The sequence below is a fragment of the Pseudomonas sp. H1_G08 genome (assembly GCF_054681355.1).
Window position 1 is genome coordinate 3,255,938 of sequence record NZ_CP162822.1, and the last position, 461,373, is coordinate 3,717,310.

A 461,373-nucleotide genomic window follows, 5' to 3' on the forward strand; every position below is an offset into this window, starting at 1 on the left:
CCCATTGAAACAGGCAATTTATTCCAGCCGTACGGCTGACAAGTTTGTCGTACGTCTGCCAGACGGAATGCGTGAACGCATTGCCGAAGTGGCTCGCAATCATCATCGCAGCATGAACTCCGAGATCATTGCGCGCCTTGAGCAGAGTCTTATTCAGGAAGGCGCACTGGGCGAAGAGCTGAGCATGCGCCTGGACAGCCCGGAGCTGTCGCTGCACGAGCGCGAGCTGTTGCAACGCTTCCGTCAGCTGTCGCACCGTCAGCAGAACGCCCTGGTGTCGCTGATCGCACACGACGCTGAAATGGCCGCAGACGCGTCCTGAGTTATACCGAACATATTGAAGCCAGCATGATTGCTGGCTTTTTTTTGCCCGCGATATGACAGATGGCCGCTTGGCAATTGAGTGTGGCAGGCACAAAAAAGCCCGTCAATTTGACGGGCCTTTCATTGCAACTGATCAGAGCAGGAAGATTGTCGCCAGGCCGAGGAAGATGAAGAAGCCACCGCTGTCGGTCATTGCGGTGATCATCACACTGGCGCCCATCGCCGGATCGCGGCCCATCTTGGCCAGCGTCATCGGGATCAACACCCCCATCAACGCCGCCAGCAACAGGTTGAGCGTCATCGCCGCCGTCATTACCACGCCGAGTGACCAACTGCCGTAGAGCATGTACGCGACCACACCGATCACCCCGCCCCAGACCAGACCGTTGATCAAACCGACCGCCAGCTCTTTGCGCATCAAGCGCGAAGTGTTGCCGGTGCTGACCTGATCCAGCGCCATGGCGCGCACGATCATGGTGATGGTCTGGTTACCGGAGTTGCCACCGATACCCGCCACGATCGGCATGAGCGCCGCCAGTGCCACCAATTTCTCGATCGAACCTTCGAACAGACCGATCACCCGCGATGCCACAAATGCAGTGATCAGGTTCACCGCCAGCCACGCCCAACGGTTACGCAGGGATTTCCACACCGAGGCGAAGATATCTTCCTCTTCGCGCAGACCGGCCATGTTGAGGACTTCGCTTTCGCTTTCCTCACGGATCAGGTCGACCATTTCATCGATGGTCAGACGGCCGATCAGCTTGCCGTTCTTGTCGACCACCGGCGCCGAGATCAAGTCGTAACGCTCGAACGCCTGAGCAGCGTCGTAGGCATCTTCGTCCGGGTGGAAGCTCACCGGATCGCTGGCCATCACTTCCGCGACCTGCTTCTCCGGATCGTTGACCAGCAGACGTTTGATAGGCAGCACGCCCTTGAGCACGCCGTCGTAATCGACCACGAACAATTTATCGGTATGACCGGGCAGCTCTTTGAGGCGACGCAGATAGCGCAGAACCACTTCAAGGCTGACGTCCTCACGGATCGTCACCATCTCGAAGTCCATCAGCGCACCGACCTGATCCTCGTCATAGGACAGCGCCGAGCGCACGCGTTCGCGCTGCTGGTTATCCAGACTCTCCATCAGCTCATGGACAACGTCTCGCGGCAGCTCGGAGGCCAGGTCAGCGAGTTCGTCGGCGTCCATGTCCTTGGCGGCAGCCAGGAGCTCGTGATCGTCCATGTCGGCGATCAGCGTTTCACGGACGGAATCGGATACTTCGAGAAGAATGTCGCCGTCGCGGTCGGCCTTGACCAGTTGCCAGAGCGTCAGGCGATCGTCCAGCGGCAAGGCTTCGAGAATGTAGGCGACGTCGGCGGAGTGCAGATCATCGAGCTTGCGTTGCAGCTCGACGAGGTTTTGCCGGTGAACCAGGTTTTCCACGCGGTCGTGGTGCGGACCTTCCTGGCGATGAGTCAGGTCTTCAACGACACGCTGGCGCTGCAGCAACTCGACGACCTGAGCCAGGCGGTCCTGCAGGCTTTCCTGTGTTTTTTTTACTTCGATTTCGGACATAGGCGAACTCCACTCCCAGCAGCGGGGCACGCCGGAAGGATCAATCAGTCAATTCATGATTGGTGAAACGGTTTACTGAACAACTACTGGGTAAGTCCATGGAGGTTTTCCATAAGCCCCGGCGGGGCTGACGGGCGCAATGATACACGCCTGACGGTTTAAAACGTTGAAAAAATCACGGCTGAAACAAGCGCTTGCGAAACAAACCTGAGCGCCTGCCTGACCCGTGCAAATGCGACGACTCATCTTGAAAAGAAAACACACCGGCAATGCAAAAAGCAGCGACTAACCTTGAGCGTAGATCGTCACGGAGGACATCGAATGCCAGCAAAACCAGCGCTTTTTCTACTGACCGCCCTGCTCCACATCACGCCTGCCAACGCCACCACACTTCATCGCTGCCAGGCTGCTGACGGCAGCGTCACGTTTACGTCGATGAGCTGCGCAACTGGCGAGCAACTCTCAATTCAGGAGGTCCACCCGTATTCACCCGGCTGGGTCGCAATCATGCCGGAGTTCAATCACGAAGCTGTGACCGGCATGAAAGACAGCGGACGCGAACCGGGCATCGTCGGCGGCACTGAACATAAATGTGGAAACCTGATCGACAACAGACAGCGGCGCGAAGCGATCATCAACCGCCGAGTGATTGCCGGCATGAGTCAGCGGGACGTCGAAAGCGCACTGGGCAAGCCCGACAAGATCAACACCCGCACATCGACCACGAGCTATCGTTACGACCTCAAGCGAGGCCGCAGTGCTCAAATTGATTTTGATGAAAGAGGCTGCGTGAAGGGAAAAGCCAAATCCCGGACAGCAAAAAGCCCGCGTTAAACGCGGGCTTCTTGGTATATGGTGCACTCGACAGGATTCGAACCTGTGACCGCTCGGTTCGTAGCCGAGTACTCTATCCAGCTGAGCTACGAGTGCATTTTGTGTTTTTAAACCAGACCACAACTGGCTGAAACCGAGTTACTCACCTTACAGCAAATAACTCTTAAATGGTGCACTCGACAGGATTCGAACCTGTGACCGCTCGGTTCGTAGCCGAGTACTCTATCCAGCTGAGCTACGAGTGCATTTGTTGCCGCGCATTATAGGCCGTCTAATCTCTATGTCAAACACTTTTTCTAGTAATTTCAACAACTTACAGAAGAAGCCAGATTACGACGTACTAAGCAAATAATGGCGGAGAACGGGGGATTCGAACCCCCGACACCCTTTTGAGGTGTACTCCCTTAGCAGGGGAGCGCCTTCGGCCACTCGGCCAGCTCTCCGCAACACGGGGCGTATATTAACCAGCTTCTTCCCCGTTTGCAAACATAAAAATCGATAAAAATTAATGGCTTGGTTCTTCGTCCTTCTCTTTCTTTATACGCAGGTAAATTTCCTCACGGTGCACCGCAACCTCTTTCGGAGCGTTGACGCCGATACGCACCTGGTTTCCTTTGACGCCGAGCACGGTCACGGTGATTTCGCCGTCACCGATAATCAGGCTTTCCGCGCACCGACGAGTCAGAATCAGCATACCTTTCTCCTTACGCCATTCATTTCAGGGACAACAGTCTGCAAAAAAAAGGCACCCGACCTACAACCGCAGCGATCGTAGCCCTACATGCCTGAGTATTGACCAGCGCGAGCAAAAGAACAGTTCAGGGCCCGCGCCATTCAAAAATAAAGGGCGCGGTCAGACCGCGCCCTTCACAGAAGCGGATTACTCGCCCTGACGGGCCGGCGCATCCAGTTCGAAAGCCGTGTGCAGCGCGCGCACGGCCAGTTCCAGGTACTTCTCTTCGATCACTACGGAAACCTTGATTTCCGAAGTCGAGATCATCTGGATGTTGATGCTTTCTTTTGCCAGGGATTCGAACATGCGGCTGGCCACGCCTGCGTGAGAACGCATGCCGACGCCGACGATCGAGACCTTGGCGATCTTGGTGTCGCCAACCACTTCACGGGCACCGATTTCGCGAGCGGTGTTTTCCAGCACGGTCTGTGCAGCCTGGTAGTCGTTGCGGTGCACGGTGAAGGTGAAGTCGGTGGTGTTATCGTGCGCGACGTTCTGCACGATCATGTCGACTTCGATGTTCGCGGCACTGATCGGGCCGAGAATCTTGAACGCCACGCCCGGGGTGTCTGGCACGCCACGGATGGTCAGCTTGGCTTCATCGCGGTTGAAAGCGATGCCGGAAATGATCGGCTGTTCCATGGTTTCCTCTTCATCAATAGTAATGAGGGTGCCCGGACCCTCCTTGAAGCTGTGCAGTACGCGCAGCGGAACGTTGTACTTGCCGGCGAATTCCACCGCACGGATCTGCAGGACCTTGGAACCGAGGCTGGCCATTTCCAGCATCTCTTCGAAGGTGATCTTGTCCAGACGCTGAGCGACCGGCACCACACGCGGGTCGGTGGTGTAGACACCGTCGACGTCGGTGTAGATCTGGCATTCATCCGCTTTCAAGGCCGCAGCCAGTGCCACGCCGGTGGTATCGGAACCGCCGCGACCGAGGGTGGTGATGTTGCCGTGCTCGTCGACACCCTGGAAACCGGCGACAACCACCACGCGACCAGCCTTCAGATCACCGCGAATCTTCTGGTCATCAATCTGCAAGATACGCGCTTTATTGTGCGCACTGTCGGTCAGGATCCGCACCTGATTACCGGTGTACGACACCGCCGGCACACCGCGCTTGATCAGCGCCATGGCCAACAGGGCAATCGTCACCTGCTCACCGGTGGAGACGATCACGTCCAGCTCGCGCGGAACCGGTTGCGCCTCGCCACTGATTTGCTTGGCCAGATCGATCAGACGGTTGGTTTCGCCGCTCATTGCAGACAGCACAACCACCAGGTCATCGCCGGCATCGCGGAATTTCTTAACCTTGTCGGCGACCTGCTCGATTCTCTCGACAGTGCCGACCGAGGTGCCTCCAAATTTCTGTACGATCAAAGCCATTTCAAAGCCGCCTCTGCCCATGAAGGGCGCCCAATAATCTTTCGAACAGTCGCCAGGCCCGCCACTAGACTGCGGGCCTGGCGAGCCGTCTTATAAAGCCTGCTCGACGAATGGAACGGTCAGCGCCAGTGCGCCATCCAGCGCAGCGGCATCGACACCACCGCCCTGCGCCATGTCCGGACGACCACCGCCCTTCCCGCCCACTGCCGCAGCAGCCTGTTTCATCAAATCACCGGCTTTGAGTTGGCCAGTCAGGTCCTTGGTTACGCCTGCAACCAGTACGACCTTTTCCTCATGGACACCGCCGAGCAGGATCACTGCGCGGCCGAGTTTGTTTTTCAGCTGATCGACCAGCGCCAGCAGCGCCTTGCCATCCTGACCGTCCAGACGGGCAGCCAGCACCTTCACATCCTTGACGTCCACCGCCGAGGCCGACAGATCGTCGCCCGCCGCGCTGGCTGCCTTGGCCTGCAACTGCTCGAGTTGTTTCTCCAGCAGACGGTTGCGCTCCAGTACCGCCGAGAGCTTGTCGATCAGGTTGTCGCGGCTGCCCTTGACCAGGCTGGCCGCTTCCTTGAGTTGTTCTTCCGCCGCGTTCAAGTAGGCCAGCGCCGCAGCACCGGTGACTGCCTCGATACGACGCACGCCCGATGCCACACCGCCTTCGCTGATGATTTTCAGCAGGCCGATGTCGCCGGTACGGTTGGCGTGGATACCGCCGCACAGTTCGACCGAGAAGTCGCCCATGCTCAGCACGCGCACGCTGTCGCCGTACTTCTCGCCGAACAGCGCCATGGCGCCTTTGTTCTTCGCGGTTTCGATGTCGGTTTCTTCGGTTTCAACGGCGGAGTTCTTGCGAATCTCGGCGTTGACGATGTCTTCCAACTGCTTGATCTGCTCTGGCTTGATCGCTTCGAAGTGGCTGAAGTCGAAACGCAGACGCTGACTGTCGACCAACGAACCTTTCTGCTGCACATGCTCGCCCAGCACCTGACGCAGCGCGGCGTGGAGCAAGTGCGTAGCCGAGTGGTTCAGCGCGGTGGCGTGACGTACTTCGGCGTCGACGTGAGTTTCCACCGGTGCGCCGATGGTCAGACTGCCCGAGGCCAGCACACCGTGGTGCAGGAATGCGCCGCCGGTCTTGGTGGTATCGCGCACGTCGAAGCGGCTGCTGCCGGCCTGAATGAAACCGCAGTCGCCGATCTGGCCACCGGATTCGGCGTAGAACGGCGTCTGGTTGAGCACGATCACGCCTTCCTGACCTTCGCTCAGCACGTCGACCGACTGGCCATCCTTATAGATGGCAACGATTTTCGCCGAGCCGCGGGTGGCGGCATAGCCGGTGAACTCAGTGGCCACGTCGACCTTGACCAGGGTGTTGTAGTCCAGACCGAACGAGCTGGCCGAACGCGCGCGAACACGCTGCGCTTCCATCTCACGCTCGAAACCGGCTTCGTCGACGGTCAGGCCGCGTTCGCGGGCGATGTCGGCGGTCAGGTCCATCGGGAAGCCGTAGGTGTCGTAGAGTTTGAACACCACGTCGCCCGGCACCACGGTGCCTTTGAGTTCGGCCAGATCCTGCTCGAGGATTTTCAGGCCGTGCTCCAGGGTCTTGGAGAACTGCTCTTCTTCAGCCTTGAGGACGCGCTCGATGTTGCTTTGCTGCTTCTTCAGTTCCGGAAAGGCTTCGCCCATTTCGGCGACCAGCGCCGCGACGATCTTGTAGAAGAAGCTGCCGCTGGCGCCAAGCTTGTTGCCGTGACGGCAGGCGCGACGGATGATCCGGCGCAGCACGTAACCGCGACCTTCGTTGGACGGCAGCACGCCGTCGGCGATCAGGAAACCGCAGGAACGGATGTGGTCGGAAACGACTTTGAGCGACGACTGATCGCCGTTTTCGCAGCCGATCGCTTCAGCCGAAGCCTTGAGCAGATTCTTGAACAGGTCGATGTCGTAGTTGGAGTTGACGTGCTGCATCACCGCACTGATCCGCTCCAGGCCCATGCCGGTGTCCACCGACGGCGCTGGCAACGGATGCAACACGCCATCGGCGGTGCGGTTGAACTGCATGAACACGTTGTTCCAGATCTCGATGTAGCGGTCGCCATCTTCTTCCGGCGAGCCCGGCGGGCCGCCCCAGATGTGCTCGCCGTGATCGTAGAAAATCTCGGTGCACGGGCCGCACGGGCCGGTATCGCCCATGGTCCAGAAGTTGTCGGAAGCGTACGGCGCGCCCTTGTTGTCGCCGATGCGGATCATGCGCTCGGCTGGCACACCGATTTTCTGTGTCCAGATGTCATACGCTTCGTCGTCGGTGGCGTAGACAGTGACCCAGAGCTTTTCCTTCGGCAGCTTGAGCACGCCGGTGAGGAAGGTCCAGGCGAAGGTGATCGCGTCGTGCTTGAAGTAGTCGCCGAAGCTGAAGTTGCCGAGCATTTCGAAGAACGTGTGGTGACGCGCGGTATAACCGACGTTTTCCAGGTCACTGTTCTTGCCGCCGGCGCGCACGCATTTCTGGCTGCTGGTGGCACGGGTGTACGCACGTTTTTCCTGGCCCAGGAAGCAGTCCTTGAACTGGTTCATCCCCGCGTTGGTGAACAGCAGGGTTGGGTCGTTGCCCGGAATCAAAGAGCTGGAGGCTACACGGGTGTGGCCTTGCTCTTCGAAGAAGCGAAGGAAGGCTTCACGGATTTCTGCGCTTTTCATTAGGTTCTTCCACGGAGGCTGCGGCCAAAGGCCTGTTCGAAACGTCATGAGACGAAGCGACGGCAAAGGGCCGCATTATATCGGCCCTGCGCGCGGGGTACAGCGTGTTTATACGATAGAAACGGTCAATTGGACGGCTGACGCTGTCACTTGCGTGAAAACTCGACGAATGTCGCGATCACTTGCTCGATTTGCGCGCGGCTGACGTCCATGTGCGTGACCATGCGCAAGCGCGCAGCGGCGCTGAGCCTGATCCCGCGTTCGCCGGCAAAGTCCTTGAGTGCTGCGGCCTTGTCGCCCATTTGCACATAAACCATGTTGGTTTGCACGGGCTCGACGACGAAACCGGCTTCACGCAGCCCCTCGGCGAGCAACTGCGCGTTGGCATGGTCATCCGCCAGCCGTTCGACGTGATGATCCAGTGCGTACAAGCCAGCCGCCGCGAGCAACCCGGCCTGACGCATGCCGCCACCGACCATTTTGCGCAAACGCCGCGCTTTGCCGATCAGTTGCTCGGAACCGCACAGCACCGAACCGACCGGTGCGCCGAGGCCTTTGGACAGGCACACCGACACCGAATCGAAATGCTGGGTGATCTCCCGGGCATCGACGCCAAGCTTGACCGCCGCGTTGTACAGCCGCGCGCCGTCCAGGTGCAATTGCAGGCCGTGTTCCTGAGTAAAGCGTCGCGCGCGCGCCAGATACTCCAGCGGCAGCACTTTGCCCTGCATGGTGTTTTCCAGCGCCAGCAAACGGCTGCGGGCGAAATGGAAATCGTCCGGTTTGATCGCGGCGGCGACCTGATCCAGATCCAGTGAACCGTCGGCCTGCACCTCCAGCGGCTGCGGCTGAATCGAGCCGAGCACCGCCGCCCCGCCACCTTCGTACTTGTAGGTGTGCGCCTGCTGACCGACGATGTATTCGTCGCCACGCTCGCAGTGCGCCATCAGGCCGAGCAGGTTGCTCATGGTCCCGGTCGGCACGAATAGCGCGGCGGCAAAGCCCAGACGCTTGGCCAGTTCGGCCTCGAGGCGATTGACCGTCGGATCTTCGCCGTACACATCGTCGCCGGTGTCCGCTGCGGTCATCGCGTCGAGCATGGCGGGAGTCGGTTGGGTGACGGTGTCGCTGCGAAGATCGATAACGCTCATGAACCTGGCCTCTGGTCAGATGGGAAATCCCTTTGTGAAGTGGGATTACTGCGGTCATCGCACAGATTAATCAACCCTAGAACGAGGAAAAATCCCATTCTTCCTCGAGAAGACAAAGCCCATGTGGCAGCGAGCCTGCTCGCGAAAGCGGAGTAACAGTCAGCATCTTCGTTGAATGTGAAGCCGCTTTCGCGAGCGGGCTCGCTCCCGCAGTGTCATGTGCATGGCCGGGAAATATGTGTTACAAACTTGCCGCCGCCCGCCTATGGGCGGCGAAACGTTCTCAGGGCGGGGTGCAATTCCCCACCGGCGGTAATTGCGCGCAATGCGCATAGCCCGCGAGCGCTTGGCGCTGCACACGACTTGAGTCGGGTGCGTCGGCAAGGTCAGCAGACCCGGTGTGATTCCGGGGCCGACGGTCATAGTCCGGATGAAGAGAGAACGGGATCGACGCCAAAGGGCCGTCCGCGTGCATCCGTGCCTGCGTTCGCACCCTTGCATCCCTTTCGATTCATAACGCCCTGTTTTTCACACAAACAGGAGTCAGAACATGCAACCCACCGCTATCGACAGCAAAAGCAAACACCCCCAGGGCGAGCGCGTCGCGTTCATCCAGGCCTGCTGGCACAAGGAAATCGTCGACCAGAGCCGTAAAGGCTTCGTCGCTGAAATGCTGGTGCAGGGTTATCAGGAAGCGGACATCGACTTTTTTGAAGTCGGCGGCGCCTTTGAAATGCCGCTGCACGCAAAGCTGCTGGCCAAATCTGGCCGTTACGCCGGCATCGTCGCCGCCGCCCTGGTGGTGGACGGCGGCATTTACCGTCACGAGTTCGTCGCGCAATCGGTGGTCAGCGGCCTGATGCAGGTGCAGCTGGAAACCGAAGTGCCGGTGTTCTCGGTATCGCTCACCCCGCACCACTTCCATTCGGGCGAAGAGCATCAGAAGTTCTTCTTCGAGCACTTTGTGCACAAGGGTCAGGAAGCGGCGCGGACTTGCGCGGATACGTTGCAGAAGATTCGCGCGTTGCGTCGCACGGAGCCGCGTGCGGTAGCCGTGTAACGTCGAGTGAGTTTTTGACCTCACTCAAATCAAATGTGGGAGCGAGCCTGCTCGCGAAGAGGGACTGCCAGCCGACGACAAGTTGACTGGTAGACCGCTTTCGCGAGCAGGCTCGCTCCCACATTGGTTTTGTGCCGATTCAGATGTCGCTATCAGGCGAGGTTTTCGTCGGTGGTCGGGACGATCAGAATGCCGGCGCGCAGGCCGTTCTTGACCTTGGGGTTGGGGAAGATGATTCGTGCGCCCTGCTCTTCGATCACCCAGCGGGTATTGGCCAGATCCTCGGCCAGCACATAACCCGGCTCCAGCTCGGAAAAGTTTTCGATGTCCGCCGGCAGGTTCAGGCGGAACGCATCGCTGTGCTTGATGATTTCCCGCGCCACGCTGAACAGCTGCAAACCGTCCAGCCCTTCTTCTGTCTCCGGCTCAGTGCCTTCGATGATCTGCTTCAGACGGGTTTCCAGCAGTGAGACGTTGACGCCATCGTTCTGCCCGAACGGCCGCGCCTTGCCCAGTTCCAGGGTGAAAGCCTCGGCGTCGAGTTTGTCGTAGGTGTACGAACTGAAGACGATCGACGGTTTGTTCTGCAGCAGCACCGCCTCCATGCCGGCCGAGCGCAGGCGCGCCAGTTCGCGACGGGAATGCTGGCGCCCTTCCTTCCACGGGTACAAGGCGAACTGTTCGATCTTCGACCCACGAATCGCCGTGTGCAGGTCGTAGTGCAGACGCTCGCGCTCGGGTTTGCTGAAGAAACTCGCCGCCAGCCGTTCCAGCTCACAGGCGCGCAACGCTTCCGAGCCGCTGCTTTGTTCGTGGCGACCGTTGAACAGTCGATTGACGTCCTGCTCGACGAAACGCTCACCCTTGCGGATGGCTTCCGGGTTGCCAAACAGGAACAGAATGCGTGCGCGCGGCTTCAGATCGCCGCGTGCGATGTCGTGCAGCAGCCGATCGAGCAACTCGATCGGTGCCGTTTCGTTGCCATGGATGCCTGCCGACAGCAGCAGGTCCAGGCCATTGTCGCGCGCTTCCGGGGGCCGCACTTCCAGCGCCCCTTCGCTCAACCAGCGCATGCGCACGCCTTCGACAGTCAGTTGAGTCTTCTCCGCCGGTTCGCGGCCGGCGAGGGTCAGTTCAAGCAGTTTGCCGAGGGCGAGCATAGAGCGGTTTCCTTAGTGGTCGTGGTTGCAATCCGGGCCGTGTACGTGATCCTCGTCAGCGCCGAGGTCAGCCGGTTCCATTTCCAGTTGCAGACTTACCAGATTAGTCGCCAATGGGCGCAGCAGCAGGTTGGCGTACTCTTCGTCACCTTCCTCGACGTCCACGCCGATCAGCAGCTGGCCACGGCCGTCCTGCTGGATCCACAGCTCTTTGCCTTGCCACATGACCGCAACGCGGGTGCACGAGGTTTGCAATTGCGTGCCGTCGGTGTCTTCAAGGATCAGCTGCAGGGAATCGCTCATGTTTTTACTCTCTTGGGGTGACACGCCGCGCGCCGCGTTCAGGCAGCGCGCTGGCGATCAATTGATCTGGAAGGGATAAACCGCGCCCAGTTTAAGGATTTGCGTCAGTTCATCCAGTGCCGTCCGGCATTCAAGCAGCAACTGCGGGTCCGCCAGATCGGTTTCGCTCAGGCGGTCGCGGTAGTGCTTTTCAACCCATGCGGTCAACGAACCGTACAACGGAGCCGTCATGATAACGCCTGGGTTGACCGCCGCCAGTTCGGTTTCATTCAGCGCCACGCGCAGACGCAGGCACGCTGGGCCACCGCCGTTCTGCATGCTCTGCTTGAGATCGAAGACTTTAACTTCGCGGATCATTCCGCCGGAGCTGGTCAGGCTTTGCAGATAAGCCCAGACGCGTTCGTTGGCCTGGCATTCCTGCGGCACGATCAGCAGCATCGAGCCATCGGCACGCGAGAGCAACTGGCTGTTGAACAGGTAGGAACGCACCGCGTCATCCACGGTGACTGCCGAACGCGGCACGCAAACGGACTGGAAGTTACCGCCGACCTTGGCCAGTTTGGCTTGCAGTTCGGCGAGCATCTTGTCGGTCTCAAGGAACGCGTCCTCGTGATAGAACAGCACTTCACCGTTGCCCACGGCGATCACGTCGTTGTGGAACACACCCTGATCGATGACGTTGGGGTTCTGCTGCGCGTAGACCACGCCTTCGTCACGCAGACCGTGCAGACGCGCCACGGCTTGCGAGGCTTCGAGGGTCTGGCGTGCTGGGTATTTCTGCGGCGCCGGGAAGCGGTTGTCGAACGCACTGCGGCCGAACACGAAGAACTCGACGCCCGCCTCGCCGTACTCACGGCAGAAACGCGTGTGGTTGGCCGCGCCTTCGTCGCCAAACTGCGCCACTGCCGGCAAAGCGGCGTGATGGGCGAAGTGCTGTTGATTGGCGAACATCGCGCCGAGCACGCGGCTGGTGGTCGGGTGTTCGATGCTGCGGTGATATTTGCAATTGAGGTTGGCGGCGGTGAAGTGCACGCGGCCGTCAGCGGTGTCGGCACTCGGGCTGACCGTGGCTGCGTTGGCCACCCACATGCTCGACGCCGAGCAACTGGCGACCAGCAGCGGCATCGCTTCTTTGGCGGCGCGCTCGATCACCTGCGCGTCAGTGCCACTGAAGCCCAGACGACGCAGCGCGGCCACGTCGGGACGCTCCTGCGGAGCCAGCACGCCTTGCTGAAAGCCCATGTCCATCAGCGCTTTCATCTTCGCCAGACCTTGCAGCGCCGCTTCCTTCGGATTCGAGGATTGCTGACTGTTGCTCTGCGAGGCGACGTTGCCGTAGGACAGACCACCGTAGTTATGGGTCGGCCCCACTAGACCGTCAAAATTGACTTCATAGGATTTCATCAGCGAGGCTCCACGAGAATCTGTTGTTATAGGCTTCAGTAACTATTCTTTGCGACCGCAGTGCGGCCTTCGCGAGCAGGCTCGCTCCCACAGGATTTAGGTTGGACACAAAATGTGTGAACACCACTGAACCTGTGGGAGCGAGCCTGCTCGCGAATGGGCGCTACGCCATTTTCACGCCAGGCGTCAGAGCCGATGGCAACACCAGGCTCGGGGTTTCCAGCGACGCCACCGGGTACGCGCAGTAGTCCGCTGCGTAATAGGCGCTGGCACGGTGGTTGCCCGAGGCGCCGACACCGCCGAATGGCGCGCTGCTCGCGGCACCAGTCAGTTGTTTGTTCCAGTTGACGATGCCGGCGCGGCTTTCCAGCCAGAACTGCTGGTAACGCGCTTCGGAATCGGAGAGCAAACCGGCGGCCAGTCCATAAGCGGTGTTGTTGGCTTCAGTGATCGCCGCGCCGAAATCGGCATAGCGGATCACTTGCAGCAGCGGCCCGAACAGTTCTTCGTCCGGACGCTCAGCCACGGCCGTCACATCGACAATGCCCGGGGTCAGCAAAGCCGACTGCGCCTGTGGCTGAGTCATTTCCAGCAGCGCCACCGCGCCGTTGGCCAGCAATTGCTCTTGCGCATCCATCAGCGCTTTCGCCGCGCCGAGGGAAATCACCGAGCCCATGAACGGCGCCGGTTGCTGATCGAAGGCACCGACTTCAATGGTCGAACTGACTTCAACCAGACGCTTGAGCAGGCTGTCGCCCCACGCGCCTTGCGGCACCAGCAGACGCCGGGCGCAAGTGCAGCGCTGGCCGGCGGAAATGAATGCCGACTGAATGATGGTGTACACCGCCGCGTCCAGATCAGCGACCTGATCGACCACCAGCGGGTTGTTGCCGCCCATCTCCAAGGCGAGGATCTTGTCCGGACGCCCGGCGAATTGCTGGTGCAGGTGATTGCCGGTGCGGCTCGAACCGGTGAAGAACAGACCGTCGATGCCCGGATTCGCCGCCAGCGCGATACCGGTTTCCCGCGCGCCCTGCAGCAGGTTCAACACGCCTGCCGGCAGGCCGGCTTCGATCCAGCACTTGACCGTCAACTCGGCGACTTTCGGCGTCAGTTCGCTGGGCTTGAACAGCACGCTGTTACCGGCCAGCAGCGCCGGGACGATATGACCGTTAGGCAGGTGACCGGGGAAGTTGTAAGGACCAAACACCGCAACCACGCCGTGCGGCTTGTGGCGCAACACGGCGGTGGCGTCGCCCAATGGGCCGCTCTTCTCGCCGGTGCGCTCGCGGTAGCTCTGCACCGAAATCGCGATCTTGTTGACCATGCTGGTGACTTCGGTCGCAGCTTCCCACAGCGGTTTGCCGGTTTCTTCGCCGATTGTGCGAGCCAGTTCGTCAGCGTGGTTTTTCAACGCAGCGGCGAAAGCTTCGAGGACGCTGATGCGCTCTTCGAGCGTACGGCGCGCCCAGCCGGGAAAGGCCTGACGAGCGGCCTGCACCGCCGATTCGACCTGCGCGACAGTGGCGCCCTCGCCCGCCCACAGCACTTGCTGGGTCACCGGGTTCAAAGATTGAAAGGCCTCGCCCTGACCGGCCAGCCACTCACCTGCGATGTATAGCGAATTCATTATTTCGACTCCCGTGCAGCGGACAACGCCACGGCGCGAACCTGATCGCCGGCGCTGAGTTGAAGACGTTTCGCGGTTTGCGGATCGACCACCAGGGTGCCCGCAGCCAGTCGCGCTGGTGCAGCCGTGATGCGGCAATCCTCGCGCTTGCGGTTGTGGATGATGAACGGCGTGGCGTCATCGCCCGGCGTGCCGACGGCCAGCACCAGTGCTTCGCTGTCACGCACCGCGCGGATCTTGCTGGTTTCGCATTCGATGGCCGGGCCGGCGTCGAAGATGTCGACGTAACCCTGGTAGCTGAAGCCTTCGCTCTTGAGCATGGCCAGCGCCGGCTCGGTGTCCGGGTGCACTTGGCCGATGACGTTGCGCGCGTCCGGCGAAAGGAAGCAGGTGTACAGCGGAAATTTCGGCATCAGTTCGGCGATGAACGCCTTGTTGCCGACGCCGGTCAGGTAATCGGCCTGGCTGAATTCCATCTTGAAGAAGTGCCGACCGAGGCTTTCCCAGAACGGCGAGCGCCCGGCGTCATCGGACACGCCACGCATTTCGGCGATGATCTTGTTACCGAACAGCTCCGGGAACTCAGCGATGAACAGCATGCGCGCCTTGGACAGCATCCGGCCGTTGAGGCCGTTGCGGTAATCAGCGTGCAGGAACAGCGAGCACAGCTCGGAATTGCCGGTCAGGTCGTTGGCCAGAAACAGCGTCGGGATTTCGCGGTAGATGTTCAGCTCTTGCGAAGCGCTGACCGTCAGACCGACGCGGAAGTTGTACCAGGGCTCACGCAGGCCGACCGCGCCGGCGATGGCGGAAATCCCCACCACGCGGCCGTCATCGTCTTCGAGCACGAACAGATAGTCCGCATCGCCACGCCCGGCTTCGCCGCGAAAGGTCTTCTCGGCCCAGCCGACCCGATGGGTCAAGCGCTCTTCGTTGGCCGGCAATGTGGTCAGGCCGGTGCCGGTGCTGCGGGCCAGGTCGATCAGCGCGGATAAATCGCTGCTGCGTACGGGACGAACAATCATGCTATCTCCTCAAACGGGCCGCTCGCGCCACCCGTGAAACTCGCTAAGGCGTTAAACCGCCACCAGGCGCACGCTGGCACCTTCACCGACGCCCAGGGCTTCGGCCGCTTCCATATCCAGCGTCACCGGTTTGCCCGGCGCGTAATCCAGCTCGAGCAACACCGCGCGGTAATCCTGCAACTGCGCATTGGCCACCAGGTACTGACGTCCGGCACCTTTGACCGGCTCGCCGATCTTCACCGGCACCACGCGACTCTGGGCGATCGAACGGATCCCGGAAACCCGTGCATGCAGGGTCGGGCCGCCGTCGAAGATGTCGATGTAGTGATCGGTTTCGAAGCCTTCGCGCATCAGGATGTCGAAGGTGATCTGCGCACGCGGGTGCACCTGGCCCATCGCCTCTTGGGCGGAGTCCGGCAGCAGCGGCACGTAGATCGGGTAATGCGGCATCAGCTCGGCGAGGAAGGTGCGGCTTTTCAGCCCGCACAGGCGCTCGGCCTCGGCGTAGTTGAGGTCGAAGAAGTTACGCCCGATCGCATCCCAGAACGGCGAGTCGCCATTCTCGTCGCTGTAACCGACGATCTCGGTCACCACCGAATCGGCAAAACGCTCTGGATGGCTGGCGACGAACAGCAGACGGCCACGGGAATTGAGCTCGGCCCACGGCGATCCGACCAGCTCGCGCTGCACATAGAAACTGGTCAGCAAGCTGTTGCCGGTCAGGTCGTGGCACTGCGAGAGCACGTGGATCTTGTTGTGGATCTTCAGCTCGCGGGAGGCGTGGACGAAGGTCTCGTTACGGAAGCTGTAGAACGGCTCCGAATAACCGGCGGAAGCGACGATGGCCGAGCAGCCGACCAGTTTGCCGGTGCTCGAGTCTTCGAGGACAAAGAAGTAACTCTCTTCACCGTTGAAGCTCACTTCGGCGGCGAACGAAGCTTCGCTCGCGGCGATCTTGTCGCTCAGACGTTCCACGTCATCCGGCAAGGAAGTGACACCAATCGGGCTGTCCGCAGCCAGACGCTGTACCTCGCCCAGATCAGCCATTTGCGCGGGGCGCATCACCAGCATGGTGTCACTCCTTTCTCTTCAATATTCACAGAAAAAACCGGGCCCACATAAAGATCGATGCAGGAATGGGACTTGTGGCGAGGGGATTTATCCCCGCTGGGGGGCGAAGCACCCCCAAAAATCTGGGGCCGCTGCGCAGCCCATCGGGGATAAATCCCCTCACCACAGGTTCAATCCAACAGGTGGATGTGCCCGGTATCAAAAATTGGTTCGGCGCCGGAAAAACTCCAGGCGCCGAAAGGTCCATCAGGCTTGCGTCAACTTCGCCGCAGCACGTTCGAAGCGGTCGAGACCGGCATCGATATCGGCATCTTCCACCACCAGGCTCGGGGCGAAACGGATTACGTCCGGGCCTGCCTGGAGAATCATCAGGCCTTCCTGTTCGGCGGCGTTGAAGATGTCCTTGGCCTTGCCTTTCCACGCTTCGCTCAGCACGCAACCGATCAGCAGACCGAGACCACGTACCTGAGTGAACAGGCCGTATTTCTCGCCGATCTGTTGCAGGCGGGTCTTGAACTTGTCGTGCTTGGCGTTCACGCCGTTCAGCACCTCAGGGGTGTTGACCACGTCGATCACCGCTTCGGCGACGGCGCAGGCCAGCGGATTGCCGCCGTAGGTGGTGCCGTGGGTGCCGACGACCAGATGTTTGGCCAGCGCTTCAGTGGTCATCATTGCCGCGATCGGGAAACCACCGCCCAGGCTCTTGGCGCTGGTGAGGATGTCCGGGGTCACGCCGTAATGCTGGTAGGCAAACAGCTTGCCGCTGCGGCCCATGCCGGTCTGCACTTCGTCGAACACCAGCAGCGCGTTGTTCGCGTCGCACAGTTCGCGGGCACCTTGCAGGTAAGCCAGCTCGGCCGGCAGTACGCCGCCCTCGCCCTGGATCGGTTCCAGCACGACCGCGCAGGTCTTCTCGGACACCGCGGCTTTCAGCGCGGCCAGATCGTTGTAGGGAACGTGGGTGATACCGGTGATTTTCGGGCCGAAACCGTCGGAGTACTTCGACTGGCCACCGACGTTGACGGTGAACAGGGTACGGCCGTGGAAGCTGTTCAGCGCGGCGATGATTTCGTATTTCTCGGTGCCGAAACGGTCGAATGCGACGCGACGGGCCAGCTTGAACGCGGCCTCGTTGGCTTCGGCGCCGGAGTTGCAGAAGAACACGCGCTCGGCAAACGTGGCGTCGATCAGCTTGTGCGCCAGACGCAGGGCCGGTTCGTTGGTGAACACGTTGGACACGTGCCACAGCTTGTTCGCCTGTTCGGTCAACGCGCCGACCAGCGCCGGATGCGCGTGGCCCAAAACGTTGACGGCAATCCCGCCGGCGAAGTCGATCAGCTCACGGCCGGCCTGATCCCAGACCCGGGAACCGGCGCCACGCACCGGAATGAAAGCGGCAGGCGCGTAGTTGGGAACCATTACCTGGTCGAAATCGGCGCGTTGTACCGCAGCGTGCTCAACGGACATCGGAGTCTCCTGAAGAGGAACACCCGCCTGGAACTGGCGAGCGATGAGGGGATTGTAAGGACAGTTGGGTGCCCGGCCTTGTCGCCAAGCGACAACTTCTTATAGCGCAAACCCCGGATTTTCCCGGGTTTACGGCAATGCGACATATAGCGTCGCAAAGGCGCAGTTTACCGGGCGCGGCCGATTTGCGGCAGGCCGCGCAGGATACCAAGTCAGCCCCCACGGCAGAGACATAAATATCTACCGCACGGTGGTCGCTTGCCGCTGATTTGCTGAGGGTTCTTCCCAACGCCAAGGAATGGCCATGCATTTGTCTGAAGCACCCCCATCGGCAACCCCGGATGCCGCACATGACGCGCAACATGCGGACGAGCATTACCAAACACTGAAAAACGCGATTCCGGCCTGGCTGGGCGACACCTCAGCCACGCGGCGCGAAGCGCTGAAGAACAGCGTCCCGCAACAGCCGGCCGCGCTCAAGGTCGCGCCAGCCGAACAGCACGCGTTGATGAAAAGCCTTGGGGCGGCGCATATCACCGCGCAGAGCCGGGTCGACAAGAGCCTTGAGCACTTGCAGGACGCTGCGGCCTTCGCCGAGCCCCTGCTCAAGGCCGAGCTGAAAAGCTGCTTCGATCTGGAACTGGATGTCAGAAACACCTACGTGCGCCTGTACATTCCTGCCACCACCCCATGGTTTCCGATCCGCACCGGCGCCCGCGCCTGGTCCGTGTCACTGCTTGAGGCGGCGCTGCATAACTTCGAAGAAAGGGAAACCGAAGACGACGCCTTCGAAGCCGAGTCGACATTCACTAGCGCACCTTCGGCTACAGGACAGTTTGAAACCCTGCCCGACATCAAGGCGAAACTGAGCATTCCCGCATTCACAAAACTGTGCCGTCGACTGGATATCGGCGCGAAATACAAAGCCAGTCTGGAAGACAATCTGGGCTACTCCGATCCGATGGTCGCGTCGGTCTTGCGCGGCAAGATCGACGCCAGCCAGAAGGCCGCGATGAAATCGGCCCTGCAATGGGCGCGGATGAACCGCGACGTGTCGGAAAACGCGGTACGCCTGATCGAAGCCATGCTCGACGGTGTGAAAGGCCTGCATGTGTACGGCGCCCCGCTGCTGTGTCATGACATGACGATGCTTTGCGCACCGCTCACCGGCATCGTGGTATTCGCCCCGGACCTGTACATGACACGCAATGCAGCGCGCGTCGTCGCCTACGTCCCGGATGACCCCGAACATCCGTTCAAGGAGTACGCCTCGCCATTGGAAATGGTCGTGGAACTGACGCGCCAGTTGCGCTCCAGGGACTATCAGCAGTTCTTCAGCCGCTTCGTCAATCACGACCAGCGCGGCTTCTTCTTCAGCACCCTCAACAGCCGGCTGAGTGAAATCCGCTGGCACCCGCACGAACCCGGCGACCCTCGGCCGGCGTGGCGCGAAGCCGCAGTGGAGCGGCCCGATCTGCAGACTGCGCTGACGCCGTTTTACGACGATGTGTGGCAACACCTGTACCAGGCAAAACTGAACAAGATTTTCAATGACGCCCGAACCATTGCCGTACCGACTGCCCTGGTTGATCAAAGGGCGCGCTGGGCGTTCTGGGATTCGCTGGTCAACATCCTCTCTTCCATCGCCCAGACCGCCGCAATGATCGTCGCGCCGTTCGTGCCGGTGCTCGGTGAAGCGATGATGGCGTACATGGCCTATCAGATGCTCGATGAAGTATTCGAAGGCATTGTCGAGTGGGCGCAGGGGCGCACGACCGAGGCGGTCGAACACCTGATGGGAACCGTGGAATCGATGATCCAGTTGGGCATGTTCGCCGTCGGCGGTGCGATTGGCGCGGCCGAGTTCCGCAAGATATTGCCCAAGGAAATCGTGGCGTTCATCGACCGCTTCAAACCGGTACAACTGGCCAATGGTGACACCCGCTACTGGCAACCGGATCTCGAACGCTACAAACATCCGCAGCGCCCGAGTGCCGATTCGCAACCCGATGCCCTGGGTTTGCATGCGCATGAGGACAAGCTTCTGCTGCCCTTGGAGGACGCGCACTTTGCGGTCACGGAAAGTCAGGTGCCGGGGCAGTACCGCATCGAACATCCGAGTCGCCCCGACGCATACCAACCGGTGCTGCGCCACAATGGCGAAGGTGCCTGGCACACTGAACTCGAGCAACCGCTGGAATGGGATGGCGCAACCGCGCTGCGCCGTATCGGCCCTGCGGTCGAGAGCTTGTCCGCGAGCGAGCGCGAAACCGTGCTGCAGATCAGCGGAACCAGCGAAGACGCGTTGCGCAAAATGCATGTCGAGCAGGAAAGCGTTCCGCCTCTGCTGGCCGACAGCATCCAGCGCTTCAAGATTGATCAGCAGTTGCAACGCTTCATCGACCAGCTCGACAGCGCTGACGCTGAAGTTTTCTTGCGCGCCGACCCGGTAATGCAGCTGCAGGTGCTCAGCGAATACGGCCGCTGGCCAGGCGACAAATGTCTGCGCCTGCTTGATCGCCAAGGCGAGCAACTGTGGCAATCGTCTGCCGACACAAGCCTGCCGGTAATCGAACTACGCCACGACACGCTGGCCGGTGGCGACGTGCTCAAAAACCTGCTCCAAGCCCTCGACGAGATGCAGATCAAAACCTTGCTGGACGAGCCCTTCGCGGGACCGACGCCGTCCATCGAGGTCCGCAGCCACAACCTGCGCAAACAAGTGGCCGACCTCGCCAGACGCAACACCAGCGCGCTGTTCGAGTCGCGCTATCAAGCCCTCCAGCACCTCGACGACCCGCTGGCCGCTCGACTCAAGATTCACCCTCCGCAATTGCCGGCCAGCATTACCCGCGAACTGCTCGATACCGCGACCGGCAGCGAACTGTTGCAGATCAGCGAAGGACGATTGCCCCCGCGCCAGCAGGCACTCATGCAGATGGCCAGTGACGAGGTGCGCGTTACCCGCGCGTATGAAGGCCTTGAGCTGGCCTCGGTGAGCAATCACGACTCTGATTCTCTGGCGCTGCACAGCCTCAAATTGTTGCCGGGCTGGAGCGGCGATGTACGTATCGAAATCCGCGACGGGCGCTACGAGGGCCGGTTACTGGACACGATCGGCCGTGACGATGCGCCCGAATACAAGGTGCTGGTTCGCCGCGACGATGGCCAATACCAACCTTATGACGATCGTGGGCAGCAGCTGCATTCGTTCGCTGATTTCTATTCCAGCCTGTTGTACGCATTGCCCGACAGCGAGCGCCAGAGCCTGGACATGCGGATCGGCCAGGGTCAGGCGCTGAAGGCGGCCATTCGTGAACGCACGCTCGAGCGCAACGAGTGGCGTCAGGTGATTGCCGATACGCCGTCCCGAGCGCCGGCTGTCGACACCCTGCGCCTGCTCGGTACCGACGGTTACGCCCATGCTCCGCGTCCGCCACGCCCCGCTTACCAGCCGCACACCCTCGAAGAAGACATCCGGGTGCTCTATCCACGCATGTCGAACCATGAAGTGCGCTTCCTCGCCGAAAGCATGCGAAGCAGTCCCGCAGGCCCGCGCGCCGAAATGCTTCGTTTGCAAAATGACTACCTGCAATTGCAGAACGAACTGCATGTCTGGGCCAACAATCCGCCCGCCGTGCACCCGGAAACCGGCACGGCGCTCACCTCGCTGGAGAAGCGCGCCGAAATCCAGAATCGCAGGCTGCTACGGGAGCAATTGCTCAAAGCCTGGAGACGGGAGCACGTCACGGGTATCAATCACCGGGGCTTTGCCGCCGGATACGCCTTGCGCCTTACACCTGCGGTGATGGGCGACTTGCCCGTGTTGTCAGCAGACTTCAGCCATATCACCTCGCTCGCCATTGATGGCAGCCCGATGACCACATCTGTCGACAGCTTTCTGCAGTCCTTCAGCCAGTTGCAGAATATCGATGCGCGCAACCTCAATCTGTCGAGCCTGCCGCAAGCACTGACTTCGATGCGCTCGCTGCGCGAATTGCGCTTACGCAATTGTCGGATCAGTCTGACGACGGTCACAGAGTCAGTGCTCGCGGCCATGCCGCAGCTCACCCTGCTCGATCTGCAAGGCAATGCGCTGGGCCTGCCTCCGGACCTGCATACACTGCCTTCATTGCGCTACGTGAACCTTTCGGATACCGGCATTCACACGGTGCCCGACGATCTGCTGGATCATCCGCGCCTGATTTCGGCGCAATTCGATCGCAACCGCATCACGCGGATACCGGACAGTTTTTTCAACCTGGCAAGCTCCCTCAGCGATGGTTATACCTTCGCCGATAACCCGTTGACGGCGGCTTCTCGCGAGCGGGTAAAAGTGTTCTACGAGCACACCGGAAGGCACTTCGGCGTCCGGCCCGTTCAGGAGGATCTGCAACGCACCATCGCCTTGTTTCCATCCCTCGACACGGAAGGCGCAACACAGGTGTTGTACCGATTGCCAGGGCCATTGGCGGAGTGCGGCGCACAGTTGTCCCGCTGGGAAAATGAACTCGGCGTGCTGAATCTCGAACTCAGTCAATGGATCAACCAGGCCACCGTGACCGCCTCTGAGTTGGGGGAACGTCTTCCCCTCGAGGCACAGGCCCGCGAACTGGAGGCCCGGCGATCCTTTGCGCAACAGATCGAGCAATTCTGGCGCAGCCCGCCCCTGTACCCGCGCCTTGAAGAACTCAGGGCAACGGCGACGTTCAGTGGGGATATGCCGATACTCAGCGCCGGTCTCGAGCGCGCGACGCAGCTGAACCTCACCGGCACCGCCAATAGCACCGCTGCCCTGCGCTTCGTGGAGTGCTTCCCCAACCTTGCCAAGCTGAAAATGAACGGTTTCGAACTGGGACCGCTAGCGCTGGGCGAAGCAAAACTGCCTCAACTGAGCGATCTGGAGCTGAAAAATTGTGGCGTGGTCATGACCCCGGAAAATCAGGCTGCGCTGCTGTCACTTGGCAGCCTCGACTCGCTGGACCTGAGCGACAATCCGTTGGGTACGTTCCCCGACCTGAATTTGTTGCCCGAATTGATCTATCTCGATCTGTCCAACTGCGGGCTGACCGTCGTGCCTGAAGGACTGGCCAGCCATCCGGGGTTGCGAACCGCAGTGCTCGCAGGCAACCGCATCACGCAACTGCCCGAGGCGCTGTTCGACCTCCCCGCCGAGCGCAGTGACGGCATTGACCTTGCCGACAACCCGCTATCGGCCGCCACCCGCGACCAGATCAAAAACTACTACCGCCTCCATCGCAACGACTTCGACGTACTGGCGGCCGAGCCGGACGTGAGCCTCGCCCGGCAGTTGTTTCCCGGTTTGAACAAGCAAGAGGCCAGCGAGATGATTTACGACTTGCCCGGCGACCTGGCCGACGGTCGCCAACAGCTGCTTCGCTGGCAAGCAGAACAGCAACAGATGCGCGATGACCTGACCCGCTGGGCCTTGGCAACGCCGTCTGCGCACCCGGTTACCGGTCAGGCCTTGAGCGCAAGCGAGCGTTTGGCGCAACGATCCGCACGCTCGGACTTCAAGCAATTGATAAAGGATTTCTGGGGCGAAAGATCGATGGGTACCGGCAGGCGCACGACTTCTTTCGCGGCAGACCTCAAGTTCCTCGGCGAAATGCCGCGCCTGACGGTCAACTTCGATCACGTTACCAGCCTCAAGCTGGCGGGCAACGTGACGATCGCGGGACTGGAGCCGTTCGCTGCCTTGTTCCCGAATCTTCAGATGCTGGAACTGAAAGCTTTCACACTCTATGACATCCCTTCATTCGTCAGCCGTCTGCACTATCTCAAAGAGCTCAAACTCAATGACTGCGCGCTGACGCTTACCCCTGCCGGGCAGCAGGTACTTGGCGCGCTGCCCGAGTTGCGGTTGCTCGATCTGAGCCATAACCCACTGACAAACGCGCCAGACCTGACAATCCTGCCCAAGGTGACGAACTTCTCGCTCGGCCATAGCGAACTGACGAGCGTGCCGAAGGGCATCGCCGAGCATCCGCTACTGCGAGAGCTCCATCTCAATAACAACCAGATAACCGTGCTGCCCGACGCTGTCTTCAGTTTGCATCCCGAGCGGGCCGACAGCGTCTATCTGAACGACAATCCTCTGTCCATGAATGCCCGCGAGCGCGTCAAGCGCTACTACGCCGCACAAGGGCGCAACTTCCGGATCAAGCCGGCATCGGCTGACATTGCCATGGCGCAGAGACTGTTCCCGCGACTGGGCGAAAACGCTGCGATCAACATGATTTATCGCCTGCCCGGGACATTACAGACCGGTACGGCACAACTGGTCAGATGGGAGGCGGAAATTGCCCGCATGATCAGTGATCTCAACACATGGAGCGCGCGCTTGCCGGTCAACAACCCTTCGACAGAGCTGCCCTGGACTGCGCCGGAAAGATTTGCAGAACTCGCCGCCAGACAAAGATTCAGCAGCGACCTTGAGAAACTCTGGCGCGGCCGGCAAAACGAAAACTCAGCCCTGCGGTTCAATACTTTCGAAGCCGATGCGACATTCACCGGCGAATTGCCGGAACTGACCGCTGACTTCAGCCACATCACGCATCTCAACCTTCAGGGCAATCCGGGGCTGAACATTCCCGATGGTTTTTTCCGAAGCTTCAGCGGGCTGCGCGGACTGGAACTGCAGGATTTCGCCTTGGGCCGGATACCCCAATCGCTGCCAAGCCTGCCGTTGCTTGAGAGGTTGATGCTGAGCAAGTGCCAGATCACTCTGGATCCTGCCGGACAAGCGATCCTGTCCACGATGACCCGATTGAAATCTCTGGACTTGTATAGCAACCCTCTGCAGGTGACGCCCGATCTATCGACCCTGCAGAACCTGACGTTCATCGACCTGATCAACACCGGCATCGATAGTGTTCCCGCCGGGCTGGAACAGCTGCCGCACCTGGAAGTCGCGTTGCTGAGCGACAACAACATCAGCGAATTGCCGGCGCAACTGACGCAGTATTCCGATCGCGGCATTGAACTGGGCGGCAACCCGTTGTCGGTTGCTTCCAGAGAACGGATCAAGGCCGCATTCCAGGCCAAGGCTGACAACTTCGGTGTCTGGGTCCAACAGCAAGACATCGATCTGGCGCAAAGCCTTTATCCATCGCTGTTCGGCTTCGATGCCAACGATCTGGTCTACAAGCTTGCGGGCACGCTGGCCGATGGACGTGTTGAGCTGATGCGCCGCAAAACCGAGCTCACCTCCGTGCTCGAACGCTTGGATAGCTGGGCCAACGAGTTTCCCGACGATTCTGGCACGCAGATGCCGCTCGCGAACGACGCGGCAGCCAGAGAAAGACTCAACCGCCAGCACTTCAGGCAAAACCTCGAAGACGACCTGCGCCGTGCGCCCTCGTTCCTGACAGGGCCAAGGGTCAGCTGCGAGTTGTCGTTTACCGGTGAGCTACCGCCGCTGACTGCGCGTTTCGACCACATCGAACAATTGAAACTGACCACCACAGCGTCCGCTGCGCCTCGGATCGATCGTCTGCTGGAGCTGTTCCCGAAGCTCAAAGGCATCGACATCCGCAATTATCCGCTGGGCGAGATTCCCGTCCCGATTTTCGCCATGGAAAGGCTGCGCAGCCTGTATCTGCCGGGCTGTGAAATCACGCTGACTGCGCAGACCGCGCAAGCATTCGCAACGCTGAGAAACCTGAGTTCGTTGGACCTGAGCGACAATCCGCTCAACATCGCTCCGGATCTGAGTCATTTCCCGCAGATGACCGATGTGCGTCTGGGCAACTGTGCCTTGAGCAAGGTGCCTGACGGCCTGTTCGGACTGCCTCGATTGATGTACGCCGACTTGTCCGGAAACGCGATCACCGAGTTGCCGGGCGAGTTTCCTTTACAGCCCGGCGACGTGCTGACCGAATACGACTTCAGCGACAACCCGCTGACTGCCGAAAGTTTGCAGCGCCTGCAGCGGTATGAGGCGGCGTATCAATTGCGCCTGCTGGAGCAACAGTCGAGCAACGACACCGCGTATCAGACGATTGAGGATTTCCATGACTTCTCCGGCGGCATGGAAACCGATTGAGGGTCGATCCGCGCTCAGCCACGCTCCGGCGGCACTGACGACAATTCGAACGGGCTGCTGCTGCGCCGCTGGTTGCGATCTTCGCGCGGCGTGGCACCGAAGAAGTTGCGATAGGCGCTGGAGAAATGCGGCCCCGAGGAGAAGCCGCACGAGAGGCCGATCTGGATGATCGACTTGCTGGTCTGCATCAACATCTGCCGGGCCTTGTTCAGGCGCAGTTCCAGGTAGTACTGGCTCGGCACGCGGTTGAGGTATTGCTTGAAGATCCGCTCCAGCTGTCGACGGGATACGCACACGTGCTGGGCGATTTCGTCGGTGGTCAGCGGCTCTTCGATGTTGGCTTCCATCAGCAACACCGCTTGGGTGAGCTTCGGATGGCTGGAGCCGAGGCGATTCTGCAACGGGATGCGCTGACGCTCACCGCCCTCGCGGATGCGCTCAACGACCAGTTCTTCCGACACCGCACCGGCCAGTTCCGCGCCGTGATCGCGGGCCAGCACCGCCAGCAGCAGGTCGAGCACCGACATGCCACCGCAGGCGGTCAGACGATCGCGATCCCAGTCGAACAGATGACTGGTGGCGATGACTTTCGGGAAGCGCTCAGCGAAATCGTCCTGCCAGCGCCAGTGCACGGCGGCGCGATAACCGTCGAGCAAACCGAGCTGGGCCAGCGGATAGACACCGGCCGACAGACCACCGATCACGCAACCGGCACGCACCAGTTGCTTGAGCGCACTGCTCAGCGCCGGCGCGAGCGTGGTCGGTGGCTCGTCAGCGAGCAGGAACAGTTTCTGGAAATTCTCGAGCTTGCCGGCCCACGGCTCGCCGGGCAATTGCCAGGCACCTTCGCTCTGCGGCTCGGCCTGCAAGAACGACAGTTCGTAAACCACGTCCGGGTGCACCCGCTGCGCAACACGCAAGGCCTCCTCCGCCAGCGCCAGCGTCAACGCTTTAGTGCTGGGCCAAATCAGGAAACCAATTCGATGGGCAGTCATGGGCGGGCAATCCGAAACGAACAACGGTGATGAAGGCATGGGCCAATGCTAGCCCGGAAATGAACACAAATCCTGAAACCGGTGAAGATCAGAATGTGGGAGCGAGCCTGCTCGCGAAGGCGGTGTACCAGTCAACATAATTGCTGGCTGTTGTACCGCTTTCGCGAGCAGGCTCGCTCCCACAGGGATCTGAGCCAGCCAGAAGATCGCGAAGCATGACCTAATCTGGTGCACAACGGCAGCCCTGATTTATTTCAGGCTGCCCGACAGGAACTGCTGCAAGCGCTCCGACTGCGGGTTGACCAGCACTTCGCGCGGGTTGCCGCTTTCTTCGACGACGCCTTTGTGCAGGAACACCAGCTGGTTCGACACTTCACGGGCGAAGCCCATTTCGTGGGTTACCACGACCATGGTGCGGCCTTCCTGCGCCAGCGCCTGCATGACTTTCAATACGTCGCCCACCAGCTCTGGGTCGAGGGCCGAAGTCGGTTCGTCGAACAGCATCACTTCCGGTTCCATCGCCAGCGCACGGGCGATCGCCACGCGCTGCTGTTCGCCGCCGGACATGTGCCCCGGGAACGCGTCTTTGCGATGGGCCACGCCAACCTTGTTCAGGTAGTACTCGGCTTTTTCGCGCGCTTCGTACTTGGGTACGCCGAGCACGTGCACCGGTGCCTCCATGATGTTTTCAATCGCGGTCATGTGCGACCACAGATTGAAATGCTGGAACACCATCGACAGGCGCGAACGCATGCGTTGCAGCTGTTTTGGATCAGCGGCTTTCAGCGCGCCATCCTTGTTCGCCACCAGTTTCAGCTCTTCGTTGTTGAGCAGGATCTTGCCGGCGTGCGGCTGCTCGAGCAGGTTGATGCAACGCAGGAAAGTACTTTTGCCGGAGCCACTGGAGCCGATGATGCTGATCACATCGCCGGCGGCGGCTTTCAGGGACACGCCCTTGAGCACTTCGTGACTGCCATAGCGTTTATGCAGGTCTTGGACTTCAAGTTTGTACATGCGGTCGGTTCTCACAAAAACAGTCAGTCAGTCGTTGAGCAAGCGCCCGTGACGCAGCGCTTCGCGCCCCGCCACCTTGGCCAGCCAGAAACCGGGTTGGGCATAGCGCAGCCGTTCAATGGCAAACAGCACCCCGGACGTACCAGCACATACCGTGCTGACCCGATCGGACACAGGGTCGATCACTTGAAAAATCTCGTCGCCCGCCTCGACCCATTCGCCAGGCCTGCGGGAAAAACTCACCACACCGGGGTGCGGTGCGAACAACAATTCGGTGCCTTCGAACGGCATGCCTTCGCACGGTTCGAAGGCCGGTTCCGGCCACTCGCCGGTGATCAGACCTTGCTCGGCAAGGAACGCCAGAATGCCTTCAGCATAAGCCTCGGCTTCGACGCGGCCGGTGTCGGCCTGCCCGCCCAGCTCGATCGTCGTCGCCAGACACGCCAGCGGAATCTGCGCCTCGGGGAACTGCCGCGACAGGCGCAGCCATGGCAACGAGCAAGCTTCATCGAACGAGCTGCCGCCGGAATCTTCCGCGAGCAAACCAACCTTGACGTTCAGATGTGCCGACAGCGAACGCCACTGCGGCCAGTGCTGCGGCAGCGCATACATGTGCAGCGCGGCTTCGGCATCGCAGTGCAGGTCCAGCACCACATCGGCGGTGCAGGCGTGGCTGAGCAGCACACGTTGCATGCCTTGCAACTGGCTGCTCGCTTCAGGCAATCCGGCCAGGTGGTCGGCCATTGCCTGACGGATCAGGCGCACGTTGGCATGGGGATCATCACCGAGTTTTTCGCCCAGCGCCGCCGCGACCGGCGCGCTGAGCTCGACGAAATCACGATTGAAATTCTTGCCGCTGCCCGCCTCGAAACGGCCCTGGAAATTGCCTTGCAGCAATTGCCCGAGGCCGATCGGATTGGCCACCGGCACCAGCTCGATCACGCCGTTGAGCAAGCCTTGGGCTTCGAGTTCGCCGAGGCGCTTTTTCAGCTCCCAGGCGGTGCGCATGCCCGGCAGTTCATCGGCGTGCAGGCTGGCCTGGATGTAGGCCTTGCGCTCGCCGCTACCAAAACGAAAAACCGAAACCTTGCGCTCGCTGCCCAGGTGGCTCCACGGCAATAGGTGGTCGATGCGTTGCATATCAGTGCTTCCGTGGCGCGAGGTAGCTCAACCAGCGACGCTCGGCCAGTTTGAAAAGCTTGACCAGAATGAAGGTCAGGCAGAGGTAGAACACGCCGGCAGTGATGTACGCCTCGAACGGCAGGTAGAACTGCGCGTTGACGGTACGTGCCGCGCCAGTGATGTCGATCAGGGTCACGATCGACGCCAGACTGGTGGTCTGCAGCATCATGATCACTTCGTTGCTGTACTGCGGCAGCGCCCGGCGCAGGGCCGACGGCAGCAGGATGCGCTTGTACAGCTTGAAGCGCGACATGCCCATGGCCTTGGCCGCTTCGATCTCACCGTTCGGCGTGGCCTTGAGGCTGCCGGCGATGATTTCCGCGGTGTAGGCGCTGGTGTTGACCGCAAAAGCCAGACAGGCACAGAACGTTGCGCTGGACAGCCACGGCCACAGGAAGCTTTCGCGCACCGCTTCGAACTGGGCCAGACCGTAGTAGATCAGGAACAGCTGCACCAGCATCGGCGTGCCGCGAATCACGTAGGTGTACAGCCACGCGGCGCCATTGACGAACGGGTTTTTCGAGACGCGCATCAGCCCCAGCGGCAACGCCGCGAGCAAACCGAAGAACAGCGACAGCGCGAGCAGTTTGAGGGTGGTCAGCAGGCCGCTGAAGTACAGCGGCAGTGCCTCCCAGATGACGTTGTAGTCGAAGATCATAGATCAGCCGCCCTTACGCCTACCGAGTAGCGCTTCTCAAGGTGACGCAATGCCAGCAACGAAACACTGGTGATCACCAGGTACATTGCCGCCACTGCGAGGAAGAAGGTGAAAGGCTCACGCGTGGCATCCGCCGCCTGCTTGGCCTTGAACATCATGTCTTGCAGACCGACCACGGAGATCAGCGCGGTGGCCTTGGTCAGTACCAGCCAGTTGTTGGTGAAGCCGGGAATCGCCAGACGAATCATCTGCGGCACCATCACCCGGAAGAACACCTGAAAACTGCTCATGCCGTACGCCATGCCCGCTTCGGCCTGGCCCTTGGGGATCGCCATGAACGCACCACGGAAGGTTTCCGAGAGGTACGCACCGAAGATGAAACCGAGGGTACCGATACCGGCGGCCAGCGGGTTCAGGTCGATGTAGTCGTCATAGCCGAGCATCGGTGCGACGCGATTGAGCAAGTCCTGACCGCCGTAGAAGATCAGCAGGATCAGCACCAGATCGGGAATGCCGCGGATCACCGTCGAATACAGATCGCCCAGCCACGCCAGCCAGCGCACCGGCGACAGGCGCAACGCGACACCGATCAGCCCGAGAACGATGGCCAGAGCCATGGACGACAAGGCGAGCTGAAGCGTCAGCCATGCGCCATCGAGGATGACAGCCCCGTAGCCTTTCAACATGATTCAGGTCCTCGAAAGTTGGGATGAAAAAATGGCGCAAACCGCAGAGATTCTGTTGCTTGCGCCATTTCGGACTTGTCGCAGAGACGTGTTACTTGCCGTAGATATCGAAGGCGAAGTACTTGTCCTGGATTGCCTTGTATTTGCCGTTTTCGCGGATGGCCGCGATGGCAGTGTTGATCTTGTCTTTCAGGGCGTCGCCCTTGCGCACCGCGATACCTACGCCGTCGCCGAAGTATTTGACGTCGGTGAAGGCCGGGCCGACGAACGCGAAGCCTTTGCCGGCGTCGGTTTTCAGGAAGCCGTCGTCGAGCAGCGTAGCGTCAGCCACGGTACCGTCGAGGCGACCGGCAGCCACGTCGAGGTAGATTTCGTTCTGCGAGCCGTACGGCTTGATCTCGGCGCCCAATGGAGCCAGAACTTCGCGGGCGAAACGCTCGTGGATCGAGCCACGCTGTACGCCGATGTTCTTGCCCTTCAGTTCAGCCAGACCTTCGCTGACCTGAGTGCCGGCCTTCATGACCAGACGCGCCGGGGTGTTGTAGTACTTGTTGGTGAAGTCGACCGATTTCTTGCGATCTTCGGTGATCGACATCGACGACAGGATCGCGTCGATCTTGCGCACTTTGAGAGCCGGTATCAGGCCGTCGAACTCTTGCTCGACCCACACGCACTTGACCTTCATTTCTTCGCACAGCGCGTTGCCGATGTCGTAGTCGAAACCGACGATGCTGCCGTCCGGTGCTTTCGAAGCGAACGGAGGGTAAGCCGCTTCGATACCGATCTTCAGCGGTTTTTCGTCAGCGAAGGCATTCATCGACAGCACGGACAGTGCCAGGGCGCCAAGCAGCACAAGTTTCTTCATCTTGGGACTCCATCGGTAAAGGGCAAAAACGGCAGAGTGAGCGACAGCCCAATATGCGAATGGGTGAATCGGAAATCGGTTGCGCATCGGCGGAAATTTCCCATTGGAACCGCAGGCGATTTCAACGTCAGCCACGATGAGCGAGTGATCGGCATTCTAACGACAGGCCCGAAGCCGATATTTCTTCAATGCGACAACTAATTACAGATGCACCGAGAAAGCGGTTTGAGCTCATTGACAGCCCTGCAATTTCATGCAAGAGCAAAAGACAGTGAACCGATACATATTGCAAGTTGCGGGCCTATTATTCGTAAACCCTTCTAATCCGGCAAGCGCAGCGTTATGTCTTATTTTTCAGCAGGGCTTTGGAGGCTCTAAAACAGCGCACCGCGTTTCCCTTCGCCCCGGTTTGGCGCGGGCGGTTACACATTGGGTTGTGGCGGGTAACAGCGGGAAAGGTCTGACGGTGCAGATCGATAATTATTGGTTGGGGTGTTGCGGTTTCCTACAGCTGACTACTGCGGTGTCTGACAGATCGCCTTCGCGAGCAGGCTCGCTCCCACATTTGAAATGCGCCCGTTTCCTTGTGGGAGCGAGCCTGCTCGCGAAGAGGCCAGCCCGATCAACACAAATCCACTAGGCACAAAAAAGCCCCATCCGGCATTACCGGACAGGGCTCCTATGCTTCTAACGCTTAAGCAACATTCATGGTCTTGTGCGTATCAATCAAATGCTGCACCACACCCGGATCCGCCAGGGTCGAGATATCGCCCAGCCCGTCGTATTCCGCCGTGGCGATCTTGCGCAGGATGCGGCGCATGATCTTGCCCGAACGGGTCTTCGGCAGCCCCGGTGCCCACTGGATCACGTCCGGCGAAGCGATCGGGCCGATCTCCTTGCGCACCCAGTTCTTCAGCTCAAGGCGCAACTGCTCGGTCGGCTCCTCGCCGTTCTTCAAGGTCACATAGACATAGATGCCCTGCCCCTTGATGTCATGCGGCACACCCACCACCGCAGCTTCGGCAACCTTCGGATGCGCGACCATCGCGCTTTCGATTTCGGCGGTGCCCATGCGGTGGCCGGAGACGTTGAGCACGTCGTCTACGCGCCCGGTGATCCAGTAGTAACCGTCGGCATCGCGACGCGCGCCGTCACCGGTGAAGTACATGCCACGGAAGGTCTTGAAGTAGGTATCGACGAAACGATCATGATCGCCGTACAGCGTACGCGCCTGGCCTGGCCACGAATCGAGAATCACCAGATTGCCTTCAGCCTCGCCCTCAATGATGTTGCCGAGGTTGTCGACCAGCGCCGGCACCACACCGAAGAACGGACGCGCCGCCGAACCCGGCTTCAGCGCGTGAGCACCCGGCAGCGGGCTCATCATGTTGCCGCCGGTTTCGGTCTGCCACCAGGTATCGACGATCGGGCAACGCGACTTGCCGACATTCTTGTAGTACCAGTCCCAGGCTTCCGGGTTGATCGGCTCACCTACCGAACCGAGCAGGCGCAGGCTGCTGCCATCGGCGCCTTCCACGGCAGCCTGACCCGAGGCCATCATCGCGCGGATCGCGGTCGGCGCGGTGTAGAGGATGTTGACCTTGTGCTTGTCGATGATCTTCGCCACCCGGGTGATATCCGGGTAGTTCGGCACACCTTCGAACAGCACGGTGGTCGCGCCGTTGGCCAGCGGGCCGTAGACGATGTAACTGTGACCGGTGACCCAGCCGACGTCGGCGGTGCACCAGTAGATTTCGCCTGGACGGTAGTCGAACACGCGTTCGTGGGTCATCGCCGCATACAGCAGATAACCGCCGGTGGTGTGCTGCACGCCCTTCGGCTTGCCGGTGGAGCCGGAGGTATAAAGGATGAACAGCGCCTCTTCAGCGCCCATCTCTTTCGGCGCGCAAACGGTGCCCGCGACCTTCATCAGGTCTTCGTACCAGATGTCGCGATGCTGGTTCCACTTGATGTCGCCACCGGTGCGCTTGCACACGATGACTTTCTGGATGCTGCTGGTTTCCGGGTTGGTCAGGGCGTCGTCGACGTTGGCCTTGAGGGAAATCTTCTTGCCGGCACGGATGCCTTCGTCAGCGGTGATCACCACTTTAGAACGGCAATCGATGATGCGACCGGCCAGGGCTTCCGGCGAGAAACCGCCGAACACCACCGAGTGAATCGCGCCGATCCGGGTGCAGGCCAGCATGGCGACCACGGCTTCGGGAATCATCGGCATGTAAATGGTCACCACGTCGCCACGGTGCACGTCCTGACCACGCAGGGCGTTGGCCAGTTTGCACACTTGCTCATGCAGTTCGCGGTAGGTGATGTTTCGGCTCTCGGAAGGATCGTCGCCTTCCCAGATGATCGCGACTTGATCGCCGCGCTCGGCCAAATGGCGGTCGAGGCAGTTGTAGGAAACGTTCAGGGTGCCGTCGGCAAACCACTTGATGTCGACATGGTGATCGTCGAACGAGGTCTGTTTCACCGTGGTGAAAGGTTTGATCCAGTCGAGACGCTTGGCTTGCTCGCGCCAGAAGCCGTCAGGGTTGACGACCGACTGCTGGTACATGGCTTTGTAGGTCGCCTCGTCAGTCAGCGTGTTTGCCAGAACCTCGGGACGAACGGGATACAGAGAAGCCGCACTCATCTTTCCTACCTCGGTGTAATAGTTGTTTTTGTATGACCCTGTTGTAGCCGGGTGGGGGCCATAGAACCATTCGACGATGGTAGTAACAAGCCCCTACAAAATGTCCGCATTCCATGTGGGAGCTGGCTTGCCAGCGATGCAGTCAACGCAGTCCTTCAGGCAAACCCCATCCGGCCAGACACCAAGACCTCAATCGATTGTTACCAAATCTATCAAAAGTGTTTATCAAAACCGCCCCTGTTTACCTGCATCCCACCGCCCTAAAATTCACCTCGCCAACAAGGCAACCGCGATTAACAACGTTACAGCCCCCACGAAAGGCCGTTAATCCAGCGCTCCAAGTAACGCATCAACTACTCAAGCTCCACACGCAACCCTAAAAAGGTTGCGTGACCCCACTCGACCTCAAAAAGGTGAATTAGAAATGAAAGCTTTATTGGTTCTGGCCCTCAGCAGTCTGTGCGCAACCGCCATGGCAGACGAGGTCCCGACTGATGTCGCACAGCAACAACCGGTAATCGAGGAATACACTTACTCCACACATCTGGACATCGCCAAAGTTGTATCGATGAGCGAAGTGCCAAATGTCTGCGAAGTAGTACCGGCAAAAATGGAATACGACGACTCCAAAGGCCAACGCCACATCCTGCGCTACAGCATCATGGGCAACGGCTGCACGAACTGAATCAGACTGCACCGAATCGGATCGCTCAACGCCACATTGAGGGTCGATTCCAGCCCGGCTTCGGTCGGGCTCAGTTGTGTCTGGAGCCGCGAAAAAGGCTTGCAAAACACTAGATATAGTGAAAAACCCACTTTTCTGGCTATTTTTTAAACAAAAAACCACCTGCCAAAAAATTAACGAAAAAAAATCTGCTCGGGCCGATTCCGCGCAAAGCCCTGTAATCCCTCGGTCGGACCGAAATCCACCCCCTCCTCGGCCGCGCCATGAGCCGATTCGCCGCACCACGCCGGTAAAAATTTCCCTATAATGCCGCCCCATACGGGTCAGCAATATTCCCTTACAGGGAGCAAAAGCCATTCTGAAGCCCCGCAACAGTGCCCGACGCTGATTGCGCCCATCAGAGGCTCTCGGAACCCGTCAAAATTTCTGTTTATTTGCCTGCGTGCAGCGCTGCAAAAAACGACATCCAACGCGGCTTGTTTGGCCGTGTGAAAAACCAACCCTTCAGGTTTCACACGGGCACAAGCCCTCACGCAGGAGACGACACGTCATGCTGAGCTGGGACGAATTCGATAAAGAAGACAGTGAAGTCGCAACCGTGAAAGGCGCCAACGCCGGCCACGCAAGCGAAGCCAACATGGACCGCCTCGACAACGCCGGCGGCGCCGCAGCGCTGGAAGCCCGCGCCGTCACCGCCGACGACTCGGCCGCCGTGGCCCGCGCCAAGGCTGCACTGAACTCCCTCGACGTCGCCGAAGGCCTCGCCGAACTCGAAGGCGCCTCCGCCCGTGTCGCCGTTGACGAAAAGCGCATGATCAACTGCCGCGCTGACCTCAACCAACTCGTGCCATTCAAGTACGACTGGGCCTGGCAGAAGTACCTGGACGGTTGCGCAAACCACTGGATGCCGCAAGAAGTCAACATGACCGCCGACATCGCCCTCTGGAAAAACCCGGAAGGCCTGACCGACGACGAGCGCCGCATCGTGATGCGCAACCTCGGCTTCTTCTCCACCGCCGACTCCCTGGTTGCCAACAACCTGGTCCTGGCCGTGTACCGCCTGATCACCAACCCGGAATGCCGCCAGTACATCCTGCGCCAGGCTTTCGAAGAAGCGATCCACACCCACGCCTACCAGTACTGCATCGAATCGCTGGCCATGGATGAAGGCGAAATCTTCAACATGTACCACGAGATCCCATCGGTCGCGAAGAAAGCAGCCTGGGGCCTGAAGTACACCCGCTCGATCTCCGATCCGAAGTTCGAAACCGGCACCCCGGAAACCGACAAAGAGTTGCTGCGCAACCTGATCGCCTACTACTGCGTTCTGGAAGGCATCTTCTTCTACTGCGGCTTCACCCAGATCCTCTCCATGGGCCGCCGCAACAAAATGACCGGCGTCGCCGAGCAGTTCCAATACATCCTGCGCGACGAATCCATGCACCTGAACTTCGGCATCGACGTGATCAACCAGATCAAAATCGAAAACCCGCATTTGTGGGATGCTGAGATGAAGGAAGAAGCGACCCAGATGATTCTGCAGGGTACCCAGCTGGAGATCGAATACGCACGCGACACCATGCCTCGCGGCGTACTGGGCATGAACGCGGCGATGATGGAGGATTATCTGAAGTTCATCGCTAACCGTCGTTTGTCGCAGATTGGTTTGAAAGAGGAATATCCAGGGACGACTAACCCGTTCCCTTGGATGAGCGAGATTATGGACTTGAAGAAAGAGAAGAATTTCTTTGAGACTCGCGTGATCGAATACCAAACTGGTGGTGCTCTGAGCTGGGACTAATAGTCTCGCTTGGCGCGATTTGACGATTGCTGCCTGAGTCGGCGAGTCGAGAAAGCAAAAAGCCCCGATTTTATCGGGGCTTTTTTATGAGCGATAAGCGGTAATTAGGTTAACGATGCATTGGTAGGATTTGGCAGGATCAGTCGCTTTTCCCTGTAGGAAATTTCCTAGACAGCAGTGATGGCCACTCAGTATCGTCCGAGGGTTTTCAACCCTCGGCGATTTTATGGACACGGAAAAAAGTAATAGCGATTGGAGTGAGGTCGAGATTCAGGCGGCAGTCGATGCCTATCTGAAGATGCTTGTACGCGAGCAGAGCGGCCAGAAATTCGTCAAGACTGAGGAGAATCGCATCCTGCGCGAAGGCCCGTTAGCCGGTCGGACTAAAGGCTCTGTCGAGTTCCGGATGCAGAACATTTCTACCGTGTTGGTCGAGATGGATAGAAAGCGTATTGAAGGCTATAAACCTGCCAAGAATGTTGGCGCGAATGTAGCGAGCAGCATCCGTAAGGCACTTGATGCTTCTACCGTTCTGACACTTGAAGATTCCAATCCAACGGCGGACGAAGCATTGCTCGAGCAACGCGCGGCTAAATTTGAGCAAAAGCAATTTGATTACGTCCCCAAAGGGATAAAAACACCAATCCAAACGACTTCCACTAGAAAGGTTTACTTTCGCGATCCTGAATTGAGGGGCTGGGTTCGTCAGCAAGCCAATGGAAAGTGCGAGGGTTGTGGCAAAGCAGCGCCATTTGAAAAAAATGGGAAACCGTTTTTAGAAGTGCATCACGTTAAGCACATGTCGCAAAAGGGTTCGGACCTTGAGACGAATGTTGTGGCGTTGTGTCCCAACTGTCACCAACGTTGCCATCATTCGGACGACAGAGAGGCTTTCACTGCTTGGCTGTATGACAACGTTGGAAGACTCGAAAAGGAATAATTGCAGTTTGTCTGGCTAACCTCATTTGCTGGATTTGGGGCAGCTTCGCTGCCCAACGGGGATAAATCCCCTCACCACGATTGAAATGTGTTGCTGCCGGCCGGGAGTCGGGATTGGGTATTGAGTTGATGCCGAAAATCGCCAGCAGGCTACCTCCCACAAATCCCGCATCATCCTGAAAACAATCAGTGCAACCCGCGCCGCCTCCCGCTATTAATACCCCTCCCCCACTCAAGGATCCGAGCCCCACCATGAAATTCGATCTCGCCTATTGCCTCAGCCTCGACGACAAGTTGTCGATCTATGACGTTCGCGATCTCAATTTCGATGAGACGGTGGCCTTCGACTCCGCGAAGGAACACTTCCAGTGCCCCAACGATGCGTGTCGTTCGGCGTTCGAGGCGTCCAACGAGTTGGGCACGTTCAACGCGAAGAATGTGAATTACGTGCGCACGCCGCACTTCAAGAATCTGCCCACGACGCAGCATGTGGCGGGTTGTCCGTATGTGAGTTTGAAGGCGTCGGCGTCTGGCGTTGAGACGGCGGATGGCGAGGTGGATGACGGGCGTGAGGAACACTTCCCATCGGAGTTGTTACTGACCCGGCGTGAGTATGTGCGCAAGCCTGTCGCGCCAGCGGGGGCGGCGGATGTGTTGCGGGATGATCCGGTTCGGGTGGCGGCGGACAGTGGTAAAGAGTCGGCGGGTCGTGAGTCGGCGCCGGATAAGACCAGTGTGTTTGCGCATCCGGTGGAGTGTTTTGTTTCGAACTTCGCCGACAAGGAGTTGCTCAAGCGCATGCCGTTGAAGATTGGTGAGCATACGGCGCCGTACAGTTCGTTCTTCAAGAAGATCGAGTATCTGACGGACAACAAGGGGCTGATTTACTGGGGGCGGATCAAGAAGATCGAGGACTTCCACAGTGCCAGTTTTCGTATCGATTTCGAGGACAAGGTCTGGTTCAAGAAACCCGAAGACAGCAAGAAGAAGCCGTATCCGGTCAGCGTTTATCTGAACAAGAAGCTGATCGACAACTACCGCAAGCGCAAGGCGTTTCTGGAAGAGATCAAGCACGCTGTGGATAGCGACAAGGCGTTGTTCTGTTTCTTCTATGGCGTAACGCCGGAGCTGAAGCAGGTGCCCGGCAAGAAGAACCCCGAAAAACCTTTCGAGGTCTTCAATGCCAATATCGAGAACCTGGATCACTTCATTATTCGTGAAGCGCCGGGGTTGGAGTGAAGCTCAGTTGATGCGTGCCCTTTCTTCAAACGCTCGAATCTCCCGCTCCGCCTCCCTGCGTCGCTCAACTGCAGCCTGAACGCCCAGATCTTCCACTCCGCAATACTGGCGCAGCCAATGAGCGAGCATTTCTTCATCAGGGCGAAAGTAATCTTTTCGGTCCTTGGTGTTTCGAATTTGCGAATTCATCCGCGCATCTAAACCGATAGCTGCACGTTCGCCTTGGGGCAAACAGCCCCACTCTGCCGCGCAATCCTCGAAAAACCAGGCGATTTGTTCGATGTGCTTTTGCGCGCTGCGATGGCCACGGCGATAAAAACGATACTCGCGACTCAGCTCGAGACGATCGGTCATTGTCCCCGCATCAACCCATTGCATGAGGTCATGATTGATCGCATCGCGGATCAGACCTTCGCGCCAACGCTCGTTAAACCACGCTACAAACCCTTCGGCGTCGGCCTTTTTGGCATCAGCCAGGATCACGCAATAGCGGGTTTTGATGTGCAGGACCAACAACACATGTTTGCGCTGCACAGTGATCGCATGAACCAACCACTGTTCGTCCGCGCCGTTCAGCTCATCATCCTCAATAACTGATGACGGCGGTTTGGTGTCCACCGGCGTGATCGTTTGGCCTTTATGAACACGGCTGAAGAACTTGCTGGCGGCTTCGGTGCAATTGAAGATCAACATCCTGGTTCTCTGCTGAAGACTGGAGGCAACGCTCTGCCGCTGATTCTGATTTCTTTCGCCTGCGCCAATCAACGATTCATTTGAGCGAAATGCTCAGCAGCACCACGATCAGCAAACCAATATAGATCCAGGCATGCACCCGATCCGGTATCCGCCCAATCCATCGCGAGGCCAATCTAATCCCCAGCAACGAGCCAACCGTCAGCAGCGCAAACGCCAGCACATCGACATACCCGATATACCAAACGCCCAAATCAGACTCAGTGAAACCGGCCAGCGCCATGTACGTCAACGTCCCGGCCAACGCTACCGGCACGCTGAGCGGATTGGCCATGGAGGTCGCTTGCGACATGCTCAGCCCGCAGCGGCGCAGCAGCGGAACGGTCATGACGCTTCCTCCTACACCTAGGAAGGTCGCGATGGCGCCGATGCCTACACCGCCGGCGGATGTTTCTGTTGAGGTCAGTCGCCGTGGGAATGTGGTTTGGGACTGTGTGAGAAATCCTCGGCGCAGCAGGCAATCGACGATGGTCACGCCTAGATAGGCGATGAAGGCGTAGCGGATGACTTGGCCGTTGACCCACATCGCAGCGATGGCGCCGACGATCGCGCCCACGCCGATAAACCCGCCCAATGGCCAGAGGTAGTCCCGGAGCAGATTGCCCGCGCGTTGGTGTTTGCGTGTGGCGATCAGGGCGTTGACGATCATCACGCAGGTCGAGGTGGCCACGGCGATGTGCATGGCCGATTGCGCGATGGGGTCGTCGGCTGCGTGGCTGGCGGTGAGCATGCGATAGAGCAGCGGCACGATGACGAAGCCGCCGCCGAAACCGAAGAGCACGGCGCTGATGCCGGTGAGGCAACCGAACAGCGTAAGCAGGAGGTAGAACATGGTGGGCGTCCAGGACCGGGGGAGCCCAGGACATTAGAGCGTGATGCACTGGCCGGCTTCAGTAGTTGGGCCAATAATGTTCGCGTTTACGCCAATCGCTGGAACACGCCTGAATGCGCAATATTTCGATCAATCAGCTCGATGACACGCCTCGCCCGGTCGTGGCCATCGGTACCGATTATCCCCACGGCCACCTACTCCCGTTTCATACGCATCGCCGTGGGCAATTGCTCTACGGCGCCACCGGCGTGATGCAGGTCAGCACTCAGAACGGTAATTGGCTGGTGCCGCCGCAACGCGCGGTGTGGATTCCGCCGGGCGTGGCCCACGAGGTATTGATGCTCGGGGTGAGCACGCGCAGTGTATATATCGAGCCGGGAAACGTGGAATTGGGGCCGGACTGCCAAGTGCTCAATGTGTCGCCGCTGCTGCGGCATTTGCTGATGGAAGCGGTGGACGTGCCACTGATGTACGACCAGGCCGGACGCGACGGTGTGCTGATCAACTTGCTGTTGCATGAACTGACACGCTGCGCGCCCCTTGCCCTACACATTCCCATGCCCGCCGAAGGAAAGCTCCTCAGTCTGTGTCAGACCTTTCTGAACATGCCCAATACCCATCAATCCCCGCAGGATTGGGCCGATCAGTTACACATAAGCTTGCGTACCTTTAACAGATTGTTTCGGCAGCAGACCGGGCTCAGCTTTCGTCAGTGGCGCCAGCAGGCGTGCGTCGTGCAGGCGTTGGCACGGTTGGCGGCGGGGGAAGCGGTGACGCGGATTGCCCTGGACTTCGGCTACGAGAGCCCGGCGGCGTTTTCGACGATGTTTCGGCGTGTGCTGGGACAGGCACCGTCCGTCTGGTTGGAGCCGACGAACTAGGCAAATTTGAAAAATGCGTTTGATCCCGGCCGAAAACAACTGTACAAAAACACAGTACATTTTCAATCAGCACTTTTGAGCCCGGAGCACACCATGGCCTCTCTTGCGATGAACCACGTCCTCGAACGCATTGCCCTTTTCCAGTTCACCCCGACCCACTGCGTCCAGGCCCGCGCCATGCTGGGCTGGAGCGTTGAACAACTGTCGCGCGAGGCCGAGGTGGCGGTGGCAGATATCCAGCGGTTCGAAGCGCAGCAGGACGTAGCGGACGCCGCGAGACTGGCACTGGCTTATCGGTTTGAAGCGCAGGGGTTGGTGTTCTTTCCGGGGTTCGCACCGGGGCGCAGTGTCAGGGCGCAGGGTATGGCAGGGGAATCGGTGGGGCGTGGGGATTTTGCGATGGCTGATTAAGCTGGCGAGGGGGACGCCCCTCACCAACTGAACGGATTCATGCGTTCTGTACCACCGCATCACTCTCCTCTTCAACCGCCATCCACCACGCACTCCCCCGTTGTGGATGCGCAAGGTTGAATGCCTCCCCCATCCGCGGTGTGGTAATCGCAATACTGCGTTCCCATGCAAGCGCAAGGATGCGGTCAAAAGGTTCGTGCCAGGCGTGCATGGCCAGGTCGAAGGTGCCGTTGTGGATCGGGAAGAGCCAGCGGCCCTTGAGGTCGATGTGGGCTTGCAGGGTTTCTTCCGGTTGCATGTGCACGTGGGGCCATTCGACGTTGTAGGCGCCGGTTTCCATCAGGGTCAGGTCGAACGGGCCGTATTGTTCGCCGATGCGTTTGAAGCCGTCGAAGTAACCGCTGTCGCCGCTGAAAAAGATTCGTGTGTCGGCATCGATCATCACCCACGACGCCCACAGCGTGCTGTTGCCGTCGAACAGGCCACGGCCGGAGAAGTGCTGCGATGGGGTTGCGATGAAGCGGACACCGGCGATTTCGGTGCCCTGCCACCAGTCGTACTGGCGCACCTTGCTGGCGTCGATGCCCCATTTGATCAGGGTGTCGCCCACGCCCAGCGGAGTCAGGAAGTAAGTGGTTTTGGCGGCGAGTTTGAGTACCGCTTCGTAGTCGAGATGGTCGTAATGGTTGTGCGAGAGGATCACCGCTTCGATCGGTGGCAGTTCGTCGATGCTGATCGGTGGCTGATGAAAACGTTTCGGACCCGCCCATTGCACCGGCGAGGCGCGCTCGGCGAAGACCGGGTCGGTGATCCAGAATTTGTCGCGCATCTTAAGCAACAGCGTCGAGTGCCCCAAGCGGTAAACGCTGTGATTGGGCGCTGCGAGCAGATCTTCACGGGTCAGCGGCTGCACAGGAATGGCGGCGGTCGGACGGGTGTTGCGCGGTTTGTGGAAAATCATGCTCCACATGATCCGCAGCATTTTGCGTAGCCCTTCGCGCTGCACCGGCGCATGATTGCGAAACAGCCCTTGATCCTGCCGCGAGGCTTCAGGTGTGGGAGTGTTATCCGGGAGAGAGACTGGATTGGCCATGACTGAACGACTCCGAAAAACCGTGTGCTGCACGGTATTCCACGGGAAATGAAAATGGCCAAGCTGCACGCTAGGGCCAAACGCTCTGGTTTGTAAGGTGCGAGGATTAACGCAACATTACACTGAGCGGTGTAGTTTCTAGGTTGCATCAAAGCCGACGCCAAGTAAACTGCCGAGTGTAATTTCATTCCTCTCTGCCGAAGCCCGCTCATGACCGCTCCACAACGCCTCACTGACCGCAAACGCGAAGCCATCATCCAGGCGGCGATCGCCGAATTCCGTGCCCACGGTTTCGAAATCACCAGCATGGACAAGATCGCCGCTACGGCCGGCGTGTCGAAGCGTACGGTGTACAACCACTTCCCCAGCAAGGAAGAGCTGTTCGCCGAGATCCTGAATCAGTTGTGGGCGCGGATCATCGCCGAGCCATCGGTGCGCTACGACCGCGAGCAACCGCTGCATGAGCAGCTGCGCCTGATGCTGCGAGAAAAAGTGCAGATGATGGCTGACGAGAATTTTCTCACCCTCGCCCGGGTGGCGATTGCCGCAACCATTCATTCCCCTGAACGTGCGCAGAATATGATCGAGCGCATGGGCGAGCGCGAGGAAGGCCTGACCGTCTGGATACGCGCGGCGCAAGCCGACGGACGGCTCAAACCGGTGGATCCGGAATTTGCCGCGCATCAAGTACAAGGTTTGCTCAAGGCATTCGCGTTCTGGCCGCAGATCTCGCTGGGTCGCGCGGCCCTTGATCCAGACGCGCAGAATGCAGTTGCCGAGTCGGCGCTGGAGATGTTCCTGGCACTGTATCAGCGGTGAATCACCGGCTCGTCGAGCCGTGTACAACTAATTTCGTAAAAAGTTATACAACCTCGCGAAAAATTCCTTTCTTGTACAACTTTATTAAGTTTTGTATAAGTAGCCATCTGCCAGTAACGGAACGTTGGCATTGAGCAGTCACCACCGAATGCCGCCTGTGCATTTCGGTTTGCCGGCGCAGGAATAGGGACTGAATCCTTTTGATTTTCCCCACTTCCCGAGTATCGCAAGCATGTTTTTCAATCGCCAGAAAGCCGCCCTCGCTGAACTGCAACACACCGTTTTTGACCAAGCTGCGATGCTCGAAGCGATCAACCGTTCGATGGCGGTGATCGAGTTCGATCTTGATGGCGTGGTGTTGCGTGCCAATGACAATTTCCTCAAGACCATGGGTTACACGGCTGCCCAGGCGATTGGCCAGCCGCACCGGCATTTCTGCACACCTGAGTTCGGTCGCAGTGCCCAATACACTGAGCTGTGGTCGCGCCTGAAAAACGGTCAGTTCCAGTCCGGCACCTTTGAACGGGTCGACAGCAAGGGCCAGCCGATCTGGCTGGAGGCCAGTTACAACCCGATCAAGGATGCGTCGGGACGGGTGATCAAAGTGGTCAAGTACGCGATGGATGTCACCGCCAAGGTGCAGCAGGAGAACGAGGCCAACGCCAAGCTGCAGGCGATCGATCGCGCGATGGCGGTGATCGAGTTCGATCTCGACGGCAATATTCTTACCGCCAACCAGAATTTTCTCACGCGCATGGGTTACAGCCTCGCAGAGCTCAAGGGCCAGCATCACCGCCTGTTCTGCACGCCGGCGCTGGTCAACAGCGGCGCCTATCAGGATTTCTGGCGCCGCCTGAATCAGGGCGAGTTCTTCCGCGGGCAGTTCGAGCGCGTGGATAAGCGCGGTCAGATCGTCTGGCTGGAGGCCAATTACAACCCGGTGTACGACGCTTCGGGGCGCTTGTACAAAGTCGTGAAGTTCGCGTCTGACGTCACCGCCCGTGTCGAGCAGCACGAGCAGGACGCGCGCAGTGCCAGCACCGCTTACCACATCTCGGTAGCAACGCGAAAAGTCGCCGAGCAAGGCACGCAAGTGATTCAGCAGGCTGCCAGCGAAATGCGCGAAATCGCCGAGGACATCAGCCAATCTTCGACGTTGATTGCACAACTGGGCGACCGCTCCGAGCAGATCACCGCCATCGTCAACACCATCCGCGCGATCGCCGATCAGACTAATCTGCTCGCCCTCAACGCGGCCATCGAGGCGGCACGCGCCGGTGAACAGGGTCGCGGCTTTGCCGTGGTCGCCGATGAAGTGCGGCAACTGGCAGCGCGCACCAGCGGCTCTACTGCCGAGATCTCGAACATGATCAGTCTGATCCAGAGTGAAACGCGGCAAGCGATCAAAAGCATGCAAGGCACCCGCGACCGCGCCGCAGAAGGCGTGGAATTGGCCAATCAGGCCGGCACGGTGATTCTGCAGATTCGCGACGGAGCCAGTGAGGCGGTGGATGCGGTGAGCATGTTTGCCAATGAGCGGGTGCCGAATTGAGGTTTGTGCAGGGTCGATAGAACGAGTCGCGACCTTCGTGGGCAGCCCGCGAAGGTCGGCAGCCACAACGCAGAGCTATAGTGACGACACGTCCCAAGCCCCGCCGAGTGCCCCATGAATAACGAAAAACCCGAAGTATCCAACGCCCCGATCGATCACCTGCGCTTCCACCGCCCCCACGCCCACCTGAATACGACCTTCGGCAACGATGCCTTCGCCCTGCGCGCCGAAGCCTTTGCGCGGTTCTTCGGCACGCCGCTGTTCCTTGGAGCGCAAACCTTGATCGTTGCGGTATGGATCGGCCTCAACGTATGGGGCGTGACTCAATTCGACGTTTACCCGTTCATCCTGCTGAACCTGGCCTTCAGCCTGCAGGCGGCCTACGCCGCGCCATTGATCCTGCTCGCACAAACCCGTCAGGCCGCGCGCGACAAAGCGCAGGCCGACGCCGATGCGCAGCACCGCGAAGCTCTGGCATTGGCCAATACCGAACGTCAGGCAGAGGCGGCGAAGAATTCCGCGCAATTGCTGGCATTGCTGGAACAAAACACCCGCCTTACCGAAATGACGAAAACCCTCACCGAGCGCATCGAAGGACTGACCAGCGAGTTGCACGCTCACGTGTGCCAGAACTAAGGTCGCCTTCGCGAGCAGGCTCGCTCCCACATTGGATCTGTGGCGTTCACGAAATCCCTGTGGGAGCGAGCCTGCTCGCGAAGAGGCCCGCAACCACACAGCAAAACTTCAACCGCGCACCAGACTCCGCACCGCAACAATCTCCGGCACTTCAACCTTGCTCATGTAAACCCGTAAGGGTTCGGTGATGTTGATGCGGTCGTCGATGTGTTGATCGAGCAGCAACTGAATCAACTCGCGCTTGAGCGTCATGGTGGTTTCCGACGCCCTCGCCCAGACGAATTCACTGGCCGGGATGATGCCGTCGTCGGCCACGTCCATGCCGAACGAATCTTCGCTGAAGCGCACGATGTATTGGCCGGTCTTGCGGTTGAGGCCAACGAAGCCTTTGAGGTCGTCGGCGGCCTGGCAGATGAGTTGGGAGGTGATGCGCATGGTAAACCTCACGAAAGATGATCGATGGTTTACACGCAGGGCAATGTAGCGGCGCGCCCTCTGCCGGGGCATATGCCGTGGGCAAGCGTACTGCAAACAGCGCCACAAAAGTGCAGGAAATTTCCGTTTTGCTCGCTTTATGTCGGTCTGGCGATAGCCCTGCGGCGCGTCAATTGTTAAAAGGTACGTCTCGAAAAAAACCTGCGAAAGGAACTCGACCATGCCTGCCACTTTTACCCGAAGCGCTCTGGTGCTGAGTCTGTTGTTCGGCCTCGGTCAGGCGCATGCCGCCAGCCACCCCGAGCCCAAGGCAATCGCTGCCGCCCATGGCATTCCGCATCCGGCGGTGATTGCCCACCGTGGCGCGTCGTTTGATGCCCCGGAATCCACCGCTGCGGCCTACAAACTGGCCCGTGATCTCGGCGCCGATTACCTGGAAATGGATTTGCAGCGCAGCAAGGACGGCGTGCTCTTCGCCCTGCACGACGACAACCTGCAACGCACCACCGACGTTGCCAGCAAATTCCCCGAGCGCAAGGACAGCCCGGCCACCGCGTTCACCATGGCCGAGCTGAAAACCCTTGATGCCGGCAGCTGGTTCAACAGCAAATATCCTGACCGCGCACGCCCGTCCTACGCCGGGCTGAAGATTCTTACCCTCGATGAAATCATCGACATCGCCCGCGCCAACCCGCAGCACAAGCCGGGCCTGTACATCGAAACCAAAGAGCCGCAGCTGTTTCCCGGCATCGAACATGACCTGAAGGAAAAACTGCAGGATCGCGGCTGGCTCAGTCCGGCCGGCTCGAAACTGGCGAAAAGTGCGTTGGGCGTCGGTCAGGGCAAAGGCAAGGTGATCCTGCAGACCTTCGATAAGAACAGCCTGCAATTGCTGGAAAAGGAAATGCCGCAAGTGCCGAAGATCCTGCTGTTGTGGGTCGGCGAAGGCAGCATCGAGCCGAAATCCGCCGTGACGTTTGCCGCGTCCGGCGAGAAAGACAAAAACGTTTTCTACGGCAAGCAGGAGCCAAAATCCGAAGCGGAATTCAAGCAATGGGTCGATTACGCCAAGGCCCAGGGCGCGATCGGCACCGGCCCTTCGGCGAAGCTGACTCATGGTGGTGATCAGAGCTATTCCGACCTGGTGCAACCGTGGATGAATCAGTACACCCACGATCAGGGCATGCTGGTGCACGTTTATACGGTCGACGAGGCGGTGGACTACGAGAAAGTCATGGCGGCGGGTGTCGACGGCATCTTTACCAACCGCGCCAGTGAATTGTTGAAGTTTTATAAGCGTCCGGCGGCTGGCAGCATTGACGATGTTTTGAAGAAGAACGGTTTCTGACTTGTTATCGAGTCGCCTGCTTCACGATCAGGCTCGCTCCCGCAAAGAGCAGTTTTATCGCGGAGCAGAGATTTAAGGGTGAATTAAGTTGCGCTGGTTAATCTGAACCCACTTACACAGATCAACCACTTCAACGCACTGCCAAGGAATGAACCGATGAAAACTTTGACTGCCCTGTTTACCGCCTCTGCCCTGACCCTCACCGCTGGCCTGGCTCAGGCTGATGTTCGCATCGACCAGATCCCGCAACTGGTCAAGGACGGCAAGATCAAGTCGCTGGAATCGATGAACGCCGAAGCACTGAAACTGCACCCGGGCGCAACGATTACCGACACCGACCTGGATAACCACTTCAATGGTTATGAGTATGAAGTTGAACTTAAAACTGCTGACGGCAAAGAGTTCGACGTGGACTTTGATGCCACCACCGGTAAAGTGCTGAGCGACAAGCAAGATACTTGATAGACCGCTGTTAAGGAGCCGCACGATTTAACGATCGTGCGGCTTTTTTGTGGTTGCGGATTGAGGCGCAAACTTTGTGTGTTCTGTGAACTCGATCCCCCTCACCCCAGCCCTCTCCCCCAAGGGGGCGAGGGGGAAAGGGAGCAGATCGGGGAAATTTCGGAGCCTGAGTTCGCCTCAAAATTAAAAAACCATCACAAACGACTACCAGCCTGAGTACGCCTCGGCATTTCAGGTCGGCGAATCTCGAACAATCAACACGGTCAGTCCCCTCTCCCTCTGGGAGAGGGTTAGGGTGAGGGGCTGACAAACCGCCAGCCAAAATCAGGCACTGAGCCGCGCCGTCACCTCATTCAACTGCCCCGACAACCCATGCAAATTCTGACTGGCACTTTCGGTGCGCTGCACGTTGTCCAGGTTGGTGCTGGCAATCGCGGTGATTTCAGTCAGGTTGCGCGAGATATCCTCGGCCACTGAAGTCTGCTCTTCTGCCGCTGTGGCGATCTGACGGTTCATGTCGCGAATCGCCTCCACCGCCAAGGTGATGCGCTCCAGCATCGCGCCGGCCTGGGTGACTTGCTCGACACTTTCATCACTGCGCGCCTGGCCGCTCTCGATAGCCTGCGCGGCATCGACAGCGCCGGTCTGCACGTTCTGAATGATCTGGTTGATCTCGATGATCGACTCCGCCGTGCGCTGAGCGAGGTTGCGCACCTCATCGGCGACGACGGCAAAACCGCGCCCGGCCTCACCCGCCCGCGCCGCTTCGATGGCCGCGTTGAGCGCCAGCAGGTTGGTCTGTTCGGCAATGCCACGAATCACTTCCAGCACCTTGCCGATACGACCGCTGTCGGCTTCCAGTCGACGGATCACCGTGGCGGTGTTGGCGATTTCGCCGCGCATCTGCGTGATGGAATGGATGGTGGTCTGCATGACCTTTTCACCCTGCTGCGCCGACTGATCGGCATCGTCCGCAGCACGCGCGGCATCGGCGGCGTGACGGGCGACTTCCTGCGCCGTGGCGGACATTTCATTCATCGCCGTGGCCACTTGATCCGTGCGGTTGAATTGCTCGCTGGTGCCGCCGGCCATGGTCGTGGCAATGGCGTTCAACTCGCCGCTGGCGCTGTCCAGATCACCGGCGCTGCGTTGCAAGCGAGTGAAGGTGTCCGCCAGAAAATCGCGCAGAGTGTTCGCTGCGGCGGCTAGGTTGCCCAGTTCATCGCGACGCTCGCTGACAACACGTTCAGCCAACTGGCCACGGCTCAAGCGGGTGACGTAATCGATGAGGTTGCGGATCGGCTCGATCAGGTTGCGGCTGACCAGCCACAGGCTCAGCAGACCGATCAGCAAGCCTGATGCGAGCATCACCAACAGCCCCAGCCACACGGTGCGCTCAGCGCTGGCACTGATCAATGCCGACTGCGCGGTACCCTGCTCGCGCAGCTCGGCAACCAATGCACTCATCTGCTCGCTGGTGGCGCGGTCGACGCCTTTGACAGCAGCGTCGCCGGCGCTCGGGTCACCACCGGCAGCCACGTAGGCATCGCGGCCCTTCTGATAGGCCGCGCCCAACTGGCGATGCTCGTCGCGCAAGCGTTCGATACGTGATTTGAGATTGGCCTCGATGCCTTTTTGGCTGGCGAGTTCGCCGAGAATGTTCTGCACGTCGCGCTGACGCTCTTCGAACTGGCTCCAGTATTTCGCCAGATCCGCTGGTTGCTTGCCGCGCAGCAGAACGTTTTTCCACTCTTGCACCTGCACCTTGAATTGCAGGTTGGCTTCATCGATCAGTTGCGAAGTGTGCAGCGGGCCGGCGATCAACTGGCTGTAGCTTTGCACGCCGTTGGAGAGGAAATGAAAGCAGGCCAGAGCGATCAACAGCATCGCCAGCAGACTGCCGCTCAACAGGGCGAGAATTTGCGCCCTCAGGGATTTTTGCAGCATTGCAAGGTACTCGAAGCAGGGATGAGGCACGCCCGAACGGACGTGAAAAATGGCCGGACTTCCCTGTCGACGTACCATGACCAAGGCCAATGGCGCGCAACCTAACTCACCTGAGATCGGCATGCCAGAGCCTTCCTTGAGAAACTTCCGACAGCCGGTAACGCTTTGATTTGCAGTCACTTTGCTGTCACAAAACGGTCATGTGAGCTTGCGATGATGCCGCTCCGGTGAACCTGAAAATCCTGCCCCAGACACCTTCCTCGCAGCGAGCCGCCATGAACCACAGCCTCGATATCAGCCATCGCGACCCGGACCTGTTTGGCTTGCTCTACGGCTTTCGTTTTCTGCCCGGGGAGCGCGGTCGCGAGATCGATTCGGCGACGGCTTTGCGCTGTTTGCAGGACGACAGCGACAGTGGCGAATTCCTCTGGCTGCACCTGAACCTGGCCCATGCCGCGTGCGAGCGCTGGATGAAAAGTCATCTGCAATTGCCCGAGGAGTTTTTCGAAGCGCTGCACGAAGGTTCGCGTTCGACGCGCATCGAGCATGTCGATGCGGCGCTGCTGGCGGTGGTCAACGATGTGGTGTTCAACCTCAGCAACATGGTCTCCTCCGACGTGTCGACGCTGTGGGTCTGCGTGCGCAGCAAACTGATCGTCAGCGCGCGCCTGCAACCGCTGCATTCGGTAGATAAATTGCGCTCGTCGGTAAAGGCCGGCGAGTGCTTTCGCTCGCCCTCGGAATTGCTCGTGCATCTACTGCGCGATCAAGGTGAGGTGCTGACGCAGATCGTGCGCAAGACCAGCCTGAGTGTCGATCAGGTCGAAGACGAATTGCTGTCTTCACGCCTGTCGACCAACCGCGCCGAACTTGGCGCCAACCGTCGCGTGCTGGTGCGACTGCAACGGCTGCTGGCGTTGGAGCCGGGGTCGTTGCTGCGCCTGCTCAATCGTCCGCCGCCGTGGTTGCAGAAAGAGGACGTCAAGGAGTTGCGCAAATCCACCGAGGAGTTTGCGCTGATCATCAACGACCTCACCGCCCTCGGCGAGCGGATCAAATTGCTGCAGGAAGAGATCGCCGCCAACCTCAACGAACAAAGCAATCGCACGCTGTTCACCCTGACGGTGGTGACGGTGCTGGCCTTGCCGATCAACATCATTGCCGGTTTTTTTGGGATGAATGTCGGCGGTGTGCCGCTGTCCCAGGACCCGCACGGATTTTGGGTGCTGGTCGCGTTGGTGGCGACGTTCACCGTGATTGCCGGGCGCTGGGCGTTTCGCAAGCGTGGCGATTACTGAGCGCAAATCCCACACGCAACACAGCCCTCCCTGTGGGAGCGAGCCTGCTCGCGAAGTCGGTGTGTCAGATAAATCAATGTTGAATGACATGGCGCTTTCGCGAGCAGGCTCGCTCCCACAGTTCGGGCCAAGGTGAGAAGTCAGAGCGTTGAACGAACGACATCGCCGAGCCAATCCATAAACACCCGCACCCGCAGCGGCAAATGCCTTTGCCGCGCGTACAACAACGAAATCGCCATCGGCGGTGCGGTGTGTTGCGGCAGTACGGTCACCAGTTCGCCATTTTCCAGATGCGGCTGCATGCCGGTACGTGGCACCTGGGTCAGCCCGAAGCCGCCAAGGCACGCCGCTTCATAGGCGTCGGTGCTGTTGACCGTGACACTGCCGGCCATCGCTACGCGCCGCACTTCGCCACCCTCCTCATAGACAAACCCTTCCGAACGCGAGCCCAGTACGCCGACGTAATGCACCAGCCGATGCCGCGCCAGATCCTCGATGGTCTGCGGCACGCCGTAACGTTGCAGATAAGCGGGACTGGCGCAGTTGACCATCGGGAAGTCGCCAAGATGCCGGGCGACCACCGACTGATCCGGCTGCGCGCCGATGCGTAACACGCAGTCGAAACCCTCGCTCAGCAGATCGACACGGCGGTCGGTGCTGCTGATTTCCATCTGCAGATTCGGGTGGCGATCCATGAATTCCGGCAGGCGCGGCATGATCAAGCGCCGCGCGAGGATGTTCGGCATATCGACGCGGATGCACCCGGTCAGCGAAGCCTCGTCCTGACGAAACAGCCCCTCGATTTCATCCATGTGCGAGAGCAGACCCTTGCTGCGCTCATACAACACCATGCCGTCCTGGGTGGCCTGCACTTTGCGCGTGGTTCGCTGCAACAGCCGCGTGCCGAGCAAGGCTTCGAGCGCCTGCACCTGTTCGGACACCGTGGAGCGCGGCAGGCCGAGGCTTTCACCGGCGAGAGTGAAACTCGACAGTTCGCTGACCCGGACGAAGGTGCGCAGCAGTTCCAGTTTGTTCATGACAAACCCCGGTGATTGTTCGGCTGAGCCGATCAGTGATTCCGCTTTTGCCGTGTTTATCACCTCAGGGCGGATAAATAAACTTCTTCCATCCACACTCAACGCAATCGAGGAAGTCCGCATGAATCGCAAAATCGCACTGATCACCGGCGCCAGCCGTGGCCTGGGCCGCAGCGCCGCCCTGCACCTCGCCGCGCAAGGCATCGACATCATTGGCACCTACAACAGCCGCGCCGACGAGGCCCAGGCGCTGGTCACTGAATTGCAGGCGCTCGGCGCGAAAGCGGCGATGCTGCAACTGGACGTCGGCCACAGCGAAAACTTCGCTGCGTTTGCCGAGCAGGTTGAACAAGCACTGGAACAGACTTTTCAGCGCCAGCGCTTTGATTTCCTGATCAACAATGCCGGGGTCGGCGTGCATGCGCTGTTCAGCGAAACCACCCCGGAGCAGTTCGATCTGCTGATGAACGTGCAGTTGAAAGGACCGTTCTTCCTGACTCAGCAACTGCTACCGCTGATCAACGACGGTGGGCGCATCGTCAATATCTCCAGCGGCCTGACCCGCTTCAGCCTGCCGGGGTACGGCGCCTATGCGGCGATGAAAGGTGCGATGGAAGTGCTGACGCGATATCAGGCGAAAGAGCTTGGGGCGCGGCAGATTGGCGTGAATATCCTGGCGCCGGGTGCGATTGAAACCGACTTCGGCGGTGGCACGGTGCGCGATAACAGCGCGGTCAACGCGATGGTTGCCAGCAACACTGCGCTGGGTCGTGTGGGGCTGCCGGATGATATTGGCGGTGCACTGGCACTGTTGCTGTCAGAGGGTGGACAGTGGATCAACGGTCAGCGGGTCGAGGCGTCTGGCGGCATGTTTCTCTGACTTTGTGCCCGATGACTCACCTTTGTGGTGAGGGAATTTATCCCCTCACCACAGGTTTACCTCAGCTTTCACATGTGCGGCGGGCCATGAAGCGCTCGCGCAGTACGTCATAACCCCAGTGATAGACATAGGTGTACGGCAGGAAGAACAGCAACACGCCAATGTCGAGCAACAACGCCTGCCACAGGCTGACCGACAGCCACCAGGCAATCAGCGGCACGCCCATCAAGATCAGCCCACCCTCGAACAACAGCGCATGCACTACACGGACCCAGGCGTTGTGCGCCAGATTCATCCGCGCCAGAGCACGGTCGAAAAAACGGTTGAACACCACATTCCACGCCAGCGCCAACAGCGCGATCAACACGGTCACCGCGCCCATGTCGAGCAGCGGTTTTTGCATGATCCACGCGAGCAGCGGTGTGCAGATGAGGATGGCAAGAAACTCGAAACCAACAGCCTGGAAAACACGTTCGGTGAGCGACTTGTGGGCGGTCATGGCCTGACTCCTTGTTTGACGATGGTTGCCATGATCCAACTGAATACCGATACTTCAAAACCAATAACCATCGATCAAGGCGATAGTTCATGGCTTCGCAGGAAGTGCTGTTGGCATTCGTCCAGGCAGCGACGCAAGGCTCGTTCTCGGCTGCAGCGCGCAAGTTGGGCCGCAGTCAGTCGACCATCAGCGCGGCAGTCGCCAGTCTGGAGATCGATCTGGATCTGCAGCTGTTTGACCGCAGCAGCCGCAAGCCCACGCTCACCCCCGCCGGCCACGTCATGCTGCAAAAAGCCGAGGCGATTCTGGCCGCCACCAGTCGTCTGGAAATGAGCGCGCGGCAATTAGCGCAGGGCATCGAGCCGAAGCTGACCGTGGCGATTTCCGACACTTATCAGTCGTATCGTTTCGAGGCGGCACTGGTGGGTTTCGAGCAGCGTTATCCGGAGCTTGAGCTGGAATGCCTGATTGCCGAATGCGAAGACCTGATCGAACTGGTCCAGCGCGGCCGGGCGCATTTGGCCTTCGCGGAAATGCAAGACAACTACCCGCCGGATCTGGTCACCTCGACCGTGGCCGAGCGCACGGAGATTGCCTTGTTCGTCAGCCGCGAGCATGCGTTGGCGAAGCTTGAGCATGTCGATCAGCAGATTCTCGAGCAACATCGCGAGCTGCGCCTGGCAACCATCGTCAATCCGTATGACAGCCGTGGCAAAGGCCGGGTGTGGTCGGCGCCGAGTTATCTGATGCTGCTGGAAATGGCGGAAAAAGGCTTTGGCTGGGCACCGTTGCCGAGGTGGCTGGTACAGCGCTATGCCAATGATTTGCTGATAGAGCTCGACGTGCGCGGCTGGCCGAAACCGGTGTTTGTCGACGCCTTGTGGTCGCGCTTGTATCCGCCGGGGCCGGCAGGGAGCTGGTTGCTCAGCAAGATGCTCGAATAAGCGGTGCTGCCATTCGCGAGCAGGCTCGCTCCCACACTTGAAATGCGCTCACCTGTGGGAGCGAGCCTGCTCGCGAAAGGGCCAGCCGCACCGACGCAGCTTCCAGATCAACCCAGGTCCCTCAGTCGCCCCTCGATAAACCGCCGCTCCGGCTCCTGCCGCGTCAGCTCCAGCGCCCGCTGATACGCTGCCCGCGCCTGCTCCACTCGGCCCAATTGCCGGCAAAACTCCGCCCGCGCCGAATGCGCCAAGTGGTAATCCTGCAACTCCCCTCGCGCTAAAATCCCTTCAATCAACAACAATCCCGCCAACGCCCCATCCCGCTTGGCCACCGCCACCGACCGGTTCAGCTCGATCACCGGCGACGGCACTGCACGCAGCAACACGTCGTACAGACCGACAATCTGCTGCCAGTCCGTTTCCGCCGCCGACGGCGCTTCCGCATGCACCGCTGCAATCGCCGCTTGCAGGCAATATGGCCCGAAGCGTCGCGTACTCAGGGCGCGCTCGACCAGCGCGCAGCCTTCGGCCATCAACCCGGCATCCCACAACGAGCGATCCTGATCGTCGAGCAATACCAGTTCACCGCTCGGCGAAGTGCGCGCCGGTCGACGTGATTCGTGCAGCAGCATCAGCGCCAGCAGACCCATGACTTCCGGCTCAGGCAGCAACTCCATCAACAAGCGCCCGAGGCGAATCGCTTCGCGCGTCAGGTCCTCGCGGGTCAGCTCAGTGCCGACCGATGCCGAATAACCCTCGTTGAACACCAGATAAATCACCCGCAACACGCTGTCGAGGCGCTCGGGCAATTCGTTCAGCGTGGGTACTTGATAAGGGATTTTCGCGTCGCGGATCTTGGCTTTCGCGCGGACGATACGCTGGGCAATCGCCGCCGGCGCCGAGAGAAAAGCACGGGCGATTTCCTCGGTGGTGAGGTCGCAGACTTCACGCAAGGTCAGCGGCACCTGCGCATCCGCCGCCAGTGCCGGGTGGCAGCAGGTGAAGATCAGCCGCAAGCGATCGTCTTCCACGTCTTCGCCACTCCAGTCAGCCTGTTCCAGCTCATCGAGTTGTGCCAGCAGCAACGGTTGCGACGCCTTGAACCGGGCGCGCCGGCGCAGCACATCGATGGCTTTGAAACGTCCGGTCGAGACCAGCCAGGTGCGCGGGTTGTCCGGCACGCCGTCGCGCTGCCAGCGCTCGACCGCGACGAAGAACGCCTCGTGCAAGGCTTCTTCGGCGAGGTCGAAATCACCGAGCAGGCGGATCAGCGTGGCCAGAATCCGCCGCGAATCCTCGCGGTAGACCTGCTCGACCCGCGCCCTGACGTCAGACATTCAACTGCCGCACCGGGCGCACTTCAACGCTGCCCACCCGCGCTGCCGGAATATTGCCGGCGACCTGGATGGCTTCGTTGAGATCCTTGGCATCGATCAGGTAGAAACCGGCCAGTTGCTCCTTGGTTTCAGCGAAAGGCCCGTCGGTGATCGACACCTTGCCGTTGCGCATGCGTACCGTGGTGGCGGTCTCCACCGATTCCAGCGCTTCGGCGGCGATCATCCGCCCGCTGCCCTGAATCGACTCGGCGTAGGCCCAGCATTCGGCGTCCTCCGGGCTGTCGGGCGAGGTGTGCAGCAGGCGTTCATCGCTGTAGACCAGGCATAGATATTTCATGGCGATCTCCTGATTCGAACGGATCAACTATGGCTGAAGATCAGGGCTGCACATCGAACAGCGTCGCGCCGCTCATCGGATCGAACGGTGCCGACCAGTGCTCGTGGGCAATCTTCCACGCCCCGCCGATTTGCCGGTAACAGGCGGTGACACGCATCCAGCAACTCTGGGTTTCGCCTTTGTCATTGGTGCCGCCGCAGTTGGCTACCCAATGGGCGAAAGCGATGTTGTCGGCACTTTCGATGGCGATTTCATGGAACTCGAAGATGTGCGGGCCGGGGCACATTTCCATGCACTCGACCCAGTGCGCGCGGTACGCCGCTTTGCCTTTGAATTGCAGGGCCTTGATCGCATCGAACGAGACGATGTCGTCGGCGTACAGGGCCATGACTTTCTCGACGTCCTTGGCCATTACCGCTTCGCGATAGGTGTTGATCAGAGTCTGGATCTCGCTTTGTGCGCTCATGGTGTTCTCCGTGGTTTTTGTTGTGAAGACACCCTTAGTCGTTTGCCCAATGCGCGGATCGACAGGGCAAACAAAAAAATTTCGCCGACGACAATCTCGCTAGAATCCGAGGCTCACTCTTTGTAGGAAAAAGGAAATTCCCGTGTCAGCCCAACTCGTGCCTTACGACAGCCTCAGCCCTTTACAGCGTCAGCAAGTCGAGGCCATTGAAATCCACCCCGAGCAGATCAAATTCTCCGGCGACATCCACGGTGCCTTGCACACCCTGCTGTCGAAACCCGGCCCCGGCGTAAAGGGTTTTGCCCTCCTGGCGGACGACGTACCGGTAGCGTTTCTGCTGCTCAAGCGCCCGCCGGTGTTGCCCGACTGGGCCGACGAACACAGCGCCACGTTGCATGCGCTGCAGGTCGATCGCCGAGCGCAGGGCAAGGGTTACGGCAAGGCTTGCCTGCAAGCGCTGCCCGCTGTCGCCCGTGAAGCATGGCCGGAAATCAAAGGACTGGAATTGTCGGTGGACGCTGATAACGAGGCGGCGATTGCGCTGTACGCCAAGCATGGCTATGTCGACAGCGGCGAGGCGTACAAGGGCCGGATCGGTTACGAGCGGCGGATGGGGCTGTTCTTCTGAGTATCCCCTGATCGTTCCCACGCTCCGCGTGGGAACGCCTTTTTGTGACGCTCTGCGTCACGGTTTTGGGACGCGGAGCGTCCCCGGCTGCATTACCACGCGGAGCGTGGGAACGATCAGGCAGTTTCGATAGGTGTTGGCTTCAGAGGGTCAGGATCATCTCGTGCCACGCCATGCCGCCGTGGTCGGACTCCGACGGTTTGATGTAAGCAAAGCCAAACCCGGCGTACAACGCAATGTGTTGCTCTTTGCACATCAGATGAATTGTCGCTTTGTCCATCGCACGCATGCGTTCGATGAATTCGCCGAGCAGGCGCTTGGCCAGGCCCTGCCCTTGGTAATCCGGGTGCACCACCACCGACATGATCACCACGTTCGGCCCTTTCGGGTCGTGGCCGATCAGCTCCTTGAAGGCCTCGTCGGACATCTGCACGTCGAACGCCGCGCCGGAATTGATGAAACCGGCGACCACGCCGTCCACCTCGGCGACGATGAAGCCGTCCGGCCAGGTGGCGATGCGCGTGGCGATCTTTTCGCGGGTAGCGGCTTCGTCGCCTTCATAGGCGTCGGTTTCGATGGCGTAGCAGCGGTCGAGGTCGGCGGCGCTGACGTTGCGGATCACGGTGTTCATGGCAGCTCAAAAATCTGTGGAAACAAGGCCCGCCAGCATAAAGCACAACCACCGGGGCGGACATGCTCCGCCTCGATTGTTACACCGCTCAAGCCTTGATCGGCAGCCAGATTTCCAGGGTGCCGGTATTGAGCTTCGGATTGAAATCCTCGCTATAGCGCTCGAATTCCGGGGCATCCGCCGCTTCGTGGCCGGACTGCGGCAGCCAGGTGTTCCAGATGTACTGGAAGGTGTGAGGGAGTTGCGCCAGTGACCCCTTGTGCTCGAACACCGCATATTTCTGCGGTTGGATTTCAACCCAGCGGTACTTTTCCGGCAGGTCGTCGAGCTTGTCGATCTGCACCCCGGCGATGTATTCGAAACCGCCCTCGCCGTCCGCGTTGCAGCAAACGCCGTAGGTCACTTCATTGACTTGCGCGGGGATTTTTCCCAAGTGCGGGATCAGTTTTTCCCACAACGCGGGAATGTTTTCGGTGGTTTGCTGAGTGAATCGCCCACCGAAACCGGCAATCAACAGAAATTGCCCGTGTTCGAAGCGCGGCCCAGCCAATTCGACGCGTGGTTGTTCATCCATGACGCGACTCCTCAGAACGCAAAAGTGGGTTCGGCTGGGAGTATAGAAAGCCCGATCCGTTTCGCACGTTTACAGCGCATGCAACTGCTCGACGGCGCCCGAGCCGACAAACTCGTTGTACCCGGAAACGATCACGTAGACCGCGAAATAGCAGAAGATCGCCGCCGATGCCAGATAGGAGTAGCGCAGAAGCTTGTCGCCCAGCAGCTTGCCGCCGTGGCTTGCCGCGAAGCACAGACCGGCCGACCAGAGCAGCCCGGCACAGAGAAAGCCGCCCAAAAACAGCGCCGAACTCAACGGGCCACCGCCACCGGATCGAGCGATCAACGTGCCGCCGACCGCAGCAAACCAGAGAATCGCACTCGGCGAAGACATCGCGAGGAAGATGCCGCGAAAGAATTCCTTGCGATGGGAGTTCTGACCCACTTCTGCGGTTTCCGCCAGCAGCGCTTCGTGGTGGATCGCCGAATAAATCATCTTCGCCGCGAAGTAGATCAGCAGCGCCGAACCGCCAATCCACAGGACCCAGCGCACGGTTTCGTATTGCAGCAAAACGGTCATGCCGGCCAAGGCCAGCACCGCGTAAATCAGGTCGCCGACGCAGGTGCCCAGGCCCAGAGCGAAGCCCTGAAAGTAGCCGCGCTGCATGGCCAGGGTGATCATCGCGATGTTGGCTACGCCGATATCCAGGCACAGCGAAAGGCTCAGCAAGAAGCCGCTGGTGAATTCCATTGACCGATTTTCCTTGAAAAAAATGTTTACAACCGCGCTGGACAGTATGCCATCACTGCCCTTATCTTCCGCCACAGGTCACCGCAGTGACCAGCGTCGCTCGGACGGTTCCGGGCGCTTACGTTATCCGAGGCAACAATGGCCGAACAAGGTTCGCCGCGCCGCTTTGCGCGCATAGATCGACTCCCCCCTTACGTTTTCAACATCACCGCCGAGCTGAAGATGGCCGCTCGCCGCCGTGGTGAAGACATCATCGACCTGAGCATGGGCAATCCCGACGGCGCCACGCCGCCGCACATTGTCGAAAAACTCGTGCAGGTCGCCCAACGTGAAGACACCCACGGTTACTCGACGTCCAAGGGCATTCCGCGCCTGCGCCGGGCGATTTCCAACTGGTACAAGCAGCGCTACGAAGTCGATATCGACCCGGAAAGCGAAGCCATTGTCACCATCGGTTCCAAGGAAGGCCTGGCGCATTTGATGCTGGCGACCCTGGACCAGGGCGACACCGTGCTGGTGCCGAACCCGAGCTATCCGATCCACATTTACGGCGCAGTGATTGCCGGCGCTCAGGTGCGTTCGGTGCCGCTGGTGCCGGGAGTGGACTTCTTCGATGAACTGGAACGGGCCATTCGCGGCTCGATCCCCAAGCCGAAAATGATGATCCTCGGTTTCCCGTCCAATCCGACCGCGCAGTGCGTGGAGCTGGATTTCTTCGAACGGGTGATCGCCCTCGCCAAGCAGTACGACGTTTTGGTCATCCACGACCTGGCTTACGCCGACATTGTCTACGACGGCTGGAAAGCCCCGTCGATCATGCAGGTGCCAGGGGCCAAGGACATTGCGGTGGAGTTTTTCACCCTGTCCAAGAGCTACAACATGGCCGGCTGGCGCATTGGTTTCATGGTCGGCAACCCGGAACTGGTCAGCGCCCTGGCGCGGATCAAGAGCTACCACGACTACGGCACCTTCACCCCGCTGCAAGTGGCGGCGATTGCCGCGCTGGAAGGCGATCAACAGTGCGTGCGCGACATCGCCGAGCAGTATCGTCAGCGGCGCAACGTGCTGGTCAAGGGCCTGCATGAGCTGGGCTGGATGGTCGAGAATCCGAAAGCGTCGATGTATGTCTGGGCGAAGATTCCCGAGGCGTATGCGCATCTGGGTTCGCTGGAGTTCGCCAAGAAACTGCTGGCCGAGGCCAAGGTCTGCGTCTCGCCGGGTGTTGGCTTTGGTGAGTACGGCGATGATCACGTGCGCTTCGCCCTGATCGAAAATCAGGACCGCATTCGTCAGGCCGTGCGCGGGATTCGCGGGATGTTCCGCGCGGATGGCCTGGCCTCGAAATAAGTGGCACATCTCTGATCGTTCCCACGCTCTGCGTGGGAATGCAGCCCGAGACGCTCTGCGTCTCAAAGCGGACGCAGAGCGTCCATTGAGGCATTCCCACGCGGAGCGTGGGAACGATCAAGCAGGAAGTCCACGCCCACAAAAAAACCGCATCACTGCGGTTTTTTTGTGCCTGCAAACTGCCGCTTAAACGAACAGCGACAACAGCAGGATAAAGCCCAGGCCCACTACCGACAGAATGGTTTCCATCGCGGTCCAGGTCTTGAAGGTTTCGGCCACGGTCATGTTGAAGTACTGCTTGACCAGCCAGAAACCGGCGTCGTTGACGTGGGACAGGATCAGCGAACCGGCGCCGGTGGCCAGCACCAGCAGCTCACGGTTGACGCCCGGAATCATGCCGACAACCGGCACCACAATGCCGGCGCCAGTGATGGTCGCCACGGTCGCCGAACCGGTTGCGATACGGATCACCGCCGCCACCAGCCAGGCCAGCAGGATCGGCGAGATCTGTGCGCTGACCGCCATGTGGCCGATCACATCACCCACGCCACTGGTCACCAGCATCTGCTTGAAGCCACCGCCCGCACCAATGATCAGAATGATCGCGGCGGTTGGCGCCAGGCTTGCGTCGAGCCATTTGAGCATCTGGTTGGAACCGATGCCCTGCTTGTAGCCAAAGGTGTACAGCGACAGCAGCAACGCCAGCAGCAATGCGGAGATCGGGTGGCCGATCATGTCCATCCAGATGCGGAAGAAGTTGCCGTCCGGCAGCGCTACGTCAGCGAAGGTTTTCAGCAGCATCAGGAATACCGGCAACAGCACGGTGACCAGAGTGATGCTGAAGCTCGGCAGGTTGGCCGAATCGTTTTCGCGGGCCAGTTGATCGACCAGCTCCTGATTCGGGTGGCCAGGAATGTGCTTGGCGATGAAGGTACCGAAGATCGGACCGGCAATGATGGCGGTCGGCAGCGCGACGATCAGACCGTACAGAATGGTCTTGCCGATGTCAGCGCCGAATACGCCGATGGCCAGCAGCGGGCCCGGGTGCGGCGGTACCAGACCGTGCACCGCAGAGAGGCCGGCGAGCAGCGGGATACCGATCTTGATGATCGATACGCCAGTGCGACGCGCAACGATGAACACCAGCGGAATCAGCAGCACGAAGCCGATTTCGAAGAACAGCGGGATACCCACCAGGAACGCAGCGAACATCATCGCCCACTGCACCTTGTCCTTGCCGAAGGCGCGGATCAGGGTCTGGGCGATCTGATCGGCGCCGCCGGATTCGGCCATCATTTTGCCGAGCATGGTGCCCAGGGCGAGGATGATGCCGACGAAACCGAGCACGCCACCGAAGCCGTCCTGGAACGCCTTGATGATGGTATTGATCGGCATGCCGGAAGTCAGGCCGAGGAAGGCGGCGGCGATGGTCAGGGCGATAAAAGGGTGAATCTTGAATTTGGTGATCAGGATAATCAGGCCGATTACCGTGACCACCGCATCGAGCAGCAGGAACGTCTCGTGGGACATGCCAAACATGGGGGGTGTCTCCTGGATTGTTGTTGTTATTAAAGCGGGTTGAACAGAAGTCGGGAGGACAGCGCTGTCTTTTTCAACATGCTCATATCGCCTGTTTCAGGCCGTTGGCCTGCCACCAGACGTGAGCCTGCAGGGCCAGCTCTTCGACGCTGTGAATCGAGGCATTGAGCGGCAGGGTCAGCGGCTCGCCCTTGGGCGATTCGAGGGTGGCGAACTGGCTTTCGATCAACGTCGCCGGCATGAAGTGGCCCGGGCGGTGCGATACGCGCTCGGCGGCGACTTCCGGAGTCAATTCAAGAAACACGAAGCCCAGGCCCGGCAAGGCACTGCGCAGACGTTCGCGATAGCTGTGTTTAAGGGCCGAGCAGGTCAACACCGGGCGCTGGCCTTGGGCATCGACGCGACGCAGTTCATCGCACAGGCTGTCGAGCCAGCCGGCGCGGTCTTCGTCGTTCAGGGGGATCCCCGCGCTCATCTTTTCGATGTTCGCGGCCGGATGGAAAGTATCGCCTTCAATGGCAGTGGCGCCGCTCAAATGGCACAGGGCCTGGCTGACGCACGTCTTGCCGCAACCGGCAACGCCCATGATGACCAGGGCGGTGATGGGATGACTCATATAACACCTCAGCGCGCAGACAGCGCTACCTTTGCTAGCTATGACTCTAGTGCACAGGCAGAAGTTGCCGACGCCTTCTTGTCGTTTTTTTGGGTTGCAGCAGGTTTGTTCCCGACGCCAAAGAGCACAGATCAGGCAGGACCGCGCTCACGCATTTGCAGCTGCATCAGGACAGCGCTACCTTAGTGCCTTGATTTTTGTTTGGCAAGCCGCCCGATGACCTCCCCCAAGAACGATAAAAATACCCGCACCACCGGCCGTCCGACCCTCAACGAAGTAGCCCGCCTGGCCGGCGTCAGCCCGATCACTGCCTCGCGCGCCTTGCGCGGGGTAAGCACGGTGGCCACCGAACTGGTGGAAAAAGTGCAGAAAGCTGCGCTTGAACTCAATTATGTAGTCAACCCCGCCGCCCGCGCACTGGCCTCGGCGCAGAGCCATTCGGTGGTGGTGCTGGTGCCGTCACTGTCCAACCTGCTGTTCATCGACACGCTGGAAGCCATTCATCGGGTGCTGACGCCCAAAGGCTTCGAAGTGCTCATCGGCAACTTCCACTATTCGCGCGATGAAGAAGAAAACCTGCTGCGCAATTACATGGCTTATCAGCCGCGCGGGTTTCTGCTGACCGGTTTTGATCGCACGGAAAGTTCGCGGCGGATGATCGAGGCCAGCAACATTCCTTGCGTGTACATGATGGAGCTGGACAGTGCAGCCGGAGTCAATTGCGTGGGTTTTTCACAATTGAGCGCGGGCGAAACTGCCGCCGAACATCTCCTGTCTCGTGGACGCAAGCGTCTGGCGTACATCGGCGCGCAGCTGGACCAGCGCACCCTGCTGCGCGGTGAGGGTTTCCGCAAAGCATTGCAGAAGGCATGCCGTTACGACCCGGATCTGGAAGTGCTGACGCCACGTGCTTCGTCGGTGGGCTTGGGCGGCGAGCTGTTCCTGCAATTGCTGGCGGCGCATCCGGATGTTGATGCGATTTTCTTCGGCAACGATGACCTGGCCCAGGGTGCGATGCTGGAAGCGTTGCGTAACGGCATCAAGATTCCCGAGCAGGTGGCGATCCTCGGTTTCAATGATTTGCCGATGTCCGAACACATGGTGCCGCGCCTGAGCAGCATCAACACCCCGCGCGAGGCGATCGGCCGGCGCGCGGCGGAGCAGATGCTCACGTTAATGGCGGGCAACAAAGTGGCGCGGCCGGTGGAGGATATGGGGTTTGAGCTGAAGGTGCGCGAGAGTACCTGACCCTTCACAAATGCTGAATTGAAACACAACCCTTGTGGGAGCGAGCCTGCTCGCGAAAGCGGTGGGTCAGTCAGCATTGATACAGCTGACACGACGCCTTCGCGAGCAGGCCCGCTCCCACAGGGGATCTCTACCAAACTCAATGGCTGAGCAGGTCGACCAACGCCTGGGCGCCCTTCTGCAAGGGCTGGCTCTTGAGCCACACCGCATGCACCGGCAGCACCAGGCCATTTTCGATGTTGCGAAAATTCAGCCGCTTCAAGCGTCCCGCGTCCAGCCACGGCTGCACCACCGACAGCGGAAAATTCCCCCAGCCCAATCCCGCTTCAACCATTTCCATCGCCGTCTCGAGATTGTCCGTACGCCAGTAGGATTCAGCCACCAATGGCCGCGTTTCGCTGATCGGCAAGTCGCGGCTGGCGACGATGATCTGCCGCACCTGCACTAGATCTTCCAGAAACACATCCCGCCCCTGCAACAACGGGCTGTCCGCCGCCAGCGTGGCGATCATGCGTTCGCTGCCGACGAACTGAAACCGCTCCAGCGCATTGACGCTTAACCCGGCAAACGCCAGACACACGCTGACCCGGCCACTGTGCAACATCGCCAGCACATCATCCTGCGGCGCAGTCAGCACTTCGATGTCGAGCAACGGATGCCGCTCGGCAATCACCTTGATCGCTGCCAGCAAGCGCCGCCGATCAACGTCCGCAACCACGCCGATCGACAACCTGCTTTCCAGTCCCAACGACAGCTCCACCGCGTGCACTTGCAGCTGCTTGAGCTGCTCGGCGATCAGTCGCGCGTGGGGCACCAACGACTGCGCAATCGCCGTGGGTTGCGGCTCGCGATGGCTGCGGTCGAACAACGGGTAACCGAGTTCCGCTTCAAGATTGGCAATGCCCATGCTCACCGCGGAGGGCACCTTGCCCAACTGCCGCGCGGCAGCGGAGAACGAGCCGCGTTCGATCACCGCGAGAAATAATTCGATGCTGTCGCTGCTGAAATTCAAATGCCTCACCTATCAATAAAACTGAAAGCTACCGACTTTTTCTGTCAGGTCTATTGAAGCTATCTTTCGCCGCCTTCGCCAGCCCTGCTGGCCAACATTCGGCAAGAAAGAGGCAAATCTGCATGCAAGGCGTGAAACGCAAACTGGTCTACGTGTCGCTCTACGAAGTGATCGGCATGACCTTCTCGGCACTTGGTCTGGCACTGTTATCGGGCACATCGCCGGGCAGCACCGGGCCGCTGGCGGTGATCATCACCAGCATCGCCGTGACCTGGAATTTCATTTACACCTCGTTGTTCGAGCGCTGGGAAAGTCGCCAGGTCTCGCGCACCCGTACGGTCAAACGGCGTATCGCCCACGCCGTCGGCTTTCAACTGACGCTGATCGTGTTTCTGATTCCGCTGATTGCGTGGTGGATGAACATCAGCCTGATGCAGGCGTTCCTGCTGGATCTGGCGCTGATCATTTTCATCCCGTGCTACACCTTCGTGTTCAACTGGCTGTTCGACCGGATCTTCGGCCTGCCGAATTTGGCGCTGCCGGATTCTGCCGCTGCGACATAAATCACTAATTCGTAAGCAGATATTGCGAGAAATCAGCGGTTCAACCTGTTAAACCCCCGACATTCACAATCCGCAAACACCGATAGCAGGCTAAGCTTTTCCATCAATAAAAAATGGATCAGCTTATGACTGCTCACGCTCCCGCCGCCGCGCCCAGAGATGGCATCGACCCGGTACGCGCCGCCGAAATTTCCGCCCGCATTGATCGGCTGCCCGCCGTCGCCACCATCTGGCGCCTGGTGGCGCTGCTGTCGATCGGCGGATTTTTCGAACTCTACGATCTGTTCCAGACCGCCTACATCAGTCCTGGGCTGATTCGCGACGGCTTGTTCGCCACTGGCAGTCAGGGCGTGTTCGGTTTCTCCGATCAGGCGGCGTTCGCCTCGGCGACGTTCCTCGGCCTGTTCCTCGGCGCCAGCCTGCTCAGTCCGCTGGCGGATCGGTTCGGTCGCCGGGCGATCTTCACCTTCGCGCTGATCTGGTACACGGTGGCGACAGTGCTGATGGGGATTCAGACCTCGGCGCTGGGCATCATCGGCATGCGTTTTCTGGTCGGCATCGGCCTCGGTATCGAGCTGGTGACCATCGACGCTTACCTCTCGGAACTGGTGCCCAAGCGCATGCGCAGCTCGGCGTTCGCCTTTGCGTTTTTCGTGCAGTTCCTCTCGGTGCCGGCGGTGGCCTTGATGTCGTGGTGGCTGGTGCCGCAAGCGCCGTTCGGCATTTCCGGCTGGCGTTGGGTAGTGTTGGCCAGCGCGGTGTTTGCGCTGTTTATCTGGTGGCTGCGCAAGCGTCTGCCGGAATCGCCGCGCTGGCTGGCGCAGCATGGTCGCTTTGATGAGGCCAACCGGATCCTCGACCATCTCGAAGCGCGCTGCGCCAAGGATTACGGCAAAGCGCTGGATGCGCCGGAACCGGTGTCAGTCGATGTCGAAGGCAAGGGCCGTTTCGCCGATATCTGGCAGCCGCCGTACCGCCGTCGCGCGTTGATGCTGATCGTTTTTCATATCTTTCAGGCGATCGGTTTCTTCGGTTTCGGCAACTGGTTGCCGGCGCTGCTTTCGGGCCAAGGAGTGAGCGTCACCCACAGTCTGATGTATGCGTTCATCATCACCCTCGCCTACCCGCTCGGGCCGTTGCTGTTTGTGAAGTTCGCCAACCGTTTCGAGAACAAATGGCAGATCGTCGGCTCGGCCCTCGGCGCGATGACCTTCGGCACCCTGTTCGCCCTGCAGACCAGCGCGTTCGGGCTGATCTTCTGCGGGGTAATGATCACCTTCTGCAACGCCTGGCTGAGCTTCAGTTATCACTCCTACCAGAGCGAACTGTTCCCGACCAACATCCGCGCCCGCGCGGTCGGGTTCTGCTATTCGTTCAGTCGCTTTTCGACGGTGTTCAGCAGTCTGCTGATCGGCATGTTCCTGGATAATTTCGGCACGCCGGGGGTACTGGCGTTTATCGTCAGCAGCATGCTGATCGTGATGCTGACCATCGGCTGGTTCGGCCCACGAACGCGTAATCTGGCGCTGGAGAATATTGCCCATCGTTGACGGCCAACATAGGACTCACCTGTGGGAGCGAGCCTGCTCGCGAAGGCGTCGTGTCAGTGGCTATAGGCTTGACTGACACAACGCTTTCGCGAGCAGGCTCGCTCCCACATTGGCTATTGGTGACGCTGAACAGCTCAGTTCAATTGCAGGGTTTCATTGAACTGGCTGATCGCATCCACCACATGCCGCGAGCCCTGCTGAATCTCGAGGATCACCTCGCCCGCCTCGTTCGCCAGCTCCACGCCCAACCCGGTTCGGCTCAGGCTCGACTGCATGCTCGATACCGCGCTCAGCGACAGGTCGTGGTTCTTGCGCACCACGTCGACAATTTCCACAGTGGCCTGACTGGTCCGCGCGGCGAGGCTACGCACCTCATCGGCGACGACGGCAAAACCGCGTCCATGCTCACCGGCGCGCGCGGCTTCGATCGCTGCATTGAGTGCCAGCAGGTTGGTCTGGTCGGCAATGCCGCGAATGGTCTGGACAATGGTGCCGATGATGTCCGACTGTTTGCTGACCGCATCGATACTCACCGCCGCTTCGTTCAGATCGCGGGAAATGTCCTGAATGATCTGCACGGTCTGCTGCACGACTTGTGAGCCTTTTTGCGCGCAGGCGTCGTTTTGTACCGAGGTGCTGTGGGCCGATTCCGCAGCGTTTTGCAGGGTGGTCATCTGCTTGGTGATGTCACTGGCGAACTTGACCACTTTGTACAAGCGGCCCTTGGCATCGAACAGCGGGTTATACGAGGCTTCCAGATAAACCATCTGCCCGGACTTGTTCTTGCGCTCGAAACGGTGCGAGTGATATTCGCCGCGATTGAGCGAAGCCCAGAACGCCTTGTACTGCGCAGATTCGGCTTCGGCGCGGTGGCAGAACAGGCTGTGGTGCTGGCCGACAATTTCAGGGTGCGCGTACTGCATGGTCTGCAGAAAGTTGTCGTTGGCGCGGATGACATGGCCTTCGGGGGTGAACTCGATCACCGCCATGGAACGGCCGATCGCCGCCAGCATGGCTTCTTCTTCATGTTCTTTGTTGATGCGTGCGGTGATGTCCGCCGCAACCTTGATCACACTTCTGACCTGTTTGTCGGGCCCGAACACCGGCATGTAACTGGCTTCAAGCCAGATTTCCCGGCCACTCTTGTTCAGACGCAGGAAAGTACCGCTGAGCGGTTCACCACGGGCCAGGTCGCGCCACAACTTCGCGTAGTCCTCGCTGCGATAAAAGCTTTCTTCGCAAAAGATCCGATGGTGTTTGCCGCGCACTTCATCGGCGCTGTAGCCCATGGTCTTGCAGAAGTTCTCGTTGGCGTCGAGAACGATGCCGTCCGGAGTGAACTCGATCATCGCCATCGAGCGGCTGATCGCTTCGATTTTCGCGTTGGCCTCAGTCAGCGCACAGCTGAAGCGCTCGATTTCCCGCAGGTCAGCCTTGTGATGTAGGTTGAACATGGTTGTATCACCTTCCGCGCGTTCTTTTGATTTGATGAAAGTTCAGGTCTTGCAAGATCCATCACTACGTTCCACAGAACAGGCACACGCCTTCCCCCACGGGAGGAAGTTGTCAGGTGATAAATGATGATCAATCGGATGCGTCGTGCAGCGACGCTCTGATCAAGACATCCTTTTCTTGATAGCCCGCATGCGGGCCAGCCCTAACGCGTAGAAGAACTTCCATTTAAGTGACGCTCCTTGTTGGTTCAGTGTTGGTGCCTTGAATTGCGCACTCTGGCAGCATGAATCACGGACCAACCTGTGCCGTCGGCCTGTTGGCATGACGGTCGACATGGTTAGTTACCTGCAAGCATAGCCAGCCGAACACCGGGCGCAAGGCCACTAGTCGGCCAGTATCTGGCATTTTTTGCACAAGAAACGGTTCAGCGCGGGAAACAGTGTGGTGAAAACGGACGTTTTCGCCAGCGAGGCGGGAGCCCGTGAACCGGGCTTCCGCATGGTTTGATCAGTGGCCGAAAATATCGACCTTCTTGGCTTTCTTCTCTGCGCGTTTTTCAATCGCGGTCTTGGCCGGCTTTTTCTTCGCGGCTTTCTTTGAATCCATACCTTTGGACATTATCGGTACTCCACTCACAGGGGTGTGAGTTCAGGTATACACCTATCCCGAAGCGCGCGTTCTTTTATAATCGGCGCTTTTCGCAGCGACAGCCCGAACCATGTCCGATATCCACTACAGCCAGCTCGACGAATCGTTGTGGCCGCTGATGAACAAGTTCTACCGCCGCCACCAATCGTCGATGAAAGCCGTGCGCGAGGCGCAGCTGTGGGTGGCAAGGCGCGGCGAGATCGTTGCGGCGCTGTGCCTGCGGCCAGTCTCGGGCGGACACTGGCTGACGGGGTTGTTTGTTGATCCGCAGTATCGGGAACAAGGTGTCGCTGCGCAGTTGATCGCAGCGGCGGTTGCCCAGGTGGACGAGCCGGTGTGGCTGTTTTGCCATCCGGATTTGCGCGGGTTTTATGAGCGACGCGGGTTCAGCTTCGATCCGCCGCTGCCGCAGGCGATGGCCGAGCGGTTGAGCCGGTACGCGCGGAGCAAGCCGATGATTGCGATGGGACTCAATCCCGCAGATTTACGCTGAAACCCTGTGGGAGCGAGCCTGCTCGCGAATGCGGTGTGTCAGCGCCGAATTTGGTTCTGATACTCCGCGTTCGCGAGCAGGCTCGCTCCCACAGGGGTTGATGGTGTTCTGACAATCAGTCGTCAGCGTTGGGATCAAGATCCGGAAACAGCACTTCGGTAAAGCCGAACTTGCTGAAATCGGTAATCCGCGACGGATACAGCCGGCCGATCAGGTGATCGCATTCATGCTGCACCACCCGTGCATGAAACCCCGAGGCCACTCGCACAATCGGCTCGCCCTTCGGATCAAAGCCTTCGTAGCGAATCTGCTGATAACGCTCCACCGCGCCGCGCAGGCCCGGCACCGACAGACAACCTTCGAAGCCCTCTTCCATCAACGGATTCAACGGCGTGATCAGCGGGTTGATCAGGATCGTCTGCGGCACTGCTTCAGCATCCGGGTAACGCTCGCTGTGTTCGAAGCCGAAGATCACCAGTTGCAGGTCGACGCCGATCTGCGGCGCCGCGAGGCCAACGCCGCCGACGCTTTCCATGGTCTGGAACATGTCATCGATCAGTTGCCAGAGCTCGGCGCTGTTGAACATTTCCGGTGGTACCGGCGCGGCGATGCGCAGCAGGCGCTCGTCACCCATTTTCAGAATTTCACGAATCATGGTCGCGCTTCATCAGTGTCCGGCTTGAGCGAATGATCGCGGCCCAGGCCCGAGACGTGTTGTTTGGGGGATTCGTCAGGCTCGCCAGGGGCTTTTTCGCCCTTTTCCTTGCCTTCGGCGGACATGTGCTCGATCACTGCATTCATCTCCGCGCCGAGCAACAGGACTGCGGAGGAAATGTAGAAATACAGCAAGAGCACGATGATCGCCCCGATGCTGCCATACATCGCGTTGTAGTTGGCGAAGGTTTTCACGTAGAAGGCAAACCCCAACGAGGCGAGGATCCACACCACCACGGCCAGCACCGAACCCGGGGTGATGAAACGGAATTCCTGTTTGACGTCGGGCATCACGTAATAGATCAGCGCCACCGCGACCATCATCAGAATCACGATCACCGGCCAGCGGGCGATCGTCCACACCGTGACGATGAAGTATTCCAGTCCCACTTGTGCGGCAATCCAGCCCATCACCTGTGGCCCGAGCACCATCAGCGCAGCGGCGATCAAGAGCATGCCGGCGATGCCGACGGTGTAGACGATCGACAACGGGAAACGCTTCCAGATCGGCCGGCCTTCAACCACGTCGTAGGCGGCATTCATTGCGCTCATCATCAGGCGCACGCCGGCTGACGCGGTGTACAGCGCGATCACGATACCGATGGACAGCAGGCCACCCTTGGATTGCTGCAACTGGTCGATCACCGGGTTGACCTGCTCCAGTGCCTGCGGTGGCAGCACCAATTCAGATTGCAGACGCAGCCAGGAAAAGAAGTCCGGCAGGTGCAGGAAACCGATCAGGGCAATCAGGAAAAGAATGAACGGAAACAGCGAGAACAGCATCTGGTAGGCCAGCGCCGAGGCGTAGGTCGACATTTCGTCATCGACGAACTCAGTGACCGTGCGCACCATCACCCGGTGCAGGGGCAGACCTTTCATGTCCGGAAATATCATTCGCGTCTCCTTGCGCCGCAGAAGGTTGAAGTCGTGGCGACTCAGGGGCCGTTTTTTACCTCAAGGTAGCCTACTTGGCGATCCTTCGGCGGATAACCGCAGGGTTCTGATACAAAAACGGCCATCCTTGGATGGCCGCTCGTGTGATTCGTTCAAGGCTCGCTTACGCCTTGTCGACGCCTTTTTTCACCGCGTCCTTGGCGTTGCCAACCGCTTGCTGGGCTTCGCCTTTTTTCTCTTGAACCTTGCCTTCGGCGCGCAGCTTGTCGTTGTCAGTGACCTTGCCGACGCCTTGCTTGACGTTACCGACGGCTTCGTTGGCCATGCCTTTTACTTTATCGCCTGTGCTACTCATGGTGTTTCTCCGTGATGCATATAGGGAAGAAAAGTCATTACGTAACGATTGACCGGTGCGCTTTGCGCCGAGTTTCATTTATTTTGCCGGCATTTCGTCGTGGCGCGCAGGTTGCGCTTTATGTTTGCCGGCGTTGCCCCGAGAATGCTCAGCCTACGGGCGTCGCGCCCGGCACACCGATTCGCAGGAATGTCATGAAGCTCAATAAAACCCAGGCCATCGCCCGTCGCAACCAGGAACTGGGCGGCGCCGTGCTCGGCACCAACAACTGCCACTTCGCCGAACTGAACCGTAACCGCAATATCTGGTGGTTCGACCTGCCGGTATCGCGTCTGGCCATCGGTCAGTACGAGTGGATTCACTTGCTGCTGCACACTCCGGCCACCGATGAGTTGCTGCACCTGAAAGTGCCCACGGTGTTCCTGCGCGAAAAGCTCGAAGGCCTGGTGATTCGCAACGAAGGCAAGCGCAAGGCGGCGCTGAGCCTGGAATTGAGTGCGGACAAGGATTCTTATCTGCAGGACATGCGACCGGCGGGGACCAACGTGAATTTTGCGCCGTTTCGTCAGTAGGATTTGTGGCGTCAGCCCTTCCCCTCACCCTAGCCCTCTCCCAGAGGGAGAGGGGACCGACCGGGTTGTTCTTACGGAATACGCCGACCTGAAATATCGAGCCGAACTCAGGTTCTGAAAAGCTTGAAGATCGGCTCCCTTCCCCCTCGCCCCCTTGGGGGAGAGGGTTGGGGTGAGGGGGTAGAATTTACCAGACGCTGCAAATCACCAATCTTTCCCAACAAAAAGCCCCGCATCTGCGGGGCTTTTTATTTACGCGGCAGACTTGGCCTTGATCTTCTTCAGCTCTTCATCCCGCAACTCGCGGCGCAGGATCTTGCCGACGTTGGTGGTCGGCAGCGCATCGCGGAATTCCACCGAGCGCGGCACTTTGTAGCCGGTAACGTTGGCGCGCATGTGGTCCATGACCTGCTCTTTGGTCAGGGTCACGCCCGGCTTGGCGACGATGAAAATCTTGATCGCCTCACCCGATTTCTCGTCCGGCACACCGATCGCCGCGCACTGCAACACGCCCGGCAAAGTCGCCAGCACGTCTTCCAGTTCGTTCGGATAGACGTTGAAGCCAGACACCAGAATCATGTCTTTCTTGCGATCGACGATGCGCATGTAGCCGTCCGGCTGGATCAGCGCGATGTCACCGGTTTTCAGCCAGCCGTCGCTGTCGAGCATTTCATCGGTGGCTTCCTGACGCTGCCAGTAGCCCTTCATCACTTGCGGGCCTTTGACGCACAGCTCGCCGATTTCGCCCAGCGGCTGCTCGACACCGGCATCGTCGATGACTTTGCACAGGGTCGACGGCACCGGAATGCCGATGGTGCCGATCTGGATGTGCTGAATCGGGTTGACCGTGGCCACCGGGCTGGTTTCGGTCATGCCGTAGCCTTCGCAGATGGCGCAACCGGTCACGGCTTTCCAGCGCTCGGCCGCCGCCAGTTGCAGGGCCATGCCGCCGGACAGGGTAACTTTCAGCGCGGAGAAATCCAGCTTGCGGAAACCTTCGTTGTTGCACAGCGCCACGAACAGCGTGTTCAGACCGACGAAACCGCTGAACTTCCACTTCGACAGTTCCTTGACCATCGCCGGCAGGTCGCGCGGGTTGCTGATCAGGATGTTGTGGTTGCCGATCAGCATCATCGCCATGCAATGAAAGGTGAACGCATAGATGTGATACAGCGGCAGCGGCGTGATCAGGATCTCGCAGCCTTCGTTGAGGTTGGAGCCCATCAGCGCCTTGCATTGCAGCATGTTGGCGACCAGGTTGCGGTGCGTGAGCATCGCGCCCTTGGCCACGCCGGTGGTGCCGCCGGTGTATTGCAGCACTGCGACATCGCCGCTGTCCGGATTGGCTTCGGCCACTGGCTGGCCGTGGCCTTTGCTCAGGACGTCGTTGAACTTGATGGCTTTGGGCAAGTGATAGGCCGGGACCATTTTCTTCACGTACTTGATGACGCTGTTGATCAGCAGGCGCTTGATCGGCGGCAGCAAGTCGGCGACTTCGGTGACGATGACGTGCTTGACGCCGGTCTTCGGCACCACGGCTTCGGCCAGGTGCGCCATGTTCGCCAGGCACACCAGGGCCTTGGCGCCGGAGTCGTTGAATTGGTGTTCCATTTCCCGCGCGGTGTACAGCGGGTTGGTGTTGACCACGATCAGCCCGGCGCGAATGGCACCGAAGACCGCGACCGGGTATTGCAGGACGTTGGGCAGTTGCACGGCGATTCGATCGCCGGGCTGCAAGTCGGTATGCTGTTGCAGATACGCGGCAAAGGCACCGGACAGCTCGTACAGCTCACCGTAGGTGATTGTCTTGCCGAGGTTGCTGAAAGCCGGTTTGTTGGCGAAGCGTTGGCAGGATTGCTTCAACACTGCCTGAATGTTCGGATACTCGTCTGGATTGATCTCGGCTGCGATTCCAGCCGGGTACTTATCCTTCCAAAAGTCTTCGATCATGGAAGCCCACTCCTCAGCAACGCGAATTCTTCACCGCATTTGATGCGATTATTATTGGTGTGTGTTTTGTATTGGTGAATCCGGCGTTTTACAGGCCGAGAAGTCACAAAGCGCGCCGAGAGTAGCAGCTTTGCCAAGGGTCGACCAGAGCCAAAAGAGGCCCCTACAGTCATATTGATGACTCAAGACTTGCCAGCGGTCATTTTAGAGCAAAAATCCTATTACCCTGTGAAAGCCCCGTAGTCATGGGGTGTAAAAGCAAAAGAACGCAGCCTTCGGCAGCTCCTGCATTTGGAATGCGTTTCCTGTAGGAGCTGCCGAAGGCTGCGATCTTTTCGCTCGTAACCTTTATGCGATATCCCGCAACTCGCGCCGCAGAATTTTCCCTACAGGCGTCATCGGCAGCGACTCACGCAGCACGATGTGCTTCGGCACCTTGTAGGCCGTGAAATTCTCTTTGCAGTAAGCCTTCAGCTCTTCCAGGCTGACCCCGCTCTCCCGCGCTACCACAAACAGCTTCACCGCCTCTCCCGAACGCTCGTCCGGCACGCCGATCACCGCGCAGTTGGCGACTTTCGGGTGAGCCATGACCACGTCTTCAATTTCGTTGGGGTACACGTTGAAGCCGGAGACAATGATCATGTCCTTCTTGCGATCGACGATGCGCACGAAACCGTCCGGGTCGATCACGGCGATATCGCCGGACTTGAACCAGCCCTCGGCGTCCAGCACTTCGGCGGTGGCTTCGGGTTTGTTCCAGTAGCCCTTCATGATCTGCGGACCTTTGATGCACAGCTCGCCGCGTTCGCCCAGTGGCTGTTCGACGCCGTCATCATTGATGATTTTCACCAGCGTGCCCGGCACCGGCAGGCCGACAGTGCCCAGGCGCGACTGATCGCCGTAAGGATTGGTGCACGCCACCGGCGAGGTTTCGGTCAGGCCGTAGCCTTCGGTGATACGGCAACCGGTCATCTGCTCCCAGCGCTCGGCGGTGGCCTTGACCAGCGCAGTGCCGCCGGAGTTGGTGAGCTTGAGGCTGGAGAAATCCAGGGTCTTGAAGTCAGGGTGATCCATCAGCGCAACGAACAAGGTGTTCAAACCCAGCAGCGCCGAGAAGCGCCAGTTTTTCAGTTCCTTGATGAAGCCGGCGATGTCGCGCGGATTGGAGATCAACACGTTGTGGTTGCCCGACACCATCATGCACATGCAATTCGCGGTGAAGGCATAGATGTGGTACAGCGGCAGCGGCGCGATCATCACCTCCTGGCCTTCGCGCAACAGCGGCTGACCATCCGGGCCGAGCTGAGCCAGACAGGCGCGCACCTGCTGCATGTTCGCCACCAGATTGCCGTGGGTGAGCATCGCGCCCTTGGCCAGGCCGGTAGTGCCGCCGGTGTATTGCAGCACGGCGATGTCATCGAGGCCGACGTTCAGCGGCTTGATGCCCAGACCACGCCCCATGCGCAGCGCGCTTTTGAACGAGGTCGCTTGCGGCAGCGAATACTCGGGAACCAGTTTCTTCACTTTGCTGACCACGGTGTTGACCAGCCAGCCTTTGGCGGTGGGCATCAGGTCGCCCATCTTCGCTTCGATCAAATATTGGATGTCGGTGTCGGGCAGCACTTCCTGGACTTTCTGCCCGAACAGATTCAGGTAGACCAGCGCGCGTGCGCCGGAATCCTTGAACTGGTGGCGCATCTCGCGCGGCGTATAGAGCGGGTTGGTGTTGACCACGATCAGCCCGGCGCGCAGCGCGCCGAACACGGCAATCGGATAATGCAGGACGTTGGGCATCTGCACCGCAATGCGATCCCCCGGCACCAGATCGGTATGGGCCTGCAGGTAACCGGCGAACGCCGCACTCTGGCGTTCGAGTTCGGCGTAGGTCAGGGTGATGCCCATGCTGCTGAACGCCGGGCGGTCAGCGAACTTCTTGCAGGAACGCTCAAACACTTCGATGACCGACTTGAACTCGCCCATGTCGATGTCCAGCGGTACGCCGGCCGGGCGTTTGTCATTCCAGAAATCAGGTTGCATTGTTCTTGTCCTCTTTACCTGAGCCGATCCGGGAGCCGCTTTCTGTCGTTTCTGCTTCGTCCATGGAAGGCGAAAAGCACAAAGCGGAGCTTCACGGACACTAGCAGCTATGGCCATTGAGGCAAATATGACGCAGGCCCTCATTGATCCCGTGAATCTTCCAGCCGTGGCGTGAGCTGATCAGACGCGCTATACACTGTGGCGATGCTGAGCAAAGGAATCGCCATGACCCACGACACCTTCTGGCTGGACGCGAGTGACCGCAGCCGCCTGTACGTCAACCGCTGGCTGCCGGCCACGCCATTGAAAGCGGTGATTCTGCTGGCCCATGGCATGGCCGAACACAGCGCTCGCTACATGCGGCTCGCTGACACGTTTTGCGACAAAGACTATGGCGTCTACGCCCCGGATCTGCGCGGCCATGGTCGTACCGCCGACAACGGCACCCTCGGCCATTTCGCCGATGACGATGGCTGGTGCAAGGTGGTTGGCGATCTGGCCAGCCTCAACCAGCACATCGGCCAGCAACATCCCGGCGTGCCGATCATCCTCCTCGGCCACAGCATGGGCAGCTATCTGGCGCAGGCGTATCTGCTGCACCACAGTGCCAGTCTGCACGGGGCGATTCTCAGCGGCTCTAATTACCAGCCAGTGGCGCTGTATCGCGCCGCCCGGCAGATTGCCCGGCTGGAAAAACTGCGTCAGGGCGGCAAGGGCCGCAGTGCGTTGATCGAGTGGCTGTCGTTCGGCTCGTTCAACAATAAATTCAAACCGGTGCGCACCCGTTTCGACTGGCTGAGCCGTGATCCGGCCGAAGTCGACAAGTACGCCGCCGACCCGTTATGCGGCTTTCGCTGCACCAATCAGCTGTGGGTCGACCTGCTCGGCGGGTTGCAGCAAATCAGCAAAGCGTCCAATCTCGCGCAGATCGACCCGGGCCTGCCGCTGCTGGTGATTGGCGGCGAATGTGATCCGGTGAGCGAGGGCAAGCGTCTGACAGATCTGGCCAATGCCTTGCGCAGGGCCGGCAGCCAGCATCTGCAACTGAAGATCTACCCGCAGGCCCGGCACGAATTGTTCAATGAAAGTAATCGCGACGAAGTGACCGCCGATGTGCTCGCCTGGATCGACCAGGCCCTGAGCCACCGGCGCCCGCAGCGCAGCGAATAATTTTTTGTGGATTGACTGAAATCCGTCACAGGAATCGAAACCGATGACCCAGGTTACCAACATCCCTTACGAAGCCCTCGAAGTCGGCCAGACCGCCAGCTACAGCAAGACTGTCGAAGAGCGCGACATTCAGCTGTTCGCCGCGATGTCAGGCGACCACAACCCGGTGCATCTGGACGCCGAGTTTGCCGCCGCCAGCATGTTCAAGGAACGCATCGCCCACGGCATGTTCAGCGGTGCGCTGATCAGTGCAGCGGTGGCCTGTGAATTGCCTGGGCCGGGCACCATTTACATCGGTCAGCAGATGAGCTTTCAGAAGCCGGTGAAGATCGGCGACACGCTGACAGTGCGCCTGGAAATTCTCGAGAAACTGCCGAAATTTCGCGTGCGCATTGCCACTCGCGTATTCAATCAGCGTGATGAGTTGGTGGTGGATGGCGAGGCGGAGATTCTCGCGCCACGTAAACAGCAGACGGTGACGTTGCCGACATTGCCGGCGATCAGTATCGGCTGATGGATTGTAGGGTGTCAGGTAGATTGCTGCCCCCTCACCCCAGCCCTCTCCCCCAAGGGGGCGAGGGGGAAAGGGAGCCGATTTCCTGGCTTTCCAAATCCTGAGTTCGACTGGATATTTCACATCGCTGTAACTTTCAAGAACACCTCGGTCAGTCCCCTCTCCCTCCGGGCGGTCCGACGTTTCGGGAGGGCTAGGGTGAGGGGCTTTTCGCCAGGCACAAAAAAACGCCAGACAAGCTGGCGTTTTTTTTCAGCCGACTAACTCTTACGAGCTCGCACGAGCCTGGTTGCGCAGGGCTTTCACCTGGTCGTGGTTGCGTTGTACGCCGTGATATTGGCGTTCAACCAGATCACGAATACCCACCAGGTTGTGCTTGGTGATTTTCTCGAGGGCTTCTTTGTAGGCCTTCAGTGCGTGGTCTTCACCGCGCTCTGCTTCGTTCAGCACAGCCTCTTCGTCTTTACCGGTGAACATGGCCTTGACATCGACCCAGCGACGGTGCAGATCACCGCTGACGCTGGTCGAGGTTTCCGGATCGCCGCCCAGCGAACGTACCTGAGCCTGCAGCTCGGCTGCTGCGGTGGCGCAATCAGCGGAGCGAGTCACGAACAGGGTTTTCAGTTCTGGGTGCTTGATGTCTTCAGCGCAAGTCTTGAACCCTTCCTGACCGTCCTTGCAGGTTTCAATCAGGTCGTTGAGTACAGAAATGGCTTCTTTTTTCATGTCGGTCATTTTTCAATTCCTTGCGATGGGTTGAAGATGCAAGGGATATTGCAGTGTGCGTGCCAGCTTTTTGATCGGATAAAAATCCTTTATTTTCAACAAATTACGAAAGATTGAACCATCTGTATGCTGGTTTTTTGCATGATCTGTCATTTGGCCTGCATGCAGAATGCCTGTATTTTCCAGGCTGTGATGTGAATCGATGAAGCGTGCTGATGAATCCGGAAAAACTCGAACTGCTGATTACCCGCGAAATGCCCTTCGGCAAGTACAAAGGCCGAATCATTGCCGACCTGCCCGGCCCCTATCTGAACTGGTTTGCCCGTGAAGGCTTTCCCCACGGTGAACTCGGTGGCCTGCTGGCGCTGATGCAGGAGATCGACCATAACGGCCTGTCCGACCTGCTCGAGCCGCTGCGCGCAAAACACGGCAAACCCGCCCCGCGCCACTGACGCGCCCTTCCCTCTTGAGCCTTGCCGACCATGCCTGACAACACCCGCCGCGCCCGTGACGAAGCCTTCTGGCAAACCTTTGCCGATCGATACGATGTGCAGCCCGGTCCGGTCAATCTGGAAAACGGTTACTTCGGGCGCATGTCGCGCACAGTGATCGAGGAGTACCAGCGCAATATCGAGCTGATCAACGCCAGCAACTCGATTTATGCACGCCAGCGCTTTGAACAGCACGACAACCTTGAGATCCGCGCGCAACTGGCCGAACTGATTGGCGTGCGCGCGCAAAGCGTGGCGCTGACGCGCAATGCCACCGAAGGCCTGCAATCGCTGATCCGCAATTACAATCGTCTGCAACCGGGTGATCAGGTACTGATCTGCGACCTCGAGTACGACACGGTCAAGGGCGCCATGCGCTGGCTGGCGAAGCAGCGTGGCGTTGAGGTCATCGAAATTGCCCACCACCATCCCGCCAGTTTCGACAGCCTGCTGGAAAGCTACCGCGAGGCGTTCGTCCGCCATCCAAAACTCAAACTGATGGCCCTGACCCACGTCACCCATCGCACCGGTCTGGTTATGCCCGTGCAAGCCATCGCCGCGCTGGCCAAAGAGCATGGCGTCGACATCATCCTCGACGGTGCCCACGCCCTCGGCCAGATTGAATTCGACCTGCAAGCGTTGGGCATCGCTTTCGCCGGTTACAACCTGCACAAATGGATCGGCGCACCGCTGACCCTCGGCTTTATCTATATCGCCCCGCAGCGTCTCGCCGACATCGATCCGGACATGGGCGAGATGCATTACCCGGTCAGCGATATTCGCGCGCGGACCTCGTACAGCACGCCGAACATCCCGGCACTGATGACCTTGCCGCTGGTGTTCGAAGAGCACGACGCGCTCGGCGGCGCCGCAGCCAAAAGCCCACGCCTGAGTTACCTGCGCAACCTGTGGGTCAGCCGGGTCCGGCACCTGCCGGGCATCGAGGTGCTGACGCCGGACGACCCGCAACTGTATTGCGGGATCACCGCGCTGCGCTTCACCCGGCATGCCGATCAGCAGGCCATGGCCGAGCGTCTGCTCAGAGAGTTCAACCTGTTCACCGTGGTGCGCACCGGCGCCGCGTGCGGGCCGTGTATTCGCATTACCCCGGGGCTGACCACCACGGCTGGCGAGATGGAGCAGCTGGTTCGGGCGCTGGACCAACTGCGCTAGAACGGCGCTCCGGAGTTTTTTTCGTAGCCTTCAAGGCCAAGCTGCGACGACACGGCGAAGGTGTCGATGCCGAGGGTCTGGCAGGCGAAAGCACCGTCTTCAAGATCCGCGCCGGCGATCGGCTGCAACACCAACCGCAAGGCGTCCTCGGCGGCACCTTCACAGCCGCAGCGGCCTGGGACGTGCAAGGTGCCGGCCCAGGCCTCGTGGTGAGCTTGCGCTCCTGCTTCGTCGCCGGGAATGAATACGTTCAGCTTCAGGCAAGCAGCGCCGTGCGCCAGTCGGTCCGGATAGACACTGGTGAAACGGACGATGCCATGGCTGTCGGTCGATTGACTGCCGCCCAGGCTGGTGTCGCCATCGACACGCTGTTGAATGCGCACCAGCGCGCCGATGACCGGCTCGCTGGTCATCGCATCGACCAGCGACAGACGCAGGACCAGCGGCAAGCCTTGGACACCTTGGCTGATATTGCGCACTTGAGATTCAGCTGCGGGCCGGCCGAGGGGAAGTTGCTTCGGTTGATAACGGGATTGTGGCGTAAGGGTCAGAGACTGAAGGTCGTCCATGAGGCGTTCTCTCTTCCATAAGATGGACGCAGATTAACCCCGTGAAAAAGTCAGCGTGCAGTAACTATGTATCGCCGCATGTACCGGCAATTTTTTTCAGCGCAAAAAAAAGGTGCGCCGACCAAGCGCACCATAAAGCCGTAAAGCACACAACGAAGTGTCGGGTAACGATCAGTCCAGCAGCGCCAAGGCTTCGGCAGTGCATTCCTGAATGCGGGACCAGTCGCCGTTCTTGATCCACTCCGGATCAAGCATCCAGCTACCGCCCACGCACATGACGTTTTTCAGCGCCATGTAGCTCTTGATATTGGCCGGGCCGACGCCGCCAGTCGGGCAGAATTTCACTTCGCCGAACGGGCCGCCGAGGGCCTTGATTGCCGCCACGCCACCGCTGACTTCCGCCGGGAACAGCTTGAAGCGGCGATAGCCCAGACCGTAGCCTTCCATGATCCCCGAGGCGTTGCTGATGCCCGGCAACAGCGGAATCGGGCTGTCGACGCTGGCTTCGAGCAGGTCGCGGGTGATGCCCGGGGTGACGATGAACTGCGAGCCTGCCGCTTCCGCCGCTGCGAGCATGTTGCGGTCGAGCACGGTGCCGGCACCGGTCATCAGTTCCGGGCGCTGTTCGCGCAGGATCTGAATGGCCTTGAGGCCGAACTGCGAACGCAGGGTCACTTCCAGCGCAGTCAGGCCACCGGCGGCGAGGGCGTCGGCCAGCGGCAGCACGTCCTGTTCGCGAGCGATGGTGATCACCGGCAGGATCCGCGCCTTGGCGCAGAGACTGTCGATCAGGGCAACTTTGTCCGCCATGGAAACGGTCGGGGATGGGGTTGTCATAGCGGCTGTTCCTTGGCTCATGGGCACCAGTAAATCTCTAACGTAGGTTGCAGAAACGCGCGCACCGGCATGGCCGCAACGTCATCGGATGCCAGCGCGGCATTCAGGGTGGTCAGTTTCGATTGACCGGAAATCGACAGAATCTTGTGCCGGGCCGAGGCCAGCAGCGCGCGGCTCATGGTCAGGCGCTGACGCGGCACGCTTGGCGCCAGCATCGGCCAGCAACGGCGCGTGCCATCGGCTTGCAGGGCTTCGGCGAGGTTCGGGCTGTCGGGGAACAGCGATGCGGTGTGGCCGTCATCGCCCATGCCCAGCACCAGCACGTCGATCGGCGGCAGTTCGCCGAGCAGACGATCGGCCTGTTCAGCAGCCTGCTCGACGTTGGCCGCCGCGCTGTAGAGGCTGAGGAACTGTGCCTTGGCTGCCGGGCCTTTAAGCAGATACTGCTTGAGCAGACCGGCATTGCTGTCGGCATGTTCCACCGGTACCCAGCGTTCGTCGGCCAGGGTCACAACGACCTTCGACCAGTCCAGCTCCTGCTTGGCCAGGTGCTGGAAAAACGCTACCGGGCTGCGCCCGCCGGACACCACCAGCACCGCGTTGCCGCGCGCGGCAATGGCGTCGCTCAGTTGATTGGCAACGTTCAGCGCCAGGCCTTCAGCCAGCAGCACCGGGCTGTTGAATTCGCGGGCAGTCACACCCGCCGGCAGTTGCACATCAGATATCGCCATACCACGACCTCCCGTCCCGCGTGATCAAAGCAATGGAGCTCATCGGCCCCCACGACCCGGCCGCATACGGCTTGGGCGCGTCACCGGATTTCTTCCACCCGGCGATCAGCTGGTCACACCACCTCCACGCGGCTTCGATTTCATCTTTACGGACAAACAGGTTCTGATTGCCGTTCATCACTTCCAGCAACAACCGCTCGTAGGCATCGGGGATCCGCGCGCTACGCCAGGTGTCGGAGAAATTCAGTTGCAGCGGGCCGCTGCGCAGTTGCATGCCCTTGTCCAGGCCCTGCTCTTTGGTCATCACGCGCAAGGAAATGCCTTCGTCCGGTTGCAGGCGGATGATCAGTTTGTTGCTGATCTGCAGGCGCTGCTCCGGGGCGAAGATGTAGTGCGACGGTTCCTTGAAGTGGATGACGATCTGCGACAGCTTTTGCGGCATGCGCTTGCCGGTACGCAGGTAGAACGGCACGCCGGCCCAGCGCCAGTTGCGGATATCGGCACGCAGGGCGACGAAGGTTTCGGTGTCGCTCTGGGTATTGGAATTCGGTTCTTCGAGGTAACCCGGAACGGATTTGCCTTCGCTGTGGCCGGCGATGTACTGGCCGCGCACCACTTGTGTGGTCAGGCCTTCCGGACTGATCGGCGCCAGCGCCTTGAGCACTTTTACCTTTTCGTCACGGATGCTGTCGGCGGACAGGTCGGCCGGCGGGTCCATGGCAATCAGGCAGAGCAGCTGCAACAGGTGATTCTGGATCATGTCGCGCAGTTGGCCGGCCTTGTCGAAATAGCCCCAGCGGCCTTCGATGCCGACCTTCTCGGCCACGGTGATTTCCACGTGGGAGATGTAATTCTGGTTCCACTGGGTTTCGAACAGGCTGTTGGCGAAACGCAGGGCGATCAGGTTCTGAACGGTCTCTTTGCCCAGGTAGTGGTCGATGCGGTAGGTGCGGTCTTCCGGGAAGAACTGCGCTACTGCGTCGTTGACCTTGCGCGAGGACTCCAGGTCAGAGCCGATCGGTTTTTCCAGCACTACACGGGTATTTTCGGCCAGACCGACTTTCTCGAGGTTCTCGCAGATCGCGCCGTACACCGCCGCCGGGGTGGCGAAGTAGGCAATCATGCGCTGGCTGCTGCCGGCCAGTTCCGCCAGCGCCACGTAATCCTCAGCCTTGAGGAAGTCGACGTGCAGATAGGTCAGGCGCGCGAGAAAGCGCTCGGCCACGGTTTCGTTCAGCTCTTTGCCGACGTAACGGCGCAATTCGGCGGCGATGAACGCCATGTGCTGCTGCTCGCTGCCGGGCTCACGGGCCAGCGCGATGATGCGCGTGTCCTCGTGCAGCAGGTCGGCACCGTCAAGGTGATACAGGGCAGGAAACAGCTTGCGCAGGGCCAGATCGCCAAGCGCGCCGAACAAGGCAAAGGTGCACGGTTCAACCGTAATGGAAGGCATGATGTTTGTTCTTTTATCAAGTTAAGCTACAAATACCTTTTTTCAAGGCATCACTCAAGGGAAAATGTAGTAATAACCACAACATTTTCGCAGAATACTCAATCCGAGTGGTGGTCGCCCGGACGCATCAGTAGGATAGGCCACCGTCACGGGCCATATCAAAGGCCCAATTTGCATAGCCCGACGCAACTCTGCGTCGGTGAATCAGGAATTCCATATGGACCGCGTGCGAAATTTACTGGAACAGATCCAGAGTCGCCTTGAAGAGCTGAACAAGGCCGAACGTAAGGTCGCCGAGGTGATTCTGCTCAACCCGCAGCAGGCCACCCGCTTCAGCATCGCCGCCCTCGCCCAGGCCGCCTCGGTGAGCGAACCGACGGTCAACCGTTTCTGCCGCTCGTTCGGTGTCAGCGGCTACCCCGAACTCAAGCTGCAATTGGCGCAGAGCCTGGCCAGTGGCGCGGCGTATGTCAGCCGTGCGGTCGAGGCCGATGACAATCCCGAGGCGTACACGCAGAAGATCTTCGGCAGCGCCATCGCTTCCCTGGACAGTGCTTGCCAGGCGCTCGACCCGAACCTGATCAGCCGTGCCGTCGACCTGTTGATCCAGGCCCGGCAGATCCACTTCTTCGGCCTCGGCGCTTCGGCCCCGGTGGCGCTGGATGCGCAGCACAAGTTCTTCCGCTTCAACCTCGCTGTCACTGCCCACGCCGATGTGCTGATGCAGCGGATGATTGCTTCGGTGGCGCACACCGGTGAGCTGTTCGTGATCATTTCCTACACCGGGCGTACCCGCGAACTGGTGGAAGTGGCGCGAATCGCCCGGGAGAACGGTGCTTCGGTTTTGGGCCTGACAGCGGAGAATTCACCGCTGGCCAAAGCCAGTACCCTGAGCCTGAACATTCCGCTGCCGGAAGACACCGACATTTATATGCCGATGACCTCGCGGATCATTCAGTTGACCGTGCTGGATGTGCTGGCAACGGGGATGACCCTGCGCCGTGGCGTGGATTTCCAGCCGCATCTGCGCAAGATCAAAGAGAGCTTGAATGCGAGCCGGTATCCGGTTGGGGATGAATTCAACTAAAGATCAAAAGCCCCCTCACCCCAGCCCTCTCCCGGAGGGAGAGGGAGCCGACCGAGGTGTCTTGCGCGGTACATCGACCTGAAATATCCAGTCGATTATGGATTCAGAACTGCACTTTCACGTCGGCGTAATTCTTGAGCATCCCCCATTCGGTCCCCTCTCCCTCTGGGAGAGGGCTAGGGTGAGGGTATCGGTGTACTTGACGCACTAAGCCGCCGCCCACGCCTGCAAACTCAAATGCGCCTTCTCCCCCGGCGCCAGGTGCAGGCTGTCCGTGCCGCCCGCCGCTGCTTCCACGCAGACGAATTCGGAAATCTCGTCCCAACTTACCCCCAGTAACGGCCGCGCGCCGGGATGCCAGACGACGGTGTCGCCGCTGTCACCGGTATCGATGCACAACTCGCGCTGCCAAGCGTGATCCTTGAGCTGCAATTCGCCGTCATGCTGGAACACCCGCTGACAGCCGCCATCGACCCGCAATTCACCTTCCTGCTGGCAAACCTGGCGATTCAACTGGTCATAACCCTGAGCGCCTTCGAGCCCAGACAGCGCTATCTCACCAACATCGCCTATACGCCAGTAAGCGTGCAAAGCCTGGCTCAACTGGCACGGCATGTCGTCCTGATGCTCGGTGCTCAGGCGTAATTCCATGCGTTCGCCCAGGTGCGCGTGCAGGTCGACCTGCCAATCGCACAGCTGCAATTGCCAGTGCAGGCGCACGCCATCCTCGGCGCTGCTGCTGTCGAGCAGTTTCCAGTCGAGCAGTCGCGCCCAACCGTGCGACGGCCAGGCGTTTTCGCTCGGATGACGGCCATACCACGGCCAGCACACCGGCACGCCACCGCGAATCGCGCCGACATGCGGCCACTTCGCCGCGCACCACAACCACGGCTTCTGCCCACGCGGCTGAAAGTGCAGCAACTGCGCACCCTGCCGACTGAACACCGCCTGACACAGCGGATGATCGATCACCAACACGTCGCGCATCTGATAGCGCTCCCAGGCGAACACCGGTCGCTCGCGCAGGGATTTGAAGAAGCGTTGCAGCGGATGCTCATGCATTGGCTACGGTCCTGAAAATCATGGGGGTACAATTACCTTTGTGACCCTTGAATACTGTGGCGAGGGGATTTATCCCCGTTCGACTGCGAAGCAGTCGCAAACCTGGAAAACGGCCTCTCGCTGATACACCTCAGTGGATGGTTTTGGGGCCGCTTCGCAGCCCAGCGGGGCGGTGCGACGTTTCGCTAAATCCCCTCGCCACAAAAAGCTCTCCAGCCACAAAAAATCATCAAGCAACACATCTGACCTGTGTCACAAAAAAAAGCGGACAGCCTGGGCTGTCCGCAAAATGCGCACATAGAGAGGAGCTTATCGCAGACGCGTTAGAACGTTGACTGAATTTTCAGGCCAGCGACCAAAGCGTTATCGACTTCATCCACACCGCCCGGATGGGTGATGTATTGCAGGTTGGGACGCACGGTCAGCCAGTTAGTGACGTGGATGCCGTAGTTGAGCTCGTAGTTGTACTCGGTCTCACGAATCGGCGAGAACGCGGCGTTGTCGTAGTCGGACACACCGTTGGCAGCGTTCAGCAGTTCAGCGTTGCGCTTGACATCCTTGTTGACGTGGATACGCGCCGCGCCGATACCGATGTCATCCTTCGGACGCGCGTCGAACGGGCCTTTGTAGACAAACATCACCGACTGGTAGTTGTCGATGAAGTTGGTGTCCTTGTCGTGGAAGGTCGCGTTGGCGGCGATGTTCAGACCGCGAGTCGCATCACCGTTGTGGCTGGTGAGCTGCTGTTGCGCAACGAACCAGTAACCGCTTTTGCTGTTGTGCGACTTGTAGTCATCACCGGTGGTTGCCGCATCGAGACCGTTGACGTCTTCGCGAACGTCGTCGGCATCGGCCGTGCTCTTGTAGTAACCGACGCGGTATTCGCCCGGCAGGCTGTTGACCTTCGGCGACCAGACCAACTCAACCGGCAGCACGGTACCTTTGGTGCCGCTGCCGCTGAGCTTGAAGCCGTTGCCGTGTTCCAGTTGCGACGGGTTCTGGTTGTACGCACCGATCTGCGCGTAGAGCTCGTCGTTGATGTTGTACTTCACACGGATCGCGGCCTGGCTGACGGGCCAGTTGTACCAGATGTTGGTCGCCCAGTTACCCACTTGCGAACCGCAGAACGCCAGGTTCTGGAAGTCGCACGGGAAGGTGTTGAAGTCTTCGCCTTCGCCGAAGTAACCGGCCTTGACGTCGAGCTTGTTGTCGAAGAACTGGTGCTGAATCCACAGTTGGGTCAGACGCACCATGTGGCCACGGCCGTAGACTTCCTGCGAGGAGCTGAGGGTGCCGGCACGCGGATCGCCAACGCGGTCGTTGGAGATGTTGTAGCCGTTACGATTGGTCAGCTGGATCTTCGCCTGGGTGTTGTCCCAGCCCCACAGCTTCTGCAGGTCGAGGGCCACGCCCAGACCGAACTGGTCGGCGTAACGCGCAGTCTTGTCGTCGTTGTAACCGCCGTTCAGGTTGGCGCCCATCTCGCCAACGTAGTCGGCCTTGATGTCGATACCCTGCTCGATCAGCTTGGTGCGCTCGCCGCCCCAGTCGCCGGTCATCCACTTGGAGTCGGAGCTGAACGCATCCGCCGCCATCGCATTACCGGCCAGCACCAGTGCAGCTGCCGCTGAAACCTGGCAGATCAACCGGGCATTGACGTGTTTCTTTTTCATCCCTACATCCTCGTCTTTATTGTTATTAACTGTTTTTATCTAACGCGGTTTACATAAAGTGCAGTGCTCGACAGGCCGGGCACTGCTTGCCCCCTGTGGGAGCGAGCCTGCTCGCGAATGCGGTGTATCAGGCGACATCAATGCTGGATGTCAGACCGCTTTCGCGAGCAGGCTCGCTCCCACATTTTTTACTTCAGCGGCCTTTGAACTGCGCCACATTCGCCGACCGGGTCTCTGTCTGCACCTGGCCCGCAACGCCCAGACGCTCGCCGGTATTGGCGTCGAACAACAACACTTTCGATGGATCGAACTGCAGCGTCAGGCTTTCGCCCACCTGCGGTGCCACGTCCGGCGCCAGTCGGCAGCAGACCTTGGTGTCATTCAGATTGACGAACACCAGCGTGTCCGGACCGGTCGGTTCAGTGACCTGCACTTCGGCACGGATGCTCGGCAGACCATTGCCCTCGCCGCGGGCCAGAACAATCTGCTCCGGGCGCAGGCCGAGGATCACTTCGCGGTCTTCAAGGCCGGCGTCCTGCATGCTCATCGGCAATTCGCAGCGCGCCTGGCCGCTATCGAGCAGCGCCAGCAGGCGACCGTCCTTGCGCTGCAAACGCAGGGGGATGAAGTTCATCGGCGGCGAACCGATGAAGCTTGCGACGAACAGGTTGGCCGGGTCGTTGTAGATGTCTTTCGGCGTACCGAACTGCTGGATGATGCCGTCCTTCATCACCGCGACCTTGTCGCCCAGGGTCATCGCTTCGATCTGGTCGTGGGTCACGTAGACCGTGGTGGTTTTCAGACGCTGGTGCATCAGTTTCATTTCGGTGCGCATCTCGACGCGCAGCTTGGCGTCGAGGTTCGACAGCGGTTCGTCGAACAGGTAGATCTTCGGCCGCCGCGCCAAGGCACGGCCCATCGCCACGCGCTGTTGCTGACCACCGGAGAGCTGGCCCGGCTTGCGATTGAGCAGGTGTTCGATCTGCAACAGCTTGGCGACACGGGCGACTTCTTCGTCGATCGCCGCCTGCGGCATCTTGCGGATTTTCAGGCCGAACTCGATGTTCTCGCGCACGCTCATGGTCGGGTACAGCGCATAGGACTGGAACACCATGGCGATGTCGCGATCCTTGGGGCTCATGCCGCTGACGTCCTGATCACCGATCATGATCGCGCCGCCGGTGATGGTTTCCAGACCGGCGATGCAGTTCATCAAGGTCGATTTGCCGCAGCCCGACGGGCCGACGAGGATGAGGAATTCACCGTCCTTGATCGACAGTTCGATGTTCTTCAGGGTGTCCGGCAGGCCGGCCCCGTAGGTCTTGTTTACGTTGCGAAGTTCAAGCGTAGCCATGATTACCCCCTTGACCGCGCCGGCCGTCAGCCCGCGCACGAAATACTTGCCTGCGACCACATAGACCAGCAGGGTCGGCAGGCCGGCGATCATCGCCGCTGCCATATCCACGTTGTATTCCTTGGCGCCGGTGCTGGTGTTGACCAGGTTATTGAGTGCCACGGTGATCGGTTGCGAATCACCGCTGGAGAACACCACACCGAACAGGAAGTCGTTCCAGATCTGGGTGAACTGCCAGATCAGGCAGACCATGATGATCGGCGTCGACATCGGCAGAATGATGCGGCGGAAAATCGTGAAGAAACCCGCGCCATCCAGACGCGCAGCCTTGACCAGCGCATCGGGAATGCTCACGTAGTAGTTGCGGAAGAACAGTGTGGTGAACGCCAGACCGTAGACCACGTGCACGAACACCAGACCGGTGGTGGTGCTCGCCAGGCCCATCTTGCCGAGGGTGAACGAGGCCGGCAGCAGCACAGTCTGGAACGGCAGGAAGCAGCCGAACAGCAGCAGACCGAAGAACAACTGCGAACCACGGAAGCGCCACATCGACAGCACGTAACCGTTCAACGCACCGATGGCGGTGGAGATGATGACGGCCGGTACGGTGATCTTGATCGAGTTCCAGAAGTAGCCGTCAACCGTGGCCCAGGCCTTGACCCAGCCAATGCCGCTGACCACGGTCGGCCAGCTCAGCAGGTTGCCGGTGCTGATGTCTTCCGGGGTCTTGAAGCTGGTCAGCAACATCACCACCAGCGGCACCAGATACAGAAACACCGCAAGGATCAGCACCGCGTAGATTGCGATGCGGCTCAAGCTGATAGCGGGTTTGGCAGCAAGACTAGTCATTACGCTTGGTCCTCAGCTCGGAGTACAGGTAAGGCACGATGATCGCGAGGATCGCACCGAGCATCAGAATCGCACTGGCCGAGCCCATGCCCATCTGGCCGCGACTGAAGGTGAAGGAATACATGAACATCGCTGGCAGGTCGGAGGAATAACCCGGACCACCGGCGGTCATTGCCGCAACCAGGTCGAAGCTCTTGATCGCGATGTGCGCGAGGATCATCACGGCACTGAAGAACACCGGCCGCAGGCTTGGCAGTACGACTTTCCAGTAGATGCGCGGCATGCTCGCGCCGTCGATCTGCGCGGCACGGATGATCGATTGATCGACGCCACGCAGGCCGGCGAGGAACATCGCCATGATGAAGCCCGAGGCTTGCCACACAGCGGCGATCACCAGGCAGTAGACCACGCGATCGGGGTCGATCAGCCAGTCCAGACGGAAGCCTTCCCAGCCCCAGTCACGCAACAATTTGTCCAGGCCCATGCCCGGGTTGAGCAGCCATTTCCATGCGGTACCGGTGACGATCATCGAGAGCGCCATCGGGTACAGGTAAATGGTGCGGATAAAGCCTTCGCGACGGATGCGCTGATCGAGGAACACCGCCAGCAACACACCGATCACCAAGGTGATACCAATGAACATGCCGCCGAACACGGCGAGGTTCTTGCTCGCCACCCACCAACGATCGTTGTCGAACAACCGCGCGTATTGCGCCAGACCGGCCCACTTGTAGTTGGGCAGGAAGGTCGAGGTGGTGAACGACAGAATGAACGTCCACAGGATGTAGCCATAGAAGCCCACCAGCACGATGAACATGCTCGGCGCCAGCACCAGTTTCGGTAGCCAGCGCTGCAATGCATCGAACGGCGAGGCCTTGCTGAACACAGCAACAGAACTCATGGGGAAATCCACAATAAGGGTTTACGAAAGCATTCCCTTGCAGGAGTGAGCCCTGTGGCGAGGGGATTTATCCCCGATCGACTGCGCAGCAGTCGCGAAATCATTACATGCGGTATTTCAGACACTGCACCGCTGCAACTTTCCGGGGTCGCTTCGCAACCCATCGGGGATGAATCCCCTCACCACAAAGGCTCACTCCTACAGGGGCCAAGCATTACTTGGCCGACTGAACCGCCGCGCCGAGTTTCTTCGCCGCATCGGCCGGGTCGGCTTTCGGGTCGTTGATGTAGTTGGTCACGACATCAAAGAACGCGCCCTGCACCGCCAGCGTGGTCGCCATGTTGTGCGCCATGCTTGGTTGCAGGCCGCCGGACTTGGCGTCCGCGAGGAAGTCCTTGGCAGCGGTCTGTGCGCAGGAATCGAAGCCGAGCTTGTCCATGTTGTTCAACATGTCGTTGCGCACCGGGATCGAGCCTTTGTTGATGCTGAAGACTTTCTGGAAGTTCTCACCCAGCACGACTTTGGCGATGTCCTGCTGACCGGCCGCAGTGCCTGCGTCCTTCTGCTTGAACACGGCCAGCGAGTCGATGTTGTAGGTGAACGCCTTGTCGGTGCCCGGGAACGCTACGCACTCGTAGTCCTTGCCGGCGACTTTCTTGGCGGCGGTCCATTCGGACTTGGCCCAGTCACCCATGATCTGCATGCCGGCCTTGCCGTTGATGACCTTGGCCGCTTCGAGGTTCCAGTCCTGGCCTTTGCCGTCCGCGTCCATGTAGGTCGCGACTTTCTTCAGCTCAGTGAGCGCCTTGACCATTTCCGGGCCGGTCAGCGCTTTGTTGTCGAGATCAACCAGGGCTTTCTTGTAGCCATCCACGCCCATGACCGAGAGCACCACGGCTTCGAACACGGTGCTGTCCTGCCAAGGCTGACCGCCGTGAGCGAGCGGAATGAAGCCCGCCGCTTTCAGCTTGTCGCCGGCTGCATAGAACTCTTCGAGGGTGGTTGGATTCTTGGTGATGCCGGCTTTCTTGAAGACTTCCGGATTGATCCACAGCCAGTTCACGCGGTGAATGTTCACCGGCACGGCCACGTAATCACCGTCGTACTTCACGGTATCGGAGACTTTCTTGTCGAGCAGGCTGTCCCACTTTTCCGACTTGGCGACGTCTTTCAAAACGTCGGTGTCGAGCAGGCCGGTCGACGCCCATTCCTGGATGTCCGGGCCTTTGATCTGCGCTACGCCTGGCGGGTTGCCGGCAACGGCACGGCTTTTCAGCACGGTCATGGCAGTCGCACCGCCACCACCGGCAACAGCGCCGTCCTTCCAGGTGAAACCGTCTTTTTCGACTTGGGCCTTGAGCACATCGACAGCGGCTTTTTCGCCACCGGAAGTCCACCAGTGCACGACTTCGACCGAACCTTTGGAATCGGCGGCGGAGACACTGAGCGGCAGGATTGCGAGCGGGAACAGGGAGGCGACAGAAATGACAGTAGCGAGGCGAGAAATCGCATTCATTCGAGATGTACCTTTCTTGTTGTTATGCATTGCAAGTCTGGTGCTTGCGCTGCACGGAGTTTAAACAGAGCGTTTCGCTTCGCAGGTAACGAAGGGACGCGTAAATGTCACGACATGGTTACACAGCAACAGTCCGGGACGACTGCGCCAAAGCCGTGGCCATGCTTGGCGCCAGCGGCAATCGTGGAATCAGCACAGCCTGCCAGGCGTGATACAGATCGGGCTTGCCCGGCCAGATATCGGCACTCGGGACATTCTGCGGATTGAGTTCGTGGTACCAGCTGCCGTTGCAGCGGTCGATGAAATTCGTCTCACAGAATTCCCAGAACAGTCGGTACCAGGCTTCGTATTGCGCGTCGCCGGTGCGTTTGAGCAAGGCGCTGGCGGCGGCGCTGGCTTCGGCGTGCGTCCAGTGCAGGCGATGGCGAACGACGGCCTGGTTATCCCAGTCGAGGGTGTAGACGATGCCCGGCGCGCCATCGATATTCCAGCCGTGGCGGCAATTGTTTTCGAAGAGTTTTTGCGCATCGACGGCCAGCCAGCCCGGCGTGAGCATGCCGGCCTGCACTCGCGCGGCTTCAAGATGCAGGAGCAAGCGCGCCCATTCGAAACCGTGGCCCGGCGTGGTGCCGTAAGGACGGAAACCGTCGGCGGGGTTGTTGTGGTTGTATTCGCGCAGCGGTTGCCAGTCGCGATCGAAGTGTTCGATGACCATGTAACCGTTGGCCGCAGCGTGGCCATGGATCACCCGCTCGACGATGCGCTGGGCGCGCACCAGCCAGCGCGGATCTTCAGTGACATCGGCCAGCGCCAGGAATGCTTCGGTCGCGTGCATGTTGCTGTTGGCGCCGCGATAGGCTTCTTCTTCGCTCCAGTCGCGATTGAAGAATTCGCGCATGGCGCCCTCTTCTTCGCTCCAGAAATAAGTGTCGATGATGTCGATTGCGTCATCGAGCAAAGCCTGGGCGCCGGGCCGTTGCGCGACCGCGGCGGAGCTGGCGGCGAGTGCGACAAAGGCGTGCAGATAGGCGTTCTTGCCGGTGTTGTCGTCACGATGCTGGGCAACCGCAAACCAGCCACCGTGCAGCGCATCACGCAGCGGCCCGCGCAACGCGGCGATACCGTGGTCGACCAGTTCGGCAAACCCCGGCAACCCCTGAATGTGCGCCATGGCGAAGCTGTGGGTCATGCGCGCGGTGTTCATGGTTTCGGCTCGTGCGTTCGCCGGCAAACGGCCGCGTTCGTCGAGGTTGCCGAAGCCTTCGGGCAGTCGTGATGCCTTGGCGAAATCCAGCAGACGCAGGCCTTCGGCGGCTAGCCATTGCTGGTGGGCAGGGGCGTTCAGCCAACTGCTGAAGTCTGGGTGAAAGGTGTCCATGGCGTGACCCTTTTTTGTTGTTAGGACTGCGGGCAGTCTAAACAACGGGCCAGGGCGGGCTTGTAACGAAGGGGGCGGGGTTTGTCACTGGCTCGTGACAAAAGAGAAGAGCAAAAGCACCCTCACCCCAACCCTCTCCCGGAGGGAGAGGGGGCCGACCGAGGTGTCTTGCGTCCTCCGTCGACCTGAAAAATATTGGCGATTATGGATTCACCACCGCATTTACAGGTCAGCGCACCTCAGCAGCATCCCCCAATCGGTCCCCTCTCCCTCTGGGAGAGGGCTAGGGTGAGGGGCTTTTCGGGGCTAATCCACAGACCGAGGCAACTGCAACGTCACCCGCAACCCGCCCTCACGCAGGTTCTGCAACGTCACCTCGCCGCCATGGCTATGGGCGATGTTGCGCGCAATGCCCAGTCCCAATCCGTAGCCCTGCTGCTGCCCCGCCAGGCGAAAGTGCGGCTCGAACACTTGCTCCAGCCGCTGCTGCGGCACACCCGGCCCTTCATCGTCGACGTGCAAAACGAACGCGCTGTCATCGTCATCGATGTGCAGATGCGCGTTCTGCCCGTACTTCAAGGCGTTGTCGATCAGGTTGCCGATGCAGCGCTTGAGCGCCAGCGGTTTGCCCGGGTATGCCGACAGCGCGCGGCCATGCTGAGTGACGCGGCCATTGCCGTTCGGCGCCAGATACGGCTCGACCAGGCAATCGAGGACATGATTGAGATCCACCGGCTCGATGTTCTCGTGGATGTCGGTGTCTTTCACGCATTGCAGCGCGCCTTTGACCAGCAGCTCCAGCTCATCCAGATCGCGGCCGAACTTGGCTTGCAGCTGTTCGTCCTCGAGCAGCTCGACGCGCAAACGCAGGCGGGTGATCGGCGTGCGCAGGTCGTGGGAAATCGCGCTGAACAACTGGCTGCGTTCGGTCAGGTAACGGCTGATGCGTTCGCGCATGGTGTTGAACGCGCGGCCAACTTCGACCACTTCACTGCCACCGCCCTCCGCCACTGGCTCGACGTCCGCGCCCAGCGACAGATCCCGCGCCGCCCGCGCCAGACGCTTGAGCGGCCGGCTCTGCCAGTGCACCAGCAGGCCGATGAACAACAACAGAAAGCCGCTGGTGAGGACGATAAACCACACCTGCTGCGCCGGCAGGCCTTGTTCTTCGAGACTGGTATACGGCTCGGGCAGCAACGAGGCGATGTACAGCCATTCGCCCGGGGCCATTTGAATCTGCGTGACCAGCACCGGCGGATTCACCGGTTCAAGCGTCAACGCGTAGTGCGCCCAGGAGCGCGGCAATTCATCAAGTTTCAGCCCTGCGTTGAAAATGCGCAGGTCTTCGGGGCTGACGAAGGTCACCGAAATATCCGTGTCATGGCCCAGAGACTGGCGCAGCACTTCGTCCACCGCTTGCATCACCGCAGCCTTGCGCGGCGTCACCGGCAGCACGTCCATGCCCAGCGGCTTGTCGTTCAGCGTCACGACAAACCGGGTGCCGCCCATGCTGCGCAATTGATCGAGCACCAGCGGTCGATAGGCCACTGGCAAGGAACGGAAATAGCTGACGCTGGCGGTCATCGAATGGGCCAGGCTGCGGGCACTGGTGACGAGGCCTTCGAGTTGAGTGGCGCGCAACTGCGAGACCCAGATCACGCTCGACAGCGTCTGCGCGAACAACACCGCGAGCAGAGTCAGCAGCAGCATCCGCCCGAGCAGCGAGCGCGGCACCGGTATGCGACTGGCGAATTTGCGCAGCGACTCAGTGAGCATTGCCGGCAACCACATTGGCTGCCAACTGATAGCCGCTGCCGCGCACGGTGCGGATCAACCGTGGCGGTTTTTCGGTGTCGCGCAAGCGTTGACGCAAACGGCTGACGGCCATGTCGACGATGCGATCGAGCGGCATCAGATCGCGGCCACGGGTGGCGTTGCCGATGGTGTCGCGGTCGAGGATTTGCTGCGGATGATCGAGGAACAGTTTCAGCAGAGCGAAATCGGCGCCGGAAAGGATCACTTCCTCGCCGTCAGTGTGGAACAGCCGATGGCTGACCGTGTCCAGGCGCCAGTCGTCGAAGGCCAGCACTTCGCTGCCGCTGCGTTCGTGGGCGAACTGTGCGCGGCGCAGCAGGGCCTTGATCCGCGCTTGCAGTTCGCGCGGGCTGAACGGTTTGCCGAGGTAATCGTCGGCGCCGAGCTCCAGACCGATCACGCGGTCGGCTTCGTCGGAACTGGCAGTCAGCATGATGATTGGCACCTGTGCCTGACGCGGGTGCTGGCGTACCCAACGGCACAGGCTGAAGCCGTCTTCGTCGGGCAGCATGACATCGAGGATCACCAGATCGCTCGGCGCCTCGTTGAGCGCCTGACGAAAACCGGCACCATCGGCGGTGGCCCGCACCTGGAACCCGGCGCGGGTCAGGTAGGTTTCCAGCAACTCGCGTATTTCCTGGTCGTCATCGACCAACAATATCGACTTGTTGACTGAGCTCACTTCGAAGGCATCCTTGTTGTTGGAGTTGGGGCGGATTATGCCTTAAGCATCAAACTAACAGACACTACAGAAACCCTTGTGGGAGCGAGCCTGCTCGCGAATCGGTTTTAACATTCAACAGATCTGTTGACTGACACACCGCTTTCGCGAGCAGGCTCGCTCCCACAATTGGATTGCATTTCAGGTCGGGATTGATTGATCCAGCGCCACACCGGCACCAACGAGGCCGGAGTACGGCGCCGTCACCAGCCACACCGGGATGCCTTTGAAGTAGTCGCTCATGCAGCCTTTGTCGGCGAAGCAGCGGGCGAAGCCGCTGGCGAGGAAGAAATCGGCGAAGCGGGGAATCACCCCGCCAACGATAAACACCCCGCCGCGCGCGCCAGTGGTAAGCACGTTGTTGCCGGCGACGCGGCCGAGCCAGCAGCAGAACTGCTCGAGCACTTCCAAAGCGATCGGGTCACCGGCAAGGCCGGCGGCGGTGATCGCTTCCGGCGTTTCAAGCGTAGGCTCATGACCATCCACCGCGCAGATCGCCCGGTACAGCCGAGGCAGGCCGCCGCCGCTCAACGCGGTTTCCGCGCTGACATGGCCGATCTCGTTGTAGATGTGTTGCCACAGTTGCGTTTCGCGTGGACTGCTCAGCGGCAGGTCGACGTGGCCGCCCTCGCCCGGCAACGCCGCGAAGCGCCCTTCGCCGAGATCGAGCAAGGTGCCGACGCCCAGGCCAGTGCCGGGGCCGATCACCACCGCCGGGCGCAACGGCTCCGGCGTGCCTTCGCAAACCACACGGAATTCGCCCGGCTGCAAGCGGGTCATGCCCAGCGCCATCGCCGAGAAGTCGTTGGTCAGCAACAACTGCTCGACCTGCAAGGTCTTGCAAAACGCGCTGCGGCTGAGCCGCCAGTGATTGTTGGTGAACTTGAACTCATCGCCGCTCACCGGACCTGCCACCGACAGGCACACCGAGCCGATCGAGCCCGGCGCCAGACCGAGCCCGCTCAGGTACAAGGCGATTGCCTCTTCCGGGCTGGCGAAGTCGGCCGTGGCCAGCACCTGAACCGATTGCAGTTGCTGGTTTTGCCACAACGCGAACCGCGCGTTGGTGCCTCCGATGTCACCGACCAAAGCCAGTTTCAATTAAGCGTCTCCAGGGCAGAAGTGAAGGCGCTGGCGCCCTGCTCCGCCGAGCTGAAGGCCATGCGCATGAAGCCAAACAGCTCGCGGCCGCTGCCAATGTTGTTGCCCAACAGGCCCTTGGCAGGTTCGCGCGCTGCAAATTCGGCGGCGTCGACCTTCAGTTCCAAGGTGCCTTTGACGCCATCGACGCGGATGATATCGCCCTCTTGCACGCGCGCCAAAGCGCCACCGACATAAGCTTCCGGGCTGACGTGAATCGCTGCGGGGATTTTCCCCGACGCGCCGGACATGCGCCCGTCAGTCACCAGCGCGACTTTGAAGCCGCGATCCTGCAGTACGCCGAGGAACGGCGTCATCTTGTGCAGCTCCGGCATGCCGTTGGAGCGCGGCCCTTGGAAGCGCATCACGGCGACAAAATCCTTCTCCAGCAGACCGGCCTTGAATGCGTCCGCCAGATCCTGTTGATCCTGGAAGACCATCGCCGGTGCTTCGACGATCTGGTTCTCCAGCGCAACGGCGGAAACCTTCATCACGCCGCGACCGAGATTGCCTTCCATCACCCGCAAGCCGCCCTCTTGCGAGAACGCACGGGATACCGGACGCAGAATGTTTTCGTCGAGGCTGTCGGTCGGGCCTTCACGCCAGACCAGCTCACCGTTATCGAGGAACGGCTCTTTGGTGTACTGGCTCAGGCCATGGCCGAGCACGGTGTTGACGTCTTCATGCAGCAGGCCTGCGCCGAGCAGTTCGCGGATCAGGAACGACATGCCGCCCGCTGCCTGGAAGTGGTTGATGTCGGCTTTGCCGTTCGGGTAGACGTGGCTCAGGGTCGGGACGACTTCGGAAAGGTCGGCCATGTCCTGCCAGGTCAGTTGAATGCCAGCGGCCATGGCGATGGCCGGCATGTGCAGAGTGTGGTTGGTCGAGCCGCCGGTGGCGTGCAGGGCAACGATGGAGTTGACCAGCGCCTTTTCGTCGACGATTTCGCCGATCGGCATGAAGTTGCCGTTCTGCTTGGTCAGGCGCGTGACCTGATGCGCGGCTTCGCGGGTGAGCGCGTCGCGCAGCGGCGTGTTCGGGTTGACGAAAGAGGCGCCCGGCAAGTGCAGGCCCATGACTTCCATCAGCAACTGGTTGGTGTTGGCGGTGCCGTAGAAGGTGCAGGTGCCCGGGCTGTGGTAGGACTTCATCTCCGATTCCAGCAGCTCTTCGCGGGTCGCCTTGCCTTCGGCGTACTTCTGGCGGACGTCGGCTTTTTCCTTGTTGGAAATCCCCGACACCATCGGCCCGCCCGGTACGAAAATGGTCGGCAGATGACCGAAACGCAGCGAACCCATCATCAGGCCCGGAACGATCTTGTCGCAGATGCCGAGCATCAGCGCGCCGTCAAACATGTTGTGCGACAGCGCCACGGCGGTGGACATCGCGATCACTTCGCGGCTCGGCAGGCTCAGTTCCATGCCCGGCTCGCCTTGGGTCACACCGTCGCACATTGCCGGAGTGCCGCCGGCGAACTGACCGACCGAGCCGATTTCGCGCAGGGCGTTCTTGATCTGTTGCGGGAAAACTTCGTACGGCTGGTGCGCCGAGAGCATGTCGTTATACGAAGACACAATGGCGATGTTCGCCGAGTTCATCATCCGCAGGCTGTGCTTGTCTTCAGTGCCGCAACCGGCCACGCCGTGGGCGAAGTTGGCGCATTGCAGCTTGCCGCGCATCGGGCCGTCGGTGGCGGCGCCGCGAATCAATGCAAGGTAAGCCTGACGCGTGGCGCGGCTGCGGGCGATAAGCCGTTCGGTGACCTCAAGAACGCGGGGATGCATGTGTAGAACTCCAGGCTAACGGATGTGGCGACCTGATTGTCTATGCTGATCAAACGCCGTTGTTGTTGGAATGACAGACGGCTTTTTTGACCATTCGGACCAGTTGATTCAGGTCACTCGTTGTAGATAAAACAAAATATTGCCACTAAAAAGGCTTGTTTTCTATTTTTATGCGAATAATCTTGTAATTCCAACAACAAAACGACGGCGGCGCTGTTCCATGACTCTTCGAATCGCAATCAATGGTTTTGGCCGCATCGGCCGTAATGTCCTGCGCGCACTGTATACCCAAGGCTATCGTCAAGACCTGCAGATCGTCGCGATCAACGATCTGGGTGACAGTTCGATCAATGCCCATCTGCTCAAATACGACACCGTCCACGGCACTTTCGACGCCGAAGTGGCGCACGATAACGAAAGCCTGACGGTCAATGGCGACCGCATCGCGGTCAGCGCCATTCGCAACCCGGCCGACCTGCCGTGGGCCGCAGAAAAAATCGACGTAGTGTTCGAATGCACCGGTCTGTTCACCGACCGTGCCAAAGCCGCCGCGCATATCAGCGCCGGCGCCCGCAAGGTGATCATTTCTGCCCCGGCCAAAGGCGCCGACGCCACCGTCGTTTATGGCGTCAACCACGACATTCTGCGTCAGTCGCACCAGATCATTTCCAACGCTTCGTGCACCACCAACTGCCTCGCGCCAGTGGCGCAGGTGCTGCATCGCGAGCTGGGGATCGAAAGCGGCCTGATGACCACCATCCACGCCTACACCAACGACCAGAACCTCACCGACGTCTATCACAGCGACCCGTACCGCGCCCGCTCGGCCACACAGAACATGATCCCGAGCAAGACCGGCGCAGCCGAAGCGGTAGGCCTGGTGCTGCCGGAACTGGCGGGCAAACTGACCGGCATGGCTGTGCGCGTACCGGTGATCAACGTGTCGCTGGTCGACCTCACCGTGCAACTGAAGAAAGAAGCCAGTGCCGACGAAGTCAACGCCCTGCTGAAAGCGGCGAGCCAGCATTCGAAGATTCTCGGTTACAACACCTTGCCGCTGGTTTCCAGCGACTTCAACCACAACCCGCTGTCGTCGATCTTCGACGCCAACCACACCAAGGTCAGCGGCAAGTTGCTGAAAGTGCTGGCCTGGTACGACAACGAATGGGGCTTCTCCAACCGCATGCTGGATAACTGCCTGGCGTTGTGTAACGCCGAATAATCCCGGCCGGTCCCCAATCCCTGTGGGAGCGAGCCTGCTCGCGAAAGCTGTCTGTCAGTCGATATGGAATTGACTGACACGACGCCTTCGCGAGCAGGCTCGCTCCCACAGGAGATCCGATTTCAATTCGAAATCAGCACTTGACCACCTAGCTAGATGATAAGCATTATCATTCGCTCGAAATGGATCAGGTCCTCCCGTGAGTCAATCGCGCTTCAACCACGTCTTCCTCGCCCAGCGCACTTCCCTGCTGCGCACGCTGGAACGAATGGTCAACAATCACAGCACCGCTGAAGACCTGTTGCAGGAGACCTACCTGCGCGTCACCCGAGCGTTGAGCGAACGGGCCATCGACCACCTTGAACCCTTTGTCTTCCAGACAGCGCGTAATCTGGCGCTGGACCATTTGCGTGCGCGCAAGATCCATGCGCGAACCATGGTCGATGACGTACCTCAGGACGTGGTGCAGAGCATCGCCGCGCCCGCCAGCAGCGCCGAAGACGCCGCCCATGCCGAACAACTGCTGGAGCGTTTGAACGTGAGCCTCAGCCAACTCAGCCCGCGCCAGCAACAGATCTTCATCCTCAGCCGCCTGCACGGGCACAGCTATCAGGAAATCGCTGATGAACTTAATGTTTCGCTGAGCACCGTGCAGAAAGAACTGAAACTGATCATGTCGATCTGCATTGGCGTCGCCGAACGACATAACGGCAGCGGCAAGCTTTGAGCTGCAAGCTACAAGTAAAAACAAAAAGCGGTAACGCATCCGGCTTGCAGCTTGCAGCTTGAAGCTGGAAACTGCTTCGCCAGAAGCCCTGAGGAACCACCGTGACGGACACCCACCGCTCGCCTTCGCCCGATTCGGCGCGGGACGCTGCAGCTGCAATGGACCAGGCGCTGGACTGGCTCATCGTGCTCGGCAGCCCGGATGAGGAACAGACCCGGCAATTTCATGCCTGGCTGGCGGCTGATCCGTTGAATGCCGAGGCGTTCGCCAAGGCCCAGGCCATCTGGGACGGCCCGCAAGTCGCATTGTGCGCCGAGGCTCTGGCGACAAAACCGGTAAAAATCACATTTCTCAAACGCTTGCGCCCGCACTGGAAACCGCTGGCCACCGCTGCGGTGCTGATCCTTGGGCTGTTCAGTTTCAGTAACTTGCCGATGCGCATTCAAGCGGATCACCTGACCGTGGTCGGCGAGCGTCAGCGTCTGCAACTGGAGGACGGCTCGAAGGTTCTGCTCAATACCAATTCGGCGTTTTCCAGCACCATCAACGATCAACAGCGCGTGGCCCGACTGTTTCAGGGCGAGGCGTTTTTCGAGATCGCCAGCGGGCGCAATCAGCCGCTGGAGATCGACGCAGGTCCGGTAACGGCCAGCGTCCACGACACCGCATTCGCCGTGCGCTACCTCGACGGGGTCGCGCAAGTGAATGTGCAACGTGGCGATGTCGATCTGCGCGCCACCCACAACGATGCCCGGGTGCGCCTGCGTGCCGGGGAAAGCATTCGCATCGGCCCCAACGGTTTTGATCGTCCGGCCAAGCTCGACGCCAATGCCGATCTGGCCTGGGTTGAAGGCCGCCTGGTGTTCGAGAACTGCCCGCTGAATCAAGTGCTGGCCGAGCTGCGCCGCTACTACCCGGGCTGGATCATCAACAACAACGAGCAACTGGCCGACGTCGCCGTCACCGGCAATTACCGTCTCGACCAGCCGCTCGACGTGGTCCGCTCCCTCGCTCACATCACCTCGGCACGCCTGCAGGAATTCCCTGCACTGGTGATCCTGAACTGAATGAGAATTATTTTTACTCGATAGCCAACGGCAGTACGTCTCGTTATAGCCAATGCAATTGATTCGCATCTAACCATGCCGATCAGCACCTATAAAGATTCGTGCGACACGGAGCGCTATCGATGTCCTCACGCCTTACCCGCCAGACTTCCTCCCCTTCCCGCGTGCTGTCGCTGCTGACTGCGGCCATCCTCATGGCTGGCACCGCACCGCTGCTCGCCGCCGCCGCCGAGCAACCGACACGCAACATGGGCGATTACGCCTTCGCCATCGGCCAGCAACCGCTGGTTTCGGCACTGAATGCCTTTACCGCCGTGACCGGTTGGCAGGTCGGCTTGCCGGCCGAGTTGGGGCAGAACGTCTCGTCGCCGGGCGTGCGCGGTTCGCTGCCGCCGGAGAAAGCCCTCGAGCGCTTGTTGGTGGGGACCAACCTGATCTTTCGCAAACTGAGCAACAACAATGTCGTGCTGGAAAAACGCAGCGGCAGCGGCACGCTCAATCTCGATCAGGTGACCATCAGCGCCACTCGCCAGGAACAGTCGGTCAACAGCGTGCCTTCGACGGTCAGCGTGCATGATCGCCAAGCGCTTGACCGCAACAACGTCAACACCATCAAGGATCTGGTGCGCTACGAGCCGGGCGTTTCCGTTGGCGGTGCCGGCCAGCGTGGCGGCATCAGCGGCTACAACATTCGCGGTATCGACGGCGACCGCATCCTGACTCAAGTCGATGGCGTGGAAATCCCCAACGGCTTCTTCAACGGCCCCTACGCCAAGAGCCAGCGCAACTACGTCGACCCGGAAATCGTCAAGCGTGTGGAAATTCTGCGCGGCCCGGCCTCGGTGCTGTACGGCAGCAACGCCATCGGCGGCGCGGTCAGTTACTACACGCTGGACGCCGACGACATCATCAAACCGGGCAAGGACGTCGGCGCGCGCCTGAAAAGCGGTTACAGCTCCGCTGATGACAGCTGGCTGAAATCCGCCACCGTCGCTGGCCGCAGTGGTGAGTTCGACGGTCTGCTGCATTACAGCCAACGCGACGGTCATGAAACCGAATCCTTTGGCAGCCACAACGGCACCGGTCTGGAACGCACCGCCGCCAACCCGGAAGACGTGCGCGCAACCAACGTTCTGGCCAAGCTCGGCTGGAACTACAACGACGATTCGCGCCTGGGCCTGACCTACGAAAAGTACAAGGATGATCGCGACACCGATCAGAAAAGCGCCTACGGCGGCCCGTATGCCAATGGTGCGCCGACCATCCCGAGCAGCATCCTGCCCGGCGGCATGTACCAGTGGCGCACCGGCAACGACACCATCACCCGCGAGCGTTTCGGCATCGAACACGCGTTCGCCCTCGACAGCCTGCTGGCCGATAACGCCAAGTGGAGCCTCAATCACCAGATCGCCAAGACCGACCAGAGCACCGAAGAGTTGTACTACCCGATCACCCGTAAAGTGCAGCGTACCCGCGACACGATCTACGAAGAAAAACAGTGGGTGTTCGACGCGCAACTGGACAAGGCTTTCGCCATCGGTGACACCGATCACCTGCTGACTTACGGCACCACGATCAAACAGCAGAAAGTCACCGGCTCACGCAGCGGCGACGGCACCTGTGTAGCCGTCGGTCGCGGCTGCACGGCGATTGGCGCGACGAGTCCGGCGGACGTACTGGCCAAGGCCTCTGATTTCCCCGATCCGACCATCAACACCTACAGCCTGTTTGCTCAGGATCAGATCAGCTGGAACGACTGGACCTTCCTGCCGGGCCTGCGCTACGACTACACCCAGCTCAAGCCGCACATCACCGAGGAATTCCTCAACACCGTGAATGCCGACGGCCAGGGCACGGTCAGCGACAAGAACAAGACCTGGCACAAAGTCTCGCCGAAATTCGGCCTGACCTACGCGTTGACGGAAAACTACACCTGGTACGGCCAGTACGCCGAAGGCTTCCGCACGCCCACGGCAAAATCGCTGTACGGGCGTTTCGAGAACAACACGACCGGCTACACCGTAGCGCCCAACTCCGACCTCGAGCCGGAAAAGAGCAAAGGCTTCGAAACCGGCCTGCGCGGGAATTTCGAGCAGGGTTCGTTCGACGTCGCAGTGTTCTATAACAAGTACCGCGACTTCATCAACGAGGACGCGGTCAAGCCGGGCGACGATCAGTTGACCTTCCAGAGCAACAACATCAAGCGCGCCACCATCAAGGGCGCGGAAGTCAAAGGTCGCTTGAACCTGGATGCGCTGGGCGCGCCGCAAGGCCTGTATACCCAAGGCTCGATCGCCTACGCCTACGGTCGCAACAACGACAGCGGCGAGCCGATCAACAGCGTCAATCCGCTCACCGGCGTGTTCGGTCTCGGTTACGACCAGGACAACTATGGCGGTTTGCTGAGCTGGACCGTGGTGAAGAAAAAGGACCGCGTCGACGACAGCAACTTCAAGTCGCCGGACGGCGTCAGCAGCCAGTTCAAGACCCCGGGCTTCGGCATTCTCGATCTGGCCGGCTATTACAAGGTGACCGACGACGTCACCGTCAGCGGCGGCGTCTACAACCTGACCGACAAGAAATACTGGCTATGGGATGACGTGCGCGGTTACGACAGCGTCGGCGAAGCCTCGGTGACGCAACCGGCCAACCTCGATCGCCTGACCCAACCGGGACGCAACTTCGCGATCAACCTGATCTGGGACATCTGATCCGCCCGGCCTCACTGCGCGTGTTCGCGCCGCGCAGTGAGGTTTTTTTACTGTCCGGCGTCCGCCCGTACGTCTTGTTATCAAGCGCCTCATTTATCAAGGACACCCCATGACTGCCTCGGAAAAAACCTTGCGTTCGCAACGCCTGAACCAGATCACCCACGAGCCGCACAGCAAACTCGATGCGCTGGTCAAAGCCCACGCGCCGTTCGAAACCCGCGCCAGCTTCGCCCGTTTCGTCGTCGCGCAATACCTGTTCCAGGCGGAACTGGTGGAGCTGTACAACGATGCCGAACTGACCGCGATCGTCCCGGATCTGCCGGCCCGTTGCCGCGCCGAAGCGGCCAGGGCTGACCTTGCCGACCTCGACACCGAGGTTCCGGCCCCGGTGGCCGGCGCGCTGAAAAACCCGAGCAAGGCGCGGGCGCTGGGCTGGATCTTTGTTTCCGAGGGTTCCAAGCTCGGCGCGGCGTTTTTGATCAAGCGTGCGGTGGCACTGGAACTGAGCGAAACCTTTGGTGCCCGGCATTTGGCTGAACCGCAAGGTGGCCGCGCCGAGGGCTGGAAAAGCTTCGTACGCACCCTCGATGCGTTGCCGTTCACCGCTGAGGAAGAGGCTGAAGTGGAGCAAGGTGCGCTGGATGCATTCAACCGCTTTACCGTGCTGCTGGAACGGGCTTATGCCATAGAAGCCGAAGTGGCCTGAAGCAACTCTTATCACTTGTGGGAGCGAGCCTGCTCGCGAAGACGGCAGCACATTCAACATCAATGTGCCTGATCAACCGCTTTCGCGAGCAGGCTCGCTCCCACAGAGCTCACCACAAATCTGTAAGATCCCCGTTCCGCTTCAGAAGCCGCCGCTGAGCCCATGCCCGCACCCGCCCCATCAAAACTCGCCCGTCTGCTGTTCGGCCTGCTGGCCTATGTCAGCCTCGGCATTGGCCTTGTCGCCATCGTCGTGCCCGGTCTGCCGACCACCGAGTTCATCCTCCTTGCCGCGTGGGCCGCGACCCGCAGTTCGCCGCGCCTGAGTGCCTGGCTGGAAAATCACCGCCTGTTCGGGCCGATCCTCAGTAACTGGCGCAACGGCAGGATCATCGCGCGCAAGGCCAAAGTCAGTGCCACCGTCAGCATGCTGCTGTGTGCGACGTTGATGCTGGTGATGCTCGATCACGGCTGGCCGATCTATCTGGCGATTGCCGGCATGGGCCTGGGCAACCTGTGGATCTGGTCGCGCCCGGAGACGCCCGTCGCGGTAGTGAAACATCCCTGCAATTAAAGCCTTTTCAGCACTTTCCCCTGCGCAAACGTTTAGCAGCGACCGTCCGTCGGCAAGCGCCTCATGCCGTTTCGCTTAACGCCGATGAGGATTGAATGGCGCTGAATGGATTTGGCAAACCGGGCTTCAGGCCCAGCCACCTGTTTATTCCATTCGCGAGATCGCCCCATGTTCGACTCTCTTTCCATTCGCCTGAAAATCGTCCTGCTCTCCGGCCTTTGCCTGCTCGGAGTGGTGGTGCTGATTGTCAGCATGAACATCTACCAGACCAACCAGAACGACGCGCTGGTCAGTCAATCCAGCAACCAGTTGCTCACCGCCAGCGTGCAGAACCTGCTGCAGGCCAAGGCCGCCGAGCAAGCGGTGCGGGTGCAGAAAACCTTTGGTGAAAGCCTGCTGGTGGTTACCGCCCTCGCCGACCAGATCAAGGATCTGCGGACGATGGCGGCCAAGCGTTCGCTCGAAGCCGGCGCTGTTCGTGAAGAGTTGAACCAGAGCCTGAAAACCGCTTTCGAGCGCAACGATAAAGTCCTCGGTATCTGGCTGGCCTTCGAACCCAACGGCCTCGACGGCAAGGACAGCGAATTCGCCAACGATGCCGCGCGGCAGTCCAACGAAGCCGGGCGCTTCGCCTCGTACTGGAGCCGTGCCGCCGGCGCCGCGCTGAATACGATCATGGTCGAGGACGACTTGACCAAGACCACCCTCAGCGTCAGCGGCACGCCGTACAACAGTTGGTACACCTGCCCTCGCGACAACAAACGCACCTGCCTGCTTGACCCGTATGCCGACACGGTCGGTGGCAAGGAAATGCTCATGACGACCATTTCCGTGCCGCTGCTGGTGGATGGCAAAGCGATCGGCGTGGTTGGTGTCGACATTGCGCTCGACGCCCTGCAAGCCGCCGCCGTCGACTCGCAGCGCAGCCTGTTCAACAACGCCGGGCACATGCTGATCGTCTCCGGCAGCGGCGTACTGGCGGCCGACAGTGCCGACGCGACGCGAGTGGGCAAAAAAATCAGCGACACCCTCGGCGCTGACGGCAAGGATGTATTGCAACTGGTCGGCAGCGGCACGGCAAAAATTCTCCAACAGGGCGAGCTGATTCGCGCGGTTTACCCGGTCGACCCGATCGGCAATTCGCGCGCCTGGGGCGTGGTCATCGACCTGCCCGAGCACGTGCTGCTGGCCGACTCGGTGAAACTTCAAGCGGTGCTGGATGACGCGCAACAAACCGGCGTCATCACTGCCCTGCTGGTGGCGGGCGTGGCCGGTCTGGTCGGCCTGCTGCTGATCTGGCTCACCGCCTCCGGCGTCACCCGTCCGATCAACAGCGTTGCTGAGATGCTGAAGAACATCGCCAGCGGCGAAGGCGATCTGACCCAGCGCCTGAACTACAGCAAGAAAGATGAACTGGGCGAACTGGTGAACTGGTTCAACCGCTTCCTCGACAAGCTGCAACCGACCATCGCGCAGATCAAACAGAGCATCACCGAAGCGCGCGGCACGGCCGATCAGTCGTCGGAAATTGCCCGCCAGACCAGCGAAGGCATGCAGGTGCAGTTCCGCGAAATCGATCAGGTCGCCACCGCCTCCAACGAAATGAGCGCCACTGCCCACGACGTCGCCAACAGTGCCTCGAACGCGGCAAACGCCGCCAAGGGTGCCGATCAGTCGGCGAAGGACGGCATGGCGATCATCGAGCGCAGCACCCGCGACATCAATCAACTGGCCGATGAGGTGAGCAAAGCAGTGACCGAGGTCGAAGCGCTGGCAGTGAACAGCGAGCAGATCGGCTCGGTGCTGGAAGTGATTCGCAGCATCGCCGAACAGACCAACCTGCTGGCCCTCAACGCTGCCATCGAAGCCGCCCGCGCCGGCGAAAGCGGTCGCGGTTTTGCCGTGGTCGCCGATGAGGTGCGCAACCTGGCCAAGCGCACGCAGGATTCGGTGGAGGAAATCCGCATCGTTATCGAGCGCATCCAGACCGGTACCCGTGGCGTGGTCGCGACCATGCACTCGAGCCAGACCCAGGCGCACAACAATGCCGGGCAGATTCGTCAGGCCGTTGATGCGCTGGGCAAGATCAGCGACGCGGTGACGGTGATCAGCGACATGAACCTGCAGATCGCCAGTGCCGCCGAAGAGCAAAGCGCAGTGGCCGAAGAGGTCAACCGCAACGTCTCGGCGATCCGCACCGTCACCGAAACCCTGACCGAGCAGGCTACCGAATCGGCAGCGATCAGCAGCCAGCTCAACAGCCTGGCTAGCCAGCAGATGAAATTGATGGATCAGTTCCGCGTGTAACAATCCAGCATAAATCCCTGTGGGAGCGAGCCTGCTCGCGAAGCGGTCGTCATATCCAACATCCGTGTTGACTGACACGACGCCTTCGCGAGCAGGCTCGCTCCCACTGGGGAAACGGGTTCACATCCTGGTTTCATCTAAACCGCGATTCTTTTGCACTATCATCGCCCTCTCGTTCCGGAGGGCCTTCGATGACTGATCTGCTCACGTCCATCCAAACCGCACTCGATTTGCCTCACACGCCAATACCCTTCACCGGTGACGGCGCGCTGCCCTCGGCGTTCGCCGTCACTGAACTGGCCTGCGCCAGCATCGCCGCTGCCGGCCAAGCGCTCAGCGAATTGCTTCACCCGCAAACCGGGCACTTGCCTGCGGTTGCAGTCGACCGACGCCTGGCCTCGTTCTGGTTCTCCACCTCGCTTCGCCCGATCGGCTGGCAGGTGCCGCCGTTATGGGACGCGATCGCCGGCGACTATGCGACCCGGGACGGCTGGATCCGTCTGCACACCAACGCCCCGCATCACCGCGCCGCCGCTGAACGCATCCTCGGTGCCTGCGCCGACCGCGCCGCAATGGCGGCGAAAGTCGCGCAATGGGACAGTGCGGATCTGGAACAAGCAGTGGTCGACGCCAAGGGCTGCGCCGCCGAGATGCGCAGTTGCGCGCAGTGGCAGCAGCATCCGCAAGGGCTGGCGGTGAATGCCGAAGCGCTGGTGCAATTCAGCGAGCAGACGGACGAGAAACGCACCGCCTGGCAAGGCTCGATCGCACGACCGCTGGCCGGGATCAAGGTGCTCGACCTGACCCGCGTGCTCGCCGGTCCCAGCGCCAGCCGCTTTCTCGCAGGGCTCGGCGCAAACGTGCTGCGCATCGATCCACCGAGCTGGAACGAACCCGGCGTCGTTCCGGAAATGACTGTCGGCAAGCGCTGTGCGCGGCTGGATCTGCAAGTGCCAGCGGATCGCGCAGTGTTCGAAGGTTTATTGCAAGACGCCGACATCTTGCTCCACGGCTATCGCGCCGATGCGCTGGAACATCTGGGGTTTGGTATTGAACGCCGAAGGCAACTGGCACCGGGGCTGATCGACGTCTGCCTCAATGCCTACGGCTGGAGCGGCCCCTGGCAGAACCGCCGGGGCTTCGACAGCCTGGTGCAGATGAGCAGCGGCATTGCCGAGGCCGGACAGCATTGGAGGCACAGCGATAAACCGACGCCGCTGCCGGTGCAGGCGCTGGATCATGCGACCGGGTATCTGATGGCGGCGAGTGCGATCAGATTGCTGACTGAACGACTGGCCAGCGGTCGCGGGGGTTCGGCGCGGTTGTCGCTAGCGCGTACGGCGAAGCTGTTGCTTGAGCATGGGCCGGGGATGCTTGACCCACTGCGGGCTGAAGACGCACTGGATCAGGATCCGGCGATTGAACACACCGCGTGGGGACCGGCGCGGAGGTTGCGCGTGCCGCTGCAGATCAGCGGGACGGCGATGCGGTGGAATTGGCCGGCGACGGAGTTGGGCTCGCATCCTCCGTGTTGGCCATGAGAAGCCCCTCACCCTAGCCCTCTCCCAGAGGGAGAGGGGACTGATTGGGGGATATTGGAGAGTTACGCCGACGTGCAAGATTTTCGTCGAATCCATAATCGACTCGACCGCTCAGGTCGATGTATAGCGCCAGACACCTCGGTCGGTCCCCTCTCCCAGAGGGAGAGGGGACTGATTGGGGGATATTGGAGAGTTACGCCGACGTGAAAGATTTTCGTCGAATCCATAATCAACTCGATCGCTCAGGTCGACGTATAGCGCCAGACACCTCGGTCGGTCCCCTCTCCCAGAGGGAGAGGGGACTGATTGGGGGATATTGGAGAGTTACGCCGACGTGAAAGATTTTCGTCGAATCCATAATCAACTCGATCGCTCAGGTCGATGTACAGCGCCAGACACCTCGGTCGGTCCCCTCTCCTAGAGGGAGAGGGGACTGATTGGGGGATATTGGACAGTTACGCCGACGTGCAAGATTTTCGTCGAATCCATAATCAACTCGATCGCTCAGGTCGACGTATAGCGCCAGACACCTCGGTCGGTCCCCTCTCCCTCTGGGAGAGGGCTAGGGTGAGGGGCTGCTTTTCAGATCACAACGACAACACCCCGGTATACAACCCATACGCCGCCAGCCCCGCCCCGATCACCACGCAAGCAAAAATCCCCTTTTCCACCGTAGTGAAAACCGGTTGCCCCTGTTCACGCTTGGCCTTGGCAAACAGGATCACCCCCGGCGCATACAGCAGCGCCGACAGCAGCAGATACCTCACCCCACCGGCATACAACAGCCACACCGCGTAAACCAGGGCGATGCCGCCAATCAGCAGATCCTTGGTACGTTCCGCCGAGGCGTGTTCGTAGGTTTCGCCGCGCCCGCTGAGCAGCACCGCGTAGGCCGCCGACCATAAATAGGGCACCAGAATCATCGACGAGGCCAGGTAAATCAGACTGGTGTAAGTGCCCGCCGAGAACAATGTGATCAGCAGGAAAATCTGGATCATCACATTGGTCAGCCACAGCGCGTTGACCGGCACGTGGTTCTTGTTTTCCTTCTTCAGGAACGCCGGCATGGTTTTGTCTTTGGCCGTGGCGAAGAGGATTTCCGCGCACAGCAAGGCCCATGACAACAACGCGCCCAACAGCGAAATCGCCAGCCCGACGCTGATCAGCAACGCGCCCCACGGCCCGACGATGTGCTCGAGCACCGCTGCCAGCGAAGGGTTCTGCAGATTGGCCAGTTCCGGCTGGCTCATGATCCCCAGCGACAGCACGTTGACCAGCACCAGCAGCGCCAGCACGCCAAGAAACCCGATCACCGTGGCGCGGCCGACGTCGCTGCGTTTTTCTGCGCGAGCCGAATAGACGCTGGCGCCTTCGATGCCGATGAACACGAACACGGTGACCAGCATCATGTTGCGCACCTGATCCATCACCCCGCCGAAGTTCGGGTTGCTGCGGCCCCAGATGTCACGGGTGAAAATGTCAGCCTTGAATGCCACGGCAGCGATGACGATGAACATGATCAGCGGCACGACCTTGGCCACGGTGGTCAGCTGGTTGATCAGCGCCGCCTCCTTGATCCCGCGCATCACCAGAAAATGCACCGCCCACAACAGCAGCGAGGCGCAGCCGATGGCGATCGGCGTGTTGCCCTGGCCGAATACCGGGAAGAAATAACCGAGGGTGCTGAACAGCAACACAAAATAGCCGACGTTGCCCAGCCAGGCGCTGATCCAGTAACCCCACGCCGACGAAAAGCCCATGTAATCGCCGAACCCGGCCTTGGCGTAGGCGTAGACGCCCGAGTCCAGCTCCGGTTTGCGATTGGCCAGGGTCTGAAAGACGAAGGCCAGCGTCAGCATGCCGATTGCGGTGATGCCCCAGCCGATCAGGATCGCCCCGGCATCGGCGCGCGCCGCCATGTTTTGCGGCAACGAGAAAATCCCCCCGCCGATCATCGACCCCACCACCAGCGCGATCAACGCACCAAGGCGCAGCTTTTGCGTCGGTTGCGACATGCAGATCTCCTTGAAAGAGCCGTTGTTGTTTATTTGTAACAACAGCCGACTAAAAGCCTAAGGGTAGATGACGTTTATCAGGTAATGGCCAATTTCGCACCGTTATATATAGCCGACCACGATAACGCTTAGCACGTTAAGTCAGTTTTGTGCGCCAATCTTGATTATTCAATTCTGTACTGAAAACAGATGACGGACATTTGCCAAACGCGGAAAAGCAACTAGCGTCATAGTTCGAAAGCATTAATTGCTATTCCCAATTGCGTCAGCGAAACGGCTCTGGGACGGGCCTTCCAGAGCACAGTGTTATGCCCGCAACGGGTGGATAAGTCATTCATTAACAATGGAATGTGGCCATGCACTGATCCAAGTCAGCTATTCGAACAGACAACGGTACTAGGCTGTGAGCTCTCCTTTCCTGCAATGGAGTCATGCAAATGTCTGAAGCGCCCGGAAAACTAAGACTCGGTGCACTGGTTGCACTGGTAGTCGGTTCAATGATTGGCGGCGGGATATTTTCGTTGCCACAAAACATGGCCGCCAGCGCCGACGTCGGTGCAGTGCTGATCGGCTGGGCCATCACCGCAGTCGGCATGCTCACCCTCGCATTTGTCTTTCAGACCCTCGCCAATCGCAAGCCTGATCTGGACGGCGGAGTCTACGCCTACGCCAAGGCCGGATTCGGCGACTACATGGGTTTCTCATCGGCCTGGGGCTACTGGATCAGCGCCTGGCTGGGCAACGTCGGTTACTTCGTTCTGCTGTTCAGCACCCTCGGCTATTTCTTTCCGATCTTCGGCGAAGGCAATACCCCGGCGGCGGTGATCGGCGCGTCCTTGCTGCTGTGGGGCGTGCATTTTCTGGTGTTGCGCGGGATCAAGGAAGCGGCGTTCATCAACCTGGTGACCACCGTCGCCAAGGTCGTGCCGCTGCTGCTGTTCGTGTTGATCGCAGTCTTCGCGTTCAGACTGGACATCTTCACCGCCGACATCTGGGGCGTGAAAAACCCCGATCTGGGCAGTGTGATGAACCAGGTGCGCAACATGATGCTGGTCACCGTCTGGGTGTTCATCGGTATCGAAGGCGCGAGCATCTTCTCCGCCCGCGCCGAGAAACGCTCGGATGTCGGCAAGGCCACCGTGATCGGCTTCATCACCGTGCTGCTGTTTCTGGTGCTGGTGAACGTGCTGTCGCTGGGCATCATGACCCAGCCGGAACTGGCGAAACTGCAGAACCCGTCGATGGCCGCCGTGCTTGAGCATGTGGTTGGTCACTGGGGTGCGGTGCTGATCAGCGTCGGCTTGATCATCTCGCTGCTCGGTGCGCTGCTGTCGTGGGTGCTGCTGTGTGCGGAGATCATGTTCGCCGCCGCCAAAGACCACACCATGCCGGAGTTTCTGCGCAAGGAAAACGCCAACCATGTGCCGGTCAACGCCCTGTGGCTGACCAACGCGATGGTGCAGGTGTTCCTGATCATCACCCTGTTCTCGGCCAGCACTTACCTGTCACTGATCTACCTCGCCACTTCGATGATTCTGGTGCCCTACCTGTGGTCGGCGGCCTATGCCCTGCTGCTGGCGGTGCGCGGCGAGAGCTACGAAGGCTTTGCCGCCGAGCGGCGCAAGGATCTGATCATCGGCGGTATCGCCCTGATCTATGCGGTGTGGTTGTTGTACGCCGGCGGGGTCAAGTACCTGCTGCTGTCGGCCCTGCTCTACGCGCCCGGCGCGATCCTGTTCGCCAAGGCCAAGCTGGAACTCAAACAACCGGTTTTCACCAACGTCGAGAAGCTGATTTTCGCCGCAGTGGTCGTGGGTGCCGTGGTGGCGGCCTATGGTCTCTACGATGGCTTCCTGACGCTGTAACCCCTGATTGAATTGTCATCTGGAGGAACACAGAAATGACCACGGAAAAAGTGAAGTACGGCGTCCACTCCGAAGCCGGGAAACTGCGTAAAGTCATGGTTTGCTCCCCAGGTCTGGCCCATCAGCGGCTGACCCCGAACAACTGCGATGAACTGCTGTTCGATGACGTGCTGTGGGTGGCGCAGGCCAAGCGCGATCACTTCGACTTCGTCACCAAGATGCGCGAGCGCGGCATCGACGTGGTGGAAATGCACAACCTGCTGACCGACATCGTTGCCATCCCCGAAGCGCTGGACTGGATTCTTGAGCGCAAAGTCACTGCCGACTCGGTGGGCCTGGGCCTGATCAGCGAAGTGAAATCCTGGCTGAAAAGCCTCGAGCCACGCCACATCGCCGAATTCCTGATTGGCGGCGTCTCGGCCGATGATCTGCCGGACAGCTTCGGTGGCAAGACCATCCAGATGTTCCGCGACTTCCTCGGCCACTCCAGCTTCATCCTGCCGCCGCTGCCCAACACCCAGTTCACCCGCGATACCACCTGCTGGATCTACGGTGGCGTGACGCTGAACCCGATGTACTGGCCGGCGCGCCGTCAGGAAACCCTGCTGACCACCGCCATCTATAAATTCCATCCGCAATTCACCAACGCCGAATTCGAGATCTGGTACGGCGACCCGGACAAGGACCACGGCAACTCCACCCTTGAGGGCGGCGACGTCATGCCGATCGGCAACGGCGTGGTGCTGATCGGCATGGGCGAGCGTTCATCGCGGCAGGCCATCGGCCAACTGGCGCTGAACCTGTTCAACAACAAAGCGGTGGAAAAAGTCATCGTCGCCGGCCTGCCGAAATCCCGCGCGGCAATGCACCTGGACACCGTGTTCAGCTTCTGCGACCGCGATCTGGTGACGATCTTCCCGGAAGTGGTCAACCAGATCGTCGCCTTCACCCTGCGTCCTGACGAAAGCAAACAGGGCGGCATCGACATCCGCCGCGAAGAAGGCAGCTTCCTCGACACCGTCGCTGCAGCGCTCAATCTGCCGAAACTGCGCGTGGTGGAAACCGGCGGCAACAGCTTCGCCGCCGAACGCGAGCAATGGGACGACGGCAACAACGTGGTGGCAATGGAACCAGGCGTGGTCATCGGCTACGACCGCAACACCTACACCAACACTCTGCTGCGCAAGGCTGGCGTGGAGGTCATCACCATCAGCGCCGGCGAACTCGGCCGAGGCCGTGGCGGCGGCCACTGCATGACCTGCCCGATCATCCGCGACCCGATCGACTACTAATCTTTGAGCCTTCGCCGCGACTTATCGAGCGCGGCCAAGGGGATAACCGAAACCCAAGGAGATCCATCATGGCTTTTAACATTCACAACCGTAACCTGCTCAGCCTGGAACACCACACCCCACGTGAGCTGCGTTACCTGCTCGACCTGTCCCGTGATCTGAAACGCGCGAAATACACCGGCACCGAGCAACAACACCTGAAGGGCAACAACATCGCCCTGATTTTCGAGAAAACTTCGACCCGCACCCGTTGCGCCTTCGAAGTGGCGGCCTATGACCAAGGCGCAAACGTCACTTACATCGACCCGAACTCCTCGCAGATCGGCCACAAGGAAAGCATGAAGGACACCGCCCGCGTGCTCGGGCGCATGTATGACGCCATCGAGTACCGTGGCTTCAAACAGGAAATCGTCGAGGAGCTGGCCAAGTTCGCCGGCGTGCCGGTGTTCAACGGCCTGACCGATGAATATCACCCGACCCAGATGATCGCCGACGTGCTGACCATGCGTGAGCACGCCGACAAGCCGATCCATGAAATCAGCTACGCCTACCTGGGCGACGCGCGCAACAACATGGGTAACTCGCTGCTGCTGATCGGCGCCAAACTGGGCATGGACGTGCGCATCTGCGCGCCGAAAGCGCTGTGGCCGTTGGACGATCTGGTCGCGCGCTGCAAAAAATACGGCGAGGAAAGTGGCGCACGCATCACCCTCACCGAAGATCCGAAAGAAGCGGTCAAGGGCGTGGACTTCATTCACACCGATGTCTGGGTATCGATGGGTGAACCGGTGGAAGCCTGGGCCGAGCGCATTCAGCAACTGCTGCCGTATCAGGTCAACGCCGAGCTGATGAAGGCCACCGGCAACCCGCGTACCAAGTTCATGCACTGCCTGCCGGCGTTCCACAACAGCGACACCAAGGTCGGCAAACAGATCGCCGAACAATATCCGCACCTGAAAAACGGTATTGAAGTGACCGACGACGTGTTCGAGTCGCCGGCCTGCATCGCCTTCGAGCAAGCGGAAAACCGCATGCACACGATCAAGGCGATTCTGGTCTCGACCCTGGCTGATCTCTGACGCCACAGCGCTCCCACTGAAGGAACCGGAAACCCAATGTGGGAGCGAGCCTGCTCGCGAAAGCGGTGGGTCATTCAACAGCGATGTCGACTGATCTGACGCGTTCGCGAGCAGGCTCGCTCCCACAGGGATATCGGTTCCAGCAGGGAGATCGAATCGTTTGTCATTCCTCTGCTTAGAAGGATTGCACCATGCGTATCGTCGTAGCTCTGGGCGGTAACGCCCTGCTCCGCCGTGGTGAGCCGATGACCGCTGACAACCAGCGCGCCAACATCCGCATCGCCACCGAGCAAATCGCCAAGATCCATCCCGGCAACCAACTGGTCATCGCCCACGGCAATGGCCCGCAAGTCGGCCTGCTGTCGCTGCAAGCGGCGGCCTACACCTCTGTCACCCCATACCCGCTGGACGTGCTCGGTGCCGAAACCGAAGGCATGATCGGCTACATCATCGAACAGGAACTGGGCAACCTGCTCGACTTCGAAGTGCCGTTCGCCACCCTGCTGACCCAGGTTGAAGTCGATGCCAACGACCCGGCTTTCAAGAAGCCGAGCAAGCCGATCGGCCCGGTCTACGAGAAAGCCGAAGCGGAAAAACTCGCCGCCGAGAAAGGCTGGGCAATTGCCCCGGATGGCGACAAATTCCGCCGCGTCGTAGCCAGTCCAAGGCCGAAACGGATCTTCGAAATCCGCCCGATCAAGTGGCTGCTGGACAAGGGCAGCATCGTCATTTGCGCTGGTGGCGGCGGCATTCCGACCATGTATGACGAAAACCGTAACCTCAAGGGTATCGAGGCGGTGATCGACAAGGATCTGTGCTCGTCGTTGCTCGCCGAGCAACTGGAAGCCGACCTGCTGGTGATCGCCACCGACGTCAACGCAGCGTTCATCGACTACGGCAAGCCGACGCAGAAAGCCATCGCCGAAGCCCACCCCGACGAACTCGAACGCCTTGGTTTCGCCGCCGGCTCGATGGGGCCGAAGGTGCAGGCAGCCTGCGAATTCGCGCGCCATACTGGCAAGGTCGCGGTGATCGGTTCGCTGGCCGATATCGAAGCCATCGTCCAGGGCACCGCCGGTACGCGGGTCAGCACGGCGAAGCCGGGGATCAGCTACCGATAACAATAAACGCCGGGGCAGGCTCAAGGCCTGCTCCGCTTCCATGCCTTGAAAGGAGTAGCTCAATGGCCCAGTTCGAACCCGGTCATCTGCACATCGAGCGGCACGCGTTGACCGACGATGACGTCAATTACAACGTGCATCTGGACTATGAAGTGTTCACCGACCCGCAGAAAGGCAAGGGGATTCAGTTCACCCTGCACGGCAGCATGCAGGGCAAGGACATGAAGGAGGCGTTTTTCCTGCCCAAGGAAGAGGCCTACAACTTCGCCCGCGATGTCACGCGGATCGCCGAGAAGTACGGCATACCCAAGACCCACAGCCAGATCGGCTCGGTGCACAAGCATTACGATCTGATGTTTGAAGACATTCGGCAGAAGTTGAATATGCAGTCGGGGGATCCGGTGAACCTCGAGCATTTCGAATAAAAATCAAAAGCCCCTCACCCTAGCCCTCTCCCGGAGGGAGAGGGGACTGATTGGGGGATGCTGCAGCATTGCGTCGGCCTGATCCTGCATCACTGAATCCATAATCGCCCGGTACTTTCAGGTCGATGCATAACCCCAGACACCTCGGTCGGCTCCCTCTCCCTCCGGGAGAGGGCTGGGGTGAGGGGGCTTTTGATTTAAGGCATACTTGCCTCCCTCCGCACTACAGATCACTGAACCGCCCCCATGCGTATCCACGTCAGCTTCATCGACCGCGTCGGCATCACCCAGGAAGTCCTGGCTATCCTCGGTGGGCGCAATCTCAATCTGGATGCGGTGGAGATGATCCCGCCGAACGTCTACATCGACGCGCCGACCCTCAGCCCGCAAGTGCTCGAAGAACTCAAAGACGCGCTGTTTCGCGTGCTCGGCGTGGAAGCGGTGACCGTGGTCGATATCCTGCCGGGCCAGCGTCGGCACTTGCAGCTCGATGCTTTGCTCGCGGCGATGACTGACCCGGTGCTGGCCCTCGACAGCGCCGGCAAGGTGCTGCTGGCCAACCCGGCGCTGATTGCCCTGTACGGTCGCGAACCGGCCGGCGAAAGCGTCTCGGCGCTGTTCAACGATCCCGGTCTGCTCGACACGCTGCTGGAAAACGGCTTTCGCCTGCCGCTGCGCGAGATCACCGTCAACGGCCAGACCCTGTTGCTCGACGCCACGCCGATCACCGACGCTGGCGCCCTGCTGACCCTGTATCAACCAAATCGCATCGGCGAACAACTCTCGGCGCTGCACCACGACCACGCCGAAGGCTTCGACGCGCTGCTCGGCGAGTCTCCGGCGATCCGCACGCTCAAGGCCCGTGCGCAACGGGTCGCCGCCCTTGATGCACCGCTGTTGATCCAGGGCGAGACCGGCACCGGTAAAGAACTGGTGGCCCGCGCCTGTCACGCGATCAGTGCGCGGCACAGCGCTCCGTTTCTTGCACTCAACTGCGCAGCGCTGCCGGAAAACCTCGCCGAGAGCGAACTGTTCGGCTACGCCCCCGGCGCCTTCACTGGCGCGGCGCGTGGCGGTAAGCCGGGGCTGATGGAACTGGCCAACCAGGGCACGGTGTTTCTCGATGAGATCGGCGAGATGTCGCCGTACTTGCAGGCCAAACTCCTGCGTTTTCTCAACGACGGCAGCTTCCGCCGCGTCGGTGGTGATCGTGAAGTGAAGGTCAACGTACGCATCCTCAGCGCGACCCACCGCGATCTGGAAAAAATGGTCAGCGAAGGCCTGTTCCGCGAAGACCTGTTCTATCGCCTCAACGTGCTCAACGTCGAAGTGCCGCCGCTGCGTGAACGCGGTCAGGACATCCTGCTGCTGGCGCGCTACTTCATGCAGCAGGCCTGTGCGCAGATCCAGCGCCCGGTCTGCCGCCTGGCGCCCGGCACTTATCCGGCGCTGCTCGGCAATCGCTGGCCGGGCAACGTGCGGCAACTGCAGAACGTGATTTTCCGCGCGGCAGCGATTTGCGAGAGCAGCCTGGTCGATATCGGCGACCTCGACATCGCCGGCACCTCCGTCGCGCGCCAGACCGACACTGAGGTGGAAAGTCTCGAACAAGCGGTCGAATCGTTCGAAAGAGCGCTGCTGGAAAAGCTTTACGTCAGCTATCCCTCGACCCGGCAACTGGCGAGCCGCTTGCAAACCTCGCATACCGCCATCGCCCATCGATTGCGCAAATACGGCATTCCCAATAAACCCTGATTCACCACCGATCCCCTGTAGGAGCTGCCGAAGGCTGCGATCTTTTGACTTTGTTTTTTAGAGATCAAGGTCAAAAGATCGCAGCCTTCGGCAGCTCCTACAGTCCTTGTTTTCAATTCAGGAATGATATCGCCACGCTGAAAACGACCTCCACCTGTACCGAAAGCGCTACAGCGGAACGATATCGCTACAGTCGCCTGTGACCAGCGCTGCGCAACGCTTTGATCCCGTTCAGCTTTTCTCCCCGCCCCAAGCTGTAGCGATTTCGCTACAGGCGCAACCTGCCGACACCCACCTAAAAACTCCAAGCCATTGATTTATATAGATAAACAAACCTTGGCCGCATTCTTGCTACCTGCCTCCTCATCTATTAAGGGCTTCCCCGCCCCAAGCTTTCCACCGCGTCCACCAGACGAGTCTGGCCCCTGAGGAGTTTCCATGAGCGAGTTGCGTTTTACTGAAGATCACGAATGGCTGCGCACCGAAGCCGACGGCAGTGTCACTGTCGGCATCACCGCATTCGCGCAGAACGCCTTGGGCGACGTGGTGTTCGTGCAACTGCCTGAGCTGCAGGCTTACGAAAAAGGCGCTGAAGCCGCCACCGTGGAATCGGTGAAAGCCGCCAGCGGCGTGTACATGCCGCTCGATGGCGACGTGCTGGAAGTCAACCCGGCGCTGGAAAACGCCCCGGAACTGGTCAACGAAGATCCGCTGGGCGAAGGCTGGTTCTTCCGCTTCCAGCCAAGCGACGCCGCCGCTGTCGGCGAACTGCTCGATCAGGACGCCTATGACCGCCTGATCAAAGCCCAAGCCGAAGCCTGAGGAATTACCCCATGACCGCCATCAATCTCGGCACCGCCAACGAATTCATCGCCCGTCACATCGGCCCGCGCGCCGGTGACGAGCAAGCCATGCTCAACAGCCTCGGCTTCGATTCCCTCGAAGCGCTGAGCGCCAGCGTCATCCCGGAAAGCATCAAGGGCACCAGCGTGCTGGGCATGGATGACGGCCTCAGCGAAGCCGACGCCCTGGCGATGATCAAATCCATCGCTGGCAAGAATCAGCTGTTCAAGACCTACATCGGCCAAGGCTACTACAACTGCCACACGCCTTCGCCGATCCTGCGCAACCTGCTGGAAAACCCGGCCTGGTACACCGCTTACACCCCGTACCAGCCAGAAATTTCCCAGGGCCGTCTCGAAGCGCTGCTGAACTTCCAGACCATGATCAGCGACCTCACCGGCCTGCCGATCGCCAACGCCTCGCTGCTCGACGAAGCCACCGCCGCTGCCGAAGCCATGACCTTCTGCAAACGCCTGAGCAAGAACAAGGGCAGCCACCAGTTCTTCGCCTCGATCCACAGCCATCCACAGACCCTCGACGTGCTGCGCACCCGTGCCGAGCCGCTCGGTATTGACGTGGTCGTGGGCGATGAGCGCGAACTGACTGACGTCACGCCGTTCTTCGGCGCGCTGCTGCAATACCCGGCGAGCAACGGTGATGTGTTCGACTACCGCGAACTGACCGAGCGCTTCCACGCCGCCAACGCTCTGGTGGCCGTGGCCGCTGACCTGCTCGCCCTGACCCTGCTCACCGCACCGGGCGAATTCGGTGCCGACGTCGCCATCGGTTCGGCGCAACGCTTCGGCGTGCCGCTGGGCTTCGGTGGCCCGCACGCTGCTTACTTCTCCACCAAGGATGCGTTCAAGCGCGACATGCCGGGCCGTCTGGTCGGCGTCTCGGTTGACCGTTTCGGCAAGCCGGCCCTGCGTCTGGCGATGCAGACCCGCGAGCAACACATCCGCCGCGAAAAGGCCACGTCGAACATCTGCACCGCGCAAGTGCTGCTGGCCAACATCGCCAGCATGTACGCCGTGTACCACGGCCCGAAAGGTCTGACGCAGATCGCCAACCGCGTGCATCACCTGACCGCCATTCTGGCCGAGGGCCTGACCGCTCTCGGCGCTAAAGTTGAACAAGCCAGTTTCTTCGACACCCTGACCATCGCTACCGGCGCAGACACCGCTGCGCTGCACGACAAGGCGCACACTCAGCAGATCAACCTGCGCGTGATCGACTCCGAACGTCTGGGCCTGTCGGTCGACGAAACCACCACGCAGGCTGATATCGAAACCCTGTGGGGCCTGTTCGCTGACGGCAAGACCCTGCCGGACTTCGCTGCGCTGGCCGCCTCGGTGCAGAGCACCATCCCCGCTGCGCTGGTGCGCCAGTCGCCGATCCTCAGCCACCCGGTGTTCAACCGTTACCACTCGGAAACCGAGCTGATGCGCTACCTGCGCAAACTGGCGGACAAGGACCTGGCACTGGATCGCACCATGATTCCACTGGGCTCGTGCACCATGAAACTCAACGCCGCCAGTGAAATGATCCCGGTGACCTGGGCCGAATTCGGTGCGCTGCACCCGTTCGCCCCGGCCGCACAAAGCGCCGGTTACCAGCAACTGACCGATGAGCTGGAAGCGATGCTCTGCGCCGCCACCGGTTACGACTCGATCTCGCTGCAACCGAACGCCGGTTCGCAAGGTGAATACGCAGGTCTCCTGGCGATCCGCGCCTACCACCAGAGCCGTGGCGACGAGCGCCGCGACATTTGCCTGATCCCGTCGTCGGCCCATGGCACCAACCCGGCCACCGCGCAAATGGCTGGTATGCGTGTGGTCGTCACCGCGTGCGATGCCCGTGGCAACGTCGACATTGAAGACCTGCGCGCCAAAGCCATCGCGCACCGCGAACATCTCGCCGCGCTGATGATCACCTACCCGTCGACCCATGGCGTGTTCGAAGAAGGCATCCGCGAAATCTGCGCGATCATTCACGACAACGGCGGCCAGGTGTATATCGACGGCGCCAACATGAACGCCATGGTCGGCCTCTGCGCACCGGGCAAGTTCGGCGGCGACGTTTCGCACCTGAACCTGCACAAAACCTTCTGCATCCCGCACGGCGGTGGCGGCCCGGGCGTTGGCCCGATCGGCGTCAAGTCGCACCTGACCCCGTTCCTGCCGGGCCACGGCCAGATGGAACGCAAGGAAGGCGCGGTCTGCGCGGCACCGTTCGGCAGCGCAAGTATTTTGCCGATCACCTGGATGTACATCCGCATGATGGGTGGCGCCGGTCTCAAACGCGCTTCGCAGCTGGCGATCCTCAATGCCAACTACATTTCCCGCCGCCTCGAAGAGCATTACCCAGTGCTGTACACCGGCAGCAACGGCCTGGTGGCGCACGAGTGCATCCTCGATCTGCGTCCACTCAAAGACAGCAGCGGCATCAGCGTCGATGACGTCGCCAAGCGCCTGATCGACTTCGGCTTCCATGCGCCGACCATGTCGTTCCCGGTCGCCGGCACATTGATGATCGAGCCGACCGAAAGCGAATCCAAGGAAGAACTGGACCGCTTCTGCGATGCCATGATCCGCATCCGCGAGGAAATACGCGCAGTGGAAAACGGCACGCTGGACAAGGAAGACAACCCGCTGAAAAACGCCCCGCACACCGCAGCGGAACTGGTCGGCGAATGGACCCACCCGTACAGCCGTGAGCAAGCCGTTTACCCGGTCGCGTCGCTGATCGAAGGCAAATACTGGCCGCCGGTCGGCCGTGTCGACAACGTCTTCGGCGATCGCAACCTGGTCTGTGCCTGCCCGTCGATCGAAAGCTACGCTTAATGGAATGAAGGGGCGGGTCACCTGTCCCTGTCTCCAGAACGCCACAAATCCCTGTGGGAGCTGGCTTGCCAGCGATGAGGGTGGATCAGTCTGCATATCTGTTGCCTGACACTCCGCCATCGCTGGCAAGCCAGCTCCCACATGGAACGCATCAAGCCTTACGCTTCGCCAATCCCCATAACAAGAAACCGGAGAACCACTCATGTCGTTAAGCGTGTTCGACCTGTTCAAGATTGGCATCGGTCCCTCCAGTTCCCACACCGTCGGCCCGATGCGCGCCGCTGCGCGCTTCGCCGAAGGTTTGCGCCGTGAAAACCTGTTGACCAGCACCGCCAGCGTGCGGGTCGAGCTGTACGGTTCGCTCGGTGCTACCGGCAAAGGTCACGGCAGCGATAAAGCCGTGCTGCTCGGCCTTGAAGGCGAGCACCCGGACACAGTCGACACCGAAACCGTCGCCGCGCGCCTGCAGGAAATTCGCGGCAACGCCCGCTTGAACCTGCTCGGCGAACACTGCATTGCGTTCAACGAGAAAGAACATCTGGCAATGATCCGCAAACCGTTGGCCTATCACCCCAACGGCATGATCTTTCGCGCCTTCGATGCGGCGGGGATTCAGATCCGCAGTCGCGAGTACTACTCGGTTGGCGGTGGTTTTGTTGTCGATGAAGATGCGGCCGGTGCCGATCGCATCGTCGAAGATGCAACGCCACTGACCTTCCCTTTCAAAAGCGCCAAGGACTTGCTCGGTCATTGCGCTACGTACGGGCTGTCGATCAGCCAGGTGATGCTGACCAATGAAAGCGCCTGGCGCCCGGAAGCCGAAACCCGTGCCGGCCTGCTGAAAATCTGGCAGGTGATGCAGGACTGCGTCGCTGCTGGCTGTCGTAACGAAGGTATCTTGCCGGGCGGTTTGAAGGTCAAACGCCGGGCGGCGGCGCTGCATCGGCAATTGTGCAAGAACCCGGAATCGGCCCTGCGCGATCCGTTGTCGGTGCTCGACTGGGTCAATCTTTATGCACTGGCGGTCAACGAAGAAAACGCCAATGGCGGACGCGTGGTCACTGCGCCCACCAATGGCGCGGCGGGGATCATTCCGGCGGTGCTGCATTACTACATGCGTTTTATCCCCGGGGCGAATGACGACGGTGTCGTGCGTTTTCTGCTGACCGCTGCCGCAATCGGCATTCTTTACAAGGAAAACGCTTCGATCTCCGGCGCCGAAGTCGGTTGTCAGGGTGAAGTCGGTGTGGCCTGTTCAATGGCGGCCGGCGCTCTGTGCGAAGTGCTCGGCGGCAGCGTGCAACAAGTCGAGAACGCCGCGGAAATCGGCATGGAACACAACCTAGGCCTGACCTGCGACCCGATCGGCGGCCTGGTACAAGTCCCGTGCATCGAGCGCAATGCGATGGGTTCGGTGAAAGCCATCAATGCCGTGCGCATGGCCATGCGTGGCGACGGCCAGCATTTCGTCTCCCTCGACAAAGTCATTCGCACCATGCGCCAGACCGGCGCCGACATGAAAAGCAAATACAAGGAAACCGCCCGCGGCGGCCTGGCGGTCAACATTATCGAATGCTGATTACGAACTCAGCCAAACGTAACTAGCTCCCTCTCCCTCCGGGAGAGGGCTGGGGTGAGGGGCTCTTGATCTTGCCTCTCACCCGCAACCCAAATTCAAAGGAGCCACGCATGTCCACCGAACAACTCTCGAAAACCCCGCTGCACGCACTGCACCTCGAACTCGGCGCGCGCATGGTGCCGTTCGCCGGCTACGACATGCCCGTGCAATACCCGCTCGGAGTGATGAAAGAACATCAGCACACCCGTGAGCAAGCCGGGCTGTTCGACGTCTCGCACATGGGCCAGATTCGTCTGACCGGTGCCAATGCGGCCAAAGCCCTGGAAACCCTGGTGCCGGTGGACATCATCGACCTGCCGGTGGGCATGCAGCGTTATGCGATGTTCACCAACGAAAGCGGCGGCATCCTCGATGACCTGATGGTTGCCAATCTGGGCAATGACGAGTTGTTCCTGGTGGTCAACGCCGCGTGCAAGGATCAGGATCTCGCGCATCTGCAAAAACACATCGGCGATCAGTGCACCATTACGGCGCTGTTCGAAGAGCGCGCCCTGCTCGCCCTGCAAGGTCCGGCAGCCGTCACGGTGCTGGCGCGTCTTGCGCCGGACGTGACGAAGATGACCTTCATGCAGTTCAACCGTGTGTCGTTGCTGGGCGTGGACTGCTTTGTCAGCCGTTCGGGCTACACCGGTGAAGACGGTTTCGAAATCTCTGTACCGGCCGCCGACGCGGAAAAACTCGCCCGCGCCCTGCTCGCCGAACCAGAGGTCCAAGCCATCGGCCTCGGCGCCCGTGATTCGCTGCGTCTGGAAGCCGGCCTGTGCCTGTACGGCCATGACATGAACACCGAAACCACGCCGATCGAAGCCAGCCTGCTTTGGGCGATCTCCAAGCCCCGCCGCGCCGATGGCGCGCGGGCCGGCGGTTTCCCGGGCGCCGAGCAGATCTTCGCGCAGCAACAGAACGGCGTCGCACGCAAACGCGTCGGCCTGCTGCCACAGGAGCGTACCCCGGTGCGTGAAGGCGCAGAGATCGTCAACGAGGCCGGCGAGATCATCGGCAGCGTCTGCAGCGGCGGCTTTGGTCCGACCTTGGGCGGCCCATTGGCGATGGGTTACCTCGACAGCGCCTACGTCACGCTCGATACACCTGTGTGGGCCATCGTCCGTGGGAAAAAGGTGCAAATGCTTGTAAGCAAAATGCCATTTGTTCCACAACGCTACTATCGCGGTTGATCGACTGTTTCTATAAGTAACGCGATTGCGTTATGCGTGCACTAATGTGTAACGCAATCGCCATAAAACAGTGCGTTTTTTAACATCTTTTTCGGATATGAACGTCGCTTATAACGTTTGCTGAAAATACAACCAGGCAATCGTCTAAGACTCAACTAGTTAACTGACGAACTGCCATGAAGAGCAGTAAAACCGGGGTCTTCGCAGGGCTTGTTTTTTCTCCCGTAGTTGGCGTAGAGTTTGTCCACTGTGTTTGCATGGGTCAGCTTGGAATCGTGACCTGGGCAGTAGCCTACAAGTTAGCTACATCCCGCTCGACGTCTTCTTACTCCTTGCAACCAGCTCCAGTACTCTTTCATGTGAAAGGGGCTGTCATCAATTTATGCGTCAAAGGAAATAAGAAATGTCCACACGTCAGAGCGGTACCGTCAAGTGGTTTAACGACGAGAAAGGTTTTGGTTTTATCACTCCAGAAAGCGGTCCGGATCTGTTCGTACATTTCCGCGCCATTCAGGGCAACGGCTTCAAGAGCCTGAAAGAAGGCCAGAAGGTGACTTTCGTTGCCGTGCAAGGCCAGAAAGGCATGCAGGCTGACGAAGTACAAGCAGAAGCCTGATCTTCTGATACGAAAAAGCCCCTGATATTGATATCAGGGGCTTTTTTGTGCGCGCTTATCCGTAAAATGGCGCTTCCATTCGCGTCCCGAGGCTGCCATGTCGAAACACCTGCTCACGCCGCAAGGGGACTTTCCTCCCGTTGCTCTCGGTCGTCGTCTGGCGGCGATGTTCTACGACTTCCTGCTGTGCACCGCCCTGCTGATCGTCACCGGATTCATCTATAAGTTGATCCAGGCGGCGATCATTGGCGAAGAGCGTCTGCGAGTGATGACCGACGCCGGCCAGCTGGATGGTGATCCGCTCTACTCCACGGTGCTGCTGTTGGTATTGTTCGGCTTCTTCGCCAAGTTCTGGACCCACGGCGGGCAGACACTGGGCATGCAGGTGTGGGGGATCCGCGTGCAGAACGCCAACGGCACAGCGATCAGCCTGTGGCAGGCGCTGCTGCGCTTTATGGTGTCGATCGCGTCGTGGTTGTGTATCGGGCTGGGGTTCTTCTGGTCGCTGTTCGACAAGCAGAAACGCACCTGGCATGACATCTATTCGGATACGCGTGTGGTGCGGATCCCGAAGAAGAGCAAATAATTTCCATGCTCAAGAGTCGGCCTGTGGTGAGGGGATTTATCCCCGTCCGGCTGCGTAGTAGTCGTAAAGGAGCCCACGCGGTATCCCTGATATGCCGCGGTGTTTGATTTAGGGCGGCTTCGCCACCCAACGGGGATAAATCCCCTCACCACAGGGCTCACTCATACAAGGGGTTCTCTCAGGCGTTGCCGGCCAATTTCATCCGCGCTGCCTGGGTGAAGTCGAGCATGCGCTTCAACGGGCGGATCGCTTGGGGAATCAGCGCCGGATCGACAAAGATCTCGTTGGTGCCTTCTTTCAAGCTCTTGAGCGTGCGCTCAAGGGTGTTCATGGCCATCCACGGGCAATGTGCACAACTGCGGCACGCGGCGCCATTACCGGCGGTAGGCGCCTCGATAAAGACCTTGTCCGGGCACAGCTGCTGCATCTTGTAGAAGATGCCACGGTCGGTGGCGACGATCAGGGTCTTGTTCGGCAGGCTTTGCGCGGCAGCGATCAACTGGCTGGTGGAACCGACGGCGTCCGCCAGCTCGATCACCGAAGTCGGCGACTCGGGATGCACCAGAATCGCCGCGTCCGGGTACAGCGCCTTCATGTCTTCGAGCTGCTTGGACTTGAATTCTTCATGGACGATGCAAGCACCGTCCCACAGCAGCATGTCGGCGCCGGTCTTGCGCTGAATATAAGTGCCCAAGTGCTTGTCCGGGCCCCAGATGATCGTCTCGCCGTTGTCCATCAGGCTTTCGACGATCTCCAGTGCGCAGCTCGAAGTCACCACCCAGTCAGCCCGAGCCTTCACGGCGGCGGAAGTATTGGCATACACCACCACGGTGCGCTCTGGATGCTGATCACAAAACGCCGAGAACTCATCGACCGGGCATCCCAGGTCCAGCGAGCACGTCGCCTCCAGGGTCGGCATCAGCACTCGCTTTTCCGGGTTGAGAATCTTTGCAGTCTCGCCCATGAACTTCACGCCGGCGACCACCACGGTCTTGGCCGGATGGGCGTTGCCGAAGCGGGCCATTTCCAGGGAGTCGGAAACACAGCCGCCGGTTTCTTCGGCCAGGGCCTGAATCACCGGATCGCAATAAAAGTGGGCAACCAGCACCGCGTCCTGAGCCTTGAGCTCGGCGGCGATGGCGGAACGGTAGTAGGCCTCCTCCTCTGCCGTCAGCGGTTTGGGCTGCTTGGCGTCGAGGTGGGCTTGAACCAGAAGGCGTTCGGAAATCTGCGTCATGTTCGCAAGACCTGCAGGCGCATTCGCGCGAAAGTCGAGTATACACCCGGCTCCGGACCGTTAGAGGGTACCGCCGGGAGAGTGAGTATCATCAGGCACGGACAGCGTTGAAGCTGCGCAAGGCTACAGAATATCCCGTTGATACAAAAGATGATTCTGACCTGTGTCAGGCCGCCCGCGCTGAAACGTCGAACGCCCGAATTGCAGGCAAAAAAAAACCCGGAAATCCTCACTTTCGTGGGCCTTCCGGATTTTCTAAACCGCCAAATATGGTGGGTCGTGTGGGATTCGAACCTACGACCAATTGGTTAAAAGCCAACTGCTCTACCAACTGAGCTAACGACCCGCTGTGTGGTGGCGCGTATAATACTGATTTTTAAGGACTATTCAACACCTTTTTTGAAAAAGATCAAAAATAAGGAGTTGGATCGCTCACACCCGCCGCCGCGAAGCCTTCAGCACGCAGGCGGCAGCTGTCACATTTGCCGCAGGCGCGGCCGTCATCGTCTGCCTGATAGCAGGAAACCGTCAGGCCATAATCCACGCCCAGCTTCACGCCAGCCTGGACGATCTGCGCCTTGCTCAGGTTTTGCAGTGGCGCCTGAATGCGGAAGCCATTGCCTTCCACGCCCGCTTTGGTGGCCAGGTTGGCCATGCGCTCGAACGACTCGATGAACTCGGGACGGCAATCCGGGTAGCCGGAATAATCCACTGCATTGACGCCGATGAAGATGTCGCGCGCGCCGAGCACTTCGGCCCAACCCAATGCCAACGACAGGAACACCGTGTTGCGCGCCGGCACGTAAGTCACCGGAATGCCTTCGCCCAGCTCTTCCGGAATATCGATGCTGGTGTCAGTCAGCGCCGAGCCGCCCATGCCGTTGAGATTCAGGCCAATGACCTTGTGCTCGACCACTCCCAGATCGCGAGCAACGCGGGCGGCGGCATGCAATTCAGCATGGGAGCGCTGGCCGTAATCGAAGCTCATGGTATAGCAGGCGTAGCCTTCGGCGCGTGCCATCGCCACCACGGTGGCCGAGTCGAGGCCGCCCGAAAGCAGGATAACGGCACGTTTTTCGGTAGTGTTCGGTTGTTCAATCATCTCAGCGCCCCGGCTCATCATTCCATAGATATTTATGCAACTGCAGTTGCAGCCGCACTGGCAGGTTATCTGCCACCACCCAATCCGCCAGATCCCTGGCATTGAGGTCATGATGACTTGGGGAGAAAAGCACTTCACCCGCACGTCGATCAAGCCCGTACTGGATCAGTTTCGATACCGCCCAGTCATAGTCTTCCCGCGAGCAGATGACAAACTTCACCTGATCGTTGCGGGTCAGCAGTTCGATGTTCTCGTAACGGTTGCGATGGGCTTCTTTCGAGCCCGGCGTTTTCAGGTCGACGACGCGACTGACACGCGGATCGACGGCGGACACGTCGAGGGCGCCGCTGGTTTCCAGCGACACCTCGTAACCGGCATCACACAACCGTTCAAGCAAAGGAATGGCGTTCGGCTGAGCCAACGGCTCACCGCCGGTGACACAGACGTAGCGCGGACGATATCCGGCCACTTGCTCAAGGATGTCGTCGAGGGTGCGGACGGTGCCGCCGCTGAACGCATAAGCGCTGTCGCAGTATTGGCAACGCAACGGGCAACCGGTCAGGCGCACGAAAACCGTGGGCAGCCCGGCAGTCCGAGTTTCCCCCTGCAACGAGTAGAAAACTTCGGTGATTCTCAATGTGTCTTGCATAGTCGCCACGGGCGTAACAGCTAAACAGGCTGTCCGCCTCCGTCAGGCACTTCAGGCAATCCCGCCAACGCGTAGACCACAAGAAGCGTGTTTCAGAAAAAGGGCGTGAATTCTAACGAAAAAACCCGCGACAAGCGCGGGTTTCTTCAAAACACGGATGAACAGGCTTACATGCGCTGCAAATCACGCTGGGCCAGCTGCGCGGCGGAAGTGCCCGGATATTGGGACACCACCTGCTGCAGAATGCCTTTGACCTTGTCGGTATGACCGAGGCGGCGCTCTACGTCAGCCAGCTTGTACAGCGAATCCGGCACTTTGTTGTGCTTGGGATACAGCTGCGAAACCTTGGCAAAGGCCTGACCTGCACCTTGCAGATCACCCTTGGCCAGGTTCACTTCGCCCAACCAGTATTGAGCGTTGCCCGCGTACTGGCTGTTGGGGTATTTGCGCAGGAAAGCGGCGAAGGCTTGGCTGGCCTTGTCGAAATCCTTGGCTTTGATCAGGTCGAAAGCGGCATCGTAATACAGCTTTTCCTTGGCCGGATCAGCCGGTTCGCTACCCGCAGCAGGGGCCTGGGCTGCCGCAGCAGCACCCGCGCCTGCGGCAGCACCGGCAGCAGCACTTGCATCGCCACCGGCAGAAGAATTCTCGGGAGTCGCGGCTGGTGCAACGCCGGATCCTATGCGCCGATCAAGATCCTGGTATCGCTCCAGGGATTCCTGCTTCATGCGCGAAACCTGATTCTGCAGTTCTTCGATCACGCCCTGTTGGCGCGAGATCTGGTCCTGCATCTGTTGCAATTGGTTGAACAGCATGCCTTGTGCCGAGGCAGGGGCCGAAGCCGCTCCCCCGGCATAGGCGCCGTTCGTACCGTAACCCGCAGGCGGATAACTGCTCCCGCTATTGTTATAACCGGAGTTGTCATCGACCACAGGAACCGCAGCCCACGCCGCAAGCGGCGCGAGGCTGAGAGCCAGAACAGTTACAGCACGACGGCACGTTCGCATATCGAATTACTTACGCAGTTCGACGCGACGGTTCTGGGCCCAGGACTGCTCGTCGTTGCCGGTAGCAACTGGACGCTCTTCGCCGTAGGAAACCAGTTCCAGCTGAGCTGGGGAAACACCTTGCAGTACCAGGTAGCGCTGAACGGCTTTCGCACGACGCTCGCCCAGTGCCATGTTGTACTCACGAGTACCACGTTCGTCGGTGTTGCCTTCCAGAACAACGCGAGCGCCGTTTGCTTTCAGGTCTTTGGCGTGAACGTCCAGAGCGCGCATGGCTTCTGGCTTCAGGTCCGAGCTGTCGTATTCGAAGTAGAAGGTGGTGATTGCGCGCAGAGCAGCTTCTTCGCTCAGGGAACCGTCAACGGCACCGGTGTTTGCGCCGTAACCAGCGTTTGGATCAACAGCGCCTTCACCGGCGTTGTCGCCGCCTTTGGACGAGCAACCTACAGCTACAGCCATGGCCAGAGCCAGCGCAGCAAATTTACCAAACTTCAGCATTTCCATCGTGAAACTCCTAATGAACCCCAGTGTGTTAAGTAAAACGTGTAGCGCCCGCTCACTTCAGGTAAGGGGACCAGGACGGTTCTCTGACTTCGCCTTGAGCGGTAGGAAGCGGGAGCCTCACGCGTCCATTAATGGACACGAGCATCAAGACTCCCCGGCCCTGTTGGCGGGTGGCGTAGATTACCATGGTGCCGTTGGGCGCAACAGTAGGTGACTCGTCCAGAGTGCTATCAGTGAGGATCTTTACACTACCTCGCTGCAGATCCTGAGCTGCCACCTTGAAATTGGTGAAGCCATCCTGACGATGAATCATCACCAAAGTCTTTTCATCAGCCGAAAGTTTCGGGTTGGCGTTGTAGTTGCCCACGAACGTCACACGCTCGGCACCACCGCCACCGACGCTGGTTTTATAGATTTGCGGCTTGCCGCCACGGTCGGAGGTGAAGTAGATGGTCGAGCCATCCTTGCCCCAGAACGGTTCGGTATTGATGCCCTGACCATTGGTTACGCGGCTGATCTGACGCGAACCGAGGTTCATCACGTAGATGTCCGGGTTGCCGTCTTTCGACAGCACGAACGCCAGGCGATTGCCATCCGGCGACCAGGCTGGCGCGCCGTTGAGGCCTTCGAAGTTGGTGATCTGCTCACGGCGACCGGTGTCGATGTTCTGCATGAAGATACGCGGACGCTTCTGCTCGAACGACACGTAGGCGATACGCTTGCCGTCCGGTGCAAAACGCGGCGACAGGATCGGCTCGCGCGATTGCAGCAGAGTCACTGCGCGGGCACCGTCATAGTCGGAGCGTTGCAGGGTGTAACGAGTGTTCTTCTCGGAAAAACGCTCGGCCGTTACGTAAAGCAAACGTGTCGAGAAGGCACCTTCAATGCCGGTCAGCTTCTGGAACGACTGATCGGAAATGAAGTGCGCCATGTCACGGATCTGGTCGGTCGTACCGGAAACACTGCCGTCCGCCACTTTCTGCTCGGTGGCGACGTTGAACAGCGCCCACTGCACCTGCAGGCGACCGCCCGCTGGAGCGATGCTGCCGACCATCATGTACTGAGCACCCACCGCCTTCCAGTCACGGAAGATGATTTCGCTCGGCTGGCTTGGCTGGCTGATCATGTTGGCTTTCGGAATAGGCGAGTAATAGCCCGAGTTGCGCAAATCGTTGCCAATGATTTCAGCCATGTCATCAGGCAGCACGGCGCCGCCCTGCATGCCGAACGGTACGACGGCGATCGGGGTGGCCCGATCGCTGCCGCTGGTGACCAGAATGTTCTTTTCATCTGCCGTCGCGATCCCTGCCATGCAGCAGATCACGACCAGCATTCCTCGAAGAAGGTTTCTCACAAGGCTAGATCCTCAGGTGTGAATGTCATCTTGAATGAACGATACGGAGCGAAATCGCTCGGCTTCATTCCCTGCATTTCTGTCAAACGTCCAATATTCTTCACTGCCGCGACTGCCGAAGCATCGAACGGACCGTCACCACTGGACTTGGCGACGCTGACCGAAGTCACCGTGCCGTCCGGCAACATGCCGATTTGCAGCACGACCGTCATGCCTTTGCGCGCCGAAGGAGGACGAGCCCAGCCTTCCGCTGCACGAGCGCGAATCAGGTCATCGAAACTGCCGGCAACTTCGTCACCCTGCTCATCTGCCAGGGCCTGCTGACGCTGCGGCGTGTCGGAAAGCAGATCTGCCAGGGCCTGGGCCTTTTTGTCTTCGGCGGATTTGCGTGCCGCTTCCTGCGCTTTCTTCTTCGCAGCATCGGCAGCAGCTTTCTTCTTCGCGTCTTCGGCGACTTTCTTCTTCGCCTCTTCAGCTTCAGCTTTCTTCTTGGCGTCTTCGGCGGCTTTCTTCTTCGCGTCTTCGACGATCTTCTTCTTGGCTTCTTCGGCAGCGGCCTTCTTCGCCTCTTCCTCAGCAGCCTTTTTCGCTTCGTCTTCGGCCTTCTTCTTGGCTATATCAGCCAATTGTTTCTCTTCGGCCTTTTTCGCTTCGGCTTTCTTCGCGTCGTCGGCTTTCTTGGCTTCATCAGCCTTTTTCGCCTCGTCGGCTTTTTTCGCCTCGTCGGCCTTCTTGGCTTCCTCGGCCTTTTGAGCCGCTTCCTCTTTCTTTTGTTCCGCCGCCTTCACCGCTTCCTGCTCGATCTTTTTCTGCTCCATCTGTTCGACTTCGGTCTGGCGCGCGGCGGATTTCTTCGCCTCACCCGCAATCTTCTGATTGGTCTGGGTGGTCGCCTGACTTTTCGATTTCAGCTGGTACAGAGTCGCCTGGACGATCGGCTTGGCCGGCGGCAGTTCGGGCGTGAAGGCAAAACTGACGAACAGCATGCCGAACACCAGCACGTGCAGGACGATTGCCAGAACACTAGGCCAGAAGTAGCTTTCCGAGGCGGACGGCTCTCGCTGTTGCTGCATCAGGGGGCCTCGGTAATCAGACCAACGTTACCGACCCCGGCTTTCTGCAACCCGCCCATGGCACCCATGACGGCGCCGTAGTCGACAGTCTTGTCGCCACGAATGAACACCTGAGTGCGTTTGCCGCCCTCGGTGCCGGCGCGGATGATCTTGGTCACCGCGTCAGTCATCTGTGGCAGGGTCATGGCCCTGTCCTGTTGCTTCTCGGTGTCGACTTCGCTGCCAAGGTTCCAGTAGTAGGTCTTGTCAGCCTTGATCGAAATGGTCAGGACCTGAGTGTTGTTGTCCTGCGGCAAGGCTTCGCTGGAAACCTTGGGCAGATCAACTTTCACGCCCTGATTGAGCATCGGCGCGGTCACCATGAAGATGACCAGCAGCACCAACATCACGTCGATGTAGGGCACCACGTTCATCTCGGCGACCGGCTTGCGCTTTTTGCGAGCTCGAGCGATTAAAGCCATCGGGAAATACCTGCTTATTCTTCGCTGGTGTGCACTTTGCGGTGCAGGATCGCCTGGAATTCATCGGCGAAGGTGTAGTAGCGGCCCAGCAAGGTTTCGCTGCGCGCAGCAAAACGGTTGTAAGCGATGACCGCCGGGATCGCAGCGAACAGGCCGATCGCGGTGGCGATCAGGGCTTCGGCGATACCCGGAGCAACGGTGGCGAGCGTCGCTTGCTGGGCGCTGGCCAGACCACGGAAGGAGTTCATGATCCCCCACACGGTGCCGAACAGACCGATGTACGGGCTGACCGAACCGACGGTGGCGAGGAACGGCAGGCTCTGCTCGAGTTTCTCTTCTTCGCGCGAGATGGCCACGCGCATGGCACGGGCGACACCTTCCATCACGGCTTCAGGATCGACACCTGGCTGCTGACGCAGACGGGAGAATTCCTTGAAGCCGGCACGGAAGATCTGCTCCACGCCCGAATCCGGATCAGGGTTGCTGCCAGCCTGACGGTACAGTTTGGACAGGTCGATACCCGACCAGAAGCGCTCTTCGAAGCTCTCCAGGGCGCGTCGACCGGCGCGCAGCAAGTTGCTGCGCTGAAAGATCATGATCCATGAGGTCACCGATGCGGCCACCAGGGTCAACATTACCAACTGCACCACGATGCTGGCATTGCTGACCAGGCTCCACATGGAGGAATGGTCGACGACGTTAGCTTCCACGCTTTATCTCCTGCTTTGAGTGTGTACCCGGGCCGACCGCGTCGGCGAAGGCCGCACGCAGGTCTTCGGGAAGGGCCCGGGGTTTCAAACTGTCGGTGCGCACGCAGGCCACCAAAAACTGCCCTTCGCAGAGCAGCACATTATCCGTGGCCCGCCTGACCTGCTGTCGGAAGCGCAGGCTGGCACGGTTCAATTCGATTACATCAGCGCTTACCAGCAGTTCGTCATCCAGTCGCGCCGGCGCGTAGTAGCGCGCTTCGCTGGAATGCACGACGAACAACAGGTCCTCTCCGGCAAGCACAGATTGGGCAAAACCCAGTTCCCGTAGCCGCTCGGTTCGAGCCCGTTCCATAAACTTGAGGTAATTAACGTAATACACGATGCCGCCCGCATCGGTGTCCTCGTAATAAACGCGACAACGATGTGCGAACGGCTCAAGCCCGTTTTGCGCGCGCATACTCTAGTGCTTACTCCTCAGGTTGCCAATCCGGCCAGACAACTGTTTTTCGTGGTTTCAAAGCTTTAACGCAAAAGTACCGTCGTCTGACAGTACAAACCCTGAATAAATCACCAACAAATGTGTATCAATCGTCGACGGCGTCCAGAAACTCGTCTGCCACGGGCATCTCGCCCATGCGTGACGGAACATTCAAACCGAAATGCAGATAGGCATGCCGCGTCACTACCCTGCCCCGTGGCGTGCGCATGATGTAGCCCTGCTGGATCAGATACGGTTCGAGCACGTCTTCAATGGTGTGGCGTTCTTCACTGATCGCCGCCGCCAGACTGTCGATACCGACCGGGCCGCCGTCGAACTTCTCGATCATGGTCAGCAGCAGACGCCGGTCCTGGTGATCGAAACCGTGTTCATCGACGTCCAGCAGGTTCAGCGCCAGATCCGCCACCGCTTTGGTGATGTGGCCCTTGGCGCGTACTTCAGCGAAATCGCGCACCCGCCGCAGCAGACGGTTGGCAATTCGCGGCGTGCCACGGGCGCGACGGGCGATCTCGAACGAACCTTCCGGGTCCAGCGGCAGACCGAGAATTGCCGCCGAACGACTGACGATCGTTGCCAGATCCGCCGTGCTGTAGAACTCCAGGCGCTGGACGATACCGAAGCGATCACGCAACGGATTGGTCAGCATGCCGGCGCGGGTGGTGGCGCCGACCAGAGTGAAAGGCGGCAGATCGAGTTTGATCGAGCGCGCTGCCGGCCCTTCGCCGATCATGATGTCGAGCTGGAAATCTTCCATCGCCGGGTACAGCACTTCTTCAACGATCGGCGACAGACGATGAATTTCGTCGATGAACAACACATCGTGCGGCTCAAGATTGGTCAACAACGCGGCCAGATCACCCGGGCGTTCCAGCACTGGCCCGGAGGTGCTCTTGATCGACACGCCCATTTCCTGGGCAATGATGTTCGCCAGCGTGGTCTTGCCCAGCCCCGGCGGGCCGAAGATCAGGGTGTGATCGAGGGACTCGCTGCGGCCACGGGCAGCCTGGATGAACAGCTCCATCTGCTCGCGCACGGTCGGCTGGCCAATGTAGTCGGCCAGGCTGACCGGGCGGATGGCCCGATCCTGGACTTCTTCGCGCTCGCGCGGGCTGTGCGCGGCGGCGATCAGACGATCAGCTTCAATCACTTAAATCATTCCCTTCAGAGCGCGGCGGATCAGGTCTTCGCTGCTCAGGTTCTTGTCTTTGATCGCGGAAATCGCCTTGCTCGCTTCCTGCGGCTTGTAGCCCAGGGAGATCAACGCGCTGACCGCATCGGTCTCGGCACTGTTGACCGGTGCCGGGCCGTCCGGCTGATTCGGCACCAGCGCGAACATCGCCGGCGAAGTTTCCCAGGCCTTGAAGCGATCTTTCAATTCCACCAGCAAACGCTCGGCGGTTTTCTTGCCAACCCCCGGGACCTTGGTCAGCGCCGAAGTGTCCTGAGACTGCACGCAGCGCACCAACTCGTCGACTTCCAGGCTCGACATCAACGCCAGCGCCAGTTTCGGTCCGACCCCGTTGAGACGGATCAGCTCGCGAAAGAAGTCTCGCTCACGCTTGCCGGCAAAACCATAGAGCAATTGCGCATCTTCGCGTACGACCAAATGGGTGTGCAGGGTCAGCGGTTCGCCGACCGACGGCAGACGATAAAGGGTGGTCATGGGCACTTCCACCTCATAGCCAAGGCCGTTCACATCGAGAATCAGGTGCGGCGGCTGTTTCTCAGCCAGGGTGCCGCGCAAGCGTCCAATCACGTTTTGAATCCTTGAGCGCTGGCCAGCCGTGGGCTGGCGACGATTGAAGGTGGCTCGCGCGCCGACAACACAGGCACCGCGAAGTCACTTTCGAGAAAATTGATGCTGATGCTATCAGAGACGCAGGCGCCCGCCACGACTGCGTGCGGTTCCCAGCCCGTGCGGCAGCAGGCTTGAGCGCGTGTGCGCATGGCAAATGGCAATCGCGAGGGCGTCGGAGGCGTCGATCTGCGGCTTGCTGGTCAACTTGAGCATGTGCATGACCATCATCTGCACCTGCTCCTTATTGGCCGCACCGGTGCCGACCACCGCCTGTTTGACTTGCGTGGCGGTGTACTCGGCGATTTCCAGACACTCTTCGGCGCCGGCGACAATCGCAGCGCCGCGCGCCTGCCCGAGCTTGAGCGCCGAGTCGGCGTTTTTCGCCATGAACACCTTTTCGATGCCCATGGTCACCGGGCCGTAGGTCTTGATGATTTCGCGCACGCCGCGATAGACGATCTGCAGACGCTCATGCAGCTCGCCGGAGCCGGTGCGAATGCAGCCCGAGGCCACATAGATGCAGCCACCCCGCCCGGTATCGCGAACGATCCCGTAACCGGTGATGCGCGAACCGGGGTCGATACCAAGGATTAAAGTCATAACGCCTGCAGATTCATAAAACGATTTACCTGACAGCCAATAGCAAATGTGGGAGCGAGCCTGCTCGCGAAGGCGGTATGTCAGCAGATACAGGTGCTGAATGACACACCGCTTTCGCGAGCAGGCTCGCTCCCACAAGGAAGACTAGTCGCTTATCAGCCAAGCTGAGCGGCGACGTCTTCCGGGATATCCGCGTTGGAATAGACGTTCTGCACGTCGTCCAGGTCCTCAAGCATATCGATCAGCTTGAGCACCTTCTCCGCGCCTTCCAGATCCAGCTCGGCGCTGGTGGTCGGCTGCATGACGATTTCCGCATCGTCGCCCTTGAACCCGGCCGCTTCCAGCGCGTTGCGCACCGCATAGAAACCGGTGAACGAGGTGAACACGTCGATCGAACCGTCTTCGTGGGTGACCACGTCATCGGCATCGGCTTCCAGCGCCGCTTCGGTCAGTGCGTCTTCATCGACACCCGGGGCGAAACTGATCTGGCCCTTGCGCTCGAACAGATACGCCACCGAACCATCGGTGCCGAGGTTGCCGCCACACTTGCTGAACGCGTGACGCACAGCCGCCGCAGTGCGGTTGCGGTTGTCGGTCATGCACTCGACCATCACCGCCACGCCGCCCGGGCCGTAACCTTCGTAGGTCAGTTCTTCAACGTTGTCCGCTTCAGTGGCGCCGGCACCGCGCGCGACGGCACGGTCGATGATGTCGCGACTCATGTTCGCGCTCAACGCCTTGTCCAGAGCCAGACGCAGACGCGGGTTGGAACCCGGATCACCGCCACCCTGACGGGCCGCAACGGTCAGTTCACGGATCCACTTGGTGAAGATCTTGCCCCTCTTGGCATCCTGACGTTCTTTGCGGTGCTTGATGTTTGCCCACTTGGAATGACCTGCCATAACTTGCTCCGAATGCTCTTTGAAACCTTGCCCGCCCCGCCGAGGCAGCGGCCGGCAATTGAAAAATACGACCTGAGAAAGAAAAAAGGCGCATCCGAAGATGCGCCTTCAGGCCCGTCTTACTCAGCCTTTGGCGTTTCGCGCAGGCGAATGTGCAGCTCGCGCAATGCCTTGGCATCCACTACGCCCGGAGCCTGCGTCATCACGTCGGCAGCACTCTGGGTTTTCGGGAAGGCGATCACTTCACGGATCGACTGGGCGCCGGTCATCAGCATCACCAGACGGTCCAGACCGAAGGCCAGACCACCGTGCGGCGGTGCGCCGTACTTCAGCGCGTCGAGCAGGAAGCCGAACTTCTCTTCCTGTTCCGCTTCGTTGATGCCCAGCAGGCGGAATACCGCTTGCTGCATTTCCTTGCGATGGATACGGATCGAACCGCCGCCCAGCTCGGTGCCGTTCAAGACCATGTCGTACGCACGGGACAGTGCGCCGGCCGGGTTGGCTTCGAGTTCCTGCGGGGTGCACTTCGGTGCAGTGAACGGGTGGTGCAGCGCCGAGAAGCTGCCGTCGTCGTTCTCTTCGAACATCGGGAAGTCGACGACCCACATTGGCGCCCACTCGCAGGTCAGCAGCTTCAGGTCGTGACCGAGCTTGATACGCAGCGCGCCCAGGGCTTCGCTGACGATCTTGGCCTTGTCGGCACCGAAGAACACGATGTCGCCATCGACTGCGCCAACGCGATCAAGGATCACGTTGAGCTTGTCTTCCGGGATGTTTTTCACGATCGGCGATTGCAGGCCTTCAACACCGGCAGCACGCTCGTTGACCTTGATGTACGCCAGGCCCTTGGCACCGTAGATGCCGACGAACTTGGTGTAGTCGTCGATCTGCTTGCGCGGCATGCTCGCCCCGCCTGGAACGCGCAGTGCGGCGATGCGGCACTTCGGATCGTTGGCCGGGCCGCTGAACACCTTGAAATCGACTTCTTTGAGCTGGTCGGCAACATCAACCAGTTCCAGCGGAATACGCAGGTCCGGCTTGTCCGAACCGTAGCGGCGCATGGCTTCTTCGAAGGTCATGTGCGGGAATTCGCCGAACTCCAGATCCAGCACTTCCTTGAACAGGTTGCGGATCATCTGCTCGGTCAGGCCCATGATCTCTTTTTCATCGAGGAAGCTGGTCTCGATGTCGATCTGGGTGAATTCCGGCTGACGGTCGGCACGCAGGTCTTCGTCACGGAAGCACTTGGCGATCTGGTAGTAACGGTCGAAGCCGGCCACCATCAGCAGTTGCTTGAACAGCTGCGGCGATTGCGGCAGGGCGAAGAACGAACCGGCGTGGGTACGGCTCGGCACCAGATAGTCACGCGCGCCTTCCGGAGTGGCCCGGGTGAGGATCGGCGTTTCGACGTCGAGGAAGCCGTTCTCATCGAGGAAGCGGCGGATGCTGGTGGTCATGCGCGAACGCAGGCGCAGCTTCTCGGCCATTTCCGGACGACGCAGGTCGAGGAAGCGATAGCGCAGGCGGGTTTCTTCGCCGACGTCGGAGAACTCGTTGAGCGGGAACGGCGGGGTTTCCGACTCGTTCAGCACTTCCAGTTCATAACCCAGCACTTCGATCATGCCCGAGGCCATGTTGGCGTTGGTCGCGCCGGCCGGACGCAGACGCACCTTGCCGGTGATCTTCACGACGTATTCGCTGCGCACGCGGTCGGCGGCGGCGAAGCTCTCGGCGCGATCCGGATCGAACACCACCTGAGCCAGACCATCACGATCACGGATATCGAGGAAAATCACCCCGCCGTGGTCGCGGCGACGGTGAACCCATCCGCAAAGGGTAATTTCCTGGCCTTCCAGGCTTTCGTTCAGTTGGCCGCAATAGTGGCTGCGCATCATGGTGTGGTTCGCTTCTCGTAATTCGAAATTCGGTGGAGATCCGGCCGCGATCAAGCAGGGCGGAAACTCACGCGTGTCGTTCGTTCAGGGTTGGAACCCTAGTCAGCTTTGTCGCCACCGGCCAGATTTTTCTTGGCTCCGGTCTTGAAGTCGGTCTCGTACCAACCGTTGCCGCTGAGGCGAAAACCCGGCATGGACAGCTGCTTCTTCAGTTCGGGCGCCTGGCAGGCAGGGCAATCGACCAACGGTGCGTCGCTGATCTTCTGAATGGCTTCCAACTGATGACCACAGGAAGCACATAGGTAATCGTACATTGGCATGGAGGTGTCTCGGCGATCAGATTGCTGCCGCGCGCAGGGCTTTGCGGCGAAAGCGCGGGATTATATCGATTAAATGCGGGCTGTGCAGCCGTAACGCTGCACAGCCCGCAACCTCGTTGCAACCGCCGTTTCAGCGCGAAACTGCGGGTGCGAGATCTTTGATCCCGTTCATGACGCAAACCACCCGCACCAGCGCACTGAAATTCTTCACTCCGCCGTAACGCAGATGCACCTCACGATCAACGTGGGATAGCAGTGTGCTGATCGAGCAATGATTGTCCTCGGCCATGCCGCCGAGTATGTTCCAGTAGACCTGCTCGAGTCGCAGGCAGGTCGCAAAACCATTGAGGCGAATCGACCGCGACAGCGGCCGGATCAGGTTCATGTCGAACTCGCTGACAAACGGATCGACCTTTATTACATGCCGCGAAGCCGACATCCTGTCGCTTCGCCTGTCTCCTTCTACCATAGCGTTGACACTCCTTTGCCATGACTGCTGATTTATAAGGCAACATCCTGCGCCTTCATAAAAACCCAGTAACAAAGTTCGCGCCATACGACTTGTTGACCAGCCTCGTAGGATAAGCCAACGACAACGGTAAGAGTCTGGAGAGCATGCGGACGACCTCACGCCGTCCGCAGCGGCCGGGTCATTCCTCGAGCAGCGCGCGCAGCATCCACGCAGTTTTCTCGTGCACTTGCATGCGCTGGGTCAGCAGGTCAGCGGTCGGCTCATCGCTGACCTTGTCCAGCAGCGGGAAAATGCCGCGCGCGGTACGGGTCACCGCTTCCTGGCCTTCGACCAGTTGCTTGATCATGTCTTCGGCGCTCGGCACACCGACTTCTTCTTTAATAGAAGAAAGACGCGCGTAGGTCGCGTAGGCACCCGGCGCCGGGAAGCCCAACGCACGGATACGCTCGGCGATCAAATCGACGGCCAGCGCCAGCTCGTTGTATTGCTCTTCGAACATCAGGTGCAACGTGCGAAACATCGGGCCAGTGACGTTCCAGTGGAAGTTATGGGTTTTCAGATACAGCACGTAGGTGTCCGACAGCAGTCGCGACAGCCCTTCGACGATGGATTTGCGGTCTTCTTCACTGATACCGATATCAATTGCCATGCTTGCCCCCTAACAGTGATTGAATTCATCCAGCAGGTTCGGTCCCACTGTAGCAAGGCAAGAGCCGGCTCGCAGCTATGAATCCGTGGTCAGACTGCGACAAATCGACCGTTTTTCTGCCGCTGGCCGGGCTGATTTGAGTAGCCGCAGGCTTTGCTGTTAAATAGGCAGTGTGTCGCCATGCCCTATTTTCCGGGGTGTTGCGCATAGGCTGATGCCGTGTACGTGTCCACCGCCTCTTATTTTGTCCTGAAGCGAACCGTGCGCCTTCAGCTCTTCCTTGTGAGCCGTCATAACGTGAGCCAATCAAAATGTTGAAAATCGTCCACCTGCTAATGGGCGCAGCAGCCTTGCTGCTGTCGTTCATACCCAGCCTGAAAGCCGAAGCCGTTCCTTACCTGCAACAGCCCGATGCACTTTACCTGGCCTTTTTCGGCCTGCTGAACCTGGTCATCGCTCCAGTGATTCCGTACTGGAACAAAGGCCCGCGCCAGCATCTGCAAAATCTGGTCAGCGCCCTGCTGGTGCTGACTGTCGTCCTGCAAACCCTGACGCTGATCGCACCAATGCCGGTCATCGCTGGCCAACCGGCGGTGTTGTTCAGTCTGGTGATCGCCCTGGTTGCCGTGCTGCTGCATTTGGCCGTGAGCTTTTACAAATCGTCACCGGCCGCTGCGCCGACCACCTATGACATGAGCAATCGCGATACCGGCACCGTGAAGTGGTTCAACACTTCCAAGGGTTTCGGGTTTATCTCCCGGGACTCCGGCGATGATATTTTCGTGCACTTTCGCGCCATTCGTGGCGAAGGCCACCGTGTTCTGGTCGAAGGCCAGCGCGTCGAGTTCTCGGTGATGAACCGCGACAAAGGCCTGCAAGCCGAGGACGTGATCGCCGCTCTGCCGCGTCGCTGATCCAAAGCAAAAAAAAACCGCGAACAGCCTGTCTGTTCGCGGTTTTTTTATGCCTGCCGAATGGCTCAATAATGCGGCGGCGGTGCATCTTCCTCAAAAGCACCGAACTGCCCGACCATCTCTTCGTGACGCTTGATCAGCGCTTCCATCTGCAATTGCAAGCGCTCGATGACCTTCTGCTGCGCCACCAGCACATCGTTCAATGCCTGAATGGTGTCATCCTGAAAGGCCAGACGGCTTTCCAGATCGGTAACGCGTCCTTCAAGGCTCATGACTCAGCCCTCCAAAAAAGTGAATTCATCGGTCAGCACCAGACGCAAGCGCTCGCGAATGGCTGCTACCTGTTCCGCGCTGTACGGCTTGGCCGGGTGCCTGCCCCAGACCGGAGCCGGCCAGGCGACATCGTCACGCTTACGCACGATCACATGCATATGTAACTGGCTGACAACGTTACCCAGGGTTGCCACGTTCAGCTTGTCCGCGTCGAACGAATCCTTGAGTAACTCGGCAAGGGTGGTGGTTTCCTGCCACAGTTGCTGCTGATCGGCGACATCCAACTGAAACAACTCGCTTATATCCTCGCGACGAGGTACCAGGATGAACCAAGGGTAATTGCTGTCGTTGGACAGCAACAGCCGGCACAACGGAAAGTCGCCGATGACCAGGGCGTCCTGTTGAAGTCGTGAATCCAAAGCAAACACTGTGAGCACTCCCGCTGATCCTCTAACTCAGCTTAGCGGCGGCCCATTCGAAGCAGCGCGCCAAGCGACAGAACGGCAGCATACCTGCGAATGCAGCGAGCTTCACGCCGCTGCCGGCAGTAAATCGCCAGGCGCTCCGACATGAAACATTTATCCCGGCCGCGCACCAACACAGGCCCCGACATGAGCCTTGACGTGAAGAGCTGCACGAAAATCCTTGATCTGCCGTACCTCAGGTCAATCGCCGCCAGATTGGCCAAGGCTGGATTCATGATTTTTTTGCACCAAAACTGCACAACACGACTACGCTCACTGGGTCGGGCATCCGCTAAATACTCAGTACGGGGTGAACCGGTAACGTTTTTTGCTGTCCTGCGCACCTTGGGTGCGCTGCAACACCATTGGGAGAACCTCGTCAAGCCCGCAGAAAAAAAGGCTCCGGAGCCCCGTTTTCACACGGTTTTCACATCTGCGAGCGGCCCACAGAAAAATAACCGCAGCGTTTTCGCGGTTTGTGCACGCTTGTTGCATTAGTAACCGTATGGACTATAAGCGCACCGCTGGAAGTGGTCGCTTGAAGCCAATAAAAACAGTGGCAGGGTTGCCCGATGGAGATTCAAGTGTTTTGCCAGGGACTCTTTTTTAGCGATGCAAAAAAGGCCCGGAAACAGCGATAAAGTTGTCAGTCCGGCTGCATCGGTACTGTGAATTTGCGACATCCAGCGCTCCTTTTGCGACAACGCCGTAAAGAAGCTGAAAGGTTGATTTCGCAAGTATCGCCAACAATGTCGGCGTGATATAAGTTTGCGCCGACACAAAAAGAAAGAGCCGCCCAGATAATAAAACAGGTGGGACGGCAGTACTCTTCTAAAAACCAAAGGAGCAAATCACGATGCGCGTGATGAAGTGGAGCATGATCGCCCTGGCTGTTGCAGCAGGCACCTCGCAGTTCGCAATGGCGTCTTCTCAGGATGAAGCCAAAGGTTTCCTGGAAGATCAGAGCCTGAAACTGAAGACTCGTTTCGAATACATGAACCGCGACTACAAAAATGGCGCGGGCAACGTTTCCAACGGTGACGGCACTTTCAAAAGTGGCTATCGCCAGGATAGCGGTCTCAGCCAACTGCTGACTTACGAGTCGGGCTTCACTCAAGGCACCGTAGGCTTCGGTCTCGACGCCATGGCCATGGGTTCGGTAAAACTGGACGGCGGTTCGGGTCGTCGGGGTAACGGCTTGTTCGCCAACGACAGCGATGGCAACCCTGAGAAATCCCAGGGCAAGGTCGGCGGCGCAGTCAAATTCCGTGTATCCGACACCGTTCTGAAATACGGTCAGCAATTCGTTGCCAGCCCGGTTTTCGCCACTGACGACAGCCGTCTGCTGCCAGAAGTCGCCACCGGTACCCTGATCACTTCCAAAGAGATCAAAGGTCTGGAACTTAGCGCAGGTCGCTTCACAGCGCTGAGCAAGCAGACCGGCATGGGCCGCGACAGCATCGCCGGTCTGCCGGATGAAGATGGCAATGGCGGCAAAGGCCTGACCAGCATCAACATCTTCGGTGCCAGCTACGCCTTCACAGACAATTTCACCGGTGCATTGGCTGCTTCCGACGCTGAAGACTACTTCAAGAAGTACTACGTCAACCTCAACTACACCTTGCCGATCAACGACGAGCAGTCGCTGAACTTCGACTTCAACGGTTACCACACCAAAGGCGACAAACGCGGCGACTTGGTCAGTGCAATTGGCGACGAGACCGACGACAACGATACCCGTGGCGTAGACAACAACCTGTGGTCCTTGGCAGCAGCTTACAGCTTGGGCGCCCACAAGTTCACCGTTGCTTACCAGCAGTCGAGCGGCGACAACGCTTACTACTATGGCGTTGACGGCAACAGTACAATTTTCGTGGCCAACTCCATCCAGATTTCCGACTTCGTGGGCCGCGAAGAAAAATCGTGGCAGGCTCGCTATGACCTGAACATGAAGACTTACGGCGTACCTGGCCTGAGCTTCATGACCCGTTATGTGATGGGTGACAACATCAAGACCAACGGTCTGGGTGAAGGTAAAGAGAACGAGTGGAACGCCGAGTCCAAGTACGTGGTTCAGGAAGGTCCGGCCAAAGACCTGTCGTTCCGTCTGCGTTACGCCATGTACCGCTCCAACGGTGCCTACAGCGGTTACTCGTCTGATAACAACGACACCCGTCTGATCATCGAGTACCCACTGAACATCCTCTAATAAGGATGCGAAGCTGACGTACTGTAGAGCTCTGGTCTAACAAAACCGCCCGCCTGTATCAGGTGGGCGGTTTTTTTATGGATGAATAACTGATCAAACAGAAAAAACATTAGCCAGCTACTTATTAGCCAGCATAGTTTTATCGCGCCGATAAAAAACCCGAGAGTGTGCACACTGCTCGGGTTTTATATTAGTTGCTGACTGCCAAGCCAACTTCAAAGACGCTTACTGCGTGGCAGATTCCTGCACTACGCGTATAACCCGCTGTGGAAACGGAATATCAATCCCGGCAGCCTTCAAACGATCCCGCGCCTGTTCATTGAACATGAACATCACATCCCAATAATCCGCAGTTTTAACCCAGACACGCAGGGAAACCGTGATCGAACTGTCGCCCAATGTCGAAATCACTGCCTGTGGCTCGGGGTCCTGCATGACGCGGGGATCCTTGGCCAGATCCAGCAATACCTGACGGGCCTTCTGCAGATCCGCTTCGTAATCCACGCCCACATCGAACACGACTTTGCGGGTTGGCTGGCGGTTGGTGTTGGTGATGATGCCGTTCGACAGGTTGCCGTTGGGCAGGATGATGGTCTTGTTGTCGCCGGTACGCAGCACGGTGTGGAAAATCTGGATGCTGTCGACGGTACCCGCTACACCTTGGGCTTCGATCCAGTCACCGATACGGAACGGGCGGAACAGCAGAATCAGCACGCCGCCAGCGAAGTTCGCCAGGCTGCCCTGCAAGGCCAAGCCAATCGCCAGACCCGCAGCACCGATAGCCGCGACGAACGAGGTGGTTTCGACGCCGATCATCGACGCGACGCTGACAATCAGCAGCACCTTGAGAATGATGTTGGCCAGGCTGCTGATAAAGCCTTGCAGCGCGAGGTCGGCATTGCGCAGGGCCAGCAGACCGCCGAGTTTTTGCGTGACCTTGTTGATCAGCCACCAGCCGATCGCCAGGGTAATCACTGCCAGCAGTACGCGGCTGCCGTATTCCATGATCATCGGGATCCACGCCTGGGACGCCTTGACCAGGTGGTCCACTTCCGCATTCAAATCCATGTTCTATCTCCTGATTTCCGGCTTCCCGGGGTGTATTCAAAACAACTGTGGGAGCGAGCCTGCTCGCGAATGCGGCGTGTCAGTCAACTTTTCGCTGAATGAAACACCGCATTCGCGAGCAGGCTCGCTCCCACATAGCCTTCAGACCAAGCTTAGTCGCGGAAGTTGTTGAACTGCAGCGGCATGCCGAATTCCCTGGCACGCAGGGCCGCGATGGCTTCCTGCAAATCGTCGCGCTTCTTGCCGGTGACACGCACCTGCTCGCCCTGAATGGCGGCCTGAACCTTGAGCTTGGCTTCCTTGATGTGGCCGACGATTTTCTTTGCCAGCTCCTTGTCGATGCCTTCCTTGAGGATGGCGTCCTGCTTCATCAGCTTGCCGGACGCGTAAGCATCCTTGACCTCGAGGCACTGCACGTCGATCTTGCGCTTGGTCAGCGCCAGCTTGAGGATTTCGATCATCGCTTCGAGCTGGAAAGCAGCTTCGGCGGTGAGGCTGACGGTCAGGTCTTTTTCCTTGAACTCGAAGCTGCCCTTGCCTTTCAGGTCATAACGACGATCGAGTTCCTTCACGGCGTTCTCGACCGCGTTGGTGAGTTCGTGTTTGTCCAGTTCGGATACCACGTCGAACGACGGCATGTAATCTCTCCAATAAAAAGGCGCGCTCGATGTGGATGGAGCGCGCTTGGCTTGCGGTTAAAATCGGGCTCATTATAACGGGTCTTTTCCTACCGATACGGCGAGCCGCACATGCCTGCAAGCAATCGAGCAAAAAACTGATGTCGACCACCTGGCACGTACTTGGCGCCGGCAGCCTCGGCACACTCTGGGCGACACGTCTGGCTCGCGCCGGCTTGCCTGTGCAACTGATCCTGCGCGATGCGGCGCGCTTGCACAGCTACGAGGCAGTGGGCGGCTTGACCCTGGTAGAAAACGGACAAGCTCATACCTATGCAGTTCCCGGCGAAACCCCGGACAGCCCCGAGCCAATTCGCCGTTTACTGGTCGCGTGCAAGGCCTATGACGCCGAAGAGGCCGTCGCCCGCCTCGCTTCACGCCTCGCTCCGGACGCCGAACTGATCCTCCTGCAAAACGGCCTTGGCAGTCAGGACGCCGTGGCCGCGCGGGTACCGCAAGCGCGCTGCATCAGCGCGTCCAGCACCGAGGGCGCGTTCCGCGATGGCGATTGGCGCGTGGTGTTTGCCGGTCACGGTTTCAACTGGCTGGGCGATGCGGCAAATCCGCTGGCGCCGGTCTGGCTGGACGATCTGCAAGCGGCGAACATTCCCCATGAATGGAGCGCTGACATCCTCACCCGACTGTGGCGCAAACTGGCGCTGAACTGCGCGATCAACCCGCTGACCGTGCTCCACGATTGCCGCAACGGCGGGCTGAGCGAGCATCACTGCGAAGTTGCCACACTCTGTGCCGAATTGACCGAACTGCTCGAACGCTGCGGCCAACCCGCTGCGGCGGACAATCTGCAAGCGGAAGTCGAACGAGTGATCCACGCCACCGCCGCCAATTACTCTTCGATGTATCAGGACGTCGCCAACCAGCGCCGCACCGAGATCAGCTATCTGTTGGGCCACGCCTGCAAAGTTGCCGAGCGCCATCAGTTGAACCTGCCGCATCTGCAGCAGTTGCAGCAACGCCTGATCGCTCATCTGCACAAGCGTGGATTGCCCAGCGACTGAGCAGCCGCTAGGCTGACGACTTGTTCCCCTGCTGCGATAAACCTGATGCCATTGCGCCAGCGCCTTGAAAACCTGCCGGTCGGCCAGAAACTGCTGGCCGCCCTGCTGGTGTTGTTGACCACGGTTCTGCTCGTCGCCAACCTGACCTTTATCAGCGCCGCCTACTACATTTCTCAGGAAAGCATGGCGCCACAAGCCCTGCAGACCATCGGCCGGCTGATCGCCAATCCGAGTCTGGTCAGCGATGCGCTGGAGTCGCCGCGCAGCGCCGAGCGCCTGCTCAAGGAACTCGACAGTTATTCACCGCTGCGCGCCGCCGCCCTGTATGACGGCAAGGGTGAACGCCTGGCGCAAGTGCAGCGCGGCGAAAAACTCAGCCTCCCCGAGCGCTACCGCCATGTCGAAGCCTGGCAACTCACCGAGTTTCGCAGCAATCAACTGATCACCCTGCCCCGCCCCGGCGCCGCACCTGGGCATCTGTTGCTGGTCGCCAGCAGCGAACTGCCGATGGCGTTCTACACCGGCACCCTGACCGCCAGCCTCGGCATCCTGATCTTCAGCGTCTTGCTGTGGCTGGTCATCGCCCGGCAGATCAAGCGCCTGATTACCCGGCCGATTCATCAGCTGGAGGAATTGTCCCGGCAGGTCACCCGCGAAGAGAACTACGCCCTGCGCGCCGCGCGCGGCAACCACGACGAAATCGGCAGTCTGGCCGAGGCGTTCAACACCATGCTTTCGCGCATCGAAGCCCGCGAGCAGCAATTGAAACGCGCCCGCGACGACTCGCAGGCCGCCTACGATCAGGCGCAAGGGCTGGCCGAGGAAACCCGCCACACCAACCGCAAACTGGAACTGGAAGTCCAGGTGCGCAGCAAGATCGAAAAGAAACTCACCGGCTTCCAGAATTACCTCAACAGCATCATCGACTCGATGCCCTCGGCGCTGATCGCCCTCGACGAGCAGCTCTACGTCACTCAATGGAACCAGGAGGCCAGCGCGCTCTCCGGTACACGCCTGGATGAGGCTTTGAACCAGCCGATCTTCCTCGCCTTCGAACCGCTCAAGCCGTTTTTGCCGCAGCTCAAGGCCACCGTCGAACAGCACACCGTGGCCAAAGTCGACCGGGTAACCTGGTTCAAGGACGATGAACCCAAGCATTATGCGCTGACGTTTTATCCGCTGATGGGCGGTGCCGGGCGTGGCGTGGTGATCCGTATCGACGACATCACTCAGCGTCTGTCGCTGGAAGAAATGATGGTGCAGTCGGAGAAGATGCTCTCGGTCGGTGGCCTCGCGGCCGGCATGGCCCACGAAATCAACAACCCGCTCGGCGCGATCCTGCACAACGTGCAGAACATTCGCCGGCGTCTGTCGGCGGATCTGCCGAAGAACATCGAGACTGCCGAACAACTGGGCATCGAACTGGACACTGTGAACCGCTACCTGCAAGGCCGCGAAGTCCCGCAACTGCTCGACGGCATTCAACAGGCCGGCGCCCGCGCGGCGAAAATCGTCACGCACATGCTCAGCTTCAGCCGCCGCAGCACCCGGCAAATGGCGCCCTGCGATCTGCCGGCGCTGATCGATCAAGCCGTTGAGATCGCCGGCAACGACTTCGATCTGGCCATCGGTTTCGACTTCAAGGGCCAGGCGATCATCCGCCAGTTCGACCCGGCACTGGGTCCAGTGCCGGGCACCGCCAACGAACTGGAACAGGTGCTGCTCAATCTGCTGAAAAATGCCGCGCAGGCGATTCATCAGCGCGAAGACGACAGCGAGCCGGGCCGGATCATTTTGCGTACCAGACTCAATCCGCCGTGGGCCGAGATTCAGGTCGAGGACAACGGCATCGGCATGAGCGAGAACGTGCGCAAGCGCACTTTCGAGCCGTTCTTTACCACCAAGGAAATCGGCCAGGGCACGGGGCTTGGTCTGTCGGTGTCGTACTTCATCATCACCAACAATCACAAAGGCCAGATGGAAGTGCAGTCGGCGCCCGGCCAGGGCACTTGCTTCACTCTGCGTCTGCCGCTGGTGCAGCCTGCGCCGTTGACCACCGAAACCAATTCACTACCGAGGTAACCCATGGGCTTTCGCTTGTCGAAGATCTACACCCGCACCGGCGACAAAGGCGAAACCGGCCTCGGTGACGGCCGTCGCGTCCCCAAGGATCACCCGCGCATCGAGGCGATCGGCGAGGTCGATACGCTGAACAGTCAAGTCGGCGTGTTGCTCGCCGGTTTGCTCGCCGAGCGCGAAGTGCATCCGGCGCTGAATGAAATCATCGAAGTGTTGGCGCCTTGTCAGCATCGCCTGTTCGACCTCGGTGGCGAACTGGCGATGCCTGAATATCAGGCGTTGAACGAGGCCGAAATCGAGCGGCTGGAAGCGGCCATCGATGTGTGGAATGAAGAGCTGGGGCCGCTGGAAAACTTCATCTTGCCGGGTGGTTCGATGTTGATTGCGCAGGCACATGTCTGCCGCAGTCTGGCGCGCAGTGCCGAGCGGCGCTGTCAGCATTTGAATGCGCTGGAGCCGTTGGCCGGGGTTGGCCTGGCGTATATCAATCGGTTGTCGGATTTGCTGTTTGTTGTGGCGCGGTTGATTGCGCGGCGGCAAGGGGTGGCGGAGATTTTGTGGCAGCCGGCTGCGAAACCTGGAGGAAAGTAGCGCCTGTCAGGGCGCCTTCGCGAGCAGGCTCGCTCCCACATTTGACTGCATTCTGACTGGAGAAATGCAATCCACTGTGGGAGCGAGCCTGCTCGCGAAGAGGTCGGTAGCCCTTACACTGGATCAGGCCAGAACGCCCGAATCCCCGCGACACCCTGAGCCCCAGTACCCCAAGCCTTCTCGCGCTCCGCCGGCCCTACTCCACCGAGCAGAAACACCGGTTTACTGAAACCGTCAATCAACGCCTGTGCCTGCTCCCACCCCAACGGCTGCGCATCCGGGTGCGTCAACGTCGGCTGCACCGGCGACAGAGTGACGAAATCAACGCCCATCTGCTCGGCCAGCGCCAGCTCTTCAGCGTCATGACAGGACGCCGCGAGCCAGCGCTCAGCCGGCAACGGACGTCCTGCCGCTGCGTATTTACGCAGTTGGGCAGCGGTGATGTGCCATCCGGCAGACGGGAAATCACCGAGCCATTCGAACGGCCCTTTGATCATCAACTGCGCCTTGCCGGCGCACAGGCCCACCGCATCCACCGCCAGATCCCGGTATTTCGGGTCGTAGCCGTTGGGTGCGCGCAGCTGGATCAGTTTGATGCCTCCGGCAATCGCCTTCTGGATGCCGCGCAACAAGGCCGGGCCTTCCAGATCTTCGGGAGTGATCAAGTATTCGGCAGGCAAGCGCGCCGCCGCGACGATCGGCTGATTGGCCGCCGGAAACTCATAGTCAATCAATTCCCTGGCAGTGACCCAGGCCAGTGGCTGGCCTTCAGCGCCGTGGGGTTCGCCACTGAACGCCGAGACTTCCCAGACATCCAGCAAGACCTGTTTGTCCGGGTAATCGTGGCGAACCTTGATCAGCGGCCGCGCAGCATCAACGATGATGCCCAGCTCTTCGTGCAGCTCGCGAGCCAGTGCCGATTCGACAGACTCGTCAGCCTCGACCTTGCCACCGGGAAACTCCCACAAGCCGCCTTGATGCTGGGTGTCGGCACGGCGGGCGATAAGGATTTTGCCGGCGCCGTCACGAATGACGGCAGCGGCGACGTGGACGCGTTTCACGGGTTCAATTCCTCCAGTCCAGCCTTTTGCCACGCTTTGAAGGCGGGCCATTGGTAGATGGTTTCAACATAGGCTTCGTCGACCGCCGGCAGCTTCACCTGATAGGTGCGCAAGCGCACGGCGATCGGCGCGAAAAAGGCATCGGCAAGGCTGACACGACCGAACAGGTACGGCCCCTCTTCCGTCGCTGCCGCGCGGCATTCGGCCCACAGCGCGAGCATGCGTTCGATATCGACCTTCACTTCTGGCGGCACAGGATTCAGCGGTGCGTCTTGGCTCAGGTTGAACGGCATGTGGTTACGCATGGCGAAGAAGCCGCTGTGCATTTGTGCGCAGGCCGAGCGGGCCTGGGCGCGGGCGAAGGTATCGCTCGGCCAGAGTTGCTCGGACGGAAACTGTTCGGCGAGGTACTCAGCAATGGCCAGCGAATCGGCGATGGTGCCACGGGTGGTTTGCAGCAGCGGCACCTTGCCGGTCGGCGAGTGCTTGAGCAGGCGCTCGCGGGTGTCGGGTTTGCCGAGCTTGATCAGCTCTTCGCTGTAGGGTGCGCCGGTCAGGTCCAGCGCCAGTGCCGCACGCAGGGACCAGGAGGAAAGCAGTTTGTCGCCGATGATCAGGTGCAGGGACATGGTGTGGCGCCTTTTCGTCAGGGAAACAATCCAGAATGTCTGGCGTCTGGTCGTCCGTCATCGCGGGCAAGCCCGCTCCCACAGGTTTTGGTGGTGTACACGGCATTTGTGAACGACCGCAATCACTGTGGGAGCGGGCTTGCCCGCGAAGAGGCCGGCAGCCCACTCCCACACCTTGAATCAAGTACGGTATTCAGCGTTGATCTTCACGTACTCATGCGACAGGTCGGTGGTCCAGATGGTTTCGCTGCAATCGCCACGGCCCAGTTCGATGCGGATGGTGATTTCTTCCTGCTGCATCACTGCCGAGCCCTGGGCTTCAGTGTAGGTCGCTGCGCGAGCGCCACGGCTGGCGATGCACACGTCGCCGAGGAACACGTCGATCTTGCTCACGTCCAGATCCGGCACGCCGGCACGACCCACGGCAGCGAGGATACGGCCCCAGTTCGGGTCAGAGGCGAACAGCGCGGTCTTGATCAGCGGCGAGTGGGCCACGGTGTAACCGACGTCCAGGCATTCCTGATGATTGCCGCCGCCATTCACTTCAACGGTAACGAATTTGGTCGCGCCTTCGCCGTCACGCACGATGGCCTGGGCGACATCCATGCACACTTCGAACACGGCTTGTTTCAGCTTGGCGAACAGCTCGCCTTCAGCGCGGGTGATTTCCGGCAGCGCGGCCTTGCCAGTGGCGATCAGCATGCAGCAATCGTTGGTCGAGGTGTCGCCGTCGATGGTGATGCGGTTGAACGACTTATTGGCGCCATCGAGCATCAGATTGTGCAGCACCTCGCGGGAGACTTTGGCGTCGGTGGCGATGTAACCCAGCATGGTCGCCATGTTCGGGCGAATCATGCCGGCGCCTTTGCTGATGCCGGTGACAGTGATGGTCACGCCGTCATGCTCGAACTGGCGGCTGGCGCCCTTGGGCAGCGTGTCGGTGGTCATGATGCCGGTGGCGGCGGCTTCCCAGTTGTTCTCCGACAGATCATCCAGCGCGGCTTGCAGTGCGCCTTCGATCTTCTCGACCGGCAGCGGCTCGCCGATCACGCCAGTGGAATACGGCAGAATCTGGCTGGCATCGACGCCGGTCAGCTCGGCCAACTTAGCGGTGGTGCGCTCGGCAGCCGCCAAGCCAGGCTCGCCGGTACCGGCGTTGGCATTGCCGGTATTGGTCAGCAAGTAACGCACGGCATTGTGCACGCGCTTTTTCGCCAGGATCACTGGTGCGGCGCAGAACGCGTTCAGGGTGAACACGCCAGCCACGGTGGAACCTTCAGCACAGCGCATCACCACTACATCCTTGCGCCCCGGGCGCTTGATGCCGGCCGAGGCGATACCGAGTTCAAAACCGGCAACCGGGTGCAACGTTGGCAAAGGACCAAGACCAACAGCCATGAATGCGCTCCTTACTCAATGATGTCAGCACCGCCACGGGAAAGGACGGTGGGATAAATGGCAAAACGCCGCGACGGCAGGAGCCGGTCGCGGCGCGGGGTGTTCAGCGATTGAAACGGGTTTTACTGGATCTGCCCGTGGCAATGCTTGTATTTCTTGCCCGAACCGCAGTAGCACAGTTCGTTGCGGCCCAGCTTCTGCTCGTTGCGCACCGGGGCAGCGGCGGTGGCCAGTGCCACATCGACCTCCTCACCCAGCGCTTCCGGCTGATCCAGCCCAGGCGCTTCGGCGTGTTCGAACTGCATGCGCGCCGCCAGTGCTTCGGCTTCCTGACGCAGGCGTTGCTCTTCGGCTTCCGGATCTTCGCGACGCACCTGAACATGCGAGAGCACGCGGATCGAGTCGCGCTTGATCGAATCCAGCAGCTCGGAGAACAGCGTGAAGGATTCGCGCTTGTATTCCTGCTTCGGGTTCTTCTGCGCATAGCCACGCAGGTGAATGCCGTGACGCAGGTGATCCATGGTCGACAGGTGGTCTTTCCACAGGTCGTCCAGTACGCGCAGGACGATCTGCTTCTCGAACGAGCGCAGCGCCTCGGCACCGGCCTGGTCTTCTTTCTCGTTGTACGCCGCCATCAGCTCGGTCATGAGCTTCTCGCGCAGGGTTTCTTCGTACAGGTGATCGTCTTCGTCGAGCCATTGCTGGATCGGCAGTTTCACGCCGAAATCGCTTTCGATCGACGCTTCCAGACCGGCCACATCCCACTGCTCTGGCAGTGATTGCGGCGGAATGTGCGCGCTGACGGTAGCGTTGAGCACGTCCTGACGGAAGTCGGCGATGGTCTCACCGATGTTGTCAGCGGCCAGCAACGTGTTACGCATGTGATAGATCACTTTACGCTGTTCGTTGTTGACGTCGTCGAACTCGAGCAGTTGCTTGCGGATGTCGAAGTTGCGGCCTTCAACCTTGCGCTGCGCCTTCTCGATCGCGTTGGTCACCATACGGTGCTCGATCGCTTCGCCCGGCTGCATGCCCAGGGCTTTCATGAAGTTCTTCACCCGGTCGGAGGCGAAGATGCGCATCAGGCTGTCTTCCAGCGACAGGTAGAAGCGGCTCGAACCGGCATCGCCCTGACGACCGGCACGGCCACGCAGCTGGTTGTCGATACGGCGCGATTCGTGACGTTCGGAAGCAATTACCTGCAAGCCGCCGGATTCCAATACTTGCTGGTGACGCTTCTGCCAGTCGGCCTTGATCTGCGCGATCTGCTCAGGGGTAGGGTTTTCCAGCGAAGCGACTTCCACTTCCCAGTTGCCGCCCAACAGGATATCGGTACCACGACCGGCCATGTTGGTGGCGATGGTCAGCGCACCCGGACGACCGGCCTGAGCGATGATCTCAGCTTCTTTTTCGTGGAACTTGGCGTTGAGAACCTTGTGTTCGATGCCTTCTTTGACGAGCAATTCGGACATGTGCTCGGACGTCTCGATGGTCGCGGTACCCACCAGCACCGGACGACCGGCGGCCATGCTTTCCTTGATGTCCGCGACGATCGCCGCGTATTTCTCTTCGGCGGTGAGGAACACCAGGTCGTTGTAGTCTTTACGCGCCAACGGTTTGTTCGGCGGAATGACCATGACTTCCAGACCATAGATCTGGTGGAATTCGAACGCTTCGGTGTCGGCGGTACCGGTCATACCGGACAGCTTGGTGTACAGACGGAAGTAGTTCTGGAAAGTGGTCGAGGCCAGGGTCTGGCTCTCAGCCTGGATGTTCAGACCTTCCTTGGCTTCGATAGCCTGGTGCAGGCCTTCGGACAGACGACGACCCGGCATGGTACGACCGGTGTGTTCGTCGACCAGTACGACCTGACCGTCCTGCACGATGTATTCGATGTTGCGATTGAACAGCTTGTGCGCACGCAGACCGGCGTAGACGTGGGTCAGCAGGCCAAGGTTGTGCGCCGAGTACAGGCTTTCGCCTTCGGCCAGCAGGCCGACGCGGGTGAGCATTTCTTCGATGAACTGGTGACCGGCTTCGTTGAGTTCGACCTGGCGGGTCTTTTCGTCAACGGTGTAGTGGCCGGCCTTGGTGACCTGGCCTTCAACTTCCTCGACGTGCAGTTCCAGCTGCGGGATCAGTTTGTTGATCTCCATGTACAGCTTGGAGCTGTCCTCGGCCTGACCGGAAATGATCAGCGGGGTACGCGCTTCGTCGATGAGGATGGAGTCGACTTCGTCGATCACGGCAAAGTTGAGTTCGCGCTGGAATTTTTCATCCATGCTGAACGCCATGTTGTCGCGCAGGTAGTCGAAACCGAATTCGTTGTTGGTGCCGTAGGTGATGTCGGCAGCGTAGGCGGCACGCTTTTCTTCCGGCGGCTGGAACGGCGTCACGACGCCGACAGTCAGGCCGAGGAATTCATACAGCGGGCGCATCCAGTTGGCGTCGCGGCGGGCCAGGTAATCGTTCACGGTCACAACGTGCACGCCCTTGCCGGACAGTGCGTTGAGGTAAACACCCAGGGTGGCCACGAGGGTCTTGCCCTCACCGGTGCGCATTTCGGCGATCTTGCCTTCGTGCAAGGTCATGCCGCCGACGAGTTGCACGTCGAAGTGGCGCATGCCCATCACACGCTTGCCGGCCTCGCGGGCGACGGCGAAGGCTTCCGGCAACAGCTTGTCGAGGGTTTCCCCTTTGGCGATACGGGCCTTGAACTCGGCGGTCTTGGCGCGCAATTGATCGTCCGAAAGGGCCACCATTTGCTCTTCGAAGGCATTGACGAGCTGCACCGTCTTGAGCATGCGTTTGACTTCACGCTCGTTCTTGCTTCCAAAAAGTTTCTTTAACAAAGGCGCAAACATATCGGCAGGATCTTCCACACTAAAGGGATGGAGGGCGGCCCCGTGAGTCGCCCGTGCAGCCCTCATGGCCGCATGCGAACGAGCATTCTACCCGGAAACGGTGGTGAGGAAAGTGGCGATGTTCCACGATGCTGGCACTGCGCTTTGACGGGGCTCACTTAAAATAGGGGCGTTTTGCTCAACTTCAACCCGTCGGGGGAAAGAAGTCAGGCGTTGATTTAATGAGTAAATCAGGGACAAAAGCAATGGCCCAGAGGTTCCGCAGCTTTCTGCTACCATGGCGCCTCTGTGACTTTCAGGTGTTCGATCATGGCGTTTCGCCCTCTCACGGCCAGAGCACCCGCCGTTCTGTTACGTGAAGCCAAACCGCTCAAAGCCATCCTCGGCCATGCCCAGCGCCTGGAGCATTTGCAGCGTCTGCTCGAAAGCCAGCTGCAACCGGCCGCCCGCGAGCATTGCCGCGTGGCCAAATGGCGCGAAGGCGAGCTGTCACTGGTGGTCACTGACGGCCATTGGGCGACGCGCCTGCGCTATCAGCAGAAACGCCTGCAACGGCAACTGCAACTGTTCGAAGAGTTCGCCAACCTGACGCGGATCAAATTCAGCGTACGCCCGCCGATCGTGCAGCATCGGGCGGTTGGGCACACCATGGATCTGTCGAGCAGTGCGGCAGAGACGATTCAGTCGACGGCCGACGGGATCAGCGATCCGGGATTGCGCGCGGCGCTGGAGCGGCTGGCGGCGCATGCCAAGGGGAAAGCCTGAAGCAAAATCAAAAGATCGCAGCCTTCGGCAGCTCCTTGTATCTCGACTAACGCTCCGTCAGGAGCGATAGTTCTCGACTGATCATCGAGGGAGGGACTTGGAAGCCGCGCAGCTCCTTAGGCTTTTTGCCTGTGACGTAGATCGTGCTCCAGCCCTCCACACTCACTCGTACAGTTCGCACGGTATCTTGGGCCCGCCTGCGGCGAGAGCCCGCATTCGCAAGGTTGGACAGAGTGACGTGATGATCGCAACAGGGAACAAGTGGAGAATCAATCATGTCCGGTTTCGTTGGCGTCGACATCGCAAAGAACACCTTTGATATCGCTACACACCAGCCCAACGGCAAGCACAAAACCAAGGCCAAGCTGGCCAACGATCCAAAGGGCTTTAAAGAGTTTGAGGCGTGGCTAGAAAAAAATGCCGAGCGTTCGGCCCTGATCGTGATGGAAGCCACCAGCGTCTACCATTTGGAGCTCGCGGAATTCGTTTACAACAAAGGCTTCCGGGTCTGCGTCGTGAACCCGGCTACGACCAAAGCGTACGCTGACAGCGAACTGCGCCGCATCAAGACTGATAAAAGCGATGCCAAACTGATCGCCGACTTTGCCCGGGAAAAGGATCAAAAACTTCACCCATGGGCGCCTGAGCCGCTGAAATACCGCCAGTTAAAAGCAATGGTGCGCCGCCTGGATGACCTTCACGAAATGGAACAAATGGAGCTCAATCGTCTGGACGTTTCCGACGAAAAGGTCAAAGACTCGATCAACTCCGTTCTGCGCCATATCGAAAAAGAGATCGTAGAAACGCATAAGGCGATCAAAAAACACATCGATGACGACCCGGATATGCGTCAGATGCGGGATCTCATCGTAACCATCGACGGCATCGGACAAAAAACGCTTGAACGATTGCTCGCCGAACTGGGTGACCTGCGCAAATACAGTGATCCTCGCCAACTGGTCGCTGCCGCAGGGCTCAATCCAAAGCTGCAGGAATCAGGAAAGCTCAAAGGTCACACCCTGATCTCAAGAGTAGGGTCAGCACGGCTGCGTGCAGGCCTTTACATGCCTGGCATGGTGGCGCTGAAACACAATAAGGCGATCAAGGCGATGAAAGAACGCCTGGAAGCCAATGGCAAGGCCCCCAAGCAGATCATCTGCGCAGCAATGCGCAAGCTGCTGCACTTCATTTACGGAGTGCTCAAGTCAGGACTGCCATATGACCCGAAACTTGCGCTTGCCCGGTGAGGCTCAAGACGGTATCTACAGAATGAATGCATTTCAACTGTAGGAGCTGCCGAAGGCTGCGATCTTTGCTTTTAGCGGCGCTTGCTGCCGCCGAGCAGCGACCCCATCAACCCGCGCACCAACTGCTTGCCGAGATTATTGGCCGCCTGGCGCATCGCCGATTTCAGCGCCTGCCCTGCCGCCGTGCCGAGGAATTCGCCAGCGCGGTCAGCCAGGCTTGGCTCTGCGGCCGCTGGTTTGCCCGCTGGTGTTTCAGCCTCGGGCGCCAGCCCTTTGCGTCCCATCAGGATTTCATAGGCCGACTCGCGATCGATCGGCTTGTCATAACGGCCCTTGAACGGCGAGCCGGCGATCAGCACGGTGCGCTCGGTTTCAGTCAGCGGGCCGATCCGCGATTGCGGCGGCGCCACCAACACACGCTGGACCATTTCCGGCGTGCCCTTCTCGGTCAGCGTGCCGACCAGCGCCTCACCAATACCTAACTCAGTCAGCACCGACAGACTGTCGAACGCCGGATTCGGCCGAAAGCCATCCGCAACCGCACGCAGGGATTTCTGCTCTTTGGCGGTGAACGCACGCAGACCGTGTTGAATGCGCAAGCCCAACTGCGCCAGCACGTCATCCGGCAAGTCCGCTGGCGACTGGGTGACGAAATACACGCCAACGCCTTTGGAACGAATCAAGCGCACCACTTGCTCAAGCCGTTCCTGCAGAGCTTTGGGCGTGTCGCCGAACAGTAAGTGCGCCTCGTCGAAAAACAGCGCCAGCAGCGGTTTGTCGGCGTCGCCGCGCTCGGGCAGTTGCTCGAACAACTCGGCCAGCAGCCACAGCAGGAACGTTGCGTAAACCTTCGGCGCCTCGTGCACCAGCCGACTGGCATCGAGCAGATGGATACGTCCACGGCCATCGGCGCCCGGTTGCAGAATGTCTTCGAGTTGCAGCGCCGGCTCGCCGAACAGGGCTTCGGCGCCCTGCTGTTCCAGCGTCGCCAACCGGCGCAACAGTGCCTGGCTGGAACCGGTGGTCATCAGCGCGGCGTCTTCGCCGAGCAACTGTGGATTGTCCTTGAGGTGATTGAGCAGCGCTTTCAGATCCTTGAGATCCAGCAGCAACAGCCCTTCGCGATCCGCCACCTTGAAGGCCGCGTACAGCGCCGACTGCTGACTGTCGGTCAGCTCGAGCAGGCTGCCGATCAGTAGCGGACCCATTTCGCTCAGGGTGGTGCGCAGCGGATGACCGGATTCACCGTGGATGTCCCACAGCGTGACGGGATAAGCCTGCGGCGTGTGACCAAGCCAGGGCATGCCGGCGATGCGCTCGGCCACTTTGCCCTGCGGGTTGCCGGCAGCACCGAGGCCGCACAGGTCGCCCTTGATGTCGGCAGCGAACACTGCCACACCGGCGTCGCTGAACGCTTCGGCCAGGCGCTGCAACGTCACGGTTTTACCGGTGCCGGTGGCGCCGGCGATCAGGCCGTGGCGGTTGGCCAGGCGCATGGCCTGAGCGATGGGTTGCGCGGCCGGATCAGCGCCGATAACGAGTTGCGAGGAGTCAGGCATTTTCTCACCCAATGGTTAATCTTTGATGACACATGGCCGATACATAAATTGGACAGACCCGCCAGAAAACCGGGTCGGACATTTCCCTAAGGAGAGCCGGAAATATCAATTTTTCAACCTTGCCCATAGTGCGCGTCTCTATCAAAGCACGCCCAGGACATTAAGACCTTAGCGGAACCCCAAGCCATGAACAAAAACCTGCGCTTCAGCCATAAGATTTTGCTTGCCGCCGCTCTCATCGTCATTGCCGCTTTTGCCTCGTTCACGTTGTACAACGACTGGCTGCAGCGCAATGCGATCCGCGATGATCTGAACAACTACCTCAATGAAATGGGCGAGGTCACCGCCGGCAACATCCAGACCTGGCTCAGCGGGCGCATTCTGCTGATCGAGAACGCCGCGCAGAACATCGCCATCAACCCGGAACCTGCCACGGTCGCCAGCCTGCTGGAACAGAAAAGCCTGACCACGACGTTCATGGCCACCTACCTGGGCGATGCCACCGGGCATTTCACCATCCGCCCGGACGTGAAGATGCCGGACGGTTTCGATCCGCGCGTACGCCCTTGGTATAAAGGTGCCGAAAGCAGCAGCACCTCGACCCTGACCGAACCCTACATCGATGCGGCCACCGGCCAGTTGATCATCTCCATCGCCACCGCGTCGAAAAAGGCCGGGCAGAGCGTCGGCGTGGTCGGCGGCGACCTCAGCCTGCAATCGCTGATCGACACCCTCGCCGCGCGGGATTTCGACGGCATGGGCTATGCGTTTCTGATCAGCGCTGACGGCAAGATCCTCGTCCACCCGGACAAGGCCCTGGTAATGAAGTCGCTCAAAGAAGCCTACCCACAAGACACGCCGCGCATCAGCAGCGATTTCAGCGAAGTAACGGTTGATGGCAAAACCCGCATCGTCACCTTCGCTCCGATCAAGGGCCTGCCGTCGGTGAACTGGTACATCGGTCTGTCGATCGATAAAGACCAGGCCTACGCGATGCTCAGCGAATTCCGCACCTCAGCGGTAATCGCAACCATCATTGCCGTGGTAATCATCATTGCCCTGCTCGGCATGCTCATCCGCTTGCTGATCCAGCCGCTGCACGTGATGACCCGCGCCATGGAAGACATCGCCGACGGCGAAGGCGACCTTACCAAACGCCTGAACATCGTCAATAACGATGAATTCGGCATCCTCGGCACCGCGTTCAACCGCTTCGTCGAGCGCATTCACGGCTCGATCCGCGAAGTGTCCTCGGCCACCGGCCAGGTCAACGAGGTCGCCCTGCGCGTGGTCGCTGCGTCGAACTCGTCGATGTACAACTCCGACCAGCAAGCCTCGCGCACCAGCAGCGTTGCTGCCGCGATCAATCAGCTCGGCGCCGCCGCCCAGGAAATCGCCCGCAACGCCGCGCAAGCGTCGAATCAGGCCAGCGACGCCAGGGGTCTGGCCGAGGATGGCCAGCAAGTGGTCGAGCGCAGCATCAAAGCGATGAACCAGCTGTCGAGCATGCTCAGTGCGTCGAGCACCAACATCGAGTCGCTGAACAGCAAGACCGTCAACATCGGCCAGATTCTCGAAGTGATCACCAGCATTTCCCAGCAGACCAACCTGTTGGCGCTGAACGCGGCGATCGAAGCGGCGCGCGCCGGTGAGGCCGGTCGTGGTTTTGCCGTGGTGGCCGACGAAGTGCGCAACCTCGCGCACCGCACTCAGGAATCGGCCCAACAGGTGCAGACCATGATCGAGGAGCTGCAAGTCGGCGCCCGGGAATCGGTGAGCACCATGAGCGACAGCCAGCGCCACAGCCAGGACAGCGTCGAGATCGCCAACCTCGCCGGCGAACGCCTGAACAGCGTGACCTTGCGCATTGGCGAGATTGACGGGATGAACCAGTCGGTGGCGACGGCGACCGAGGAACAAACCGCTGTGGTCGAGTCGATCAATGTCGATATCACCGAGATCAACACGCTGAACCAGGAAGGCGTGGAGAACCTGCAAGCGACGTTGCGCGCTTGTTCGGATCTGGAGCAGCAGGCTTCGCGTCTCAAGCAATTGGTGGGCAGCTTCAGGATTTAAGCTGCGGCGACTGGCCACTTCGCGAGCAGGCTCGCTCCTACAGGGAAAATGCATTCCATTGTGGGAGCGAGCCTGCTCGCGAATATCTACCTTCCAACAAAACCCGAGTGACACCCCACCGCGCAATCCCGACCGAACATCTATTCTGGATAAAGGTCAATCAAGGGAGAACAACACAGCGGAGGGTTGCTCACCGTGCATATCGCCGACATCACCATGTTCTACGCCCCGGCCAGCGGTGGCGTGCGGACTTATCTGGATGCCAAACACCGTCGCCTTGGCGAGCGCAACGCCATTCGCCACAGCCTGCTGATCCCCGGCGCGAGACTGGGTGAACATGACGGCATTTATACGGTTCCAGCGCCCGCCCTGCCCTTTGGCAAAGGCTATCGCTTCCCGCTGCGGCTGGCGCCATGGCGAAACGTCCTGCAGGATCTGCAGCCGGATCTGATCGAAGTCGGCGATCCCTACCTCACCGCATGGGCAGCGCTGGATGCGCGGCGGCAGCTGGACGTTCCGGTGATCGGCTTTTATCACTCGGATCTGCCGCTGCTGGCGGGCAATCGCATGGGCCATTGGGTCACACCGAATGTCGAGGCTTACGTGACTCGTCTGTACGGCAATTTCGACCGCGTTCTCGCGCCGAGCCAGGTCATGGCCGACAAGCTCATCGGGCTTGGTGTACGCAATGTCCATGTGCAACCGCTGGGCGTGGATCTGCACACCTTCCATCCCGACGCCCGCGACCCCGGGCTGCGGGCCGAGCTGGGCATTGCCGAAGACACGCGCCTGCTGATCTTTGCCGGGCGCGGTTCCAAGGAGAAAAACCTGCCGGTGCTGCTCAAGTGCATGCAGCGCCTTGGTCCGCGTTATCACTTGTTGTTGGTCGGCTCGTCGATGCCTGCGGCGGTGCCGGACAACGTCAGCGTCATCGACGAATTCTGCCCGGCGCCGAAAGTCGCGCGGCTGATGGCCAGCGCCGATGCGCTGCTGCATGCCGGCGACCAGGAAACCTTCGGCCTGGTCATCCTTGAGGCCATGGCCTGCGGCATTCCCGTGGTGGCGGTGGCGGCCGGGGCGTTTGAAGAGATCGTCAACGAGTCCTGCGGCCTGCTCTGTGCACCGAACAATCCGCAGGCCATGGCCAATGCCGTGCGCGAGCTGTTCAGTCGCGGCTGCGCCCGCCTCGGTCAACAGGCGCGCCAGCACGTCGAACGGCATTATGCCTGGGACACCGTGGTCGACAGCCTGCTCAGCCACTATCACGCCGTGCTCGGCCATACGCTGCCACGGGTGGCCAATGGTTGAAGAAATGAAAGCTGTTTGCCTGGTGTTGCATGATGTGGCGCCCTCGACGTGGGCGGATTACCAGCCCTTCGTCGAGGCTGTCGATGCCTTGGGTGATGTGCCGATGACGTGGCTGGTGGTGCCGGATTTCCATCGCCACGATGCCCTTGACGCCAACCCGGCGTTTCGCCGAGTGCTCGATGCCAGGGTCACCCGAGGCGATGAACTGGCGCTGCACGGCTACTACCACGACGATCAGGAACCCATGCCAAACACCCCGCGCGACTGGTTCATGCGCCGGGTCTACACCCACGAAGGCGAGTTTTACCGCCTGTCCCGCGAAGCTGCCCTTGCCCGCCTGCACGCAGGTCTGGACATGTTTCAGCGCTACGACTGGCCGGTGCAGGGTTTCGTCGCCCCGGCCTGGCTGATGAGCGACGGCGCCCGTCAGGCCTTGCGCGAATTGCCGCTCAGCTACACCAGCGATCCGCAGCACCTTTATCGCTTGCCCGACTTCAGCGCCATCGATGCACCGGGGCTGGTGTGGAGTGCGCGCAGTGCCTGGCGTCGTGGCTTGTCGAAAATCGTCAGCGACCAGCGTGAACAGCGCTGGCGCGAGGCATCGGTGATTCGTCTGGGCCTGCATCCGGTGGACATGCGTCACCGCTTTTCTCGCGATTACTGGTTGCACACGCTGCAACGCCTGCTGGCGGAGGGACGCGTGCCGCTGACCAAGATCGACTGGCTGGCCCGACAGCGCGGTCAGCTGGAACGCGCAGCATGAAGCGCAGCCTGTTGTTGCTGATCGGCCTGCTGGCGGCGGTGCTGATTCCGGTACTGCTCGGCGGCGGCGAGACCTGGTCGCGCCTGCGCAGTTTTCCGCTGCACTGGCTGTTGATCATGTTCGGCATGATTCTGCTCTGCTGGGGCATCAATACGCTGCGCTTGCGTTTGTTGCTCGGCGACCAGCGAGAAAAAGTCGCGCCCTTGAAAAGCCTCGGCGTGGTGATGGCGGCCGAGTTCGCGTACTGCGCCACGCCCGGCGGTAGTGGCGGACCGCTGACGATCATGGCATTGCTCGCCCGGTGCGGCGTGCGTCCGGCGCGGGGCAGCGCGGTGTTTGCCATGGATCAGCTCAGCGATCTGCTGTTCTTTCTCTGCGCACTCAGCGGGATTCTGATCTATGCGCTGTTCCAGCACCTGAGCGATCGCCTCGAGTGGCTGCTGACCGTCAGCGCCGTTTCGTTGTTTGGGGGGTTGTTCAGTTGCGTGTTGATCGCGCGTTATCACCGAGCGTTGATTCGCCTGAGCGGGCGGCTGTTGGCAGGAATGAACGTGACGGCACGCACTCGTCGACGCTGGGCGCGCAAGTTGCTGCACTTTCTCGCAGCGTTTACCGATACCTTGAAGTTGCCCTGGCAGACGCTGGTTCAGGTGTTCGCCCTGACCTGCGTGCACTGGCTGCTGCGCTACAGCGTGCTGTATCTGGCCCTGCGCGGGCTCGGCGCGGATTTGCAGTGGGCGTGGAGCTTTCTGGTGCAGATGCTCTCGCTGGGCGCCGGCCAGTTCAGTCTGTTACCCGGCGGTGCCGGTGCGGCAGAGCTGACCTCGGCTGCGCTGCTCGCGCCGATGGTGGGCAAATCCACCGCAGCGGCGGCGATCCTGATCTGGCGCGTGGTGACGTATTACTTCTATCTGCTGGTTGGCGGCCCGGTGTTCGTGTTGATGCTGGGCAAGCCGTTGCTGAAGAAGTTGATGAACGTCAGGCAGGCTTCTTAGGTTCGTCCTGCTCTTGCTGGAGCTGCTCCCAAAGCTCGGCGGCACCGGGGAATTCGGTGCCGTCGTCCGGGCTCATGTCATCCGGGTCGTAACGACTCAGGCAACCCTCGCCGAGAGTGGCGGGCGCTTTGGAAGTGGCTTTGTCCAGCGGATCGCTCATGACTTTTCCTCGGGCTCAAATGACAAGGGCCTGAGCGATTCAACGCCCAGGCCCCTGGTTTTTCAAGCGTGTCGTGCTCGATCAGAACACAACCGTCTTGTTGCCGTGCACCAGCACGCGGTCTTCCAGGTGATAACGCAGACCACGGGCCAGCACCATCTTCTCGACGTCACGGCCGAAACGCACCATGTCTTCGATGCTGTCGCTGTGGCTGACACGCACCACGTCCTGCTCGATGATCGGGCCGGCGTCCAGCTCTTCAGTGACATAGTGGCAGGTCGCGCCGATCAGCTTCACACCACGCAGCGACGCCTGATGATACGGCTTGGCGCCGACGAACGATGGCAGGAAGCTGTGGTGAATATTGATGACTTTGTGCGCGTATTCGCGGCACATGTCCGGCGGCAGGATCTGCATGTAGCGCGCCAGCACCACCACTTCGGCGTCGTGCTGTTTGACCAGCCTCGATACTTCGTCGAATGCTGGCTGCTTGTCCTGCGGATTGACCGGCACGTGGTAGTAAGGGATGCCGTGCCACTCGACCATGCTGCGCAGGTCGTCATGGTTGGAGATCACGCAGGCGATTTCGCAATCCAGTTCATCGCTGTGCCAGCGGTGCAGCAGGTCGGCCAGACAGTGGGATTCGCGGCTGGCCATCAGCACCACGCGTTTTTTCTGCTCGGTGTCGGTGATGCGCCAGTCCATCGAGAACTCTTCGGCGATCGGCGCGAACTTCTCGCGCAACTCTTCAATACCGAACGGCAGCGAATCGGCACGGATTTCGTGACGCATGAAGAACCAGCCCACTTGATTGTCAGAGTGGTGGCTCGCTTCGGTGATCCAGCCATTATGAGAGGCCAGAAAATTACTGACTTTGGCAACGATGCCAACGCGGTCCGGGCAAGAGATCACCAGCCGAAAAGTGCGCATGAGGGGGAAACTCCAGAACTTCACAAAGGCCGCCATTCTAGCGACTGCGCAGGAAAACTGCAGTACGCATACGCGCCGGGTGGGACAAAGCATGGTCAAACGGCTTTCTGGCGCAGGTCTTCCGTCAAGACAGTGACGCTTTAGCGGGGCTTTTGTCAGACAACTGTAAATATCTGTGCTGACTGCATCACATTATTTAACGGAACATTCAAAGCGCGGCTAATTCCTGTAACTCATTTAAATAAAAAGCCGATCTAAATGTTTACTTGATGAAACAGCCTGACTATTATTGCGGCACTGTCCCCTGTCATTCAGCATTCTACAAAAGGTAGTACTCATGTCCTTGATCAACGAATATCGCGCCACCGAAGAAGCCATCAAAGAGCTGCAAGCCCGTCTGAAGAACCTGTCCGAAGACGACAAACTGCAAGCCGAACTGGAATTCGAAGGCAAACTGCGCACGCTGATGGGTGAATACTCCAAGTCCCTGCGTGACATCATCGCGCTGCTGGATCCAGAAGCCAAATCCAAGGCTCCACGCGGCGGCGCAGTGAAAACTACCGGCACCAAGCGTGCACGCAAAGTTAAGCAATACAAAAACCCGCACAACGGTGAAGTCATCGAAACCAAAGGTGGCAACCACAAGACTCTGAAAGAGTGGAAAGCCAAGTGGGGCGGCGACGTGGTTGAAGGCTGGGCGACCCTGCTGGGCTAAGCCGCAACGCCTTCGCAGAGCGATCCGCGAACAAAAGAACGCCAGCTAGCGCTGGCGTTTTTTTATGCCCGTAATTTATTGTCCGGGCATGTTCGATTTCACAGATTCAAACGTTTGCGTAATGCCTGGACATAATTCTGCCAGTCATTGAGCACCTCTCGCTGCATCGGTGACGCACTAAGCGACCATTGCTCTGCCGCCTCGATAAATGACTGCACGGTATTCGGCGCACCGGCCTCAGGTTGCGTCAGGCGTTGCTGACAAAATAATTTCCAGCGCTCTTGCTCGGCCACATCCAGGGTGTCCGGAAAGTTGCGTGCTCGATATCGAAAAAGTAATTCAGGCAAACGTTCATCATCGAAAGGCCACTGCTCTTGCGCCAACTGCGCAGGATCCGCCGTTCGAACTTGTTCGCATAAACGACGATCACGATCACCGATAAATCCATCGTACAACTGCTGCTCGGGATCTTCGCTGGGAACGAAGTCTTCGCTGGCATAAATCGCCGCGACTTTATCTTTCCAGACTTGTTGTGCGTCAGTTAGTCGCACTGCCCGCTCATGATAAAGCGCCATGTCCAGCCCAAGGCGCTGCTGGTCTTGCTCGCGCAATACCGCCAACGGCGCCACTACCGGGCAACGATTGATATGAATCAGCTTGAGCGGTACCGGTAACTCACCTTCGGCCAACTCATCGCGACGGGTATAAAGACGCTGACGCAAGGCTTGCGCATCGAGGTCCAGCAACCCCTGCGGATCAAGATGCAGATCACAGACGATCAAGGCGTTTCGATTCTTCGGGTGCCAGGCCAGCGGCAACACCACGCCGACATAACTGCGCGCCGCCGAGAATCGCCCGGACACATGCACCAGTGGCTGCAACAGGCGGATCTGATCCATCACCTTCTGTTTGCTGCGCAACTGGAACAGCCACTCGTAGAGCTTGGGTTGTTTCTCGCGAATCAGCCGCGCCAACGCGATGGTGGCGCGCACATCCGACAGCGCCTCGTGGGCATGGCCGTGATCGATATTGTTAGCCGCTGTGAGGCGTTCGAGCTTGAGGGTCACGCGGCCTTCATCATCGGTCGGCCAGACCAGACCATCGGGGCGCAATGCGTAAGCGGCGCGCACCACATCAATCAGATCCCAGCGACTGTTGCCACCCTGCCATTCACGGGCATAGGGGTCGAAGAAATTGCGATACAGGCTGTAGCGGGTCATTTCGTCGTCGAAACGCAAGGTGTTGTAACCGGCGCCACAGGTCCCCGGTGCGGCCAGTTGCGCATGTACGCGAGTCATGAAGTCGGCTTCGCTCAGGCCTTTTTCAGCGAGCTGGCCCGGGGTGATGCCGGTGATCGCGCACGCCGCCGGGTGCGGCAGGATGTCCTCGCTGGGCTGGCAATAGAGATTGACCGGCTCGTCGATTTCGTTGAGCGCATGGTCGGTGCGAATCCCGGCCACCTGCAGCGGTCGGTCGTTGCGCGGATTGATGCCAGTGGTTTCGTAGTCGTACCAGAAGATTGAAGTCACGGGCGAATCCTGAACAGAAGATCGGCGAAGTCTAGGCGTTTCAGGGTTGCCACGGCCAGCCTGGTCGCCCTCGAACAGCAATTTCTCCAGATTCCTACAACTGGAATGCATTGCCCTTGTGGGAGCGAGCCTGCTCGCGAAGGCTTTCCGTCAGTTGCACATAGGCTGACTGATCCACCACATTCGCGAGCAGGCTCGCTCCCACACCCGAGAGGCTGCTAGCATCAGGCGCACTTGCCCCCCGAACAGGCGAACATCAGGTAGCCCATGCTCGAGCCCACAGCACCGCGAAGGAAAGCACCGCTGGATACGCGCCATCAGGTCGAAACGCCGGAAGGCATCGACCTGCCGTTGCGCCCCGCTGGGCTGATGGTGCGCGCCGTGGCGTTTGCCATCGATCTGGGCATTCGCGGCTTGATCCTCGGCGTGCTGTTTATCGCGCTGGCATTTCTCGGCAAGCTCGGTATGGGCCTCGGTTCCTTGCTGCTGTTTGCCATCAGTTGGTGGTACATGGTGCTGTTCGAGGTGCTGCGTCAGGGCCGTTCGCCGGGTAAGCAATGGCTGGGTTTGCGCGTGGTGCACGATGACGGCACGCCGATCGGCTGGTCGGCCTCGCTATTGCGCAACCTGCTGCGCTTTGTCGATCTACTGCCCTTCGGCTATTTCCTCGGTGCGCTCAGTTGCCTGCAACACCCGACCTTCAAACGCCTCGGCGACATTGCCGCCGGCACCTTGGTGGTTTACAGCGAACGCCCGCTGAGCCGCCCGCAACTGCCTGACGCTGAACCTCGCCGCAGCCCCGTTCCGCTGACCTTGAGCGAACAACGCGCGGTACTCGGTTTCGCCGAGCGTCAGGCCGAGCTCTCTCCCGCACGGGTCAACGAGCTGGCGGCATTGCTGGCGCAGCCGCTGCACATCTCTGCGCCCAAAGCCGTGTCTGAACTCAACGGCATCGCGCGCGGCCTGTTGGGGCCGACCCCATGAAGCAGAGCCTGTTCGAAAGTCGCCACAAGGCCGAATGGGAGCGCTTCGCCGTGGCGCTCGAACGCCTCGAACAAGGCAAGGAGACGCCGCAAGTCAGCGATTTCCCCAAGGCCTATCGGCGTCTCTGCCAACATCTGGCTCTGGCCCAGGCGCGCGGCTACAGCAGTTTTCTGATCGATTCATTGCAACAACAAGTGCTGCGCGGCCATCAACAGCTCTATCGGCATCGCAGTCGGCTCGGGGCGCAAATCATCAGCTTTATCCTCGCCGACTTCCCGCGACTGGTGCGCGAACAATGGCGCTTCGTTGCGGCCGCCAGCCTGTTGTTTTTCGGCAGCCTGATCGGTTTTGGCGTGCTGGTTTATCTGTTCCCGGAACTGATCTACAACCTGATCCCGGCCGAACAGGTGCGCGAGATGCAAGGCATGTACGACCCCGTTGCCGGCCACCTCGGCCGCTCGGCGGAACGGGCGGCCAGCGAAGACTGGGTAATGTTCGGCTATTACGTGATGCACAACACGGGCATCGCCTTTCAGACATTCGCCAGCGGTTTGCTGATGGGTGTGGGCAGCGGTTTTTTCCTGCTTTACAACGGCATGATCATCGGCGCGGTGGCCGGGCATCTCAGCGAGATCGGTTTCGGCCAGACCTTCTGGTCGTTCGTGATCGGTCACGGTGCGTTCGAACTGACCGCCATAGCCCTCGCCGGCGCGGCGGGCCTGAAGCTGGGCTGGGCACTGATCGCCCCCGGACGTCTGACATGGGGCGAGGCGCTGCGTCTGGCCGCGCGCAAAAGCGTGTTGCTGGTATGTGGGGCCATGCTGTTTCTGTTGATCGCAGCCTTTATCGAGGCTTATTGGTCGTCGAAAACCAGTGTCACGCCGCTGACCAAATACGCCGTCGGCGCCGCGCTGTGGCTGACCGTCGCGGTGTATCTGCTATTTGCCGGAAGGATTCGTCATGCGCCTGAGTGACGCCAGCGTAGTGATCCGCCCGCGCACGACCTGGGAAGCCATGGACCTGGGCGTGTTGATGAGCCAGCAGCATCGGCGGTTGTTGATGACCAGTTGGGCGATCGTCACCCTGCCGCTGTTCGCCCTGCTCAGCCTGTTGCTGTGGGATTCGCCATCGCTGGCGGTGTTCATTTTCTGGTGGCTGAAACCGGCCTACGAACGCCTGCCGCTGTACATCCTCTCCAAAGCGCTCTTCGGTGAAACGCCAACCCTCAGACAAGCCTTGCGCGAGTGGCCGCGCCTGCTCAAGCCGCAACTGCTGGCCAGTCTGACCTGGCGACGGCTGAGTCTGAGTCGCAGCTTTGTGCTGCCGGTGACGCAACTCGAAGGGCTCGACGGCGAGGCCAGACAACAACGTCTGCTGGTGCTGCTGCAACGCAACGGTGGCGCCGCGCAATGGCTGACGATTATCGGCGTGCATCTGGAAACCGCACTGTGGATCGGCTTGATGCTGCTGTTCTACATGCTCTTGCCGCAGCAGATCGAAACCGACTGGGACTGGCAATCGCTGCTGCTTGCCGCCGATCAGGACTGGCGCTGGCTGGAGCACCTGACCAACGTTTTTTATGCGCTGATCCTGGTGGCCTGGGGACCGGTGTATGTCGCCTGCGGCTTCAGCCTGTACCTGAACCGTCGCACGCAACTGGAAGCCTGGGACATCGAGCTGGTTTTCCGCCGTTTGCGCCAGCGTTTGAACAACAGCGTGCTCGGTGTGTTGCTGGCGGCGTGTCTGCTGCTGCCGAACCTGCAACCGGTATGGGCCAGCGATACGCCGGATGCTCCACGGTTGCTCAATCAGCCGCTGACCAGTCAGGCATCGCGCGACAGCATCCAGTCGCTGCTCGAACAACCGCCGTTCAAGAACAAGGAAAGCGTCACCCGCTATCGCTTCGGAGACGACCCGGCAAGCCCGGCCAAGGACGCGCAACCGGGTGAGGCTCCGCAGTGGCTGAAAACCCTTCTCGGTTGGCTCGACGGTCGACACCTTGATGCCTTGGCGAACGTGATTGAAGTGCTGTTGTGGGGCGCGCTGATTGCCGCGCTGGGCTGGCTGGTCTGGCGTTATCGCGAATTTCTCCGGGCCTTCGTCAGTCGTCGCCCGAACCTGCCCTCGCGCAGCAAACAACCGGCGCCGCCACACGTCTTCGGGCTGGATCTGAACCGTGAAACCCTTCCCGATGACATCGCCGCCAGTGCCGAACAATTGTGGCTGAGCGAACCTCGCGCCGCGCTGGGCCTGCTCTATCGCGGCCTGCTCAGTCATCTGTTGCATGATTTCGACCTGACGCTGAAAGCCGCCGACACCGAGAGCCAGATCCTCAACCGCATCGAGCAATTGCAACGCCCGGACCTGCTCGCCTACAGCCGCAACCTCACTGTTCACTGGCAGAACATGGCCTACGGGCACCGACTTCCAGCCGCGCACCTGCAAGCAGAGCTGTGTAACGGCTGGCGTGAATTGTTCAGCAAAGGGTCCGGGCATTGAACCGGCGCATAGGTTGGACTTTGGCTGCGCTGGCGCTTTTGCTGCTTGGCGGCATGAGTCTGTTCCTCTACCTCAAAGCCCGTCCTTATCAGGAAGTCATCGATCACGGCCCCTCGCCTGCCGCGCAAGCCAATCCTTATCTGGCGGCGGAAATGTTCCTGCGCGAGCGCGGCCTCGCGGTCAGTCACGCCGAGACCCTGGCGGTACTGCCGCAGATCGATCCGCACAGCCACACCTTGTTGCTGTTCGGCGAGCGCGCACGGATGACGCCGCGTGAAGTCGATCAGGTGCTGAACTGGACTCGCGCCGGAGGACGTCTGGTGTTCGTCGCCGAATCGTTGTGGGATGCGCAAACCGGGCAAAGTAATGATCTGCTGCTCGACAAGGTGCAACTGCACCAATCGCTGAGCAAGGACTTGAAAGATCCTCCCGAGGACGGGGAAAAGGACCGCTTCCCGAAACTGACCAAACTGTATCTGGAAGATGAAGACGCGCCGGCCTACGCCGGTTTCGACACCGACTTCCACCTCGACGACCCGAACAATGTCGCGCAAGCCTGGGCCAACAGCGCCAAAGCCACGCACATGATGCAACGGGTGTACGGCCTCGGCACGATCACCGTGGTCACCGATGCCGAGCTGTGGAAAACCCCGGCTATCGGCAAATACGACAACGCCTGGCTGCTCTGGTATCTAAGCGCCGACACCGACGTCACGCTGGTTTACAACACTGCACACGATGGTCTGTGGACGTTGCTCTGGCGCTACTTCCCGCAGGCCATCGTCGCCCTGCTCGCCTTGATCGGCCTGTGGTTGTGGCAGGCCGGCGTGCGTCACGGCCCGGTGCAAATGCCGGCGCCAGCGGGTCGCCGCCAACTGCTGGAGCATCTGCGCGCCAGCGCCGATTTCCTCCTGCGCCACAACGGCCAGCAGGCGCTGCTCCAAGCCTTGCAACAAGACATCCTGCGCCGCGCGCGCCGCCGCCATCCCGGTTTCGATCAATTGAATGTGGCCGAGCAATGGCTGGCGTTATCGCGCCTGACCCGGCAACCCACCCGCGCCATCAGCCAGGCCCTGAGCCCACGACCGAAGCAGCGTTTGTCCAGCGCCGAATTCAGCCGTCAGGTCGCTCATCTGCAAACTTTGAGGAACGCGTTATGACTGAACAGATCGAGCCCGGCAGCGCGACGCACGCCGCCCAGCAGCGCCAGCGTGCCAGCCAGTTGGCGCAAGCGGTGCGCAACGAATTGAACAAGGCGCTGATTGGCCAGGATGCGGTGGTCGACGCTGTCCTGACCGCGCTGATTGCCGGCGGCCACGTGCTGCTTGAAGGCGTGCCCGGCCTGGGCAAAACCTTGCTGGTGCGGGCACTGGCGCGATGCTTCGGCGGCGAGTTCGCGCGCATCCAGTTCACCCCTGATCTGATGCCCAGCGACGTCACCGGTCACGCCGTGTATGACTTGCAGACCGAGCAGTTCAAGCTGCGCAAAGGCCCGCTGTTCACCAACCTGCTGCTGGCCGACGAGATCAACCGCGCGCCGGCGAAAACCCAGGCAGCGCTGCTCGAAGCCATGCAGGAGCGCCAGGTGACGCTCGAAGGACGCGCCCTGCCCATCGCGCAACCGTTCATGGTGCTGGCGACGCAGAATCCGATCGAACAGGAAGGCACCTATCCACTGCCGGAAGCCGAGCTTGACCGCTTCATGCTCAAGGTGCGTATGGATTACCCCGACGCCGATCAGGAGCTGAACATGGTCCGTCAGGTCTGTCGTTCGACCCGCGCCGACATGCTCGATGTGCAACCGCTGCGCACGGTGTTGCAAGCCAAGGATGTTCAAGCCTTGCAGCGCATCGCCAGTGATTTGCCGCTGGACGATCAGGTCCTCGATTACGCCGTGCGCCTGGCGCGCAGCACGCGCACCTGGCCGGGGCTGACCCTCGGCGCCGGGCCACGCGCCTCGATTGCATTGGTTCGCTGTGCCCGTGCCCGGGCGTTGTTGCGCGGCGGCGAGTTTGTAATCCCGGATGACATCAAAGGCTGCGCGCTGGCGGTGTTGCGTCATCGCGTGCGCATCGCGCCGGAGCTGGATATCGAAGGCCTGCAGGTCGATCAGGTGCTCACGCAATTGCTCGATCAAGTGCCGGCGCCGCGCCTGTGAAACCGTCTCGGCTGCTGCTGATCTGGCTGGCCCTGCTGGTGGTTATCAGTATCGTGCTCGGCGCGTTGCAGGCGTTGCAGATCGACCTCCCGTCCAGCCTGATTTCGATCAACTGGGGTTTGCTCCTGGCGCTGCTGGCCTTGGCGGTGATCGACGCTGTGCGCCTCAGACGCCTGCCCTCGCCGCGCATCAAGCGACAGATGCCCGGCAGCCTGGCATTGGGGCGCTGGGCGGAGGTGAAGCTGGAGGTGGCCCATGAATTTGCCGAGCCACTGGCCATTGGACTCTTCGACCACGTTCCCGACGGTCTGGCGTTTGAACATCTGCCGATGCTTGTCGAGCTTCAACCCGGCCATGTCAGCCAGATCAGCTACCGTCTGCGTCCTCTCGAACGCGGGCATTTCAGCTTCGAACAGTGCGAAGTCAACCTGCCCAGCCCTTTGGGATTATGGTCCGGCAAACGCCTGCTCAGCGTCCGCGACGAGACCCGCGTCTTCCCGGACTTCGCCCGGCTTTACGGCGGCGAGTTGCGCGCCGTCGACAACTGGCTCAGCCAGCTCGGCGTGCGCCAGCGACAACGTCGCGGTCAGGGTCAGGAATTCCATCAGTTGCGCGAATTTCGCGAGGGCGACAGCCTGCGCCAGATCGACTGGAAAGCCACCGCCCGCCAGCGCACACCGATTGCCCGCGAGTACGAAGACGAAAGAGATCAGCAGATCATTTTCATGCTCGACTGCGGCCGGCAGATGCGCAGCCAGGACGGTGAGCTGTCGCACTTCGATCACGCGCTCAATGCCTGCCTGTTACTCAGTTATGTGGCGTTGCGCCAAGGGGATGCGGTGGGCATGAGTACCTTTGCCGGTGATAAGCCGCGCCATGTCGCGCCGGTCAAAGGCAGCGGCCAACTGAATATCTTGCTCAACGCTGTTTATGACCTCGAGAGCACTCAGCGCCCCGCCGATTATCAGGCTGCCGCCAACCAGCTATTGGCCCGCCAAAAGCGTAGGGCGCTGGTAGTGCTGGTAACCAATTTGCGCGATGAAGACGAGCAACTGCTGGCCGCAGTCAAACGTCTGAGCGCGCAACATCGGGTGCTGGTGGCGAGCCTGCGTGAACAGGCGTTGGATACATTGCGCCAGACCACGGTGCAAACGTTGCCCGAGGCACTCGCCTACTGCGGCACCATCGATTTTCTCAATGCCCGCTCGCAACTCCATGAGCGGCTGACTGCTCATGGCGTTGCAGTGATGGATGTTCGGCCCGCCGAGCTGGGGGCCGGACTGGTGACAAGTTACATGAGCTGGAAAAAGACCGCTGCGATCTGACAGATTCGATCAGTTGGTGACTGCAACATACACAGCGCCGCTGTCCGAAGTGCCGTCGCTGTTTTCTACTTTGACGACCAGCGAAATCTGCTCCGTAAGGTTCATCGGCCGCCAGTGAGTCTGGTATCGCCCTCTGTGATCGGTAAACGAATCAGTGAACGGTGCTCCATTAGTGGAAACAAGGATTTTCCGTCTGGGCATGGGCTCTCGCCCCTCCTTGGCCACAATCAGCGCGGTCATGGAGACGTAGGTCTGCAAGGGAACCGGATTAGGCGACGCAACAACGGATTCCACCGCTGCTGGACACTCAGTGACGGTTAACCAGAGCGTTTTTACCACCCAGCCAGCCAAACCACCCTTTACCGACGCCCGCAATGCAGCCTCGCCTGCTCCTCCCAAGACAATGCGCGCCGTTGCCTTGCCCTCGGCATCCGTCAGGGTTGTCGGCAACGAGGTGCGGTCGTACTCCCACATCACTTCGACATTGGCCAAGGGTTGCGCGGTACTGGCTGAAACGACCAGGACTTGCGCGGTCATCACCTGCCCCGGATACCCGCTCGGATCAGCGCTGATCAGTTCCTTGATCTCCCGGGGCTCGTGCAGAACAAACGGTAAAGAAATCGATTCCGAATACAGCGCATCGCCCACCGTAGCGGTCAGTTGCGCCGCACCCGGTGTTGTCGGCACAAACCGTATCCGCGCTTCACCGTAGAAGTTGGTAGTGGTGGTCACCTCACCAAGGTCCGGACTGCACCAGACAACCTTCATCCCCACCATTGGTCTGCCACTGATGCCCGACACAATGGTGATCTGCTCAGATACAGCCTCGCCCCAAAACAGCGTCTGACTGCTGCGCGAACGATCCGCAATTTTTACCACCTGCGCGCCTTGCCCCAGCGACATTGCAATAACCGGAGAAAGCCTGGCCAACCGCGCCGAGGAAAAGCGCAGGCCGAAACGCCCGTCCTTGATGTCGCCCGCGTTGAACCGATAGGTCATTCCGGCGCTCGAGAAAAGCCTGGGGTCACCCAGACGTGGCTCCTCGAAGCGCATGCCCAATTCCGTCGGCCCGGTGCCGGTCATGCCCAGCGTCAGGTGCTGGTCAAACAACGCGCTGCCCGCCGGGGCACTCACGCGCAATTGGTGCTGCCCCTTGCGCCGAGGGAATTCAGCGCTTTGACCCAGTGGCTGAAACGGTTGGGAGTCGAAACTGTATTCAAATCCGGCCCAGGGATCCCCTTCCAGCGCTAGAACCTTCATGGTTCGGCGCTCTTCAAAACGGTCATAAGGGCTGATAACCGCCGCTGTCACCACATGCTCACCTGCGGTGGATGGCGCAAAGGGAAAACCACTCCAGCCGTCGGCAGCCGTCCTGTGCTCTTCGGTGCTGCCGTCGCCTGTCCATTGAACAGGCACTTGATCCAGAGCGAGGTCGGGACGATAAGGGGAGCGTACCTTCAGCCACATCCACGCAGGATCCTGCCCAATGACCGGATCCACCGCAGATGCACGGGCGTCTTCGATAGTGATTTTATTGTGGCCCAGGGTCATCGTATTGATGTCGCTGAAACCATGGGTATCGATAACGAACCGAAGTGCGAAGACACCGGGTTTGGTACTTTTTGAACAGTCCAGCGTCCAGATAAACCCGCTGTCATCCACAAAATTTTCGCTTCCGCGGGGTGGACTCAATTCGATTCCGAGCTCTGCCGCCGGGCTTCCACTCCATACCAGATCCATGGCAATACCCACTAAAGGGCTTAGCGCATTGGTGCGGAAGATATAGCGATGTATAGCACCGATACACGGAAAGAGTGGCTGGCCCCTGAGATCGGTCATCTGATCCAGGACCACGGTCATTTCTTCATGGAGGTCAGGTGATAACAGTCGGCAAGAAAAATCCTTGTTCGTGAGAGTGTCGGTGCGCAAACTCACCTCGAAAATACTGCTGGTACTTTCGATACGATCAGAGCTGAACAACCAACTCAGATCTTCCCCTTCGCGCAATATTCTCGGTACGTCAAGGTCGCTCACCGCCAGACCGTTCTCTGGATTTTCGTTCCGCCATCCGAGCGTAATTGCCTCGCCAATCAACGGGCTGCCCGCTAATGCCCGGACCGTCAGGATATGCCTCTGGCCGCGCTTGCATGCGATTCCGTCATGGGCAATCGGAACGGCATCAAACGTGATGCTGACCTTGTCCTTCCATTCGTCTCGTGCAAACGCCGTGACCGAAAATGAGTGTTCATCTGCCGGCCCGCCTTCGTAGGCACTCACACTGGCGGTAATCGTCTCGTTGCTCAAAGCCGTCAACGGTCGGTAATACAGGCTGGCCCAGCCCCCACTGCCGGTACGAGACTCGACAATGCCCTCGGGGGTTTGCCAGTCGACGATTGCATCAATCACTGGCTCACCGGCACCTTTGTCAGTGACATGCACCACCTGCACCCGCATCAACGTCTTTTCGGAGTCCTCGACAACCGGTGTAATATTCGGGCCGCGCGTGTCAGCGATCCTGACCTTGTTGCGCGCCAGCGACATGGGTTTACGCGGCGATGGCAGTAACAGCTTCGAGCAGACCAATGACAGTTCGAAGCGACCGTCCAGCCAGTCCTCGCAGGCCAGCGTCCAGAGACTATCGTCCCCATCGAAAGCGACCGGTTGCTGGAGTGGCGGGTTGACCGTGACCTTCAGCTCTTCATGCCCGACGCCGCTCCAGTGCAGCGATAGATCAGTCGCCAGCAAAGGGCTGTCGGCGGGCAAGCGCACAATGAAGGGGTAATCAGTGCCGCGATTGGGATAACCGGTCGCGCTCCACTGGGTTACCTGCCCTTCGACAACGCAACGCAAGTCCATCCAGGGATCGGTCGCCAGCACCGTGACCGAAAACTCGAGAGTCACCTCGCCACTTGGGTAATAAGGACTGTCGACCGAAGCTGTGAGAATGAAATCGCCTGCTTGCTCAGGAACGAAATCGAAGTAGACCAAGCCTTGTTCATCGGTAGTGCCGGTGCCCAGCACACCTTGCCCGGCAGTCGTCCACCTGACTTCCCGGCCATCAATCGCCTGGCCGGTGTAGTACGAGAGAACCTGCACACCCAAACGGACGCTTTGCGCACAATCCAGGACAGGGTAATAAGCCGCGCTCTGTACTTCGCGAAGCGCTAATCGGTGATGCCCCAACGACACGTCAATCGTGTAAGGCTCGGCGTTGTACTGGTTCACCAGACTTATCGTGAAGTCATGAGCCTTTTCCTCCCCCATATCCGGGCAATCGAGCGACCACTGCGACAATAGCGGTTGATAGGCGCCCCAGTCGGGGGTCGCCTTGACTGACTCCATCGGGTTGCCGTGAATGATCAATGCGATATTCGTATCCAGCCAGGCGCTGCCGTCTGCCGGAATAAAAGACAGGCCGTGGGGAATGAACAGAGAGTCGTCCGGGTCATCGCCAAGGGAAGCGCCCAGGCAAAGGTATAACGTCTGGCCTGGTGGCAGATCTTCGCTATCCAGTCGCACCGTCTGCAGTTGCAGCGGTTCAAGCTTCAGTTGCAGGTCGATTCGAGTGATGCAGATTGCCGAACGATTGTCGCCCGTGTTGTCAGGGACACCGCTGACCTCGAAGCTCAATGCGTCATCGCTGACGAATTCCAATTGATCCAGCGACCGTTGATACGCGCGCGGCTTGAATTCAAGCGGCTGTCCCGCCAGCCGTCGGGCGTTTTCGAGCTCCGGATTCCGACCTTCTTGCGCCGTGAGCTCGATGCTCATCAACACTTCACCGCGCTTGCGGATGTGCAACCAGCCCGATTCGCCCGACCATGAAACGCCGGGCCGCAGTTCACATAGAAACGTCAGTTCGTAACCGGCTTGTGCACCGGGGGTTTTGGGAGCTTTGACTTCCTGTGTGGCCGAAGCCCCGACACCGACCTCCATGAAATTGACTAACTCGCCATCATAGAACTCGCTCGCCAGGCCAACCCTACCGCTGGTACGCCACTCTTTGAGCCGATCATTGAAGTCACCATTGAGCAGCAGGCTTTCATTTTTTTGCACGACGGGCTCATTCATGATCGCTGGCTCCGTTGCGTTGGCGCGCCAGGTAGGTGTTTTCAGCCTCGGTCACCAGGTCTGTGACCTTTTGGACGTACGTCGGCTCGCCGGCCTTGATGGAGTACCGCACGCGAAGAATGATATTGGTCAAGGATTTGAGCATTGCAGCTTGCGGCTGATTAAGCGGGCGAGGAAAACTCAGCCGCCAATGGGAAACGGCACCCGTGTATTCAAACGGGTTGAGCAATCCTTCGTCGGGTTTCTGGTGGGTCTGGCCATTATCGCCAAGCCCGACCGACAAAACGATCTGCTGACCGCTGCGCAGGTTGAACAGCAGATCGCCAGGTGCGATTGCGGTGGGCTTATGCAAATACTGCACAGACTGTGTGGTCGGTCGGGTCGCGGTCACGCTACTGATCTGCAGCAACGTTGCCCGCACATCCTCGTAGGGACCGGCCAGCACAGGCAGATCGACTTCCACCGAACTGATCTGCCGGCAGAAATGGCCAGGATGATCACGGTCGAACAACAACTGGGTCAGTCTGAACTCCAACACACCTGTTGCCATCAATTGCGCGTGTGCATCTGCCCAGCTGGTTATGCCCTCTTGAGGCTCGATTCTGTCGTCGAACAACTGCCGCAAGGAAATGGTTTTGATCAGTTCCGGCCGCCGCTCGTAGCTTTGCAAGCGCCTGCGCTCCTGGTCCAGCAGGTACATATGCAGTTGTTCACCCGAGCCCAGACCATAACGGTGATCGAGCCAGGCCTGAGGCAAAGGGACGGGGGCATCATAATCCCCGGTTTCGGCAGCCAGTGAAGCCTGAGCACTAAGGCACAGGCTGACGACTGCGTCGTACGCCTGATAGTGCAGAGCCTTGAGCTGGCCAAGCATCCAGCCGAACAGCTCGGCATTGCTCGCGCGTTTTTTAAGGAAGTTGTACATGGTCAACGCTTGGCTGTTGGCCCTGAGCGTCTGTTCAAGGCTGGACCTCGCCGCGCTGACCGCATGGCTTTGCGCTTCGATCTGCGCATCGATTGCGCCCACCTCCGCCAGCGCCTGATCGCGTTGCAGCGCCCACTCACTGCGGCGACGGCGATAACCTTCAGTGGTGGCCTGTCGGTCGGCGTCGATTTGCAGCAATGACGAAGAAACCTCCAGGCCGAAAGCCACCGCATCGAAAGTGTGTTCGGGTTTGAAGCCACCGTTGGAAGTACCATAGATTTTTGGCAACGCCGCGATGACGCCCCCTGCCACCCTGACAACTTTGGCCTGCAGTGCTGATGTCTTCGACTGCTGCAGACTGGCCATGACCTGATACTCGATCGGCGAAACGTTTTCGCTGTAACGCATTGCATAGGCGTCGGCCCGGTCCTGCGCCATTGCCCGACTCTGCTTCAGCGCTGTGACATTCGCCTCCAATTGGGCGATGGATTGTTCCTGTACCGTTTCGGCATAGCGACCCAGCTCGAGCAAATGGTTCTGCTGCGATTCTTCCTGCTCGGCACGGTCGCGTTGCTCGAGCAGACGCAGCACCAGACTGCCGAAATCCCGCAGGCTCTGTACCCCGCGCAACGCGACTTCGAACGTGACCCGCCAGCGATACGCATTGACCACCAGGCGCCCGCCCATCGGTCTGGGCCCGGCCGCGCTACCAGCGGCCAGATCGCGGAGCAATTGCCTGGGATCGGTCATCGGGCTGAACAGCAACACGTCCAGCGGTTTGCCATCGATCGTGAGATTGTTGCGCAGGTTATCAAGGCGTTGCTGCGGCTTTGCGAACAGGTCGAGCAGCGATTGATTGATCGGAATTCTGAAAGGTTCGCAGGCCAACAAACCCAGGATCGGCGGGGTGTCGGAAGCGATCGGGTAATCTGCCAGGTTGAAATCCAGCGTTTTTTCAAGCGCTTCAAGCAGGGGTCGCGATTCGCAATTGTCCAAGAGGTTTTCCACGGTGTCGGTCTGCCAACGAGTCGCGGTGTCGGCGGTGGGCGCCTTGCCCATCAGAAACCCGGCCTGGACATAGCAAAGCTTGGCGGCCACCAGACTGTCACGGGTCAATTGTCGGTAATACCAATCGCCCCACGCCATCAGGTTTTCTACGTAGTCGGTGAACATCAGGATCTGAAAATGTGCGGGTGCGGCATAGCCAATGGCATCCGGATCGAGGGGATTCTGAATTTCCCACCCTGGATTGCCCGGCGCTGTTGCGATATCCAGAGGCCGGCAACGCCAATACGCCGGTTTCGGGTTCGCGATCGGAACCGGCGGATTGGCCGGATCTGCGGTGGCCTGTGGATCGAATACGTAATGCAGCCAGCTCTGCGCTTCCTGAAAGCGTTCTTCGTCGCGCAACCGGGTGGCGATCAAATGCGGCAGGTGAAAAAACAGCTCCCAGAAGTTCAGACCATTGGCACCGTCGAAGGCACCATTGGGTGGTTCAACGAACTCTGCGCCGATCGGCGACGGCTCGCGAATGAACTGGTTGGACCAGTCCAGCACGGCGTCCACGGAAATATTCGAGCATCTCACCAGTTCCGAGCCAAACAAGGAATTGAGCCGAATGAATTTCAACGCCAGTCCAGTTTGATTGAATGAAAGAAACTGTGCCCCGTCGGTACTGTTCTTGTGCAGAGCTGGCGGGACGAAATCCATGAGATCGACAATCGTCAGGTCGAACTCTTTCTGTCCTGTCGGGGAAGTGGGAGAGGCGAATGAAAAAATGACTGGCGTGGGCCAGGTGCCTTTCGTCCGCGAGGAAGTCCACGACTGAGTTACCCAGCCCCCGCCTGCATCCTGTTCTTCGAGGATCGGCGGCGGGTCACTATCAGAAGGCAGACCTGCAATTTGCAGCTCCATTTTCAACCGAGCGCTGTCCAGGCCCGTGGGGCTGCAAAAACCCTGCACCGTCAGCACATCTTTGTCATCCGCGCGCGTTGCCATAACGTGCAGGTCGAGATAGGGCGTCAGGGAACCATGGGTCTGTATGCGAGTGACAACAGTCACCTGACTGTTCAGTGGGTGCTGAACCGTATCGTTGCTGACAAATCGCTCCTCAAGCGCCAGATCCAGCCATGCGCCACCGTCCAGAAGGGGGCGCATCAGAACGTCGTAGACACCATGCACCCGCAGACTGCCGGATGGCGAAGATAGGTTGCCCGTCAGTAAAATCCCCAACTTGCCCTTCGGATTCAGATAATCGACCTGCACCGTCGCAATCAGTCTGGAGCTCGCCAAACCCTCGTCCTTGTGTTCTGAACTGTGCACACACAACGGCGCAGACCACTGCCCGTTCTGCTTCATGAATGCCAGATTGATCACCAGTTTGCTCGGGCTGAGCGACTCCGCTGCGCTAGCGACTACCGCGTCCCGCCATTCGGCCCAGACCACACACAACCGGCCATTCCAGAACACCGGGCGGATATCCAGCACCTGATCGGCGGTCGGGATTTCCAAGGCTTGCCATTCACTCCAGACCGCCGGATTGACTGAAACGCTGGTTGCGCCCAGTTCGATCTCGGCCTTACGCCAGAAATACTGAAACGGCTGCACCCGCTGCCGCCCCAGAAAGTAGTAATCAGCTTTGGCCGGTGTCACGCCGTCCATGAAACAGCTGATCACATCGAGATCGCAGACTTGTTCGAATGCCTGCAAATAATCCTGCAGCGCCGCCTGCACGGTATCTTTGTCCAGACGGGCCTGGTTCAGGTTGTTTTCCAGATTCTTGAACAGACTGGTTTTGCGCAATCGCACCGATGGAACGATGAAGTTTTCCGCATAGCATGAAATCTGGTGGGGCACGGTCCAGTCGGGATAATTGCTGAAAATCTCCCATTCGCGCAGATGACGCTTGTCGAACTCGTGATCCCGGAATCCTGGTTCCAGCTTTCGATACACCGCATGGATGTACTGCTGCACACAACTTATCGCTTCGGCAACTCTGGAACTCTTGACCTGATAAGTATCCAGAGGATCCATGCGCAGCAATTCAAACAAGTCTTCAGGTGTTTTCAGAAAAGGGTATTTATCATTGGCCACTTGACCGATGCAGTACTCAAGAAGTGCCGAGCGACGTTTTTCCAGCAGCCCGCCAATATTACTCAGTGCCATGATCTTGCTCCTTGGAATATGGCCCGGGGAAAAACGTTCGCCAGGCAGTACGCAACGCCCTGCCGCTACTCCCTGGCAAAGGTAATGGCATGGGGGAATATTCTTTCGTTTTCCCCAGACTGAGAGCGAACGCTGAACACGAATGTGCCGCCCGTCTTGCTTGAGACAAAAACCCGGGTAAGCCCCTGCTGATCTGTGAACCCCTGCGCCGGCCGAATGGTGACGGCATCCATCTTCGCGGGCGGAACGTTCTTGCCGAACCACTCCACGAGCGAGTTTTGTCCGCGGTTTCCGTAGTTGTCCTCCAGCACCGCATACAGTTCTACTTCATGACCGTGTTTCACTGTTTCCAAAGGCGTAGGTGAAAGTTCTGCAATAGGGAACGACAACGTACTGAAGTCGGCGGTGACTTCTATGGGAGGGGCGTATTGCGGCTCGAACAAATCCAACCAAAGCAGTGGCGTGTCGCGGCCCATGACCTTGCCGGGGATAAACTCGGCCAAAAGTGTTCCGTCCGTTCCCGTCGCCTTGTATTCAATGGTGCCCAATGTCGCGCGCCAATAAACATTGACGCCACTCAGCGACTTTCCATTGGCGTCTTTGAGGGTCACTTTATAAGTGACTTTTTCGTCTGGCTTGTTAGCCACGACGGTGCTGTCATCCACCACTTCGCACGTGATTGTGACCAGCCCTTTGACGTCGCCTGGAACATGCACGATCGGGGCACGAGTATCGGACTCGCCGAGCAGGGCATGTTCGGCGGCATCGGCATAGGATTTTTTGTCGACGGTTTCGGGCAGATTACCAATGAGAAAAATCGTTAACGCATCCATGCCGCTCTCGGTGGACAGCGCCAGCACGCGCATCAACAAATCGAGCTGGGGAAGGTTTTTCAACACCTTCAGGTCGGGATCGATGCGGCTCACACATTCGCGCACTTCCTGAACGCTCCAGCCAAAAAAATCGGCCAGTTTGATCGCCGCCGCCTGTTGTGCCAGCCATCTCGCATCTCCGGTGACATCCGGCAATGCGTTGACCTGGCGCAGGTAGTCCAACAGCTTCTGTGGCGGTTGGCCGCTCGAGGCTGAGGCGAGGGCAAAAGCGCGAGTGAGCATGGTCAGGTAATAAAGCGTGCGCACCGTCAACGCATGCTTGTCGTCCTGAACCAGCCAGTCCTTGTAGCCGCTATCCAGATAATCCTGCAACAGCGCCGCGCTTAACCCCAGGGTCGACACCACCTCACTGCGCCGGCGAACTTCAGCCAGTAGATCGAATGATGTGTCGGCAACTCGGGGGCGAGTTCGGCCGCCCCCTTCGCTCCCCGCATCCGCTTGCTCCAGCACATGCAGCAGTAACTGATGCACCGTGACGTCTGCCCAGTTCAGGACCGGCAATGCCTGATCCACGCCAACGCCGGCGTATGCCGCCAGCGTCTCCTTGACCAGCGAAGTCTGCGCATCGCGCATCTGTAAAAACGCGCTGACCATGCTGTCGATGATGCTCTGCCGCAACGCTGGCTCGATCTCACCCAAGGCGCTGTCGACCGCCCAGGCGATTTTTTTATGGACGGAGGCCAGATACATCTCAGCGCTTCCCTCCGGAGGCAGGATCAAACCATGCCCGTCGGTTATCGGCCCCAGGCTGTCGGCGGATGTCGCGAGAAATTCGATCCAGTCCGCGGCCCCGGCTGCCGGAACGCCTGCCATGAGAAACGTACTATTGGACAACTGTGCAGTCGGCAGCAAATTGCGAACCTGCTCGAAAAACTGCTCATCCTGTTCGGATGGATCCTGAGCCGCTGGCGCAGCGACCGCATGCTGCAACACCCACAACACCGGCAGATTGTTTTGCGCGCACCACTGCACGCAACTTTGCATAGCCTCGATCAGTTCCAGCGCATCCGGTGAACCGTCCGGTACATCGTGGATGACAGGAGTACCGGCCAAGCCATTGACCCAGTCATCGCCGCCCAGGATCGATAGCATCAGCACGCCTTCAACCGGAGTGATGTTCAACAGCCGGGCCAGCCTCACCAAACGGTAGAAGCTCGAGATGATCGCTGCGTTGCGCTTCAATTTGTCGGTAAAGCCATGAGCCTTGGCCACAGCGTTCGCCAGCACGTAATAAGTCTGCGGATCAATCGCCAGACCACTGCAGAGCTGGCTGATCGTCAGATCCACCACGCCCGGTATCGGCGCCACCGCAAACTCATCGTTGTCGAGCTTGAAAGGCTCGCGATAACCGGTTTGAAAATTGAACACCTGATCGAATTGCGAGAGCGCTTCACCGCGGCCATAAACCGACAGCTCACCCACAAACACAGCAAAGTCCGCGGCGGTGCATTCGTAGCGCTCGCGCAACGTCTGGAACAACCCAAGCGCATGAACCGCGCCACTGGAGATGTTCATCTCGTTGCTGTGACCTTTCGTTGAATTGCCGCGCCCTGTTGCCCGGATGACCGATGTCAACACTGCGTCCACCTGTTCGAACGGCAATCCTGTCCAGTTGGCCAGACGCACCATCTGATTCATCCGGGTATAGCGGTTGAACCCGATGAGTTCGTCGGGGTTTGCCGTCATTCGAATGCGAGGCTTGGTTGCAGGATCGAAACCCACCGCCGGCGCAGTACCGTCATTGATGTAAACCGAACCCGAGCGCTCGCTTTCAGGCTGCTTGGGCGTTTCATCCGGGTAGGTCACATTGGCCGAGCGCACGGGAGCAAAGTCGCCAATCGACAGAAGAGCCTCGATCTGTCGGCTGTCGAGCTTGGTGCGCTGACCGAAAAACTCCACCTGATTGAGATTCGAATACATCTCGGTATAGGTACCAAAGTTGTGCGCAAAAAAATCTTCGCGAAGGGCGAAATCCGCACGCGGTTCGGTCAGCAACTGGCGCTGATAAGGGCCAAGCCGCGAGGCATGGGCGAAACCCTGTGCAGTATTGGCACCTCGAGCATTGGCTTGCAGAAAATAGGGATAAGCCAGGTCGACCCGGTGCTCGAAGTCGCCCACCGACAAGTCATGAAACTGCGCGATACCATCAATTGTGACCCAATGCTGGTAATAAGGCAGACCATTGGGGTAGCGGGCTGCGATCAGCGCGTCTTCGATGGATTCGATATCCGTTTGCGCCGCGATGAATTTCTCCAGCACCTCAACGATGATGTCCACAGAAGAGATCGATTGATAAACCGCATTGAAGTCGACCTTCAGTGCCAAGAGATCTGTGCGCCGGTTATGCAGCGAGAAATCGTCTTCCTCTCTGATACCCTCCAGACGGTCACGAACCCAGCGCAACAAGTCGATCAGATACGCCACTGGCGACCAGATGGACTCCAGTGCATCTGGCGGGCACAACGCGGAAAAATCGGTACCGATCAGAGCGTGATAATTGGGACCGTCCACGATCGATAACAAACCGCTGGAGCTGCGCTTTGGCGCGGGCCTGGTGCCCCGCAGCGTCTGCTCGATAAATTGGCGCCGCTGAGACGTGGCTATGCTATTGGCGCCGCGCCAATATTGTTGCGCTTGCTCAACGCTGAGCTGATGCTCTTGGACCATGCATTGAACACCCCTTTCAACCAGTGGATAAATTGATCCACCGTTTTGCAGGTATGTCTCGAGGTTCTGCAGTCCGACGTTCTGTGCTCGTTGCTCCTCGCTGAACAACTCATCGAACAGTTGCAGGGCGGGACGGCGCGAATCAACCATGATCAGATTCCTTTAGGCGACAACTGGCCCGCGCAACCTGACGTCCTTCGTCAGGCTGCACATTCAGTGAGTACGATTGAGCGCTTCGAACGCCGTCAAGTCCACTGTCAGTTCTGACAGTTTTGATAGCCGTTCGTCGGAAGCTGGATTTCAGGAGTCGGCGTGGGGCAAGCGCGCAGCTTCGACTTCAAAACGCGCGCTGTCAGCCCAATCGGACATCGTTGCGTCATCCGCCGCGTCAGTCAGCGTCTGCCGGAATCGGTACCAGTTGCCCGCCAGAGGCAGTGCCCTTGTCGCCGCCCCGCGCCAGTGCTCATCGACCACGGGTACCTGAGCCAGCCACTGAACATCCGGGTTGTACCAACTCACGATGGCGCCCACGCCCGGACGGCCCTTGCCGCTGAACTGCACTGGATGACTGACCCAGCGTCCGGCTGCAGGCCCGTCGAGCACAGGTCGGAAAGTACCCAGAAAGACCGAGCGCAGGGTTTCAAATGATTCGAACTCGTCCAGAGATGCGACTGCCTCGAGCCGGTAAAGCCCCCCGCCGAGCAGACTTGCATCGAGCATCACTGACCAGGTGCGATTTTCCTGCACGACGGCGCTTGCCGGCTCGGAACGCGCGGCACCGACCAGGGTCACCGTAACCGTATCGCCCGGCACGCCAAAACCGCACACCACCACCTGCTGCCCGATGGCATCGCCCTCGATCGGGGTTTCAATGAAGGGTGCCGCTGGCACAATGTCAAAGTGCAGCGGCTCGCTGTCTTTCGACTCCTGCAGTTTGCCGCTTTCATCCATGAACCTCTGCCGGGCCCAGATCGTTTTGCTGCCCACCGGCAACGTCACTTCGGCTTGCCAATTGCCCGCCCAATCCACAATGACATCACTGAGCAGAGGTTCGGCAAGCCCTTGCAGACAGACGTCGACAACCCCGCCCCTCATGCCCGTACCCTTGAGCAACGCGGTTCGTGGCAACTTGCCGTGTTGTATCGGCTGGAGAAATTCTGGCGGCAGCAGCACCACCGTCAATTCATGCTCGTCACTGTGTAGCGACGGTCGACCGTCCAGTGTCTGCTGGGCGTCAAAGGTGTAGAGCCTGAATTGCTCGAGACTCAGGTCAATCGACCAGTCGCCATCCTGGCTCAATATTTTCGGATCGCCCAAGGGACGATCAAACTGCTTGTCGCGCAGTTGCAAAGTGGCGCCCACCATACCCATCGTGCCCTCGACCGTTACAGCACGACCGACTTCCGAGCCGTCCGGCGGCTGGGTAATCACTGGCGTGACCATCGCTCTCCTGACTATGAAGGTCGTGGACGTCGGCTGCGAAGTTTGCTGCGCGGCGACTTGGGTTACCGTGACGGTATGTGTGATATCCAGGGCAAATTCTTTGTCGCGCCTGAACTGCCATGTGCCAGCACTGACGATGCCCTTGTGCACAATGCCAGTTTCGTCGCTGTACTCAATGTTCACGGTTGCACCCGGCCAGCACGTGCCGCTGAACCTGGGTGAAAGTCCGTCATCTTCAGGCTCGTTCAAGCCAGGGGCCTGCGGCGGGATGGTGACTTTGAGGACAAACCAGTTTGGCGACTGGTGCCCGTCGAGAAATTGCTTTATGTGTACTTCACGTTCGAACGAGGGTCCCCAAACGCTCGAAGCCTGGGTGGACCACCGCCCGCCAGCAACCTCCACTGCTGGCGCTTCGAGATCTCCGCTATTGGGCCTGCGTGGATTCACCGTGGCGCCGTTAAAGCCTTTGCCGCTGAAGGTCGGTTGGTAGTCGTTGGTGAATTGCACATCACTGACATCGGGGAGGATATTTTTTACTTCGAAGGTCAGCGGCAGCGAGTCGATCCAGCCGCTGGCGTTGTCGGCGATTTTTTGAATGACAGAGACGTTGTAGGTACCCAAAGGCCACTGCGCTGCGGTTTCCCAGATGCCTCCCGGCATCACTTCAGCATTTGCAGGCGCGGGAACTTGCACCGCGCCCCCGCTGACGGTGAACTGGATTTCAGATTTGAGATCGCGATCGTAATAACCGTTACCGGCAAAGGTCACCGTGGTGCCGGAGATGGTGACGTTGGGCTGTTTCAGAGTGGGGGGGCGAATCCTGAAGGCTTGTGGTGCACTGCGTCCGGATGACACGTCATCCAGATCCTGTTCGACGACCAGGCTGATCGGCCCTGGCGGCACGTTGATCATCCCCTCCCACGCCCCGTCTGCATTGCTAACGACTTCCCAATCACGAACAGGATCATTCGTCAGATCAAAAAATGCTCTCAATCGCGCCCCAGCCAAGCCGTTGCTTCCTGTCAGAAGGAAGTCTTGTTCATAAACTGTTCCCGCAGGTGGCTTGGATATTAACGGCAGCCCCATGACTCTGACAGTTATGGCATCGGTATAAAAATGATTGATATTGGGTGATTTAAGTTGGGCGACAACCGAGAACGTCCCGCTGCCAGAGACCTTTATTGCCGGAGCCTCCCAAGTCGTATCGGACTTTCCGACAGTAATAACCTCACTCCAGTTTTCATAATGATCCAAATGCCCAACCACTCTGATAACAGTACCCGGCGCAGCCATACCTCTGAAACAAACCAGATCCTTTGCCAACACCAACGCATTAGCTGTCGGGTAAGTTATTCGAGCGCGGTAGACTGTTACATAAGCCGTCCGCTCGGAAACCTTACCGGCGTACATTTGATATGCTTGAAAACTTAGAGAATTCTTGTTTTCTGCCACGGTGACGGGCACTGACCAAGGATCGTAGAAAGCCTCTTCTGCCCCAATCGTACCGCGCCCATCATCCAAGACAACAGTATAACGGTATATTGCTCCCGTGCCCTTGACAGAGAAAGTTGAAGATGTGAAGTTTCGGATTGCACTGATGGTTGGAATGGGCATCCGATAATTGGCAACCTTGTAGGTTTTCAGAACCGGATCACTTGCGTTACCCACATCATAAATATAATCAAACCCCACTGTTACGTTTCTTTGATTGGCGATAATCGTTTCTCGATAGGGTTCATCAAGATCAATCCACTCACCGGTCTGGCGAGCACTGCCCGTCAGTTCTCTTACATCACCTTCACCGCTAACCAAAGAAAGATAGAATTTTACATTCCCTTCATAACGTCGATTCTCTTTTGCTCTGTACGCTGACACGATGCAAGTAAATGTCGAACCATCGTAGGAGTAGGCATAGCTCACTCGAAGCTGCGCCCACCTACCGTCTTCTTCCGCGTGAAGCTCATGGGTTACAAATGTCACATCCGTTCCGATCTCCTCAGCGCAGACTACCTCTTGTTTCGGGGGCAAGCTGTCGGAAGGATCTTTAATACCATCATCTTGTTCCATGGCCGGATCTCAGAAAGGGCAAGGTGGCTGATTGATGCAACAGGTAAATTCATTGAATACCGGTGCCTCACATCGCTACACCTGTAAAACCTGACAGTCCCGACCAGCGGTAACTATTCCACGCCTTAGTATCCTTGCGTCCTTCAGCCATTAAACGCGACTGCATCAGCTTGCGTCGTTGCCACACATCACTCAGAGTCCACCAGCTTGTACACCTGAGTAACGCCGCCCGGCATGGCTGATCAGGCGCGCGGCTTCGACTTCAAAACGCGCACTGTCGGCCCAATCGGACATCGTTGCGTCATCCGCCGCGTCAGTCAGCGTCTGCCGGAATCGGTACCAGTTGCCCGCCAGAGGCAGTGCCCTTGTCGCCGCCCCGCGCCAGTGCTCATCGACCACGGGTACCTGAGCCAGCCACTGAATATCCGGGTTGTACCAACTCACGATGGCGCCCACGCCCGGACGGCCCTTGCCGCTGAACTGCACTGGATGACTGACCCAGCGTCCGGCTGCAGGCCCGTCGAGCACAGGTCGGAAAGTACCCAGAAAGACCGAGCGCAGGGTTTCAAATGATTCGAACTCGTCCAGAGATGCGACTGCCTCGAGCCGGTAAAGCCCCCCGCCGAGCAGACTTGCATCGAGCATCACTGACCAGGTGCGATTTTCCTGCACGACGGCGCTTGCCGGCTCGGAACGCGCGGCACCGACCAGGGTCACCGTAACCGTATCGCCCGGCACGCCAAAACCGCACACCACCACCTGCTGCCCGATGGCATCGCCCTCGATCGGGGTTTCAATGAAGGGTGCCGCTGGCACAATGTCAAAGTGCAGCGGCTCGCTGTCTTTCGACTCCTGCAGTTTGCCGCTTTCATCCATGAACCTCTGCCGGGCCCAGATCGTTTTGCTGCCCACCGGCAACGTCACTTCGGCTTGCCAATTGCCCGCCCAATCCACAATGACATCACTGAGCAGAGGTTCGGCAAGCCCTTGCAGACAGACGTCGACAACCCCGCCCCTCATGCCCGTACCCTTGAGCAACGCGGTTCGTGGCAACTTGCCGTGTTGTATCGGCTGGAGAAATTCTGGCGGTAGCAGCACCACCGTCAATTCATGCTCGTCACTGTGTAGCGACGGTCGACCGTCCAGTGTCTGCTGGGCGTCAAACGTGTAGAGCCTGAATTGCTCGAGACTCAGGTCAATCGACCAGTCGCCATCCTGGCTCAATATTTTCGGATCGCCCAAGGGACGATCAAACTGCTTGTCGCGCAGTTGCAAAGTGGCGCCCACCATACCCATCGTGCCCTCGACCGTTACAGCACGACCGACTTCCGAGCCGTCCGGCGGCTGGGTAATCACTGGCGTAACCATCGCTCTCCTGACTATGAAGGTCGTGGACGTCGGCTGCGAAGTTTGCTGCGCGGCGACCTGGGTTACCGTGACGGTATGTGTGATATCCGGGGCAAATTCTTTGTCGCGCCTGAACTGCCACGTGTCAGCACTGACGATGCCCTTGTGCACAATGCCGGTTTCGTCGCTGTACTCAATGTTCACGGTTGCACCCGGCCAGCACGTGCCGCTGAACCTGGGCGAAAGTCCGTCATCTTCAGGCTCGTTCAGGCCAGGTGCCTGCGGCGGGATGGTGACTTTGAGGACAAACCAGTTCGGCGACTGGTGCCCGTCGAGATATTGCTTGATGTGGACCTGACGCTCAAACGAGGGTCCCCAGACCGTTGAAGCCTTGGTAGACCACCGCCCGCCAGCAACCTCCACTGCTGGCGCTTCGAGATCTCCGCTATTGGGCCTGCGTGGATTCACCGTGGCGCCGTTGAAGCCTTTGCCGCTGAAGGTCGGTTGGTAGTCGTTGGTGAATTGCACATCACTGACATCGGGGAGGACATTCTTTACTTCGAAGGTCAGCGGCAGCGAGTCGATCCAGCCGCTGGCGTTGTCTCTGATCTTCTGGACGGCGTTGATTTTATAGGTGCCAAATTTCCAGCCCGTTACGGTGGTGCTCCAAGTGCCGTTGCGCTGTACTTGTGCATTTGGAGGCGCGACCGGCATTGGGTCGGCTGGACTTTCGAGGATAGTGAACTCGATTTCGGTTCTGAGCTTCTCGTCGAAATGTCCGGTGCCGGAAAATGTGATCGTTTCATTGGCTTGCGTATATGTGACCGTCGGCTTGCCCGTGCGTACTCGTATGCCGAAGGGTTGGCTGGTCAGTGATGTCGTTCCCAAATAGGTATGCGTGCCGACAATTGAATGCGGACCAGGTGTCAGCGTGAAAGATGCAGACCATGCGCCTGTGGCGGCATCGGTTGGGGTGCTGATTTGAGCTTGGGTGTTTTCCGAACGCACAGCAACAGCACTGGAGATCCCGGCGACGACAGTGCCTGTGAACGTCGATGTCATGTCCACCGTCTGCGTCAATCCAGGAGACGTTATTCGGGGGGGGTCAATGACATAAAAATTTCGTTGGACTGACGGCACAGATGTTGCGCCATCGTATCTTTGACTGGCGACTAGAGAATAATTTTTGCCGAACGCAAACTTATAAGTGCTGGTACCACCCCATGACCCATCAATTTCGATCTTTGCGTAGGCCAATACTTTGATCGATGTGTCTTTGATGTAAACATCCACTCTTGTCAACTCTTGGTGCAGACCGCCTGTACCCGCAAATTGCGGCGTTTGTGTACTTATAACCTGCGGCAACGGACTGAGCGTTACAGGCTTGAGTACGGTCAGTGACGCTTTCCCCGCGTAGCGCCCCTGCGTATTTCCATACTCCTCACGGATAATGAAATCCTGTAAACCCTGAGGGACATTATCAAGGAGCGTGACAGTCCAATTTCCGTAGCCATTGGTAATGGCCGTTGTGCTCAGTACAGTGCCTGAATTGGGACGCACAAGCGTGATTTTGCTGCCTTTACCGGCGAGGCCTGGAACCGTTGTAGTCACAGTACGATTGCTGGCAATGCGAGCAGCCTTTCTGACCAGCAAAGTCCGCGGTGTCCACCTTGACCATTGATCAATGTAATCCCATCTTCCATCAACTCTGACTTGCAGGTCACTCTCGGGAAGGTCTTCGACTCGAATACTGTGCCAGACGCCCCCCAACCATGCACTTTCAGTGATACGTCGGTAGTAATTATCGGCTCCGTGAAAATCCAGATGAACGTTGTGATAACGGCCATCGTTTACCGGTATACGAAACTTGAAGTCCATCGTGGTATCTACTAACAGTGACTCGGAGCCGGCCTCATACTCCAAATCCGCGACCAGGATTCCCGGCTCTTCGGAAATCGGATCATCGGATTTTTGGGAAGGGCGATGGTCCTCAGGAAACGGGCCATCTTCTGGAGGATTGGAGCCTGGGTTCTCATGGTCGGACATGATCGAGCTTCCTTATACCGTCGGTACCTGGGTGCCTCATTGAAGAACCGTAAGCACGAAATGACACCTGTAAAACCTGACAGTCCCGATCAGCGGTAACTATTCCCACGCTGCAACATGCAGACGTCCTTCAGTCATTAACACGCGGCTACATCGGCTTGCGCCGTTGCCTACACATCACTCAGAATCCGCCGGCTTGTGCGCTTTGAAGCTGCCCCGTAACGTGATCCGTGCCGCTGCCAATCAGTGGTCGGGTTTAGTCGCCCGGGGGTTTGTCATCAAGGTGTATAAGCGTCATCCAGTCGGGTAATCCCTATCCCCGCACTCGATGGTGGCTGTACGCAGGGCGCTTCGGCGCGCCGGTTTTTGGTGATACCCCCGGTCGACTAACCTGCGTCCAGCCGCCACCCTTTCGTTTAGTCGCGAGGGGTGTAGGCCCCAACCAAGGGTTATCACCATGATCAAACCAACACCCAATCCCCCTGAAACCGAAGACTCGACCTCCCCCTACGCCTCCCCCGATTCCACCAGACTCCACGAGGCCGCTGAAAAAGCCCTCGATCACTACCTGAAAAAACCCGCCGCTGCGCCGTCGTGCAATTCCGTCGATCGCGGCATGCAGATGTTCATGGTCGCGCCCGACATCAACCCCGAAGCGATGGCCATTCAAACCTACGAAACCTTTTCTTCGGTCAGCATTCTGCTGCTCGACCTGGCGGACAGCCTCGAGGACAAGCCGCGACATCTGGCGATGGCGATCTATCAGTTGAGCGAGATGGGCCTATTGCTGGCGGAAAAGGCGCTGGATCAGGAGCGGGCGATCGCGGTGGCGTGACGTAAAAATCAAAAGATCGCAGCCTTCGGCAGCTCCTACATTTGGAATGCGCTCCCCCTGTAGGAGCTGCCGAAGGCTGCGATCTTTTGCTGTTCAGGCAGAAGCGGGCAACGGCTGAAAACTGAAATACTGCTTCAGCGCCAGCACCAGTTGGCCGAACTCCGGGGGAGCGCGGCGCAGGATGAAACCGGCGTCGTAATGCAGCGGCGTGGCGTCTTCATGGCACCACACGCAACAGGCGCTGAAATCGATGACTTGCTGGCTGCCATCGCGGGCGGGGACCTTGAGGCGTAACTGAAAATCCACCCCGATCATCATCGGCAACTGGCTGATCAGCATCAGCCCGTCCGTAGACACATTGCCGAGAAAGCCGACGGGTTTGTCGGTGACGCTGTTGAACACTCTGAGGTAATACGGCAATTGATGCCGTTCGATCCGGCGGTCGGTAAACATGATGTGCTGTTCGCCATGCAGGGCTCCGTCACGGAGCCGCACCTGTGCTTCGGAACGAACCTGTGCGACAGGCCCGCTCTCCCCGCTTCCGGTGTGACGGTCGCGACAATCGCCGTCACCTTGTAACTGCCAGTCGCAGGTGTTGCGCCGTTATCGAGACACGGCTCGAAACGGTTTCCTTGACTATAGCGGAGCTTGTACAGACGGCCAGATTTTGTACGAAAACCGCGTCAGAAGCGCGTCGGCCGAACCACCGCAGCGGCGCTGCGTGTCGGGTAATGGCCCAGGCTCTGCAACGTTTCCAGACGCGCGCGGGCGCGGTAGGCGTATTCGCTGTTGGGGTACGAAGCGATAATGAACTGGTAGGTCTGCACCGCGTCGATGTAGAGCTTCTGCCGTTCCAGGCACTGACCGCGCATCATCGACACTTCCGGCCACACGTACGGGCGGTTGCGGCTGGCGCGTTCGACCTTGGACAGTTCGAGCATGACCTGCTCGCAGTTGCCGCGTTCATAGGCGCTGTAGGCGTTGTTCAAATGGTGGTTCATCGACCAACGGGTGCAGCCCGTCGCGGCGAGGGCGCTGAGGGCAAGGGCGGCAATGGGCAACAATCGCATGGGGGTTCTCCTGTCTTGTGCTCTGTATCGACCCCAGGTCGGAAAACTTCAGACGCGCTGGTCGCAAAGTTGCCGCGTTCAATAAAGAAAACGATAAGTAGTGCATTCGAACAATGACTACACCCTTCGAGCATAGTAGCCTCTGCCTGCGCTTGAACTCAGGAGTCTTTGCATGTCCGTCCGTCGTACCAAAATCGTCGCTACCCTTGGCCCGGCCAGTAACTCGCCGGAAGTTCTCGAACAGCTGATTCTGGCTGGTCTGGACGTCGCCCGTCTGAACTTCTCCCACGGCACCCCCGACGAGCACAAGGCTCGCGCGAAGCTGGTGCGTGACCTCGCTGCCAAGCACGGCCGCTTTGTCGCCCTGCTCGGCGACCTGCAAGGCCCGAAAATCCGTATCGCCAAATTCGCCAACAAAAAAATCGAGCTGAAGATCGGTGACAAGTTCACCTTCTCCACCAGCCATCCGTTGACCGAGGGCAACCAGCAAGTGGTCGGCATCGACTACCCGGATCTGGTCAAGGACTGCGGCGTGGGCGACGAGCTGCTGCTCGACGACGGCCGTGTGGTGATGCGCGTTGAAACCGCCACCGCCACTGAACTGCATTGCGTAGTGACCATCGGCGGCCCGCTGTCCGACCACAAAGGTATCAACCGTCGCGGTGGCGGTCTGACCGCGCCGGCCCTGACTGAAAAAGACAAGGCCGACATCAAGCTCGCCGCCGAAATGGAAGTCGACTACCTCGCCGTATCCTTCCCGCGCGACGCCGCCGACATGGAATACGCCCGTCAACTGCGTGACGAGGCCGGCGGCACTGCCTGGCTGGTGGCGAAGATCGAACGCGCCGAAGCCGTGGCCGACGACGAAACCCTCGACGGCCTGATCAAGGCCTCCGACGCGGTGATGGTTGCCCGTGGCGACCTCGGTGTGGAAATCGGCGATGCCGAGCTGGTGGGCATTCAGAAGAAAATCATTCTGCACGCACGTCGCCACAACAAGGCCGTGATCGTCGCGACGCAGATGATGGAGTCGATGATCCAGAACCCGATGCCGACCCGCGCCGAAGTATCCGACGTGGCCAACGCCGTGCTCGACTACACCGACGCCGTGATGCTCTCGGCCGAATCCGCCGCTGGTCTCTACCCGCTGGAAGCCGTGCAGGCGATGGCGCGCATCTGCGTCGGCGCCGAGAAACACCCGACCGGCAAGACCTCCAGCCACCGCATCGGCAAGGAATTCAGCCGCTGCGACGAGAGCATCGCGCTGGCGACCATGTACACCGCCAACCACTTCCCGGGCGTCAAAGCGATCATCGCGTTGACTGAAAGCGGCTTCACCCCGCTGATCATGTCGCGGATCCGCTCCTCGGTGCCGATCTACGCGTTCACCCCGCACCGCGAAGCCCAGGCCCGCGCAGCAATGTTCCGTGGCGTCTACACCATCCCGTTCGACCCGGCCTCGCTGGAACCGCACGAAGTCAGCCAGAAAGCCATCGACGAACTGACCAAGCGCGGCGTCGTGGAAAAAGGCGACTGGGTCATCCTGACCAAGGGCGACAGCTACCACACCACTGGCGGCACCAATGGCATGAAGATCCTGCATGTCGGTGATCCGCAGGTCTGAGTGACCGGCAGCTGAAACGCAAAAGCCCCGCCATGTGAATGGCGGGGCTTTTTTGCTTATGATTCAACAGATATTTTGTCTGGTAAGGCCCTTTTGCGAGCAGGCTCGCTCCCACACTTGAAATGCAATCTCCTGTGGGAGCGAGCCTGCTCGCGAAGGCGTCTTGACACTCAGCGAAAGAACCCGCTCAACGCCGCCACCGCCTCTGGCGAACGCAGCCGCTGGGTAAACAATGCGCCCTCCTCCTCGATCACTTTGCGCAGCAGCTCGCGATCGGGCGCTCGCATCAGTTGCTTGCTGATGTGCACCGCTTCGGCCGGCAGCTCATCAAAACGCAGCGCCATTTCCCGGGCCTTGCTCAACGCAGCCGCGCCACTGTCCAGCGCGTCTGTGGCAATTCCCCATTGCGCAGCCTGTGCGCCGCTAAAGCCTTCGCCGAGCAATAACAACTCAGCCGCTTTCGCTTGCCCGAGCAAACGCGGCAGGATCAGGCTGGAGCCGAATTCCGGGCACAATCCGAGGTTGACGAACGGCATGCGCAGCCGGGCGTCGCGGCTGACATAGACCAGATCGCAATGCAGCAGCAGGGTCGTGCCGATACCCACCGCAGCACCGGCCACGGCGGCGATCACCGGTTTGCGGCATTCGAGCAGATTGAGCATGAAGTGAAACACCGGGCTGTCGAGGTCGCTCGGCGGTTGTTCGATGAAGTCGGCGATGTCATTGCCGGCGGTGAAGCACTCGGCGCTGCCGCTGATCAGTACGGCATTGATTTCGGGGTCGCTGTCGGCCTGTTTCAGTGCTTCGGCGAGGCGGCTGTACATGGCGCGCGTCAGGGCGTTTTTCTTGTCCGGGCGGTTGAGGCGCAGGGTCAGCAAACCGCGTTCGCGTTCCAGCAGGATGGCTTCGGTCATGGCGTGTCTCGCGTCTGAAAATCAGCGCTCAACCACGGCTTACAAACACGTCGGCCAGCAGTTGATTGCGCGGCAATCCGGCCAGGTACAGACGCTTGGCGAATGCGTCGACACTGGTCGTCGAGCCGCAGACTAAGGCCAGGGTCTGCCGGGAAACAAGGCGCAGTTGTGCCAAAGCGGCGGCCGAGTCGGCCGCTGCCCACAGCTCGACACTGAGGTTCTCGCGCTGCGCGGCCAGTGCGGCAAGGGGTTTGGCCAGATAGTGCTCGCGTTCGTCATGGGCCAGGTGAATGACGCGAATGGCGCCTTGGTGATCCTCACGCAAGGCCTCACGCAGCACCCCGAACAACGGCCCCAAACCAGTGCCGGCAGCCAGCAGCCACAGCGGCCGGGCGTGCCAGTCCGGATCGTAATGCAAGGCACCGCCGCGCAGTTCGCCAAGGCGGATCGAGTCGCCGATCTGCAGCTTGCGTGCGGCATCGATGAATTCGCCGGGCTGGCGGCAATCCAGGTGGAACTCGAGAAAGCGGTCTTCTTGCGGCAGGCTCGCCAGCGAGTACGGTCGGGCGATGTGGCCGATCCACAACACCAGATGCTGGCCGGCGCTGTAGCGCAATGGCCGCTGCGGGGTCAGGCGCAGGCGCAGAACGCTGTCGCTGAGCCAGTCCAGCGCTTCGACCACGGCCGGGCGGCCGTCGCTGATCGGGTCGAAGGTGTGTACCTGCAAGTCTTCGACCACCTGACACTGACAAGCCAGGCGCCAACCGTCCTGACGTTGCTCGGCACTCAAGGCATCCGGACGATTGTCGGCGGGCAGGCCCTGGATGCATTGCACCAGACAGGCATGGCAACTGCCGGCGCGACAGCTGTAGGGCACGGCAACGCCGTTCTGATTGAGACTGTCGAGCAGGTTGCTGCGGGTCTCAACCGTCCACTGCCGATCACCGACGCGCAATTCAGGCATCGACGTTCTCCCACGCGGCGGCACAACGATTGCGCCCGTCACGCTTGGCCCGATACAGCGCCTGATCGGCACGCTGCAACGCCTCATCCAGATCATCGCCAACGGACAGCAGGGTCATGCCCGCCGACAGGCTCAAGTTGCGCACTTGCAGGCCCATCAATTCCACCTCACTGAAGGCGATGCGCAAACGCTCGCAACACGCGGTCAGGCGTTCGGCATCGCAGTCGGGCACCAGCACGACGAATTCCTCGCCACCATAACGCGCCAGCACGTCACCGTCGCGCAGACAGGCTTGCGCCACCCCGGCAAACGCCTGCAATACCTGATCGCCGGCGGCGTGGCCGTGCAGGTCGTTGATGCGCTTGAAGTGGTCCAGATCGATCAGCGCCAGCCCGTGCATCACGTCGCTGTCCAGCGCGTTCAGCTCGCGCGAGGCGATGCGCAGGAAATGCCGGCGATTGAACAGCCCGGTCAGTTCGTCGGTGGCGACCAGATCTTCAAGCTGGCGCATCATCCCGCGCAGGGTGTCCTGATGCGCCTGCAAGGCAAACCGACGCTGGCGCTGACGTTGCCGGGAAACCTGGACAAAACGTGCGTAAAGCACCAGCCACGCCAAGACCATCGCCAGAATGCACACCTGCAACGCTGCGAGCGCAGGCTCGGCCAAACGGAAGTGGTAGGCGTCCCACAGTGTAATCGCGGAAAAACTGAAGAACACCAACAGCGCGCAGCGGATGAATACTCGTCGGGTGAGATGGAACAGGCCGAACAGCAGGATCAGCACGTAAAACACCAGAAACGCGCCGCGCGCTTCGTCGACATGGGCGATCAGCCACGTCTGCCAGCCCAGACCCATCAGCACTTGCGCTTCGGTCAGGCTGGGGTCGGCGAAGCGCTGGTTGCGCCCGCTCCAGAACATGGCGAAAAGGCTCGCCTGACTGATCACCACCAGCGCGCTGCCGATGGCCACGCCACTGAGCGATTGCTGGTAATGCCCGGTGAAAAACGCCAGCCACAGCAGCAGCAGAGCCAATCCGTAGGTGGCCGCAGCGAGGGCGAAGCGTTTGAGCAAAAGGCGTTGAATGGCGTTATGGGTCAATCGTTGACTCACCGTGCGATAGGAGGCTGACCGAGTGTCCTACTCTACAGACCGGATGCCACTTTAGAGGCCCGGTCGCTAAATGACCACCGATTTTCGGGCTCGAAAATTGACGTCAAAAGTGTGGCCCACTGACACCGCCAAAAGCCCCTCACCCTAGCCCTCTCCCAGAGGGAGAGGGGACTGACCGGGTTGTTTATCCGAGTTACACCGACTTCAAACATCGCGCCGAACTCGAGTCTGGAAACGGCACAAAACAGCTTCATTTTCCTGAGCCGGACTTAGTTTTTGAACAAGATGAAGATCGGCTCCCTTTCCCCCTCGCCCCATCTGGGGGAGAGGGCTGGGGTGAGGGGGGCGATCCTGAAGTGCAAACCCGCTGTCCGATATTCGCCCACCCATGCGACCAACGAATGACTGCCGGCGCGTGTACGCCCCACCGAGGCGCGGTATACTGCCGCGCCTTTTTAGCGTCGCGCCAGCAGCCCCGGCGTGCCAGAGGATCAGCTGTGAGCCGAAAGCCTCAAGCTGCCCCATAGAATGTTCCCGTGTTTCAGAGGAGCGCGACTCATGACCGTGATCAAGCAAGATGACCTGATTCAGAGCGTTGCCGACGCCCTGCAGTTCATTTCCTATTACCACCCCGTGGATTTCATCCAGGCGATGCACGAAGCCTACCTGCGCGAAGAGTCGCCAGCGGCCCGTGATTCGATGGCGCAGATCCTGATCAACTCGCGCATGTGCGCCACTGGCCATCGCCCGATCTGCCAGGACACCGGTATCGTCACCGTGTTCGTCCGTGTCGGCATGGACGTGCGCTGGGATGGCGCCACCATGGGCCTGGACGACATGATCAACGAAGGCGTGCGTCGCGCCTACAACCTGCCGGAAAACGTCCTGCGTGCCTCGATCCTTGCCGACCCGGCAGGCGCTCGCAAGAACACCAAGGACAACACCCCGGCGGTGATCCACTACTCCATCGTCCCGGGTAACACCGTGGAAGTGGACGTGGCGGCCAAGGGCGGCGGTTCCGAGAACAAGTCGAAAATGGCCATGCTCAACCCGTCCGACTCGATCGTCGACTGGGTATTGAAAACCGTGCCGACCATGGGCGCCGGCTGGTGTCCGCCGGGCATGCTGGGTATCGGCATCGGCGGCACCGCCGAGAAAGCCGCGGTGATGGCCAAGGAAGTGTTGATGGAATCCATCGACATTCACGAGCTCAAGGCCCGTGGCCCGCAGAATCGCATCGAAGAAATGCGTCTGGAGCTGTTCGAGAAGGTCAACCAGTTGGGTATCGGTGCCCAGGGCCTCGGTGGCCTGACCACCGTGCTCGACGTGAAGATCATGGACTACCCGACCCACGCCGCATCCTTGCCGGTGTGCATGATCCCCAACTGCGCCGCCACCCGTCACGCACACTTCGTGCTCGACGGTTCCGGCCCGGCCTCGCTGGAAGCGCCACCGCTGGACGCCTACCCGGAAATCGTCTGGGAAGCCGGCCCGTCGGCGCGTCGTGTCAACCTCGACACCCTGACCCCGGAAGACGTGCAGAGCTGGAAGCCGGGCGAAACCGTGCTGCTCAACGGCAAGATGCTCACCGGTCGCGACGCCGCGCACAAGCGCATGGTCGAGATGCTCAACAAGGGTGAAACCCTGCCGGTCGACCTCAAGGGTCGCTTCATCTATTACGTCGGCCCGGTTGATCCGGTCGGTGACGAAGTGGTTGGCCCGGCGGGTCCTACCACCGCAACGCGGATGGACAAGTTCACCCGCCAGATCCTCGAGCAGACCGGCCTGCTGGGCATGATCGGCAAGTCCGAGCGCGGCCCGACTGCGATCGACGCGATCAAGGACAACAAAGCCGTGTACCTGATGGCAGTCGGCGGCGCTGCGTACCTGGTTGCGCAAGCGATCAAGAAGTCCAAGGTGCTGGCATTTGCCGAGCTGGGCATGGAAGCGATCTACGAGTTCGAGGTCAAGGACATGCCGGTCACCGTAGCGGTGGACAGCAAAGGTGAGTCGGTACACATCACTGGCCCGGCGATCTGGCAACAGAAGATCAGCGAGAGCCTGGCGGTAGAAGTGCAGTAAGCCTCAGGCGTATGAAAACGGCCGGCGCATCCGCAAAGATGCCCCGGCCGTTTTTGCTTGTTCAAACCAATCGCGATAACAGAATTTCCCATGCACAGAAAATGATCTTGCGCACCTGTCAGATCTGACAGGTCCATCTCTGGCCCACTCCTGTTAGCGTCTGTCCATACGCCCTATGTAGCGCGAACGGATTCGACCATGGCCGATCAAGACCTCAGCATCACAGCTCCCTCCATCGCCAAGAGCTCATCGATCGCCACCATCGGCAAGAGCTGGAGCGCCGTCGGGCCGACCGCCTCGGCTGGATGCGAATTGCCGATTCCGCTATCGAGCGGTCGTGGCTACGGCCCGCAAATACCCCTGTCAATCAACAGCCAGAGCGGTAACGGTCCGTTTGGCCTTGGTTGCCACCTGGGCCTGAGCCAGATCAGTCGCCGCACCAACAAAGGTGTTCCACGGTATACCGAGCACGATGAAATCATCGGGCATGACGGCGAGGTGTGGATGCCGGAGCTCGATGATGCCGGAGACTTGAAGTCACGCACGGAACACAGCTACAGAGACCGCCCCATTCCCGAACACAACGTCGTGTCTTACCGGGCGCGGATCGAAAGCGATTTTTCCCTGCGCGAATGCTGGCATCCGGCTGACGGTGGAACCCCCTTCTGGCTGGTCCACGGTGCCGACGGCACGTTGCATGTCTACGGCAAAACCAGCGCCTCACGCCGTGCCGACCCCGACGACGAATCGCGCATCAGTAGCTGGCTGCTGTGTGAAAGCATGAACGCCCATGGCGAACACATCTGCTACGAGTACAAGCCCGACGATCAGCCTGACGAGCACGATCCGATTCACGACTACCGCGCCCAGCGCTATCTGCGCCGGGTGTGTTATGGCAATGCCACGGCGAGCGACCGTCTCTATAGCTGGGACACCGACCGGCCGACGGATTTGCCTTGGCATTTTCAACTGGTGTTCGATTACGGCGAACGCAGCAGTTCGCTGACGGAGACCCCGAGCTACGAAGAAGTGAACCGCTGGCGGCTGCGACCGGATCCGTTTTCCACCTATGGCCAGGGTTTTGAACTGAGCACCCGCAGGCTGTGCCAGCAAGTGTTGATGTTTCATCACTTCCCCGAAGGGCTGGCGACAGAGGCGAAGCTTGTACGTCGCCTGCTGCTGGAATATCGACCTATCCAGAACTCTGCTCCGTGGGCCTACAGCCAGATCAGCGCGGCGCACTATCAGGCCTTCGATGCGCAAGGCAATGTCGAGCATTCACCGCCGCTAGAGTTCGAATACTCGCCCTTCGAGATCAACAAGACACCTGCACGCCTGTTGGAAAACGAGACTCAACCGGGCATCGAAGACGGCGGGTTCTACCAATGTGTCGATCTGTATGGCGAGGGCGTGCCGGGTTTTCTCTGCCGCTATGACAACGCCTGGTACTACCGCGAGCCGCTGCGCGCGGCGCCTGGTACCGAACTGATCGGTTACGGCCCATGGGCTCTGCTGGACAAGATCCCGGTGGCAGATCGTAACCGCGCCGTGGCGCAACTGCTGGATCTGACCGGCGATGGGCGCCTGGACCTGATCATCGCCCGGTTGGGTTACTGCGGGTTCCATGCGCTGAATGCGCAGCGACAATTCGAATTGTTCAGCGCGTTCGACACGTTTCCCCGGGAACACCAGGATCTGACTTTGACCATGGGGGATTTCAGCGGGGACGGCCTGATGTCAGCGGCCAGCATCAGCCACGATCGTGTGAGGCTCTATGCCAGCCTGCGCGAAAAAGGCTTCGCCGCCGCACAGGAAATCCCCCATGCATACGAAGACGACCGTCTGCCGGTATTCAGCAACTCGCGAACCGAACTGGTGCTTCTGGGCAATCTGCTCGGCAGCGACATGCCCGAGCTGTGTCGCATCCGCCATGACGAAGTCCGCTGTTGGCCGAATCTTGGTCATGGCAAATTCGGTCAAGGTCGCAAGATCAGTGCCCTGCCCTTCACCTACGACGAATTCGACGCCGCACGAGTGCGCCTGGCCGACCTCGATGGCTCCGGCGCGCCCGCGCTGATCTATCTGCGATCCGAAGGATTCGACATTTACCTGAACCGGGGCGGCAACGGCCTGGAGCAGATTCCCGTCAGAGTGCCGTGGCCTGAAGAGGTGCGTTATGACCGCTTGTGCCAGGTCAGTTTCGCCGACCTGCAAGGCCTCGGTTGCGCCAGCCTGATTCTGACGGTGCCGCATATCCAGCCTCGGCATTGGCGCTACGATTTTGTTGCAGCCAAGCCCTATCTGCTGGTCAACAGCAACAACAACATGGGTTACTCCAGCAGCGTGACTTATCGCAGTTCGGCTCAGGAATGGCTGGATGAAAAGGAGCGGCTGCTGGCACTTGCGCGTGCACCGGTATGTCATCTGCCGTTTCCGCTGCCCGTGGTGAAGAAACAGGAGCAACACGACGAGATCACCGACAACCGGTTGACCCAGTCATTCACCTGGCGCGAAGGGTTCTACGACGGCAGGGAACGGGAGTTTCGCGGGTTCGGCTATTTGCAGCAACTTGACTGCGAGATTGGAGCCGATCCTTCAGAGCCTGGCTTCAACGAGCCGGTGCAAACATGCACCTGGTTTCACAACGGGCAGGAAATGAATCGTTCCCGCGAGGATTATTTCAACGCGGACGTGGACGCCTGCCCGTTGGGCGAAACCCTGTTCAGTCGTTATCACCCCAAAGGTGAAATCGATGAGCCTGTCACCCCGGAAGATGCCGACAGTCGCTACCGGATTGCGCAGGCACTGGTCGGCTCGGTCGCCCGAACGGAGACCCTTGCCTACCAGGAAGATTCGCAGGTACCTGGCGCTGCCAAGCTGTATTCGGTAGAGGAAAAGCGTTATCTGGTGCGCGAGGTGCGGCCCCAGGGGCCATATGCCGCAGCCGTTCTGCTGCCCCTTCAGGTTGAAGCAATCAGTTATCAGTACGACGGCTTCATCAATGACCCGCTGTGCCGCCACGATGTCACCCTGCGCTGGGACGCTTATGGCGCCGCGACCCATGCACTGACGGTGAGCTATGCGCGCAGGTTGACCGCCCAGAGCCGGCCACCCTTCACCGAGGACCACCTGAATCAATGGTGGTCCGACGCTCACGACGAGGCGCAGCAATACTTTTACATCAGCGAAACCCGTGCGCGTCTGATCAATCTGCCAGAGCCACAGCAATGGCGACTGGGCTTGCCCTATCAGAAACGGGGCGATGCGCTGAAATTGGCCAAAGGTACGCTACCCGGCGAGCTGAACCCGGCACAGGTGTCTTTTGAATCCTTGAGAACGCTGCAGGATTCGCAAGAATGGGCCATCGATCGGGTACTGACTTCCCAATCCATACAGCGTTATGTGGACGTAGAGGGTATTGAACTGGAGGACGGCGTCGCCGGATTCGAAGCCCTGTCGCATTCTCTGGAGCTTGCCTTGCTGGACAAGAACGCGCTGGACGCTTACAGCATTGTGCCGGATCTGAACATTCGCGAAGCCCTCGAGGCAATTGGTTACTCACCCATGCCGCTGCTGTTCGAAGCACCGCCCAGCGAAGAACCAAACCTCTGGTCATCGCGGTTCAATCTGGCTCGGTACGGCGACTTGCAAGCGTTCTATAAAGTGCTCGATTTCAACGAAACGCCAAGCCATGGCGTGACCAAAGCCGAATACGATCAACATTGGCTGACGGTCATGCGCATGGAGTTGCCCGACGGTTGTGCCGTGCAGGTCGCGGAATTCGATTACCACGCCCTGAAACCCAAGCGAATCACCGACGCCAACGACAACACTGAAGAAGTCATCCATGAGCCTTCCGGTCAGCCGCTGGTCATCAGCTTTCACGGTACCGAGAATGGCCAACCTGCCGGATTCGACAAGCTGACCGATGACTGGACCTTGCCGGCCCCCAGTCCGGAACAGGCCATCCAGTATCCGGAGGACACTGTAAAAAACGCAGCCAGCACCCTGCACAAAAACCTGTTCAGCTGGATGGGCCTGATACCCGCCTCCACACTTCAAACCCTGTCAATCAAGCAGGGCGATCTGTTGCCCGGCGGGCAGATCCGCGCCAGCGCACGTCGCCGGCTCGCGCAAAGCCTCAATCTGACGCCTGAAGACCAGCAATTGCTCGAGGCCATTGAACTGGCGTACCGAGAGCCGGTACACACCGTGGTGCTCAGTGCCGACCGCTATCCCTACGACACCGTCAAGGCACAGATCCAGATCGTCAAAACCTGCATCGATGGCTTTGGTCGGGTACTGCAAACCCAGCAGAAGGTCGACCCCGGGCTGGCTTATGTGGTGGGTGAGGATGGTCAATTGCTGATCGAAGAAGGTGAGCAACCGACGCAGACACGCTGGCGTATCAGCGAACGCGTCGAATACAACAACAAAGGTCTCGCACAGCGCCAATACCGGCCGTTTTTCGCTAACACGCACCGCTACGTCAATGATCAATCGCTGCGCCAACTCGGGCTCTTCGATCAGCTGTTCTATGACGCAACGGCACGTCCGATCAAGCTGATCAACGCCAAGGGCGACTTTTCCCGCGAGACGTATCATCCCTGGTATCACACCAGCGAAGACTTCAACGACACCGCTGAAGAGGTGGTGTCTACGCGTGGGTCAGGCGCATGAGCGCCTCCACACATTGGCGCACGCCTTCGCTGACCGTCAGCGACGGACGTGGCCTGCCAGTCCGTCAGGTCGCTTATTTGCGTACCGTGGCGGGCGACACGCCTAGCGCACTCGTGACCCGCCAGCACCACGATGTCGCCGGGCGCCTGGTCGCGCAACAGGATCCGCGCCTGCCGATCGCGAACACAACTACCGTGTTTTCGCTGAACGATATCGCCGTGTTTACCAGCAGCCGGGATAGCGGCTGGCGCCTGCTGCTGCCGGGCAGGGCCGGGGAGCCCGGACACCGTTGGGACGCGCGCGGTCATGTCTGGCAATCGACCTTTGACGAGCAATTGCGCGTGGTGCAGCTCGAAGTGTCGGGAAACGGCGAAAATCAGCTCGATACCTTCACTTACGCCCCCGGCTCCGCCGGAGCAGACTCCAACCTGCGCGGCCGGTTGATCCAGCAGACAGATCCGTCAGGCTCGCTGGATATCACCAGCTATGCCCTCACCGGACAGGCACTGGTGGAAAAGCGCACATTTGATGATCACCAAGCGTTCACCAGCCATCAGGTGTTCAGTCCGCTTGGCGCCGTGCTTGAACAGACCGACGCCGGCGGCCATCGCAGAACCTCGCGCTTTGGGCTTGCCGGGCAACTCAGGCAAATGCACTTGCAAGTGAAGGCGAACATCACGCAAGTCCTGGAGGATGCGCACTACAACGCCAATGGCCAGCTCATCGAGCAACAGGACGGCAACGGTGTGCTCAGCGAATGGACCTACGATCCAGCCGACGGACGCTTGCGCACGCGGATCAGTCATAAGCCCGGTCAACCCGCATTGCAGGATCTGCAATATTTCTACGATCGCGTCGGCAATATCATCCGCATCGAAGACCACGCCTTCGAGCCCGTCTGGTTCGCCAATCAACGGGTCGACGGCCACCGTGAGTTCAGCTACGACTCCCTGTATCGCCTGATCCGCGCGACCGGTCATGACGACGCCCTGCCCCCGGACATTCCCGGCCTGCCGCGACCGCCCGACGAGCGAAACCGCCTCAATTACACCCAGACGTATAGCTACGACGATGGCGGCAATCTGACCGAGTTGCGTCATCAGCGCGACGGCAACAGTCGTACCCGCACGATGCGCATCGACGACAAAAGCAATCGCGGGGTGCGTTGGCAAACAGGTGACGAGCCGCCGGACTTCGACATCTGGTTCGACCCGCACGGCAATCAACGCAAGCTGCACCACGGTCCGTCATTGCACTGGAACAGCCGTGACGAACTGGAGCGCGTGGATCTGGTTATCCGTCAGGACAGCGATAACGATGCCGAGTATTACCAGTACAGCGCGGGCCAGCGGGTCCTCAAATGTCATGAATGGTTCACCGACAAGGTCCGCCACTTCCACCAGGTGCGTTACCTGCCGGGGCTGGAAATCCGCAGCAAGGACAACGGCGAAGAGCTGCACATCATCAGCCTCGGTAACGCGCGCTGCCTGCATTGGGCGCAACGTTCAGCACCGATGGACGACCAGATGCGTTACACCCTCGAAGACCACCTCGGCTCTTGCGTGATGGAGCTCAATGAAGACGCCGTAGTCACCAGCGCAGAAGGCTATTACCCGTTTGGCGAAACCGCATGGATGGCCCCGGAATCGGAAATCGAATACCGCTTCATCCGTTATTCCGGCAAGGAAATGGATGTCAGCGGTTTGTACTACTACGGCGCCCGCTATTACGCGCCGTGGTTGCAGCGTTGGGTCAGTGCTGATCCGGCGGGGGATGTGGACGGTTTGAATCTGTATGGTTTTGTCGGTAACAACCCGATTCTGTTCATCGATAACGACGGTAACAAAAAAGACTTGCCGTCTGACGTCAGGCAGGACATCGCGACCTACGCAAAAGTCCTGGATAACCTGGGCAATGAGCTGCAAACGTACAATCGGCAATTGAACGGACTGTTCAGCGCTACGGACATTTCCAAACGCATGGCCATAAACACCGGCTTCAACATTGGCAAGGGAGTTGCCACCACGACAGCAGGGAAAGGCGGCGAAGCACTTGGGACGCTGATATTGCCCGGAGTCGGGACATTTATCGGAGGGATCGTCGCCTCAAAAATCTCCGGCGCGGCAATCGACAAACTCGGCGAAATTACAACTGTTTCCACTCCCGTCCTGCCCGATGCCAAAAAACTGAACCCCGAGAGCATTCACAGCAATGCCACAACAAGCATTTTAACCCCTCTGAGATACGCAAAAAAAATAGCCAGATCTTATGATCCTCGGACTTCCGAGGGAGCAAATAAGCTGATCGGAACAGTAGCCGAGAAAACGCTCAGCAAGTTTGCGCAGGTACCCGCTGCGAGTGACATGATGGCCATTGCTTACGCGGGGAAGGACACAGCCACAGCGCTGGCCGGTTTAAGGGATATCGAAATTGATGACCTCGAGACAGCGTTGGGTTTGATTATCGACATGCTTGAACAGGACCAAAGCGACATCAATGCGGCTTTCAGTGAAATCGGAGTCAACGAATTTTATGACCAAGGCCTGGTGGGCTCATTCGGTTTTGCGCTGGACCTTGCAAAAGGTAGCGTCGGAACCCAGAACTCCAGCTCAATCAGCCGGGATCGGATCAAGAAAGAAATTTCCGTGCGCATGGCTGAAGCAAGGCGCGGTATTGAGTTGATTGGCAGGTATCGCCAATACAGCGGTCAAAAGACGGCGTAAACAAGTTCGCCTACCTTCAGGCAGTTTTGCCGTGGTTTTGCGCCTGGATAAATCATGAGCACCTGGCCCTTGAATAGATCAACGCATATCCATACGCCAAGCGTGCAGGTCAAGGATCCTCGGGCTTTGGTTGTCAGGCATATTGCCTATCTGTGTGCAACGACGCATGGAGAAATCAAGCCCCTGATCACCTGCCAGACTCACAACCCTGCCGGGCGCCTGCTAGAAAAACGGGATCCGCGCTTATCTGCACCCAACCTCACTACTCACTACTCGCTCAACGGCACCGTGTTGAAAATCGACAGCGTCGATGCCGGCTGGCGTTTGGTCCTGCCGGGACTGGCCGGTGAGCCTCGGCAACGTTGGGACGAGCGCGGCCATGTCTGGCGATCGACCTTTGACGACCAGCTGCGTGTCGTCAGACTCCAGGTCACCAGAAAGGATGAGGAGGAAGAGGAAGAGGTCGAAACCTTCCTCTACGCCGGTGGCGCCGACACCACCAACCACAACCTGCGCGGACGGTTGATCAAGCAAACCGATGCGTCTGGTGTTCTGGCGATATCCAGCTATTCCCTCGCCGGCCAGCCGATGCAGGAAACCCGAACTTTCCAGGACACACAGGCTTTCACCAGCCATCAGGTGTTCAGCCCGCTGGGCACGGTGCTGGAGCAAACCGATGCCGGCGGCCATCGCAGAGCATCGCGCTATGGGCTTGCCGGGCAACTCAGGCAAATGGAGCTGCAAGTCGAGACGAAAGTCACGCAGGTCTTGCTGGATGCGCAGTACAACGCCAACAATCAGATCATCTCGCAACTGGCCGGTAACGGTGTCCTGAGTCAGTGGACGTATGACCCGGCCGATGGACGCCTGCATACGCGCACCAGTCAGAAAACCGCTCACCCCAGATTGCAGGATCTGCAATATTTCTACGATCGCGTCGGCAATATCATCCGCATCGAAGACCATGCCTTCGAGCCCGTCTGGTTCGCCAATCAACGGGTCGACGGCCACCGTGAATTCGACTACGACTCCCTGTATCGCCTGATCCGTGCGACCGGTCATGACGACGCCCTGCCCCCGGACATTCCCGGCCTGCCGCGACCGCCCGACGAGCGAAACCGCCTCAATTACACCCAGACGTATAGCTACGACGATGGCGGCAATCTGACCGAGTTGCGTCATCAGCGCGACGGCAACAGTCGTACCCGCACCATGCGCATCGACGACAAAAGCAATCGCGGGGTGCGTTGGCAAACAGGTGACGAGCCGCCGGACTTCGACATCTGGTTCGACCCGCACGGCAATCAACGCAAGCTGCACCACGGTCCGTCATTGCACTGGAACAGCCGTAATGAGCTGGAGCGCGTGGATCTGGTTATCCGTCAGGACAGCGATAACGATGCCGAGTATTACCAATACAGCGCGGGCCAGCGGGTCCTCAAATGTCATGAATGGTTCACCGACAAGGTCCGCCACTTCCACCAGGTGCGTTACCTGCCGGGGCTGGAAATCCGCAGCAAAGACAACGGCGAAGAGCTGCACATCATCAGCCTCGGTAACGCGCGCTGCCTGCATTGGGCGCAACGTTCAGCGCCGATAGACGACCAGATGCGCTACACCCTCGAAGACCACCTCGGCTCTTGCGTGATGGAGCTCAATGAAGACGCTGTGGTCACCAGCGCAGAAGGCTATTACCCGTTCGGCGAAACCGCATGGATGGCCCCGGAATCGGAAATCGAATACCGCTTTATCCGTTATTCCGGTAAGGAAATGGATGTCAGCGGTTTGTACTACTACGGCGCCCGTTATTACGCGCCGTGGTTGCAGCGCTGGGTCAGTGCGGATCCGGCGGGGGATGTGGACGGTTTGAATCTGTATGGTTTTGTCGGTAACAACCCGATCGTCCACGTCGACCAGACCGGTGCCTTCAAAGTGGTGTTTGACCTGGTCAGAAAAGCGGTCGGTATCTTTGATCAAGCGCAAACTGCGGCGGAGCAATTGCACAACCTGACCACCGAGTTCGATGGCCTGATTCCTGAAGGCCAGAACATCGAGGAGGTGCGCAAAAGCATGACGTTCGGCAAATTCATCACCTCCCGGGCCGGCATCAAATCGGTCTTTTACGGTATCGGCAAAGGCATCGCCATCGGCAGTGTCATCGGCACCGTGGTACCCGGAATCGGCAACGCCATCGGTTCCGGCGCAGGGGCAATCGCGGGGGCAATAGTGTTTCCGGTATTGCGTTACCACTTTTTCAAGAAGGGTTTGAAAGCAGCGCAGACACTGCACACCCAAGAGCTCAAGGACGGGCTGAAAACGCTGGGCGACGGCGCTGCAAAAGCCGTAGACGGCGCGAGGGCTCTTCTCGATGGAGGTGCTGCGCTTATCGACAGCATCAAGACTTTCACGGATAACCTCAACAGCTACTCCGAGCACATCCAGAAGATGTTCTACGCCCAACTGGACGCACTGGATGCAGAAAAACAGCGTCAGGTCATGAAGCTGTCCAGGAATGGTGTAGACCCGTTCGAAGCCATCGACAAGGTCATGCAAACCGCTCAGGCGACTATCGAAGCGCCAAGCGAGGCGCAAGGCGTGACAGAACGCCTGCAGCAACTGGAGCGCTCGCTCGCTGCCGAACCTCAGGCAAGACCGGTGCCGAAGCCGAGGTTGAATCTTGTGCATCGACGTCAGGTACAGGAGACAGCTGTCTAGCAGACACGGCCGGCGCGAACAGCGCGCCCGGCCACCTCGGCCCATGCTATCGTGCCCGCCCGTCCTGCCGACCTTTCATCCAGCATGCTGCCGACTTCCCGTACCCTGCGTCTGTCGTTGTATTCCCTGCTGATCATCGCCGGCACGGTCATTGCCGCGACGCTCGCGATGCGCCACGCGGAACGTCAGGCGCTGGAAGAAGACGCCGCCCGCGCCAATCAGCAACTGGGGTTGTACGCCAACTCCTTGCACACCCTGATCGACCGCTATCGCGCCCTGCCCGCCGTACTGGCGCTGGATCCGCAATTGCGTTCGGCCCTGGCCGGCCCGGTCGATGCTGCGCAGCAAGCGGCATTGAATGTGAAGCTGGAAAAGATCAATGGCGCCGCGCAATCCTCGACCCTTGAACTGCTCGATCGCACCGGCCTGGCCGTGGCCGCCAGCAACTGGCGCTTGCCCAGCAGTTACGTTGGCCACAATTACGGCTTCCGCCCCTATTTCAGCCAGACCCGCACCCAAGGCACCGGGCGTTTTTACGCGGTAGGCGTGACCAGCGGCATTCCCGGGTATTTCCTTTCCAGCGCCGTACTTGGCGACAACGACGAGTTTCTCGGCGCGATGGTGGTCAAGCTGGAGTTTCCCGAACTGGAGCGCGAATGGAGCCAGGGCAGCGACACGCTGCTGGTCAGCGATGCACGCGGGATCATCTTTATCGCCAATCAGCCGGGCTGGCGTTATCGCGCCTTGCGGCCGTTGAGCGCTGATGATCTGGCCGAGATCAAAACCACCCGCCAGTACGACAAGCAATCGCTGCTGCCGCTGACCCATTTGCGGCTGCGGCGCTTCGATGACAACAGCGATCTGCGCCGGGTCGAAGGTCCGCAGGGCACGGCGGATTATCTGTGGGAATCGCTGCCGCTGACGACCGAGGGCTGGACCCTGCATCTGCTGCGTCGTCCGCAAGTGGCCTTCGAGGATTTGCGCAACGCCGCGCTGGCCGCCGCTGGCGTGTGGCTGGCGCTGGTGTTCCTGTTGTTGTTCCTCAATCAGCGCTGGCGGCTGGCCAAGGTCCGTCAGCGCAATCGTGAAGAACTCGAGCGCTTGGTCGAGGAGCGCACCCGCGACTTGCGTACCGCGCAGGAAGGTCTGGTGCAGTCGGCCAAACTCGCCGCGCTGGGGCAGATGTCTGCGGCGCTGGCTCACGAAATCAATCAACCGCTGACCGCCCAGCGCATGCAACTGGCAACCCTGCGCCTGCTGCTCGAACACGGCCGCGTCGATGACGCCTACAAGGCGCTGAAACCGGTGGACGACATGCTCACGCGCATGGCTGCCCTCACCGGCCACCTCAAGACTTTCGCCCGCAAAAGCCCGAGCGGCTTGCGCGAACGTCTGGATCTGGCGACGGTGGTCGATCAATCGTTGCAACTGCTCGATGCGCGACTGCGTGACGAACAGGTCAGCCTGGTCCTGCATCTGACCCGTCCGGCGTGGGTGCGCGGTGATGCGATTCGTCTGGAACAGGTGTTGATCAATTTGCTGCGCAACGCGCTGGATGCGATGCAGGGCAAAGCCTGCAAGCGTCTGGAAATCCGTCTGGAGGCCGATGAGCAATTGTGGCGGCTCAGCGTCAGCGACAACGGCGGCGGCATTGCCGAGGAACATCTCGGCCAGGTGTTCGATCCGTTCTTTACCACCAAACCGGTGGGTGACGGTCTGGGCCTGGGGCTGGCAGTATCCTTCGCCATCGTGCATGAATCCGGCGGACGCCTGAGCGTCGAGAATGGCGACCACGGCGCGGTGTTCAGCCTGACCCTGCCAATCGATCTGGAGGCACATATCTGATGCTCAATTCGGTGATGGTGGTCGACGACGAAAGCAGCATTCGCGACGCCGTTGAACAGTGGCTGAGCCTGTCGGGGTTTCAGGTGCAATTGTTCAGCCGTGCCGAAGAATGCCTTGCCGCGCTCCCGGAACATTTTGCCGGGGTGATCCTCAGCGACGTGCGCATGCCCGGCATGGACGGTTTGCAACTGCTCGCCGAAGTGCAAAAGCGCGACAGCGATCTGCCGGTGATTCTGCTCACCGGCCATGGCGACGTGCCGATGGCGGTCGAAGCCATGCGCGACGGCGCCTACGACTTTCTGGAAAAACCGTTCAGCCCGGAGACCCTGCTCGGCAGCCTGCGCCGGGCGCTGGACAAACGCCGCCTGGTCCTGGAAAACCGCGCCCTGCACGAACTGGCCGACAATCGCGCGAAGCTCGATGCAACATTGCTCGGCGTGTCCCGTGGCTTGCAGACATTGCGTCGGCAAGTGCTGGATCTGGCGACGTTGCCGGTCAACGTGCTGATTCGTGGCGAAACCGGCAGCGGCAAGGAACTGGTCGCACGTTGCCTGCATGATTTCGGCCCGCGCGCCGGCAAACCTTTCGTGGCGCTGAACTGCGCGGCGATCCCGGAGCAACTGTTCGAGGCCGAACTGTTCGGCCATGAGAGCGGCGCGTTTACCGGCGCCTCGGGCAAACGCATCGGCAAGCTGGAATATGCCGATGGCGGCACGCTGTTTCTCGATGAGATCGAAAGCATGCCGCTGGCCCAGCAGGTGAAATTGCTGCGGGTCTTGCAGGAGCAAAAGCTTGAGCGGCTGGGGTCGAACCAGAGCATTCGCGTTGATTTGCGTATCGTCGCGGCGACCAAACCGGACCTGCTCGACGAAGCCCGCGCCGGGCGTTTTCGCGAGGACCTGGCGTATCGCCTGAACGTCGCCGAACTGCGCTTGCCGCCGCTGCGCGATCGCCGCGAAGACATTCCGTTGCTGTTCGAGACCTTTGCGCACAACGCCGCCCAGCGTCTGGGCCGGACCTTTCCGCCGTTGACCGGTGCGCAGCTCAGTCACCTGCTCAGCCATGACTGGCCGGGCAACGTCCGCGAATTGGCCAACGTTGCCGAGCGCCAGGTATTGGGGCTGGATGAACCGGTCGCCGGAATCGATCCGGGGCAATCGCTGGCGGCGCAGCAGGAAGCGTTCGAAGCGCAATGCCTGCGCGCGGCGTTGACCCGGCACAAAGGTGATGTCAAAGCCGTGCTCGAAGAACTGCAACTGCCGCGCCGCACGTTCAATGAAAAGATGCAGCGGCATGGGTTGAGTCGGGAGATGTTTCTGGCGGAGTGAGGCAGAGATTTGTGGTGTAGCTGAAATCCATCCCCCTCACCCCAGCCCTCTCCCCCAAGGGGGCGAGGGGGGAGGGAGCCGATCTCCATGCTTTCCCGAATCTGTATTCGACTCGATATTGCAGGTCGATGTAACCCACGAGAACACCTCGGTCAGTCCCCTCTCCCTCTGGGAGAGGGCTAGGGTGAGGGGCTTTTGATCTTCACGCGGTAAGCGGAAATCCGCTCACTCAGCCCAATCAGTCGGCACAAATCCGCTCACTCCTCCCCGCTACCCCCTCTAAACCGGCCCCTCACCCCTTGGCACACCTCCTGCTATAGCCCTGGCAGGCTGCGTTCCGACGCGCTCCACAAAAACAATTAAACGAAGGATCCTTCAATGGATAACTCCAACGCCCTGCCCCTTGGGTCGGCTGCCGTGCCGGCCAAACCGAGAACCACCGCCAGCCGGATCAAATCGATCTTCAGCGGCTCTGTCGGCAACATGGTCGAGTGGTACGACTGGTATGTGTATGCCGCCTTCTCCCTGTACTTCGCGAAAACCTTTTTCCCCGCCGGTTCCACCACTGCGCAACTGATGAACACCGCAGCGATCTTCGCCGTGGGCTTCCTGATGCGTCCGATCGGTGGCTGGCTGATGGGCATGTACGCCGACAAGGTCGGGCGCAAGAAAGCGCTGATGGCCTCGGTGTACCTGATGTGCTTCGGCTCGCTGCTGATCGCCCTGAGCCCGAATTATGAAACCATCGGCATCGGCGCGCCGATCCTGCTGGTGTTCGCCCGCCTGCTGCAAGGCCTGTCGGTCGGCGGCGAGTACGGCACCTCGGCGACTTATCTGTCCGAGATGGCGACCAAGGAACGTCGCGGCTTCTTCTCCAGCTTCCAGTACGTGACCCTGATCTCCGGGCAGCTCATCGCCCTCGGCGTCTTGATCGTGCTGCAAAACATGCTGACCACTGAACAGCTCTACGCGTGGGGCTGGCGTATCCCGTTCGCCATCGGTGCGCTGTGTGCGGTCGTGGCGCTGTACCTGCGTCGCGGCATGGAAGAAACCGAGTCGTTCACCAAAAAAGAGAAATCCAAGGAAAGCGCAATGCGCACCTTGATGCGCCACCCGAAAGAGCTGTTGACCGTGGTCGGCCTGACCATGGGCGGCACCCTGGCGTTCTACACCTACACCACCTACATGCAGAAATACCTGGTGAACACGGTCGGCATGAGCATCTCCGACTCGACCACCATTTCCGCCGCCACGCTGTTCCTGTTCATGTGCCTGCAACCGATCATCGGCGGCCTGTCGGACAAGATCGGTCGTCGCCCGATCCTGATCGCGTTCGGCGTGCTCGGTACGATTTTCACCGTGCCGATCCTGATGACCCTGCACACCATCCAGACCTGGTGGGGCGCGTTCTTCCTGATCATGGCGGCGTTGATCATCGTCAGCGGCTACACCTCGATCAACGCGGTGGTCAAAGCCGAATTGTTCCCGACCGAAATCCGCGCCCTGGGCGTCGGCCTGCCGTACGCACTGACCGTGTCGATCTTCGGCGGCACTGCCGAATACATCGCGCTGTGGTTCAAAAGCATCGGCATGGAAACCGGTTACTACTGGTACGTCACCGCGTGCATTGCCGTGTCGCTGCTGGTGTACATCACCATGAAAGATACCCAGAAGCACTCGCGGATCGTCACTGACTGATCGCACCGCATCGCTGGCAGGCCACAAAATCTGTGTCCTGCCACGAACCCTACGGGGTCTCGCGTCTGGCTGGAAATATGCGCTGGGTCCTTGCACTATGGCTGCATCCGAATGCAGCTCAGGAATCCGCTCCCCATGCCCGATGACATCCACTTCTACGAACCCGCCAACGGCCACGGCCTGTCTCACGATCCGTTCAACGCCATCGTCGGCCCGCGCCCCATCGGCTGGATTTCCTCGCAGGATGCCGAAGGCCGACTCAATCTCGCGCCGTACAGTTTCTTCAACGCCTTCAACTACGTGCCGCCGATCATTGGTTTTTCCAGTGTCGGGCGCAAAGACAGTCTGAACAACATCGAGCAGACCGGTGAGTTCGTCTGGAACCTCGCCACCCGCCCGTTGGCCGAGCAGATGAACCAGAGCTGCGCGATGGTCGCGCCTGAGGTCAACGAGTTTGAACTGGCGGGGCTGACGACCGTGGCGTCAAAGGTGATTTCGGTCCCCCGGGTCGCCGAGAGTCCAGTGTCCTTCGAGTGCAAGGTCACGCAGATCATCCAGCTGCAACGCGCCGATGGCGAAACCGTGCCGAGCTGGCTGATCCTCGGCGAGGTGGTCGCGGTGCACATCGCCAAATGGCTGCTGAAAGACGGCATCTACGACACTGCCGCCGCACAACCGATTCTGCGCGGCGGCGGGCCGGCGGATTATTTCCAGCTGGGGCCTGAGGCGCTGTTCAAAATGTGGCGCCCGGGGGCGCAGAAGTAATTACCAGATCAGCTCGGCGTCATCGGTGACGCCCTTGAGCTTGTCCAGTTCGTTGATGGCTGCATCATCGGCAGCAATGGCGCCAGGAAACACCTGCTCATTGAGCAATTTGTGAAAGCGTGGTGCGCCGCCATCGACTAGGGCTTTGACCGCGATCGCCGCGTAATAACCCTTATTGCCGCCCAGCTCGACGGGGACGACTGCGGAGACTGCTTCGAAGCGTTCAAACTCTTTACGTGCCATGTCGCGGATCCTGGCTCAATCAAATAAGCCGGACATTAAACCCTCAACCGGCGAGTTTGTGTATCGGCGCCGCGCATTGACCGAGGGCCTGCGCGGCGGAAACGTCCCTGAACGTGTGGAAGTCGAGGCTGTTGACCACCAGGTCCTGCACCAGCTCAGCGAAGACTTCCATCGACGGACTGTTGAAATACGCCGTCATCATTTGCTGACTGCTCCAGTAGCCGCTGACCAGCCACAGGTCGGCGTCGCACTGCGATTGTTGCAAGGAAAAACTCAGGCAGCCGGGCGCCGCGCGCGAGACTTCGATCAATGCGCTCAGGCGCACACCGAGTTCCGCCGAGCGCCCGGGCTGGGCACGAACGAAGGCCATATGACTGACAGGCATCTGCTTGGACATGATCAACCCTCCATGAAATCGCGTGGCAGCCGGGGGACGGGCTGCGACTGAAGCAAAGGTTAAGGGCCGGGGCGGCTGCGCCGTTAGTCGATTCCTGCCTTCGCGTTGCACAATCCTGCGAGACTTGCCAAAACCTCGGCCGCCACCGCTGCCCTGTAGGAGCTGCCGAAGGCTGCGATCTTTTGATCTGGAAAACAAAAATCAAAAGATCGCAGCCTTCGGCAGCTCCTACGGTCGGGCGTCTCGGCGACGGCCAGGAACGGCGCGGTGCAGAATCAGGCAAGCATTTGGCAGAATGTGTCTACCGCCGCCGCTTGCACAAACATATGCTCTGCTGCATTCCCCCCTCACTTGCCGAGGATGCCGTGCATGACGTCATTCGATCGTTTTCAAGCCGAACCCAGCGCCGACATGGAAAAACAGCGCGCGGAGCTGGCGGCGATCATCCGCCGCAACACCAGCGACGATGGCAGCTACCAGACCGCCATCGGCTCACTGGTGATGTCGCGCCACACCCAGTCCCATGACTTTGCCCCGGTACTCGCGCAGCCGGCGCTGTGCATCATGGCGCAGGGGCGCAAAGAGGTCCGCCTGGCCGACGAGTTCTTCAACTACGACCCGCTGAATTATCTGGTGGTGTCGGTTTCGATGCCGCTCAGCGGGCGCGTGGTCAACGTCTCGCCGGAAGAACCGATCCTCGCCGTGCGCCTCGACATCGACCCGACCGAAATCACCGCGCTGATCGCCGACGCCGGCCCGATGGGCGTACCGACGCGGCCGACCGGACGCGGTCTGTACGTGGAAAAAATCGACAGCGCCATGCTCGACGCGGTGCTGCGGCTGGCCAGGCTGCTCGACGCGCCGAAAGACATCGCCATGCTCGCGCCGCTGATTCGCCGGGAGATTCTCTATCGCCTGCTGCGCAGCCCACAGGGCCATCGTCTGTATGAGATTGCGATTGCCAACAGCCAGAGCCATCGCATCAGCCAGGCCATCAAATGGCTCAACGGCAATTTCGAGCAACCACTGCGCATCGATGATCTGGCGCGGGAAGTGAACCTCAGCGTGTCGACGTTGCATCATCGCTTCAAGGCGATGACCGCGATGAGTCCGTTGCAGTACCAGAAGCAGCTACGCCTGCAAGAGGCGCGGCGGCTGATGTTGACTGAAGGGCTGGAAGCGTCGGCGGCGGGGTATCGGGTGGGCTATGAAAGTCCCTCGCAGTTCAGCCGTGAGTACAGCCGACTGTTTGGTGCGCCACCGTTGCGGGACCTGGCGCGGTTGCGGCTGTCGGTGTAACTCCATAGAAGCCCCTCACCCTAGCCCTCTCCCAGAGGGAGAGGGAACCGATTGGGGGATATTGGAGAGGTTCAGCGACTTGCGATATCGGTGCTGAATCCGGAATCAGCCAAGCCAGGCCAACCCGGCGTTGGGTTGATGACCTTCAAATCCATAATCGACTCGGTTTTTCAGGTCGACGGAGAACGCAAGACGCCTCGGTCAGCTCCCTCTCCCCCCGGGAGAGGGCTGGGGTGAGGGCAGGCTTCTACACCGCGCGCACGACGTGCTTGATCTCCAAAAACGCCGCCAACCCCCAAGGCCCCAGCTCACGCCCGACACTGCTCTGCTTGTACCCACCCCATGCCGCCTGCGGGAAGATCACCTGCGGTGCATTGATCCACACCAGCCCTGCCTGCAAGGCATTGGCCACACGATCCGCCGCTGTGGCATCGCGTGTCACTACGCTCGCGACCAGGCCGAACTGCGTGTCGTTGGCCAGCGCAATCGCCTCGTTCTCACTGGCGAAACCGCGCACACACACCACCGGGCCGAAAATCTCTTCACGCCATAACGCGCTGTCCAGCGACACGTCGGTGAACACCGTCGGTTGCAGGAAATAACCGCGCGGCAAATGCGCCGGACGATTGCCGCCAGAAAGCAAACGCGCGCCCGCACTCAGGCCGCGATCAATATGCCCAAGCACCCGTTGGTACTGCGCCTGATTGACCAGCGCGCCCATCTCCACATCCGCATCAAACGGATCAGCGACTCGAATCGCCTCTGCGCGCTTTTGCAGACGCTGAAGAAATTCGTCCATCAATTCCTCGGCAACCAGCACCCGACTGGTGGCCGAGCACATTTGCCCGGCGTTGAAGAACGCCCCACCACAAGCCAGTTCCACCGCCAGCTGCAGATCGGCATCCGCCAGCACCAGCAACGATGATTTGCCACCCAGCTCCAGACTCACACCCTTCACGGTTTCAGCAGCGCGTTGCATTACCTGCACGCCAACCGCATTGCTGCCAGTGAAGGAAATCTTGGCGATGCGAGGATCGGCCGACAACGGCGCGCCTACCGCCAGACCAGTGCCGCAGACCAGATTGAACACGCCGTCGGGCAAGCCGGATGCAGCGATGATCGCGGCCAGTTCCAGCTCCGGCAACGGCGTCACTTCAGAAGGTTTCAGCACCACGCAGCAACCGGCGGCGAGCGCTGGCGCCAGTTTCCACGCGGTGGTGACCATGGGGAAATTCCACGGCACGATCAGCCCGACCACTCCGCACGGCTCGCGCCGCAGGCGCGCACTGAAATCATCGCTGGGCAACGGCACGTTGCTGTCCTGCCCGGCGTCGAGGCCTTCGGCGAGTTCGGCGTAATAGTCGAAAGTGGCGATCACGTCATCGACATCGATGGCCGCTTCGAACTGCGGTTTACCGTTATTACTCGACTGCAGATTCATCAAGTGATCGCGACCGTTGCGCACGCCGTTGGCAATGTTGCGCAGGATCGCAGCGCGTTCGGCGCCGGTGGTTGTCGACCAGTGTTTGAACGCCTCGGTCGCCGCGCTGATCGCCTGGTCGACGGCCTGTTCGTCGCCGCCATTGACGGTGGTCAGCAGCGCTTCGGTAGCGGGGTTGATCACCCGCAGATGTTCGCGGCCCGACGACCATTGACCGTTGATGTAGAGCCCGTCGAGTGTGGTTGGAAAGCTGATCATTGGGCCACCGCCTGCATCCACTGGTTCTGGTCGATTTCAATCAGCGTCGGGCCTTGCCGGTCCGTCGCTTTACGCAGCGCTGCGCGCAATTCGTCGATATTGCTGATGGCTTGCGCGGCGCAACCGAGGCCCTTGGCCACGGCGACGAAGTCCGGGGTGTAGATGTCCACGCCAACCGGTTCGATGGCGCGGTTGACCATGTACTTTTTGATCTCCTCGTAACCCTGGTTATTCCACAGCAGCACGATCACCGGCACCCGTGCTTCAACGGCGCTGGCCAGTTCCGGCAGGGTGAATTGCAAGCCGCCGTCACCGATCAGGCACACCACCGGCGGGCGCGCGCCGTTATCGAGTTGTCCACCGAGCCACGCACCGATCGCCGCCGGCAACGCATAGCCGAGGGTGCCGTAACCGGTGGATGCGTTGAACCAGCGACGTGGACGCTCGGGGTTGAAAGTGAGGTTGCCGGTGTACACCGGTTGCGTGGAGTCGCCGACGAACACCGCGTCAGGCAGCTCGTGCAACACGGTTTCGAGGAAACGCGTCTGCGCCAGCGTCGACGCATCCCAACTCGCCGCCAATTCATTACGCAGGCGCATGGCGCGGACCTGGCCCCAATCATTACGACGCTCGGCCAGCGGCTTTTGCGTCAGCGTGCTGAGCAAGGCTTGTGCGGCGTTGCGCGAGTCAGCGACCAGTGCGACGTGCGGCGGGTAGTTGCGCACGGTCTGATCGGCATCGATGTCGATGCGCAGCAGCTTGCCGGGAATCTCGAAGCCGCCGGCAAAAGTGACGTCGTAATCGGTCTCGGCCAGCTCCGTGCCGATCGCCAGCACCACGTCGGCTTCAGCGACCAGTGCGCGAGTGGCGACCAGGCTTTGCGTCGAACCGATCAACAACGGATGGCTGGTCGGCAGCATGCCTTTGGCGTTGATGGTCAGCGCCACTGGAGCGTCGAGCAGTTCGGCGAGTCGGGTCAGCTCCGGCGCCGCGTCGATAGCACCGCCGCCAGCAAGAATCAGTGGACGTTGCGCGCTGGCCAGCATTTCGCTCATGCGGCTCACGGCAGCCGGTGCGGCGCCGGCACGGTCGATATTCACCGGCAGGCTGGCGAGCAACTCATCGGCCTCTTCCACCAGCACGTCCAACGGAATTTCGATGTGCACCGGACGCGGTCGCCCGGCCTGGAACAGCGCGAAAGCGCGAGCAAGCACCACCGGCAGTTCGGCAGCGGACATCAGCGTGTGCGAGAACGCTGCGACGCCGCCGACCAGTGCGCTCTGGTTCGGCAGCTCATGCAACTTGCCGCGCCCACCGCCCAACTGACTGCGCGACTGCACGCTGGAGATCACCAGCATCGGAATCGAATCGGCGTAAGCCTGGCCCATGGCCGTGGTGATATTGGTCATGCCCGGGCCGGTGATGATGAAACACACACCGGGTTTGCCGCTGGTACGCGCGTAGCCGTCAGCCATGAACCCGGCGCCCTGTTCATGACGAGGCGTGACGTGGTTGATGCTTGAGCGGGCAAGGCCTCGGTACAGCTCAACGGTATGCACACCGGGAATGCCGAACACCTGCTCGACCCCGTAATTTTCCAACAGCCTGACCAGTACTTCGCCGCACGTTGCCATGTTGATTGCCCTTTCATTCACTGAACACTCCCTGTGGGAGCGAGCCTGCTCGCGAATAAGCGGTCCAGCCAACATCCGTGTCGAACCTTGAACCGTCTTCGCGAGCAGGCTCGCTCCCACAGGGTCCGTGGAGTGCCCATTGGAACGGTGCGCAACTGGCAGCAACAATCGATTAAAAGTCATACTAGCCATGTCGCCACGTCATACCTCGGATCGCCATGAAACGCCTGCCACCCCTGCCCGCTCTGCATACGTTCTGGATCACCGCGCAATGCTGCAATTTCACTCGCGCCGCCGAGCAGTTACACATCACTCAGGGCGCGGTGAGCCGGCAGATCGCCGGGCTGGAAGAACAGCTCGGTTATCCGCTGTTCATCCGTCTGGCCCGAGGTCTGGCGCTGACGGCTGAAGGCCGCGAATGGCTGCCACAAGTGGAGAAGGTTTTCGGGCTGATCAGTGAAGCGACCGAGCAGATCGGGCTCAAACACCAGACGTTGCAACTCAAGGCCCCAAGCTGCGTGATGCGCTGGCTGCTGCCGCGCCTGCTGCAATGGCAGAAGGAACGCCCGGACGTGCCGGTGAAATTGACGGCCTCGCTGCAACACGGTGTGGATTTCCAGCGCGAGCAATTCGACGCCGCGGTGATCTACGGTCCGCCGCCGGACAATTCGCCAGGCGCACTGCATCTGTTCGACGAGCAACTGACACCGGTCTGCTCGCCGCAACTGCTCAAAGGCTCGCCGGCGCTGAATTCACCAAAGGACCTGCAGGAACACTTGTTATTGCACCCGACCCACGACATTCAGGACTGGTCGGTGTGGCTCGATGCGGCGGGTTTGCAACTGGCCAATCTAAGCAGCGGCCAGCATTTCGAAACGCTGGATCAGGCGATGTCGATGGCCTCCCATGGCACGGGCGTGGCGATCGGGGACTGGTCGCTGATTGGTGATGATCTGAACGCCGGGCGACTGGTGATGCCGTTTGCGTTGAAGGTGAAGACGGGGCTGGCGTATTACGTGGTGGTGCCTGCTGGAGCCGAACCCTCGCCGCAACTTGAGGAGCTGATGCTCTGGCTGGTTGAGCAGGCTCATTTGCGCTGAAGCCTCTCCCCTCACCCTAGCCCTCTCCCCAGGGAGAGGGAACTGATTGGGGATACTCAAGAAATTCATCGACCTGACACAGCCACGCCGAATCCATAATCGACACCGCCGTTCAGGTCAATGCGTGACCCAAGACAACTCGGTCGGCTCCCTCTCCCCAGGGAGAGGGAACTGATTGGGGATACTCAAGAAATTCATCGACCTGACACAGCCACGCCGAATCCATAATCGACACGGTCGTTCAGGTCAATGCGTGACCCAAGACAACTCGGTCGGCTCCCCTCTCCCCCGGGAGAGGGCTGGGGTGAGGGGAAAAGGCTTGACTCAATACCCGACGGTATAACGCTGCCGCGAATGCTTCGGCGTTTGCACTTCGTCAATCAGCGCAATCGCGTAATCGGCAAATGTGATCCAGCTGCGTCCTTCGGCACTGACCAACAGATGATCCTTGCCGACGCGGAATGTGCCACTGCGCTCACCCTCGACGAACTCCGCCGACGGCGACAAAAAGGTCCAGTCCAGTTCCTGCTCGTGACGCAACGCATCAAGAAACTCAGCACCTGCGCTCGCCTCGGCTTTGTATTCGGCCGGGAAACCGGCACTGTCGATCACCCGCGTGTCATCCGGCAGCAACAGCGAACCGGCGCCGCCGACCACCAGCAAGCGCTTCACGCCCGCCTGCTTCACCGGTCCGACAATCGCCGAGGCCGGGACGGAGGCGAAATGCGCTGCGCTGATCACTGCGTCGTGACCGGCCACCGCCGCTTGCAGCGCCGCCGAATCCAGCACGTCGAGGCTCTTGCTGACGACACCGGCGCGATCACCGACCTTTGAGGTATCGCGGGCAATGGCGGTGACGCTGTGGCCGCGACGCAGGGCTTCTTCCAGCAGTTGGCTACCGGCACGGCCGGTGGCGCCAATGATTGCGATCTTGCTCATGACATTCTCCAGTTGGCTTGAAAAGGCTGCGTGTTCAGGTTCGGCTTACCACTGCATCTCGCCCTTGGCGACTTTCGCGCTGAGTTCCAGCGAGCTTTCCTCGCCCAGCTGCGGGTAGCGTTTTTTCATCGCTGCGATCAGTGCAGCGGAGTCTTTGGCCTTGGCGGTTTCGGCATCGAAGGCCTTGATGTAATCAGCGGTGAATTTCACGCTGGCCAGCGAGCGGCTGCTGTCACCCAGGTAATGACCGGGCACCACGGTTTGCGGTTTCAGGCTTTCGATGGTGTGCAGGGTGTGCAGCCAATCGGCGTGGGATTGCGCGGTCTGGGTGTCGGCCATCCACACATGAATGTTCTCGGCGACCACTACGCCACCGACCACTGCTTTGAGCGACGGGATCCATAGGAAGCTGCGATCCGGTTGCTTGCCGTCGAGGCCGATCACCTGCAATTGCTTGCCTTCAAGGGTCAGGCTGTCGCCCTTGAGCACGTCCGGGACGATGGTTTTCGCCGGCACATCGGCGCCCATTTTCGGCCCCCAGTAGGCCAGTTTGCCGTCGACGGTGTGCTTGATGTGATCGACGGTCGGCTGCGAAGCCAATACTTTGGCTTGCGGGAATGCCTTGGTCAGGGTGTCGAGGCCAAAGTAGTAATCCGGGTCGCCATGGCTGATGTAGATGGTGGTCAATTGCTTGCCGCTGGCGCGGATCTTTTCCACGACCTGCTCAGCCTGGGATTTGCCGAATTGCGCGTCGACCAGAATCGCTTCTTTCTCACCGCTGACCAGCACCGAGCTGACCGGGAAAATCGCCTGGGTGCCCGGGTTGTAGACATCGAGGCTCAGCTCGGCGGCGGATGCATGGGCGGCAAAGCCGAAAAATGCTGCGGCGAGCAGAACGCGTTTGAAGGGGGTGAAGCCGATCATGTGTTGCTCCGGATTGCGAATGCCAGTCTGGCGATGCAACAGAGCTTAGTTGCCAGACTCAGTACAAAAAATGCGATGCTTGGACATAGTTTGTTTCTGAAAGCGGGCAAATCATGGATCGGCTTCAAGCAATGCGGGTATTCGTCACGGTCGTGGACCTGGGCAGCCAGTCGGCGGCGGCCGACCACCTCGACCTGTCGCGGCCGGTGGTGTCGCGCTATCTGGCGGAGCTGGAAGACTGGGTCGGTGCGCGACTGATGCACCGCACCACGCGCAAATTGAGCCTGACCGCCGCCGGCAGCGAAATCCTCCCGCGCTGCCGGCAGATGATCGACCTGTCGCACGACATGCAGGCCGCCGTCAGCGAACCCCATGACGCGCCGCGCGGACTGCTGCGGATCAGCGTCAGCACCTCGTTTGGCCAGGCGCAACTGGCCGATGCGATGGCAGCATACGTCAAGCTTTACCCAGGCGTGAGCATCGATCTGCAGATGCTCGACCGTACGGTGAATCTGGTCGATGAGCGCATCGATCTGGCGATTCGCACCAGCAACGATCTTGATCCGAATCTGATCGCCAGACGCTTGACCGTGTGCCGTTCGGTGGTCTGCGCAGCACCGGCGTATCTGCTTGAGCATCCGGCGCCGTTGCGGGTGGAGGAACTGAGCCGACACAACTGCCTGACCCATTCCTATTTCGGCAAGAGCCTGTGGCATTTCGAGGAGGATGGCGAACCGGTTTCGGTGCCGGTGCAGGGCAATATCAGCGCCAACGAGGCCAGCACCCTCCTGCGCGCAACCCTGGCCGGCGCGGGCGTGGCGATGCTGCCGACCTACCAGGCTGGCGTGCATATTCACAGCGGCGAACTGCTGCGTTTGCTGCCACACGCAGAACCGCGCCAGATGAATATCTACGCGGTGTACGCCTCACGCAAACACATGCCGGCGGCACTGCGCAGCATGCTCGACTTTCTTGTGCAGCGTTTTCCCGAGGCCCCGGCCTGGGATGCCGGCCTGTAAACCCGATCCCTTGTGGGAGCGAGCCTGCTCGCGAAGAGGCCAGTACATTCAATATTGATGTCGCTTGGACCACCGCCTTCGCGAGCAGGCTCGCTCCCACATAGGCATCAATTCGCTGAATGGCCGGCTAAATCCTCAAGCGCACTCGCTGGCAAGTGCGCGCCGCTGACCTATGCTCAAAGTAATACCGCAAGGTAGACGTTCAGAGGTCGAACACCATGAACATCAAAACAAAAAGATACGCCGCCATCTTCATCACCTGCGCCGCCACGCTGGCGCTGTACGGCACCGCTGCCTGGCGGGTCGAGCAGTTGCGCCAGCTGCCGCGCGAGTATGCGAGCTGCAACTATGAGCGGTGTATTCCGCACAATGCCACGCTGAACGCATTGCGCTGATAGACCTGCGCTGGAATGCAACTGCTGTGGGAGCGAGCCTGCTCGCGAATGCGCTGTGTCAGCCAGCCTAGTTGCTGAATGAAAGAGCGTATTCGCGAGCAGGCTCGCTCCCACAGGGCTCATCAGCGCATCAGGATTGTTGCTCGGCCTTCAAGCGGTCGCGGAATGCCTTTGGCGAAATCCCCACCCGGCGACGGAACAGGCGCGTGAAGTTGGTCGGATCGGAAAACCCCAACAGCTCCGACATCTCGTAAATCGTCATGCTGGTGTAGGTCAGCAGGCGCTTGGCTTCCAGCAACTGACGCTCGTGCATGATCTGCAACGCCGGTTGCCCGGCCAGTTCACGGCAGGTGCCGTTGAGATGCGACACGGAGATGCCCAGGCGATGGGCGAGGTCTTCGACCTTGACGTGCTGGCGGTAAGTCTCTTCCACCAACTGAATGAAACCGTTGAGGTATTCGCGCTGGCGTTGCGGCCGTTGGCTGGCCTTGTGGCGGACGATCGCCTGACGGCTGACCCAGACCATGATCACACTGACCAGCGAATGCATGAGCATTTCCCGCGCCGGTTGATGGCCGTTGTACTCGGCCTGCAAGGCTGAAAACAGGCTGTTGAGATAATCGCCATCCTTGCCCGCCGGGTAGTTTTCCGCCCGAGCCAAGGCGTGTACCGAATCACCCAATTGCGCCTGCAAATGATTGATCAGCGGTGTGGCCAAGGTGACGATGAAGCCTTCAACATCCTCGGAAAAACGAAACCCGTGCACCGATAACGGTGGCAGCACCTGAATCGCTGGCGTCTCGAGTTGCGTGCGCTGGCCTTCGATTTCGAGCTCCGCCTGACCTTTGAAAACGAACAGCAGCTGGCACAGATCCGCGTGGCGGTGAGGTTTGATTTCCCAATGATGTTCGCGACTGCGCGAGGAAATGGTTTCACAGTGCAGCAAGTCCGGGGTCGGCCAGTCCAGGCTTTCACCGTAGAGCTTGAACACCGGAATAGAAGGCAGGGCAGGCTTGTTCATACTTCAATCCAGGCCTCTGGTTTTTGGGCGATAATCGCACCGATTGGCAGAATGTACAGGTATCGGCTCAGTTTTCACCTTCAATTGACAGACCCGCAAGGGAAAAATGCAAGCACTCGATCCATAAAATCATTCACCGGCTGTTGCTGCGTGAAGCTTGCGAGTCATAAAAACAATGAAAACCCTGAAAACCCAAGTCGCCATTATCGGCGCCGGTCCTTCCGGACTGCTCCTCGGCCAGTTGCTGCACAACGCTGGCATCGAAACCCTGATCCTCGAACGCCAGACGCCTGATTACATTCTTGGGCGCATCCGTGCCGGTGTGCTTGAACAAGGCATGGTAGAGCTGCTGCGTGAGGCCGGCGTCGGTCAGCGAATGGATGCCGAAGGCCTGGTTCATGGCGGCTTCGATCTGGCGCTGGACGGGCGTCAGGTGCACATCGATCTGCACGCTCTGACCGGCGGTAAAACAGTAGTGGTCTACGGTCAGACCGAGGTCACCCGCGACCTGATGGCCGCTCGTCGGGATGCGGGGGCGCCGACAATTTATCAGGCAAGCAATGTCGTTCCCCACGGCATGAAAAGCGACGAAGCTTTCGTCACCTTTGAAAAGGACGGTGAAAGCTGGCGCGTCGATTGCGATTACATCGCCGGTTGCGATGGTTTCCATGGCGTCGCGCGGCAGTCGATTCCGGCCGATTGCCTGAAGATCTTCGAGCGGGTCTACCCGTTCGGCTGGCTGGGCATTCTCGCCGACACGCCGCCGGTCCACGACGAATTGGTCTATGCCCGCCACGAGCGTGGCTTCGCTTTGTGCAGCATGCGTTCGGCCACCCGCACCCGCTATTACCTGCAAGTCCCGGCAGATGAAAACGTCGATGACTGGAGCGATCAGCGTTTCTGGGATGAGCTGAAAAAACGCCTGCCGGATGCCCTCGCGGAAAAACTGGTGACCGGCCCTTCGATCGAAAAAAGCATCGCGCCGCTGCGCAGTTTTGTCGTCGAACCGATGCAATACGGCCGGATGTTCCTGGTCGGCGACGCCGCCCACATCGTCCCGCCCACTGGCGCCAAGGGCTTGAACCTGGCGGCCAGCGATGTCAGCACGTTGTTCAATATTCTGCTGAAGGTCTATCGCGAAGGCCGCACTGATCTGCTGGAAAAATACTCGGAAATCTGCCTGCGCCGGGTGTGGAAAGCCGAACGGTTTTCCTGGTGGATGACGTCGATGCTGCATCGCTTCGACGAGCACGATGAATTCAGCCAGCGCATCTGCGCTTCGGAACTGGACTATTTTGTCAGCTCGCAAGCCGGGCAAAAAACCATTGCAGAAAATTACGTCGGGCTTCCGTACGAGGCTATCGAATAGCTTCCTACCGACTTACACTGCGAGCATCCACCCGCGCGCGATGGCCGCGCGGGTCCATCAATGCCCGCAGGCTCGCCCGTGACCACTCTCAATCAACCTGAAACGCCCAAACCGGCCATTCGCAGCGTGCTGGTCGCCTTGATGATGGCGATCTTCCTCGGTGCGCTGGACCAGACCATCGTCGCCGTGTCGATGCCGGCGATCTCCGCGCAATTCAAGGACGTCAGCCTGCTGGCCTGGGTGATTTCCGGTTACATGGTGGCGATGACCGTGGCGGTGCCGATCTACGGCAAACTCGGCGACCTGTACGGGCGGCGCAAACTGATGTTGTTCGGCATGGGCCTGTTCACCCTCGCCTCGCTGTTCTGCGGCATGGCGCAGAGCATGGAGCAACTGGTGCTGGCGCGGATCCTTCAGGGCATCGGCGCCGGCGGCATGATCTCGGTGAGTCAGGCGATCATCGGCGACATCGTCCCGCCACGTGAACGCGGGCGCTATCAGGGTTACTTCAGCAGCATGTACGCCGTGGCCAGCGTCGCCGGCCCGGTGCTCGGCGGCTACATGACCGAATACCTGTCGTGGCGCTGGGTGTTTCTGATCAACCTGCCGCTGGGGCTTGGCGCGTGGTGGGTGGCACGGCGCAACCTGCGCGGCTTGCCGATTCCGCAGCGCAAACCGGTGATCGATTATCTAGGTACGGTGTTGATGATCATCGGCCTGACCTCGTTGTTGCTCGGTATCACCGAAGTCGGCCAGGGCCATTCATGGCGTAGCAGCGAAGTGCTCGGCCTGTTCGCTGGTGCCGTGGTGGTATTGGCGCTGTTCGTCTGGCATGAACGCCGTGCACGTGAGCCATTGCTGCCGATGCACTTGTTCACCAATCGCAGCGCGCTGCTGTGCTGGTGCACGATCTTCTTCACCAGTTTCCAGGCCATCTCGCTGATCGTGCTGATGCCATTGCGTTTCCAAAGCGTCACCGGGGCTGGCGCCGACAGTGCGGCGTTGCACTTGCTGCCATTGGCGATGGGCTTGCCGATCGGCGCCTATTTCGCCGGTCGCCGCACCTCGATTACCGGACGCTACAAACCGCAGATTCTCACCGGGGCGATCCTCATGCCGATCGCGATTCTCGGCATGGCCTTCAGTCCGCCACAAGCAACGCTGCTCAGCGGTCTGTTCATGCTGCTCAGCGGCATCGCCGGCGGCATGCAGTTCCCGACCTCGCTGGTCGGCACGCAAAACTCGGTGGAACAACGCGACATCGGCGTCGCCACCAGCACCACCAACCTGTTCCGATCACTGGGCGGCGCGGTGGGCGTGGCGTTGATGTCGGCGCTGCTGCTGGCGTTGCTGCACGACTCCAGTTTCGCCCACCTGGCGAACAGTTCGCTGATCAGCGAAGGGCATTCGGGCAACGTCCTGCTCGATGGCCTGAACGCCGCACCCGGCGAAGCGCAGAACGCTTTGCGCGCGGAGCTGCTGGTGACCTTCCGCCACTTGCTCTGGGTCAGCACGGCAGTGTCGTTGCTGGGGCTGGCAGCGGCGATTGCCATGCCGAACAACCTGCTGCGCGGACGGGAGCACGGCGCGAAATAATTGCCGCAACAAATACCACTGTGGGAGCGAGCCTGCTCGCGAATGCGCGGTGTCAGCCGACACATAGCTGAATGACACACCGCTTCGCGAGCAGGCTCGCTCCCACAAGGGAACGGTGTTCGCTCAAGGGCTGTAATAACCCACCGCGACGAGGAAATGCCCGACCTTTTTCAGGTACGCATGCTTGTCCTCGATCTTGCCGGTTACCGGGTTTTTCCAGCGGTATTCGTATTCGCCTTCATCCTGCTTGCCGATCAGCGCCAGAATCGGCTCACCCACCGGTTTGCCTTCCGGGTCCTTGACCTTGCCAAAATCAGTGTTGATCAAGCGCAGATTGGTGCCGTGGGCGACATAACGCTGGTTGTTCAGATCGACCACGAAGACATACAGGTCATCCTGCAGATATCCGCCCTTGAGCGAGTTGATCGCAACCAGCGTGCCCTTCTCGTCCTTGCCCAGATCCGTCGCGGCTTTGTCCAGCAAGGCCTTGGCCTGCTCAGCCGAAGCCCGTGGCAGGTAGTAACCCACCGCGAGAATCCGCTGCCCGACGCGCTGATAAAACACATGCTTGCGCTCGACCTTGCCGTCGGCCCAGTTCTGCCAGCGGTATTCGGCCTGCTGGATGCCGTTGCCTTCCGGCACTTTCAGCGCATCCTTGAACGCCTTCTGCAGATCCGGCCCGAGGACTTCGCTGACATCACGGCCGATCAGCGCCGATGACGGCCCGCCACTGGCAAGCATGACGCCTTTGGTGTCGAGGACGAACACGTAGCGATCCTTGTCGACGAACTCACCCTGGCGGCTGAAGGCGGCGAAGGCCTTGTCGCCATTGTCGTGGTAGTAGGCCAAGGCTTTTTCCAGCAGGGCGATCGCGGCCTGACTGTCATCCTTGGTGGCGGTGGCGGCACTGGCCTGGCCGAAACCGGCCAGCAGAATCAGGCCGAGCCAGGCCACTTTATGCAAAAACCCCATAGCGCATCCCTCGTTCTTTTTGGTGTCTCAAGAGCGTAGACGGCTTGGGCTGATGTACGAGTATTCAGAATGATGCAGGGGATTACAGGCCGCTGTGGTGGGGGGACAAAGCCCTCCGGGCAACAGATCAGTCGCTACGGGCGGGAATTGATCTGCTGCTGGAGATTCTGGATCTGCGCCTGCAAGGTGTTGAGGTTGCGGGTCATCTGCGCGCGGAACGCATCGAACTCGGCGGTATTGCCGCCACCCTGCGGCGCTGCCGGGCGATTGTCCTGCTGACTTTTCAGCACCACGATGTCCTGCTCCAGACGATCGATCGCCGCGCTCGGGTTGCCCTGTTTCTTCAGCGCGGCGATATCGGCACCGAGGCTTTTGAACTGGGCGTCGAAGGCTTTCAACTGCGCATCGACCTTGCTGGTATCGGCGGGGGTGCTTTTGATGGTCGCCAGCTCGGCACTCAAGGCTTTGACCTGAGCCTGCAACTGCGTATTGGCGTTCTGTTGTTCGGTGGTCTGCGCGGTCATCTGCGCCAGCCGCTTGTCCAGTTCGCTGGCCTGCCCGGCCACGCCTTGCTGCTGCTTGCTCTGGTCAAGCAGCTTGCCTTCGAGTTGCTTGATCTGCAGCTTCAGCGCTTCGCTGTCGCTGCTGACGTTGCTCTGGCTGGCGACAACCTTGCCGGAAATATCCTGCAGGCGCCCCGCCGCTTCTTCGCTGATGCGGGCGAAGCTTTCCTGGGTGGCGACCAGTTGCTGTTCCATCAACGAAATCTGCTGGAAGCTCCACCAGGCCAGACCGATGAAGGCGAAAAACAACGCACCGACCAGCGCCCACAGCGGCCCGGTGCTGGCGGCCTTGACCTTGACCACTGGCGCGCTGCGCGAATGCACGGAAGTGCGGGGGCCGGGCGCGATGTCATCGTCATCGAACGGGTCGGCGCGCAGGCTTGGCACGTTATCGAAATCGTCGTCGTGGGCATCGTTTCGCATGGACATTGAGGCAACCTTTGGCAAACGCGGTGATGGCTAAATGCTGCGAAGTATAACCGCCGCAGCCGCAGGCATTGACCCTCAACCCGCAAGGCGGTTCATTGCCGCCCGGCCGAATCGTTTCAACGGATGTCCTGGGCTTTCCACCACGCACAGAATTCATCGAGGGCAGCCCAGAGGCTGACTTTCGGATCGTAGTCGAGATAATGCCGGGCGCGGCTGATGTCGAGGGTGAAATTTTTTTTCATGACCTGCATGCCCAGGCGCGACAGGGTCGGCTCCGGGCGTCCCGGCCAGAGCATGCACGCGCCTTCGTTGAGCGCCGCGACGCTGTACGCGAGACCGTAGGAGCGATATTTGCGCACCTGATCGACGTCCATCCGGCGCATCACGTAATTGACCACGTCCCACAGCGGCACCGGCGTACCGTTGCTGATGTTGTAGGCCTTGCCCAGCGCCGAACCTTGCGCCAACAAGCTGCTGAGCATGGCTTCGTTGAGGTTTTGCACGCTGGTGAAATCGACCTTGTTCAAGCCATTGCCGATGATCGCCAGCCGGCCCTTGCGTTGCATCTTCAGCAGGCGCGGGAAGATGCTCATGTCGCCGGCACCGGTGACGAAACGCGGGCGCAGGGCGATGGTTTCCAGACCGAATTCCTGGGCACCGAAGACTTTCTGCTCGGCCAGATACTTGGTCGCGGCGTAGGGATGCTTGAAGCGTTTGGGCACTTGCTCTTCGGTCAGACCGAGATGGTCGCGGCCATCGAAATAGATCGACGGCGACGACAGATGCACCAGCCGCCGCACCCGCTGCTTGAGGCAAGCTTCGACGACGTTTTCGGTGACTTCGACGTTGCCTTGATGAAAGTCCTGATAACGCCCCCACACACCGACAGCACCAGCGCAATGCACCACGGCCTCGACATCGCTGCACAGGTCGCGCACCAGATCGGCGTCGCTCAGATCGCCCGGCACGAACTCCGCGCCCCGGCGCACCAGATGTTCGACGCTCTCGGCCCGGCGACCGTTGACCCGCACTTCAAGGCCCTGCTCCAGGGCGAAACGCGCAAAGCGCCCGCCAATAAAGCCACTGGCGCCGGTAACCAAAATCTTCATCAAAAACTCCAGGGAAGCAGCTGCAAGCTTCGAGCTTTCAGCTGCAAGTTGAAACGGTACGTGTTCTTGCCGCTTGCAGCTTGACGCTTGTTGCTGCGTTCAAGCCACTAGCCATTGCTTTGAGGAGCGCAGCAGTTGCTCGGTCAGTAGATTGAGCAACTGGCCGCCATTGCGCCAATGATGCCAGTACAGCGGCACATCGATCGGTTTATCTGGCAGCAATTCGCGCAGCACCCCGCGTTGCAATTGCTCGCGCACCTGCAGTTCCGGCACCAGGCCCCAGCCCAGACCGGCTTCGGTCAGGCGGATGAAGCCTTCGGAGGACGGGCATAAATGGTGCTCGAACGCGCCGTCGACGCCCAACAGCGCCAGATAGCGATGCTGAAGGAAATCGTCCGGACCGAACACCAGCGCCGGGGTGCACGGCAGCTGTTCGGCGCGCACGCCTTCGGGAAAATGCCGAGCGAGGAAGGCTGGACTGGCCAGCGCCCGATAACGCATGGCGCCGAGCAATACGCTGCGGGCTCCCGCCACCGGCCGCTCGCTGGCACACAGGCATGCGGCCACTTCACCGGCACGCATGCGCTTGAGGCCAACGGTCTGGTCTTCGACGATCAGGTCGAGCAACAAATGCTGCTCGGCGCAGAAATCGCCGACGGCCTCGGCCCACCAAGTGGCGAGGCTGTCGGCGTTGAGGGCGATGCGCAGGCGATCGGGCAGGCCTTCTTCGTCCAGCGCCGGCACCACTGATTGCAAGTCGCGCTCGAGCAGACGCACCTGCTGCACATGGTTGAGCAAGCGTCGGCCGATCTCGGTCGGCGATGGCGGTGTTTCGCGCACCAGCACTGGCTGGCCGACCCGCGCTTCAAGCAATTTGATGCGCTGGGAGATCGCCGACTGCGACAGGCCGAGCACCTGTGCGGCGCGATCGAATCCGGCCTGCTCGACCACTGCGGCGAGCGCGGAAAGCAATTTATAGTCGAACATCAGTTTTCCTAATGGGCGATCAGCACTATTGGTTTTTCTTATACAGCGTCACACCGGAGAATAGCCAGCAAGCACTCTCTTTCAAGGATCTCTCCCATGTGGCAAAGCTACGTAAACGGCCTGTTGGTGGCGTTCGGCCTGATCATGGCGATCGGCACGCAGAACGCTTTTGTCTTGGCGCAAAGCCTGCGCCGTGAACACCATTTGCCGGTGGCGGCATTGTGCGTGGTGTGTGACGCAATTCTGGTCGCGGCCGGGGTGTTCGGCCTAGCGACGATCCTGGCGCAGAACCCGACCATGCTGGCGATCGCCCGTTGGGGCGGTGCGACGTTTCTGATCTGGTACGGCAGCCAGGCGCTGCGCCGGGCCTGCTCGAAACAGAGCCTTGAGCAAGGCGAAAACCAGACCGTGCGTTCGCTGCGCGCAGTGATGCTCAGCGCGCTGGCGGTGACCTTGCTCAACCCCCACGTTTATCTCGATACGGTTTTGCTGATCGGCTCGCTGGGCGCGCAGCAATCGGTGCCGGGCGCTTATGTGGTCGGCGCGGCGAGTGCATCGTTGCTGTGGTTTTTCACCCTGGCCCTAGGCGCGGCGTGGCTGGCACCGTGGCTGGCCCGCCCGAGCACGTGGCGCATTCTCGATCTGGTGGTGGCGTTGATGATGTTTGCCGTGGCCGCGCAGTTGATCATCGCCGGATGAATAATTGCCAAAGGCTCTGGAACCTCTATCCCACACAGTTGTTGCGTGGTTAAGGCGCGACCCCGGTGCTATGATCCGAACCCTGCGCCGCAAAGAGTAAAAACTCGCCGGTGCATTTCCGGCCGCCCGTGATCGGCCTTGCGCTCACCGCAACAGACCTGATTAGGAGAATCATCATGGCTTTCGAATTGCCGCCGCTGCCTTACGCACACGATGCCCTGCAGCCGCACATCTCCAAGGAAACCCTGGAGTTCCACCACGACAAGCACCACAACACCTACGTCGTGAACCTGAACAACCTGGTGCCAGGCACCGAGTTTGAAGGCAAGACCCTGGAAGAAATCGTCAAGACTTCCTCGGGCGGCATCTTCAACAACGCCGCTCAGGTCTGGAACCACACTTTCTACTGGAACTGCCTGGCGCCAAACGCCGGCGGTCAACCAACCGGCGCCCTGGCAGATGCCATCAACGCAGCGTTCGGTTCGTTCGACAAGTTCAAGGAAGAATTCAGCAAAACCTCGATCGGCACCTTCGGTTCCGGCTGGGGCTGGCTGGTGAAAAAAGCTGACGGTTCCCTGGCCCTGGCCAGCACCATCGGCGCCGGCAACCCGCTGACTAGCGGCGACACCCCGCTGCTGACCTGCGACGTCTGGGAACACGCTTACTACATCGACTACCGCAACCTGCGTCCGAAGTACGTTGAAGCGTTCTGGAACCTGGTCAACTGGAAGTTCGTGGCCGAGCAGTTCGAAGGCAAAACCTTCACCGCTTAAGCTGCGCGCCAGATGAAAAACCCGGCTTCGGCCGGGTTTTTTTATGCCTGGCGCATGGCGTTTCTCGCACGGTAAAAGCAGCTTCGCGCCGTTTGCCGCCAGCCCCCAGCGGTCTACCATCACAGACAGGAAAAAATCTTTGGCCCAGTGCTCAAGTTGAAGGCAATTGCAACCGACACAGTTAATTCAGAGCTATTACTCAAATGACGACATTGCGGCCAGGATCACGGCGACTTTTCCCGTGCCCGATTGTCCCTTTGACTGCCAACCCGGGATTGCCAATACTCATGGCAACTTGACGCTACCCGCACGGAACAAGGAATAACCCTTTGAAGCTGGAACTCAAGAACAGCTTGTCGGTGAAGTTGCTCCGGGTCGTGCTCCTGTCGGCATTGATCGTAGGCGTAGTCTTGAGCTGCGCGCAGATTGTCTTCGATGCCTACAAGACCCGTCAGGCGGTTGCCGGCGACGCCGAGCGCATCCTCGACATGTTCCGCGATCCATCGACCCAGGCCGTGTACAGCCTGGACCGGGAAATGGGCATGCAGGTGATCGAAGGGCTGTTCCAGGACGACGCCGTGCGTCAGGCCTCCATCGGCCACCCCAACGAAGCCATGCTCGCGCAGAAATCCCGCGAACTGCAGCATTCCAATAGCCGTTGGCTGACCGACCTGATTCTCGGTCAGGAACGCACCTTCACCACGCAACTGGTCGGCCGCGGCCCCTACAGCGAATACTACGGCGACCTGAGCATCACCCTCGACACCGCCACCTATGGCGAAGGGTTTATCGTCAGCTCAGTGATCATTTTCATTTCCGGGGTGTTGCGCGCACTGGCGTTGGGGCTGGTGCTGTATCTGGTCTATCACTGGCTGCTGACCAAACCGCTGTCGCGAATCATCGAGCACCTCACCGAAATCAACCCGGATCGTCCCAGCGAGCACAAGATTCCGCAGATCAAGGGCCACGAAAAAAACGAACTGGGCCTGTGGATCAACACTGCCAACCAGTTGCTCGAGTCCATCGAACGCAACACCCACCTGCGCCACGAAGCGGAAAACAGCCTGCTGCGCATGGCCCAGTACGACTTCCTCACCGGTCTGCCGAATCGCCAGCAATTGCAGCAGCAACTGGACAAGATTCTCGTCGATGCCGGCAAATTGCAGCGCCGCGTCGCGGTGTTGTGCGTCGGCCTGGATGACTTCAAGGGCATCAACGAGCAATTCAGCTACCAGACCGGCGACCAATTGCTGCTGGCCCTGGCCGATCGTTTACGTGCCCACAGCGGTCGTCTCGGCGCCCTCGCCCGCCTGGGCGGCGACCAGTTCGCGCTGGTGCAGGCCGATATTGAACAGCCTTACGAGGCAGCGGAACTGGCGCAGAGCATTCTCGATGACCTCGAGGCGCCCTTCGCCCTCGACGATCAGGAAATCCGCCTGCGCGCGACCATCGGCATCACCCTGTTCCCCGAGGACGGCGACAGCACCGAGAAGCTGTTGCAGAAAGCCGAGCAGACCATGACCCTGGCCAAGACCCGCTCGCGCAATCGCTATCAGTTCTACATCGCCAGCGTCGACAGCGAGATGCGCCGTCGTCGCGAGCTGGAAAAAGATTTGCGCGATGCGCTGATCCGCGACCAGTTCTACCTCGTCTATCAGCCGCAGATCAGCTATCGCGACCACCGCGTGGTCGGCGTCGAAGCGCTGATTCGCTGGCAACATCCGGAACACGGGCTGGTGCCGCCGGACCTGTTCATTCCGCTGGCCGAACAGAACGGCACGATCATCGCCATCGGCGAGTGGGTGCTCGATCAGGCCTGCAAGCAATTGCGCGAATGGCACGATCAGGGTTTCGTCGATCTGCGCATGGCGGTCAATCTGTCCACCGTGCAACTGCACCACGCCGAGCTGCCTAGGGTGGTCAACAACCTGCTGCAAATGTACCGCCTGCCGCCGCGCAGTCTGGAACTGGAAGTCACCGAAACCGGCCTGATGGAAGACATCACCACCGCCGCCCAGCATTTGCTCAGCCTGCGCCGCTCCGGTGCGCTGATCGCGATCGACGACTTCGGCACCGGCTACTCGTCCCTCAGTTATCTGAAAAGCCTGCCGCTGGACAAGATCAAGATCGACAAGAGCTTCGTGCAGGACCTGCTCGATGACGACGATGACGCGACCATCGTTCGGGCGATCATTCAACTGGGCAAGAGCCTCGGCATGCAGGTGATTGCCGAAGGCGTGGAAACCGCCGAGCAGGAAACCTACATCATTTCCGAGGGTTGCCACGAAGGTCAGGGCTACCACTACAGCAAACCGCTGCCGGCGCGGGAGCTGGGTATTTACCTCAAGCAGGCGCAACGCAGCAACGCGGCTATTTTATAAGATCGCAGCCTTCGGCAGCTCCTACATTTGAAATGCGTTCCCCCTGTAGGAGCTGACGAGTGCAACGAGGCTGCGATCTTTTGATTTTCATGCGCAAATAAGAAATATTTCCAAGCACGCCTTTACACATAATGCGAAAGATTTGCATTATGTCGCAGTTTTGCGCGCCCCCGGCGCCAGTCCATTCAACTACCGAAGCAGGATGTTCGCCATGATTCGTATGCCTCTGGCTACCGCCAGTCTGCTGGCCATCGCTATTTCCCTCGCCGGTTGCGGCGAAGGCAAGGACAAAGAAAAAGCCTCCGAAATGACTCCGGCTTCCAGCAGCGCTGCTCCAGCCCCTGCCGCTGCACCGGCTCCTGCTGCCGGTAAAGTTGACGATGCTGCCGCCAAGGCCGTGGTCGCGCACTATGCCGACATGGTCTTCGCCGTTTACAGCGATGCCGAATCCACTGCGAAAACCCTGCAAACTGCGGTCGACGCGTTCCTCGCCAAGCCGAATGCCGACACCCTCAAAGCAGCCAAGGCTGCCTGGGTCGCCGCGCGCGTGCCGTACCTGCAGAGCGAAGTGTTCCGCTTCGGCAACACCATCATTGACGATTGGGAAGGTCAGGTTAACGCCTGGCCGCTGGACGAAGGCCTGATCGACTACGTCGACAAATCCTACGAGCACGCACTGGGTAACCCGGGCGCCAGCGCCAATATCATTGCCAACACCGAAGTGCAGGTCGGCGAAGACAAAGTCGACGTGAAAGAAATCACCCCGGAAAAACTCGCCAGCCTCAACGAGCTGGGCGGCTCGGAAGCCAACGTCGCCACCGGCTACCACGCGATCGAATTCCTGCTCTGGGGCCAGGATCTGAACGGCACCGGCCCTGGCGCTGGCAACCGTCCGGCCTCGGACTACCTGGAAGGCGCCGGCGCCACCGGTGGTCACAACGAGCGTCGTCGCGCCTACCTGAAAGCCGTGACCCAACTGCTGGTCAGCGATCTGGAAGAAATGGTCGCCAACTGGAAGCCGAACGTGGCCGACAACTACCGCGCCACCCTGGAAGCCGAGCCAGGCGAAACCGGCCTGCGCAAAATGCTCTTCGGCATGGGCAGCCTGTCCCTGGGTGAACTGGCGGGCGAGCGCATGAAGGTTTCCCTGGAAGCCAACTCCCCTGAAGACGAGCAGGATTGCTTCAGCGACAACACCCACTACTCGCACTTCTACGACGCCAAAGGCGTGCGTAACGTTTACCTGGGCGAGTACACCCGTGTTGACGGCACCAAGATGACCGGCGCCAGCCTGTCGTCGCTGGTGGCCAAGGCCGATCCGGCTGCCGACACCGCGCTGAAAGCCGATCTGGCCGCGACCGAAGCGAAGATCCAGGTCATGGTCGATCACGCCAACAAGGGTGAGCACTACGACCAGTTGATCGCTGCCGGCAACACCGCTGGCAACCAGGTCGTTCGCGACGCCATCGCCGCGCTGGTCAAGCAGACCGGCTCGATCGAAGCCGCTGCGGGCAAACTGGGCATCAGCGACCTGAACCCGGACAGCGCCGATCACGAATTCTGATCGCAGCGTCCGCGTCAAAAAGAGGCGACCTTCGGGTCGCCTTTTTCATACCCCATGTTCACAGTCCCCTGTAGGAGCTGCCGAAGGCTGCGATCTGTTGATCTTGATTTTTGAAGATCAAAATCAAAAGATCGCAGCCTTCGGCAGCTCCTGCAGGGGGTTTGCATCGCTCTGCAGATTTGCGCTGTATCAAGCAAACGATAATTCCTCTTATTCAAACTCCCCCGCCCTGTTAGACTTTGCGCCTTCATTTTTGCCCGTCCGCAGGATGTCTGATGCCCTCGCTGCCTCTTCGCTTGTCCGCACTGTTGCTGGCCCTGGGCCTGAGTGCCTGCGATGACGCCCCGCGTTTCACCAAGGCCGAGCCGGGGGAAGCGCGTTCGGGCGGTGCGGCGACCGTGCGCAAGAGCGATCAGAACGCCTTCTCCCTGCCATCGGCCAACTTGCCGCCCTCGCGGCGGGTGGACTTCAGTGTCGGCAACAGTTTCTTTCGCAGCCCGTGGGTGATCGCGCCGTCGACCACCACGGCGCGCGACGGTCTCGGCCCGTTGTTCAATACCAACGCCTGCCAGAATTGCCACATCAAGGACGGTCGCGGTCATCCGCCGGCACCTGATGCAAGCAATGCAGTGTCGATGCTGGTGCGCCTGTCGATTCCCGACGCGCCGCCCTACGCCAAAGTCATCCAACAGCTCGGCGTGGTGCCGGAGCCGGTATATGGCGGGCAGTTCCAGGATATGGCCGTGCCCGGGGTTGCCCCGGAAGGCAAGGTGCGGGTGGACTACACGCCGGTGCCGGTACGCTTCAAGGACGGCACTGAAGTCGAGCTGCGCAAACCGACCTTGCAGATCACTCAACTCGGTTACGGGCCGATGCACCCGGACACGCGTTTTTCCGCGCGGGTGGCGCCGCCGATGATTGGTCTGGGCCTGCTCGAAGCGATCCCCGAAGAGGCGATCCTCGCCAACGCCGCCGCCCAGGCGAAAGAGAGCAACGGCATCAATGGCCGACCCAACCAGGTCTGGGATGACCAGTTGCAGAAAACCGTCATCGGCCGGTTCGGCTGGAAAGCCGGGCAACCGAATCTCAATCAACAGAATGTTCATGCGTTCTCCGGTGACATGGGCCTGACCACCAGCCTGCGGCCGTTCGACGATTGCACCGAGGCGCAGACTGCCTGCAAACAGGCGCCGAACGGCAATGGCCCGGACGGTGAACCGGAGGTGAGCGACAACATCCTGCGGCTGGTGCTGTTCTACAGCCGCAATCTCGCAGTGCCGGCGCGCCGTGGCGTCAACGATCCACAGGTGCTGGCCGGCAAGAATCTGTTTTTCCAGGCCGGTTGCCAGTCGTGCCACACGCCGAAATACACCACGGCCGCCGATGCCGCCGAACCGGAATTGGCCAATCAGGTGATTCGTCCATACAGCGACTTGCTGCTGCATGACATGGGCGAAGGCCTGGCGGACAACCGCACCGAATTTCGGGCCTCCGGCCGAGACTGGCGCACGCCGCCGTTGTGGGGGATCGGTCTGACGCAAGCGGTCAGCGGTCACACCCAGTTTTTGCATGACGGTCGCGCACGCAACCTGCTCGAAGCGGTGCTCTGGCATGGCGGCGAGGCGACGGCGGCGCAGCAACAGGTTTTGTCTTTCAATGCCGAGCAGCGCGCTGCGTTGCTGGCTTTTCTGAACTCACTTTAAATACTGTAAAAGCATCGGGAGCCCGACATGTTCCGTCCCAAGTTACTGTTCACCAGCCTTGCCGCGCTCGCCCTCGGCGCCTGCTCGCCGCAGGACCCGCAAGCGGTCACTTCGGCGGCGATCGCCAAATCGGTGATCCTGCCGACCTACACTCGCTGGGTCGAAGCCGACCGGCAACTGGCGGTCAGCGCCCTCGCCTACTGCCAGGGCAAAGAGACCCTGGAAACCGCCCGTGCCGACTTCCTTCACGCGCAGAAAGCCTGGGCCGAGTTGCAACCGCTGTTGATCGGGCCGCTGGCCGAGGGCAATCGCTCGTGGCAAGTGCAGTTCTGGCCGGACAAGAAAAATCTCGTCGGCCGTCAGGTCGAGCAACTGGTCGTCGCCCAGCCGCAGATCGATGCCGCAGCGCTGGCCAAATCCAGCGTCGTGGTGCAGGGCCTGTCGGCTTACGAATACATCCTCTTCGACGCCAAGCCTGACGTCGCCAACTATGCGCAGAAAGCCAAGTACTGCCCGCTGCTGATCGCCATCGGCGAACGCCAGAAGCAACTGGCCGAAGAAATCCTGCAGGGCTGGAACAACACCGACGGCATGCTCGCGCAGATGAGCAAGTTCCCTAACCAGCGCTACGCCGACTCCCACGAAGCGATCGCCGATCTGCTGCGCGTACAAGTGACGGCACTGGATACCCTGAAGAAAAAACTCGGCACGCCGATGGGCCGGCAGAGCAAAGGCGTGCCGCAGCCATTCCAGGCGGATGCGTGGCGCAGCCAGTCGTCGCTGACGGCGCTGGAAGCCAGCCTTGCCGCCGCCAAGACCGTCTGGGAAGGCGTCGACAACAAAGGCCTGCGCGGTCTGCTGCCGGCCGAGCAGAAACCGTTGGCGGACAAGATCGATGCCGCTTATGCCGCTTCGCTGAAGCTGTTCGACAGCACCCAGCGTTCGCTCGGCGAAATGCTCGAGGACGACGCCGGGCGCCAGCAACTCAACGATATCTACGACAGCCTCAACGTCGTCCATCGCCTGCACGAAGGCGAGCTGGCCAAGGCGCTGGGCATCCAACTGGGCTTCAACGCCAACGACGGTGACTGATGAGGGCGAGTGCCATGCTGCGACGTCAGGTTCTGACTTTAGGTAGTGCACTGCTGGGAGCAGTGACGCTGGGCGGCTGGACGCTGTTCAAACGCAAGGATCAGAGCCCGCTGTTGCTGTCGGCGCGCGACGATACTGACGGCAAGCATTACGCCGTCGGCTATCGGCTCGACGGTACGCGGGTGTTCGCCACCCACGTCGGCCAGCGTTGCCACGACATCATCAACCACCCGACGCAACCGCTGGCGCTGTTCGTCGCGCGGCGTCCGGGAACCGAGAGTTACCTGATCGACCTGCGCGACGGCAAGCTGCTGCAGACCGTGACCTCGCAGCCGGACCGGCACTTCTACGGCCACGCCGTGGTGCACAAGGACGGCGAATACCTGTACGCCACCGAAAACGATACGACCGATCCTGGTCGCGGTTTGCTCGGTGTGTATAAGTTCGAAGGCGAGCGGCTGGTGCACACGGGCGAGATTTCCACCCATGGCCTCGGCCCGCATCAGGTGTCGTGGATGCCCGACGGCGAGACGCTGGTAGTGGCCAACGGCGGGATTCGCACCGAGGCGGAAAGCCGCGTCGACATGAACCTTAACGCCATGGAACCGAGCCTGGTGCTGATGCAGCGCGACGGCACGTTGCTGAGCAAGGAAACCCTCGCCCAGCAGATGAACAGCGTCCGCCACCTGGGCATCGCCAGTGACGGCACCATCGTCGCCGGTCAGCAATTCATGGGGCCGTCCCACGAGCGTTCGGAGCTGTTGGCGATCAAGCGACCGGGACAAGCGTTCGTGGCGTTCCCGGTGGCCGAGCAGCAGTTGCAGGCGATGGGGCACTACACCGCCAGCGTCGCGGTGCACAGCGATCTGCGTCTGGTCGCGTTGACGGCGCCGCGCGGCAATCGTTTCTTTATCTGGGATCTGGACAGCGGCGAACTGCGCCTCGATGCGCCTTTGCCTGATTGTGCTGGCGTCGGTGCGGTAAAGGATGGCTTTGTCGTGACCTCGGGGCAGGGCCGTTGCCGTTACTACGATTGCCGCCAGGAACAACTGCTGGCCAAGCCGCTGGAATTGCCGGCGGGGCTCTGGGACAACCATCTTCATCTGATGGCCTGATACCCCCCCATTTTTGAGATGGCCCCCCATCCTGTGGCGAGGGGATTTATCCCCGTTGGGTGGCGCAGCCGCCCTTAAAACTGCAATTGCGGTATGACTGAAGGATTCAGGGGGCCGCTTCGCAGCCCAACGGGGATAAATCCCCTCGCCACAGGGTTCATATCCGGCCTTCACGTAATAACTGCCAGTTGGAATCCCCACCTGACTCGGAGTAATGTGCCCGCCTGTCTCATGATTTATCCAAGGAACTGGACATATGCTGCGTCGCCGCATGCTGATCATGTTGGGTGTTGTTTTGCTGATCGTCCTGGTACTGGGCGGATACAAAGCCTTTTCGATCTACACGATGATCCAGGGCTTTTCCAAGCCCAAGCCGCCGATCAGCGTCGCCGTGGCCACTGCCGGCGAACAGCCGTGGCAGATGCGCCTGCCCACCGTCGGCACGCTCAAGGCGCTGCAAGGTGTCGACTTGAGTCTGGAAGTCGCCGGCACCGTCACTGAACTCAAATTCGAATCCGGGCAGAAGGTCAAGGCCGGGCAACCGCTGCTGCAACTCGACAGCGCCGTCGAGACCGCTCTGCTGGAAACTGCCCGCGCCGACCTCGGTCTGGCGCAGCTTGATTTCGGCCGTGGCGCGCAACTGGTCGACAGCCGCGCGATCTCCAAAGGCGAGTACGACCGCCTCTCCGCCGTGCTGCAAAAGAACAAGGCCACGGTCAATCAGCTCAACGCATCGCTGGCGAAAAAGCGCATCCTCGCGCCGTTCAGCGGCACCATCGGCATCCGCCAGGTCGACGTCGGCGACTACCTCGCCAGCGGTACCAAAATCGCCACGTTGCAGGACTTGAGCAGCCTCTACGCCGACTTCTACGTGCCCGAACAAGCGGTGCCGAAACTCGCTATCGGCCAGCCCGTGCAGTTCACTGTCGCCGCGTATCCGGGACAGAACTTTGCCGGCAAGATCAGCGCGATCAACCCGATCGTCGAAAGCACCACGCGCAACATCCTCGTCCGCGCCACCCTGGCCAACCCCGACGGCAAGCTGCTGCCGGGGATGTTCGCCAGCCTTGAAGTGCTGCTGCCAAATCCGCAGAAGCACATCGTCGTGCCGGAAAGCGCGATCACCTACACCCTGTACGGCAACTCGGTTTACGTGGTCGGGAAAAAGAAAGCCGAGGACGGCAGCGTCGCCAAGGATGACAACGGCCAACCGCTGCTGATTGCCGAGCGGCGCTTCGTCGAGACCGGCGAACGCCGCGATGGCCTGGTGATGATCAACAAGGGCGTGCAGAGCGGCGAACAAGTGGTGACGGCTGGCCAGATCAAACTGGACAACGGTGCCCCTATCGCCATCAGCGACGACAAGACCCTCGGCGAGCAGAACAGTCCGCCTCGCGCCGACTGATCAAGGAATCCCCATGGCTTTTACCGATCCGTTCATCCGCCGCCCGGTGCTCGCCACCGTGGTCAGCCTGCTGATTGTGCTGCTGGGCTTTCAGGCCTGGAGCAAGCTGCCGCTGCGCCAGTACCCGCAAATGGAAAACGCCCTGATCACGGTGACCACCGCTTATCCCGGGGCCAACGCCGAAACCATTCAGGGCTACATCACCCAGCCGATGCAACAGAGTCTGGCCAGCGCCGAAGGCATCGATTACATGACCTCGGTCAGCCGGCAGAACTTCTCGGTGATTTCGATCTACGCGCGCATCGGTGCCAACACCGACCGCTTGTTCACCGAACTGCTGGCCAAGGCCAACGAGGTGAAGAACAAGCTGCCGCAGGACGCCGAAGACCCGGTGCTGAGCAAGGAATCCGCCGACGCTTCGGCGCTGATGTACATCAGTTTCTTCAGCAAAGACCTGAGCAACCCGCAGATCACCGACTATCTGTCGCGGGTCATCCAGCCGAAACTGGCGACGCTGCCGGGCATGGCCGAAGCGGAGATTCTCGGCAACCAGGTGTTCGCCATGCGCCTGTGGCTCGACCCGGTGAAACTCGCCGGCTTCGGCCTCAGCGCCGCCGACGTGACCGCAGCGGTGCGCCAGTACAACTTCCTCTCCGCTGCCGGCGAAGTGAAAGGCGAGTACACCGTCACCAGCATCAACGCCAACACCGAACTGAAATCCGCCGAGGCCTTTTCGGCGATTCCGCTCAAGGTCGATGGTGACAGCCGCGTGTTGCTGCGTGATGTCGCGCGGGTGGAAATGGGCGCGGAAAACTACGATTCGATCAGCTCGTTCGGCGGCACGCCGTCGGTGTATATCGGCATCAAGGCCACCCCCGGCGCCAACCCGCTGGACGTGATCAAGGAAGTGCGCAAGCTGATGCCCGAGCTGGAAGCGCAGCTGCCGCCGAACCTGAAAAGCGAAATCGCCTACGACGCGACACTGTTCATTCAGGCCTCGATTGATGAGGTGGTGAAAACCCTGTTCGAAGCGGTACTGATCGTCATCGTCGTGGTGTTCCTGTTTCTCGGCGCGCTGCGTTCGGTAGTGATCCCGGTGGTGACCATTCCGCTGTCGATGATCGGCGTGATGTTCTTCATGCAGATGATGGGTTACTCGATGAATCTGCTGACGCTGCTGGCCATGGTGCTGGCCATCGGTCTGGTGGTGGACGATGCGATTGTCGTGGTGGAGAACATTCACCGGCACATCGAGGAAGGCAAGACGCCGTTCGACGCAGCGCTGGAAGGCGCGCGGGAAATTGCCATGCCGGTGGTGTCGATGACCATCACCCTGGCGGCGGTGTATGCGCCGATCGGTTTCCTCACCGGGCTGACCGGAGCGCTGTTCAAGGAGTTCGCCCTGACCCTGGCCGGTGCGGTGGTGATCTCCGGCGTCGTCGCCCTGACACTGTCGCCGATGATGTGCGCGTTTCTGTTGCGCCACGAAGAGAATCCCAGCGGCCTGGCCCATCGTCTCGACCGCGTCTTTGAAGGCCTCAAGCGCCGTTATCAAAGCATGCTCCACGGCACGCTCAATACCCGGCCGGTGGTGCTGGTGTTTGCGGTGATCGTGCTGTGCCTGATTCCGGTGTTTCTCAAGTTCACCAAGTCGGAACTGGCCCCGGACGAAGACCAGGGCATCATTTTCATGATGGCCAGCGCGCCGCAGCCGACTAACCTCGACTACCTGAGCACCTACACCGACGAGTTCATCACCATCTTCAAGGAGTTTCCCGAGTACTACTCCTCGTTCCAGATCAACGGCTACAGCGGCGTGCAGGCCGGTATCGGCGGTTTCCTGCTCAAGCCGTGGAATGAGCGCAGCCGCACGCAGATGGAAATCCTCCCCGAGGTGCAGAGCAAACTGGAGAGCATTCCCGGCCTGCAGATCTTCGGTTTCAACCTGCCCTCCCTGCCCGGCACCGGTGAAGGCCTGCCCTTCGAATTCGTGGTCAACACCGCCAATGACTACGAGCTGCTGCTGCAAGTCGCCGAGCGCATCGAGAAACGCGCCATGGAGTCGGGCAAGTTCGCCTTCGTCGACCTCGATCTGGCGTTCGACAAGCCGGAAGTAGTGGTCGATATCGACCGCGACAAGGCTGCGCAGATGGGCGTGTCGATGCTCGACCTCGGCAGCACGCTGGCGACCTTGCTCGGCGAGGCGGAGATCAACCGCTTCACCATCGACGGGCGCAGCTACAAGGTCATCGCCCAGGTCGAACGGGCCTACCGCGACAACCCGGACTGGCTGAACAATTACTACGTGAAAAACACCCAGGGCGAATTGCTGCCGCTGTCGACCTTGATCAAGGTCAGCGACCGCGCACGGCCGCGCCAGCTCAATCAGTTCCAGCAGCTCAACGCGGCGAAGATTTCCGGTTTCCCGCTGGTGAGCATGGGCGAAGCCATCGATACCGTGCTGCAGATTGCCCGCGAAGAAGCACCGGCCGGGTTTGCCTTCGATTACGGCGGTGCCTCGCGCCAGTACGTGCAGGAAGGCAGCGCATTGTGGGTCACGTTTGCCCTGGCGCTGGCGATCATCTTTCTGGTGCTGGCCGCACAGTTCGAAAGCTTCCGCGATCCGTTGGTGATTCTGGTGACCGTACCGCTGTCGATCTGCGGCGCGCTGATCCCGTTGTTCCTTGGCTGGTCGAGCATGAACATCTACACCCAGGTCGGGCTGGTGACGCTGATCGGCCTGATCAGCAAGCACGGCATCCTGATCGTCGAATTCGCCAACCAGTTGCGCAAGGACAAGGGCCTGAGCGCCCGTGAAGCGGTGGAGGAAGCAGCGGCAATTCGCTTGCGCCCGGTGCTGATGACAACGGCGGCAATGGTGTTCGGCATGGTGCCGCTGATTCTGGCCACCGGGGCGGGAGCCGTGAGCCGTTTTGATATCGGCATGGTGATTGCCACGGGGATGTCGATTGGCACGTTGTTTACGCTGTTCGTGCTGCCGTGTGTTTATACCTTCCTTGCTAAGCCAGATGCCAGATAAGCACATTTCCCTGTGGGAGCGAGCCTGCTCGCGAATGCGGTATTTCAGTTGCATTGATGTCGACTGACACACCTTCGCGAGCAGGCTCGCTCCCACAGAGGACGATATGTATCTTGAAAGTTGTGGAATAAAAAAGGCCTCGCAATTGCGAGGCCTTTTATTTGGGCTTGAAGCGTGTCAACTGGCTGGCCTCATCCCTTGAGACAGTCCGAACATGAACAACAGCAGATCATGATCAGGCTGGGTCGCCACGGAAGCCTTGGCCACCCGTGGAACCGAACAATGAGCGTCGTTCCCGGACGCCCCTATGACCTGCATGCGCGGCTGCTCCCAGGCAGCCACCGCCAGTGAAGCAACTGCCAAGGCCCCGATCAGGAACAAACCTCGTGCAATTTCGAGTTTCATCGCTATAAACCTTTGATAGCGCTGCCAAACGCCGTCTCATAAAAGTAGACGAGTTTCTTCCAGTCGGCATCGCGGAACGACGAATGGCGACGCAATTGCTTCATGTCATGCTGCGCGGCGCGATAGGGGGTCAAACGCTGGCGGCACTTCTCCAGATCGATCAACGCCACTTCAACCTGCGCTGCTTCGCCCTCACCGGTGACGCGAACGAAAACGTGCTTGATGTAGATGCAGCTGTGCTGCCAGCGGCCCTTGTGCATGCGCGCCAGGTTCTCGGCGAGGTCCTTGAGGACTTTCTCGTAAACCACCTCGCCACACTGATCGCGACCACCGGCAGCGGCCAGCCAGTGTTCCAGTTCCTGGAAGCCATCGAGCGATTTGGTGACGAGCAGTGCGCGCCATTTGTGCTGCGGATCAGGCTGAGCGCCGCAAAAGACGATCTGCGGTACGCGCACGCCGAGTTTGCTAACGCCAGTCAGGGCGTCGAGTTCGCGCAATACGGTCGGGCGACCGAAGGGATGCAACCAACTGCGATAGATGTGCCCGGTCTGGCGCTTGGCGTACAAAAGCTGCCCGTCACGGTCGACGATGCGCTGCACCCCGCTTTCGCCACCACGGCGCACATTGGGCTCTTCAACCCATTCGCCGCGCTGGTTCCAGTAATAATCGAAACGATCCTGGGGAGCGACATCCGCTTCAACCGCTGCTTGCACTGCCATCCTCTACCTCTTGCGTAATACGTAAACTCGCCACATCGCATAGAGCGGTATGAAGTCCAGTTGTTCCTGAATGCGGAAACCCGCCTGTTCAAATTCTTTCTCGATCGTCGCCGCCGGAATCAGAAACCGATTCTGGTAATCATGACTTGGCCGATCCCGCTCGGCGCGCTTGCGCTTCCAGGCCTTGAAATTGCCGTCGACCCACAACGAAACAATCACGCTGTCGCGGGTCACCCGCTCGAACTCGCGCAGGATCACCCGACGGTGCTCGGCCTCGCCGATGTGGTGCAACAGACGCATGCAAAAGATGCTGTCGACCGAGTTATCCGGCAGAGCGATATCGAATGCCGAGGTGTGCAGCGGTTGTACACGCTTGACCACCTCGGCCGGTTGTCCCTGCATCGCGGTCTTGATCATCGACTCGGAATTGTCCGCGCCGATGATCACCCGGTTGGGCTTCTCCGCGAGCATTGGCCAGAAACGCCCGGCACCGCAGGGCAGATCCAGCACCAGCCCGGGATCTCCCGCCAGCGCCAAGGCCTTGCGACCGACTTGCTCATCGCGCAAGTGCGACAGGCGGCGACCGAGGCTTTGCTGGTGCTTGCGCAGATATCGTTGTGCGTGTTGGTCGTCGTACTTTTCGGAAAAATCGAGCTTGATCGGGCCGGCCATCATCTGGACTCCTGTTCTGATGACGCCACCTTAAACAGCGGCGTGTCAGCGTCAGGTCATCCAATTGTGAAAAATCTGTCAGGTAAATCCGTAAATTATTACAACGTTATACAGGATTCAGACAGGTGTACGGGAGTAGCCTCGAGCCACTATTTGCTGGCATTCACGCCAAGATCTACCTCGAATCGGCAGCCATTGGGGTCCATCGTGCTCAAGCTGACCGTCCAGCCCTGGTTTTCGCAGATACGCTGCACAAGCGACAAACCCAGGCCCAGCCCTTCGCCACGCTTCTCGCTGCCGCGCACAAAGGGCTCGAACATCGCCTCGCGTTTTTCCTCGGGAATGCCCACGCCCGAATCCTCAACGACGAAACCGTTGGCGGTGAGCGTCAGGCGAATGAAACCCTGTTCGGTGTAATGCAGTGCGTTACGCAGAAGGTTACCCATCACCGCGTTCAGCAAGGTCGCGTTGTAGCGAGTATCCGCTGGTGTGCCCGGCTCGAATATCAGTGTCAGCCCCTTGCGCTCGATCGGCTCACGCCACAGGCACAGCAGGCTCTCGGCCACTTGTGTGAGGTTCTGCTGGGGCGCCGCTGCGGCCTCTTCGTTCTGCGTGCGCGCCAGCATCAGGAAGGTCTGTACCAGTTCGCGCATCTCCTCGCTGGCCCGGGCAATGCGCTCGACCTGGGCGCGACCGCGCTGATCGATTCCGGGGTTTTCCAGCAGCAGTTCGCAGGAACTGGCCAGGACCATCAGCGGCGTGCGCAATTCATGGCTGACGTCGCTGGTGAACAGACGTTCGCGGGTCAGTGCCTGACGCAAGCGCCCCAAGGTGGCATCGAACGCCACCGCCAGTTCACCGACTTCATCCGCCGCGTAGTCCGGCGCCAAGGGTGGCGCCAGCCCGAGCAGCTGGTCGCGATGACGGACCTGCCGCGCCAGGCGCACCACCGGCGCCATCACCTTGCGCGCGAGCACCCAGCCAAGAAACACCGCCAGCGCCAGACTGAGCACGAAGCCCACCAGCACCACCGCAAACAGCACGCGCTCGCGCTCTTCGAAATCGCTCTGGTCCTGCAGCAAGACATAACGCCGACCATCCACCACTTCGACCATGGCGTGATAGGACAGCTGCTCGCGAAAGACCTCATGGAAACCGGCATCGAGGTGACGCAGATCCTTGGGCAGGTCGAAATCCCCAGGCCCGCCACTGAAATAGAACAACTGATCCGGCTCGGGCCGATGGCTCCAGTCGGAGACATTGTCCATCAGCAGCAAACGTTGCAGGTCGCCGCCCAATCCCGCCGAAATCAGTTTCTCTTCCACCAGGTGCACCGTCGCAACGATGCCCATGGCGAAAGCGCCGGCGACCAGTGCGCTCATCAGCGCAAAGGCGATGATGATCCGCTGGGAAAGACTCTGCTTAAACTCCATCTCGCCCCTCGGCCAAGCGATAACCGACACCGTGCACGGTGTGCAGCAGTGGCTTGGCGAATGGCTTGTCGATCACCTGGCGCAATTGGTGGACATGGCTGCGCAGGCTGTCGCTGTCCGGGCAGTCATCGCCCCACAGCGCTTCTTCAAGAATCTCCCGACGCAGCACGTGCGGGCTCTTCTGCATCAACACCGCGAGCAGCTTGAGGCCGACCGGGTTGAGCTTGAGCAGCTTGCCTTCGCGGGTCACTTCCAGGGTGTCGAGGTCGTAGCTCAGGTCACCGACCTGCAACGCCCGGCGACCGCCGCCCTGAGCACGGCGCATCACCGCTTCGACGCGGGCCGCTAGCTCAGACAGCGCAAACGGTTTGATCAGGTAATCGTCGGCGCCGGACTTGAAGCCTTGCAGCCGGTCGTCGAGTTGATCGCGGGCGGTGAGCATGATCACCGGCGTGTCACGCCGGGCGTCTTCGCGCAGGCGTTTGCACAAGGTGTAGCCGTCGATGCCGGGCAGCATGATGTCGAGCACGATCAGATCGTAATGCTCGGTCGCCGCCAGATGCAGACCGGACAGACCATCCTGGGCGCAATCGACGGTATAGCCCTTGAGGCCCAGGTAGTCGGCCAGATTGGCCAGGATGTCGCGGTTGTCTTCGACCAGCAGAATTCGCATGGGCACCTCCTCCGAACGGGGTAACGGCCGTCTTGGCCCGCGCAGCTTACGGCCAAGAGCGGCTGAGGGCTAGGGGCGTTTTTCGATAAACCTGCGCTGCGCGCTGCGACGTTTTTTTCACTTTCGGTTAACAAATCGCCGACGCCAGCGCGCGCAGACTCCGCGCGATTACGCTCTCTCCTCCGTTCATCGACCAAGGAACCTGCCATGGTGTCGACCTCTGCCCTTCCCGCTTCAAGACCGCTCAACTGGTGGTTGTGTCTGGGCATTCCCGCAGCGGCGGCGATCATTTTGCTGTTGCTCGAACTGACCGATCTGGACATGGTTCTGGCGCAAATGTTCTACGACCCGGTCGCGGGGGATTTCATCGGGCGGCACAGCTATGTGCTTGAAGACATCCTGCATGACCGGGCAAAACAGCTGGTGATCGGCTTCTCGGTGTTTGCCATTCTGGGTTTCATCGGCGCGTTTTTCATCGCGAAGCTGAAACCGTTCAAGCGCGAACTGGGCTGCCTGGTGCTGTCGCTGGGGCTGGCGACTTCATTTGTCACTCCGGTCAAAGCCGTCACCGCTGTGCAGTGCCCATGGAGCCTGGAGCAATTCGGCGGCCACGAGACCTACAGCAAACTCATGGAACATCGCCCCGCCACGGACAAGCCGGGACGTTGCTGGCCGGGTGGCCATGCGGCGACCGGGTTTACCCTGTTTGCACTGTTCTTCGTGCTGCGCGACCGCCGTCCACGACTGGCGCGGCAGGCGTTTGTGTTCGCCTTTGCGCTGGGTTCGGTGTTCTCGATCAGTCGCATGATGCAAGGCGCGCACTTCTTTTCGCACAACGTGTGGACGGCGATTTTCTGCTGGCTGATTTGCCTGGGGGCTTATTACTGGGTGCTGTATCGCCCGGCTGGCAAGACTTCGACGGCGATGAACACACAGCCGATCAATGCCTGAAATAAAGCACCTGTGGGAGCGAGCCTGCTCGCGAATTGTCGGCTCAACTGGCTTGCATGTCGGATGACAGACCGCTTTCGCGAGCAGGCTCGCTCCCACAGGGGGATACCAGTGAGCTTCGAAATTGGGGTAATAAAAAACCCCGCTGACTTTCGCCAGCGGGGTTTTGCGTTACAGGGCCAGGGCTGGCTTACATCATGCCGCCCATGCCACCCATGCCGCCCATGTCTGGCATACCGCCGCCAGCTGCACCTTCTTTCTTCGGTGCGTCGGCAACCGCTGCTTCGGTGGTCAGGATCAGACCGCCGATCGAGGCTGCAGCTTGCAGAGCCGAACGGGTTACCTTGGTTGGGTCCAGGATGCCCATTTCGATCATGTCGCCGTATTCGCCGGAAGCAGCGTTGTAACCGAAGTTACCTTTGCCGTTCTTCACTTCGTTGACGACTACGCTTGGCTCGTCACCGGAGTTGGCAGCGATCTGACGCAGCGGCGCTTCAACAGCGCGACGCAGCACAGCAATACCAACGTTCTGGTCAGCGTTGTCGCCGGTCAGCTCGGTCAGTGCTTCCAGAGCACGGATCAGTGCCACGCCACCACCAGGTACCACGCCTTCTTCAACGGCTGCGCGGGTTGCGTGCAGGGCGTCTTCAACGCGGGCTTTCTTCTCTTTCATTTCAACTTCGGAACCAGCGCCAACCTTGATCACTGCAACGCCGCCGGACAGCTTGGCCAGACGCTCTTGCAGTTTTTCACGGTCGTAGTCCGAGGAAGTTTCGGCAACCTGGGCGCGGATCTGGGCGATACGGCCTTCGATGTCTGCCTGCACGCCAGCACCGTCAACGATGATGGTGTTTTCCTTGGACAGGGTTACGCGCTTGGCGTTACCCAGGTGCTCCAGGGTGGTGCTTTCCAGGCTCAGACCGATCTCTTCGGAGATAACGGTACCGCCGGTCAGAACAGCGATGTCCTGCAGCATGGCCTTGCGACGATCGCCGAAGCCCGGTGCCTTGACGGCAGCGACTTTGACGATGCCACGCATGTTGTTCACAACCAGAGTCGCCAGGGCTTCGCCTTCAACGTCTTCGGCCACGATCAGCAGTGGACGGCCGGCTTTGGCAACGGCTTCCAGCACTGGCAGCATTTCGCGGATGTTCGAGATCTTCTTGTCGACCAGCAGGATCAGCGGGCCGTCGAGCTCGGCAACCATGGTGTCCGGCTTGTTGACGAAGTATGGCGACAGGTAGCCACGGTCGAACTGCATGCCTTCTACAACCGACAGTTCGTTTTCCAGGCCCGAGCCTTCTTCAACGGTGATCACGCCTTCTTTACCGACTTTTTCCATGGCTTCGGCAATGATGTCGCCGATGGAGTTGTCGGAGTTGGCCGAGATGGTGCCGACCTGAGCGATGGCTTTGAAGTCAGCGCATGGCTTGGACAGGGCTTTGAGCTCTTTGACAATGGCGATGGTTGCCTTGTCGATGCCGCGCTTCAGGTCCATCGGGTTCATGCCGGCAGCGACGGCTTTCAGGCCTTCGTTGACGATCGACTGAGCCAGAACGGTAGCGGTGGTAGTACCGTCACCAGCGTCATCGTTGGCACGGGAGGCAACGTCTTTGACCAGCTGCGCGCCCATGTTTTCGAAGCGGTCATCCAGTTCGATTTCTTTGGCGACGGAAACGCCGTCCTTGGTGATGGTCGGAGCGCCGAAGCTCTTCTCGATAACCACGTTACGGCCTTTCGGGCCCAGGGTCGCTTTTACCGCGTCAGCCAGAACGTTGACGCCTTTGAGCATCTTGGTACGGGCGGCATCGCCGAACTTAACTTCTTTAGCAGCCATGATCGATATTCCTTAAATACTTTGTAGTAGCGGGAAAATGAACGGGGATATCAGCCTTCGATAACCGCGAGGATTTCGTTCTCGCTCATTACCAGCAGGTCTTCGCCATCGACTTTCACAGTGTTGCTGCCGGAGTAAGGACCGAACACAACCTTGTCGCCTTCCTTCACGGACAGTGCACGCACTTCACCGTTTTCCAGAGCTTTGCCCGGGCCTACAGCGAGAATCACACCGTGGTTGGCTTTTTCAGCAGCCGAACCTGGCAGGACGATACCGCCAGCGGTTTTCTTTTCTTCTTCGCTGCGACGGATGACGACGCGGTCATGCAGAGGACGAAGCTTCATTGTCGATCTCTCCTAATTGTGGTTTTCATCGGCCGGTGTAGTCCCGGCGGGTTTAACGAATCCGGCCTGCGCCGGTTGCGGTCCGTCGAGCGAACCGCGCAAGTCTGTCCGGTTTGAAAACCGGAAACCTTTCGGTGACCGATACATAGGGGCGTACAAGCCGATTACAAGGGCTGGCGGAAAAAATTTTTCATCGCCACCCAGTAAAAAAGCGCCATAAACGAGCACGGCACCCGAGGGTGCCGTGTCGATGCTGATATCACTTGTTGTCGCGGTGTTCGAACTCGCCTTCGATCACATTCGGCTCTCGACCGAGCGGCTCGCGCGGGGCCGGGCCGCCACGGGGTTGCAGGTCGTCGGCGAAGGCGCGCTGACGCATGGCCTGATCTTCGGCGCGCTGGCGCATCTTGTTCGCCAGCAGACGACGGGTGACCGGCAACAGCATCACCAGACCGACGACGTCACTGATGAAGCCGGGAATGATCAACAGGCCACCGGCCAGTGCCAGCATCAGGCCTTCGAGCATGGTCTGCGCGGGCAACTCGCCGCGATTCAGGCTTTCCCGGGCACGCAATGCGGTGGCCAGACCGGCGACGCGCAGCACGAACACACCGAACATCGAGCCGAGAATGATCAGCAGCAGGGCCGGGAAGAACCCGATAGAGCCTGCCACTTTGACGAATACGAACAGCTCCAGCACTGGAAACAGCAGAAAGAGCAACAGAAAAGGGCGCATCAAAGTTTCCTCAACGCAAGAAATGCCTTGCAGTAAGCCCTAGATGACGTCGCCCTTGCGTGAATTCAAGCTTAACTTTGCGCTTTTTTCGGCCAGGACTGGGCGTGAGCCAGAGAAACCAAGGCCTCGCGCACTTGTGTCGGCGTATTACATGGCGCCGCGAAGGGCAACCAGTAGACGGCCTGACCGATGCGCAGGTGCATGCCCTCGCTGTCGATGCCGGCCAGTTGCGCCGGCGTGCTGTTGGGCAGCCCGGCCAGCTCGACGTAATGGGCGATGGCTTTGGCATGGTCGCTGTTCATGTGCTCGACCATGCTGATTTCCGCTTTGCCGGCGAACGGGTTGGCCAGGGTCAGATCGTCGATCCAGTGGATCGCACCAAAGCCGCCGATGTAGCGATGGCGCACCGGATCGAGCACCCAGAAGTCGAAGTCGTGGGCCTGGTGATAATTCTGCGAGTCGGGGAAATAGCGGTAATAGCGTTCGGCGGCAGCGTCGATGGCTGCCGGTTCTGCGAGCTTCTGCGCTTCGGCCAGATAAGTCAGCCGCCCGACCGCCTGTACATCGTCGGCCTCGCGCTCGCCCACCAGCATCGAACACTTCGGATCTTTCTGCAGGTTATGCGTGTGCTGGGCGATGCGGCTGATCAGGATCAGCGGCCGGCCCTGCTCGTCCAGGCAATACGGCACAACCGAGCCAAAGGGAAAACCCGGCATCGATTTGGAGTGGGTCGACAGCACTCCTCGGTATTCCTTGAGAAGCAATTCTCGGGCATTCTTCGCCACTTCAGCGCTCAATTTGTGACTCCTTAAATGGGTTCCGTCTAGAAAACGGACAGGCGCGCAGCGAAAAGTAACCGGCGCGCATCGGGCAAATGTTCGTGTGCTACCAGGCCTGACCGGTGCCGATCGAGCGTTGCCGACAACAAAAACAACTCAGACCTGCCAGCGGGACATGCGAATGCAACTCAACGACAAAGTAATCATTATCACCGGCGGTTGCCAGGGTTTGGGCCGTTCCATGGCCGAGTATTTCGCCGGCAAGGGCGCGAAACTGGCCCTGGTCGATCTGAATCAGGAAAAACTCGACGCCGCCGTGGCCGCCTGCAAAGCCAAAGGTGTCGAAGCGCGCAGCTACCTGTGCAACGTCGCCAATGAAGAACAGGTCGAGCACATGGTCGCGCAAGTGGCCGCAGACTTCGGCGCCATCCACGGCCTGATCAACAACGCAGGCATTTTGCGCGATGGTCTGTTGTTGAAGGTCAAGGACGGTGAGATGACCAAGATGAGCCTGGCGCAGTGGCAGGCGGTGATCGACGTCAACCTCACCGGCGTGTTCCTCTGCACCCGTGAAGTCGCGGCGAAGATGGTCGAGCTGAAGAACAGCGGCGCGATTATCAATATTTCCTCGATCTCCCGCGCAGGCAACGTCGGCCAGACCAACTATTCCGCAGCCAAGGCCGGCGTCGCGGCAGCGACCGTAACCTGGGCGAAGGAGCTGGCGCGTTACGGCATTCGCGTGGCGGGCATCGCACCGGGCTTCATCGAAACCGAAATGACTTTGGGCATGAAACCGGAAGCGCTGGAGAAGATGACGTCGGGCATTCCGCTCAAGCGCATGGGCAAGCCCGAAGAGATCGCCCATTCGGCGGCGTATATCTTCGAGAACGACTACTACACCGGGCGGATTCTGGAGATGGATGGCGGGTTGCGGATCTGACTGCCAACACAAAACAACTGTGGGAGCGAGCCTGCTCGCGAAAGCGGTGGGTCAGCCAACATCTTCGTTGACTGACACTCCCTCTTCGCGAGCAGGCTCGCTCCCACATTTCATCCAGCGTTTATTCAATCGTCACTGATGGTGATATTCGGCATCGCCGGCGTGGCCGCTTCCTGCAAGACAATGCGCGCGCCGACGTGGCGGGCCAGTTCCTGATAGACCATGGCGATCTGGCTGTCCGGCTCGGCGATTACGGTTGGCTTGCCGCCATCGGCCTGTTCGCGGATCAGCATCGACAGCGGCAGCGAGGCCAGCAATTCGACGCCGTACTGGGTGGCCAGTTTCTCGCCACCACCTTCACCGAACAGATGCTCGGCATGCCCGCAGTTCGAGCAGATGTGCACCGCCATGTTTTCCACCACGCCCAGCACCGGAATGTTGACCTTGCGGAACATTTCCACGCCTTTGCGTGCGTCGAGCAGTGCCAGATCCTGCGGCGTGGTGACGATCACCGCACCCGCCACCGGGACTTTCTGCGCCAGGGTCAGCTGGATGTCGCCGGTGCCTGGTGGCATGTCGATGACCAGATAATCCAGATCGCCCCACGCGGTTTGCGTAACCAACTGCAGCAGCGCCCCGGAAACCATCGGCCCGCGCCAGACCATCGGCGTGTTGTCGTCGGTCAGGAAGGCCATCGACATGACTTCCACGCCGTGGGCCTTGAGCGGCACGAACCACTTCTGATCCTTGACCTCAGGACGGGTGCGCTCGGGAATGCCGAACATGATGCCCTGGCTCGGGCCGTAGATATCGGCGTCGAGGATGCCGACTTTGGCGCCTTCGCGGGCCAGCGCCAGCGCGAGATTGGCAGCGGTGGTGGATTTGCCCACGCCGCCCTTGCCGGAAGCGACGGCGACGACGTTCTTGACGTTGGCCAGCCCGGGAATCTGCGCCTGGGCCTTGTGCGCGGCGATCACGCTGGTGACCTCGACGCGGGCGATGACCACGCCGTCGAGGTTTTCGATGGCCAGTTGCAGCAATTGCGCCCAGCCACTCTTGAACAGACCGGCGGCGTAGCCGATTTCCAGCTGCACATTGACGCGGTCACCGATGATCTCGATGTTTTTCACGCACCCGGCGCTGACCGGGTCCTGGTTCAGGTAAGGGTCGGTGTATTGGCTGAGGACGGCTTCCACCGCTGCGCGAGTGACGGCGCTCATGGGCAACTCCGATAACAAGACTGGAAAGAATGGCGGCTATCGTACGCTGGACACCGATTTGAGGCGAACAGATTACTTGCGCTGAAAAGCCACCGTGGTGAGGGGATTTATCCCCGTTCGGCTGCGCAGCAGTCGTAAAGCCATTGCACTCGGACTATCTGATACATCGAAGTTTGCGGTTTTCGGGCGGCTTCGCCACCCAGCGGGGATAAATCCCCTCGCCACAAGAACACTCAAAGTACCCAGTGGCGCAGGGGTGAAAAATATGCGCCGGCGCTTTATAGTGGCCGACCTCCGTTTCATCAAGTAGCGAAGCCCCATGTCCGAGCCACGCAAGATCCTCGTCACCAGCGCCCTGCCCTACGCCAATGGTTCGATTCACCTTGGCCACATGCTGGAATACATCCAGACCGATATGTGGGTGCGCTTCCAGAAGCATCGCGGCAACCAATGCATCTATGTCTGCGCCGACGACGCCCACGGTTCGGCGATCATGCTGCGCGCAGAAAAGGAAGGCATCACCCCGGAACAACTGATCGCCAACGTGCAGGCTGAACACAGCGCCGACTTTGCCGACTTCCTCGTCGATTTCGACAATTTCCACTCCACTCACGCCGAAGAAAACCGTGAGCTGTCGAGCCAGATCTACCTCAAGCTGCGTGACGCCGGGCACATCGCCCAGCGCTCGATCACCCAGTATTTCGACCCGGAAAAGAAAATGTTCCTGGCCGACCGCTTCATCAAGGGCACCTGCCCGAAATGCGGCACTGAAGACCAGTACGGTGACAACTGCGAAAAATGCGGTGCGACCTACGCACCGACCGACCTGAAGGATCCGAAGTCGGCGATCTCCGGCGCCACCCCGGTGCTCAAGGATTCCCAGCACTTCTTCTTCAAGCTGCCGGACTTCCAGGAAATGCTACAGGCCTGGACCCGCAGCGGCACCCTGCAGGACGCCGTGGCCAACAAGATCGCCGAATGGCTGGATGCCGGCCTGCAGCAGTGGGACATTTCCCGCGATGCGCCGTACTTCGGCTTCGAGATCCCGGGCGAGCCGGGCAAGTATTTCTACGTCTGGCTGGATGCGCCGATCGGTTACATGGCCAGCTTCAAGAACCTCTGCAACCGTACGCCGGAGCTGGACTTCGACGCGTTCTGGGGCAAGGACTCGACCGCCGAGCTGTATCACTTCATCGGCAAGGACATCGTCAATTTCCACGCGCTGTTCTGGCCAGCCATGCTCGAAGGCGCCGGCTACCGCAAGCCGACCGGCATCAACGTGCACGGCTACCTGACCGTCAACGGCCAGAAAATGTCCAAGTCGCGCGGCACCTTCATCAAGGCCCGCACTTATCTGGATCATCTGTCGCCGGAATACCTGCGCTACTACTACGCGGCCAAGCTTGGCCGTGGCGTCGATGACCTCGACCTGAACCTTGAAGACTTCGTGCAGAAGGTCAACTCCGATCTGGTCGGCAAAGTGGTCAACATCGCCAGCCGTTGCGCCGGGTTTATCCACAAAGGCAACGGCGGCCTACTGGTCGACAACAATGCCGCGCCGGAGCTGACCGAGGCCTTCCTCGCCGCCGCGCCGAGCATTGGCGACGCCTACGAGGCCCGCGACTTCGCCCGCGCGATGCGTGAAATCATGGCCCTGGCTGACCGCGCCAACGCCTGGATCGCCGACAAGGCGCCGTGGTCGCTGAACAAGCAGGAAGGCAAGCAGGATGAAGTCCAGGCGATCTGCGCCACCGGCATCAACCTGTTCCGCCAGTTGGTGATCTTCCTCAAACCGGTACTGCCGCTGCTGGCCGCTGATGCCGAGGCGTTCCTCAACGTCGCGCCGCTGACCTGGAATGACCACACCACCCTGCTGGCCAACCACCAGCTCAACGAATTCAAACCGTTGATGACCCGCATCGACCCGGTAAAAGTGCAAGCCATGACCGACGCCTCGAAAGAAGACCTGACCGCCAGTCAGACCGACACCGGCGAAGCCAAGCCTGCCGGCAACGGCGAACTGGCCAAGGATCCGCTGTCGCCGGAAATCGATTTCGACGCCTTTGCCGCCATCGATTTGCGCGTCGCTTTGATCGTCAAGGCCGAACACGTCGAAGGCGCCGACAAACTGCTGCGCCTGACCCTCGACATCGGTGACGAGCAACGCAACGTGTTCTCCGGGATCAAGAGCGCCTACCCGGACCCGTCCAAGCTCGACGGTCGCCTGACCATGATGATCGCCAACCTCAAGCCACGGAAAATGAAGTTCGGTATTTCCGAAGGCATGGTGATGGCAGCCGGTCCCGGCGGCGAAGAGATCTACCTGCTGAGCCCGGACAGCGGCGCCAAGCCGGGTCAGCGCATCAAGTAAGAGGTTGCCGTAAAACGATCCCACCGACGTGCTCTGCATGCCGGTGGGATTTTTCATATCTGGCCCGATAGTGCCTACCCTTAAGAGACACCCGCCCGTTTCGCTGGCAGAACCATGACCGAACTCGTGTTAACGCTGATCAGTGCTGCGCTGCTCAACAACTTCGTGTTGCACTGGCCGCTGGGCGTCGCTCCGCTGCTGGCGGGCAGCCGACGCCAGGTCCATGCGCTGGGGTTGGCGACGTTGTGCCTGATGGTGGTGGTCGGCGTTATCGGTCAGGCGATCTGGCAGTGGATATTGGTGCCGTTGCAGCTTGAAGCGCTGCGCCTGTTCGTGTTTCTGCCATTGAGTGTGTTGTTGATCGCGCCGCTGCTGAAACTGCTGGCGCGCGGCCTGCCCGATTGGCCGTTCGCTGGATTGTGGCCGCTGCTGCTGGGCAATGCCGGGGTACTCGGGCTGGCCTTGATCAATGCGCAAAACGATCATGGCCTGCTGCACGCGACAGCTTTGAGTCTGGGTGCAGGGCTGGGTTTCTGGCTGGTATTGAGTGTGTTCTGCGACCTGCGCGAGCGCACGGTCGACAACGATATTCCCCTGCCCTTTCGCGGCCTGCCGATCGATCTGATCAGCGCCGGACTGGTCGCAGTGATTTTTCTCGGATTCAGTGGATTGATCAAAACATGAGTCTGATTCAACGCATCGATGCCCTGCTGCCGCAGACCCAATGCGGCAAGTGCGGCCATCCCGGATGCAAACCCTATGCGCAAGGCATTGTTGACGGTGAGCCGATCAACAAGTGCCCGCCGGGCGGCGAGGAGACTATCGCCGCCCTGGCCGAGCTGTTGAAAATACCGGTCCTGGAACTGGACATCAGCCGTGGCCCGGCACCGCCGCAAATCGCCTTCATCCGCGAGGCCGAATGCATCGGCTGCACCAAATGCATTCAGGCCTGCCCGGTCGACGCCATCGTCGGCGCGGCAAAACTCATGCACACGGTGCTGATCGACGAGTGCACCGGTTGTGATCTGTGCGTTGCGCCGTGCCCGGTCGACTGCATCGAAATGCATCCTTTGCCTGCGAACACGATCCCAGTGGTTGGCGGTCTCGCATTCGATCTCGAAGAACAGCGCGCCCGCGCTGAAAAGCGTGACCATGCGCGCCAGCGTTTCGAGCGACGCAACCAGCGCTTGCTGCATGAAGAACAGCAAAAGCAGGCTGAACGTGAAGCGCGAGCCGCGCGTGCGGCACAACCGCAAGTATCGACCGCCGACCCGGTGCAGGCTGCACTGGAGCGGGTGCGTGCGCAAAAAGCCGCGAACGCTGATGCGGCACTGAAGAAGGCCAAGGTCGATGTGGCGATGAGTCGAGCGCAACTGCACAAATCGCTGAAAGCCTTCGGTCACCCGCCGACGTTCGAGCAGCAGTCGCAATTGATCGTCCTGCAGCAACAATTCGAAGCCGCCGAGCAGGCGCTGGCGAATCTGGAAAGTAGCCAACCGGTGATTCCCGCCGTTCCCGCACCGACCAACGACGCCGAACTGAAGCGAGCCAAGATCCAGTTGGCCATGCGCCGCGCCGAGCTGAAAAAAGCTCAGGCAGCGGAGGCTGCGCCGGAGCAGATCGCAGCAATGGAGCAAGCCGTGAGTGACGCCGAGCGCCGGGTGCAAGACCATGCCGCCCCTTGAGCCAGTGGACGATCGCCTGCAACAGGCGATGAACACCGTGCTGCTGGCCGCTGTGCCGGGTCTGCTCGCATTATTCTGGCTGTATGGCTGGGGCGTGTTGATCAACCTTTCCCTGGTGGTTGTCAGTGCTTTGCTCGTCGAAGCGGGCGTCGCCTGTCTGCGTCGGCAAGCGGTGCAAGCGGCAATGCGTGATGGCAGCGCGCTGGTCAGTGCGATGTTGCTGGCCGCCGCGCTGCCGGCTTATTGCCCTTGGTGGCTGACGGTCATTGCGACCGCTTCAGGTCTGTTGTTCGGCAAACATCTTTATGGCGGCGTCGGCAAAAACCCGTTCAACCCGGCGATGCTTGGCTTTGTCCTGAGCATGGTGCTGTTCCCGCAAGCGATGACCCATTGGCCCGCTCATGGCCTGGACTTTCTTGCGGCGCTGCAACAGGTTTTCAGTCCAGCGCAGGCGCCGGACGCTTGGGTGCAAGCCACGGCACTCGACAGTTTGCGCATCAATAAAAGCCTGACCATGCAGGAGCTGTTCGCCAGCAACCCGGCCTTCGGCCGCTTCGGCGGGCGCGGTGTGGAATGGGTGAATCTGGCGTTTCTGCTCGGCGGCCTGTGGCTGTTGCAGCGGCGGATCTTTTCCTGGCACGCACCGGTGGGCATGCTCGCCAGTCTATTCGTCATCAGCCTGTTGTGCTGGAACGGCTCTGGGTCGGATTCCCATGGTTCGCCGCTGTTTCACCTGCTCAGCGGCGCGACCATGCTCGGTGCATTTTTTATTGTGACCGAGCCGGTGTCCGGCGCGAAAAGCGCCCTTGCCCGCCTGCTGTTCGGTGTTGGCGTCGGCCTGCTGACTTATCTGATTCGCACGTGGGGTGGTTACCCGGACGGCGTCGCGTTTGCGGTATTGCTGATGAATCTTCTGGTGCCGGCACTCGAACGCTTCGCCCTCAGCCGCCAGTCGAAGGTGAACGCGTGAATCGCTCAGCGAGTGTCGCGACGGTGGTGCTGCTGGCACTCGTTGGCGTGAGTGCGACATACGTGTTGCAGCGCAGCAGTGCACCGCAGATTGCCAGCGAGCAGCGCTTGCTCGACAGCCGAAAATTGCTTGATGTCATGCCTGCCGCGCTCTACGACAATCAGCCGCTGGAGCAACCGCTGACGCTCGCCGAGCCTGCTTTGCGCCATAGCACGCTGTCGGGCGGCTATCGAGCGACCCGCTCCGGTCAGACAGTCGCGGTGCTGTTGCGCAGTCGCAGCGAAGGTTACGCAGGTACTCTGGAACTGCTGATTGCCATTGATGCTAATGGCAAACTTTTAGGCGTGAAAACCCTTGAGCAGCGCGAAACGCCAGGATTGGGTGGTTACATCGGTGAATGGCCGAATGCCTGGCTTCAGACCTTCCTCGGCAAATCCCGAACTGAGCCGACAGACGCCGGTTGGGCGCTGAAAAAGGATCAGGGGGAGTTCGATCAAATCGCTGGCGCGACCATTACCTCCCGTGCCGCCATTGACGCAATTCATGACGCACTGCGTTATTTCGATGAGCATCGGGCGCTGCTGTTGGGGACTGGCCCATGAAGCGCACGGTGAATTTATTGATGCTGGTGCCCCTACTGGGCGCCACACCAACATTAAGCGCTGCACTGGGGATAACCTTGATGCTCAGCGCGGTACTCGGTGTATTTGCCGTCTGCATGTCGCCGCTGCGCGAGCGCCTCACGGGCACCCGTGCATTGCTCGCCAGCCTGATAATCGCCGCGACGTTGACCAGTTGCGCGGATATTGTGGCGCAACGCTGGTTTTTGCCATGGCAGCAGACGTCTGAGCTCTACATAGGGCTGATCGCCTTGCACTGCGTCGTGTTTGAATACCACGGTGCCTTCCGCGAGCCCGTCGCTGTCAGCTTCAAACGCTGCGCAATGTTCGGCGCGCTCATGCTGGTAGTCGGCGGGCTGCGCGAGATCATCGGTTATGGCAGCCTTGGCCGAGGCCTTTCGGAGCATTGGCCAGGTCTGGTTTTGTTCCCCGAAGGGCTGCGTCTGATTACGCTGGTTCCCGGCGCTTTGGTTTTACTGGGCCTGCTTCTCGCCGCCCGTCAGGCGTGGACACGCCGCAATTCTGTCATCAAGGAAACGCATCGCCCATGAATGCTGCAAAACGTCTTGAGATATTTCGCCGACTGCACGAAGACAATCCCGAGCCGAAAACCGAACTGGCCTACTCTTCGCCGTTCGAGCTGCTGATTGCGGTGATTCTTTCGGCGCAGTCCACCGATGTCGGCGTCAACAAGGCGACCGCCAAACTCTTTCCCGTCGCCAATACACCCGCCGCGATTCATGCGCTGGGTGTCGAGGGGCTGTCCGAGTACATCAAGACCATTGGCCTCTACAACAGCAAGGCGAAAAACGTCATTGAAACCTGCCGTTTGCTGGTTGAGCGTCATGGCGGTGAAGTCCCGCAAACCCGGGAAGAACTGGAAGCCTTGCCGGGCGTCGGGCGCAAGACCGCCAACGTGGTGCTCAACACCGCTTTCCGCCAATTGACCATGGCGGTCGACACGCACATTTTTCGCGTCAGCAATCGCACCGGCATCGCGCCGGGGAAAAATGTGGTGGAAGTAGAAATGAAGTTGATGAAGTTTGTACCGAAAGAATTCCTGCTCGACTCTCATCACTGGCTGATTTTGCACGGTCGTTATGTTTGCCTGGCGCGTAAACCGCGCTGCGGCAGCTGCCGCATCGAAGATCTATGCGAATACAAACATAAAACTTCTGACGATTGAGCGGTCATCGGTTTTTCGCATCCATCGATTGAAAAAATCTTTTTTACCCGCCGCAGTAATGTCGATATAAGGAGCGCCAAAGGCAGTCTTAGCCGGGAGTTGACTTCATGAGTACCGACACAGAGCAACTGGATGTAGAAGAGGATCTTATTGCCACCGACGCCGATGAGGTCGAACCGGTGGTTGAAGTGGCCAAGACCAACCTTAGCAAGCGTCGCACAATCGACAACCTGCTTGAGGAGCGCCGACTGCAAAGGCAATTGGCCGACTACGATTATGATCTGTGATATCTGAAGGCCTCCCTAGACGGAGGCTTTTCATTTTCTGCGACAACCGAGCTTGATCGGCCCATGACGTTCTCAGCTGTCGAATCGTTCAAACCAGGCCGTTGCGCTGCGCCAGCTCGATCAGATCAACCAGAGAACGCGCATTGAGTTTCAGCAACAGGCGAGTCTTGTAAGTACTCACGGTCTTGTTGCTCAAAAACATGCCATCGGCGATTTCCTTGTTGGTCTTGCCGCGCGCCAACTGCTGCAACACCATCATTTCCCGCCCGGACAGACGATCAACCATGTCCGCTTCACTCGCATTGCCCAGACTGGTGCGCACAGTGTGCAGCGCCTGATTGGGGAAATAGCTGTAGCCGGACAGTACTGCCTTGATCGCACTGAGCAATTCGGTCAGATCCTGCTGTTTGCACACGTAGCCCGCTGCGCCCGATTGCATGCAACGCATTGAAAAATGCCCGGGAGCCTGGGAAGTCAGCACCAGCACTTTCACCGGCATGGCAGTGGAGGTCAGGCGCGCAATAACTTCCAGCCCGTCGAGTTTGGGTATTCCAATATCCAGGATGACAAGATCGGGTATTTGTTCACGAGCAATTTGTAGTGCATCAACGCCATTATCCGTTTCTGCAATGACTTCGTAGCCATGCCGTTCCATCAGCATACGTACCGCAAGTCGAATGACGGGGTGGTCATCCACGATCAGCACTTTATTCATGGGCAAGTCCAGTTTTCGCTGTTCGAATTTTTAGAACACGCACGATATCCCAGTCACTTGCTTCAAGGCATGGCAACTTTTACACGCATTTGCATCCAGAGACATTCCCTACAGGCATTGAGGATAATTCCCACAAATTCGCTGCCCTTGCCCCATTGCAACCGCCTTCCGATCTTTCATACACCGGCGGAGTTTGATCTTCATGCAGTCGAGTCCTACGCCATGCTGGGTCGTTGGAAAACTTCAACAGGCGCAATTACGAACCTTCATACACGATGATTTACCTGTCAAATTGGCCTTGGGCAAGCACTGGGACATACGACGTAACGAACCGACACAACCACCTGTTCGACACAACATCGTTGATTCTATAAAACTTTAGTTAACAGCCGCGCACTTACACAAGCGCCTTTACTATCGCTGAAACAACCAACTTAAACTAGACAAACCATGTAGAAGCAAAACAATGCTAAAGATAAAAAACAAAATCACCAACCCCATGACAGTCATCGCCATATTTGCAATTCTTTCGGAAACCTCGGCGGCGGTATCGTTACCATTTCTCGATAACAAGGACCGGGAAATTTACGTCTGGTTTCTGATCAGTTTCCCCTTTTACTTGTTATTCCTGTTCTTTATCACTCTCAACTTCAATCATCGCTCGCTTTACTCGCCTTCAGACTTCGGCAAAGACAAAAGCTTTTTGAAAACCACTCAAAATAACCAGAGGGACGAATCCTTTCGCGAAGCAGGCGAGCGTTGTGCTTTTGAGCTGACCAGTTGCATCGTGTCGGGTAAAACCGGGCCAGGCCGAGTGCCGATTCCCTGCAGAGTTCACAACGCGCCGGACCCACCGCTCGGTCCACGCGACCCATCCCATCCGGTTATGCAGAATATCAAGCTGTCACCCTGGGTAAGTGAACTGAACATCATTGACGCAAGAGAAGTTGATGCAGCGAAGGAATTCGATGCCATCTTCGAAACGCTAAAAGGCGTCGATAAAAAGCACGCGCGGGTTCTCGTATTTCTTTGTAATCATGCGTCGGACGCGCTTGCCCACTCCGCATTGCAGCAGATCAGGCAGGCCAAGAAAGGCTCAGGAGCCACACTGTGCATCGTATATAACCTGTGTTCGCAGACGGTGACATTACTGGGACGAACCAGTTGAACCGGGTCAAGACTGCGCGCAGATACACGAGGGAGCCTGATGAACCAGAAAAAAAGATGAAAAAAAGGCGGCCCTCAACAGGCCGCCTTTTTTATTGCGCATCGGTCTGAGCCACTCAGAACAACTTGCGGCCCTTGTTGGCAGCAATGCGCATGCGCAGCGCGTTGAGCTTGATGAAGCCCGCCGCATCCGCCTGATTGTAAGCACCGCCATCTTCTTCGAAGGTGGCGATGTTGGCGTCGAACAGCGAATCGTCGGACTTGCGACCGGTGACGATGACGTTGCCCTTGTACAGCTTCAAGCGCACTACGCCGTTCACGTTGACCTGCGAAGCATCGATCATCTGTTGCAGCATCAGACGCTCAGGGCTCCACCAGTAGCCGGTATAGATCAGGCTGGCGTACTTGGGCATCAGCTCGTCTTTGAGGTGAGCGACTTCGCGGTCCAGAGTGATCGATTCGATGGCGCGGTGGGCGCGCAGCATGATGGTGCCACCCGGGGTCTCGTAGCAGCCACGGGACTTCATGCCGACGTAACGGTTTTCGACGATGTCGAGACGACCGATGCCGTGCTCGCCGCCGATCTTGTTCAGCGTCGCCAGTACGGTGGCCGGGGTCATTTCGACGCCGTCCAGCGCGACGATGTCGCCGTTGCGGTAAGTCAGTTCCAGGTATTGCGGGGTGTCGGGAGCCTTCTCCGGGGAGACGGTCCAGCGCCACATGTCTTCTTCGTGCTCGGTCCAGGTGTCTTCCAGCACGCCGCCTTCATAGGAGATGTGCAGCAGGTTGGCGTCCATCGAGTACGGAGATTTTTTCTTGCCGTGGCGTTCGATCGGGATCGCGTGCTTCTCGGCGTAGTCCATCAGCTTCTCGCGCGACAGCAGGTCCCACTCGCGCCAAGGGGCGATGACTTTCACGCCTGGCTTGAGCGCGTAAGCGCCCAGTTCGAAGCGCACCTGGTCGTTGCCCTTGCCGGTGGCGCCATGGGAAATGGCGTCGGCGCCGGTTTCGTTGGCGATTTCGATCAGGCGCTTGGCGATCAGCGGACGGGCGATGGAAGTACCCAGCAGGTACTCGCCTTCGTAAACGGTGTTGGCGCGGAACATCGGGAACACGAAATCACGCACGAACTCTTCGCGCAGATCGTCGATGTAAATTTCTTTGACGCCCATGGCCTGAGCCTTGGCGCGGGCCGGCTCGACCTCTTCGCCTTGACCGAGATCGGCGGTGAAAGTCACCACTTCACAGTTATAAGTATCCTGCAGCCACTTGAGGATCACCGAAGTGTCCAGGCCGCCGGAATACGCCAGAACGACCTTGTTTACGTCCGCCATGCCATCACTCCACGGGGTTCTACGGAAAGCCGGGGAGTCTACCGCTCAAACGCGATAATTTACAGAGGCGCGACAGCTTAAGACGACAAAGCGACAGAATCTGTCGAGAGCGCGACGATGACCGGCGGGTCAGGAAGTCGCTGCGGCCGTGGCCGGCGTACTCGCTTGCGGCGCCGGAGTCGGGGCGGTAGTCGGAGCGACGCGCGACAATTTCACGTTTACCCGACGGTTCTTCGCACGATTGGCTTTGCTGGTGTTGGGCACGATCGGATACTGCTCGCCGTGGAAACGCACGGTGATCTGCGATTCCTGAATGCCGTTGGCCTTGAAGAAATCCACCACCGCCAGCGCGCGGCGGCGCGACAATTCGCGGTTGGTCAGGCGATTGCCGCTGTTGTCGGAATGACCGTCGAGGTCAATGTGGTTCACCGTCGGGTCGGCCTTCATGTATTCGAGCATCACTTGCAGCTTGGCCTTGGCAGCCGGGTCCAGCTCAACGCCTTCGCCGGGAAAGCCTATCTGCGACTGCTTGATCTGGTCGAAATTCTGCGGCAGCAATTTCGCCACGCAGCCTTGATAGTCGTTGAACGCCTTGCTGAATTTCACCGGCAGCAAACGCACTTCCGACACCCGGCCATCGCCAGACGCACGGCGAACTACCGGGCTGCGGCCGTCCAGCAGACCGCTGATCAGCCCACCGGCCTGGGATTGCGAGCTGTTGAACAACACATTGCCGCTGCCCAGCCGTACCGAGCCCAGATTGATGTCGCCGCGCCCCGGCTGCCACGGTGCAGCGGCAGCGAGCAACGTCGCCGAGCCGCCACCAAGCATGGCGTTGTAGGCGTTCAGGCGAAAGATCGCCTGCTCACCGGCCTTGCGCACGAATTCGCCCGAGCCGAAATCAGTGATCGGTTGCGTCAGGCGGCATTCGAACTTGTCGCCGGCGACCGTCCACTCAATGTTCTCCAGACGGGTCTGGTAAGTCAGCGCCATCGCGGGAAGGCTGGCAAACACACTGAGCAGGGCTAAATAACGCTGGCGCACGGGAGGCTCCATTGGCTTGTGAAACACAAACACCGATTCACACAATGTTTACGGCATACCTTCGGGATATCGGACGCTTGTGGCAAAACTTGATAGCGGGTGCCTGCAAGAGTCTTTTCCGGTAGCATTCGCCTCAGTTTGACCCGCCTGGAATCCCCTCATGTCCGACCGCCTGACCCTGCTGCGTCCCGACGACTGGCACATTCATCTTCGCGATGGTGCCGTGTTGACCAATACCGTTGCCGATGTGGCCCGCACCTTCGGGCGCGCGATCATCATGCCGAACCTGGTACCGCCGGTGCGCAACGCCGCTGAAGCCGACGGCTATCGTCAGCGCATTCTCGCTGCCCGCCCGGCCGGCAGTCAGTTCGAGCCGTTGATGGTGCTGTACCTCACCGACCGCACCCAACCGGAAGAAATTCGTCAGGCCAAGGCCAGCGGTTTCGTCTACGCCGCCAAGCTTTACCCGGCCGGCGCGACCACCAATTCCGATTCCGGCGTGACCAGCATCGACAAGATCTTCCCGGCGCTCGAAGCCATGGCCGAAGTCGGCATGCCGCTGTTGATCCACGGTGAAGTCACCCGTGGCGACGTCGATGTGTTCGACCGCGAAAAAATCTTCATCGATGAGCACATGCGCCGCGTGGTCGAGCGCTTCCCGACGCTGAAAGTGGTGTTCGAGCACATCACCACCGGTGACGCCGTGCAATTCGTCAACGAGGCTTCGGCCAACGTCGGCGCGACCATCACCGCGCACCACCTGTTGTACAACCGTAACCACATGCTGGTGGGCGGGATTCGGCCACACTTCTATTGCTTGCCGATCCTCAAGCGCAACACCCATCAGGAAGCCTTGCTCGATGCCGCCACCAGCGGCAGCGCCAAGTTCTTCCTCGGCACCGACTCGGCGCCCCACGCCCTGCACGCCAAGGAAGCCGCCTGCGGTTGCGCCGGTTGCTACACCGCCTACGCCGCCATCGAGATGTATGCCGAAGCGTTTGAACAGCGTAATGCGCTGGACAAGCTCGAAGCCTTCGCCAGCCTCAACGGCCCGCGTTTCTACGGCCTGCCGGCAAACACCGATCGCATCACCCTGGTTCGCGAAGAATGGACCGCCCCAACCAGCCTGCCATTTGGCGAGCTGACCGTTATCCCGCTGCGCGCCGGTGAAAAACTGCGCTGGCGCCTGCTGGAGGAACACGCGTGAGTGAAGAGCATTTCGACGATGAGCTGGACGGTCAAGGTGGTGGCGGCGGTTCCCGTCACCCGATGGCAGCGCGTTTTCGCGGCTACCTGCCGGTTGTCGTCGACGTAGAAACCGGTGGCTTCAACGCAGCCACCGATGCCCTGCTGGAGATTGCCGCGACCACCATCGCCATGGATGAAAAGGGTTTCGTCTACCCGGATCACACCTACTTCTTCCGCGTCGAGCCATTCGAAGGTGCGAACGTTGAAGCGGCAGCGCTGGAATTCACCGGGATCAAGCTTGATCATCCGCTGCGCATGGCCGTCAGTGAAGAAACCGCGCTGACCGATATTTTCCGTGGCATCCGCAAGGCCCTCAAAGCCAACGGTTGCAAACGGGCGATTCTGGTCGGGCACAACAGCAGCTTCGATCTGGGCTTTCTCAACGCCGCAGTCGCGCGGCTGGACATGAAGCGCAACCCGTTCCACCCGTTCTCCAGTTTCGACACCGCGACCCTGGCGGGTCTGGCGTACGGTCAGACCGTGCTGGCGAAAGCCTGTCAGGCCGCCGGCATCGATTTCGACGGTCGTGAGGCGCACTCGGCGCGCTACGACACCGAAAAGACCGCTGAGCTGTTCTGCGGCATCGTCAATCGCTGGAAACAGATGGGCGGCTGGGAAGACTTCGACGACTGATCCTCGGCGAACAAATCCCGCGCATAAAAAAACCGGCCACATGGGCCGGTTTTTTTGTACCTCGACGTTGCGCCTTACAGGGCAGCAGCGTTTTCGGTCAGGTAAGCCGCAACGCCTTCTGGCGAAGCGTTCATGCCTTTGTCGCCTTTCTTCCAGTTGGCCGGGCAGACTTCGCCGTGCTCTTCGTGGAATTGCAGCGCGTCGACCAGACGGATCAGCTCTTCCATGTTACGGCCCAGCGGCAGGTCGTTGATGATCTGCGAGCGAACCACGCCTTTGTCGTCGATCAGGAACGCGCCACGGAAAGCCACGCCGCCTTCGGATTCAACGTCGTAAGCCTTGGCGATGTCGTGCTTCATGTCGGCAGCCATGGTGTATTTCACCTGGCCGATGCCGCCATTGTTCACTGGAGTGTTGCGCCAGGCGTTGTGGGTGAAGTGCGAGTCGATCGACACAGCGATCACTTCAACGTTGCGCGCCTTGAAGTCAGCCATGCGGTTGTCCAGAGCGATCAGCTCGGACGGGCAGACGAAGGTGAAGTCCAGCGGGTAGAAGAACACCAGGCCGTATTTGCCTTTGATGGCCGAGGACAGGGTGAAGCTGTCAACGATCTCGCCATTGCCGAGTACGGCCGGGACGGTGAAGTCTGGGGCTTGTTTGCCTACGAGTACGCTCATTGATATCTCCTGGTGTAGAAACTTGAAGTTCAGGGTCCGGGCCAGCCTGTCACCCTCAGGCGACAGCCCTGTGACACGAACCCTCTTCGCAAGGGACGACCATCATACACTGCGTGTTTGGCCTGTCCGTAACGGATTTTCCCTGTTCGGTTATCCACTGCGTATTCATGGGGTCAGACGCGCATTTGGAAAATACCGTTCGTCAGTCGCTGGGATATTGGCTGCGAAGCGTTCCGAAAGCACTTTGACAATCATTCTCGTTAACATTAAGATCCATCGCAATTGAGTCACAACCAGCGACGGTTCTTACTTATGTATGTTTGCCTCTGCACTGGCGTCACCGACGGACAGATCCGCGAAGCGATCTATGAAGGTTGCTGCAGCTACAAAGAAGTTCGCCAGGCCACCGGCGTCGCCAGCCAGTGCGGCAAATGCGCCTGCCTTGCCAAGGAAGTGGTCCGCGAAACCCTGACCAAGCTGCAAACCGCCCAGGCCGCGATCCCTTACCCTGTAGAATTTACTGCTGCGTAAATGCCCCCATTTCAAAGAACCGGACTTCGCGTCCGGTTTTTTTATGCCTGAAAATCAATTGCTTAGCGTCCAGACGCGGAACACAAACATTCTTATTCCGATTAATTTTCATTTATTATTCAATAACTTAGGTTTGACACTTATAAACACCAAGCTCAAACTCCGCCTTATATACAGTTAATACAGGGCAGGACTCCGATCATGAAAGGCGACATTACAGTCATCCAGCATCTCAACAAGATCCTTGCCAATGAGCTGGTCGCGATCAATCAATACTTCCTGCATGCGCGCATGTATGAAGATTGGGGTCTGAACAAGCTCGGCAAGCACGAATATCACGAATCCATCGACGAGATGAAACACGCGGACAAGCTGATCAAGCGCATCCTGTTCCTTGAAGGCCTGCCAAATGTGCAGGACCTGGGCAAGCTGCACATCGGCGAACACACCCGCGAAATGCTCGAATGCGACCTGCGCATTGAAAAGACCGGCCACGCCGACCTGAAAGCCGCCATCGCCCATTGCGAAACCGTTGGCGACTTCGGCAGCCGTGAACTGCTCGAAGACATTCTTGAGTCGGAAGAAGAACACATCGACTGGCTGGAAACCCAGCTCGGCCTGATCGACAAGATCGGCCTGGAAAACTATCTGCAGTCGCAGATGGGCGAAGAGTAGGAGCTGTCGAGTGAAACGAGGCTGCGATCTTTATCGATTTCAGCCTTGATACTCAGTCAACTCGTATAACCAACAAAAAGCCCCGCCCTCTTTCGAGGTGCGGGGCTTTTTGCTGGCCGAAGATCAAAAGATCGCAGCCTCGTTTCACTCGACAGCTCCTACAGGAGACGCGTCGTCGAGCGAAACTCTATGAACGTAGAATCAGGCTTCGGACTTGTTCGCCGCTGCCGCTTCGACAGCCGCCTTGATGGTGCTTTGCAGCGAACCGTCTGCAGCCATCTCGGTCATGATGTCGCTGCCGCCGACCAGCTCACCGCCGACCCACAGTTGCGGGAAAGTCGGCCAGTTGGCGTACTTTGGCAGGTTGGCGCGGATTTCCGGGTTCTGCAGGATGTCCACGTACGCGAACTTTTCACCACAGGCCATCACGGCTTGCGCAGCTTTTGCGGAAAAGCCGCACTGCGGGGCATTCGGCGAGCCTTTCATGTAAAGCAGAATGGTGTTGTTGGCAATCTGCTCTTTAATCGTTTCGATGATATCCATGGAGCACCTCGGCTGAACTTTCCGACTCAGAGGTCGGCACGGTGGCGCATTGTAACGGAATCCCGAGCGCCATGCTCGGTCTCCCCGACAGACCCGCTCAAGCCGCCGCCACTGTCACCGGCACACCGTTCAACGCCGCGTTGCCCGACAGTTCGTCAAGCTGGCACTCGTCGGTCAGGTCGTTGGCGCTCGACCCCGGCTGGCCGCTGGCGATCGCCATCTGCACGCCCGGGCGCGCGTGGCCCCAACCGTGGGGCAGGCTGACCACGCCTTTCATCATGTCGAGACTGGCGAGCACTTCCACCTCGATCTGCCCGACCCGCGAACTCACCCGAACCCGTTGCCCGTCGGCCAGGCCACGGCTGGCCAGATCATCCGGGTGCATCAGCAACTGATGCCGCGGCTTGCCCTTCACCAGTCGATGGAAGTTGTGCATCCACGAATTGTTACTGCGCACATGGCGGCGGCCGATCATCAACAATTCATCGGCAGCCGGCGCCTGCAACGCGGCAAAGCGAGCGAGGTCAGCGAGAATTTCCGGCGGTGCGGCCTGGATACGCTGATTCGGCGTTTTCAGACGTGATGCCAGATTCGGTTTCAGCGCACCCAGATCCACGCCATGCGGATGATCGAACAGCGCCGCCAACGACAACTTGTGCTCGGACGCATCGCCGTAGCGGCCCATGCGCAGGCCCATGTCGATCATCTTCGCCGGCGGCATCGTTGGTTTCAGCTCCTTGCCGGTTTTCTCGGCGAAGGCCTTGGCCAAACCGACGAAGATCTCCCAGTCGTGCAGCGCACCCTCGGGCTTGGCGAGGATCGCGCGATTGAAGCGGGTCACGTTACGCACCGCAAACAGGTTGAAAGTGGTGTCGTAGTGATCGTTTTCCAGCGCCGAGGTCGACGGCAGGATCAGATCGGCATAGCGCGTGGTTTCGTTGATGTACAGGTCGATGCTGAGCATGAAGTCGAGGCCATCCAGCGCCTGCTCCAGTTGCCGGCCGTTGGGTGTCGACAACACCGGGTTGCCGGCCACGGTGATCAGCGCGCGGATCTGCCCCTCGCCGTCGGTGAGCATTTCTTCGGCCAGCGCCGAGACCGGCAACTCGCCGCCGTATTCAGGACGCCCGGAAACCCGGCTCTGCCATTTGTTGAAATGCCCGCCCGAGGTCGACGCCACCAGGTCCACCGCTGGCTCGGTGCACAGGGCACCGCCAACGCGGTCGAGGTTGCCCGTGACCAAGTTGATCAACTGCACCACCCAATGACACAAGGTGCCGAAGGCCTGGGTCGAGACGCCCATGCGTCCATAGCAGACGGCGCTTGGCGCGGCAGCGAAGTCGCGGGCGAGTTGGCGGATCTGCTCGGCAGGCACCGCGCAAAGTGGGCTCATGGCTTCGGCGCTGAACGCCGCCACGGCGTTGCGCACCTCATCCAGGCCATCGACCGGCAAATGGCTGTCGCGGGTCAGGCCTTCGCTGAACAGCGTATTGAGCATGCCGAACAACAGCGCCGCATCGCCGCCCGGGCGAACGAATACATGTTGATCGGCCATCGCTGCGGTTTCGCTGCGCCGCGGATCGACCACCACCACTTTGCCGCCACGTGCCTGAATAGCCTTCAGGCGTTTCTCGACATCCGGCACGGTCATGATGCTGCCGTTGGACGCCAGCGGATTGCCGCCGAGAATCAGCATGAAATCGGTGTGGTCGATGTCCGGGATCGGCAACAGCAGACCGTGGCCGTACATCAGATAGCTGCTGAGGTGATGCGGCAGTTGATCGACTGAAGTGGCCGAATAACGATTGCGGGTTTTCAGCAACCCCAGGAAGTAATTGCTGTGGGTCATCAGGCCGTAGTTGTGCACGCTCGGATTGCCCTGATACACCGCAACGGCGTTCTGGCCGTGACGTTCCTGAATCGCCGCGAGTTTCTCGGCCACCAGCGCAAACGCCTCGTCCCATTCGATCGGCAGCCATTCGCTGCCGACGCGGCGCATTGGCTGACGCAGCCGGTCGGGATCGTTCTGAATATCTTGCAGGGCCACGGCTTTCGGGCAGATATGGCCGCGGCTGAAGGTGTCGAGGGCATCACCCTTGATCGAGGTGATCGCGACGTTGCCATCGGTTTCCGTGGTTTCGATGGTCAGGCCGCAAATGGCTTCGCACAGGTGGCATGCACGGTGGTGAAGAGTCTTGGTCATGGCCAGTCCCTGTCTTGTTCGGGAGCAGGCAATCACGCCCGCGGGAACAAAACTATGGCCCGTGCGCAGAGGCTGCGCCAGCGACGTTCGTCTTGTGAATCGACGGTTATCAGGACAGCCGATAAATCGCCGCGATCAGTTCGGCGGCAACTGCGGCGGTGCCGCCAGCTGAATTTCCTGGATGGTTTCGATCTGCTCATGGGCGACGTGCACGCCGGTGAGCTCGCCGATCAATCGCCAGTGTTCATCGAGCCCGGCGCTGATGGTGGCCATGCGATCGATCATGTGTCGGCCGGCGGATTTGACCACTTCGTCGTCACTGCGCAGCAACTCGAAAGACATCGAGGTGACTGACGCGGTGAGATGGGTCAGGGAGCGAGCCGTGTGGCCCAGCAGCTCCATTAACAGTTGTTCTTTCGATTCCATGCGGAGGCTTCCTGCGTCGCTCGAAACTTATTTATAACCCAGCACTTTGCTTTAGCAAATGTTTCAGTCTGAACATCCGACCAAGCGAATCGGTGGCGCCGCGTTCGTAAACCGACCAGGACCGCTGCGTTGCCGTCGCGGCGGATTGCCAAGCCCGGCGGCGCCAGTGTACAAAGAGGCTCACCGCTGTACTGAATCCGGCTTCAACATGCGTGATCGAAATGCTCGGTCCGCGCTCCGAATCCCGCTGAAAAAGTACCCTATTGGAAAAACGCGACATTTAGTGTCAATATCGCGCCTTCCCCTATTTCGTCGCCCCGTGCGGCTTACGCCGCAGGTCTCGCCCGTTGTTCCGTTAAACAAGGCTTTGAGCATCTGCGGTCTGTAGCAAAAAGGTAGTCAATGATGAGCGCAAGGCACTTTCTCTCCCTGATGGATTGCACGCCCGAAGAGCTGGTCAGCGTGATCCGTCGAGGCGTTGAGCTCAAGGACCTGCGTAACCGCGGCGTACTGTTCGAGCCTCTGAAAAACCGCGTGCTGGGGATGATCTTCGAAAAATCCTCGACCCGTACCCGGATCTCCTTCGAGGCCGGCATGATCCAGCTCGGCGGCCAGGCAATCTTCCTGTCCCCGCGCGACACCCAACTGGGCCGTGGCGAGCCGATCAGCGATTGCGCCATCGTCATGTCGAGCATGCTCGATGCGGTGATGATCCGCACCTTCGCCCACAGCACCCTCACCGAATTCGCCGCCAACTCGCGCGTGCCGGTGATCAACGGCCTGTCCGATGATCTGCACCCGTGCCAGTTGCTCGCCGACATGCAGACCTTCCTCGAACACCGTGGCTCGATCCAGGGCAAGACCGTGGCCTGGATCGGTGACGGCAACAACATGTGCAACAGCTATATAGAAGCGGCGATCCAGTTCGACTTCCAGTTGCGCGTTGCCTGCCCGGAAGGCTACGAGCCGAACCCGGAATTCGTCGCCCAGGCTGGTGATCGCGTGACCATCGTCCGCGATCCGCAGGACGCCGTGCGTGGCGCGCATCTGGTCAGCACCGACGTCTGGACTTCGATGGGTCAGGAAGAGGAAACTGCCAAGCGCCTCAAGCTGTTCGCGCCGTTTCAGGTCAACCGTGCCTTGCTCGACCTCGCTGCCGAGGACGTGCTGTTCATGCACTGCCTGCCGGCGCACCGTGGCGAAGAAATCAGTCTCGACCTGCTCGATGACCCGCGCTCCGTCGCCTGGGATCAGGCAGAAAACCGTCTCCACGCACAGAAGGCCCTGCTCGAGTTCCTCGTCGAACCGGCATATCACCACGCATGAGCCATGAATTACTGCTGAACCTGCGCAACCTCGCTTGCGGCTACCAAGATCAACGCGTGGTGCAGAACCTCAATCTGCACCTCAACGCCGGCGACATCGGCTGCCTGCTCGGCTCGTCCGGCTGCGGCAAGACCACCACCCTGCGCGCAATCGCCGGTTTCGAACCGGTGCATGAAGGCGAAATCACCCTCGGTGGCGAAACCCTGTCCAGTGCCGGTTTCACCCTGGCGCCGGAGAAACGCCGGATCGGCATGGTGTTTCAGGACTACGCGCTGTTCCCGCACCTGAGCGTGGCCGACAACATCGCTTTCGGCATTCGTAAGCACCCGAACAAGGCGCGCGTGGTCGAAGAGCTGCTGGAACTGGTCAACCTGAAAAACCTCGGCAAGCGCTTCCCCCACGAATTGTCCGGCGGTCAGCAACAGCGCGTCGCCCTCGCCCGCGCCCTGGCGCCGGAGCCGCAGTTGCTGCTGCTCGACGAGCCGTTCTCCAATCTCGATGGCGAACTGCGCCGCAAGCTCAGCCATGAGGTGCGCGACATCCTCAAGGCCCGTGGTACCAGCGCGATTCTGGTCACCCACGATCAGGAAGAAGCCTTTGCCGTCAGCGATCACGTTGGCGTATTCAAGGAAGGTCGGCTGGAACAGTGGGATACGCCCTACAACCTCTACCACGAACCGGCGACGCCGTATGTCGCCAGTTTCATCGGTCAGGGCTATTTCATTCGCGGCCAGCTCGTCACCCCGGAATCGGTGCAGACCGAGCTGGGTGAACTGCGCGGCAACCGTGCTTACACTTGGCCGATTGGCGGTGCGGTGGATGTGCTGTTGCGTCCGGATGACATTGTTTATGGACCGGACAGCGCGTTGAAGGCGCAGATTGTCGGCAAGACATTCCTCGGCGCGGCGACCTTGTATCGCCTGCAACTGCCGACCGGCGCGCAGCTGGAATCGATCTTCCCCAGCCATGCCGATCATCTGGTTGGGGCGCAGGTCGGGATTCGCGTAGCGGCGGATCACCTGGTGCTGTTCCAGGCATCCGGCAGCACGGCGGCGCAGATTCCGGCGGTGGAAAACGGCGTCCGTCGGTTCAGCACCAGCCTTTGATCCGCACTGGATAAAAATTGTGGGAGCGAGCCTGCTCGCGAATGCGGTGTTTCAGTCGCCGAAGATGTTGACTGAAAGAGCGCTTTCGCGAGCAGGCTCGCTCCCACAGTTGGTATTGCCTCAGCCTAAAAACAGGGTACCGCTGGCCACAAGCGTCGCATTGCCGCCAATCTTCACCCGCTCACCGTCCAGCCGACAGAACAACTCGCCGCCCCGCGCCGAGCGCTGGCACGCGGTCAGATTCGCTTTGCCCAGACGCTTGGACCAGTACGGAATCAGGCTGCAATGCGTCGAACCAGTCACCGGGTCTTCATTGATACCGATCGCCGGGGCGAAATAGCGCGAGACGAAGTCGTGCTGATTGCCACGCGCGGTGACGATTGCACCCAGCCATGGCAGTTTCGCCAGCGCCGCCATGTCCGGTTTGCAGTCGAGCACGGCCTGCTCCGATTCCAGCACCACGAACAGTTCGTTGGAGCCGAGCACATCAACAGCCTCGACACCCAGCGCCCGCTCGACATCCAGCGTCACGCCGATTTCCGAAGGCACGATGGTCGGGAAATCCAGCCACAGCCGGTCGCCTTCGCGGCTGACACTCAGCGGCCCGGACTTGCAGATGAAGTCGATGCGCTCGGCGCTTTCCTTATAGATTTCGAACAGTACAAACGCGCTGGCCAGGGTCGCATGCCCGCACAGCGGCACTTCGGTGGTCGGGGTGAACCAGCGGATATGCCAGGCCTGCCCTTCGCGCACCAGAAACGCAGTCTCCGCCAGGTTGTGTTCGGCGGCGATCTTCTGCATCAAGTCATCGGCTAGCCAACTGTCGAGCCGATAGACCATCGCCGGGTTGCCACTGAACGGCCGATCACTGAACGCGTCGACCTGATGAAACGCAAGCTGCATGATTTTCTCCCTGAATTGGTCGACCGAGCATGCAACGGCGGCCCGGATCAGTGCCAGTGACAGAAGCGCAATTTTTTCTTCATACAGCTGGCGCGCATTTTAAGCCCGGCCGATATCGGCGAACTGCGCCTGGGTGTGCTCGGCTAGCACCGCCGGTGCCAATTCCACTTCCAGTCCTCGCCGCCCGGCACTCACATAGATAGTCGCGAACCCCTGAGCGGAATTGTCGATGAAGGTGCGCAGGCGTTTCTTCTGCCCGAGCGGGCTGATGCCGCCCAACAGGTAGCCGGTGGAGCGTTGCGCGGCAGCAGGATCAGCCATTTCGGCTTTCTTCACTCCAGCGGCATGGGCCAGCCCTTTGAGATCAAGCGTTCCGACGACCGGCACCACAGCCACCAGCAGTTCGCCTTTTTCACTGGCGGCCAGCAAGGTTTTGAACACTTGCGCCGGTGCGAGCCCGAGCTTCTCCGCCGCCTCCAGCCCGTAGGACGCGGCCTTCGGATCATGTTCGTAACTGTGCACGCGATGTTCGGCACGAACTTTTTTCAACAAGTCCAACGCTGGGGTCATGGCAGCTCCGGGTTCGGCAATCTTTGAAAAAACCTGCGGCGGATTCTAGGTCATCGTTGGGCAAAAGGCTCTATTCCAAGCCGCGAATCCCGTGGCTTCGCGCTGCATTCAAGCTGATCGCCGCGCTGATCATTCACATGGCGAATAGTTTTATTGTGACCGACAGTTCACTTTCGACCTTTGACAGGTTTGTTTCTTGTCTATATTTTTTCGAATCTGAATAATGTAAGAATCATGCTCAACGCAGTACCCAGCAGTAACCCGGGAACCGAATGGGGATTCCGACCCGGTGAAGATCGCGCCCTGCTCCGTTGGCAAGGCGCCACACAAGAAAAAGAACCGAGGTTTTCAATGACAGCTGCTTTACCGCAACCATCGCTTTCCGGCCAATGCATGGCCGAGTTTCTGGGCACCGCCCTTCTGATCTTCTTCGGCACCGGTTGTGTCGCCGCGCTCAAAGTCGCAGGTGCCAGCTTCGGCCTGTGGGAGATCAGCATCATCTGGGGCGTCGGCGTGAGCATGGCGATCTACCTCACCGCCGGGGTTTCCGGCGCGCACCTGAACCCGGCAGTGAGCATTGCTCTGGCAATCTTCGCGGACTTCGAAAAGCGCAAACTGCCGTTCTACATCCTTTCGCAGATTGCCGGCGCCTTCTGCGGCGCATTGCTGGTCTACACGCTCTACAGCAATCTGTTCTTCGATTACGAACAAACCCACCAGATGATTCGTGGCTCGGCCGCCAGCCTTGAATTGGCGTCGGTGTTCTCGACCTACCCGAACCCGGTGCTTTCGACGGCCCAGGCCTTTCTGGTCGAGATGATCATCACCGCGATCCTGATGGGCGTGATCATGGCCCTGACCGATGACAACAACGGCCTGCCACGCGGCCCGATGGCGCCGTTGCTGATCGGTTTGCTGATTGCCGTGATCGGCAGTGCGATGGGTCCGCTGACCGGTTTCGCAATGAACCCTGCGCGTGACTTCGGTCCGAAACTGATGACTTTCTTTACCGGTTGGGGTGAAATTTCCTTCACCGGTGGTCGTGATATCCCTTATTTCCTGATTCCGATTTTTGCACCGATTGTCGGTGCCTGCCTCGGCGCTGCCGGGTATCGCGGGCTCATCGCCCGTCACCTGACCGGCGCCACACCTGCTACAAAGGATGCAGAACCGGCCATTGACGGCAAACCAAGAACTTCTTGAAACAGTCGGCGCCGGCTCCTGCCCATCCGAGCCTGCGCCACGGCCCACTCTCGTTTTTTTCGTCCAAGGCAATCGACATGACCGACATTCAGAACAAGAACTACATCATTGCCCTTGATCAGGGTACGACCAGTTCGCGCGCGATCATCTTCGACCGCGACGCGAACGTAGTCTGCACCGCGCAGCGCGAATTCGTTCAGCATTACCCGCAGGCCGGTTGGGTCGAGCACGACCCGATGGAAATCTTCGCTACCCAGAGCGCGGTGATGGTTGAAGCGCTGGCCCAGGCCGGCCTGCACCATGACCAGGTTGCCGCGATCGGTATCACCAACCAGCGTGAAACCACCGTGGTCTGGGACAAGACCACCGGCCGCCCCGTGTATAACGCGATCGTCTGGCAGTGCCGCCGCAGCACCGAGATCTGCCAGCAGCTCAAGCGCGATGGCCACGAAGACTACATCCGCGACACCACCGGCCTGGTCACCGACCCGTACTTCTCCGGCACCAAACTGAAGTGGATCCTCGACAACGTCGAAGGCAGCCGCGAGCGTGCGCGCAACGGCGAGCTGCTGTTCGGCACCGTCGATAGCTGGCTGATCTGGAAATTCACCGGCGGCAAGGTGCACGTCACCGACTACACCAACGCCTCGCGCACCATGCTCTTCAATATCCATTCGCTGGAGTGGGACTCGAAGATGCTGGAGATCCTCGACATCCCGCGCGAGATGCTCCCGGAAGTCAAAGCGTCCTCGGAAATCTACGGTCGCACCAAGAGCGGCATCGCCATCGGCGGTATCGCCGGCGACCAGCAAGCGGCACTGTTCGGGCAGATGTGCGTCGAGCCGGGCCAGGCGAAAAACACCTACGGCACCGGTTGCTTCCTGCTGATGAACACCGGCGACAAAGCAGTGAAATCCCAGCATGGAATGCTCACCACCATCGCCTGCGGCCCGCGCGGCGAAGTTGCCTACGCACTGGAGGGTGCCGTGTTCAACGGCGGTTCGACCGTGCAGTGGCTGCGTGATGAACTGAAAATCGTCAACGACGCCCACGACACCGAATACTTTGCCAACAAGGTCAAGGACAGCAACGGCGTGTATCTGGTGCCGGCGTTCACCGGTCTCGGCGCGCCGTACTGGGACCCGTATGCCCGTGGCGCACTGTTCGGCCTGACGCGCGGCGTACGTGTGGATCACATCATCCGCGCCGCGCTGGAGTCGATCGCCTACCAGACCCGCGACGTACTCGACGCCATGCAACAGGATTCCGGCGAACGCCTCAAAGCTCTGCGCGTGGACGGCGGTGCGGTGGCGAACAACTTCCTCATGCAGTTCCAGGCCGACATCCTCGGCACCCAGGTCGAACGCCCGCAAATGCGCGAAACCACCGCACTCGGCGCGGCTTATCTGGCCGGCCTGGCCTGCGGTTTCTGGGGCAGCCTGGAAGAATTGCGCGGCAAGGCAGTGATCGAGCGCGAGTTCGAACCGAGCCTTGACGAAACCGAGAAAGAGAAACTCTACAAAGGCTGGAAAAAAGCCGTCAGCCGCACCCGTGACTGGGCGCGCGAGGACGCCGAATAAGCCAACGTGCAGTTCCAGAAGGGTATCTAACTGGTAGGGAGCAGATTCCTGCGGCATCATGGGCAAATTTTGCTTGGCAGCCCAAAGGAAGCCCCATGAATCTGCCTCCCCGTCAGCAGCAAATCCTCGAGCTGGTCCGCGAACGCGGCTATGTGAGCATCGAGGAAATGGCCACGCTGTTCGTTGTCACCCCGCAAACCATCCGCCGCGACATCAACCAGCTCGCGGAAGCCAATCTGCTGCGTCGCTACCACGGTGGCGCCGCTTACGATTCCAGTGTCGAAAACACCGCGTATGCCATGCGTGCCGATCAGATGCGTGATGAAAAGCAACGCATCGGTGAAGCCATCGCCGCGCAGATCCCCGATCACGCCTCGCTGTTCATCAATATCGGTACCACCACCGAATCGATCGCTCGCGCCCTGCTCAATCACAGTCACCTGAAGATCATCACCAACAACCTGCACGTCGCCTCGATGCTCAGCGCCAAGGATGATTTCGATGTGCTGCTGACCGGCGGCAACGTGCGCCGCGACGGTGGTGTGGTCGGTCAGGCGAGTGTGGACTTCATCAATCAGTTCAAGGTCGATTTCGCCTTGGTCGGGATCAGCGGGATCGATGAGGACGGCAGCCTGCTCGACTTCGACTATCAGGAGGTCCGGGTCAGCCAGGCGATCATCGCCAACGCGCGACAGGTGATTCTGGCAGCGGATTCGAGCAAGTTCGGGCGTAATGCGATGATTCGACTGGGGCCGATCAGCCTGATCGATTGTCTGGTCACCGATCAGCAGCCGGTACCGGCGCTGACGCAGTTGTTGAGTCAGCACAAGATTCGTCTGGAAGTCGTCTGAACCCTCTCCCTCGCTGACCGAACCGACGCCTTCGCGAGCAGGCTCGCTCCCACTCTTGGAATGTATTGCAAAATGTGGGAGCGAGCCTGCTCGCGAAAACAATCGATCACACAACACATCTTCTGCGCCCTTGCGCGCGTTCATGTTCGAAAATTTTCTTTTAATCGCCCTTCGATGAGTTTTTTCAATCGAACGCGACTGGCTGCGCGCGTGTTTATGGGCTACCATTTTCGCAAATGAACATTTATGTTCGATTTCCAAGACTAAATCAAAAGAACCGAGGCCAGCCGATGTCCACCTCTACCTTGCGTACGCCCCCTCTCTCCGAGATCTATGACGTTGCCGTGATTGGCGGCGGGATCAACGGCGTGGGGATCGCAGCGGATGCCGCCGGTCGCGGTCTTTCGGTGTTCCTTTGCGAAAAAGACGACCTGGCCAGCCACACCTCGTCGGCCAGCAGCAAGCTGATCCACGGTGGCCTGCGCTATCTGGAACATTACGAATTCCGTCTGGTGCGTGAAGCGCTCGCCGAGCGCGAAGTGCTGCTGGCCAAGGCGCCGCACATCGTCAAACCGATGCGTTTCGTTCTGCCACACCGCCCGCACCTGCGTCCGGCGTGGATGATTCGTGCCGGCCTGTTCCTCTACGACAACCTTGGCAAACGCGAAAAGCTGCCAGGTTCGAAAAGCCTGAAGTTCGGCGCCGACAGCGCGCTGAAAAGCGAAATCAAGAAAGGCTTCGAATACTCCGATTGCTGGGTCGATGACGCCCGCCTCGTGGTCCTGAACGCCATGGCCGCCCGTGAAAAAGGCGCGCATGTGCATACCCAGACCCGCTGTGTCAGTGCCCGCCGCACCAAAGGTCTGTGGCACCTGCATCTGGAGCGCGCCGACGGCAGTTTGTTTTCGATCACCGCCAAAGCACTGGTCAACGCCGCCGGCCCATGGGTGGCCAAGTTCATCCGTGACGACCTGAAGATGGAATCGCCGTATGGCATCCGTCTGATCCAGGGCAGCCACATCATCGTGCCGAAACTGTACGAAGGCGAACATGCGCACATTCTGCAAAACGAAGATCAGCGCATCGTTTTCACTATTCCGTACCTGAACCACTTCACCCTGATCGGCACTACCGACCGCGAGTACACCGGCGACCCGGCGAAAGTAGCGATCACCGAAGGCGAAACCGATTACGTGCTGAAAGTGGTCAACGCCCACTTCAAGAAGCAGCTGAGCCGCGAAGACATCCTGCACAGCTACTCGGGCGTTCGGCCGCTGTGCAACGACGAATCCGACAACCCGTCTGCGGTCACTCGCGATTACACCCTGGCGCTGTCGGGCAACGCCGAGGAAGCGCCGCTGCTGTCGGTGTTCGGCGGCAAGCTGACCACTTACCGCAAGCTCGCCGAGTCGGCGATGGCGCAGTTGATGCCGTTCTTCACCCAGATGCGCCCGAGCTGGACCGCGACCGCCACCCTGCCCGGCGGCGAAGACATGACCACGCCAGAGGCCCTGAGCGCGCGGATTCGCGACAAGTTCGATTTCGTCCCGACCGAAATCGCCCGGCGCTGGGCCGTCACCTACGGCAGCCGCACCTGGCGCATGCTTGAAGGCGTGGAAAGCCTGGCCGACATGGGTGAGCACATCGGCGGCGGGCTCTACACCCGCGAAGTCGATTACCTGTGCAGCGAAGAGTGGGCCACTACGGCGCACGACATCCTGTGGCGCCGCACCAAGCTAGGCTTGTTCACCACACCGGAGGAACAGCAGACGCTGTCGACGTATCTGGGCAAGGTTGAGCAGAGCCGGAAGATCGAGGCGGCTTGATCTTCGCCCTATCGTTTGAACGAAAGCCCCTGAATCGCAAGATTCAGGGGCTTTTTGCTATGCCCGCAAGGCCCGGCTCCACTCCCTCACGACCCTAAATGTGCCAAAAGAAAATCGATAAACACCCGCGACTTGGGCGGCAGGTGCGGCGTGTCCGCAAACACCAGGCTGATCGGCTGTGAGGGCAGCGAGTATTCCGGCAGCACACGTACCAGATGCCCACGGGCCCTATCGTCTTCAACCATCCACGCCGGCAGCACCGACACGCCCAGCGACGACAAGGTCATCGAACGAATCGCAGTCGATGAATTCGATTGGAAATGACGGCTACCATTGATTTCGACTGCTTCCCCCACACCATCGCGTAAAACCCACTGCGTCGGCGCCAACAGATTGCTGTTGGCAATCCACGGCACGGCATTGAGATCCTGCGGTGTTTTTACCGGGTAGCGGAGCAGAAACCCTTCAGTAGCCACCAGCACAATTTCATAGTCGGCCAGTTTCCGGCTCTTGAAAGCCGAGTCCGCCAGGTTGCCCAGGCGAACCACCAGATCGAGCCGGTCGGCAAGCAGATCATTGAGCGAGGAGTTGAAGTCGTAGCACAGGCGGATGTCGGGATAACGCTCGGCGAACAGCGGAATCAGCGGCAGGATGAATCGCTCGCCGTATTCACTGGTGGAACTGATCCGCAGCGTTCCCGAAACGCGGTTTGTGCGGTGCAGTACCCTGTCAAACGCTGTGTCGATATCGGCAACGATGGTTTTGAATTCGTTGTAAAAGCTTTGCCCGGCCTCGGTCAGGGTCACGGCACGACTGTTGCGCAGCAACAGGCTGGTCGACAACGCTGCCTCCAGGGCCTTGATGTGCAGACTGACCATGGCCCGGCTGAGATTCAGATGGCTGGCAGCCTTGGTAAAAGAACCCAGTTCGGCAATCGCCAGAAACGTCTGCACCCGGTTCAAGTGCGTGTGCAGAGCGCCCTGAGTCACGGTTCAATCCCTTCAAACATTGTGTTCAGCTCCATTGCATCGACGATCGGAGTCTATCGCCCCTATGCTCGACGACAAAGGGGAAACACCATGAGTTACCGCTATAAAGTCGCGTCGATTTTCCTGCTCGGCTTCTTTATCGATTGCATCAACATCTTCATGTCGGCGGTGGCGCTGCCCAGTCTGTCAGCTACCTTGCAGGTCAGCAGCGCTTCGGTGGCGTGGGTCGCCAACGCGTACATCCTCGGACTGACGTTGATCATTGCGCTGAGCACCTGGCTGGCCGCGCGTTTTGGCAGTCGTGAAATCCTCACCGCTTCAATGCTGGTATTCAGTGGCTCGGTGTGGCTGTGCGGCCAGGCCGACAGCTTCCATGAACTGGTGATCTGGCGCTTCGTTCAGGGCATCGGCGGCGGCTTGTTGATCCCGGTCGGACAGGCACTGACGTTCAATCTTTTTCATGGCGAGCAACGCGCGAAAATATCCACGCTGATCATGGCCGTTGCCCTGATTGCCCCGGCGATGTCACCCACCGTCGGCGGCCTCATTGTCGACATCAGCTCCTGGCGCTGGGTGTTCTACAGCACCCTCCCGTTTTCGCTGCTTGCCGCCGGGCTGTCGTGGTGGTGGATCAGGGAAGGCAAACCCGCCGAGCTTCAGCGTCCGGACATCAAAGGCCTGTTGCTGGTCAGCGCGGTGCTCGCCAGTTTGCTGATGGGTATGTCGCTGTACGGCGGCGATTACCCACCGCTGGCAGCGCTGGGTTTTGTCATCGCGGGCCTGACATTCATCGCGCTGTATCTGCTGCATTACCGCCGCTGCAGTAACGCGATCATCGACTTGAGCCTGCTCAGGAGCAGAAAACTCAGCACCTCGATCTTCATCTATTACGCAATTCCGGGGGTGTTCACCGGTGTCAACCTGATGAGTATTTTCTTTTTGCAGAACACCCTGCACTTCAGCGCCCGGCTGACCGGAATGTTCATGATCCTCTATGCCATCGGTGCGTTCATCGCAATGATCCTTTGCGGTCGCGTCTACAACCGGATCGGCGCCAGACGCCTGTTCACCCTCGGCATGCTGTTGCACAGCGCCGGCATCGCCACCCTGGTGCTGGTCAATGCGCCAACTGATCTTTGGCTCATCATGATCGCCTACAGCCTGATGGGCATTGGCGGTGGCATCGGTGCCAATACCGCGCAAACTACCTCACTGATGGACTTCACCGGCGGCGATACGCACAAGGCCAGTGTCATCTGGAACATCAATCGGCAGATGTCTTTCAGCCTCGGCGCCGCACTGTTTCTGATGATCTTCAACGTGCTGCTCCCGACGCTCGGCACCACGCCGGCCTATCACGCGACCTTCGCAATTGCCGCGCTGGTCGGGCTGCTGCCGTTGCTGCAGATGAATCAACTGCCCCCTGCGAAGGAACGCCCATGACATACGATCTGATCGAACAAGCCGAACACAGTATCCACCACGTCCACGAGCTGATCCTTCGGGTATTCACTGATGCCGACGGCGCTGGCGCCGCGAGCATCGAGCCGTTGATGCAGGCATTTGCTGAGGATTTCAGCATGGTTGGTATTTCGGGGGACGCATTGACCCGCGTCGAAGTAGAACAACTGTTCAAAGGAGCCGTAGGCGCCAAGGCGGGACTCGATATCGAGATCAGCGATTTGCACACGGTGTGGCAGGAGGACGACATGCTGGCTGTGAGCTACGTCGAAACCCAACGCTTGGACGGCGCTCAACACTCGCGGGTCGCAGTGGCGATCCTGAGCGGACAACCTGAAGGGGTGAAGTGGGTGTATTTGCATGAAACGCCACTGAGCCGGCAAGTCTGAGACCAGGCCACAAGATATTCGGTTTTCCGAACGCGACTCCACAGTCGATTCGGTTAACCGGATCATGCCTTCATAAAATTACCGCCATAAAACTTTAATAACGTTATAAAACAACCGCTTAACTGACTTCGACTGCTCTGGCACGAGTCATGCTCTACACTCTCTCGACGAATGCCTGCTGTGCCAGCACTTCAGGAGCCGTCAGGCATTCGAAGCACAAAAAGGGCCGACAAACTGGCTCCATAAAAAAAACAATGTCGAGGAAAATTTGATGCGCATCGTTCCCCATATCCTGGGCGCAGCCATTGCTGCCGCTCTGATCAGCACGCCAGTTTTCGCCGCCGAACTCACCGGCACCCTGAAGAAGATCAAAGAGTCCGGTGTCATCACCCTGGGCCACCGTGACGCCTCCATTCCGTTCTCCTACATCGCTGATGCGTCCGGCAAGCCGGTCGGCTACTCGCACGATATCCAGCTGAAGATCGTCGACGCGATCAAGAAAGACCTCGACCTGCCGGACCTGCAAGTCAAATACAACCTCGTCACCTCGCAGACCCGTATCCCGCTGGTGCAGAACGGCACCGTGGACGTCGAGTGCGGTTCGACCACCAACAACGTCGAGCGTCAGCAGCAGGTCGACTTCTCCGTCGGCATCTTCGAAATCGGTACCCGTCTGCTGTCCAAGAAAGACTCCAAGTACAAGGATTTCGACGATCTGAAAGGCAAGAACGTCGTGACCACCGCCGGCACCACCTCCGAGCGCATCCTCAAAGCGATGAACGCCGACAAGCAAATGGGAATGAACGTCATCTCCGCCAAAGACCACGGCGAGTCCTTCCAGATGCTGGAATCGGGCCGTGCCGTTGCCTTCATGATGGATGACGCACTGCTGGCCGGCGAAGCCGCCAAGGCCAAGAAAGCCGCCGATTGGGAAGTGACCGGCACGCCACAGTCGTACGAAATCTACGGCTGCATGATGCGCAAAGGCGACGAGCCGTTCAAAAAGGCTGTGGATGACGCGATCAAGGCCACTTACGCTTCGGGCGAAATCAACAAGATCTACGAGAAGTGGTTCATGCAGCCGATTCCGCCAAAAGGCCTGAACCTGAACTTCCCGATGAGCGACGAGCTCAAGACCCTGATCGCCAATCCGACCGACAAAGCGGCTGACGACAAGAAGTCCTGATTTCCTGACTAACCTTATCCCCTGAGGAGGCGCCTGCCTTTTCAGGGGATGGTCACTCCCTGCTGGCATTTTTCTGGAAACACTCGAACCGGTGGCTGTCGAGCCGATCGCGTGTGCCCGGTCTTTGAAAAAAGACTGGGGAGGGAACGGAGTTCCCCAGGCGGGCACTTGTACATCGATCGAATCGAGGGGAGACCCTAATGAATTACAACTGGGACTGGGGCGTGTTCTTCAAGTCCACCGGCGTGGGCAGCGAGACCTATCTCGACTGGTTCATCTCCGGTCTGGGCTGGACCATCGCCATCGCCGTCGTGGCGTGGATCATCGCCCTGCTGCTCGGCTCGCTGCTGGGCATCATGCGCACTGTGCCGAACCGCATCGTATCGGGCATCGCGACCTGCTACGTCGAGCTGTTCCGTAACGTGCCGCTGCTGGTGCAGCTGTTCATCTGGTACTTCCTGGTACCCGATCTGCTGCCGCCGGATCTGCAGGAGTGGTACAAGCAGGACCTCAATCCGACCACCTCGGCCTACCTGAGCGTTGTCGTCTGCCTCGGTCTGTTCACCGCCGCCCGTGTCTGCGAGCAAGTGCGCACCGGTATCCAGGCACTGCCTCGGGGTCAGGAATCCGCCGCCCGCGCGATGGGTTTCAAGCTGCCGCAGATCTACTGGAACGTGCTGCTGCCCCAGGCCTACCGGATCATCATTCCGCCGCTCACCTCGGAATTCCTCAACGTGTTCAAGAACTCCTCCGTGGCGTCCTTGATCGGTTTGATGGAATTGCTGGCGCAGACCAAACAGACCGCCGAGTTCTCGGCCAACCTGTTCGAAGCGTTCACCCTGGCGACCCTGATCTATTTCACCCTCAACATGAGCCTGATGCTGCTGATGCGCCTGGTCGAGAAGAAAGTCGCGGTGCCCGGCCTGATCTCCGTGGGGGGTAAATAATGGAATTCGATTTCAGTGGCATCGTCCCGGCCATTCCCGGTTTGTGGAACGGCATGGTGATGACCCTCAAGCTGATGGCCATGGGCGTGATCGGCGGGATGATTCTCGGCACGATCCTCGCGCTGTGCCGTCTGTCGCACAACAAGCTGCTGTCGAGCATCGCTGGCGCCTACGTCAACTATTTCCGCTCGATCCCGCTGCTGCTGGTGATCACCTGGTTCTACCTGGCGGTGCCGTTCGTGCTGCGCTGGATCACCGGCGAAGACACGCCGATCGGCGCGTTCACCTCGTGCGTCGTGGCGTTCATGATGTTCGAAGCGGCGTACTTCTGCGAAATCGTCCGGGCCGGTGTGCAGTCGATTTCCAAGGGCCAGATGGGTGCTGCTCAGGCACTGGGCATGAACTACGGGCAGATGATGCGCCTGATCATCCTGCCGCAGGCGTTCCGCAAGATGACCCCGCTGCTGCTGCAGCAGAGCATCATCCTGTTCCAGGACACCTCGCTGGTCTACACCGTGGGCCTGGTGGATTTCCTCAACGCCTCGCGTGCCAGCGGCGACATCATCGGCCGCTCCAATGAGTTCCTGATTTTCGCCGGTCTCGTGTACTTCATCATCAGCTTCGCCGCCTCGCGGTTGGTCAAGCGTCTGCAAAAAAGGTTCGCCGTATGATCTCTATCAAAAACATCAACAAGTGGTATGGGGACTTCCAGGTGCTGACTGATTGCAGCACCGAGGTCAAGAAAGGCGAAGTGATCGTGGTCTGCGGCCCGTCGGGTTCCGGCAAGTCGACGCTGATCAAATGCGTCAACGCCCTGGAGCCGTTCCAGAAAGGTGATGTCGTGGTTGACGGCACGTCGATCGCCGACCCGAAAACCAACCTGCCGAAACTGCGTTCGCGCGTGGGCATGGTGTTCCAGCATTTCGAGCTTTTCCCGCACCTGACCATCACCGAAAACCTGACCATCGCGCAGATCAAGGTGCTCGGCCGCAGCAAGGAAGAGGCGACCAAAAAAGGTCTGCAGTTGCTTGAGCGCGTCGGCCTGTCGGCGCACGCCCACAAGCATCCGGGGCAACTGTCCGGTGGTCAGCAACAGCGTGTGGCGATTGCCCGTGCGCTGGCGATGGACCCGATCGTCATGCTGTTCGACGAACCGACCTCGGCGCTCGATCCGGAAATGGTCAACGAAGTGCTCGACGTGATGGTGCAACTGGCTCACGAAGGCATGACCATGATGTGCGTGACCCACGAAATGGGCTTCGCCCGTAAAGTGGCCGACCGGGTGATCTTCATGGATCAGGGCAAGATCATCGAGGACTGCCCAAAAGAGGAATTCTTCGGCGACATCAGCGCCCGCTCCGAACGCGCGCAGCACTTCCTCGAGAAAATCCTGCAGCACTAAAAGCAACACACCCGCACCCTGTCTGTGGGGTGCGGGCAGCCTGACAATGAGATCCCTTGTGGCGAGGGGATTTATCCCCGTCCGGCTGCGCAGCAGTCGTAAACCCTGTGCATGCGGTCTTTCAGTTAAACCGCAGTGATGGTTTTGGGGCCGCTTCGCGGCCCAACGGGGATAAATCCCCTCGCCACAGGCACAAACAAGTGTTGTGGTTGACCCAAGGCATCTGTGATGAAATGCGACCCCACTCTTTATCGCGCTGCAGAGCCATCACTTGCCGTGAAGCCCCGTCTGATCCGTCATCTGTTCCTGCCGCCGCTGATCATCGCCCTGATGGTCGGACTGGGTTTTATCGGCTTCTGGACCAGTGAACACTTCGGCATCCGCAGCCTCGGCGAGAACGGCCAGCGTCAGCTGGAACTGCACGCCCGCGCGGTCGAAAGCGAGATCAGCAAATACACCTACCTGCCCAGCCTGCTGGAACTCGAAACGAGTGTGCCGCAGTTGCTGGCCGACCCGACCCCGGAACACCGGCAGACGGTCAACGACTACCTCGAAGGCCTGAACCGCCGCAGCCGCAGCCGGGCCATCTACGTCATGGACACCACCGGCCGGGTCATGGCCACCAGCAACTGGCGCGATGTCGACAGTTATCTGGGTGAAGACCTGTCCTTCCGCGCCTATTTCAAAGACGCCGTGCGCGGCCAGCCCGGGCGCTTCTACGGCATCGGCAGCACCAATGGCGAACCCGGTTACTACCTCGCCCACGGCCTCGAAGAGCACGGCAAGATCATCGGTGTCGCGGTGGTCAAGGTGCGTCTGGAAGCCATGGAAGAACGCTGGCAGCGGGCGCGACTGGAAGCGTTCGTCAGCGATGAGAACGGCATCATCATTCTCTCCAGCGATCCGGCCAGGCGGCTGAAATCGGTGATCCCGCTCAGCGATGAGGTCAAGGAAAAACTCGCCCGCAGCCTGCAGTACTACTGGTTCCCGCTCAACGAACTGCAACCGCTGGCCCGCGAGACATTGGCCGAAGGCGTGGAGAAACTGACCTTCCCGGCCAACAGCGAATTGCAGCCCGACGAAGACGACATCAGTTATCTGGCGCAAACCCGACTGCTGAGCGACACGCCGTGGAATTTCACCCTGCTCACGCCATTGCAGGACCTGCGCCGCGAAGCCATCAACCAAGGCATTCTGGTGGCGGTGGCGTTTGCCCTGTTCGCCTTCCTGCTGATTGCCTGGAACGAGCGGCGCAAAGTCCTCGCCACCCGCCTCGCCGCCCGCGAAGCGCTGCAGGAAGCCAACAGCCAACTGGAGCGTCGGATTACCGAACGCACCGCCGATCTGCGCGCCAGCAACGAACGCCTGAAGAGTCAGATCCGCGAGCGCCGTCAGGCCGAGGAGACTTTGCGCCGCGCCCAGGATGAACTGGTTCAGGCGGGCAAACTCGCGGCTATCGGTCAGATGTCGACCAGCATCGCCCATGAATTGAACCAGCCCCTGGCGGCCATGCGCACGCTGTCGGGGAACACCGTGCGCTTTCTCGAGCGCGGCCAGCTCGACGTCGCCAGCACCAACCTCAAGACCATCAACGACCTGATCGACCGCATGGGCCGGATCACCGCCAGCCTGCGTTCGTTCGCCCGGCGCGGCGACAACAAGGGTCAGGCCAGTCTCGGCAAAGCCGTCGACGCCGCCTTGCAAGTGCTCGGCGCGCGCGTGGAAAACACCGCGCTGCAGATTCACCGGCAGTTTGCCGATGTGCAGCTGCTGATCGATCAGACCCGCCTCGAACAGATCCTCGTCAACCTGATCGGCAACGCCCTCGACGCCATGCACGCGCAACCGCAGCCGCAGCTGTGGCTGGAGGGTGAAGAATTCAACGGCAAGTACCGCTTGCGGGTGCGTGACAACGGCCACGGCATCGACGCCGAAGCGCGCAAGCATCTGTTCGAACCGTTCTTCACCACCAAACCCGGCGAGCAAGGCCTGGGACTGGGCCTGACCCTGTCCGCCAGCCTCGCCGCCGCCACCGGCGGGCACCTGGGTGTCGAACACCCGGCCGGCGGTGGCACCACTTTCGTCCTCAGTTTACCGTTGGTAAGCCCTCTTTCTGCCGAGCCAATATGAACCCTGAACTCAGTGTGCTGATTGTCGAAGACGACCCCCATGTGCTGCTCGGCTGCCAACAGGCGCTGACCCTCGAAGACATTCCGTGCATCGGCGTCGGCAGTGCCGAAGAGGCGCTGGCGCAGGTCGGCGACAACTTTGCCGGCATCGTCATCAGCGACATTCGCCTGCCGGGCATTGATGGCTTGGAATTGCTCACCCGCCTCAAGCAGCGTGATCGCAGCCTGCCGGTGGTGCTGATCACCGGCCACGGCGACATTTCCATGGCCGTCGGCGCGATGCAGAAAGGCGCCTACGACTTCATGGAAAAACCGTTCTCGCCGGAACGCCTGGTCGATGTCGCGCGGCGGGCGCTGGAGCAACGCAGCCTCGCCCGTGAAGTGTCATCGCTACGTCGGCAACTGGCCGAACGCGATTCGCTGGAAGGGCGGATTATCGGCCGCTCACCGGCGATGCAGAACCTGCGCGAGCTGATCGCCAACGTCGCCGACACCTCGGCCAACGTCTTGATCGAAGGCGAGACCGGCACCGGCAAGGAACTGGTCGCTCGTTGCCTGCACGATTTCAGTCGGCGCCACAGCAAACAGTTCGTCGCGCTGAACTGCGGCGGCCTGCCGGAAAACCTTTTTGAAAGCGAAATCTTCGGCCACGAAGCCAACGCCTTCACCGGCGCCGGCAAACGGCGCATCGGCAAGATCGAGCACGCCGACGGCGGCACGCTGTTCCTCGATGAAGTGGAAAGCATGCCGCTGCCGTTGCAGATCAAGTTGCTGCGCGTACTGCAGGAACGCACCCTTGAACGCCTCGGCTCAAACCAGAGCGTGGCGGTGGATTGCCGGGTGATCGCGGCGACCAAATCCGACCTCGATGAGTCGAGCAAGGCCGGGGAATTTCGCAGCGACTTGTACTACCGCCTCAACGTCGTGACCCTGGAATTGCCACCGCTGCGCGAACGCCGCGAAGACATCCTGCAACTGTTCGAGCATTTCACCCAGCAATCGGCGCTGCGCTTCGACCGCGCGCTGCCGGAGCTGGACAACCAGACCCTGTCGAACCTGATGAGCCACGACTGGCCGGGCAACGTGCGCGAACTGCGCAACGTCGCCGAACGCTTCGCCCTCGGCCTGCCGGCCTTCAAGAAATCCGGAGCCAGCGCCGGCCAGGGCCTGGCGTTTGCCGAAGCGGTGGAAGCGTTCGAGCGCAATCTGCTGGTCGACGCCTTGCAACGCAGCGGCGGCAACCTGACCCAGGCCAGCCAGGAACTGGGCATGGCCAAGACCACGCTGTTCGACAAAGTCAAAAAGTACGGGCTGAGCCACTGATGGATCTGATTCTCAAAGCCGCTATCGGCGCCGCAGTCGTGCTGATCCTCGCTGCGCTGTCGAAGACCAGAAACTACTACATCGCCGGTCTGGTGCCGCTGTTCCCGACCTTTGCCCTGATTGCGCACTACATCGTCGGCAAAGGCCGCTCGGTCGACGATCTGAAAACCACGATCGTGTTCGGCATGTGGTCGATCATTCCCTACTTTGTGTATCTGGCGACGCTGTATGTGATGGTCGACCGCATGCGCCTGGAAGCATCGCTGGCCGTGGCGGCTGTGGCGTGGTTGATAGCGGCAACGGTATTGGTGAGCGTGTGGGTCCGGCTGCATGCCTGAACCCACGCGCATCAGCCTCTAGCGACCGTAGACTCTGGCCAGTTGCGCGGACGACAGAGCATCCTCGAACGGCACCGGCACTGACTTCACCGCACCGTAGAGATTGCGGTAGCGCCAGTAGTTGCCGTTCTGCGCCAATTGATAACCGCGCTCGACCACGCGCTGGCCGTCGAGCACGTAACGCAGGGTTTCCTGCGCGGCGGGCGGTAGCGTCGGTTGCATCAGGTCGGCGCTCAATACGCGCATGGATTCATCAATGCATTCATCCAGCACGGCGGTGACCTTGGCCAGGTCAAGGGCGCCGTCATCGATGCATTGCTTGCCGCAACGACGGATCGGCTGACTGGCCACTTCGATGCGCATGCGGTACAGCGGCGAGCCGGCGATATCCTGTAATTGCACCTGATTGACCAGCACGAAACTGCCGCGATCGGGCGTCAGCATCAGCTTCGGTTCGATCAGCAACCGTGCCGTGACCGCACCTGCCCCCTGCTTGAATCCGGAGACTTGCGACGCCGCCTGAAAACGCTGTTGCAAGCGCTCCTGCAACGGCACGCCGGCGAGCAGGTCGGCCAGCGGCCGCGATTCGTTCAGCGCGGCTTTTTCGGCATCGCGCTGTAACGTACCGGAACCCATTTGCGTGTTGATCAGACTGGCCACCAGAATGCCCGCCAGCCCGGCGCCCGCACCGGAGCTCGACACCAGCGTGTAACTGGAATTCGCCGCGTTCACTGCCGCCTTGCTGTCGATCACCGTGCTGGCGCCGACAAACTCCGCCGGCAGTTGCACGTCGACCTTCAGCCCGTGTGCCTGCACATAGCTCATGGCCGCCTGATCCTTGAAACCGGCCTCGGGTGGCGGTTTCTGCGCACAGCCAGGCAACGCCAGCAGCGAGATCGCCGCGAGGGTCAGCGCCAGACGTTTCATTGCGCGAACGGGGCGATCATTTGCTGACGGCTGTTATCCATCGCCTGATAAAACGCGTTGGACAGGTTGGTGTAGGACGGCTCGTCCCACTCGCCTTGCGCGGCTTGCACAGCGGCGAATGGCTGGTACCACAAGAGTTTGTTGTCCGACAGATCGATCACCATGCCCTGGCCGCCGACCTGGGCCATCGGCACGCTGGTGGGCACGATGCTGTAGTAGCTGCGGGTGGCACCGGTGGCATAGATCGACACCAGCAACAGACGGTCGATGCCGTGGGCAGCTTTCATCGGCGACAGGTCCTTGGTCATGTAGCCCTCGCGGAAATCGACTTCCTTGAAGGTCTTCAGATCGACCTTTTCATCAATGCGCCTGGCCTTGTAGCCCTTGGCTTGCAGCTTGGCGACGATGGCGTCGGGCAGGGTTTCCAGGTCGCGCACCTGCCAGGTCTCGACATTGGCGCTGAGCTTGCTGTTGACGCCGGCATTGATGGCGTAATCGAGGATGCCCTGATTGCCGGTCAGCGCCAGCACCGGCGACGGTACGACGGTAATGGCCACACCGATGGTCGGCTCTTTGGCATCCCAGAACTGTTTGTCCAGGGCCACGGGCGGTTGCACATGGGCGCAGCCGGTGAGAGTCAGTACGGCGAGCAGAGCCAGCGCGGCCCATTGACGTGTAGCGCGAAAAATCATGGATCAAGTCCCTATGTCTGAAAACGTTCCTGCGCCTTATCGGCAACAACGCGGCAAACAATAGTGGCACATTGATATTTTTTTGGCGACAGGATGCTGGCGCACTCTTACAGCAGATTGTTCGGCGCCGCCGGATCGACCCGAGCCCAATGCGAAGTGTCATCACGATGCGCCTGCAAATACGGCAGCACCGCCGCCAGCAACGGCTCCTTGAACGCCTCCTGAAAGCGATGCGCCAGTCCCGGAATCAGTTTCAACTGACTGCCCTGAATGTGCGCCGCCAGATGCACGCCGTGCATCACCGGCAGCAGCGGATCTGCCGTGCCGTGCACCACCAGGGTCGGCACGCGCAGCTGATTGAGCAATGCCACCCGGCTCGGTTCGGCAAGGATTGCCATGATCTGGCGCTTGACGCCTTCGGGGTTGAACGCGCGGTCGTAGGACGCCGCCGCCTGTTGCAACAGCGCTTGGCGATCATCGGTTACCGCCGGGCTACCGAGTGCCGCGAGCAGATCGGCCTGTTGCTCCAGTGCCACTTCGCGATTCGGCGCGCCCCGCCGCGAGAGCAACTGCACCAGCGCCGCACTCGGTGCCGGCAGGCCTTCAGCGCCGGAAGTGGTCATGATCAGCGTCAGGCTTTCCACCCGCTGCGGCGCCATTGCCGCCATGTGCTGGGCGATCATCCCGCCCATGCTCGCGCCGAGCACGTGGAATTGCTCAACCTTCAGCGCCGTCATCAAACCCAGCGCATCGTCGGCCATGTCAGTCAGGCTGTACGGGGCCGAGACCGGTAAACCGAGCTTGTAACGCAGCACCTCGAAGGTCAGATTGGCCTCGATCGGCGCCTGCCGCCAGGTCGACAATCCGACGTCGCGGTTGTCATAACGGATCACCCGGAAACCCTGCTGACACAGCGCGACCACGACTTCGTCCGGCCAGTGGATCAACTGCCCACCCAGGCCCATGACCAGCAACAGCGCCGGGTCTGATGCACGGCCGATACTTTGATAGGCAAGACTGACCTGCGCCAGCTCGGCGTGCTCGGTCGGCACGTTGACATCACAGCGCCCGGCTGCAAACGAGCCGGCCCCGAACAAAAGCGCGGCCAACGCGGCCGCGACTGAAAAAACTCTCTTGAACATGAAAAACACCAAAACGCAGCACCCCAGTAGAGCGCGAGTCTGATGAAGTTCGTGCGAGCGCGCTGCCACAGTTGCATGACAGTTTGATGAAGAGTGCCGAGCGGTCGTCTGTCGAATGCCCGCCGGATCCTCGCCGACAGATCGACAAAGCCACCGTCATGAGACAAACTCACCTTCCCCGCATTCGTCACAAGTTTTCTTCATGGAGCCCCGCCGGTGCTTGAAATCCGACATCTGAAAACCCTGCACGCCCTGCGCGAAGCCGACAGCCTGGTGGATGCCGCTGATCGCCTGCATCTGACGCAATCAGCTCTATCGCATCAATTCAAAGAGCTGGAAGAGCGCATGGGCATGCAGTTGTTCGTGCGCAAGACCAAACCGGTGCGTTTCACCAGCGCCGGTTTGCGCCTGCTGCAACTGGCCGACGCCACTCTGCCGCTGTTGCGCGCCGCTGAACGGGACATCGGTCGGCTGGCCGGTGGCACCGCCGGGCGTCTGCACATGGCTATCGAATGTCACAGCTGCTTTCAGTGGCTGATGCCGACCATCGACCAGTTCCGCGATGCCTGGCCGGAGGTCGAGCTGGACCTGGCTTCGGGTTTCGCTTTCGCCCCACTGCCGGCACTGGCGCGCGGCGATCTGGATCTGGTGGTGACCTCCGATCCGCTGGAAATTGCCGGCATCACTTACGTGCCGCTGTTCACTTACGAAGCCATGCTCGCCGTGGCCAATCAGCATGCGCTGGCGAGCAAGCCGTACATCGTTCCCGAAGATTTGTTGACGGAAACGCTGATCACCTACCCGGTCGAGCGTGATCGCCTGGACATCTTCACCCGCTTCCTCGAACCGGCCGACATCGAACCTGCGCAGGTGCGCACTTCGGAACTGACGGTGATGATGATGCAACTGGTCGCCAGCGGCCGTGGCGTCTGCGGAATGCCGCACTGGGCGCTGCATGAATACAGCTCGCGCGGCTATGTGAAGGGCAAACGGTTGGGTGAAAAGGGCTTGTTCGCGACGCTGTACGCGGCGATTCGCACGGACATGCTCGACGCGCCGTACATGCGCGATTTCCTGCTGACTGCCAAGGACACCTCGTTCTCGACCCTCGATGGGGTCAGTGCCGTACGCTGATTCTCCAGAACAAGAGATCTCCCTGTGGGAGCGAGCCTGCTCGCGAAAGCGGTGGATGATTCAGCGATGATGTCGGCTGGACGGACGCCTTCGCGAGCAGGCTCGCTCCCACAAGGATTGTCGTGGTGGGTCAGAGCTGGCGCCACATGTGGATCTTGTCGAAGTAGTCTTCGCCCACCCGCACGGCGAGTGGCTCGAGGCCGAACTGAATGAAGCCGCAACGCTGATACAACTGAAAAGCCGCGTCATTGCCGGCGGTGACAGTGAGCTGCAGCAGCTTCAGCGCCGGATGCTTTTGCGCTTCGACCAGTGCCGCCTGCACCAGATCAAAGCCCAGCCCCTTGCGACGAAAATCCGCCGAGACATACATGCCGAACAGCGTGGCCTTGTGTCGTGCCTTCTCGCGCGGTTCAAAGGCCAGGCCGACAATCCCGGCCAACGTCCCGGCATCGAATGCCCCCAGCACCACATCGAGCTTGCTGGTCAGGCGCCCTTCCCACCAACTCAATGGCATCACCGCGCGCTCGCGTACGCTGGAGGTGAACGCCTGCGGATGACGGTCGTAGGCTTGCAGCATCAGTTCGCGGTAAGCCAAGGCGTGGCTGGCGTCCAGCCGTTCGATCCACATGTCAGGCAGTCCGGCGTTGTTCGAGCATCAGCCGTACGGCAAGGCCACCGAGGACCATGCCCATGAAATAGCGCTGCATCGCCAACCACGTCGGGTTGCGCACGAACCACGAAGCGATGCCTGCGGCGAACAGCGCGATCAACAGATTGACGCTGAAGCTGACGCCGATCTGCGTGAGGCCGAGGACGATGCTTTGGGTGAACACCGAGCCGTGCTCAGGGCTGATGAATTGCGGAAACACCGACAGATAGAACACGGCGATTTTCGGGTTCAGTGCGCTGGTGAGAAAGCCCATGGTGATCAGCTTGCGCGACGAGTCCGGCGGCAATTGCTGCGCTTCGAACGGCGAACGCGCGCCGGGTTTCAGCGCTTGCCAGGCCAGCCACAGCAGGTACAGCGCACCGGCCCATTTCAACACTTCATAAGCCATCGGCACGGCAAGAAACACTGCCGTCAAACCGACCGCCGCAGCGAACATATGCACGAAGAACCCGCCGACCACGCCGAGTAGCGAAGTCACCCCCGCGCGGCGCCCCTGACAGATCGAACGCGAGATCAGATAGATCATGTTCGGCCCCGGTGTCAGCACCATCAGCAACGCGGCGGCGGCGAAGATCAGCAGGTCTTGCAACGGGATCATGGCAACGTCCTTTGCGGGAATGATCAGGCGAGTGCAGTCAGTGAACGGCGATAAAACGGCAGGATGTGTTCGCGTGTCAATGGCGCCAGCTCGAGCGCCGGATCAGTGGCCGGATCGACCCAGATGACTTCCTCGATTTCCGCCGCCGGACACACGTCAGTATCGATGGTCAATTGGAAGATCTCCGCGTGCACGATGAAGCCCGGCTCGTTGGCGGCGGGGGCGGAAAAACTGTTGAGAAAGATCGCCTGCGCCGGGTCGATTTCCAGCCCGAGTTCTTCTTCCAGCTCTCGGGCCAATGCGTGCACTGGCAACTCGTGGGCTTCGATCTTGCCGCCCGGTTGCATGAAAGCCGTGGTGCCGCGCTTGCGCACCAGCAGGGTCTGGCCTTCGGCGTTGAGCAACAGGGCGGCGGCGATATGGATGATGCAGGGCGAAACGGCGGATGTCGGCGTCATGAGTCGAAAAATGCCTTGTGCGAAAAGATCGCAGGATCCCACGCCCGACGCGCCTGCGTCATCAGAAGATCCCTACAAGGAGCATCCGTGATCAGCCTGACTCTGACGACAAGTCCGCCCAAAGGCTCGGAAATTTCCCACTCGCGAATTTGGTAGCGTTATTCATCGCTGCCCGGCAGCCATTCGCTACATCGCCTAAGAGGGAAAACGCTGCATGTCTGACATTTCGACGCTCAAGGAAAAGAACAATCTCAAGACGCTCCATTTCATTCTCCTGACCGTAGTCACCATGGGTCTCTACTCGGTTGTATGGCTGCACAAAACAACAACCGTGGTTGAGGAGGTCACTCAAATCAAGACACTGAGCCAGACCGGTCTGGTCGTTTATCTGGCGCTCTGTGGTATCGGAGGGATCTTTTTCACCGTATCTGATCCGCGGTTCATAGCCACGGGGTATGCGATGACGGTCATTGCCCAGCTCATCGCCATTGCTTGGTGCTTTCGAGTTCGCAGAGCCTTGCGCGCCTACACGCTGACCAAACACAACTTCGAACCGCGAATGAACCGCTTGTATTCAGTCCTGTTCACCTTCTATCACATCAATTACTGCATCAACGATATGGCCAGGGCCAAGCACAAACATGACCAGAAACGGCAAACGCCTCAGGAATCGGTCGCGGCATAAACAAAAAGGTAATCGTCGATTTCGCGTGCAAGTTCGCTTCTACCTTTCACTGCAATTCCTTGTGCGAGCTTGCTCGCGAAGGCGTTCGTCAATGCCACAAGTTTGCCCACCAGTATTGCTGCATGGCTGCTTCTCGCGTTCAACAGCCAAGTCAACTGGCATCGTAAGCGAGACGGCTCCGATGTAAGCGAGGAGAGGGACGTCTGCCTGTTCACGGTTCCGTCGTTGGCGCAATATGCCTGCCAGCCACAAACAATCCGAACCAAGGAAACCGTATGAGCCTGTCGCTGCTGAGCCGCTACGCCTTCTTTGCCGTCTGTGTGATGTTCACCCTCGCCAGCCTGCCCTTTCTCGAACATGACTGGCTGTGGCCGATCACCGCCGCCACCGCTGTGCTGAGCCTGCTCGGCGTGTTCGACCTGTTGCAGACGCGCCATGCAGTGCGCCGCAATTATCCGATTCTGGGCAACATCCGTTATCTGGTCGAAGGCATCCGCCCGGAGATTCGCCAGTACCTGCTCGAGTCCGACAGCGATGCCCTGCCCTTCTCCCGCGCGCAGCGTTCGCTGGTGTACTCGCGAGCGAAAAACGAAACTGCCGACAAACCGTTCGGCACGCTGATCGACGTCTACCAGTCCGGCTTCGAATTCATCGGCCATTCGATGCGCCCGGCGCCGTTGAGTGACCCGAACGGTTTCCGCGTCATTGTCGGCGGTCCGCAGTGCACGCAGCCGTACTCGGCATCGATCTTTAATATCTCGGCAATGAGCTTCGGCTCGCTCAGCGCCAACGCCATCCGCGCCTTGAACCAGGGCGCGAAACTCGGCAACTTCGCCCACGACACAGGCGAAGGCAGCATCAGCCCGTATCACCGCGAACATGGTGGTGATCTGACCTGGGAGCTGGGCAGCGGCTATTTCGGCTGCCGCACCAGCGACGGCCGTTTCGACCCTGAGCGCTTCGCCGTGCAGGCGCAGAATCCGCAAGTGCGCATGATCGAAATCAAGATGAGCCAGGGCGCCAAACCCGGCCATGGCGGGATCTTGCCCAAGCACAAGGTCACCAGGGAGATTGCGAAAACACGCGGCATCCTGATGGGCGAGGACTGCGTCTCGCCGTCGCGCCACAGTGCGTTTTCAACGCCGATCGAGATGATGCAGTTCATCCAGCAACTGCGCGAATTGTCCGGTGGCAAACCGGTGGGCTTCAAATTCTGCCTCGGCCATCCGTGGGAATTCATGGGCATTGCCAAGGCCATGCTGGAAACCGGCATTCTTCCGGACTTCATCGTCGTCGATGGCAAGGAAGGCGGCACTGGCGCAGCCCCTGTCGAATTCACCGACCACATCGGCGTGCCGATGCGCGAAGGCCTGCTGTTCGTGCACAACACGCTGGTCGGCCTGAACCTGCGCGACAAGATCAAACTCGGCGCCAGCGGCAAGATCGTCAGCGCCTTCGACATCGCCAGCGTGCTGGCCATCGGCGCTGACTGGGCCAACTCCGCGCGCGGCTTCATGTTCGCCATCGGCTGCATCCAGTCGCAGTCGTGCCACACCAACAAATGCCCGACCGGCGTTGCCACCCAGGACGCCTTGCGCCAACGCGCTCTGGTGGTACCGGACAAAGCCCAGCGCGTCTACAACTTCCATCGCAGCACGCTCAAAGCACTGGCGGAAATGCTCGCTGCAGCAGGCCTTGAGCATCCCTCGCAACTGTCGGCCAAGCATCTGGTACGACGCATGTCGGCGACCGAGATCAAACTGTTCTCGCAGTTGCACGTGTTTTTGAAACCGGGGGAATTGCTCACCGGTGAAGTGAATGGCGAGTTCTATTCGCGGATGTGGCAGATGGCGCGGGCGGATAGTTTTGAGCCGAGCGAGGTCGTCGCTGCGTAACTGCTCAAAGGTGTGCATTTCCATTCGGAATGCCCACCGCTACCGATCATGGTTCAAATGTACGGATCTTGAATAATCGCACATGACCTATTTCTTCCTTATCGATAATTTTTGCTTCGTACCTTTCTAGATTTTTGATTCCCTGAGCAAAACCAGGACCATAGTTCGTCTCCAGAACATAAAATTCTTTCGGGTGACTGGGCAACGACAAATCAGTTTTCAGCTTCTCTAAATTACTAACAAGCAGCGGAGATCCCAGCAACTTGAAATAGACACCAAACTGAATCGCATCAAGCGAATAGATTGGCAACACGTTTGACTTATTCATTACAGAGATGACGATATCTCTCATGTGCGTCTCGCGTGAGTACGGATTTTCAGGATCCCTCAGATAACTGATATCCCTGAATAAAGGCGTAGCAGAAAATGTCATCAATACCACCAGCATTAACACTTTTACTGGCACATCTCTTATATTGCCAACTGCGTACGCAGCCACCAGCAATACGGCGGGCAGAAGAAAAATAAAATTGCGTTGAGTTGTCACCGGGCGTAAGTAAACAGAACAGACATAGGGCACCACAATTCCTACTACCCCCCAGAACACAATCAGCCTGCAAGCAATTGCGCTTTCAGGATTTTGAGCCATCGACGCCAGCCCTGAAATTAAAATTACAGCGAGCAAAGCGGCCAGAAACGTATCTCCGAAATACAACAGGAAAACCTTGAAGAAAAAAACAGTTTCGGGTGGTTGAATCCAGAAATCCCGTAAAAAGCTACTCTCAGCGTACGATAAACCAGGAATTACGGTTAATGCGGCAAAAAATCCGGCGCAAATGAACCTGTATATAACTTGGCTGTGGACCTCGCTGCGTAAGATCATGTGAAGCAACACAAGCACTTGAGCAAAGACCGGCAGATAACCGAAGTAATGAGTATTTATCAGCGCGGCGGAAGTCAGCCAATAGCAAAAAAAATCCTGCCCTCTGCCTCGACTTAAGCAGCGCAAGAAGATCACAAAAGACAAAACGGTAAGCAACGACAGAAGCGCATAAGAGCGAGTCTCTTGCGAATACTGAACCAAGAAACTATTGACCGCTGCCAACCACGCAACGATGAGCCCTACTTGTTCATCAAACAATTTGCGCCCGAGGAGGAATACAGAGGGAATCAACAGCACGCCGATTACCGCAGAGAGATACCGCCCTGTGTGTTCGCCAAACCCGACAGCCTGATAATAAGTCCACAGTAAAATCTGATAAAAGGGAGGATGAACGTCACTCAATGTAGTTCGATACACGTCAAAGAATCCATTTTGCGGATCGCTTACCGATACACTGAAGGCCTCATCCAGCCACAGGCCAGTAGCATCGATGTTGCGCAACCTTACATACAGGCCAAATCCAATTGCGCCAATCAGACACAGGTACATTGCCAATTTGTACTTTCGCGACGCAGTGTCCATTGTCATCTCCTCAGTAGTTACTCAGCCATGATCAAAACCGGCTACCGACCTCTTCCATAAAAGTGCAAGCATTCCCACCCCGACCGCCAACCACAACGTTACCAGCCGTAACAAAACCGTCGCCGCGATCGCATCTGCCAACCCGACTCCGCCTGAAACCAGCAGCGCTAGCATCGCTGCTTCGGCACTGCCCAAACCGCCCGGCATGAAACTCAGAGCCCCCGCCAACATGGCCACCGCATAAATAAAGATCGCTAACGTCAGGCTCACGTCCGCGCCCATCGCCTGCAAAATCCAGTAAAACGCCAATGCTTCAAGCCCCCAGGCCAGCAGGCTCAATAGCGTTGCGCCCATGACGCGACGAGGGGAGTGACAGCGGCGCGACTGACGCAATACCTGAACGGCATGCCCCAGCAACCGCGAGAATCTGTCGTGCCGTTGCTCAGTGCGACGATCAATCGCGCTGGCAAGGCTTGGCGAAAACATCATCGATGCACCGCATGCCAGGAGGACGAGACTGGCAACGACCATCGACAACCATTGCGGATGCGCGCTCAAGCCGAACAACGCCAGGCCCGTCATCGCCAGCAGGTCCGCAAGCCGCTCACTGAACAGCGCGGCAAAGCTCTGTGCGTAAGGCACCTCCAAACGTTTGAGCAAAACACCGCGCAACGCCTCCCCGGCCTTGCCGGGAGTCGTCGTCAGGGCGAATCCGGCCAGGTAGATGTTCAAGCTCGGCCGCCAAGGCAACCGGTGACCCAAGGCAGACAGATAACCCTGCCAACGCAAAAAACGCAGACCGTATCCAAGCAAAACCACGCAGACGATTTGCCCGCACTGCCACCAACCCACTCGACTGACCGCCGCGCTCACCGCCGACCACCCACCCCACAGGGAAACAGCGAGATAAGCGAGGGCGGAGCAAATCACCGAGCCAATCAAAACGCGGTAACGCCACCCGGATAACCTCAGTGTCTGATTCACAGGTTCAGCCTCTTGAACAGCGGCTGCGGCATCACCCGAATCAGCCACATGATCACCGCCCAAAAGCCGGGCACATACAGCACCGCCACCTGTCGATTGATCCCTCTGACTATTCGCCGGGCAACCGTATCCGGTTGCGCTACAAGCACGGAGGGCAGCGCCAACCCTCGCGTCATGGGCGTGTCGACTAACCCAGGCTTTATCGTGATCACATGCACACCCGCTTTGAACAAGCGTACCCGCAAGCCTTCGCAGAACGTGGAAACGGCCGCCTTTGCCGCGCCGTACAGGTAATTGGAAGGTCGTCCTCGATCCCCGGCAACCGAGGAAATGACCGCCAGCGTGCCGTGCTGCTGGACAACCATGCGATTTGCCAACAGCGTCAACAGCGCGATCATTGAACTGCCGTTATTGGCGAACTGCTCCATGGCCTGTTCAACGTGTTGTTCGCACGCGTACTGATCTGGCAGCGAGCCATAGGCAATCAGACAGATATCCACCGTCTGCAACGTCGCCAGGCATTTCTCGTACATGACCGGATGTGCCGCGATATCACTGGCGTCCATGACGTACGTGGTCACGGCTCTGGCACCTCGAACCTGAAGATCGACGCTGGTTTGCTGGAGTTTTTGCGCATCCCTGCCGACCAGGAACAATTCGCTGCGATCAGCCGCCCACAATCGTGCGCAAGCGCAGGCAATCGCCGAGGTGGCGCCCACAATCAGTATTTTTTTCATCGAGTGACTCGCTGCCAGAAACGGGACATCAGGGTCGGATCGCGCATCGCTTCCAACTGCTCCCAGGCGGGATAGGCCTGGCGAAAATCGCTGCCGCTCATGTGAGCGTCCTTGGCCGGATACAAGCGCCCCCCGGCTTCACGGACGATGGCATCGAGACGCGACAGAAGTTTTCTCGTCAGTTCATTGTTCTGTGGAAAGTCCAGCGCCAATGAAGTACCGGGCATAGGAAAGGAAAGCCATCCCGGCGAAGGAATGTCGCCACAACGCTTGAGCACCGCGAGGAAGGAGCCACTGCCGCTACGCGCAATCGACTTGAGTAATTCGGCCAGTGCCACGGCTGCAACCGAGGCCGGCAATACGCACTGAAATTGCTGGAAACCTCTGCGTCCGTAGATGCGATTCCAGTTTTCGATACGGTCCAACGGATAGAAGAACGAGCTGTAGGCAACCTTTTGATGTTGTCCGTTCGTTGGCTGCCGTTTCCAGTAGTGATCGTTGAACAGTTTCAAGGTGAGCGAATTGATCAGCGATACCGGAGGGCGGATCGGGACAGACAGAGAACGTGGTGCAGCGACCTCAAGGGGCCCCGCCTCGCAATGATCCCCAGCCGTGAAGCATCCGCGCCCTAGCGCATTGCCCTTGGCCAGGCAATCGATCCACGCGACGCTGTATTCATGCCGCGCATCCATGTCGACCGACAGGGCAAAAAAGTCATCCAGACAGTCAAAACGCACCCGTGTGCTGTCGATCAGGCTGGACTGGATTTTGCGCAGACGAATGCGCACCCAGGTAATCACGCCCGTCAGGCCGAGCCCGCCGATGGTGGCGGCAAACCACTGTGGGTTTAGCGTCGCCGAGCACACCATCGGCGATTGCATGGAACGGTGCAGCCCGAAACACACCAGCGAATGGGCAAACGTGCCGCAGCGATGGTGATTTTTCCCGTGGACGTCATTGGCCACCGCCCCACCCAGCGTTACATGCCGCGTACCGGGTGTGACGGGCAAAAACCAGCCACGGGGAATGGCGAGTTGTAAAATCTCGCCCAGTGTCACGCCGGCTTCAGCGCAGATCTCACCCTTTTCCCAGTCGCCTTCAATGAAGCGCTTCAGGGGACGTAATTGCAGCACGTGATCGCTTGCGGCCATGCAGCTATCGCCATAGCTGCGGCCATTGCCAAACGGCAAAGTTGTCCCGTGTGATTCGATCAACTGCTGCCACTGCGGTCCGATATCCGCTTGCCAGTGACAGGGACGACCGCTCTGCGGGGCATGGGGATAGTTTCCCCAGGAAGCCAGCGAGGCCGTCATGCCGCCACCCAGAAAATCAGACAGAACACTGTTCCCATCACCAGACTCAAGCGATCACGCAGTGCGAAAACCACCGGATCCTCATTCATGCGGCCGCGATGCGTCAGCAGCCAGATACGAGTGATCCAGAACAGCATCAATGGGCAGGCAAACCAGAGCCATCGGGGATATGCATACAACTCGGTAGTTGCGCTGTCATGGATGTAAAGCGCCAGCACCAGGACAGCGAGATAACCGGATGCGGCCCCCAAAGAGGAGAGCATTGCCAGGTCCGCAGGAAAGTAGTCGCGGCCGCCGGTCTTACCGGTGATGCCGCCGTGCAGCGCCAGCAACAGCTCGGCATAGCGCTTGACCAGCGCGAGGCTCAAAAACATGAACATGGAAAAAGCCAGCATCCACCCCGTCAGGTCGAGCCCGAAAGCGGCGCCACCGGCAATGATGCGCAAGGTGTAAAGCAGCGCCAAAGCGATGACATCCAGCGCCATCAACCTCTTGAGCACCAGCGAATACACCAGCGTCAGGCCGTAATAGCAGGCCAGCACGGCAATGAATGGGTGAGGCAGCCACAACCACGCGCCGATGAACGACACTGACAACAGCAGGGGGAAAATCAGCAGACCGGACTGGATGGATAACGAACCATTGGCGAAGGGTCGATTGCGTTTGCTCGGGTGCCTGCGATCATCGTTCAGGTCGAGCAAGTCGTTCAGAAGATAGACGCTGGATGCACACAAGCCGAAAAGCATGAAGGCCAGCAAGCCGCGCCCCAATAGCAGCGGGTTGGCCACTTGATGCGCTGCAAGCAGGGGAACGAAAATCAGCACATTCTTCATCCATTGATGAATGCGCAAGGCTTTGTACAAACTTCTGAAATACGTAACGCGAGAGTGAACCACCTGGGCTACGTTATCCAGATGCCGGGCGGCACGTTGGACGCCCGCTAGCGGATTGACGATATAAGCTTGCCTGGCCGACCGCCAGATCGGCAGATCGTCCAGCGAATTGCCGATGTAATCGAAACTTTTCTCCCCATATAACGCCACCAGCTCATCACGTTTGTTCGTTCCCGAAAGGTTCTGCTCGAGGGTTGAACCCAGAACGTCATCAAACACCTGCAGATGCTCGGCGATCCGCACTGCCAATGTGTAATGACTGGCTGTGGCGAGAACAATTTTCCGACCGGCGTTGCGCTGTTCCTCGATCATCCGGAGTACGTCGGGATCATAGGGCAAAGTCGCGAGATCGACGTCCGATGTCATTGCCAGTCGATCTTTCAGATACGCCTTGCCGTGCCAGAGCCAGGGAAAGAGTTTCAGGCAGTGCAATGGTTTGCTGCGGACAAAGGACATCACGCATTCGAACAGCAGATCAGATTTGACGAGGGTACCGTCCAGATCAACTACGAAGGGCATTGAAGCAGCGCAGGACGCTGACATCGGCAGTACGTCAGGCGGAGAGACGTTCATGCCCGTCGCCCTGGAAAAAGGACAAAGCGGAAAACGCAGTACCCTAAAACAATATTCACCAGCGAAAACGAAGCGACCGTCACAAGCCCCGACAAGCGCCAGACATCCCCAATGACACCCACGCCAAAACTCACGCCGCCCATCAGGCCGATGAACATCAGATAGGGAAATACCGGCGTTTCCCTTTCAAAGATATAAAGCATGTTCAGATAGAAAGAGAGCGCAGCAGCTACGCAGAACGCCGCAAAGTTGCTGGCCGCCTGACTCAGGGCGGCCGCCTGACAGAGCACGAAAAATATCTGCCAATGGATGAGCGCATCGGCCACTCCGATGGCGGTGGTTGCAGAGAATCCTTTCATGGTGAGGGCCAGCCGCTGCCAGAGGACGGACCTCCAAACTAGGCCAGAGCTTGAAGACGGTCTACTGTCAGAAATTACAGGTCGAGGGCTTTATCCGACCAGCGGTCATCTTGTCGTACTCACGTGTCAATAGCTCTTCCCGTGCGATTTTAAGGCGTTGACCGTTAATCGCCTTGCCCATAAAACCCAAAAGCCCCGATCTCTCGATCAGGGCTTCGTTGTTTACGCACTTAAGGTTCAAGAAACCGAACGCACCGAACCTTGCGTCACTTGCGTCGGCTGCAACTTGAACACGTAAAACAACACCGTCAGCAGCACAAGAAACGCCGGTCCCACATACAGCGCCACGCGGGTGTCCGGGAAGTACGCCATCAGGCCGACCACCAGTACCAGGAACGCCAGCGCGAAGTACGAGCTGACCGGGTACAGCCACATCTTGTACTTGAGCCCGGCACGTTCGCTGGCGCTCAGGCCTTTGCGGAATTTCAGCTGGGCGAGGAGGATCATCACCCAGGTCCAGATCGCACCGAAGGTGGCGATCGAGGTGACCCAGACGAAGACTTTTTCCGGTACCAGATAGTTGAGCATTACGCCCAGCAGCAACACCGCGATCGACAGCAGCAGTGCCCGGCGTGGCACACCGTTGTTCGAGGTCTTGGCGAAGCCCGCCGGGGCCTGACCGTTCTGCGCCAGGCTGTAGAGCATGCGCCCGGTGCTGAAGATGCCGCCGTTGCACGACGACAGCGCCGCAGTAATCACCACGAAATTGATGATGCCGGCGGCGGTCTTGATGCCCAGACGCTCGAAGGTCATCACGAACGGGCTGCCCTGGGTGCCGATTTCATTCCACGGGTAGATCGACAGAATCACGAACAGCGCGCCGACGTAGAACAGCAGGATCCGCCAGAACACCGAGCCGATTGCGTCAGGAATGGTCTTCTGTGGGTTCTTCGCCTCACCGGCAGTCAGGCCGATCATCTCGACACCGAGGTAGGCGAACATGACCATTTGCAGTGACATCAGCACACCGGTCACGCCGTTGGGCATGAAACCGCCGTGCGCCCATAGATTGGAAATGCCCAGCGCCACGCCATCGTTACCGAAACCGAAAGCGATGATGCCGACGCCGCCAATGACCATGGCGATGATGGTGACGATCTTGATCAGGGCGAACCAGAATTCGAATTCGCCGAAGGCTTTGACTGCGATCAGGTTGATCGAGCCCATGCTGATCAGCGCTGCCAAGGCCCAGATCCAGCGCGGCACATCGGGGAACCAGATGCCCATGTACACGGCCACGGCGGTGATTTCCGCGACGCAGGTCACCAGCCACAGAAACCAGTAGTTCCAGCCGGTGAGAAAGCCGGCCAGCGGACCGAGATAATCCTGCGCGTAGCGGCTGAACGAACCGGCCACCGGGTTATGCACGGCCATTTCACCGAGGGCGCGCATGATCACCAGGATCGCCAGACCGCCAAGGATGTAAGAGAGCATGATCGCCGGACCGGCCATCTGGATGGCTTTGGCCGAACCGAGAAACAGACCGACGCCGATACAGGCACCGAGCGCCATCAGGCGGATATGCCGTTCGCCGAGTTCACGTTTGAGCGGACCGCCCGAAGCGGTGTCGCCGTGCGGCAGAGGATTGCCAACAGGCATAGGGGTACAACCTCGTCTTGTTATTGGATATGACCACCGGGTTTCGAAGCGTCGGCCGATAGGCCTTAGCTGGGCAGGAAACCGCGTCGGCTTTGTGGGCAGACGCGTCTTGCAGGGCAGGCCTGAAAGATCAGCGGGGCGTGCAGTATAAAAAGCTCAGGGCAGGATTTTTCACTCTAAAAGTCACAACATTCAGCGACAACTCTCGGCAATAGTGGGTTCTGCGGAGAGGCATTACCTGCATTACGTAGGAAAAGTCGCCACTGAAAAGCCGCGAAGTATTGCACAGCAATGGTGCAGCGTCATGTTTCAGCCCTGGGGTATTTGATTCACTGTGCGATGTCTCTCCTCGCGTTACATCACGGATAAATCGCCCGGCGGATTCAGAAATTTCGCTCAACAGTTGCAGCGCCGACCGAGGCGGCCAACCACTAACCTTTGAAAAAGTCAGGAGCATATGCAAGGAAGCTCACATGCCAGTCCGCCCCAATTCCCACCGTCTGCGCCAAGGTCGTTTCTCGGAAAACGGTCGTGCCTACTTCATCACCTCTGTCATCCACGAACGCCAGCCTGTATTTGCAGATTGGCGGACAGGCCGATTACTGGTTGCAGAACTGCGCCGGGCTCATGAGCAAGGAGTCGCGCAGTCCATCGCCTGGGTTGTCATGCCTGACCACTTTCATTGGCTGATGCAATTGCAACGCGGCTCACTTGGTGAAGTCATTGGCGGTGTAAAGGCTCGCTGTACGCATGCGGTTAACAGAAAAACCGGACGTCACGGACCGCTGTGGCAAACCGGCTACCATGACCGAGCGATCCGTGACGGCGAGGACCTGGAGCCCATCGCCCGCTATATCATCAATAATCCCTTGCGAGCCGGGCTGGTCGATAACCTCGGTGATTACCCGCTTTGGGATACCTGCTGGCTCTGAGCGCAACAGCTCTCTGGAGTAAGTGAATTCATTCCTCACACAGACAACCTCCCGGGATGTGACAGCATCGCTGTGGCCAAGGAATCCACTGCTCGCACAGACACATCATGAGGATGTGAACAGCATCCTTGTGGCGAGGGGATTTATCCCCGCTCGGCTGCGCAGCAGTCGCAACTTCCTCAGACTCGGTGTGCCTGTAGAAACCGTGCTGGCAGGTTTTGGGGCTGCTTCGCGGCCCAGCGGGGATAAATCCCCTCGCCACAGGGAGTCCCCGCATGACTGATGAATCGGCTAGCCACAGGGAGTCCATCGCTCGCACAGACACATCATGAGGATGTGAACAGCATCCTTGTGGCGAGGGGATTTATCCCCGCTCGGCTGCGTAGCAGGCGCAATTTGCTCACATGCGGTGGGCCTGTAGAAACTGTGGTGGCAGGTTTTGGGGCTGCTTTGCAGCCCAGCGGGGATAAATCCCCTCGCCACAGGGAGTCCCTGCAAGACTGATAAATCGGCTAGCCGCCTGAATTCCTCACACTGACAACATCCCGGCATGGGAACAGCCTCTTTGTGGCGAGGGGATTTATCCCCGCTCGGCTGCGTAGCAGGCGCAATTTGCTCACATGCGGTGTGCCTGTAGAAACCGTGCTGGCAAGTTTTGGGGCTGCTTTGCAGCCCGACGGGGATAAATCCCCTCGCCACAGGGAGTCCCCGCATGACTGATAAATCGGCTAGCCGCCTGAATCCCTCACACTGACAACATCCCGGCATGTGAACAGCCTCTTTGTGGCGAGGGGATTTATCCCCGCTCGGCTGCGTAGCAGGCGCAACTTGCTCACATGCGGTGTGCCTGTAGAAACCGTGCTGGCAGGTTTTGGGGCTGCTTTGCAGCCCAACGGGGATGAATCCCCTCGCCACAGGGAGTCCCCGTATGACTGATAAATCGGCTAGCCAACTGAATCCATGCCCACACAGACACATCATGGGGATGTGAGCAGCATCCTTGTGGCGAGGGGATTTATCCCCGCTCGGCTGCGTAGCAGGCGCAACTTGCTGACATGCGGTGTGCCTGCGTAAACCGTGCTGGCAGGTTTTGGGGCTGCTTTGCAGCCCAGCGGGGATAAATCCCCTCGCCACAGGGAGTCCCCGCATGACTGATAAATCGGCTAGCCAACTGAATCCATGCCCACGCAGACACATCATGAGGATGTGAGCAGCATCCTTGTGGCGAGGGGATTTATCCCCGCTCGGCTGCGCAGCAGGCGCAACTTGCTCAGACTCGGTGTGCCTTTAGAAACTGTGGTGGCAGGTTTTGGGGCTGCTTTGCAGCCCAGCGGGGATGAATCCCCTCGCCACAGGGAGTCCCCGCATGACTGATAAATCGGCTAGCCGCCTGAATCCCTCACACTGACAACATCCCGGCATGTGAACAGCCTTTTTGTGGCGAGGGGATTTATCCCCGCTCGGCTGCGTAGCAGGCGCAACTTGCTCACATGCGGTGTGCCTGTAGAAACCGTGCTGGCAGGTTTTGGGGCTGTTTTGCAGCCCAGCGGGGATAAATCCCCTCGCCACAGGGAGTCCCCGCATGACTGATGAATCTGTTAGCCAACTGAATCCATGCCCACACAGACACATCATGGGGATGTGAACAGCCTCTTTGTGGCGAGGGGATTTATCCCCGCTCGGCTGCGCAGCAGTCGCAACTTGCTCACATGCGGTGGGCCTGTAGAAACTGTGGTGGCAGGTTTTGGGGCTGCTTTGCAGCCCAGCGGGGATAAATCCCCTCGCCACAGTGTGTGTTCCAGTTATTCAGACAAGCCGTCTCCTCCGCTCTGCACATTTTCTTCACCGGCTCCAACCACCGTCTAAGCTTCAGACAAGTCCGATCAATCTGCGTGAATGGATCAGTCGACTATGGGCGCTTTGTGGCAAACCGATTCGAGTAAAACCGTGGTTCAGACTGAACGTGTGAATGAAGCGCCTGTCCCTGAAAAACCCCGTCGTCAGCGGCACGGGTGGAAGGCTTTCTGGTTGCTGTTTTTGATCATTGCGGTGGTGGTGGGGCTCGCCGCGTCCAAGGAAATGCGCACTTCGCGCTTTCAGGCGCGGGAGCTGAGCCAGTACGCCGCTTCGCTGACCTACAAACTGGAACCCGGTCCCAGCGAAGCGATTCGTTATCCGGGCAACGGCCCTTTCGATCTGCGCCTGGGTTACAGCTCTCTGGACGAATTCCTGCCACGCCTGCTCAAGCGCAATTACGTGATCACCGAGCAAACGCGCTTCTCCCCCGCCCTGCTCGGTTACACCGACAAAGGCCTGTTCGTGCCGTACTCGGAAAAGATCCAGGCCGGGTTGTCGATCACCGACTGCCGAGGCGCGCCGCTGTATCGATACAACTATCCGCAGCAACTGTATGCCGACTTCGCGGCGATTCCGCCGGTGGTGGTCAGCAGCCTGCTGTTCATCGAAAACCGCTTTCTCCTCGACCCGAAACAGCCGCTGGCCAACCCGGCGGTGGACTGGCCGCGCTTCGGCATGGCCGCGTGGTCGCAAGTGGCGAAGTTGCTGCACCTGCCCGGGCAATCGGCCGGCGGCAGCACCCTGGCAACGCAACTGGAGAAGTATCGCCACTCACCCGATGGCCTGACCGTGTCGGGCGCGGAGAAGATCCGCCAGATGATTTCCGCCAGCGTGCGCGCCTATCAGGATGGCCCAGAGACCCTCGGTTCGCGGCAGAACATCGTGCGCGACTACCTCAACAGCGTGCCGCTCTCGGCAGTACCCGGCCACGGTGAAGTGCACGGCATGGCCGAAGGTTTGCGGGTCTGGTACGGCAGTGATTTCAACAAGGCCAACGAGCAACTGAACAGCCCGAAGACCGACCCACAAACCATGGCCGCCAAAGGCCTGGCCTTGCGTGAAATGCTCTCGCTGATGATCGCCCAGCGCCGCCCTTCGCATTACCTGACCAAGGGTCGCGACGAATTGGCCAGCCTCACCGACAGCCACCTGCGCCTGCTCAAGCAGAACGGCGTGATCGACAGCGCCCTCGCTGACGCTGCGCTGGCGAGCACCGTGTCGTATCGCGACTGGCAGACCCAGCCAACGATGCAGCCGATTGAAACCAACAAGGGCATCAGTGTTGCCCGCAGCCGCTTGGCGAGCATGCTCAATCGCCCGCTGTACGACCTCGATCGCCTCGACCTGTCGGCCACCAGCACCCTGCAGGGCGATCTGCAAACGCAGGCCACGGCTTATCTGAAAAAACTTGCCGACCCGGCCTACGCAGCAGAAATCGGTCTGCTCGGCGAACGCTTGCTGACACCCACCAGCACCACGCAAGTGCGTTACAGCTTCACCCTGTTCGAACTGACCCCGGACGGCTCGCGGGTGCGCGTGCAGACCGACAGCACCGATCAGCCGTTCGACATCAACGAAGGCAGCAAGCTTGAACTCGGCTCGACGGCGAAAATGCGTGTGCTGACCACGTACCTGCAAATCGTCGCCGAGCTGCACGACAAATACGGCGCGATGGGCGTGGCAGAATTGAAAAAAGTCGAAGTGCCCGATCAGGACCGCCTCAGCCGCTGGGTCATCGACTACCTGATCCAGAACAAGGATCACGACCTGTCGAAGCTGCTCGGCGCCGCGCTGGATCGCAAATACTCGGCCAGCCCCGGCGAGGCGTTTTTTACCGGCGGTGGGCTGCACAGATTCAACAACTTCCGCAAAGAGGACAACGGTCGCCTGCCGACCCTGCGCGATTCGCTGCGCGAGTCGATCAACCTGCCATTCATTCGCCTGATGCGCGACATCGTCCGCTACACCACCTACTCAGGTCCCAACGGCGAATTGCTCAAGGATGATCGCGATCCGCGCCGTCAGGAATACCTGGCCAGTTTCGCCGACCGCGAAGGCACCTCGTTCCTGCTCAAGTTCTGGAAGAAGTACAAGAACAAGGACACCCAGGCGCGCCTGGAAACCTTCCTCGACAGCATCCGCCCGACGCCGATTCGCATGGCGGCGGTGCATCGCTATCTGCTGCCGGAGGCCAGTCAGGAAGACTTCAACCGCTTCGTGCGCTCGCACCTCAAGGGCACCAAACTCAACGAAAAACTCACCGACGACCGTCTGATCCGCCTCTACGATTCCTATGGCCCCGGCAGTTACGATTTGCCTGACCAAGGCTTCATCGCCAAGGTGCATCCGCTGGACCTGTGGATGATGGGTTATCTGTTGCATCACCCGGAAGCGACCTTCAGCGAGATCGTCAAGGCCAGCCATTTCGAGCGCCAGGAAGTCTACAGCTGGCTGTTCAAGAGCCGGCACAAGGGTGCGCGAGACAGTCGTATTCGCACCATGCTCGAGATCGAAGCGTTCCTCGACATTCATCAGCGCTGGCAGAAAGTCGGCTACCCGTTCGATCACCTGGTGCCGTCACTGGCCACGGCCATCGGCAGTTCCGGCGACCGTCCCGCCGCGCTCGCCGAGCTGATCGGCACCATCCTCAATGACGGCGTGCGCATGCCGACGCTGCGCATCGACAGCCTGCACTTTGCTGCCGATACGCCGTATGAAACCAGGCTGATCAACGACCCGCACGTGGGCAAACGCGTGATGCCGGTTGAAGTGGCCCGGGCCATGCGCGAGGCGCTGTCGCAAGTGGTCGACGCCGGTACCGCCAGAAGGCTGTCCGGCAGTTTCAAACTGCCCGACGGCACACCGCTGGCCATGGGCGGCAAGACCGGCACCGGCGATAACCGCATTGCGGCGATCGGGTCTGGCGGGCGGATCATCAGTTCGAAGTCGATCAACCGCACGGCGACCTTTGTGTTCTACATCGGCGACCACCATTTCGGCACCCTCACCGCGTTCGTCCCGGGGCGCTCGGCGGAGAACTTCAAGTTCACCTCGGCCCTGCCTACGCAGGTACTCAAAGGCATGGCGCCGATTCTCACGCCGTATCTGCAACCGGGCAGCGACTCACAGTGCCAACCGCCACAGGCGCCCGTGGTGGCATCGGCGCTGCACTGACCGAACGTGGTCTGCACGTCGCGCCGAAGGCCATCGGCGCAAAAGGTGGTATTCGTGCATTGTTCCGATTCGAATTCTTGTCGCATCGCTGAGCCGATCACACGTTTGGCTCCCGATCTTTGAACTTTTGTTTTGCCCTGCCGCCGGTACGCTGATCATTCCTCAAACAATCAAGGATGATTGGCCATGTCTGACTCCCCTCAGCCTGCCGAAGCCGCCGACAAAGGCCGGCATTACGCGTTCATCGAATCGGCTGTCAGCGCGCCGTTCAAAACTGCAACGCTCAGCCGCAGCCTGGCACTCGCCGCCACGCCACTGAAGCGCGAACCCTGGTACAGCGCACCCGGTACGTATGCGAGCCGACTCGCCGCCGCCAATCTCAAGGCCTGGGACTCGCAGAACAAGGTCGATCATCTGCTGGCCAGAACCGACCTGTACGCCTTCGCCGAGCCGCTGCTCAAAGCTAGGATCAAGCAATGCCATGGCATCGAGCCGGACGTCAGGAAGACCTGGCTGCGCCTGTACATTCCCGCCAGCAGTCCCTGGTATGCAATCGACGTGGTCGACGGTTCGACGACCCGTACGGTCTCACTGCTCGATGCCGCTCTGCACAACTTTGCCGCCAACGAGACGGTCGGCGCAGGCTCGGACTACATCAGCCAGCCTGATGCGCGCGGCCACTTCGACGTCTTGCCGCTCAAAAACCAAATGCCCATCAGCCAGTTCCAGACACTGTGTCGCGACCTCGACCTGGGCGGGCAATATGCCAGGCACTTGCAGGGCTACTTGCTGCCCGGCGAAGCGCTGGCCGAGAGCCTTCTGCAATACAAGATCGGCACCAGCCTCAAAGACGCCCTCGCCGTCGCGGCGCACATCGCCTTGCTCAAGGCAGAGATCCAGTACGACACCTTCAGGATGGTGCTCAGCTTCAGCACAGAGGAAAACCCGCGCTTGCGTCTCAACAACCGTTCGATTCGCTGCAATGACCTGTCCATGCTCGGTACCCGCCTGACCGGCATTCTGTTGCTGATGCACGGCCACCCCGACAGTCGTGGGGTTCGACGCCTGATCGTCTACGTGCCGCACGATCCGGATCATCCACTCAAGGAGTACGAGTCGCTGGCGGCGTTTCGTGACGAACTGACCCGCCAGTTGCGCGAGGACCGCCTGAGCGCCTCGACCGGGCATACGTACCGGCAATTCTTCAGCCAGTTTGTCGATCAGCAGCAACGTGGGCATTTTTTTGCCGAACTCGAACAGCGGTTGTTCGTCGTCCGCCATCACGAACGCGAGCAGAGCACCGACCAGCGCCCGGTGTGGCGCAAGGACCCGGTGGAAAAGCCCAGGTTGCAGTTCACGCGCTTGCCGTTGCAGGGCGATTACTGGCGGCACGTCTATCAGCAGAAACTCAACAAGATCATCAACGATGCGCGGCAAATCGCTGTCTCGACCGCCGATGCCGACAGCAACGCACGCTGGGCGTGGTGGGACAACTTCAAGCGGATCGTCTCGGACATTTTCAACGTCGCCCTGCTGATTGCCACGCCCTTTGTGCCTGGTCTGGGCGAGGTGATGATGGCCTATACCGCCTATCAACTGACCAGCGATGTAATTGAAGGCATCGTCGATCTGGCCGAAGGCGTCTGGGAGGAAGCTGCCGGACATGTCATCAGTGTGGTGACCGATGTAATTCAACTGGCGGCGTTCGGCGCCGGCGCGCAGATTGGCGAAACGTTGCGGATAAAACTCTCACCGCAGGTCGATGCCATGCAACAGGTCAAATTGCCCGACGGCAAACCAAGCCTGTGGCATCGCGACCTAAGCCCTTATGCACGCGACGAGCTGAGCCTGGCAGCGCAATCGAAGCCCGATCGTCACGGCCTGCATCAACATGCCAGCGCCAGCGTCCTGCCGCTGGAAGGCAAGCTCTACGTGGTGGAAAAAGCCTCCGCCGATGCCACCAGCAAAACTCACCGGATCAAACATCCGAATCGAGAAAATGCCTACCAGCCAAGGATCGAACACAACGGTCACGGCGCCTGGCTGCATGAAGCAGAATCGCCAGGCGACTGGCCCGACGCCCGGCTGATGCCTCGCCTGGGCCACAGCGTCGAGCGCTTTACGCCTGTGCAACTGGAGGACATCCGGCGCAGCAGCGGCACCAGCCACGATGAACTGCGTCGCATGCACAGCGACAACAGCCCGCCACCGCCGCTGCTGGCCGACACGGTCAGGCGCGTCAGTGCATACGAGGATGTCATCGAGGCTGTGCAGAACCTGCGTAACGGCAAACCGATCGATGCCGATGCGGTATGGCTGGAGCCGATGCTGACCAGCCTGCCGGGCTGGCCGCCGCGACGCGCGCTGGAGGTTTTCGCGCGTCAGGACCTGACCGGCTACTCGCATAAATACGGCAACCCGCTGGCGTCCGAAGCCGACACGTTGCGCATCAGCCAGGCTGATCTCAACGCCGGACACTTGCCCGAGCGGGTCGCCGGGTTCCTGCGCGACGACGAGTTCAATCATCTGCTCGGCCCGATGGTCACTGCCGAGCAACGGGTCGAGGTCCTGCGCAGTCAACTGGCCGACGCACTCAATCAGCAGCGCAGCGCCGTCGCCCGCCATCTGTACCAGGCCGGGCAGCGCAACGGCCACGCCGACATTGCCGTGATCAGACAGTCGTTTCCGGATCTGCCATTGCCCTTGGCGGAGACGGTTCTGAGCCAGGCTCGCGTCGCCGAACGGCAACGCATCAGCGACGAACAGCACTTGCCGCTACGCCTGAAGAATCAGGCCCGGGAGCTGGATTTCGAGGCGTCGGCCAGTCGCGCTTACGACGGTTTTTACCGGGACGATCTGATGACTGAACAGACCGAACGCCTGGCGCTCAATACGCTGAAAATCCACACCGACACCTTTGCCGACCTGCGCATCGAAGTGTTCGACGGCAGCCCGCACGGTCCGTTGCGCTGCAGTGTCGGGCCGCAGGACGCCAGTACTGTAAGGCAGCTGCTGAGGCGTGGCGAAGGCCGTTATGAAGTGCGCGACGCCAAGGGTCAGTTGCTGCATGACAGTAGCGATTTCCACGAAGCCATCCTGCGCGCCGTACCGCTCGAAACGCTGGCGAGTACCGGTTATCAGCGCGGTCAGGGCCGCGCCTTGAAACTGTGGATCATGGAACAGTGCGCCCCGCCAGCCGAACGCCGTATTGCTCTGGCGCAACCGCCGATCCGAACGGTCGCCCCCCGCGAGACGGAGATTCTTCTACGCGGCTGGCCCTGGGCGGCAAAAACCCCGGAACAGCGGCTCAGACAGTTGTACCCGAAACTCAACGACAGAGAGGTCGCGGGTTTCCTGATGACGCTGGAAAAAAAGGGCAACAGCGAACGCGCCATCGCCGACCTTGAGCGCGAACGCGAAGTGCTCGACAACGCCCTCGACAGCTGGCGCAGCAGTTACACCCCCGTCATTGAAGACAACGGGGAACTGATCGCGCTGCCAACGGATTTCGTCCGCGAGGGCGGCTTGTACATCGAGCAGCAGTTGAGGAAGTGCTTCAAACGCGAGAACGAACGGCCCGGCGCACGCAATCCCCATCCGGAACACGGCTATACGCTGGACCTTTCAGCCGAACTGCCGCTACCGAACCTTGAGTCATGGTGGCGCGACTTGCGACGGCGTCCCGGGATGCAGCAATACTTCGACCGGATTACCGGACTGAACATCACCAACGTTGCGCTTTCAACCACACCGGACAGCCTGCTGGCGAGTTTCCCGAATCTGCGGCAATTGAGCGCCCAACGCTGCGGTTTCAAGGAGGTGCCGGCTGCCCTCGGAAAAATGCATCAGTTGCAGACGCTGGATCTGTCGCACAACAGCATTGAACTGACCTATGACTCAAGCACGCGCCTGAGCAATCTCACCCGCCTGCACAGCCTGAATCTCAATGGCAACAACCTGCGTGTGCCGCCGGATATCGGGCGCATGGAGCAACTGGTCGAACTGAACCTGGTCAATACGCGCATTCGCGATTGGCCGGCAGGATGGCTTGAAGTCGATGGACAGATACGGCAGCGCCCGAAAGGCTTCTACCTGGACATGCGAGACAATCCGCTGGACACCCTGCCCCGGGTCGAACCCGGTAGCGATCAGGCGCGCCTGCTGGCTCGCGCACGGATCAGTGTTGCCAAATTCGACGGCGACCAGTTGCGGCGTCTTGGCGAGTATCGCCAGTCGGTAGGGTTGAGCGTCGTGCCCGGTTATTCATCCGCCGCCGCCGATGAGCTTGATTACTGGAAGTTGATGCCCGCCAATGCGGATCCGTCCCACCCCTCGGCAGCCTTCAGCCGGTACCGCGAGCAGTCCTGGCATGACCTGATGGCCGAGCCTGATTCCGCCGGCTTTTTCAGCGTGATCCGCAAGCAACGCGAATCCGCCGATTACGGGACTGACGCGGGGCGGCGGAATTTGACCGCACGGGTCTGGGACATGGTCGATGCGGCGGCGCTCGACGAACATCTGCGCAAAAAGCTCTTCGAGCAGAACGTGTCTGCACAGGATTGCGCTGATCTGGGCCAGCAGCTGTTCAATTCACTGGGGCTCAAAGTCCTGGTGTCCAAGGCCTGGAACGAAACGGCATCGGCCCCGCAGCTGGAAGACAGACTCGTGCGTCTGGCGCGCAGCGCGGCGCGCCTTGATCGGGTCAGCGATGAGGCCGCCATGGAGGTCAGTCGTCAGCAGCAGCAACACCTGATCGATCCGCGCCTGCCGGCGCCGGACGAAATTCAGATTCATCGGGCGTTCGAAGCGGGCCTGGGCGAGCGTCTGGATTTGCCCTGGCAAGCGGAGGGCATGCCTGTGCAGCCTCGGGCCGGGGTCACCGAGGAAAAGCTCAACGCTGCCTACCAGAGAATCATCCAGCGCGAACAAGGGGATGGCCTGGTCAACGGCATGATCGATCTCTATACCGATCCTTTCTGGGAGGATTACCTGCGCAATACCTATCCTGACCGTTATCAGGAGAACCTGCGCCTGTACGAAGAAAAATTCCGTCAGCTCGACAGCCAGGTGTTCAGCAGCGACCGGGAGTACAGGAAGCTGGCCGACAAAATCAGCTACGAGCGCAACGAGCTATCCCGCGCCTTGAGTCGCGAAGCCCTCGACAGGGCCGGACTCTGAAACCATCACACGGCATTCGGCGAGCGTTTCAGGCTGGCCGAATCTGCCGACGGACCCTGGTCGTGCTTGCGATACCCACCGCGTAAGACATTCAGGCATCAGCGTCATTGCCGTTTGGCGCGCTGGCGCTGAACAACAGCACGACGTTGCCGCTGTAATGACCGGGGCGGTAGCCACCCGGCGGTTTGATGGGTTCGATTTTCAGCAGCACACGTTTACCGACAGCCGCCTCTTCTTCCGAAAGCACTTGTTGCGGAATGATGTGCGAACTCAGCACGACGTCATGGAACGTCACCCGCAGCTCAATCACTTCACCCGTTGTGCCGGTATCAAGGAATGGCTCGGTGGCCAGACGCGCCTCGATGGCGCTGCTGTCATGCCGCATGTCGAAAGATTTTTCCAGATTGCCCAGGCTGTCCGTGGCGTGTTGCCAGGCCAGCACCTGCGGACGGTGAATCCAGTCCGGTTGTGCCGGGACGATGTAAAAGGGTCGGCTGGGAATGGTCAGCGACACTTCGAAGGTGTGCTCCTCCCGGGCGGCCCACGTCACAGCCGCGGTCAACGTGGCGGCGACCGCCAGCAGGGCGGCGGTGCATTGCTTGATCATGTTGGCTACCTGATGCGTGAATGGAAAACCGGCCTAGCGGCTGGCGACTTTCATGGTTTTCTTGTCGCTGCCTTCGATCAGAAAGAAGCGGTACTCACGGCCCTTTTCCTTGTTGAAGGCAAAGGATTTGCCCGCCAGCACATGGTGTTTGGTGGTCGCCCCGCAATCGCTTTCCTTGCTGAGCGAACAGCTCTTGAACTCATCGACGATCACCACGGTATTGCCGTTGTTGCGCAGTTCGTAGCGACTCTCGGTTTCGTTGATCGCCGTGGCGTAACGCGCGTCTCTTGGGCGGACAAAGAAGATCGTGCCGAACCCGGTCATGACGTTGACGCCGGCCGACAACGACTTTTTGTAATCCTCCCGCTCTTCACCGGTGACGACAAAATCGTCTTCCTTTTCCGGCACCACGGGCACGAAGCGCACGCGGAAATAGCGTTCTCGATCCCGTTCGCCCATGTACAGCAAGCGTGTGCCCTGCATGCCTTGCGCCGGGACGATCAGCCGCGCCGGGCTGGCCATCAGGCCGTTGCGCGAGGCGCCATCGGCGGCGTTCTCGACAGCAATTTCCTTGGGCGTGCCGGCGTCGTCGTAAACGATTTCGAGCACATTGATCTTGACGAATGCGGTGGCGTCGCCGCTGTTGAAAACCCGTTTGAGATAGGTGCTCTTGTCGGCTTCCAGATAGTCGTAAACGGTGCCGACATTGATCTGCGGCCCGGCCTGCGCCGTCAGGCAAAAAACGCTGAGCAGGCCCAGCAAAAGACCACGGTTCATCGTGTTGAACTCCATGAACGTTGAGTGAAAGCGGACCAGGACGCTCATACTTCCGAATCCCAGATAATGGTGACGTTGCCGCGCAAACGGTCGTTCTTGCCCGGCCTGAGCAGGAAGTCGATGTCTTTCGATGCCATATCAAAATGCAGATAGCCAGGCTTGCGCTCGACATACACTCCAGGCTGAAACGGCGCTGACCAGCGATTGAAATTCAGGGAAATCCGGTTAACCGGACCGCCGCCGGGGCCGCTGATGCCCGACGGCAAACTCATCGAGACCTGAACCGGGGCCGTATCGCCCTTCGGGCTACCCAGGTTGCAGACGTTTCCGCCGTAGGAATTGCACAACATCATGACCTTGAAACGCGATGAGGCCGAAATGTAGAAGACCTGGTCGGCAAATATCCGCGTGGGTTTGCGTCCACTGTTGATCCATGGCTCCCAGCCACCCACGGGCTCGAGCGTGACCCGAGTGCCGCCGGGGGGCAGGTCGACCTTGAGGGTGTGTTGCACGTCGAGGACGAAATCCAGGGTCAGCGTGGGGTCGTCGGGCTGCAGCAAGAGGCCGCCCAGAACAAAATCGCGGCCGCCTCCCAAGGTGTAAGTAACCGAGCCGGTATATTGCCCGGTAGACATGCCCAACGGATTGGGAGTCCTTAATTCATAAGCAAAATCCATCTTGTCGAAAGCTATTGACGGGAGACGGTAAGCGGCGTTTTTGGAGCAGCCAGCTTGTACCGGGGTCTTCCAGAAGAAGCGATAACTGTCAGGACCATAGGACGCCACACCGCTGTAACGGCAGGGTTCCGGCACATACACCCAACCGCTGGAGTCCCATAATTTGTCATGCGCTTGAGCGTCGTCTGACACGCCGGTGATGTTGGTCGCGGTATCGCCCAGAATGTACGTGGAGCCGATACCGATGATGCGCACTTCGACGGTTTCGGTTTCCTGCGTTTGCATATTGGTAACTGTCAATTGTCGCCAGTCGGCCGGGGCTTTCACCAGCATCGGTTCACCGCGTGAGATGAAGCGTGTGGAGTCGAACCGTACAGGCATCTCGATGCTGAAAATGTTGTGGTCGGCGCATTGCGCCGGGTAGCTTGCGCAGTAGCCGGTGTTGGGGGTTTTGTTCACGAACAGATTCTTGCCTGGCTGCGTCGGGTCAGGCTGAAACGTCGCACGGATTTCCTGATTGAACCCATGGGCGGTGGACATGGCCAACGCCAGCGTCAGCGCGCAGCCTGCCTGGAAGATTTTCATATGCTCAGCCTGCCTTCATTTCGGTGGTAGTGACGTCGGCGAGAGTGTCTGGGGTGCAACGCAGATCGCCGATCATCAACACGTCGTTTTCGCTGCGGTGGTCGGCCTCGTTCAAGCGGAACTGACACAGCAACTGGTTGCCCTGGCGCACTTCCAGGGTGGGTGAACCGGCGTTCATTTCCATCGAGAAGAAACCGTCGACTTCGGTCACGCCACGGCTGGCGTGGTTGATCACGTGGTGGCCCTTGAGCGGCCGCCCGCTTGCATCGACCAGGCGACCGAGCACGGTGAGGGTTTTCATCACGCGAACCTTGCGATACTCGATGCCGCCCTTGTTCAGGTGATAGCGGGTTCGCGCCGGTTCGATGGTGGCGGCCGGTACGGTGTTGCCTTCGAAGTCGAAGCTCACCGAGCTGTTCTGATAAGCGGTGATCGGAATGAAATTGCGCCCCGGCTTCAGCGCGGCACCGCCGCCGCTGTAGTCGTCAGCCCGCAGGACGATGTCGTCGATATCCGACTCGACGTCGACGATCATTCCCGCACCGCGCACGTCGCTCTGGCTGGTCAGGAGCATCTTTTCGCCGCCGACCACCAGTGTGCTGTCGAGGTTGAGCCCGCCAGTGAAGTTGCCGTTGTAGGAAGAGCGCTGGACGAAGGCGTCGCCGTTTACCGCGTCGGTGCGGAAATTGGTCAGGCTCGACATGCCCAGGCCGTAAGTGTCGGTAAGCGCCGTCACCGAGACGCTTTGCAGCACGTGATCCTTGAAATCCTTGCGCCAGCCGAGCGAAGCATTGTTGTCGCGTTTGCCGTCGCGGGCCGTGCGTGAACCGATGCTGCCGGTGAGCTGCTGACCGGGAGCGCCCAACGCCAGGTTGATGCTCAGATCGACGCCGCGATTGCGCGCATCGCCACTGCTGAAACTGCCCGGCCGATCAAAGACCGACAGGCGCCAACTGGCATCACTGCCCAGCAATACGGCGCGCTGGGTCCAGCCCAGATCCACGCCCACGCCTTCGACATTGCCTTCGCTATGCGAGACCCGGGCATTGACCGAACTCTTGCTGCTCAGCCGATGGTTGAGCGCCAGCGACGAATTGCTGGTCTGGCCGACAAACACGTTACGTGGACGAACGCGCGTGCCGTCCGGCAGCGTGTCGTAGGTGTTGGTGGTGTCGAGCCAGCTGCGGTTGTGGCTGATCACCAGACTGCCCGCGCCATAGTTGTAGAGGCTTTGCAGGTCCAGACCGGTGCCGTAATCCTCGGTCTTGTAGACATTGGCATACAGGCTGACGTGGTTGGCCAGGGTCCAGTCGATGGAAGTACCGTATTGCAGTTTTTCGCGGATCTGCCGCGCCGACGCGCCGACAATCACCCGCGGGTGCAGCAGGTAATTGACCGCCGCACCGGCGGTGGGACTGCCGCTCGATTGCGTGTCCCAGTTGCTCAGCAGTTTGCTTTCTTCACCGGCAAACACGTTGTAGCGCCAGCGTTCGTCAAGGTTGCGCCAGTTGCTGGGCTTGTACACCAACTCCTGGGTGGTGGAGGTGATCTGGCCGTCTTCGATCAGGCGCACTTCCACTTCATAAATACCGCCGGGCAGCGGCCGGGTGTCGAGGGTCTGCAAACCGGCCGGCACCGATTGGGTATTGATCAACAGACCGTCGCGCCAGATCTCCACCGAACCCTGCCGGTTGGCTGTCACGTAGATCGGGTAAACGCTGGGCATCGGGCTGTTGATCGCGAGGCTGTCGGAGCTGCCGTACATGAGGCCGACCGCCGTATCGGGGCTGGTGCCAAACGTGCGCGGCTGGCGCGTGAGTCCTTCGGAATTGGGGGTGAAATAGCCCAGGCGCAAGAAGCTGCCTTGCAGTTCGCGCTGGGTGTGCAGCTCGTGCACGGCGTGGTAGAGCTTGTCGTCGGGGCCGCCGAGCCGGGCCAATTGCAGATTCAGCGTCTGGCTCCAGTTGCCCAGGCTTGAACTGGCTTCCAGGCCGAAGCGTCCGCCGAGGTCCTGATCCTGGCCACCGTTCAGGTTGAGCTGGTTGCGCACCATCAGGCCGCTGCTACCGCCGCTCGGTTGCTCGTAATAACGCTTGGCTTGAAGGTCGCGTTCGGCGTTTTCGGTGACGATCGATACCAGCGAACTTTCCAGGTTGTAGTGCACCGCCAGAAACTGGTCGGGGCAGGAACCGCTGCACGCACCTAATGGCACGCCGGGTTTGAGGTAGCTTGCCCATTTTTCCCGTTCAGCGGGGCCGAAGCGGTTTTCGCTGGTGTCGGTGAATTCGAGAAGGGTGATGCGATCATCGCGGGACAACACCACCATGGCCTCACCCAACGGCTGTTGGTCGACTTCGACCCGCACCGCCAGAGGCACATCAAAGAAATGCTCCTCGAAATCCGCTGGCAAGCCTTTGGCCTGCGCCAGCAAACTGCGTGGCGTCGTACCGGCGGTGTTGGATGCGACGGCTGCGCTGGCACAAAACAACAGCGCAAGCGCAGCCGCGATGGGTGTCATCGGGAACATGAACTCGTACTCTGATTGACTGACAATGAAAGTCCGTCGGGGCAAACATCACTGCCTGCCCCGTCGGTTGACGCCACTGCTGAAAAGCGAGCGTTTTGGACCTGATCAGTCGATCAGTTGCCGCCAACCGGTGGCACGGCGTCGAAGATCATCGCCACGGAACCGGTGTAGTCACCCGGCTGAAAGTTGCTGCCTTTGGCGGAGATTTTCAGCGGGGCGCGGTAGTTCACATCCGATTCGGATTCACCGACGACCATTTGCGGGGTCAGGGTCAGTTCCTTGTTGTTGAGCATGACCTGCAGGTCGATCGAGGTATTGCCGGCAACCAGTTTCGGCAGGCTTTCCAGGCTGGCGTGAACCGAACCGTTGTTATTGCGCACGTCGAAGAAACCGTTGACGTCGGCCATCTTGCCGGTGGTCGGCTGATAGCTCATGTCCTGGTCTTTGTTGACCAGATCCGGATCAGTCGGCACCACATAGAAACCGTTGGTTGGCACATGAGCGATCAGGCTGATGGAGTGCGACGCTTCGCCCGCAGCGAAGGCAGTGGAGGACATTGCCAGAAGAGCCAGTGGAGCAGCGATTGCGATTTTCTTGAACATCGTTCAGTACCTGTTTGCTTTATATAGGGGGTGTCATTGAAAGTTCACAAACCATTTGCTCATCGACCGCCAGAGCAACTTGAACTTTCAATGGCGGGCATCATCGGCTGTTGCCTCTGGAATGTAAGCAGGCAACTTCCGACAAACTCGTAGTTAAACAACCTCACACCCCGCCAGAAAAAAGAACAAAAAACAGATACTTGCAACATTCGCTGTAAGTTGCGCCCTACACACAGTTACAGGCAAAAAACCATACAGCAACTTAGCCGCTTTAACGCGGCAACTTGCGAGGAATTAGAACATATACTCAAGTACAACTAGAGCGATAACTTTAACTTTACGGTCACCGCTTTGATTTATTGATCAAAAAACTTTTTCCGGCTCTTTTTCACTTTGACCGCTCGTCCGTCAAGCTCAGGACAAGGCCAAAAACGTCTTGCGCAATCCTTAAGATATATCTTAAGTTGTATCTAAATACGACGAGAGAGAAGCGAAATGAGAGACCATCATTCCCCCCATCGCGAGCACGGCGATGGCCGCGACGGCTTCGAGAAACGCCCCGGTCGCGAACGCGGCGGTCGCGGCCCGCGAGTTTTTGCCCCCGGCGACTTGAAATTGCTGTTGCTGGCGCTGATCGCCGAGCAGCCCTGCCACGGCTACGACCTGATCCGCCAGATCGAAGGCATGTTCGATGGCGCTTACAGCCCGAGCCCCGGGGTGATCTACCCGACCCTGACTTTTCTGGAAGAGAGCGATTTGATTGCCGGTGATGCCGAGGCCGGCAAAAAGCGTTACAGCGTCACCGACGCCGGTCGTTTGTCTTTAAGTGAACAAGCGGTGGCGCTCGACGGCGTACGCATGCGCATTGACGTCAGCAAGCGCTCGCTGCGCGGCCATGATCGTCCGCCGGAAATCCACGAAGCGGTGCACAACCTGCGCCATGCCTTGCAGCTGCACCACGGGCGCTGGAGCGCCGAGGAAATCCTGCGCGTGCGCGACCTGCTCAACGACACCGCCAAAGCCATCGTCGACGGCCCTGCCGTTCAACCTGCCCCGGAGAAAGCCGAATGACTGCAGTCGATACTCAAACCATTCACCGCGTGATGCACGAAATCAAACGGCGCAAGCTTGAAGTGCTGCGCGTCACCGACCTGACCCCACGCATGCGCCGCATCACCCTCGGCGGGCCGGAACTGGCCGGGTTCATCAGCCTGGGCACGGACGATCACGTCAAACTGCTGTTCCCGCAGAACGCCGAACAAGCGGCGGCGCTGGAGACGATGCAACTGGGCGCCGGCAAGGACAACGGGCCGATGCCCGAGATGCGCGACTACACGCCGCGTCGTTACGACCTGGAAAAAATGGAGCTGGACATCGATTTCGTCCTGCACGGCGACGGCCCTGCCTCGACCTGGGCCGAGCAGGCACAACCGGGGCAGTTCCTGCACATCGGCGGGCCACGCGGGTCGATGATCGTGCCGGACATCTTTGACAGCTATCTGCTGATCGGCGACGAAACCGCCCTCCCCGCCATCGCCCGCCGCCTCGAACACCTCGCGGCGAATCGCAAGGCGCTGGTGGTGATCGAAGTGGAAAACGGTGCTGAGCAGCAAGTGCTGGAAAGCGCAGCGCCGTTCAATGTGATCTGGGTGCTGCGCGAAGGCGGCAAGGACAACCTGCTGGCTACCGTCAAGCAATTGCAGGTGCCCAAGGGCAATCTGTACGCGTGGGTGGCGACCGAAACCAAGGTCTCACGGCAGATCCGCCGGGTCCTGATCGATGAGCATGGGCTCGATGAACAGTTCATCAAGGCGGTCGGCTACTGGCGCGCCGAGGGCTCTGAGGAAGAGTGATCTCTTCCTGACCCATATCACCCTTGTGGGAGCGAGCCTGCTCGCGAAGGCATCGGCACAGTCGAAAGATTTGCTGGCTGACGCACCGCATTCGCGAGCAGGCTCGCTCCCACACTGGATCTCAACTTCGTGCGGACAATTTGCGGTCGAGGCCGATAATCAGCACCCCCACCAACACAAACCCCACCAATATCCCCCCGGCATTCGCCAGCACCTGTGGATAACCCAACACCGCCACATCAATGAACGGGTACGCATAAGCGCCGAGCAGATGCCCGCGCAGCAAGGCATAGATGAAGTACACCAGCGGATAGATCAGCCACAGCGGCAGATGCCACAGGCGCAACGTGCCTTTGGGGACGCAGCGCCACCAATAGCCGAGAAACAGCAATGGCATGACGTCGTGGAGCAACTCATCGGCAACAAACTGCCAGCCTTCGGGGTGCCACAAATGCCGTAACAGAATGCTGTAGGCCAGACCGACGACGGCGATACTCACCGCGATTCCACTGCTGACCCACGGTTGCAGAAACCAGCGCCGTGCGGCGGATTCGCGCTCGGTGACCGCGCAGGTCAACACCGTCGCCACCAAGGTGTTGGTCAATATGGTGAAGTAGCTGAAGAAACTCACCAGCCCGCCTAGCAGGCTGGCGCCGATGCTCAATCGTGCGAAGAAGATCAGGTACAGCTGAATCGTCAATCCGGCCCAGCCCAACACGGCCAGGCCGGTGATCAGGCGTCGGCGCCTCGCGCTGTCCATCTCAGAGCGGTCGCTTGGTGCGCATCAGCTTCACGTACAGGCGTTCGACCTTCTCCCGCGCCCACGGGGTTTTACGCAGGAAGGTCAGGCTCGACTTGATGCTCGGATCGCTCTTGAAGCAACGGATGTCGATACGCTCGGCCAGCCCCGACCACTCGTAGTGAGTCACCAGTGCATTGAGGATCTGTTCAAGGGTCACGCCGTGCAGCGGATCGGGGGATTGTTCGTTCATGCCGGGCCTTTGGGCGAAGTGATATGCAGAAGCCGCGCACCTTAGCCGAGGGGCAGAGCAGGTGGAAGGCCTTCCTGCAAATGTAGGCCAACCCGGGAAGATCGCAGGCTGTGGCCCGACTCACAATGCGCCCGTTTGCCGCACTGTTACCGAATCCGAAACGCTGCATGTCTGCAAAAGCGCTTTCTCAATTTGTTACAGATCATTATCCTGCCGCCCTTCCGCTGAAACGCTTCACTGCCTGCGACAATCTGAAGCGCTCGGCCTGCACCTGAAAACATCAAAAAAAGACTTCTTCATGCCTGACTTTTCCTTCTCCCGAGACAGCGCTATCTCTGCCCTGCGCACCCTTGGCGGCTGCACCGCCCTCGGCCTTGCCACTTGCGCCCACGCGGCGCCGGCCTTCGACAGTGAATCACCGTACATGCTTGGTGACTGGAACGGCACGCGCACGGAACTTGCGGAAAAAGGCTACGACTTCAAACTCGATTACACCGGCGAAATGGGCAGCAATCTGCACGGCGGCTATGACCACGACCGCACTGCCCGCTACAGCGACCAGTTCGGCCTCGGTACCCATCTGGATCTGCAAAAGATCCTCGGTTGGAACGACGCTGAATTTCAGCTGACCATCACCAAGCGCAGTGGCAACAACATCAGCAACGACCGCATCAACGACCCGCGCGTTGGCGGATTCACTTCCGCCCAGGAAGTCTGGGGTCGTGGCCAGACCACTCGCCTGACGCAGATGTGGTATCAGCAGAAATTCTTCGATCAGAAGCTCGATATCAAGGTCGGCCGCTTCGGCGAAGGCGAAGACTTCAACAGCTTCCCTTGCGACTTCCAGAACCTGGCCTTCTGCGGCTCGCAGGTCGGTAACTGGGTCGGCGGCATCTGGTACAACTGGCCGGTCAGCCAATGGGCGCTGCGGGTCAAATATCACCTGACGCCCGAGCTGTATGCGCAGGTCGGCGCCTACGAGCAGAACCCGTCGAACCTCGATCGCGGCAACGGTTTCAAACTCAGCGGCAGCGGCACCCAGGGCGCGATCCTGCCGGTCGAACTGGTGTGGACGCCGAAGCTCAACGGCCTGCCGGGCGAATACCGCGCCGGTTATTACTACAGCAATGCCAAGGCCTCTGACGTCTATAAAGACCGCAATGACCAACCGGCAGCGCTGAGCGGCGAAGCCTATCGCAGTGCCTCGAGCAAGCACGGCGTATGGCTGGGCATTCAGCAGCAGGTCACCAGCATCGCCAGTGACCACTCCCGTGGTTTGAGCCTGTTCGCCAACGCGACGATGCATGACAAGAAAACCAACGCCATCGACAACTACGTGCAGGCCGGCCTGACCTACAAAGGCCCGTTCGACGCCCGCGCCAAAGATGACATCGGTTTCGCCCTCGCTCGTGTGCACGTCAACCCGGCCTATCGCAAGAACGCCGAGGCGAGCAACCGCGCCAACGCCGTCTACGACTACGACAATCCGGCGTTCCTGCCACCGCAGGACACCGAATACAGCGCCGAGCTGTATTACGGCGTGCACGTGACCAACTGGCTGACCGTGCGCCCGAACCTGCAATACATCCGCCATCCCGGTGGCGTGAACGACGTCGACGACGCCCTGATCGGCGGGATCAAGATCCAGTCGTCGTTCTAAAGATCACAGTTAGCCCCTGTGGGAGCGAGCCTGCTCGCGAATGCGGCCTGTCAGTCGCTGCAGTGTTGCCTGATACACCGCTTTCGCGAGCAGGCTCGCTCCCACAGGAATGCATTTCGTTAGCCGAACAAGTTTTTATCTGAACCATGCCTGCGCCAGATCGTCATCTAAAGTGACTACAGCGCGGGACTACATAAACGTCACGGAGAATCACACTATGAGCACCGAAAGTGCTTCGAGTCGGGGCCGTCTGCTACCGGGCCTGCTCGGCATCCTGCTTCTACTGATGGGCCTGGCCATGCTGGCCGGGGGAGTCAAGCTGAGCATGCTCGGCGGCTCGCTTTACTATCTGCTGGCCGGTATCGGCATCGCGCTGAGCGGCATTCTGCTGCTGATGCGCCGCCGCGCGGCACTGGGCCTGTACGCCATCGTGCTGTTTGCCAGCACTGTCTGGGCATTGTGGGAAGTCGGTCTGGACTGGTGGCAACTGGTGCCGCGTCTGGCGCTGTGGTTTGTCCTCGGTTTCGTGATGCTGCTGCCGTGGTTCCGTCGTCCGCTGCTGCTCAACGGCCCGGCGAAAATCGGCACTGGCGGCCTGACCGTCGCTGTGATCCTGGCCGGCGTTACCGCTCTGGCCAGCCTCTTCACCCACCCGGGCGAAACCTTCGGCGAACTGGGCCGCGACACCGCCGACATGACCAGCACCGCACCGGCCATGCCGGATGGCGACTGGCAAGCCTACGGTCGCACCGAGTTCGGTGACCGCTACTCGCCGCTCAAGCAGATCACCCCGGAAAATGTCGGCAAGCTGCAAGAAGCCTGGCGCATCCAGACCGGCGACCTGCCAACTGCGGATGACCCGGTCGAGCTGACCAACGAAAACACCCCGCTCAAAGCCAACGGCATGGTCTACGCCTGCACCGCGCACAGCAAAGTGCTGGCACTGGACCCGGACACCGGCAAGGAAATCTGGCGCTTCGATCCACAGATCAAGAGCCCGGTCGGCTTCAAGGGCTTCGCCCACATGACCTGCCGTGGCGTGTCGTACTACGACGAAGCCGCCTATGCCAAGTCTGAAAACGCTGGCTCGGCCGTCATCTCTGAAGCCGGCCAGGCCGTTGCTCAGGCCTGCCCGCGTCGCCTGTACCTGCCAACTGCTGATGCCCGCCTGATCGCACTGAACGCCGACACCGGCAAGATCTGCGAAGGCTTCGGCACCAACGGCGTGGTCGACCTGACCCAAGGCATCGGCCCGTTCACCGCTGGCGGCTACTACTCCACCTCGCCAGCAGCGATTACCCGTGATCTGGTGATCATGGGCGGTCACGTTACCGACAACGAATCGACCAACGAGCCATCGGGCGTGATCCGCGCCTTCGACGTGCGCGACGGTCACCTGGTGTGGAACTGGGACAGCGACAAGCCGGACGCCACCGAGCCATTGGCTCCGGGCGAAACCTACAGCCGCAACTCGGCGAACATGTGGTCGCTGGCCAGCGTCGATGAAAAACTCGGCATGGTCTACCTGCCACTGGGCAACCAGACCCCTGACCAATGGGGCGGCAACCGCACCCCGGGCGCCGAGAAATTCAGCGCCGGCCTCGTCGCGTTGGACCTGGCTACCGGTAAAGTGCGCTGGAACTACCAGTTCACCCACCACGACCTGTGGGACATGGACGTGGGCAGCCAGCCAACCCTGCTCGACATGAAAACCGCCGACGGCGTGAAACCTGCGCTGATCGCTCCGACCAAACAGGGCAGCCTGTACGTCCTCGACCGTCGTGACGGCACGCCTATCATTCCGATCAAGGAAATCCCGGTACCGCAGGGCGCCGTGAAAGGCGACCACACCGCACCGACCCAGGCCCGTTCGGACCTCAACCTGCTGGCCCCGGAACTGACCGAAAAAGCCATGTGGGGCGCGAGCCCGTTCGACCAGATGCTGTGCCGCATCCAGTTCAAGGAACTGCGTTACGAAGGTCAGTACACCCCGCCATCGGAACAGGGCAGCCTGATCTATCCGGGTAACGTCGGCGTGTTCAACTGGGGCGGCGTCTCGGTCGACCCGGTTCGCCAACTGCTGTTCACCAGCCCGAACTACATGGCCTTCGTCTCGAAAATGGTGCCACGCGAGCAAGTCGAAGCCGGCAGCAAGCGCGAGAGCGAAACCTCGGGCGTGCAGCCAAACACTGGCGCGCCATACGCGGTGATCATGCACCCGTTCATGTCGCCACTCGGCGTACCGTGCCAGGCCCCGGCCTGGGGCTACGTCGCCGGTATCGACCTGACCACCGGCAAAGTCGTGTGGAAACGCAAGAACGGCACCAGCCGCGACAGCTCGCCAATCCCGATCGGCTTCACCCTCGGCGTACCGAGCATGGGCGGTTCGATGGTCACTGCCGGCGGCGTCGGCTTCCTCAGCGGCACCCTCGACCAGTACCTGCGCGCCTATGACGTGAATACCGGTAAAGAACTGTGGAAATCGCGCCTGCCAGCAGGCGGCCAAGCGACTCCGATGACCTACACCGGCAAGGACGGCAAGCAATACGTGCTGCTCGTTGTTGGCGGTCACGGCTCGCTGGGCACCAAGATGGGTGACTACATCATTGCGTACAAACTGCCGGAATAAGCGGTAGCGGCGGTAAAAAAGAAGGCGCCACCCTGTGAGGGGTGGCGCCTTTTTGCATGGAGGCGTGCCCAACATGCTCCATTCGCACCAAGGTGTATGGCATCAATGAAGTCCGTCCACTTCGCCTTGGGCAATTCGGTGCTTTCAAGAAAAAATCAAAAGATCGCAACCTTCGAACGCTTGTCGTCAGCGTGACCCGACAGAATCAAAAGGCTTTTCCTCCATTTGCCATCCGTTGCAATCGATCGATGATCAGTTGCTCGGCATGCTTGCGGGTTTCCAGCAACAAACTCTTATCCGTTTCGCTGTAGATCACCTGGAAACGCAAACCCGGCGTGTCGGAAGAATATTCGCGAATGATGAAATCCCTGTATTTCGTATCGGTATGACTCATGGTTCGATTCCTTGACGTTGGTAAATTCTCGAACACCTCTCTGGCGTTCGAGATTGAACTGCAATCTTCGGACGATTGAGTCAGTTGTCTACTGTCAGAAATTACAGGGGCTCAAGGCCAGTTCGAAATAAGCCGAACGGAACCCATCAAAACTCCATTTAATAGTAAAAGCTAACCAACACTCGCGTTTTTCGCTAGTTATGCACAGACATTGTTAGATTCCACTAGGCATCCGTGCCGACCTGAAGGATCTTGCCACCGGCCCAACGGCCGCCAAGGTTAACAAGGTGAAAAACTTTGCAAACCTGAACACACAAGCAGAAACACACCCGCCCCATTGAAACCACCCCACCCCTGCCCCATCTAACACCCCATACCCCATTGCGCAGGTGCCCCATGACCGACCAGCAAGATCGCCCGGACAACCACGACGATTACGAAAACGACCACATCGAACACACATCCTCCGGCACCGGCCTGGCGCTGCCCGGGCAAAACCTGCCGGACAAGGTCTACATCATTCCGATCCACAACCGTCCGTTCTTCCCGGCCCAGGTCCTGCCGGTCATCGTCAACGAAGAACCGTGGGCCGAAACCCTCGAACTGGTCAGCAAATCCGAACACCACTCCCTGGCCCTGTTCTTCATGGACACGCCCCAGGAAGACCCGCGCCACTTCGACACCGGCGCCCTCCCCGAATACGGCACGCTGGTCAAGGTTCACCACGCCAGCCGCGAAAACGGCAAACTGCAATTCGTCGCCCAGGGCCTGAGCCGCGTGCGCATCAAGACCTGGCTCAAGCACCATCGCCCGCCGTACCTGGTCGAAGTCGAATACCCGCACCAGCCCACCGAGCCGACCGACGAGGTCAAGGCCTATGGCATGGCGCTGATCAATGCGATCAAGGAATTGTTGCCGCTCAACCCGCTGTACAGCGAAGAGCTGAAGAACTACCTCAACCGCTTCAGCCCCAACGACCCGTCGCCGCTGACCGACTTCGCCGCCGCCCTGACCTCCGCCACCGGCCCCGAGCTGCAAGAAGTGCTCGACTGCGTGCCGATGCTCAAGCGCATGGAAAAAGTCCTGCCGATGCTGCGCAAGGAAGTCGAAGTCGCGCGCCTGCAGAAAGAAATTTCCGCCGAAGTCAACCGCAAGATCGGCGAGCATCAGCGTGAGTTCTTCCTCAAGGAGCAACTCAAGGTCATCCAGCAGGAACTCGGCCTGACCAAGGACGACCGCAGCGCCGACCTCGAACAGTTCCAGCAGCGCCTCGAAGGCAAAACCCTGCCGGCCCAGGTGAAGAAACGCCTCGAGGAAGAAACCCACAAACTGTCGATCCTCGAAACCGGCTCGCCGGAATACGCCGTCACGCGCAATTATCTGGACTGGGCAACATCGGTGCCGTGGGGCGTGTACGGCGAGGACAAACTCGACCTCAAGCACGCACGCAAAATCCTCGACAAGCACCATGCGGGTCTGGACGACATCAAGGATCGCATCCTCGAATTCCTCGCCGTCGGTGCGTACAAAGGCGAGATCAGCGGCTCGATCGTGCTGCTGGTCGGCCCACCGGGCGTGGGTAAAACCAGCGTCGGCAAATCCATCGCCGAATCCCTCGGGCGGCCGTTCTATCGCTTCAGCGTCGGCGGCATGCGCGATGAAGCCGAAATCAAGGGCCACCGCCGCACCTACATCGGCGCCCAACCGGGCAAACTGGTGCAGGCGTTGAAAGACGTCGAAGTGATGAACCCGGTGATCATGCTCGACGAAATCGACAAGATGGGCCAGAGCTACCAGGGCGACCCGGCCTCGGCGCTGCTGGAAACTCTCGACCCGGAGCAGAACGTCGAATTTCTCGACCACTACCTCGACCTGCGCATGGACTTGTCGAAAGTCCTGTTCGTCTGCACCGCCAATATCCTCGATTCGATCCCCGGCCCGTTGCTGGACCGGATGGAAGTGATTCGCCTGTCCGGCTACATCACCGAAGAAAAAGTCGCCATCGCCAAGCGTCACTTGTGGCCGAAACTGCTGGAAAAGGCTGGAGTATCAAAAGGCAGCCTGAGCATCAGCGACACCGCGCTCAAAGCCCTGATCGACGGCTATGCCCGTGAAGCCGGCGTGCGGCAGCTGGAAAAGCAGATGGGCAAACTGGTGCGCAAAGCGGTGATGAAGCTGATCGACGATCCGAAAGCGGTGATCAAACTCGGCCCGAAAGATCTTGAAGCCTCGCTGGGCCATCCGGTATTCCGCAACGAACAAGTGCTGTCCGGCACCGGCGTGATCACCGGCCTGGCCTGGACCAGCATGGGCGGCGCGACCTTGCCGATCGAGGCCACGCGGATTCATACGCTCAACCGGGGCTTCAAGCTCACCGGGCAATTGGGCGATGTGATGAAGGAATCGGCGGAGATCGCCTACAGCTACGTCAGCTCGCACCTCAAGCAATTCGGTGGTGATGCGAAGTTCTTCGACGAAGCCTTCGTCCACCTGCACGTACCGGAAGGCGCAACACCGAAGGACGGCCCGAGCGCTGGCGTGACCATGGCCAGCGCCCTGCTCTCGCTTGCACGTAATCAGCCGCCGAAAAAAGGCGTGGCGATGACTGGCGAACTGACCCTGACCGGGCATGTATTGCCGATCGGCGGCGTGCGCGAAAAGGTCATCGCAGCGCGCCGGCAGAAGATTTTCGAATTGATTCTGCCGGAGCCGAACCGGGGTAACTTTGAGGAACTGCCGGATTATCTGAAGGAAGGGATTACCGTGCACTTTGCCAAGCGGTTTGCGGACGTGGCGAAGGTGCTCTTCTGACAATCATGTAGTGCCTGATGTACCGCTATCGCTGGCAAGCCAGCTCCCACAATGTTCAATGTGCCCACAAATCTTGTGGTCAACCGAGAAACCTGTGGGTGCTGGCTTGCCAGCGATGGCTTCAGTGCTGCCAACACGGAACTCCCTGACCGTCACACTTTGTCCCATCTTCAGTTATGCTCGCCGTTCGTCGTAACCGCCGGAGCTGCTGACCTCATGTCCCCCATTCGCCTGTTTCTCCCCCTCGCCCTTTCCTTGCTGGCGGCCTGCGCCACGCAACCGAAACACAACGTGACCGTGGAAAAACAAAGCGAATGTCCCGTGCGGCTCAACGTCGGGCAAAACCTGATCATCAGCCTGCCAAGCAACCCGACCACCGGCTACCGCTGGGCGATTCAGGATTCAGCTGGCGGCGTGTTGCGCGCCCTCAGCCCCGAGGTTTACAGCAATCCGGAAGATGCCGGCGTGGTTGGCGCAGCGGGGGTTTCGACCTGGCGCTTCCAGGCCTTTGCAGCAGGCACCGGGCGTTTGCGCCTGACCTCGCAACAACCGTGGGCACCGGAAGTGCTGCCTGTTGAGACCTTCGACTGCGCCATTTCGGTGAACTGACTGCAGCTTCTTCGCGAGCAGGCTCGCTCCGACAGATCACCGCGCCCCCCCTGTGGGAGCGAGCCTGCTCGCGAAAGCCATATCCCAGACGGCGAGAATTACACCCGGTTCGGTGCTTTATCAGACAACCCAAGCATCCCCGCGCCACTTTGGCTAAAATGCCGGCCTTTTCCACCGACACCGCCGGACGCCGCCGTGAGCAAAGAACCCGATCGCCTATTCGCCCAGCCTTTGGCCCAGGTGCCTGACTTCGCCTTCAATGAAGACGTGGTGCGGGTGTTCCCGGACATGATCAAGCGCTCGGTGCCGGGTTACCCGACCATCGTCGAAAACCTCGGCGTGCTCGCGGCGCAATTCGCCCAGCCGAACAGCGTGCTCTATGACCTCGGCTCGTCGCTCGGCGCAGTGACTCAAGCCCTGCGCCGCCATGTGCGCACCGACGGTTGCCGGGTCATCGCTGTGGATAACTCGGCGGCGATGGTCGAGCGCTGTCGCGAATACCTCAACGGTCAGGATTCGATGTTTCAGGAACTGCTGCCGGTCGAAGTCATCGAGGGCGATATCCTCGCGCTGCAATTTGAGCCCGCCTGCGTAGTCGCGCTGAACTTCACCCTGCAATTCATCGCCCCGGATCAGCGCACTGAATTGCTCTCGCGGATTCGCCAATCGTTGTTGCCCGGCGGCGCGCTGATTCTCTCGGAAAAGCTGCGCTTCAACGATGCCGAAGAGCATGCGCTGCTCACCGATCTGCACGTAGCGTTCAAACGCGCCAACGGCTACAGCGAACTGGAAATCGCCCAGAAGCGCAGCGCCATCGAAAACGTCATGAAGCCCGACAGCCTCGAAGAACACCGCGAACGCCTGCTGGCCGCCGGGTTCTCGAAAGTCGTGCCGTGGTTCCAGTGTCTTAACTTTGCCTCGTTGATTGCCTTGCCATGATTGATCTGTCCCCCCTCGCCCGGCGTCTGGCCGGTACACCGCTGGCCGAATGGGCCAACACGCTGCAAGCGCAACTCGACAAGAAAATGGACAAAGGCCACGGCGATCTGGAGCGCTGGCAAAGTGCGCTGGACGCCTTGCCGAAGATCCAGCCAAGCGAAGTCGACCTGCTCAACGGCCTGAAACTCGACACCGATTGCGACGACGACACCCGCGCGCAGATGCGCACCGCGCTGATGGGCCTGTCGCCGTGGCGCAAAGGGCCGTTCGATCTGTTCGGTGTGCATGTGGACACCGAATGGCGCTCGGACTGGAAGTGGTCGCGGGTCTCCCCGCACCTCGACCTGAAGGGCAAACGCATCCTCGATGTCGGTTGCGGCAACGGCTACTACATGTGGCGCATGCTCGGTGCCGGCGCCGACAGCGTGATCGGGGTCGACCCGAACTGGCTGTTCTTCTGCCAGTTCCAGGCGGTGCAGCGTTACTTGTCCGAGCCGAATGCCTGGCACCTGCCGTTCCCATTCGAAGACCTGCCGCCGAATCTGGAAGGCTTCGACACAGTATTTTCCATGGGCGTGTTCTATCACCGTCGCTCGCCGATCGAGCATTTGCTGGCGCTGAAGGATTGCCTGGTCAAGGGCGGCGAACTGGTGCTGGAAACCCTCGTGGTCGAAGGCGACAAGCATCAGGTGCTGGTGCCGGAAGATCGCTACGCGCAGATGCGCAACGTGTGGTTTTTGCCGTCGGTTCCGGCGCTGGAATTGTGGCTGCGCAGAGCCGGATTCAGCGATATTCGTTGTGTGGATGTCAGTACCACGACGGTGGAAGAACAACGCGGGACGGAGTGGATGAAGTATCAGTCGCTGAGCGATTTTCTGGATCCCGAGGACCACAGCAAAACCATTGAAGGGCTGCCGGCGCCGATGCGGGCAGTTATCGTCGCCAGGAAGTAAGCGTATTTTCCCATGACCGCGGTGGGCCTACCCCTCACCCCAGCCCTCTCCCCAGGGAGAGGGCGCTGATTGTTGAGCTTTTCAAAACTTGAGTCCGACTCGGTATTTCAGGTCGGCGGACTTGGTCCATTCAACTCGGTCGGTCCCCTCTCCCTCTGGGAGAGGGTTAGGGTGAGGGGCTTTTGGTGCGTCTGGCGCGGAAAAACTCGGTCAGCACCGCACCACATTCTTCAGCCAACACCCCGCCCTCATACAACACCCGGTGATTCAAAAAGCCCTGGGTAAAAAACTGCCCCTGACTTTGCACAATCCCGGCCTTGGGTTCCAGCGCGCCGTACACCACCCGCGCCACCCGCGAATGCACGATCAGCCCGGCGCACATGCTGCAAGGCTCCAGCGTCACATACAGCGTGCTGCCCGGCAGGCGATAGTTATCCACTGCCTGCGCGGCGGCGCGGATCGCGACCATTTCGGCGTGGGCACTCGGGTCGCTGGTGCTGATCGGGCAATTGAAGCCGCGACCGATGATCACGCCATCGTGCACCAGCACCGCGCCCACCGGCACCTCACCGAGGGCGGCGCCCTGCGCGGCGAGGGTCAAGGCTTCGCGCATGAAGTCGCGGTCGCGGCTGCGGTCGATGATCGCCGCCGGGCGGATCTGGCGCATCACTTCACCTCGATCGCGGCCATCAGGCCGGTTTCCATGTGGTCGATGACATGGCAGTGGAACATCCACACCCCCGGGTTATCCGCCACCAGCGCCACTTGCGCACGCTCGTTCTTGCCCAGCAGATAGGTGTCGGTGAAATACGGCACGACTTTGTGCCGGTTCGACGCGATCACCTTGAAGCTCATGCCGTGCAGGTGGATCGGGTGCTGGTACTGGGTCATGTTCTTCAATTCGAAAATATAGCTCTGGCCCAGTTTCAGGCTGGCAATCGGTCGGTCAGCACAGGTCTTGTCGGTGATGTCCCAGGCCTTGCCGTTGATCTGCCAGAGGCTCGGCGGCTTGCCGTTTTCGGTGTTCACCGAGACCGAGCCGACCCATTCGAAATTGAAGTTGAGTTTCTCGGCATTGGCCAGATCCGGCTCGGCCACCGGGTTGGCCGGCAGGGCTTTCGGCCAGTCCGTCGGCGCGTCGGTGTTGGCGACCGAACGTAGCGTGCCAAGGCGCACCGGGCCGTTGCGCAGCGACAACTCTTCACCGGCCGCCGGCGCCTTGATCGCCAGGCAAATGCGCATGCCGGGGCCGAGCCAGTATTCCTTGCCCAACGGGCGGGGCTCGACCGGGTTGCCATCCAGCGCGTAGATCTTCGCTTCGACATCGGGGATGTTGATGCGATAGGTCAGGGTGTTGTCGAGGTTGAGCAAACGCACCCGGGTGATCTGCCCGGCCGGCAGATCAATCACCGGCAGCGGCACACCATTGATCGTCGACAAGCGCCCGGCGGTACCGCCACGGGCCGCTTCGCGGGGGATGCTGAACTCGACGAACTGGCCTTGCTCGTCGACATGCCAGTTCTTCAGGCTCAGGGTTTTCTCGTACTTGAAACCGGTCGGCTCGCGTTCCTCGATGATCAGCGGCCCGACCAGACCACGTCCGAGTTCTTCGCTGCTGCTGACATGCGGGTGATACCAATAGCTGCCAGCGTCCGGCACACGGAATTTGTAGTCGAAGTATTCGCCCGGCAGCACCGGCAGTTGCGACACGTAAGGCACGCCGTCCATTTCCAGCGGCAGGCGGATACCGTGCCAGTGAATGGTAGTCGCCACCGGCAAGTGATTGATGAAACGCACCCGCAGCCATTCACCCTGACGCACACGCAACTCGGTGCCCGGCGCCGACGGGCCGAACGCCCAGGCTTCGGTCTTGTGGCCCGGCACCAGCTCGACATCGAGCGGCGCGGCAATCAGTTCATAGTCGTGGCCGGCCTCGGCGTCGGCCATCTTGCCCAGCCAGTAACGCGACGCGCCTCCCGCGCCCACGCCAACGACAACAAGACCGGCCAGGCCACCGAGGATTTGGCGACGGGTAAAGGACATGAACTCAACTACCTCACGTATCAGCGACAGACCCCGAGGGATCCGCAAAAGGCGAATACGATACACCCGCAGTTGAGAAACAGTAAGGGCGACCTGCGGCCGCACGTCTTGTCGGCCTTATACGCGCAGCCCGGTAATCAGGTGCAGCACGCCGCCCTCAAGCGGCATGACGCCCGCCACACCGGCCAGACTCAACGCCTGACGGTCGACCCGGGCCGCGTCGTGCAGCGCCACGCGCACCCGAGTCAGCGCCACCGGGTGCTGCGACTTGAGGTTATCCACACCGCCCAGCGCCGCAACAATCTCGGCGCTCAGGCCGGCAATCGGTTCGGCGACGGCTTTCACCTCATCCGGGACTAGATCCGGCGTCAGCGCTTTCCAGAATGCCTGCTGCAATTTGTCGAACATGTTCAATTCTCCATAACCGGCGAGGCATCGACTTTCGCCCCATGAAACTGCTGCAAGGCTGCGCGCACGTCGGCGGCGCTTTCCAGGTTCGAAACCTGTTCGGCGATGATTCGACAGTCGGCCAGATCCACTTCGCGGACCGCCGACTTGATCGCCGGAATCAACGGCACGCTCACCGACAGCTCATCCACACCCAGCCCCAGCAGCAACGGCACCGCAAGGCGTTCAGACGCCATGGCGCCGCAGACGCCGACCCATTTGCCGTGGGCATGCGCAGCCTTCACCGTCATGGCAATCAGGCGCAGTACCGAGGGATGAAAGCTGTCCGCCTGACTGGCCAGACGCGGATGATCGCGGTCCATGGCCAGGGTGTATTGGGTGAGGTCGTTGGTGCCGATGGAGAAAAAATCCACGTGCGGCGCCAGCACATCGGCCATCAGCGCAGCGGCAGGCACTTCGATCATGATTCCCAGCTTTGGCAGGTGCGCCAGGCCCAGCACCCGCGCTTCTTGCTCGAGAATCTGCCGCGCCAGACGCAGTTCGGCCAAATTCGTGACCATCGGCAACATGATGTGCAGACGCGTCAGTTCACAGCAGGCGACGATTGCACGGAACTGCTCGCGCAACAGTTGCGGTCGCTCAAGGCACAGACGAATGCCACGCAAACCGAGGAAAGGATTGGTTTCGCTGTCCATCGGCACATAAGCCAGCGGTTTGTCGCCACCGACATCGAGGGTGCGCACCACCAGATTGTGTGCCGGCCCGATGGTGCGCGCGATGGCGCTATAAGTGGCCACCTGTTCGTCATGGCTCGGCGCCTGCTGACGGCCCAAGTAGAGAAATTCCGAACGCAACAGCCCCACGCCATTCGCGCCCAGCTCCATGGCCTGGGCGGTTTCTTCCTGCGAGGCAACGTTGGCGGTGACTTCGATGTGCTGACCGTCACGGGTGCAGGCCGCCTCGCTGGCCTGCGCCAGTTCCTGCTGATGACGCTGGCGCTGGCGCTCATGCCGCGTGCGCAATTGATCAATGGACTCGGCGTCCGGGTGCAACTGCAACTCGCCTTTGTCGGCATCGAGCAGCACCCGCGTGCCGTTGCCGAGCCCGAGCATTTGCGCCGGCATGCCGCAGATCGCCGGTAAACCGCAGGCTCGCGCGAGAATCGCGACATGGCTGGTGGCGCCACCGCCGACGGTGGCAAACCCGAGCACCTTGCGCGTATCGAGCGCGGCGGTCTGGGACGGGGTCAACTGATCGGCGATCAGAATGGTGTCGTCCGGCAACTCCAGCGCTTGTTCGTGAACACCGAGGATCAGCTTCAGCACGCGCTGGCCGACATCATCCAGATCCGCCGCGCGCTCAGCCAGCAAGGCATTGCCCAGCGAGCGAAACATCGCCGCCGTTGCGTCGGTGCTGGTCTTCCAGGCAAACGCCGCGCTGTTGCCCGCGTCGATCAGCGCCCGGGCCTGATCCAGCAGGCTCGGGTCGGCCAGCAGTTCCTGATGCGCCTTGAAGATCTCCGCCTGCGCTAGGCCGCTGGCGGTGTCGCGCAGATGTTGCAGGGCCATGTCGGCTTCGATCAGGGCTTGGCTCAACGCCTCCAGTTCAACTGGCGGCTCGGCGCCGAACTCGTTGACCAGAAGCGACGCTTCGACGATCTGCATGACTTGTCCCAGCGCCGAACCGGGCGAGGCGCAGACACCGCGCAGGATGTTCGGCATTTCCGCTGCATCGGCTTCGACCGGCGCGGGCGCTGTGACCGCTTCACCGCAGCCTTCGCCCAGCAAGCGTGTCAGCGCTGCGACCGCTGCTTTCGCATCTTCGCCTTCGGCGCTGACCTGCACACTGTCGCCATGAGCCGTTTGCAACGCCATGATCGCCACCAGGGATTTGCCGTTGGCTTGAGCTTGCAGCTTGTGCAGATGGATGGTCGCTGAAAATGCTTTGGCCGCTTGGGCGAATACTGCCGCCGGCCGCGCGTGCAGGCCATTGGGATTGGGCAGATGGATCGGCTGCGAGAACACCGCGTCGCCCGGCACCGGTGCTGGATGTTCGCCGACGACTGCGCCGACCACGACGTCCAGCACTGGCTGGCCCACCTCGACCAACCCGGTTGAGCCAACGAGTGAATCGAACGGCTCGCCGCTGACCACCAGCATCAAAGTCAACAAACTGCGCGCGTGCAGGGCAATGTAGTCAGCATCGAAGTCGATCAGCGCCTGCCCCGCTTCGACCCGCTGCCCCGCGTCAACGCGGCGGGTGAATCCTTCGCCGGCGAGATTCACCGTGTCCAGGCCGATATGCATCAACACCTGAACACCCGCATCACTGGTGATGGTGAGCGCATGCCCGCTGGCCTGCACGTCGCTGACCACACCTGCAAGCGGTGCGCAGAGCGTTGACGAAGTCGGGTCGATGCACAAACCGTCGCCGATGATCCGCCCGGCAAACACCGGGTCGGGCACCTGGTCCAGCGCCATCAGCACGCCGGATAAAGGAGCCAGCAGCTGCAATTGTTGGGGTGTGGCCATGACATCACCTGAGCGTGTATTGATTGAATGAGCGGTCGCAGCCGCTTTGCTTATTTCCACCAGTATTCAACCTGCAGCCCGACATTGGCCCCGTGCCGTGCGTTGCCGAAGACGCCGGTGTCGGACAGCGCCGAACCTTTGGCCAACAGGTTGGCGGCACGCTTGGCTGCCTGGTTCCAGCTGGCATAGGTGTAATACAGACGCACCTCGGGCCGCGCCCAGAATTCCGGGCCTTTCGGTGACCAGGTCGGTGCAAAGGTGAACTTGCTCAGCTTGCGCGTGCCGTCCGCCGCCTCGACCTGATCGTGACCCAGTTCGGTCACCAGTTTGAACTGCTCGCTCAGTGCATAGGCCGGACGCACACCGAGTGACAGCCAGTTCTGATCGGCGCCGCCCTGACGAATATCTTTCTGATACACCGCCTGGAATTGTCCGCCAAAACGTGGCGTCAGTTGCCAGTCGAAGAACTCGACGATCCGATAACTCTTGTTGCGGTCATCAAGCCTGACGTTACCGGTATAGCCCAATCCGGTGCCCGGCCCTTCGCCGTATTGCAGCGCCAGTTTGTTCTTGCCGCCGAGAAAGTCCTGCTGCACGTGCTGAGTGGTAATCGCCCAGCCACGGTGGGCGTCGCGGCTGTCGGGCTTGTCGATGTAGCTGAGGCCGAACTCCAGTTCTCCGCCGCGGTTGCTGTTGAAACCGCCGACGTTGAAGTCGTGGCGGTTGATGTAAACCTTTTGGTAAAGGTTGTCCTTGCGCGAAAAGGCGTAGCTGTATTTCAGGCCACCGAGCAACACGTCTTCAATGCCTGCACCGGTGGCGCTCTGGTTCCAGTAATAGAAATCGGAAATATGGATGTCGTTACGTTTGTAGTAGCGCCGACCGGCCCACAGCGAGCCGCCGTTGAGCGCGGGCATCGCCGACCATTGCGCGTAAGCCTGCGGCAAACGAATCGAGCCGTTGTCTTCCTTGAACGTCAGGCTGCGGTCGTAACGGTTGTACAGCGATGCCATGCCGTCGACGCTCAGCACCGAGCCGTCGTCGAGGGTGTACAGATCCTGGCGCAGCTCGAGCTCACCGTACTGCTCGCACTCGTTACCGAGGCGATATTTGGTCTGCGCGCCGGGCAACTGGAAACACGACTGGCTGCTGCTGTTGACCGAAGTACCGACACCGCTGCGCAGATAGCCGCCGAACTCCAGCGCCTGTGAGGACGTGGGCATTGCCAGACAAATCCCCGCGACTGCCAGGCTGTAATTTATGGTTGCTCTCATATATGCCACCCGTTGTTTTTATTGTGTGGTTGCAGGAATTCAGCGCGCACAAATCCCCCGCGCAGCGTTCTGCGTGTTTTTTCAAAGGTTGTTATTCAGTTAAAAAATCAGGGGTCGGTCAGGTGCAGCACGAAGGATTCGTAAGGTCGCAACTGCAGCAAACTCGTGCGTTGCGGGCAGTCCGGGTAGTTGCTGATCAGCAGGCGCTGCTCCTGGGCTTCGTCGATCAGCGCCGGTAGCTCGACCTCACATGCGGTGCCATAGAAATTGTTCACCACTAACAAGCGCTCTCCCGTCCCCTCGCGCAGGTACGCCCAGACCTGTGGATGCTCCGGCAGTAGTTGGCGATAGATGCCATCGGAGATCAACGCTTCAGTGCGGCGCAAAGCGATCAGGCGCCGATAGTGATGCAGCACCGATTCCGCGTCGTGCAGTTGATGCGCGACGTTGATCTGTGCGGCATTGGCCGGCACACCGATCCATGGTTCGCTGCGAGTGAAGCCGGCGTTGTGCCCGGCGTGCCAGTGCATCGGCGTGCGCCCGTTGTCGCGGGACTTCTGCATGATCGCCGCCATGTTGTCGAGGTCGCTTGCCCCGGCTTCACGCTTGAGGCGAAAGATATTCAGGGTCTCGACGTCACGGTATTGCTCGATGCTCTCGAACCCCGGATTGGTCATTCCCAATTCTTCGCCCTGATAAACGAAGGGCGTGCCCTGCAGAAAGTGCAGCGCAGTGCCGAGCATCTTCGCCGACAGCTCGCGGTACTCGCCGTCATTGCCAAACCGCGAGACCACGCGTGGCTGATCGTGGTTACACCAGAACAGCGCATTCCAGCCGCCACCCGCCTGCATGCCGGTCTGCCAGTCGGAGAGAATCTGCTTGAGCTGGAGGAAATCGAAATCGGCGCGCACCCACTTCTGCAGATTCGGGTAATCGACCTTCAGGTGATGAAAGTTGAAGGTCATCGACAGTTCTTTCGACTGCGGATTGGAGTAACGAATGCAGTGTTCCAGACGTGTCGAAGACATCTCGCCGACGTTGATCAGCTCATGCCCTTCGAAGACTTCGCGGTGCATCTGCTGCAAGTAGGTGTGCACGTTCGGCCCGTCGGTGTAGAAGCGCCGACCATCGCTGTCGTCCTCGGGGAAGTCCGCCGGTTTCGAGATCAGGTTGATCACGTCCAGACGAAAACCACCCACACCCTTGTCGCGCCAGAAGCGCATCATCTTGAACACTTCGTCGCGGACCTTGGGGTTGTCCCAATTGAGATCCGCCTGGGTGTGGTCGAACAGGTGCAGATAATACTGGCCGGTCTGCGCTTCGTACTCCCAGGCCGAACCGCCGAACTTGGATTCCCAGTTGTTCGGCTGGTCGCGCCAGATATAGAAGTCGCGGTAAGGGTTGTCGAGGCTGCTGCGCGCCTGCTGGAACCAGACGTGCTCGATCGAGGTGTGGTTGACCACGATGTCGAGCATCAGCTTGATCCCGCGTTTGCCCGCTTCGGCGATCAGCAGTTCACAGTCGGCCATGCTGCCGTAGCTCGGATCGACCGCGTAGTAGTCGCTGATGTCGTAGCCGTTGTCGCGCTGCGGCGAACGCAGGAACGGCGTGATCCACAGGTAATCGACCCCCAGCCATTGCAGGTAATCGAGCTTGGCGACGATGCCGAGCAGATCGCCGGTGGCGTTGCCGGCATGGCTGTGAAAGCTCTTCGGGTAGATCTGGTAGATCACCGAACGTTGCCAGTCTTGCATGGCGGATTTCCCTCTTGAATTTTACGATCTCTGTAGGAGCTGCCGGAGGCTGCGATCTTTCGATTTTGAAAGGCAAGATCAAAAGATCGCAGCCTCCGGCAGCTCCTACAGTTCAATTTCAGGCAACCCGGTAACCCGGGCGGACGATCTTCATGCTCAGCACGCAGGTCAGGGCAAACGGCACGAGCATGGCAATCAGCATCCCGATGACGAACATCGGGATGAACTGCGGAATGATCGAGATGAAACCGGGCAGGCCACCGACGCCGATGGCCGAGGCCTGGATCTTGTTCAGCGAGAGGAACATGCAACCCAGCGCCGAACCGGCCAGCGCGGCGTAGAACGGAAACTTGTAGCGCAGATTGACGCCGAACATCGCCGGCTCGGTGATGCCGAAATACGCAGAAATCGCCGAGGTCGAGGCCATGCTCTTGTCCCGCGCATTGCGCGTCATCCAGAACACCGCCAGGGCCGCACTGCCCTGCGCCAGATTGGACATGACGATCATCGGCCAGATGAAGGTGCCGCCCTGGCTCGAGATCAATTGCAGATCCACGGCGAGGAACATGTGGTGCATGCCGGTGATTACCAGCGGCGCATACAGCAAACCGAAAATCAGACCTCCCACCAACGGCGCCAGATCGAACAGCATCACCAGCCCTTCGGTGATGTAGATGCCGATATGCCGGGTCACCGGGCCGATGATCGCCAGCGCCAGCACGCCAGTGACAACGATGGTGGTGATCGGCACCACAAGTAATTGCACGGCGTTGGGCACTCGCGCGCGCAGCCATTTTTCGATGACGCTCATCACGTACGCCGCCAGCAGGATCGGCAGGATCTGCCCCTGGTAGCCGACCTTTTCCACCTGGAACAGGCCGAGGATGTCGAAGTACGGCAGTTGCTGCCCATCCAGCCCGGCCACGGCCTTGCCGTAATTCCAGGCGTTGAGCAGGTCCGGGTGTACCAGCATCAGACCGAGGACAATGCCGAGAATTTCGCTGCCGCCGAAACGCTTGGCCGCCGACCAGCCGACCAGCGCCGGCAGGAACACGAACGAGGTGTTGGCCATCAGATTGATCAGGCTCCACAACCCGTCGAGGTTGGGATAGGCATCCAGCAGGGTCTGGCCCTCGATGAACATGCCCTTGGCACCGAGCAGGTTGTTGATGCCCATCAACAGGCCGGCAATGATCAGCGCCGGCAGGATCGGCATGAACACATCGGAAAACACCCGCACCAGCCGCTGCATGGCGTTTATCTTCTCGGCGCTTTTCTGTTTAACGTCGGCGATGGTCGATGCCGCCAGGCCCGTCTGCTGGCGCAGTTCGGCATAAACCTTTTCAACATCACCCGGGCCGATGACCACTTGATACAAGCCGCCGGTGAAGAACGAACCCTTGACCAGATCGACGCCATTGAGCGCGGCCACATTCACCAGCGCGGGGTTCTTCAGCGCCAGGCGCAAACGCGTCACGCAATGCGCCGCCTGCTCGATGTTGTCGCGGCCACCGAGGCTTTCCAGCAGCTCCTTGGCGATGTTCGGGTAGTCATGGCTCATGCTTGTTCTTCCGTCGTGGATTGTTGTTATTGGCAGCACGCCGAGAGGAAAAATACTCGTCTGTACGAGTTAATGCAACAACTCGTCTGTACGAGTTTGCGTCCGTGGATGAACGTCAGAAAAATGCGGATTCTTCCTACTCCGACCTAAGATGTTTTCCTTCGTCCGCATGGACAAACCCCTACCCTGCCCTTAAGGTTCGGGGTTTTGAGCACCGTCGGCACAGAGTCCAGCCATGAGCAAATACAACCAGATCTACAGCGATTTGCTTGCCAGCATCACCACGCAGCGCCTGGAGCGCGGCGCCCGGCTGCCTTCCGAAACCGAGCTGATGGACACCTATCAGGCCAGCCGTGGCACGGTACGCAAGGCCATCGACCAGTTGCAGGAACGCGGTTTCGCTCAGAAGATTCACGGCAAAGGCGCGTTCGTGCTGTCGACCAACCCGATCGAATTCCAGCTCGGCGGCATCGTCAGTTTCCAGGAGACCCACCCGCGACTGGGCAACGACGTCAGCACCGAAGTGGTCGAGATGTGTCAGGTGCCGCTGGAAGGTGCGCTGCTCGAACACATCAATGCCGAGCCCGGCAGCCCGATCACCCGGATCAAACGGGTGCGGCGCATCGACGGCAAACGCGTCATCCTCGACATCAACCACTTCGTCAGCGAGGTGATTCCCGACCTGTCTGCAGACATCGCCGAACATTCGATCTACGCCCACATCGAACAGACCCTGCAACTGCAGATCGCCTACGCCCAGCGCACCATCGAAGCCGTGCCGTGCAGCAAGGACGACCACCACCATCTGGACCTCGACGGCCAGAGCCATGTCATCGTGGTCAGCAACCAGACCTTCCTGCAGGACGGCCGCCAGTTCGAGTACACCGAATCGCGGCATACGCTGGACAAGTTCTATTTTTCCGATGTGGCGCGGCGCTGAGGCATATCTTTCGATACGCAACACGCAATAGCCGAGTAACACCCTCCCCTTGAGCGCATGGGCCATCTTCTGCCTTTGTGTCTCAAGGATGAACACCCGAATGACCACTGCCGAACGTCGTCTGCTGCCAAACGCAGCGGACAAAACCGCCCTCAAAGCCATCGCCACTACCATTGTGCAGAACTGCCCAAGCCTGCTGGATGAGGCTCGGCTAGTCGCGATCGAACTGCTGGCCGCCAAGGGCCTATCTGGCCTTGATCCCGACCAGGTTTATTTCCATCGTTTCAAAACGGCGCAAAGCAGCACGCTGACCTTTACCGGTTGGGAGCACTTGCTGGAAAAGCCTTATGAAACGCTCACCCTCACGCAACTGGTCGTCCATCGATTTCGCGCCACCGACCAAGACAACGCAGATTTGCTGGGCCTTTACTGCGGCTTCTACTCGGATGGCCCGGGCGCGGAGAATTTCAATCAGAGCAACGAAGTGCGACTGCTTGGCAGCGATGTGCTGAAGGCATTCTGGGCCGTTGATTTCAGCACGCGTTACAGCGGTCAATTGACCAAATTCTGGCAAACCTCGTCGGACGATTTCCGCGCCCTGGCCAAGTGCAACTTCCTCAGTCAGGCGGTGCAGGCGCTGCAACAGGGGGACGTTGACGGCAATGATTTTCAACGCATCGTCACCTCGCTGATCGGCCCCGTAAGCTGGCCGGTAACCCTGCAAATGCTCCGATCGACGTACCCGGTCGGCGCGCAAGTGCGCACGCTGGATCTGGACGGTCACGTCGCCACCAACGTGCTGCGTCTGGTCGAAGACAGTGGCCGGCAGACCCTTTACCTGCCGGGACAGGCCCAGGCCTTTCGGCTGATGGACACTGCCGCGGATCTGCACTGGTGGATGCTTGAGCAGATGAATTCAGAGCAGAAACGCTCTTTGTTTCTCAAGCACTTCTCGCTGGCTGACAGCAATCACATCACCGAGAACCTCACTGATCTGATGAACCGTTTGGTGAGCACCTGGGGCCACAGCGATCATCGAATGATCAACCGCAGCAACGTTGCGATCAGCGGTGACGCCTTCACGTGGTTAAGCGAGTCGACCCGCACGGGCATGGTTGCCGAGGCGCATCTGGTGCTCACGTCCAACAGTGACCTGCGCAAGAAACTCTGGACCGGCTATCTGAGCGCCGGGCTGAAAGTGTTCGGCCCGATGGCGGCCGTGGGCTGGCCTGCAGCTTTGCCGTTGATTGGGGCGGGCGTCGTCAACACGGGGCTGAACATCGATCAGGCGATCAACGGCATTACGGCGACCGAGCGTAGAGCCGGGGTTATCGGTGCGGTGCTCAGCGCTATCGAAACCGTATTCAATGTTCCGTTCCTGATTGGCACTGGCGCGCAGTTGGAAGTTGGGCCACAGGTTGAGTATGCCGAGGCTGAAGAGATGCGCGGGCTGATCGAACTTACTTCGGCTGACTCGCGGTCATTGCCGCCTCTGGATCCCCCGCCCGTCACGTCGTCCAATGAAACTGCCAGCGAGTTGGCAAACGAAATCCCCGGCGAAACGGCATTCGTCGATGTCACTGAGCCATTGATTACGCCTGCTCCGCGGCAAGGTTCGACTTTTGCGCAAGTACCGGCCAGCTATCGATGCAACGAGTTACTTGCGCAACACGCTGTAGAGGCGACGCCGGGGAAATACGAAGGCATCTACCGCCTCGACAAAGAACCCGGTCATGCCATCGAAATGGATGGCGCCGCCTATTACGTGCGCTACTTCGCCGACTCGCACGACGGTGGCAACTGGGCAATCATCAATCCCGAGCGTCCCAATCAGTTCGCTTATTCGTTGCCGGTCCGCCTGGGAAGCGCCGGCAAGTGGGAGCGCATGCCAGCGCTGCGGCTGCGCGGAGGCGGTCAATGCGTGGGCAAGGCATGTTTGCCGGAGACTGATGTGAGCTCAACCGAGGCAACACCGTCGGTGGACCTGCCACGCGTCGAACCGCTTCCAGGCGTTCCGTGTCCGCTACGCCCGGCTACGAAGCTCAAAGGTATCTCAGAGACGGAAATACCCGGAATGAGAAGATGGGCAATGAACTTGCCCAACCCTTCTGCCGAGACCACAAGCGCCGGACGCCGCTATCTGCTGGCTACCGACCGCTACGTGGCCCATTTCGGCGAACAACGCACGGCTCTGCTGAACGACGCCGAAGCATTCTACCGGGAGTTGAAATGGATCAACCTGCCCCAGCGCCCGGTCATTCCGCCCGTCAGTCCGCAGATGGAGATCGATGAGTTGATTGATCTCATCTTTGCCAATACCGATGGACTGGCCGTCGGTGAAACCCTCGATCGCATCGCCAGCACGCGCTTCATGATCGAGAACATGCCAACGTTCGCGCGGCATATCAAAACCCTCTACGTGCGTGGATTGCTGAGTGATTTCGCCCAGGATGACCTCAACCATTTCTACCTGTCGGGGGACATGTCAGAAGACCTCAGTACCTATTTGTCCAGCCTGGGCACTGACCCTGAGAACCGGTTCAACATGCTCGAATTGATCCGGGCTGCCCAAGCCAATGGCGTCCGGGTTCATGGGCTGGATGCAGCAGAAACCTGCACGCTGAAAGTCCCGCTCACGTCGATCGAAGAGCAGATGATCAAGGCGCGCCTCGCAACGCAGATCATGGAGCGTGACAAGCTGCTCAACAGACCCGGCAAGTGGGTGGCTCTGGTCGATGCCACGAATACCAATACCTTCAGAGATCTGGCAGGCATAAGCGAACTCCGCGGCGGCATCGGTTTGCGCATCGAAGAAGTCTGGCCCGACGAGGTGGCCGACCTCAGGATCGACCCGGGAGTGGAAGTCGCTCGCGGCCCGTTTTACAACGGGGCGACGACAAACAGCGCCTTCGACCCTCTGTTCGCTGACCTGCGATTGCAGGTCAAGGCCCCCGTGCCGCCATGGAATGATGCAACGCTGGAAAAGCTTCTGCCTCGCAATGGCATGTTCGTGATACGGAAAACAGAACCAAGCACATACACACTCGTGCGGCGCAACAGCGCCAGCAACATCGTGCAAACAAGGGTGCATTGCACCGCAGATGGCCGGTTTTATATCTGGGACCAGTCGATGCGCCGCATCACCGGCATGGTCTTCCGCGACATCGCCGCAGTAGCCGAGCGCCTGATCGAGCTCGGCATGACCCTGCAAAGTCGTTTACCCGCCTGATCAGTTATCAGGGCTCTGAAACGAAAAAACCCTTGGCTTCACGCCAAGGGTTTTTCGTTATTCGAACCGCAGCAGGATCATTCCCACTCAATCGTCGCCGGCGGCTTGCTCGACACGTCGTAAGTGACGCGCGAAATGCCTTCGATTTCATTGATGATGCGGCCGCTGACAGTTTCCAGCAGTTCGTAAGGCAGGTGTGCCCAACGTGCGGTCATGAAGTCGATGGTTTCTACGGCACGCAGGGCAACGACCCAGGCGTAACGACGGCCGTCGCCGACCACGCCGACCGATTTGACTGGCTGGAATACTACGAACGCCTGGCTGACCTTGTGGTACCAGTCGGCTTTGCGCAGTTCTTCGATGAAGATGTGGTCGGCACGACGCAGCAGGTCGGCGTATTCCTTTTTCACTTCACCGAGGATGCGCACACCCAGGCCCGGGCCCGGGAACGGGTGACGGTAGACCATGTCGTACGGCAGGCCCAGTTCCAGGCCCAGACGACGCACTTCATCCTTGAACAGTTCGCGCAGTGGCTCGACCAGTTTCAGGTTCATCTCTTCCGGCAGGCCGCCCACGTTGTGGTGCGACTTGATCACGTGGGCCTTGCCGCTTTTCGCGCCAGCCGACTCGATCACGTCCGGGTAGATGGTGCCCTGAGCCAGGTACTTGATGTTGTCCAGCTTGCAGGATTCGGCATCGAACACGTCGATGAAGGTACGGCCGATGATCTTGCGCTTCTTTTCCGGGTCGGCTTCGCCGGCCAGGTTGTTGAGGAACTGCTCCTCAGCGTTGGCGCGGATCACCTTGACGCCCATGTTCTCGGCGAACATGGCCATCACTTGCTCGCCTTCGTGCAGACGCAGCAAGCCGTTGTCGACGAAAACGCAGGTCAGCTGATCGCCGATGGCCTTGTGCAACAGCGCGGCAACCACCGAGGAGTCAACGCCGCCGGACAGACCCAGCAGCACGTTGTCGGTGCCGACCTGGGCGCGGATGTTGGCGATGGCGTCTTCAGCGATCTTCGACGGCGTCCACAGGGCTTCACAACCGCAGATGTCGAGGACGAAGCGCGAGAGGATGCGCCCGCCCTGCTTGGTGTGGGTCACTTCCGGGTGGAACTGCACGCCATAGTAAGCGCGGTCGTCGTTGAACATACCGGCGATCGGGCAGCTCGGGGTGCTGGCGAGGATGTGGAAGTCTTCCGGCATCTTTGTGACTTTGTCACCGTGGCTCATCCACACGTCGAGGCCGAACAGGCCGTCGGCATCGATGTGGTCTTCGATGCCGTCGAGCAGGCGGCTCTTGCCGACCACGTCAACGCGGGCGTAACCGAACTCACGCAGTTCGGAACCTTCAACCTTGCCGCCCAGTTGCTCGGCCATGGTCTGCATGCCGTAGCAGATGCCGAACACCGGAACGCCGAGGTCGAACACCGCCTGCGGGCAGCGCGGGCTGTTGGCTTCGTGCACGGACTCGGGGCCGCCGGCGAGGATGACGCCTTTAGGGGCGAATTCGCGGATCGCATCTTCGTCCATGTCGAACGGGTGCAGTTCGCAGTACACGCCGATCTCGCGCACGCGGCGGGCAATCAGCTGGGTGTATTGCGAACCGAAGTCGAGGATCAGGATGCGGTGAGCGTGAATGTCGAGGGCCATGACTCATTCTCATGTAGTGAATCAGAAACAACTCGGGGCTGAATGAACAGCCCCGGTGATTTAACGTTTTGCTGGAAGCCTCAACCTACGCGGTAGTTTGGCGCTTCCTTGGTGATCTGCACGTCGTGAACGTGGGACTCGGCCATGCCGGCACCGGTGATCCGCACGAACTCGGGTTTGGTACGCATTTCTTCGATGTTGGCGCTGCCGGTGTAACCCATCGAGGAACGCAGACCGCCCATCAACTGGTGAATGATCGCGCTCAGGGTGCCTTTGTACGGCACACGGCCTTCGATGCCTTCCGGAACCAGTTTCTCGGCGCCTGCCGAGGAGTCCTGGAAGTAACGGTCGGACGAACCTTGAGCCTGGGACATGGCGCCCAGCGAACCCATGCCGCGATAAGCCTTGTACGAACGGCCCTGGAACAGTTCGATCTCGCCCGGGGCCTCTTCGGTACCGGCGAACATCGAGCCCATCATCACGCAGGACGCACCGGCCACGATGGCCTTGGACAGGTCACCGGAGAAACGGATACCGCCGTCGGCGATCAACGGTACGCCAGTGCCTTCAAGGGCAGCGGCGACGTTGGCGATGGCACTGATTTGCGGTACGCCGACACCGGCGACGATACGGGTGGTGCAGATCGAGCCAGGGCCGATACCGACCTTGACTGCGTCGGCGCCGGCTTCGGCCAGGGCCTTGGCGGCAGCGCCGGTGGCGATGTTGCCGCCGATCACCTGCACTTCAGGGAAGTTCTCTTTGACCCAGCGTACGCGGTCGATCACGCCTTTGGAGTGACCGTGTGCGGTGTCGACCACCACCACGTCCACGCCGGCATTGACCAGTGCAGTCACGCGATCACCGGTGTCTTTACCGGTGCCGACCGCAGCGCCAACGCGCAGACGACCTTGATCGTCCTTGCTGGCCAGCGGGTAGGCTTTGGCTTTTTCGATGTCGTTGACGGTCATCATGCCTTTGAGGGCGAATTTGTCGTCGACGATCAGCACGCGCTCGATGCGGTGCTTGTGCAGCAGTTCGCGTACGTCGTTCTTGTCGGCGCCTTCCTTGACCGTGACCAGACGCTCTTTAGGCGTCATCACTTCGCGGACAGTGGCTTCCAGACGGTTTTCGAAACGTACGTCGCGGGAGGTGACGATGCCGACCAGGTCGCCATCGTGCAGGACCGGAACGCCGGAGATATTGTGCAGACGGGTCAGTTCGAACAGATCACGCACCGTGGCATCGGCCTCGATGGTGATGGGATCCTTGACCACACCGGCTTCGAACTTCTTGACCTTGCGCACTTCGGCAGCTTGCTGCTCGATGGTCATGTTCTTGTGGATAATGCCGATGCCACCTTCCTGAGCCATGGCGATTGCCAGACGGGCTTCAGTAACGGTGTCCATGGCGGCAGAAACCAGAGGAATATTCAGTTCGATGCCACGGGTAAGACGGGTCTTGAGACTGACTTCGTTGGGAAGTACCTCGGAATAACCGGGCACTAGGAGAATGTCGTCGAATGTCAGAGCTTCTTGGCTGATACGCAGCATCGCGGGGGCTCCCGAGCGGGAAAATGGAAGCGCGCCATTATAGTCAGACACCCCCTGCTGTTCAATGTAAAACTCAGCCTAATTGATAGATGGAAAAGCCCGGCCCTACAGCTCCACCTTGACCCAAGAGACAGGTTGATCGAGCCAATCGGCGAACTCGTCGATAAAGCTCTGCTTGAACCCCGCCTCCAGCCAATTGTTGAAAATGAAGCCGAGGTTGGAAAACGCGCATTCCTGCAAAAACAGAAAGCCGTTGATGTCGTCCTCATGCCCGCATTCGGGGCAGGTGAAATTGTCGGTGCGGCCTGGAAACCAGTCTTCAAGACTCTCGAACAGCGCCTCACCCACTTCGCGGCGACATTCGGCGCAACCCGCCTCTTCGAGAAAGCCCTTGGCCGGGGTGTAGATGCAGCGTTTGGTGACGATCTCCAGGCCATTGACCGGCTCGCCGAACGGCAGCGCTTGCGGGTGCAGCACCACGGCGCGAGCCCCATCAGCGATGGCGTGGGCCATACGGTTGCCGGTGCGGCCGCAGGTAGTCAGCTGTTCTTCGATGATATTCTTGCGCACCAGCCAGCGCACGATCGCCCGCGCCCGGGGCTCGTGCACCGGCAGGGTGGAGATTTTCGGGACGATAATGCTTTGCGAGTTCATGGTGGAGCCTGCTGCCAGTATTTAAGATTTCCAATGTGGGAGCGAGCCTGCTCGCGAAAGCGCAGTGTCAGGCTGCATTTTTGTTGCTGACCCACCGCATTCGCGAGCAGGCTCGCTCCCACAAGGAACTGCGGCCGGCAGCTTAATCCCTGAAGAAATCCGGTCAAGTGCTGAAATAGCGCACCATCAACGCGATCCCGCTGGCCAGCACCAGCCACGTCACCAGCCGCACAAACGCTTCGCGCGACAATCTCATGGTAAGCCGCCGGCCGATCCACAAGCCCAGCGCCATGGCCGGCAACAGACACAGCGCCAGCATCAACAAGGGTAGCTCGGCATACACACCGGCGATGACAAACAGACTCAAGCGCACCACGGTGCTGCAACTGATCAACGCACTTTGCGTGGCCCGCGCCGCTTCCTTGGGCAGGCGGCTGTTCAGATAAATCGCGTAAAGAAAGCCGCCACTGCCAAACAACGCGCCGAACAACCCACCCACCGTGCCCATCGGCACCGCCCACGCCGCTGACAACTGCGCGGGGCGCGCTTTGACCCACAGGCTGTAGACCGCATAGGCGCTGATAAACAGCCCCATCAACAGCAGCAACAGATCGGATTTCAGATTCAGCAGGAAGATCACCCCCAACGTGCAGCCGATCGCCATGCACGGCAGCAGCCTGAGCAATTCCGGCTTGGCGACGTCGCGCCGCGAGGGCAGCAGATTGCCGAATGCCGCGACGAAATCCAGCAGCACCAGCAGCGGCACGATTTTCGATAGCGGCATGAACAGAATCAGCATCGGCCCCGCGACCAGCGCCGTGCCGAAACCGGCGATGCCGAAGACGATGTAGGCCAGGGCAATGGCCAACCCGATGACCGCCCAACCGCCAGCGCCCCACGACCACGCCCCCAACAGCTCCATCACGCTCATCGTCCGCATCCTTTATAAGACCGCGCTGACTGTAGCCAGTAGCGGGCAGCACGACCAGATATCAAATTGATCCCATGTGGGAGCGAGCCTGCTCGCGAAGGCGGAGTGTCATTCCCGTTGTTGTCCGCTGACACAATGCTTTCGCGAGCAGGCTCGCTCCCACAGGGTTTTGTGCGGCGTCATGGTGATTGGCGGGCAAATGCCTTTAAACTGCGCCCCATGATTAAAGATCCCTTTGCAAGACTTGGCCTGGACCGTGAAGTCCTGACCGTCAGCCAGCTCAACGGCCGCGCGCGGGTGTTGCTTGAAGACGTGTTCAGCAACATCTGGGTCGAGGGCGAAATCTCCAACCTCGCGCGCCCGGCGTCCGGCCACGTCTATTTCACCCTCAAGGACAGCGGCGCGCAGGTGCGTTGCGCGCTGTTCCGGCAGAACGCCGCGCGCGTACGTCAGGCGTTGAAGGATGGTCTGGCGGTCAAGGTGCGCGGCAAGGTTTCGCTGTTCGAAGGCCGTGGCGACTATCAGCTGATCCTCGACACCGTGGAGCCGGCCGGTGACGGCGCGCTGCGTCTGGCCTTCGATGCGCTGAAGGAAAAGCTCAGCGCCGAAGGCCTGTTCAGTGCCGAACGCAAAGTGCCGCTGCCCGCGCATCCACAGCGCATCGGCATCATCAGTTCGCCGACCGGCGCGGTGATTCGCGACATCATCAGCGTATTCCGCCGCCGTGCGCCGCAGGTGCAACTGACCCTGATTCCAACCGCTGTGCAGGGCCGCGAGGCCACCGCGCAGATTGTCCGCGCGCTGAAAATGGCCGATACCCGTGGCTTCGACGCGCTGATCCTGGCCCGTGGCGGCGGCTCGCTGGAAGACCTCTGGTGCTTCAACGAGGAAGCGGTGGCGCGCGCGGTCGATGCCTGTGTCACGCCGATCGTCAGCGCCGTCGGCCATGAAACCGATGTTTCGATCAGCGATTTTGTCGCCGACGTCCGCGCACCAACACCCTCGGCCGCCGCCGAGCTGCTCGCCCCGGATTCCAGCCATCTGATCCGTCAGGTCGAGAGCCTGCACCGGCGTCTGGTGATGCGCATGCGTGACCGCTTGATGCGTGATCGCCTGCGTCTGGAAGGCATGGCCCGACGGCTGCGGCATCCCGGCGAACGTCTGCGTCAGCAGGCTCAGCGTCTCGATGATCTGGACATGCGCATGCGCCGCGCTTTCGAGCGCAGCCTCAATACGCGTCGAGAACGCCTGATCCGTCTGGAAACCCGTCTCGCCGGGCAACATCCGGGACGCCAATTGGCGATGCTTCGTCAGCGCCTCGACAGCCTCGCCGAACGTTTGCCCCGAGCCATGCGCGATGGTCTGAAACAGCGTCGTCAGCTATTGCACAGTCAGATGCAGACCCTGCATGTGGTCAGTCCATTGGCGACCCTCGGTCGCGGTTACAGCATCCTGCTCGACGAGCGTGGCCACGCGATCCGCAACGCTGCGCAGACCCACACCGGCCAGCGCCTGAAAGCCAAACTCGGCGAAGGCGAACTGCAAGTGCGCGTCGAGGACAATCACCTGACGCCCGTCACCCTCTCTTTACTGGACTGATCCATGCCGCGTTTTCTTGCTCCGCTGCTGTTGCTCTGCCTGACTTTCAACGCCCACGCCGACAGCTACATCACTCGGCTGCTGAACAAACCGGTGCCGGGCGGCGTCGCCGTGGTGGATCTGGGCACCGCCGCGCAGGCGCCGAAAGCCACCTATCAAGGCAAACCGGTGCTGGTGGTCAAAGAGCAGAACAATTGGCTGGCGATCGTCGGCGTGCCGCTGACGGTCAAACCTGGCTCGCAGCAGATCAGCAGTGGCGGGCGTAACCTGCCGTTTACCGTGGGCAGCAAGAAATACCCGGAACAGCACATCACCCTGAAGAACAAACAGCAGGTCAATCCGAACGCCGACAACCTTAAGCGCATTGAAAGCGAACTGGCGGAACAGATCGCGGCTTATCGCAGTTTCAGCCCGAACACGCCGAGCAATCTGCTGCTGGACAAACCGGTCAACGGGCCGCTGTCGAGCAAGTTCGGTGTACGTCGTTTCTTCAACGGCGAAGAGCGCAATCCTCACGCCGGCCTCGATTTCGCAGTGCCGGCGGGCACGCCGATCAAGACCCCGGCGGCGGGCAAGGTGATTCTGATCGGCAATTACTTCTTCAACGGCAACACGGTGTTTGTTGACCACGGCCAAGGCTTTATCAGCATGTTCTGCCACATGTCGAAGATCGACGTGAAAAACGGCCAGCAACTGGCGCGCGGCGCGGTGGTCGGCAAAGTCGGCGCGACCGGCCGGGCAACCGGGCCGCATATGCACTGGAACGTCAGCCTGAATGACGCGCGGGTGGATCCGGCGATTTTCATTGGTGCCTTCCAACCTTGAATATGTGTTGAGGCGACCGGCCTTTTCGCGAGCAGGCTCGCTCCCACAGGGGATCTTTGTTGTGAATAAAATTCAGTGTGGGAGCGAGCCTGCTCGCGAAGGCGGCCTATAAAACACCGCCATACTCAATGAATCTCCTAAAACTCAATTGCGCCCCAATCTAGCCTTACGCAAACATCAACAACTTCCACCGCCTAAAGCGCAATAAATTCCTGCAAAACCCCGCTTTTCGGGTATTCCTCTCAATTTTTTTCGACTGCTTGCCATCCTTTCCCCTCGCGGTTAGGGTTGAAGCCATGAAAACCTCTCACACCCTCATTCAGCTTCGCCAGCACCGCAGCCTGTGCCTCGTCAGCGCACGACTGCCAGGCTGAATCGCTGCGCCTCGTCCCACGCTTTTCCAAGAACATTCGTTCAACCGGCAGGCCGCCTCTTTTCGGCCCAGACAACAAGGAATTTCCCGATGAGCATGCTCAAAGACCCGTCTTCGAAATACCGCGCGTTTCCCGTCATCAACCTGCCGGATCGTACCTGGCCGTCGAAGACCATCGACGCCGCGCCGATCTGGTGCAGCTCCGACCTGCGTGACGGCAACCAGTCGCTGATCGAACCAATGGACGCGGCGAAGAAGCTGCGCTTCTGGAAAACCCTGGTGCAGGTCGGCGTGAAGGAGATCGAAGCGTCGTTCCCGGCCGCGTCGCAAACCGACTTCGACTTCGTGCGCACGCTGATCGAAGAAGGCCACATCCCGGACGACACCACCATTCAGGTACTGACCCAGGGCCGTGAAGACCTGATTGAGCGCACCTTCGAATCCCTGCGCGGGGCGAAGAAAGCCATCGTTCACCTGTACAACGCCACTTCGCCTTCTTTCCGTCGCATCGTCTTCAACCAGGACAAGGACGGTATCAAGGCCATCGCCGTCAACGCTGCCAAGCTGTTCGTCAAATACGCAGCCATGCAGCCGGAAACCGAGTGGACCTTCGAATACTCGCCGGAAACCTTCAGCGCTACCGAGCTGGAATTCGCCAAGGAAGTCTGCGACGCCGTGATCGAGGTGTGGAACCCGACGCCTGAGCACAAGATGATTCTCAACCTGCCGGCCACGGTTGAATGCGCGACGCCGAACGTCTACGCCGACCAGATCGAATGGTTTGGTCGCAACATCAACCGTCGTGACAGCGTGATCATCAGCCTGCACACCCACAACGACCGGGGCACCGGCGTGGCCGCCACCGAGCTGGGCCTGATGGCCGGCGCCGACCGCGTCGAAGGCTGCCTGTTCGGCAACGGCGAGCGCACCGGCAACGTCGACCTCGTCACCGTCGCGCTGAACATGTACACCCAGGGCGTCGACCCTGAGCTGGACTTCTCCGACATCGACGGCGTGCGCAAGGTCGTCGAAGAGTGCAACCAGATCCAGGTCCACCCGCGTCATCCGTACGTTGGCGACCTGGTTCACACCGCGTTCTCCGGCTCGCACCAGGACGCAATCCGCAAGGGCTTCGCCCAGCAGAAACCGGACACCCTGTGGGAAGTGCCGTACCTGCCGATCGACCCGGCCGACATCGGTCGCAGCTACGAGGCGGTGATCCGCGTCAACAGCCAGTCGGGCAAGGGCGGCATCGCTTACTTGCTGGAGCAGGAATACGGCATCAGCCTGCCACGGCGCATGCAGATCGAGTTCAGCCAGGTCGTGCAGCGTGAGACCGACCGTTTGGGCCTGGAGATGACGGCCAAGCAGATTCACTCGCTGTTGATCAGCGAATACCTGCAGGCCAACACTCCGTATGCGCTCGTCAGCCATCGTCTGCAGGAAGAAAACGGCAACAGCGCCGTCGAAGTGGAAGTGGCCAGCAAAGGTCAGGGCGAAACCAACCTGCACTGGCGCGGCAAGGGCAACGGCGCGCTGGAAGCCCTGGTCGCCGGCCTGCCGATTCCGGTGGAAATCATGGACTACAACGAACACGCGATCGGCGCGGGCACCAATGCCAAAGCGGCGGCCTACATCGAACTGCGGGTGAACGGTGAACGTGCAGTGCACGGCGTGGGTATCGATGAAAACATCACCACGGCGAGTTTCAAGGCACTGTTCAGCGCGCTGAACCGCTCGCTGAGCCAGCCAGAGGCGAAAGCGGCGTAATCCGACTGCTGAAATGCGAAGGCCCCGGAGTGTGAGCTCCGGGGCCTTTTTTTGCCTACAGGTTTCTGGCTGACTTTTATGGCCCCTTCGCGAGCAGGCTCGCTCCCACATTTGGAATGCATTTCCCTGTGGGAGCGAGCCTGCTCGCGAAGGCGTCCTGACAGGCGCTGGGAGTATCAGGTGAACTCGAAAGTGTCGGCATCCAGGTTCGCCGGAAAGCGCTCGCGATACGCCGCCAACGGCGCCGCTTCCACAATCACCTTGAACACGCCATCCGCCTCCCCCGCCGCCAGCAACGTCTCGCCCTGGAAATCCAGCACCTGACTGTCGCCGGTATACGCGAAGCCTTTGCCATCGCTGCCCACCCGATTTACCGCTGCCACGTAGCAGAGATTTTCAATCGCTCGTGCCGGCAGCAGGCGGTTCCAGTGCAGACGCCTTGCGCCCGGCCAATTGGCGGTGTACAGCAGCAGATCGGTGTCCTGCGCGTCGCGGCTCCACACCGGGAAACGCAGGTCGTAGCAGATCAGCGGACGAATCCGCCAACCCTTGAGCTCGAACTGCACCTGACGCTCGCCCGGCGTGTAATGATTGTGCTCGCCGGCCATACGAAACAGGTGACGCTTGTCGTAATGCAGCACTTCACCGTCCGGCCGCGCCCACAGCAAGCGGTTGCGATGGCTGCCGTCAGCCGCCTGTATGATCACGCTGCCAGTGATGACCGCATCGAACTTCGCTGCCTGCGCCCGCAGCCATTTGCTGCTCGGGCCGTTTTCGGCTTCGGCGAGGGTTTCCGATTCCATCGAGAATCCGGTGGTGAACATCTCCGGCAGGATGATCAGATCGGCGCCCCGGGCCTGTTCCAGCAACAACTCGAAGTGCTCGAGGTTGGCCCGGCGGTCGTGCCAGGCCAGGCTGGTCTGGATCAGCGCCAGGGTCAGGTCTGGCAATGCACTCAGATCACGCATAGTTTCGCCGCCGCTTCACGCAGCGTCTCCTCGCGTTTGGCAAAGCACAGGCGTATGAGGCGCTGGCCTTGCGGTGGATTCTGGTAGAACACCGACACCGGAATGCTCGCGACACCATGCTCGCGAGTCATCCACATGGCCATCTCAACATCGTTCAGATCCGGACGGATCTGCGAATAATCGACCAATTGGAAATAGGTGCCAGTGACCCGGGTAAAACTGAAGCGCGACGGCGCGAGCAGATCGCAGAACAGATCGCGCTTGGCCTGATAGAAACCCGGCAGCTCTTCAACGTGCTCCGGGTGCTCGGCCATGTAATCGGCCAGCGCGTATTGCAGCGGCGTGACGCCACAGAAACTGACGTACTGATGCACCTTGCGCAGTTCGGCGGTCAGCGCTGGCGGGGCGACGACATAGCCGGTTTTCCAGCCGGTGACGTGGTACGTCTTGCCGAACGAACTGATCACGAACGCGCGCTGATACAGCTCTTCATGGGCCAGCACGCTGACATGCGGCACGCCGTCGAAGACCAGGTGTTCGTAGACTTCGTCGCTGATCAGATAGATGTCGCGATCACGGATCAACGCCGCCAGTTGATCGAGCTCGTCGCGGCTGATCAATGCGCCGCTGGGGTTGTGCGGGGTGTTGATGACGATCATTTTCGTCCGCGGACTGAGGGCCGCTGCGAGTTGATCGAAATCGATGGAGAAATCGTCCGGATTCAGTTGCACATGTACGCAACGACCACCCGCCAGCTCCGTTGCCGGTGCGTAACTGTCGTAGCATGGATCGAAGACGATGACTTCATCGCCTCTGTGAATCACTGCCTGAATCGCGCAGAAGATTGCCTGAGTCGCACCGGGCGTTACCGTCACTTCATGATCGGCATCGACAGTCACGCCATAGCTGCGCGCGATCTTGGCCGCGATCTGCTGACGCAACGCCGGCAAACCGGTCATCGGCGAATACTGGTTATGGCCACTGGCGATATGCCGCCCGACCGCATCACGCAACGACTGCGGGCCGTCGAAATCCGGGAAACCCTGGGACAGGTTGATCGCGCCGGTCTGCGCCGCGAGCTGAGACATCTGCGTGAAAATAGTGATGCCGACATTCGGCAGCTTGCTGGTGATCATCGGGGGTTCTCTGCTCAACACCCGGCTCTGACGACGGCGCGGGAGAGCCCGAGGATAGCCCATCCGGCGCCCATAAAAAAAGGGCGCCAAACGGCGCCCTTCTCTCATTGAACAAACCCAATCCTGTGGCGAGGGGATTTATCCCCGTTCCGGCTGCGAAGCAGTCGCAAACCCGTTGAATGCGGTTTGACTGATACACCGCGGACACAGGTTTTGGGGCTGCTGCGCAGCCCATCGGGGATAAATCCCCTCGCCACAAAAGCCCCACACAAAATTGTGCAGGGCCTCGGATCACTTCTTGTCGCGGCGCTTCTTGCTGGCTTTCTTGTTGTGCGACATCAAGCGACGCTTCTTGTTGACCTGGCGGTCGGTCAGCGTGTTCTTGTTGCCTTCGTACGGGTTCTCGCCGCCCTTGAACTCGATGCGGATCGGCGTACCGACCAGCTTGAGTACACGACGGTAAGTGTTCTCCAGATAGCGCACGTACGACTTCGGCACTTTCTCGATCTGGTTACCGTGGATCACGATGATCGGCGGGTTCGCACCACCGAGGTGAGCGTAACGCAGCTTGATCCGACGGTTGTTGACCATCGGCGGCGCGTGCTCGCCCACCGCATCTTCGAGAATCTGGGTCAGACGGTTGGTCGGCCAGCGGGTAACAGCGGACTTGAACGAGTTCTGCACCGAAGCGTAGAGGTTGCCCACGCCCGTGCCGTGCAACGCCGAGATGAAGTGAATGTCGGCGTAGTCGACGAAGAACAGACGACGTTGCAGCTCGACTTTCACAAAGTCGCGCTCGCTCGGCGTCATGCCATCCCACTTGTTGATCGCGATGACCAGCGCACGACCGGATTCGATCGCGAAGCCCAGCAGGTTCAGGTCGTGATCGACCACACCCTCGCGGGCGTCCATCACGAAGATCACCACGTTGGCGTCTTTGATCGCCTGCAGGGTTTTGACCACGGAGAATTTTTCGACTTCTTCGTGGATCTTGCCGCGCTTGCGCACACCGGCGGTGTCGATCAGCGTGTACTTCTCTTCATTGCGCTCGAACGGAATGTAGATGCTGTCGCGGGTGGTGCCCGGCTGGTCGTACACGATGACCCGGTCCTCACCAAGCATGCGGTTGACCAGGGTCGACTTGCCGACGTTCGGACGACCGATGATGGCGATCTTGATCCCGTCTTTTTCGCTCGGACCAGGAATGCGCTTGGCTTCCTCGCCTTCGGCAACGACTTCTTCCTCTTCGCCTTCAGCCGGCTCGTCATCATCGCGCGGGAATTCGCTCAGGGCGGCTTCCAGCAGTTGCGTGATGCCACGGCCGTGGGCGCCGGCGATCGGGATCGCGTGGCCCATGCCCAGCGGGGCGAATTCGGCACGGGCCATTTCCGGGTCGATGTTGTCGACCTTGTTGGCAACCACGTGGGAACGCTTGTTACGTTTGCGCAAATGCTCGGCGATCATCTGGTCGGCAGCGGTAAAACCGGCCTTGGCATCTACCAGAAACAGCACCACATCGGCTTCTTCGATGGCCAGCAGCGACTGCTCGGCCATTTTTTCGTCCATACCATGTTCGTCACCGGAGATACCGCCGGTGTCGATCAGAATGTAGGAACGCCCTTGCCACTTGGCCTCACCGTACTGGCGATCACGGGTCAGACCGGACAGGTCGCCGACGATGGCGTCACGAGTCCTGGTCAGGCGGTTGAACAAGGTGGACTTGCCGACGTTCGGTCGGCCCACCAGGGCGATTACGGGAACCATGCGGCTCTCCACTTCGTTATTTCAGAAAATACAAAAGCCGCTGCGAGGCAGCGGCTGGTGCTCGGGGCAACACCCGGGGGCGCTGCAAACCCTGCTGATGCAGGGCCGCTTGGGGATGAACCCCAAGCATAGTTGTTACTTGATGGTCAGGGCTTCCAGTTTGCCGCTGTTGCCATACACATAAATCGTGTCGCCCACCACCAGCGGACGAGCACGCAGGCCGTCGCTGTCGATGCGCTCACGGCCGACGAAACGACCGTCGACCTGACTCAGCAGATGCAGATAACCTTCCAGGTCACCCACAGCTACGTAGCTGGAGAACACTTCCGGTGCCGACAATTGACGGCGAGCCAGCGAATCGTTGCTCCACAGTGCGGTGGTCGAACGCTCGTCGACGCCTTCAACGGTGCCCGAGGACAGGCTCACGTAGACGCTGCCGAAACCCTGAGCGATACCGGCGTAGCTCGACGCATCGCGCTGCCACAGTTGACGACCGCTTTCCAGGTCCAGTGCCGCAACGCGACCCTGATAGCTGGCCACGTACAGCGTGCCGCCCGACAGCAGCAGACCGCCGTCGATGTCGACGACGCGCTCCAGCTCCGAACGACCTTGTGGAATGGCGATGCGTTGTTCCCACACCGGCACGCCGTTGGAGATGTCCAGCGCGACCACTTTACCGGTCGACAGGCCAGCTACGGCCAGGCGGTTGGTGACCAGCGGAGCACTGGTGCCACGCAGGGTCAGGACCGCCGGGGTGCTGTCATACACCCAGCGCTGGTTGCCGGTGGCAGCGTCCAGCCCGATCAGACGATCGTCCTGGGTCTGCACGACGACCACGTCGCCATTGTTGGCCGGCGGCGCGAGCACTTCACTGTTGACGCGGGCACGCCACTTCTCTTCACCGTTGCTGGTGTCCAGAGCGACGACTTCGCCACGCAGCGTACCGATCAGTACCAGACCATAACCCACGCCGACGGCGCCGGAGACAGGCAGTTCCAGATCCTGGTCCCACTTCACGTCGCCGTTGCTGCGATCCAGCGCCATCACCACACCAGTCACATCGGCGGCGTAGATGGTGTCACCGTCGATCGCCGGCACCAGCATGTTGTAGGTTTCGCCCTGACCGTCACCGATCGAGCGGCTCCACTGCTTCTGCAGAACGACTTCTTCTTTGAAGTCGGTCAGTTCGGCCGGTGGCAATTCTTTCTTGCTGTTGCTGCTGCAACCCGCGGCCAGAAGGGCCAGAGCCAGCAATGCTGCATGCTTCCAACGGATCACGTCACGCATCCCCTTTGGCCAGGTCGTCGAGCTTGATTTGAAGGCCACCGACCGCCGCTTCATCCGACAGTGCCGCCTTGGCTTTTTGATACGCCTTGTTCGCGTCATCGGTACGGCCCAAGCGCACCAGCAGGTCGCCCTTGAGTTCTTCGCGAGTGGCCAGGAACGCTTTGTCGGCATCGCCGTCGAGCAGTTTCAGGGCGTCTTCGGCCTTGTCCTGCGCGCCCAGCACCTGCGCCAGACGCTGACGGGCGATTTCGCCCAGCGCCGGGTTGGCCGGTTTGTCGACGATGGCTTTGAGTTCGGTTGCCGCGTCGTCCAGCTTGCCGCTGTCAACCGCCACTTTGGCGACGAACAGGCTGCCGTATTGCGCATAGGCAGAACCGCCGTATTCGCTGTTGAGCTTGCCGGCCAGGTCCGCAACGCGGGCGGCATCAGGCTTGCCGTCAGGCGTCAGCGTGGTTTCCAGCAATTGCTGATAGAGCACCGAGGCGCCTTGCGACTGGTTGCTCTGGTACTTGTGATAGGCCTGCCAGCCGAACACGATGACCAGCGCCAACAGGCCGCCGGTGACCAGAGGTTTGCCGTTGCGTGTCCACCAGTCCTTCAAATCCGCCAACTGTTCGTCTTCGGTACTCGACACCCCAATACTCCTTAATCGCTAAATCGGCTGTTAAGACAGCTTCAACCCTGCACGACGCAGGTGGCCAGGTGAGCGGCAAGCGCATCCCAGGCAATGCTTTGTTGTTCGCCCTGGCCACGCAGGGGTTTGAAACCTACCACTTGCTGGGCCATTTCGTCGTCACCGAGGATCAATGCGTACAGCGCACCGCTCTTGTCGGCCTTCTTGAACTGGCTTTTGAAACTGCCGGCGCCGGCATTGACTTGCAGGCGCAGGTTTGGAAGTTCATCGCGAACCCGTTCGGCCAGGGCCAGACCGGCCAGCTCGGCTTCTTCACCGAAGGCGCAGAGGTAGACGTCGACCTGACGGGAAATTTCCTGCGGAATCTGCTCAAGGGTTTCGAGCATCAATACCAGACGCTCGATGCCCATGGCGAAACCGACGCCCGGGGTTGGCTTGCCGCCCATCTGCTCGACCAGACCGTCGTAACGGCCGCCCGCGCACACGGTGCCCTGGGCGCCGAGCTTGTCGGTGACCCATTCGAAAACGGTTTTGCTGTAGTAATCGAGGCCACGCACCAGTTTCGGGTTGAGCACGTAAGGAATGCCGACGGCATCCAGACGCGCCTTCAGGCCTTCGAAGTGAGCGCGGGACTCGTCGTCGAGGTAGTCGGCCATTTTCGGCGCATCAACCAACACCGCTTGAGTGTCGGCATTTTTCGTGTCGAGCACGCGCAGCGGGTTGGTTTTCAGACGACGCTGGCTGTCTTCATCGAGCTTGTCGTGGTGCGCCGAGAGGTACTCGACCAGCGCTTCACGATAGCGACCACGGGATTCGCTGGTGCCAAGGCTGTTGAGTTCGAGCTTGACCGCATCACGAATGCCCAGCTCGCCCCACAGGCGCCAGGTCATGATGATCAGTTCGGCGTCGATGTCCGGACCGTCGAGGTTGAACACTTCCAGACCGATCTGGTGGAACTGGCGATAACGGCCTTTTTGCGGACGCTCGTGGCGGAACATCGGGCCGATGTACCAGAGTTTCTGCACCTGACCACCGCCGGTGATGCCGTGCTCAAGCACGGCACGCACGCACGCAGCAGTACCTTCCGGACGCAGGGTCAGGGAATCACCGTTGCGGTCTTCGAAGGTGTACATCTCTTTTTCGACGATATCGGTGACTTCGCCGATCGAGCGCTTGAACAGCTCGGTGAACTCGACGATCGGCATGCGGATCTGCTTGTAACCGTAGTTATCCAGCAGACGCGCCACAGTGCCTTCGAAATAACGCCACAGCGGGGTCTGTTCGGGCAGGATGTCGTTCATGCCACGAATGGCTTGCAGAGACTTGCTCACAAAATTTCCTTAATTCGTTCGATCAGCCGCGCGCGATAACGGCAGCGTCAGCTTCGACCTTTTCGGCCGCTTTCTGGCGGATCAGCTTTTCCAGCTCGTCCACCAGATTGTCATTCGTCAGCTTCTGCGACGGCTTGCCGTCGATGTAAATCAGGTTTGGCGTGCCGCCGGTCAAGCCGATATGGGCTTCCTTGGCTTCGCCGGGGCCGTTGACCACGCAACCGATGACCGCGACATCCAGCGGCACCAGCAGGTCTTCAAGGCGCCCTTCCAGCTCGTTCATGGTTTTCACCACATCGAAGTTCTGCCGCGAGCAGCTCGGGCAGGCGATGAAGTTGATGCCACGGGAACGCAGATGCAAAGACTTGAGAATGTCGTAACCGACCTTCACTTCCTCGACCGGGTCGGCCGCCAGCGAGATGCGGATAGTATCGCCAATCCCTTCGGCGAGCAGCATACCTAGGCCCACGGCGGATTTCACCGTGCCCGATCGCAAACCGCCGGCTTCGGTGATGCCCAAGTGCAACGGCTGAACGATTTCTTTCGCCAGCAGGCGGTAGGCTTCGACGGCCATGAACACGTCGGAGGCTTTCACGCTGACCTTGAAGTCCTGGAAATTCAGGCGTTCGAGGTGTTCAACGTGGCGCAGCGCGGATTCGACCAGTGCCGCCGGGGTCGGCTCGCCGTATTTCTTTTGCAGGTCTTTTTCCAGGGAACCGGCGTTGACGCCGATCCGGATCGGAATGCCGCGATCACGCGCCGCATCGACCACGGCACGCACGCGGTCTTCGCGACCGATGTTGCCCGGATTGATGCGCAGACAGTCCACACCCAGTTCGGCCACGCGCAAGGCGATTTTGTAGTCGAAGTGGATGTCAGCCACCAACGGCACTTTGACCAGTTGCTTGATCTTGCCGAACGCCTCGGCGGCGTCCATGTCCGGTACCGAGACGCGAACGATGTCGACGCCGGCGGCTTCCAGACGATTGATCTGCGCCACGGTCGCGGCGACGTCATTGGTGTCGCTGTTGGTCATGCTCTGCACAGCGATCGGCGCGTCGCCGCCCACCGGTACGTTGCCGACCCAGATCTTGCGCGATTCGCGACGTTTGATTGGAGATTCGCCGTGCATGACTTATTGACCCAACTTCAGGCGAGCAGTCTCGCCACTGGTGAACGGAGCGATATCGACCGGTTGGCCGTTGTAGCTGACCTGTGCCGCGCGGGCAACGCCCAGACGTACGGCGAGCGGCGGCTTGCCGGAAACACTCACGCTGTCGCCTTTATGCTTCAGGCCGCTGAAAATCACTTTGCCACGGCCATCGGTCACCTGTGCCCAGCAATCGCCGGTGAACTGCAACTGCACCTGGCCTTCGCCGGCAACCGGAGCAGCTGCTTCAGCGCTTGGCGCTTGAGCAACCGGCGCGGTCGGGGCAGGTGTCGCTGGGACATTCGGCGCTGGAGTGGCCGGAGCCGCCACCACTGGCGCAGGCGTCTGTGCCGGTGCGCTTGGCGCAACTGCCGGGGCAGCTGGCTCGGTCGCTGGCGCAGCAGATTCGGCGCCGGTCGATTCAGCACTGGTTTCCGACTGCGGCAAGGCCAGCGTTGTCGAACTGTCGGCCTGATTTTCGGCGACAGCCTGATCTTCCGGCTCGTCGATCGGGTGGATCTGCGTGGTGCCGTCCGCGCCTTCGACTTCGACGTGTTCCGGCGCCAGGCTGGTCAGATCGCGGGTGCGCTGCGAGGTCTGATCCTGCCACCAGACGAAACCGCCGCCGATGACCGCGATCAGCAGCAACAGGCTGACGATACGCAAAATGGTGTGGGAAACCCGCACCGGCTCTTCGATACGACCGAGGGCGTGAACGTTGCTGCCCTGGGAATCGGTGCCGGTGGACTGGTCGAATTGCTGAACCAGAACGGTCTGGTCCATGCCGAGCAATTTGGCATAGGCGCGAATGTAACCGCGAGCGAAGGTATGCCCCGGCAGCTTGTCGAAAGCGCCGGCTTCAAGATTGCTCAGGGACGTCACGGTGAGGTTGAGCTTGAGGGCCACTTCGGCCAGCGACCAGCCATTGCTTTCGCGGGCCTGGCGCAGGGTCTCACCGGGATTTACGCGATTCGCTGCTACAACTTCGGGATGCGCCGCTTTCATCATTGCTCCGACAGGTATTGCTGATATTCCGGCGTACCGGGATAGAGTCGTTTTAATTGCAGACCGTAACTGGCTGCCTTGTCGCGATCTTCAAACACTTTTGCCAGCCGAACGCCGAGCAATAGACTACGTGCATTTTGTTCGGTGAGCTGGCTGAAACGGTCGTAATAGTCACGCGCGGGCACATAATGCCTGTCTTCGAAGGACAACTCAGCCATTTCCAGCAATGCGCGTGGTTGTTGGCGATTCAGGCGCAGGGCTTTTTCCAGCTGTTGCTGGGCCAGATCACGCTGGCCAAGCTTGGCGGCGGTCATGCCGAGGTTTTCGAAGACCCGCGAGCGCTCAGGATACAGGGTATCGGCGGCCGCTTGTTCAAAACGCTCGTAGGCTTCCTTGTAGCGCTGTTCTTCGTAGAGAAAACTGCCGTAGTTGTTGAGGATGCGTGCATCGGTGGGACGTGAGGACAAGGCCTTGCGAAAGTGCTCGTCGGCAAGTGCCGGCTCCATCTCGGCCTGAAACACCAGACCGAGGGCCGCATTGGCGTCAGGGTCGGAACCGTCCAGCTCCAGCGCTTTCTTCAACGGCACCTTGGCGCGCTCGGTCATGCCCTGCTGCAGGTAGCCCAGCCCCAGCTGCACGTAGGCAGCCCGCGCTTCATCGCGGCCCTTGCTGGTCTTCATCGGGTTGTAGTCACCCGACAGGACACAGCCAGCGCACAGGCTGGCCAACAGCAACAGCAGCGCAAAGCGCAGGGACATAGAGATCCTCTCTTAGTTAGTGTTCGCGGCGTTCTGTGCCAGATCGCTGTCGGCGCTCAACTCGCGCACGGCGATGTAACGTTCGCTGCGACGGGTGCGATCCAGCACCTGCCCTACCAATTGACCACATGCGGCGTCGATGTCTTCACCACGGGTGGTGCGCACGGTGACGTTGAAACCGGCCTGATGCAACTGATCCTGGAAGCGGCGGATGGCATTGTTGCTCGGCCGCTCGTACCCGGAGTGCGGGAACGGGTTGAATGGGATCAGGTTGATCTTGCACGGGATGTCTTTAAGCAGCTCGATCATTTCCACTGCGTGCTCAAGCTTGTCGTTGACGTCCTTGAGCAAGGTGTACTCGATGGTCAGCACACGTTTCTCGCCAAGGGCGGACATGTAGCGCTGGCACGACTCGAGCAGCATCTTAAGCGGATATTTCTTGTTGATCGGCACCAATTGGTTACGCAATGCGTCATTCGGTGCATGCAGGGACAACGCCAGGGATACGTCGATGTGCTTGGCCAGCTCATCGATCATCGGCACCACACCCGAGGTGGACAGGGTCACGCGGCGCTTGGAGATCCCGTAGCCGAGGTCATCCATCATCAGATGCATGGCGGCGACGACGTTGTCGAAGTTCAGCAACGGCTCGCCCATGCCCATCATCACCACGTTGGTGATGGCGCGGTCGACGGTGGCCGGGACGCTGCCGAAAGATTTGTTGGCAATCCACACCTGACCGATGACTTCGGCGGCGGTGAGGTTGCTGTTGAAGCCTTGCTTGCCGGTGGAGCAGAAACTGCAATCCAGGGCACAGCCTGCCTGGGACGAAACGCACAAGGTGCCGCGTTTGCCCTGGGGAATGTACACGGTCTCGACGCAGCTGCCGGACGCCACGCGCACCACCCATTTACGGGTGCCGTCGCTGGAGATGTCCTCGCTGACCACTTCCGGACCACGCACTTCAGCAATGGCCTTGAGCTTGTCGCGCAAGGCTTTGCTGACGTTCGTCATGGCGTCGAAATCATCGACGCCAAAGTGGTGAATCCATTTCATTACCTGACCGGCACGGAAACGCTTCTCCCCGATTGAGTCGAAGAATTTTTCCATTTCCGGCTGGGTCAGACCCAGCAGGTTTGTTTTAACAGTCGATGTAGTCATGGATTCACCTTCACTCTGCAAGCAATGCTTAGCGAGTGGTTACTTCAGTAGCTGCGAAGAAGTAAGCGATTTCGCGAGCGGCAGCAGCTTCGGAGTCCGAACCGTGAACGGCGTTGGCGTCGATCGATTCAGCGAAGTCAGCACGGATGGTGCCGGCAGCAGCTTCTTTAGGGTTGGTAGCGCCCATCAGCTCACGGTTGCGAGCGATAGCGTTTTCACCTTCCAGAACCTGAACGACAACCGGACCGGAAGTCATGAAAGCAACCAGGTCACCGAAGAAACCGCGCTCGCTGTGCTCAGCGTAGAAGCCTTCGGCTTCGGCTTTGGACAGTTGCTTCAGTTTCGAAGCTACAACGCGCAGGCCAGCGTCTTCGAAGCGAGTGGTGATCTTGCCGATCACGTTTTTAGCAACGGCGTCAGGCTTGATGATGGAGAAAGTACGTTGAACAGCCATGGTGTAACTCCAGAAACGGTAATTTGCGAAAAATTAAACCCGCGAATTATACGCGGGTTCTTGGGTATTGCCTAACCTGCGAGACGATCAGTCCAATTCTGCGGCCCAAAGCTCCTGAACCGCTTCAAGCACCCTCTCGCCGACCCGGCCAGAAGTAGCATCGAAGTCAGGCAGCTCAAGGATCATCTGCTGCAGACGGACAAAACCTACAGAGTATGGATCGAGCCCCTCGTGGGCCTCGGCCAGCTCTTCTGCAATGCGTTGAACATCATTCCAACCGTAGCTCATGACAGTCTTACCAGTCAGTGCGGCGCTTCGGCCGCATGGTTAAGCGAATATTTCGGAATCTCGACGGTGAGGTCTTCCTCACCGACGATGGCCTGGCAAGCCAGACGCGATTGCGCCTCAAGGCCCCAGGCACGGTCGAGGAAGTCCTCTTCCAGCTCGTCAGCCTCTTCCAGCGAGTCAAAACCCTCGCGGATGATGCAGTGGCAGGTGGTGCAGGCGCAGACGCCGCCGCACGCGCTTTCCATCTCGATATGGTGCTCGTGGGCCAGTTCGAGAATCGATGTGCCGGGCGCAGCCTCGACCACCATGCCTTCAGGGCAGAACTTCTCGTGGGGCAGAAAAATGACCTGCGGCATCAGATATCCTCGATTTCATTCAGGTTGCGCCCCGACAGAGCGGCTTTCACCGTCAGATCCATGCGGCGGGCAGCAAAAGCATCGGTCACTTGCGACAGACGCTTGGTCTGCTGCTCGATGGCGTAGCCATCGGTACCTTTCATCAGTTCGGCCAGTTCCTGCATTTGCAGTTCGATGACCATGCGCTCTTCGGCGTCGAGCAATCGCTCGCCATCGGCCTCCAGCGCGCCCTGCACCGCTTCGAGCAGGCGCTGGGCATCGACTTGCTGCTCACGCAGAACGCGGGCGACCTTGTCGTCATTGGCGTGCTGGAACGAATCCTTGAGCATCTTGGCGATTTCGCCATCGGTCAGACCATAGGAAGGTTTGACCTGAATGCTCGCCTCAACGCCCGAGCCCAATTCACGGGCAGACACGCTGAGCAGACCGTCGGCGTCGACCTGGAAGGTCACGCGAATTTTCGCCGCACCGGCCACCATCGCCGGAATGCCGCGTAATTCGAACCGTGCCAGAGAGCGGCAATCGCTGATCAGCTCGCGCTCGCCCTGCAAGACGTGGATCGCCATGGCCGACTGGCCGTCTTTATACGTGGTGAAATCCTGAGCGCGCGCGACGGGGATGGTGGTGTTGCGCGGAATCACCTTCTCCATCAGACCGCCCATGGTTTCCAGCCCCAGGGACAGCGGAATCACGTCGAGCAGCAGCAGTTCGCCGCCATCGCGCTTGTTGCCAGCCAGGGTGTCGGCCTGGATCGCGGCCCCAATGGCCACCACTTGATCCGGGTCGATTTCCGTCAATGGCTGACGACCGAAGGCTTCGGCAACGGCTTCACGCACGCGCGGCACGCGGGTCGAACCGCCGACCATGACCACGGCGTGGACGTCTTCCAGTTCGATACCGGAATCGCGAACGGCGCGGCGGCAGGCTTTCAGGCTGCGCGCGACCATCGGTTCGATCAGCGCATCGAAGGCTTCGCGGGTCAGCTGTGCTTTCCAGTCGCCGTAAGCCACTTCCACACTGGCCGCATCGGTCAGGGCTTCTTTGGCCGCGCAGGCGGTTTGCAGCAGATTGCGTTGCGCGCCCGGGTCGAGATCGGCGGACAGGCCAGCACTATCGATGATCCAGCCGGCAATCGCATGATCGAAGTCATCGCCGCCCAGCGCGCTGTCGCCGCCAGTGGCCAGAACTTCGAAAACGCCGCCAGTCAGACGCAGAATGGAAATATCGAAGGTACCGCCACCAAGGTCATAAATTGCAACCAGGCCTTCAGCATGTTGATCCAGACCATACGCCACAGCAGCAGCGGTCGGCTCATTGAGCAGACGCAACACGTTCAGACCGGCGAGTTTGGCCGCATCTTTGGTGGCCTGACGCTGCGCATCGTCGAAGTAGGCAGGAACGGTGATTACCGCGCCAACCAGTTCGCCACCCAAGGTCGCTTCAGCGCGCTGACGCAGGACCTTGAGGATATCGGCGGAGACTTCAACCGGGCTTTTCGGGCCTTGCACGGTGTCGATGAACGGCATGTGCGATTCGCCGCCGACAAAGCGGTACGGCAGTTGCTCGCCCAATTGCTTGACGTCGGACAGACCACGACCCATCAAGCGCTTGACCGAGAGCACGGTGTTAAGAGGATCGGAGGATGCCGCCAGCTTGGCGGACTCACCGACTTCGACGCGGTCGGCGTGATAACGCACGGCGGACGGCAGGATGACCTGCCCGTTGGCGTCGGCCAGCGGTTCGGAAAGACCACTGCGCAGCGCAGCGACCAGCGAATTGGTAGTACCCAAGTCGATGCCCACAGCCAGACGGCGCTGGTGCGGTTGAGGACTTTGGCCGGGTTCGGCGATCTGCAGTAGAGCCATGGTGATCAGGTCTTGTCTGTCTGTCAGCGTGCAATCAGGGCAGCACTGGGTTAATCGTCGAGGCGCTCTTCCAGCTGGCGCACTTCGTAGGTGAGCTTGTCGAGGAACTGCATGCGCCGCATCAGGCGTTCGGCCTGTTCACGTTGCGCTGCATCATCCCAACAGGCTGCGAAGCTTTCGTTGAGCTGTTCCTGAGCCGCCTTCAAACGACGCTTGAATACCGCGACACCGTCGAGGTCGGCACTGTCCTGCAGATCTTCGAGCTCTTCGCGCCATTGCATCTGCTGCAGAAGAAACTCGGGATCGTGGACGGTGACTTCCATCGGCACTTCATGCCCGCTGATTTTCAGCAGGTAGCGTGCGCGCTGGGCCGGGCTCTTGAGCGTCTGATAGGCGTCGTTGAGCCGCGCCGATTGCTCGAGTGCCGAGCGCTGCTCGCGCTCGGAAGCGTCGGCAAAGCGGTCAGGATGGACGCCGCGCGCCAACTCACGGTAGCGCGTGGCCAACTGCTCGAGGTCCAGGCGGAAGCTCGGTTGCAGCTCGAATAAAGCGAAATGACAAGGAATACCCACGACCAGCCTCAGATGTTGAAGCTTTCGCCGCAGCCACATTCACCGCGCACGTTGGGGTTGTTGAACTTGAAGCCTTCGTTCAACCCTTCCTTGACGAAGTCGAGCTCGGTGCCGTCCAGGTAGGCCAGGCTTTTCGGGTCGATGATCACTTTTTCGCCGTGACTCTCGAACACCTGATCTTCCGCCACCACCTCGTCGACAAACTCCAGCACGTAGGCAAGGCCGGAACAGCCTGTGGTGCGAACACCCAGACGAATCCCTTCACCTTTGCCGCGCCCGTCGAGGGAGCGCCGCACGTGTCGAGCAGCCGCTTCTGTCATGCTGATAGCCATCGTTGACTCCTTACTCGTCGCCGAATCTTGAAATTCAGATCAAGCCTTTCTTCTGCTTGTAATCGCGAACAGCCGCTTTGATAGCGTCTTCAGCGAGCACGGAGCAGTGGATTTTCACTGGCGGCAGGGCCAGTTCTTCGGCCAGCTGAGTGTTCTTGATGGTTTCGGCTTCGTCCAGGGTCTTGCCCTTCATCCACTCGGTGGCGAGGGAGCTGGAGGCAATGGCCGAACCGCAACCGTAGGTCTTGAACTTGGCGTCTTCGATAACGCCCTGATCGTTGACCTTGATCTGCAGACGCATCACGTCGCCGCACGCCGGAGCGCCGACCATGCCGGTGCCGACATCAGGATCTTCCGCGTTCATCTTGCCGACGTTGCGCGGGTTTTCGTAGTGGTCGATGACCTTTTCGCTGTAAGCCATGATTCTCAATCCTCACTCATCAGGGCCGCTCTTGAGACCCTGCAACTGCGCTGCGTTAACCGCCGCGTCGCTACAGGATCTGTATCCGGCGGCTTCTATAGTTAGTGTGCCGCCCACTCGATTTTCGAGATATCGACGCCGTCTTTGTACATGTCCCACAGCGGCGACAGAGCGCGCAGCTTGGTAACGGCCTCGCAGACTTTCTGCGCGGCGTAGTCGATTTCTTCTTCGGTGGTGAAACGGCCGAAGGTAAAGCGGATCGAGCTGTGTGCCAGTTCGTCGTTGCGGCCCAGGGCGCGCAGTACGTACGAAGGCTCCAGCGACGCCGAGGTGCAGGCCGAACCGGACGATACCGCCAGATCCTTGAGCGCCATGATCAGCGACTCGCCTTCAACGTAGTTGAAGCTCAGGTTCAGGTTGTGCGGTACGCGGGCGGTCAGGCTGCCGTTGACGTACAGCTCTTCCAGGTGCTCGACCTGCTTGTAGAAGCGATCGCTCAAGGCTTTGATGCGCACGTTTTCAGCGGCCATGTCTTCCTTGGCTACGCGGAACGCTTCGCCCATGCCGACGATCTGGTGGGTCGCCAGGGTGCCGGAACGCATGCCGCGCTCGTGACCGCCGCCGTGCATGGTCGCTTCGATGCGCACACGCGGCTTGCGGCTGACGTACAGCGCGCCGATGCCTTTAGGGCCATAAGTCTTGTGGGCGGAGAACGACATCATGTCGACTTTCAGCTTCTGCAGATCGATTTCGACCTTGCCGGTGGACTGAGCCGCGTCGACATGGAACAGCACGCCTTTGGCGCGCAACATCTCGCCGATGGCAGCGATGTCGTTGATGGTGCCGATTTCGTTGTTGACGTGCATCACCGACACCAGAATGGTGTCTTCGCGCAGTGCGGCGTCAATCATTGCCGGGGTGATCAGACCGTCTTCGGTCGGCTCGAGGTAGGTCACTTCGAAGCCTTCACGCTCCAGCTGGCGCATGGTGTCGAGGACTGCCTTGTGCTCGATCTTGCTGGTGATCAGGTGCTTGCCCTTGGAGGCGTAGAAATGTGCCGCGCCCTTGATCGCCAGGTTGTCGGATTCGGTGGCACCGGAGGTCCAGACGATTTCGCGCGGGTCGGCATTGACCAGATCGGCCACCTGACGACGAGCGTTTTCGACGGACTCTTCAGCCTTCCAGCCGAACACGTGGGAACGGGACGCCGGGTTACCGAAGTTTCCGTCGACCAGCAGGCATTCACTCATTTTCTGCGCAACGCGCGGATCAACCGGGGTGGTTGCAGAGTAATCAAGGTAAATCGGCAATTTCATGGACTATCTCCTAAATCAGGGCTGGCGTGCCGCGGGTAGCTCTTCGGCTGTCATTCGACGGCGGACGCTTCAATCTTGTCCAGGCGTGGCGCCTTGCTGCTGCAACGGCGCTGGTCCTGACGCTGGGCCACTTCTTGTACCTCACGGCGAGTCACAAGGTCGGCCAAGCTGATACCGCTCAGAAATTCGTGAATCTGCAGGCTCAAATCGCACCACAGATGATGGGTCAGGCAGGTATCGCCGGAATGGCAATCGCCCTGGCCCTGGCACTTGGTGGCATCGACCGATTCGTTCACCGCATCGATCACCTGGGCGACCTGGATGCCCTGCATGTCGCGGGACAACTGGTAGCCACCACCCGGACCGCGAACGCTGGAAACCAGGTTGCTGCGGCGCAGCTTGGCAAACAGCTGCTCGAGGTAGGACAGGGAGATGCCTTGGCGCTCGGAGATATCGGCCAGAGACACCGGCCCGTGCTGCGCGTGCAACGCCAGGTCAAGCATGGCGGTCACGGCGTATCGGCCTTTTGTAGTCAGTCGCATGGACAGTTACCACGGAGTTCGGAATGGGCGGGAGTATGCAATTCCCGAGCATTTAAGTCAACTATAAGACCTAGTGCTTTAGTCGGGTTTACCCGCAAAAGAGCGCGCGCACTATAGCAAAGACGGGCTGCGGACAGCCAGCGGAACCGCGTGATCGTTCTTCGCGAGCAGGCTCGCTCCCACATTGGAATGCATTGCTCTTGTGGGAGCGAGCCTGCTCGCGAAAAGCAGCGCCGCGGTTCAGCCGGCTTTCGATTCGTCCTTGCCTTTGACGCAAGCGAAGTCTTCTTCACGCAGTTCAGGCAGATCTTTCGCACAGTAATTGCTGCCCAGATCCTTCAGCGCGCCGCACATGCCTTCCAGGCGCCCGTCCACTGCTTGCAGATGATCGAGCAACTGGCCGATGGCGCGAGCCACCGGGTCAGGCATGTCTTCGCTGACACCGTAGGCGTCGAAACCGATCTTTTCCGCCATGGCTTTGCGCTTGGCGTCCTGCTCTTCATCGGTCTTGACGATGATCCGCCCCGGAATCCCCACTACAGTGGCGCCCGGTGGCACTTCTTTGGTGACCACAGCATTGGAACCGACTTTGGCGCCGGCACCCACCGTGAACGGGCCAAGCACCTTGGCGCCAGCGCCGACCACCACGCCATCACCCAACGTCGGGTGACGCTTGCCTTTGTTCCAACTGGTGCCGCCGAGGGTCACGCCTTGATAGATGGTGACGTCGTCGCCGATCTCGGCGGTTTCACCAATGACGATGCCCATGCCGTGATCGATGAAGAAACGCCGACCGACCTTGGCGCCCGGATGAATCTCGATCCCGGTCAGCCAGCGACCGAAGTTCGACACCAGCCGCGCCAGCCACTTCAATTCGTTGCGCCAGAGCATGCCGGCCAGTCGATGAATCCAGATCGCATGCATGCCGGGGTAGCAGGTCAGGACTTCAAAAGCGTTACGTGCCGCCGGGTCTCGATGGAATACGCTCTGGATATCTTCACGCAAACGCTCAAACATCATTCAATCCTTCCGCTTTAGAAGCTCGCCACGGGCCGCTTTCTGGGTTTCCGTGAGGATGCCACGCAAAATATTCATTTCCGCCCGGCTGACCGAGCTGCGTCCGTACAACCGGCGCAGGCGCGCCATCAAGTGCCGTGGCTTTTCCGGATCGAGGAATTCGATGGCGACCAGCGTCTGCTCCAGGTGCTCATAGAATCGCTCCAGCTCATCCATGGTCGCCAGCTCGGCGCTTTTCACCGAGGCCACTTCTTCTTTCTCGACCTTGCTCGGCTGACCCTGTGCGGCCAGCCAGGCCATGCGCACTTCATAACTCAACACCTGCACCGCCGCCCCGAGGTTCAGCGAACTGAACGTCGGGTCGGAAGGGATGTGTACGTGAAAGTGACATCGCTGCAGCTCTTCGTTGGTCAGGCCGGAATCTTCACGGCCGAACACCAAAGCAATCTCGGCGCCCTGCCCGGCTTCCTCGACCACTTTGTTACCGCATTCGCGCGGATCCAGCAGCGGCCAGGGAATACGCCGGTCGCGGGCGCTGGTGCCGAGCACCAGATTGCAGCCGACCAGAGCATCTTCCAAGGTGGCGACGACTTGCGCGTTTTCAAGGATGTCACCGGCACCGGAGGCGCGGGCATCGGCCTCGTGGTGCGGGAAGACCCGCGGATCGACCAGCACCAGTCGCGACAGACCCATGTTTTTCATGGCGCGCGCGGCCCCGCCGATGTTGCCGGGGTGGCTGGTGTTGACCAGGACGACACGAATGTTCTGCAGCAAGGGAGGCGCTCTCGGACACAGGAAAGGGGGGCAAATCTTACAGAACAGCCTACCGTTAAGCTATGAAAGCGAACAGCGTCCTTCACCTGAAGAAAAGTTCTGATAGAATGCGCGGCTTTCTTTAACAACCTTAGGTGACACATCCATGCAGCCCATGCTGAATATCGCGCTGCGCGCCGCCCGCAGCGCCAGTGAACTGATCTTCCGCTCCATCGAGCGCCTGGATACCATCAAGGTCGACGAAAAAGACGCCAAGGATTATGTATCCGAGGTCGATCGCGCCGCTGAACAGAAAATCATCGATGCCCTGCGCAAGGCTTACCCGAATCACTCGATTCAGGGTGAAGAAACCGGCCTGCACGCTGGCACCGGCATCGAAGGCGAAGAGTACCTGTGGATCATCGATCCGCTGGACGGCACCACCAACTTCCTCCGTGGCATTCCGCACTTTGCAGTGAGCATTGCCTGCAAATATCGTGGCCGCCTGGAGCACGCAGTGGTTCTGGACCCGGTTCGCCAGGAAGAATTCACCGCCAGCCGTGGTCGCGGCGCTCAACTGAACGGTCGTCGTCTGCGCGTCAGTGGTCGCACCAGCCTCGACGGCGCCCTGCTCGGCACAGGCTTCCCGTTCCGTGACGATCAGATGGACAACCTCGACAACTACCTGGGCATGTTCCGCGCCCTGGTTGGCCAGACTGCCGGCATCCGCCGCGCCGGTTCGGCGAGCCTGGACCTGGCTTACGTGGCTGCCGGTCGTTTCGATGCGTTCTGGGAGTCGGGCCTGTCCGAGTGGGACATGGCTGCAGGCGCCCTGCTGATTCAAGAAGCCGGCGGCCTGGTGAGCGACTTCACCGGTGGTCACGACTTCCTTGAGAAAGGCCACATCGTTGCCGGCAACACCAAATGCTTCAAGGCAGTGCTGACGGCGATCCAGCCGCACCTGCCGGCTTCGCTGAAGCGCTAAGCTTTCCGCGAAACCAAAAAGCACCCTCCGGGGTGCTTTTTTTATGCCTGCGATCCTAAACAGCACAATTCCCTGCTCGCGAATGGGGCGTGTCAGCAAAGAAAATATCCACTGTTAGACCGTATTCGCGAGCAGGCTCGCTCCCACAGGTGAGAATCGCGCGCTGCCCTGAGTCGCGGGTACAAAAAAAGCACCCCGCAGGGTGCTTCTTTTCACAACTGTGGAGCCTTACTGTCCCGGCTCATTCTGCGACAGGATCAGCTTGCCTTCCTTGTCGACCGGAATCTGGTTGCCCGGATCGCGATCCATCCGCACTTTGCCTTCCTTGCCATCGAGCGAGTAACGCACGTCGTAGCCGACGACCTTGTCGCTGATGTCATTGACCGTGTTGCAACGGGTTTGCGTGGTGGTGTAGGTGTCGCGGTTCTGCATACCTTCCTGCACCTTGTTACCGGCATAACCGCCGCCAACTGCACCGGCCACGGTGGCAATCTTCTTGCCGGTACCGCCGCCCACCTGATTACCCAACAAACCACCGGCTACGGCACCGATCGCCGTGCCGAGAATCTGGTGTTGATCCTTGACCGGCGCCTGCCGGGTCACGGTTACATCCTTGCATACTTCACGTGGAGTCTTGATCTGTGTCTTGACCGGCTCAACGGCTAATACTTGCGCATACTCAGGGCCGCTTTTAACCAGGCTGTAGGTGGCAACAGCACCCCCGGCTGTGACACCGACAGCACCCAATACCGCACCAACCAGCAACGACTTGTTCACATGAACCTCCTGACCATCACATGCGGGACGCGCCCGCGCTTCTCCCAGCCTTGGAGCACAAAAAAAGGCGCGAGTTCAACTCGCGCCTTTTGTTGGCTGACAGCCGGGAAATCGCTGGCCGTTATGGACGGTCGTCGACTTCCTTCTCGGTGTTGGCCGGAGGAATCAGATCCTCGGTGGTCAGGTTCAGCCAGATCAGCACCACGTTGGCGATGTAGATCGACGAGTAGGTGCCCGCCAGTACACCGATGAACAGCGCGATGGAGAAGCCGAACAGGTTGTCGCCGCCGAAGAACAACAGTGCCGCGATGGCCAGCAGCGTGGAGATCGACGTCGCCATGGTGCGCAGCAGGGTCTGGGTGGTCGAGATGTTGATGTTCTCGATCAGCGTCGCCTTGCGCAGCACACGGAAGTTCTCACGTACCCGGTCGAAAACCACGATGGTGTCGTTCAGCGAATAACCGATGATCGCCAGCACCGCCGCCAGCACCGTCAGATCGAAGGTGATCTGGAAGTACGAGAGGATACCCACGGTCACGATCACGTCGTGGATCAGCGACACAATGGCGCCGACCGCAAACTTCCACTGAAAGCGGAACGCCAGGTAGATCAGGATGCCGCCGAGCGCCAGCAGCATGCCGAGGCCGCCCTGGTCGCGCAGTTCTTCACCGACCTGCGGGCCGACGAACTCGACGCGCTTGACCGTCGCCGGGTTGTCGCCGCCGACCTTCTGCAATGCGTCTGCGACCTGATGGCCCAGCTGCGGGTCTTCACCCGGCATGCGCACCAGCAAGTCAGTAGTGGCGCCGAAGTTCTGCACCACAGCTTCGTGATAACCGGAAGTCGCCAGTTGCTCGCGCACCTTGGTGACATCGGCCGGACGCTCGTAGGTCAGCTCGATGAGCGTACCGCCGGTGAAGTCCAGACCCCAGTTCATGCCCTTGGTGGCGACACTGAACAAGGCAATGACGGTAAGCAACACGGTGACGCCGAACGCGAAGTTGCGAACGCCCATGAAGTTGATTGTACGTAACATGGCAGCCCCTTAAATCCACAACTTCTTGAAGTCACGCCCGCCAAAGATCAGGTTGACCATTGCGCGGGTCACCATGATGGCCGTGAACATCGAGGTAAAGATCCCGAGGGACATGGTCACTGCGAAACCCTTCACCGGGCCGGTGCCCATGGCGAAGAGAATGCCGCCGACCAGCAAGGTGGTCAGGTTGGCATCGAGAATCGCAGTAAATGCCCGGCCGAAGCCTTCGTTGATTGCCCGCTGCACAGTCATGCCGGCGGCGATCTCTTCACGAATCCGCGAGAAGATCAGTACATTGGCGTCGACCGCCATACCCATGGTCAGGACGATACCGGCGATACCCGGCAGGGTCAGCGTGGCGCCCAACAGCGACATCAATGCCAGCAGCAGCACCATGTTCACCGCCAGCGCGACGGTGGCGATGACGCCGAAGAAGCGGTAGATGGCGATGATGAACAGCGATACGAACAGCATGCCCCACAGGGAAGCATCGATACCTTTGGTGATGTTGTCAGCACCCAGGCTCGGACCGATTGTGCGCTCTTCAGCGAAGTACATCGGTGCAGCCAGACCACCGGCACGCAGCAGCAGCGCCAGCTCGGACGACTCGCCCTGACCGTTCAGGCCAGTGATGCGGAACTGCGCACCCAGCGGCGACTGAATGGTCGCCAGGCTGATGATCTTCTTCTCTTCCTTGAACGTCTGCACCGCAACGTCTTTCTCGACGCCATCAACCACTTGCTTGGTGTAAGTGGTGACCGGACGCTGTTCGATGAAGATCACCGCCATGCTGCGACCGACGTTGGAACGCGTCGCGCGGCTCATCAGCTCGCCACCGTGACCATCCAGACGGATGTTCACTTCAGGCGTGCCGTGCTCGCCGAAACCGGCCTTGGCGTCGGTGACCTGGTCACCGGTGATGATCAGACCACGCTCGATCTGCGCTGGCGGACGGTTGCCTTCGCGGAATTCGAACGACTCGGAAGTGGCTTTCGAAGCGCCCGGCTCGGCGGCCAGACGGAACTCGAGGTTGGCCGTCTTGCCGAGGATACGCTTGGCTTCGGCAGTGTCCTGCACGCCCGGCAGCTCAACCACGATGCGGTTGGCGCCCTGACGCTGCACGATCGGTTCGGCAACACCCAGCTCGTTGACGCGGTTACGTACCGTGGTCAGGTTCTGCTTGATGGAGTATTCACGGATTTCCGCCAGCTTGGCCGGGGTCATCGCCAGACGCAGCACCGGTTGACCGTTGAGATCGGCCGGAACAATGTCGAAATCGTTGAAATTCTTGCGGATCAGCGCACGGGCCTGTTCGCGGGAATCTTCATCGCTGAAGCCCAACTGAATGGCACCGCCCAATTGCGGCAGGCTGCGATAGCGCAGCTTCTCTTTGCGCAGCAGGCTCTTGACGTCGCCTTCGTAGACTTTCAGGCGTGCATCGAGGGCTTTGTCCATGTCCACTTCGAGCAGGAAGTGCACACCACCGGACAAGTCCAGACCCAGCTTCATCGGGTGCGCACCGAGGTTGCGCAGCCATTGCGGAGTGGTCTGTGCCAGGTTCAGCGCGACGACGTAGTCATCACCCAATGCCTTGCGTACTACGTCCTTGGCCGGCAGCTGGTCTTCAGCCTTGCTCAGACGGATCAGACCGCCCTTGCCGCCCGCCGTCAGCGTTGCCGCCTTGACGTTGATGCCGGACTCTTTCAGCGCTGTGCTGACGCGAGCCAGATCGGCGTCATTGACCTGCAGAGCCGTGCTGGCGCCGCTGATCTGAATCGCCGGGTCATCGGGGTAAAGATTGGGAGCGGAATAAATCAGACCGATCGCCAGCACCGCCAGGATCAGAATGTATTTCCACAGAGGGTATTTGTTCAGCATCACGCCGCCCGTTATGAACGCGGGGCGCCTTGCGCGCCCCGTCGATTGAGTAGAAGTTGTTGCTCTTAGATCGCTTTCAGCGTGCCTTTTGGCAGCGTGGCGGCGATGGCGCCTTTCTGGAACTTCATTTCCACGGTGTCGGAAACTTCCAGAACCACGAAATCATCGGCAACCTTGGTGATCTTGCCGGCGATGCCGCCAGTGGTCACGACTTCGTCGCCCTTCTGCAGGCTGCTCAGCAGGTTCTTCTGCTCTTTGGCGCGCTTGGCTTGTGGACGCCAGATCATCAGGTAGAAGATGACCAGGAAGCCGACCAGGAAAATCCACTCGAAGCCGCCGCCCATTGGGCTTGCAGCAGCCGGTGCAGCTGCGTCAGCCATGGCGTTAGAGATAAAAAAGCTCATTTAGCACTCCAGTTGCAAATGTTGAATCTTGGGGTCAGAAAACTCAGTCCAAAGGCGGGACGGGAAGTCCGCGTTTGGCGTAGAAGGCATCGACAAAGGCGGCCAATGTACCCTGTTGAATAGCCTCGCGCAAACCAGCCATCAGCACCTGATAATGGCGCAAGTTATGGATGGTATTGAGCATGCTGCCGAGCATTTCGCCGCACTTGTCCAGGTGATGCAGATAAGCGCGCGAGAAGTTCTGGCAGGTGTAGCAATCGCAGGTCGGATCCAGCGGCGATTCATCATGGCGATGGAACGCGTTACGGATCTTCAGCACACCGGTATCGATGAACAGATGCCCATTGCGGGCATTACGGGTTGGCATCACGCAATCGAACATGTCCACCCCGCGGCGCACACCCTCAACCAGATCTTCCGGTTTGCCAACGCCCATAAGGTAACGAGGTTTGTCAGCGGGCATCTGGCCCGGCAGATAATCCAGCACCTTGATCATTTCGTGCTTCGGTTCGCCCACCGACAGACCGCCGATGGCGAGGCCGTCGAAGCCGATCTTGTCGAGGCCTTCGAGCGAGCGCATGCGCAGGTTTTCATGCATGCCGCCCTGAACGATGCCGAACAGCGCTGCGGTGTTGTCACCGTGGGCATTCTTCGAACGCTGCGCCCAGCGCAGCGACAGCTCCATCGATACCCGCGCGACGTCTTCGTCAGCCGGATACGGCGTGCATTCGTCGAAGATCATCACAATGTCGGAACCGAGATCGCGCTGCACCTGCATCGACTCTTCCGGGCCCATAAACACTTTGGCGCCGTCGACCGGAGAAGCGAAGGTCACGCCCTCCTCCTTGATCTTGCGCATCGCGCCGAGGCTGAACACCTGGAAGCCGCCGGAGTCGGTGAGGATCGGGCCTTTCCACTGCATGAAATCGTGCAGGTCGCCGTGCTCTTTGATCACTTGAGTGCCGGGACGCAACCACAGGTGAAAGGTGTTGCCCAGAATGATTTCCGCGCCCGTGGCGACGATGTCGCGCGGCAGCATGCCCTTGACCGTGCCATAGGTGCCGACCGGCATGAACGCCGGGGTCTCGACGGTGCCACGGGGAAAGGTCAGGCGACCACGACGAGCCTTGCCATCGGTGGCCAGCAGCTCAAAGGACATTCGACATTCGCGACTCATTCTGTTTCCTCTGGGCCTGTCTGTTCAGGGGCAGTTGGAGCGGGATTGCGGGTGATGAACATCGCATCCCCGTAACTGAAAAAGCGGTAGCCGTTTTCCACGGCGGCCTTGTAGGCGGCCATGGTTTCGGGATAACCGGCAAACGCCGAAACCAGCATCAACAGCGTGGATTCCGGCAAATGGAAATTGGTCACCAGGGCATCGACCACATGAAACGGCCGGCCCGGATAGATAAAGATGTCGGTGTCGCCACTGAACGGCTTGAGCACACCATCGCGCGCCGCACTTTCCAGCGAACGCACGCTGGTGGTGCCAACCGCAATCACCCGACCGCCACGCGCACGGCACGCAGCGACCGCATCGACCACATCCTGGCCGACTTCCAGCCACTCGCTGTGCATGTGGTGATCTTCGATCTTCTCGACACGCACCGGCTGGAATGTCCCCGCGCCGACGTGCAACGTCACAAATGCAGTCTCGACGCCCTTGGCGGCAATCGCCTGCATCAGCGGCTCGTCGAAATGCAGCCCCGCCGTCGGCGCCGCCACCGCACCCAAACGCTGGGCATACACGGTCTGATAACGCTCGCGATCCGAGCCTTCATCCGGGCGGTCTATATAAGGAGGCAACGGCATGTGCCCGACGCGGTCGAGCAGCGGCAAGACTTCCTCGGCAAAACCCAGCTCGAACAGCGCATCATGACGCGCGAGCATCTCGGCTTCGCCACCGCCGTCGATAAGGATCTTCGAACCCGGTTTCGGCGACTTGCTGGAGCGGACATGAGCCAGCACGCGGTGCGCATCGAGCACGCGCTCAATGAGAATTTCCAGCTTGCCGCCGGACGCTTTCTGCCCGAACAGCCGCGCCGGAATCACCCGGGTATTGTTGAACACCATCAAATCGCCCGGGCGCAAATGCTCAAGCAAATCAGTGAATTGACGGTGTGCCAGGGCGCCGCTCGGCCCATCAAGGGTCAGCAGGCGACTACCGCGACGCTCGGCCAAGGGATGGCGGGCGATCAGCGAATCAGGAAGCTCGAAAGTAAAGTCAGCAACGCGCATGATGGGGTTCGTCTAGCAGGGCCGGAAAGTCTAGCGGAAATATCGAAAATTGACCATGAAACGTGATTGACCAACGGTAATCACCTCTCTATACTTCGCCGCCATTGAGCCCTGATGGCGGAATTGGTAGACGCGGCGGATTCAAAATCCGTTTTCGAAAGGAGTGGGAGTTCGAGTCTCCCTCGGGGCACCATATAGCAATATCTGAAAGTCTCTACCAGACTCTCAGACCCAGAGAAACCGGCCACTTGGCCGGTTTTTTTGTGCCTGTCTGTTTATCCCTCCTCCTATCTCCCCCGCGCTCGTCAAAGGCTGGCGCGCAGGCCAGTTCGCAGAGTTGTCGGCGTGATGACTTCGGCAAAGACGTGCTCGTTCCATTGTAGACGTGAGTTTGCGCCTCGCCGGCAGTCGTTCGGGACGCAATGCACGCAACGACTTGCAGAGTTACCTCGGCGGTTTCGACAGTGCACAACGTGCGCGTCTGGTCACTCGTTTAGGCTGGCATGACAGCGCCTTTCTCCTGCCCGAGCAGCAGGTTGGCACACACAGCGAACATCTGCATTTCTATGATGCCGGTGCACAGCTTCCACCGATCAACGAATCAGGCACGCTCGATCAATGGCAACAGGATCGGCGCATTGTGCATTAGCAATCATCGCCTGGTATTTGTCGTCGGGGTGGCCTTCGCGGGTCCGCTACTGCACATGCTTGGCCATGAGTCAGGTGGCTTTCACCTCTACGGCGACAGCTCCGGCGGTAAGACCACTCACCTGCAAGTCGCCGCCTCGATCTACGGCTTACCGCGCTTGGTGCGCTCATGGCGCTCGACCGACAACGCGCTGGAATCTATCGCTGCCGCGCATTCAGACGGCCGACTGGTACTGGATGAAATCGGTATGTGCGATCCACGCATCATTGGCGAAACGGTCTACATGCTCGGCAACGGCACCGGGAAGGCTCGCGCCAATGACCGAGGCCAAACAGGCTGACAGGTACAAGAGTGGCGCCTGCTGTTCCTCTCCACAGGCGAGAAGACCTTGGCCCAGCACATGGCGGAAGCCAACAAGGAACTGAAAGCGGGCATGGAGGTGCGGATGCTCGCCGTCCCGGCAGATGCCAGCAAAGGCCTCGGCATGTTCGACACGCTCAACGGTTTCGAAGACGCGGCAGCACTGTCCGACGCGCTCAAAGCCCGCGTGGCGAACTACTACGGCACGCCGATCACCGCGTTCCTCACCGCCCTGTGCGAGCCGGGCAAGCGTCACGGCTGGGCAGCGATCCTGCGCCGCACGCTGGAAGGCTTCATTGTTAAGTCGCTCCCAGCGTCCGCGAGTGGACAGGCACACCGTGCCGCAGCTCGCTTCGGTCTCGCCGCTGCAGCAGGTGAGCTGGCCACCGCGATGGGCATCACCGGCTGGCCGGACGGAACCGCCACTACCGCCGCTCGCGTCTGCTTGAACGCTTGGCTGAATGAGCGCGGCGGCGCCGGTAACTTCGAGGGTGATGCGATCTTGGCGCGCCTGCGCCAGGTCATCGAACGTTTCGGCGAAAGCCGCTTCACCCGCTGGGAATCGGCGGCGGCCAAGATCGACGAACACGGCCCGTGCACCATCGATCGTCTCGGCTTTCGCAAGACGCTGGAGCACGGCATGGGCGACACCATGCACACCACTAACACCTATTACGTGCTGCCCGAGGCCTGGCGCTCCGAGATCTTCCGGGGCATGAACATCAACGCCGTGAACAAGGAACTGCTGCAGCGCGGCGTGCTGGAACCGGCCAGCGACGGTAAGGCATCGAGTCTGGTCCGGTTGCCCGGACTGGGACCCCAGCGCTGTTACATCGTGAAGACGATTCCGGGAACGGATGAGAGCGAGGCTCGGGCTGCCTGAGGGCATCCCCGCTGATCGAGGTAGCGCCGGCTTATTCCCGGCCTCGCCAGCCGCTCATTCAACCCAAACCTAATTTGAAGGAACAATACAGATGAAAGAATTCCAAGCTTCTACCGAACAACATGAACTGCTAGCCAGCGAACTGGGCTGCAGCGAGGCCATCTTACTTTCACTGCCGAATTCGGATAGCACTCACGCGGCCGCTAACTGCGAGAAGAAGCAGCGGTTGATCGATGAGATCGACCAACTGACCACCCGCCGTGATAAATACCTGAGGGCGGCTGAAGAGCAATACGCCGAGATGGCACCGTTGGAAGCATTACTGGAGGGCGACGAAGAATTAGAAGCGAATCGTCTGCGTGAAGTCCGCAGTGAGTACAACACGCTGAAACTTCCTTACGACTCAAATAAACACCATGCCTGGATTTTAGATGCTCAGATCACTCGACGCGAGCAACTGCTCAATCATGAAACCTTGATGGCGGGTTACACCGATTCGATAGCGAACTGGAAAGCTGACGAACTGGAGCTCAACGAAAAACGCGACAGCCTTAGCACACGCTTGGTACAGATCCAGCAGCAAGCAGAAGAGGACATGACCAAGGCCCGGCAAGCCGAAACCGATGCCGCCACCGCTTATGCGCAGGCAGTGGCCTGGGGCGACACCGAAGGCGAAAAGAACGCCAATACAGACGCGCAAAAGGCTGCGAAAAACCTTGCGACTGCCATCGAGCACAATCGTCGCCAACACCTAATCATTAATGCGCTGGAGCAAGAGCTGGTCATCGTCGACCAGCACATTGCCGAGGCGCAAAGGGAACACATTGCCATTCAAAGAACGGCCTTGTTGCTGGCCGAAAAGGTACTGGAAGAGCAGTGGAACGAAAAAGCTCAGGCACTGATGGATATGGGCGCCAAGCTATGGGCTGCTCAACGTTTGCTGGGGGGCGAACACCTCAGCCTGATGAAGCTGGTGCTTCCAAAAGAAGGTGAAGATTTCCACAGCTGGAATTGGCGCGAGCTGGCGGATCGATCTGCCCAGTACAGCATGCAAGACATCTTCTCACTGTAACCCGCTGACTCACGAAACAGCCTACGTACGTAGGCTGTTTAAGCTGACACAAGGTATAAAATGATCATTCAAATAGACCTAAGAAACACTCAAACTGGAAAGAAATATTAAAATCTCGAATAGACTCTTTAAAGGAAATGCTGGTCTTCGTGGACGCAAAATCCAGCAAAATAACCAAAGTCCAGATTCTCACTGGAAAACTGATTAGAGCCGAGATCCTCAGCATTCGAGAATATTTGAAATTGTCTGAATAGCTCTGAACTTATACGTCACCCGAACATTCAAACGATTATCAACAAAAAGGTCAGGAAATAAGCATGTCCAAACTTGCCGAATACCGTCAATTGGAAAAACATTTGGCCGAGCAGCTTCAGGCGCTGGAAGCGCTGAAAAGCGACGACGCGCTGAAAAAAGAGATAGAGTTCGAGACCAAGCTGCGCGAATTGCTCGACCATTATGGCTTCAGCCTCAAGCACATCATTAACCTGCTGGATCCACAGAGCAGGAAGCATGCTCCAACGCCGGCGGCAACTGGCAAGCGCAAGCCTCGTGAGCTGAAGGTGTACAAGAACCCGCACACCGGCGAAGTGGTTGAAACCAAGGGCGGTAATCATAAGACGCTGAAGGAGTGGAAAACCAAGCACGGTGCCGACGAAGTTGAAAGCTGGCTGAACAAGTAACGTAGCTCGAACAAAAGGCCTCTCAGAGGCCTTTTTTATTGATCATGCTCTTCGCACCTGCGACCTCATCCTAGAATCACTACCATCAGCAGAAGGACCCAACCTTGTGGATACGATGAGCAGAAGGAACAGGCAGCCTGTTTTCTCTGTGCCTCCCCCCAAGCACCATCACCTGCTCGCTTAACGCCGACCGTAGCTTGCCTGTCGAAGTGATAGCCCCCATCAGCGACAATCATGATTGGGAACATTTACCCCTTCAGCAGCAATAGGATTTCCGCTTTTTGGCGCAGTTAATCAAGGAAGGCTCGCACCCATGATTTTCTACGCAAGGAGTCAGGCTTGGTTGCTAAAGCGAAAACAAAAAACTCATACAAGTGAGGAATTACAGGAAGTTTAAGTTTATTCCCTTCCTCATACTCCATGGCTTCAAAAGTAATATATCTTAGAGCGTCATAGAGCGGATTTATGAACTGCACGATCTTCCACACTAGATGTGGGGCGACCTTCTGAATTAAGTGCATCCTCCAGTATTCGTCGAATAGAGTCATTGGATGTCCGTCGAATCGAACCTAGCAGAATAGCCGACCATCCCTATTTGATCCATATGGAGCATGACTCGTTCGGAGTCTCGATTGAGCTTCTTCAGCCCTATTTCACTGTCAGCGACTTTTTTGCAGACGAAGTACCATTCACCCAGCGGACCGGGGTCAGCTGTAGTGTTGTTGAGTTCACGCAGATTGTAATAGCGCGCCTTGTTAGCAAATTTCTCAAGGAAGTCGAGAATCATGTCATCATGACTACCGGGGACTGGAGGCATCGCCTTTTCGTGTCCCCATTTGTTTCTAACAGAAAGTGCGTGCAGATATGTTGTTTTTATATTATGCCCATATTTCTTTCTAAGCTCATCATCAGTTGGGAGCTTGTAATTGCTTTCGAGCATATGATTGGCAATCACCACTAACTTTAATGTTCGCTCGATCCCAATTGTGAGTTGAAAGAACGCGGAATAAAAATCTCCTATGTTCCTATCATCAAGATTTGCTTTTAAAAGCAAATCAATTCCCGACAGTAGAGATGCTCTGGCTAAATGCCCCTCTTGTTGTAGCAGCGTAAAAGTACGGCTGAATCGAAGGTCGCGCATGGTATCCATCCTGGGCGGGTGTTGGTCGCAGCTGCAGGATAGCCGGTAGGATAGTACGAGATGCGATTTTTTAGCCCTCATCTACGATCAAAATTGCCGGGATTGAGTGCTTTTCGACCGCGGGATACTCATAACTTTGCGCGCAAATGATGCAGGCTACCGCGAGCTTGGGTCAGTGTCTCGAAAATTTGGTTGTAGTCCACCAAAAAGATAGTTCATGATCGGAGTAGAAACGGGCGATATTTTTCGCATCCTATAGATACAAAAAAGCTCTGAAAAGGAGGAGCTATGGCAGACAAACCGAAGGATAAAGGGCGAGAAAAGAGTGAAAGCAGTAATAGAGACCCACGCCCAGGGCCAGGGAAGGTCTATAGGGATAGTAACGAGTCGTTCGAGAAACGTGATCGAACCGCCGTTTTTGATACTCTCGAACCGCCAAAGCCGCGCCCGGGCAGGGGGTAACAGATAATGACCCAAGCAGCTGAAGATCTTTCACTAAGGTGGCACAACCAGCTGTTCGGCATTCGTCGATCTATTCGCTATCACCTTCGACGTAGAGCTTTTTTTGAGCGCCTTGACCAATTGTCTAACATGTTTTCAGTGATATTCGGGTCAACTGCAATTTACGGAATACTGGATGCTAATGCAAAGGTGCTTGCATTGGCATCTTCTGCGGCTGTAACTGTACTGGCCTCTATTAATCTAGTAGTTGGCAGCGCTCAACGGGCCAGGGCTCACTCAGACTTTGTACGTCAGTATGTTGAATTAGAGAAGCGAATGTTAATGCCCTGCACTGAGGACTCTCTATTAGAGATAATGGCAGATCGTCTCAGCATTGAGGCAGGTGAACCGCCCGTCTTACACGTACTCAATAGTATTTGCCATAACGAATTAATGCGTTCAATGGGATATCCAAAAGAAGAATTGACAAAAATCGGACTTGCGCAACGTTTATTAGCTCACTTTTTCGATTACCGGGGCAACAAAATCCATTGATTGCCCCCTAACCGACAGATCAGAATTATGCCGCATCCGCGATTAAAAATGAGTCAAGGCAATGCCAAGGCACCCTATCCTCAAGCAACAATGATCCAATAATCGAAAGCGCATAAATATTGCGCTGATTGCCTTGATGGGATACCGTCCATGACTTTATGAAATCATCAACACGGAAAACATCGAAACCTATTTGCCACCCTTCATTTGTACCACCCTCCATCGCCATTAATGAATAATTGGCATAAGAAGCTGGACGATAACAGGAAAAATTTAGTCCATCGATTTGCCACAAATCCTCATCCAGAACTTCACTAAGATCAAAAATCTTAGATGCACGAAATAGTACGGACAAAGTCTCTATAGGTCGCTCTACTAGATTGTAACTGTCGTCATAGACACCACACTGCCGCGAAAGCAAATAACTCAGCGCCTTTTCAGGCGCGATATCATACCTAGCAATCTTGCCTTCGCAATCAATTATCGAAACAAACAACAGTCCGATCAACTGCTCGGCTTGCTCATTAAGAGCAAGTGCCTTTGCCACTGTAAGAATTACCTCCCAGTGAGGTGCCTGGGCATCACTCAATGCAATTAAAGAGCCTGAATAAATATCTAGCACAAGATCAAAGATTTCAGAAAATTGTTGCGCCGCCTTTTCTTGACAATTATCAGGTGCACAAAGATATGCAGCTCCAGCCCAACTCAAAACCTTTGAGACGCGAAGAGGTAATTGGTAAAGTTCGGCAAAGCCACCGCCGTCACTAGGCAGCAGGCAGTATTTATTTTCTTTAAGTGATTTGATTAGTGATTCGTTGACTAATAGCAGTTCATCCACAAGTTTAAAAATAAGCGATGCTGTCCCTGCGTCCACTAATGGATTGCCTAAGCTCGGAAGTAGGCAAGCCAACACGGACGCGTTGACCATCGGCGATCGATATACATCTTTCGCAAGTATAGCCTTAGTTGAAAAAGTCATCGCTAACCGCTCAGCACAACCTATCAATAATGAATCGTTTTCGCGGCACGGCCCTAATACTGAACTTATTAAACCCATAAATTCACGTGCATCCCATTGTCTATCCAATGTGCCGTACACGTCCCAAATACTATTGTAATTATCTCTTATAACCTGATCGAGATTTGAAGGCCACTGATGTATTAGGCTGCGTAAAGAAGTATTTGGATCGGCTTCAAATTTTGGATTACGGCAAAAGCTTGGAGGGCCATAGAGATTGAGCCCCCAGACGACCGCGTTCTGGCCATATTCATCTAGTTTCTTTGATATACACCTCCCTATTTCCACCAAGTCCAAAACACCGGAGCTATCTTGAACAAAGTCCCTTCCCTCAATACAGTCGAGTATCGCGTTAGTTCCAATCCCGCCGGCGTTCGTCTCGCCTGAATTTTGATTTTGTGCGGAAGTGGCGACTAGCGTCAAAGCAGGCGTTCCAGCATCTCCAATGAGCTGAGGCTTCAAAAGTACTCCAAGATCCGATATCAACCCCCCACTTTGGCAAGCATCTATAATAATATTGCTTTGCTTTGGCGACGTTTCATTAAGGAACCTGAACAACTCGCTCAATGACAGAGCTGTCATGGACTGCACTTTCGGATCTGTGTCGCGAAGCCACATATGGAAGCTTCCAGAGCTTACACCCCCATGGCCGGCAAAGAAAAAAGTAAAGTTTTCTATTTGAGCGATATCGAACAACGTTCTCTTAATTGCTGCTCTCACCTCTTCAATCGAGGGAGAACAAAGGAGAATGGAGTTATCTATATCGAACTGACCAATCTCCGGCTTCACTAGAGCATTAAAAATTCTCTTAGCATCATCCTCTGCAGATTCAAGAGAATTCAAATGCTCATACTGGTTACAACCTATTGCCAAGAGTATTCTCACGGGGCACCTCCTCCATAGCGCACGAATTTGGCTTTGCGCTCGACCTCTTTATTTAAAGCTTCGGCAGTCTTTCTTGCTTTCACATCTTCAACTAATGCAACATACTCAGGAGTACTTTCTTTCATTGACTTTTCGAAAGCTTTAAGCGCATCGGTCCCCATGTGAATTTCAGGAAGTTTAACCTCGCCATTTCTGTCGGCAATGAATTCAATTTTTTCAAGCATTTCCAGAAATGCCAACTGGATTGAGCCAGTTTTTTTGGCATCCACCACGTTGCCAGTTTGATCACATACTTTCGATACCGACGCGTAAATCATGCGAGCAAACTGTGCGCCCATATCCTCTTGAAAACTATTAAAACTTTCACCCAAAATTGAAACATCGTGCGCAATTATACTATCAAGGGAAATATTGAATAATGTAGAGTGGGTTTCTATCCCACCGTTATAAACTTGGGGAGCAGCTGGATTGGTGAATGACGCACCATGCTTCAATCGTTGAGCGCTTTCAGGATTGACATATTTTTTCATTGCACTCTGTTGCAAAACATACAAAAAACTCCGGAGAGATTCATTGAATTTATCTACAAACTCAGAATCCACAAAATAGTCTACAAGCAACTCGTGACGTTCCATCATCCATCACCATTCGATTCAATAGGTTTACAATAGATAGGAAAAGCTTTTTCGTCCACAGTGTGACATGACCATTTGGTCTTAGACGACTCGTGTTATCTGGTGCCAAGATAAATACGAATGAAAGATTAGGGTCGCTGCAGCAATAAATGGTCCAGAATTTAAGGCTACCAAATTCGCTTGTGAATTTCTGAAGATGTACAGGAACATCGTCGAAATCCGATGATCAGTGTTCATTGGGGCGCACAACCAGGAGTTACCCCCCTCCTCACTGGCATGTATCCCTCTCGCCCAGCCTCATACCCCGTAGCGTTACACCAAGTTGGTCTAGTAAGACTCTTTGAATATAGCGCACGAAGGGCGTGTTACTTTAATAATCGCCAATAAATACAAAGACTTAGGCACCATTGTTACACCAGTAACATGCGTAACACCGCTTTTTGATAGAGAGTCTAATCCCCCGCGTCCCCAAAACCCTAACACCACCAGCGAATGCCATGAGCGTGGGCCAACCTGTGTCGGGGACCCTGAGGATTTTTTTAGACACGGGGTCTGAAACCCGCCGGACTTTGTTAGCGGACAGATGCCCAGCTTAGTGAACAGGTGAACCGGGTGAACACTCAGTTCACCAGTGCATTTGCATAAGAGGTTTGGAGGTCGCCGGGGACCCTGGGCATTTCTGAATGACACGGGGCACAAAACCCGCGCGATCTTGGTGGTGGCTGATTTTTCTACATTGGTTGACAGGTTGACTCGGTTGACGGCCCAAGGCGTCCATAATCATCAACACAAAAGGCCATCGTTACCAATGCGGTAACGATGGCCTCTTTTCAGCAGAATTCTTTCGATTTCAATGACTGAGATTTCAGTAACTTTGAAAACCTTCCACTAACGAAGGCCCGCGGGTTTCCGACCCCGTACCTATCGATTTTCCGTAGGGGCCCCCGGCATTTTCTGCTCGCTCACCACGGTGGTACGCTAAAGCTCAACTTAAGGAGTGGCTATGGAATCGGCGCGCGATAGAAAAACCATGGAAATTGTTGAAGCTGAGGACCTCTGGCTTCTGCCGGAGGTAGACACCTACGGCTACATCTGTAGAGGTTGCAAACTCGATGTATTCCCCGCCTCCTATCAAAAAACTAATCTGCAGCGGCCTCATTTTCGAAGTGCACGCGGAAAGGACCATTTTGAAGGGTGTGATATCGAGGGAGAAAAGAAAACCGTATCCAAAGGGAGGACAGGCAGCGTCCGCAAGGAGTTAGAGACAAGTGCGGCATTATCTCCTGCACGGTTAAAACTTCGAAACGAAAGGACCGTAGTCGACATCGACCTCCCTCCCTCTGCTGCCCAAACGACCAGCGTCAGCAAAAGCCGCTCAGGAGAAGTAGGTGAAGAAAGGCCGAAAGGACGACGCTCAGCCAACAGCATCCGCCCGATCTGCAGAGCGTTTATCGACTTTCCCTATGATCGGGATTTGTCGCTTGAAGTGCCAGGTATTGACGATACAACGTACCAATACGCGTTCAAAAAGCTACGTGGGGAGGGGATTGAAACCTTTGCTCGAGCAAAGATTTTTTATGCAGAGCTTCACTGGAGCAAACCTGAAGAAGAGGGAGACTTCCTTTACATCAACCTGTCTGCAGGTGAGTGGGTCAAAGATCCTCCCAAACTAGTCCGGCCTTACAGGATTCGCGTCTGCCGAGAAGGTTGGTCGAAGGCAAAACGCACAGTTGTGCGTAATGAAATCGACGTGCTACGTGAAGAGGGTATTGAGGCGAAAAAGAAAAATAGCAAAGATCGGCCATGGGTTTTCTTCATGGGCGAGCAGGACGAGAAAGACCCAGCAATCTTCAACGTGAACGATCACCGGTTGGTCTGTGGCCTACTCGGGACAATTACTTATCCCAAGCGCTAGTAGTAGACTTACCGTAGCTTGATGACTCCCAAGGGAAGCCAGTAGGAAGCAGCGTGTATCCCTACTTGTATCCCTGACGGATAAATCTCCCTGCAAGCCACGGATTATATAGGTTGCGCGAGTCTCCCTCGGGCACCAACACAGAGAAAAAGGTCTTGCGAAAGCAGGGCCTTTTTTTTCGTCTGGAGGAAAGTGATTGGTGCCTCGCGGGCCTTCCAGTCCAAGATCAAATCAGGTCTCGGAACCGGATGTCTGCCCACCCGACTTCTTCACTCCAAACATCCGCCCAGCAATCTCCCGCCCCCGCTCCATCCCTTCCTTCGTCAACCATATCGACTTGTTCCGGTTCACCGGATTACTGATCAAACCCTGTTCGTGCAAGCGGTTCATGATTTCGAAGTCATAGCCCTTCCACGCATTGCCGTCGTCGGAGCTATAGGCAGCCAGGAGAGCAAGGACGGCGTCGTCGATCAGTTTCATGTCGTATTCCATGATGGTCACTCCGCTGATGTTCAGTGTTTGTAATCAAAGCGTCGTATCAAAGTGGATGTCAATGCTGCGCGAGCTTGTAGGTTTCAGATGTCCGATTGCTGGTTGCCTCGACTGCGATCCCCGCCCGTATAATCACGCCCGCACGGCAAACCTCCTCTGGCGTTTTGCGCATTGGTTTCAAGCCTTCCACTTCACTGACAGACATCCCCATGGAAACCTCACTGGAAACCGTCGCCCTCTTCTCCCTCAAACTTGCCTACGAAGAAGAAGGCCTGAGCCCGATCCTGCGCGATGACATGGTCATGGGCGATTATCAGAAAGACGTTTTCGAGTTACTGGTGAAACGCGGCGATGTCGAGACCATTCAGTTCAAGATGAACGCATGCCTGAACCTGGCGCTGGATGCTTTGGGCGGGGTCGAGAAGCCGTTGGGGCGGGAGTTGCGCAAGTTGTCGGCGGAGTTGGCTCAGGCGCGGTCGGTGGAGCAGCTGGGGCAGCCGCTGCTCGCACTGAAGGGGTATCTGCGCGACATTCTTTGAGTGCCGCGCTACAGCCATGCCGGTATCTCTCCTGATCAGCGACGTGCTTTAAGCACCCGAATATCTGTTGGGAAGCCGTCAGCGCCCACCAGCTTTTTCCAGCCCATGTACTGAAATTCGCCGTTGGGATCAATGTAGTCGCCCTTCTCTGGTTGCCCTCCGCCAACTATCGCAACACGCTTCACTTCGCCACAGCCGCCATCCGACGGTCGCACCGTGTAGATCACATAGGGCTTCACGTATTGCGTGGCGCGGAAGTATTGGCCGCAGATTTCGTCGACGGTAATCAGCATGGTTTTCAGGCGGGCTTCGCCTTCGGTGTCTTCGTGCAGTTTCAGGAAGGAGATATCGCCGACGTCGCTGTAGCCGAGGGAACGGGCGCGTTGGTAGGCGGGGGAATTCTGGTGCGCAATACGGCCCTCCTCCACACCCCTTTGCATTTGCGCGGCGAACTCGGCTTTGCCTTGGGCCAGGGTTGCCTCGGCGTGGGCGGCGACGTTTTCGCAGTGGGCGTACTCGCTGGAGTCGAGGTGTTGCGGGAGCAGGTTCAGGCGGCGCTCGTTCATGGAGGCGAGGCTGTCTTGCAGGCCGGACGTTAGTGCATAGGCAGCGGAGACGCGACCGCTCTGGACGTCGGCGATTGTCTCCTGCATGCGCTGGCAATTGGCGAGGTAGTAATCCCAGCTGGCTTGCGGGTGTTCTTTCGCGAAGCAGAAGGCTGGGGTAACGGAGACGGCAAGGGTGAGAGCGCCGAGCAGTTGCAGCAAACGGGTTGTGGAAAACATGGGTAGTCCATTACAGAGAAGGCATGGCGCGACGCTACTATTTTGCTATCGTGCCGTCCACTCTCAACAGGCGACCAAGTTGTCGCCTCTGTCTCGTGGCAAGGAAAGAAATCCGATGGATGCTGTGTTGTGTTTAGTGGTCATGGCGGCAATGTGGTTCTGGGTGGTGCGACAGCGTGGGCGCTGGAATCTGTTGTTGGCAAACCTCGCCGGAGCGGGCAGCGCTGTGGTGGCGGGCATTGTCTTCACACTGCTTTATGACGGGCTGTTCGGCACCACCATGGCAGCGCCGGGACTGCACAACAGCCTGGTGGTGTTCATGACCAGCGCGGGCGTTCTGGCGGGTGTGTGGCTGTGGATCGCCAAGCGTCGACAGCCGGCGCATCCGGTTGCACGTCAACTGCTCGCGGGCGCCTGTGGCGTTGCCGCCGGCATGGTCACGTTGATTTTTCTGGCGGCGAATTATTTTCCGCAACCGTAGCCGGACGGCGCGTCTATTTTGCTATCTTGCCGCGCATCGTCGGGGCTTGCTGATCGTCTCGCGTCGCGCTTGGATTGTTGAAAGGTAAGGAAAGGATCAAATGGAGTTTCTGCGTTTTCTGGCGTTCGTCGCTGTCTGGGGTTTCATGTGGCGCTGGGTGGTGAAGAACCGCGGCAGCTGGAATATTTTCTACGGCAACATCGTTGGCGCGGCGGGTGGGTTCATTGTCGGGCTGGTGATGTTGTCGATCACCTTTTCGCTGTTTCCTTCGTCGTTCGATCACGAGGCGCAGGTGCAAAACACGCCAGTCGTCGAGTCGACCTCTGTGTTGCCTGAAGCCGAGGCAGTCACGCCCGTCACCGAGCTGAAAGATGCGCCGGTGTTTGCTGCCATCGAGGCGGACGACAAGCCTTCCCCCCCGGACTCCGCACTGCTGCCGAATAACGTCAGCCGAGCGCCGAAATCAATGGCGGTACAAACGGTGCTGAATCAGAGCGACTACGAGGGTCGCATGGCCCTGGCCGCGCTGAACAAGAAGTTGCGCGGCGACGCACAGGCCGACAAGTCGATGATCGCGTATGTCATGTGCAGCCCGTTTGTCACCAGCACCCTGCGTTATCCCGCTTCGGCGCGTTTTGCTGACAGCAAAGCGCTGGTCAGTCATCGCTACAAGGATCAGGTCTACAGCTTCAGCAACAGCGTCACTGCGCGCAACATGAATGGCGACGATATCACCTACCGTTTCGATTGCTCCGTGCAGGAATTGCCACGGGTTGATGCGACGGCTGGGGAATGGCGTTTGCTGGCGCTGAAACTGCAAAAAGCCGACTCTTAAGGCTGATTTAAGGGATCAGGGCGCCGGCTGCGTTATCATCGCCGGCCTGTGCGCCTTGAACCTTGCCCTCGATGTTTTCAACACCTGATGACCTCACCTCGCTGCCTCCTGTACTAGCCGGCCCGCTGCTGCGGCGGCTGGAGCCGACGCGCGTGGTGCTGTGGCTGGTGGGCTCGCGTGAACTGTCGCTGACCTTGCACCTGCAAGGTGTAGGAGATATTCCGCTCGACTCGGAGAAATGCACGGTCATTGCCGTAGGCCGTCATGCGTTCGTGCATCTGATAGACGTTCAGCTTGAAAGCGCCCTGCCCTGCGACACGTTTATCGCTTACGACCTGCTGATCGATGACGCCATTGGTATGGCTGAGTGGGCGCCTCATCTGCTTTACCCTGGTGCCAGCTGCGCGAACCTCGTAGTGCGTTCGCGGATCGACCAATTGCTCCACGGCTCCTGCCGCAAGCCGCATCATCCGGCAACCGACGGTTTGCTCTGCGTCGATCAATTGCTGGCCGACGAAGCCGAAGCGCAACTCCGTCCGGCGCTGCTGATGATGAGCGGTGATCAGGTTTATGCCGACGACGTCGCCGGGCCGATGCTACGGGCGATTCATGCCCTGATCGAGCGTCTGGGTCTGTTCGATGAGCACCTTGAGGGTGCCGTGGTCAGCGACAGCGCCAAGCTCTACCAACACCCGGCCAGCTACTACCACCGTGCGGATTTGTTACCGGCGCTAGAGAGCAACGAGACCTTGCGCGAGCGATTTTTCGGTGGCGCGCGTAAGCCGATTTTCACCAGCAGCAGTGCCGACAATCACCTCGTGACGTTCGCCGAAGTCATGGCCATGTACATGCTGGTGTGGTCGCCGACGCCGTGGTCGCTGATCAATCCGAGCGCGCCGACGCTGACGCCGGAACGCCGCAAGCGCTACAACCTCGAGCAGACGCGCATCGATGCCTTCAAGGCGGGCCTGGGCAATGTCGCGCGGGCACTGGCGCATCTGCCGAGCCTGATGATTTTCGATGATCACGACATCACCGATGACTGGAATCTTTCTGCGCAGTGGGAGGAAACCGCCTACGGCCATCCGTTCTCCAAACGCATCATCGGCAACGCGCTGATTGCTTATCTGTTGTGTCAGGGCTGGGGCAACAATCCTGATGCCTTCAAGGACGTGCTGGAGCAGACCGCGCAACTGAGCGCCAGCGGTGACGACGGCTATCTGGACATGCCGGTGCAGGACGATCTGATTGATCAGTTGCTGCGTTTTCAGCAGTGGCATTTTGTGTTGCCGAGCAGTCCGGCACTGGTGGTGATAGATACGCGCACCCGGCGCTGGCGCAGCGAGATGGCCCTCAAGCAACCGTCGGGCCTGCTCGACTGGGAAGCCTTGAGCGAACTGCAACAGGAACTGCTCGATCACCCTTCGGCAATCATCGTGTCGCCGGCGCCGATCTTTGGCGTCAAGCTGATTGAAACCGTGCAGAAAGTGTTCAGCTGGTGCGGTTATCCGCTGCTGGTCGACGCGGAAAACTGGATGGCCCATCGCGGCGCAGCGCAGGTGATCCTGAACATTTTCCGACACTCGCGCACACCGGGGAACTACGTGGTGCTGTCCGGCGATGTGCATTATTCCTTCGTCTACGAAGTCCTGATCCGCCACCGCAAGGCCGGCCCACGGATCTGGCAGATCACCAGCAGCGGCATCAAGAACGAATTCCCACCAACGCTGCTGGAATGGTTCGACCGCCTCAACCGCTGGCTCTACTCACCGCGCTCGCCATTGAACTGGTTCACCAAACGCCGCCTGATGCGCATCGTCCCGTATACGCCGGAACATGCCGAGGCCGGGGAACGGTTGTGGAATTCGGCGGGGATCGGACAGGTGTTTTTCAATGAACAGGGGCAGCCGAGCGAGATTGTTCAGCACAACTCGAATGGGGCGGAGAAGACGAGGATGCTGGCGCCGGAGTTTAAAGATGTGCCGGACTAAAGCCATGCGCTGATCTGTGGGAGCGAGCCTGCTCGCGAAGGCGCAATTTCAGTCGACATCTACTGTGAATAGTCGACCGCTTTCGCGAGCAGGCTCGCTCCCACAGGGTTTTGCGCAGACCAATCAATGTGCGGCCAGAGCCCGCCCAACCCCTCTGACAATCATCCCCACCTCGCGCTCATCAATCGTCAGCGGCGGGAGCAACCTGATGGTCTTGCCACGAGTCACGTTGATCAACAAGCCGTGATCCCGCGCAGCGATCAGCGTCAGGTCGCGCACCGGTTGTTTCAGTTCGATACCGATCATGAGGCCCTGCCCCCGGATTGCCAGCACGTTCGGGTTGTCTGCCAATTCGGCGCGCAAGCGTTCCAGCAGCCGTGCGCCCTGCACCCGCGCATTCGCCAGCAGGCCTTGTTCTTCGATGATGTCCAGCACCGTGCAGCCGACCCGGCAGGCCAGTGGATTGCCGCCGAAAGTGCTGCCATGGCTGCCCGGGGTGAACAGGTCGGCCGCGCGGCCACGGGCCAGGCAGGCGCCGATCGGCACGCCATTGCCCAAGCCTTTGGCCAGGGTCATGACATCGGGCACGATGCCTTCGTGCTGAAAGGCGAACCACTGCCCGGTGCGGCCGATGCCGGTCTGGATTTCATCGAGCATCAGCAGCCACGCGTGGCGATTGCACAGGTCGCGCAGGGCCTTGAGATAACCCGGCGGTGCGACTTGTACGCCGCTTTCGCCCTGAATCGGCTCGACCAGAATCGCCACGATGCGCGCGCCGTGTTTGCGCTGTATTTGCTCCAGCGCGGCGAGATCGCCGAACGGCACTTTGACGAAGTCCCCCGGCAGTTCGTTGAAGCCAAGCCGCACCGCCGGGCCATCGCTGGCGGACAGCGTGCCGAGGGTGCGGCCATGAAACGCGTTGGCCATGACCACCACCAGCGGCTCTTCGATGCCTTTACGCCAGCCGTACAGACGCGCCAGTTTCAGCGCCGTTTCGTTCGCTTCGGCGCCGGAGTTGTTGAAGAACGCGCGCTGCATGCCCGACAACACCGTCAGCCGTTTGGCCAGTTGTTGCTGCCAGTCGATGCTGTACAGGTTTGAGGTGTGCAGCAGCAGCCCCGCTTGCTCGCTGATCGCCGCGACGATGCGCGGATGCGAGTGGCCGACGTTGGTCACTGCCACACCGGCAACAGCGTCCAGATATTCGCGCCCCGCCTGATCCCACAGGCGCGTGCCCAGGCCCTTGGTGAAACTCAGGGCCAGTGGTTGGTAGGTGTTCATCAGGGCGGCGGTCATGACGTGAAACTCCATTGCAGGTCGGTGTATTTGCAGTATGGTTAGCCACCTGAGCTGGATAAACCCGGAAAAACTTCAATCATTTAAAAGCCGAGCTTGATAATGGATTTGTTTCAGTCGATGGGCGTGTACGTCAAAGTGGTCGAAACCGGGAGCATGACGGCCGCCGCTGCGAAGTGCGAAATGTCGACGACGATGGTGGGCAATCATCTGCGCGCGCTGGAGCAACGGCTCGGCGTGCAACTGCTGCAACGCACTACGCGCCGCCAGCGCCTGACCGAGTTCGGCAGCGTCTATTATCAGCGCTGCCTGGAAGTGCTTGGCTTGGTTGCCGACTCTGAACGCCTTGCCGAACAAGCGTCGGACGAGCCGCGCGGCTTGCTGCGTATCACCGCGCCGCTGACCTTCGGCGTTGAACGACTGACCCCGGCCCTGAGCGAATATTCCTTGCTCTATCCGCAAGTGAAGCTCGACGTGGTGCTGACCAACAGCCGTCCGGATCTGCTGGAAAACGGCCTCGATGTTGCCTTCCGTTTAGGCAATTTCGACCAGTCCAACCTGATCGCCCGGCCCTTGATCGACTACACCCTGACCGTCTGCGCCTCCCCGCAATACATCGCGCGGCGCGGCATGCCGCATACGCCACAGGATTTGCAGCAACACGATTGCCTGTCCTTCGCCTACCCGGCTGGGGATGACTGGCAATCGGTGGAAAAACGCTGGCGTCTCAGTGGCCCGGAAGGTGAAGTCCTAGTCGACGTCAGCGGGCCGATGCTGATCAACAGCTCCGCCGGTTTGCATCAGGCGGCGCGTAATGGCATGGGCATCATGATGCTGCCCGACGCGCTGGTGGAGCAGGATCTGCGCGACGGCAAACTGGTCAGGGTAATGACGGACTACCAACCGCCGAGCAGGCCGATGCATCTGCTGTATGCGCAGGATCGCTATCGACTGCCGAAGCTGAGACGGTTTGTCGAGTTTGCGATGCGTACGTGGGGGAAACCTGACGTCGGCAGGCCGTAATCATTCACGATGGAAATTGATAAGGACTTGAACATCCCATGAACGACAGCCTTACCGTGCGTGAATTGCATCCCAGCGAAACAGAATCAGCAAGGCTGTTTCTCAGCCAGCATGGCTGGGGCCATCGCATTGGCGATGCCGAATCTTTTGCTCGCTTGATTCACAATTCGCAGCGTGCAGCTGTTGCGCTCTTAGGCGAGCAAATCGTCGGTTTCGCTCGAGCGATCACTGATGAGGTTTCTAATGGCTATCTGTCGATGGTGGTGGTCGATGACCAGCATCGGCGCATGGGAATCGGCCGCGCACTGGTGGAGCATGTCATGGGCGATAACCCCGATATTACTTGGGTGCTACGCGCTGGACGCGAGGGCGCTGAAGCTTTCTTTGCCAGCGTGGGCTTCGAGACGTCCGCGATTGCCATGGAACGTCCGCGCCGCAAATAGCGCGCTTTAGAAAAATCCCGACCACCAGACCGTTGCTCCGTGACAACGCCGCCCCGCTCCCCTAAATTAGTCGGCCTGAAAAAGACCTCGTGCTTTCTCGCCTCAACTCAAGTTAAAAAGTAGTGAAATTTCAATGTCCGATTTCAACACCGCTGAATCCGTAGTCACCCAGTCGTCCAAAGCGGAATACGAAAACTCCATCAATCTTTCACAACACCTGCCTCAAGCCAAAATCATCAGCGAGATGGTCCTCGACGCGTTCCAGTCGACCCGCGAGAGCGACCAGATCCGTGAATTGCGTGCGGCGATCCGTCAGGCGCATGACAGTTTTGATGACGACAAGGCGTACGAGCTGATGGGCGAACTCAAGCGCCTGAAAGACGCCGAGGCAGCCGACATCGCCGCGCTGGAAGACCTGAGCAGCAAGTTCTCGATCGGACGCATTCTGTCCAGCTTCAAGGACGATCCGGCATTCCAGGAAATCGTCTATGGCCTGGCGCTGAAGGTGCTGAATCAGACCCATCAGGCGATCAGCAACCCGAGCGGCGGCAAGAGCAAAGCTGCGAAGAAAAAAGAAGTGGAAATCTTCACCATCAGCAAGGACGGCGCCAGCGTGACCCTGCCAATGCGCACCCCGCGTTCGCGTCTGAACGTAGATCGTGAGGCACTGGAATTCCTCGGTTTCACTTTCGTGGGTGAAGGCGATGAAGCCGAGCTGGAAAGCGAAACCTTCGTCGATAACGCCGGTACCGAACAGGCGGTGAACCGCAAGAACATCATCACCGCCCTGCAGCAGCAGACCGCGTTTGATGGTTACAGTATCGCGGCGCAGTAATAGCGCAGCCGCTGTACGAAAAAGCCCCGCACTGAGATTCAGGCGGGGCTTTTTGTTGTCCGGCTTGTGATTCGTGAGGAGGCGAAAATCGTCGCCCCTCACCCCAGCCCTCTCCCGAGGGAGAGGGAGCCGACTTGTGTAATTTTCAAACCTGAGTTCGGCTCGGTATTTCAGGTCGGCGTATATCTTGAAAGCCCCTCAGTCAGTCCCCTCTCCCGAGGGAGAGGGAGCCGACTTGTGTGATTTTCAAACCTGAGTTCGGCTCGGTATTTCAGGTCGGCGTATATCTTGAAAGCCCCTCAGTCAGTCCCCTCTCCCTCCGGGAGAGGGTTAGGGTGAGGGCAAACCGCTACCCCCCCCCTCAAGCCGAAGGATGCAACGCCGCAATCATGTCCACTTCAATCGCCGCATTCTTCGGCAACTGATACACGCCGATGGTCGTGCGCGTATGCCGCCCGGCATCGCCCAGCACATGGCTGAACACATCCGAAGCGCCGTTGGCCACTTCGCTCAGGTCGACGAAGTCGGCGGTCGATTTCACATACACCGTGACCCGCAACAACGCACGAATCTTGTCCAGTGAACCCACCGCATCGACGATCAGCGCCAGGCAACGCATCGCGCTGATGCTTGCGGCGGCTTGCGCATCCTTGAGGTTCAATTCCAGCCCCACGCGACCGGGATAGAGGATCTTGCCATTGACCCGCGGCACCATGCCGCTGATGTAGAGCTCGTCGTGATGACGGATCAGCGGCGCGTAATTGCCACCGGCGGTGTTCTCGCCATAGATGTCGTAGTTGAGTTCTTCGGCCAGGGCGATAAAACGCTCATCGCAGGTCATCCGTTCGGTCATTGCGCCCAGCCTTTTGATCAATGCACGGGTTAGGACAGTCGAGCACCGAAGGATGGCTTGGAGCTACTACTGTCGAGGTTGGATCCAAATCTATGGCGTTTGCCTAAGTTGTGCAACCAGCGTAGATGGAACAAAAGGCCCTAAACCTTTCGGATGCCCCGGACCACAAGCTGGTCTTCAGCGGCGCTCAAACAGTGTTCAAGCGCTCAACCATATCTGGAAATTTTTCAACCAGTCGTATCAATAAGGCTGCTTGAGCATTGGGCTTCGACTTTTCCTGCTCCCAATTTCGAAGGGTGTTTGGACTTGTCCTGATTCGACTGGCAAAAACAGCTTGAGACATATGCAGTTTTTCTCGAAGAGCAACAATTTCCTGTGCGCCCACTTCAGGTACAGGCTTGTCCTCAAGCACTGTATTGCGCAGTGTGATCTTGCCCTCGCGTTGAGCCGCCATCTCATCAACGCCCTGCATTAACTCTGCAAACAGGTCGCGTTTTTTCATGGGGTACCTCGTTTTTTCAACTCTTTATCAATGGCTGTCCTGAGTGCCCTCTCTTGCTCGGCAGTCAGCTTCTCAAGCTCATCTTTGTCGTAAATGGCGAACATCCAGAACTGACCATCATTCATAAGCCAATAGTAGAGAACCCGCAAGCCGCCCCGTCTTCCCTTGCTACGGCGAGAATCAGCCCAGCGCAGCTTACGGAAGCCACCCGTTCGAGGCATTACATCGCCCGCAAGCGGATTGCTCTGAAGGTAGTTCTGCAATGTTCGATATTCGTCGTCCGTCAGATAGCGGTCAACGCTTTTGGTAAATATCGTTGTTTCAAAAAAGATTGTTCGCATAGCCAAACTATAAGCAGCTTGACTATAGACAGCCTATCAACAAATCGCTGCTCGAATAAACAAAAAACCCCGCACATCTCTCAACGTGCGGGGTTTTTCCTGAAGCTTGCAAACCTTACGGCGCGTACGTCAGCAACAGCTCTGTCGGCACCTTGAAGTCCAGGGACATCATGACGCTCAACGCAGTGATGGTGAAGATCGAGAACACGAACAGCTTGCGTGCCCAGACGGTGTCATCAACTGCCTTGTAGCCGGTCCAGGCCATGTACAGCCAGTACATGCCCATGGCGGCGGCGACGGCGAGGTAGCTCATGCCGGCGTAGCCGCTGAAGGTCAGCATCAAGGTCGCCACGAGGAACGCCAGGATGTAGAGCAGGATGTGCTTCTTCGCCACTTGAATGCCGCGTTTCACTGGCAGCACCGGAATCGATGCGGCCAGGTAATCATTGAAACGGAAAATCGCGATGGCGTAGGAATGCGGCATCTGCCACAGGCTGAACATCACCAGCAGGGTCAGTGCGGCCATGTCGAAGCTGTTGGTCACGGCAACGTAACCGATCACTGGCGGCATGGCGCCCGACAGACTGCCCACCAGCGTGCCGTGAACCGACTTGCGCTTGAGGTACAGGCTGTAGAAGCCAACGTAGATGATGAAGCCGATTACTGCGAACAAGGCAGCCAACGGGTTGGCTACCTTGTACAACAAGGCAACGCCGAGAACACCCAGAATGGTCGCGTAAACCAGGGCCAGTTTCAGGGAGATGAGGCCCTGGACCAGTACACGGTTCTTGGTGCGTTCCATCTTCAGGTCGATGTCGCGGTCGATGCAGTTGTTGAACACGCAACCGGAGGCCACGACCAGGGAAGTACCGATCATGGCGGCCAGAAACACCGCCAGATCGACATGCCCTTTCGAGGCCAGGAAGAACCCGCCTGCCACAGAAAGCACGTTACCGAAAATGATCCCCGGTTTGGTGATTTGGATAAAGTGCTTGAGCGACATCGGGTCTACCTCACTTCGCCATCATGTACGTGTGGATGCTGAACATGATCCACAGCGACAGGCCAACCAGCAGCACGATCACAATCGCCGTGAAGACGAACGCGATCACGTTGTTACGCTGTGCAATGGAACGGTCCAGGTGCAGGAAGTAATACAGGTGAACGATTACCTGGATCACTGCGAACAGCAGAACGATTGCCAGCGTCGTCGACTTCGGCAGGGTCGGGTACATCACCAGACCGAACGGAATGACGGTCAGGATTACCGACAGGATGAAGCCGATGGCGTACGACTTGACGCTGCCGTGGCCAGCATCGTGGCTGTCATGGGAGTGTGCATTAGCCATTACAGAGTCCCCATCAGGTAAACAACGGTGAAGACGCAGATCCAGACCACGTCCAGGAAGTGCCAGAACAGGCTCAGGCAGCTTAGACGGGTCTTGTTGGTCGACGTCAGGCCATGCTTGTTGACCTGATACATCATGATGCCCATCCAGATCAGACCGGCCGAAACGTGCAGACCGTGGGTACCGACCAGGGTGAAGAACGCCGACAGGAAGCCCGAACGGCTAGGACCGAAGCCCTCGGAGATCAGCAGGTGGAACTCGTTGATCTCCATGGCGATGAAGCCCGCGCCGAGCAGGAAGGTCATGAACAACCAGCCCAGGACCGCCTGCTTCTTGCCCTTGTACAACGCCAGCATGGCGAAGCCGTAGGTGATCGAACTGAACAACAGCAGAGCGGTTTCGCCCAGCACGTAAGGCAGTTCGAAGATCTCGTGGCCCGACGGGCCACCGGCAACGTTGTTTACCAGTACTGCGTATACCGCGAAGATCGACGCAAACAGAATGCAGTCGGTCATCAGGTAGAGCCAGAAACCGTATACGGTCATCTCGCCCGAGTCGTGGTGATGGTCATCGTGCCCATGGTCACCATGGGCGTGTCCAACATTGGTCACTAAGTTCGACATGGTTTAAGCCTGTTCCTACGAGGTTTCAACACGGGTGGCATTGGCCGGGATTTTCCCTGCCGCGACCAGACGCTTGTGCTGCTCGGCTTCGATACGCTCGATCGTTTCAACCGGAACCATATAGCCCTGGTCGTCACGTGCAGCGTGGATCACGAAGTAAACGACGGTGCCCACCAGGCTCGCGATCGCCAGCCACCAGATGTGCCAGATCATCGCGAAACCGAAGACGGTCAACAGCGCGCCCATCACCACGCCAGTGGCGGTGTTGTTCGGCATGTGGATCGGCTCGTACTTGGCCGGACGCTGGTACGCAGTACCGTTTTCCTTGGCTTCGGTGAACGGGTCGATGCAGTCAGCCTTAGGCAGCACAGCGAAGTTGTAGAACGGTGGTGGCGACGAGGTCGACCATTCCAGGGTGTGTGCATTCCACGGGTCACCGTGATCGCAAACGTTCTCTGGCTTGTTGCGGTCGCGCACACTGACGTACAGCTGGATCAGTTGGCAGGCGATACCCACAGCAATCATCACCGCACCGAACATGGCAACGTACAGGTACGGTACCCACTCAGGGTTGGTGGTGGCGTTCAGACGACGGGTCATGCCCATGAAGCCCAGTGCATAGAGCGGCATGAACGCGACGAAGAAGCCCGAGATCCAGAACCAGAACGCTGCTTTACCCCAGCCTTCGTGCAGCTTGAAGCCGAACGCTTTCGGGAAGTAGAACGCGAAGCCAGCGATGTAACCGAATACCGCACCGCCGATGATCACGTTGTGGAAGTGCGCGATCACGAACAGGCTGTTGTGCAGCACGAAGTCAGCACCCGGGATGGCCAGCAGTACGCCGGTCATGCCGCCGATGGCGAAGGTCACCATGAAGCCCAGTGTCCACATTACCTGGCTGGTGAAGCGCAGACGGCCCTGGTAGATGGTGAACAGCCAGTTGAACAGCTTCACACCCGTCGGGATGGAAATCAGCATCGTCGCCAGACCGAAGAAGGCGTTGACGCTCGCACCCGAACCCATGGTGAAGAAGTGGTGCAGCCAGACCATGAAGCCCAGTACCGAGATCGCGCCCGAGGCGTAGATCATCGAGTGGTGGCCGAACAGTTTCTTGCCGGTGAACGCCGAGATCACTTCCGAGAAGATGCCGAATGCCGGCAGGATCAGGATGTAAACCTCAGGGTGGCCCCAGGCCCAGAACAGGTTGACGTACATCATTGGATTGCCACCAAGTTCATTGGTGAAAATGTGGAAATCCATGTAACGGTCAAGGGTCAGCAGTGCCAGGGTAGCGGTCAGGATCGGGAACGAAGCCACGATCAGAACGTTTGCCCAGGTGCAGGTCCAGGTGAAGATCGGCATGTCCATCAGTTTCATGCCAGGGGTACGCATTTTCAGTACGGTCGCGAGGAAGTTGACCCCGGTTAACGTCGTACCCAATCCGGATAGCTGTAGCGCCCAGATGTAGTAATCCATACCCACGCCAGGACTGTATTGCAGACCCGACAGCGGCGGATACGCAACCCAACCGGTCTTGGCGAACTCGCCGACGCCCAAGGACAGGTTGATCAGCACAACGCCGGACACCAGCAGCCAGAAGCTCAGGGAGTTCAGGAACGGGAACGCAACGTCACGCGCGCCGATCTGCAGCGGCACTGCAAGGTTCATCAGGCCGGTGAAGAATGGCATCGCCATGAAGATGATCATGATCACACCGTGAGCGGTGAAGATCTGGTCATAGTGTTCAGGTGGCAGGTAGCCAGGCGAACCCTCGGTGGCCATGGCCAGCTGGGTACGCATCATGATCGCGTCGGCAAAGCCGCGCAGCAGCATGACCATGGCGACGATGATGTACATCACGCCGATTTTCTTGTGGTCGACCGAAGTCAGCCACTCGGTCCACAGGTACGTCCACTTCTTGAAGTAAGTGATCGCAGCGAACAGCGCCAGACCACCGAGGGCGATCATGGCGATGGTCACCATCACGATCGGCTCGTGGAATGGGACTGCTTCCCAACTTAATTTACCAAACATCGTTTACTCCTCTGCCCCGGCAGCTGAATGCGAACCCGCGTCAATATCCGTGGCCGCCACTTCTTTCTCTTTCTTCTCGTGCTTCAGCGGCTTGCCCGGCTTCATACCTTCGTACTTGTCGACGATGATCTGGAACTGGTTCGGCGTGACCGACGAGTAGAGTTCGACTGGGTTGTTCTGGCTCGGTTTGGCCAGGGCCGCGTATTCAGCCTGATCAAGCTGTTTAGGCGACTTCTTGACTTCACTTACCCAGGCGTCGAAATCTTCCTGAGTGGTGGAGATAGCCTTGAATTTCATACCGGTGAAACCGGCACCGCTGTAGTTGGCGGAGATACCGTCCATTTCAGCGTTGCGGTCAGCGATCAGGTGCAGCTTGGTCTGCATGCCCGCCATCGCGTAGATCTGGCCGCCCAGGCCCGGGATGAAGAACGAGTTCATCACGGCGTCGGAGGTGATCTTGAAGTTGATTGGCGTGTGCGCCGGGAACACGATCTTGTTGACCGTGGCAATGCCTTGTTCCGGGTAGATGAACAGCCACTTCCAGTCCAGCGCGACGACTTCGATGGTCACCGGCTTGACGTCAGACTCGATCGGACGATACGGGTCCAGCTCGTGAGTCGAGATGTAAGTGATGTAGCCCAGGGCGATGATGATCAGCACCGGGATGGTCCATACGGCCACTTCGATCTTGGTCGAGTGCGACCACTTCGGCGTGTAGACGGCGTTCTTGTTCGAAGCGCGGTACTTCCAGGCAAATAGGAAGGTCATGACGATGACCGGCACGACGACCAACAGCATCAGCAGCGTGGCGGTGATGATCAGGTTGCGCTGTTCCAGGCCGACCTGGCCCGTTGGATTGAGCAAGGTCATGTTGCAGCCTCCCAGCAACAACGTGCCGAGCAGCGGCACTAGGCCTAGTAATCTGGGGTACCTGTTTTTACTCATCTCACGACCTCTAAAGCAGCTTGCGCAATGCAGTTGGGTTTTGATCGCCAACACTTCACCCTGCCAAGGGTTGGCATTTTCTTTGGATTGAATAAGGGCCGCCCGTCGCGCGTCTGACGCTCGACAAAACCTTGGGACAGCGTTCAGTTCTTATTCGAATTCGTGGTCAAAGGCCTTGTTACAGACCAATTCCATTTGGTGCGGAAAATTGGAAAGGCACCGACACCAGGGTGTCTCGAAAGCCTCGCGGCTCGCTCGACACCCGACCTCCTGATCAGTTCCTTGATAAAGGCTGAACAGCGTCGGGAATTCAGTGCGGGCGATTGTAGATAGGTAGCGCCCTATACACCATGTCTTATCCCGAAATAATTTTTATCACTCAGAGCAACAATCCATCGCCATTTTTGCAAAAGTTGCGCAAGTTATCGAAAGCGTTTCTCAATAAAAGCGGCAAAATCTGCCAGCGTAACCGCCTCAAATCAGACAGCTCCGCACCCGATCTACAAACGCTGGAGCGGCGCAAAGCCCGATGTTCCAAGGGCTTCGTCCATCTGCCGGCGCCTGTTAAAACTGCCTGCTCTGGTACGTCCGTGCTCAAGCCCGAAAACATTAAAACTGGCCAATGTTTTTATGTAACAGGCGGCCAATCCGCCGCATCCCGAGCCCCTGCGACAGCCCCTGTGTGACAACATGTCGCACATTTGCCGCACGCTTCATTGCCGTTCGTCACGGTGTTTTCACAAACGCTCTGAAATGCAAAACGCCCCGATTTTCATCAGCGAAAATCGGGGCGTTTTGTTTATCGGCAGCTCTGCCGAGAAGTTGACTCAGCGCAGCGCTTTTCGATTACGCGAGGTCAGCAACGGCACCAGAATCACCACCAGCACGAACGCCACCAGCGCCCACTGTGCCAGCGACAGGCCGAGGATCGGCGGATACGGCGTCGAGCAGAAACCGTCGACCTGGAAGCCCAGCGGGAAAATTTTCGCCAACGGCAGATCATCGACAATCGGTTGCAGCACATCGACGCCACAACTCACCGCCGGATAGAACTGCGTATAGACGTGATGCCCGGCCACTCCGGCCCCGGCAATCGCACAGATCACTACCAGTGTCTCGAACACGGTGATGCTGCGACGGCTACGCATGCCCGCACCGATGAAGGCGAACACTGCAATCAGCAACAGTGCATAGCGCTGCAGAATGCACAGCGGGCAAGGTGCTTCGCCGAGCACGACCTGCATGTAAAGTGCGCCGCCGATCAACGCCAGGCAGATGATCCCCAGCAACACCAGATAGCGCCGCTCACGCCCCAACCGCATCGTTTCCTCGCTCATTGCCTTTCCTTTGTAAGTCCATGGTTCAGCCGGCCGGCGGCTGAAATTGTCGCAAGTCTACACCGGGGCAATAAACGATAGAGCGGTTAAGGAATGATTAACCAACATGGCTTTGCGGCGCGCAGAAGATTCGCGAGCAGGCTCGCTCCCACAATGGATCTGCGTCGGACACAAATCCTGTGGGAGCGAGCCTGCTCGCGAACGAGACAACTCGGTCTCGGATCACTCCAGAGCAGCAGCCGGCCCGAAGAACTCGTAACGGCTCTGCTTCTCCGGCACCCCCAACGCTTTCAGATGCCGTTTGATCGCGCCCATGAAGCCTTTCGGTCCGAGGAAGTACGCATCGACATCGCGCTGTACCGGCAGCCACTGGCCGAGCAGTTCTTCGTTGAGCAGGCCAACCTTGTCCGCCGCCGGGCTGACGCCATCTTCTTCGGCGTAGCAATAGAAGCGCTTGAGTTGCGGATGACGCGCCGCCAGCCCATCGACCCAGTCGCGGAACGCGTGGACGCTGCCGTTGCGCGCGCAGTGGATAAAGTGCACCGGACGCTCGGTTGCCAGCGCTGCTTCCAGCATCGCCAGAGTCGGGGTGATGCCGACGCCGCCGCTGATCAGCACCAGCGGCTTGTCGCTGGCCGCCAGGGTGAATTCGCCCGACGGCGGGAACAGCTGAATGCTTGAGCCGACGTGCAGTTGATCATGCAGATAGTTGGACGCGCGACCATTCGGTTCCCGCTTGACGCTGATGCGGTACTGACCGTTATTGGCCAGTGCCGACAGCGAATAGTTGCGACGGATTTCTTCGCCGTCGAGCATCAGCTTCATGCCGATGTACTGACCCGGTTCGGCCGCAAGAATCGGCCCTTTGTCCACCGGTTCGAAGTAGAACGAGGTGATTTCCGCGCTCTCTTGCACTTTTGCCGCAACGATGAATTCCCGCGCACCGCGCCAGCCGCCGACGGCTTGTTCCTTCTGGTCATAGATCGCGGCTTCCGCGCCGATCAGGATGTCGGCCAGTTGCCCGTACGCAGCGCCCCAGGCACTCATCACCTCAGGCGTGGCGATCTCTTCGCCGAGCACCTCGGAGATGGCGCGCAGCAGGCAGCTGCCGACGATCGGGTAATGCTCCGGCAGAATCTGCAGGGCGACGTGTTTATTGATGATCTTCGCCACCAGATCGCCCAACTGGTCGAGCTGATCGATGTGCCGCGCGTACATCAGCACGCCGTTCGCCAAGGCACGCGGCTGATCGCCACTGGCCTGATGCGCCTGGTTGAACAGCGGGCGCACCTGCGGGTACTCGGAGAGCATCATGCGGTAGAAATGCGTGATCAACGCCTCGCCGCCGCTTTCCAGCAGAGGCACGGTGGATTTGACGATGGCACGATCCTGGACGCTAAGCATAAGGTGACTCCTGGGCTTTCTGGAAAGATTGCTTTAGGGATATCAGCTTTCATGCCAACTAATTAATCTTTTAAATTCAATAGCTTGAAACCTTCATAGTCATTTCGACACAAATGAACGTATAGTCATCGCGACTACACCTTGTCTCTTTGACTACATAACCATGACCGCTAAATCCCTGCTTACCGCCCTGCTGCCTCTGGTCGCCGACCTCTCCCGCGAACTGCCCGAGGGCGAGCGCTACCGGCGCCTGCTCGAAGCCATGCGCGCTTTGCTGCCTTGCGATGCCGCCGCGTTGTTGCGTCTGGATGGCGAATCATTGGTGCCGCTGGCGGTGGATGGTTTGAGTACGGATACCCTCGGCCGCCGCTTCAAGGTCAGCGAGCATCCGCGTTTTGAAATCCTGCTGGCCGGCGCCGGGCCGACGCGTTTTGCCGCCGACAGCGACTTGCCCGATCCTTATGACGGTTTGGTCGATGGCCTCGACGATCATCTTGAAGTTCACGACTGCCTCGGCTGTCCTTTATTCGTCGATGAAAAACTCTGGGGCCTGATCACCCTCGACGCGCTGGACCCGGAGCGTTTCGAGCCGATCGAACTCGACGCCCTGCAAGCCTTCGCCAGCCTAGCCTCGGCCACGGTCAATGCGGCCGAACGCATCGAACGTCTGGCCAACCGCGCCGAAGACGAGCATCAGCGCGCCGAGGTCTACCGCCAGGCCAGCGGCCAGCAGCACCGCGAAATGATCGGCCAGAGCAAGGCGCACAAACGTCTGGTGGAAGAAATCAATCTTGTCGGTGGCAGCGATCTGACTGTTCTTATCACCGGCGAAACCGGGGTCGGCAAAGAGCTCGTGGCCCAAGCGATCCACGCCGCCTCCGCGCGCGCCGACAAACCGATCATCAGCCTCAACTGCGCCGCCCTGCCCGACACGCTGGTCGAAAGCGAACTGTTCGGCCACGTGCGCGGCGCCTTCACCGGCGCCACCAGCGATCGGCGTGGCAAGTTCGAACTGGCCAATGGCGGCACGCTGTTTCTTGATGAAGTCGGCGAGCTGTCGCTGACGGTCCAGGCCAAGTTGCTGCGCGTGCTGCAGAGCGGTCAGTTGCAGCGCTTGGGTTCGGACAAGGAGCATCAGGTCGATGTGCGGCTGATTGCGGCAACCAATCGCGATCTGGCCGAAGAAGTGCGCAGCGGTCGCTACCGTGCCGACTTCTACCACCGTTTGAGCGTGTATCCGCTGCGAGTGCCGGCGCTGCGTGATCGTGGGCGTGATGTGTTGTTGCTCAGTGGTTTCTTTCTCGAGCAGAACCGCTCGCGCATGGGCCTCAACAGCCTGCGCTTGAACAGTGATGCTCAGGAAGCGCTGCTGGCCTACACCTGGCCGGGGAATGTCCGGGAGCTGGAGCATTTGATCGGGCGCAGTGCGCTGAAGGCGCTGGGTAACTGCAAAGTGCGGCCGAAGATTCTGAGTCTGAGCGCGGCGGATCTGGAATTGCCCCGTGAGGTTGTGGATAACGTGGTTGCGCCTGCCAATGCAGACTTGGTCAACGTGATGCCGATGATCGGTGGTGATTTGCGCAGTGCCACCGATGAGTTTCAGCGGCGGTTGATCGGTGCAGCGCTGGAGCGTCATCAGGATAACTGGGCAAGTGCGGCCCGGGAGTTGGGGGTGGATCGGGCGAATCTTGGGCGGATGGCCAAACGACTAGGCATGAAGAGCTAAAAGCACACCCTCACCCTAGCCCTCACCCAGAGGGAGAGGGGACTGATCGGGGGATATTGAAGAATTCCACTGACGTGAAAGATTTCTTCCGAATCCATAATCGACTCGGTCGTTCAGGTCGGTGTAAAACGCCAGACACCTCCGTCGGCCCCCTCTACCTCTGGGAGAGGGGACTGATCGGGGGATATTGAAGAATTCCACTGACGTGAAAGATTTCTTCCGAATCCATAATCGACTCGGTCGTTCAGGTCGGTGTAAAACGCCAGACACCTGCGTCGGCCCCCTCTACCTCTGGGAGAGGGCTGGGGGTGAGGGGCAGTGATAGAGAGAACAGCGATCAACTCAAGCCGACTAGCCGACAACTAACCTAAAGCCCACCCCTTTAACGCCGATAACACGGCATCAAAGGTTTCTGGCGATTTCCACTCTCGCCCCACAGAAGGTTCTTATGTCCTCCACCAAAGCCCGCGCAGATTCACTTTCGCTTCTGCTGTTTACCTTGCGCAGCGGCAAGCTGATGGCGATCAACCTGCTGAAAGTCAGTGAAATCATCCCCTGCCCGCCGCTGACCAAGCTGCCGGAGTCGCACCCGCACGTCAAAGGCATCGCCTCCCTGCGCGGTGCCTCTTTGTCGGTGATCGACCTCAGCCGCGCGATCGGCGAACGGCCGCTGGAGGATCCCAACGGTGGCTGCCTGATCGTCACCGATGTCAGCCGTTCCAAGCAGGGTCTGCATGTGCAGGCGGTGAGCAAGATCGTCCATTGCCTGACCACCGACATCAAGCCACCACCTTTCGGCTCCGGCGGCTCGCGCGCCTACATCACCGGCGTGACCTCGGTGGACGGCACGCTGGTGCAGGTGCTGGATATCGAAAAAGTCATCCACAGCATCGCCCCGGCGCAGATCGAAATGGCGCCGACCGACCTGACCATGGAAGACGCCGAAGTGCTCGGCAACGCGCGCATTCTGGTGGTCGACGACAGCCAGGTGGCGCTGCAGCAATCGGTGCACACCCTGCGCAACCTCGGCCTGCAATGCCACACCGCGCGCAGTGCCAAGGAAGCCATCGACTGCCTGCTCGACCTGCAAGGCACCGCGCAGCAGATCAATCTGATCGTCTCCGACATCGAAATGTCGGAAATGGACGGCTACGCCTTCACCCGTACCCTGCGCGAAACCCCGGATTTCGCTCACTTGTACGTCTTGCTGCATACCTCGCTCGACAGCGCGATGAACAGTGAAAAAGCTCGCCTGGCCGGTGCCAACGCGGTGCTGACCAAGTTCTCCTCGCCGGAGCTGACCCAACGCCTGATCGAAGCCGCCAAGCACGTCGCGGCCAACGGGCACTGAGTCTTGGCCGAAACGTTTTGCTTTCTGCTGCGCCGCGACTTGAGTGGACCTCTGCCGGATGCTCAGTGGCCGGACGGGATTGAGCTGTCCGTCTACCGCGAGGAACTGGCGCCGGCGGTGCATCAGTTGATGTACCTCGGACATCTGGAAGGTGGCGGTCGAGTGCCGTCACTGGACGATTGGCAGCGGCGCTTTGCCAGCGACCCTGAATACGATCCAGCGCTGTGTTTCGTCGCCCGCGATGCCGAGGGTGTGGTGGGCGTGGCGCAGTGCTGGACCAGTGCGTATATCAAGAATCTGGTGGTGCACCCGCGAATGCAGAGCCGGGGGCTTGGACGCGCGTTGTTGCTGCATGCCTTCAGCGTCTTTCAACAGCGGCGCGAGGGATTTGTCGATTTAAGGGTTCTGGAGGACAACCTGCGGGCGCGGCGGTTGTATGAAAATGCCGGGATGGTTGTGGTTCGGCGCGAGCCTGTGCCCGACTGATCTACCGCTTTCGCGAGCAGGCTCGCTCCCACAGGTGGATTGCATTTCAAACTGTGGGAGCGAGCCTGCTCGCGAAGGGCAGCACTGGCAACTTCCGCTATCCGACAGACTCCAACCTTGGCCATAACCAAGGATGCCCCAACCATGAAAGCCATCACCCTGGCGCTGCTCAGCCTCATCGCCCTCGCCTCCCAGGCCCATGCCTCCAGCCCCGACGCCTGGGCTGCCTATGACAAGACCGTCCTCGCCAGCTGCACCAAGGCCAGCGGCCTGAAAAACGTCAAACCGGTCGGCACACCGGCGCAATTCGACGACCGCGTCGGTTACACCGCCGTTCTGCTGCAAGGCCAATACCCGCAAAAACACATGAAAGGCCAGCAAGGCAGCGAGCTGTGCCTGTACAACAAACAGTCGAAAACCGCGTACGTCACCGAGTGGGATTCGATTCGCCCGACCGCCAAACCTCAGTGAATGGCGCACAACTTGCTTCGACCCGGCCCTGTGCGGTGGTTTTCCGCCACCGTTTCACACCCTGATTGAAGACAGATCGCTCAATGAATACGACGTTTTCCTGCGTAGGTTGCGGCAAATGCTGCACCGATCACCATGTCCCGCTGACGCTCGCCGAAGCCCGCATGTGGGCGGCGGATGGCGGTCAGGTGATCGTGCTGGCCGAGGCGTTTCTCGGCAATGGCCTGGGGCTGCCAGCGCAACAGCGCGAACATGCCGAGCGCCGTTCGGCGGTGGTCCGCAGTGGCACTACTGATGCTCACGTGGCGATCACCTTTGCCGCCTACAACGTCGGCCCCTGCCGGAATCTTGACGACGAAAAGCGCTGCCGGATCTACGAGCGTCGCCCGCTGGTGTGCCGGATTTACCCGGCGGAAATCAATCCGCACATCCCGCTCAATCCTGCTGCCAAGGATTGCCCACCGGAGTCCTGGGAACAGGGACCGGAGCTGATTGTGGGGGGCGAGTTGGTTGATCGGGAACTGGTTGAGTTGATTCAGCGTTCGCGTCAGGCGGATCGGGATGACATCAGACTCAAGGATGCGATCTGCGCAACCCTGGGAATTCGCACCACGGCGCTCAAGGGCGACGGGTTCACCGCGTACTTGCCGAACATGGATGCCTTTGCGGCAGTGATCGACCAAGTGAGCGCGCAACCGCTAGCGGCGCAAACCAGTGAATGGCTGTTTCATTTGTCCGGCGATGACGTGGCCGGACAGGTGCTGGCTGCGGGTGGGCTGGTGGTGACTGAACCGGCGCAGACTTATGCGTTTATTTCATTGCGCGCGGCTTGATCTGATATTTGTGCTGTAGCGGATGTCGCTTTCGCGAGCAGGCTCGCTCCCACAGGGTTGGGTTCTACACAAATCCAAAGTGGGAGCGAGCCTGCTCGCGAAGAGGCAAGCACAAGCACCATCACTTTCCGATGTCAGCGCTTGCCCATCGACCGACGCGTCCCCGGCGGCGCCATGCCCGGGGTTTTGGTGTGGCCATTCTTCGCGCCATTCTTGTACCACGGCTGATTCGAGCCTTTCGCCGAGGCAAGCTCGCCCGGCTTGAACGGGAACTTGAACGCCGGGATCTCGGCCTTGGTTTCGCTGGCGTCAGCCACTTCAACCGGGACGTCGCTCACAGCGTCGTCAACCGGCGGTTGGGTCGGGGAAGTCATAAAAGCTCCGGGAACAAAAAGTCGGCCCGATCAGTGAGCCGCAAAGGCGCGCAGTATACCTGTGCGCTCTGGCTCGGCATCTGAAGATTTGCACCGTGCGCTGAACGGTTTTCCCCTCCCCCTAACCCTCGCCCTGGGGAGGGGACAGACCGAGGTGTTTACTCGAGGTTCGCCGACATGGGATACCGAGTCGAACTCAGGTTCGAAAAGCCCACAAATCGGCTCCCTCTCCTTGGGGAGAGGGCTGGGGTGAGGGGCGAATCCAACACAAGACCATCGCCGCACACTGCTACTCCCCATCTATACAAACGAAACTGACAATCCTGACAGCCAGCCGTCACCCTGCCGACCGCCTGAGCGGTTTATAACTGGTCAATCTGCCCAAACTCCAGACTTCGGCGCCGCGCATGTCCATCCAGAAAAACAAAATCCTGCTGGCCACTCTCCTGATTCTGCTGGCAGCCGCCGGCCTGTGGTTCGCGCTGAAACCGGCGCCGGCCAAACTGGCTACACCGACTGCCATCCCGGTGCGGGTGGTGACGGTCAGCGCCAAAGACGTGCCGCGCTACACCAGCGGCATCGGCTCGGTGCTCTCGCTGCACAGCGTGGTGGTGCGTTCGCAGATCGACGGCATTCTGACGAAAATTCTGGTCAAGGAAGGCCAACTGGTCAAAGCAGGCGACCTGCTCGCGACCATTGACGACCGCTCGATCCGCGCCAACCTCGACCAGGCCCGGGCGCAGTTGGGCGAGAGTCAGGCGCAGTTGCAGGTAGCGCTGGTCAATCTCAAGCGCTACAAACTGCTCAGCGTCGACGACGGCGTGTCGAAGCAGACCTTCGACCAGCAGCAAGCGCTGGTCAACCAGCTCAAAGCCACGGCACAAGGCAATCAGGCCTCGATCGATGCGGCGCAGGTGCAGCTGTCCTACACGCAGATTCGCTCGCCGGTCACCGGGCGCGTCGGTATTCGTACGGTCGATGAAGGCAACTTCCTGCGCATGACCGACACCCAGGGCCTGTTCACCGTCACGCAGATCGACCCGATCGCCGTCGAGTTCTCCCTGCCGCAGCAGATGCTGCCGACCCTGCAGAGCCTGATCAGCGATCCGCAACGCGCACCGGTCAAGGCTTACATCGGCGCCGACACCGATGGCGAAACCGGCAATCTGCTCGGCGAAGGTCAGCTGACCCTGATCGACAATCAGATCAACGCTAACACCGGCACCATCCGCGCCAAGGCCGAATTCGCCAATGCCAGCCAGAAGCTCTGGCCGGGTTTGCTGGTGACGGTGAAAATTCAGACCGCTGTGGATAAAGACGCGCTGGTGGTTCCGCCCACCGTCGTACAGCGAGGCCTCGAACAACACTTCGTTTACCGCGTGAAGGACGACAAGGTCGAGGCAGTGCCGGTGCAAATGGTTTATCAGGGCAGCGGTCAGGACATCATCAAAGGCGTCAACGCCGGTGACGTACTGGTGACCGACGGCCAGTCGCGGCTCAAGCCCGGGGCGATCGTGCAAATCATGAGCGAGCCGCCGCAAGTGGTGCAGGCGGAGCCCAAGCCATGAACTCGCACAAGGGCATCTCGACCTGGTGCATCGATCACCCGGTAGCGACGATTTTGCTGACGTTCGCTCTGGTACTGGTCGGCGTAATTGCCTTCCCGCGTTTGCCGATTGCGCCACTGCCGGAAGCGGAATTTCCGACGATCCAGGTCTCGGCACAGTTGCCCGGCGCCAGCCCCGACACCATGGCTTCCTCAGTGGCCACGCCGCTGGAGGTGCAATTCAGCGCCATCCCCGGCATGACCCAGATGACCTCCAGCAGTGCGCTGGGCTCAACCCTGCTGACCTTGCAGTTCACCCTCGACAAAAGCATCGACACCGCCGCCCAGGAAGTGCAGGCGGCGATCAATACCGCCGCCGGCAAGTTGCCCAAAGACATGCCGACGCTGCCAACATGGAAGAAGGTCAACCCGGCCGACAGCCCGGTGTTGATTCTCAGCGTCAGCTCGACGCAAATGCCCGGCACCGAACTCAGCGACCTGGTGGAAACCCTGCTCTCGCGTCAGATCAGCCAGATCGACGGCGTCGGCCAGATCAACATCACCGGTCAGCAACGCCCGGCGATCCGAGTGCAAGCCTCGGCGGACAAACTCGCGGCGATTGGCCTGACGCTGGCCGACATTCGGCTGGCGATTCAGCAGACCAGCCTCAACCTGGCCAAAGGTGCGTTGTACGGCGAATCGAGCATCTCGACGCTGTCGACCAACGATCAGTTGTTCCACCCCGAGGACTACAGCCAACTCATCGTTTCCTACAAGGATGGCGCCCCGGTTCACCTGCGCGATGTCGCCAACGTCGTCAACGGTGCGGAAGATGCCTACGTGCAGGCCTGGGCCGGTGATCGACCCGGCGTAAATCTGGTGATTTTCCGCCAGCCCGGCGCCAACATTGTTGAAACCGTTGACCGCATTCAGGCCGCCCTGCCCGGCCTCGAAGCGATGCTGCCGGCCTCGGTGCAGGTGAAAACCCTCATCGACCGCACGCAGACCATCCGCGCCTCGCTGCATGAAGTGGAAATCACTTTGCTGATCGCGATCCTGCTGGTGGTCGCGGTCATGGCGCTGTTCCTGCGCCAGTTATCGGCGACGCTGATTGTCTCGGCGGTACTCGGTGTCTCGCTGATCGCCAGTTTCGCCCTGATGTACGTCCTCGGCTTCAGCCTGAACAACCTGACGCTGGTGGCGATCGTCGTCGCGGTCGGCTTCGTTGTGGACGATGCGATCGTGGTGGTGGAAAACATTCATCGCCATCTCGAGGCCGGTGACGATATGCGCGAGGCGGCGATCAAGGGAGCCGGCGAGATTGGCTTCACCGTCGTTTCGATCAGTTTCTCGCTGGTGGCGGCATTCATTCCGCTGCTGTTCATGGGCGGTGTGGTCGGGCGCCTGTTCAAGGAATTCGCCCTGACCGCGACGTCCACCATCATGATTTCCGTGGTGGTGTCGCTGACGCTGGCGCCAACCCTTGCTGCGCTGTACATGCGCAAACCGGTGCATCACGCCAGCGCCAAACCGGGTTTCAGCGAGCGCTTGCTCGGCTGGTACGAAAAAGGCCTGCGCCGCGCCCTCGATCATCAGAAACTGATGATTGGTGTGTTCGGTCTCTCGCTGGCGCTGGCTGTTGCCGGTTACATTTTCATTCCCAAGGGATTTTTCCCGGTGCAGGACACCGGTTTTGTCCTCGGCACCACCGAAGCCGCTGCGGATATTTCCTACGGCGACATGGTGAAAAAACACTTGGCGATGGCCGAAATCGTTGCAGCCGATCCGGCGGTGCAGGCGTTCTCGCACTCGGTGGGTGTTTCAGGCAGCAACCAGACAATCGCCAACGGGCGCTTCTGGATCGCCCTGAAAAAACGTGGCGATCGCGATGTCAGCGCCAGCCAGTTCATCGATCGCATCCGCCCGCAACTGATGAAAGTGCCCGGCATCGTCCTTTATTTGCGCGCCGGGCAGGACATCAACCTCAGCTCCGGCCCTAGCCGTGCGCAGTACCAATACGTACTCAAGAGCAACGACGGCGCGACCCTCGCCACCTGGACCCAGCGCCTGACCGAGAAACTGCGCAGCAACCCGGCGTTTCGCGACATTTCCAACGATCTGCAACTGGGCGGCAGCATCACCCACATCAGCATCGATCGCAGCGCAGCGGCGCGTTTCGGCCTGACGGCAAGCGATGTCGACGAGGCGCTGTACGATGCGTTCGGCCAACGGCAGATCAATGAATTCCAGACCCAGGTCAATCAGTACAACGTGATTCTGGAACTGGACACCAAGCAGCGCGGCAAGGCCGAAAGCCTCAACTATTTCTATCTGCGCTCGCCGCTCAGTGGGGAAATGGTGCCGCTGTCGGCGCTGGCCCGATTCGACGCGCCGACCATCGGCCCGCTGTCGATTGCCCATGACGGTATGTTCCCCGCCGCCAATATGTCATTCAACCTCGCCCCCGGCGTGGCATTGGGCGATGCGGTGATTCAGCTCAATCAGGCCAAGGCCGAGATCGGCATGCCCACCGCGATCAGCGGCAATTTCCAGGGCGCGGCGCAGGCGTTCCAGAGTTCGCTGGCCAGCCAGCCGTGGCTGATTCTGGCGGCGCTGGTGGCGGTGTACATCATTCTCGGCGTGCTTTATGAAAGCTTCGTGCATCCACTGACGATCATTTCGACCCTGCCGGCGGCAGGCCTCGGCGCGGTGATCATGCTGTGGATCTGCGGCCAGGACTTTTCGATCATGGCGTTGATCGGGCTGGTGCTGCTGATCGGTATCGTCAAGAAGAACGGCATCCTGATGATCGACTTCGCGCTTGAAGCGCAGCGCCAGCGCGGCCTGGCGCCGCAGGAGGCGATTTTCGAAGCGTGCATCACCCGGTTCCGGCCAATCATCATGACCACCCTCGCCGCCCTGCTCGGCGCATTGCCGCTGATGCTCGGCTACGGCACCGGCGCCGAATTGCGCCAGCCGTTGGGCATTGCCGTGGTCGGTGGTTTGCTGGTCAGCCAGATGCTGACGCTGTTCACCACGCCGGTCATATACTTATGGCTCGAGCGGCTGTTTCATCGGCACTCACACCCACCAGCCCCAACGCCCGCAACGGCACTGGCGACCACAGACTGAGGCGGTCATGCGCGTCCTGATTATCGAAGACGAAGAAAAAACCGCGGACTATCTGCACCGTGGCCTGACCGAACAGGGCTACACCGTGGACCTTGCCCGCGACGGCGTCGAAGGCCTGCATCTGGCGCTGGAATGCGATTACGCCGTGATCGTCCTCGACGTCATGCTGCCGGGGCTCGATGGCTTCGGCGTACTGCGCGCATTACGTGCGCGCAAGCAGACCCCGGTGATCATGCTCACCGCCCGCGAGCGCGTCGAAGATCGCATCAAGGGCCTGCGCGACGGCGCCGACGATTACCTCGGCAAACCGTTTTCCTTTCTCGAACTGGTCGCCCGCCTGCAAGCGCTGACCCGGCGCAGCGGCGGCCACGAACCGGTGCAAGTGACCATCGCCGACCTGTGGATCGATTTGATCAGCCGCAAGGCCACCCGCGCCGGCACGCGCCTGGACCTGACGGCGAAAGAGTTCTCCCTGCTCAGCGTGCTGGCCCGGCGCCAGGGCGAAATTCTCTCGAAGACCGCCATCGCGGAAATGGTCTGGGACATCAATTTCGACAGTGACGCCAACGTCGTCGAAGTGGCGATCAAACGCCTGCGCGCCAAGCTCGACGGGCCGTTCGACGAGAAACTGCTGCACACCATTCGCGGCATGGGTTATGTGCTGGAGAGCCGTGGTGTCCAGTAACTCGATTGCCTTGCGCCTCAGCGGCATGTTCACACTGGTGGCGCTGGTGGTGTTTCTGTTGATTGGCGGCGCGCTGTATCAACAGGTGGACAAGGGCTTGGGATTGTTGCCCGAAGCCGAGCTGGATGCGCGGTACAGCGTGCTCGAATCCACCGTTGGCCGTTACGGCACGCCGGAGCATTGGGTGAAGATCAACAACAAGCTCAAACTGCTCGGCGAGGAAGACAAGCGCATCAGTTTCTGGATCAGCAGCGGTGATCCGCGCTACGAGTACGGCAACCTTACGCCGCAGATTCGCGCGGCCATCAACGGCCCGTTGGGCATGCATGATCTGCAACTGCCCGATCAGCCCTACCCGCTGAAAGTGCTGGTCAGTCAGTTCCCGGCCAAGGACCAGCGCCCGCCGCTGCGCTTCATGATCGGCATCGACACCGAGACGCTGCATCAGACCCAGCATCACTTGCTCATCGCCCTGATCAGTCTGGCGATTGTCGGGGTGCTGCTGGCCTCGGCATTGGGCTATTGGGTCGCAAGAATCGGTCTGAAGCCGTTGATCAAGCTGTCGCAGGAAGCCCAGCGTCTGGCCCCACCACTGCGCGCCGGACGCTTGCGCCTGTCGCCGCTGCCGCCGGAACTGGAGCAGTTTGTCGAATCGTTCAACTCAACTCTGGAACGGGTTGAACTGGCCTATTCGCGGCTGGAATCGTTCAACGCCGACGTCGCCCATGAACTGCGTTCGCCGCTGACCAACCTGATCGGCCAGACCCAGGTCGCGCTGACTCGCGGGCGCTCCGCCGAACACTATTTCGAAGTGCTGCAATCGAACCTCGAAGAGCTTGAGCGACTGCGCTCGATCATCAATGACATGCTGTTTCTGGCCAGCGCCGATCAAGGCAACAAGGCGACCAAACTGACCTCGACGTCACTGGCTGATGAGGTGGCGACGACACTGGACTATCTGGATTTCATCCTTGAAGACGCGCAGGTTGAAGTGCAGGTCAGCGGCGATGCGCAAGTGCAAATCGAGGTCGCGCATCTGCGCCGGGCGCTGATCAATTTGCTCAGCAACGCGGTGCAGCATACAGATCCGGGCCAGGTGATCGAGGTGCGCATCGAGGTTGAAGAACACCAGGTGAGCATTGGCGTGGCCAATCCCGGGACGCCGATTGCCAGCGAGCATCTGCCGAGGTTGTTCGAACGGTTTTATCGGGTCGATGCCTCGCGTAGCAACAGCGGCAATAACCACGGCCTGGGGCTGGCGATCGTCAAGGCGATTGCGCTGATGCATGGCGGGGATGTGTTTGTGCGCAGTGATCGGGGCATGAACACCTTTGGCATCCATCTCCCGGTCTGAATGCTCAGCCAAGCCCTGTGGCGAGGGGATTTATCCCCGCTCGGCTGCGCAGCAGTCGCAAATCCTGTGCACAAGCTCTAAGAATCTTTGAGGCTGGAATTCTTGGGGCCGCTTCGCAGCCCAACGGGGATAAATCCCCTCGCCACAGGCCACCATCACGCACAGACCGGGTTGTTACCCGTGCCGATCTTTGCCTTTGCTGTAACAGTCATTTATGAAAATCGCGCTGTTTCCCAACCCCCGGCAACCTTATCTTTGCCCGCACCAAACAGCACTCGCCAAGCGAGAAGGTTTTCAAGATGTCCAACAGTATGGGTATTGCCAGCGCATTCGTTTTGTCCTCATTGATCCTGTCGCCGATGGCGATGGCTGAAGAATCGCAAGCGTTCGTGGCGCACAACGTCGCTCGCGCGCAGGCATTCGATCAGCATCAGGCCGAAGTGATGGCCAAGGCTCAAGACGCGACGCAATCCCCGCAAGCCGCTACTTCCCAGGCTCAAGCGCTCGAGAAAGACAGCTGAGTCGCACCGCGAAAGGTTTCCCTCGACGCGGTTGTTTGGCTCTTCCCGTTCAACCGTCGTCACTCCAGGCCGCTGTTATTCAGCGGCCTTTTTTCGTTGTGGTCTGAAAGCCGTCTGGCGCGTCTGAAAAAACAAGAAACATCAAGCCGCTCAAGAACCAGAGCGGCCCGCTGACCCAAGGAGCTCCATCGCACGTGTTTTACCCTGCCTGCCTCACCCCGCTGTTCATTGCAATTGCCGCAACGATTGCTCCCGCCGCCCACGCCGACGAGCCCGCTGAACAAGGTTTCGTCGAAGGCTCAAGCCTCAGCCTCAATGCCCGCAACTACTACATGAATCGCAACCGCTTGCAGAAAGCGGACGACAACATTGAATGGGGGCAAGGTTTTCTCGGGGTTTTCGAATCGGGTTATACCGAAGGCACGGTCGGCTTCGGCGTCGATGCTCATGCCATGCTCGGCTTGAAACTCGATGGCGGAGGCGGTACCGACGGTTCGAGCATCCTGCCGATCAGCGACGGCAACGGCAAAGCGCCGGGCTCGTTTTCAACCGCCGGCGGGACGCTGAAGCTGCGAGCATTCGATACCGAACTGAAGGCCGGTGACCTGTTCCTCACCAACCCGGTGATTGCCGGCGGCGACACGCGGATGCTGCCGCAGACGTTTCGTGGCATCAGCCTGAGTAACCGCAGCTTCGACGGCTGGCTGATCGAAGGTGGCCAGGCCAGTTTCACCAAGCCGTATAACCAGAGCGGTCATACCCGAATCGGCACGTCCTACGGCACGCTGGCCGATGGCGATGACAGCCAACACTTGAACTGGGCCGGTGTGGCCTGGAGCGGCGTTGAGGGCCTGACCAGCAGCCTTTACGCGTCCGAGCTCAAGGACATCTGGAACCAGTACTACTACGACCTGGATTACACGTGGCACTTGAACGATCTGGTCAGCCTCAATCCGGGCGTGCACTTCTACCACACGCAAGACACCGGTGATGCGCTGCTCGGCGATATCGACAACAACACCTGGAGCGCGCATCTCACCGTCGGCATCGGCAGCCACAGCGTCACTGCCGCCTATCAGCGGGTCAACGGCAACACGCCGTTCGACTACATCAGCCAGGGCGACAGCGTGTACCTCGACAACTCTCAACAATACTCGGACTTCAACGGCCCGAACGAACGCTCCTGGAAGCTCAAGTACGCTTACGACTTCACTGGCCTCGGCATGCCCGGATTGACCTCGGCGCTGTCCTATTCACGCGGCACGGTGGATCAGACCAAAGCCGACCCGAACAGCGCAGGCTATTCCAGCTGGTACAGCGCCGACGGCCATAACGCCAAGCATTGGGAACGCGACATCGATTTGCAGTACGTCGTGCAAAGCGGCCAGGCCAAGGATCTCGCGGTACGCCTGCAATGGGCCACCAACCGTGGCGGCAACGGCTACGGCGCGATTGATTCGGATACAGATGAATACCGCGTGATCATCGACTACCCGGTCGACGTCTTCTAAGATCGGCGCTGCGTTTTTCAGATCCTGTGATCTACCCTGTGGGAGCGAGCCTGCTCGCGAACGCGGTTGATCCATCAACATTGATGTTGAATGGCACACCGCTTTCGCGAGCAGGCTCGCTCCCACAAGTTTGTCCGGCGTCAGCCCTACTAAGCTTACGAAGCCACTCCTACCGACAGCCCATCATGATCACCAGCCGTACGCCTTCCATCACAGGCCTTACCGGTCGCCCCGAGCGCCTGCTGATCCTCGGCAGCCTGCTGACGGTGATTGCGATGGTGTGCATCGTCACATTTCTGCTGATCCGCGAGTACGCCAGTGCGCAGGAAGTCGCCACGCGCCGCGCCACGACCATCGCGCAATTGATCGACGCCGATGTGCTGCGCACCGTCGAGCTGTACGACCTGACGCTGCAAGGCCTGATCGCCGCCGCTCAGCGTGACGACCTGCAGAACGTCTCGCCGCAGATCCGTCATCTGGCACTGTTCGATCGCTCTGCCACCGCGCGTTTCAAGGGCGACATCCTCCTGCTCGACAAGCATGGCGAGGTGATCGCCGACTCCTCGCGCATCGAACCGAAACCGGGCAATTTCGCCGACCGCGATTATTTCCTCGCCCATGCGTTCAACCGTGACATGGGCATGTTCATCAGCCGCCCGTTCAAGACCCGTTGCGATTGCGAAGAGGCCGATCAGTGGCGCATCAGCTTCAGCCGGCGCATCTCCTCGCAGACCGGCGAATTCCTCGGCGTAGCGGTGGCGTCGCTGAAACTCGACTACTTCGACGACCTGTTCAAAAGCCTCGACATCGGCACCGACAGCACACTGAACATCATCAACAGCGATGGCGTGCTGCTCGCGCAGAAGCCCTATTTGCAAAGCGATTCGGTCGGCAAGAGTTTCGGCAACCGGCCCAACGTCGTGCGGATTCTCAACGATCGCGATGGCAGCGGCAGTTTCACCAGTACCTCGAGCATGGATAAACAACGCCGGCTCTATACCTACTCGCGGGTGGGCAATCTGCCGTTGACGGTGATGGTCGCGCTGTCCAGCGAGGAGGTGTTCGGCACTTGGCGGCGCACGGCGATCCTGATCAGCGGCGCCACCGGCGTGTTGTGCCTGGGGCTGTTGTGGCTGACCTGGCTGCTCGCTCGGGAACTGCGTTTGCGCCATCGCGCCGAACGCGAACTGGCGCAACTGGCTGCCACCGATGATCTGACCGGCGTTGCCAACCGACGCATGCTCGACCAGACCCTGCGCCACGAATGGTTCCGCGCGCAGCGCTCCGGCCAGCCGCTGTCGGTGATGATGATCGATGCCGACCACTTCAAGGCATTCAATGATCGCCATGGCCATCAGGCTGGGGATCAGGTGTTGCGCGAACTGGCCAAGGTAATCACCGCGAACGTGCGGCGCCCGGCGGATCTGGTCGCACGTTATGGCGGTGAAGAGTTTTCGGTGATTCTCGCCGAGACCGACAGCGCCGGGGCGCAGCAGATCGCCGAGCAGATTCGCCAGGCGGTGGAAAACTTGCCATGGGTTGAAGGCGCTGAGCGGGCGATGACGGTGAGTATCGGCATCGCGACATGGACATCGGCGAGCGAGATGACACTGGAGCAGCTGCTGTTTGCAGCGGACAAGGCGCTGTATCAGGCCAAGGAAGGCGGGCGCAATCGCGTTGTAGTGTCAATTTAAAGTCAAAAGATCGCAGCCTTCGGCAGCTCCTACATCTGGAATGCGTTCCCCTGTAGGAGCTGCCGAAGGCTGCGATCTTTTGCTTTCGAAAGGGCATAAAAAAAGGCCATCCGAGGATGGCCTTCAAAAAACTAGAGAGGTTTTTTACTTACACGGCCGCAACCGGGCGCATGTAAGAGATCGGTGCGGTGCTGGCGTCTTCGAACGTCACCACTTCCCAAGCGTCTGTCTGCTCAATCAATTTGCGCAGCAGCTGGTTGTTCAGTGCATGACCGGACTTGAAGCCTTTGAACTCACCAATCAGGCTGTTGCCCAGCAGGTACAGGTCGCCAATCGCGTCGAGGATCTTGTGTTTGACGAATTCGTCTTCATAACGAAGACCGTCTTCGTTCAACACGCCATCAGCGTCGACCACGATCGCGTTTTCCACGCTGCCGCCGAGTGCGAGGTTGTGCTTGCGCAGGTACTCGATGTCACTCATGAAACCAAAGGTACGGGCGCGGCTGACTTCTTTTACGAACGAAGTGCTGGAAAAATCCACGCTTGCACTCTGGGTGCGGTCCCGGAATACCGGGTGATCGAAATCGATCTCGAAGCTCACCTTGAAGCCTTCGAAAGGGACGAAAGTGGCGCGCTTGTCGCCGTCTTCCACTGTCACTTCACGCAGGATGCGGATGAATTTCTTGGCGGCGTCCTGTTCTTCCAGGCCTGCCGATTGAATCAGGAATACGAAGGGTCCAGCGCTGCCATCCATGATCGGGACTTCGGACGCGGAGAGCTCGACGTAGGCGTTATCGATGCCCAGGCCAGCCATGGCCGAGAGCAAGTGCTCTACCGTGTCCACTTTGACGTCGCCATTGATCAGCGTCGTCGACATAGTGGTTTCACCGACGTTTTCCGCGCGGGCAGGAATCTGCACCACAGGGTCGAGGTCAGCGCGACAAAACACAATGCCAGTGTCGACAGGCGCAGGCTTGAGGGTCAGATAGACCTTCTCGCCGGAATGCAGGCCTACACCTGTGGCACGGATAATATTTTTCAGTGTGCGTTGTTTAATCATGGCTTGGGCCGCTTCAGCGCAAATTGCGAACTGGTATCAACAAAGGCTGGCGATGATAGCAGACCATGCCTTTGCTGAACACCAATCACCTTCATAGCCCTGATACATTCCATCAATCGGCCTGACGACGCAGGAATGCCGGAATGTCCAGATAGTCCAGGTCATCCTGCGGATTCATCTTCGCGGCAGCCGCAGCACCGGCCTGAGCCTGGTTGCGCATGACGGTCGGACGGTCCAGATCACGGTAGTTAACCGCTGGCTGCTCCTGACGGGCCGGAGCCGGTTGTTGCACCTGCGCCGAAGCCATCGAGGTGTGAACGGTGTTGTCGATGACCTTTACAGGCTTCTCGATTTTCGCGCCCAGACCGGTGGCAACTACGGTTACGTGCAGCTCGTCGCGCATGTCCGGATCGATAACGGTACCGACCTTGACCATCGCGTGCTCGGAAGCGAAGGCTTCGATGATCGAACCCACGTCGGAGTACTCACCCAGGGACAGGTCAGGACCGGCGGTGATGTTCACCAGAATGCCGCGCGCGCCTTGCAGGTTGACGTCTTCCAGCAGCGGGTTGCGGATTGCCGCTTCGGTGGCTTCACGTGCACGGTTCGGACCGCTGGCGCAGCCAGTGCCCATCATCGCCATGCCCATTTCGCTCATCACGGTGCGTACGTCGGCGAAGTCGACGTTGATCATGCCCGGACGCTTGATGATGTCGGAGATACCGCGAACGGCACCGGCCAGGACATCGTCAGCCTTGGCGAAAGCCGACAACAGGCTTGCGTCTTTGCCGAGGATGGTCAGCAGTTTTTCGTTCGGAATGGTGATCAGCGAGTCGACGCTTTCGGAAAGCATGCGAATGCCTTCGTCGGCAATCTGCATACGCTTGCGGCCTTCGAACGGGAACGGACGCGTCACGACCGCAACGGTGAGGATGCCCATTTCCTTGGCCACTTCGGCGATGATCGGCGCTGCACCGGTACCGGTACCGCCGCCCATGCCGGTGGTGATGAACACCATGTTGGTGCCGGCCAGCACTTCAGCGATGCGCTCACGGTCTTCCAGAGCGGCTTGACGGCCGACTTCAGGATTGGCGCCGGCACCCAGGCCCTTGGTCACGCCGGTGCCCAGTTGCAGGATGGTCCGCGCGCCGATGTTTTTCAGCGCTTGAGCATCGGTGTTGGCGCAGATGAACTCAACGCCTTCGATGTTGCTCTTGACCATGTGATTGACAGCGTTGCCGCCGCCACCGCCGACACCGATAACTTTGATTACCGGGCTTGCGGGGATGTTGTCTACGAGTTCGAACATTTTCCCTCTCCTTACATTCTCTAGTTTTTTCGCCTACTGCTGTTTGTAGCGGTGTATCTACTGCAGTTGCTTGCCGCTTGAAGCTTGTCGCTCCAGGCTGCTTTTAAAAATTGCCCTGAACCCACTTTTTCAGTCGGTCCAGCAGCGGCGCCTGAGGCTCTTCGCTGCTGTAGCTGTCGCGGCTGCCGATGCCGGAGAACGAAACTCCGTCGGACTGCTTTTGCAGGCCGTACATCAACAAACCGACGCCAGTGGAATAAATCGGGTTGCGCACTACGTCATCCAGACCTTTCACGCCATGCGGTACCCCGAGGCGCACCGGCATGTGGAAGATTTCTTCGGCCAGTTCGGTGGCGCCTTCCATTTTCGAAGTACCGCCGGTGAGCACGATGCCCGCCGGGATCAGGTCTTCGTAGCCGCTGCGACGCAGCTCGGCCTGGATCAAGGTGAACAGTTCGTCGTAACGCGGCTCGACCACTTCGGCCAAGGCCTGACGCGACAGCTCACGCGGTGGACGGTCGCCAACGCTCGGCACCTTGATGGTTTCACCGGCACCGGCCAGTTTGGCCAGGGCGCAGGCGTAACGGATCTTGATCTCTTCGGCGTACTGGGTCGGGGTGCGCAACGCCATGGCGATGTCGTTGGTCACTTGATCACCGGCAATCGGGATCACCGCGGTGTGACGGATCGCGCCTTCGGTGAAGATCGCGATGTCGGTGGTGCCGCCGCCGATGTCGACCAGGCACACGCCCAGTTCTTTCTCGTCGTCGGTGAGGACCGAGTAGGCCGAGGCCAGTTGCTCGAGAATGATGTCGTCGATTTCCAGACCGCAGCGGCGCACGCATTTTTCAATGTTCTGTGCAGCGTTGACGGCGCAGGTGACCACGTGAACCTTGGCTTCCAGACGCACGCCGGACATGCCCAGAGGCTCGCGCACGCCTTCCTGGTTATCGATCACGTAATCCTGCGGCAGGGTGTGCAGCACGCGCTGGTCAGCCGGGATCGCCACGGCCTGGGCGGCGTCGAGCACACGCTCAAGGTCGGCCGAGCTGACTTCGCGATCACGGATCGCGACGATGCCGTGGGAGTTCAGGCTGCGGATATGATTGCCGGCCACGCCGACGAACGCCGAGTGAATGCGGCAGCCGGCCATCAGCTGGGCTTCTTCGATCGCGCGCTGGATCGACTGCACGGTGGATTCGATGTTGACCACCACGCCCTTCTTCAGGCCGCGGGACGGATGCGTGCCGATCCCGACGATTTCCAGCTGGCCGTCGTCCGCGACCTCGCCTACCAGCGCCACCACTTTGGAGGTGCCGATATCCAGACCGACGATCATTTTGCCGCTTTGCACGTTTGCCATGGGTCCTGCCTCTTCTTAATTCTTTGCGACAGCGGGTTGGGCTGTCGTCGGCGCTACGGGTTCCCGCCAGCCAACAGCGAGGCCGTTGGCGTAGCGCAGATCGATGCGCGCAATGTTCGTAATCTGCTCTTTCAGCGTCTTGTCATAGATGGCGATAAAGCGGCGCATCTTTTCCACCAGGTTGCCGCGTCCCAGCAGCAACTCGATGCCGGGGCCGGAACTGCCGGCACCGGTGGTCAGGAACCAGCTGCCGCGTTCACGCAATTCCAGGCGTGCAATCGAAAAACCCAGCGGGCGCAACATCTGGCTCAGCACCTGATACTGCTGCATCACCTGCTGCTGAGCCCGTTGTGGGCCGAACAGCTGCGGCAGGTGTTCGTAGTTCGCCAGTTCCTTGGGCGTGAACGCCTGGCCCTGGTTGTTGAGCAACGACTCGTCGCCCCAACGCGCCACCGGCAATTGCTCTTCCAGGCGGATCACTACCTGATCCGGCCACACCCGACGCACTTCGGCGTGGGCGATCCACGGCATCTGCTCGAGCTCGGTACGCATACCGGCGAGGTCGATGGTGAAGAAGCTCGACGCCACGAACGGCGCGATCCGCTGCTGCACCGCCTGCTGGCTGATGTAGCTCAAGTCGCCCTGCACCGCGATCTTGCTGATCGGCCGGTCGGCGTACGGCAGCAAACGCTGCGCGCCTTCGTAGGTACCAAAGCCCAGCGCCACCAGCAGCACCGGCCAGAACAGACTTTTCAGAAAGCTGAAATTGGCTTTCGGCAGGCGCGCGGACATCGGCTCTTTCGCCACCATTCGGCTGGCACCCCGCGGCACCGGCTTGCGGCCGGGTGCGGGTGGCTGATGTCTGAGATGAGCGCCTTGCATGGTCTTAACCTCGCGCCTCTGTTGCGCCTGCGTCTTCAACGCTGGCGGCCAGAATGGCCAGAACCAGCTGCTGGAAATCCAGACCGGCAGCCCGCGCCGCCATCGGCACCAGGCTGTGATCGGTCATGCCCGGTGCGGTATTGACTTCGAGGAACCAGAACTGCCCGTCGGCGTCCTGCATCACGTCCGCCCGGCCCCAACCGGCGATACCCAGCGCCTCACAGGCCTTGGCCGTGAGTTCCATGAGTTCCTGTTCCTTGGCCGCGTCCAGCCCGCACGGAATGCGGTACTGGGTATCGTTGGCGATGTACTTGGCGTCGTAGTCGTAAAATGTGTGCGGTGTACCCAGGGCGATTGGAGGCAACACCTGGTCACGCAGGGTGGCGATGGTGAACTCCGGACCTTGAATCCATTGCTCAACCAAGACTTGCGAATCGTAGGTACTGGCCGCTTTCCATGCGTCGATCAACTCGGACGCAGAATTCACTTTGGCCATCCCGATACTTGAACCTTCATGCGCCGGTTTGACGATCAAAGGCAGGCCCAGTTCCGTCGCTGCGGAAATACAATCGGCTTCGCTGCACAGCACGGCGTGACGCGGCGTCGGAATCCCGAGACTGTGCCAGACCTGCTTGGTGCGCAGTTTGTCCATCGCCAGTGCGGAAGCAAGAATGCCGCTGCCGGTGTAAGGGATGCCCGCGCACTCGAGCAGGCCCTGCATGCTGCCGTCTTCACCGCCGCGACCGTGGAGAATGATGAACGCGCGGTCGATCTTTTCGCTGAGCAGACGCTGCAGGAAGTCTTCACCGACATCGATGCCGAACGCATCGACGCCAGCGCTTTGCAGCGCCTCGAGCACGGCGTTGCCGGATTTCAGCGAAACCTCACGCTCGGCACTCAGGCCGCCGAAGAGCACGGCGACGCGGCCGAAGTCTTTCGGCGCGATGGTGGAGAACAGCTTGGCGTAGGCAGCAGTCATTTCAACTTCCCCTCGACCGGCGCCGCCACGGCGCCGGCGAACAATTCACTTTTCAACAGCTTCGGCGCGAGACCGCCGATATCACCAGCGCCCTGGCACAGCAGAATGTCGCCGGCGCGCAGCAGCGGCTTGACCAGCGGCGCCAGGTCGACGCCACGCTCGATGTAGATCGGGTCGAGCTGACCGCGCTGACGGATGCTGTTGCACAGCTTGCGGCTGTCGGCGCCAGGGATCGGCTCTTCGCCGGCCGGATAGACTTCCATCAGCAGCAGCACGTTGGCGTCGGCCAGTACATTGACGAAGTCGTCGTACAGGTCACGGGTGCGGCTGTAGCGGTGCGGCTGGTAGACCATCACCAGACGACGCTCCGGCCAGCCACCGCGCACAGCTTTGATCACCGCAGCGACTTCGGTCGGGTGGTGACCGTAGTCGTCGACCAGCATTACGTTGCCGCCATCTACCGGCAGTTCACCGTAGACCTGGAAGCGCCGACCAACACCCTGGAAGCCCGACAGGCCCTGAACGATGGCTTCATCGCTGACGCCTTCGTCGGTGGCGATGCAGATGGTCGCCAGCGAGTTGAGCACGTTGTGGTTGCCGGGCATGTTCACCGACACGTCCAGCGGCTCGCGATCCGGGCGCAGGACGGTGAAGAAGGTCTGCATGCCCTGCTGACGGACATTGATCGCGCGCACATCGGCGTCTTCGCTGAAGCCGTAGGTCACGGTCGGACGCTTGACCAGCGGCAGGATTTCGCGCACCACCGGATCGTCCAGGCACATCACCGCCAAACCGTAGAACGGCAGGTTGTGCAGGAATTCGACGAAGGTTTTCTTCAGTTTGTTGAAGTCACCGTCGTAGGTCGCCATGTGGTCGGCGTCGATGTTGGTGACCACGGCCACCAGCGGCTGCAGATGCAGGAAGCTCGCATCGCTTTCGTCGGCTTCGGCGATCAGGTAACGGCTGGTGCCAAGCTGGGCATTGGTGCCCGCTGCGTTCAGACGACCACCAATCACGAATGTCGGGTCCAGACCACCGGCCGCGAACACCGAAGCGATCAGGCTGGTGGTGGTGGTTTTGCCATGGGTACCGGCGACGGCGATGCCGTGGCGATAGCGCATCAGCTCGGCGAGCATTTCTGCACGCGGCACCACTGGAATGCGGCGTTCAAGGGCAGTCGCCACTTCCGGGTTGGACGTGTTCACTGCGCTCGACACCACCAGCACGTCGGCGGTAGCCGCGTTCTCCGCACGGTGACCGATGAAGATCTGCGCGCCAAAGGATTCCAGGCGCTCGGTGACCGGCGAGGCTTTCAGGTCGGAACCGGAGACTTGATAGCCCAGGTTCAACAACACTTCAGCGATACCGCACATGCCCACGCCGCCGATGCCGACGAAGTGGATGCGACGGATGCGGCGCATTTCCGGTTGTGGCATGGCTTTCTGATTCTCAACCATGGGCCACCTCCAGACAGGTATCGACCACGCTACGGGTGGCATCGGGTTTGGCCAGTCGGCGGGCCGCTTGGGCCATTGCTTCGAGTCGTTGCGGTTGCATCAAGACCTCTGTCAGGCGCGCGGCAAGATCCGCGGCACCAGTCGTTCTTTGCGGCATCAGGAAGGCAGCGCCTTCGCGGGCCAAATAATCGGCGTTGCGGGTCTGGTGATCGTCGATCGCGTGGGGCAAGGGCACCAGCATCGAGGGCAGACCGGCGGCCGCCAGCTCACTGATGGTCAACGCGCCAGCGCGGCACACCACCAGGTCAGCCCAGCCATAGGCCTGGGCCATGTCTTTGATGAACGGCTGCACCTGCGCCTCCACGCCCACGGCGCGGTAACGCTCGGCAGTCACTTCATCGTGGTTTTTACCGGCCTGATGAAACACTTCCGGGCGCAGGTCGGCAGCGACTTGGGCCAGGGCTTCAGGCAGCAATTTGTTCAACGGTTCTGCGCCCAGGCTGCCGCCAAGGATCAGCAAACGCGCTTTGCGCCCGGCCAGCGCCGGTCGCGATGTGTCGAGGAACAGCTCGCTGCGCACCGGATTACCGGTGGTACGGCGGCTGTCCGACAGAGTAAAGGTGTCGGGGAACGCTTCACACACTCGGGCGGCGAACGGCACCAGCAACCGATTGGCGGTGCCGGCGACAGCGTTCTGCTCGTGAACGATCACTGGCACGCCGGCCAGTTTTGCGGCAAGACCGCCGGGGCCGGTCACATAACCGCCGAAGCCAACCACGCACACCGGTTTCAGGCGGCGCATGATCGCCCGCGCCTGCCACACCGATTTCAGCAGCATCAGCGGCGCCTTGAGCAGCGACAGCTTGCCCTTGCCACGCAGACCGCTGGCGTTGATCCGGTGCAGTTCAAGCCCTGCCGCCGGGACCAGTTCGTTTTCAATCCCCCGTGGCGTGCCGAGCCAATGCACGATGTAGCCGCGCGCCTGAAACTCGCGGGCACAAGCCAGCGCCGGGAACACGTGGCCGCCGGTACCGCCGGCCATGATCAATACGTTAGCGCCCATGAGTCGGCTCCTCGGCGAAGTCGCTCTCCTGGAATTCCATCTCTTCGCTGCCCAGGTGGGTCCGACTCTCCCACTCGATGCGCAGCAACAGGCCCAGACAGGCGCAGCAGATCACCAGCGAGCTGCCGCCGTAACTGAGGAACGGCAAGGTCAGACCTTTGGTTGGCAGCAGGCCGACGTTCACACCGATGTTGATCAGGAACTGACCAATCCACAGGAACGACAAGCCGTAAGCCACGTAAGCGGCGAAGAACTGCTTGGCCTTCTCCGCCCACAGGCCGATGTACATGCCGCGAATACACACGAACACGAACAGCGCGACGGTGCACAGCGAACCCACGGCGCCCAGTTCTTCGGCGAGCACCGAGAACACGAAGTCGGTATGCGCTTCCGGCAGGTAGAACTGCTTCTGCACGCTGTTGCCCAGGCCGACGCCCAGCCACTCGCCGCGACCGAAAGCGATCAAGGCCTGCGACAACTGATAGCCGGCACCGAACTGGTCGGCCCACGGGTCGGCGAAGTTGGTCAGACGCGCCATTCGATACGGCTGCATCTGAATCAGCAGAACCACCGCGCCAACCGCCAGCACCACCATCAGCGAGAAGCGGAACAGCCCGACCCCGCCAAGGAACAGCATCGCCGCCGCCGCGCCCATCATGACTACGGTGGCACCGAAGTCCGGTTCCATCAGCAACAGACCCGCCATCGGCAGCAGGACGATGAACGGCTTGAAGAAGCCCATCCAGCTCTCGCGCACTTCTTTCTGCCGGCGCACCAGATAACCGGCGAGGTAGATCACCACGAACACCTTGGCGATTTCCGACGGCTGCACGTTGAAGAAGCTGAAACCGATCCAGCGCATCGAACCGTTCACTTCGCGGCCGATGCCGGGGATGATCACCATCACCAACAGGCCGAACGCACCGATCAGCATCATCCAGCCGAGGCGCTGCCAAGTGGCGATCGGGATCATCATGGTGACAATGCACGCGCCCAGACCCAGCACCACATAGATAAGGTGGCGAATCATGTAATACAGCGGACTGCCCGACTGCGCCGCCGCCACTTCGGTGGACGCCGAAGCGATCATGATCAGGCCCAGGCCGAGCAGCGCCAGGCAACCGGCGAGCATCGGGAAGTCGAGGTCGATGCCACGCCCGGTGATCAGCGGCGACGGGTACGGCTTGATGATGTTTCTCAAGTTCATGCCAGTTCCTCCACAGCGCGGACGAACTGGTGACCACGGTCTTCGTAATTCTTGAACATGTCGAAACTGGCGCAGGCCGGAGACAGCAGCACCACGTCACCCGGCTGGGCAGCTGCGCGGCATTGCGCGACGGCGTCGACCAGCGAGGTCGCGCGGATCAGCGGCACGGCATCGCCAATGGCCTCGCCGATCTTGTCGGAGTCACGCCCCATCAGCACCACGGCGCGGCAGTTGGCCGCCACCGGATCGCGCAGATCGTTGAATTCGGCGCCTTTGCCGTCACCGCCGGCGATCAGAATGACCTTGCCGTCGATGTCCGCACCGAGGCCTTCGATGGCCGCCAGAGCGGCGCCAACGTTGGTGGCTTTGGAATCGTTGTAATAGGCCACGCCATCGAGATCGCGCACCCACTGGCAGCGGTGTTCGAGCCCGGCAAACGTGCGCAGCGCCGCGAGCATGGCGTCGAACGGCAGACCCACAGCGTGACCCAGTGCCAATGCGGCGAGCGCGTTGGACTGGTTATGCGCACCGCGAATCTTCAGTTCACGCACGGGCATCAGGTTCTGGAATTCGAAGGAGAGGTACTTCTCGCCGTCTTCTTCGCGAATGCCGAACGCTTTGAAATCCGGTTTGCTCAGGCCAAAGGTCCAGCATGGCTGACCTTCACCGATCAATGGACGGCTCAGGGCATCCTGACGGTTGACCACAAACTGCTTCGCGCCCCGGAAGATCCGGTGCTTGGCCAGGTGATAGGCCGGCAGACCGCTGTAGCGATCCATGTGGTCTTCGCTGATGTTCAGTACGGTGGCGACTTCGGCGTTGAGCTGGTCGGTGGTTTCCAGCTGGAAACTCGACAACTCCATGACGTACAGCTCGACGTCATCGCTGAGCAGGTCCAGCGCTGGCGTGCCGAGGTTGCCGCCAACGGCGACGCGCTTGCCGGCCGCAGCCGCCATCTCACCGACCAGCGTGGTCACGGTGCTTTTCGCGTTGGAGCCGGTGATCGCGACGATCGGCGCCCGCGCGTAACGCGCGAACAACTCGATGTCGCCAGACATTTTCACGCCACGGGCAGCGGCGGCTTGCAGGGCCGGAGTCGCCAGCGCCAAGCCGGGGCTTACGTAGAGCTCGTCGGCACGGCAGAGGAATTCGACGTCCAGCTCGCCACAACGCACTTCCACGTGCGGATAGTCACGCTTGAGCGTGGCCAGTTCCGGTGGATTTTCCCGCGTGTCGGCCACAGCAAACGACGTGCCCCGGTTCGCCAGGAAGCGAACCAGGGACATGCCGCTCTTGCCGAGGCCGACAACGATGCGGAAGTGGTCAGAAGCGATCAGAGACACTCGTTCTACCTCAGCTTCAGGGTGGCAAGGCCGACCAGGACGAGAATCACGGTGATGATCCAGAAACGGACGATCACGCGCGGCTCGGGCCAGCCCTTGAGTTCAAAGTGGTGGTGAATCGGCGCCATGCGGAACACGCGGCGACCGGTCAGCTTAAAGGAGGCAACCTGAATGACCACTGACAGGGTTTCCATCACGAACACGCCGCCCATGATGAACAGGACGATTTCCTGACGGACGATCACCGCGATGGTGCCCAGTGCCGCGCCGAGTGCCAGGGCACCGACGTCGCCCATGAACACCTGCGCTGGATAGGTGTTGAACCAGAGGAAACCGAGGCCGGCACCGATCAGTGCACCGCAGAACACGATCAATTCGCCTGCGCCCGGCACGTAAGGAATCAGCAGGTATTCGGCGAACTTCACGTTGCCCGACAGGTAGCAGAAAATCCCCAGGCCGCCTCCGACCATCACCGTCGGCATGATCGCCAGGCCGTCGAGGCCGTCAGTCAGGTTGACCGCGTTGCTCGAACCGACAATGACGAAGTAGGTCAGCACGATGAAACCGGCGCCCAGCGGGATGCTGTAGTCCTTGAGCATCGGCAGAATCAGCGTGGTTTCCACCGGCGTCGCGGCAGTCATATAAAGGAAGATCGCAGCGCCGAGGCCGAACACCGACTGCCAGAAATACTTCCAGCGGCTCGGCAGGCCACGGGAGTTCTTCTCGATGACTTTGCGGTAATCGTCGACCCAGCCGATGGCGCCGAACAGCAGGGTCACCAGCAGCACCACCCAGACGTAGCGGTTGCTCAGGTCAGCCCAGAGCAAGGTGCTGACGCCGATCGAAGACAGAATCAGCGCGCCACCCATGGTCGGCGTACCGGATTTGGACAGGTGCGATTGCGGACCGTCGTTACGCACCGATTGGCCGATCTGACGGTTCTGCAGAGTACGGATCATCCACGGGCCATAGCACAGCGACAAGACCAGCGCGGTCAGCACACCGAGAATCCCGCGCAGGGTCAGGTACTGGAAGACCGCGAAGCCTTTGTAGAACTGTTGCAGATACTCCGCTAGCAGCAGCAGCATTAATGTTTCTCCAGACTGGACCCGCACAGAGCCGCAACGATGTTTTCCATCGCTGCGCTGCGCGAACCCTTGATCAAAATGGTGGTGTTTGTGTCCTGCTCGGCGGCGAGGGCCTGGATCAGCTCGGCCTGGGTGCCGAAGTGCTGCGCCTGCTCACCGAAAGCGTTTACCGCGTGGACCATGTTCGGCCCGACCGCGTAAAGCGCAGAAACCTTGCCTCGGGCGTACTCGCCCACGTCGCGGTGCCCCTGCTCCGCCCAGTCGCCCAACTCGCCGATATCGCCGAGCACCAGGACGGTGCGGCCGGAAAAGCCGGCGAGTATATCAACGGCCGCGCACATCGAGGTGGGGTTTGCGTTGTAGGTGTCATCGATCACGCGCATGCCGTTTTTTGCCAGTTGCGCGACGGTGCGCCCCTTGACCGGTTGCACCGCACCGAGGCCGGTGGCGATGCCGAACAGCGACACGCCCAAGGCGTGAGCAGCAGCGGCGGCAGCCAGGGCATTGGCGACGTTATGAGTACCGAGCAGGTTCAGTTGCACGCGCTCGCTACCTTCAGGCGTGTGCAGATTGAACGCCGGGCAACCGCGGGCATCAGTGGCCAGATCGCTGGCGTGGAAATTCGCCTCGCTGTTGCTCAGGGCGAAGGTCAGCACCTGACGGCCGGCCGCGCGGGTCTTCCAGATACCGAAAGCCTTGTCATCGAGGTTGAGCACGGCGATGCCATCGGCGGCCAGGCCTTCGATGATTTCACCTTTGGCTTCGACGATTTTTTCCGGACCGCCGAACTCACCGACGTGAGCGGTGCCGGCGTTGTTCAGGATCGCTACGTGCGGCTTGGTCAGGCCGACGGTGTAAGCGATCTCGCCCAGACGTGAAGCTCCCAGTTCGATGACAGCCGAGGTGTGTTCCGGCGCCAGTTCGATCAGGGTCAGCGGCACGCCAAGGTCGTTGTTCAGATTGCCACGGGTCGCCAGCACCGGACCGCGCGTGCGCAGGATGCTCGCGAGCATTTCCTTGACCGTGGTCTTGCCACTGGAACCGGTCACCGCCGCCACTGGCTGGGTGAACGCAGCACGGTTCAACGCGCCGAGTTGGCCCAGCGCCTGACGGGTGTCCTTGACCAGCAATTGCGGCAACGCGCTGTCGGCGACTTCGCGCTCGACCAGTGCCGCCACGGCGCCTTTGCCGGCAACGTCGTTCAGGTAGTCATGACCGTCGAAACGCGGGCCGGTCAGGGCGATGAACAACTGGCCGGGCTGGATTGCACGACTGTCGATACTGACGCCGTCGAAACTGGCATCAGCGCCAATCAGGCGGGCCTCGAGTACATTGGTCAGTTCGCTGAGGCTCAGGGCCTTAAGCATGGGCCACCTCCCACGCGGTCAGGGCATGATCGGCCTCGACCAGATCGGAAAAGGCATGGCGCACGCCGTTGATTTCCTGATAGTCCTCGTGACCTTTGCCGGCGAGAACAATCACGTCGTCAGCGGTCGCGCCAGCGATAAGTTGCGCGATGGCCTGGCCGCGACCGGCGACGAAAGTGACTTTATCCACAGCGGTGAAACCGGCGCGGATGTCGTCGAAAATCACCGCAGGATCTTCGGTGCGCGGGTTGTCGTCGGTGACCAACACCTGGTCAGCCAGACGCTCGACCACTTCGGCCATCAACGGACGTTTGCCGCGATCGCGATCACCGCCGCAGCCGAACAGGCACAGCAGTTGGCCTTTGACGTGCGGGCGCAGCGCAGTGAGAACCTTTTCCAGCGCATCGGGCGTGTGGGCGTAATCGACCACCACCAGCGGCTGCGTGCCGCCACCCAGACGCTGCATGCGCCCGGCCGGGCCTTCGAGCTTCGGCAGCACTTTGAGAATTTCGTCGAGGGCGTAATCCAGGCCAAGCAAGGCGCCGACTGCGGCCAGTACGTTACTCAGGTTGAAACGACCAAGCAGCGTACTGCGCAGGTGATGCTCGCCCTGCGGCGTGACCAGCGTGGCGCGCACGCCATGATCGTCGAACTGCGCTTCGCGGCAAAACAGGTAGGCGCTGCTATCCAGCAGGCTGTAGGTGATCAAACGCGACACGCGTTTTTCCGCCGCCAGTTGCCGGCCGAAATCGTCGTCGAGGTTGACCACGCGGCACTTCAGGTCATTCCAGGCGAACAGCCGGGCCTTGGCCTCGGCGTACGCCTGCATGGTGCCGTGATAATCCAGGTGATCGCGGGACAGGTTGGTCATCACCGCCACGTCGAAGGCCAGCGCGGTGACCCGGCCCTGATCCAGACCGTGGGACGACACTTCCATGGCCACGGCTTTCGCGCCGGCCTTTTTCAGGTCGCCCAGGGTCGCTTGCACGGCAATCGGATTCGGCGTGGTGTGCAGGCCGCTTTCCAGCGCGCCGTAGAAACCGGAACCCAGCGTACCGACGATGCCGCAATGCTGGCCGAGCAGATCCAGCGCCTGCGCGACCAATTGGGTCACGCTGGTCTTGCCATTGGTGCCGGTGACACCGATCAGGTTCAGGTGATGACTCGGCTCACCGTAAAAACGCCCGGCAATGTCCGAAAGTTGCGCCGCCAGACCCTTGACCGGAATCAGCGGCACGTCAGTGATCGGCAGCACGGTGGCGCCTTCGACTTCATAAGCCACGGCAGCCGCGCCGCGTTGCAAGGCATCGGCGATATGCGCACGGCCATCGAAACGGCCGCCGGGCACGGCAAGAAACAAGTCGCCGGCGCGCACGTTGCGGCTGTCCAGCGCCAGTTCACGGATCAACAGATCGTGGCCGGCGTGGGGAAATATCTTGTTCAGACTTAATGACATCAGCCGCGCCCTCCATTGGCTTTCAGCGGAACGACCGGGGTGGCGTTGGCCTGTTGGGTGGTCGGCAGGTTGTCCGGGGTCACGTTCATCAGGCGCAGGGTGCCGGACATCACACGGCTGAACACTGGCGCCGACACCAGACCACCGAAGTAACCGGCCTTGGTTGGCTCATCAATCACCACAACAATGGCGTAACGCGGATCGCTCATCGGGCCGAAGCCGGCGAACAGCGAACGGTAGGAGTTTTCTGCGTAGCCCTTGGTGCCGACCGAAGTCTTGCGCGCGGTACCCGACTTGCCGCCGACGTGATAAGCCGGCACCTGCGCACGGAACACGCCGCGCGGCGCTTCGATTACCTGCTGCAACATGCCCTGCATGGTTTTCGCCACGGCTTCCGGCAGCACTTGGGTGGTCTGCGGCATCTTGTCGGTTTTGATCAGCGTCAGCGGCGCGAGACGACCGTTGTTGGCCAGTGCCGAGAACGCGTGCACCAACTGGATCGCGGTCACGGAAATACCATAGCCGTAAGACAAGGTTGCAGTTTCAGCCTTGCGCCATTCGCGGTAGTTGGGCAGATTGCCGACGCGTTCGCCGGGGAAGCCCAGGCCGGTGTCCTGACCGAGGCCGACTTTCTGCGCGAGACGGAAAATGGTTTCGCCGCCGATATCGAAGGCGACTTTACTCATGCCGACGTTACTGGAATTGATCAGGATGCCGGTCAGATCGAGCACTGGCCCTTCGGTCTTCGACACGTCTTTAATGGTGTATTTGCCGATCTGCAACGAGCCCGGATACACCTCGACGGTGTCGCTCGGTTTCCAGCGGCCGGTTTCGATTGCCGCGCTCATGGAAATGGCTTTCATGGTCGAACCCGGCTCGAACACGTCGATCATGGCGCGGTTGCGCATCATCGCCGGTTGCAGGTTGCGACGGTTGTTCGGGTTGTAGGTCGGCTGGTTGACCATGGCCAGGATCTCGCCGGTCTTTACGTCCATGATCACCAGACTGCCGGCCTTGGCGCCGTTTTCGATGATCGCGTTGCGCAGCTCGCGGTTGGCCAGGTATTGCAGACGCAGGTCAATCGACAACGCCAAGGGCTTGCCGGCCTTGGCGTTCTTGGTGACTTGAACATCCTTGATCAACCGGCCACGGCGATCCTTGATGACTTGTCGTTTGCCCGGCACCCCGGCCAGCCATTCGTCATAGGCCAGCTCGACGCCTTCGCGACCGTGATCGTCGATGTCGGTAAAGCCGACCATGTGCGCGGTGACTTCACCGGCCGGGTAGAAGCGGCGGAATTCTTCGATGCCGTAGACGCCCGGCACTTTCAGATCGAGCACAGCCTGACCCTGCTCGGGGGTCAGCCCGCGCACCAGATAAATGAATTCTTTGTTGGCCTGGGCTTCGAGGCGTTCGCTCAGCGCTTTCGGGTTCTGGCCCAGCGCGGCGGCGAGTGCCGGCCACTTCTCTTTGGCCGACTGCATTTCCTTGGCGTTGGCCCACAGCGTGGTCACTGGGGTACTGACAGCCAGAGGCTCGCCGTTACGGTCGGTGATCAGGCCACGGTGCGCCGGAATCGGAATATGCCGCAGGCTGCGCGCATCGCCCTGCCCTTTGAGGAAGTCACGGTCGACCACTTGCAGGTCGATGATGCGCCAGCAGATCGCTGCGACCATCAGACCGAGCAGCGCCACCATCAGGCGGAAGCGCCATGGGAACAGCGCGCCTTCGAGTTTCATCATGGCGCCACCATCTTCACGTCAGCCGCGCCAGGTATGTGCATCTTCAGTTGTTCGGTGGCCAGCACTTCGATGCGGCTGTGCGCAGTCCAGGTGCTCTGCTCGAGAATCAAGCGGCCCCACTCGGCCTGCGCCTTGTCGCGCACGCTCAGTTCGTTATAAAGGGTGTTGAGCAACTGCCGGTTCCAGTGCGCGCTGTACGACACGGCAATGGCCGAAAACAGCACGCCGATAAACAGCAGCAGCATCAGAAAGCTGCCGCCGGGCAGTGGTTTGGCGAAAAGCTTGCTCACCGCAACTTCTCCGCGACACGCATGACGGCGCTACGGGAACGTGGGTTGGCTTTGAGTTCGGCGTCGGAGGCCGTCTGCGCTTTGCCGTGGATTTTGATTTTCGGTTCGAAGGCGACGTGGCGAACCGGCAGGTTGCGCGGCAGGTTGTCGGCCTCGCCTTTCACCAGCTTGCGCATGAACAGTTTGACGATGCGGTCTTCCAGCGAGTGGAAGCTGATGACCACCAGACGGCCGCCAACTTCCAGCGCTTCCAGCGCGGCGTCGAGGCCGGCTTCCAGATCGCCGAGTTCGTTATTGACGTGAATGCGCAAACCCTGGAACGCGCGGGTAGCTGGGTTCTTGCCCTTTTCCCACGCCGGGTTGGCGACTTTCAGCACTTCGGCCAGATCGGCGGTGCGCTCGAACGGCTTGATGTCACGGCGCTCGGCGACGGCACGGGCCATACGCCCGGAGAAACGTTCTTCGCCGTATTCCTTGAACACCCGGGCGATTTCTTCCACCGGCGCGGTGTTGACGAATTCGGCAGCGCTGATGCCACGGGACGGGTCCATGCGCATGTCAAGTGGACCGTCATTGAGGAAACTGAAGCCGCGCTCGGCATCATCGAGCTGCGGCGACGACACGCCGAGGTCGAGCAGAATGCCGCTGACCTTGCCGGTCAGGCCTTGCTCGGCAACCACCGAACCGAGCTCGGCAAAGCTGCGCTGCACAACGACAAAGCGGCCGTCTTCGGCCGCTAGCGTTTGCCCGGTGGCAATCGCTTGAGGATCCTTGTCGAATCCGATGAGTCGACCGTCCGGCCCGAGCTGGCTGAGGATCAGCCGACTGTGCCCGCCGCGCCCGAACGTGCCGTCCAGATAGCAGCCATCAGGACGTACGGCGAGAGCCTCGACGGCTTCGTCAAGCAGTACGGTGATGTGGTTAAAGCCGCTATCAATAGTCACAGGATCAAATCACGCAGTTCATCAGGCATCGCGCCCGGTTGTTGAATAGCAGCAAGGTCAGCGGCAGATACCGCATTCCATGCATCCTCGTCCCACAATTGGAACTTGTTCAGTTGGCCGACCAGCATCGCGCGCTTATCGAGCTTGGCGTATTCGCGCAAACGCGGCGGAACCAGGAAACGACCACTGCCATCGAGTTCGAGGTCGACGGCATTACCAATCAATAAACGTTGCAGGCGACGGTTCTCTTCGCGAAGCGAAGGGAGTGCGCGCAACTTGGTTTCAATAATTTCCCACTCATCGAGCGGATAGACACACAGGCACGGATCAACGGCATCAATGGTCACGATCAATTGGCCGGAACTGCGCGAATCGAGCTCGTCACGGTACCGGCTCGGCATGGCGAGACGGCCCTTTGCATCGAGACTGATAGCGTTAGCTCCGCGAAACACGTCAGCGTTTCTCCAATTTTTATCGTTTTGAGCTCAAAAAACCCACTTCATGCCACTTTCCGCCACTTGCGCACACTATAGGAATGCGCCCACCACACCGTCAAGGCGCGGATTAAAGGAAAAGCCTTACAGAACGGAGATTTAGCGACGTAAAAGGAGGCTTAACGAGAATCTGACGTGAAGTTTTGGTCAATAACTTGATGCAGCACTGAAAGCTGCGCTCGAAAGTTAAAGTAGTTTGTTAAGAGTAAGATTTTTTCGGTATTACAAAGGCGCTTCGGCTGTTGATTGAAGCAGGGTGGGAAAAGGCTATTACCGCGTTTGCCGCTGCCGGAATTTCAGACCAGGCCGGCTGATATTACACAGCCGCGTCTTCTTTGTTTCAAGCAGGGAAAGAAAAAGGTGGAGAGTCGATCTGTAAGCCGGGTTCTGTCTTGAACAGTCATTCGTCTACGATGGCCATCACTGGACATCTTTAGCAACCTACCCGGTCCCAGCGCGGGCCACGCCTTGGGACCCTATTTGGTCTTGCTCCAAGTGGGGTTTACCTAGCCACGAACTGTTGCCAGCCGTGCGGTGCGCTCTTACCGCACCTTTTCACCCTTACCGGCGCTTGCGCGCTTAGGCGGTTATTTTCTGTGGCACTTTCCGTAGGCTCACGCCTCCCAGGCATTACCTGGCACTTCGCCCTATGGAGCCCGGACTTTCCTCCCCCCCCTAATTTTCATAGAGGGCAGCGACTGTCCGATCGACTCTCCGCCGCGAAGGTTAACGGCAGAGCGCCGGAAGAACAAGCGCTAAAACCCTCAGGAACGCCATGGGCGACGGCTTACACGCCTTTCTGTTTATCCAGCGCCACCTGATACAACACGTTTTTGCGCTCGCCAGTGATTTGCGCTGCCAGTGCGGCGGCGCGCTTGAGCGGCATTTCCTCAAGCAGCAAATCGAGGATGCGCATGGCTTCGCTGCTGACCGCGTCCTCCGACTCCGGCGCCGTCCAGCCGGCCACCAGAACCACGCACTCGCCGCGCTGCTGATTGCTGTCGGACTCGACGAACGCGCGCAGCTCGCTGAGCGGCAGGCCTTTAAGGGTTTCGAAGGTTTTGGTGATTTCCCGCGCCAGCAGAGCCTGACGCTCGCCGCCAAACACTGCTTCCATATCCTGCAGGCATTCGAGAATGCGATGCGGCGCTTCATAGAAAATCAATGTGCGCGGCTCTTCTTTAACCGCTTCCAGACGCGCCTTGCGTCCGACCGACTTGGCCGGCAGAAAGCCTTCGAAGATAAAACGGTCGGACGGCAAGCCCGCCGCCGACAGCGCTGCGATCAACGCACAGGCACCCGGCACCGGCACCACGTTGATCCCGGCCGCACGGGCCTGACGCACCAGGTGATAACCCGGATCGGAAATCAGCGGCGTGCCGGCATCGGAGATCAGCGCGACGTTGTCGCCCGCCAACAACCGCGTAATAAAGCGGCTACCCTCATCCCGTTCGTTGTGTTCGTGACATGCGGCCAAGGGCGTGCCGATGCCGAAGTGCTGCATCAGGCGCGCCGAATGCCGGGTGTCTTCCGCTGCAATCAGGGCCACTTCACGGAGGATTTTCAAGGCCCGGGCGCTGATGTCGTCCAGGTTGCCGATGGGCGTCGCCACCACATAAAGCGAGCCAGCAGCGGAATTCAAAGGACCTGGAGCAGTCAAAGCGCACACCTCGTGATCGGTAAAAGCGGCCATTGTAGCGCGTCATGAGGCTTGCGATGCGCTCCGGCCGAGTGCGGTTTTTCGCCCGGTTGTGCGCTGCCGCAACATTTACTCCAGCTAAATTGACCGATTCACGCCAGTAACATCGCGCCCCGGCCAGTGCTTGGGTACAATTCCACGCTAATTTGATCGAGTATCAGGAACACTTACATGATCGCTTGCCTGCGGCTGTTCACTGCCCTCTGCCTCGCTGCCTTGTTGGCCGCGTGTGCCAGCTCCCCTTCCTCCAGCCTTGGCGAACTTCCACGGACTCCGGACGCCAGCATCGAGCAACTACTCGAACAGGCTGCGCAGGCTAAAACCCCGGAACAAGCCGCCCTGCTGCGCCTGAGCGCGGCGGACCAGGCCTACCGCCAAGGCAATGCCGGCCAGTCCGCGCAAATCCTGCAACAAGTGCCAGTGGAGCAACTCAAGCCAGGCCAGCAGATTTTCGCCAATACGCTGTCCGCCGAACTGGCCATGACGCGCAATCAGCCGAAAGCTGCGCTGACCGCCCTGAGCCATCCGAGCTTCCAGAAGCTCGGGGAAATGCCGGAAGAGCAGCAAGTGCGCACTGGCACTGTTCACGCCCGCGCCCTTGAAGCCGATGGCCAGACGCTGGCCGCTGCCCGTGAGCGTGTGTTCATTGCACCGATGCTGGAAGGCGAAGCGGCGAGCAAGAACCACGAAGCGATCTGGACCCTGATCGCTTCGCTGCCAACCGATCAATTGCAACCGAACAACACCGACGATCTCGGCGGTTGGATGGCACTGGCGCAAGCGGTGAAAACCGCAGGCACGCTGGAACAGCAACAAGCCGCGATCGACAACTGGCGTGCGCAGAATCCAAAGCACCCGGCGTCTGTCAACCTGCCGCTGCCATTGACCAAGCTCAAGGAACTGGCCAGCCAGCCACTGAGCAAAATCGCCCTGCTGCTGCCACAGGACGGCCAGTTGGCGTCGGTCGGCAAAGCGCTGCGTGAAGGCTTCATGGCCGCGCATTATCAGGCGCAACAGGCCGGCCAGAACCCACCTGCCATCGAGTTCTACGACAGCTCGAAGCTGACTTCGATGGACGAGTTCTATCGCAAGGCTCAGGCTGACGGCGTGCAACTGGTAGTCGGCCCGCTGGAAAAACCACTGGTCAAGCAACTGAGCACTCGCCCGCAACTGCCAATCACCACCCTGGCGCTGAACTACAGCGAAGGCGAGCAAGGCCCGGCGCAGTTGTTCCAGTTCGGCCTGGCGGCTGAAGACGAAGCTCGCGAAGTTTCCCGTCGCGCTCGTGCCGACGGCCTGCATCGCGCCGCTATCATGGTACCGAAGGGCGAATGGGGCGATCGCGTCCTGCGTGCCTTCAGCCAGGACTGGCAAGCCAATGGCGGCAGCATCGTTGCCACCGAGCGTGTCGATCAGCCGGTGCAACTGGCCCAGCAGATTGCCGACATGTTCCAGCTGCGCCAGAGCGAAGCCCGCGCCAAGAGCCTGCAGAATGTTGCCGGCACCAATGTCGCCGCGCAGCCTTCGCGTCGTCAGGACATCGAATTCATCTTCTTGGCCGCCACGCCGCAACAGGCCCAGCAGATCAAGCCGACCCTGAACTTCCAGTACGCCGGTGACGTGCCGGTCTACGCGACCTCCCACGTCTACAGCGCCAGCGGCGACGTCAATCAGTACAACGACATGAACGGCATTCGCTTCTGCGAAACCCCATGGCTGCTGGAAACCAGCGATCCGCTGCGCCAGCAAGTGGCCGCGCAGTGGCCGCAAGCCAATGGCAGCCTCGGCCGCCTGTACGCCATGGGCGCCGATGCCTATCGCCTGGCACCACGCCTGGGTCAACTCAAGGCCCTGCCGGACAGCCGCATCGAAGGTCAGTCGGGCAGCCTCGGCATGACCCAGACCCAGCGCGTTGTGCGCCAGTTGCCGTGGGCACAGTTCGTCAGCGGTCAGGTGCAGCGCCTGCCGGACACCCCGCGCTGATGCCCGACAGGTCACGCTCGCAAAGCGGCAAGGATGCCGAGCGCCAGGCGCTCGAACATCTGCAACAACAAGGTCTGCGCCTGTTGGCGCAGAACTGGTTATGCAAACGCGGCGAGCTTGATCTGGTCATGCTTGATGGCGATACAGTAGTATTCGTTGAAGTTCGCTACAGAAAAAACACTCAATGGGGTGGCGCGCTCGCCAGTATCGACGAGCGCAAGCAGCAGAAACTGATCTTTGCAGCACAGTATTTTCTTCAGCGCGAGTCGCGTTGGGCCAATTCCCCCTGCCGCTTCGATGTGGTGGCAATCGACAGCCACCCGAATCAGCTGAACTGGTTGCAGAATGCTTTCGACAGTTGATCGCCTGCACCCTGCCCCGTTTTCGTCCGACACATTTTGCTCTTTGCTTTGCCGGCTGCACATTCACGTGCCGAACAGCCGCGCCACTTAAGGTCACACAGATGGACATGCAA

General features: G+C 59.7%; 390 protein-coding genes, 5 tRNA genes, 1 other RNA gene, 7 pseudogenes and 1 riboswitch (2 of these 404 only partly in view). Of the genes and pseudogenes, 174 read left to right on the forward strand and 229 right to left on the reverse strand.

What is annotated here, in order from left to right; all coding sequences use genetic code 11:
• On the forward strand, nt 1–322 hold the 3' portion of the coding sequence (locus AB4N85_RS14780; protein ID WP_003178899.1) for an Arc family DNA-binding protein. 5 nt of this gene lie to the left of the window's left edge; the window shows 322 of its 327 coding nt (coding positions 6–327); its start codon lies beyond the left edge, outside the window; its stop codon occupies nt 320–322.
• Nucleotides 323–457: 135 nt separating this feature from the next.
• Here AB4N85_RS14780 and mgtE read toward each other — a convergent pair whose 3' ends face one another.
• On the reverse strand, nt 458–1,900 hold the full coding sequence (gene mgtE / locus AB4N85_RS14785; protein ID WP_016773597.1) for a magnesium transporter: 1,443 nt from the start codon (nt 1,898–1,900) through the stop codon (nt 458–460).
• A gap of 321 nt (nt 1,901–2,221) precedes the next feature.
• On the opposite strand from mgtE, the gene AB4N85_RS14790 reads away from it, so the two are divergent.
• Nucleotides 2,222–2,734, forward strand: a complete 513-nt coding sequence (locus tag AB4N85_RS14790) for a cell envelope protein SmpA (protein WP_252868118.1) — start codon at nt 2,222–2,224, stop codon at nt 2,732–2,734.
• A gap of 19 nt (nt 2,735–2,753) precedes the next feature.
• On the opposite strand, the gene AB4N85_RS14795 is transcribed toward AB4N85_RS14790, so the two are convergent.
• From AB4N85_RS14795 to ltaE, 7 genes are all read right to left on the reverse strand, one after another.
• A tRNA-Arg gene (locus tag AB4N85_RS14795) sits at nt 2,754–2,830 on the reverse strand.
• Nucleotides 2,831–2,902: 72 nt separating this feature from the next.
• Nucleotides 2,903–2,979: transfer RNA gene (locus AB4N85_RS14800), tRNA-Arg, on the reverse strand.
• Nucleotides 2,980–3,086: 107 nt separating this feature from the next.
• Nucleotides 3,087–3,177: transfer RNA gene (locus tag AB4N85_RS14805), tRNA-Ser, on the reverse strand.
• Between the two features lie 62 nt (nt 3,178–3,239).
• Nucleotides 3,240–3,428 (reverse strand): carbon storage regulator CsrA, encoded by a 189-nt coding sequence (gene csrA / locus AB4N85_RS14810; protein WP_002554426.1) that lies wholly within the window; start codon nt 3,426–3,428, stop codon nt 3,240–3,242.
• Between the two features lie 186 nt (nt 3,429–3,614).
• A complete protein-coding gene (locus AB4N85_RS14815) occupies nt 3,615–4,856 on the reverse strand; it encodes an aspartate kinase (protein ID WP_016773595.1) in 1,242 nt (413 codons plus the stop codon).
• A 90-nt stretch (nt 4,857–4,946) separates the two neighbouring features.
• Nucleotides 4,947–7,562, reverse strand: coding sequence for an alanine--tRNA ligase (alaS, locus tag AB4N85_RS14820; protein WP_252868119.1), 2,616 nt, complete (start codon nt 7,560–7,562; stop codon nt 4,947–4,949).
• 146 nt (nt 7,563–7,708) lie between these two features.
• The gene (gene ltaE, locus AB4N85_RS14825; RefSeq protein ID WP_252868120.1) at nt 7,709–8,713 is read right to left on the reverse strand and encodes a low-specificity L-threonine aldolase; all 1,005 of its coding nucleotides are present in this window, start codon (nt 8,711–8,713) and stop codon (nt 7,709–7,711) included.
• A 275-nt stretch (nt 8,714–8,988) separates the two neighbouring features.
• Nucleotides 8,989–9,160: riboswitch (FMN riboswitch) on the forward strand.
• 103 nt (nt 9,161–9,263) lie between these two features.
• Here ltaE and AB4N85_RS14830 point away from each other — a divergent pair.
• Entirely contained in the window at nt 9,264–9,773 is a 510-nt protein-coding gene (locus tag AB4N85_RS14830) for a 6,7-dimethyl-8-ribityllumazine synthase (protein WP_024014011.1), read from the forward strand.
• A gap of 152 nt (nt 9,774–9,925) precedes the next feature.
• Here the strand turns inward: AB4N85_RS14830 and astE are convergent, their stop codons facing one another.
• The 7 genes from astE to AB4N85_RS14865 all read right to left on the reverse strand — a co-directional run bounded on the left by astE (nt 9,926) and on the right by AB4N85_RS14865 (nt 17,833).
• Nucleotides 9,926–10,933, reverse strand: a complete 1,008-nt coding sequence (gene astE / locus AB4N85_RS14835) for a succinylglutamate desuccinylase (protein WP_258707087.1) — start codon at nt 10,931–10,933, stop codon at nt 9,926–9,928.
• A gap of 12 nt (nt 10,934–10,945) precedes the next feature.
• On the reverse strand, nt 10,946–11,236 hold the full coding sequence (locus tag AB4N85_RS14840) for a hypothetical protein (RefSeq protein ID WP_016773591.1): 291 nt from the start codon (nt 11,234–11,236) through the stop codon (nt 10,946–10,948).
• Nucleotides 11,237–11,293: 57 nt separating this feature from the next.
• Entirely contained in the window at nt 11,294–12,640 is a 1,347-nt protein-coding gene (astB, locus tag AB4N85_RS14845) for an N-succinylarginine dihydrolase (protein ID WP_353188283.1), read from the reverse strand.
• A gap of 163 nt (nt 12,641–12,803) precedes the next feature.
• Nucleotides 12,804–14,273: a succinylglutamate-semialdehyde dehydrogenase gene (gene astD / locus AB4N85_RS14850; protein WP_252880166.1), complete on the reverse strand. Its 1,470-nt coding sequence runs from the start codon at nt 14,271–14,273 to the stop codon at nt 12,804–12,806.
• A complete protein-coding gene (gene astA / locus AB4N85_RS14855; protein WP_024014014.1) occupies nt 14,270–15,295 on the reverse strand; it encodes an arginine N-succinyltransferase in 1,026 nt (341 codons plus the stop codon). Before astA ends, astD begins: the two co-directional genes overlap by 4 nt.
• Nucleotides 15,296–15,346: 51 nt before the next feature.
• Nucleotides 15,347–16,366 carry an arginine/ornithine succinyltransferase subunit alpha gene (aruF, locus tag AB4N85_RS14860; RefSeq protein WP_024014015.1) on the reverse strand — a complete coding sequence of 340 codons (1,020 nt, stop codon included), beginning with the start codon at nt 16,364–16,366 and terminating at the stop codon, nt 15,347–15,349.
• 246 nt (nt 16,367–16,612) lie between these two features.
• Nucleotides 16,613–17,833, reverse strand: a complete 1,221-nt coding sequence (locus AB4N85_RS14865) for an aspartate aminotransferase family protein (protein ID WP_016773586.1) — start codon at nt 17,831–17,833, stop codon at nt 16,613–16,615.
• A gap of 304 nt (nt 17,834–18,137) precedes the next feature.
• On the opposite strand from AB4N85_RS14865, the gene AB4N85_RS14870 reads away from it, so the two are divergent.
• Entirely contained in the window at nt 18,138–25,901 is a 7,764-nt protein-coding gene (locus AB4N85_RS14870) for a dermonecrotic toxin domain-containing protein (protein ID WP_460064863.1), read from the forward strand.
• 14 nt (nt 25,902–25,915) lie between these two features.
• Here AB4N85_RS14870 and argR read toward each other — a convergent pair whose 3' ends face one another.
• The 7 genes from argR to acs form a co-directional block, all read right to left on the reverse strand.
• A complete protein-coding gene (gene argR / locus AB4N85_RS14875; protein WP_024014018.1) occupies nt 25,916–26,896 on the reverse strand; it encodes a transcriptional regulator ArgR in 981 nt (326 codons plus the stop codon).
• Nucleotides 26,897–27,145: 249 nt separating this feature from the next.
• Entirely contained in the window at nt 27,146–27,910 is a 765-nt protein-coding gene (locus tag AB4N85_RS14880; protein ID WP_007912705.1) for an ABC transporter ATP-binding protein, read from the reverse strand.
• 27 nt (nt 27,911–27,937) lie between these two features.
• Nucleotides 27,938–29,050 carry a succinylglutamate desuccinylase/aspartoacylase family protein gene (locus tag AB4N85_RS14885; protein WP_150743488.1) on the reverse strand — a complete coding sequence of 371 codons (1,113 nt, stop codon included), beginning with the start codon at nt 29,048–29,050 and terminating at the stop codon, nt 27,938–27,940.
• Between the two features lies 1 nt (nt 29,051).
• Nucleotides 29,052–29,750, reverse strand: coding sequence for an ABC transporter permease (locus AB4N85_RS14890; protein WP_024014019.1), 699 nt, complete (start codon nt 29,748–29,750; stop codon nt 29,052–29,054).
• Nucleotides 29,747–30,436 (reverse strand): ABC transporter permease, encoded by a 690-nt coding sequence (locus tag AB4N85_RS14895; protein WP_016773583.1) that lies wholly within the window; start codon nt 30,434–30,436, stop codon nt 29,747–29,749. Before AB4N85_RS14895 ends, AB4N85_RS14890 begins: the two co-directional genes overlap by 4 nt.
• 91 nt (nt 30,437–30,527) lie before the next feature.
• A complete protein-coding gene (locus AB4N85_RS14900) occupies nt 30,528–31,301 on the reverse strand; it encodes an ABC transporter substrate-binding protein (RefSeq protein ID WP_041479236.1) in 774 nt (257 codons plus the stop codon).
• 694 nt (nt 31,302–31,995) lie between these two features.
• On the reverse strand, nt 31,996–33,951 hold the full coding sequence (gene acs, locus AB4N85_RS14905; protein ID WP_016773581.1) for an acetate--CoA ligase: 1,956 nt from the start codon (nt 33,949–33,951) through the stop codon (nt 31,996–31,998).
• Nucleotides 33,952–34,375: 424 nt separating this feature from the next.
• Between acs and AB4N85_RS14910 the strand changes: the two genes are divergently transcribed.
• From AB4N85_RS14910 to AB4N85_RS14925, 4 genes are all read left to right on the forward strand, one after another.
• On the forward strand, nt 34,376–34,636 hold the full coding sequence (locus AB4N85_RS14910; protein WP_007912695.1) for a DUF2790 domain-containing protein: 261 nt from the start codon (nt 34,376–34,378) through the stop codon (nt 34,634–34,636).
• 550 nt (nt 34,637–35,186) lie between these two features.
• Complete coding sequence (locus AB4N85_RS14915; RefSeq protein ID WP_016773579.1) at nt 35,187–36,437, forward strand: ribonucleotide-diphosphate reductase subunit beta; 1,251 nt, start codon at nt 35,187–35,189, stop codon at nt 36,435–36,437.
• Nucleotides 36,438–36,663: 226 nt separating this feature from the next.
• Complete coding sequence (locus AB4N85_RS14920) at nt 36,664–37,377, forward strand: HNH endonuclease (RefSeq protein WP_150637540.1); 714 nt, start codon at nt 36,664–36,666, stop codon at nt 37,375–37,377.
• A gap of 251 nt (nt 37,378–37,628) precedes the next feature.
• Nucleotides 37,629–38,615 carry a hypothetical protein gene (locus AB4N85_RS14925; protein ID WP_252868124.1) on the forward strand — a complete coding sequence of 329 codons (987 nt, stop codon included), beginning with the start codon at nt 37,629–37,631 and terminating at the stop codon, nt 38,613–38,615.
• Nucleotides 38,616–38,618: 3 nt separating this feature from the next.
• On the opposite strand, the gene AB4N85_RS14930 is transcribed toward AB4N85_RS14925, so the two are convergent.
• Both AB4N85_RS14930 and AB4N85_RS14935 read right to left on the reverse strand, forming a co-directional pair.
• On the reverse strand, nt 38,619–39,308 hold the full coding sequence (locus AB4N85_RS14930) for a DUF6933 domain-containing protein (protein ID WP_252868125.1): 690 nt from the start codon (nt 39,306–39,308) through the stop codon (nt 38,619–38,621).
• Nucleotides 39,309–39,384: 76 nt separating this feature from the next.
• Nucleotides 39,385–40,200: a sulfite exporter TauE/SafE family protein gene (locus AB4N85_RS14935; protein ID WP_252868126.1), complete on the reverse strand. Its 816-nt coding sequence runs from the start codon at nt 40,198–40,200 to the stop codon at nt 39,385–39,387.
• 113 nt (nt 40,201–40,313) lie between these two features.
• Between AB4N85_RS14935 and AB4N85_RS14940 the strand changes: the two genes are divergently transcribed.
• Both AB4N85_RS14940 and AB4N85_RS14945 read left to right on the forward strand, forming a co-directional pair.
• Nucleotides 40,314–41,081, forward strand: coding sequence for an AraC family transcriptional regulator (locus AB4N85_RS14940; RefSeq protein ID WP_252868127.1), 768 nt, complete (start codon nt 40,314–40,316; stop codon nt 41,079–41,081).
• A gap of 93 nt (nt 41,082–41,174) precedes the next feature.
• On the forward strand, nt 41,175–41,492 hold the full coding sequence (locus AB4N85_RS14945; protein ID WP_056788034.1) for a helix-turn-helix domain-containing protein: 318 nt from the start codon (nt 41,175–41,177) through the stop codon (nt 41,490–41,492).
• Nucleotides 41,493–41,529: 37 nt separating this feature from the next.
• Here AB4N85_RS14945 and AB4N85_RS14950 read toward each other — a convergent pair whose 3' ends face one another.
• Complete coding sequence (locus AB4N85_RS14950) at nt 41,530–42,585, reverse strand: MBL fold metallo-hydrolase (RefSeq protein WP_252868128.1); 1,056 nt, start codon at nt 42,583–42,585, stop codon at nt 41,530–41,532.
• A 210-nt stretch (nt 42,586–42,795) separates the two neighbouring features.
• On the opposite strand from AB4N85_RS14950, the gene AB4N85_RS14955 reads away from it, so the two are divergent.
• From AB4N85_RS14955 to AB4N85_RS14965, 3 genes are all read left to right on the forward strand, one after another.
• The gene (locus AB4N85_RS14955) at nt 42,796–43,404 is read left to right on the forward strand and encodes a TetR/AcrR family transcriptional regulator (RefSeq protein WP_252868129.1); all 609 of its coding nucleotides are present in this window, start codon (nt 42,796–42,798) and stop codon (nt 43,402–43,404) included.
• A gap of 232 nt (nt 43,405–43,636) precedes the next feature.
• The gene (locus tag AB4N85_RS14960; RefSeq protein ID WP_252868130.1) at nt 43,637–44,956 is read left to right on the forward strand and encodes a methyl-accepting chemotaxis protein; all 1,320 of its coding nucleotides are present in this window, start codon (nt 43,637–43,639) and stop codon (nt 44,954–44,956) included.
• A 114-nt stretch (nt 44,957–45,070) separates the two neighbouring features.
• Nucleotides 45,071–45,592 carry a DUF1003 domain-containing protein gene (locus AB4N85_RS14965; RefSeq protein ID WP_041479221.1) on the forward strand — a complete coding sequence of 174 codons (522 nt, stop codon included), beginning with the start codon at nt 45,071–45,073 and terminating at the stop codon, nt 45,590–45,592.
• A gap of 108 nt (nt 45,593–45,700) precedes the next feature.
• Here the strand turns inward: AB4N85_RS14965 and AB4N85_RS14970 are convergent, their stop codons facing one another.
• Entirely contained in the window at nt 45,701–46,027 is a 327-nt protein-coding gene (locus AB4N85_RS14970) for a DUF2025 family protein (protein WP_056788026.1), read from the reverse strand.
• A 220-nt stretch (nt 46,028–46,247) separates the two neighbouring features.
• On the opposite strand from AB4N85_RS14970, the gene AB4N85_RS14975 reads away from it, so the two are divergent.
• Together AB4N85_RS14975 and AB4N85_RS14980 are read left to right on the forward strand one after the other, a co-directional pair.
• A complete protein-coding gene (locus tag AB4N85_RS14975) occupies nt 46,248–47,375 on the forward strand; it encodes a glycerophosphodiester phosphodiesterase (RefSeq protein ID WP_150637525.1) in 1,128 nt (375 codons plus the stop codon).
• A gap of 156 nt (nt 47,376–47,531) precedes the next feature.
• A complete protein-coding gene (locus AB4N85_RS14980; RefSeq protein ID WP_095181509.1) occupies nt 47,532–47,837 on the forward strand; it encodes a PepSY domain-containing protein in 306 nt (101 codons plus the stop codon).
• Between the two features lie 324 nt (nt 47,838–48,161).
• Here the strand turns inward: AB4N85_RS14980 and AB4N85_RS14985 are convergent, their stop codons facing one another.
• Both AB4N85_RS14985 and AB4N85_RS14990 read right to left on the reverse strand, forming a co-directional pair.
• Nucleotides 48,162–48,929, reverse strand: coding sequence for a methyl-accepting chemotaxis protein (locus AB4N85_RS14985; protein WP_409258734.1), 768 nt, complete (start codon nt 48,927–48,929; stop codon nt 48,162–48,164).
• A gap of 117 nt (nt 48,930–49,046) precedes the next feature.
• A pseudogene (locus AB4N85_RS14990) lies at nt 49,047–49,907 on the reverse strand (methyl-accepting chemotaxis protein); the annotation flags it as partial.
• Between the two features lie 152 nt (nt 49,908–50,059).
• Between AB4N85_RS14990 and AB4N85_RS14995 the strand changes: the two are divergent.
• Nucleotides 50,060–51,082 carry a transporter gene (locus AB4N85_RS14995; RefSeq protein ID WP_460064877.1) on the forward strand — a complete coding sequence of 341 codons (1,023 nt, stop codon included), beginning with the start codon at nt 50,060–50,062 and terminating at the stop codon, nt 51,080–51,082.
• A 140-nt stretch (nt 51,083–51,222) separates the two neighbouring features.
• Here the strand turns inward: AB4N85_RS14995 and AB4N85_RS15000 are convergent, their stop codons facing one another.
• Entirely contained in the window at nt 51,223–52,119 is an 897-nt protein-coding gene (locus AB4N85_RS15000; RefSeq protein ID WP_460064880.1) for a LysR family transcriptional regulator, read from the reverse strand.
• Nucleotides 52,120–52,240: 121 nt separating this feature from the next.
• Between AB4N85_RS15000 and AB4N85_RS15005 the strand changes: the two genes are divergently transcribed.
• The gene (locus AB4N85_RS15005; RefSeq protein ID WP_460064882.1) at nt 52,241–52,999 is read left to right on the forward strand and encodes an SDR family NAD(P)-dependent oxidoreductase; all 759 of its coding nucleotides are present in this window, start codon (nt 52,241–52,243) and stop codon (nt 52,997–52,999) included.
• 61 nt (nt 53,000–53,060) lie between these two features.
• Here AB4N85_RS15005 and AB4N85_RS15010 read toward each other — a convergent pair whose 3' ends face one another.
• Complete coding sequence (locus tag AB4N85_RS15010) at nt 53,061–53,498, reverse strand: multidrug/biocide efflux PACE transporter (RefSeq protein ID WP_252868133.1); 438 nt, start codon at nt 53,496–53,498, stop codon at nt 53,061–53,063.
• 89 nt (nt 53,499–53,587) lie between these two features.
• Between AB4N85_RS15010 and AB4N85_RS15015 the strand changes: the two genes are divergently transcribed.
• Complete coding sequence (locus tag AB4N85_RS15015) at nt 53,588–54,442, forward strand: LysR family transcriptional regulator (protein ID WP_150741970.1); 855 nt, start codon at nt 53,588–53,590, stop codon at nt 54,440–54,442.
• 107 nt (nt 54,443–54,549) lie between these two features.
• Here the strand turns inward: AB4N85_RS15015 and AB4N85_RS15020 are convergent, their stop codons facing one another.
• The 3 genes from AB4N85_RS15020 to AB4N85_RS15030 are packed head-to-tail and all read right to left on the reverse strand — an operon-like array spanning nt 54,550 to nt 56,582.
• Nucleotides 54,550–55,779: an RNA polymerase sigma factor gene (locus AB4N85_RS15020; RefSeq protein WP_252868134.1), complete on the reverse strand. Its 1,230-nt coding sequence runs from the start codon at nt 55,777–55,779 to the stop codon at nt 54,550–54,552.
• A complete protein-coding gene (locus AB4N85_RS15025) occupies nt 55,772–56,116 on the reverse strand; it encodes a YciI family protein (RefSeq protein WP_039758054.1) in 345 nt (114 codons plus the stop codon). The genes AB4N85_RS15020 and AB4N85_RS15025 overlap by 8 nt, the downstream gene beginning before the upstream one ends.
• Nucleotides 56,117–56,156: 40 nt before the next feature.
• Complete coding sequence (locus AB4N85_RS15030; protein ID WP_056788004.1) at nt 56,157–56,582, reverse strand: YybH family protein; 426 nt, start codon at nt 56,580–56,582, stop codon at nt 56,157–56,159.
• A 142-nt stretch (nt 56,583–56,724) separates the two neighbouring features.
• Between AB4N85_RS15030 and AB4N85_RS15035 the strand changes: the two genes are divergently transcribed.
• Nucleotides 56,725–57,210 (forward strand): GNAT family N-acetyltransferase, encoded by a 486-nt coding sequence (locus AB4N85_RS15035; protein ID WP_150637515.1) that lies wholly within the window; start codon nt 56,725–56,727, stop codon nt 57,208–57,210.
• A gap of 142 nt (nt 57,211–57,352) precedes the next feature.
• Here the strand turns inward: AB4N85_RS15035 and AB4N85_RS15040 are convergent, their stop codons facing one another.
• From AB4N85_RS15040 to AB4N85_RS15050, 3 genes are all read right to left on the reverse strand, one after another.
• Nucleotides 57,353–57,841 (reverse strand): GNAT family N-acetyltransferase, encoded by a 489-nt coding sequence (locus tag AB4N85_RS15040; RefSeq protein ID WP_150741966.1) that lies wholly within the window; start codon nt 57,839–57,841, stop codon nt 57,353–57,355.
• Between the two features lie 88 nt (nt 57,842–57,929).
• Nucleotides 57,930–58,415 (reverse strand): GyrI-like domain-containing protein, encoded by a 486-nt coding sequence (locus AB4N85_RS15045; protein WP_252868135.1) that lies wholly within the window; start codon nt 58,413–58,415, stop codon nt 57,930–57,932.
• A gap of 69 nt (nt 58,416–58,484) precedes the next feature.
• Nucleotides 58,485–59,147 carry a LysE family translocator gene (locus AB4N85_RS15050; protein ID WP_041479200.1) on the reverse strand — a complete coding sequence of 221 codons (663 nt, stop codon included), beginning with the start codon at nt 59,145–59,147 and terminating at the stop codon, nt 58,485–58,487.
• Between the two features lie 138 nt (nt 59,148–59,285).
• Here AB4N85_RS15050 and alaC point away from each other — a divergent pair, with 138 nt between their 5' ends.
• A complete protein-coding gene (gene alaC, locus AB4N85_RS15055; RefSeq protein ID WP_071173329.1) occupies nt 59,286–60,494 on the forward strand; it encodes an alanine transaminase in 1,209 nt (402 codons plus the stop codon).
• A gap of 186 nt (nt 60,495–60,680) precedes the next feature.
• On the opposite strand, the gene AB4N85_RS15060 is transcribed toward alaC, so the two are convergent.
• Nucleotides 60,681–62,033 (reverse strand): GntP family permease, encoded by a 1,353-nt coding sequence (locus tag AB4N85_RS15060; protein WP_016773551.1) that lies wholly within the window; start codon nt 62,031–62,033, stop codon nt 60,681–60,683.
• An 82-nt stretch (nt 62,034–62,115) separates the two neighbouring features.
• Nucleotides 62,116–62,649: a gluconokinase gene (locus AB4N85_RS15065; protein ID WP_041479197.1), complete on the reverse strand. Its 534-nt coding sequence runs from the start codon at nt 62,647–62,649 to the stop codon at nt 62,116–62,118.
• A gap of 216 nt (nt 62,650–62,865) precedes the next feature.
• Between AB4N85_RS15065 and gntR the strand changes: the two genes are divergently transcribed.
• Nucleotides 62,866–63,897 carry an HTH-type transcriptional regulator GntR gene (gene gntR / locus AB4N85_RS15070; protein WP_252868136.1) on the forward strand — a complete coding sequence of 344 codons (1,032 nt, stop codon included), beginning with the start codon at nt 62,866–62,868 and terminating at the stop codon, nt 63,895–63,897.
• A gap of 139 nt (nt 63,898–64,036) precedes the next feature.
• Here the strand turns inward: gntR and AB4N85_RS15075 are convergent, their stop codons facing one another.
• Nucleotides 64,037–64,909, reverse strand: coding sequence for a LysR family transcriptional regulator (locus AB4N85_RS15075; protein WP_252868137.1), 873 nt, complete (start codon nt 64,907–64,909; stop codon nt 64,037–64,039).
• Nucleotides 64,910–65,031: 122 nt separating this feature from the next.
• Here AB4N85_RS15075 and AB4N85_RS15080 point away from each other — a divergent pair, with 122 nt between their 5' ends.
• Nucleotides 65,032–65,472: a PACE efflux transporter gene (locus AB4N85_RS15080; RefSeq protein WP_252868138.1), complete on the forward strand. Its 441-nt coding sequence runs from the start codon at nt 65,032–65,034 to the stop codon at nt 65,470–65,472.
• 125 nt (nt 65,473–65,597) lie between these two features.
• A complete protein-coding gene (locus AB4N85_RS15085) occupies nt 65,598–67,022 on the forward strand; it encodes an MFS transporter (RefSeq protein WP_252868139.1) in 1,425 nt (474 codons plus the stop codon).
• Between the two features lie 134 nt (nt 67,023–67,156).
• Here the strand turns inward: AB4N85_RS15085 and AB4N85_RS15090 are convergent, their stop codons facing one another.
• Nucleotides 67,157–67,696 carry a methyl-accepting chemotaxis protein gene (locus AB4N85_RS15090; RefSeq protein ID WP_223630897.1) on the reverse strand — a complete coding sequence of 180 codons (540 nt, stop codon included), beginning with the start codon at nt 67,694–67,696 and terminating at the stop codon, nt 67,157–67,159.
• A 3-nt stretch (nt 67,697–67,699) separates the two neighbouring features.
• Nucleotides 67,700–68,476 (reverse strand): annotated as a pseudogene (locus AB4N85_RS15095) (PAS domain-containing protein); the annotation flags it as partial.
• 719 nt (nt 68,477–69,195) lie between these two features.
• On the opposite strand from AB4N85_RS15095, the gene AB4N85_RS15100 reads away from it, so the two are divergent.
• The gene (locus AB4N85_RS15100; RefSeq protein WP_095181495.1) at nt 69,196–69,618 is read left to right on the forward strand and encodes a GNAT family N-acetyltransferase; all 423 of its coding nucleotides are present in this window, start codon (nt 69,196–69,198) and stop codon (nt 69,616–69,618) included.
• A 115-nt stretch (nt 69,619–69,733) separates the two neighbouring features.
• Here AB4N85_RS15100 and def read toward each other — a convergent pair whose 3' ends face one another.
• The 3 genes from def to AB4N85_RS15115 all read right to left on the reverse strand — a co-directional run bounded on the left by def (nt 69,734) and on the right by AB4N85_RS15115 (nt 71,581).
• Nucleotides 69,734–70,273, reverse strand: a complete 540-nt coding sequence (gene def / locus AB4N85_RS15105; RefSeq protein ID WP_076563914.1) for a peptide deformylase — start codon at nt 70,271–70,273, stop codon at nt 69,734–69,736.
• Nucleotides 70,270–71,226 carry a YihY/virulence factor BrkB family protein gene (locus AB4N85_RS15110; protein ID WP_041479188.1) on the reverse strand — a complete coding sequence of 319 codons (957 nt, stop codon included), beginning with the start codon at nt 71,224–71,226 and terminating at the stop codon, nt 70,270–70,272. Before AB4N85_RS15110 ends, def begins: the two co-directional genes overlap by 4 nt.
• A 163-nt stretch (nt 71,227–71,389) precedes the next feature.
• Nucleotides 71,390–71,581, reverse strand: a complete 192-nt coding sequence (locus tag AB4N85_RS15115) for a CsbD family protein (protein ID WP_041479186.1) — start codon at nt 71,579–71,581, stop codon at nt 71,390–71,392.
• Between the two features lie 194 nt (nt 71,582–71,775).
• On the opposite strand from AB4N85_RS15115, the gene AB4N85_RS15120 reads away from it, so the two are divergent.
• Nucleotides 71,776–72,153: a hypothetical protein gene (locus AB4N85_RS15120; protein ID WP_016775519.1), complete on the forward strand. Its 378-nt coding sequence runs from the start codon at nt 71,776–71,778 to the stop codon at nt 72,151–72,153.
• 252 nt (nt 72,154–72,405) lie between these two features.
• On the opposite strand, the gene fadD1 is transcribed toward AB4N85_RS15120, so the two are convergent.
• Together fadD1 and fadD2 are read right to left on the reverse strand one after the other, a co-directional pair.
• Complete coding sequence (fadD1, locus tag AB4N85_RS15125) at nt 72,406–74,103, reverse strand: long-chain-fatty-acid--CoA ligase FadD1 (protein WP_024014053.1); 1,698 nt, start codon at nt 74,101–74,103, stop codon at nt 72,406–72,408.
• A 348-nt stretch (nt 74,104–74,451) separates the two neighbouring features.
• Nucleotides 74,452–76,140 carry a long-chain-fatty-acid--CoA ligase FadD2 gene (gene fadD2, locus AB4N85_RS15130; protein ID WP_024014054.1) on the reverse strand — a complete coding sequence of 563 codons (1,689 nt, stop codon included), beginning with the start codon at nt 76,138–76,140 and terminating at the stop codon, nt 74,452–74,454.
• Between the two features lie 225 nt (nt 76,141–76,365).
• Between fadD2 and AB4N85_RS15135 the strand changes: the two genes are divergently transcribed.
• Both AB4N85_RS15135 and AB4N85_RS15140 read left to right on the forward strand, forming a co-directional pair.
• Nucleotides 76,366–77,310, forward strand: coding sequence for an alpha/beta hydrolase (locus AB4N85_RS15135; protein ID WP_252868141.1), 945 nt, complete (start codon nt 76,366–76,368; stop codon nt 77,308–77,310).
• Between the two features lie 43 nt (nt 77,311–77,353).
• On the forward strand, nt 77,354–77,824 hold the full coding sequence (locus AB4N85_RS15140; RefSeq protein ID WP_003227420.1) for a MaoC family dehydratase: 471 nt from the start codon (nt 77,354–77,356) through the stop codon (nt 77,822–77,824).
• A 267-nt stretch (nt 77,825–78,091) separates the two neighbouring features.
• Here AB4N85_RS15140 and AB4N85_RS15145 read toward each other — a convergent pair whose 3' ends face one another.
• The gene (locus tag AB4N85_RS15145; protein ID WP_252868142.1) at nt 78,092–78,559 is read right to left on the reverse strand and encodes a ferritin-like domain-containing protein; all 468 of its coding nucleotides are present in this window, start codon (nt 78,557–78,559) and stop codon (nt 78,092–78,094) included.
• Between the two features lie 206 nt (nt 78,560–78,765).
• Here AB4N85_RS15145 and AB4N85_RS15150 point away from each other — a divergent pair, with 206 nt between their 5' ends.
• Complete coding sequence (locus tag AB4N85_RS15150; protein WP_003227425.1) at nt 78,766–79,002, forward strand: DUF3820 family protein; 237 nt, start codon at nt 78,766–78,768, stop codon at nt 79,000–79,002.
• A gap of 30 nt (nt 79,003–79,032) precedes the next feature.
• Nucleotides 79,033–80,214 (forward strand): aminotransferase class V-fold PLP-dependent enzyme, encoded by a 1,182-nt coding sequence (locus AB4N85_RS15155; protein ID WP_150637503.1) that lies wholly within the window; start codon nt 79,033–79,035, stop codon nt 80,212–80,214.
• Here the strand turns inward: AB4N85_RS15155 and AB4N85_RS15160 are convergent.
• The 4 genes from AB4N85_RS15160 to zwf all read right to left on the reverse strand — a co-directional run bounded on the left by AB4N85_RS15160 (nt 80,211) and on the right by zwf (nt 83,804).
• The gene (locus tag AB4N85_RS15160) at nt 80,211–80,783 is read right to left on the reverse strand and encodes a peptidase associated/transthyretin-like domain-containing protein (protein WP_150637501.1); all 573 of its coding nucleotides are present in this window, start codon (nt 80,781–80,783) and stop codon (nt 80,211–80,213) included. The genes AB4N85_RS15155 and AB4N85_RS15160 overlap by 4 nt on opposite strands.
• Nucleotides 80,784–80,954: 171 nt before the next feature.
• Entirely contained in the window at nt 80,955–81,620 is a 666-nt protein-coding gene (locus AB4N85_RS15165) for a bifunctional 4-hydroxy-2-oxoglutarate aldolase/2-dehydro-3-deoxy-phosphogluconate aldolase (protein WP_056787965.1), read from the reverse strand.
• Between the two features lie 17 nt (nt 81,621–81,637).
• Nucleotides 81,638–82,351: a 6-phosphogluconolactonase gene (gene pgl, locus AB4N85_RS15170; RefSeq protein WP_252868143.1), complete on the reverse strand. Its 714-nt coding sequence runs from the start codon at nt 82,349–82,351 to the stop codon at nt 81,638–81,640.
• A complete protein-coding gene (gene zwf / locus AB4N85_RS15175; RefSeq protein ID WP_252868144.1) occupies nt 82,338–83,804 on the reverse strand; it encodes a glucose-6-phosphate dehydrogenase in 1,467 nt (488 codons plus the stop codon). Before zwf ends, pgl begins: the two co-directional genes overlap by 14 nt.
• A 226-nt stretch (nt 83,805–84,030) precedes the next feature.
• Here zwf and AB4N85_RS15180 point away from each other — a divergent pair, with 226 nt between their 5' ends.
• Nucleotides 84,031–84,891 carry a MurR/RpiR family transcriptional regulator gene (locus tag AB4N85_RS15180; RefSeq protein ID WP_169842436.1) on the forward strand — a complete coding sequence of 287 codons (861 nt, stop codon included), beginning with the start codon at nt 84,031–84,033 and terminating at the stop codon, nt 84,889–84,891.
• 207 nt (nt 84,892–85,098) lie between these two features.
• Here the strand turns inward: AB4N85_RS15180 and AB4N85_RS15185 are convergent, their stop codons facing one another.
• The 11 genes and pseudogenes from AB4N85_RS15185 to edd form a co-directional block, all read right to left on the reverse strand.
• The gene (locus AB4N85_RS15185; RefSeq protein WP_039758108.1) at nt 85,099–85,953 is read right to left on the reverse strand and encodes a D-hexose-6-phosphate mutarotase; all 855 of its coding nucleotides are present in this window, start codon (nt 85,951–85,953) and stop codon (nt 85,099–85,101) included.
• A 323-nt stretch (nt 85,954–86,276) separates the two neighbouring features.
• A complete protein-coding gene (locus AB4N85_RS15190; RefSeq protein WP_016773536.1) occupies nt 86,277–87,626 on the reverse strand; it encodes a carbohydrate porin in 1,350 nt (449 codons plus the stop codon).
• A 193-nt stretch (nt 87,627–87,819) separates the two neighbouring features.
• A complete protein-coding gene (locus tag AB4N85_RS15195; RefSeq protein ID WP_460068356.1) occupies nt 87,820–88,980 on the reverse strand; it encodes an ABC transporter ATP-binding protein in 1,161 nt (386 codons plus the stop codon).
• Between the two features lie 6 nt (nt 88,981–88,986).
• Nucleotides 88,987–89,829, reverse strand: a pseudogene (locus AB4N85_RS15200) (carbohydrate ABC transporter permease); the annotation flags it as partial.
• Nucleotides 89,822–90,730, reverse strand: a complete 909-nt coding sequence (locus tag AB4N85_RS15205; protein WP_042607263.1) for a carbohydrate ABC transporter permease — start codon at nt 90,728–90,730, stop codon at nt 89,822–89,824. The gene AB4N85_RS15205 and the pseudogene AB4N85_RS15200, both read right to left, overlap by 8 nt.
• A gap of 214 nt (nt 90,731–90,944) precedes the next feature.
• A complete protein-coding gene (locus AB4N85_RS15210) occupies nt 90,945–92,246 on the reverse strand; it encodes an ABC transporter substrate-binding protein (protein WP_024014061.1) in 1,302 nt (433 codons plus the stop codon).
• A gap of 118 nt (nt 92,247–92,364) precedes the next feature.
• Entirely contained in the window at nt 92,365–93,624 is a 1,260-nt protein-coding gene (locus AB4N85_RS15215) for a D-mannose isomerase (protein ID WP_460064903.1), read from the reverse strand.
• A 306-nt stretch (nt 93,625–93,930) separates the two neighbouring features.
• Complete coding sequence (locus AB4N85_RS15220; RefSeq protein WP_056787959.1) at nt 93,931–95,400, reverse strand: ATP-binding protein; 1,470 nt, start codon at nt 95,398–95,400, stop codon at nt 93,931–93,933.
• On the reverse strand, nt 95,390–96,121 hold the full coding sequence (locus tag AB4N85_RS15225) for a response regulator (protein ID WP_039758123.1): 732 nt from the start codon (nt 96,119–96,121) through the stop codon (nt 95,390–95,392). Before AB4N85_RS15225 ends, AB4N85_RS15220 begins: the two co-directional genes overlap by 11 nt.
• Nucleotides 96,122–96,301: 180 nt before the next feature.
• On the reverse strand, nt 96,302–97,261 hold the full coding sequence (locus AB4N85_RS15230) for a glucokinase (RefSeq protein ID WP_056787957.1): 960 nt from the start codon (nt 97,259–97,261) through the stop codon (nt 96,302–96,304).
• Nucleotides 97,258–99,084 (reverse strand): phosphogluconate dehydratase, encoded by a 1,827-nt coding sequence (gene edd, locus AB4N85_RS15235; RefSeq protein ID WP_016773527.1) that lies wholly within the window; start codon nt 99,082–99,084, stop codon nt 97,258–97,260. Before edd ends, AB4N85_RS15230 begins: the two co-directional genes overlap by 4 nt.
• Before the next feature lie 220 nt (nt 99,085–99,304).
• Here edd and gap point away from each other — a divergent pair, with 220 nt between their 5' ends.
• The 9 genes and pseudogenes from gap to AB4N85_RS15280 all read left to right on the forward strand — a co-directional run bounded on the left by gap (nt 99,305) and on the right by AB4N85_RS15280 (nt 109,938).
• The gene (gap, locus tag AB4N85_RS15240) at nt 99,305–100,306 is read left to right on the forward strand and encodes a type I glyceraldehyde-3-phosphate dehydrogenase (protein WP_016773526.1); all 1,002 of its coding nucleotides are present in this window, start codon (nt 99,305–99,307) and stop codon (nt 100,304–100,306) included.
• A gap of 199 nt (nt 100,307–100,505) precedes the next feature.
• Nucleotides 100,506–101,033: an RNA polymerase sigma factor gene (locus tag AB4N85_RS15245; protein WP_095181483.1), complete on the forward strand. Its 528-nt coding sequence runs from the start codon at nt 100,506–100,508 to the stop codon at nt 101,031–101,033.
• 101 nt (nt 101,034–101,134) lie between these two features.
• On the forward strand, nt 101,135–102,100 hold the full coding sequence (locus AB4N85_RS15250) for a FecR family protein (RefSeq protein WP_150637495.1): 966 nt from the start codon (nt 101,135–101,137) through the stop codon (nt 102,098–102,100).
• Nucleotides 102,101–102,222: 122 nt separating this feature from the next.
• Nucleotides 102,223–104,811 (forward strand): TonB-dependent receptor, encoded by a 2,589-nt coding sequence (locus AB4N85_RS15255; protein WP_460064909.1) that lies wholly within the window; start codon nt 102,223–102,225, stop codon nt 104,809–104,811.
• Between the two features lie 109 nt (nt 104,812–104,920).
• Nucleotides 104,921–105,517 (forward strand): biliverdin-producing heme oxygenase, encoded by a 597-nt coding sequence (locus AB4N85_RS15260; RefSeq protein ID WP_280038992.1) that lies wholly within the window; start codon nt 104,921–104,923, stop codon nt 105,515–105,517.
• 162 nt (nt 105,518–105,679) lie between these two features.
• Nucleotides 105,680–106,090 carry a YbaN family protein gene (locus AB4N85_RS15265; protein WP_110602508.1) on the forward strand — a complete coding sequence of 137 codons (411 nt, stop codon included), beginning with the start codon at nt 105,680–105,682 and terminating at the stop codon, nt 106,088–106,090.
• A 441-nt stretch (nt 106,091–106,531) separates the two neighbouring features.
• Nucleotides 106,532–107,539, forward strand: a pseudogene (locus AB4N85_RS15270) (methyl-accepting chemotaxis protein); the annotation flags it as partial.
• Between the two features lie 102 nt (nt 107,540–107,641).
• Nucleotides 107,642–108,397, forward strand: a complete 756-nt coding sequence (locus AB4N85_RS15275) for a methyl-accepting chemotaxis protein (protein ID WP_371699605.1) — start codon at nt 107,642–107,644, stop codon at nt 108,395–108,397.
• Between the two features lie 191 nt (nt 108,398–108,588).
• On the forward strand, nt 108,589–109,938 hold the full coding sequence (locus AB4N85_RS15280) for a CoA transferase (RefSeq protein WP_252868151.1): 1,350 nt from the start codon (nt 108,589–108,591) through the stop codon (nt 109,936–109,938).
• A 587-nt stretch (nt 109,939–110,525) separates the two neighbouring features.
• Here the strand turns inward: AB4N85_RS15280 and arcD (AB4N85_RS15285) are convergent.
• Entirely contained in the window at nt 110,526–111,953 is a 1,428-nt protein-coding gene (arcD, locus tag AB4N85_RS15285) for an arginine-ornithine antiporter (protein WP_252868152.1), read from the reverse strand.
• Between the two features lie 437 nt (nt 111,954–112,390).
• On the opposite strand from arcD (AB4N85_RS15285), the gene arcD (AB4N85_RS15290) reads away from it, so the two are divergent.
• The 12 genes from arcD (AB4N85_RS15290) (at nt 112,391) to AB4N85_RS15345 (ending at nt 127,192) form a co-directional block, all read left to right on the forward strand.
• Nucleotides 112,391–113,818 (forward strand): arginine-ornithine antiporter, encoded by a 1,428-nt coding sequence (gene arcD / locus AB4N85_RS15290; RefSeq protein WP_016773517.1) that lies wholly within the window; start codon nt 112,391–112,393, stop codon nt 113,816–113,818.
• A gap of 35 nt (nt 113,819–113,853) precedes the next feature.
• Complete coding sequence (gene arcA / locus AB4N85_RS15295) at nt 113,854–115,110, forward strand: arginine deiminase (RefSeq protein ID WP_016773516.1); 1,257 nt, start codon at nt 113,854–113,856, stop codon at nt 115,108–115,110.
• Nucleotides 115,111–115,178: 68 nt separating this feature from the next.
• Nucleotides 115,179–116,189, forward strand: coding sequence for an ornithine carbamoyltransferase (locus tag AB4N85_RS15300; RefSeq protein WP_041479782.1), 1,011 nt, complete (start codon nt 115,179–115,181; stop codon nt 116,187–116,189).
• 191 nt (nt 116,190–116,380) lie between these two features.
• Nucleotides 116,381–117,310 (forward strand): carbamate kinase, encoded by a 930-nt coding sequence (gene arcC / locus AB4N85_RS15305; protein ID WP_056787936.1) that lies wholly within the window; start codon nt 116,381–116,383, stop codon nt 117,308–117,310.
• Between the two features lie 62 nt (nt 117,311–117,372).
• A complete protein-coding gene (locus tag AB4N85_RS15310) occupies nt 117,373–117,735 on the forward strand; it encodes a DUF5064 family protein (RefSeq protein ID WP_041479784.1) in 363 nt (120 codons plus the stop codon).
• A gap of 246 nt (nt 117,736–117,981) precedes the next feature.
• Nucleotides 117,982–119,490, forward strand: a complete 1,509-nt coding sequence (locus AB4N85_RS15315) for a sigma-54-dependent transcriptional regulator (protein ID WP_095181474.1) — start codon at nt 117,982–117,984, stop codon at nt 119,488–119,490.
• Nucleotides 119,491–119,928: 438 nt separating this feature from the next.
• A complete protein-coding gene (gcvH, locus tag AB4N85_RS15320) occupies nt 119,929–120,312 on the forward strand; it encodes a glycine cleavage system protein GcvH (RefSeq protein WP_150741947.1) in 384 nt (127 codons plus the stop codon).
• A gap of 11 nt (nt 120,313–120,323) precedes the next feature.
• Nucleotides 120,324–123,176 (forward strand): aminomethyl-transferring glycine dehydrogenase, encoded by a 2,853-nt coding sequence (gene gcvP, locus AB4N85_RS15325; RefSeq protein ID WP_252868153.1) that lies wholly within the window; start codon nt 120,324–120,326, stop codon nt 123,174–123,176.
• Between the two features lie 202 nt (nt 123,177–123,378).
• Nucleotides 123,379–124,755: an L-serine ammonia-lyase gene (locus AB4N85_RS15330; RefSeq protein WP_252868154.1), complete on the forward strand. Its 1,377-nt coding sequence runs from the start codon at nt 123,379–123,381 to the stop codon at nt 124,753–124,755.
• Between the two features lie 110 nt (nt 124,756–124,865).
• Nucleotides 124,866–125,990, forward strand: a complete 1,125-nt coding sequence (gcvT, locus tag AB4N85_RS15335) for a glycine cleavage system aminomethyltransferase GcvT (protein WP_056787925.1) — start codon at nt 124,866–124,868, stop codon at nt 125,988–125,990.
• A 403-nt stretch (nt 125,991–126,393) separates the two neighbouring features.
• Nucleotides 126,394–126,606, forward strand: coding sequence for a cold-shock protein (locus tag AB4N85_RS15340; RefSeq protein ID WP_003227496.1), 213 nt, complete (start codon nt 126,394–126,396; stop codon nt 126,604–126,606).
• Between the two features lie 97 nt (nt 126,607–126,703).
• Nucleotides 126,704–127,192 (forward strand): RDD family protein, encoded by a 489-nt coding sequence (locus AB4N85_RS15345; RefSeq protein WP_016773510.1) that lies wholly within the window; start codon nt 126,704–126,706, stop codon nt 127,190–127,192.
• Between the two features lie 178 nt (nt 127,193–127,370).
• Here the strand turns inward: AB4N85_RS15345 and nadA are convergent, their stop codons facing one another.
• From nadA to AB4N85_RS15440, 19 genes are all read right to left on the reverse strand, one after another.
• A complete protein-coding gene (gene nadA / locus AB4N85_RS15350; protein ID WP_016773509.1) occupies nt 127,371–128,429 on the reverse strand; it encodes a quinolinate synthase NadA in 1,059 nt (352 codons plus the stop codon).
• Nucleotides 128,430–128,699: 270 nt separating this feature from the next.
• Nucleotides 128,700–128,775, reverse strand: a tRNA-Lys gene (locus AB4N85_RS15355).
• A 63-nt stretch (nt 128,776–128,838) separates the two neighbouring features.
• Nucleotides 128,839–129,531, reverse strand: a complete 693-nt coding sequence (queC, locus tag AB4N85_RS15360) for a 7-cyano-7-deazaguanine synthase QueC (protein ID WP_056787919.1) — start codon at nt 129,529–129,531, stop codon at nt 128,839–128,841.
• A gap of 1 nt (nt 129,532) precedes the next feature.
• A complete protein-coding gene (queE, locus tag AB4N85_RS15365) occupies nt 129,533–130,180 on the reverse strand; it encodes a 7-carboxy-7-deazaguanine synthase QueE (protein ID WP_041479789.1) in 648 nt (215 codons plus the stop codon).
• A gap of 167 nt (nt 130,181–130,347) precedes the next feature.
• Entirely contained in the window at nt 130,348–131,187 is an 840-nt protein-coding gene (gene ybgF, locus AB4N85_RS15370) for a tol-pal system protein YbgF (RefSeq protein WP_024014085.1), read from the reverse strand.
• A gap of 6 nt (nt 131,188–131,193) precedes the next feature.
• The gene (gene pal / locus AB4N85_RS15375) at nt 131,194–131,691 is read right to left on the reverse strand and encodes a peptidoglycan-associated lipoprotein Pal (RefSeq protein ID WP_003178634.1); all 498 of its coding nucleotides are present in this window, start codon (nt 131,689–131,691) and stop codon (nt 131,194–131,196) included.
• Nucleotides 131,692–131,743: 52 nt separating this feature from the next.
• Nucleotides 131,744–133,024 carry a Tol-Pal system beta propeller repeat protein TolB gene (gene tolB, locus AB4N85_RS15380; protein ID WP_164488347.1) on the reverse strand — a complete coding sequence of 427 codons (1,281 nt, stop codon included), beginning with the start codon at nt 133,022–133,024 and terminating at the stop codon, nt 131,744–131,746.
• A 17-nt stretch (nt 133,025–133,041) separates the two neighbouring features.
• Nucleotides 133,042–134,118: a cell envelope integrity protein TolA gene (gene tolA, locus AB4N85_RS15385; RefSeq protein ID WP_016773505.1), complete on the reverse strand. Its 1,077-nt coding sequence runs from the start codon at nt 134,116–134,118 to the stop codon at nt 133,042–133,044.
• Complete coding sequence (tolR, locus tag AB4N85_RS15390) at nt 134,118–134,570, reverse strand: protein TolR (protein ID WP_160767866.1); 453 nt, start codon at nt 134,568–134,570, stop codon at nt 134,118–134,120. The genes tolA and tolR overlap by 1 nt, the downstream gene beginning before the upstream one ends.
• Nucleotides 134,571–134,593: 23 nt before the next feature.
• On the reverse strand, nt 134,594–135,289 hold the full coding sequence (gene tolQ, locus AB4N85_RS15395; protein WP_008080223.1) for a protein TolQ: 696 nt from the start codon (nt 135,287–135,289) through the stop codon (nt 134,594–134,596).
• Nucleotides 135,279–135,746: a tol-pal system-associated acyl-CoA thioesterase gene (gene ybgC / locus AB4N85_RS15400; RefSeq protein WP_252868155.1), complete on the reverse strand. Its 468-nt coding sequence runs from the start codon at nt 135,744–135,746 to the stop codon at nt 135,279–135,281. The genes tolQ and ybgC overlap by 11 nt, the downstream gene beginning before the upstream one ends.
• 127 nt (nt 135,747–135,873) lie before the next feature.
• Nucleotides 135,874–136,935 carry a Holliday junction branch migration DNA helicase RuvB gene (ruvB, locus tag AB4N85_RS15405; RefSeq protein ID WP_024014087.1) on the reverse strand — a complete coding sequence of 354 codons (1,062 nt, stop codon included), beginning with the start codon at nt 136,933–136,935 and terminating at the stop codon, nt 135,874–135,876.
• Nucleotides 136,936–137,544: a Holliday junction branch migration protein RuvA gene (ruvA, locus tag AB4N85_RS15410; RefSeq protein ID WP_024014088.1), complete on the reverse strand. Its 609-nt coding sequence runs from the start codon at nt 137,542–137,544 to the stop codon at nt 136,936–136,938. It abuts the gene before it with no gap.
• Between the two features lie 114 nt (nt 137,545–137,658).
• Nucleotides 137,659–138,186, reverse strand: coding sequence for a crossover junction endodeoxyribonuclease RuvC (gene ruvC, locus AB4N85_RS15415; RefSeq protein WP_016773501.1), 528 nt, complete (start codon nt 138,184–138,186; stop codon nt 137,659–137,661).
• A 155-nt stretch (nt 138,187–138,341) separates the two neighbouring features.
• On the reverse strand, nt 138,342–139,088 hold the full coding sequence (locus tag AB4N85_RS15420) for a YebC/PmpR family DNA-binding transcriptional regulator (RefSeq protein ID WP_024014089.1): 747 nt from the start codon (nt 139,086–139,088) through the stop codon (nt 138,342–138,344).
• A gap of 119 nt (nt 139,089–139,207) precedes the next feature.
• Nucleotides 139,208–140,983 (reverse strand): aspartate--tRNA ligase, encoded by a 1,776-nt coding sequence (aspS, locus tag AB4N85_RS15425; protein ID WP_064365013.1) that lies wholly within the window; start codon nt 140,981–140,983, stop codon nt 139,208–139,210.
• A 98-nt stretch (nt 140,984–141,081) separates the two neighbouring features.
• Nucleotides 141,082–141,303, reverse strand: coding sequence for an FmdB family zinc ribbon protein (locus tag AB4N85_RS15430; RefSeq protein WP_056787910.1), 222 nt, complete (start codon nt 141,301–141,303; stop codon nt 141,082–141,084).
• 130 nt (nt 141,304–141,433) lie between these two features.
• Complete coding sequence (locus tag AB4N85_RS15435; RefSeq protein ID WP_024014091.1) at nt 141,434–141,772, reverse strand: ribbon-helix-helix domain-containing protein; 339 nt, start codon at nt 141,770–141,772, stop codon at nt 141,434–141,436.
• Nucleotides 141,773–141,953: 181 nt separating this feature from the next.
• Nucleotides 141,954–142,424: a Dps family protein gene (locus tag AB4N85_RS15440; protein ID WP_041479794.1), complete on the reverse strand. Its 471-nt coding sequence runs from the start codon at nt 142,422–142,424 to the stop codon at nt 141,954–141,956.
• A 311-nt stretch (nt 142,425–142,735) separates the two neighbouring features.
• On the opposite strand from AB4N85_RS15440, the gene AB4N85_RS15445 reads away from it, so the two are divergent.
• Nucleotides 142,736–143,338: a cold-shock protein gene (locus AB4N85_RS15445; protein WP_016773496.1), complete on the forward strand. Its 603-nt coding sequence runs from the start codon at nt 142,736–142,738 to the stop codon at nt 143,336–143,338.
• Between the two features lie 65 nt (nt 143,339–143,403).
• On the opposite strand, the gene AB4N85_RS15450 is transcribed toward AB4N85_RS15445, so the two are convergent.
• Complete coding sequence (locus AB4N85_RS15450) at nt 143,404–143,610, reverse strand: SlyX family protein (RefSeq protein WP_041479795.1); 207 nt, start codon at nt 143,608–143,610, stop codon at nt 143,404–143,406.
• 3 nt (nt 143,611–143,613) lie between these two features.
• Nucleotides 143,614–144,039 carry an HIT family protein gene (locus AB4N85_RS15455; protein WP_056787907.1) on the reverse strand — a complete coding sequence of 142 codons (426 nt, stop codon included), beginning with the start codon at nt 144,037–144,039 and terminating at the stop codon, nt 143,614–143,616.
• A gap of 141 nt (nt 144,040–144,180) precedes the next feature.
• Between AB4N85_RS15455 and AB4N85_RS15460 the strand changes: the two genes are divergently transcribed.
• Nucleotides 144,181–144,573, forward strand: coding sequence for a hypothetical protein (locus AB4N85_RS15460; protein ID WP_252868156.1), 393 nt, complete (start codon nt 144,181–144,183; stop codon nt 144,571–144,573).
• Nucleotides 144,574–144,931: 358 nt separating this feature from the next.
• Nucleotides 144,932–146,284 (forward strand): OprD family porin, encoded by a 1,353-nt coding sequence (locus AB4N85_RS15465; protein WP_056787902.1) that lies wholly within the window; start codon nt 144,932–144,934, stop codon nt 146,282–146,284.
• Nucleotides 146,285–146,509: 225 nt separating this feature from the next.
• Here AB4N85_RS15465 and AB4N85_RS15470 read toward each other — a convergent pair whose 3' ends face one another.
• The gene (locus AB4N85_RS15470) at nt 146,510–147,352 is read right to left on the reverse strand and encodes a mechanosensitive ion channel family protein (protein ID WP_016773492.1); all 843 of its coding nucleotides are present in this window, start codon (nt 147,350–147,352) and stop codon (nt 146,510–146,512) included.
• Nucleotides 147,353–147,504: 152 nt separating this feature from the next.
• Nucleotides 147,505–147,990: a YajQ family cyclic di-GMP-binding protein gene (locus AB4N85_RS15475; protein ID WP_056787899.1), complete on the reverse strand. Its 486-nt coding sequence runs from the start codon at nt 147,988–147,990 to the stop codon at nt 147,505–147,507.
• A 140-nt stretch (nt 147,991–148,130) separates the two neighbouring features.
• Here AB4N85_RS15475 and AB4N85_RS15480 point away from each other — a divergent pair, with 140 nt between their 5' ends.
• The 3 genes from AB4N85_RS15480 to AB4N85_RS15490 are packed head-to-tail and all read left to right on the forward strand — an operon-like array spanning nt 148,131 to nt 151,718.
• Nucleotides 148,131–149,048 (forward strand): putative 2-dehydropantoate 2-reductase, encoded by a 918-nt coding sequence (locus tag AB4N85_RS15480; RefSeq protein WP_056787896.1) that lies wholly within the window; start codon nt 148,131–148,133, stop codon nt 149,046–149,048.
• A gap of 45 nt (nt 149,049–149,093) precedes the next feature.
• Nucleotides 149,094–151,130, forward strand: a complete 2,037-nt coding sequence (locus AB4N85_RS15485; RefSeq protein WP_076563949.1) for a sensor histidine kinase — start codon at nt 149,094–149,096, stop codon at nt 151,128–151,130.
• 3 nt (nt 151,131–151,133) lie between these two features.
• A complete protein-coding gene (locus tag AB4N85_RS15490) occupies nt 151,134–151,718 on the forward strand; it encodes a cob(I)yrinic acid a,c-diamide adenosyltransferase (RefSeq protein ID WP_150637464.1) in 585 nt (194 codons plus the stop codon).
• Between the two features lie 113 nt (nt 151,719–151,831).
• Here the strand turns inward: AB4N85_RS15490 and AB4N85_RS15495 are convergent, their stop codons facing one another.
• From AB4N85_RS15495 to secA, 4 genes are all read right to left on the reverse strand, one after another.
• Entirely contained in the window at nt 151,832–152,779 is a 948-nt protein-coding gene (locus AB4N85_RS15495; RefSeq protein ID WP_460058953.1) for a Nudix family hydrolase, read from the reverse strand.
• Complete coding sequence (locus tag AB4N85_RS15500) at nt 152,776–153,408, reverse strand: glutathione S-transferase family protein (RefSeq protein ID WP_024014096.1); 633 nt, start codon at nt 153,406–153,408, stop codon at nt 152,776–152,778. The genes AB4N85_RS15495 and AB4N85_RS15500 overlap by 4 nt, the downstream gene beginning before the upstream one ends.
• Before the next feature lie 180 nt (nt 153,409–153,588).
• Nucleotides 153,589–154,806 (reverse strand): bifunctional glutamate N-acetyltransferase/amino-acid acetyltransferase ArgJ, encoded by a 1,218-nt coding sequence (gene argJ / locus AB4N85_RS15505; protein WP_041479803.1) that lies wholly within the window; start codon nt 154,804–154,806, stop codon nt 153,589–153,591.
• A gap of 122 nt (nt 154,807–154,928) precedes the next feature.
• Complete coding sequence (secA, locus tag AB4N85_RS15510) at nt 154,929–157,670, reverse strand: preprotein translocase subunit SecA (protein ID WP_038861039.1); 2,742 nt, start codon at nt 157,668–157,670, stop codon at nt 154,929–154,931.
• A 309-nt stretch (nt 157,671–157,979) separates the two neighbouring features.
• Between secA and AB4N85_RS15515 the strand changes: the two genes are divergently transcribed.
• Entirely contained in the window at nt 157,980–158,435 is a 456-nt protein-coding gene (locus tag AB4N85_RS15515) for a DUF721 domain-containing protein (RefSeq protein ID WP_071173369.1), read from the forward strand.
• Between the two features lie 275 nt (nt 158,436–158,710).
• The gene (locus tag AB4N85_RS15520) at nt 158,711–159,682 is read left to right on the forward strand and encodes an IS110 family RNA-guided transposase (RefSeq protein ID WP_252868163.1); all 972 of its coding nucleotides are present in this window, start codon (nt 158,711–158,713) and stop codon (nt 159,680–159,682) included.
• 71 nt (nt 159,683–159,753) lie between these two features.
• Here the strand turns inward: AB4N85_RS15520 and AB4N85_RS15525 are convergent, their stop codons facing one another.
• On the reverse strand, nt 159,754–161,241 hold the full coding sequence (locus AB4N85_RS15525; protein WP_252868164.1) for a helicase HerA-like domain-containing protein: 1,488 nt from the start codon (nt 161,239–161,241) through the stop codon (nt 159,754–159,756).
• Between the two features lie 186 nt (nt 161,242–161,427).
• Between AB4N85_RS15525 and AB4N85_RS15530 the strand changes: the two are divergent.
• The 5 genes and pseudogenes from AB4N85_RS15530 to AB4N85_RS15550 form a co-directional block, all read left to right on the forward strand.
• Nucleotides 161,428–162,459: pseudogene (locus AB4N85_RS15530) on the forward strand (HAMP domain-containing protein); the annotation flags it as partial.
• Between the two features lie 93 nt (nt 162,460–162,552).
• Entirely contained in the window at nt 162,553–163,317 is a 765-nt protein-coding gene (locus AB4N85_RS15535; RefSeq protein WP_425375757.1) for a methyl-accepting chemotaxis protein, read from the forward strand.
• A gap of 216 nt (nt 163,318–163,533) precedes the next feature.
• Complete coding sequence (locus AB4N85_RS15540; protein WP_252869567.1) at nt 163,534–164,625, forward strand: glycosyltransferase family 4 protein; 1,092 nt, start codon at nt 163,534–163,536, stop codon at nt 164,623–164,625.
• Complete coding sequence (locus AB4N85_RS15545; RefSeq protein ID WP_252868166.1) at nt 164,618–165,388, forward strand: DUF2334 domain-containing protein; 771 nt, start codon at nt 164,618–164,620, stop codon at nt 165,386–165,388. The genes AB4N85_RS15540 and AB4N85_RS15545 overlap by 8 nt, the downstream gene beginning before the upstream one ends.
• A complete protein-coding gene (locus tag AB4N85_RS15550; protein ID WP_252878782.1) occupies nt 165,385–166,383 on the forward strand; it encodes a lysylphosphatidylglycerol synthase transmembrane domain-containing protein in 999 nt (332 codons plus the stop codon). Before AB4N85_RS15545 ends, AB4N85_RS15550 begins: the two co-directional genes overlap by 4 nt.
• On the opposite strand, the gene AB4N85_RS15555 is transcribed toward AB4N85_RS15550, so the two are convergent.
• Nucleotides 166,367–166,543 (reverse strand): hypothetical protein, encoded by a 177-nt coding sequence (locus AB4N85_RS15555; protein WP_016773478.1) that lies wholly within the window; start codon nt 166,541–166,543, stop codon nt 166,367–166,369. The genes AB4N85_RS15550 and AB4N85_RS15555 overlap by 17 nt on opposite strands.
• A gap of 81 nt (nt 166,544–166,624) precedes the next feature.
• Nucleotides 166,625–167,473 carry a formyltetrahydrofolate deformylase gene (gene purU, locus AB4N85_RS15560; protein ID WP_041479808.1) on the reverse strand — a complete coding sequence of 283 codons (849 nt, stop codon included), beginning with the start codon at nt 167,471–167,473 and terminating at the stop codon, nt 166,625–166,627.
• Nucleotides 167,474–167,810: 337 nt separating this feature from the next.
• Here purU and mvaT point away from each other — a divergent pair, with 337 nt between their 5' ends.
• Nucleotides 167,811–168,188 (forward strand): histone-like nucleoid-structuring protein MvaT, encoded by a 378-nt coding sequence (mvaT, locus tag AB4N85_RS15565; protein ID WP_016773476.1) that lies wholly within the window; start codon nt 167,811–167,813, stop codon nt 168,186–168,188.
• Between the two features lie 98 nt (nt 168,189–168,286).
• On the opposite strand, the gene sbcB is transcribed toward mvaT, so the two are convergent.
• Nucleotides 168,287–169,717, reverse strand: coding sequence for an exodeoxyribonuclease I (sbcB, locus tag AB4N85_RS15570; RefSeq protein ID WP_095181461.1), 1,431 nt, complete (start codon nt 169,715–169,717; stop codon nt 168,287–168,289).
• A 267-nt stretch (nt 169,718–169,984) separates the two neighbouring features.
• On the opposite strand from sbcB, the gene AB4N85_RS15575 reads away from it, so the two are divergent.
• From AB4N85_RS15575 to AB4N85_RS15600, 6 genes are read left to right on the forward strand one after another with little or no spacing between them, the layout of a single operon-like run.
• Complete coding sequence (locus tag AB4N85_RS15575; protein ID WP_076563960.1) at nt 169,985–170,701, forward strand: RDD family protein; 717 nt, start codon at nt 169,985–169,987, stop codon at nt 170,699–170,701.
• Nucleotides 170,698–171,675, forward strand: a complete 978-nt coding sequence (locus AB4N85_RS15580; protein ID WP_423663369.1) for a stage II sporulation protein M — start codon at nt 170,698–170,700, stop codon at nt 171,673–171,675. Before AB4N85_RS15575 ends, AB4N85_RS15580 begins: the two co-directional genes overlap by 4 nt.
• Complete coding sequence (locus AB4N85_RS15585; RefSeq protein WP_460064937.1) at nt 171,662–173,200, forward strand: DUF4129 domain-containing protein; 1,539 nt, start codon at nt 171,662–171,664, stop codon at nt 173,198–173,200. The genes AB4N85_RS15580 and AB4N85_RS15585 overlap by 14 nt, the downstream gene beginning before the upstream one ends.
• Nucleotides 173,201–173,253: 53 nt before the next feature.
• Nucleotides 173,254–174,360, forward strand: coding sequence for a DUF4350 domain-containing protein (locus tag AB4N85_RS15590; RefSeq protein WP_460068360.1), 1,107 nt, complete (start codon nt 173,254–173,256; stop codon nt 174,358–174,360).
• Complete coding sequence (locus tag AB4N85_RS15595; protein ID WP_041479813.1) at nt 174,357–175,358, forward strand: AAA family ATPase; 1,002 nt, start codon at nt 174,357–174,359, stop codon at nt 175,356–175,358. Before AB4N85_RS15590 ends, AB4N85_RS15595 begins: the two co-directional genes overlap by 4 nt.
• Nucleotides 175,355–176,683, forward strand: a complete 1,329-nt coding sequence (locus tag AB4N85_RS15600; protein WP_252868170.1) for a DUF58 domain-containing protein — start codon at nt 175,355–175,357, stop codon at nt 176,681–176,683. Before AB4N85_RS15595 ends, AB4N85_RS15600 begins: the two co-directional genes overlap by 4 nt.
• Before the next feature lie 9 nt (nt 176,684–176,692).
• Here the strand turns inward: AB4N85_RS15600 and AB4N85_RS15605 are convergent, their stop codons facing one another.
• The 5 genes from AB4N85_RS15605 to AB4N85_RS15625 form a co-directional block, all read right to left on the reverse strand.
• On the reverse strand, nt 176,693–180,754 hold the full coding sequence (locus AB4N85_RS15605; RefSeq protein WP_460064940.1) for an Ig-like domain-containing protein: 4,062 nt from the start codon (nt 180,752–180,754) through the stop codon (nt 176,693–176,695).
• Complete coding sequence (locus tag AB4N85_RS15610; RefSeq protein ID WP_252868172.1) at nt 180,747–184,844, reverse strand: Tc toxin subunit A-related protein; 4,098 nt, start codon at nt 184,842–184,844, stop codon at nt 180,747–180,749. Before AB4N85_RS15610 ends, AB4N85_RS15605 begins: the two co-directional genes overlap by 8 nt.
• Nucleotides 184,845–184,909: 65 nt before the next feature.
• On the reverse strand, nt 184,910–188,554 hold the full coding sequence (locus AB4N85_RS15615) for a Tc toxin subunit A (RefSeq protein ID WP_252868173.1): 3,645 nt from the start codon (nt 188,552–188,554) through the stop codon (nt 184,910–184,912).
• A 150-nt stretch (nt 188,555–188,704) separates the two neighbouring features.
• On the reverse strand, nt 188,705–191,914 hold the full coding sequence (locus AB4N85_RS15620) for a hypothetical protein (protein WP_252868174.1): 3,210 nt from the start codon (nt 191,912–191,914) through the stop codon (nt 188,705–188,707).
• A 192-nt stretch (nt 191,915–192,106) separates the two neighbouring features.
• Complete coding sequence (locus AB4N85_RS15625; RefSeq protein ID WP_252868175.1) at nt 192,107–195,307, reverse strand: hypothetical protein; 3,201 nt, start codon at nt 195,305–195,307, stop codon at nt 192,107–192,109.
• Nucleotides 195,308–195,764: 457 nt separating this feature from the next.
• Here AB4N85_RS15625 and AB4N85_RS15630 point away from each other — a divergent pair, with 457 nt between their 5' ends.
• Nucleotides 195,765–196,142, forward strand: coding sequence for a DUF6124 family protein (locus AB4N85_RS15630; protein ID WP_133339801.1), 378 nt, complete (start codon nt 195,765–195,767; stop codon nt 196,140–196,142).
• Nucleotides 196,143–196,235: 93 nt separating this feature from the next.
• Here the strand turns inward: AB4N85_RS15630 and AB4N85_RS15635 are convergent, their stop codons facing one another.
• Both AB4N85_RS15635 and AB4N85_RS15640 read right to left on the reverse strand, forming a co-directional pair.
• The gene (locus tag AB4N85_RS15635; RefSeq protein WP_041479819.1) at nt 196,236–196,595 is read right to left on the reverse strand and encodes a PilZ domain-containing protein; all 360 of its coding nucleotides are present in this window, start codon (nt 196,593–196,595) and stop codon (nt 196,236–196,238) included.
• A 230-nt stretch (nt 196,596–196,825) separates the two neighbouring features.
• Nucleotides 196,826–197,212, reverse strand: a complete 387-nt coding sequence (locus AB4N85_RS15640) for a tetratricopeptide repeat protein (protein ID WP_252868177.1) — start codon at nt 197,210–197,212, stop codon at nt 196,826–196,828.
• A 172-nt stretch (nt 197,213–197,384) separates the two neighbouring features.
• Between AB4N85_RS15640 and pyk the strand changes: the two genes are divergently transcribed.
• Entirely contained in the window at nt 197,385–198,836 is a 1,452-nt protein-coding gene (pyk, locus tag AB4N85_RS15645) for a pyruvate kinase (RefSeq protein WP_024014116.1), read from the forward strand.
• Between the two features lie 170 nt (nt 198,837–199,006).
• Here pyk and AB4N85_RS15650 read toward each other — a convergent pair whose 3' ends face one another.
• Genes AB4N85_RS15650 through AB4N85_RS15660 form a run of 3 tightly spaced genes read right to left on the reverse strand, consistent with a single transcriptional unit; the run spans nt 199,007 to nt 201,813 of the window.
• Nucleotides 199,007–199,750, reverse strand: a complete 744-nt coding sequence (locus AB4N85_RS15650) for an enoyl-CoA hydratase-related protein (protein ID WP_056787833.1) — start codon at nt 199,748–199,750, stop codon at nt 199,007–199,009.
• A gap of 28 nt (nt 199,751–199,778) precedes the next feature.
• Complete coding sequence (locus tag AB4N85_RS15655; RefSeq protein WP_460064948.1) at nt 199,779–200,714, reverse strand: iron-sulfur-binding ferredoxin reductase; 936 nt, start codon at nt 200,712–200,714, stop codon at nt 199,779–199,781.
• Nucleotides 200,707–201,813 (reverse strand): GGDEF domain-containing protein, encoded by a 1,107-nt coding sequence (locus AB4N85_RS15660; protein ID WP_073471934.1) that lies wholly within the window; start codon nt 201,811–201,813, stop codon nt 200,707–200,709. Before AB4N85_RS15660 ends, AB4N85_RS15655 begins: the two co-directional genes overlap by 8 nt.
• Nucleotides 201,814–202,383: 570 nt before the next feature.
• Between AB4N85_RS15660 and AB4N85_RS15665 the strand changes: the two genes are divergently transcribed.
• The 8 genes from AB4N85_RS15665 (at nt 202,384) to AB4N85_RS15700 (ending at nt 219,661) form a co-directional block, all read left to right on the forward strand.
• Entirely contained in the window at nt 202,384–203,907 is a 1,524-nt protein-coding gene (locus AB4N85_RS15665; RefSeq protein WP_016773454.1) for a fumarate hydratase, read from the forward strand.
• A 198-nt stretch (nt 203,908–204,105) separates the two neighbouring features.
• Complete coding sequence (locus AB4N85_RS15670) at nt 204,106–208,587, forward strand: SpvB/TcaC N-terminal domain-containing protein (RefSeq protein WP_460064952.1); 4,482 nt, start codon at nt 204,106–204,108, stop codon at nt 208,585–208,587.
• Complete coding sequence (locus AB4N85_RS15675) at nt 208,584–211,310, forward strand: RHS repeat domain-containing protein (protein ID WP_460064954.1); 2,727 nt, start codon at nt 208,584–208,586, stop codon at nt 211,308–211,310. The genes AB4N85_RS15670 and AB4N85_RS15675 overlap by 4 nt, the downstream gene beginning before the upstream one ends.
• A 54-nt stretch (nt 211,311–211,364) precedes the next feature.
• Nucleotides 211,365–214,025, forward strand: coding sequence for an RHS repeat domain-containing protein (locus AB4N85_RS15680; protein ID WP_460064957.1), 2,661 nt, complete (start codon nt 211,365–211,367; stop codon nt 214,023–214,025).
• A gap of 84 nt (nt 214,026–214,109) precedes the next feature.
• Nucleotides 214,110–215,870, forward strand: a complete 1,761-nt coding sequence (locus AB4N85_RS15685; protein ID WP_252868183.1) for an ATP-binding protein — start codon at nt 214,110–214,112, stop codon at nt 215,868–215,870.
• A complete protein-coding gene (locus AB4N85_RS15690) occupies nt 215,870–217,198 on the forward strand; it encodes a sigma-54-dependent transcriptional regulator (RefSeq protein WP_252868184.1) in 1,329 nt (442 codons plus the stop codon). The genes AB4N85_RS15685 and AB4N85_RS15690 overlap by 1 nt, the downstream gene beginning before the upstream one ends.
• Before the next feature lie 378 nt (nt 217,199–217,576).
• The gene (locus tag AB4N85_RS15695) at nt 217,577–218,896 is read left to right on the forward strand and encodes an MFS transporter (protein ID WP_024014128.1); all 1,320 of its coding nucleotides are present in this window, start codon (nt 217,577–217,579) and stop codon (nt 218,894–218,896) included.
• A gap of 135 nt (nt 218,897–219,031) precedes the next feature.
• Complete coding sequence (locus AB4N85_RS15700; protein ID WP_252876813.1) at nt 219,032–219,661, forward strand: flavin reductase family protein; 630 nt, start codon at nt 219,032–219,034, stop codon at nt 219,659–219,661.
• On the opposite strand, the gene AB4N85_RS15705 is transcribed toward AB4N85_RS15700, so the two are convergent.
• Nucleotides 219,662–219,904 (reverse strand): hypothetical protein, encoded by a 243-nt coding sequence (locus tag AB4N85_RS15705; protein ID WP_041479831.1) that lies wholly within the window; start codon nt 219,902–219,904, stop codon nt 219,662–219,664. It lies immediately after the preceding gene.
• Between the two features lie 43 nt (nt 219,905–219,947).
• Nucleotides 219,948–220,301 (reverse strand): putative quinol monooxygenase, encoded by a 354-nt coding sequence (locus AB4N85_RS15710; RefSeq protein WP_041479832.1) that lies wholly within the window; start codon nt 220,299–220,301, stop codon nt 219,948–219,950.
• 369 nt (nt 220,302–220,670) lie between these two features.
• Here AB4N85_RS15710 and AB4N85_RS15715 point away from each other — a divergent pair, with 369 nt between their 5' ends.
• A complete protein-coding gene (locus AB4N85_RS15715; RefSeq protein WP_016773445.1) occupies nt 220,671–221,600 on the forward strand; it encodes an AraC family transcriptional regulator in 930 nt (309 codons plus the stop codon).
• Nucleotides 221,601–221,847: 247 nt separating this feature from the next.
• On the opposite strand, the gene AB4N85_RS15720 is transcribed toward AB4N85_RS15715, so the two are convergent.
• A complete protein-coding gene (locus AB4N85_RS15720) occupies nt 221,848–223,299 on the reverse strand; it encodes an aldehyde dehydrogenase family protein (RefSeq protein ID WP_460064963.1) in 1,452 nt (483 codons plus the stop codon).
• On the reverse strand, nt 223,296–224,933 hold the full coding sequence (locus AB4N85_RS15725; RefSeq protein WP_460068362.1) for a 5-guanidino-2-oxopentanoate decarboxylase: 1,638 nt from the start codon (nt 224,931–224,933) through the stop codon (nt 223,296–223,298). The genes AB4N85_RS15720 and AB4N85_RS15725 overlap by 4 nt, the downstream gene beginning before the upstream one ends.
• A 218-nt stretch (nt 224,934–225,151) precedes the next feature.
• Between AB4N85_RS15725 and AB4N85_RS15730 the strand changes: the two genes are divergently transcribed.
• On the forward strand, nt 225,152–226,033 hold the full coding sequence (locus tag AB4N85_RS15730; protein WP_460064966.1) for a LysR substrate-binding domain-containing protein: 882 nt from the start codon (nt 225,152–225,154) through the stop codon (nt 226,031–226,033).
• 324 nt (nt 226,034–226,357) lie between these two features.
• On the opposite strand, the gene AB4N85_RS15735 is transcribed toward AB4N85_RS15730, so the two are convergent.
• Both AB4N85_RS15735 and AB4N85_RS15740 read right to left on the reverse strand, forming a co-directional pair.
• Nucleotides 226,358–226,972, reverse strand: a complete 615-nt coding sequence (locus tag AB4N85_RS15735; RefSeq protein ID WP_460064969.1) for an NAD(P)-dependent oxidoreductase — start codon at nt 226,970–226,972, stop codon at nt 226,358–226,360.
• A gap of 45 nt (nt 226,973–227,017) precedes the next feature.
• The gene (locus tag AB4N85_RS15740) at nt 227,018–227,896 is read right to left on the reverse strand and encodes an MBL fold metallo-hydrolase (RefSeq protein WP_460064971.1); all 879 of its coding nucleotides are present in this window, start codon (nt 227,894–227,896) and stop codon (nt 227,018–227,020) included.
• A 113-nt stretch (nt 227,897–228,009) separates the two neighbouring features.
• On the opposite strand from AB4N85_RS15740, the gene AB4N85_RS15745 reads away from it, so the two are divergent.
• Together AB4N85_RS15745 and AB4N85_RS15750 are read left to right on the forward strand one after the other, a co-directional pair.
• Entirely contained in the window at nt 228,010–228,915 is a 906-nt protein-coding gene (locus AB4N85_RS15745) for a LysR family transcriptional regulator (RefSeq protein WP_218192304.1), read from the forward strand.
• A gap of 218 nt (nt 228,916–229,133) precedes the next feature.
• Nucleotides 229,134–229,310 carry a hypothetical protein gene (locus AB4N85_RS15750; RefSeq protein ID WP_016773438.1) on the forward strand — a complete coding sequence of 59 codons (177 nt, stop codon included), beginning with the start codon at nt 229,134–229,136 and terminating at the stop codon, nt 229,308–229,310.
• A gap of 130 nt (nt 229,311–229,440) precedes the next feature.
• Here AB4N85_RS15750 and AB4N85_RS15755 read toward each other — a convergent pair whose 3' ends face one another.
• A complete protein-coding gene (locus AB4N85_RS15755; protein WP_460064975.1) occupies nt 229,441–230,331 on the reverse strand; it encodes a helix-turn-helix domain-containing protein in 891 nt (296 codons plus the stop codon).
• 175 nt (nt 230,332–230,506) lie between these two features.
• On the opposite strand from AB4N85_RS15755, the gene pobA reads away from it, so the two are divergent.
• Together pobA and AB4N85_RS15765 are read left to right on the forward strand one after the other, a co-directional pair.
• A complete protein-coding gene (pobA, locus tag AB4N85_RS15760) occupies nt 230,507–231,700 on the forward strand; it encodes a 4-hydroxybenzoate 3-monooxygenase (protein WP_460064978.1) in 1,194 nt (397 codons plus the stop codon).
• Nucleotides 231,701–231,778: 78 nt separating this feature from the next.
• Nucleotides 231,779–233,296 (forward strand): MDR family MFS transporter, encoded by a 1,518-nt coding sequence (locus AB4N85_RS15765; RefSeq protein ID WP_460064981.1) that lies wholly within the window; start codon nt 231,779–231,781, stop codon nt 233,294–233,296.
• 123 nt (nt 233,297–233,419) lie between these two features.
• Here the strand turns inward: AB4N85_RS15765 and AB4N85_RS15770 are convergent, their stop codons facing one another.
• The 4 genes from AB4N85_RS15770 to AB4N85_RS15785 all read right to left on the reverse strand — a co-directional run bounded on the left by AB4N85_RS15770 (nt 233,420) and on the right by AB4N85_RS15785 (nt 237,356).
• Nucleotides 233,420–234,268, reverse strand: coding sequence for a cache domain-containing protein (locus tag AB4N85_RS15770; RefSeq protein WP_353188375.1), 849 nt, complete (start codon nt 234,266–234,268; stop codon nt 233,420–233,422).
• A 134-nt stretch (nt 234,269–234,402) separates the two neighbouring features.
• Nucleotides 234,403–235,260, reverse strand: coding sequence for an ATPase (locus tag AB4N85_RS15775; protein ID WP_076563987.1), 858 nt, complete (start codon nt 235,258–235,260; stop codon nt 234,403–234,405).
• A 116-nt stretch (nt 235,261–235,376) separates the two neighbouring features.
• Nucleotides 235,377–236,369, reverse strand: coding sequence for an NAD-dependent epimerase/dehydratase family protein (locus AB4N85_RS15780; protein ID WP_236168290.1), 993 nt, complete (start codon nt 236,367–236,369; stop codon nt 235,377–235,379).
• 99 nt (nt 236,370–236,468) lie between these two features.
• Nucleotides 236,469–237,356, reverse strand: a complete 888-nt coding sequence (locus AB4N85_RS15785; protein ID WP_460064986.1) for a LysR family transcriptional regulator ArgP — start codon at nt 237,354–237,356, stop codon at nt 236,469–236,471.
• A gap of 96 nt (nt 237,357–237,452) precedes the next feature.
• Between AB4N85_RS15785 and AB4N85_RS15790 the strand changes: the two genes are divergently transcribed.
• From AB4N85_RS15790 to AB4N85_RS15830, 9 genes are all read left to right on the forward strand, one after another.
• On the forward strand, nt 237,453–238,055 hold the full coding sequence (locus tag AB4N85_RS15790) for a LysE/ArgO family amino acid transporter (protein ID WP_460064989.1): 603 nt from the start codon (nt 237,453–237,455) through the stop codon (nt 238,053–238,055).
• A 176-nt stretch (nt 238,056–238,231) separates the two neighbouring features.
• Entirely contained in the window at nt 238,232–238,828 is a 597-nt protein-coding gene (locus AB4N85_RS15795) for a superoxide dismutase (protein ID WP_016773431.1), read from the forward strand.
• Between the two features lie 329 nt (nt 238,829–239,157).
• Nucleotides 239,158–241,209: a putative bifunctional diguanylate cyclase/phosphodiesterase gene (locus AB4N85_RS15800; protein WP_016773430.1), complete on the forward strand. Its 2,052-nt coding sequence runs from the start codon at nt 239,158–239,160 to the stop codon at nt 241,207–241,209.
• 211 nt (nt 241,210–241,420) lie between these two features.
• A complete protein-coding gene (locus tag AB4N85_RS15805) occupies nt 241,421–242,773 on the forward strand; it encodes an imelysin family protein (RefSeq protein WP_056789973.1) in 1,353 nt (450 codons plus the stop codon).
• 275 nt (nt 242,774–243,048) lie between these two features.
• Nucleotides 243,049–244,476 (forward strand): di-heme oxidoreductase family protein, encoded by a 1,428-nt coding sequence (locus AB4N85_RS15810; protein WP_460064993.1) that lies wholly within the window; start codon nt 243,049–243,051, stop codon nt 244,474–244,476.
• Nucleotides 244,477–244,503: 27 nt separating this feature from the next.
• Nucleotides 244,504–245,568 (forward strand): imelysin family protein, encoded by a 1,065-nt coding sequence (locus AB4N85_RS15815; protein WP_252868197.1) that lies wholly within the window; start codon nt 244,504–244,506, stop codon nt 245,566–245,568.
• A 14-nt stretch (nt 245,569–245,582) separates the two neighbouring features.
• Nucleotides 245,583–246,683: a DUF1513 domain-containing protein gene (locus tag AB4N85_RS15820; RefSeq protein ID WP_305381451.1), complete on the forward strand. Its 1,101-nt coding sequence runs from the start codon at nt 245,583–245,585 to the stop codon at nt 246,681–246,683.
• Nucleotides 246,684–246,939: 256 nt separating this feature from the next.
• Entirely contained in the window at nt 246,940–248,088 is a 1,149-nt protein-coding gene (locus tag AB4N85_RS15825) for an efflux RND transporter periplasmic adaptor subunit (RefSeq protein WP_252868199.1), read from the forward strand.
• A 13-nt stretch (nt 248,089–248,101) separates the two neighbouring features.
• Nucleotides 248,102–251,128, forward strand: a complete 3,027-nt coding sequence (locus AB4N85_RS15830) for a multidrug efflux RND transporter permease subunit (protein WP_252868200.1) — start codon at nt 248,102–248,104, stop codon at nt 251,126–251,128.
• Between the two features lie 177 nt (nt 251,129–251,305).
• Here the strand turns inward: AB4N85_RS15830 and AB4N85_RS15835 are convergent, their stop codons facing one another.
• The 5 genes from AB4N85_RS15835 to colR form a co-directional block, all read right to left on the reverse strand.
• A complete protein-coding gene (locus AB4N85_RS15835) occupies nt 251,306–251,533 on the reverse strand; it encodes a hypothetical protein (protein WP_041479852.1) in 228 nt (75 codons plus the stop codon).
• 2 nt (nt 251,534–251,535) lie between these two features.
• On the reverse strand, nt 251,536–252,252 hold the full coding sequence (locus tag AB4N85_RS15840) for a lipopolysaccharide kinase InaA family protein (RefSeq protein ID WP_252868201.1): 717 nt from the start codon (nt 252,250–252,252) through the stop codon (nt 251,536–251,538).
• Between the two features lie 3 nt (nt 252,253–252,255).
• Nucleotides 252,256–252,924: a class I SAM-dependent methyltransferase gene (locus AB4N85_RS15845; RefSeq protein WP_041480029.1), complete on the reverse strand. Its 669-nt coding sequence runs from the start codon at nt 252,922–252,924 to the stop codon at nt 252,256–252,258.
• Nucleotides 252,925–253,073: 149 nt separating this feature from the next.
• A complete protein-coding gene (locus AB4N85_RS15850) occupies nt 253,074–254,357 on the reverse strand; it encodes a sensor histidine kinase (protein ID WP_041479854.1) in 1,284 nt (427 codons plus the stop codon).
• A complete protein-coding gene (gene colR / locus AB4N85_RS15855) occupies nt 254,347–255,030 on the reverse strand; it encodes a two-component system response regulator ColR (RefSeq protein ID WP_041479855.1) in 684 nt (227 codons plus the stop codon). Before colR ends, AB4N85_RS15850 begins: the two co-directional genes overlap by 11 nt.
• Nucleotides 255,031–255,237: 207 nt before the next feature.
• Between colR and AB4N85_RS15860 the strand changes: the two genes are divergently transcribed.
• On the forward strand, nt 255,238–255,981 hold the full coding sequence (locus AB4N85_RS15860) for a phosphatase PAP2 family protein (RefSeq protein ID WP_252868202.1): 744 nt from the start codon (nt 255,238–255,240) through the stop codon (nt 255,979–255,981).
• A gap of 190 nt (nt 255,982–256,171) precedes the next feature.
• Here AB4N85_RS15860 and groL read toward each other — a convergent pair whose 3' ends face one another.
• From groL to AB4N85_RS15880, 4 genes are all read right to left on the reverse strand, one after another.
• The gene (gene groL / locus AB4N85_RS15865) at nt 256,172–257,818 is read right to left on the reverse strand and encodes a chaperonin GroEL (RefSeq protein WP_016773419.1); all 1,647 of its coding nucleotides are present in this window, start codon (nt 257,816–257,818) and stop codon (nt 256,172–256,174) included.
• Between the two features lie 50 nt (nt 257,819–257,868).
• A complete protein-coding gene (locus tag AB4N85_RS15870; RefSeq protein ID WP_007916610.1) occupies nt 257,869–258,162 on the reverse strand; it encodes a co-chaperone GroES in 294 nt (97 codons plus the stop codon).
• A 259-nt stretch (nt 258,163–258,421) separates the two neighbouring features.
• Nucleotides 258,422–258,898, reverse strand: a complete 477-nt coding sequence (locus AB4N85_RS15875) for an FxsA family protein (RefSeq protein WP_016773418.1) — start codon at nt 258,896–258,898, stop codon at nt 258,422–258,424.
• A gap of 71 nt (nt 258,899–258,969) precedes the next feature.
• Nucleotides 258,970–259,695, reverse strand: a complete 726-nt coding sequence (locus tag AB4N85_RS15880) for a HugZ family pyridoxamine 5'-phosphate oxidase (RefSeq protein ID WP_041479857.1) — start codon at nt 259,693–259,695, stop codon at nt 258,970–258,972.
• 163 nt (nt 259,696–259,858) lie between these two features.
• Between AB4N85_RS15880 and AB4N85_RS15885 the strand changes: the two genes are divergently transcribed.
• Nucleotides 259,859–260,617: an SDR family oxidoreductase gene (locus AB4N85_RS15885; protein WP_095181795.1), complete on the forward strand. Its 759-nt coding sequence runs from the start codon at nt 259,859–259,861 to the stop codon at nt 260,615–260,617.
• A gap of 170 nt (nt 260,618–260,787) precedes the next feature.
• Here the strand turns inward: AB4N85_RS15885 and apbC are convergent.
• Nucleotides 260,788–261,837: pseudogene (apbC, locus tag AB4N85_RS15890) on the reverse strand (iron-sulfur cluster carrier protein ApbC); the annotation flags it as partial.
• A gap of 319 nt (nt 261,838–262,156) precedes the next feature.
• Between apbC and metG the strand changes: the two are divergent.
• The 8 genes from metG (at nt 262,157) to AB4N85_RS15930 (ending at nt 268,956) form a co-directional block, all read left to right on the forward strand.
• Nucleotides 262,157–264,208, forward strand: coding sequence for a methionine--tRNA ligase (gene metG, locus AB4N85_RS15895; protein WP_460065001.1), 2,052 nt, complete (start codon nt 262,157–262,159; stop codon nt 264,206–264,208).
• A 114-nt stretch (nt 264,209–264,322) separates the two neighbouring features.
• On the forward strand, nt 264,323–264,892 hold the full coding sequence (locus AB4N85_RS15900) for an Rnf-Nqr domain containing protein (protein ID WP_150637387.1): 570 nt from the start codon (nt 264,323–264,325) through the stop codon (nt 264,890–264,892).
• Nucleotides 264,889–265,893 (forward strand): electron transport complex subunit RsxB, encoded by a 1,005-nt coding sequence (rsxB, locus tag AB4N85_RS15905; protein WP_252868204.1) that lies wholly within the window; start codon nt 264,889–264,891, stop codon nt 265,891–265,893. The genes AB4N85_RS15900 and rsxB overlap by 4 nt, the downstream gene beginning before the upstream one ends.
• Entirely contained in the window at nt 265,880–266,863 is a 984-nt protein-coding gene (locus AB4N85_RS15910; protein WP_460065005.1) for an RnfABCDGE type electron transport complex subunit D, read from the forward strand. The genes rsxB and AB4N85_RS15910 overlap by 14 nt, the downstream gene beginning before the upstream one ends.
• On the forward strand, nt 266,860–267,465 hold the full coding sequence (locus tag AB4N85_RS15915; RefSeq protein WP_150637381.1) for an RnfABCDGE type electron transport complex subunit G: 606 nt from the start codon (nt 266,860–266,862) through the stop codon (nt 267,463–267,465). The genes AB4N85_RS15910 and AB4N85_RS15915 overlap by 4 nt, the downstream gene beginning before the upstream one ends.
• Nucleotides 267,462–268,034: an Rnf-Nqr domain containing protein gene (locus AB4N85_RS15920; RefSeq protein WP_150637379.1), complete on the forward strand. Its 573-nt coding sequence runs from the start codon at nt 267,462–267,464 to the stop codon at nt 268,032–268,034. The genes AB4N85_RS15915 and AB4N85_RS15920 overlap by 4 nt, the downstream gene beginning before the upstream one ends.
• Nucleotides 268,031–268,669 (forward strand): endonuclease III, encoded by a 639-nt coding sequence (nth, locus tag AB4N85_RS15925; RefSeq protein ID WP_016773410.1) that lies wholly within the window; start codon nt 268,031–268,033, stop codon nt 268,667–268,669. Before AB4N85_RS15920 ends, nth begins: the two co-directional genes overlap by 4 nt.
• Before the next feature lie 107 nt (nt 268,670–268,776).
• On the forward strand, nt 268,777–268,956 hold the full coding sequence (locus AB4N85_RS15930) for a PA3496 family putative envelope integrity protein (RefSeq protein ID WP_041479865.1): 180 nt from the start codon (nt 268,777–268,779) through the stop codon (nt 268,954–268,956).
• An 88-nt stretch (nt 268,957–269,044) separates the two neighbouring features.
• On the opposite strand, the gene AB4N85_RS15935 is transcribed toward AB4N85_RS15930, so the two are convergent.
• Complete coding sequence (locus AB4N85_RS15935; RefSeq protein ID WP_016773408.1) at nt 269,045–269,671, reverse strand: response regulator transcription factor; 627 nt, start codon at nt 269,669–269,671, stop codon at nt 269,045–269,047.
• Nucleotides 269,672–270,137: 466 nt separating this feature from the next.
• Here AB4N85_RS15935 and AB4N85_RS15940 point away from each other — a divergent pair, with 466 nt between their 5' ends.
• Entirely contained in the window at nt 270,138–270,839 is a 702-nt protein-coding gene (locus tag AB4N85_RS15940; protein WP_095181788.1) for a hypothetical protein, read from the forward strand.
• A 115-nt stretch (nt 270,840–270,954) separates the two neighbouring features.
• On the opposite strand, the gene AB4N85_RS15945 is transcribed toward AB4N85_RS15940, so the two are convergent.
• A complete protein-coding gene (locus AB4N85_RS15945; protein ID WP_007953201.1) occupies nt 270,955–272,172 on the reverse strand; it encodes an argininosuccinate synthase in 1,218 nt (405 codons plus the stop codon).
• A gap of 129 nt (nt 272,173–272,301) precedes the next feature.
• Nucleotides 272,302–273,216: a flagellar protein MotY gene (locus tag AB4N85_RS15950; protein ID WP_406227299.1), complete on the reverse strand. Its 915-nt coding sequence runs from the start codon at nt 273,214–273,216 to the stop codon at nt 272,302–272,304.
• Between the two features lie 160 nt (nt 273,217–273,376).
• Between AB4N85_RS15950 and pyrC the strand changes: the two genes are divergently transcribed.
• Nucleotides 273,377–274,423 carry a dihydroorotase gene (gene pyrC, locus AB4N85_RS15955; protein WP_353188138.1) on the forward strand — a complete coding sequence of 349 codons (1,047 nt, stop codon included), beginning with the start codon at nt 273,377–273,379 and terminating at the stop codon, nt 274,421–274,423.
• On the forward strand, nt 274,420–275,097 hold the full coding sequence (rnt, locus tag AB4N85_RS15960) for a ribonuclease T (protein ID WP_252868210.1): 678 nt from the start codon (nt 274,420–274,422) through the stop codon (nt 275,095–275,097). The genes pyrC and rnt overlap by 4 nt, the downstream gene beginning before the upstream one ends.
• Before the next feature lie 74 nt (nt 275,098–275,171).
• Here the strand turns inward: rnt and AB4N85_RS15965 are convergent, their stop codons facing one another.
• Nucleotides 275,172–275,774 carry a peroxiredoxin gene (locus tag AB4N85_RS15965; RefSeq protein WP_003227723.1) on the reverse strand — a complete coding sequence of 201 codons (603 nt, stop codon included), beginning with the start codon at nt 275,772–275,774 and terminating at the stop codon, nt 275,172–275,174.
• A 312-nt stretch (nt 275,775–276,086) separates the two neighbouring features.
• Here AB4N85_RS15965 and AB4N85_RS15970 point away from each other — a divergent pair, with 312 nt between their 5' ends.
• Nucleotides 276,087–276,305: a bacterioferritin-associated ferredoxin gene (locus tag AB4N85_RS15970; protein WP_003227725.1), complete on the forward strand. Its 219-nt coding sequence runs from the start codon at nt 276,087–276,089 to the stop codon at nt 276,303–276,305.
• Nucleotides 276,306–276,506: 201 nt separating this feature from the next.
• Nucleotides 276,507–276,980: a bacterioferritin gene (gene bfr, locus AB4N85_RS15975; protein ID WP_016773403.1), complete on the forward strand. Its 474-nt coding sequence runs from the start codon at nt 276,507–276,509 to the stop codon at nt 276,978–276,980.
• A gap of 201 nt (nt 276,981–277,181) precedes the next feature.
• Here bfr and grxD read toward each other — a convergent pair whose 3' ends face one another.
• The 3 genes from grxD to AB4N85_RS15990 form a co-directional block, all read right to left on the reverse strand.
• A complete protein-coding gene (gene grxD, locus AB4N85_RS15980) occupies nt 277,182–277,523 on the reverse strand; it encodes a Grx4 family monothiol glutaredoxin (protein ID WP_016773402.1) in 342 nt (113 codons plus the stop codon).
• Between the two features lie 97 nt (nt 277,524–277,620).
• Nucleotides 277,621–279,726 (reverse strand): molybdopterin oxidoreductase family protein, encoded by a 2,106-nt coding sequence (locus tag AB4N85_RS15985; RefSeq protein ID WP_460065014.1) that lies wholly within the window; start codon nt 279,724–279,726, stop codon nt 277,621–277,623.
• Nucleotides 279,727–279,861: 135 nt separating this feature from the next.
• Nucleotides 279,862–280,152, reverse strand: a complete 291-nt coding sequence (locus AB4N85_RS15990) for a hypothetical protein (protein ID WP_016773401.1) — start codon at nt 280,150–280,152, stop codon at nt 279,862–279,864.
• A 405-nt stretch (nt 280,153–280,557) separates the two neighbouring features.
• Here AB4N85_RS15990 and argF point away from each other — a divergent pair, with 405 nt between their 5' ends.
• Nucleotides 280,558–281,478 carry an ornithine carbamoyltransferase gene (gene argF, locus AB4N85_RS15995; protein WP_024014160.1) on the forward strand — a complete coding sequence of 307 codons (921 nt, stop codon included), beginning with the start codon at nt 280,558–280,560 and terminating at the stop codon, nt 281,476–281,478.
• Nucleotides 281,475–282,584, forward strand: a complete 1,110-nt coding sequence (locus AB4N85_RS16000) for an ABC transporter ATP-binding protein (RefSeq protein ID WP_056790019.1) — start codon at nt 281,475–281,477, stop codon at nt 282,582–282,584. Before argF ends, AB4N85_RS16000 begins: the two co-directional genes overlap by 4 nt.
• A 120-nt stretch (nt 282,585–282,704) precedes the next feature.
• Here AB4N85_RS16000 and AB4N85_RS16005 read toward each other — a convergent pair whose 3' ends face one another.
• Nucleotides 282,705–283,487 (reverse strand): PhzF family phenazine biosynthesis protein, encoded by a 783-nt coding sequence (locus AB4N85_RS16005; protein ID WP_258707140.1) that lies wholly within the window; start codon nt 283,485–283,487, stop codon nt 282,705–282,707.
• A gap of 99 nt (nt 283,488–283,586) precedes the next feature.
• On the reverse strand, nt 283,587–284,057 hold the full coding sequence (gene ybaK, locus AB4N85_RS16010) for a Cys-tRNA(Pro) deacylase (RefSeq protein WP_095181783.1): 471 nt from the start codon (nt 284,055–284,057) through the stop codon (nt 283,587–283,589).
• Nucleotides 284,058–284,408: 351 nt separating this feature from the next.
• Between ybaK and AB4N85_RS16015 the strand changes: the two genes are divergently transcribed.
• From AB4N85_RS16015 to glpD, 4 genes are all read left to right on the forward strand, one after another.
• Nucleotides 284,409–285,260: an MIP/aquaporin family protein gene (locus AB4N85_RS16015; protein WP_041479875.1), complete on the forward strand. Its 852-nt coding sequence runs from the start codon at nt 284,409–284,411 to the stop codon at nt 285,258–285,260.
• Between the two features lie 77 nt (nt 285,261–285,337).
• Nucleotides 285,338–286,840: a glycerol kinase GlpK gene (gene glpK, locus AB4N85_RS16020; RefSeq protein WP_024014162.1), complete on the forward strand. Its 1,503-nt coding sequence runs from the start codon at nt 285,338–285,340 to the stop codon at nt 286,838–286,840.
• 95 nt (nt 286,841–286,935) lie between these two features.
• The gene (locus tag AB4N85_RS16025; RefSeq protein ID WP_095181782.1) at nt 286,936–287,691 is read left to right on the forward strand and encodes a DeoR/GlpR family transcriptional regulator; all 756 of its coding nucleotides are present in this window, start codon (nt 286,936–286,938) and stop codon (nt 287,689–287,691) included.
• Nucleotides 287,692–287,981: 290 nt separating this feature from the next.
• Complete coding sequence (gene glpD / locus AB4N85_RS16030) at nt 287,982–289,517, forward strand: glycerol-3-phosphate dehydrogenase (RefSeq protein WP_056790032.1); 1,536 nt, start codon at nt 287,982–287,984, stop codon at nt 289,515–289,517.
• An 86-nt stretch (nt 289,518–289,603) separates the two neighbouring features.
• Here the strand turns inward: glpD and AB4N85_RS16035 are convergent, their stop codons facing one another.
• The gene (locus tag AB4N85_RS16035; protein WP_252869568.1) at nt 289,604–290,491 is read right to left on the reverse strand and encodes a LysR family transcriptional regulator; all 888 of its coding nucleotides are present in this window, start codon (nt 290,489–290,491) and stop codon (nt 289,604–289,606) included.
• A 105-nt stretch (nt 290,492–290,596) separates the two neighbouring features.
• Between AB4N85_RS16035 and AB4N85_RS16040 the strand changes: the two genes are divergently transcribed.
• The 9 genes from AB4N85_RS16040 to AB4N85_RS16080 all read left to right on the forward strand — a co-directional run bounded on the left by AB4N85_RS16040 (nt 290,597) and on the right by AB4N85_RS16080 (nt 299,681).
• The gene (locus tag AB4N85_RS16040; RefSeq protein WP_041479877.1) at nt 290,597–291,949 is read left to right on the forward strand and encodes an MFS transporter; all 1,353 of its coding nucleotides are present in this window, start codon (nt 290,597–290,599) and stop codon (nt 291,947–291,949) included.
• Nucleotides 291,946–292,356, forward strand: a complete 411-nt coding sequence (locus tag AB4N85_RS16045; protein WP_056790039.1) for a hypothetical protein — start codon at nt 291,946–291,948, stop codon at nt 292,354–292,356. The genes AB4N85_RS16040 and AB4N85_RS16045 overlap by 4 nt, the downstream gene beginning before the upstream one ends.
• Before the next feature lie 271 nt (nt 292,357–292,627).
• Nucleotides 292,628–293,542, forward strand: coding sequence for a glutamate/aspartate ABC transporter substrate-binding protein (locus AB4N85_RS16050; RefSeq protein WP_252868213.1), 915 nt, complete (start codon nt 292,628–292,630; stop codon nt 293,540–293,542).
• Nucleotides 293,543–293,742: 200 nt separating this feature from the next.
• Nucleotides 293,743–294,489: an amino acid ABC transporter permease gene (locus tag AB4N85_RS16055; protein ID WP_056790046.1), complete on the forward strand. Its 747-nt coding sequence runs from the start codon at nt 293,743–293,745 to the stop codon at nt 294,487–294,489.
• Nucleotides 294,489–295,160 (forward strand): amino acid ABC transporter permease, encoded by a 672-nt coding sequence (locus AB4N85_RS16060; protein ID WP_016773391.1) that lies wholly within the window; start codon nt 294,489–294,491, stop codon nt 295,158–295,160. The genes AB4N85_RS16055 and AB4N85_RS16060 overlap by 1 nt, the downstream gene beginning before the upstream one ends.
• On the forward strand, nt 295,157–295,891 hold the full coding sequence (locus tag AB4N85_RS16065; protein ID WP_016773390.1) for an amino acid ABC transporter ATP-binding protein: 735 nt from the start codon (nt 295,157–295,159) through the stop codon (nt 295,889–295,891). The genes AB4N85_RS16060 and AB4N85_RS16065 overlap by 4 nt, the downstream gene beginning before the upstream one ends.
• A gap of 228 nt (nt 295,892–296,119) precedes the next feature.
• A complete protein-coding gene (gene aauS / locus AB4N85_RS16070) occupies nt 296,120–298,021 on the forward strand; it encodes a two-component sensor histidine kinase AauS (RefSeq protein ID WP_056790048.1) in 1,902 nt (633 codons plus the stop codon).
• Nucleotides 298,018–299,343: a two-component response regulator AauR gene (aauR, locus tag AB4N85_RS16075; protein WP_024014166.1), complete on the forward strand. Its 1,326-nt coding sequence runs from the start codon at nt 298,018–298,020 to the stop codon at nt 299,341–299,343. The genes aauS and aauR overlap by 4 nt, the downstream gene beginning before the upstream one ends.
• Nucleotides 299,344–299,351: 8 nt before the next feature.
• Nucleotides 299,352–299,681: a GlpM family protein gene (locus AB4N85_RS16080; protein WP_172834034.1), complete on the forward strand. Its 330-nt coding sequence runs from the start codon at nt 299,352–299,354 to the stop codon at nt 299,679–299,681.
• Nucleotides 299,682–299,699: 18 nt separating this feature from the next.
• Here the strand turns inward: AB4N85_RS16080 and AB4N85_RS16085 are convergent, their stop codons facing one another.
• The 3 genes from AB4N85_RS16085 to AB4N85_RS16095 all read right to left on the reverse strand — a co-directional run bounded on the left by AB4N85_RS16085 (nt 299,700) and on the right by AB4N85_RS16095 (nt 302,442).
• Nucleotides 299,700–300,608 carry a hypothetical protein gene (locus AB4N85_RS16085; RefSeq protein ID WP_252868214.1) on the reverse strand — a complete coding sequence of 303 codons (909 nt, stop codon included), beginning with the start codon at nt 300,606–300,608 and terminating at the stop codon, nt 299,700–299,702.
• Nucleotides 300,605–301,300, reverse strand: coding sequence for a hypothetical protein (locus AB4N85_RS16090; RefSeq protein WP_252868215.1), 696 nt, complete (start codon nt 301,298–301,300; stop codon nt 300,605–300,607). Before AB4N85_RS16090 ends, AB4N85_RS16085 begins: the two co-directional genes overlap by 4 nt.
• 107 nt (nt 301,301–301,407) lie before the next feature.
• Nucleotides 301,408–302,442: an alpha/beta fold hydrolase gene (locus AB4N85_RS16095; RefSeq protein WP_252868216.1), complete on the reverse strand. Its 1,035-nt coding sequence runs from the start codon at nt 302,440–302,442 to the stop codon at nt 301,408–301,410.
• 216 nt (nt 302,443–302,658) lie between these two features.
• Here AB4N85_RS16095 and metR point away from each other — a divergent pair, with 216 nt between their 5' ends.
• Entirely contained in the window at nt 302,659–303,576 is a 918-nt protein-coding gene (gene metR / locus AB4N85_RS16100; protein WP_016773382.1) for a transcriptional regulator MetR, read from the forward strand.
• Nucleotides 303,577–303,706: 130 nt separating this feature from the next.
• Here the strand turns inward: metR and AB4N85_RS16105 are convergent, their stop codons facing one another.
• The 3 genes from AB4N85_RS16105 to AB4N85_RS16115 are packed head-to-tail and all read right to left on the reverse strand — an operon-like array spanning nt 303,707 to nt 305,302.
• Complete coding sequence (locus tag AB4N85_RS16105) at nt 303,707–304,204, reverse strand: GNAT family N-acetyltransferase (protein WP_150638626.1); 498 nt, start codon at nt 304,202–304,204, stop codon at nt 303,707–303,709.
• Nucleotide 304,205: 1 nt separating this feature from the next.
• The gene (locus AB4N85_RS16110; protein ID WP_236168273.1) at nt 304,206–304,844 is read right to left on the reverse strand and encodes a LysE family translocator; all 639 of its coding nucleotides are present in this window, start codon (nt 304,842–304,844) and stop codon (nt 304,206–304,208) included.
• A gap of 23 nt (nt 304,845–304,867) precedes the next feature.
• Nucleotides 304,868–305,302 carry an NUDIX hydrolase gene (locus tag AB4N85_RS16115; protein ID WP_460065026.1) on the reverse strand — a complete coding sequence of 145 codons (435 nt, stop codon included), beginning with the start codon at nt 305,300–305,302 and terminating at the stop codon, nt 304,868–304,870.
• A 214-nt stretch (nt 305,303–305,516) separates the two neighbouring features.
• Between AB4N85_RS16115 and AB4N85_RS16120 the strand changes: the two genes are divergently transcribed.
• Together AB4N85_RS16120 and AB4N85_RS16125 are read left to right on the forward strand one after the other, a co-directional pair.
• Nucleotides 305,517–305,987 (forward strand): DUF4234 domain-containing protein, encoded by a 471-nt coding sequence (locus tag AB4N85_RS16120; RefSeq protein ID WP_056790069.1) that lies wholly within the window; start codon nt 305,517–305,519, stop codon nt 305,985–305,987.
• A gap of 275 nt (nt 305,988–306,262) precedes the next feature.
• The gene (locus AB4N85_RS16125; RefSeq protein WP_460065028.1) at nt 306,263–307,882 is read left to right on the forward strand and encodes an FMN-binding glutamate synthase family protein; all 1,620 of its coding nucleotides are present in this window, start codon (nt 306,263–306,265) and stop codon (nt 307,880–307,882) included.
• 46 nt (nt 307,883–307,928) lie between these two features.
• On the opposite strand, the gene AB4N85_RS16130 is transcribed toward AB4N85_RS16125, so the two are convergent.
• The 7 genes from AB4N85_RS16130 to AB4N85_RS16160 form a co-directional block, all read right to left on the reverse strand.
• Nucleotides 307,929–309,347, reverse strand: a complete 1,419-nt coding sequence (locus tag AB4N85_RS16130) for a glycosyltransferase family 39 protein (protein ID WP_457265406.1) — start codon at nt 309,345–309,347, stop codon at nt 307,929–307,931.
• A 21-nt stretch (nt 309,348–309,368) separates the two neighbouring features.
• Nucleotides 309,369–310,331 (reverse strand): lysylphosphatidylglycerol synthase transmembrane domain-containing protein, encoded by a 963-nt coding sequence (locus AB4N85_RS16135; protein WP_460065032.1) that lies wholly within the window; start codon nt 310,329–310,331, stop codon nt 309,369–309,371.
• Entirely contained in the window at nt 310,328–311,068 is a 741-nt protein-coding gene (locus AB4N85_RS16140) for an SDR family oxidoreductase (protein WP_041479891.1), read from the reverse strand. The genes AB4N85_RS16135 and AB4N85_RS16140 overlap by 4 nt, the downstream gene beginning before the upstream one ends.
• Nucleotides 311,065–312,381, reverse strand: coding sequence for an FAD-binding protein (locus AB4N85_RS16145; RefSeq protein ID WP_423520687.1), 1,317 nt, complete (start codon nt 312,379–312,381; stop codon nt 311,065–311,067). The genes AB4N85_RS16140 and AB4N85_RS16145 overlap by 4 nt, the downstream gene beginning before the upstream one ends.
• Nucleotides 312,378–313,847: a UbiA family prenyltransferase gene (locus tag AB4N85_RS16150; RefSeq protein WP_460065035.1), complete on the reverse strand. Its 1,470-nt coding sequence runs from the start codon at nt 313,845–313,847 to the stop codon at nt 312,378–312,380. Before AB4N85_RS16150 ends, AB4N85_RS16145 begins: the two co-directional genes overlap by 4 nt.
• The gene (locus AB4N85_RS16155) at nt 313,844–314,206 is read right to left on the reverse strand and encodes a GtrA family protein (protein WP_095181734.1); all 363 of its coding nucleotides are present in this window, start codon (nt 314,204–314,206) and stop codon (nt 313,844–313,846) included. The genes AB4N85_RS16150 and AB4N85_RS16155 overlap by 4 nt, the downstream gene beginning before the upstream one ends.
• A 237-nt stretch (nt 314,207–314,443) precedes the next feature.
• Nucleotides 314,444–315,865, reverse strand: a complete 1,422-nt coding sequence (locus AB4N85_RS16160) for an amino acid permease (protein ID WP_095181733.1) — start codon at nt 315,863–315,865, stop codon at nt 314,444–314,446.
• A gap of 473 nt (nt 315,866–316,338) precedes the next feature.
• Here AB4N85_RS16160 and AB4N85_RS16165 point away from each other — a divergent pair, with 473 nt between their 5' ends.
• The 3 genes from AB4N85_RS16165 (at nt 316,339) to AB4N85_RS16175 (ending at nt 327,006) form a co-directional block, all read left to right on the forward strand.
• Complete coding sequence (locus tag AB4N85_RS16165; protein WP_056790088.1) at nt 316,339–316,797, forward strand: REP-associated tyrosine transposase; 459 nt, start codon at nt 316,339–316,341, stop codon at nt 316,795–316,797.
• A 1,911-nt stretch (nt 316,798–318,708) separates the two neighbouring features.
• Nucleotides 318,709–321,828 carry a biosynthetic peptidoglycan transglycosylase gene (locus AB4N85_RS16170; RefSeq protein ID WP_460065040.1) on the forward strand — a complete coding sequence of 1,040 codons (3,120 nt, stop codon included), beginning with the start codon at nt 318,709–318,711 and terminating at the stop codon, nt 321,826–321,828.
• Nucleotides 321,829–322,014: 186 nt separating this feature from the next.
• Complete coding sequence (locus AB4N85_RS16175) at nt 322,015–327,006, forward strand: dermonecrotic toxin domain-containing protein (protein ID WP_460065042.1); 4,992 nt, start codon at nt 322,015–322,017, stop codon at nt 327,004–327,006.
• A gap of 91 nt (nt 327,007–327,097) precedes the next feature.
• Here AB4N85_RS16175 and AB4N85_RS16180 read toward each other — a convergent pair whose 3' ends face one another.
• The 5 genes from AB4N85_RS16180 to AB4N85_RS16200 form a co-directional block, all read right to left on the reverse strand.
• Nucleotides 327,098–327,613 carry a fimbrial assembly protein gene (locus tag AB4N85_RS16180; protein WP_305381475.1) on the reverse strand — a complete coding sequence of 172 codons (516 nt, stop codon included), beginning with the start codon at nt 327,611–327,613 and terminating at the stop codon, nt 327,098–327,100.
• A 33-nt stretch (nt 327,614–327,646) separates the two neighbouring features.
• Nucleotides 327,647–328,390 carry a molecular chaperone gene (locus AB4N85_RS16185; RefSeq protein ID WP_150638601.1) on the reverse strand — a complete coding sequence of 248 codons (744 nt, stop codon included), beginning with the start codon at nt 328,388–328,390 and terminating at the stop codon, nt 327,647–327,649.
• Nucleotides 328,391–328,434: 44 nt separating this feature from the next.
• Entirely contained in the window at nt 328,435–329,652 is a 1,218-nt protein-coding gene (locus AB4N85_RS16190; protein ID WP_305381476.1) for a hypothetical protein, read from the reverse strand.
• Between the two features lie 4 nt (nt 329,653–329,656).
• A complete protein-coding gene (locus tag AB4N85_RS16195) occupies nt 329,657–332,179 on the reverse strand; it encodes a TcfC E-set like domain-containing protein (protein WP_056790099.1) in 2,523 nt (840 codons plus the stop codon).
• A gap of 113 nt (nt 332,180–332,292) precedes the next feature.
• On the reverse strand, nt 332,293–332,781 hold the full coding sequence (locus AB4N85_RS16200; RefSeq protein WP_041479903.1) for a CS1 type fimbrial major subunit: 489 nt from the start codon (nt 332,779–332,781) through the stop codon (nt 332,293–332,295).
• 495 nt (nt 332,782–333,276) lie between these two features.
• Between AB4N85_RS16200 and AB4N85_RS16205 the strand changes: the two genes are divergently transcribed.
• Complete coding sequence (locus tag AB4N85_RS16205) at nt 333,277–333,852, forward strand: PadR family transcriptional regulator (RefSeq protein WP_252878837.1); 576 nt, start codon at nt 333,277–333,279, stop codon at nt 333,850–333,852.
• A complete protein-coding gene (locus AB4N85_RS16210; protein WP_056790103.1) occupies nt 333,849–334,634 on the forward strand; it encodes a siderophore-interacting protein in 786 nt (261 codons plus the stop codon). The genes AB4N85_RS16205 and AB4N85_RS16210 overlap by 4 nt, the downstream gene beginning before the upstream one ends.
• Nucleotides 334,635–334,755: 121 nt before the next feature.
• Here the strand turns inward: AB4N85_RS16210 and AB4N85_RS16215 are convergent, their stop codons facing one another.
• Nucleotides 334,756–335,394 carry a Pr6Pr family membrane protein gene (locus AB4N85_RS16215; protein WP_095181724.1) on the reverse strand — a complete coding sequence of 213 codons (639 nt, stop codon included), beginning with the start codon at nt 335,392–335,394 and terminating at the stop codon, nt 334,756–334,758.
• A 1-nt stretch (nt 335,395) separates the two neighbouring features.
• Nucleotides 335,396–335,626, reverse strand: coding sequence for a VF530 family protein (locus AB4N85_RS16220; RefSeq protein WP_016773359.1), 231 nt, complete (start codon nt 335,624–335,626; stop codon nt 335,396–335,398).
• Nucleotides 335,627–335,924: 298 nt separating this feature from the next.
• Here AB4N85_RS16220 and AB4N85_RS16225 point away from each other — a divergent pair, with 298 nt between their 5' ends.
• Both AB4N85_RS16225 and AB4N85_RS16230 read left to right on the forward strand, forming a co-directional pair.
• The gene (locus AB4N85_RS16225) at nt 335,925–337,286 is read left to right on the forward strand and encodes a carbohydrate porin (RefSeq protein WP_056790107.1); all 1,362 of its coding nucleotides are present in this window, start codon (nt 335,925–335,927) and stop codon (nt 337,284–337,286) included.
• Between the two features lie 217 nt (nt 337,287–337,503).
• Nucleotides 337,504–339,915: a glucose/quinate/shikimate family membrane-bound PQQ-dependent dehydrogenase gene (locus AB4N85_RS16230; protein WP_095181723.1), complete on the forward strand. Its 2,412-nt coding sequence runs from the start codon at nt 337,504–337,506 to the stop codon at nt 339,913–339,915.
• A gap of 205 nt (nt 339,916–340,120) precedes the next feature.
• On the opposite strand, the gene AB4N85_RS16235 is transcribed toward AB4N85_RS16230, so the two are convergent.
• Nucleotides 340,121–340,309 (reverse strand): hypothetical protein, encoded by a 189-nt coding sequence (locus AB4N85_RS16235; protein ID WP_041479908.1) that lies wholly within the window; start codon nt 340,307–340,309, stop codon nt 340,121–340,123.
• 396 nt (nt 340,310–340,705) lie between these two features.
• On the opposite strand from AB4N85_RS16235, the gene lon reads away from it, so the two are divergent.
• The 4 genes from lon (at nt 340,706) to cmoB (ending at nt 345,621) form a co-directional block, all read left to right on the forward strand.
• On the forward strand, nt 340,706–343,120 hold the full coding sequence (lon, locus tag AB4N85_RS16240) for an endopeptidase La (RefSeq protein WP_460065049.1): 2,415 nt from the start codon (nt 340,706–340,708) through the stop codon (nt 343,118–343,120).
• A 216-nt stretch (nt 343,121–343,336) separates the two neighbouring features.
• The gene (locus tag AB4N85_RS16245) at nt 343,337–343,729 is read left to right on the forward strand and encodes a protease inhibitor I42 family protein (RefSeq protein ID WP_056790115.1); all 393 of its coding nucleotides are present in this window, start codon (nt 343,337–343,339) and stop codon (nt 343,727–343,729) included.
• A gap of 195 nt (nt 343,730–343,924) precedes the next feature.
• The gene (cmoA, locus tag AB4N85_RS16250; RefSeq protein WP_460065052.1) at nt 343,925–344,668 is read left to right on the forward strand and encodes a carboxy-S-adenosyl-L-methionine synthase CmoA; all 744 of its coding nucleotides are present in this window, start codon (nt 343,925–343,927) and stop codon (nt 344,666–344,668) included.
• Nucleotides 344,665–345,621 carry a tRNA 5-methoxyuridine(34)/uridine 5-oxyacetic acid(34) synthase CmoB gene (cmoB, locus tag AB4N85_RS16255; protein ID WP_095181720.1) on the forward strand — a complete coding sequence of 319 codons (957 nt, stop codon included), beginning with the start codon at nt 344,665–344,667 and terminating at the stop codon, nt 345,619–345,621. Before cmoA ends, cmoB begins: the two co-directional genes overlap by 4 nt.
• Before the next feature lie 166 nt (nt 345,622–345,787).
• Here cmoB and tadA read toward each other — a convergent pair whose 3' ends face one another.
• The 7 genes from tadA to treP all read right to left on the reverse strand — a co-directional run bounded on the left by tadA (nt 345,788) and on the right by treP (nt 355,192).
• Nucleotides 345,788–346,288 (reverse strand): tRNA adenosine(34) deaminase TadA, encoded by a 501-nt coding sequence (gene tadA, locus AB4N85_RS16260; RefSeq protein WP_071173476.1) that lies wholly within the window; start codon nt 346,286–346,288, stop codon nt 345,788–345,790.
• On the reverse strand, nt 346,288–347,664 hold the full coding sequence (locus tag AB4N85_RS16265; RefSeq protein WP_056790126.1) for a multicopper oxidase family protein: 1,377 nt from the start codon (nt 347,662–347,664) through the stop codon (nt 346,288–346,290). Before AB4N85_RS16265 ends, tadA begins: the two co-directional genes overlap by 1 nt.
• A gap of 117 nt (nt 347,665–347,781) precedes the next feature.
• A complete protein-coding gene (locus AB4N85_RS16270) occupies nt 347,782–348,072 on the reverse strand; it encodes a PTS transporter subunit EIIB (RefSeq protein WP_460065056.1) in 291 nt (96 codons plus the stop codon).
• A 2-nt stretch (nt 348,073–348,074) separates the two neighbouring features.
• Complete coding sequence (gene ptsP, locus AB4N85_RS16275) at nt 348,075–350,603, reverse strand: phosphoenolpyruvate--protein phosphotransferase (RefSeq protein ID WP_460065058.1); 2,529 nt, start codon at nt 350,601–350,603, stop codon at nt 348,075–348,077.
• A 50-nt stretch (nt 350,604–350,653) separates the two neighbouring features.
• Nucleotides 350,654–351,877 carry a carbohydrate porin gene (locus tag AB4N85_RS16280; RefSeq protein WP_460065060.1) on the reverse strand — a complete coding sequence of 408 codons (1,224 nt, stop codon included), beginning with the start codon at nt 351,875–351,877 and terminating at the stop codon, nt 350,654–350,656.
• 107 nt (nt 351,878–351,984) lie between these two features.
• Nucleotides 351,985–353,631, reverse strand: coding sequence for an alpha,alpha-phosphotrehalase (gene treC, locus AB4N85_RS16285; protein ID WP_252868230.1), 1,647 nt, complete (start codon nt 353,629–353,631; stop codon nt 351,985–351,987).
• 118 nt (nt 353,632–353,749) lie between these two features.
• Complete coding sequence (treP, locus tag AB4N85_RS16290; protein WP_041479919.1) at nt 353,750–355,192, reverse strand: PTS system trehalose-specific EIIBC component; 1,443 nt, start codon at nt 355,190–355,192, stop codon at nt 353,750–353,752.
• A gap of 235 nt (nt 355,193–355,427) precedes the next feature.
• Between treP and treR the strand changes: the two genes are divergently transcribed.
• Nucleotides 355,428–356,132: a trehalose operon repressor gene (treR, locus tag AB4N85_RS16295; RefSeq protein ID WP_056790138.1), complete on the forward strand. Its 705-nt coding sequence runs from the start codon at nt 355,428–355,430 to the stop codon at nt 356,130–356,132.
• 100 nt (nt 356,133–356,232) lie between these two features.
• On the forward strand, nt 356,233–359,361 hold the full coding sequence (locus tag AB4N85_RS16300; RefSeq protein WP_252868231.1) for a membrane-targeted effector domain-containing toxin: 3,129 nt from the start codon (nt 356,233–356,235) through the stop codon (nt 359,359–359,361).
• A 77-nt stretch (nt 359,362–359,438) separates the two neighbouring features.
• On the opposite strand, the gene guaA is transcribed toward AB4N85_RS16300, so the two are convergent.
• From guaA to AB4N85_RS16320, 4 genes are all read right to left on the reverse strand, one after another.
• Complete coding sequence (gene guaA, locus AB4N85_RS16305) at nt 359,439–361,016, reverse strand: glutamine-hydrolyzing GMP synthase (RefSeq protein WP_016773344.1); 1,578 nt, start codon at nt 361,014–361,016, stop codon at nt 359,439–359,441.
• Nucleotides 361,017–361,096: 80 nt separating this feature from the next.
• Nucleotides 361,097–362,566: an IMP dehydrogenase gene (gene guaB / locus AB4N85_RS16310; RefSeq protein ID WP_016773343.1), complete on the reverse strand. Its 1,470-nt coding sequence runs from the start codon at nt 362,564–362,566 to the stop codon at nt 361,097–361,099.
• A 105-nt stretch (nt 362,567–362,671) separates the two neighbouring features.
• Nucleotides 362,672–363,220: a sugar ABC transporter ATPase gene (locus AB4N85_RS16315; RefSeq protein WP_041479923.1), complete on the reverse strand. Its 549-nt coding sequence runs from the start codon at nt 363,218–363,220 to the stop codon at nt 362,672–362,674.
• Between the two features lie 163 nt (nt 363,221–363,383).
• Nucleotides 363,384–364,151, reverse strand: a complete 768-nt coding sequence (locus tag AB4N85_RS16320; protein WP_095181712.1) for a sulfite exporter TauE/SafE family protein — start codon at nt 364,149–364,151, stop codon at nt 363,384–363,386.
• Nucleotides 364,152–364,370: 219 nt separating this feature from the next.
• Between AB4N85_RS16320 and xseA the strand changes: the two genes are divergently transcribed.
• The 3 genes from xseA to leuA all read left to right on the forward strand — a co-directional run bounded on the left by xseA (nt 364,371) and on the right by leuA (nt 368,718).
• On the forward strand, nt 364,371–365,750 hold the full coding sequence (gene xseA, locus AB4N85_RS16325) for an exodeoxyribonuclease VII large subunit (RefSeq protein WP_252868232.1): 1,380 nt from the start codon (nt 364,371–364,373) through the stop codon (nt 365,748–365,750).
• Between the two features lie 3 nt (nt 365,751–365,753).
• Nucleotides 365,754–366,575 (forward strand): peptidoglycan DD-metalloendopeptidase family protein, encoded by an 822-nt coding sequence (locus tag AB4N85_RS16330; protein WP_252868233.1) that lies wholly within the window; start codon nt 365,754–365,756, stop codon nt 366,573–366,575.
• A gap of 463 nt (nt 366,576–367,038) precedes the next feature.
• The gene (gene leuA / locus AB4N85_RS16335) at nt 367,039–368,718 is read left to right on the forward strand and encodes a 2-isopropylmalate synthase (protein WP_016773339.1); all 1,680 of its coding nucleotides are present in this window, start codon (nt 367,039–367,041) and stop codon (nt 368,716–368,718) included.
• A gap of 176 nt (nt 368,719–368,894) precedes the next feature.
• Here leuA and AB4N85_RS16340 read toward each other — a convergent pair whose 3' ends face one another.
• The 21 genes from AB4N85_RS16340 to trmJ form a co-directional block, all read right to left on the reverse strand.
• The gene (locus tag AB4N85_RS16340; RefSeq protein ID WP_252868234.1) at nt 368,895–369,686 is read right to left on the reverse strand and encodes an amidohydrolase; all 792 of its coding nucleotides are present in this window, start codon (nt 369,684–369,686) and stop codon (nt 368,895–368,897) included.
• A complete protein-coding gene (locus AB4N85_RS16345) occupies nt 369,674–370,822 on the reverse strand; it encodes a pyridoxal phosphate-dependent aminotransferase (RefSeq protein ID WP_252868235.1) in 1,149 nt (382 codons plus the stop codon). The genes AB4N85_RS16340 and AB4N85_RS16345 overlap by 13 nt, the downstream gene beginning before the upstream one ends.
• Nucleotides 370,823–371,113: 291 nt before the next feature.
• Complete coding sequence (gene der / locus AB4N85_RS16350; RefSeq protein WP_024014210.1) at nt 371,114–372,586, reverse strand: ribosome biogenesis GTPase Der; 1,473 nt, start codon at nt 372,584–372,586, stop codon at nt 371,114–371,116.
• Between the two features lie 135 nt (nt 372,587–372,721).
• The gene (gene bamB, locus AB4N85_RS16355) at nt 372,722–373,873 is read right to left on the reverse strand and encodes an outer membrane protein assembly factor BamB (RefSeq protein WP_016773335.1); all 1,152 of its coding nucleotides are present in this window, start codon (nt 373,871–373,873) and stop codon (nt 372,722–372,724) included.
• Nucleotides 373,866–374,507, reverse strand: coding sequence for a tetratricopeptide repeat protein (locus AB4N85_RS16360; RefSeq protein ID WP_016773334.1), 642 nt, complete (start codon nt 374,505–374,507; stop codon nt 373,866–373,868). The genes bamB and AB4N85_RS16360 overlap by 8 nt, the downstream gene beginning before the upstream one ends.
• A gap of 41 nt (nt 374,508–374,548) precedes the next feature.
• Nucleotides 374,549–375,838, reverse strand: coding sequence for a histidine--tRNA ligase (gene hisS, locus AB4N85_RS16365; protein WP_024014212.1), 1,290 nt, complete (start codon nt 375,836–375,838; stop codon nt 374,549–374,551).
• Nucleotides 375,839–375,860: 22 nt separating this feature from the next.
• Nucleotides 375,861–376,970 carry a flavodoxin-dependent (E)-4-hydroxy-3-methylbut-2-enyl-diphosphate synthase gene (ispG, locus tag AB4N85_RS16370; protein WP_016773332.1) on the reverse strand — a complete coding sequence of 370 codons (1,110 nt, stop codon included), beginning with the start codon at nt 376,968–376,970 and terminating at the stop codon, nt 375,861–375,863.
• A 3-nt stretch (nt 376,971–376,973) separates the two neighbouring features.
• Nucleotides 376,974–377,993, reverse strand: a complete 1,020-nt coding sequence (locus AB4N85_RS16375) for a RodZ domain-containing protein (RefSeq protein ID WP_095181707.1) — start codon at nt 377,991–377,993, stop codon at nt 376,974–376,976.
• The gene (gene pilW / locus AB4N85_RS16380) at nt 377,993–378,751 is read right to left on the reverse strand and encodes a type IV pilus biogenesis/stability protein PilW (protein WP_073473307.1); all 759 of its coding nucleotides are present in this window, start codon (nt 378,749–378,751) and stop codon (nt 377,993–377,995) included. Before pilW ends, AB4N85_RS16375 begins: the two co-directional genes overlap by 1 nt.
• Before the next feature lie 12 nt (nt 378,752–378,763).
• Nucleotides 378,764–379,912, reverse strand: coding sequence for a dual-specificity RNA methyltransferase RlmN (gene rlmN, locus AB4N85_RS16385; RefSeq protein WP_024014215.1), 1,149 nt, complete (start codon nt 379,910–379,912; stop codon nt 378,764–378,766).
• 28 nt (nt 379,913–379,940) lie between these two features.
• Complete coding sequence (gene ndk / locus AB4N85_RS16390) at nt 379,941–380,366, reverse strand: nucleoside-diphosphate kinase (protein WP_024014216.1); 426 nt, start codon at nt 380,364–380,366, stop codon at nt 379,941–379,943.
• An 87-nt stretch (nt 380,367–380,453) separates the two neighbouring features.
• Complete coding sequence (gene iscX / locus AB4N85_RS16395) at nt 380,454–380,654, reverse strand: Fe-S cluster assembly protein IscX (protein ID WP_460065080.1); 201 nt, start codon at nt 380,652–380,654, stop codon at nt 380,454–380,456.
• Between the two features lie 14 nt (nt 380,655–380,668).
• Complete coding sequence (gene fdx / locus AB4N85_RS16400; RefSeq protein ID WP_016773327.1) at nt 380,669–381,010, reverse strand: ISC system 2Fe-2S type ferredoxin; 342 nt, start codon at nt 381,008–381,010, stop codon at nt 380,669–380,671.
• Nucleotides 381,010–382,875, reverse strand: a complete 1,866-nt coding sequence (gene hscA / locus AB4N85_RS16405) for a Fe-S protein assembly chaperone HscA (protein WP_375122645.1) — start codon at nt 382,873–382,875, stop codon at nt 381,010–381,012. Before hscA ends, fdx begins: the two co-directional genes overlap by 1 nt.
• 50 nt (nt 382,876–382,925) lie before the next feature.
• Nucleotides 382,926–383,447: a co-chaperone HscB gene (hscB, locus tag AB4N85_RS16410; protein WP_016773325.1), complete on the reverse strand. Its 522-nt coding sequence runs from the start codon at nt 383,445–383,447 to the stop codon at nt 382,926–382,928.
• Between the two features lie 8 nt (nt 383,448–383,455).
• The gene (iscA, locus tag AB4N85_RS16415) at nt 383,456–383,779 is read right to left on the reverse strand and encodes an iron-sulfur cluster assembly protein IscA (RefSeq protein WP_003227904.1); all 324 of its coding nucleotides are present in this window, start codon (nt 383,777–383,779) and stop codon (nt 383,456–383,458) included.
• A 34-nt stretch (nt 383,780–383,813) separates the two neighbouring features.
• Nucleotides 383,814–384,200 carry a Fe-S cluster assembly scaffold IscU gene (gene iscU, locus AB4N85_RS16420; protein WP_003227907.1) on the reverse strand — a complete coding sequence of 129 codons (387 nt, stop codon included), beginning with the start codon at nt 384,198–384,200 and terminating at the stop codon, nt 383,814–383,816.
• Between the two features lie 101 nt (nt 384,201–384,301).
• Nucleotides 384,302–385,516, reverse strand: a complete 1,215-nt coding sequence (locus AB4N85_RS16425) for an IscS subfamily cysteine desulfurase (RefSeq protein WP_016773324.1) — start codon at nt 385,514–385,516, stop codon at nt 384,302–384,304.
• Nucleotides 385,517–385,566: 50 nt separating this feature from the next.
• Nucleotides 385,567–386,058, reverse strand: coding sequence for a Fe-S cluster assembly transcriptional regulator IscR (iscR, locus tag AB4N85_RS16430; RefSeq protein WP_016773323.1), 492 nt, complete (start codon nt 386,056–386,058; stop codon nt 385,567–385,569).
• 240 nt (nt 386,059–386,298) lie between these two features.
• On the reverse strand, nt 386,299–387,075 hold the full coding sequence (cysE, locus tag AB4N85_RS16435; protein ID WP_024014221.1) for a serine O-acetyltransferase: 777 nt from the start codon (nt 387,073–387,075) through the stop codon (nt 386,299–386,301).
• Nucleotides 387,076–387,078: 3 nt separating this feature from the next.
• Nucleotides 387,079–387,849 carry a tRNA (cytosine(32)/uridine(32)-2'-O)-methyltransferase TrmJ gene (gene trmJ / locus AB4N85_RS16440; protein ID WP_041479930.1) on the reverse strand — a complete coding sequence of 257 codons (771 nt, stop codon included), beginning with the start codon at nt 387,847–387,849 and terminating at the stop codon, nt 387,079–387,081.
• A 145-nt stretch (nt 387,850–387,994) separates the two neighbouring features.
• On the opposite strand from trmJ, the gene suhB reads away from it, so the two are divergent.
• Entirely contained in the window at nt 387,995–388,813 is an 819-nt protein-coding gene (gene suhB, locus AB4N85_RS16445) for a type III secretion system regulator SuhB (protein WP_016773320.1), read from the forward strand.
• 228 nt (nt 388,814–389,041) lie between these two features.
• On the opposite strand, the gene AB4N85_RS16450 is transcribed toward suhB, so the two are convergent.
• From AB4N85_RS16450 to queA, 6 genes are all read right to left on the reverse strand, one after another.
• On the reverse strand, nt 389,042–389,590 hold the full coding sequence (locus AB4N85_RS16450) for a glycine zipper 2TM domain-containing protein (protein ID WP_039761427.1): 549 nt from the start codon (nt 389,588–389,590) through the stop codon (nt 389,042–389,044).
• Nucleotides 389,591–389,711: 121 nt separating this feature from the next.
• Nucleotides 389,712–390,626, reverse strand: a complete 915-nt coding sequence (gene secF / locus AB4N85_RS16455) for a protein translocase subunit SecF (RefSeq protein ID WP_252868239.1) — start codon at nt 390,624–390,626, stop codon at nt 389,712–389,714.
• 9 nt (nt 390,627–390,635) lie between these two features.
• Entirely contained in the window at nt 390,636–392,504 is a 1,869-nt protein-coding gene (gene secD / locus AB4N85_RS16460; RefSeq protein ID WP_016773318.1) for a protein translocase subunit SecD, read from the reverse strand.
• Nucleotides 392,505–392,569: 65 nt separating this feature from the next.
• Nucleotides 392,570–392,908 carry a preprotein translocase subunit YajC gene (gene yajC / locus AB4N85_RS16465; RefSeq protein WP_016773317.1) on the reverse strand — a complete coding sequence of 113 codons (339 nt, stop codon included), beginning with the start codon at nt 392,906–392,908 and terminating at the stop codon, nt 392,570–392,572.
• A gap of 43 nt (nt 392,909–392,951) precedes the next feature.
• Nucleotides 392,952–394,067 carry a tRNA guanosine(34) transglycosylase Tgt gene (gene tgt / locus AB4N85_RS16470; protein ID WP_160768392.1) on the reverse strand — a complete coding sequence of 372 codons (1,116 nt, stop codon included), beginning with the start codon at nt 394,065–394,067 and terminating at the stop codon, nt 392,952–392,954.
• 14 nt (nt 394,068–394,081) lie between these two features.
• A complete protein-coding gene (queA, locus tag AB4N85_RS16475; protein WP_016773315.1) occupies nt 394,082–395,146 on the reverse strand; it encodes a tRNA preQ1(34) S-adenosylmethionine ribosyltransferase-isomerase QueA in 1,065 nt (354 codons plus the stop codon).
• 108 nt (nt 395,147–395,254) lie between these two features.
• Here queA and AB4N85_RS16480 point away from each other — a divergent pair.
• From AB4N85_RS16480 to AB4N85_RS16495, 4 genes and pseudogenes are all read left to right on the forward strand, one after another.
• Nucleotides 395,255–395,339: transfer RNA gene (locus AB4N85_RS16480), tRNA-Leu, on the forward strand.
• Between the two features lie 157 nt (nt 395,340–395,496).
• Nucleotides 395,497–397,038: pseudogene (locus AB4N85_RS16485) on the forward strand (DUF927 domain-containing protein); the annotation flags it as partial.
• A gap of 229 nt (nt 397,039–397,267) precedes the next feature.
• Nucleotides 397,268–398,110 carry a chromosome segregation protein SMC gene (locus AB4N85_RS16490; protein WP_460068365.1) on the forward strand — a complete coding sequence of 281 codons (843 nt, stop codon included), beginning with the start codon at nt 397,268–397,270 and terminating at the stop codon, nt 398,108–398,110.
• A gap of 317 nt (nt 398,111–398,427) precedes the next feature.
• Nucleotides 398,428–398,790, forward strand: coding sequence for a histone-like nucleoid-structuring protein, MvaT/MvaU family (locus tag AB4N85_RS16495; protein WP_460065099.1), 363 nt, complete (start codon nt 398,428–398,430; stop codon nt 398,788–398,790).
• A gap of 544 nt (nt 398,791–399,334) precedes the next feature.
• On the opposite strand, the gene AB4N85_RS16500 is transcribed toward AB4N85_RS16495, so the two are convergent.
• Nucleotides 399,335–399,931 (reverse strand): hypothetical protein, encoded by a 597-nt coding sequence (locus tag AB4N85_RS16500; protein WP_460065102.1) that lies wholly within the window; start codon nt 399,929–399,931, stop codon nt 399,335–399,337.
• Nucleotides 399,932–400,399: 468 nt separating this feature from the next.
• On the opposite strand from AB4N85_RS16500, the gene AB4N85_RS16505 reads away from it, so the two are divergent.
• Nucleotides 400,400–400,927 carry a hypothetical protein gene (locus AB4N85_RS16505; RefSeq protein WP_460065105.1) on the forward strand — a complete coding sequence of 176 codons (528 nt, stop codon included), beginning with the start codon at nt 400,400–400,402 and terminating at the stop codon, nt 400,925–400,927.
• A gap of 25 nt (nt 400,928–400,952) precedes the next feature.
• On the opposite strand, the gene AB4N85_RS16510 is transcribed toward AB4N85_RS16505, so the two are convergent.
• Nucleotides 400,953–402,830: a caspase family protein gene (locus tag AB4N85_RS16510; protein WP_460065107.1), complete on the reverse strand. Its 1,878-nt coding sequence runs from the start codon at nt 402,828–402,830 to the stop codon at nt 400,953–400,955.
• Nucleotides 402,827–403,465 carry a hypothetical protein gene (locus tag AB4N85_RS16515; RefSeq protein WP_460065110.1) on the reverse strand — a complete coding sequence of 213 codons (639 nt, stop codon included), beginning with the start codon at nt 403,463–403,465 and terminating at the stop codon, nt 402,827–402,829. The genes AB4N85_RS16510 and AB4N85_RS16515 overlap by 4 nt, the downstream gene beginning before the upstream one ends.
• A gap of 1,003 nt (nt 403,466–404,468) precedes the next feature.
• On the opposite strand from AB4N85_RS16515, the gene AB4N85_RS16520 reads away from it, so the two are divergent.
• On the forward strand, nt 404,469–405,380 hold the full coding sequence (locus tag AB4N85_RS16520; protein ID WP_460065112.1) for a hypothetical protein: 912 nt from the start codon (nt 404,469–404,471) through the stop codon (nt 405,378–405,380).
• A gap of 231 nt (nt 405,381–405,611) precedes the next feature.
• On the opposite strand, the gene AB4N85_RS16525 is transcribed toward AB4N85_RS16520, so the two are convergent.
• Complete coding sequence (locus tag AB4N85_RS16525; protein WP_252868254.1) at nt 405,612–405,860, reverse strand: DUF6429 family protein; 249 nt, start codon at nt 405,858–405,860, stop codon at nt 405,612–405,614.
• A 221-nt stretch (nt 405,861–406,081) separates the two neighbouring features.
• On the opposite strand from AB4N85_RS16525, the gene AB4N85_RS16530 reads away from it, so the two are divergent.
• Nucleotides 406,082–406,411 (forward strand): hypothetical protein, encoded by a 330-nt coding sequence (locus AB4N85_RS16530; protein WP_150741862.1) that lies wholly within the window; start codon nt 406,082–406,084, stop codon nt 406,409–406,411.
• 35 nt (nt 406,412–406,446) lie between these two features.
• Here the strand turns inward: AB4N85_RS16530 and AB4N85_RS16535 are convergent, their stop codons facing one another.
• On the reverse strand, nt 406,447–407,196 hold the full coding sequence (locus AB4N85_RS16535) for a hypothetical protein (RefSeq protein ID WP_252868255.1): 750 nt from the start codon (nt 407,194–407,196) through the stop codon (nt 406,447–406,449).
• Between the two features lie 115 nt (nt 407,197–407,311).
• On the opposite strand from AB4N85_RS16535, the gene AB4N85_RS16540 reads away from it, so the two are divergent.
• From AB4N85_RS16540 to AB4N85_RS16550, 3 genes are all read left to right on the forward strand, one after another.
• Nucleotides 407,312–407,677, forward strand: a complete 366-nt coding sequence (locus AB4N85_RS16540; RefSeq protein ID WP_252868256.1) for a hypothetical protein — start codon at nt 407,312–407,314, stop codon at nt 407,675–407,677.
• A 100-nt stretch (nt 407,678–407,777) separates the two neighbouring features.
• Complete coding sequence (locus AB4N85_RS16545) at nt 407,778–408,512, forward strand: hypothetical protein (RefSeq protein ID WP_252868257.1); 735 nt, start codon at nt 407,778–407,780, stop codon at nt 408,510–408,512.
• Between the two features lie 71 nt (nt 408,513–408,583).
• Nucleotides 408,584–410,503: an alkaline phosphatase D family protein gene (locus tag AB4N85_RS16550; protein ID WP_252868258.1), complete on the forward strand. Its 1,920-nt coding sequence runs from the start codon at nt 408,584–408,586 to the stop codon at nt 410,501–410,503.
• Nucleotides 410,504–410,626: 123 nt separating this feature from the next.
• Here AB4N85_RS16550 and AB4N85_RS16555 read toward each other — a convergent pair whose 3' ends face one another.
• Nucleotides 410,627–411,799, reverse strand: a complete 1,173-nt coding sequence (locus tag AB4N85_RS16555) for an aspartate aminotransferase family protein (RefSeq protein ID WP_252868259.1) — start codon at nt 411,797–411,799, stop codon at nt 410,627–410,629.
• 102 nt (nt 411,800–411,901) lie between these two features.
• Here AB4N85_RS16555 and AB4N85_RS16560 point away from each other — a divergent pair, with 102 nt between their 5' ends.
• From AB4N85_RS16560 to AB4N85_RS16570, 3 genes are all read left to right on the forward strand, one after another.
• A complete protein-coding gene (locus tag AB4N85_RS16560) occupies nt 411,902–412,822 on the forward strand; it encodes a LysR family transcriptional regulator (RefSeq protein ID WP_252868260.1) in 921 nt (306 codons plus the stop codon).
• Between the two features lie 38 nt (nt 412,823–412,860).
• On the forward strand, nt 412,861–413,265 hold the full coding sequence (locus AB4N85_RS16565) for a GNAT family N-acetyltransferase (protein ID WP_252868261.1): 405 nt from the start codon (nt 412,861–412,863) through the stop codon (nt 413,263–413,265).
• 133 nt (nt 413,266–413,398) lie between these two features.
• Nucleotides 413,399–414,100, forward strand: a complete 702-nt coding sequence (locus AB4N85_RS16570) for a hypothetical protein (protein WP_016773307.1) — start codon at nt 413,399–413,401, stop codon at nt 414,098–414,100.
• 361 nt (nt 414,101–414,461) lie between these two features.
• Here AB4N85_RS16570 and AB4N85_RS16575 read toward each other — a convergent pair whose 3' ends face one another.
• The 10 genes from AB4N85_RS16575 to hmpA all read right to left on the reverse strand — a co-directional run bounded on the left by AB4N85_RS16575 (nt 414,462) and on the right by hmpA (nt 423,488).
• Entirely contained in the window at nt 414,462–414,953 is a 492-nt protein-coding gene (locus tag AB4N85_RS16575; protein WP_016773306.1) for a RidA family protein, read from the reverse strand.
• Nucleotides 414,954–415,140: 187 nt separating this feature from the next.
• Nucleotides 415,141–415,455 carry a helix-turn-helix domain-containing protein gene (locus AB4N85_RS16580; protein WP_041479944.1) on the reverse strand — a complete coding sequence of 105 codons (315 nt, stop codon included), beginning with the start codon at nt 415,453–415,455 and terminating at the stop codon, nt 415,141–415,143.
• The gene (locus AB4N85_RS16585; RefSeq protein WP_252868262.1) at nt 415,452–415,796 is read right to left on the reverse strand and encodes a toxin; all 345 of its coding nucleotides are present in this window, start codon (nt 415,794–415,796) and stop codon (nt 415,452–415,454) included. Before AB4N85_RS16585 ends, AB4N85_RS16580 begins: the two co-directional genes overlap by 4 nt.
• 115 nt (nt 415,797–415,911) lie before the next feature.
• Nucleotides 415,912–416,799, reverse strand: a complete 888-nt coding sequence (cyoE, locus tag AB4N85_RS16590) for a heme o synthase (RefSeq protein ID WP_016773305.1) — start codon at nt 416,797–416,799, stop codon at nt 415,912–415,914.
• Nucleotides 416,800–416,809: 10 nt separating this feature from the next.
• Complete coding sequence (gene cyoD, locus AB4N85_RS16595; protein ID WP_011335842.1) at nt 416,810–417,145, reverse strand: cytochrome o ubiquinol oxidase subunit IV; 336 nt, start codon at nt 417,143–417,145, stop codon at nt 416,810–416,812.
• Entirely contained in the window at nt 417,145–417,768 is a 624-nt protein-coding gene (cyoC, locus tag AB4N85_RS16600) for a cytochrome o ubiquinol oxidase subunit III (RefSeq protein ID WP_024014230.1), read from the reverse strand. The genes cyoD and cyoC overlap by 1 nt, the downstream gene beginning before the upstream one ends.
• Before the next feature lie 15 nt (nt 417,769–417,783).
• On the reverse strand, nt 417,784–419,802 hold the full coding sequence (cyoB, locus tag AB4N85_RS16605; protein ID WP_460065129.1) for a cytochrome o ubiquinol oxidase subunit I: 2,019 nt from the start codon (nt 419,800–419,802) through the stop codon (nt 417,784–417,786).
• Nucleotides 419,803–419,805: 3 nt separating this feature from the next.
• Nucleotides 419,806–420,747 carry a ubiquinol oxidase subunit II gene (gene cyoA / locus AB4N85_RS16610; protein WP_024014231.1) on the reverse strand — a complete coding sequence of 314 codons (942 nt, stop codon included), beginning with the start codon at nt 420,745–420,747 and terminating at the stop codon, nt 419,806–419,808.
• 827 nt (nt 420,748–421,574) lie between these two features.
• A complete protein-coding gene (locus tag AB4N85_RS16615) occupies nt 421,575–422,084 on the reverse strand; it encodes a disulfide bond formation protein B (RefSeq protein ID WP_041479949.1) in 510 nt (169 codons plus the stop codon).
• A gap of 222 nt (nt 422,085–422,306) precedes the next feature.
• Nucleotides 422,307–423,488: an NO-inducible flavohemoprotein gene (gene hmpA, locus AB4N85_RS16620; RefSeq protein WP_252868263.1), complete on the reverse strand. Its 1,182-nt coding sequence runs from the start codon at nt 423,486–423,488 to the stop codon at nt 422,307–422,309.
• A 163-nt stretch (nt 423,489–423,651) separates the two neighbouring features.
• On the opposite strand from hmpA, the gene norR reads away from it, so the two are divergent.
• The 5 genes from norR to AB4N85_RS16645 all read left to right on the forward strand — a co-directional run bounded on the left by norR (nt 423,652) and on the right by AB4N85_RS16645 (nt 428,355).
• Nucleotides 423,652–425,214, forward strand: coding sequence for a nitric oxide reductase transcriptional regulator NorR (norR, locus tag AB4N85_RS16625; protein WP_252868264.1), 1,563 nt, complete (start codon nt 423,652–423,654; stop codon nt 425,212–425,214).
• Between the two features lie 448 nt (nt 425,215–425,662).
• Nucleotides 425,663–426,565 (forward strand): chemotaxis protein CheV, encoded by a 903-nt coding sequence (locus AB4N85_RS16630; protein ID WP_016773296.1) that lies wholly within the window; start codon nt 425,663–425,665, stop codon nt 426,563–426,565.
• 3 nt (nt 426,566–426,568) lie between these two features.
• Nucleotides 426,569–427,051, forward strand: a complete 483-nt coding sequence (locus tag AB4N85_RS16635; protein ID WP_252868265.1) for a GNAT family N-acetyltransferase — start codon at nt 426,569–426,571, stop codon at nt 427,049–427,051.
• A gap of 144 nt (nt 427,052–427,195) precedes the next feature.
• Nucleotides 427,196–427,522 carry a hypothetical protein gene (locus AB4N85_RS16640; protein WP_056790191.1) on the forward strand — a complete coding sequence of 109 codons (327 nt, stop codon included), beginning with the start codon at nt 427,196–427,198 and terminating at the stop codon, nt 427,520–427,522.
• 83 nt (nt 427,523–427,605) lie between these two features.
• A complete protein-coding gene (locus AB4N85_RS16645; RefSeq protein WP_252868266.1) occupies nt 427,606–428,355 on the forward strand; it encodes a YkgJ family cysteine cluster protein in 750 nt (249 codons plus the stop codon).
• A gap of 134 nt (nt 428,356–428,489) precedes the next feature.
• On the opposite strand, the gene AB4N85_RS16650 is transcribed toward AB4N85_RS16645, so the two are convergent.
• Entirely contained in the window at nt 428,490–428,729 is a 240-nt protein-coding gene (locus AB4N85_RS16650; RefSeq protein ID WP_252868267.1) for a hypothetical protein, read from the reverse strand.
• 407 nt (nt 428,730–429,136) lie between these two features.
• On the opposite strand from AB4N85_RS16650, the gene AB4N85_RS16655 reads away from it, so the two are divergent.
• From AB4N85_RS16655 to AB4N85_RS16685, 7 genes are all read left to right on the forward strand, one after another.
• Nucleotides 429,137–430,297 (forward strand): efflux RND transporter periplasmic adaptor subunit, encoded by a 1,161-nt coding sequence (locus AB4N85_RS16655; RefSeq protein WP_252868268.1) that lies wholly within the window; start codon nt 429,137–429,139, stop codon nt 430,295–430,297.
• A complete protein-coding gene (locus AB4N85_RS16660) occupies nt 430,294–433,407 on the forward strand; it encodes a multidrug efflux RND transporter permease subunit (protein WP_252868269.1) in 3,114 nt (1,037 codons plus the stop codon). The genes AB4N85_RS16655 and AB4N85_RS16660 overlap by 4 nt, the downstream gene beginning before the upstream one ends.
• A 7-nt stretch (nt 433,408–433,414) precedes the next feature.
• Entirely contained in the window at nt 433,415–434,092 is a 678-nt protein-coding gene (locus AB4N85_RS16665) for a heavy metal response regulator transcription factor (protein ID WP_150638550.1), read from the forward strand.
• The gene (locus AB4N85_RS16670; protein WP_252868270.1) at nt 434,082–435,446 is read left to right on the forward strand and encodes a heavy metal sensor histidine kinase; all 1,365 of its coding nucleotides are present in this window, start codon (nt 434,082–434,084) and stop codon (nt 435,444–435,446) included. Before AB4N85_RS16665 ends, AB4N85_RS16670 begins: the two co-directional genes overlap by 11 nt.
• Before the next feature lie 299 nt (nt 435,447–435,745).
• Nucleotides 435,746–435,967, forward strand: coding sequence for a hypothetical protein (locus AB4N85_RS16675; RefSeq protein WP_016773285.1), 222 nt, complete (start codon nt 435,746–435,748; stop codon nt 435,965–435,967).
• A gap of 194 nt (nt 435,968–436,161) precedes the next feature.
• On the forward strand, nt 436,162–437,478 hold the full coding sequence (locus tag AB4N85_RS16680) for an OprD family porin (RefSeq protein ID WP_252868271.1): 1,317 nt from the start codon (nt 436,162–436,164) through the stop codon (nt 437,476–437,478).
• 185 nt (nt 437,479–437,663) lie between these two features.
• Nucleotides 437,664–439,172 (forward strand): sensor domain-containing diguanylate cyclase, encoded by a 1,509-nt coding sequence (locus AB4N85_RS16685; protein ID WP_252868272.1) that lies wholly within the window; start codon nt 437,664–437,666, stop codon nt 439,170–439,172.
• A gap of 148 nt (nt 439,173–439,320) precedes the next feature.
• Here the strand turns inward: AB4N85_RS16685 and lpxC are convergent, their stop codons facing one another.
• The 18 genes from lpxC to rsmI all read right to left on the reverse strand — a co-directional run bounded on the left by lpxC (nt 439,321) and on the right by rsmI (nt 458,909).
• On the reverse strand, nt 439,321–440,232 hold the full coding sequence (gene lpxC / locus AB4N85_RS16690; protein WP_007916984.1) for a UDP-3-O-acyl-N-acetylglucosamine deacetylase: 912 nt from the start codon (nt 440,230–440,232) through the stop codon (nt 439,321–439,323).
• Nucleotides 440,233–440,344: 112 nt separating this feature from the next.
• On the reverse strand, nt 440,345–441,541 hold the full coding sequence (gene ftsZ, locus AB4N85_RS16695; RefSeq protein WP_016773283.1) for a cell division protein FtsZ: 1,197 nt from the start codon (nt 441,539–441,541) through the stop codon (nt 440,345–440,347).
• Between the two features lie 103 nt (nt 441,542–441,644).
• Nucleotides 441,645–442,904 carry a cell division protein FtsA gene (gene ftsA, locus AB4N85_RS16700; RefSeq protein WP_016773282.1) on the reverse strand — a complete coding sequence of 420 codons (1,260 nt, stop codon included), beginning with the start codon at nt 442,902–442,904 and terminating at the stop codon, nt 441,645–441,647.
• 15 nt (nt 442,905–442,919) lie between these two features.
• Nucleotides 442,920–443,786 carry a cell division protein FtsQ/DivIB gene (locus AB4N85_RS16705; RefSeq protein WP_039761388.1) on the reverse strand — a complete coding sequence of 289 codons (867 nt, stop codon included), beginning with the start codon at nt 443,784–443,786 and terminating at the stop codon, nt 442,920–442,922.
• 4 nt (nt 443,787–443,790) lie between these two features.
• The gene (locus tag AB4N85_RS16710; protein WP_016773280.1) at nt 443,791–444,765 is read right to left on the reverse strand and encodes a D-alanine--D-alanine ligase; all 975 of its coding nucleotides are present in this window, start codon (nt 444,763–444,765) and stop codon (nt 443,791–443,793) included.
• Entirely contained in the window at nt 444,762–446,222 is a 1,461-nt protein-coding gene (murC, locus tag AB4N85_RS16715) for a UDP-N-acetylmuramate--L-alanine ligase (RefSeq protein ID WP_039761387.1), read from the reverse strand. The genes AB4N85_RS16710 and murC overlap by 4 nt, the downstream gene beginning before the upstream one ends.
• Nucleotides 446,215–447,285, reverse strand: a complete 1,071-nt coding sequence (gene murG / locus AB4N85_RS16720; protein WP_252868273.1) for an undecaprenyldiphospho-muramoylpentapeptide beta-N-acetylglucosaminyltransferase — start codon at nt 447,283–447,285, stop codon at nt 446,215–446,217. The genes murC and murG overlap by 8 nt, the downstream gene beginning before the upstream one ends.
• Nucleotides 447,275–448,492, reverse strand: coding sequence for a putative lipid II flippase FtsW (gene ftsW, locus AB4N85_RS16725; protein ID WP_016773276.1), 1,218 nt, complete (start codon nt 448,490–448,492; stop codon nt 447,275–447,277). Before ftsW ends, murG begins: the two co-directional genes overlap by 11 nt.
• On the reverse strand, nt 448,489–449,835 hold the full coding sequence (murD, locus tag AB4N85_RS16730) for a UDP-N-acetylmuramoyl-L-alanine--D-glutamate ligase (RefSeq protein ID WP_236168913.1): 1,347 nt from the start codon (nt 449,833–449,835) through the stop codon (nt 448,489–448,491). Before murD ends, ftsW begins: the two co-directional genes overlap by 4 nt.
• A 5-nt stretch (nt 449,836–449,840) precedes the next feature.
• Complete coding sequence (gene mraY / locus AB4N85_RS16735; RefSeq protein ID WP_016773275.1) at nt 449,841–450,923, reverse strand: phospho-N-acetylmuramoyl-pentapeptide-transferase; 1,083 nt, start codon at nt 450,921–450,923, stop codon at nt 449,841–449,843.
• Nucleotides 450,923–452,290, reverse strand: coding sequence for a UDP-N-acetylmuramoyl-tripeptide--D-alanyl-D-alanine ligase (locus AB4N85_RS16740; protein WP_217851473.1), 1,368 nt, complete (start codon nt 452,288–452,290; stop codon nt 450,923–450,925). The genes mraY and AB4N85_RS16740 overlap by 1 nt, the downstream gene beginning before the upstream one ends.
• The gene (locus AB4N85_RS16745; RefSeq protein WP_236168911.1) at nt 452,283–453,746 is read right to left on the reverse strand and encodes a UDP-N-acetylmuramoyl-L-alanyl-D-glutamate--2,6-diaminopimelate ligase; all 1,464 of its coding nucleotides are present in this window, start codon (nt 453,744–453,746) and stop codon (nt 452,283–452,285) included. The genes AB4N85_RS16740 and AB4N85_RS16745 overlap by 8 nt, the downstream gene beginning before the upstream one ends.
• Nucleotides 453,746–455,485, reverse strand: coding sequence for a peptidoglycan D,D-transpeptidase FtsI family protein (locus AB4N85_RS16750; protein ID WP_174823877.1), 1,740 nt, complete (start codon nt 455,483–455,485; stop codon nt 453,746–453,748). The genes AB4N85_RS16745 and AB4N85_RS16750 overlap by 1 nt, the downstream gene beginning before the upstream one ends.
• Entirely contained in the window at nt 455,485–455,778 is a 294-nt protein-coding gene (gene ftsL / locus AB4N85_RS16755) for a cell division protein FtsL (protein WP_016773269.1), read from the reverse strand. The genes AB4N85_RS16750 and ftsL overlap by 1 nt, the downstream gene beginning before the upstream one ends.
• Complete coding sequence (gene rsmH / locus AB4N85_RS16760) at nt 455,775–456,722, reverse strand: 16S rRNA (cytosine(1402)-N(4))-methyltransferase RsmH (protein ID WP_024014247.1); 948 nt, start codon at nt 456,720–456,722, stop codon at nt 455,775–455,777. Before rsmH ends, ftsL begins: the two co-directional genes overlap by 4 nt.
• A complete protein-coding gene (mraZ, locus tag AB4N85_RS16765; protein ID WP_007917012.1) occupies nt 456,719–457,174 on the reverse strand; it encodes a division/cell wall cluster transcriptional repressor MraZ in 456 nt (151 codons plus the stop codon). Before mraZ ends, rsmH begins: the two co-directional genes overlap by 4 nt.
• A gap of 402 nt (nt 457,175–457,576) precedes the next feature.
• An RNA gene (gene rnpB / locus AB4N85_RS16770) (RNase P RNA component class A) lies at nt 457,577–457,930 on the reverse strand.
• Nucleotides 457,931–458,003: 73 nt separating this feature from the next.
• A complete protein-coding gene (gene rsmI, locus AB4N85_RS16775) occupies nt 458,004–458,909 on the reverse strand; it encodes a 16S rRNA (cytidine(1402)-2'-O)-methyltransferase (protein WP_016773267.1) in 906 nt (301 codons plus the stop codon).
• 177 nt (nt 458,910–459,086) lie between these two features.
• On the opposite strand from rsmI, the gene AB4N85_RS16780 reads away from it, so the two are divergent.
• The 3 genes from AB4N85_RS16780 to AB4N85_RS16790 form a co-directional block, all read left to right on the forward strand.
• Nucleotides 459,087–460,898 (forward strand): penicillin-binding protein activator, encoded by a 1,812-nt coding sequence (locus AB4N85_RS16780; RefSeq protein WP_236168910.1) that lies wholly within the window; start codon nt 459,087–459,089, stop codon nt 460,896–460,898.
• Entirely contained in the window at nt 460,898–461,260 is a 363-nt protein-coding gene (locus AB4N85_RS16785; RefSeq protein WP_016773265.1) for a YraN family protein, read from the forward strand. Before AB4N85_RS16780 ends, AB4N85_RS16785 begins: the two co-directional genes overlap by 1 nt.
• A 101-nt stretch (nt 461,261–461,361) precedes the next feature.
• Nucleotides 461,362–461,373, forward strand: the 5' end (the start) of a protein-coding gene (locus tag AB4N85_RS16790; protein WP_008082788.1) for a phosphoheptose isomerase. The gene runs 582 nt beyond the window's last position; only the first 12 of its 594 coding nucleotides appear in the window; the start codon lies at nt 461,362–461,364; its stop codon lies off the right edge, out of view.

Bases quoted from the DNA above. Each gene is read 5' to 3' on its own strand.
- mgtE (WP_016773597.1), bottom strand. From the start codon at position 1,900: ATGTCCGAAATCGAAGTAAAAAAAACACAGGAAAGCCTGCAGGACCGC.
- AB4N85_RS14790 (WP_252868118.1), top strand. From the start codon at position 2,222: ATGCCAGCAAAACCAGCGCTTTTTCTACTGACCGCCCTGCTCCACATC.
- csrA (WP_002554426.1), bottom strand. From the start codon at position 3,428: ATGCTGATTCTGACTCGTCGGTGCGCGGAAAGCCTGATTATCGGTGAC.
- AB4N85_RS14815 (WP_016773595.1), bottom strand. From the start codon at position 4,856: ATGGCTTTGATCGTACAGAAATTTGGAGGCACCTCGGTCGGCACTGTC.
- alaS (WP_252868119.1), bottom strand. From the start codon at position 7,562: ATGAAAAGCGCAGAAATCCGTGAAGCCTTCCTTCGCTTCTTCGAAGAG.
- ltaE (WP_252868120.1), bottom strand. From the start codon at position 8,713: ATGAGCGTTATCGATCTTCGCAGCGACACCGTCACCCAACCGACTCCC.
- AB4N85_RS14830 (WP_024014011.1), top strand. From the start codon at position 9,264: ATGCAACCCACCGCTATCGACAGCAAAAGCAAACACCCCCAGGGCGAG.
- astE (WP_258707087.1), bottom strand. From the start codon at position 10,933: ATGCTCGCCCTCGGCAAACTGCTTGAACTGACCCTCGCCGGCCGCGAA.
- AB4N85_RS14840 (WP_016773591.1), bottom strand. From the start codon at position 11,236: ATGAGCGATTCCCTGCAGCTGATCCTTGAAGACACCGACGGCACGCAA.
- astB (WP_353188283.1), bottom strand. From the start codon at position 12,640: ATGAAATCCTATGAAGTCAATTTTGACGGTCTAGTGGGGCCGACCCAT.
- astA (WP_024014014.1), bottom strand. From the start codon at position 15,295: ATGATTGTTCGTCCCGTACGCAGCAGCGATTTATCCGCGCTGATCGAC.
- aruF (WP_024014015.1), bottom strand. From the start codon at position 16,366: ATGCTGGTGATGCGCCCCGCGCAAATGGCTGATCTGGGCGAGGTACAG.
- AB4N85_RS14865 (WP_016773586.1), bottom strand. From the start codon at position 17,833: ATGTCCGTTGAGCACGCTGCGGTACAACGCGCCGATTTCGACCAGGTA.
- AB4N85_RS14870 (WP_460064863.1), top strand. From the start codon at position 18,138: ATGCATTTGTCTGAAGCACCCCCATCGGCAACCCCGGATGCCGCACAT.
- argR (WP_024014018.1), bottom strand. From the start codon at position 26,896: ATGACTGCCCATCGAATTGGTTTCCTGATTTGGCCCAGCACTAAAGCG.
- AB4N85_RS14880 (WP_007912705.1), bottom strand. From the start codon at position 27,910: ATGTACAAACTTGAAGTCCAAGACCTGCATAAACGCTATGGCAGTCAC.
- AB4N85_RS14885 (WP_150743488.1), bottom strand. From the start codon at position 29,050: ATGCAACGCATCGACCACCTATTGCCGTGGAGCCACCTGGGCAGCGAG.
- AB4N85_RS14890 (WP_024014019.1), bottom strand. From the start codon at position 29,750: ATGATCTTCGACTACAACGTCATCTGGGAGGCACTGCCGCTGTACTTC.
- AB4N85_RS14895 (WP_016773583.1), bottom strand. From the start codon at position 30,436: ATGTTGAAAGGCTACGGGGCTGTCATCCTCGATGGCGCATGGCTGACG.
- AB4N85_RS14900 (WP_041479236.1), bottom strand. From the start codon at position 31,301: ATGAAGAAACTTGTGCTGCTTGGCGCCCTGGCACTGTCCGTGCTGTCG.
- acs (WP_016773581.1), bottom strand. From the start codon at position 33,951: ATGAGTGCGGCTTCTCTGTATCCCGTTCGTCCCGAGGTTCTGGCAAAC.
- AB4N85_RS14910 (WP_007912695.1), top strand. From the start codon at position 34,376: ATGAAAGCTTTATTGGTTCTGGCCCTCAGCAGTCTGTGCGCAACCGCC.
- AB4N85_RS14915 (WP_016773579.1), top strand. From the start codon at position 35,187: ATGCTGAGCTGGGACGAATTCGATAAAGAAGACAGTGAAGTCGCAACC.
- AB4N85_RS14920 (WP_150637540.1), top strand. From the start codon at position 36,664: ATGGACACGGAAAAAAGTAATAGCGATTGGAGTGAGGTCGAGATTCAG.
- AB4N85_RS14925 (WP_252868124.1), top strand. From the start codon at position 37,629: ATGAAATTCGATCTCGCCTATTGCCTCAGCCTCGACGACAAGTTGTCG.
- AB4N85_RS14930 (WP_252868125.1), bottom strand. From the start codon at position 39,308: ATGTTGATCTTCAATTGCACCGAAGCCGCCAGCAAGTTCTTCAGCCGT.
- AB4N85_RS14935 (WP_252868126.1), bottom strand. From the start codon at position 40,200: ATGTTCTACCTCCTGCTTACGCTGTTCGGTTGCCTCACCGGCATCAGC.
- AB4N85_RS14940 (WP_252868127.1), top strand. From the start codon at position 40,314: ATGCGCAATATTTCGATCAATCAGCTCGATGACACGCCTCGCCCGGTC.
- AB4N85_RS14945 (WP_056788034.1), top strand. From the start codon at position 41,175: ATGGCCTCTCTTGCGATGAACCACGTCCTCGAACGCATTGCCCTTTTC.
- AB4N85_RS14950 (WP_252868128.1), bottom strand. From the start codon at position 42,585: ATGGCCAATCCAGTCTCTCTCCCGGATAACACTCCCACACCTGAAGCC.
- AB4N85_RS14955 (WP_252868129.1), top strand. From the start codon at position 42,796: ATGACCGCTCCACAACGCCTCACTGACCGCAAACGCGAAGCCATCATC.
- AB4N85_RS14960 (WP_252868130.1), top strand. From the start codon at position 43,637: ATGTTTTTCAATCGCCAGAAAGCCGCCCTCGCTGAACTGCAACACACC.
- AB4N85_RS14965 (WP_041479221.1), top strand. From the start codon at position 45,071: ATGAATAACGAAAAACCCGAAGTATCCAACGCCCCGATCGATCACCTG.
- AB4N85_RS14970 (WP_056788026.1), bottom strand. From the start codon at position 46,027: ATGCGCATCACCTCCCAACTCATCTGCCAGGCCGCCGACGACCTCAAA.
- AB4N85_RS14975 (WP_150637525.1), top strand. From the start codon at position 46,248: ATGCCTGCCACTTTTACCCGAAGCGCTCTGGTGCTGAGTCTGTTGTTC.
- AB4N85_RS14980 (WP_095181509.1), top strand. From the start codon at position 47,532: ATGAAAACTTTGACTGCCCTGTTTACCGCCTCTGCCCTGACCCTCACC.
- AB4N85_RS14985 (WP_409258734.1), bottom strand. From the start codon at position 48,929: ATGGCCGGCGGCACCAGCGAGCAATTCAACCGCACGGATCAAGTGGCC.
- AB4N85_RS14995 (WP_460064877.1), top strand. From the start codon at position 50,060: ATGAACCACAGCCTCGATATCAGCCATCGCGACCCGGACCTGTTTGGC.
- AB4N85_RS15000 (WP_460064880.1), bottom strand. From the start codon at position 52,119: ATGAACAAACTGGAACTGCTGCGCACCTTCGTCCGGGTCAGCGAACTG.
- AB4N85_RS15005 (WP_460064882.1), top strand. From the start codon at position 52,241: ATGAATCGCAAAATCGCACTGATCACCGGCGCCAGCCGTGGCCTGGGC.
- AB4N85_RS15010 (WP_252868133.1), bottom strand. From the start codon at position 53,498: ATGACCGCCCACAAGTCGCTCACCGAACGTGTTTTCCAGGCTGTTGGT.
- AB4N85_RS15015 (WP_150741970.1), top strand. From the start codon at position 53,588: ATGGCTTCGCAGGAAGTGCTGTTGGCATTCGTCCAGGCAGCGACGCAA.
- AB4N85_RS15020 (WP_252868134.1), bottom strand. From the start codon at position 55,779: ATGTCTGACGTCAGGGCGCGGGTCGAGCAGGTCTACCGCGAGGATTCG.
- AB4N85_RS15025 (WP_039758054.1), bottom strand. From the start codon at position 56,116: ATGAAATATCTATGCCTGGTCTACAGCGATGAACGCCTGCTGCACACC.
- AB4N85_RS15030 (WP_056788004.1), bottom strand. From the start codon at position 56,582: ATGAGCGCACAAAGCGAGATCCAGACTCTGATCAACACCTATCGCGAA.
- AB4N85_RS15040 (WP_150741966.1), bottom strand. From the start codon at position 57,841: ATGAACACCGTGATCCGCAACGTCAGCGCCGCCGACCTCGACCGCTGC.
- AB4N85_RS15045 (WP_252868135.1), bottom strand. From the start codon at position 58,415: ATGGATGAACAACCACGCGTCGAATTGGCTGGGCCGCGCTTCGAACAC.
- AB4N85_RS15050 (WP_041479200.1), bottom strand. From the start codon at position 59,147: ATGGAATTCACCAGCGGCTTCTTGCTGAGCCTTTCGCTGTGCCTGGAT.
- alaC (WP_071173329.1), top strand. From the start codon at position 59,286: ATGGCCGAACAAGGTTCGCCGCGCCGCTTTGCGCGCATAGATCGACTC.
- AB4N85_RS15060 (WP_016773551.1), bottom strand. From the start codon at position 62,033: ATGTTTGGCATGTCCCACGAGACGTTCCTGCTGCTCGATGCGGTGGTC.
- AB4N85_RS15065 (WP_041479197.1), bottom strand. From the start codon at position 62,649: ATGAGTCATCCCATCACCGCCCTGGTCATCATGGGCGTTGCCGGTTGC.
- gntR (WP_252868136.1), top strand. From the start codon at position 62,866: ATGACCTCCCCCAAGAACGATAAAAATACCCGCACCACCGGCCGTCCG.
- AB4N85_RS15080 (WP_252868138.1), top strand. From the start codon at position 65,032: ATGCAAGGCGTGAAACGCAAACTGGTCTACGTGTCGCTCTACGAAGTG.
- AB4N85_RS15085 (WP_252868139.1), top strand. From the start codon at position 65,598: ATGACTGCTCACGCTCCCGCCGCCGCGCCCAGAGATGGCATCGACCCG.
- AB4N85_RS15090 (WP_223630897.1), bottom strand. From the start codon at position 67,696: ATGACCACCCTGCAAAACGCTGCGGAATCGGCCCACAGCACCTCGGTA.
- AB4N85_RS15100 (WP_095181495.1), top strand. From the start codon at position 69,196: ATGTCCGATATCCACTACAGCCAGCTCGACGAATCGTTGTGGCCGCTG.
- def (WP_076563914.1), bottom strand. From the start codon at position 70,273: ATGATTCGTGAAATTCTGAAAATGGGTGACGAGCGCCTGCTGCGCATC.
- AB4N85_RS15110 (WP_041479188.1), bottom strand. From the start codon at position 71,226: ATGATATTTCCGGACATGAAAGGTCTGCCCCTGCACCGGGTGATGGTG.
- AB4N85_RS15115 (WP_041479186.1), bottom strand. From the start codon at position 71,581: ATGAGTAGCACAGGCGATAAAGTAAAAGGCATGGCCAACGAAGCCGTC.
- AB4N85_RS15120 (WP_016775519.1), top strand. From the start codon at position 71,776: ATGAAGCTCAATAAAACCCAGGCCATCGCCCGTCGCAACCAGGAACTG.
- fadD1 (WP_024014053.1), bottom strand. From the start codon at position 74,103: ATGATCGAAGACTTTTGGAAGGATAAGTACCCGGCTGGAATCGCAGCC.
- fadD2 (WP_024014054.1), bottom strand. From the start codon at position 76,140: ATGCAACCTGATTTCTGGAATGACAAACGCCCGGCCGGCGTACCGCTG.
- AB4N85_RS15135 (WP_252868141.1), top strand. From the start codon at position 76,366: ATGACCCACGACACCTTCTGGCTGGACGCGAGTGACCGCAGCCGCCTG.
- AB4N85_RS15140 (WP_003227420.1), top strand. From the start codon at position 77,354: ATGACCCAGGTTACCAACATCCCTTACGAAGCCCTCGAAGTCGGCCAG.
- AB4N85_RS15145 (WP_252868142.1), bottom strand. From the start codon at position 78,559: ATGACCGACATGAAAAAAGAAGCCATTTCTGTACTCAACGACCTGATT.
- AB4N85_RS15150 (WP_003227425.1), top strand. From the start codon at position 78,766: ATGAATCCGGAAAAACTCGAACTGCTGATTACCCGCGAAATGCCCTTC.
- AB4N85_RS15155 (WP_150637503.1), top strand. From the start codon at position 79,033: ATGCCTGACAACACCCGCCGCGCCCGTGACGAAGCCTTCTGGCAAACC.
- AB4N85_RS15160 (WP_150637501.1), bottom strand. From the start codon at position 80,783: ATGGACGACCTTCAGTCTCTGACCCTTACGCCACAATCCCGTTATCAA.
- AB4N85_RS15165 (WP_056787965.1), bottom strand. From the start codon at position 81,620: ATGACAACCCCATCCCCGACCGTTTCCATGGCGGACAAAGTTGCCCTG.
- pgl (WP_252868143.1), bottom strand. From the start codon at position 82,351: ATGGCGATATCTGATGTGCAACTGCCGGCGGGTGTGACTGCCCGCGAA.
- zwf (WP_252868144.1), bottom strand. From the start codon at position 83,804: ATGCCTTCCATTACGGTTGAACCGTGCACCTTTGCCTTGTTCGGCGCG.
- AB4N85_RS15185 (WP_039758108.1), bottom strand. From the start codon at position 85,953: ATGCATGAGCATCCGCTGCAACGCTTCTTCAAATCCCTGCGCGAGCGA.
- AB4N85_RS15190 (WP_016773536.1), bottom strand. From the start codon at position 87,626: ATGAAAAAGAAACACGTCAATGCCCGGTTGATCTGCCAGGTTTCAGCG.
- AB4N85_RS15195 (WP_460068356.1), bottom strand. From the start codon at position 88,980: ATGGCTACGCTTGAACTTCGCAACGTAAACAAGACCTACGGGGCCGGC.
- AB4N85_RS15205 (WP_042607263.1), bottom strand. From the start codon at position 90,730: ATGAGTTCTGTTGCTGTGTTCAGCAAGGCCTCGCCGTTCGATGCATTG.
- AB4N85_RS15210 (WP_024014061.1), bottom strand. From the start codon at position 92,246: ATGAATGCGATTTCTCGCCTCGCTACTGTCATTTCTGTCGCCTCCCTG.
- AB4N85_RS15215 (WP_460064903.1), bottom strand. From the start codon at position 93,624: ATGGACACCTTTCACCCAGACTTCAGCAGTTGGCTGAACGCCCCTGCC.
- AB4N85_RS15220 (WP_056787959.1), bottom strand. From the start codon at position 95,400: ATGCTCACTGAGTCGCTGCGCAAATTCGCCAGTCGCATACCGGTGCCG.
- edd (WP_016773527.1), bottom strand. From the start codon at position 99,084: ATGCATCCCCGCGTTCTTGAGGTCACCGAACGGCTTATCGCCCGCAGC.
- gap (WP_016773526.1), top strand. From the start codon at position 99,305: ATGACTCTTCGAATCGCAATCAATGGTTTTGGCCGCATCGGCCGTAAT.
- AB4N85_RS15255 (WP_460064909.1), top strand. From the start codon at position 102,223: ATGTCCTCACGCCTTACCCGCCAGACTTCCTCCCCTTCCCGCGTGCTG.
- AB4N85_RS15260 (WP_280038992.1), top strand. From the start codon at position 104,921: ATGACTGCCTCGGAAAAAACCTTGCGTTCGCAACGCCTGAACCAGATC.
- AB4N85_RS15265 (WP_110602508.1), top strand. From the start codon at position 105,680: ATGCCCGCACCCGCCCCATCAAAACTCGCCCGTCTGCTGTTCGGCCTG.
- AB4N85_RS15275 (WP_371699605.1), top strand. From the start codon at position 107,642: ATGCAGGTGCAGTTCCGCGAAATCGATCAGGTCGCCACCGCCTCCAAC.
- AB4N85_RS15280 (WP_252868151.1), top strand. From the start codon at position 108,589: ATGACTGATCTGCTCACGTCCATCCAAACCGCACTCGATTTGCCTCAC.
- arcD (WP_252868152.1), bottom strand. From the start codon at position 111,953: ATGTCGCAACCGACGCAAAAGCTGCGCCTTGGTGCGTTGATCGCGCTG.
- arcD (WP_016773517.1), top strand. From the start codon at position 112,391: ATGTCTGAAGCGCCCGGAAAACTAAGACTCGGTGCACTGGTTGCACTG.
- arcA (WP_016773516.1), top strand. From the start codon at position 113,854: ATGACCACGGAAAAAGTGAAGTACGGCGTCCACTCCGAAGCCGGGAAA.
- AB4N85_RS15300 (WP_041479782.1), top strand. From the start codon at position 115,179: ATGGCTTTTAACATTCACAACCGTAACCTGCTCAGCCTGGAACACCAC.
- arcC (WP_056787936.1), top strand. From the start codon at position 116,381: ATGCGTATCGTCGTAGCTCTGGGCGGTAACGCCCTGCTCCGCCGTGGT.
- AB4N85_RS15310 (WP_041479784.1), top strand. From the start codon at position 117,373: ATGGCCCAGTTCGAACCCGGTCATCTGCACATCGAGCGGCACGCGTTG.
- AB4N85_RS15315 (WP_095181474.1), top strand. From the start codon at position 117,982: ATGCGTATCCACGTCAGCTTCATCGACCGCGTCGGCATCACCCAGGAA.
- gcvH (WP_150741947.1), top strand. From the start codon at position 119,929: ATGAGCGAGTTGCGTTTTACTGAAGATCACGAATGGCTGCGCACCGAA.
- gcvP (WP_252868153.1), top strand. From the start codon at position 120,324: ATGACCGCCATCAATCTCGGCACCGCCAACGAATTCATCGCCCGTCAC.
- AB4N85_RS15330 (WP_252868154.1), top strand. From the start codon at position 123,379: ATGTCGTTAAGCGTGTTCGACCTGTTCAAGATTGGCATCGGTCCCTCC.
- gcvT (WP_056787925.1), top strand. From the start codon at position 124,866: ATGTCCACCGAACAACTCTCGAAAACCCCGCTGCACGCACTGCACCTC.
- AB4N85_RS15340 (WP_003227496.1), top strand. From the start codon at position 126,394: ATGTCCACACGTCAGAGCGGTACCGTCAAGTGGTTTAACGACGAGAAA.
- AB4N85_RS15345 (WP_016773510.1), top strand. From the start codon at position 126,704: ATGTCGAAACACCTGCTCACGCCGCAAGGGGACTTTCCTCCCGTTGCT.
- nadA (WP_016773509.1), bottom strand. From the start codon at position 128,429: ATGACGCAGATTTCCGAACGCCTTCTGGTTCAAGCCCACCTCGACGCC.
- queC (WP_056787919.1), bottom strand. From the start codon at position 129,531: ATGATTGAACAACCGAACACTACCGAAAAACGTGCCGTTATCCTGCTT.
- queE (WP_041479789.1), bottom strand. From the start codon at position 130,180: ATGCAAGACACATTGAGAATCACCGAAGTTTTCTACTCGTTGCAGGGG.
- ybgF (WP_024014085.1), bottom strand. From the start codon at position 131,187: ATGCGAACGTGCCGTCGTGCTGTAACTGTTCTGGCTCTCAGCCTCGCG.
- pal (WP_003178634.1), bottom strand. From the start codon at position 131,691: ATGGAAATGCTGAAGTTTGGTAAATTTGCTGCGCTGGCTCTGGCCATG.
- tolB (WP_164488347.1), bottom strand. From the start codon at position 133,024: ATGCTGGTCGTGATCTGCTGCATGGCAGGGATCGCGACGGCAGATGAA.
- tolA (WP_016773505.1), bottom strand. From the start codon at position 134,118: ATGCAGCAACAGCGAGAGCCGTCCGCCTCGGAAAGCTACTTCTGGCCT.
- ybgC (WP_252868155.1), bottom strand. From the start codon at position 135,746: ATGCGCGCGCAAAACGGGCTTGAGCCGTTCGCACATCGTTGTCGCGTT.
- ruvC (WP_016773501.1), bottom strand. From the start codon at position 138,186: ATGACTTTAATCCTTGGTATCGACCCCGGTTCGCGCATCACCGGTTAC.
- AB4N85_RS15420 (WP_024014089.1), bottom strand. From the start codon at position 139,088: ATGGCAGGTCATTCCAAGTGGGCAAACATCAAGCACCGCAAAGAACGT.
- aspS (WP_064365013.1), bottom strand. From the start codon at position 140,983: ATGATGCGCAGCCACTATTGCGGCCAACTGAACGAAAGCCTGGAAGGC.
- AB4N85_RS15430 (WP_056787910.1), bottom strand. From the start codon at position 141,303: ATGCCAATGTACGATTACCTATGTGCTTCCTGTGGTCATCAGTTGGAA.
- AB4N85_RS15435 (WP_024014091.1), bottom strand. From the start codon at position 141,772: ATGGTAGAAGGAGACAGGCGAAGCGACAGGATGTCGGCTTCGCGGCAT.
- AB4N85_RS15440 (WP_041479794.1), bottom strand. From the start codon at position 142,424: ATGGCAATTGATATCGGTATCAGTGAAGAAGACCGCAAATCCATCGTC.
- AB4N85_RS15445 (WP_016773496.1), top strand. From the start codon at position 142,736: ATGTTGAAAATCGTCCACCTGCTAATGGGCGCAGCAGCCTTGCTGCTG.
- AB4N85_RS15450 (WP_041479795.1), bottom strand. From the start codon at position 143,610: ATGAGCCTTGAAGGACGCGTTACCGATCTGGAAAGCCGTCTGGCCTTT.
- AB4N85_RS15460 (WP_252868156.1), top strand. From the start codon at position 144,181: ATGAAACATTTATCCCGGCCGCGCACCAACACAGGCCCCGACATGAGC.
- AB4N85_RS15465 (WP_056787902.1), top strand. From the start codon at position 144,932: ATGCGCGTGATGAAGTGGAGCATGATCGCCCTGGCTGTTGCAGCAGGC.
- AB4N85_RS15470 (WP_016773492.1), bottom strand. From the start codon at position 147,352: ATGGATTTGAATGCGGAAGTGGACCACCTGGTCAAGGCGTCCCAGGCG.
- AB4N85_RS15475 (WP_056787899.1), bottom strand. From the start codon at position 147,990: ATGCCGTCGTTCGACGTGGTATCCGAACTGGACAAACACGAACTCACC.
- AB4N85_RS15480 (WP_056787896.1), top strand. From the start codon at position 148,131: ATGTCGACCACCTGGCACGTACTTGGCGCCGGCAGCCTCGGCACACTC.
- AB4N85_RS15485 (WP_076563949.1), top strand. From the start codon at position 149,094: ATGCCATTGCGCCAGCGCCTTGAAAACCTGCCGGTCGGCCAGAAACTG.
- AB4N85_RS15490 (WP_150637464.1), top strand. From the start codon at position 151,134: ATGGGCTTTCGCTTGTCGAAGATCTACACCCGCACCGGCGACAAAGGC.
- AB4N85_RS15500 (WP_024014096.1), bottom strand. From the start codon at position 153,408: ATGTCCCTGCACCTGATCATCGGCGACAAACTGCTTTCCTCCTGGTCC.
- argJ (WP_041479803.1), bottom strand. From the start codon at position 154,806: ATGGCTGTTGGTCTTGGTCCTTTGCCAACGTTGCACCCGGTTGCCGGT.
- secA (WP_038861039.1), bottom strand. From the start codon at position 157,670: ATGTTTGCGCCTTTGTTAAAGAAACTTTTTGGAAGCAAGAACGAGCGT.
- AB4N85_RS15515 (WP_071173369.1), top strand. From the start codon at position 157,980: ATGGCGTTTCGCCCTCTCACGGCCAGAGCACCCGCCGTTCTGTTACGT.
- AB4N85_RS15520 (WP_252868163.1), top strand. From the start codon at position 158,711: ATGTCCGGTTTCGTTGGCGTCGACATCGCAAAGAACACCTTTGATATC.
- AB4N85_RS15525 (WP_252868164.1), bottom strand. From the start codon at position 161,241: ATGCCTGACTCCTCGCAACTCGTTATCGGCGCTGATCCGGCCGCGCAA.
- AB4N85_RS15535 (WP_425375757.1), top strand. From the start codon at position 162,553: ATGTACAACTCCGACCAGCAAGCCTCGCGCACCAGCAGCGTTGCTGCC.
- AB4N85_RS15540 (WP_252869567.1), top strand. From the start codon at position 163,534: ATGTTCTACGCCCCGGCCAGCGGTGGCGTGCGGACTTATCTGGATGCC.
- AB4N85_RS15545 (WP_252868166.1), top strand. From the start codon at position 164,618: ATGGTTGAAGAAATGAAAGCTGTTTGCCTGGTGTTGCATGATGTGGCG.
- AB4N85_RS15550 (WP_252878782.1), top strand. From the start codon at position 165,385: ATGAAGCGCAGCCTGTTGTTGCTGATCGGCCTGCTGGCGGCGGTGCTG.
- AB4N85_RS15555 (WP_016773478.1), bottom strand. From the start codon at position 166,543: ATGAGCGATCCGCTGGACAAAGCCACTTCCAAAGCGCCCGCCACTCTC.
- purU (WP_041479808.1), bottom strand. From the start codon at position 167,473: ATGCGCACTTTTCGGCTGGTGATCTCTTGCCCGGACCGCGTTGGCATC.
- mvaT (WP_016773476.1), top strand. From the start codon at position 167,811: ATGTCCTTGATCAACGAATATCGCGCCACCGAAGAAGCCATCAAAGAG.
- AB4N85_RS15575 (WP_076563960.1), top strand. From the start codon at position 169,985: ATGCTCGAGCCCACAGCACCGCGAAGGAAAGCACCGCTGGATACGCGC.
- AB4N85_RS15580 (WP_423663369.1), top strand. From the start codon at position 170,698: ATGAAGCAGAGCCTGTTCGAAAGTCGCCACAAGGCCGAATGGGAGCGC.
- AB4N85_RS15585 (WP_460064937.1), top strand. From the start codon at position 171,662: ATGCGCCTGAGTGACGCCAGCGTAGTGATCCGCCCGCGCACGACCTGG.
- AB4N85_RS15590 (WP_460068360.1), top strand. From the start codon at position 173,254: ATGAGTCTGTTCCTCTACCTCAAAGCCCGTCCTTATCAGGAAGTCATC.
- AB4N85_RS15595 (WP_041479813.1), top strand. From the start codon at position 174,357: ATGACTGAACAGATCGAGCCCGGCAGCGCGACGCACGCCGCCCAGCAG.
- AB4N85_RS15605 (WP_460064940.1), bottom strand. From the start codon at position 180,754: ATGAATGAGCCCGTCGTGCAAAAAAATGAAAGCCTGCTGCTCAATGGT.
- AB4N85_RS15610 (WP_252868172.1), bottom strand. From the start codon at position 184,844: ATGGCACTGAGTAATATTGGCGGGCTGCTGGAAAAACGTCGCTCGGCA.
- AB4N85_RS15615 (WP_252868173.1), bottom strand. From the start codon at position 188,554: ATGGTTGATTCGCGCCGTCCCGCCCTGCAACTGTTCGATGAGTTGTTC.
- AB4N85_RS15620 (WP_252868174.1), bottom strand. From the start codon at position 191,914: ATGGAACAAGATGATGGTATTAAAGATCCTTCCGACAGCTTGCCCCCG.
- AB4N85_RS15625 (WP_252868175.1), bottom strand. From the start codon at position 195,307: ATGTCCGACCATGAGAACCCAGGCTCCAATCCTCCAGAAGATGGCCCG.
- AB4N85_RS15630 (WP_133339801.1), top strand. From the start codon at position 195,765: ATGATCAAACCAACACCCAATCCCCCTGAAACCGAAGACTCGACCTCC.
- AB4N85_RS15635 (WP_041479819.1), bottom strand. From the start codon at position 196,595: ATGTTTACCGACCGCCGGATCGAACGGCATCAATTGCCGTATTACCTC.
- AB4N85_RS15640 (WP_252868177.1), bottom strand. From the start codon at position 197,212: ATGCGATTGTTGCCCATTGCCGCCCTTGCCCTCAGCGCCCTCGCCGCG.
- pyk (WP_024014116.1), top strand. From the start codon at position 197,385: ATGTCCGTCCGTCGTACCAAAATCGTCGCTACCCTTGGCCCGGCCAGT.
- AB4N85_RS15650 (WP_056787833.1), bottom strand. From the start codon at position 199,750: ATGACCGAAGCCATCCTGCTGGAACGCGAACGCGGTTTGCTGACCCTG.
- AB4N85_RS15655 (WP_460064948.1), bottom strand. From the start codon at position 200,714: ATGCCTGAATTGCGCGTCGGTGATCGGCAGTGGACGGTTGAGACCCGC.
- AB4N85_RS15665 (WP_016773454.1), top strand. From the start codon at position 202,384: ATGACCGTGATCAAGCAAGATGACCTGATTCAGAGCGTTGCCGACGCC.
- AB4N85_RS15670 (WP_460064952.1), top strand. From the start codon at position 204,106: ATGGCCGATCAAGACCTCAGCATCACAGCTCCCTCCATCGCCAAGAGC.
- AB4N85_RS15675 (WP_460064954.1), top strand. From the start codon at position 208,584: ATGAGCGCCTCCACACATTGGCGCACGCCTTCGCTGACCGTCAGCGAC.
- AB4N85_RS15680 (WP_460064957.1), top strand. From the start codon at position 211,365: ATGAGCACCTGGCCCTTGAATAGATCAACGCATATCCATACGCCAAGC.
- AB4N85_RS15685 (WP_252868183.1), top strand. From the start codon at position 214,110: ATGCTGCCGACTTCCCGTACCCTGCGTCTGTCGTTGTATTCCCTGCTG.
- AB4N85_RS15690 (WP_252868184.1), top strand. From the start codon at position 215,870: ATGCTCAATTCGGTGATGGTGGTCGACGACGAAAGCAGCATTCGCGAC.
- AB4N85_RS15695 (WP_024014128.1), top strand. From the start codon at position 217,577: ATGGATAACTCCAACGCCCTGCCCCTTGGGTCGGCTGCCGTGCCGGCC.
- AB4N85_RS15700 (WP_252876813.1), top strand. From the start codon at position 219,032: ATGCCCGATGACATCCACTTCTACGAACCCGCCAACGGCCACGGCCTG.
- AB4N85_RS15705 (WP_041479831.1), bottom strand. From the start codon at position 219,904: ATGGCACGTAAAGAGTTTGAACGCTTCGAAGCAGTCTCCGCAGTCGTC.
- AB4N85_RS15710 (WP_041479832.1), bottom strand. From the start codon at position 220,301: ATGTCCAAGCAGATGCCTGTCAGTCATATGGCCTTCGTTCGTGCCCAG.
- AB4N85_RS15715 (WP_016773445.1), top strand. From the start codon at position 220,671: ATGACGTCATTCGATCGTTTTCAAGCCGAACCCAGCGCCGACATGGAA.
- AB4N85_RS15720 (WP_460064963.1), bottom strand. From the start codon at position 223,299: ATGATCAGCTTTCCAACCACACTCGACGGGCTCTACATCAACGGTCAA.
- AB4N85_RS15725 (WP_460068362.1), bottom strand. From the start codon at position 224,933: ATGGCAACGTGCGGCGAAGTACTGGTCAGGCTGTTGGAAAATTACGGG.
- AB4N85_RS15730 (WP_460064966.1), top strand. From the start codon at position 225,152: ATGAAACGCCTGCCACCCCTGCCCGCTCTGCATACGTTCTGGATCACC.
- AB4N85_RS15735 (WP_460064969.1), bottom strand. From the start codon at position 226,972: ATGAGCAAGATCGCAATCATTGGCGCCACCGGCCGTGCCGGTAGCCAA.
- AB4N85_RS15740 (WP_460064971.1), bottom strand. From the start codon at position 227,896: ATGATCGGCTTCACCCCCTTCAAACGCGTTCTGCTCGCCGCAGCATTT.
- AB4N85_RS15745 (WP_218192304.1), top strand. From the start codon at position 228,010: ATGGATCGGCTTCAAGCAATGCGGGTATTCGTCACGGTCGTGGACCTG.
- AB4N85_RS15750 (WP_016773438.1), top strand. From the start codon at position 229,134: ATGAACATCAAAACAAAAAGATACGCCGCCATCTTCATCACCTGCGCC.
- AB4N85_RS15755 (WP_460064975.1), bottom strand. From the start codon at position 230,331: ATGAACAAGCCTGCCCTGCCTTCTATTCCGGTGTTCAAGCTCTACGGT.
- pobA (WP_460064978.1), top strand. From the start codon at position 230,507: ATGAAAACCCTGAAAACCCAAGTCGCCATTATCGGCGCCGGTCCTTCC.
- AB4N85_RS15770 (WP_353188375.1), bottom strand. From the start codon at position 234,268: ATGGGGTTTTTGCATAAAGTGGCCTGGCTCGGCCTGATTCTGCTGGCC.
- AB4N85_RS15775 (WP_076563987.1), bottom strand. From the start codon at position 235,260: ATGTCCATGCGAAACGATGCCCACGACGACGATTTCGATAACGTGCCA.
- AB4N85_RS15780 (WP_236168290.1), bottom strand. From the start codon at position 236,369: ATGAAGATTTTGGTTACCGGCGCCAGTGGCTTTATTGGCGGGCGCTTT.
- AB4N85_RS15785 (WP_460064986.1), bottom strand. From the start codon at position 237,356: ATGTTCGACTATAAATTGCTTTCCGCGCTCGCCGCAGTGGTCGAGCAG.
- AB4N85_RS15790 (WP_460064989.1), top strand. From the start codon at position 237,453: ATGTGGCAAAGCTACGTAAACGGCCTGTTGGTGGCGTTCGGCCTGATC.
- AB4N85_RS15795 (WP_016773431.1), top strand. From the start codon at position 238,232: ATGGCTTTCGAATTGCCGCCGCTGCCTTACGCACACGATGCCCTGCAG.
- AB4N85_RS15805 (WP_056789973.1), top strand. From the start codon at position 241,421: ATGATTCGTATGCCTCTGGCTACCGCCAGTCTGCTGGCCATCGCTATT.
- AB4N85_RS15810 (WP_460064993.1), top strand. From the start codon at position 243,049: ATGCCCTCGCTGCCTCTTCGCTTGTCCGCACTGTTGCTGGCCCTGGGC.
- AB4N85_RS15815 (WP_252868197.1), top strand. From the start codon at position 244,504: ATGTTCCGTCCCAAGTTACTGTTCACCAGCCTTGCCGCGCTCGCCCTC.
- AB4N85_RS15820 (WP_305381451.1), top strand. From the start codon at position 245,583: ATGCTGCGACGTCAGGTTCTGACTTTAGGTAGTGCACTGCTGGGAGCA.
- AB4N85_RS15825 (WP_252868199.1), top strand. From the start codon at position 246,940: ATGCTGCGTCGCCGCATGCTGATCATGTTGGGTGTTGTTTTGCTGATC.
- AB4N85_RS15830 (WP_252868200.1), top strand. From the start codon at position 248,102: ATGGCTTTTACCGATCCGTTCATCCGCCGCCCGGTGCTCGCCACCGTG.
- AB4N85_RS15835 (WP_041479852.1), bottom strand. From the start codon at position 251,533: ATGAAACTCGAAATTGCACGAGGTTTGTTCCTGATCGGGGCCTTGGCA.
- AB4N85_RS15840 (WP_252868201.1), bottom strand. From the start codon at position 252,252: ATGGCAGTGCAAGCAGCGGTTGAAGCGGATGTCGCTCCCCAGGATCGT.
- AB4N85_RS15845 (WP_041480029.1), bottom strand. From the start codon at position 252,924: ATGGCCGGCCCGATCAAGCTCGATTTTTCCGAAAAGTACGACGACCAA.
- AB4N85_RS15850 (WP_041479854.1), bottom strand. From the start codon at position 254,357: ATGGAGTTTAAGCAGAGTCTTTCCCAGCGGATCATCATCGCCTTTGCG.
- colR (WP_041479855.1), bottom strand. From the start codon at position 255,030: ATGCGAATTCTGCTGGTCGAAGACAACCGCGACATCCTGGCCAATCTG.
- AB4N85_RS15860 (WP_252868202.1), top strand. From the start codon at position 255,238: ATGGTGTCGACCTCTGCCCTTCCCGCTTCAAGACCGCTCAACTGGTGG.
- groL (WP_016773419.1), bottom strand. From the start codon at position 257,818: ATGGCTGCTAAAGAAGTTAAGTTCGGCGATGCCGCCCGTACCAAGATG.
- AB4N85_RS15870 (WP_007916610.1), bottom strand. From the start codon at position 258,162: ATGAAGCTTCGTCCTCTGCATGACCGCGTCGTCATCCGTCGCAGCGAA.
- AB4N85_RS15875 (WP_016773418.1), bottom strand. From the start codon at position 258,898: ATGCGCCCTTTTCTGTTGCTCTTTCTGCTGTTTCCAGTGCTGGAGCTG.
- AB4N85_RS15885 (WP_095181795.1), top strand. From the start codon at position 259,859: ATGCAACTCAACGACAAAGTAATCATTATCACCGGCGGTTGCCAGGGT.
- metG (WP_460065001.1), top strand. From the start codon at position 262,157: ATGTCCGAGCCACGCAAGATCCTCGTCACCAGCGCCCTGCCCTACGCC.
- AB4N85_RS15900 (WP_150637387.1), top strand. From the start codon at position 264,323: ATGACCGAACTCGTGTTAACGCTGATCAGTGCTGCGCTGCTCAACAAC.
- rsxB (WP_252868204.1), top strand. From the start codon at position 264,889: ATGAGTCTGATTCAACGCATCGATGCCCTGCTGCCGCAGACCCAATGC.
- AB4N85_RS15910 (WP_460065005.1), top strand. From the start codon at position 265,880: ATGCCGCCCCTTGAGCCAGTGGACGATCGCCTGCAACAGGCGATGAAC.
- AB4N85_RS15920 (WP_150637379.1), top strand. From the start codon at position 267,462: ATGAAGCGCACGGTGAATTTATTGATGCTGGTGCCCCTACTGGGCGCC.
- nth (WP_016773410.1), top strand. From the start codon at position 268,031: ATGAATGCTGCAAAACGTCTTGAGATATTTCGCCGACTGCACGAAGAC.
- AB4N85_RS15930 (WP_041479865.1), top strand. From the start codon at position 268,777: ATGAGTACCGACACAGAGCAACTGGATGTAGAAGAGGATCTTATTGCC.
- AB4N85_RS15935 (WP_016773408.1), bottom strand. From the start codon at position 269,671: ATGAATAAAGTGCTGATCGTGGATGACCACCCCGTCATTCGACTTGCG.
- AB4N85_RS15940 (WP_095181788.1), top strand. From the start codon at position 270,138: ATGCTAAAGATAAAAAACAAAATCACCAACCCCATGACAGTCATCGCC.
- AB4N85_RS15945 (WP_007953201.1), bottom strand. From the start codon at position 272,172: ATGGCGGACGTAAACAAGGTCGTTCTGGCGTATTCCGGCGGCCTGGAC.
- pyrC (WP_353188138.1), top strand. From the start codon at position 273,377: ATGTCCGACCGCCTGACCCTGCTGCGTCCCGACGACTGGCACATTCAT.
- AB4N85_RS15965 (WP_003227723.1), bottom strand. From the start codon at position 275,774: ATGAGCGTACTCGTAGGCAAACAAGCCCCAGACTTCACCGTCCCGGCC.
- AB4N85_RS15970 (WP_003227725.1), top strand. From the start codon at position 276,087: ATGTATGTTTGCCTCTGCACTGGCGTCACCGACGGACAGATCCGCGAA.
- bfr (WP_016773403.1), top strand. From the start codon at position 276,507: ATGAAAGGCGACATTACAGTCATCCAGCATCTCAACAAGATCCTTGCC.
- grxD (WP_016773402.1), bottom strand. From the start codon at position 277,523: ATGGATATCATCGAAACGATTAAAGAGCAGATTGCCAACAACACCATT.
- AB4N85_RS15985 (WP_460065014.1), bottom strand. From the start codon at position 279,726: ATGACCAAGACTCTTCACCACCGTGCATGCCACCTGTGCGAAGCCATT.
- AB4N85_RS15990 (WP_016773401.1), bottom strand. From the start codon at position 280,152: ATGGAATCGAAAGAACAACTGTTAATGGAGCTGCTGGGCCACACGGCT.
- argF (WP_024014160.1), top strand. From the start codon at position 280,558: ATGAGCGCAAGGCACTTTCTCTCCCTGATGGATTGCACGCCCGAAGAG.
- AB4N85_RS16000 (WP_056790019.1), top strand. From the start codon at position 281,475: ATGAGCCATGAATTACTGCTGAACCTGCGCAACCTCGCTTGCGGCTAC.
- AB4N85_RS16005 (WP_258707140.1), bottom strand. From the start codon at position 283,487: ATGCAGCTTGCGTTTCATCAGGTCGACGCGTTCAGTGATCGGCCGTTC.
- ybaK (WP_095181783.1), bottom strand. From the start codon at position 284,057: ATGACCCCAGCGTTGGACTTGTTGAAAAAAGTTCGTGCCGAACATCGC.
- AB4N85_RS16015 (WP_041479875.1), top strand. From the start codon at position 284,409: ATGACAGCTGCTTTACCGCAACCATCGCTTTCCGGCCAATGCATGGCC.
- glpK (WP_024014162.1), top strand. From the start codon at position 285,338: ATGACCGACATTCAGAACAAGAACTACATCATTGCCCTTGATCAGGGT.
- AB4N85_RS16025 (WP_095181782.1), top strand. From the start codon at position 286,936: ATGAATCTGCCTCCCCGTCAGCAGCAAATCCTCGAGCTGGTCCGCGAA.
- glpD (WP_056790032.1), top strand. From the start codon at position 287,982: ATGTCCACCTCTACCTTGCGTACGCCCCCTCTCTCCGAGATCTATGAC.
- AB4N85_RS16040 (WP_041479877.1), top strand. From the start codon at position 290,597: ATGAGTTACCGCTATAAAGTCGCGTCGATTTTCCTGCTCGGCTTCTTT.
- AB4N85_RS16045 (WP_056790039.1), top strand. From the start codon at position 291,946: ATGACATACGATCTGATCGAACAAGCCGAACACAGTATCCACCACGTC.
- AB4N85_RS16050 (WP_252868213.1), top strand. From the start codon at position 292,628: ATGCGCATCGTTCCCCATATCCTGGGCGCAGCCATTGCTGCCGCTCTG.
- AB4N85_RS16055 (WP_056790046.1), top strand. From the start codon at position 293,743: ATGAATTACAACTGGGACTGGGGCGTGTTCTTCAAGTCCACCGGCGTG.
- AB4N85_RS16060 (WP_016773391.1), top strand. From the start codon at position 294,489: ATGGAATTCGATTTCAGTGGCATCGTCCCGGCCATTCCCGGTTTGTGG.
- AB4N85_RS16065 (WP_016773390.1), top strand. From the start codon at position 295,157: ATGATCTCTATCAAAAACATCAACAAGTGGTATGGGGACTTCCAGGTG.
- aauS (WP_056790048.1), top strand. From the start codon at position 296,120: ATGAAATGCGACCCCACTCTTTATCGCGCTGCAGAGCCATCACTTGCC.
- aauR (WP_024014166.1), top strand. From the start codon at position 298,018: ATGAACCCTGAACTCAGTGTGCTGATTGTCGAAGACGACCCCCATGTG.
- AB4N85_RS16085 (WP_252868214.1), bottom strand. From the start codon at position 300,608: ATGAAACGTCTGGCGCTGACCCTCGCGGCGATCTCGCTGCTGGCGTTG.
- AB4N85_RS16090 (WP_252868215.1), bottom strand. From the start codon at position 301,300: ATGATTTTTCGCGCTACACGTCAATGGGCCGCGCTGGCTCTGCTCGCC.
- AB4N85_RS16095 (WP_252868216.1), bottom strand. From the start codon at position 302,442: ATGTTCAAGAGAGTTTTTTCAGTCGCGGCCGCGTTGGCCGCGCTTTTG.
- AB4N85_RS16105 (WP_150638626.1), bottom strand. From the start codon at position 304,204: ATGTGGATCGAACGGCTGGACGCCAGCCACGCCTTGGCTTACCGCGAA.
- AB4N85_RS16110 (WP_236168273.1), bottom strand. From the start codon at position 304,844: ATGATCCCGTTGCAAGACCTGCTGATCTTCGCCGCCGCCGCGTTGCTG.
- AB4N85_RS16115 (WP_460065026.1), bottom strand. From the start codon at position 305,302: ATGACGCCGACATCCGCCGTTTCGCCCTGCATCATCCATATCGCCGCC.
- AB4N85_RS16120 (WP_056790069.1), top strand. From the start codon at position 305,517: ATGTCTGACATTTCGACGCTCAAGGAAAAGAACAATCTCAAGACGCTC.
- AB4N85_RS16125 (WP_460065028.1), top strand. From the start codon at position 306,263: ATGAGCCTGTCGCTGCTGAGCCGCTACGCCTTCTTTGCCGTCTGTGTG.
- AB4N85_RS16130 (WP_457265406.1), bottom strand. From the start codon at position 309,347: ATGGACACTGCGTCGCGAAAGTACAAATTGGCAATGTACCTGTGTCTG.
- AB4N85_RS16140 (WP_041479891.1), bottom strand. From the start codon at position 311,068: ATGAAAAAAATACTGATTGTGGGCGCCACCTCGGCGATTGCCTGCGCT.
- AB4N85_RS16145 (WP_423520687.1), bottom strand. From the start codon at position 312,381: ATGACGGCCTCGCTGGCTTCCTGGGGAAACTATCCCCATGCCCCGCAG.
- AB4N85_RS16150 (WP_460065035.1), bottom strand. From the start codon at position 313,847: ATGAACGTCTCTCCGCCTGACGTACTGCCGATGTCAGCGTCCTGCGCT.
- AB4N85_RS16155 (WP_095181734.1), bottom strand. From the start codon at position 314,206: ATGAAAGGATTCTCTGCAACCACCGCCATCGGAGTGGCCGATGCGCTC.
- AB4N85_RS16160 (WP_095181733.1), bottom strand. From the start codon at position 315,865: ATGCCTGTTGGCAATCCTCTGCCGCACGGCGACACCGCTTCGGGCGGT.
- AB4N85_RS16165 (WP_056790088.1), top strand. From the start codon at position 316,339: ATGCCAGTCCGCCCCAATTCCCACCGTCTGCGCCAAGGTCGTTTCTCG.
- AB4N85_RS16170 (WP_460065040.1), top strand. From the start codon at position 318,709: ATGGGCGCTTTGTGGCAAACCGATTCGAGTAAAACCGTGGTTCAGACT.
- AB4N85_RS16175 (WP_460065042.1), top strand. From the start codon at position 322,015: ATGTCTGACTCCCCTCAGCCTGCCGAAGCCGCCGACAAAGGCCGGCAT.
- AB4N85_RS16180 (WP_305381475.1), bottom strand. From the start codon at position 327,613: ATGATCAAGCAATGCACCGCCGCCCTGCTGGCGGTCGCCGCCACGTTG.
- AB4N85_RS16185 (WP_150638601.1), bottom strand. From the start codon at position 328,390: ATGAACCGTGGTCTTTTGCTGGGCCTGCTCAGCGTTTTTTGCCTGACG.
- AB4N85_RS16190 (WP_305381476.1), bottom strand. From the start codon at position 329,652: ATGAAAATCTTCCAGGCAGGCTGCGCGCTGACGCTGGCGTTGGCCATG.
- AB4N85_RS16195 (WP_056790099.1), bottom strand. From the start codon at position 332,179: ATGTTCCCGATGACACCCATCGCGGCTGCGCTTGCGCTGTTGTTTTGT.
- AB4N85_RS16200 (WP_041479903.1), bottom strand. From the start codon at position 332,781: ATGTTCAAGAAAATCGCAATCGCTGCTCCACTGGCTCTTCTGGCAATG.
- AB4N85_RS16205 (WP_252878837.1), top strand. From the start codon at position 333,277: ATGAGAGACCATCATTCCCCCCATCGCGAGCACGGCGATGGCCGCGAC.
- AB4N85_RS16210 (WP_056790103.1), top strand. From the start codon at position 333,849: ATGACTGCAGTCGATACTCAAACCATTCACCGCGTGATGCACGAAATC.
- AB4N85_RS16215 (WP_095181724.1), bottom strand. From the start codon at position 335,394: ATGGACAGCGCGAGGCGCCGACGCCTGATCACCGGCCTGGCCGTGTTG.
- AB4N85_RS16220 (WP_016773359.1), bottom strand. From the start codon at position 335,626: ATGAACGAACAATCCCCCGATCCGCTGCACGGCGTGACCCTTGAACAG.
- AB4N85_RS16225 (WP_056790107.1), top strand. From the start codon at position 335,925: ATGCCTGACTTTTCCTTCTCCCGAGACAGCGCTATCTCTGCCCTGCGC.
- AB4N85_RS16230 (WP_095181723.1), top strand. From the start codon at position 337,504: ATGAGCACCGAAAGTGCTTCGAGTCGGGGCCGTCTGCTACCGGGCCTG.
- AB4N85_RS16235 (WP_041479908.1), bottom strand. From the start codon at position 340,309: ATGAGTCATACCGATACGAAATACAGGGATTTCATCATTCGCGAATAT.
- lon (WP_460065049.1), top strand. From the start codon at position 340,706: ATGACCGACCAGCAAGATCGCCCGGACAACCACGACGATTACGAAAAC.
- AB4N85_RS16245 (WP_056790115.1), top strand. From the start codon at position 343,337: ATGTCCCCCATTCGCCTGTTTCTCCCCCTCGCCCTTTCCTTGCTGGCG.
- cmoB (WP_095181720.1), top strand. From the start codon at position 344,665: ATGATTGATCTGTCCCCCCTCGCCCGGCGTCTGGCCGGTACACCGCTG.
- tadA (WP_071173476.1), bottom strand. From the start codon at position 346,288: ATGCGCCAGATCCGCCCGGCGGCGATCATCGACCGCAGCCGCGACCGC.
- AB4N85_RS16265 (WP_056790126.1), bottom strand. From the start codon at position 347,664: ATGTCCTTTACCCGTCGCCAAATCCTCGGTGGCCTGGCCGGTCTTGTT.
- AB4N85_RS16270 (WP_460065056.1), bottom strand. From the start codon at position 348,072: ATGTTCGACAAATTGCAGCAGGCATTCTGGAAAGCGCTGACGCCGGAT.
- ptsP (WP_460065058.1), bottom strand. From the start codon at position 350,603: ATGGCCACACCCCAACAATTGCAGCTGCTGGCTCCTTTATCCGGCGTG.
- AB4N85_RS16280 (WP_460065060.1), bottom strand. From the start codon at position 351,877: ATGAGAGCAACCATAAATTACAGCCTGGCAGTCGCGGGGATTTGTCTG.
- treC (WP_252868230.1), bottom strand. From the start codon at position 353,631: ATGCAAGACTGGCAACGTTCGGTGATCTACCAGATCTACCCGAAGAGC.
- treP (WP_041479919.1), bottom strand. From the start codon at position 355,192: ATGAGCCATGACTACCCGAACATCGCCAAGGAGCTGCTGGAAAGCCTC.
- treR (WP_056790138.1), top strand. From the start codon at position 355,428: ATGAGCAAATACAACCAGATCTACAGCGATTTGCTTGCCAGCATCACC.
- AB4N85_RS16300 (WP_252868231.1), top strand. From the start codon at position 356,233: ATGACCACTGCCGAACGTCGTCTGCTGCCAAACGCAGCGGACAAAACC.
- guaA (WP_016773344.1), bottom strand. From the start codon at position 361,016: ATGGCCCTCGACATTCACGCTCACCGCATCCTGATCCTCGACTTCGGT.
- guaB (WP_016773343.1), bottom strand. From the start codon at position 362,566: ATGCTGCGTATCAGCCAAGAAGCTCTGACATTCGACGACATTCTCCTA.
- AB4N85_RS16315 (WP_041479923.1), bottom strand. From the start codon at position 363,220: ATGAACTCGCAAAGCATTATCGTCCCGAAAATCTCCACCCTGCCGGTG.
- AB4N85_RS16320 (WP_095181712.1), bottom strand. From the start codon at position 364,151: ATGAGCGTGATGGAGCTGTTGGGGGCGTGGTCGTGGGGCGCTGGCGGT.
- xseA (WP_252868232.1), top strand. From the start codon at position 364,371: ATGATTAAAGATCCCTTTGCAAGACTTGGCCTGGACCGTGAAGTCCTG.
- AB4N85_RS16330 (WP_252868233.1), top strand. From the start codon at position 365,754: ATGCCGCGTTTTCTTGCTCCGCTGCTGTTGCTCTGCCTGACTTTCAAC.
- leuA (WP_016773339.1), top strand. From the start codon at position 367,039: ATGAGCATGCTCAAAGACCCGTCTTCGAAATACCGCGCGTTTCCCGTC.
- AB4N85_RS16340 (WP_252868234.1), bottom strand. From the start codon at position 369,686: ATGCGTGATCTGAGTGCATTGCCAGACCTGACCCTGGCGCTGATCCAG.
- AB4N85_RS16345 (WP_252868235.1), bottom strand. From the start codon at position 370,822: ATGATCACCAGCAAGCTGCCGAATGTCGGCATCACTATTTTCACGCAG.
- der (WP_024014210.1), bottom strand. From the start codon at position 372,586: ATGGTTCCCGTAATCGCCCTGGTGGGCCGACCGAACGTCGGCAAGTCC.
- bamB (WP_016773335.1), bottom strand. From the start codon at position 373,873: ATGCGTGACGTGATCCGTTGGAAGCATGCAGCATTGCTGGCTCTGGCC.
- ispG (WP_016773332.1), bottom strand. From the start codon at position 376,970: ATGCACGGCGAATCTCCAATCAAACGTCGCGAATCGCGCAAGATCTGG.
- AB4N85_RS16375 (WP_095181707.1), bottom strand. From the start codon at position 377,993: ATGAAAGCGGCGCATCCCGAAGTTGTAGCAGCGAATCGCGTAAATCCC.
- pilW (WP_073473307.1), bottom strand. From the start codon at position 378,751: ATGTCCCTGCGCTTTGCGCTGCTGTTGCTGTTGGCCAGCCTGTGCGCT.
- rlmN (WP_024014215.1), bottom strand. From the start codon at position 379,912: ATGACTACATCGACTGTTAAAACAAACCTGCTGGGTCTGACCCAGCCG.
- ndk (WP_024014216.1), bottom strand. From the start codon at position 380,366: ATGGCTGTTCAACGTACTTTCTCCATCATCAAGCCTGACGCCGTTGCT.
- iscX (WP_460065080.1), bottom strand. From the start codon at position 380,654: ATGAGCTACGGTTGGAATGATGTTCAACGCATTGCAGAAGAGCTGGCC.
- fdx (WP_016773327.1), bottom strand. From the start codon at position 381,010: ATGCCGCAGGTCATTTTTCTGCCCCACGAGAAGTTCTGCCCTGAAGGC.
- hscA (WP_375122645.1), bottom strand. From the start codon at position 382,875: ATGGCTCTACTGCAGATCGCCGAACCCGGCCAAAGTCCTCAACCGCAC.
- iscA (WP_003227904.1), bottom strand. From the start codon at position 383,779: ATGGCTATCAGCATGACAGAAGCGGCTGCTCGACACGTGCGGCGCTCC.
- iscU (WP_003227907.1), bottom strand. From the start codon at position 384,200: ATGGCTTACAGCGAAAAGGTCATCGACCACTACGAAAACCCGCGCAAC.
- AB4N85_RS16425 (WP_016773324.1), bottom strand. From the start codon at position 385,516: ATGAAATTGCCGATTTACCTTGATTACTCTGCAACCACCCCGGTTGAT.
- iscR (WP_016773323.1), bottom strand. From the start codon at position 386,058: ATGCGACTGACTACAAAAGGCCGATACGCCGTGACCGCCATGCTTGAC.
- cysE (WP_024014221.1), bottom strand. From the start codon at position 387,075: ATGTTTGAGCGTTTGCGTGAAGATATCCAGAGCGTATTCCATCGAGAC.
- suhB (WP_016773320.1), top strand. From the start codon at position 387,995: ATGCAGCCCATGCTGAATATCGCGCTGCGCGCCGCCCGCAGCGCCAGT.
- secF (WP_252868239.1), bottom strand. From the start codon at position 390,626: ATGTTACGTACAATCAACTTCATGGGCGTTCGCAACTTCGCGTTCGGC.
- secD (WP_016773318.1), bottom strand. From the start codon at position 392,504: ATGCTGAACAAATACCCTCTGTGGAAATACATTCTGATCCTGGCGGTG.
- yajC (WP_016773317.1), bottom strand. From the start codon at position 392,908: ATGAGCTTTTTTATCTCTAACGCCATGGCTGACGCAGCTGCACCGGCT.
- tgt (WP_160768392.1), bottom strand. From the start codon at position 394,067: ATGTCCTTTGAGCTGCTGGCCACCGATGGCAAGGCTCGTCGTGGTCGC.
- queA (WP_016773315.1), bottom strand. From the start codon at position 395,146: ATGCGCGTTGCTGACTTTACTTTCGAGCTTCCTGATTCGCTGATCGCC.
- AB4N85_RS16495 (WP_460065099.1), top strand. From the start codon at position 398,428: ATGTCCAAACTTGCCGAATACCGTCAATTGGAAAAACATTTGGCCGAG.
- AB4N85_RS16500 (WP_460065102.1), bottom strand. From the start codon at position 399,931: ATGCGCGACCTTCGATTCAGCCGTACTTTTACGCTGCTACAACAAGAG.
- AB4N85_RS16505 (WP_460065105.1), top strand. From the start codon at position 400,400: ATGACCCAAGCAGCTGAAGATCTTTCACTAAGGTGGCACAACCAGCTG.
- AB4N85_RS16515 (WP_460065110.1), bottom strand. From the start codon at position 403,465: ATGGAACGTCACGAGTTGCTTGTAGACTATTTTGTGGATTCTGAGTTT.
- AB4N85_RS16520 (WP_460065112.1), top strand. From the start codon at position 404,469: ATGGAATCGGCGCGCGATAGAAAAACCATGGAAATTGTTGAAGCTGAG.
- AB4N85_RS16525 (WP_252868254.1), bottom strand. From the start codon at position 405,860: ATGAAACTGATCGACGACGCCGTCCTTGCTCTCCTGGCTGCCTATAGC.
- AB4N85_RS16530 (WP_150741862.1), top strand. From the start codon at position 406,082: ATGGAAACCTCACTGGAAACCGTCGCCCTCTTCTCCCTCAAACTTGCC.
- AB4N85_RS16535 (WP_252868255.1), bottom strand. From the start codon at position 407,196: ATGTTTTCCACAACCCGTTTGCTGCAACTGCTCGGCGCTCTCACCCTT.
- AB4N85_RS16540 (WP_252868256.1), top strand. From the start codon at position 407,312: ATGGATGCTGTGTTGTGTTTAGTGGTCATGGCGGCAATGTGGTTCTGG.
- AB4N85_RS16545 (WP_252868257.1), top strand. From the start codon at position 407,778: ATGGAGTTTCTGCGTTTTCTGGCGTTCGTCGCTGTCTGGGGTTTCATG.
- AB4N85_RS16550 (WP_252868258.1), top strand. From the start codon at position 408,584: ATGTTTTCAACACCTGATGACCTCACCTCGCTGCCTCCTGTACTAGCC.
- AB4N85_RS16555 (WP_252868259.1), bottom strand. From the start codon at position 411,799: ATGACCGCCGCCCTGATGAACACCTACCAACCACTGGCCCTGAGTTTC.
- AB4N85_RS16560 (WP_252868260.1), top strand. From the start codon at position 411,902: ATGGATTTGTTTCAGTCGATGGGCGTGTACGTCAAAGTGGTCGAAACC.
- AB4N85_RS16565 (WP_252868261.1), top strand. From the start codon at position 412,861: ATGAACGACAGCCTTACCGTGCGTGAATTGCATCCCAGCGAAACAGAA.
- AB4N85_RS16570 (WP_016773307.1), top strand. From the start codon at position 413,399: ATGTCCGATTTCAACACCGCTGAATCCGTAGTCACCCAGTCGTCCAAA.
- AB4N85_RS16575 (WP_016773306.1), bottom strand. From the start codon at position 414,953: ATGACCGAACGGATGACCTGCGATGAGCGTTTTATCGCCCTGGCCGAA.
- AB4N85_RS16580 (WP_041479944.1), bottom strand. From the start codon at position 415,455: ATGAAAAAACGCGACCTGTTTGCAGAGTTAATGCAGGGCGTTGATGAG.
- AB4N85_RS16585 (WP_252868262.1), bottom strand. From the start codon at position 415,796: ATGCGAACAATCTTTTTTGAAACAACGATATTTACCAAAAGCGTTGAC.
- cyoE (WP_016773305.1), bottom strand. From the start codon at position 416,799: ATGTCGCTCAAGCACTTTATCCAAATCACCAAACCGGGGATCATTTTC.
- cyoD (WP_011335842.1), bottom strand. From the start codon at position 417,145: ATGGCTAATGCACACTCCCATGACAGCCACGATGCTGGCCACGGCAGC.
- cyoC (WP_024014230.1), bottom strand. From the start codon at position 417,768: ATGTCGAACTTAGTGACCAATGTTGGACACGCCCATGGTGACCATGGG.
- cyoB (WP_460065129.1), bottom strand. From the start codon at position 419,802: ATGTTTGGTAAATTAAGTTGGGAAGCAGTCCCATTCCACGAGCCGATC.
- cyoA (WP_024014231.1), bottom strand. From the start codon at position 420,747: ATGAGTAAAAACAGGTACCCCAGATTACTAGGCCTAGTGCCGCTGCTC.
- AB4N85_RS16615 (WP_041479949.1), bottom strand. From the start codon at position 422,084: ATGAGCGAGGAAACGATGCGGTTGGGGCGTGAGCGGCGCTATCTGGTG.
- hmpA (WP_252868263.1), bottom strand. From the start codon at position 423,488: ATGCTTAGCGTCCAGGATCGTGCCATCGTCAAATCCACCGTGCCTCTG.
- norR (WP_252868264.1), top strand. From the start codon at position 423,652: ATGACCGCTAAATCCCTGCTTACCGCCCTGCTGCCTCTGGTCGCCGAC.
- AB4N85_RS16630 (WP_016773296.1), top strand. From the start codon at position 425,663: ATGTCCTCCACCAAAGCCCGCGCAGATTCACTTTCGCTTCTGCTGTTT.
- AB4N85_RS16640 (WP_056790191.1), top strand. From the start codon at position 427,196: ATGAAAGCCATCACCCTGGCGCTGCTCAGCCTCATCGCCCTCGCCTCC.
- AB4N85_RS16645 (WP_252868266.1), top strand. From the start codon at position 427,606: ATGAATACGACGTTTTCCTGCGTAGGTTGCGGCAAATGCTGCACCGAT.
- AB4N85_RS16650 (WP_252868267.1), bottom strand. From the start codon at position 428,729: ATGACTTCCCCGACCCAACCGCCGGTTGACGACGCTGTGAGCGACGTC.
- AB4N85_RS16655 (WP_252868268.1), top strand. From the start codon at position 429,137: ATGTCCATCCAGAAAAACAAAATCCTGCTGGCCACTCTCCTGATTCTG.
- AB4N85_RS16660 (WP_252868269.1), top strand. From the start codon at position 430,294: ATGAACTCGCACAAGGGCATCTCGACCTGGTGCATCGATCACCCGGTA.
- AB4N85_RS16665 (WP_150638550.1), top strand. From the start codon at position 433,415: ATGCGCGTCCTGATTATCGAAGACGAAGAAAAAACCGCGGACTATCTG.
- AB4N85_RS16675 (WP_016773285.1), top strand. From the start codon at position 435,746: ATGTCCAACAGTATGGGTATTGCCAGCGCATTCGTTTTGTCCTCATTG.
- AB4N85_RS16685 (WP_252868272.1), top strand. From the start codon at position 437,664: ATGATCACCAGCCGTACGCCTTCCATCACAGGCCTTACCGGTCGCCCC.
- lpxC (WP_007916984.1), bottom strand. From the start codon at position 440,232: ATGATTAAACAACGCACACTGAAAAATATTATCCGTGCCACAGGTGTA.
- ftsZ (WP_016773283.1), bottom strand. From the start codon at position 441,541: ATGTTCGAACTCGTAGACAACATCCCCGCAAGCCCGGTAATCAAAGTT.
- ftsA (WP_016773282.1), bottom strand. From the start codon at position 442,904: ATGGCAAACGTGCAAAGCGGCAAAATGATCGTCGGTCTGGATATCGGC.
- AB4N85_RS16705 (WP_039761388.1), bottom strand. From the start codon at position 443,786: ATGCAAGGCGCTCATCTCAGACATCAGCCACCCGCACCCGGCCGCAAG.
- AB4N85_RS16710 (WP_016773280.1), bottom strand. From the start codon at position 444,765: ATGACTGCTGCCTACGCCAAGCTGTTCTCCACCATCGCGCCGAAAGAC.
- murC (WP_039761387.1), bottom strand. From the start codon at position 446,222: ATGGTTGAGAATCAGAAAGCCATGCCACAACCGGAAATGCGCCGCATC.
- murG (WP_252868273.1), bottom strand. From the start codon at position 447,285: ATGGGCGCTAACGTATTGATCATGGCCGGCGGTACCGGCGGCCACGTG.
- ftsW (WP_016773276.1), bottom strand. From the start codon at position 448,492: ATGAACTTGAGAAACATCATCAAGCCGTACCCGTCGCCGCTGATCACC.
- mraY (WP_016773275.1), bottom strand. From the start codon at position 450,923: ATGCTGCTGCTGCTAGCGGAGTATCTGCAACAGTTCTACAAAGGCTTC.
- AB4N85_RS16740 (WP_217851473.1), bottom strand. From the start codon at position 452,290: ATGCTTAAGGCCCTGAGCCTCAGCGAACTGACCAATGTACTCGAGGCC.
- AB4N85_RS16745 (WP_236168911.1), bottom strand. From the start codon at position 453,746: ATGTCATTAAGTCTGAACAAGATATTTCCCCACGCCGGCCACGATCTG.
- AB4N85_RS16750 (WP_174823877.1), bottom strand. From the start codon at position 455,485: ATGAAACTCGAAGGCGCGCTGTTCCCATGGCGCTTCCGCCTGATGGTG.
- rsmI (WP_016773267.1), bottom strand. From the start codon at position 458,909: ATGGCCGCTTTTACCGATCACGAGGTGTGCGCTTTGACTGCTCCAGGT.
- AB4N85_RS16780 (WP_236168910.1), top strand. From the start codon at position 459,087: ATGATCGCTTGCCTGCGGCTGTTCACTGCCCTCTGCCTCGCTGCCTTG.
- AB4N85_RS16785 (WP_016773265.1), top strand. From the start codon at position 460,898: ATGCCCGACAGGTCACGCTCGCAAAGCGGCAAGGATGCCGAGCGCCAG.